Here is a 458,957-nt window from a genome sequence, read left to right as displayed (position 1 = left end):
CCAGCGTCACCCGCTTCACGCGATCGGCGCACTTCGCCATGATCCGCTTGCCGACGCCGGTCGACCCGGTGAAGACGATCTTGGCGACGCCGGGGTGCTCGACGAGCGCGTTCCCGGCGACCGGGCCGGTCCCGGGCAGCGCCTGGAGCAAGCCCTCCGGAAGCCCGGCTTCCACTGCCAGTTCCGCCAGGCGCAGCGCGGTGAGCGGCGTCGTCTCGGCCGGTTTGAGGAGGACGGCGTTGCCGGCGGCGAGGGCCGGGGCGAAGCCCCAGGCGGCGACGGGCATGGGGAAGTTCCACGGGACGATGACGCCGACGACGCCGAGCGGTTCGTGGAAGGTGACGTCCAGGCCGCCGGCCACCGGGATCTGCCGGCCGGTGAGCCGTTCGACGCCGCCGGCCGAGTAGTCGAGGAGGTCGCGGACGTTGCCCGCCTCCCAGCGGGCGCTGCCCACCGGGTGTCCGGCCTCGCGGACCTCCAGCAGGGCGAGCTCCTCCAGGTGCGCGTCGACGACGCCGGCGAAGCGGCGGAGCAGCCGGGCGCGGTCGCCGGGGGCGAGGGCGGCCCAGCCGCGCTGGGCGTCGGCGGCCCGCCGGACGGCGGCGTCCACGTCCTCGGCCGTGGCGGCGGGGACGGTGGCGACGACCTCCTCGGTCGCGGGGTTGAGAACTTCCAGCAGCACGGTTCCGTCCCTCACATGCGCTCGAAGGAGCGGTAGCGCTCCCAGTCCGTCACGGCGGTGTCGTACGCCTCCTGCTCGACCCGGGCCATGGTCAGGTAGTGCTCGACCACCTCGTCCCCGAACGCGGCCCGGGCCAGTGCGCTGCCCTCCCACAGCTCCGCCGCCTCGCGGAGTGTCGCGGGGACGTGCCGGGCGTCACCGGCGTAGGCGTTGCCGGTGCACACCTCGGGGAGCTCCAGCTCGTTCTCCACCCCGTGCAGGCCGGCCGCGACCAGGCCGGCGACGGCGAGGTAGGGGTTGACGTCGCCGCCGGGGAGGCGGTTCTCGAAGCGGTGCGAGCGGCCGTGGCCGACGACGCGCAGGGCGCAGGTGCGGTTGTCCGGGCCCCAGGCGACGGCGGTCGGTGCGAAGGAGCCGGGGCGGAACCGCTTGTACGAGTTGATGTTGGGCGCGTAGAGGAGGGTGAACTCCCGCAGCGCGGCGAGCTGTCCGGCGAGGAAGTGCCGCATGGTGTCCGACATGCCGTACGGGCCGTCGTCGTCGGCGAGCACCGGCCGCCCGGCCGCGTCCCGCAACGAGAGGTGGATGTGGCAGGAGTTGCCCTCGCGCTCGTCGTACTTGGCCATGAAGGTGAGCGCCATGCCCTCCTGGGCGGCTATCTCCTTGGCGCCGGTTTTATAGACGGCGTGCTGGTCGCAGGTGACGAGGGCCTCGTCGTAGCGGAACGCGATCTCGTGCTGGCCGAGGTTGCACTCGCCCTTGGCGGACTCGACGGTGAGTCCGGCGGCGCCCATCTCGTTGCGGATGCGACGCAGCAGGGGTTCGACGCGGCCGGTGCCGAGGACGGAGTAGTCGACGTTGTACTGGTTGACCGGGGTGAGGCCCCGGTAACCGCCGTTCCACGCCTCCTCGTAGGAGTCCTTGAAGACCATGAACTCCAGCTCCGTGCCCACCTGGGCGGTCCAGCCGCGCTCGGCGAGCCGGCCGAGCTGGCGGCGGAGTATCTGCCGGGGCGAGGCGAGCACCGGGGAGCCGTCGTGCCAGGCGAGGTCGGCCGTGACCAGGGCGGTGCCCGGGTTCCAGGGGGTGCGGCGCAGGGTGGACAGGTCCGGGCGCATCGCGAAGTCGCCGTAGCCGCGCTCCCAGGAGGCCATGGCGTAGCCGTCGACGGTGTTCATGTCCGCGTCCACGGCCAGCAGGTAGTTGCAGCCCTCGGTGCCGTTCTCCAGCACGTCGTCGAGGAAGAAGCGGGCGGCGAACCGTTTCCCCTGGAGCCGCCCCTGCATGTCGGTGAAGGCGAGGACGACGGTGTCGATCTCCCCGGCCTCGACGAGCCTGCGGAGCTCGTCGACGCTGAGCGGGGGCGTGCGGTCTGCCACGGGTGAGCCTCCCTGTCGGTGCGGGCCGTGCGGTGGTCCGTGCGGTGCGACCGGAAGTCTTAAGGTATGCCGGTAGACCATTGATTGGGAAGGGGTCCGATGAACGGGAGCGCGGCCGACCGGCTGTCGTCGGTGCTGCGGCCGGTCCACGCGGGCAACGGCTTCGAGGAGGCCCTGGAGCGGATACTGCGGATCATACGGCTCGGCCTGGTGGCCGACGGCGAACGCCTGCCGTCCGAGCGGGAGTTGGCCGAGCGGCTGCGGATCAGCAGGGTGACGCTCCGCGAGGTGCTGCGGGTGCTGCACGAGCAGGGGCTGGTGGAGAGCCGGCGCGGCCGGTACGGCGGTACGTTCGTCCACGCGCTCCCGGCGCCGGCCCCGACAGCGGACGCGGCCGAACTGCGCGCCCGGGTCGCGGGCGTGGACGTCGAGGACACCCTGCGGTTCCGCGAGGTCCTGGAGCTCGGCGCGGCCGAACTGTGCGCCGCCCGGCCGCTCCCGCCGGAGGCGGCGGACCGGCTGCGCGCGGCCCTGACCGCCACCCGCGACGCCGCCCCGGACGACTACCGCCGCCACGACACGCTCTTCCACCTCACCCTGGCCGAGCTGTCGGGCTCGCCGTCGCTGGCCGCGCACTACTCGGCGGTGCGGGCGACCGTCAACCAACTCCTGGACTGCATCCCGCTGCTGGTCCGGAACCTGGAGCACTCGCAGCGCCAGCACGCGGCCCTCGCCGAGGCCGTGCTCCGGGGCGACCGGGACGCGGCGCGCGCGGCCATGCGCGAACACTGCGCGGGGACGGCGGCGCTGCTGCGGGGCTTCCTCACCTGAGGCGGGCGCGGCGCGGGCAGGGGTGGACCCGAGGCGGGCGCGGGCAGGGGTGGCGGACGGCGCGTTCAAGGGGCGCGAGGCGCGCGGGGGTTGCGCGGCGCACCGTTCACGGGCAAAGGTACGGGGGGCGACCTTTACCGGCTCCCCTCCGACGGGCACGCCGCCCGGCGGGACGAGGTACGAGACGACGCACGACCGGGCCCCCGGCCGGTCCCCACCCCACCGGAAAGGACGCGAGGGTACGTGACACGCCAGCAGAGCCGGACCGGCCCCCCGGCCTCCCCGACCCCCCGGACGCACCAGCCGCTGATCGGGGTCACCACCTACTCCACCCGCGCCCGCTGGGGCGTCGCCTGGGACCAGCACGCGGCGCTGCTGCCGAGCACGTACCCGGAGTACGTCCGGCGGGCGGGCGGCCTGGCCGTCATGCTGCCGCCCGACGCCCCGGACGTCGCCCCCGCGCTCGTCGCACGCCTCGACGGCCTGGTCCTCGCGGGCGGCGAGGACGTGGACCCCGCCCTCTACGGCGAGGAGCCGCACCCGCGCACCGGCCGCCCGGTCCCGGAGCGCGACCTGTGGGAACTGGCCCTGCTGGACGCGGCGTTGCGGAGCGGCACCCCGGTGCTGGGCATCTGCCGGGGCATGCAGCTGATGAACGTCCACGCCGGGGGCACCCTCAATCAGCACCTCCCGGAGACCGTGGGCCACAAGGGCCACAACCCTCGCGTCGGCACCTTCTCCGACCACCTCGTGGAGACGGTCCCCGGCACCCTGACGGCCCGTCTGATGCCCGTCCCGTTCGACGTCGCCACCCACCACCACCAGGGCGTCGCCCGGCTCGGCCACGGCCTCGTCGCCTCGGCCCACGCGGAGGACGGCACCATCGAGGCCCTGGAACTCCCGTCCCCCGAGGGCCGTTTCGCCGTCGGCGTGCAGTGGCACCCGGAGGTCCGCGACGACCTGCGCCTGGTCCGCGGGCTGGTCGCGGCGGCCGCGGAGCCGCCACCGGGCGCCGCCGGGCGCGCGTCCGGCCGCCACCGGGCCCCGTAGCGCCCGCCGCCTTCCGGACAAGGACGGGCGGCCTCACCCAGGCCCTCACCCAGGCCCTCACCCGGGCCCTCACCCAGGCCCTCACCCGGGCCCACCGGGGACGCCGCCTACCCCCGCGTCAGCCCCAGCAGGTCCCACGCCGGCCCCACCGGCCGCTGCCCCAGCGGCCAGACCGCGCGGAGGTCGCGCCGCAAGCCGAGTCCGGTGACGGGAACCTCGACGAGACGTCGACTGGCCAGCTCGTCGACGACGGCCAGTTCGCTGAGGACGGACGGGCCGGCGCCGCTCACGACCGCCGCCTTGACGGCCGTGGTGGAGGCGAGTTCCAGCAGCGGCGGGGCCGGGCCGTCCTCGGCGGCGAGGGCCGCGTCGAGGACCTGCCGGGTGCCGGAGCCGCTCTCGCGCAGGATCAGCGGGGTGGCGGCGAGCTCGGCGCGGCCGAGGGGCGTCCGGCGGCGGGCCCAGGGGTGGGTGGGCGCGGTGACCAGCACGAGCCGGTCGTGGCCGATGACGGCGCCGTCGAGGCCGGGCGGCAGCTCCAGGCCCTCGACGAAGCCGAGGTCCGCCCGGCCCGCGAGCAGACGGGCCGCCACGGCCGCCGAGTTGCCGGCGAACAGCGAGACGGCCGTCCCCGGCCGCTCCGTGCGCAGCGTGATCAGCCAGCCGGGCAGCAGGTACTCGGCGATGGTCATACTCGCCGCGACCCGCAGCCGCGAGTCGCGGCGGGTGCGCAGCGCCTGCGCCCCGGCGTCGAGGGCCTCGGCCGCCTCGACGATCCGGCGCGCCCAGTCCGTCACCAGGACGCCCGCCGGGGTGAGCCGGGAGCCGCGCGGCGAGCGCTCCACCAGGGCGACGCCCAGCATCCGCTCCATGCCGCGGAGGCGGCCGCTCGCGGCGGGCTGGGTGATGCCCAGCTCGCGGGCCGCGCGGCCGAGGCTGCCCAGCCGGGCCACGGCGAGCAGCAGCTCCAGGGCGGCCAGGTCGGGGACGCGCTCCGCGATCGGCCGGGGCGGGCCGAACGAGTCCGACGGGTGAGTCATAAGTCCAGGTTATGTGGTCATAGGGATGTGGTCCCTGGTGAGGGAGGGCCGGAAGGCCGACCGTGGAGGCATGAGCACGGTCGGTTCCCTCACCCCAGCCCCCACCCCGGCGGCCCCTCGCCTCCCCGCCCCCTCCCCCGGCGTCCGCCGGCTGCGACACCTCGGCCCGAACTGGTACGCCACGGTCATGGGCACCGCCATCGTGGCGAGCGCCGGCGCGGCGCTCCCCGGGCGGGCCCTGCCGCGTCCGCTCCTGGAGGCCGTCTGGGTCCTGGCGACCGCCGCGCTCGCCGTCCTCCTCGCCGCCCGGGCCGCACACTGGGCGCGCCACCGGGACCAGGCGGTCCGGCACCTCGCCGACCCGGCGGTGGCGCCGTTCTACGGCTGTCTGGCGATGGCCCTGCTGGCGGTCGGCGGCGCGACGCTCTCCGTGGGGGCGGGCGTGATCGGCGCACCGGCGGCGGTGGCGGTGGACGCGGTGCTGTGGTCGGCGGGCACGGTCACCGGCCTGGCGGCCGCCGCCGGCATCCCGTTCCTGATGGTGACCCGGCACCGCGTCGAGCCCGGCACGGCCTCGCCCGTGTGGCTGCTGCCGGTCGTGGCGCCCATGGTGTCGGCGGCGCTCGGCCCGGCGCTCGTCGCGCACCTTCCGGCCGGGCAGCCGCGGGAGGCCATGCTGCTCGGCTGCTACGCCCTGTTCGGGCTGAGCCTGCTGATGACGCTGGTGATCCTGCCGCTGCTGTTCTCCCGGCTGGTCCACCAGGGCCCGCTGCCGCTCGCCCTCACCCCGACGCTGTTCCTCGTCCTGGGCCCGCTGGGGCAGTCCACCACGGCGGTGAACAACCTCGCCGACGCGGCCCCGGGCGCGGTCGGCGGCCCGTACCCGGCGGCCCAGGAGGCGGCGTCGGCCTTCGCGGTGCTGTACGGCGTGCCGGTGACGGGCTTCGCCCTGCTGTGGCTGGCCTTCGCCACGGCCATGGTGGTCCGGGCGGCCCGCTCCGGCATGGGCTTCGCGATGACCTGGTGGGCGTTCACCTTCCCGGTCGGCACCTGCGTCACGGGCGCCGCGGGGCTGGCACGCCACACCGGGCTGCACGCCCTCACCTGGCTCGCGGCCGGCCTGTACGCGGTGCTGGTGGCGGCCTGGGCGGTCGCGGCCGTACGGACCGCGGGCGGGCTGGTCAGCGGACGGCTGTTCGCAGCGCCCGTCCCAGCACCTCGGGCGCCCGCGTCAACGACGGCCCGTACCAGGTGAGATGGCGGCCGCTGACCAGCGCGGCGGGGAGCCCGGGGAACGCCTCGGGCCCGTCGTCGCGCGTGAAGCGGTACGGCTCGTCGGGCAGCACGACCAGGTCCGCCCCGCTCGCCCGCAGCTCCTCCAGCGGGACGCGCGGATAGCGCTCGGCGTGGCCGGCGTACACATGGCGGACACCGAGCCGGGCGAGGACGTCACCGGCGAAGGTGTCCCGCCCGAGCACCATCCACGGCCGGCGCCACACCGGAACCACCGCCTCCAGCACGGGGGTTGCCCCCACATCCCGCCACGTGTCCCGCGCGTCCGCCAGCCACCCCGGCGCGGCCAGCCCGCAGCCGTCGACGAGGACCCGTTCCAGCTCCCCGAACGCCTGCTCCAGCGTGCGCACTTCGGTCACCAGCACCTCGAGCCCGGCCGCGCGCAGGGCGGCGAGGTCGGGGGCGCGGTTCTCCTCTTCATTGGCGACGACCAGATCGGGGCCCAGCGCGGCGATCCGCACGACGTCCGGGTTCTTGGTGCCCCCGACCCGGACGACGTCGAGCCCGGCCGGGTGCTCGCACCAGTCCGTGGCCCCGACGAGCAGCTCGGGCGCGGTGGCGGCGACGGCCTCGGTGAGGGACGGGACGAGGGAGACGACGCGGCGTACGGTCATCGTCCCACCGTACGCCGGGGGGAGGGTGCCCCGGTCCCGCCCCTTCGCCGATTCCTGGGGGCAAGCCCCCAGACCCCCTTTTCGCGGCTCCGCCGCTCGTCCTCAAACGCCGGACGGGCTGATCATTCAGCCCGTCCGGCGTTTGAGGACAGCGCGCGCAGCGCGCTTCGGGGTGCGGGGGCTCGCCCCCGCAAGAAACGGTGAAGGGGCGGGACCGGGGCACAGCCCGCCGCAGGCCCTACCTCAGCCCGTCTGCACCGGCGCCAACCGATCCAGCAACCCCGGATGAGCATCCAGCCAGCGCCCGGCAGACGCCTTCTCCTTCCCCTTGCCACCCTTCTGAATCTCGGCCTCCAGAGAAGCGAGATCCTTCTCGGTCATCGAGAACCCCTTCACCCACTCCGCGATCCGCGGGAAATCGGCGGCGAAGTCCTTCTTGCCCACGACGTGCAGCTTCTCGCCCTTGCCCCAGGCCCCCTTGGGGTCCTTGAGCTTCTTGAGGTCGTAGGTGCCGTACGCCCAGTGCGGCGACCACAGGGTGGTGACGACGGGCTCCTTGTTCTTGATGGCCCGGTCGAGCTCGGCGAGCATCGTGGAGGTGGAGGAGGAGACGACCTTGTACTCGCCGTCCAGGCCGTAGTCCTTAAGGACGTTGCCGTTGAGCTTGCCCATCATGCCGGCGCTGGCCTCGATGCCGACGATCTTCCCGCCGAACTTCCCGGCCTTGCCCTTGAGGTCCTCCAGCGAGTTCACGTCCTTGACGTAGGACGGGACGGTCAGTTCCAGGGAGGTGGGCCCGTACCACGTACCCAGGTCGCTGAGCTTGTCGCCGTACCGGTCCATGTACTGCTGGTGCGTGGTGGGCAGCCAGGAGTCGAACTGGACGTCCATCTGGCCCTGGGCCAGCGCGGTGTACAGCGGGCCGGGGTCGAGCTGCTTGACCTCGGGCTTGTAGCCGCGGGCCTCCAGGACGTTCTGCCAGAGGTAGGTGGTGGCGACGGCTTCGTCCCACGGGAAGTAGCCGATCTTCACCTTCTGGCCGCGGCCGATGTCGGATCCGGCGGCCACGCTCTCCCGGTCCCCGCCGCCGGCCAGGTGCATGCCGCCCGCGACGAGCGCGAGGACGACGACGCCGACGGTGGCGACGGCGGTGCCGGGCCGGTAGTTGAGCACGGCGGAGGGCCGTGCGGACGCGGCCGCCTTCGCGGACGCCCGGCGGCCGAGCGGGGAGACCCGCTTGCCGAGCGCGCCGGTCATCCGGTCCAGGTACATGGCGAGGACGACGACCGCGAGGCCGCTCTCCACGCCGCCGCCGATGTCGACCTGGGTGACGGCCGCGTAGACGGTCTCGCCGAGGCCGCCCGCGCCGGCCATGCCCGCGATGACGACCATGGACAGCGCGAGCATGATGACCTGGTTGACGCCCGCCATGATGGTGGGCAGCGCCAGCGGGAGCTGGACGCGGGTGAGGGTGTGGCGCGGGGTGGTGCCGAACGCCCGGGCCGCCTCGACGAGTTCGCCGTCCACCTGGCGGATCCCCAGCTCGGTCATCCGGACGCCGGGCGGCATCGAGAAGATGATCGTCGCGAACAGGCCGGGGATCGGGCCGATCGAGAAGAACATGACGCCGGGGATCAGGTAGACGAACGCCGGCATGGTCTGCATCAGGTCCAGCACCGGCCGCAGCGCCCGGCTGACGCGCTGGTCGCGCGCGGCCCAGATGCCCAGCGGCACCGCGAGCAGCAGGGTGATGAAGCTGGCGACGAGGACGAGCGACAGGGTGGCGGTGGCCTCGTCCCACAGTTCGAAGGAGTCGATCAGGGCGAGGCCCGCGAAGGCGAACACGCCGGCGAGCAGCCCGCGCAGCCACCAGGCGACGACGGCCAGGATGCCGGCCATCAGCAGCGCGTCGGGCGCGTCGAGCACCGCGTGCACACCGTCGTAGAGGCCGGTCAGGACGGTGCTGATGGCGTCGAAGAGCCAGGAGAGGTGGTTCTGGAGCCAGTCCACGGCGGACTGCGCCCAGGAGCCGAGCTTGATCCTAGGCACCGGCGGTCACCCCCGCCGGCTGCTCGCCGAGCACGGCCAGCAGCCGGTCCCGGGTGACCACTCCCGCCGGGGCGCCGTCGGCGCCGGTGACGGCGACCGGTCCGGTGCCGAGGGCGAGCGGGGCGAACAGATCGGCCAGCGGTGTGTCGGCGGCCACGGTGGCGACGGCGTCCGCGGCGTCGCCCTGCTCCGCGATGGAACCGGCGGTGAGCACCCGCGAGCGGTCGACGTCCTGGATGAAGGAGGCGACGTAGTCGTTGGCGGGCCGGACGAGGATGTCCTCGGCGGTGCCGTTCTGGACGATGCGGCCGTCGCGCATGACGGCGACGCGGTCGCCGAGGCGCATGGCCTCGTTGAGGTCGTGGGTGATGAACACGATCGTCTTCTTCAGCCGCTTCTGCAGGTCCAGCAGCTGGTCCTGCATGTCGCGGCGGATCAGGGGGTCGAGGGCGCTGAAGGACTCGTCCATCAGCAGCAGGTCGGCGTCGGTGGCGAGGGCGCGGGCGAGGCCCACGCGCTGCTGCATGCCGCCGGAGAGCTCGTCGGGCCAGGAGCGCTCCCAGCCGGCCAGGCCGGCGAGCTCCAGGGCCTCGGCGGCCCGCCGCTCGCGCTCGGCGCGCGGGACGCCGCGCACCTCCAGGCCGTAGCCCGCGTTCTCCAGCACGCTGCGGTGCGGGAAGAGGGCGAAGTGCTGGAAGACCATGCTGATGTTGCGCGAGCGGACCTCGCGCAGCTCGGCGGGGGTGAGGGCGGTCAGGTCGCGCCCGTCGTAGGAGACCCGGCCGGAGGTGGGGTCCAGGAGGCCGTTGAGCATCCGGAGCAGGGTGGACTTGCCGGAGCCCGAGAGACCCATCACGACGAAGATCTCGCCGGCCTCGACCTCGAACGAGGCGTCGATCACGGCTGCCGTGGTGCCGTCCGCACGCAGCTCGTCGCGGCTCGCGCCGCCTTCGAGCCGCTTGACGGCGGCTTCGGGTCGTTTGCCGAACACCTTGTACAAGTGCTCGGCCTTCAGCCTGGACACATACACCTCACGGGTCGAACCTGGTGACGCCCGCCTCCCCCCGGCGGGCGGCCGTGGAGCGGGACGGGCATCGGGCCCGCGTCCCGTGCGCCGTTCCGGCACAGACGGGTCCGCTCCGCGGCCGCGCCTGCCCCGGTTTCCCGGGAGCAAACGGAAGAGTGATCCACTTCACATCCGCTTCACATCCACTTCATCGGAGGCCGGGGGTGTGTCGGTGACGTACGGCATGATCGGGGTGTGACGCGACGCCTGATGCTCCTCGACACCGCCTCGCTCTACTTCCGCGCGTACTTCGGCGTGCCGGAGTCGGTGCGGGCCCCCGACGGCACACCCGTGAACGCGGTGCGCGGCCTGCTGGACTTCATCGCCCGCCTCGTCCAGGACCACCACCCGGACGACCTGGTGGCCTGCATGGACGAGGACTGGCGCCCGCAGTGGCGCGTGGACCTGATCTCCTCCTACAAGGCGCACCGGGTGGCGGAGGAAGTGGCGGAGGGCACGGACGAGGAGGAGGTCCCGGACACCCTCTCCCCCCAGGTGCCGGTGATCGAGCAGGTGCTGGACGCGGTGGGCATCGCCCGCGTCGGCGCGCCGGGGTACGAGGCCGACGACGTGATCGGCACACTCACCGCGCGGGCCGCCGGCCCGGTGGACGTCGTCACCGGCGACCGGGACCTCTACCAGCTGGTCGACGACGCCCGCGGGGTGCGCGTGCTGTACCCGGTGAAGGGCGTCGGCACGCTCCAGATGGTGGACGAGGCGGTACTGCGGGAGAAGTACGGGGTGGACGGCCCCGGCTACGCCGACCTGGCGCTGCTGCGCGGCGACCCCAGCGACGGACTGCCCGGGGTGCCGGGGGTCGGCGAGAAGACGGCGGCGAAGCTGCTGGCCACGTACGGCGACCTGGCGGGCATCCTGGCGGCCGTGGCCGACCCGGCGTCCAGGCTGACCCCGGCGCAGCGCCGGCGGCTGGACGAGGCACGGCCGTATCTGGCGGTGGCGCCGAAGGTGGTGCGGGTGGCGTCCGACGTGGCGCTGCCGCCGTTCGACGCGGCCCTGCCGGCCGGCCCGCGCGACGCGCGCGCCCTGGGGGTGCTGGCCGAGCGATGGGGGCTGGGCGGATCCTTGCAGCGGCTGCTGTCCGCCCTTCCCGGGGAGGAGTAGTGTTAGGTTAGGCATTCCTAACTAAGATCTCGTAACCCGCGCGTGCTCAGGGAGACCGTCCAATGGCAGACCGCCCCGCCCCCAGGAAACGTCCGGTCCACCGGGCGCACGTGCTGCGCACCGAGCGCCTGACACCGCACATGACACGGGTGGTCCTGGGCGGCGAGGCCCTGGACGCGCTCCCGGCCGGGGAGTTCACGGACCACTACATCAAGATCCTCTTCCCCCACGAGGACGTCGCTTACCCGGAGCCCTTCGACATGGAGGTCATCCGCCGGGACCTGCCGCGCGACCAGTGGCCGCGCACCCGGACGTACACCGTGCGCTCCTTCGACCGCCTCGCCCGCGAACTCGCCGTCGACTTCGTGGTCCACGGCGACGAGGGCCTGGCCGGCCCCTGGGCGGCCCGCGTCGAGCCGGGCACCGAGGTGCTGTTCATGGGCCCGGGCGGCGCCTACGCGCCCGACCCGGAGGCCGACTGGCACCTCCTCGCGGGCGACGAGAGCGCCCTCCCCGCCATCGCCGCCGCCCTGGAACGGCTGTCGGCGACCCACCCCGACGCCACCGTCCGGGCGTTCGTCGAGATCGCCCACGAGGACGAGGAGCAGAAGCTCGACCTCGCCCCCGGCATCGAGGTGACCTGGCTGCACCGCGGCACCGCCCCCGTCGGCGAGGCCCTCGTGACCGCCGTCCGCTCCCTCGACTTCCCGCCCGGCGACGTCCACGCCTTCGTCCACGGCGAGGCCGGCTTCGTCAAGGAACTCCGCCGCCACCTCCGCCTGGAACGCGAGATCCCCCGCGAACGCCTCTCGATCTCCGGCTACTGGCGCCGGGGCCACGACGAGGACGGCTGGCAGGCGTCCAAGCGCGAGTGGAACCAGCAGGTGGAGGCGGAACAGGAGAAGGCGACCAGCCCGTCCGGCGTCTGAGCACAGCGCACGAACGCTTCCCCCCACCCTTCTGCCCCAGCGCCACCCCTCCAGCCCGTCCGGCGTTTGAGGACACGCGCCGCAGGCGCGCTGGGGGGGGTGCGGGGGCTCACCCCCGCAAGAAACGGTGAATGGGGGTGCCCCCTCTGGGGGAGGGACCGGGGCACCCCACAAAACCCACGGCCCGTAGCCACCCGCCCCCGCCCCGGGAGCCACCCCGCCCCGCGGGGATAGGCTCAGCGCCATGCGCCCCGCACGGATACCCCTGGCGAGCACGGCCGCGGCAGCCCTCGCCCTGGCGGCGGCCGCCCCGGCCCTCGCCGCCCCCGCCACGCCGGCACCAGCCGCCCCGCACACGGAGGTCACCACCGCGGCCCCGACCCCACGCGGCGGCGACGCCGAATTCGTCGTGACCCTGGAGGGCCCCGCGCCCGAGGGAGTCGACTCCATAGCGGTGGAGTCACCCGCCTTCGACTCGAAGATCACTGTCCCCAAGAAGGACTTCGGCCACAACAAGGCCGACGACACCACCATGCCGGTCCACGGCCGCGTCCGCTGCGACGCCCGGCCCGGCGAGCACCCGGTCCGGGTGCTGCTGAACGGCGCGGGGAAGCCCGCGGCGGCCACGCGGCTGACGGTGACCGGCGGGCACACCGGCGCCTGCGACGCCGGCTCGCCCCGCCCCACCGCGTCCACCGGCCCGGCCGGCGCGTCCACGCTGCGCCTCCGCCCAGGCGGCCGCGAGCCGCAGCGCGGCGGCGAGGCCGTGTTCACCATCACCACCGACCGGGCCACCCTCGACGCGCACGACGCCCTCACCCTCCGCTCCCCCGCCTTCGTCACCCCCGTCAAGCGCCTGTCCGAGAACTTCAAGGAGGGCAAGGCCGACGGCTGGTGGACCGACCTCGCCGGCATGGTGCGCTGCGACGTCCAGCCCGGCACCTACGCCGTGGACCTCGTGGCCGGCGGCGGCGACGAGGAGGAGGACTCCCCCCTGGAGTCGGTGAAGTTCACCGTGCCGAAGGCCATGGACCCGGCCAACCGCGACTTCTGCGCCGGCCCCCACGCGTACAAGGAGATCGTCGACCGGACCAGCGAGACCGCCCCCGACGAGGACGGTTCCGCGGGCGGCGACCACACGGCCGGGGGCGGCGACGGCGGCCCGGGCACCGGCACGATCGTCGGCATCGCGTCCGCCGCGGCCCTGGTGGCGGCCTCGACCACGTACTTCCTCGTCGGCCGCCGCCGCAGGCGGGCACGGAAGCGGCCTCACGAGTCCTGGTAGCCCGGGCACCGCCCAGCCCCGTTGGGGGCGCCCCTTCCCGGGGAGTTCGAGAACGAGCGGCGAAGCCGCGAAAGGGGGGCTGGGGCGCAGCCCCAGGAATCGGCGAAGGGGAGGGACCGGGGCACCAGCCCGCCGCAGGCGCCCCCACCGGCCCCCACCGGCCCCCACGGATCTACCCGGACTACACGGACCGCTGATAAGCCCGGAACGTCCGCCCCGAAACCCACACCGCGACCACCCCCGCCACCAGCAGCAACCCGCCCCGCCCGAGCACCAGGCCCCAGTCCGGCTCACCCCCCAGAGCGGACCGGCTCATGACCAGCGCCCAGTCGACGGGATTGAAGTCGACGGCGTGCCGCATCCACCCGGGCATCAGCCCCGGCTTCATAAAGGCGGAGGAGACGAACGTCAGCGGCAGCAGCAGAAACGTGTTGAGCGCGATGATCGACTCACGCTGCCGGGCCAGCACACCGATCGTGTTGGACACCGCCCCCGTCACCACGGCCAGCAACACGGAGGCGAGCACCAGCAGAGCCAGCCCGCCGGCCCCACCGGGGTACTCCGCGCCCCCGGCCAGCCCGAGCAGCACGATGACGACCGACTGGACGGACGTGCTCACGGCCTGCTGCACGACGTTGGCGTTGAGCAGCGCGCCCCGGCTCACCGGCGTGGTGAGGAACCGGTTGAGCGTGCCGCGCTCTATCTCGTCCAGCGTGCTCATCCCCGCCCACATGGCGCTGGAGAGGGCGCTCATGACGACGACCCCCGGCACCAGGTAGTCGAGGTAGCTGCCGCCGAAGCCGGGCAGCTCGACCACCCGGCGGAACAGGGCGCCGAAGAGAAACAGCCAGATCACCGGCTGGATCAGGGTGATGACCAGAAAGGCGGGCTGCCTTATCGCGGCCACCAGTTGACGCTGCGTCATATACCAGGTGTGGCGAAGGGCGACACTCATCGCACACCCCCCGCCGATACGGCGTCCGCGTTCGCGTCCGCGTCCGCGAAGCGCCGCCCCGCGTGCCGCAGGTAGACATCGTCGAGCGAGGGCCGGGCGACGGTGACGGACGCGACCGGGACGCCGGCCCCGGCGAGCGCGGCCAGGACGGCGGGGACGGCGGCGGCGCCGTCGTCCGCCCGGGCGCTCAGCCGTCGCCCGTCGAGGACGGTCTCCCGGACGCCGGCGGACGCGCCGAGCGCCGCCGCGAGGGACGGTCCGGCCGCCGGGTCCACCGGATCGCGCAGCTCCACGTGCACGGCGTCACCGCGCAGTTCGCCCTTGAGCCCGTCGGGTGTGCCCGTGGTGACGACGCGTCCGCGGTCGACGATGGCGATCCGCTCGGCGAGCCGGTCGGCCTCGTCCAGGTAGTGGGTGGTGAGCAGGATGCTCAGCCCCTCGTCCCCGGCGAGCCGGCCGATCTCGTCCCACATGGCCGTCCGCGCCTCGGGGTCGAGCCCGGTCGTCGGCTCGTCGAGGAACAGCACCTCGGGCCGGTGGACCAGGCCGATCGCGACGTCGAGCCGGCGCAGCATGCCGCCGGAGTACGTCCGGGCGGGCCGGCCGGCCGCGTCGGTGAGGGCGAAGCGGGCCAGCAGCTCGTCGGCGCGGGCGGCGAGGGCGGCCCCCCTGAGCCCGTACAGCCGGCCCTGGAGCAGCAGGTTCTCGCGGCCGGTGGCCGTGGGGTCGGCTCCGGAGCGCTGGGCGACGACGCCGATGGCGCGGCGGACGCGCTCGGGCCGGCGGAGGACGTCGTGGCCGGCGACGGACGCGGTGCCGGCGTCGGGCCGGGCCAGGGTGGTGAGGATCTTGACGGTGGTGGACTTGCCGGCGCCGTTGGGGCCGAGGAGCCCGAAGACGGTGCCGGCCCGGACGGTCAGGTCGAGCCCGTCCAGGGCGGTCACCCCGCCGGGGTAGGTCTTGGTCAGCCCGTGCGCCTCGATGGCGGGCGCGGCGGTGCCGACGGGCATGGCTGTGCTCATGGCTGAGCGGCCTCCGTGTGTCGGTGGGTTCGGTGCACGCCGAATCCGGTGCCGCCGGATTCGGGTGTATGACGAACCGGTCCACGGGGGTGCCGGGCTATCCTGGGTGTGCCGCACCTCGACAGCCGGCCTGCCCCGCAGGCCCGTTCGGGGTTCGGGGTCCCGGCGGGGGCTGTTGCAGCAGCGCCCGCCGGGACCCTTTCTCATGTCTCAGTCCGCGTCGTCGTTCGCGGCCTCCTCCAGTTTCCGCAGGGTCTCCGGCAGCCGGCCGGTCTCGCTCAGCTCGCGCCATTCGGCGGTGCCGCCGACCGCGCCCCGGTCGAGGTCGGCGCGGAAGCCGTGGAGCCAGTCCAGTTCGGCCTCCAGCATGTGCAGCCGGAACTCCGTCTCGACGAGCAGCAGCCGGGGCAGGGTGCCGTCGAGGTCCCGGAGCGCCTTCCGGTGCCCGGCGGCCTCGCCCTCGCGGGCGGCTATCCGGTCGTCGAACAGGGTGCGGGCCTCGTCGTACGGCAGCGCCATGAGCAGCGACAGGGCCGTCTCGAACAGCGGGTACTCCCGCACCGGGACGGCCACCAGGTCGGCGAGCCAGTCGCGCGCCTCCCGCCGCCCGGCGGGGGTGAGCCCGTAGAGCGTGCGCTCCGGGCGGTTGCCCCGGCGGTCGGTGCCCTCCTCCTCGACGAAGCCGTGCTTCTCCAGGTTGCGCACCACGGTGTAGAGCGAACCGTAGTTGATCTTGATGCTCTGGTCCTTGCCGCGCAGCCGCAGCACCCTGGCGATCTCATACGGGTGCATCGGCCGTTCGAACAGCGTGACCATGACGGCCAGCGCCAGGGGGTTGCTCAGCTTGCGACGGACTGCCCTCGACACGTCGACTCCTCGTCGTCGTATATCCGTTCACAAGCATATCGCGATATCCGCGAAGAGCAACCCCGCGATGTATCGCGTCTCGACGGGCCAAGAGCACGCGAAAGAGCCCGCCCCCGGAGACCTCCGGGAACGGGCTCTCGAACGCCGGCCGGCGCGGCTCACCCCACCGAGGAGTACGCCACCACCCCGCGCAGCAGACCGTCGACCGCCTTGCGCGCGTTCCGCGCGACAGGGCTGCCGTGCGGCGCGGCGGCCGCGATCTGGCCGAGCACGTCGATCAGCTGCTTGGTCCAGCGGACGAAGTCGCCGGCCGGCATCTCGATCTCGCGCAGCACCTCGTCCAGGCCGTGCCCGGAGGCCCAGCGGTAGGCGGCCCAGGCGAAACCTAGGTCGGGCTCGCGCTGGCCCACGCCCTCCGCCTGGTTGATCCGGTGCGCCTCCTCCAGGGCGTCCAGCCGCCCCCAGATGCGGACCATCTCGCCCAGCGCCGCCTTGGCCCCGCCGGAGGGCAGCTTGGGCGCCACCGCGTCGTCGCTCATCCGCGCCTCGTAGACCAGCGCGGACGCGCAGGCCGCCAGCTCGGCCGGGGCCAGCCCGTCCCAGACGCCCTCGCGCAGGCACTCGGAGGCGAGCAGGTCCAGCTCGCCGTAGAGCCGGGCGAGACGCCGGCCGTGCTCGGTCACCTCGTCGTTCCGCAGATAGTCGAGGTCGGTCAGGAGCGCGCAGATCCGGTCGAAGGTACGGGCGATGGTGTTCGTCCGGCCCTCGATCCGCCGCTCCAGCTGCCGGGTGTCCCGCTGCAGCCGGTGGTAGCGCTCGGCCCACCGGGCGTGGTCCTCGCGCTCGTCGCAGCCGTGGCAGGGGTGCGCCCGGATCGCCGTCCGCAGCCGGGAGATCTCGGCGTCGTCGACCGCCGCCGACCGGCCCTTGCGGTGCCGCTCGGGCACGATGTGGCCGGCCTTGGTGCGCAGCGCCGACGCGAGGTCGCGCCGGGACTGCGGGCTGCGCGGGTTGAACGTACGCGGGATGCGCATCCGCTCCAGCGGCTCCACGGGCACCGGGAAGTCGAGCGCCGCGAGCCGCTTGACCTGCCGCTCGGCGGTGAGGACGAGGGGGCGCGGCCCCTCGTAGTCGTAGCCGCGGGAACGGTCGGCACGGCCGGGCAGCCCGGGGTCCAGCACCAGCGCGAGCCCCGCGAACTTGCCGGTCGGCACGTGGATCACGTCGCCCGGCTTGAGCTTCTCCAGGGCGGCGGCCGCGGCGGCCCGGCGCTGGGCCGCGCCCTGCTTGGCCAGCTCGGTCTCCCGCTCCTTCAGCTCCCGGCGCAGCCGCGCGTACTCGTCGAAGTCGCCGAGGTGACAGGTGATCGCCTCGCGGTAACCCGCCAGGCCCTCCTCGTTCTTCTGCACCTGCCGCGAGATGCCGACGACCGAACGGTCCGCCTGGAACTGGGCGAACGAGGTCTCCAGCAGCTCCCGCGACCGGTGCCGGCCGAACTGGGAGACCAGGTTGACCGCCATGTTGTACGACGGCTTGAAGCTCGACCGGAGCGGATACGTCCGGGTGCCGGCCAGGCCCGCGAGGGCACCCGGGTCCATGCCCCGCTGCCAGAGCACGACCGCGTGCCCCTCGACGTCGATGCCCCGCCGCCCGGCCCGGCCGGTCAACTGGGTGTACTCGCCCGGGGTGATGTCCGCGTGCTGCTCGCCGTTCCACTTGACGAGCTTCTCCAACACCACCGACCGGGCGGGCATGTTGATGCCCAGGGCCAGCGTCTCGGTGGCGAAGACCGCCTTCACCAGGCCCTTGACGAAGAGCTCCTCGACGACCTCCTTGAAGGTCGGCAGCATCCCGGCGTGGTGCGCGGCGATGCCCCGCTCCAGACCCTCCAGCCACTCGAAGTAACCCAGGACGTGCAGGTCCTCGTCGGGGAGGGCGGCCGTGCGCTCCTCGACGATCGACCGCACCCGGGCCCGGGCCTCGTCGTCGTTGAGCCGCAGCCCGGCGTAGAGGCACTGCTGGACGGCGGACTCGCAGCCCGCGCGGCTGAAGATGAAGGTGATGGCGGGCAACAGGCCCTCGGCGTCGAGCCGTTCGATGACCTCGACCCGGCTGGGGGTCCAGATCCGGCTGCGCTGCCGCCGCTCCCGCTCGCGATCGGCCTCCCGGCCCCGGCGGCGGTCCCGGCCGCCCATCGGTCGGCTGTTCTCCATCCGGGCCAGCCGTACGAGATCCGGGTTGACCTCCCGGCGCCCGGTGACGGGCGTACCGTCCGGACCCGTCTTCTCCTCGAACAGGTCGTACATCCGCCGCCCGGCCAGCACGTGCTGCCACAGCGGCACGGGCCGGTGCTCCGAGACGATCACCTCGGTGTCGCCGCGCACGGTGTCCAGCCAGTCGCCGAACTCCTCGGCGTTGGAGACCGTCGCCGACAGGGACACCAGCGTCACCGACTCGGGCAGGTGGATGATCACCTCTTCCCAGACGGCGCCGCGGAAGCGGTCGGAGAGGTAGTGCACCTCGTCCATGACCACGTGGCCCAGCCCGTTCAGGGCCTGGGACCCGGCGTACAGCATGTTCCGCAGCACCTCGGTGGTCATCACGAGCACCGGGGCGTCGGAGTTGACGCTGTTGTCGCCGGTCAGCAGCCCGACCTTGGCCGCGCCGTAGCGCTTGACCAGGTCGTTGTACTTCTGGTTGGACAGCGCCTTGATGGGGGTGGTGTAGAAGCACTTGCGGCCCTCGCGGAGGGCCAGGTGGACGGCGAACTCGCCCACGATGGTCTTGCCGGAGCCGGTCGGCGCCGCGACCAGCACCCCCTTTCCGGCCTCCAGGGCCTTGCAGGCGTCGATCTGGAACGGATCCAGCTCGAAGTCGTACATCTCACGGAAGGAGGCCAGCGCGGTGGCCTGCTCCGCGGCGCGTCGCTTCGCCAGGGCATAGCGCTCAGCAGGGGACATGTCGTCGGTCATCTTGTCTACGAGCCTACCGGGCGGGTCGGACAGGTACGCGATCTTTACCAAGGGGGCCCTGCGGGCGGCTGTGCCCCGGTCCCTCCCCCAGAGGGGGCACCCCCACCTTCGCCGATTCCCGGGGCTGCGCCCCAGACCCCGCTTGTCGCGGCTTCGCCGCTCGTCCTCAAACGCCGGACGGGCTGGATATCGCGCCCGAGCGCACTACTCAGCCCGTCCGGCGATTGAGGACAACCGCGCGGAGCGCGGTTTCAGGGGGGTGGGGCCCGCCCCGCAAGAAACGGTGAAAGGGAGGGACCGGGGCTCACTCCCTCCGGGCCCCCAGCACCCGCACCGCACCCCGAGCCACCTCTGTCACAACCGGCAAAGCCCCCACCCGCTCCCCATCCGCGTACGCCGTCACATCCGCCGCGACCAACGAAACCCGCGCCGCCCGAAACACCCGCACCTTCGGATGTGAAAGATGCGTCCCCCGATACACCCGGGGAAACACCCGCAACAGCTCCCCCCGCCCGCAAGCCCCCACCACCGTCACGTCGAACAGCCCGTCGTCCATCCGCGCGCCTCCGCAGATCCGCATGCCACCCCCGTACGACCCGCCGTTCCCGACGGCGACGAGCGTCGCCTCCACCCCCAACTCCGGCCCGTCGTCGAACCGCAGCCGATAGGGAATCGGCCGCAGCGCGGCGAGCTCCGCGAGCAGCGCGAGGTCGTACCGGAGCCGCCCGGAGGGGAACCGCATCCGGTTGCCGCGGTCGTTGACGCGCGAGTCGAAGCCGGAGGCGAGCACGGTCCCGAAGTACGGGCCGCCGACCACTCTCCCCAGGTCACGGGGCACACCCCCGTCCCCTTTCAGCGATCCGGCGATCAGACGCGCCGCCGCCTCCGGATCGCGGACGGGCAGCCCGTTGGCGCGGGCGAAGTCGTCGCCGGTCCCGACGGCGACGACGCCGAGCGGGGTCGGCGTGCCGGCGACGGCCTGGAGGGCGAGCGAGACCATCCCGTCCCCGCCGACGGCGATCAGCGCGCCGGTGCCGCCGGCGACCGCCTCCCGGGCCCGCCGGAGAGCGTCGGCTTCGTCGGCGCCCACGACGGTACGGACGGAGTGCCCGGCCGCGCGCAGCACCCGGGCGGCGGGCTGCGCGGCACGGGCACCGCGGCCCCGGCCGGCCGCCGGATTGACGAAGAGGGTGATGTCGCTGGTCACGCGCGGACCTTACGCGAAGGGGCGGCAGTCGTATACCGACTGCCGCCCCGAAGAACGCGGATCAGGATCAGGATCGGATCAGGTGAAGTCGTCGTACCCGTTCCGCCGCACCGGCTGCCCGTTGTGCCCGTCACGGCCGGACTCACGCCCCGACCGGTCCAGAGCGGGCAGCGGCTCCACGTCGCCGACCGACTCCGGCGTCAGGTCCAGGGGCGCCGCCTCGTCGTCGTCGAGGAGACGGTCCGGGTTGGCCCGGCCCCGGCGCTTGTCGTTGAGCAGGGCGATGCCGACGGCGATGAAGTACAGCCCGACGATGGGCCCGGCCAGCATGAACATCGAGTACGGGTCGACGGTCGGCGTGGCCACGGCCGAGAAGATCGTGACGCCCATGATCATGCCGCGCCACCAGCCCAGCATCCGGCGACCGGTGAGAATCCCGCCGAAGTTGAGCAGCATGAGCAGCAGCGGCAGCTCGAAGGAGAGGCCGAAGACGACGACCAACCGCATGATCAGGTCGAGCAGTTCGTCGAGGGGCAGAAGGTTCTGCACGCCCGTGGGCGTGAAGTCGATCAGGACCTCGGCGGCCGTGGGAAGGATCGTGTACGCGAACCAGGCGCCCGCCGCGAACAGCGGGACACCGGCCGCGACGAAGCTCAGCGCGTACTTCTTCTCGTGCCGGTGCAGACCCGGCGCGAGGAAGGCCCACAGCTGGTAGAGCCACACCGGGCTCGACAGCACCAGACCGGAGACCAGGGACACCTTCATCATCAGGGCGAAGGGCCCGGTCAGCCCCGACATGGTGAGATTGGCGCACCGGGTGGTGTCCCCGGGCTTCTTGTCGAGCAGCTCCTGGAGGGACACCTTGCAGCCGATGGCGTCCTGGATCGGATGCTGGAAGACCTCGATGATCTCGCGGTAGTAAATCGCCGAGACGATCGAGACGATCACGATCGCGATGACCGACTTCGCCAACCGGTTGCGCAGCTCACGAAGGTGCTCCGCGAGGGGCATCCGCCCCTCGGGATCCTTCTCCTTCTTGCGGGCAGGCTTGAGCAACCCACGTCCCTATCTCGTGCGGCGGACGGTCGCCGACAGGCGGCCGCCCCAGTCGTCCTCGGTCGTCAGCGCTGCGTCGTACGGTCGGCCGGCTCCTGCACCGGGCGCGAGGTCACGTCGCCGGGGGCCGCCTTGATCGTACGCGGGGCCGCCGCCTGCTGGTCCGCGGGCTCGGCGGGCGCCGCGGCGTCCTTGCCCTCGGACTTCATCGCCTTGGCCTCGCTCTTGAGGATGCGGGCGGACTTGCCGAGAGCACGCGCCATGTCGGGGAGCTTCTTGGCGCCGAACAGGAGCACGACAACGACGAGAATGAGGATGATCTCGGGGGCCCCGATCCGTCCGAACAACATAAGCGTTTACCTTCTCACCGAAGCGGTTTAGGGGTGTGGAGCTGTGGACCGATAAGACGTTTTGTCCAGCAGTCGTACGGCAGCGATCGTAACGCGCAAGGATGAACGCCGGGCAATCCCCGCGCGTACTTCCCCGCCGTTCCCCCGCTGTTCCCGCGGGCGACCCTCCGCTTCGTCGGCAGGGCCACCCGCACCAGCGTACCGCCAGCGGTTCCGGCGCAGGAGACGGCCGTCGGCCGCTTCCGGGGCGCCCGTCCGCGCCGGGTGTCACTCCGGGCGTACGCCGTGCGCCACCCGCGCGGCCTCGGCCGCGAGCGGCGTCGCGGCCCGCTCCAGGTCCTCGGTCGCCCGGGCGATCCGCCGGGAGCTCTCCTCCACCTGCCGGGCCAGCCGGCGCACCTGCGCCAGGACGAGCGCGGCGAGGACGCCGAGCACGGCGATGCCGCAGAAGGAGAGGGCGACGGCCAGCATGGGGAAGAGCATGGGGACGAACCTACCGAAGGCGGAACGGTAGATGGGCAGGGGCCCGGGCGGAGGCACCCCCGGGGCGCCCCCTCAGACCCGAGAGTGCAGCCGCAGCGTCCGCACGCCCCCGCCGGTCAGCAGCTGCACGATCCGCTCCCCCGCCGGCTTGCGGACCGACGCGCCGCAGTCGGGGCAGGTGAAGGAGTAGAAGGTGGTGCGCCGGCTGCCGCCGATCGCCAGCCGGAAGGCGCCGGCCGCCAGCTCGAAGCTCCCCCGGCAGTCGGGGCAGGCGGCCTTGAAGACCGCGTCCGACAGCTCCCGCGCGTACCCGTTCACCTCTCCCACCTCACCCGCCGTACGCCGCGAGGGCCTCGCGCGCCGCGTCCCGGGCGCTCGCCGCCAGCTCCGGGGGCGAGACGATCCGGCCGTCCCGGCCCAGCCGCAGCGCCAGCCGGCGCAGCGAGGCGGGGTCGGGGGTGCGCAGGGTGATCCGCAGGCCGCCGCCGGGCAGTTCCTCGGCGCTGTCGTGCGGGTAGTACTCGGCCACCCAGCGTCCGCCAGGGCCCACCTCGACGACGACCTCGGGGTCCTCGGCCGCGGGCTGCACCAGCCCGGCCGACAGGTCACGGGGCTCGACGGGCGGCGGGTCGGAGACCTCGTCCAGCAGCCGGATCTCGGCCACCCGGTCCAGCCGGAAGGTGCGCCGGGCCTCGGAGAGCCGGCACCACGCCTCCATATAGGTGTGGCCGACGGCGAACAGCCGGATCGGGTCGACCTCGCGCTCGGTCAGCTCGTCGCGGGCCGGCGAGTAGTAGCGGACCCAGAGCCGGCGGCGCTCGGCGATGGCCCGGTCGACGTCGGCGAAGACGCCGCCCTCGGACTCGAAGGTGACCGACAGCCGGGAGCTGGCGCCCGCCGTCTCCCCGGCCGCGGCCTCGATCTTGGCGGTGGCGCGGACCAGCGCCTGCCGGTCGCTCTCCCGCAGACCGGGGAGGGTGGCCACCGCGCGGGCGGCCACCAGCAGGGCGGTGGCCTCGTCGGCGGCGAGCCGCAGCGGCTCGCCGGTACTGGTACCGGACGCGTCCGGGTTGTGCCACCAGATGCGGTCGCCGTCGGTGTCGATGTCCAGCAGGTCGCCGCCGCGGAAGCTGGTGCCGCACATCGGCAGGACGTCGAGGTCGCCGATCAGCTCGTCCTCGGTGATGCCGAAGGCCCGGGCGACGTCGGCGACGCGGGCGCCGGGGCGCTCGCGCAGGTAGGTGACCAGTGACAGCATCCGCCGGGTCTGGTCGATGGCGTTTCCGGCCATGAGGGGTCGGTCCGTACCTTTCCGTTCAAAGTCCGCTCGAACCTGCTCGAAGTCCGCTGGTGTCCGAAGGCGTCCGCTCGCCGGGGCAACGCGCCGGCGGCCGCGGCCCTCAGCCCTCGGCCACGGCCCGCAGCCGGTCGAGGACGTCGGCCCGCAGGTCGTCCGGTTCCAGCACCACCACGTCCGGGCCGAACTCGACGAGCCAGGCGTCCAGCCCGTGCCCGTACGGGATCTCCAGTTCGTCCCAGCCGTCGCCCAGGTCGCGGCGGGCCAGGGCCTTGGCGCGCAGCGGGTAGCCGTGCCCCGCGCGAACCTTGATGAGCGCGGTGCCGGTGGCCGTCTCGCCCGCCCAGCTCTCCACCGTCTCCCGGACGGTGACGTGGTCCGGGACCGGCGCGGTGAAGGGCAGGGCGCGCGAGCGGACGCGGCCGGTGATGCGGGAGAGGCGGAAGACGCGCTCCGCCTCGCGGTCGCGGTCCCAGCCCGCCAGGTACCAGTGCCCGCGCCAGCACTCCAGCGTCCACGGCTCGACGTGCCGCTGCTCGGGGCGGGCCGCGTTGGCCTTGCGGTAGTCGAAGAGGACGGTCCTGCGGTCGCGCGCCGCCAGCATCAGCGGCTCGAACGCCGCCTCGTGCACGGGGATCCGCGTCTCAAGGGCGCCGCCCTCGTACGCGTCCTCCGCCACCGGCATGCCGGCCGCGCGCAGCTTCTGCAGCGCGCCGCTGGCGGCCGAGGCCAGCCGCGCCTGCTGCCAGACCTTCGCGGCGAGGCCCAGCGCCGCGGACTCCTCGACGTCGAGGGTGATCGGGGGGAGGCAGTTGCTGTCCCGGCGGGCGAGGTAGCCGGTCTCGCCGTCGACGCCCTCGACCGTCTCGATGATCAGGCCGAGCTCGCGGAGGTCCTCCTTGTCCCGCTCGAACATGCGGTTGAAGGCGTCGTCGCTGCCGGTGCCGGCGGTACGGGAGGTGTTAGCAGTACGGGTGGTGCCGGCCGCACGGGAGAACGGGGCGGCGTCCGGGTCACCGTCCGGCGCGACGTCCGCACCGGAGGCCACGTCACCCCCCGGCCCGAAAGCCTCCAGGTAAGCCTCGATCGACCCCCGCAGCTCCCGCTTGCTGAGCGGACGCCGCGTCCCCAGCAGGCACAGCGCCAGATTCATCAGCCGCTCGGCCTTGGCAATCGCCATCGACGCCCTCTCGCCCTCTTCTCATGTTCTTTCAACCGATGACCGTACCGCTCACGCGTCACCCGGCAAAAGCCGAGGGCCCGCGCACATGGCGCGGGCCCTCGGTCGGAACCGTTCGGCGTACGGTCAGACGGCGATCAGGTCGCAGACGAAGATCAGCGTCTCGCCCGGGGCGATCCGGCCGCCGCCCGCGCCGCGGTCGCCGTAGGCGAGGTGGGCGGGGATGGTCAGCCGGCGGCGGCCGCCGACCTTCATGCCCTGGATGCCCTGGTCCCAGCCGGGGATGACCTGGCCGGCACCGAGCTGGAACTCCAGCGGGTTGCCCCGGTTCCAGCTCGCGTCGAACTCCTCACCGGTGGAGTAGGCGACGCCCACGTAGTGGACCTTGACGAAGTCGCCGGCCTTGGCCACCGCGCCGTCGCCCTCCCAGATCTCGACGATCTCCAGGTCGGACGGGGCCGGGCCCTCGGGGAAGTCGATCTCCGGCTTCTCGATGTTCACGTAAGTGCTCCTACGAACGGAATCTTCGGACAACCGTGCAAGTTTCGCAGACGATCGGTCCGGACTCGTCCCCGATGGCCGGTCAGACCTTGCCCACGATGTCCACGACGAAGACCAGCGGCGCGTCGGCGGGGATGCCGCTGCCCGGCGGCGGGCTGCTGCCGTACGCCTGCTCGGCCGGGAGCACCAGCAGCACCCTGTCCCCCACGTGCTTGCCGACCAGGCCCTTGTCCCAGCCCGAGACGACCGAACCGGTGCCGATCTGGAAGGCGGTGGCGCCACCGTGGTCCCAGGACGAGTCGAACTTCTTCCCGCCGTCCCACAGCACACCGGTGTACTGGGCGACCAGACCGTCGCCGGCCTTGACCTCCGGGCCGTCGCCCTTGATCAGCACCTGCTCCTTGAGCTCCTTGGGCGCCTTCTCCCCCTTGGGCATGGTGATCTCGGCCGCCTTCCCGGACTCGGCCTTCACCTCCGGCATCCCCGCGTCGGGCTTCGCCTGCTCGCCCTTGGCCTCCGCCTTGGCGTCCACCTTTCCGGTGCCCACCACGTCGAGGACCCAGACGAGCGTCTGGTCCGCGTTCTGCTGGACCTTGTCGCCGTACATCGACTTCAGCGTGCCCTCGGCCCACACCCGGGTGCCGACCTTGCGGCCCACCAGGGCGTCGGCGACCGCGTCCGGCACCTGGCCGCCGCCCTCGCCGCCGCCCACCCGCTGCACCAGCTCGCGGCGCGGCCCCTTGGTGTCCTGACCCGGCTCGGGATTCCAGGTGCCCTTGGCGGTGGTGCCCTCCTGGGTCGACTGCACCGCGAAGGCGAGCCGGGCGAACGCGCCCTTCTCCACCGTGGCGCCCTTGCCCTCGGTGATCGTGGTGATCCGCACCTTGTCCGGGCCCTTGGCGTCCTTCGGGGCGGAGATCTTCGGCTGCTCGCCGAAGGCGCCCGTCACCGTGATCTTCGAGCCGCCCTGCGCGGAGCCGGAGCTCGCCGACGCCTTGGAGCTGCTCTCGGAGGACTTCTTGGAACCGTCGTCGTCCGAGCCGCAGCCGGCGGCGGTCAGCAGCAGGACGGGCACGGCCAGGGCGGCGGCCAGACGGCGGGACGGGCGGGTGCCGCTCGCGGTCCTCGCGAGGCGACGGGATTGCGGGGTTCGTCCCGCGGTGAATCGCAGCATCGGTCCAACTCGGGCTAGGGGGTGGTGGCTGAACAGTGCCCGCCACTCTACGGCCTGAGTCCCGCCCGTCACCCCCGTCCGACACGGCGGTGCGCCGGACCGAGAGGCCCGGCGCACCGACGCCGTATTCACTTCCCCGCATTCGGAATGTCAGACCGTGCGTCCGCTCACATTCCGGCAATCAGCTTTTCCACCCGGTCGTCCACCGACCGGAAAGGGTCCTTGCACAACACCGTGCGCTGCGCCTGGTCGTTGAGCTTGAGATGGACCCAGTCGACGGTGAAGTCCCGCCGCTGTTCCTGCGCGCGGCGGATGAAATCGCCGCGCAGCCGGGCCCGGGTGGTCTGCGGCGGCACCGACTTGCCTTCGAAGATCTTGAGGTCGTTGCACACCCGCGCGGCCTGCCCGCGCCGCTCCAGCAGGTAGTACAGGCCCCGGCGGCGGTGGATGTCGTGGTAGGCGAGATCTATCTGCGCGACCCTCGGATGGGACATGCTGATGGCGTTCTTCGCCCGGTAGCGCTCGATGAGCTGGTACTTCATCACCCAGTCGATCTCGGTGGAGATGCGGTCCAGGTCCTCGTCCCGGATCGCCTCCAGGGAGCGGCCCCACAGCTCCAGCACCCGCTCGACGATGCCCGTGCGGATGCCGCGCCGTTCGCAGAAGTCGACGGCCTTCTCGTAGTACTCCTGCTGGATCTCCAGGGCGGACGCCTCCCGCCCGCTGGCCAGCCGCACCTTGCGGCGGCCGGTGATGTCGTGGCTGACCTCGCGGATGGCCCGGATGGGGTTCTCCAGGGTGAGGTCGCGCATCACCGTGCCCGCCTCGATCATGCGGAGCACCAGGTCGGTGGCGCCGACCTTGAGCAGCATCGTGGTCTCCGACATGTTCGAGTCGCCCACGATGACGTGCAGCCTGCGGTACCGCTCGGCGTCGGCGTGCGGCTCGTCCCGGGTGTTGATGATCGGACGCGAGCGGGTGGTGGCGGAACTGACGCCCTCCCAGATGTGCTCCGCGCGCTGGCTGACGCAGTAGACCGCGCCGCGCGGGGTCTGCAGGACCTTCCCCGCCCCGCAGATCAGCTGACGGGTCACCAAGAAGGGGATGAGGATGTCCGCGAGACGGGAGAACTCCCCGTGTCTGGCCACGAGGTAGTTCTCGTGGCAGCCGTAGGAGTTCCCCGCGGAGTCGGTGTTGTTCTTGAAGAGGTAGACGTCGCCCGCGATCCCCTCCTCGTGCAGGCGGCGTTCGGCGTCGACGAGCAGTCCCTCGAGAATGCGCTCGCCCGCCTTGTCGTGGGTGACCAGTTCGATCACGTTGTCGCACTCTGGTGTCGCGTATTCCGGGTGCGAGCCCACATCGAGGTAGAGACGGGCGCCGTTGCGCAGGAAGACATTGCTGCTGCGGCCCCAGGAAACGACACGGCGGAAGAGGTACCGCGCCACTTCGTCAGGCGACAGTCGGCGCTGTCCCCTGAACGTGCACGTGACGCCGTACTCGTTCTCCAGCCCGAAAATGCGGCGGTCCATGCCTGAACACTACGCCTGATGCCCTGCGCTGAAACCGGGTTCGACCGCACCGTTCCGATCGGATTCCGAACGCGCGACGACGGGCGACGCCTTCTCCGGGGCGGTCAGCGCCTTGCGCGCCGCCAGCAGGACGAGCGCCGCGGCGATCCCGCCGCCCGCCGCGACCGCGAACCCGGCCCGGGCACCGCCCGACTGCACCGCCGGACCGACGATCGCCGTACCGATGGACGCGCCCACACCGAACGAGGTGACCAGCCAGGAGAACGCCTCCGTGGCCGTGCCCGCCGGCGCGTGCCGGTCGACGACGACGAAGGCACAGGCGAGCGCGGGCGCCAGGAACACACCGGCGACCCCCGCCAGGACGGTCATCGGAACGACACCGGGGACCAGCAGCAACGGCACGTAGCAGACCGCCAGCGCCGCGATGATCACCCGCAGCCGGCCCTCCGGCGCACCGGCCCACTGCCGGCCGCCGTAGACGACACCGCCCACCAGGGCGCCGGCGCTGAGCGCCGACAGCAGATAGCTGGAGATCATCTGATTGCCGTGCGCGTCGGCGTAGGCCACGGAGGCCACGGCTATGGAACCCAGCGCCGAGCCGACGAAGAAGAAGGTGCCCAGGACGACCAGCAGCCCCCGCGAACGCAAAGCGCCCAGCCAGTGCGCCTCGCGCGGCTCGCTGCGCCACTTCCGCGAGGGCGGCGAGCTGACGACGGCGAGCGCGCCGAGCACGCCCAGGGCGTTGATGACCAGCAGCGCGGCGGCCTCGGACCACTCGCGGACGAACAGCATCACGATCAGCGGGCCGACCGCGTACATGACCTCCTGGGCCACGGCGTCCAGGGCGTAGGCCGCGTGGATGCGGTCCTCGCGCTCCAGGACGGACGGCCACAGCGCCCGCAGGCCGCCCTCCAGCGGCGGAGTGAAGAAACCGGCGACGACCATGGCCGCGTAGGCGACGGGCAGCGGCTCCAGGCCGACGACGGCGAAGAGGACCATGCCCAGCGCGGACAGCACGGCCGAGGGCAGCATCACGCGCGGCTGGCCGTACAGGTCGACGGCCCGGCCGAGCAGCGGCTGGCCGAACGCGTTGGCCACGCCGTACGCGGCGGAGAGGGCGCCGGCGAGGGTGTAGCTGCCGCCCTCGGCGCGGGCGAAGAGGACGACCGCCAGCGCGGCGGTCGCGGTCGGCAGCCGGCCCACCAGGGTGCCCACCAGCAACCGCGCGGCGTACCGCGTCCTGAGCATCTCGCCGTAGCCCGCCGCCATCATCTGCCTCTCTCGACCGACCCTGGGTCGGTTTTACGTATAACGTTGACGCGTTATACGTACCATGTCGGCAGCTCACGGGTCCAGCCGTGGGCGAGGCGGCGGAGAGGGGCGTCACCGATGGTGACGGACGACGGCGAACAGACCACAGGCGGCGTACGCGGCGGGGGCCGCTGGCCGACGGTCCGCGGGACGCACGCGGCACCCGCCCGGGCGACCAGCCGGGACGTGGCCCGCGCGGCCGGCGTCTCCCAGGCGACCGTCTCCCTCGTCATGGGCGACAAATGGCGCGGCCGGGTCTCCGAGGCCCGCGCCGAGGCGGTCCGCACCGCCGCCCGCGAACTCGGCTACCGCCGCAACCTCGCCGCCCGCGACCTGCGGCTGGGTCGCACCCGGACCGTGCTCCTCGTCGTCCCCGCCCTCACCAACGAGTTCTTCGCCCGCGTCTACGCCGGGGCCGCGCGGGTGGCCGGCGAACAGGGCGTCGGCGTCCTCCTCTACCCCTCACCCGAGGGCATCGGCCCCGCCCGCGACCCCTTCACCTCTGCCCGCGCGGCCCTCGACGGCGTGATCGCCTCCTCCATGGCCGTCGACTCCCTCGCCGCCCTGCGGGCCGGCGGACTGCCGGTCGTCATGCTCGACAGCGACCCCCACAGCGCGGAGGCCGCCGCCACCGTCAACCCGGACATCGCCGACGGCATGCGGCAGATCGCCGCCCACCTGCTGGCCCTCGGCCACCGGCGCTTCGCCCACCTGTCCGCCGACGTCGACTCCTGGACCTTCCGCGTCCGGGCCCGGGCCCTGGCCGACGCGCTGCGCGGCGTGCCCGACGCACGCGTGGTGCGCACGGAACCCGCCGCGCTGCACGTCGACGCCGGGCGGGCGGCCGTCGAACGCGTCCTCTCCGGGCCCGGACCGCGGCCGACCGCCCTCGTCTGCGACGACGACATGCTCGCCGCGGGCGCCTGCAAGGCCGCTCGGCGGCTGGGGTTGCGCGTTCCCGACGACGTCTCGGTCACCGGCTTCGCCGACCTGTCGCTGGCGACGGCCGTCGATCCGGAGCTGACGACGGTCCGGCTGCCGGCCGAGGCGGTCGGGGAGGCGGGGATGCGGGCGCTCGCCGCCGTGCTCGACGGGCGGCCCGACGGCGCGGCGGAGTTGCCGGTGGATCTGGTGATCCGGGACTCCAGCGGGCCGGCCGCGCGTGGCGCCTGACGGCGGTGGGGTGCCCCGGTCCCTCCCCCAGAGGGGGGACCCCCATTTCACCGTTTCCTGGGGCTGCGCCCCAGACCCCCTTGTCCTCAAACTCCCCCAGAGGGGGTACCCCCAACGGGCTGAAATCAGCCCGTCCGGCGTTTGAGGACGCGCGCCGCAGGCGCGCTCGGGGGTGCGGGGCTCGCCCCGCAAGAAACGGTGAATGGGGGTGCCCCCTCTGGGGGAGGGTCAGGGGCACCCCACCCGTCAGGACTCGCCCGCACCCTCCTCCTCACCCGAGGCGGGGGCCGCGTCCCCGTCCAGCAACCGCGTCAGCTGACTGCCAAGCAACCGCTTGAACTTCCGCTGCTGAGGCCGCGTCCGATCCAGCACCGCCACCTCAAGCTGCTCCGCCGTCAACGTGCGCTCCGCGCCATTCGTGTCCCGGGCAAGCGACTCGACAGCAAGCTTGAGCGCCTCCGCGAGGCTCATCCCGTCCCGGTGCCGCTGCCCGAGATAGCTGCTGATCTGGTCGGCGTTGCCGCCGACGGCGACCGAGCCGTGCTCGTCGACGATCGAGCCGTCGTGCGGCAGCCGGTAGATCTGGTCGTCCTCGGGGCCGGCCCCGACCTCGGCGACGATCAGCTCGACCTCGTACGGCTTCTCGCCCGCGCTGGAGAAGATGGTGCCGAGGGTCTGGGCGTAGACGTTGGCGAGGCCGCGGGCGGTGACGTCCCCGCGGTCGTAGGTGTAACCGCGCAGGTCGGCGTAGCGGACTCCGCCGATGCGCAGGGTCTCGAACTCGTTGTACTTCCCGACGGCCGCGAACGCGATGCGGTCGTAGATCTCGCTGACCTTGTGCAGCGCGCGGGACGGGTTCTCGGCAACGAAGATCACGCCATCGTTGTACTGGAGGACCACGACGCTGCGGCCGCGCGCGATGCCCTTGCGGGCGTACTCGGCACGGTCGGCCATGGCCTGCTGGGGAGAGACGTAGAACGGCGTCGACACCGGTTATCCGTCCCTTTCTGGTCTGTGGGGAGTGCGTACGGAGGACTCGGGACCGGGGGGCCTCAGAGCAGCGCGGCCCGGGGACCGTCGGGCTCCTGGAGCCGCCGCTCGTGGATGGCCCGGACGGTCTCGGCCAGGTCGGCGTCGGTGAGCCTCCGGTACCCCTCGTCGGAGATGACGGTGACGATCGGGTAGATGCGGCGGGCGAGGTCGGGGCCGCCGGTCGCCGAGTCGTCGTCGGCCGCGTCGTACAGGGCCTGTACCACCAGTGTGGCGGCCTGCTCGGCGGAGAGGTCGTCCCGGTACAGCTTCTTCAGCGCGCCCCGGGCGAAGAGCGAGCCGGAGCCGGTGGCCGCGTAGCCGTACTCCTCGGAGCGGCCACCGGTCACGTCGTAGGAGAAGATCCGGCCCTTGCCGCGGTCCACGTCCCAGCCGGCGAAGAGCGGCACCACGGCGAGGCCCTGCATGGCCATACCGAGGTTGCCGCGGATCATGGTGGAGAGCCGGTTGGCCTTGCCCTCCAGGGAGAGCTGGGCGCCCTCGACCTTCTCGAAGTGCTCCAGCTCCAGCTGGAAGAGCTTGACCATCTCCACGGCGAGGCCGGCGGTGCCCGCGATGCCGACGGCCGAGTACTCGTCCGCCGGGAAGACCTTCTCGATGTCGCGCTGCGCGATGACATTGCCCATGGTGGCCCGACGGTCACCGGCCAGCACCACCCCGCCGGGGAAGGTCGCCGCGACGATGGTCGTGCCGTGCGGCGCCTCGACGGCACCCTTCACGGGCGGCAGCTGCCGGTTGCCGGGCAGCAGCTCGGGGGCGTGGTTCCCGAGGAAGTCCACGAACGAGGACGAGCCCGGCGTCAGGAAGGCAGCTGGTAGACGCCCGGTGCTACGAGGGTTGGCTTCCACACGTTTCCTTCCACATATTCGGCGGCACGCCTCATGACGTCCGGCCGATCCTTGAATTGCCCCAGTGCCGCGTTGCAACTGAAGCACAGCACGCCACGGACCTTATCGGTCACGTGACAATGATCCACATGCACGGGCCGGGCCGACAGGCAGATGCAGCAGACCCCGCCCTGCTCCTTGATCATCTCCTCCCGCTCGGCCTCCGAGATGCCGTACGTGCGTTTGAGGTGACCGGCACGGCCCTCGGCGACCCGACAGGACTTGCAGGCTGTCGCCAACCCGTCCGAAGCCGAGCTGTTGCGGGACCACTGAGAGTGAGGCTTGGTCTCACCGCAGCGGCGGCAGTACTTGTGCCCCGACGGCACGACGACCCGCGGGCGGACGTTCTTGCCCTTCGCCTTCTGCCGCTCCTGGTGGTACTCGGCGGCACACACCCTGCAGTAGGACTGCAGCCCGTCACGCAGCGACCGGTTCGCAGCGAACGCCGCGCGCGGCTTGTCCTCGCGGCACCGCGCGCAACGCTTCACCTCCCCCGCCCCCAACACGATCCCCCCTTGGATTCGAAGGCAAAAGCCCCCTACTCCCCACCCTTCTGAACGAAGCTTCGCACGAAATCCTCTGCGTTCTCCTCTAGGACGTCGTCAATCTCGTCCAGGACGGAGTCCACGTCATCCGACAGCTTCTCGTGCCGCTCCTTGAGGTCCTCGGACGCCTGCGCCTCCTGCGCCTGCTCCTCGGTCTCCTCGGTCGAGCGCGTCGCCTTCTGCTGCCCGCCGCCGGTGTCCTTGGTCGCCATACCCCTCACCCCGCTCGGTTTCGACGTACACGTACTCAAGTCCTACAGATCAGACCCTACAAGCACGGTCCGACATCGGCCCCGTACTCCTGGGAACGTCCGGGAACCACCGTGATGATTCCCGTTCCGCCTCCTCCCCAGACCCCGCTCAGCCCCCGGACAGCACCCGTACCAGCTCCTCCGCCGTGCGGCAGCGGTCCAGCAGTTCCTTGACGTGGTTGCGGGTGCCGCGCAGGGGTTCCAGGGTGGGGACCCGCTGGAGCGAGTCCCGGCCGGGGAGGTCGAAGATGACCGAGTCCCAGGAGGCGGCCGCCACGTCGTCCGCGTACTGGTCGAGGCAGCGGCCCCGGAAGTACGCCCGGGTGTCCTCGGGCGGTGCCGTGCGGGCCCGCTCGACCTCGGTCTCGTCCAGCAGCCGCTTGATCCTGCCGCGCGCCGCCAGCCGGTTGTACAGGCCCTTGTCGGGCCGGACGTCGGCGTACTGGAGGTCGACCAGGTGCAGCCGGGCCGCGTCCCAGTCGAGGCCGTCCCGCCGGCGGTAGCCCTCCAGGAGCTCCCGTTTGGCCACCCAGTCCAGCTCGCCGGCCAGGCTCATGGGGTCGCTCTCCAGCCGGCCCAGCACGTCCTCCCAGCGGGCCAGGACGTCCTTGGTCTGCTCGTCCGCGTCCGACCCGTACCGGTCCTCGACGTGTTTCCTGGCCAGCTCGCAGTACTCCATCTGGAGCTGGACGGCGGTGAGCGTCCGGCCGCTGCGCAGCGTGATCAGGCGGCGCAGCGAGGGGTCGTGGCTGACCCGGTGGAGGGTGCGGACGGGCTGGTCGACGGCGAAGTCGCCGGAGATGAAGCCGTCCTCGATCATGGACAGCACCAGGGAGGTGGTGCCCAGTTTGAGGTAGGTGGAGATCTCCGAGAGGTTGGCGTCGCCGATGATCACGTGGAGCCGGCGGTATTTCTCGGCGTCGGCGTGCGGTTCGTCGCGGGTGTTGATGATGGGCCGTTTGAGGGTGGTCTCCAGTCCGACCTCGACCTCGAAGTAGTCGGCGCGCTGGCTGATCTGGAAGCCGTGTTCGCGGCCGTCCTGGCCGATGCCGACCCGGCCGGCGCCGGTGACGACCTGGCGGGAGACGAAGAAGGGGGTCAGGTGGCGCACGATGTCCGAGAAGGGGGTCTCCCGCTTCATCAGGTAGTTCTCGTGGGTGCCGTAGGACGCGCCCTTGTTGTCGGTGTTGTTCTTGTAGAGGTGGATGGGCTGGGCGCCGGGCAGCCGGCCGGCCCGTTCGGCGGCCTCGGCCATGATCCGTTCGCCGGCCTTGTCCCAGAGGACGGCGTCCCGCGGGTTGGTGATCTCCGGGGAGCTGTACTCGGGGTGGGCGTGGTCCACGTACAGCCGGGCGCCGTTGGTGAGGATGACGTTGGCGAGGCCGATGTCCTCGTCGGTGAGCTGGCTGGCGTCGGCGGCTTCCCGGGCGAGGTCGAAGCCCCGGGCGTCCCGCAGCGGATTCTCCTCCTCGAAGTCCCAGCGGGCACGGCGTGCCCGGTGCATCGCCGCCGCGTACGCGTTGACGACCTGGGACGAGGTGAGCATGGCATTGGCGTTCGGGTGACCGGGGACGGAGATCCCGTACTCCGTCTCGATGCCCATTACTCGCCGTACGGTCATGCGGCCCTCCTTGCCCGGCGGCGCCCCCTGGTGGGGTCGCCGCTCAAGTACCGCTGCGCATCCGGTCCGTGTGCGTCCCCCACGCGCGTCGCGGTGGTACCGCAGAGCCTAGAACGGCTTTGCGGCCCTGGGGAGATCATTCCAGTCATTGCTCGGGTTCGTGCCGTACCGGGCCCGTCGCTCGTGCCGTACGGACCTGTCCCTCGTGCCGTACCGGACCCGTCGCCCGTGCCGTGCGGACCCGCCGTGCCCGCTGCCGTCCGCGTCCCCGGGGTCCGTGAACGCGTCCGGCCGCGGACGGACCGTTCCGGCCCGGTCCCGCGCCGTGGGGGCGGGACCGGGGGGATCCGGGGGACGGCCGGCCGCGGCCGGACGGCGGTGTTACAGGTACTGACCGGTGTTGGCCACCGTGTCGATGGAGCGGCCGGTGTCCGCGCCCTGCTTGCCGGTGACGAGGGTGCGGATGAAGACGATCCGCTCGCCCTTCTTGCCGGAGATGCGGGCCCAGTCGTCCGGGTTGGTGGTGTTGGGCAGGTCCTCGTTCTCCTTGAACTCGTCGACGCAGGCGGCGAGCAGGTGGGAGACGCGGAGGCCCTTCTGGTTGTGGTCGAGGAACGCCTTGATCGCCATCTTCTTGGCGCGGTCCACGATGTTCTGGATCATCGCTCCGGAGTTGAAGTCCTTGAAGTAGAGGACTTCCTTGTCACCGTTGGCGTAGGTGACCTCCAGGAAGCGGTTCTCCTCGGACTCGGCGTACATCTGCTCCACGACCGACTGGATCATGCCGTCGACCGTCGCCCCGGCGTCCCCGCCGTGCTCGGCGAGGTCGTCCGCGTGCAGCGGCAGCGTGCGGGTCAGGTACTTGGAGAAGATGTCCTTGGCCGCCTCGGCGTCCGGCCGCTCGATCTTGATCTTCACATCGAGCCGGCCCGGGCGGAGGATCGCCGGGTCGATCATGTCCTCGCGGTTGGAGGCGCCGATGACGATGACGTTCTCCAGGCCCTCCACGCCGTCGATCTCGGAGAGCAGCTGCGGGACGATGGTGTTCTCCACGTCCGAGCTGACGCCGGAGCCGCGGGTGCGGAACAGCGAGTCCATCTCGTCGAAGAAGACGATCACCGGCGTGCCCTCGCTGGCCTTCTCGCGGGCGCGCTGGAAGATCAGGCGGATGTGCCGCTCGGTCTCGCCGACGTACTTGTTGAGCAGCTCGGGGCCCTTGATGTTGAGGAAGAAGCTCTTCCCCGCGGGCTTCCCGGTGACCTCCGCGACCTTCTTGGCAAGGGAGTTGGCCACCGCCTTGGCGATCAGCGTCTTGCCGCAGCCGGGCGGGCCGTAGAGCAGGACGCCCTTGGGGGGCCGGAGTTCGTGCTCCTTGAAGAGGTCGGGGTAGAGATAGGGGAGCTCGACCGCGTCGCGGATCAGCTCGATCTGGTTCCCCAGGCCGCCGATCTTCGTGTAGTCGATGTCGGGGACCTCTTCGAGGACGAGCTCCTCGACCTCGCTCTTGGGGATGACCTCGTAGACGTAGCCGGAGCGGGATTCGAGCAACAGGGCGTCGCCGGGGCGGATGGTGACGTCCAGCAGCGGCTCGGCGAGCCTCACCACCCGCTCCTCGTCGGTGTGCCCGATGACCAGGGCCCGTTCGCCGTCCTCCAGGATTTCCTTGAGGGTGACGATGTCCCCGGCCCGCTCGAACGCCATGGCCTCGACCACGTTGAGCGCCTCGTTGAGCATGACCTCCTGGCCGGGCCGGAGCTCCTCGGGGTCGACGCCCGGGCTGACGTTGACCCGGAGCTTGCGGCCGCCGGTGAAGATGTCCACCGTGCCGTCGTCGTTGGCCTGCAGGAAGACGCCGAAGCCGGCCGGCGGCTGGGCGAGCCGGTCGACCTCCTCCTTGAGGGCCACGATCTGGTCGCGGGCCTCGCGGAGGGTGTTGGCGAGCCGCTCGTTCTGGGCGGACACCCCGGCCAGGTTGGTCTGGAGCTCGACGATCCGCTCTTCGAGAATCCTCGTGTGCCGCGGAGAGTCGGCGAGCTTGCGGCGCAGGACGGCGATCTCCTGCTCAAGGTAGGCAACCTGGCCGGCGGGGTCGTCTGAGCCCCGTCCCGGCCGGATGCCGCGGTTCATGTCGTCGTCGTGGGCTGCCACGGTCCTCACCTCCTCCAAGGGGAGCTGGACGCTTCCAGACCCTACCTGGGCCGGTGCAGGTTGAAACCCCTAGATCACAAACCCGGCTGGAGTGTGTCCGATCTTCACCCTTGCGCACGTCCTCACGACTGGGGAATACCCACCCATCAACATCGGAAAGCGAGCGGTTGTATCGTCGAGTCGGTCAACACCCGTCAGTGCTGGCTCCAATTGATTCACGTAAGCAGGAAACGGCAGGCGAGATGACCGTCCGGAACGAAGACCACGCGACCGTCACCGAGGACCCGGCGGCCGAGGGCCCCGACGGCGCCCTTGAGGTCTGGATCGACCAGGAGCTGTGTACGGGGGACGGCATCTGCGTGCAGTATGCCCCCGAGGTCTTCGAGCTCGACATCGACGGCCTGGCGTACGTGAAGAGCGCCGACGACGAGCTGCTGCAGGAGCCGGGCGCCACCACGCCCGTTCCGCTGCCGCTGCTGGCCGACGTCCGGGACTCGGCCAAGGAGTGCCCGGGCGACTGCATCCATGTGCGGCGCGTCTCGGACAAGGTCGAGGTCTACGGGCCGGACGCCGGGTGACGGATCAGGCGCGGCCCGTCACGGGCCGTGCCGTCGGCTCGAACTGGCCGTCGCGCCACCGCCATTCGACCGCCCGGCGCAGGTCGGGGCAGCAGCGCGGCACGTTCCGCGCGGAGTAGCCGAGCAGAGTGGCCGAAATCGTGTCCCCCGCCACCCTGAACCGGTCGACGTTCATCCGCCGGGCGGGGTCGACGAGGGTGGCGGCCACGCGCGGCGGCGCGCCCGTGCCCTTGCCGGCCGTCACGACGTAGACGCCGTCGGGCGGGGTGCCCGCGCCGGCCTGGCAGTGGACCACGGCGACCGTCTCGGGGCGCCCGTCCCCGTCCAGGTCGGCGACGGCCCTGTGCCCCACCTCGACGCCCACCGGGCCGCAGTCGAGCGGGTAGCGGGCGGCGGCCGGATCGGGCGCGGCGGCGGCCGGCGGGGCGGGGGCGTCCCCGGCGGTGGCGTCGGCCGGGCCGAAGAGCGTCGCGCCGGCCAGCACGGCGGCCAGGGCCAGGGCGGTCAGCAGCCAGTGGACGGGCCTCGGGTGGGTGTGCGGAAGTCCGGCCGGGGGCTGCACGCGCGCCGCTCCTTCGATGAGACTGCGATGAGACGGTGACGAGAGCCGCATCGTCGCACACCGGTCCGGCGGGCGGAACAGCGCCCCGGCCCAACGCGCGGAAGCCGCCCCCGAGTTCGTCGGTGGCGGCTTCCGCGCTGGTGAAACAGGCTCAGGCTTCGGCGGTCTGGCCGCCGGGGCCGGTGTAGTCCTCGCCGTAGGCGCCCTTCGCCGGGCGGCGGCGGCGCATCGGCGGCTCCACGCCGTCCGCGAGGCGGCGGGCGGTGAGCAGGAAGCCGGTGTGCCCGATCATGCGGTGGTCGGGGCGGACGGCCAGGCCCTCGACGTGCCAGGTGCGGACCATGGTCTCCCAGGCCGACGGCTCGGCGAAGCAGCCGATCTCGCGGATGGACTCGACGGTCCGCGCGAGCTGGGTGGTGGTCGCCACGTAGCAGCAGAGGATGCCGCCGGGGACGAGCGCCTTGCGGACGGCCTCCAGGCACTCCCACGGGGCGAGCATGTCCAGGATGACGCGGTCGACGTCGGTGTCGGACAGGTTGTCCTGGAGGTCGCCGACGGTGAGCTGCCAGGCCGGGTGCGGACCGCCGAAGTAGCGCTCCACGTTCTTCGTGGCGATCTCGGCGAAGTCGGCACGGCGCTCGTAGGAGTGCAGCATGCCCTGGTCGCCGATGGCGCGCAGCAGGAAACTGCTCAGCGAGCCGGAGCCGACGCCGGCCTCCACGACGCGGGCGCCGGGGAAGATGTCGGCCATCGCCAGGATCTGCCCCGCGTCCTTGGGGTAGACCACGGCGGCTCCGCGCGGCATGGACAGGACGTAGTCGGGGAGCAGGGGGCGCAGCGCGAGGTAGGCGACGTTTCCCGTGGTACGGACAACACTGCCCTCGGGAGCACCGATCAGCTCGTCGTGCGGGAAGGCACCCTTGTGGGTGTGGAACTGCTTCCCGGCTTCGAGCGTGAAGGTGTAGTGGCGTCCCTTGGGGTCGGTGAGCTGGACCTGGTCCCCGACCTGGAAGGGCCCGCGACGGCGGGCGGCACCGGTCGGTTCGGACATGTGACCAGCCTACCGGGCGCCGGACGGGACCGGGACCACGGGCCCGGGGCGGGCCCCGGGCGGGGCTCCGGGAGGCCGGGGACTCAGGGGGCCGGGGTGCGGGCCATGGCGGCGACGAAGGCCCGTTCGACGTCCGTGGTGGAGAGGACGCCGTAGACCTCGCCGGTCTCCTCGACGACCAGGTATTCGGTGGCGGGGGTCTGCCGGAGGGCCTCCAGGAGGTCCTCGCCGGAGAGCTCGGCGGAGATCCGCATGCCGTCGTGGAGGTCCTGGGCGAGGGTGTCCACGGTGACCCAGGGCCGGCGGTGGACGGGGATGCCGACGATGGCGGACTCGCGGACCAGGGCGGTGGGGGCGCCGGCCGCGTCGACGACGACCAGGGCGCGGGCGCCCTCCTCGTTGGCCCTCCGCAGTGCCTCGGAGAGCGGGGTGGTGGGGGCGACGGGCACGGCGCGGCGGGTGAGGGTGCGGGCGCGGAGGCCGGGGAGGCGCTCGCGGAGGCGGGCCATGCGGAGGCTGTTCCCGGCGCCGGTCCAGATGATCGCGGCGAGGATGGCGGCGAGCAGGGCGTCGGTGAGGGAGTCGACGCTGCCGAAGCTGTCGGCGCGGTACGCCTGGGTGAGCAGCGGGAGGCCGACGAGGACGCTGACGGCGAGCGCGCGGCCGACCCAGGCGGCGGCGACGGTGCCGGCCATGGGCCGGCCGGTGATCTTCCAGACGACGGCGCGGAGCATCCGTCCGCCGTCCAGGGGCAGGCCGGGCAGCAGGTTGAAGACGGCCACCAGGAGGTTGGAGACCATGAGGCCGGCGAGGAGGACGCCGGGGACGGTGTCGGGTTCGACGGCCTGCATGCCGGTCCAGAAGACGCCGGCCAGCACCAGGGAGAGCAGGGGGCCGACGAAGGCGAGGACGAACTCCCGGCCGGGGGTCTCGCTCTCCTTCTCGATCTCGGAGACGCCGCCGAAGAACTGGAGCTGGATGCGGCGGACCGGGAGGCGGAAGCGGAGGGCGGCGACCGTGTGGGCCAGTTCGTGGACCAGGACGGAGGCGTAGAAGGCGACGGCGAAGAAGAGGGAGACCAGGTAGCGGGCCCGGCCGAGTTCGGGCAGGACGCGGTCGAGCTGGCCGCCGAAGACCCAGGTGATCAGGGCGGCGACCAGGAACCAGCTGGGGGCGACGTAGACGGGGACGCCGAACGGGCGGCCCATGAGGATGCCGCCGCCGCTCTCGCGCGGGCGCCGTGGCCCGCGGCCGTGCTCTCCGTGTTCGCCGGGGTCTCCGGGTTCCCTGGGGCCCCCGGGCTGTCCGGCCTGGTGGTCGGCGCCCCCGCTGCCGGAGCCGCCCTGCCCGCTGTTCTCCACGGTTTCCCCTCGTCGGTGCCGCTCCCGCACCCGCCCGGTGCGCGCGCCCTGCCACGATCATGCACGTGCGGGCGCTCTGCCGTCGATGGTATGCCGCGGAATGTCCGTGGGGGGCCGTAGGGTCTCTGCCATGGACACCGCTCTCGACGACACCGCCCGGGGCCCGGCCGGAGGGGCCGCCGGCCCGGCGGTCCCGCTCCCCGAGCCCGTACGGCAGCAGGCCCCCGAGGCTTCCGGGGCGGCCCCCGGGGCCACGGGGACGGCCGCCCGGCCGGCCTCGCTGTCGCCCTCGCGCGCGGCCGATTTCATGCGGTGCCCGCTGCTGTACCGGTTCCGGGTGATCGACCGGCTGCCGGAGAAGCCCAGCCCGGCGGCGACCCGCGGCACGGTGGTGCACGCCGTGCTGGAGCGCCTCTTCGACGCCCCCGCGGCGGAGCGTACGCCGGACCGGGCGCGGGCGCTGCTGCCCGGCGAGTGGGAGAAGCTGCTGGCGGCGCGGCCGGAGCTGGCGGAGCTGTTCGCCGGCGAGGACGGTGCGCACGAGCCGGAGCGGCTGGCCCGCTGGCTGGCGGAGGCGGAGGGGCTGGTCGAGCGGTGGTTCTCGCTGGAGGACCCGACGCGGCTGGAGCCGGCCGAGCGCGAGCTGTTCGTGGAGACGACGCTGGACTCGGGGCTGGTGCTGCGCGGCATCGTCGACCGGGTGGACGTGGCGCCGACGGGCGAGGTGCGGATCGTCGACTACAAGACGGGAAAGGCGCCGGCTCCGCGGTACCGGGACGAGGCCCTGTTCCAGATGACGTTCTACGCGCTGGTGATCCGGCGGCTGCGCGGGGTGATGCCGCGCCGGCTCCAGCTGGTCTACCTGGGCAGCGGGGACGTGCTGACGTACGACCCGACGGAGGCGGAGCTGCTGGCGGTGGAGCGGAAGCTGCGCGCGCTGTGGGAGGCGATCGCGCTGGCCACCGAGACGGGCGACTGGCGGCCCCGGCCGACGAAGCTCTGCGGCTGGTGTGACCACCAGGCGCTGTGCCCGGAGTTCGGGGGCACTCCCCCGCCGTATCCGCTGCCGGTGCTGCCCGTGCCGCGGGTCCCGGAGGCGGGGGCCGGGCCTGCCGGGATCTGACGGTCGCCCTCAGGGCAGAATGGACCCGGTCTAGCGAAGGAGTTCCCTGTGGCGATCCGTGTCCTGCTCGTCGACGACCAGCCCCTGCTGCGCACGGGCTTCCGCATGATCCTCGAGGCCGAGCAGGACATCGCGGTGGTCGGGGAGGCCGGTGACGGCCTGCAGGCGCTGGACCAGGTCCGGGCGCTCCAGCCGGACGTGGTGCTGATGGACATCCGGATGCCCCGGATGGACGGCGTCGAGGCGACGCGGCAGATCACCGGCCCGGACCGGAAGGGCCCGGCGAAGGTGCTGGTGCTCACCACGTTCGATCTGGACGAGTACGTGGTGGAGGCGCTGCGGGCGGGCGCGAGCGGGTTCCTGCTGAAGGACGCCCCGGCCCATGAGCTGGTGCAGGCGATCCGGGTGGTGGCGGGCGGCGAGGCGATGCTGGCACCGAGCATCACGCGCCGGCTGCTGGACAAGTACGCCGGGCACCTGCCGTCGGGCGAGGAGCCGCTGCCGGACACGCTGAGCACGCTGACCGACCGTGAGGTGGAGGTGCTCAAGCTGGTGGCCCGCGGGCTGTCGAACGCGGAGATCGCGGCGGATCTGTTCGTCAGCGAGACGACGGTCAAGACGCATGTCGGCCATGTGCTCACCAAGCTGGGGCTGCGCGACCGGGTGCAGGCGGCGGTCTACGCGTACGAGAGCGGGCTGGTGCGGCCGGGCGCACAGTAGTCGCCAGGGCACATGCCGAAGGGGCCCGCCGGATCGTTCCGGCGGGCCCCTTCGGTGTCTCGACTTCCCGTCAGCCCTTGTCGGCCTTGGCGATCTCCCAGAAGCGGAAGACGGTGGAGGCGTCCAGGGTCCACTGGAGGCCGGTGATCCGCTCGTTGGCGACGGCGTACTGCTTGCCCTGCCAGAGCGGCAGCACCGGGACGTCCTGGGCGACGGTCGACTGGAGCTTGGCGAAGTCGCCGACGGTCGCGGTCCGGCTGCCCTGGGCGGCGGTGGCCGGGAGGATCCGGTCGGCTATCTCCTTGGACTCGTAGTGGTTGGCGAGTTCGTTGTCCTCGCCGAAGAAGGGCGCGGTGAAGTTGTCCGGGTCCGGGTAGTCGGGCACCCAGCCCTTCACGTAGACCGCGTACTTGCCGGCCTCGATGCCCTTCTCGTACTCGGGGAAGGGGGCGGTGCGCACGTCCGCCTCGAACAGGCCGCTGGCGTTGAGCTGCTTGGCGATGGCGTTGAGCTCCGGGACGGTGCCGGGGCCGTAGCGGATCGGCGTGCCCCAGAGGGTCAGCTTGACCTTGCCCTTGATGCCGGCGGAGGTCAGCGCCTCCTTGGCCTTCTCGGGCTGCGGGCGGTCGCCGTAGAGGTCGAAGAACGGCGTCCGGTGGCCGGTGATGCCGCTCGGGACGACGGAGTACAGCGGCTCGGCGGTGCGCTTGTAGACGTCGCGGACGAGCGCGCTGCGGTCGACGAGGTAGGCGACGGCGCGGCGGACGGCGAGCTTGCCGGTGACCGCGTCCTTGGTGTTGAACACCAGGTGCTGGACCTCGGCGCTGGTGCCCGGGACGACCTTGAGGCCCTTGCCGGGGGTGGCGGCGGCCTCCAGGGAGGAGATGTCCTCGGTGGCCAGGCCACGGTAGGCGAGGTCGACGTCGCCCTTCTGCAGGGCGGTCTTCAGGGCGTCCTGCTCGCCGTGGAAGAACTTGAGGGTCATGCCCTTGTTCTGGACGGTCGCGGGGCCCTTGTAGCCGCCGTTGACCTTGAAGACGGCCTTGTCCTTGTCGTACGAGTCCAGCGTGTAGACGCCCGAGCCGACGGCCTTGCCGTCGGTCCGGAGCTTGTCCATCGCGTACTCCTGGTGGTCCACGATAGAGCCGGCGCCGGAGGAGATCTTCAGCGGGAAGGTGGCGTCGGGGCGCTTCAGCTTGAAGACGACGGTCTTCTTGTCCGGCGTCTTGATGTCCTTGATCGTGGACAGCATGGCCGACGCGGGACCGGACTTGTCGTTGATCTTCAGGGTGCGCCGGAAGGAGAAGGCGACGTCCTCGGAGGTGAGGTCGTGCCCGTTGCTGAACTTCAGGCCGCTGTTGAGCGTGCACTCGTAGACGGTGCTCGCCTGGTCCTTGAAGCCGCACTTGCGGGCGGCGTCGGGCTGCGGCACGTTGCTGCCCTTGGGGAAGCTCAGCAGCGACTGGAAGACGTTGTTGAACAGGATCCAGGAACCGGGGTCGTAACCCGCGGCCGGGTCCACGGCGACGACCTCGTCGGACATCCCCATGACCACCGACTCACCGGTGCCCGCCGCCTTGCCGTCCTCCGAACCGCACCCGCTCAGCAGGGCGGCGGCGAGCCCCGCACCGAGCGGGGCGGCAAGCCACTGGTCACGTTTCCTCACGTGCACGTTCCTCACAGTTCCAAGTGGAGGGGGCGGGCACGGGCCCGCCCCTCAAGGCCGTTCTGTGGAGCTTGTTGTACAGGTGGAGCGTTGTGTTGCAAAAGGGGTGTTCTCATCACGGCCGGGTGTCGTCGCCGTGTTGTGCGTCACTTGCCGCGGACGAGCTCCCAGGGCTGCAGCTCGGAGGCGGCGTTGAGCGCCCACTCCGCGCCGGTGAGGCTGCCCCGGACCGCCACGTACTGCTTGCCCTGCCACAGCGGCAGCACCGGCACCTCGTCCGCGACGATGTCCTGGGCCTGCTGGAAGAGCTTGGCCGCCGAGTCGCGCTGGGCGGTCTGCCGGGTCCGCGGGATCAGGTCGTTGATCTTGGCGTTCTGGTAGCGGGACCGGAGGAAGTTGTCCTTGCCGAAGAACGGGGCGATGAAGTTGTCCGGGTCCGGGAAGTCGGGGAACCAGCCCATGCCGTAGACCGCGTACTGGCCCTTGGCCGCGTTGGGACGGAACTCGGCCCACTTCACGTCCTGGAGCTTGACGTCGAACAGGCCGCTGCCGTTGAGCTGCTTCTGGAACGTCTTGAACGCCCGCGCGGTGGCCTCGCCATAGTGGTCGGAGGAGTAGGCGAGGGTGAACCGCACCGGGGTGCTGATGTTGGCGCTCTTCAGCAGGGCGCGGGCCTTGTCGGCGCTGGGGTTGCCGTACTGGTTGGAGAACGAGTTCTGGTGGCCCGGGATGCCGCTGGGCACCAGCGAGTACAGGGCGTCGCTGGTCCGGTCGTAGCCCTCGCGGGCCAGCGCCTGACGGTCCACCAGCTGCGCCATGGCCTGCCGGACGGCCTTGGGCTTCACGGCCGGGTCGTCGGTGTTGAAGGCCAGGTAGCCGATCTCCGAGCCGGCCGACTCCAGCAGCCGGACCTGCTGGCCGGTGGCGTTGCGCATCCGGTCGATCTGCTCGGGCGACAGGGTGCGGTTCGCCATGTCGATGTCGCCGCCCTTGAGGGCGTTCTCCATCGTCTTGGCGTCGTCGTAGAAGCGCATCTCGACCTTGTCGTTCTGCACCTTGACCGAACCCTGGTAGTCCGGGTTCTTGGTGAGCACGACCTTGACCGCGCGGCCGTCCTGCTCCTCGGTCTCCAGGGTGTACGGACCCGAGCCGACGACCTTGAAGCCGTCGCCCATCAGCTTGTTCTTGGGGTACGACTGGCTGTCGACGATGGCCGCGGCCGGGGTGGCGAGCTTCTGCGGGAACGTCGCGTCGGGCGTCTTCAGCTGGAAGACGATCTCGCGGTCGTTCGGGGTCTCGACCCGGTCGATGTTGCTCAGCAGCGAGACCGGACCGTTCTCGAAGTTGATCTCACGGGCGCGCTCGACGGAGAACTTGACGTCCTTGACGGTCATCTCGTGACCGTTGCTGAACTTCAGCCCGCTGCGCAGGGTGCAGCGGTACTGCTCGTTGCGGCGGTCGCTGAACGCGCACTTGGAGGCGGCGTCCGGCACCGGCTCCGAGCCGGAGCGGGGCAGCCGGAGCAGCGTCTGGAAGGCGCTGTGCAGCACGTTCCAGGCGCCGATGTCATACGCGGCGGCGGGGTCGAAGGGGGCCGGAGCGTCGGTCGTCTGCTCGAACCGGTCGGTGGTGCCGACGACGATGGCGCCCTTGCCCTTGCCCGCTCCGTCGCCCCCGCCGCAGGCGACGAGCACGGGGGCCAGCAGGCCCACCACGGTCGGCAGCACCAACGTCTTGCGGTTCATTGTCCGGTGTTCTCCCTGTGGTGCGAACGGCGCCCGGGACTCCGTACGGATGCGTTGCGGCACGGGCCCCACGGGGTGCCGTGAAGTACTCGCCAAGAGATTAGTGGCGGCGCCGAGGGGACCGGAACGCGGTCTCTCTGATGCGATATCACGCCGCGATAACGGCGGCGGGTTGGCGGATATCCGGGCGGGGGAACGATTCGCGCACCAGTGAACCAATCGGGACACAAGGGTGCGTCCGCATCGTCGACAAAGCGTCAGAACGGCGCGGAGTCGACGCCGCGATAGCCTCGGGCCGGTGACGAAGGTCACTCAGGAAATGATCTCGTACCCCTTGGCTTTTACCGTCGCTTTGATCACGGAAAACGACGGGACCGGCGCTCAGAGTTTCTTGAGCATTCCACCGTCAACGCTCGGTGTACGCACCAAACACCTGTGGTGACCGGCCTTCCTTCATGATCCGATCAGGCTCCGCAGAAAACGGAGATCGACTTCTTCGAGGGACCGGACGACCGTCCGCCCGGCCGCGGGCGGGATCGCCCCCACCGAGGGCACCGCCACCACCCGGCAGCCCGCCGCCTCGGCCGCCGTCACCCCCGTCATGGTGTCCTCGACCACGGCACAGCGCTCCGGGGCGACCCCGAGTCTCGCGGCGGCCAGCAGGTACGGGTCGGGGTGCGGCTTGGTGCGCTCCATCTCGTCGCCCGCCACGGTCAGCGTGAAGTGCTCCGGACCGAGGGTGCGCAGCACCCGGTCGATGATGTGCCGGTGCGACGCGGAGACCAGCGCGGTCGGCACGCCGTGCGCCGCCAGCTCGGTGAGCAGGCGCTTCGCGCCCGGCATCAGGGGGACGCCCGAGCCGATCATCTCGGCGAAGCGGGAGTTGAGGAGGGCGGTCAGCTCGGCGAGGGCGATCTTCGCGCCCGTCGCCTTGATCAGGAACGCGGCGCTGCGGGTCATGGGGCCGCCGACGACGATCTCCCGGTACTCCTCCAGGAGCTGGTGGCCCAGCTCGGCGAAGACCGCGACTTCCACCTCCCACCAGAAGCCCTCGGTGTCGACCAGGGTGCCGTCCATGTCGAGGAGGACGGCTTCGAGGGCGCCGCCGCCTCGGGCGGGCCTGGTCGTGACCGTGGGAATGCCGCTGGTCATTCGCGCACCTCCTGGGGGACGAGAAGGCCGGTCCGCTTCGCCCCTTGCGGGGCGGCGGACCGGCCTTCTTCACCGGACGAACAAGTCTACGGCTGGGCGCGCCGGAGCGCTCCTTCGTTTTCGGTGCCCCTGTCCCGCCCTTTCTCCGTTTCTTGCGGGGGCGAGCCCCCGCACCCCCCGAAGCGCCCTCCGGGCGCTGTCCTCAATCGCCGGACGGGCTGATTTCAGCCCGTTGGGGGTACCCCCTCTGGGGGAGTTTGAGGACAAGGGGGTCTGGGGCGCAACCCCAGGAAACGGCGAATGGGGGTGCCCCCTCTGGGGGAGGGACTGAGGCCCCCCCGAACCCCCGCGCTACCGCGCGTTGAAGTACTTCGCCTCCGGATGGTGAATCACGATCGCGTCCGTCGACTGCTCGGGATGCAGCTGGAACTCCTCCGACAGCCGCACCCCGATCCGCTCCGGCTCCAGCAATTCCGCGATCTTCGCCCGGTCTTCGAGATCGGGGCAGGCCCCGTACCCCAGCGAGAACCGCGCGCCGCGGTACTTCAGCGCGAACATGTCCTCGACGTCGGAGGGGTCTTCCCCACCGAAGCCCAGTTCCGAGCGCACCCGCGCGTGCCAGTACTCGGCGAGGGCCTCGGCGAGCTGCACGGACAGTCCGTGCAGCTCCAGGTAGTCGCGGTACGCGTCGGAGGCGAAGAGTTCAGCCGTCGCCTCGCCGATCCGGGAGCCGACGGTCACGACCTGGAGGCCCACCACGTCCCGTTCCCCCGACTCCTCCGGGCGGAAGAAGTCGGCCAGGCAGAGGCGGCGGCCGCGGCGCTGGCGGGGGAAGGTGAAGCGGGTGCGTTCGGTGCCGTCCTCGTGGAGGAGGATGAGGTCGTCGCCCTTGGAGTAGCAGGGGAAGTAGCCGTAGACGACGGCCGCTTCCAGCAGGTTCTCGGTGTGGAGCTTGTCGAGCCAGCCGCGCAGCCGCGGCCGGCCCTCGGTCTCGACGAGTTCCTCGTAGGTGGGGCCGCCGGCGCGGGCCTGCTTGAGGCCCCACTGGCCCTTGAAGAGGGCGCCTTCGTCGAGCCAGGACGCGTAGTCCTTCAAGGGGATGCCCTTGACGACGCGGGTGCCCCAGAAGGGCGGTGTGGGCACGGGGTTGTCGGTGGCGACGTCGGAGCGGACGGAGCCCTTGGGCTCCTCGTCGACGACCACCGGGGTGTCGCGCTTCGGCACCCGCCGCTGCTTCAGCTCGGGGAGCGTCGCGCCCGGGACGCCGCGCTTGACGGCGATGAGGGCGTCCATCAGCCGGAGTCCCTCGAAGGCGTCGCGGGCGTAGCGGACCTCGCCCTCGTAGATCTCGTGCAGGTCCTGTTCGACGTAGGCGCGGGTGAGGGCGGCGCCGCCGAGGATGACCGGGTAGGTGGCGGCCAGTTTGCGCTGGTTCAGCTCCTCCAGGTTCTCCTTCATGATCACGGTGGACTTCACCAGGAGGCCGGACATGCCGATGACGTCGGCCCGGTGTTCCTCGGCCGCCTCCAGGATCGCGGAGACCGGCTGCTTGATGCCCAGGTTGACGACGTTGTAGCCGTTGTTGGAGAGGATGATGTCGACGAGGTTCTTGCCGATGTCGTGGACGTCGCCGCGGACAGTGGCGAGGACGATGGTGCCCTTGCCCTCCGCGTCGCTCTTCTCCATGTGCGGTTCGAGGTGGGCGACGGCGGTCTTCATGACCTCGGCGGACTGGAGGACGAACGGCAGCTGCATCTGGCCGGAGCCGAACAGCTCGCCGACGACCTTCATGCCCTCCAGCAGGGTGTCGTTGACGATGTCGAGGGCCGGGCGCTCGGTCAGCGCCTCGTCGAGGTCGGCCTCCAGGCCGTTCTTCTCGCCGTCGATGATGCGGCGCCGCAGCCGCTCCTCCAGCGGGAGGGCGAGCAGTTCCTCGGCCTTGCCCGCCTTCAGCGACTTCGCCGTCGCGCCCTCGAAGAGCTGCATGAGCTTCTGCAGCGGGTCGTAGCCCTCGGCGCGGCGGTCGTAGATGAGGTCGAGGGCGGTGGTGACCTCCTCCTCGTCGAAGCGCGCGATGGGGAGGATCTTGGAGGCGTGCACGATGGCCGAGTCCAGGCCCGCCTTGACGCACTCGTCGAGGAAGACGGAGTTGAGCAGGATCCGGGCGGCCGGGTTGAGGCCGAAGGAGATGTTGGACAGGCCGAGGGTGGTCTGGACGTCCGGGTGGCGGCGCTTGAGCTCGCGGATCGCCTCGATGGTGGCGATGCCGTCCTTGCGGGACTCCTCCTGGCCGGTGCAGATGGTGAAGGTCAGGGTGTCGACGAGGATGTCCTCCTCGCGGATGCCCCAGTTGCCGGTGAGGTCGGCGATCAGCCGCTCGGCGATCTCCACCTTCTTCTCCGGCGTGCGGGCCTGGCCCTCCTCGTCGATGGTCAGCGCGATCAGGGCCGCGCCGTGCTCCCGTGCGAGGCGGGTGACCTGGGCGAACCGCGACTCGGGGCCGTCGCCGTCCTCGTAGTTGACGGAGTTGATGACGGCCCGGCCGCCGAGCTTCTCCAGGCCGGCCCGGATGACGTCCACCTCGGTGGAGTCGAGGACGATCGGCAGGGTGGAGGCGGTGGCGAAGCGGCCGGCGAGTTCCTCCATGTCGGCGACGCCGTCCCGGCCGACGTAGTCGACGCAGAGGTCGAGCATGTGGGCGCCCTCGCGGATCTGCTCGCGGGCCATCTCCACGCAGTCGTCCCAGCGGCCGTCCAGCATGGCCGTGCGGAACTTCTTCGAGCCGTTGGCGTTCGTCCGCTCGCCGATGGCCAGGTACGAGGTGTCCTGGCGGAAGGGGACGGTCTGGTAGAGGGAGGCGGCGCCCGGCTCGGGGCGCGGCGAGCGCTCGGTGGGGGTCAGGCCGCGGACGCGCTCCACGACCTGCCGCAGGTGCTCGGGGGTGGTGCCGCAGCAGCCGCCGACCAGCGACAGGCCGTACTCGCGGACGAACGTCTCCTGCGCGTCCGCCAGTTCGGCCGGGGACAGCGGGTAGTGGGCGCCGTCCTTGCCCAGCACCGGCAGGCCGGCGTTGGGCATGCAGGAGAGGGCGACGCGGGAGTGCCGGGCGAGGTAGCGGAGGTGCTCGCTCATCTCGGCGGGGCCGGTGGCGCAGTTGAGGCCGATCATGTCGATGCCGAGCGGCTCCAGCGCGGTGAGGGCCGCGCCGATCTCCGAGCCGAGGAGCATGGTGCCGGTGGTCTCCACGGTCACCGAGACGATCACCGGCAGGTCGGCGCCGGTGGCCTCCAGGGCGCGGCGGGCGCCGAGGACGGACGCCTTGGTCTGGAGGAGGTCCTGGGTGGTCTCGACGAGCAGCGCGTCGGCGCCGCCGGAGATCAGCCCCTCGGCGTTGGCCTGGTAGGCGTCGCGGAGGACGGTGTAGGGGGCGTGGCCCAGGGTGGGGAGCTTGGTGCCGGGGCCGATGGAGCCCAGGACCCAGCGGGGGCGGCCGTCGGCGGCGAAGGCGTCGGCGGTCTCGCGGGCGACGCGGGCGCCGGCCTCGGAGAGTTCGAAGACGCGGTCGGGGATGTCGTACTCGCCGAGGGCGGCGTGGTTGGCGCCGAAGGTGTTGGTCTCGACGCAGTCGACGCCGGCGGCGAAGTACGCCTCGTGGACCGAGCGGACGATGTCGGGCCGGGTGACGTTGAGGATCTCGTTGCAGCCTTCGAGCTGCTGGAAGTCGTCGAGACTGGGGTCCTGTGCCTGGAGCATGGTTCCCATGGCCCCGTCGGCGACCACGACCCGGGTGGCGAGTGCCTCCCGGAGCTGGCCGGATCGGGATGAACGGACGGTCGATGGCTGCAGGGCCATGGAGGTGCTCCCGTGGTTGCGACGGCTGTCGGCTTTGCGCCCTCCCGGAGAGGGCGCACGCCGCAAGCGTAGCCGCAGTGCCCGCGGAAAGCAGGGGGTGTCCCATGGCGCGGACATGCGGTATCGGGCGGGGTACGGCGTCCGGTGGGCCGTGCGGTACGCGCCCGGGCGGAGCCTCAGCGATCATGATCACGCCAGCGTCGGCTACCCCGTGGTCGGCATCGGCCGATAGTGTTCAGCAATGCCGAACGGCATTTTGGAGGAGGTTGCTCGATGGCACGGACCATCCAGTCGCTCGAACGGGCGGCGGCGATGCTGCGGCTGCTCGCGGGCGGCGAGCGGCGGCTGGGACTGTCCGACGTGGCCTCCGCGCTGGGGCTCGCCAAGGGCACCGCGCACGGCATCCTGCGCACGCTCCAGCAGGAGGGCTTCGTGGAGCAGGACCCGGCCTCGGGGCGCTACCAGCTGGGCGCCGAGCTCCTCCGGCTGGGCAACAGCTACCTGGACGTCCACGAGCTGCGCGCCCGCGCTCTGGTCTGGGCGGACGACCTGGCCCGCGCCAGCGGCGAGAGCGTCTACCTCGGCGTCCTCCACCAGCAGGGCGTCCTGATCATCCACCACGTCTTCCGGCCGGACGACAGCCGCCAGGTGCTGGAGGTCGGCGCGATGCACCCGCTGCACAGCACCGCCCTGGGCAAGGTGCTGTGCGCCTACGACCCGGTGGCCCACAGTCAGCTGACCGAGACCGGCCCCGAGGCGTTCACCGACCGCACCGTGACCGACCTCGCCGGCCTGGAGGGGATGCTGGACCTCACCCGCGCCCGGGGCTGGGCCGCGGACGTCGAGGAGACCTGGGCGGGCGTCGCCTCCGTCGCCGCCCCGATCCACGACCGACGCCGGATGCCGGTCGGCGCGGTGGGCGTCACGGGCGCCGTCGAGCGCGTCTGCGAGGGCGGCGAGCTGCGCCCGCAGCTGATCGCGGCGGTACGGGACTGCGCCCGCGCGGTCTCCCGCGACCTGGGCGCCGGCCGGTTCTGACCCCCCTCCGGGCCCGACCGTGCTCTCCCCCGGGCCCCCGACGCCCCGGATCCACCCCTCCGACGGACCCGTGAAGATCCACTTCTCCACCCGTTCGGGGCCTCGCGAGACCCCTTCGTTACCGGCCGGTATCCAAACGTACATTTCAGGCCAGTTGGCCTGGAGTTTCCGGTCACAGAACCCTTGACGGGCCCCTTACGGTGCAGAAAACTGCCGTGCATCGGTCGGCATTGTCGAACACCTGACGACAATATTCGCTATGGTGTGCAGTGCGTGCAGTGCTGCAGGGCCATGGGACGACCGGTCACCGCCCTCACGGAGGGCGCGGACCTCCGGAGGTACCCGGGGTTCGCCTTCCCCTGGACGAAGGACAAAGGAGTCGCGGGTGTCCAGCTCCGACATCTTCATCGGCGAGACCATCGGTACCGCCGTCTTGATTCTGCTCGGCGGTGGCGTGTGCGCCGCCGTCACCCTGAAGCGCTCGAAGGCGCTGAACGCGGGCTGGCTCGCCATCACCTTCGGGTGGGGCTTCGCCGTGCTGACGGGCGCGTACATCGCGAAGCCCTCCGGTGCCCACCTCAACCCGGCCGTCACCCTCGGCCTGGCCATAGACGGCGCCACCAAGTGGAGTGACGTTCCGCTCTACATCGGCTCCCAGATGCTCGGCGCGATGATCGGCGCCACACTGGTCTGGATCACCTACTACGGGCAGTTCCAGGCCCACCTGACCGACCCCGAGCTGGTGGCCACGCTGAACCCCAAGGAGGGGATGGTCGACCAGACCGCCACTCCGCAGGCCGGCCCGGTGCTCGGCATCTTCTCCACCGGTCCGGAGATCCGGAACGTCGTGCAGAACCTCGCGACCGAGATCATCGGCACCGCCGTGCTCGTGCTCGCCATCCTCACCCAGGGCCTGACGGAGGGTCTGGCCGTCAGCGGCACCGGCGTCCTGATGACCGCGTTCGTGGTCGTCGGCATCGGCCTCTCGCTGGGCGGCCCCACCGGTTACGCGATCAACCCCGCGCGTGACCTCGGCCCGCGTATCGTGCATGCGCTGCTTCCGCTGCCCAACAAGGGCGGATCCGACTGGTCCTACGCCTGGATCCCGGTGGTCGGCCCGCTGGCCGGCGCCGCCCTGGCGGCGGGCATCCACAAGCTCGCGTTCTGACGCACGACAGCCGAGACCCTCAGACTTCAGGAGCAAGAGACCACATGACCAGCACCCACGGCACCCACGGTCACGGCCCGTTCATCGCGGCCATCGACCAGGGCACGACGTCCTCCCGCTGCATCGTCTTCGACCGCGACGGCCGCATCGTCTCCGTCGACCAGAAGGAGCACGAGCAGATCTTCCCCAAGCCGGGCTGGGTCGAGCACGACGCCAAGGAGATCTGGACCAACGTCCAGGAAGTCGTCGCGAGCGCCGTCGAGAAGGCGGGCATCACCGCCGACGACGTCAAGGCCATCGGCATCACCAACCAGCGTGAGACCACGCTGCTGTGGGACAAGAACACCGGCGAGCCGGTCTACAACGCCATCGTCTGGCAGGACACCCGCACCGACGCCCTCTGCCGCGAGCTCGGCCGCAACGTCGGCCAGGACCGCTTCCGCCGCGAGACCGGCCTTCCGCTGGCCTCCTACTTCTCCGGCCCGAAGGTCCGCTGGCTGCTGGACAACGTCGAGGGCCTGCGCGAGCGCGCCGAGCGCGGTGACATCCTCTTCGGCACCATGGACTCCTGGGTCATCTGGAACCTCACCGGTGGTGTGGACGGCGGTGTGCACGTCACGGACGTCACCAACGCCTCGCGCACCATGCTGATGAACCTCCGCAAGCTGGAGTGGGACGAGCGCATCCTCTCGTCCATGGAGATCCCGGCCGCCGTGCTGCCGGAGATCCGCTCCTCCGCCGAGGTCTACGGCAACGCCAAGGGCGGCGCCCTGGACGGCGTCCCGGTCGCCTCCGCCCTCGGCGACCAGCAGGCGGCCCTCTTCGGCCAGACCTGCTTCGACAAGGGCGAGGCCAAGTCCACCTACGGCACCGGAACGTTCATGCTGATGAACACCGGCGACGAGCCCGTCCAGTCGTACAACGGCTTGCTGACGACGGTCGGTTACCGCATCGGCGACCAGAAGCCGGTCTACGCGCTGGAAGGCTCCATCGCCGTCACCGGTTCGCTGGTGCAGTGGATGCGCGACCAGATGGGCCTCATCAAGTCCGCCGCCGAGATCGAGACCCTCGCCTCCAGCGTCGAGGACAACGGCGGCGCCTACTTCGTCCCGGCCTTCTCCGGCCTGTTCGCCCCCTACTGGCGCTCCGACGCGCGCGGTGTCATCGCGGGCCTGACCCGCTACGTCACCAAGGCGCACATCGCCCGCGCCGTGCTTGAGGCCACCGCCTGGCAGACCCGCGAGATCACCGACGCCATGACCAAGGACTCCGGCGTCGAGCTGACCGCGCTCAAGGTCGACGGCGGCATGACCTCCAACAACTTGCTGATGCAGACCCTCTCGGACTTCCTGGACGCACCCGTGGTGCGCCCGATGGTCGCCGAGACGACCTGCCTCGGCGCCGCCTACGCCGCCGGCCTGGCCGTCGGCTTCTGGCCCGACACCGACGCCCTCCGCGCCAACTGGCGCCGGGCCGCCGAGTGGACCCCCCGCATGGACGCTGACAAGCGTGACAGCGAGTACAAGAACTGGCTCAAGGCCGTCGAGCGGACCATGGGCTGGATCGACGACGAGAGCTGACTGAGGAGCAACTCATGACTACCCCGCAGAGCGTGCCCACCCTGGGAACGCACCCGGCCGCCGGTGCCAACCCGGGCCGTGCCGAGACCCGGGAGCGCCTGTCCAACGCGACGTACGACCTCCTGGTCATCGGCGGCGGCATCCTGGGCACCTCGGTCGCCTGGCACGCCGCGCAGTCGGGCCTGCGGGTCGCGATGGTGGACGCCGGCGACTTCGCCGGCGCCACCTCCTCCGCGTCCTCCAAGCTCGTCCACGGCGGTCTGCGCTACCTGCAGACCGGCGCGGTCAAGCTGGTCGCGGAGAACCACCACGAGCGCCGGGTGCTGGCCAAGGACGTGGCCCCGCACCTGGTCAACCCGCTCACCTTCTACCTGCCCGTCTACAAGGGCGGGCCGGTCGGCGCCGCCAAGCTCGGCGCCGGTGTCTTCGCCTACTCGGCGCTGTCCGCCTTCGGCGACGGCGTCGGCAAGGTGATCTCCCCGTCCCGCGCCAAGGCCGACAACCCCGGTCTGCGCACGGACAACCTCAAGGCCGTCGCGGTCTACTACGACCACCAGATGAACGACTCCCGCGTGGCGGTCATGACCGTCCGCGCGGCCGTCGAGTCCGGTGCGGTCGTCCTCAACCACGCCGAGGTCACCGGGCTGCGCTTCACGCACGGCAAGGTCTCCGGCGCGGAGCTCAAGGACCGCGTCGACGGCACCGAGTTCGGCATCGACGCCCGCGTGGTGCTCAACGCCACCGGCCCGTGGGTCGACCACCTGCGCAAGATGGAGGACAAGGGCGCGGCCCCCTCCATCCGCCTCTCCAAGGGCGCGCACATCGTGATGAAGCGCAAGTCGCCGTGGAAGGCCGCCATGGCCACCCCGATCGACAAGTACCGCATCACCTTCGCCCTCCCCTGGGAGGACCAGCTCCTCCTCGGCACCACCGACACCCAGTACGAGGGCGACCCGGCCGACGTGCGCGCCACGGAGGAGGACATCCAGCAGATCCTGGACGAGGCCGCCTTCTCCATCGTCGACGCGGACCTCGACCGCTCGCTGATGACCTACGCGTTCGCCGGTCTGCGGGTGCTGCCCGGCGGCCCCGGCGACGTGGCCCAGGCCAAGCGCGAGACCGTGGTCACCGAGGGCAAGGGCGGCATGCTGTCCGTCGCCGGCGGCAAGTGGACCACGTACCGCCACATCGGCCGTACGGTCATGACCAAGCTGGCCAAGGTGCCCGGCAGCCCACTGACCGAGGAGATGGAGCCCGTCTCCAGCCTGGTCCGCCGCACCCCGCTGCCCGGTGTCGCCAACCCCAACGCGGTCGCCCACCGCCTGCTCGTGGACCGCGAGCCCGGCACCCGGATGGACCCGCTGACGGCCCGTCACCTCGCCACGCACTACGGCTCGCTGTCCTTCGACATCGCGCGCCTGGCCAACGAGAACCCGGAGCTCGCCGAGCGCATCCACCCCGACGGCCCGGAGATCTGGGCCCAGGTCGCCTACGCCCGCGACTACGAGTGGGCCGAGACGGTCGACGACGTGCTGCGCCGCCGCACCACGCTGACCATCCGCGGCCTGGACGACGAGAACGTCCGCACCCGGGTCAAGGACATGCTGGAGCGCAAGGGCTGATCCCCGCCGCACCCCGGTAGGCAGGCGAAGGGGGAGGGACGTGTGACGTCCCTCCCCCTTTTCCGTCTTCCTCTTGTAAGAGGCAACCGGTGGCGCCCCTCCCCCGTCCCTGGAGGAGAAAGGGGGGCCATCATGACCTGGCCGCGGATCCGGGCCCGGCTGCGCCGGCTCCGGCGCCTGCCGCGCGGGCGGACCGTCAAGCGCGTCGCACTCGTCCTGTTCCTCGTCGTCGCGGTCCCGGTGGTGGCCGCCGCCGGGGCGCTGCGCGCCTCGTACGCGGGCGCGCCCGCCGACGACGCCGTCACCCGCGGGCGGGACGCCGTCTGGCTCGGCCACGCCTGGGTCGACGGCCGCCGTACGGACAAGGACCTGGCCGGCCTCAAGCGGCGCATCGGCGGCAGCGGCGTCCGGGACCTGTACGTCCACGCGGGCCCGCTGGAGCACGACGGCACCCTGCCCGCCTCCGCCTACCGGGGCGCGCGCCGGCTGATCGACGCCGTCCACCGGGAGCTGCCCGGCGTCCGGGTGCAGGCATGGCTCGGCGACGTGGTCGCGCACGGCGGGACGGGCGGGCTGCGGCTGGGGTCCGCCGCGACCCGGGACGCGGTGGTGGCGAGCGCCCGGCAGGTGCTGACGGCCGGCTTCGAGGGCGTCCACCTCGACGTCGAGCCGGTGGCCGACGGCGACGCCGGCTTCCTGACGCTGCTGGACTCCCTTCGTCCGGCGGTCCGTTCGGGCGGCGGGGTGCTGTCGGTGGCCGCGCAGCAGATCGACCCGCTGCCGTCGATGCACGCGGCGTCGCGCGCGTTCGGCGGGCGGAAGTGGTGGTCGCAGGGGTACTTCGCGAAGGTGGCCCGGCGCACCGACCAGATCGCCGTCATGTCGTACGACACGGCGCTGCCCTGGGAGAGCCTGTACGGCGGCTACGTCGCCCAGCAGACACGGCTGGCGCTGGAGGCCACCCCGGCCGGCACGGACCTGCTGATGGGCCTGCCGTTCTTCCACACCGACGACATGGGCCACCACGGTTCGGCGGAGACCGCCGCCGCGGCGCTGCGCGGCGCCCGGCTCGGACTGACACGCGAGGACCGGCACCGCGAGCGGTTCGGCGTCGCCCTGTACGTGGACTTCGCCGCGACGGAAGGCGACTGGCGTGCGTACCGCGAGGCATGGGGCAAGCGAGGGTGACGGGCGCTCCCGGTGACGCGAGGGTGATGAGCATCCCTTGCGCGGACTGCGGACAGCGGTCCCGGAAGTCGTAGGCTTGGGGGCGCACGCACGAGACCTGCGAACAACTGCACTGACAACTGCACTGAACGGCAACCGGCGATGGAAGGGACCCCTCCGCGCCGGTCGGAAGGAGGCGCTGGGTGATCGAGCTTGAGGGAGTTCCCGAGCTGATCGACCCGGTCATGATCTGTGCCTTCGAGGGCTGGAACGACGCCGGAGACGCCGCCTCCAGTGCGGTCGCGCACCTGGACCGGGAGTGGAAGGGCGAGGTCTTCGCCGCGCTGGACGCGGAGGACTACTACGACTTCCAGGTCAACCGGCCCACCGTCTGGCTGGACGGCGGGGTCCGCAAGATCACCTGGCCGACGACCCGGCTGTCCGTGGTGCGCACCGGCGGCGGTTCGGGCGGTCCGGCGGGCACGGGTGAGGCCGGGGACACCGGGGGCACGGCGGGCATCGGGGGCATGGCGGGCATCGGCGGCCCGGGAGGCATCGGCGGCTCGAAGGGGCCGCGTGACCTGGTGCTCGTCCGGGGCATCGAGCCGAGCATGCGCTGGCGTTCGTTCTGCAACGAGATCCTGGGCTTCGCCCACGAGCTGGGCGTGGAGATGGTGGTGATCCTGGGCTCGCTGCTCGGCGACACCCCGCACACCCGGCCGGTGCCGGTCAGCGGGGTCACCTCCGACCCCGACCTGGCGCGCACCATGGATCTGGAAGAGTCCCGCTACGAGGGCCCGACCGGCATCGTCGGCATCCTCCAGGAAGCGTGCACGCACGCGGGCGTGCCCACCGTGAGCCTGTGGGCGGCGGTGCCGCACTACGTGTCGCAGCCGCCGAACCCCAAGGCCACGCTGGCCCTCCTCAACCGCCTTGAGGACCTGATCGACCTGCGCATCCCGCAGGGCGACCTGCCCGAGGACGCGCGCGCCTGGCAGCTCGGCGTCGACCAGCTGGCGGCGGAGGACAGCGAGGTGGCCGAGTACGTCCAGTCGCTGGAGCAGGCGCGGGACACGGCGGACCTGCCGGAGGCGTCGGGCGAGGCCATCGCCCGCGAGTTCGAGCGCTATCTGCGGCGGCGGGACGGGCAGTCGGGGCCGGGGGCCGGTCCGGGCCCGGTCGGCGGACCGGGCGGGGCCGGGGGCCCCGGAGGTCCGGGCGGTCCTGGCGGCGCGGTCTCGGGGCCGGGGCAGCCGGGCGGCCTGGCGGCCGAGCCGGGCTTCGGCGAGGCGGGCGGCCGGGACGCCTCGTACCTGCGCGACACGACGAGCGGGCGGACGCGTCCGCCGCGGCGGGCGCCGAAGGAGCAGGCGGAGGGGGCGGAGGGCGGCGACGGTGCCTCGGGCTCCGGTCCTGCCGGCTCCGGTCCTGCCGGCTCCGGCTCTGCCGGCTCCGGTCCTGCCGGCTCCGGCTCTGCCGGCTCCGGCTCCGGCTCTGGCTCGGGCTCCGGTCCTGCCGGCTCCGGCGGGGAAGGCCGTACCGGCGGCGAGCGCGGCGGTGGTGAGGACGAGAACGGCCCGCCGCCGCAGGGCGAGTAGTTCGAGGTTCCGGCCGAAGGGGCGCCCACCGCTGGGGGGCGCCCCTTCGGCTGTGTGCTTCCGCCGTCCGCGCGGACCCGGTCGCCGGCCGGCCGCGGGCGGCGCGTACGCTTCCTTTTCACCCCTATACGTCATATTGCTTGTCATATCGCTCGACAAAAGGACAGAACGGCCGTGAAGGCGCTCAAGAAATACGTCATGGCGGCCACCGGGACCGCCCTCGCGCTCTCGCTCACCGCGTGCGGCGGCGGGGAGAAGGAGGACGACCGCGACCCGCAGGCCGTACTGAAGGCCGCGGCGGAGAAGACGGCGGGGGCCAACTCCTACCGGACGAAGCGGCAGGTCACCGAGGTCGACGGGACCGAACGCGGCGAGTACTCCTTCTCGCGCAAGCCCGACCTGGCCGAGCGCAAGACGTGGCGGACGCGGACGAAGGACGGCAAGAAGGAGCCGGAGCGCTTCGCCCACGCGATGAGCAAGGACCAGACGCTCTACACGCGCGACGCGAAGATCGCCGACGGCCGGTGGGTGAGCAGCAGCCTCCTGGCCGCGGGCGAGGAGCCGCCGAAGCCGGAGGACGTCCAGAAGACCGCCGAGGGCTCGCTGCCCAAGCTGCTCGGCGTCCTGCGCACGTCGAAGGACGTACGGAAGGTGGGCAGGGAGAAGGTGAACGGCCACAAGACCACGCACTTCGCCGGCACGGTCGTCCTCGCCGACCTGGCGGCGTACAAGGGCGACGTGATGCGGGACTGGCTCCGCGAGCTCTACGTCGAGAAGCACCGGAAGGACGGCCTGGAGAAGGTCGACATCGACCTGTGGATCGGCGAGGACGACCTCCCGGTCAAGGGCGCGGAGCACGGCAAGGGCTCCAAGGGCAGCACGGGCGTGACCGAGGAGTACGCGGAGTTCGGCGCCGACCCGGGGATCCGCATCCCGAAGGGCAAGGACGTCGTCACGGAGGACGCCTGGCTCCAGGAGGTCCGGGACAAGGCGTACCGGGGCATCGACCCCGTGAGCTGACGCTCCCCTCTCAGCCGCGCAGTTCGTCGAGCCGGGCGAGGTCGTCGCGGACCGACTCCCGCTCCTCGGCGGTGAGTTCGACCGCGGCGGCCCCGGCCAGCGCCTCCTCCCGGCCCGCCTCGTCCCCCAGCCGCCCCGCGACGTCCGCCCGCAGCACCAGTAGCCGCAACAGCTGGACGGGCGTGGGGCGTTCACCCTCCGTACGCAGCGCCCGGTCGATGACCCGGGCGGCCCCGACCGCGTCGGCCTTGGAATCCGCGAACAGCGACGCGTAGTGCAGCGCCCGCGCGAACGTCTCCTTCGGCGCGGGCCGGTGGCGCTGGTCGGCGCTGGTCACGGTCCCGATCCGGACGCAGTTGCCGCCCGGGTCCGTCATCAGGAACTGCCGCACACCGTGCGAGGTGTCCTTCACCGCCCCGAACCGCGGCAGCCCACGCGTCGGCACCTTCCCGTACGCCGCCTTCAGCCCCTTGCGGAACGCCTCGTGGAGCCCGTCGACGTCGTCCGTGCGGACGTAGCAGGTGCTGTACGAGGCGGCGGGGTCATGCTGCTTCACCCCGAAGAAGTGCAGCTCGATCCCGCCGTACTGAACGACGGCGTACGGATTGGGGCTCATCTGATGATGCGTCACCTCGAAACCGAGGGCGGTGTAGAAGTCGAGCACCGGGCGGAGGTCGGGGCAGGGAAGGATGGGAATCGTCGTCTCGGTCATGCGCGGCACTGTAGTCAAACTTGACTACCGCGCGCACCGGTTTTTCGAACATCCGTTTCCGCGAGGTCGCCGGGCCGACGCGGACGGTCGGCGGGGCCGCTCAGAGCTCGTCGTGCTCCCACTTGCCGTTGGCCATGCTGGTGCTGCCCAGCGCCAGGCGGAGGTACCGCCGCACCTGGTCGAGGCCGTTCACCGTGCCGATCGACGGGATGAAGGGCGCCGTGGCGTTCTGGCCCGCCGAGACGCGGTGGTAGTACTCGGAGAGGGAGTCCCAGGAGTTCTCCAGTTCCTGCTGCTGGTGCGGCAGGCCGTACTGGAACTCCCACGTCCCCATGGCGGTGCGGAAGGTGCCCTCGACGTCGTTGAAGCGGGCCGCCTCGGAGAGCATCTGGATCACCAGGCTGAGCGAACGTGCCGTGTTCTGACGCTCGTTGCCGGAGTTCGGGTTGTTGACGGTCGCCAGCTGGACGAGGGAAGCCCGGATGTCGTTGTAGCTGATCGTCATGGCCTCCCGGCCACGGCCGGCGGTGCCCGTCAGGGAGTTGTAGTTGGAACCGAAGTTGAGGGTCTGGACGTTCGTGTCGACGTCCGGGCGGGGGTCGGTGGTCTCCCGCAGCCGGCCGGCCAGCGCGCCGTTGATGTCGTTGAATTGGTAGGTCGTGCCGCGCTCGGTGGAGAAGCCCCAGACGTAGAGGTTGGAGGGGTTGATCCAGATGCGCACCTGGTGCCGGGCGCCGCGGTCGTCCGGCGCGGTCAGCGACGCCTGGATGAGCCCGACGTTCTCCAGCTGCGTCTCCTGGGTGTTGTACCCGGCCGCCGCGTTGCGCAGGCTCTGGACGAACGTCGAGTAGTCGTCACGCTGGTGATCACTGGCGCCGTCGTCCGCCAGGTTGATGTACACGTGCGACATGTGCCGCCACTCGGTACGGGCCTGGGCGGTGCCGGCGGTCGTGAGCGTGCCGGTGACGGCCAGCGCCAGACCGGCGCCGGACAGGATCAGGGAGCGGGCGAGGCGGGACTTGCGCATGGGGTGTGTTCTTTCTGCGGGGGCTGATTCTGACCGATCGGCACCGTCGCTCCCGCCCCGCGCCCGGGGGTGGTGTGCGGGATGGAAGCGGACGGCCGAATTCACCGTAGGGTCCCCTCGCCCGCGCGAACTGTCCGCTGCGCGCACACTCCTGCTCCGAGAGCGCACGGTGGCCGCCGACGGCCTTCGGCCGCACCTCGCCGTCCGGACCTCAGCCCGGACACACGACGGCGTCCAGCACCCGCTCCCACGGATAGCCATCCACGTGCCGCCCACCACTCCCGGGCCCATGCGGCACCCACTCTCCCGGGCCGTACACCACCCGCACCCCGGTGCTCCGCAGCACCTCCAGCGAACGCCTGGTGGCCGGGTGCGCATCGAGCGCGGTCGACCAGAACGGCAGCGCGGCCACCGGCAGCCCGAGCCCGACGGCTTCGGCGAGCAGCCCGAGAGCGTAGGTGTCGGCGATGCCCGCCGCCCACTTGTTGGCCGTGTTCATCGTCATCGGCGCCACGACCACCGCGTCAGCGGGCGGGTTCCGCTTCCCCTCCCCCTCCCGGCGCCAGGTGCTGCGCACGGCCCGCCCCGACGCGGCTTCGAGCGCGGGGGTGTCGAGGAAGCCGCCCTCGGCGGCAGCGCGCGTCGCGATAACGCACACGTCCCAGCCTCGCCGTTTCGCGGCGACGACCAGCCGCTCCGCGTCCCTTGCGGGACCGGCGGCGCAGACGATCGCGTACAGGACGCCGCGTGCAGTTCCCTCCGGGGCGCCCGTTCGCCTTTCCAGGTGCCCGTTCAACGACCCCTCCTCAGGCGTACCGCATCGCGGGCCCGCCGCCCAGAGCCTCGAACCGGCCCGTCCGGGCCTCGCTGGACAGCGCCGCACTGATTCGGCTCACTGACGGCCCGACTTCGATCGGTCACTCTTCCGGATGCTCCACCGAGATCTCATAGGCGATCTCCCACCGCGCGTCCGGAATGACGATGTCGGCCGTCTCCACGGGGCGACCGTCCCTGTCGTAGTAGGTCCGCTCGATACAGGTGACCAGGTCGCCCAGGCTGATGCCGAGGAGGTTCGCCTGAGCCTGAGTCGCTCGCGACGGCCTCGGCACCTCGACCGCCGTCGCGACGATGACGCCGAGGGAACGCATGCGTTCGACGACGCCCTTGCCCGCGAACGGGCCGAGTTCGGGAAGCACGACCGGGGTACCGCCGGTGATCGCCATGGGCTCCCAGCTCTCGGAGAGCTGTACCGGCCGGCCGTCGGCGAGAAACTCGTAGACCGTGCGGACGCACGGCTCGCCCGGTGCGATCGCCAGCCGTTCGGCGATGTGCTCGGGCGCGGCGATCCTGGCTTCGGAGTGGGACTCCCAACTCGCCGGTCTGCCCTGTTCCTCCATGTCCGAACGGAACGGCGAGTGGCGCCTCCGCTCCCGGTGGGACGACCGGATCATGCGCAGCCGTTGCCGCGGCTCCCGGACGTACGTTCCGGAGCCGGCCCGGCCCTCCAACAACCCTTCGACGATGAGGCGTTCCTGGGCCTTCTGCAGCACGTTGGGGCCGACCCCGTAGTGGAGGGCGAGCTGCGCCCGGGACGGCAGCCGCTGCCCCACGGACCACTCCCCTTGGGCGATCCGCCGGCGGAGATCATCGGCAACGCGCATGTAGGGCGGTTGTTCTGCGGCCATGGGTTCTTTCCCGTGCTGCCCCAGCGGGGCGTGGAGTTCGGCGGCATTGACAACCTAGTGCATTAGCCGGATTCTAATGCATTAGAAATACGGGGTGTAGCCGGTCGCTCACGGGGAGATCTGTGCGTACAGCGAAAGCCCAGGCCGTAGCGCTCGCCGCGCGTTTCGCCGCAGCCACCGGCCAGACGCCGCACACCGACGAGACGCCCATGCGTATCCGTGTGGAGGTGAACCTCCCACGGGAGTTGAGCGACACCGCCCGCCGGATCGTCGTCGCCGCTCTCGCCGGAGCGGACCGCTATGGGCACGACCACACCTCCGCGGGAGCGGTGGTGTGGGCCGAAGTGGATCAGGGGAGAGAGAAATGAGCCTCATCGCATCGTCCCGGCAGGCATCCGCGTGGGCGCGATGGCTGTGCCGCGCCGCGAAGGAGCCGCGGACGGCTTTGGCGCAGTGGTCGGCCGGATGCACCACCCCGCTGACCATCGGTACCGCCTGGGACCTGGTCCAGCTCGACTTCACCTTGGCGACCGCGGCCGTCACACTGCTGAAAGAGCGCAACCGCCCCGTCGGCCCGTACCTGATGGGCGGCATGGAGCACGCGATGTGGTGGCTGCTGCCGCTTGGCGCGGGCAACGGGTTCCGGAACGTGCCCCGTGTGGCACCGCGCCCCAAGGGGGCCGAGCTGTTCGCCCCGCCTCCGGGCACGTACACGGGCGACCGGGCCTGGGTGCTCCCCGAATGGACCGGCGAGGGCCATCGGATCCCGACCGCCCCCGACGACCTCCGCGGCGCCGTCGACCACGCGGCCCGGCTCATGGCCCGGTAGGCCACGCGTGGCCGGCGGCCCTGGTCCGGCCCCCTACCGCCCCGTCTCCTCCCGCAGGTCCGCCACCAGGCGGAACCGCTGCAGGACCGCCAAGGTCGAGTCGTCCACCGTGAAATCCGGCTCGCCCAGAGCCGCCCGCATCTCGGCGCTGTGCCAGAACGACTCGTGGTTCGCCCGCCATTCGGCGACGGAAGCGTCGCCCTCGCCCTCGTCGACGACGTGCGCGAAGTCCACTTCGTCCAGCCGCACGACGCGGACGTCCGTCACCTCGATGACCGCCACCGGGCGGTCGTCGGAGTCGACGACGACGCTGCGTTCGCCCACCCGGGGCAGGGACTCGCCCTCGTGCTCGTAGTCGACGACCAGTCCGGTGGTGGAGGTCTTCGAGCCGTCGAGGATGGCGGCGACGAGGCGGTCGCGGAGGGGGCCGGGGAAGGCGAACTCGGCGCGGGGGAGGCCGGTGGTGGGTTCCATGGTCGTAACCTAGTGCGAATGATCACGTGGGGACAGGTGTGCCGTCCCCGCGTCGAGGTCGATGCCGGTCCGGCGCGGGGCGCCGTCCTGTTCGTCGTCGCGCAGGACCAGTTCGACGCGGCGCTGCTCCAACTGCGCGCGCTTCCCGGGATACATGAGACCGTGCAGCTCCTCCGTCGCGGTCGCCCCCGCACCGCGCGGGCCGCCGGCGGTGCCTCCGCGGAGGAGGTGAACGCCCTTGCGCGCGGCGGCCGTCAGGAAGAGCGGGACGACGATCAGGAGGGCCAGGCCCGGGCCCGTCAGGAGGCTCATCACATCCGGGGGAACGTGGCGGGCCCGGGGACGGTTCCGCTCGCGTCAGCCGACCGCGCTCGCGCCGGGCAGTTTCAGGGTGAACGGGTGGTCCGTGGAGCGGCTGGGGGTGGTGAGGTGGATGGTGCCGCCGCGGTCGGTGGGGTCGTACCACCAGCCGGGGGTGGACGAGCCGACGGTGACGCGGGGCAGGGGGCGGCCGTCCAGGAGGACCGTCCGTGGGGTCGTGCGGGAGTGGACGGTGACGGTGTACGGGCGAGAGGGCTGCTTGCCCGCGTAGGAGCCGTGGGAGGCGCCCACCCGGACCGTGACGTCGCCCTGGCCGGTGCGCGGCGCGTGGACCGTCACCGTCTGCCGGGCCGAGGCGCCGGTGCGGTGGGCCCGGGTGACGCCGTCGTCCTCGTAGAGGGTGAACGAGGACGTGCCCTTCGGGTAGAGGTCCCAGGCCAGCGGGGAGTCGGGGGTGCGGTCGCGGTGGGAGCGGATGCCGGGCCACATGGGGATGTTCGCCCCGGCCTTCACGAAGAGGGGCAGGGTGTCGAGTGGGGCGCGGTAGCCGTTGACGGTCGTCGGCCCGTGGTACGTACGCCCGGTCCAGTAGTCGGTCCAGGTGCCGCGCGGCAGGTAGATGCCGTCCCGCGTCTCCTTGTCCTCGTACACCGGGGCGACGAGGAAGTGCTCACCGCTCAGGAACTCGTACTTCGCCGCGTCCGTCGCCGCCTTGGGGTCGTCCGGGTACTCCAGGGCCAGCGGGCGGACCGGGCCGACGCCGGTGCGGGCCGCCTCCGCCGCGTACGTGTACATGTACGGGAGGAGGGATTCCTTGAGCTTGAGGTACTTGCGGTTGATCGAGGTGTACGGCTCGCCGTACCGCCAGGGCTGCTTGTCGCTCGGCGCCCAGCCGTCCATGGTCATGACGGCGGGCAGGAACGCCTTCCACTGGAGGTCGCGGACGTACGTCTTCGCACTGCCGCCGAAGATGCCGTCGATGTCGCCGGTGGTGTAGGCGAGGCCGGACATCGTCGCGCCCGCGTAGGTGGGGATCTGCCAGCGGATGTAGTCCCAGGAGCCCTTCTGGTCGCCGGACCACTGGACGCCGCAGCGCTGGGCACCCGACCAGCTCTCGGGGGCCCAGGTGAAGCCGCGGGCGTCGCTGTTGTCCTCGATGCCCTGGTACGCGTCCTTGCAGCCGTCGAGGGCGAACTTGTAGCCGTCGCCGACCCAGGCGACGTCCAGCTTGGCGACGCGCTGGCCGGCCCGCACCTGGTCGGCGAGTTTGCCGAGGCCGTCCTCGGTCCACAGGCCCATGGTCATCTTGCGGTCGGCGAGGCCCTTGTTCACCTCGGGCAGGTTCTCGTAGCCGCAGCCGTAGCCGTCGTTGACGAGCATCCAGCCGAGGGGGAGGTCGTGTTCGACGTAGCCGTCCGCGACCTTCAGCGCGTCCGAGGTGCGGCGCTCGCCGCGGTTCTTGTTGTGCAGGTAGCAGTCGGAGTCGCCGACTTCCAGGCCGTACAGCGGCGGCAGGAAGGGGCGGCCGGTCAGCCGGGTGTAGCCGCCGATGACGTCCTTGGGGGTCCGGCCGGCGACGTAGTACGCGTCGAAGCGCTGCTCACGGGCGGTGGCCGTCACCGGGTCGGCGAAGTCGTAGGTGTTGGGCGCGTACGTGTTGCGGTAGACGCCGTAGCCGGCCGAGGAGAGGTAGAACGGGACGGAGTTGGGGTGACCGCCGTCGTTCCAGTCGTAGTCGACGCCCACGTCGACCTTCTTGCCGCGGTGCGAGGTGTTGCCGCGGCCGTTCTGCATGCCGGCGCCGTAGAACCGCTCGTCGGCGCCGCGCGCGAGGGACTGCGTCGTGCCGTCCTTGTCCCAGGTCAGGCCCTTGGTCTCGGACCAGAGGCGGGTGCCGTCGGCGCGGTACAGGGCGAAGCGGAGCGGTGCCTTGTAGGCGCGCAGGGTGAGGGCCGAGGTGCTCAGTTCGTAGCGGTCGCCGCGGTCGCGCCAGCGGGTGGGCGGGGGCGCGCCCTGCGGCAGGACGATGTCCTTGCCCGTGGGGTCGGTGAACGTGCCGTCCGGGGCGAGCTGGAGGCGGAGGGTGTCCGGAGTGACGAAGCGGATGCGGGCCTCGGACCGGCCCGCTGTTAAGCGGTACTCGGGGCCTTGGGCGGTGAAGGAGGTGACGGCGCCGACGGTGTGCGGCTCCGCGCCGGGGCCGTCGGCGGCTCGGGCCCCCGCTGGGGGGCCGACGAGGGCCGCGAGGAGGCCGAGCAGGGCGAGGAGGCCGGTGGTCGCGGGGGTTCTGTGCCGGGTGCGGGTGGTCATGCGGCCATGCTTAGCGCACTGTCGTGCGCATGACTATGGGGCGTTCCCCTGGCCGTCCTTTCTCGCCCGGCCCCCGCACTCCCTGAAACCGCGCTCCGCGCGGTTGTCCTCAAACGCCGGACGGGCTGTCTTCTCCCCGTACCGCCCCCAGGTCGAAGTAGTCTCGCCACGCAGCGATCAGCCCGTCCCGGATCTCGAACACCCCCGCCACCCGCACCCGGACCACCGCCCCCGACCGGAGCCGCATCACGTCCGTCCGTTCGTTGAACACCACTCCCCCGCCCTCGACTTCGGACGAAGACGAAGCCTGGTGGTGGACGGTGAAGTGGGCGGCGGTGAAGCGGGCGAGGAAGTCGGTGAAGTAGGCGCGGATGCGGTCCCGGCCGACGACGGGCGGCAAGGGCATGCTGTGGTAAGTCCCGTCCTCCGCGAAGAAAGACGCGAGCCGGGCGGCGTCCAGCCCATCCCACGCCGCGAAGAAGCGCGCGACGACCTCCTCCGGGCCGGTCCCCGGCTCCGACCCCGTCTTCGTCTCCGTCATGGATTCGTCTCCGTCTCCGTCATGGAAAGGCACCTCTTTCCCGTCTCGGCTCGACGTGTGCGAAGCCTACGAGGGCCCGGGACGGCGGCTCGACCGGGGTACCGGGGTCCTGCCCGGGCTCCTGAGGCGCCGAACGCGGCAGGAGGCGCCCCCCACCAGTGGCGGGGAGCGCCTCCTGTCCTCGGGGCGGGCTAGAGCGCGACGCCCAGCAGCGCGTCCACGGTCCGCGACACCAGGCCGGGCGCGCCCTCGTCCGTACCGCCGTCGGCGGCCTGGGCGGCGGCCCAGCGGTCGACCGCGGCCAGGGCGGCCGGGGCGTCGAGGTCGTCGGCGAGGGCCTCGCGGACCTCGTCGAGCAGGGCGTCGGCGGACGGGCCGTCCGGGCGGGAGACGGCGGCGCGCCAGCGGGCGAGGCGCTCGACGGCCTCGGCGAGGACGTCGTCGGTCCACTCCCAGTCGGCCCGGTAGTGGTGGGACAGCAGCGCGAGGCGGATCGCGGCCGGGTCCACGCCCTCGCGGCGCAGGGCGGAGACGAAGACGAGGTTGCCCTTGGACTTGGACATCTTCTCGCCGTGCAGGGCGACCATGCCCGCGTGGACGTACGACTTGGCGAACGGGTGCTCGCCGGTGAGGGCCTGCGCGTGCGAGGCGCCCATCTCGTGGTGCGGGAAGATCAGGTCGGAGCCGCCGCCCTGGACGTCGAAGCCCATGCCGAAGTACTCCAGGGCGATGGCGACGCACTCGATGTGCCAGCCGGGGCGCCCGGGGCCGAGGGAGGCGCCGTCCCAGCTGGGCTCGCCCGGGCGGGCGGCCATCCACAGCATCGGGTCGACGGGGTTCTTCTTGCCCGGCCGGTCCGGGTCGCCGCCGCGCTCGGCGGACAGCAGCCGCATGGCCTCGGCGTCCAGGCCGGAGACCTCGCCGAAGTGGGCGTCGGAGGCGACGGAGAAGTAGACGTCGCCGTCGAGCTCGTAGGCGGCACCCGCGTCGCGCAGGCGCTCCACCAGCGGGACGATCTTCGGTATCGACTCCACGGCGCCCACGTAGTGGCGCGGCGGCAGCAGCCGCAGGGCGGTCATGTCCTCGCGGAACAGGGCGGTCTCGCGTTCGGCGAGGGCCTCCCAGTCGTCTCCGTTGGCGGCGGCCCGCTCCAGCAGCGGGTCGTCGATGTCCGTCACGTTCTGGACGTAGTGGACCTGCCGCTTGGTGTCGAGCCACACGCGCTGCACGAGGTCGAACGCGTTGTAGGTCGCCGCGTGCCCCATGTGGGTGGCGTCGTAGGGCGTGATGCCGCAGACGTAGAGGCGGGCGACGGGGCCGGGGACGAGGGTCACCCGTCCACCGGTCGCGGTGTCGTGGATCCGGAGGTCGCGGCCCTTGCCGGGCAGGGCGGGAACCTCAGAAGCGGGCCAGGCATGCATGTCCTGAGCGTAACCGGATGCGGGTTCCGGATACGAACCGGAGGGGGCGGTTGGCTGAGAAGGGGGTCTTGCGCGGGGGGCGGGGGTGTGCCCCGGTCCCTCCCCCAGAGGGGGCACGCCCATTCACCGTTTCTGCGAGGGCTGCGCCCCCGCGCCCCCGAAACCGCGCTCCGCGCGGTTGTCCTCAATCGCCGGACGGGCTGAAAACCAGCCCGCCGCAGGCGCCTACACCGGCGGCCACGGGATGGCCGGCCACTCCCCGCTGGGCGACCGGTGCCGCCCGGTACGCAACAACTCGGCCACCCGCCCCCGCAACGCGTCGATCTCCGCCGGAGTGATCAACTCCGCCAGCCGTCCCGCCAGGGGGCGTCCCTCGGCCAGATCGGCCGAAAGTCGCCGTAGCGCCTCCACCGCCTCCTCCGTCAGCGGCTCCCCCGCCCACCCCCACAGCAACGTCCGCAGCTTGTCCTCGGCGTTGAAGGTGACGCCGTGGTCGATGGCGTAGAGCCGGCCGTCGGCGGCGGGCAGCAGGTGGCCGCCCTTGCGGTCGCCGTTGTTGATCACCGCGTCGAGGACGGCCAGCCGGCGCAGCCGCTCGTCGTCGGCGTGCACGAGCAGGGCGGTGTGGTCGTCGCCGACGTCCGCGTAACCGACGGCCTTCCAGCCGGGCCCGGGTTCGTCCCCCTCGACCAGCGCGAGGAGGCGCCGCGTCTCCTCGGCGGCGCCGTCGTCGGCCGGGCCGTCGATCCAGAGCTGGCACATGCCCGGCCCGTAGGGGCCGTCGCGGAGGACGGTCGGCGGGACCAGGCCCCAGCCCATCGCCTCGGAGAGCTCGTAGGCGGCCACCTCGCGCTGGGCGAGGGTGCCGTCCGGGAAGTCCCAGAGCGGGCGCTCCCCGGCGACCGGCTTGTAGACGCAGGCCGCGGTCACGCCCTCGTGGGCGACCGTGCAGTACAGGACGGCGTTGGACGCCTCGCGGATCCGCCCGCGGACGGTGAGCTCACCGCGGGCCAGCAGCTCCCGCGGGGTCACGCGGGACCCGGCGGGCTCACGCGGCCCGGCGGACTCGCTCAGCCCGGCGGAGTCGCCCGGCCCCCCGGTCTCGTCCGGCCCCGGCGGCACCCCACCGCGCTCCCGCGCGGTCACGCCCCGCGGCGGTATCCGTTCTGGCGCGGACATACGTGTCCCTCCGGGTCGAGCGGCAGGCTGCACAGCGGGCAGGGCGGCCGGCCGGCGTTGACGATGTCCAGGGCGCGCTTGGCGAAGGCGCGGGCCATGGTGCCGGTGATGCGTACGCGCAGCATGGGCGGCCCGTTGGTCTCGTCCTGGAGGAGGCGCTCCTCGGCGGCGGCCAGGTCCTCGTCGGTGTCGGCCTCCAGCTCGACCAGGGCCTGTGCCTCGACGACCATCCGCTGCCCCTCGGCGTCCCAGGCCAGGGCCATGGTGCCGACGCGGAACTCCTCCTCGACGGGGGTGTCCAGCGGGGCGGTGTCGGCGTACTCGACGGGGGCCACGGCCGGGACCGGGGCGTTGCCGCCGGTGCGCCGGACGACCTCGTCCAGCAGTTCGTCGATGCGCTCGGCGAGCGCTTCCACCTGCGCCTTCTCCAGGGCGACGCTGGTGGTCCGGCCGGCCGCGCTGGCCTGGAGGAAGAAAGTGCGGCGGCCCGGCAGCCCGACCGTACCGGCGACGAAGCGGTCCGGCGGGTCATAGAGGAACACCTGACGGGACAACGTCCTGCTCCATTGTGTCGGTGGTCGGAGGGGGGATCGGGGAACCACGGGAAGCTCGGCGGGCTCAGGCGCCGCGGCGGCGCCCCCGCGCACCCACCCTACTGCGCATGTGGATCACGGTGCTCCCGCACCGCCTCCCACCACGGCCTCCCCGGGGTCCCCCGCCGCCCCGCCCGGCGGCGTCGGGCGCGGGGCGAGCGACGCGGTCTCGCCGGTGTCCCCCAGCCGCAGCAGGTACGGCCGCAGGGGGGTGTAGCGGATCACCGTGAGGGAGCAGGGGTCGACGGCGATCCGCTGGAACTGGTCGAGGTGCAGCCCGAGCGCGTCGGCGACGACCGCCTTGATCGGGTCGCCGTGCGAGCACATGACGTAGACGGCGTCGGCGCCGTGTTCGCGCTCGATCCGGTCGTTCCAGTCGCGGACCGCGTCCACGGCGCGGGCCTGCATCGCGCGTAGGGACTCGCCGCCGGGGAAGGAGGCGGCGGAGGGGTGCCGCTGCACGACGGTCATCAGCGGCTCGTCGTGGAGTTCGGCGAGCTTGCGGCCCGACCAGTCGCCGTAGTGGCACTCGCCGATCCGCTCGTCCGTATGCGACGGCAGCTCCGGACGGGCGGCGAGCAGGGGGGCCACGGTCTCCTGACAGCGCTGGAGGGGACTGGTGACGAGAGCGGCGAGCGGGATCTCCCGCAGGCGGTCCGGGAGGGCCGCGGCCTGGGCGGCGCCCCGCTCGTCCAGGGCGACACCGGGAGTCCATCCCGCGAGCACGCCGCCGGTGTTGGCGGTGGACCGGCCGTGCCGGACCAGGATCAGGGTGGGCATGCCCGCCAGCCTACGACGGCCCCGGGCGCACACCGCCGGCGGTGCGACGAAGGTCTCCGGCGGTGCGCACGGCGAACGGCCCCGGAAGGGGAGCCGGGAAGGGAGAATGCCCGCGTGATCGTGGACTTCGCCATCTACCGGAACGGACACCGCACGGACGGTCCGGCCGACTTCTCCGACGCGCTCGACCAGGCGCGCGCCGACGGGGACGCCTTCCTCTGGGTCGGCCTGCACGAACCGACGGAGAGCGAGTTCGCCCTGGTCACCAGCGAGTTCGGGCTCCATCCGCTGGCCGTCGAGGACGCCCTCAAGGCCCATCAGCGGCCCAAGCTGGAGGTGTACGCCGACTCGCTGTTCGTCGTCCTCAAGCCCGTCGTCTACGACGACGACGCGGACACCGTGAGCACCGGCGAGCTGATGCTGTTCCTCGGCGACTCCTTCGTGGTGACGGTCCGGCACGGCACCGGCAACCCGCTGTCCGAGCTGCGGGCCCGCCTGGAGGACCAGCCCGACCTGCTGCGCTGCGGGCCCACGTCCGTGCTGTACGCGGTGAGCGACGCGGTCGTCGACCACTACACGGAGGTGTCCGGGCTGCTCCAGGCCGATCTGGACGAGCTGGAGACCGAGGTGTTCGCCCCACTCGGCATCGACAACAAGAACATCGCCTCCCGGATCTACGCGTTCAAACGGCAGGTGGTGGAGTTCCGGCGGGCCACCGTGCCGCTCGCCGAACCGGTGGCCCGGCTGGCCGGCGCCGGCCTGCCGTTCGTCAACGAGGAGGCGCGGCCGTTCTTCCGCGACGTGGGCGACCATCTGGCGCGGGCGAACGAGGCGGTGGAGCAGCTGGACCGGCTGCTTTCGGACATCCTCTCCGCCCATCTGGCCCAGATGGGCGTGCAGCAGAACGACGACATGCGGAAGATCTCCGCCTGGGCGGCGATGGCGGCGGCCCCGACGATGATCGCCGGGGTGTTCGGAATGAACTTCGTCCATATGCCGGAGTTGCAGCAGGTGTGGGGGTATCCGGCGGCGCTGCTGTTGATGGTGGGCGTGGTGGTGCTGCTGTACCGGCTGTTCAAGCGGCGGGGGTGGCTGTAGGGCGGGTCCGGCTACAGCCACGGCCACGGCTGGTACCGGACGTGATCGGTCCGAATGGTCCGGCTGGTACCGGATCGGACTGGTCCGGACCGGACGGATCGGTCCGCGGTCGCGGGGGCCGGTCCGCGGCGGTCCCGGAGACCGGCCTCCGCGACCGCGGGAGCCTGAGGTCTCGTCCTCAGGCGAACTCCGGCGCCACCGCCACCGCCCCGCCGCCCAGCGCGTCCCGCCGCTCCGGCATCCGCAGGGAGACCATCCGCCGCCGTCCGCCGAGCCGTTCGGCCGCGTACAGGGCGTGGACGCCCGCGGCGAGGGCGGCCGACTTGGCGCGGGGCCAGTTCAACAGGCGTCCCATACGCCCCATGACGGCGAGGCCGACGTCCCGGTACACGACGGCCTCGGCGAGGGCGCACTCGCGCAGCAGGGTGTGGATCGTCCGGCCGTGCCCGGCGGCGGCGAGCCGCAGCAGTTCCTCGTGGCAGTACGCGAGGTGGTTGGCCTCGTCGTGGCAGATCATCCGGAGGGCGCGGCCGACCTCGGGGTGGTCGCCGAAGTGGTGGGTGAGCATCCGCATCTGGTCGGCGGCCCGCTGCTCGGTGACCCGGCTGTGCGCCAGATAGGCGATGACGTCCCGGACGGACAGCGGCTCGTCCGCCCGCAGTTGGGCGTGCGGCAGGCCGATGCCGCGGCGTTCGAGGAGCATCGTGTAGTCGGTCTCCGGGGGCACCTCGGCCGGTTCCAGACCGCGTCGGCGCAGCAGGGCCAGGAAGATGCGGCCGTGTTTGTCCTCGTCCGCGCCATGCCGGGCGATCTTGGGGGCGAGGGCGCGGAGGCTCTCGGGCACCAGGGCGGAGATCCGGCCGTTCTCCCAGCCGCCCTGCGCCTCGCCGCTCGCGGCGATGGAGCAGAACAGGCGGAACGCCTCGTCGTCGTCGAGGATCTCCTGGAACAGACTTCTGGCCGTGAGCATGGCCCTCACCTCCGTGGGAACCAGTCAAGGTCCCCACCGAGGGGGGCGCCAGCCAGGAGGCGGCGGGCGCTCGGCCGAACGGACGACGACGGGCGCGCGCCCCGGGCGCCCCCGGCTGCGTAACCCGGCGGGCGCGGGGGCGTTGAGCCCGGTGCCGGCCGTGGCGGGGAAGACCCCCGAGCCCCCACCACGGCCGCAGGGCCTTCCGTGGGCGTCAGGCGAGTCCGGCCCGCTCCAGCGCCTCGACGCCGGCGCGCAGCCCGGCGATCCGCTCCTCCAGCGTGAAGCCCGAGGGGTTGAGGGACAGCGTGGTGACACCGGCGTCGGCGTAGGCGCGCATCCGGTCGGAGATCCGCTCCACGGAGCCGAGCAGCGACGTCGAGTCGATGAGCTGCTGCGGAACGGCCGCGGCGGCCCCCTTCTTGTCGCCGGAGAGGTACTTCTCCTGGATCTCGGCGGCCTCCTTCTCGTAGCCCATGCGCACCGCGAGCCGGTTGTAGAAGTTCTGCTTGGCGCTGCCCATGCCACCGACGTAGAGCGCGGTGTAGGGGCGGAAGGTGTCGGCGAGGGCGGCGACGTCGTCGCCGAGGGCGAGCGGGACGGTCGGGACGAGGTCGAAGCCTTCCATGTCCTTGCCGGCCTTGGCGCGGCCCGCGCGGATCGACCCGAGCGTGGTCTCCTCGGCGAGCTCGGGGGCGAAGAAGAGGACGAGGGCGCCGTCGGCGATCTCGCCGGTCTGCTCCAGGTTCTTGGGGCCGATGGCCGCGATGTACAGCGGGATGTGCTCGCGCACCGGGTGCACGGTCAGCTTGATCGGCTTGCCGGGGCCGCCGGGCAGCGGCAGCGTCCAGTGCTCGCCCTCGTGCGTCAGGCGCTCACGGGCCATGGCCTTGCGGACGATCTCGACGTACTCGCGGGTGCGGGCGAGCGGCTTGTCGAACTTCACGCCGTACCAGCCCTCGGATACCTGCGGGCCGGAGACGCCGAGGCCGAGCCGGAACCGGCCGCCGGAGAGCGAGTCGAGGGTGGCGGCGGTCATGGCCGTCATGGCGGGGGTACGGGCGGGGATCTGGAAGATGGCCGAGCCGACGTCGATGCGCTCGGTCTGCGCGGCGACCCAGGAGAGGACGGTGGGCGCGTCGGAGCCGTACGCCTCCGCGGCCCAGCAGACCGCGTAGCCGAGCCGGTCGGCCTCCTTGGCGACCGCGAGATTGTCCGCGTCCATCCCGGCGCCCCAGTAGCCGAGGTTGATTCCGAGCCGCATCCCGCTCTCCCTACCCATCAGTAACGTCGTCGTTCCGGGGACTGTAGCGCGCGGACCCGTGGTACGTCACCGGGTGCTTCGGCGCCGGGGGCGCGGGCCGGAGGGTTGGGGCCGGAGCGCTGGGGCCGGAGCCGGGGGCCGGCCGGGCATGGGCTGGTAAGGAACCGGCTGCCGAGGACGCCGCCGGAGGCCGGACGCCGAGCCGGACGCGTGACCGGGAGCCCGAGCCGGGTCCCGAGCCCGAGCCGGACGCGTGACCGGGAGCCCGAGCCGGGTCCCGAGCCCGAGCCGGACACCAGACACCGGACCCCGGACCGGACACCCTGATCGTCCGCCGTCGGCCGGCCCGCCCCCACCCGGCCGATACGCTCACCCGTCATGGAGCAAAGGCATGTCGGCCGCACGGGCCTGCGCGTCTCCCGGCTCGGACTCGGCACGCTCACCTGGGGACGGGACACCGACGAGCAGGAGGCCGGCGAGCAGCTCAGGGTCTTCCACGAGGCGGGCGGGACGCTCGTGGACACGGCGGACGTGTACGCGGGCGGCGCCGCCGAGTACCTCCTCGGCCGGCTCCTCGACACCGTCGTCCCGCGCCGCGACCTCGTCCTGGCGACGAAGGCCGGCAGCGTCCTGGACCCCGGCCACCGCGCCGACACCTCGCGCGGCCACCTGCTGGCCGCCCTCGACGCCTCCCTCGCCCGCCTCGGCACGGACCACGTCGACCTGTGGCAACTGCACGCCTTCGACCCCGGTACGCCGCTGGAGGAGACCCTCCAGGCCGTCGACACCGCCGTCGCCAGCGGCCGCGTCCGGTACGCCGGCGTCTCGAACTTCTGCGGCTGGCAGCTCGCCAAGGCCGCGACCTGGCAGCTGGCCGCGCCGGGAACGCGCACCCGGCTGGCGAGTACGCAGATGGAGTACTCCCTGCTCCAGCGCGGCATCGAACGCGAAGTGCTGCCCGCCGCCCTGGACCTGGGCGTCGGCGTGCTGCCCTCGTCCCCGCTGGGCCGGGGCGTGCTCACCGGCAAGTACCGCCGCACGACGCCCGCCGACTCCCGGGGCGCCTCCGAACACCTCGCCCCCTTCGTCGCCCCGTACCTGGAGGAGCCGGCGCGCCGCGTCGTCGACGCCGTCGCCACCGCCGCCGACGGCCTCGCCACCACGCCCCTCCAGATCGCCCTCGCCTGGGTCCGCGACCGCCCCGGCGTCACCGCCCCGATCGTCGGCGCTCGCACGGCGCGTCAGCTCAGGGCGGCGTTGTCAGTGGAAGCCCTTACGCTTCCGGACGAGATCTGCCAAGCGCTCGACGACGTGTCGGCGCCGGTGCACCGCTACCCCGATCAGGACTGGAGCGAGCTGTGAACACGGACCGCCTCGACGGCGAGGCCGCCCCCGCGGCCACGAACGGGACGACGTCCGCGACACCGGACCCGACCGGGGCCCGGACCGACGGACCCGACGCCTCGGCGGCCGGGGGCGGGAGCGGAGACGAGGACGGGAACGGGGGGACCGTCGCGGCCGCGGCGGGGTCCGCGGGAGACGGCACGCTGACGACCGAGGGCGCGGAGCCGGGCGCGGGCGCCGAGACGGGCGCGGGCGCGCCGGAATCCCCGGAGGGCAGCGCTTCGACGGCCGAGGGCACCGAGCCCGTCGCGAGCTCGCCGGAGAGCGGGGACGGGGACGGAGACGATCCGCAGAAGGCTGCCGGCAATGCGGGCCCCGGCAGCGCGGACACCGCTGGTACGGCCCCTGCGGGTATGGAGAAGGCCGCCGCGGCCGCCTCGGGCGCTCCGGCCGAGGCACCGGTTCCGGCCCCGGGCAGGGAGGACGCCGCTCTCGTGGACGGCCTCGCCCGCCCGGTCGAGGACGAGGGCGAGGGCAGGGCCCCGGAAGCACCGGTCGCCGCCCCTCGGACGACCCCGGACGACGCGTCGGCGCCGAGCCCCGAAGACACCGTGCCGGCAGCGCGGGCCACGGCCCAGGGCGCGGCAGGGCCCGGCGCGACGCCGGGCCACGCGCCCGGCGCACGGGACGACCTACCGGCTGACGTACCGACCGGTCGGCACGCGGCCGGCACGGCGACGGACGGCGAGCCGGGCGGGGCCGGGGGGACGCAGGGCGACCGCCCGGGCTCCGGCGCGGGCCCGGACGGCGCGGCGAGCGGCGCGGCCGGCCATGACGGCAACGCCGTCGGCGACCCGGCCGCCCCCGACAGCGGCGGCGGCACCGACGGCCGGACAGCCGCCGCCCCCGCGCGCGACGCGGCGTCGTACGACCCGGCCGCCCCCGCGCGCGACGCGACGCCGGACGACCCGGCCGCCCCCGACGGCCGACGAGGCCGAGCCCCCGCCGAGGCTGCGGACCCGGCCGCCCCCGCGAACGCCACCCCCGACAGCGGCGGCGGCACGCCGCCCAAGCGGTCCGCCGTCGCGGAGGCGCTGGCCGCGGCCGTGCGGGCCGTGGAGAGCGGGGAGCGGTCCGCCGCGTCGTTCTTCACCGAGCCGGCTCGGCCGGCGGCGCGAGCGCCGCGGCGGGTGAGCCGGGCCGCCGCGCCCGCCGTCGAAGGACCGCTCGCGGAGGCGCCGTTGGACGAGGAGGTGCTCGCGGAGGTGCGGCGGGTGCTGGTCGCGGGCGGGGCGCCCGAGAGCCTGGCCGGGGCGGTCGTGACCGCGCTCGGCGAGCAGGCCGCCGAGGCGCTGCGCGAGGACCCGTGGCTGCTGCTGGGCGTCGCGGGCGTACGCCCCGAGCAGGCGGACGGCTTCGCCCGCGCGCTGCTCGGCGACGCGTGCGGACCGGGCGACGCACGGCGGGCCAGAGCCCTCGTCGGCCGGCTGCTGGAGCGTGCCGCGCTCGCCGGGCACACCGTGCTGGAGGCGTCCGCCCTGCGCGAGGAGCTCGCCCGCCGGGCCGTCCCGGATCCGGACGAGGCGCTGGGCGAGGTGATCGCGGACGGTTCGGTGCTGGTCTTCCAGGAGCCGCTGCGGGCCCCGGAGACCCCCGAGGAGGAGGCCGGCGAGGCGGAGGTGCCGGTCCGGACCCTGTTGGGCCTGGACCGGTACGCCATGGCCGAGGAGAGCCTGGCCGACGGGCTCGCCCGGCTGCTCGGCACGCTCACCGCCCGGGACCTGGACTGGGAGGGCGCCGCCGCCGCGGCCCCCTCGCCGTCGGCCGCCGAGCTGATCCGCGCCGTGGCCGCCTCCGGCCTGGTGGCGCACAGCGGCGGTGAGGCGGCGCGCGCCGAGCCCGCGGCGGTCGTCGCGGCGGCCCGCGCGCTCGGCCTCCGCGCGGTGGCGGCGGCGTTCACCGAGGACGGCCGGCGGCGCCTGGCCGCCGCCGGGGACGCCGAGGCGGTCACGGTCGCCGGCCTGCTCGCCGGCCGGGAGGGGCCGGAGCGGGACGCCGAGGGGGCGCTCGCCGTCGACCTGCTGGCGGTGCTCGACGCGCCCCGGCTGGACGTCGAGACGGCCGCCGCGCTGGTGGAGTCGCTGCCCGACGGCGCCCGGCTGGTCCTCTCCGGCGACCCCGCCGAGCTGGGGCCGGCCGGGCCCGGGCGGGTGTTCGGCGACGTCCTGGCGGCCCGCGCCTGCCCGGTCGTCGTCTCCCGCACCCCCGACCCCGGCCCCCTCGGGGAACTGCTCTCCGGCATCGGGGCGGGCGAGCTGCTGCGGGTCGACGCGCCCGGCAAGGAGGTCGTCATCGTCCCGGTGCGGGACGCGGGCGAGGCCGTGCACCGCACGGTGCAGCTCGTCGCCGACTCGGTCCCCCGCGCGATCGGCGTCCCGCCCGAGGCCACCCAGGTCGTCACGGTCGGCCACGGCGGCGCCGTCGGCACCCGTGCGCTCAACGCCGCGCTGAAGGAGCGGCTCAACCCCGGACCGGGCCGCTTCGGCGGCTTCGACCCCGGCGACCGGATCGCGTACGTCCCCGCCCCCGGCCGGATGGTCCCGGGGACCGTGGTCTCCGGCGACGCGGACGGGCTGCGGCTCGACTGCTCGGGCACCCAGGTCGTCGTCCCGCCCGGCCGGGTGGCCGACGCGGTGCGGCACGGCTGGGCCGTCACCGCCCACCAGGCGGCCGGTACCCGCTGGCCGGCCGCGGTGGTCGTCCTGCCCGGCGACGCGGGCCCCGGACTGACCCGGTCCTGGGTCTACACGGCGTTCGGCCGCGGCGAGCGCCACCTGTCCGTCGTCCACGGCGTGGGCCAGGACCTGCCGCGTGCCGTGGCGGAGGTCCCGGCAAAGGAACGGAGCACCCGGCTCCGCACGCTGCTGAAACCGCAGACGGCGCCCGCCGGGTGACCCCACGGCGGCCGGCCGCCTCGCCGGCCGCCGTCACGCGAGGGCTGACGAAGCGGCGTTCCGGTGCTTCCGGTGCGGGGTACGGGGTCCGGACCGCCCGGGCCCGGGGGCCCGAGGCGCCGGCCCGCACCCGTACGCGACCCTCGACCTGAGGCCCACCGGGAGCGGCAGGACCGCCCGAGACCCGAAACCCCGTCGCGGACCGGGAGGCGAGATACCGCCCCGGGGCCCGAGCAACCCGGCGCGGGCCCTTCCTCCCCGAAACGGCCCCGCCGCGAGCAGGCCCCACAGGCAAGGGGCCCGGCCCCAGAGGTACCAACCGGGGCCCGAGCAACCCGGCGCGGGCCCTTCCTCCCCGAAACGGTCCCGCCGCGAGCAGGCCCCACAGGCAAGGGGCCCGGCCCCAGAGGTACCGACCAGGGCCCGAGCAACCCGGTGCGCGCCCTTCCTCCCCGAAACGGCCCCGCCGCGAGCAGGCCCCACAGGCAAGGGGCCCGGCCCCAGAGGTACCAACCAGGGCCCGAGCAACCCGGTGCGCGCCCTTCCTCCCCGAAACGGCCCCGCCGCGAGCAGGGCTCACGGGCAAGGGGCCCCGACCCCACGGGAGTTACCGGACCGGCCCGGACCGGCGCGCTCCCGGCAGGCCCGCTCCGCGGCCGGGAGGGGCCGGCCGACCCCAGGGCCGACCCGGGAACCCCCGGGTCGGCCGGCCCCCGGTCCGGCGAGCCCTGCGGCCGGGCCGGTCAGCGGGGAGCGCCCGGGCCCTTCCGGCCGCCCGGCGCCCCCGCGCCGCCAGCGCCGCCCGCGCCGTCGGTCTCCGCCTCGTCGTCGAGGTCGTCGACCACTTCGATGTCGTCGTCATCGGACACGACGCCGAGCATCCCGTCGTCCTCCGCGACGCCCAGCACCACGTCGTCCAGCCCGTCGTCGTCGAGATCGTCCAGTTCCTCGTCGAACACGGCGCTGACGTCGAACCGGCAGACCACCCGCTGCGGGTCGGCCTGGTCGAAGGGGGCCGACAGCCACTCCCCCGGTTCGGCCAGGTCGTCGAGTGCGGCCACCCAGAGCGTGGAGTCGCCCTCCTCCAGGCCGAACTCCTTGTGCCGGGAGGCGATTTCGTCCGGTTCGTACTCGCCGAAGAGCACGCCGAGGGCCGCGTGCACGCTGCCGCCCACGATCCCCGCGCCGCCTCCGGGCCGGTGGGAGCCGGGCGCCAGGTCGGGGACGTCGGGGTCCAGGTCCGCGACCCGCTGGGCCTGGGCGAGCAGCCGTTGCGGCTCGGCCACCGCGTAGTCCCGGCGGATCAGCACGCTCAGCGCGCTGGGCTCGTCGGGGCCTGCGTAGGCGGGCAGCGAGTCGTCGCCCGGGATCTCGAAGGGGGTGACCTCGTCGTAGGCGTCGTACAGCAGCTCGTCGTACGCCTCGGCTGCCGCGGCCAGCTCGTTGAACGCGGCGTAGACGGCCGGGTCGTCCTCCCCCGACCGGCGTTCGACGGCGTCGAGGTGGCGGTCCAGAGCGGCTTTGACCGCCTCGGCGGCGGCCCGTACCTCGGCGGCGGTTGGCTGCGCAGCATCAGACATAGTGCAGACGCTATCCGTACCGGGGCTGTTCCCGCACAATAGATGCGATGCCGGAATACGAATTCTGTGATGTGTATGTGCCGCGAGGGGTCTCCCGAGGTGCTGCCACGCGACTGCTGACCGACCACGCCGAGTACGGACACTGGGAGTTGGACCGACTGCGCCTCTTCCCCGACGGCAGCCGAAGAGTGCGGCTGCGCCGCAGGATCATCCGCCAGGTGCGCGCCACCTGGTAGGGCCGCGCCCGGGCCGCGGAGCGGGCGCCGAAGGCGTCGTCCGGGGCCGGTGACGGGCGTCTTCCGAGCCGGGCGGCGGCGGCAGCGGCGTCGGGGCCGAACGGCGGTCCGCCGCACGGCCGGACGGCAAGAAGCCGGACGGCGACGGGCCCGGCGGAGACGACGGAGGCGCCGGACCTCAGGGGGAACGACGGAGGCGCCGGGCCCGGCGGAAACGACGGAAGCGGGCCCCGGTGTCCGGAACCCGCTCCCGCGCTTCGGTGCGTGCGCCCGCTCGGCGAAGCACCGACCGGCTCCGCCGGTTCAGGCGCGTCCGATCAGCGCCGCCTCCGGGCCGGCCTCACCGCTCAGCCCACCGGGCCACCAGGCCACCGGGTCGGCAGGGTCAGCCCTGCTGACCGGCGCGCGCCCGGCGGTAGAGGACGGCGCCGCCGAGCAGCAGGGCCGCGCTCGCGGCGCCGGCCATGCCCAGCTCACCCGCGCCGGTGTGCGCGAGCTGGTCGTCCTTCTCCTCGACCGCCGCGGCGGCCTGCTGGGCCGGACGGTGCGCGTCCTTCACCACGGCCACCGGGACGATCGGGCCCGAGGTGACCGGACCGGGGGTGACGTGGCCGGGCTTGTGCACCGAGTGCTCGGCGGGCGGGTTGTGGTGCCCGGCCGGCGGGTGCTCGTCGCACGGCTTGCCCTTGTCGTGGTCCCCGTGGTGGTTCCCGTGGTGGTCCCCGTCGTCCCCGTGCGGCTTGTCGGCCGGCGGGTGGTGGTGCGAGGGCTCGCCCGGGTGGTGCGGCCGGGTGTGGTCCGGGCCCCTCCCGTGGTCGTGGCCCCCGTTGATGCAGGCGTTGCCGAAGGTGGGGTTGGCGACACCGACCACGTCCACGGAGTTGCCGCAGGCGTTGACCGGCACGTCCACCGGCGCCTGGACGACGTTCCCGGAGGCGATGCCGGGCGAGCCGACGGCCGCGCCCTCCGCCCCGGAGCCGCCGCCGTGGTGCCCGCCGCCGTGCCCGTGACCCTGGTCGTGACCGCCGCCGTGGCCGTGGCCCTGCCCGTGGGAAGCGTGACCCCCGTGGCCCCCGTGACCCCCGTTGACACAGGTGTTTCCGGAGGCGGGGTTGAGCGCCCCGACGACGTTCACGGTGTTGCCACAGACGTTGACCGGCACGTGGACCGGCACCTGGACGGTGTTCCCGGACGCGACGCCCGGGGAGTGCGCGGCGGCGCCCTGGGCACCCGAGTCCGCGTACGCGTAGCCACCGGTCACGGCGAGCACGCTGCCCGCTGCCGCGACGGTGAGCAGGCCCTTTTTGGCGACCTGTCGCATTGCTTTGCCCCTCTGCTACTACTGCTTGCCATGCGGAACGTGCGCGGGCGTGCTGCCCGCGCACGGTGTCCGGGTCGAAAGCCCGGCGGCCCCGGGGCGCATGGCGCGCGCTCCGGAGCCGCCCGGTTCTCCATCCCTCACCCGGTGAGGGGCGACGTCACTTGTTGACGCAGACGTTGCCGTGCGTGGGGTTGAGCAGCCCGACGACGTTGACCGTGTTGCCGCACAGGTTGACCGGAACCGAGACCGGAACCTGGACCACGTTGCCCGAGACGACGCCGGGGCTGTTCACCGCGGCGCCCTGCGCCCCGCCGGCCGCCGCTGCCAGACCCGCGCCCGTGAGCACGAGACCACCGGTGGCAGCCGCGGTGGCGACGACCTTCTTGAGCATTGGATTCCTCCTTGTTGGAATGCGATCCCAGCCGCGGACCGCACACCCTGTAACGACACGGGGGGAATCGGGCTACGTAACCTTGAGCGCGTTCACTCTTTCCGGCTAAAAAAGCGCCAACTCCGCACAACCTGACGCTCTTTCAGAAAGCGTGTCAGCACTCATCCAGGAACCGGTCGAGCACGCGCGCACCGAATGTCAGACCATCGACGGGGACGCGCTCGTCCACCCCGTGGAACATCCCGGCGAAGTCCAGCTCGGGCGGCAGCTTCAGCGGGGCGAACCCGAAGCCGCGGATCCCGAGGTCGTCGAAGGACTTGGCGTCGGTGCCGCCGGAGAGCATGTACGGCACGGCGCGGGCGATCGGGTCCTCGGCCCGCAGCGCCGTCTGCATCGCCTGGACGAGGTCCCCGTCGAACCCGGTCTCCAGCGCCTTGTCCGCGTGCACGTCCTCGCGCTTGACCCGCGGCCCGAGGATCCGGTCGAGGTCGGCGAGGAACTCCTCCTCGTACCCGGGCAGGAACCGGCCGTCGACGTGCGCCGTGGCCTGTCCGGGGATGACGTTCACCTTGTAGCCGGCGCCGAGCATCGTCGGCGCGGCCGTGTTCCGCAGCGTCGCCCCGATGATCTTGGCGATGCCGCCCAGCTTGGCGAGGGTGGCCTCCATGTCCTCGGGGTCCAGGGGGGTGCCCAGCGCGTCCGACAGCTCGTCGAGGAAGGACCGCACGGTCTTGGTCACCCGTACCGGGAACTGGTGCCGCCCCAGCCGGCCGACCGCCTCGCAGAGCTCGGTGATCGCGTTGTCGGTGTTGGTCATGGAACCGTGGCCGGCGGTGCCCTCCACGGTCAGCCGCATCCAGTGCATGCCCTTCTGGGCCGTCTCGACCAGGTAGAGCCGCAGGTTCTCGTTGACGGTGAACGAGAAGCCGCCGACCTCGCTGATCGCCTCGGTGACCCCCTCGAACAGCCCGGGGTGCCTGTCCACCAGATAGCGGGCGCCGTACGTGCCGCCCGCCTCCTCGTCCGCGAGGAAGGCGAGCACCACGTCGCGCGGGGGCTTGCGCCCGGTCCGCATCCGGTCGCGGACGACCGCGAGGGTCATCGCGTCCATGTCCTTCATGTCCACCGCGCCGCGCCCCCACAGGCACCCGTCGGCGATCTCGCCCGCGAACGGATGGTGGGTCCAGTCCGCGGCGTCGGCCGGGACGACGTCCGTGTGCCCGTGGATCAGCAGCGCCGGCCGCGACGGGTCCTCCCCCTCGATCCGCGCCACGGTCGATGCCCGCCCGGGGTGCGACTCGAAGATCTGCGGCTCCAGCCCCACCTCGGCGAGCTTCTCGGCCACGTACTCGGCGGCGGCGCGCTCGCCGGGCCCGGAGTGGTCGCCGTAGTTGCTGGTGTCGATCCGGATCAGGTCGCGGCAGATGTCCACGACCTCGTTCTCGGCGCCCGTTGTCTGTTCCGCGCTCACACTGCCTCCTCGTGGTTCGCCCCCGGGAGCCCTCTCGCGCGGACCCCCGGCGTGGGCCCACCGCCATCCTCCACCCGCCGCCGCCCCAGCCCAAGGCCGCAATCCTGCCGACACACTCCCGCAAGAACCCGCTGGTCGCAGCCCCGGAACGGCCCTCCGCCCAGGTGATCGAGCACCGCTCCAAACCTGGTATTGTTTTCCATGTCGCCGCGGGGAACACCCCGAGGAAACGACACCTGGTCCGGGTGGCGGAATGGCAGACGCGCTAGCTTGAGGTGCTAGTGCCCTTTATCGGGCGTGGGGGTTCAAGTCCCCCCTCGGACACAACGAAGAACCCCAGCTCAGCTGGGGTTCTTCTGTTTTCCGGCTCTTGCGTGACCCACCGCGTGACCAGCGCCCGGCCGTCTCGCGCGACGGCCGCGGCCGTTCCCCCGCGCTCAGGCCGCGGGACGCCACCACGGTGCGGGGCACGGCCGCGGGACGGGACGCGCGGGGCGGCTCCGGGCGGTGTTACCCCGCCGCCGGGCCGGCGGCGCGCTGCCCCGCCTTGCAGGAGCGCCGCAGCAGGTAGGGCACGGCGATCTGGTGCACCGGCCGGGCCAGCCCCCACAGCAGGCCGGCTCCGCGCCCCTTGAAGTGCTGGGCGGTGGCCCACACCAGCGTCGAGTTCTCGGTGAGCACCACGTTGTAGGAGGAGAACAGGCCCGAATGCCCGTCCATGGTCAGCGCGTTCGGGGTGGAGTCCGTGATGCGCCACCCGAGGACGTGCTCGGCGGACCCGGACTTGGGCCCCATGCGCAGCCCCAGCACCTTCGTCCACCCGAAGCGCAGGAAGAACCGCAGCGCGGCCGGTGCCTCCTCGATCGCGGCCCGGGCCCACTCCTCCGGCGTCCGGGAGCGGGCGTCGCCGACCGCTATGGCGTAGGCCGAGGCGTAGTGGGGGTCGGTGAATTCCCCGGCTTTCCGGAGGGATTGCGGAACGTCGACGCGACGCGCACGGGGGACGGTCATGACGCGGACTCCTTCGGCTGACGGGCGCGGACGGCACAGCAGCGTATCGGACGGCACAGCAGAGCGAACAGAGTAACGGATCGCTCACAAACCCCCGAGGAGGAAAGGAAGTTGAAACCTCTCGGTTCCCCTGAAAGGGTCCGCTCGGGTGAGCGGAAACCGGTTATCGACAATGTCTCGGATACCGCGCGCTGGGTCGCCGAGTACCGGGCCAGGGAATCCGCCCGCCGGGACCGGCTGTTCAGCGATCCGTACGCGGCCGCGCTGGCCGGCGAGCGCGGCCGGGTGATCGCCGGGGAGGCCCGGCGGGGTTTCGGCAACGGCTGGTTCTTCATCGCCCGGATTAAGCTCATCGATCTGCTGGTCGAGGAGTGCGTGGCCGAGGGCTGCACCCGGGTGATCAACCTGGCGGCGGGCTTCGACACCCGGCCGTACCGCCTTGACCTGCCCTCTTCCCTGGAGTGGGTGGAGGCCGACCTGCCGGGGATCATCGAGGAGAAGGAGCGGGCGCTGGCCGCCGAGAAGCCGCGCTGCGTCCTCTCGCGCACCGCCGTGGACCTCACCGGCGCCGCCGCCCGCCGCGCCTTCCTGGCCTCGGCGACGGCCGGCGGCGGCCGGACGCTCGTCATCACGGAAGGGCTTCTGTTATATCTGGACGCGTCCGAGGTCCACGCCCTCTCGGCGGATCTGAAATCCTGCCGGGTGACGTGGTGGACGGCCGACGTCATCGGCCCGCTCATCCGCCGGCTTTCGGCCCGGGCGAGCCGCGAGAACAACGCGCCCGTCGTATTCGCGCCGGACGACGGAGTCGCTTTCTTGGGAACGCGCCGGCTGGACCGTGGAACGCGTCGGCACCCAGTTGTCCGCGGCGGCGAAATGGCGCCGCCTTTCCCCGCTGATGCGGCTCGTCTCCCGGCTCCCGCAGGCCGATCCGCGGCAACCGGGGAACGCCCTCTGGTCCGCCGTCGTCCGGCTGCGCGACCCGGATTCCGCGGCGCTTTCCGAACGGCGTCCGGCCTGACCTTCCGAGCGACCTCCGGCCTGAGCCGGCGTCCCGCCTGACCTTCCGGCCGGCGTCCGAGTGGCGTCCGGCCGACGTTCCGCCCGACCGACCGCCGCGGGTGGTGACCGCCGACCTCGCCTGCGCGATCGTCGACTCCGTGCAGCTGCACTCCAACCGGCGGCTGCGGCCGGCCCGGAAGACCAGCACCATGGCCGACGCCCTCTCCGACTTCCTGACCGCCGAGGCGGGTTCGGCCTGGGGCCTGCACTACTACACCGGCTCCGGCGTCGCCACGTTCATCGACGACATCGAGCGGCGGGCCGTCGGCAACGGCAACCCGATCGTGCGCGGTCCGAGCGAGCACAGCCTGGCCTGTTCGGCGCTGGCCCGCTGGACGCTGGTCGGCGCGCCGTTCGCGATCGTGGCGACGAGCGGCATGCACGAGGAGTTCCGCGGCACGCTCGCCAACCACATCTCCGTCGGCACCCGCGGCTTCATCGTCTGCTGCGACTCCAAGCTGGACGCCTGGCACCCCTTCCAGGGCACCATGCACCTCACCGAGGACAGCCGTCCCTCGCTGCTCGCCCGTGGTTTCCCGGTGGTGCACATTCCGCGCTCCGCGGGCATCGCCCGCGGCCTCGCGGAGGCGTTCGAGGCGTACGCGGCCGGCAAGGGCCCGGTCGTGATCATCGCGCCGCGCGACGTCCTCCAGACGACGCTCCCCGACGACCAGCGGCCCGAGATCCCCCGGACCGCGCCGCGCCCGGCCGTCGAGGCGGTCCGCTCCCCGAGGTCGACCGGCTGGTCACCCTGCTCAACACCGAGCGCCGCCGACTGCTGTGCCAGGTCGGCCCGTTGAGCGGCCCGGCCCTGGAGCTGATGTACGAGCTGGCGCGGGAGGCGGGCATCGGCCTCGCCGACTCGGTGGCGCGGCCCGGCACCGTCAACCGCTACCGGGACGGCCGGACCGTCGACGAGTACATCGGCACGCTGAGCAGGTACGGCTACTCGCCGCGCGTCTTCGAGTACCTGTACAAGGACGGCGCGCTGCGGCCGGGCGGCGAGCAGGCGGTGACGTTCGTCAGCACCCCCATACCGCAGATCGACACCCCGTTCTCGGAGATCTCGCTGCGGCAGCTCGCCCCCGTCCAGATCGTCGAACGGGAGGTGGACCGGACGCCGTTCACCGGCCTGGGCGTGGTCGCCGACATCGAGGGCGTGCTGCGCACCCTGCGCGAGCGGCTGGACGTCGACCCGGAGGTGCTGGAGTTCCGCCGCGCGGCCATCGCCTCGTCCCGCGACTCCGACGGCGACGTCATCGGCCTGCTCCCGGTGCTGCCCATGACCACCAACCACTTCTTCCGTCGGCTGCGCGGCGTCCTCGACGGGCTGATCCGCGAGCAGGACTACCGCTGTCGGCGTCTACGACATCGGCCGGGCCGGCCTGTCGGCGGTCAACAGCCTGCCGCGCACCAGCAAGTCGTTCTCCGGCTGGTACGGGCGCGGGCTGACGGGCGACGGGCTGATGGCGCTGCCGGGCATCGCGACCCGCCGGGACGAGAACGTCATCTCGTTCACCGGCGACGGCACGGCCGCGATGGTGCCGGACATCGTGCCGACGCTGGTCCAGCAGATCGCCGTGGACCACTCGGCGTTCCGGCGCAACCTGACGATCTTCCGGTTCGTCAACGGCAGCCACTCCGTGATCCGCACCTGCCGGGAGAGCGTCGACCCGGGCGCGGTCGACGGCCAGTGCGGCGTGCTGACGTTCACGCCGGAGGACTACGACCGCCGGTACGGCTCGCTGCTGGTGCGGCACCGCCGGGTGACCCGGTTCGAGGACGTGCCGTTCGCGGAGCAGCTCCAGGAGCCGGAGACGGTGAACCTGTACTCGGTGCTGCTGGGCCACAACAACGAGGGCGACGGCCTGAGCCGGTTCTCGTCGCTCGGCTGGCAGCGCGACGAGCTGTCGCCGAAGGCCCTGGCGGTGGCCGGGGTGCCGCTGCCCGAGCGCCCGGCGAAGCCGTGACCGACACCCGTACCCCTACCCGTACCCGTACAGACGAGGAGGCGGCCATGGACCGGGCCGAGATCGAGGAGCGGGTGATCAACCTGCTCGCGGAAGCCGTGGTGGTGCCGAGGGAGGACGTCGAGGACCTCCGCACCGATCTGCGCGAGGACCTCGGGGTCGACTCGATGGACTACGTCGAGCTGATCACCGTCCTGGAGCGGGACCTCGGGCAGCAGGTGGAGCGCGAGGAACTGGCGTACGTCCGCACGGTGGGCGACGTGGTGGACCTGGTGGAGCGGCTGGTCTCCCGGCGGGACGCGGCGGCCGCGGGCTGAACCGGCCGGGGGTGGCGCGGGCTCGGACACCCGCGCCCCCCACGGGCCCAGGCCCGCGCCGCCCCCACGGGCTCAGGCCCGCCCCGCCGCCTCGCTCGCGGCGGCCTTCTCCAGCTGGAACGCCTCGTTCCCGAGTCCGATGCGCGCGTGCACCTCCGGCCGTACGGACTTCAGCACCGCCCCCAGCACCAGCCCGGCGACCAGCGCCACCAGCACGATGCCCGGAAGCAGCCAGCGCAGCGGCGAGTCGGGCCCGGAGCCCACCAGCGCGTCGAAGTCCCGGACGGTGATCACGGCGATCACGGTCAGGGCCAGGCCGGCGACGCCCGAGGCGACGAGCCGCCACGCCTGGGCGCGGGCGGCGCCGCGCCGTACGAAGAAGACGATCACGCCGGCGGACGCGGCGATCATCAGCACGGTGACGCCGAGCGCGCAGACGTTGCCCAGCCAGTTGGACAGCCGCAGGACGGGTGCCGTCGGGTCGCCGGTCGGCTTGTCGTCGGTGGCGGCGAAGACGATGACGACGAGCAGCGCCACGGTGCTCTGCAGCAGCGAGCCGTGGGCGGGCGCGCCGCTGGTGCGGGAGGTGCGGCCGACGGCGGCGGGCAGCAGCCCCTCGCGGCCCATGGCGAAGGCGTACCGGGCGACGACGTTGTGGAAGCTGAGCATCGCGGCGAACATGCCGGTCACGTAGAAGAGGTGCATGACGTCGGTGAACCCGGAGCCGAGCCGGTCCTCGGTGAGCCCGAAGAGGAGGTTGGGGCCCTCGGCGAGGGAGAGTTCGTGGATCTTCGACGGCCCGGCGGCGACGGTCAGCGCCCAGGCGCTGATCGCGAAGAAGACGGCGATGAACCCGACGGCGAGGTAGGTGACCCGGGCGACGACGACCTGGGGACGGCTGGTCTCCTCCGAGTAGACGGCGGCCTGTTCGAAGCCGACGAAGGAGGCGATGGTGCCGCAGAAGGCGGTGCCGAGCCCGGCGCCGGAGAGCGTGTCGGGGTGGAAGGCGCGCAGCGAGACGCCCTCGGGGCCGGGCGAGCCGAGGCCGGCGACGTCGAAGACGAGGACCATCACGACCTCGATCAGCAGCAGGACGCCGAGCACCTTCACGTTCAGGTCGATCTTCAGCCAGCCGAGGACGCCGACGACCACGACGGCGATCAGGGCGGGTATCCACCAGGCGACGGTCATGTCCAGGTGCCGCTGGAGCAGGTTGGACAGTTCGAAGCCGAAGAGGCCGTAGATGCAGCACTGCATGGCGCTGTACGAGACCAGGGCCACGATGGACGACCCGGCGCCGGCCGTGCCGCCGAGGCCGCGGGCGATGTACGCGGTGAAGGCGCCCGCGTTGTGCACATGGCGGCTCATCTCGGCGTAGCCGAAGCTGAAGAGCAGCAGGATCAGCCCGAGGATGACGTACAGCAGGGGCGAGCCGACGACGCCCAGCACGCCGAAGGTGACGGGCATGCCGCCGGTGGTCACCATCAGCGGCGCGCTGGCGGCGACGACGGACATCAGGAGGCCGGCCAGGCCGATGCGGTCGGCGCGGAGGCTCCTCTCCTGTCCCTTGAAGGTGCTGATCTCGCCGGGTGTCGCCTTGCCGGGTGTCGTCCTGCCGGTTGGCATGCGGGGGCCGTCCTCACTGGGGTGGGTGTGCGGGGGATGTGCGGGGGATGTCCTGCGTTGTTCACCGGGAGCCGAGGGCAGCGCGCCGGGCGGCGCGGTAGGCGGCCTTGGGGTCCCGGTCGGGGTAGGCCCAGGGCTCCCGGGTGACGTGCGGGCCGATCCGGATGAGCAGCGCCGCGGCCTCGGCCAGCCGGCCCTCGTGGAGCTTGGCGTGGGCGAGGAAGTTCAGGTCGACCTTGTGCCGGGGGTGCGGTGGGGCGGCGGGTGTCCATGGGGCTCGCGGGCTCCCGCCCGTCCCGCCGGCCTCGGGCGCGTCGTCCGTGTCGTTGACGTCCCACTCCAGCCACCAGTCGAAGGCCGTCTTGAGCACCTGGCGGGCCCGGCGGCCGGCCCAGTGCCCGGAGGCGCCCGGGTCGCGCGGCAGGGTGCCGGCGCGGGCCAGGGCGCGGAAGCGCTCGGCGTGGGCGACGACGGGGAGCAGGGCCAGCGGCGAGTCGGCGGGGGCCTGTTCGGCGGCCCAGGCGGCGAAGTCGTAGACCTCGTGCAGCGGGTCGTCGTGGTCGGCCTTGTGCCCGGCCAGGCAGGCGGCCATCAGGTGGTGGGCGTGGTGGTGCTCGGGGTGCCGGGCGCGTACCTGGCCGAAGCAGCGGGCGGGCTCGTCGTCGGTGACCCCGGCCTGTGCCAGGAGAAGCAGGCCCAGCCAGGGGGTGGGGTCGTGGGGCGCCATCCGGGCGGCGGCCCGGCACAGGCTGCGGGCGCTCTCGGCGTCGCTCTTACGGCGTACGGCGCGGTGGACGGCGGCGCAGGCGAGCAGGGCGGCGGCGTCGGCGCTGTCGGGCTCGGCGAGCAGCCACTCGCGTCCCCAGGCGGTGCTGGTGGGCACGGCGGCGAGGGTGGTGAGGCGGTGGCCGCGCAGGTCCCAGTCATCGCCGGTCTCCGCGAGGAGCCGGCGGGCCTCGCCCCACCGCCCCCGGGCCAGCTCGTCACGGACGGTGACCAGCTCGGTGTCGTCGAGTGCGGAGTCGAAGGTCGGCCCGCCCCCCAGCCGAGAGCGGCCCAAGGGGGGTGGAGGGGTCATCGTCGGGCGTCCTCCGCGGCGTGCGTCCCTGCGGGGGCCCGGACCCGGGTGCCCGCTGACCGGCATTCTTGATCACGCACAGCAAAGCGTTAGTCACAGCTTCCCGTCAAGGGCGATACGGTCCCGTCCGCTCCGGTCTGGATGAACGTCCGAAAGCGGGGTACTCGGACGGCGTACCGTCCGTGCGGCGACTATCGTCTACCGGGTCAATTCGCTGATGACCGGCAGGTCTTGAGGTGCGCGACGTATGGTCTTCGCCTTCGCCCTGAGCGCGGCTTTCTGCCTCGGTGTCGGGTTCGTCCTCCAGCAGAACGCGGCACAGCGGGCCCCCATGAGCGATTTCCTCTCCTTCCGGCTGCTGCTGGACCTGGTCCGGATGCCGCGCTGGCTGGCGGGGATCGGCCTGATGGTGTGCGGCATGGCGCTCGGCGCGGTGGCGCTGGGCGGCGGCGAGGTGTCGCTGGTCGAACCGCTGCTCGCGACGAACCTGCTGTTCGCCATGGCCCTCTCCCGCTGGCAGACCAAGCAGCCGCTCGGCTGGACGGGCTGGGGCGGCCTGTGGCTGCTGGCCGGCGGCGTCACCGCCTTCATCGTCGCGGGCCGCCCGCACGGCGGCGAGTCGGTGTCCGACCCGCTCCGGCACTGGCTGATCGTCGGCCTGGTGGTCGGCGGCGCCCTGGTCCTGGCGGCCGTCTCCAAGCGCCTCCGGATGAGCGCCGAGGCCGCGACCCTCGCCATCGCCGCCGGCCTGCTGTACGGCCTCCAGGACGCCCTCACCCGGGTCAGCGGCCAGCGCTTCCGCGACGGCGGCTGGGCGTCCCTGGTGATCAGCTGGCAGCCGTACGTGGTGCTGGCCCTGGGCGTCACCGGCCTGGTCCTGGTCCAGAGCGCCTTCGAGACCGCTCCCCTGCGGATGTCCCTGCCGGCCCTGACGGCGGCCCAGCCCCTGGCGGGCATCGCCTGCGGCGTCGGCTTCCTGGGCGACCAGCTGCGCACCACGCCGGCGGCGCTCGCCTGGCAGGCGGCCGGCATGGCCGCGATCGTCGTCGGCATCGTCCTGATCGGCCGCCACCCGGCGATGCCACCGGGGACGACGGCACCGGAGCTCCGGGACCTCCAGTCGCACTGAGGCCGCTTGAATGTCTCCATGACCGACCGAACCGATCACCCTCAGCCCCTGTCGGCGGACGAGATCCTGGACGTGGTGGACGAACAGGACCGGGTCGTGGGCCAGGCCCCGCGGGCGGATATCTACGCCCGCCGCCTCCTCCACCGCTGCACGTTCATCCAGGTGCGCGACGCGGCCGGCCGCCTCTTCGTCCACCGCCGCACCGCGCAGAAGCTGATCTTCCCCTCGCACTACGACCTGTTAGTCGGCGGCGTCGTGGGCACGGGCGAGACGTACGACGCGGCGGCCCTGAGGGAAGCGGAAGAGGAACTGGGCGTACACGGCCTCCCCGCCCCCACCCCCCTCTTCCGCTTCCTGTACCGGTCGGAGGAGTACGGGGGCTGGTGGTCGGCCGTCTACGAGGTCCGCTGCGACCTGCCGGTCCGCCCCCAGGCGGAGGAGGTGGCCTGGCACGGCTTCCTGCCGGAGGACGAGGTCGCGCGCCGCCTGCCGGAGTGGCGGTGGGTCCCGGACGGCCTGGAGGCGTGGCGGAGGCTGCGGGAGTGGCGGGGGCGGTGAGGGTGCGAGGTCGGCGGCCCGGCCGAGCCGTGGATGCGGGCAGGGTTCCGACCACCGCGCATCATTGAAACTCGACGTGATGGGGGTGCGTCGGATCGGCCGGGCAGGTGAACACGTACATCCACCCACTACCGACGGCAACCTGCGTCGGGGCGTTCGCTTCCGCGGCTTCGATCATGTCCTGGTCCTCCAGCGGGACCCATGTCGGTGCCCCGCCGTCCCACTCGTGCTCGGCCACCGTGAGCAACGGGCGCATAGGGGTGCCGCACGAGCAGACGACCGGCACTGGACCGGTGAGATGCCAGGAAGCGAAGCCGCCGACCTTCCAACCCGGCGCGACGGAAAGGTCGTGTTGGTAGGTGAGCGGGAAATCCTGCCCGCGCTCCTCGGCCTCCGCTTCCTGCCGCTCGTTCCAGGCGACAACACGTTCCATCAGGCCCGGAGGCAAGAGCTCCACATACTCATGCTCGAGCACCTGTTCAGGGTCGAGAACGCAGGGCGCCGGAACGCAATCATCCAAGCCAACGACCGCCGGCTCCGGCATTACCGTGAGGGGATTCCTCACTTCGCCCGACCGTCGCCACTTCAGCGTCACGTCAATGGCTTGCTCAGGCCCATGCGCCTCAAATGGACACCAGAAGACCTGAAGCAAATCACACCCATCAGGGCCGGTCAGATCCGGTACATCACGAACGAATAGTTGAGCCAGGGCGAGCAGCGGGATCGGGTCGTCATCTGCCAACTCCGCCAGGCACACGGGAGTTTCGAGCCGGTCGAGCAGCGTCAGCTCCTCTTCGGACGGGCCCCGCTGAGGATCACGCCGCCACGCGTCATCGAGTACCTGCCGCCACCGCCGCACATCGACCGGCCGACGCCCTCGGTTCTTCTCATGGCCGACAGCGCACACGGGCCAGGGTTCGTCGGCGGGCCACAGGAAGGGGCCACCCACCGAGCTTTCGCTCGGCCCTGGCAACCCTGGACGCGGGTGCAGCCGCGTGCTCGTGCGACGGTGCTCGGAGAGCTCAGGAAAGAGGGCTTCGACATCGATCGGCCGCTCGGGAGTGGTGCGTGTCATGGCTACTTCCTGTGTCCGGTTCGAATCGATGTTATCGAACTGATCTGGCAGCTAGGCGCGCGGGGTTCGCACTCCGGCGGCCGGATTGTCCAAGCTGTGCACGAAATTGAAGCCTCGATTCCCAAATGCTACGTATTCGATTTTGATAGGGATCGGATTATTCCCCTCGTAGCGCGGCCTGATCGAGTACTGCACGATTTCACCCTTGCGCACCGCCTCATAGATCTTCTTCTCGACTTCAAGCCGTTGCCGGGGGGTGTTGGTCGGGTTCTGGGTCTGCGTGATGAGGTTGTGATATGCGAGAGGCCCTTTTCCATGGCCGCCCAAGAGATTGGCGAGGAGGTGTCCACGGGCCTCGTTGAACAGTTTGCCGTTACCGCGCCAACCGGGCGGCCAGAGGTCGCCGGCCGGGGATCCCTTGCGCAACATCTCACGGCGCAGACACCCATGCACGCCGGTAGGACGGCCCAGGTGATCCAGGCGCTCGTACCGGATACTGCCCTCCCAGTCGTACTGGTCCTGTCGGCAGGAACTCGGGGCGAGACCGAGAGGATCGGCCCACACCCATGGATTGACCACATACGTCGAAGGGTTCGGCGCCGGGGCCAGCCCCAGTGGGTCGGGGGTCGTGTAACGGGCCGTGTCAGGGTCGTAGTGGCGGAAGAAGTTGTAGTGCAGGCCGGTTTCGGGGTCGGCGTACTGGCCGGGGAAGCGCAGCGGGGTATAGGCGACGGCGTCGGTGTTCCAGGCGGTCACGCCCCAACAGGTGGAACGGGCTTGCCACGCCTTCTCGCCCGTCTCGGAGACGAGTTCGGTGGGTGTGCCGACGAGGTCGGTGACGATGGCGAAGAAGCGGGAGTCGACCTCGTCGGCACCCAGCGGCTTGCGCTCGTACTGGGAGACCGGGTGATAACCGTCGTACTCCCAGGTGAGGATCGTTCCGGTAACGGAATCCGACTGCTCCGCCAACCGGGTCTCGTCCCAGGTGAAACGGACGGTTTCCAAGACCGCGTGGCCATCCGCCGCAAGACGGTGCTTGGCCGTGCGCCGGCCCAACGGGTCGTAGGAGTAACGCCATTGTGTGCCGTCGGGCGTGGTGCAGGATACGAGGCGGTCCTCGGCGTCGTATGTGTACCGCCAGATCTCCGGTTTGCGCGACAACCTGATACGGCGACGCTGGACGACGCGACCGGCGTCGTCGTACTCGTAGCGGATGGAACCGGCCGAGAGGAGACGCGTGCCGTCATATGTGCGGGCGCCTCGGGCGTCGGCACGGCCGCCTGCCACCGGCCAGTCCGCCGAGACCTGGTTGCCTGTGGCGTCGTAGGCATACGTCTCGGCCCAGTCAGCGGCTGTGATGGTGAGCGGCCGGCCGACCGGGTCGAGGGAGATGCGTTTCTCTTGGCGTCCGCCGCCTGGCGTTCGACGGATGAGGGAAATTGGGTGATCGTCGGGCCGGTAGGCGTATTCCTCTGTACGAAGAATCGTTCCCACGGCCGTGAGATTGTGCGTGACGGGCCGGTTCAGGGCGTCCCAGGCCGTGGTCAGGGTGGTCGCTGCCTTTGGTGCGCCCCAGGACCGGGAGACCTCACGGCCGAGGTCGTCGAACGCGAAGGAAAGGGCGTGCCCGTCGGTCGTGAGCGACACACGATCGCCCGCCGCGTCGTACCTCGCGTGACTGACCGCTCCGGTCGGGGTGGTACGGACGGTGCGGCGGCCAAGTCGGTCGTAGGCGTAGCGACTGGTACGGCCGTCCACGGTCTCCGCCACGAGTCTGCCGAAAGCGTCCCACTCCATGGTGAGCGTGGACGTCGGTGAGACGGCGCCGACCAGTTGCCCGTGGGAACCGTAGGTGTAGCGCGTGACATCCCCGTCGGCGTCACGGGTCAGCATGCGGCCCATGGCGTCCCAGGTGTAGGTGGTCGTCTGCCCCAGCGGGTTGGTGCGGGAGGCGAGGCGGCCCGCGGGGTCGTAGGTGTAATGGGTCCGGCGGTTGTCGAAGTCGGTCTCGGCTGTCAGGCGACCCGCTCGGTCATAGGTGTAGTCCCAGCTCTGCCCACAAGGGTTGATCACCTGAACCAGTCGGAGCTCCGTATCGTACTTGAGCTCGTACCGGGCACCGTCCGGCGTGACGCGCGCGGTCGGCTTGTCGAAGGGGCCGTACTCGGTGCTCGTAGTGCCGCCGTGGGGGTGCGTCTGAGCGCGGCAGTTGCCTTCCCCGTCCCAGTCCCAGGTTTCCCTGCTGCCATCCGGTGCAACGCGGACCAGGAGCTGGTCCCCGACCCCCCACTCGAAGCGCTCGATGTTGCCGGCGGCATCCTGGATACGGACGGGGCGCCCTTGGTGATCGCGCTCCACACGGGTGACCGCGGAGCGGGCATCGGTGATTTCGATGGGTAGTCCCACGCCATCGGAGCGGATCCGCGTGACGGCGCCAAGGGCATCCGTGAGGGTGGACACCGCCCCGGTACGGTCGTGGGTAAAGCGTGTGACGGCCCCGTCGGGAGACTCGACACCGGTGCAGTTGCCCAGTTCGTCATAGGTCTGCCGCCACGTGGAGCCACTTGCGTCCGTGATCTCCACGGGCAGGTTGAGCTCGTTGTACCGGGCGGTCGCCCCGGTTCCGTCGGGCAAACGGACGGCGGTGAGGTTGCCCGCCTCGTCCCAGGTGAGCTCAGTGGAGTGACCCAGGGGATCGGTGTGGGTCAGCAGACGGTCGTAGCGGTCCCACGTCTGGAGCGTCGTGTGTCCCAGCGGATCCGTTTCGGCGACGACCTGGAGCCGGTTGTTCAGCCTGAGGGTGGTGACAGCTCCGGTGGAGTCGGTGTAGCGGGTTATTCGATGCCCGGTCTCCTCGTCCATGGCGTACTCGAAGGTGGAGGAGAGGAACCCGTCGGGCCCGACCGTGCGCACGATCCGACCCAGCGCGTCGTAAACGTAGCGGAAGGTGTGGTTGTTGCGGTCGGTCCAGGACGTGATTCGGCCCTCGGCGTCGTAAGTGAACCGCATCGACGAACCGGACGAGTTGGTGACGGCGCTCAGATCGCCTCGCTCGTCATAAGCGTAGGTAAGGAGCGCGGCATGTCCTTGAGCAGTGGGCAGGGAAAGGGTGGTGACGCGTGAGTTCTCGGCAGTGAGCCGTACGGAATAGCCGCCGGTGTGTGAGACGGAGGTGGGAGTGCCGTCAGGGCACCGGGCGAAAGTGACAGTGTTGCCGTTGCGGTCACCGATCTCGTCCAGCCAGAGGGAAGTAGACGCGTGGTAGGGGCTGCCCGTGAAGGTGCGGGTGATACCGGTGGACGGGTCCGTGATCAGATAGGTGGTCCACCCGTTGTGTTCTCCGCCGTGAGCCAGCGGGAGGCGAGGACCTTCAAGCGGGAGCACGGGCTCGTCATCGGGGCGCGGCAGCCGGGGGTAGACCAGCAGCGATCCGTCGTCACGGGCCCAGACGGCGCCACCGCCGACCGGGTCGGGCTCGATGCGCTCGTCCAGGGTGGAGGCCCAGCTCCGGCCGAACCACTGGCCGTAGCGGTATTCCGACAGGTGCGTACGTCGCAGGACGAGCGGGAGTACACCGGGGAGGGACAGGTCCGTTTCGGGGAGCAGCATCTCGCCCGTGGCGACGTCGACAGGATCGTTTTTGCACACCGTCTTCTCGAGCGGGATTCCGTTGCGTCGCGGGTCCTCCTTAGCATTCCGCAGCGAGGCCGGCTTGACGTGCGGCGAGGAACCGCCCGGTTTGTCCGCGCCGGAGTTCCCGGTGACACCCTTGTTCTTGACCTGCCGGAACTTGTCGCGCTCGTGATGGTCCTGCCGCTGGTGGGCGCGTCCGGCCTGGGTGAGGCTCTTGCCGACGTCGTCCAAATGCTTGTGCAGCTTGCCGTGAGCATCACCGAGTGACTTCACCGCCTTGTCGACGACCTGCTCGATGGCTCTGGCAAGGGAGCCTCGCCCTCTTGTCTTGTTGAAGTGGTGGCGGCCCGCGCGGAGGTGGCTACCGCCCTTTTCGTTCAGGTGGCGGGAATGGTCGTGCACGGCCCCCGTGAAGGTCGCGTGCTCGTGCTCGTCAAAGACGAGGTCCCCGGATCCTCCTCCGGTGCTGTCGAGGACCAGGCCTCCGCCACCGGCACTCGCGAGGGTCAGGCCCTGTTTGCCCGCCTGGACGGTCTGCTTGAGATCGACGCCGTCCTGGGCCCCCAGGCCGTCGGAGACGACCTGGACGACCAAATCCGTAGCCATGGCATCGAGAGAATTGAAGACCGGGCCGGTGGCTATGGAAAGGACTTCCTGAGCCGCCGCTCGGGCGGCCTCCTTGAACAGTCGCTTGACGACGGTGCGCGTAACGGCGACGCCGCTCAAGGCACCCAGTTCCGAGAACCCCAAGGTGATAGGGGCAGCCGCCTGAGCTGCCGCCACCTCGGACGCCAGGATGCCCAGTTGCACGATGGCCGCGCTCTTGGCGCCCGCCACGACCACGGCCGCGCCATCCAGGCCACCGGCCAGCAGCCTGCCTGCCTCGGCGAGATTGTGCAGGTGCTTGCCGTTGAGCTTGTTGACATGCGCCTCGACGGCGTCCGTCATCTGGCCGCGGTTGGTGGAGAGGAGGCGATTGAGGGCGACGTTCGAATCGCCGCGGCCGCTGTCCACCTCCTCGGCGAAGGAACGCAATGACTTCGCCATCTCGCGGTAGTCGTCCTCGTCCACGTTCGGCCAACTCACGCCGATCAGGTCCAAGACCTTGGCAAGTTTGCCCGGAAGGACGACTCCCATTGTGATGTACCCCTTGGTGACGAACGGTGCCCGGTGACGAACGGTCAGTCGTACTCTAGTGCGGCACGGAGTGGCGCCCGTCCTGGTCACGATCCCTCGACAGCATTCGTCGGCAGCATGCTCCGTCCGCCGGGTGCCGGGTCGGCGCGTCGTGCCGCACTGCTGATTGGCACACGCCGGCGCGACGAGGCTCGAACCGCAGGTCTCGCGTGATCGGCGATGAGCAGGCCATGCGCCGATCGATTCCACGAGCCGAACATCGACCTACAGGGCTCCGTGACCATGCGGCCAGAGCCGAACGGCCGCCGAGGCGCATAGCACCCGCGGGGCACTACGGGTGGCGCGTTTGTCACCGGTCGCTCAGCCGTCGCGGCTCTCGACGACCTCTATGATCACTTGCTTCTGCTCGCCCTGAATCAAGAGGCCACAAGACTGTTCTTCACCGATGCAGTTGAGGAGCTGCCCCCATGCCGACCCAAGATTCCTGACCTACTCGACGGAATAGCCCATGGCCTTCGCGGTAGCGCCCGGCTTGGACCACAGGCCGCAGGGGGTGCTGGTGCTCAATCGCAGATGAACAGTCTCCTTTATATGGCTCCGCAGACCGGCCCGGCCTCGCGGTTGAAATCCTGCCGCCGCGCCGGTCCGTCCGCGTCCCGTTCACACCCGGCCGAGGACTTCGGCGTTGAGGACGGTGCCGCCCAGGCTCCAGCCGCCGTCGGCGATCTCTTCGAGGATCACGAGCGTGGTGGCGCGGGCGCGTTCGCCGTACGCGTCGGTGAACGCGTCGGTGACGACGTCCCGCAGTTTCTTCTTGGACTCGTCCGTGAGTGTGCCGGCGGGAATCTTGAGGTTGGCGAAGGGCATGTCGGGGTGTTCCTTTCAGGTGGGGGTGGTCGCCGTCGTCAGGCCAGGCCGCCGTTGGCCCGCAGGATCTGGCCGTTGACCCAGTGGCCCTCGGGGCTGGTGAGGAAGGCGACCACGTGGGCGATGTCGGCCGGCGTTCCCAGGCGTTCCAGCGCGGGGGCCTTCGCCAGCGTCTCGATCTGCTCGTCCGTCTTGCCGTCCAGGAACATGTCGGTCGCCGTGGCACCGGGAGCGACGGTGTTGACGGTGACGTCCCGGCCGCGCAGCTCGCGCGCGAGGATCAGGGTCATCGCCTCGACGGCGCCCTTGCTCGCGGCGTAGGCGCCGTAGGAGGGGGACTGGGTGGCGACGACGGAGGTCGAGAAGGCGACGAAGGAACCGCCCGCGCGCAGTCGGCGGGCGGCCTGCTGGGCGACGACGAACGTGCCGCGGATGTTGGTGCGGTGCATGGCGTCGAGCGCGCTCAGGTCGAGGTCGGCGATCGGCGACAGGGCCAGCCGCGCGGCGCAGTGCACGACGACGTCCACGCCGCCGAACTCGTCCCGCACCCGGTCGAAGACGGTGGTGACGGCGTGTTCGTCGGCGACGTCGGCCCGGAGCGCGATCGCCCGGCCGCCGGCCTCGGTGATCGCCCGCACCGTTTCCCGTGCGGAGGCGGAGTCGCTCGCGTAGTTGACGGCCACGGTCAGGCCCTCGCGGGCCAGGCGCTCGGCGACGGCGCGTCCGATGCCGCGCGAGCCGCCGGTGACGACGGCGACCCGGCGGGGTGTGTCGGTGGCAGTGTCGGTGGGGTTCATGTCTTCTACGGTGCGATGTGCGCGGTGGCCGTGCCAGGGGATGTCATCCCCTGTCTCGGCGGCCCGCCGGCCGGTCGTCATCGCGCAGACTGGACGGGTGGTTTCCCCGAAGTACACCGAACTCGGCGCTTTCCTCCGCTCGCGGCGCGAGCGCATCCGCCCGGAGGACGTCGGCCTCGTCGCGGGCCCGCGGCGTCGCGTGTCGGGGCTGCGCCGCGACGAGGTCGCGCAGCTCGCGGGCGCCTCGGTCGACTACTACAACGAGATCGAACGGGGCGCGGGTTCGCAGCCCTCGGAACAGATGCTCGCCGCTCTGGCCCGGGCGCTGCGGCTGACGTCGGACGAGCGCGACTACCTGTACCGCCTCGCCGGCCGTCCGCTGCCCGCGCCGGGCGGACCCCGGTCGCATGTGCACCCCGGGATGACGGATCTGCTCACCCGGCTGACGTCGACTCCGGCGCAGGTCATCACCGATCTGCACGTCACGCTCGTACAGAATCCGCTTGCCGTCGCCCTGCTCGGCGATCAGTCCGGGTTCCGGGGCAGGGAGGCGAGTTTCGTGTACCGGTGGTTCACGGACCCCGGGGCGCGGCGGCTCTATCCCGAGGCTGATCATGATGCGCAGTCACGGTCGTTCGTCGCCGACCTGCGGGCCGCGGCGGCCCGCCGTGACGCGAAGGATCCCGAGGCTCGCACCCTGATCGCCGAACTGAACACCAGATCACCTGAGTTCGCCGCGCTGTGGGCCCGGCATGAGGTCGGGGTCCGCCGGGCGGACCGGAAGCGTATTCATCACCCCGCGCTCGGGGTGGTGGAGGTCAACTGTCTCAACCTGTGCAGTGAGGACGGGCGGCAGCGGTTGCTGTGGTTCACGCCGGCGGTGGGGACGGACAGTGCGGGGAAGTTGGAGCTGCTCGGGGTGGTAGGGGGTGTGCCCCGGTCCCGCCCTTTCACCGTTTCCCGGGGAGGGCACCGGACCCCCTGAAACCGCGCTCCGCGCGGTTGTCCTCAAGGCCGGACGAGCTGGTTAGTGCATCCGGGCGCACCATTCAGCCCGTCCGGCGTTTGAGGACGAGCGGTGATAGGGCTTTTGAATTTCCCCACCCCCTGCTCGGGGTATGGGACAGACCTGCTCGCTGTGGTTCCCCACCCGCGTCGGCCGACCTGCAGCCGGACGCCACAGTGGAGGGGCCGCCCGATAGCCAGCCAGCACCAGGGCCGAGCCGAACTGTCCAGGGTGAGCGCAGCTCATCGCGTAGCGACGCCGTAGGCGCCCTTGACCGGTCGGCACGGCCCGCACACTCATCGACCGGGCGGCCCCGGTAGCCAGTTGACCGCTGAAGCAAGTGGGGAACCCGAGTAGCCCCGGGGAAATTCGCTGATCCCCATCAGCGGCGAAGCCGCGACAAGCGGGGGCTGGGGCGGCAGCCCCAGGAAGCGGCGAAGGGGGCGGGACCGGGGCACCGGCCCGCCGCAGGCGCCCCTACGGCACGATCACCAGCTTCCCCCGCGTATGCCCCTCCGCACTCCTCCGCTGCGCCTCGGCGGCCCGCTCCAGCGGGAACACCTCGGCCACCTCCACGCACAGCCGCCCCCGCTCCGCCAGATGCCCCAGCGCCGCCAGGTCGGCCGCGTCGGGGCGGACCCAGAGGAGCCGGCCGCCCATCTCCGTCACGGCGGGGTCGGCGATCGAGACGAGGCGGGCGCCGGGGACGGTGATGCGGGAGGACGTCTTGATGACGCCGCCCCCGACGAAGTCGAGGACGACGGAGGCGCCCTCCGGGGCGAGTGCGCGGAAGCGGTCGACGAGGCCGTCGCCGTAGGTGACGGGCTCGGCGCCGAGCGAGCTCAGGTAGGCGTGGTTGCGCTCGCTCGCCGTGCCGATCACGCGGGCGCCGGTGTTCCGGGCGAGCTGGACGGCGAGGGAGCCGACGCCGCCCGCCGCCGCGTGGATGAGGACGGTGTCGTCGGGGCCGACGCGGGCGGCCCGCAGCGCCTGGTAGGCGGTGAGGCCGGCCAGCGGCAGCCCCGCCGCCTGCTCGAACGAGATGCCGGCCGGTTTGCGGGCCAGGGTGCGCACCGGCGCGGCGACGAACTCGGCGTAGGTGCCGCGGGAGAGGAAGTCCTCCCGGACGTAGCCCATGACCTCGTCGCCGACCTGGAACTCGGGGGTGTCCGCGCCGAGCCGGACGACGATCCCGGACACGTCCCAGCCGGGGACGACCGGGAAGACCGCGTCGAGCTGCCCGTCGAGGTAGCCGGCCTGGGCCTTCCAGTCGACCGGGTTGACGGCCGCCGCCCTGACCCCGATGAGCACGGAGTCCGGGCCGACCTTGGGTTCGGGGACCTCGCCGTACTCCAGGACCTCGGGTCCGCCGTAGGCGCGGTAGCTGACAGCCTTCATGGTGATGCTCCTCGGGTCCTCTGGGTCCTCAGGGTCCTCAGGTCGGCGGGCGGGTCTCAGCGCGTGGCGTCTGCCGTTCCAGCGCCTGCCGTTTCAGCGTCCGCCGCCGGGGCGGAGCCCGCCACCGCAGTGGACCGCAGGGTGTGAATCGTCCGCAGTCCGAGCGCGGCGACCAGGGAGACCAGCACGAACGCGGCGGCGGCGAGCACGAAGGTCAGGGTGAACTGGCTCTCGGCCGGCAGCTTGGGCAGGCCGGGCGGCAGGTGCTCGACGCTCTTGGAGGCGAGCACGGTGGTGACCATGGCGCTGCCGATGGCGCTGCCGGTGGAGCGGGAGATGGAGTTGATGCCGTTGGCGATGCCGGTCTGGTGGGGCGGCACGCTGCCGACGATCACGGCGGGCATGGCCGCGTAGCCGAAGCTGATGCCGGCGCCGACCAGCATCCCGCCGGCGATCACGGAGAACGCGTGGTCGTGGTCGACGGCGAGCCAGGCGAAGCCCAGGGCGCCGGCGAGCGAGGCCAGGTAGAGCACCGGCCGGGGGCCGTGCTGCCGGACCAGCTTGCCGCCGACGGGCGCGGCGAGCAGCGAGACGAGGGTGCCGGGGAGCAGGAACTCGACGGAGGCCCGCAGGATGCTGGCGTCGAAGCCGTAGCCGGTGAGCCCGGACGGCATCTGGACGAGGTACGAGACGCCGATGAACAGGGCGAACGAGCCAAAGCCGACGAGCAGCCCGGCGAGGTTGGCGAAGAGCACCGGCCGGTGGGCGAACATCCGCATGTCGACCAGCGGCTCCTTGACCTTCCGCTCGACGAGCGTCCACACCGCGGCCATGATCACCGCGCCGGCGAAGCAGCCGAGGGTGCGGGCCGAGGACCAGCCCCACTCGTGGCCCTGCGAGACGGGCAGCAGGAGCAGGACGAGGGTGGCGGCCAGGGTGAGGGCGCCGAGGACGTCCGTCCGGCCGCCGGTGGTCTCACGGGTGGCGGGGACGAGGGCGGCGACGGCGATCAGGGCCAGCGCGGCGAGGCCGGTGGCCAGCCAGAAGGCGCTGCGGTAGTCGGGGTGGTCACCGGAGGTGAGCAGGCCGACGGCGACCAGGGCGAGGCCGCTGCCGAACGCCAGGGTGCCGCTGACCAGGGCCATCGCACCGGGCAGCCGGGCCGGGCGGATCTCCTCGCGGAGGACGGACAGGGCCAGCGGGAAGATCGCGGTGGCGGCGCCCTGGAGCACCCGGCCGACGATCAGCCAGAGCAGCGAGTGGGTGGTGGCGGCCAGCACGGAACCGGCCACCATGACGACGAGGACGCCGACGAGCGTCTGCTTCTTGCCGTGCTGGTCGCCGAAGCGGCCGAGCAGCGGGGTGAAGACCGCGGCGGAGAGCAGGGTCGCGGTGGTGACCCAGCTGACGTTGGCCGGGGTCGTCTCCAGATCGCTCTGGATCAGGCCGAGGATCGGCACCACCAGGGTCTGCATCATCGAGACCACCATGGCGGCCAGGCTCAGGGCGAAGACGACGACGGTCTCGCTCCGCTGCCGGGCCGGGGTGGCGGGCACTGGTGTGGTCATGGCCGGTTCGTTCCTCCGTCTGCTGCGGGACTTCGATGCTTCACGACGTTCATGCTTCATGACATTGATGCTTGAGGTCGTCAAGCAACTGGGTAACGGTAGGCCCGATGCTTGAGGTCGTCAAGTTAATGGTTTAGGCCATCAAGCTCTTCAGTAGACTGGCCGCCATGACCGCCCCGACCTCCCCCAGCAAGTCCGAGCTCCTGGAACTCGTGGCGGCCCTCGGCACCGCCCAGTGGCAGGACTTCACGGCCTCCGCCGCCCGGCAGGGCCTCACCGGCGTCCAGGCCAAGCTGCTCGCCCAGCTCAAGGGCCCGGTGCCGATGCGCGGCCTGGCCGCGCTGCTGGTCTGCGACGCGTCGAACGTCACCGGCATCGTCGACCGGCTGGAGGCACGCGGCCTGGTCCGCCGCGAGCCCGACCCCTCCGACCGCCGGGTGAAGAACGTGGTGGCCACGGAGGAGGGCCAGGAGACCATCCGCCGGGTCCGGGAGGAGATGATGCGGGCCACCGGCGACGCCCTCGACTCCTTCGACGACGAGGAGCGGGCCGTCCTGCACGGACTGCTGGAGCGGCTGCGCACCGGCCTGGGGCGCCGGGGCTGAGCCCCTCCCCGGAGCGCCGGGCCTGAACGGGCGCCGGGGCTGAGCGGGTACCCGGGGGAGCGGACGCCCGCCCCGAGCAGGCGCCCACCCTGAGCGGAGCCCGCCCTCCCATATCGCCGCCGCCGTCCGTATTCTGACGGCCGGTCCGGTTCCGCGCACCCGGCGCGGGCCGGGCGCACCCCGAGGAGAGGCGCGCACGATGTCGAGCACCAGCACCCCCCTGTCCGGCTCCCAGGGGGCCGAGCCGTCCGCCGGACCGGCGGACGCCGCCCCCACCGGCCCGGACGCCGTCCCCGCCCCCTACACCGTGCCGCTGGCGCCCGGCGTGAGCGCCTACGTCCAGCCCGACGGCGGCTGGTGCCTGAACAACGCGGGCTTCGTCACCGACGGCGGCCGCACCCTGCTGATCGACACCGCCCCGACCGTCCGCCGCGCGGAGCTGCTGCGTGACGCCGTCGCCGCGAGCGGCGCCCCCGCGCCCTCCCTCGTCGTCAACACCCACCACCACGGCGACCACACCTACGGCAACTGCGTCTTCGCCCCCGAGGCGACGATCGTCGGGCACGCCGGCTGCCGCGAGCAGACCCTGGCCGTCGGGCCGCAGCTGCACGCCATCTGGCCCTGGGTCGAGTACGGCGACGTGCGGATCACTCCGGCCACCCTCACGTACACCGACGAACTCACCATGCACATCGGCGACACCGAGGTGCGGCTGATCCACCCCGGCCCGGCACACACGGTCGGCGACACCATCGTCTGGCTGCCGGAGCGGCGGATCGTGTTCACCGGCGACCTGGTCTTCAACGGCGGGACGCCGTTCATCCCGTTCGGCTCGCTCAGCGGTTCGCTCGCCGCGCTGGACGTGCTGCGCGGCCTGGACGCCGAGACCGTCGTCCCCGGCCACGGGCCGGTGACCGACCCCGGCGTGTACGACACGGTGGAGCGCTACTTCCGGTACGTCGGGGAGCTGGCGCGCGCCGGGCACGCGGCGGGGCGCACCCCGCTGGAGGTGGCGCGCGAGGCCGACCTCGGCGAGTTCGCGGCGCTCCAGGAGAGCGAGCGGCTGGTCGGCAACCTGCACCGGGCCTACGCGGAGCTCGACGGGCTGCCGCTGGGCGTGCCGCTCGATCTGCCGAAGGTGCTGGGGGACATGGCCGAGATGAACGGCGGCCGGCCGCTGGCCTGCCACGCGTGACACCCCGGCCGCGTCCCCCCTCGTACGGTCCTACGGCCGGAGCGCCCGCAGCAGGAGGTCGGCCAGGTGGTCGCCGACCTCCCGCGGCGTCAGCGGCCCGTCCGGGCGGTACCAGCTGCCGAGGTGGTGCAGCGAGCCGAAGTGGTAGTCCACCACCAGGTCGGCGGGGGTCGCCCGGTTGAAGACCCCCGTCCGCTGCCCCTCCTCGATGAGCGCCCGGAACCGCTCGTGGTAGCGCCGGCGTTCGGCCCTGACCCGCCGGTACTGCTCGGGGCCGAGCTGGTGCATGGACCGGAAGAAGATCTTCGTGTCGTCCAGGTTCTCGATGGTGGTCACCGCCACGTCCGCCGCCGCGTCGCGCAGCCGCTGCTCGACCGGCGCGTCCCGGTCCGCCACGGCGTCCAGCCGTTCCTGCTGCTGGCGCAGGACACGGGCGTAGATCTCATGCAGCAGGTCGTCCTTGGACCCGAAGTAGTGGTACAGAGCGCCTTTGGTGACCCCGGCCGCCTCGACGATCTCCTGGACGGAGGTCCGGTCGTAGCCCTGGTCCGCGAACAGCCGGGTGGCGGCGGCCAGCAGCCGCTGCGGCACCGGCCTCCCGGCGCACACCGACGTTCCGTACGGTCCCGTTCTCCCGTTTCGCTCCGCTCTCTCCGGCCTCTTCATCGTTCCCACCCCTTTGTGCCTGGTGTCGCTGATGTGCCGCGCCGGGCGGCGTGGCTCCCCCGGGGGGATCTTGCCACTCACGCGTTCGAGCGTTCCGGGCAGGACCCCCGCCCGGTCCGGGAGTTGACGGCGACAAAGCGTCGGACGAACGCAGGAGCGGGCGCAAGAAGGCTGGACAGCCCCCCTTGACAGCAGGACCATGCGCGCACACCGGACCGGCACAGGGGGCTCCATGGCGGACATGAGTGTGCAGCCGTACTGGGAACTGACCTTCGGCAAGGACGGAAGCGTCGACACCGGCGAGCGGGACGCCCTCCTCCAGGGCGTCACCGATCAAAACCTCACCGACTTGGTCATCTTCGCGCACGGCTGGAACAACACCCGCGCCACGGCCACCGCCCTCTACACCCGCTTCTTCACCCCCTTCCCCAGCCTCCTCGCCGCTGCCACCACCCTCGCGGGCCCGCCGCGCGTCGGCTACCTCGGCGTCATCTGGCCCTCCCTCCGCTTCACCGATGAGGCGCCGCCCTTCCTGGCCGGCCTGTTCACCGTGGCCGGCGACGGGCCCGGCCTGCCGCCCGGCACCCGGGAGGCGCTGGCCCTGGCCTTCCCCGGCCGGGAGGCGGTGATCGGCAGGCTGGCGGAGCTGGCCGAGCGGCAGCCCGAGGACCGGGCCCGGCTGGAGGAGTTCACCGGTCTCGTCCGCACCCTGGTCAGCCCCCGGCCCCGGGAGGGCGGGCGCGCCGGGAGCGCCGACGACGCGTGGGCGCGGGACACCGCGTCCGAACCGACGGTCCCGGCCATGTTCACCGAGAGCGCGGTGGAGGTCTGCGGCCGGTTCGCGGACGCGCTGGAGACCACCGGCGCCGCCCCGGCCCCCGGCCTCTTCGGCGGCGCCCTCGGCCGGGTCTGGCGCGGCGCGCTCGAACTGCTGCGGCAGGGCACCTACTGGGAGATGAAGCGGCGGGCCGGTCTCGTCGGACGGCAGGGGCTCGGCCCGGTGGCGGGCGAGCTGGCCGGGCGCGGGCCGCGCGTGCACCTGGTCGGGCACAGCTTCGGCGCCCGGCTGGTCGCGTTCGCGCTCGGCGGTCTGCCCGACGGCGTCCGCGTCCGGTCGCTGACCCTGCTCCAGGGCGCGTTCTCGCATTACGCCTTCTCGCCCCGGCTGCCGTTCGCGCCCCGCCGGGGCGGCGTCCTGGAGGGGATGGCCGACCGGGTCGACGGCCCGCTCGTCTGCTGCCACTCCTCGCACGACAGCGCCCTGGGGACCCTCTACCCCCTCGCGTCCCGGCTGGCCGGCGACGCCGACTCGCTGCTGGGCATCGACCTGACCCGCTGGGGCGCCCTCGGCTACGACGGCCTCCGGGACATGCCGGGCTGCCCGGCGACCACCCTGGCCGAGGCGCTGGGGGACGGGATGCCGGCGGACGGCTGTGTGAACGTCGACGCCTCGGCGGTCGTCCGGACCGGCGGTCCGCCCGCCGGCGCCCACAGCGACATCTGCCACGAAGAGCTCGCACGTGTCGTCCTTCGCGCCGGACTGGGCATGCGCTAGCGGACGGGACCGACCCGCGCCGCGCCGGAGGGATCCGAATCGCGCCGCGATACGTCCCTACCGTGTCGGCCCTCAACGGCCGGCGGCGCCATCAGAGGACGTCCGAGTCCGCTCGCCGGAGGTGGGAAGCAGTGGCAGGTTTCAGAGCTCTCGCACGAGAGGTGCGCAACCCGGGGAACACCATCGCTCTGCGACGGACGTCGCTCCGCAAGTGCCTCGAACGCTTCGCCCCGTACGGACACCGGGCCACCTGGCACCACCTGTGCGCCCGGGCCGGCCTGGCCCCCGACGACCGCGCGCCCGACCCCGTGCGGCTGATCCGGGCCCTGGAGGAACTGGAGGAGGCGCGGGAGGTGTGGCTGGCCTACGAGGTGGAGTTCGCCGGCCGCCGCCGGCGCGAGAAGCACGACGGCATCCGCCAGCCCTCCGCCCTCGACGACTGGCACCGCAACACGTGGGGCGGGTGTGACATCGTCCCCTGCGCCTCCCCCGACCTCCAGCCGCGTGCCCGGCTGGCGGACGTGCTGCGGCGGGTGATCGACGCCATGGAATCGGCCCCCGGGGACTGCTGCCCGGTCTGCGCACAGGAGCGCATCGAGTGGCGGACGGGGCTGGAACGGCACCCATGGGAGGGGCCGGTGTGCACGGACTGCGGAATCGTGGTGCCGGTCGCCGTCCTCACCCCGCCGGCACTGGCCGCGGCCCGGCGGTACGCGTTCGTCCCCCGGTACGCGGACGCGGTGGCGTAGGACGTGAGGAGGCGACGGCGGGTGCGCGGGCGTCCCCGGTGGCGACGCCCGCGGCACCGGACCGCCGCTCGGACCGGGCCGCCGCTCGGACCGGGTCGGCTCGGCAGGGAACCGCGTCGGCTCGGTTTAGGGAACCGGGTCAGCTCAGCAGGGAACCGCAGCGGCCGCTCCCGCCGAACCGGTCGTCCGGATTGGACAGCGCGCACGTGTCCAGCGAGAGGCACCCGCAGCCGATGCACCCGTCGAGCCGGTCCCGCAGCCGCTCCAGCCGCTTGATCCGCTCGTCGAGCTCGCCGCGCCACGCCTCGGACAGCTCCGCCCAGTCCTCGGCCGTGGGCGTGCGCTCCTCCGGCAGCCGGGCCAGCGCCTCACGGATCGTCGCCAGGGGGATGCCCACCCGCTGCGCGGCCCGGATGAAGGCCACCCGGCGCAGCGTGTCGCGGTCGAACCGGCGCTGGTTGCCGGCCGTGCGGCGGCTGCTGATCAGCCCCTTCGACTCGTAGAAGTGCAGGGCCGAGACGGCGGCGCCGCTGCGGGCCGCCAATTGCCCGACGGTCAGTTCGTGCAGGGTGGTGGGTATCTGTGGCACGGTCCCCGACCTTATGTCAGAGGGGCCGGCCGGCGTCCGGCGCGGGCCGGTGGCCGACCATGCGCAGGGCCAGCCCCGCGTAGAGCGCGCCGACCTCCTCCGGCGTGCGCTCGCCGTCGTCGCGGAACCAGCGGGCGACGTCGACGCAGAGGGAGAGCAGCGCCAGGCTGGTCCCGCGCACATCGGGAACGTCGAACTCCCCCGCACGCACGCCGTCCTCGACGATGGAGCGGAGTACGGCGTCGGTCTCCCGGCGCAGCGCGGTGATCTCGGCCCGGTGGTCCCCGGCGAGCGCCCCCAGTTCGTACTGCACCACCCGGGCGGTGGTGTGGTGCTCGGCGTGCCAGCGCACGAACGTCCGTACCGCGTCGGCCAGTCGCTCCGCCGCCCCGCCGGACCCGTCGCGGGCGCGGGTGAGGAGGGAGAGCGCGAGCCGGTGGCCCACTCCGCTGATGCGGTGGAGGAGGTCCTCCTTGGTGCGGAAGTGGATGTAGAGCGCGGCGGGGCTCATGCCGGCCCGGCCGGCGATGTCCCGGGTGGTGGTGGCGTGGTAGCCGCGCTCGGCGAACGCCTGGACGGCCGCGGTCAGCAGCCGCCGTGCGGCGTCGGGTGTGACATCGGCCCACTCCTCGGCCCGTCCGCCCCCGGCGTCCATACGGCCCCCTTCTGCTCGGCTCTCCCCGGCCCCTCCCCCTCCGGAGGGCCTCCGCAGGGCCTCCGGAAAGAACGACACCTTATCCCGCCCCTGAGCAGCCGCTCGGCCCGCGTACGCGCCCACGGACCCGGGCATGCTGCCCTCAGGCGGCGGACGGTTCGAGCCCGGTACCGGGCCTGGACGAGGGGGATCGGCATGGCGGGAGGACGGTTCGGAGCGGCGGTACGGGGCCGGGCGGCCGGGGTACGGCGGGACGGGCTGCCCCTGGCGGCGGCCGTGCTGACCGGCACGGTGGCGCTCCTCATGCTGCTCGTGGTCTTCGGCAACGTCACGGACTTCGACACCAACCGGCAGTTCGTCCGCCACGTCCTGGCGATGGACACGACGTCCGGCGACGACCACCTGACCTGGCGGGCCGTCACCTGGCGCCCCCTCCAGGACGCCGCCTACCTGCTGATCATCGCCTGGGAGGCGCTGACGGCGGCGGTCCTGACGGTGGCGACGGCCCGGTGGCTGCGCGGCACACGGCACGGCACGCTCGGCCGCTCCGGCCCGGCCCGGCGCGCGACGACGCTGGGGCTGGTGCTGTACCTGCTGCTGTTCGGGGTGGGGTTCCTGGCGGTCGGCGGCGAGTGGTTCGCGATGTGGCAGTCATCGCGGTGGAACGGGGTGCCCGCGGCGGAGCGCCATGTGGTGCTGGGCGGGCTGGTGCTGCTGGTGGTCCATCTGCCGGGGCTGCGGGACGACGGGGTGGTGGGCTGAGGCGGGGGCCGACGCGGGGGCTGAAGCGAGGCCCGGCGCGCGGGCCGACGCGCGGGCCGACGCGCGGGCCGACGCGCGGGCCGACGCGCGGGCCGACGCGCGGCGCGGGGCTCCCGCGCCGGCCCGGGTTCCCGTGTCCGCACGCACTGCTGCGCCCGCACAGGCTCCCGCGTCCGCCTGGGTCCGGCTCCGGGCCTGGGCTCCGACGCCGGCCCTCTTCGCCGGCTCGGGTGCCCCCGACGGCCCCGACTCCCCCGCCGGCCCCGGCGCACTCACCACCCGGCCGCCCCGCCGGGCCACCGCTCAGAAGACCACCAAGGACCGTCCGCCACGCCCGGCGAGCATCGACGCGAACGCGTCGGGGATGTCCTCCAGCCCGATCCGCCGCGTGATCAGCGCCGACAGGTCGAACCGTCCCTCGCGGACGTGCTCGGCGAGGAGGGGCAGGTCGCGGGCCGGGTCGGTGTTGCCGTAGACGCAGCCGGACAGGGTGCGGCCGGAGTGGAAGAGCTCCAGGGCGGAGAAGGCGACGTGCTGGTCCCGGCCGCCGACGCCGACGACGGTGGTGCGGCCGCCGCGCCGGGTGACCGTCCAGGCCGCCCGGATGGTCTCCGGCCGGCCCACGCACTCGATCGCCACGTCGGCGCCGTGCCCGCCGGTGAGCTCGCGGACGCGCCGGACCGCGTCGTCGCCGGCGGGTACGAAGTCGGTGGCGCCGCAGGCGCGGGCCAGTTCCTCCTTCTCCGGGGAGACGTCCACGGCGATCACCCGCTCCGCCCCCGCGAGGCGCGCGGAGCGCACGGTCGCGAGCCCGACCCCGCCGACGCCCACGACCACCACCGACTCCCCCGCCCGCACCCGGGCGCTATGGTGCACCGCGCCGTAGCCGGTGAGCACGGCGCAGCCCAGCAGCGCCGCGTCGGCCAGCGGTACGCCCGCGGGCAGCGGCAGCACGGCCGCCGCCCGGACGACGGTCTCCTCGGCGAACACGGCGGTCCCCAGGGCCGGGTGGAGCGGCGTGCCGTCGCCGCCGAGCGTGGCGTAGGGCGCGGCGGGGGCGAGGGACTCGGCGCACAGCCACGGCTCGTCGATCCCGCAGAAGTGGCAAGCCCGGCAGGCGGGCGCCCAGTTGAGCACCACCTCGTCCCCCGGCGCCACATGCGTCACGCCCTCCCCGACGGCGGTGACCGTTCCCGACCCCTCGTGCCCGAGCACGGCCGGAACGGGCTGCCGCAGCGTCCCGTTGGCCAGCGACAGGTCCGAGTGGCACACCCCCGCCGCGGCGATCCGCACCCTCACCTGCCCCGGTCCCGGGTCCGGCAGCTCGATCTCGGTCACGCGGAGCGGGGCACCTACGGCGGTCAGGACGGCGGCGCGGGTCACGGGCGGTCACCTCTCGGTCGGGGGCCCGTCCGGCGCGACGGGCGCACCGGGGACGGGCCGGCGGGACGTACGCGGACGGAGCGTGCCCCGGACCGTACGCACCGGCCCCGGGACACCCCCTGGAACCGTGGCTCAGCCTAGGCCCCTCGCCCTCCGCCGTCACGGGGGATGCCCGGCGGCCGACCGGGTACTCGTGGGGGCATGAGGACACGTGTGGCGCGTGAGCGCCTGTCCACCGGAGCCGCCGGGCGGCCGCACCCGGACCCGCGCGCCGCCGTCGCCCGCGAAGCCCGGCCGTGACGAGGGCGCGGGCGCGGTTCGACGGCTGGATCGCGGGGACCGGGACGGCCTCCGGGACCCGTCTCGTGCTGGGGCACTGGCCCTGGTCGCCGTTCGGCCCCTTCAGCGACGTCATGGTCGAACACGCGGACGGGACGCGCCGGTTGCTGGCCCCCACCGAGCGGGTGGCGGGCTTCGTGGCCGCCACTTACGCCTTCGACCGCGTGGACGTCCGGCCGGTGGCGGTCGTCCGGACCGCCGCCTCCTGGACGGTGACCGCCGGCCCGTTGAGCTGGCGCTTCACCGTCGGCCCGCGGAGCGCCACGGGCCGGCTCCTGCACGCCGTGCCCACCGCCGCCGCCACCCGCCCGCTGTGGATCCGCTCGGCCGGCCTGCCCGCCCGGCTGCTGGGCCTGCGCACGGTCGGCCGGTCCCCGTCCGGCCGCCGGTCGTTCTACGGTGCCCGCGATCTCCACCCCATCACGGACGGGGAGGCCACATGGGACGGCACCGGGCTGGGACCCCTCGCACGGGTGGTGCCGCCCGTGCGCTTCGGGCCCGTCTCCGTCCCCCGCCGGCCCGCGCTCGTCCGCGTCACCACGCTGGTGGAACTGCCGCAGGGCCAGGTGTTCGTCCGGTGACCGGCCCCGGGGGCCCCTTCCCGGGGCTGCGCCCCCGCACCGCCGAAACCGCGCTCCGCGCGGTTGAGGACCTTGCGGCGAAGCCGCGACGCCGGGGCCCGGGGCGCAGCCCTGGAAGAAACGGTGAAAGGGAGGGACCGGGGCACTCAGCCCCCCGGCTCCACCACATCCCGCTCCCCCACGTTCTCCACTTGATCCCGCTGAGCGATATCCGGGTGGTGCAGGTCAAAAGCGGGCGACTCCGACCGCACCCGCGGCAACGTACAGAAATTGTGCCGCGGCGGCGGACAGGCAGTCGCCCACTCCAACGACCGCCCATACCCCCAAGGATCGTCCACGACGACCCGCTTCCCGTACCGCGCGGTCTTCCAGACGTTGTACAGGAACGGCAGTGTCGACAGCCCCAACAGGAACGAACCGATCGACGACACCGTGTTCAACGCCGTGAACCCGTCCGCGTCGAGATAGTCCGCGTACCGCCGCGGCATCCCCGAGGCCCCCAGCCAGTGCTGCACCAGGAACGTCATGTGGAACCCGGTGAACAACGTCCAGAAATGCACCTTCCCCAGCCGCTCGTCCAGCATCTTGCCGGTGAACTTCGGCCACCAGAAGTGGAATCCGGCGAACATCGCGAACACCACCGTCCCGAACACCACGTAATGGAAGTGCGCCACCACGAAGTACGAGTCCGTGACGTGGAAGTCCATCGGCGGCGAGGCCAGGATGACGCCGGTCAGCCCGCCGAAGAGGAAGGTCACCAGGAAGCCGGTCACCCAGAGCATCGGTGTCTCGAAGGACAGCGAGCCCTTCCACATGGTGCCGATCCAGTTGAAGAACTTCACCCCGGTGGGAATGGCGATCAGGAACGACATGAAGGAGAAGAAGGGGAGCAGCACCGCGCCCGTGGGGAACATGTGGTGGGCCCACACCGTCACGGACAGCCCGGTGATGGAGATCGTCGCGCCGATCAGCCCGGCGTATCCGAAGATCGGTTTGCGGGCGAAGACCGGGATGATCTCGGTGACGATGCCGAAGAAGGGCAGGGCGATGATGTAGACCTCGGGATGTCCGAAGAACCAGAACAGGTGCTGCCAGAGCAGCGCCCCGCCGTTGGCCGGATTGTAGATCTGCGCGCCGAATTTGCGGTCGGCCTCCAGGGCCAGCAGGGCCGCGGCCAGGACCGGGAAGGCGAGGAGCACCAGGACGCCGGTGAGCAGCACGTTCCAGGTGAAGATCGGCAGGCGGAACATGGTCATGCCGGGTGCGCGCATGCAGATGATGGTGGTGATGAAGTTGACCGAGCCGAGGATCGTGCCGAAGCCGGAGAAGACCAGGCCCATGATCCACAGGTCGGCGCCGACGTTCGGCGAGTGCGCCCCGTCCGACAGCGGCGTGTAGGCGAACCACCCGAAGTCGGGAGCGCCGTTCGGGGTGAGGAACGAGGCGACGGCGATCAGCGAACCGAGCAGGTACAGCCAGTAGGCGAACATGTTCAGGCGGGGGAACGCCACGTCGGGCGCGCCGATCTGGAGCGGCATGATCCAGTTGGCGAACCCGGCGAACAGCGGGGTGGCGAACATCAGCAGCATGATGGCGCCGTGCATGGTGAACGCCTGGTTGAACTGCTCGTTGGAGACGATCTGCAGCCCGGGGCGGGCCAGTTCGGCGCGCATCACCAGGGCGAGGATGCCGCCGATGCCGAAGAAGACGAACGACGTGGCCAGGTAGAGGGTGCCGATCTTCTTGTGGTCCGTCGTGCCGAGCCAGTCGATCGCCGCCGCGCCCACGCCCCGCGCGGGGTCGCGCTCGGCGGGTGCCTCGTGCCGCGTCGTCGTACTCGCCATGCGCGTCCTTCCGCCTGTCTCCGAAGGCGGAAGGGCCCGCTTGCCCCCACCACCCGGCGGGCCGCCCACGTCGGTGGTGCCCGTCACCGTGATAGGGCACGGCCGCGCCCGCGGACGCCCATTGCGCCGGCCGTGGGCGTGGCCGTGCGGGGCCGGTGACCGCCGGCGCCGATGACCGCCGGGGCCGATGGAGCCGCGCGCACGCGCGCACACTCCCCGGCCCGGGCGCTCAGAGCCGGAGCGGCTCTGAAACGGAGCGGCTCCGAAACGGAGCGTCTAAGAGACAGAACGGCTCAGAGCTGGAGCGACTTCGTCTTCAGGTACTCCACGAGCCCGTGGACGCCCAGCTCGCGGCCCACGCCGGACTGCTTCCAGCCGCCGAAGGGCGCCAGGATGTTGAAGTCGCCGCCGTTGACGTCGACGCGGCCGCACTCCATCCGGCGGGCGAAGGCCACGGCCTCGTCGCGGTCGGCCGCCCAGACGGCGCCGGAGAGGCCGTACTCGCTGTCGTTGGCGAGGCGCAGCGCCTCCTCGGTGTCGCTGTAGCGGAGGAAGGACAGGACCGGGCCGAAGATCTCCTCGCGGGCGACGGTCATGTCGGGGGGTGACGTCGGCGAGGACGGTGGGGCGCACGTAGTAGCCCTTGTCCAGGCCCTCGGGCGGTTCGGCGCCGCCGACGGCGACGCGGGCGCCCTCCTCGGTGCCCTTGCGGAGCAGTTCCCGTACCCGGTCCCGCTGCCGGGCGCTGACGACCGGGCCCAGGCGGACGTCGGGGTCGGTGGGGTCGCCGGGTTCGTACGCGGCGACGGCCTCGACGGCGAGGGCCACGGCCTCGTCGTAGTGGTCGGTGTGCACCAGGGTGCGGGTGAGGGCGTTGCAGGACTGGCCGGCGTTGCGCACGACGTCGGCGACGTTGGCGCGGACGGCTGTGGCGAGGTCGGCGCCGGGGAGGATGACGTTGGCCGATTTGCCGCCGAGTTCGAGGGCGACGCGCTTGACGGCGCCGCCGGCGAGGGCGCCGATGCGGCGGCCGACGGCGGTGGAGCCGGTGAAGGAGACGAGGTCGACGTCCGGGTGCTCGGCCAGCGGCTGCCCGGCCTCCGAGCCGTACCCGGTGACCAGGTTGAACACCCCGGCGGGCAGCCCCGCGGCCGCGACGCACTCGGCGAAGAGGCGGGCGGTGAGCGGGGTGTACTCGGCGGGCTTGAGGACGACCGTGCAGCCGGCGGCGAGGGCGGGCGCGACTTTGGCGACGATCTGGTGGAGCGGGTAGTTCCAGGGGGTGATCGCGCCGACGACGCCGGCCGGCTCGTGGAGGACGGTCGAGGTGCCGATCCGCTCCTCGAAGGCGAAGGCCGCGGCGAGCTCGGCGTAGGAGCGGGCGACGGCGACCGGGAGTCCGGCGTGGACGCGCCGGGCGAAGCCGATGGGCGAGCCGAGCTCGGTGGTGACGGTGGCGGCGATCTCCTCCTGGCGGGCGGCGAGCGCGTCGGCCAGGGCGGTGAGGTACGCGCCGCGCCGGGCGGGCGCGGTGGCGGCCCAGCCGGGCAGGGCGGCGCGGGCGGCCCGGACGGCGTCGTCGACGTCCTCGGCCGTGCCGGCCGGAACGCTCGCGACGACCTCTTCGGTCGCGGGGTTCTCCACCTCGATCCGGCCGGTCCCCCGGGCGGGCCGCCAGGCTCCGTCGACGAACATCCCGTCATACGCGGTCACAGGGCGTCTCCTCGCGTTCGCGGTGGGCGTGGGCCCATGGGCGGGGACTGCCGGGCCCACGGCAGGGACTGCCAACCTAACCGGCCCCCCGTTCCGCACCAAGAGGCGGTCCCCGCCCGGCCGCCCCTGCCCCGGAACACGGCGCTCAAGGTCCATTGACGCACCGGGCCCCGCAATCCTACGGTCATGCAGAGGATTCCTCCGGCAGTGGGAGCACACGATGACCGGCACGGACAGAGAGCGGGCGCGCAAGACGGCCGAAGGGCTGGTCTACGCCTCGGGGTTCGGCAACGAGCACAGCAGTGAGGCCGTTCCCGGCGCGCTGCCGCACGGGCGCAACTCGCCCCAGCGGGCGCCCCTCGGGCTCTACGCGGAGCAGTTGAGCGGCAGCGCCTTCACCGAGCCGCGGCGGCACAACCGCCGGTCCTGGCTCTACCGGATCCGCCCGTCGGCCGCCCACCCCCCGTTCACCCGGACCGACAACGGCGGCCTGCGCGGCGCCCCCTTCACCGAGACCGTCCCCGACCCCAACCGGCTGCGCTGGAACCCGCTGCCGGAGCCCGCCGAGGGCACCGACTTCCTCGCCGGGCTGTGGACGCTGGGCGGCAACGGCGACGCCACCCAGCGCGCCGGCATGGCCATCCACCTCTACTCGGCCAACGCCTCGATGACGGACCGCGTCTTCAGTGACGCCGACGGCGAGCTGCTGATCGTCCCCGAGCGCGGCGGGCTGCTGCTGCGCACCGAGTTCGGCCTGCTGCGCGCCGAGCCGGGCCATGTGGCGCTGATCCCGCGCGGGGTGCGCTTCCGGGTGGAGCTGCTCGACGCGACCGCGCGCGGCTACGTCTGCGAGAACTACGGCCAGCCGTTCACCCTGCCCGACCTGGGCCCGATCGGCGCCAACGGCCTTGCGAACGCACGGGACTTCCTCGCCCCGGTGGCCGCGTACGAGGACACCGAGGGGCCGGTGCGGGTGGTGAACAAGTACTGCGGCAACCTCTGGGAGGCGGTGTACGACCACTCGCCGCTCGACGTCGTCGCCTGGCACGGCAACCTCGTCCCGTACGTCTACGACCTCCGCCGGTTCAACGTCATCGGGACGGTCAGCTACGACCACCCCGACCCGTCGATCTTCACCGTGCTCACCTCGCCGTCGGACACCCCGGGCCTGGCGGGTGTGGACTTCGTGGTGTTCGCGCCGCGCTGGCTGGTGGGCGAGGACACCTTCCGGCCGCCGTACTTCCACCGCAATGTGATGAGCGAGTACATGGGGCTGATCGAGGGCGCCTACGACGCGAAAGCGGAGGGCTTCGTGCCGGGCGGCGGCTCGCTGCACAACATGATGTCGGCGCACGGGCCGGACCGGGAGACCTTCGACAAGGCCAGCGCCGCCGAGCTCAAGCCGCACAAGGTGGACGACGGGCTGGCCTTCATGTTCGAGACCCGGTGGCCGGTCACGCTCACCGCCCAGGCGGCGGACGCCGGACACCTCCAGTCGGGGTACGACGACGTGTGGCAGGGTCTGGAGCGGCACTACCGCCCCTGAGACCCCCTGGGCCGCCTATGAACCGCCCATGGGCCACCCTGAACCACCGCAGAGCCGGAGCCCCCGTGACCACCTTCGCCCCCGACTCCCTGGCCCTCAACCGCAAACTGCCGCTCTGGTACCAGGTGTCGCAGTCGTTGCGCGCGTCCATACTCGGGCGCCGCCCGGACGATCCGCTGCGCCTGCCCACCGAGGACGCGCTCGCCGCGCACTACGGCGTGAGCGTGCTGACCATGCGGCAGGCGCTCAAGGAGCTGGAGGAGGAGGGGCTGATCAGCCGGCACCGGCGGCGCGGCACCTTCATCGAGCCGAGCGCCCGGCGGGGCTCCCCGGTGCGGCTGCTCGGCTCGGTGGACACCATCGTGGCCCAGCAGTCGGGCGAGCGGACCACCGTGCTCGGCCACGGCCCGGCGCCGCTCCCCGGCGAGCTGGCCGAGCACTTCCCGGGGCTGACCGAGGCGGTGGCGTTCCGGCGGCTGCGCCGGGACGGCGAGACGGGCGAGCCCGTCAACTGGGCGGAGAACTGGGTGCACCCCGACCTGGCCGGCCGGATCGACCTGGCGGACCTGGCCCGCTGGCCCATGACGAAGGTGCTGCGCGACGCCCTGGGGGTGCGCATCAGCCGGATCACGGACACCGTGGAGGCGCGGCTGGCCGACCCGGAGACCGCGCGCCTGCTCGACGTGCCGCTGCTCAGCCCGATCCTGCACTACACGGGGATCACCTACGACGGGAGCGGCCGGGTGGTGGACGTGGCCCGGATCCACTACCGCGGCGACCGCTTCTCGTTCACGGTGACGGTCGAGGCGCACTGAGCCCCCGCACGGGCACGGCAGGGGCCTGAGCCCTCGCACGGGCACGGCAGGCACGTGGGCGTGCGGGCACGGGGTGCGTGGGCACGGGGAACGCCGGGGAGCGTAACGGAACGCCTGGACCTCTGGGACCGCCGAGCGCCGGGTGGGACGGTCAGGGGCGGCTGCCGAACAGCGACCGGCGGAGCCGGCGCAGGGGCGCGAAGAGGGAGACCCGCGCCGTGCGGCCGGAAGCGTCCGCCCGCGCGTGGTCGCGCGAGGTCAGCTCGCGCATCAGCAGAGTCGCGCCCTCGGTGTCGCGCTGCGGCACGGCGGGGCCGGCGAGCACCGCGAGATGGCGTTCGAGGCGGGCGCCGGTGGCACCGCTCCCGCACTCGATGGCAGGCACACGCGGCCTGCTGCGCATTGTTATCTGGTCCATGAGACTCCCCACCCGTACGAGGCACCCGGCCAAGGCAGGGTAACCCTATCGCCCCATCGCGTCACCCGCGCATCCGCGAACGGATTCACCACCCCGTCAAGGGGGTTGACGACACTGGCCTGAACCTGTCGGACGGTGGTGGCCTGACGGGGCGTCGGCAGGGGGGCACGGCGGGCGGAAGTCACCCTCCGTCGCCGCGCGTTCACACGGGCCGGAGGAGGCCGGCCGTCCCGGCCCCCGCGACGGCGGTCGCGGGGGCCGGGACGGTCAGAGATGGTCCGGGGCGGCCCGGAAGGGGCTCAGGCCGCCGACGAGAACACCGGCAGGTATCCGCCGGACTGTCCGGCGGCGGTCGGGTGGTAGGACTCGTCGACCGGCAGCGTCACACTGCGCAGCCACGGGCTGCCCGAGCACAGCTCGTGGCCGGCGAAGGTGGTGTTGACGTCGCCGAAGCCGAAGCCGTGGTCGGCGGCCCGTTTGGCGATGACGGAGTCGAGCAGGTCGGCGGCGTTGTTGATGGCCTTCCGTTTGGCTTCGCTCAGGCCGACGCAGACCGCGTCGAGCTTGTAGAAGCGGGGGTAACCGAGGACCACGACGCGGGCCTTGGGCGAGCGGGCGCTGATCGCGGAGTAGACGGCGTCGAGCTTGGCGGGGAGTTCGTCGCGGATGAAGGTGCTCGCGGTGGCGATGCGGTCGAGGCAGACGCTGTCGCCGTTGAGGACGCAGGTGCTCATGGCGTCCCCGAAGCCGGCGTCGTTGCCGCCGATGCTGATGCTGACGAGGCCCGTCGTGGGGGTGAGGGGGGCCAGCTGCTTGGCGAGGACGTCCCCGGTGCGGGCGCCCGAACAGGCGGTGAAGGCGAACGACGCGGGTCTGTGCGCCGCCGACCACAGCGCCGGGTACGCCTTGTCGCTGCGTTTGCAGTCACCGCTGGACGACTGGTAGGAGCCGGCGCCGACGCCGGAGGAGTAGGAGTCGCCGAGGGCGACATAAGAGGGGGTCGCGCCGGCGCCCTCGGTGGCGGCCCGGGCGGCGCCGGTGCCACCGAGGGCGAGGGTCAGGGCGAGGGCCACGGCCGATGCGGCACCCGTGATGCGGTGCGATTTCATGGATCCTCCCTAGCAGGGGTCTCTGCCACCCCTGTGGTAGCAGCGACACGGAGCTGCCGGAAGTGTCCATGACAAATCTTGCGGCACATCCCCACCCCGGTGGCCATTCCGTGAAGGATGAAGGACGTGGTGGCCGCCCCGGACCGCGCGTCACCCCCCGCCGGGCGTCAACGAAGGAACCGGATGATCACTCGAACAGCGGTCACTCAGACGTGAGTTGACGATGAAGGGGGCGCGCCGGACGTTCACCGGGAGGCAAGGCTCCGTTTGTGGCCGGGACCCGCGCCCAGAAGCCTGTTCGCCCTTCCTTCACGTCTTGACGGCCTTCGCCCGTTGCGCGACATTGAAGCCCGGCATCCGGCGCTTCGGGGGGCTAAGTCGCCAATGCAGAGCTTCAGCGATCCCATCGGTCTCGATGACAGCGATCTCCGTACCGCGGGCCAGGAACCGCCCGGCGGGCCGTCCGGCGGACCACCGGGAGGACCGTACGGCGCGAAACCGCCCGACGGCCCGTCCGGTTCCGGCCCGCCCGGCGGGCCGCCCGGGCACCCGGGGAGAGGCGGCGGTCCCCTCTCCCGTCCGGCCGCGGACTCCCTGCCCGTCGTCGCCGGGGCCGCCGCCGCGATGGCCGGGGCGGGCGCGGCGCTGGCGCTGCTGGACATCGGCTCGCCGCTCCGGGCGCCCTTCACCCTCTTCTTCCTGATCGTGGCGCCCGCCTGCGGCGTGGCCGCCGCGCTGCGCGGGCTCGACCCGCTCAGCCGCGCCGTGGTGGCCGCCGGCGGGGCCGTCGCGGTCGACCTGCTGACCGCCCAGACCATGCTCGCGCTGCACAGCTGGACGGTGCGCGGCGGGGTGGCCGCGGTCGCGGCGGTCAGCCTGCTCCTCTTCCTGCTGGCGCACGCCTGGCGCCACCGGGGGCGCGGCACGAGCGACCGGACGACCTGAGGTGGAGGTCAGTGTCCACCGCCCGGGTGAACTCACCGCGGCCGACCGGGCGGCGTGGTCGGCCATGCAGGCGCGGGCGGTGGAGGACGGTGCGCCGCAGCTCGGAAACCCTTTTCTGGCACCGGAGTTCGCGCTGGCGGTGGGCCGCTGCCGGCGCGGCGTCCGGATCGCCGTCGTCCGCGAGGAGGGTGCTCCGGCCGCCTTCTTCCCTTTTCAGCGTTCGGCGTTCGGGATCGGGCGGGCGATCGGGCTCGGTGTCTCGGACGCCCAGGGGCTGGTGCACCGGCCCGGATTCCAGTGGGACGCCAAGGAGTTGCTGACGGCCTGCGGGCTGTCGCTGTGGGAGTTCGACCACCTGGTGGAGGGGCAGAAGCCCTTCGAGGAGGGGGCGGTCGCCGCCTTCCCCTCGCCCGTGATCGACGTCGAGCAGGGCTTCGACTCCTATCTGGCGGCGCTGCGCAAGCAGTCGCCCAAGTTCACCCGCACCACGCTGGCGAAGGAGCGCCGGCTCGGCCGGGACGCGGGCGGGGTGCGGTACGTGCACGACGAGCGGGACCCGGCCGTACTGCGCACGCTGATCGGCTGGAAGTCCGCGCAGTACCGAAGAACGGGGCGCAGCGACCGCTTCGCGCGCCCCTGGATCTCCCGGCTGGTCGAGCAGCTCTTCCACACCCGCTCGGAGGCGTTCGGCGGCCTGCTGTCCGTGCTCTACGCGGGTGGCCGGCCGGTCGCGGCGCACTTCGGGCTGCGGTCGCGGACGGTGCTGGCGTGCTGGTTCCCGGCGTACGACCCGGGGTTCGCGAAGTACTCGCCCGGCCTGGTGCTGCATGTGCGGATGGCGGAGGGGGCCGCCGCCGCGGGGCTGACCCATCTGGACCTCGGGCGGGGCGGCAAGGCGTACAAGGACTCCCTGAAGACGCGCGAACTCGCCGTGTCCGAAGGGTGGGTGATGCGGCGTCATCCGGTCGCGCTGGGGCACAAGGCCCGGCGTGCGCCGGTGCGTGCGCTGCGCAACACCGTCGTCGCACGCCCCCAACTCTTCGAACCCGCCGACCGGCTGCTCAAGCAGGTGGGACGGTTGCGGCGGAGCGTCTGAGCCGCGGCGGACACCATGCGCCGGTGCGCTCCGGGTGTGCGTTCGCACACCGGACGGTGCGTCAGGAACAAAGGACACCAAAGGAGGAGGCTCCGACTCACCTCTTGCCATACAGTCTCAAGCTTCAATACCGTCGTACATCTACCCGCATCGGTCCATCAGTTCTCGCGGCTCCGGGGAGGGGCTCCAGTCGCCGCGATGGATCCGGGGCGGGGCGCGGCAGGGGGTGCCGCGCTCGGCCGGGGAGATCCGTGCCGAGTCGCGTGCCGCGCGGCCTGTGCTATTCGCCAACTCACCCTGTGCGCGCGGTGGTTGCCCGCCGCACCGGACAGGGCGAGACCCCCTTTTCGAACCGGACACACCATGGGACCGCTCGGGGGCGGGCGGTCCTCCGGACGAGAGGGAAACAGAGACTCATGAGTTCGTTCCTGCGCCCGGCGGCCGGTCAGGACCACGACCGGGCCCCCGGGACCGACGCCGGCGGCGAGACCGCCCGGCCCCTCGAACCACCCGCCCAGTACCGCCCGGTGTCGCCGCAGTTCGCGATAGCACCGCCGGTCAGCGTGGTGATCCCCGCGATGAACGAGGCGGAGAACCTGCCGTACGTCTTCAAGACCCTGCCGTCCTGGATCCACGAGGTGGTCCTCGTCGACGGCAACTCCACCGACGACACCGTCAAGGTGGCCCGGGAGCTCTGGCCCGGCGTCAAGGTCGTCGAACAGCAGGGCAAGGGCAAGGGCGACGCCCTGATCACCGGGTTCGCCGCCTGCTCGGGTGAGATCATCGTGATGGTGGACGCCGACGGCTCGGCCGACGGCAACGAGATCGTCAGCTACGTCTCGGCCCTGGTGGGCGGCGCGGACTTCGCCAAGGGGTCCCGGTTCGCCAACGGGGGCGGCACGGACGACATGACGCCCATCCGCAAGCTGGGCAACCGCGTCCTGTGCTCGATCGTCAACCACAAGTTCGGCGCCCGCTACACGGACCTGTGCTACGGGTACAACGCCTTCTGGAAGCGCGTCCTGGACGACATCGCCCTGGACTGCGCCGGCTTCGAGGTGGAGACGCTGATGAACATCAGAGTCGTCAAGGCCGGCCTGCGGGTCCAGGAGATCCCCAGCCACGAGTTCGTCCGCATCCACGGCGCCAGCAACCTGCGGGCGGTGCGCGACGGGCTGCGGGTCCTCAAGGTCATCCTGCACGAGCGCGGCTCCCGGCGGCGCAAGCACCCGGCCCGCCGGCCGCTGGCCATCGCGCCGGCCGCGAGCCGCGGGGAGGTGTCTTGAGCACAGCGCCGGCGGAGCGGACCACGGCGCCGGACGTCTCGGTGGTCGTCTGCGTCTACACCGAGGACCGCTGGGGCGACATCCTCGCCGCGGTGGCCTCGGTGGCCGCGCAGTCCTACCCGGCGCGCGAGACCCTGCTCGTCGTGGACCACAACCCGGCGCTGCTGCGCCGGCTGGCCAAGGTGTACGGCGACGACGGGCTCGGCGCGCCGGACGGCACCGCGGGCCGCGTCCGGGTGCTGGCCAACGCCGGCCCGCGCGGCCTGTCCGCCGGCCGCAACACCGGCGTCGCGGCCTCGTCCGGGGAGGTGGTCGCCTTCCTGGACGACGACGCGGTGGCCGAGCGCGACTGGCTGCTGCACTTCGCCCGGGCGTATGCCGATCCGCGCGTGATGGCGGTCGGCGGGCGCACCCAGCCGGTGTGGGCCTCGCGGGCCCGGCCCGCGTGGTTCCCCGAGGAGATGGACTGGGCGGTGGGCTGCACGTACCGCGGCCTGCCGCCCGGCCGGGTGCGGGTGCGCAACGTCCTCGGCGGCAACGCCTCGTTCCGCAGATCGGCGCTGACGGCCGTCGGCGGGTTCGCCTCCGGCATCGGCCGGGACGGCCACCGGCTGCCGCTGGGCTGCGAGGAGACGGAGCTGTGCATCCGGCTGGCCCGGGCGGTGCCCGGGGCGGTGCTGCTGATCGACGACCGGGCGGTGATCCACCACCGGGTCCCGGCCGAGCGGGAACGGTTCGGCTATCTGCGCACCCGGGCGTACGCCGAGGGCCTGTCCAAGGCGCTGGTGGCGCACAGCGTCGGCGCGCGCGACGGGCTCGCGACCGAGCGCCGCTACACGACCCGGGTGCTCCCGGCGGGCGTGGCGCGCGGGCTGCGCGACGCCCTGCTCGGCCGGCCCGGCGGCGCCGGGCGGGCCGCGGCGATCCTCACCGGGGTGGCCGCCGCCACGGCCGGCTACGCGGTCGGCAGCGTCCGGGCGCGCCGGGGCGGCGGGCGGTTCGCGGTGGCGGGGGGCCACGGTGGCGGGAGTCATGGCGCCGGAGGTCACGGCGGTGGGCGTCACGGCGCCGGAAGTCACGGCGCCGGGCGTCACGACGTCGGGAGTCGCGGCGCCGGAAGCCACGGCGTCGGGCGTCACGGCGCCGGAGGTCACGGCGCCGGAGGTCACGGCGCCGGAGGTCACGGCGCCGGAAGTCACGGCGTCAGAGGTCACGGCGGCCCGGCCGCCCGGCGGCGGGGAAGGGGGCGCCGCATGACGACACCCACCGAAGTGCCGATCCTCATGTACCACTCCGTGGCGCACTCCCCCTCCCGGGCGGCGCACGCGCTGTCCGTCGCGCCGGAGGCGTTCGCCGAGCAAATGCGGCTGCTGGACGCGGCCGGCTTCGTCCCGCTGACGGCCGGGGAACTGGCCGGAGCCTGGCGGGACGGCCGTCCGCTGCCGCCGAAACCGGTGCTGATCACCTTCGACGACGGCTACGAGGGCGTGCACCGGCACGCCCTCCCCGTCCTCGCCGAACTCGGTTTCCGCTCCACAGTGTTCGTCTCCACGGGCTGGCTGCGCGGGCCGTACGACACCGGGGGCGCGCTCGACCTCATGCTCACCTGGGACCAGGTGCGCGAGCTGGCCGAGGCCGGCGCCGAGATCGGCGGGCACAGCCACACCCACCCGCAGCTCGATCAACTGCCCGACGCGGGCCTGGTGTTCGAACTCGACCGGTGCCGGGAGATCCTCACCGGCGAACTGGGCCGGCCGCCGGTTTCGTTCGCCTACCCCTACGGGTACTCCAGCCGCCGGGTGCGGCAGGCGGTGCGCTCGGCCGGCTTCGGGATCTCCCTGGCGGTGGGCAACGGCCTGGCCGCCCGCCGGCAGGGGCCGTACGCGGTGCGCCGGGTTACCGTGCGCCGGACGACGGGGATCCCCGACTTCGAACGCATGGTGCACGGCCGGGCGCTCGGCCGGCTGTTCGCCGCCGACCGGGCCCTGACCAAGGGGTACGCCGTCGTCCGCAGGGGCCGGCAGGCGATGAGAAAGGCAAGAGGGGCGCGTGGCTGACACGTCCACCCAGGACCCGTCCGCACGGGACGTGTCCGCACGGACCGAGGAGCGGGCGGTGGCACCGGCGGGCCGCGGATTCCGGCTGCCGGGACGGGGCGGGGGCGGCGGACGGAGCGGGCCCGGCGGGCACGACGGCGGGGGCCGCAGCGGTGGCGGGCAGGGGGGCCGCGGCGGGAACCCGCTGTTCCGCAACGCGTTCGCCCTGATGCTCAACACCGGCATCAGCGCCGTGCTCGGGGTCGGCTTCTGGCTGGTCGCCGCCCGCTACTACAGCGAGGACGCGGTCGGCCGCGGCTCGGCGGCCATCGCCGCCATGAAGCTGCTCGCCGGCCTCACCGCGGTCACCCTGACCGGCGCGCTGGCCCGCTTCATACCGGTCGCGGGCCGGACGACGGGACGGCTGGTGGTCCGTACGTACGCGGCGAGTTCGCTCGTCGTCGCCGTCGCCGCGGGCGTCTTCCTGTGCACCCTCGACCTCTGGGGCCCGTCCTACGAGGCGCTGCGCGGGCCGTCGCACGGCCTGGTGTTCGTCGCCGCCGTCGTCGCCTGGTCGCTGCTGACCCTCCAGGACGGCGTGCTGACCGGGCTGCGCCAGGCGGTGTGGGTGCCGGTGGGGAACACCGCGTTCTCCGCGGCCAAGCTCGCCCTGCTGATCGCCCTGGCGGCGGCGCTGCCGGGGACCGGGGTGTTCGCCTCCTGGGTGGTGTCGATCTCCGTCTCCGTACTGCCGCTGGGCTGGCTGGTGTTCCGCCGGCTGGTCCCCGAGCACGTCCGGACGACGGAGGCGTCCGCGCGTCCGGCCTCCGCCCGCGAGATCGGCCGGTTCCTGGCCGGGGACTACACCGGGTCGCTGTTCTCGCTGGCCGTCGTCTACCTGGTGCCGGTGCTCGTCGCCTCGCAGATCAGCTCGGCCGAGAACGCGTACTTCTACATCGCGTCCACCATAGGCGGGACGGTCAACCTGCTCGCCATCAACATGGGCGCCTCGCTGACCGTCGAGGGCTCGCACGACCCGGAGCGGCTGGCGGAGAACTGCCGGGCCGCCCTGCGCCGGATGGCCAAGCTCATGCTGCCGGTGTGCGGGCTGCTGTTCGTCCTGGCGCCCTGGATCCTGGGGGTCTTCGGCCCCGCCTACACGGAGGCGACGCCGCTGCTGCGCTGGTTCGCGGTGGGCGCGGTGCTGCGGGTGGTCATGGAGACGTACTTCGCCGTGCTGCGGGCCCAGAGCCGGACGGCGGGACTGGCGTGGCTCCAGGGGCTATTGTGCGTCCTGGTCCTGGGCCTGACGCTCCTGCTCCTCCCCCGCATGGGGCTGACGGGGGCGGGGGTCGCGGAGATCTCCAGCCTGACGGTGATCGCCTCGGTGGCGGCGGTGAAGCTGTGGGGCGTGCTCCGGGCCCCCTCCCGGCCCCGGGCGGTCGCGCCGGAGCGCGCCGCCGAGGCCGCACCCGACGGCGACCTGGCCGACCTCGCGTCCCGCCGCCGCGCCCGGGCCGCGGAGACCGGCTACGGCACCCGCTGGGCCCTGCGCGCCGCCCTGGACGCGGACACCCTCCCCCTCGGCGTCCGGCTGGACTTCGACCACCTCGAACGCCGCCCGGACGTCCGCCTCTGCCCCGAGCCGCTCGCCCTCCGCGCGGAGGGCACGGGCCGGGGCGCGCCGCCGTTCCGGGGGGACGGCACCGCACGCACGGCACCGGGCGGCACGCCGAGGCCCGGCGGCGACGACACGGGGGCCGCGCCTCAGAACGCCGGGGACCACCCGGCGACCACGCCTCAGCCCGCCGGGGACCGCCCGGCGGACACGGACGACGACCGGACGACGGCACGGGGGCACGGGGGCCGAGGAAGCATGGAAACACCGGAGAACACCGACGGCCACCGCCCGGACACCGCCCCCGCGCGCGGAGGCGTACGCCTCCGCAAGGAGCGAACGGGTGCGGCGGGGGGCGGGGACCCGGCTCCGCGGACGCACCTGCGGGTACGGACGGACGGAGGTCCGGGCAGGAGCGCGAGTCCGGGCGCGGGAGCGGGTTTGAGCGCGAGCTCGGGTCTGGAAGCGGGCGCGGGTCAAGCCGCAGGCGCAGGGGCGGGATTGGGCGCGGCCCCGGACGGCCGGGTGCGCCCGGCGGCGGACCCGACGGGTCCGGCGACGGCGGGAGACACGGTGGGCCCGGCCCGGGAGCCGTCCGCCCCGGGCCGCCGCCCCGCCGAGGCCGCGCCTCCCGGCGTGTCCGCACGGGAGGACGCGGACGTGGACACGGACGGGACCGTGACGCTCTCCGGCACGCCGTGGCGTCGCGCGCGAACGGAAGCCTCCCAGCCGCCCGGCACGGTCAAGAAGCGGACTTCTCCCACCCGTTGGGCCGGCCTGCGGTGGCGGCCGGAAGCGGTCGCGTGGCTCCTGCTCGCCGCCGCGCTCACCCTCTACTGGCTCCCCCTGCGCGCCCTCGGCGAGGTCAACCTCGAAGGGATGGGCGGCCTCGGGCTGGTCTCGGTGCTGCCGGTGGCGACCCTCGTCGGGGCGGCGCTGCTGGTCGTGTGCTTCGCCGCCGCGCTGGTGCCCGCCCGGCCGCGCACCTGGCTGCTGGCCGCCGTCCTGCTGGCGACGGTGGTGTCCCTGCACGCCGTACCGGCGGTCCTGGAGGACCGCCCCCGCTTCGCGACGGCCTGGCAGCACCTCGGCTTCCTCGACTACATCGACAGGACGGGCACCGCCGCGCCCGACCTGGACGCACGCTGGAGCTGGCCGGGCTTCTTCGCGCTCGCCGCGTTCGCCGCGCGGGCGTGCGGCGTGGACGACCTCACCGAGGTGCTGCGCTGGTGGCCGCTCGCCGTCCAGCTCCTCTCCCTCGCGCCGCTGGCACTGCTCCTGCGGGCCGTGCGGGCGCACTGGCGGGCCAAGTGGACGGCGCTGTGGCTGTTCGCGCTCTGCGGCTGGGTCGGCCAGGACTACTTCTCGCCGCAGTCCCTCAACTACGTCTTCTACCTCCTCTTCGTGGCCGTGCTGCTGGTCTGGTTCCGCTGGCCGGGCGAGCTCCCGGGCAGGCGGCTGCCCGGCGAGCGCCGGGTGGAGGAGACGGACCGCCGGACGCGGACCCTCCTGCTGGGCGTGCTGATCGCCCTGTTCGCGGCGTCGGTCGCCAGCCACCAGCTCACGCCGTTCGTCATGCTGGGGGTGCTGACGGCGTTGGTGCTGGTGCGCCGCTGCACGCTGCGCGGCCTGCCGCTCCTCTGCGGTGTGCTGCTGGCGGTGTGGGTGGGGTTCCTGGCGGAGCCGTACTGGTCGGGGCATTTCGACGAACTGTTCGGCGGGCTGGGCTCGTTGGGCGGCAACGTCTCGTCGTCCGTCTCGGGCCGCATCGAGGGCGGCAACCCGGTGCACAAGCTGATGCTGTACACCCGGGTGGCGCTCGCGGGCGGGGTCTTCGCGCTCGCCGCCCTCGGCTGGTGGCGCCGCCGCCGGGCGGGCGTGGGCGACACGGCCCTGGCCGTCCTGACGTGCGTGCCCTTCCTGGCGTTCGGGATGCAGTCGTACGGCGGCGAAGTGGCCCTGCGCGTCTTCCTGTTCGCGGTGCCGGGCGCCTGTGTCCTGGGCGCCCTGGCCCTCTTCCCGGCGGCCGGGCGGAAACCCCGCCCCCTGGCCGCCCCCCTGTGCGCGCTGACGGCCGGCCTGGTCCTGCTGTTCGGCTTCCTGGTGGCCCGCTGGGGCAACGAGGACTTCGAACGCGTCCGCCCGGGCGAGGTGGCGGCCATGGACTACGTCTACGCGCACGACAGGCCGACCGTAAAACTGCTCTGGATGAGCAGCGACACGCTCAACAACGTCACTCCGGCCATGCCCTGGGGCACGCGGGACATGGAACGCGTCCTGTACGAGCCGACGCTCGCGCCCCGCGACCCGTCCGGCGGCGCGCCGGACCTGGTCACGGCCCTCCGGGCGGCGGGCCCGAACGCGTACCTGGCCCTCAACCACGGCCAGTCCACCTATCTGGAACTCAGCGCCGGCTACCCCGCGGACTGGGACCACCGCATGCGCCGATCCCTGGACCGCCGCCCGGAACTCCGCCGCGTCCTGACCAACACCGACGCGGCCCTCTACGAACTCCGCGACAAGCCCCCCGGCCCCGCGGACCCACCCCGCCCCGGCCCCACCGGCCCCCACATCACCTGGACCCCCGTCTCCGTCACCGGCGGCGTCATGGCCCTCGCCCTGCTGCTCCTGCTGACGGCCCGGGAACTGACCCGGGTGGGGATGCGGCCGGGGGTGCGGCAGGTGCGCTGGATGCAGGGCTCGTTCTGGTTCGCGATGCCGCTGCTGGCGGTCCTGGTGGCGGCCCTGGTCCAGCGCCTGGCGACGATGTCATAAGGGCCATGAGGCCGCCCGGCCCCGGCCTCAGCCCTCCGTCAGCAGGCGGGGGATCTCACCCTGCGCCCACCGGGAGACGCCGGCGAGGCAGCCGACGGCCGCGTCGACATCCCCCTCGGCCGTCGGACGCCCGGTCTGGCAGTCGAACCCCGTCAGCCCGGTGACCTCCTCGACGATGCGCGCCATCCGGTACGCCTCCGCGACGATCCGCCGCGCCGCCTCGCCGTCATGACGGTACGCGAGCGCGATCTCGGCCGACTCCCCGTCGTAGTCGAGCTGTACGCGCCCCACGTCACCGTTGCGCTCCAGCGTCAGACCGTAGAGAAACTCCTCCGTGACCACAGGCCCGACCTCCACGCCCACCCGCCGCACGACCTCCTCCCACGCGGCGCGCTGCCCCGGCGTCAGACTCATGGGCTCCGGCTCGGCCGCGGCATCGAAAGCGGCGTTCCTGAGGTCGAGCGACTCGACGACCGTACGGCCCGGGAGCCGCCGGACGAAGGTGATGTCGTAGGGCATCCCGGAAGCGTACCCACGACGGTCGTCGGGCGACCGCCGGGCCCGCTCCGCCCGTTGGGAGCGGCATCTCATGCTGCGCAAGCGGGCGGTCCGACGCATCGGTCGTCTGCCGGGGTCTGTCGACTGACCGGCGGAGTCCTCAGAGCTCATGGGGGTGCGGGGGCGGAGCCACCGCGGAAACGGCGAAAGGGTGGGGCCGGGGCGGCACGCCCTCACCCCAGCCACCGCACCTCGTACCCCTTCAACTCCACCGCCCGCCCGTCCACCCGCACCTGTACGTCCGCGTCCCGCGTGTTGACGACCACCGTCGCGTCCCGCGACGCGAGCGCCTGGACGTCGGTGCCGGCGCCCGTGACGTCCGGCCGGCGGACCTCCTTCCCCGGGGGGGAACTCCCGGGCGAAGCGGGAGAGGAGGTCCATCATGGGCAGCCGCCCCCCGCCTCCGCCGAGCGCGGTGGGGTTCCAGAGGCAGCCGGGGCAGTTGCCGGTGTCGGTCTCGGGGTTCCAGTAGAAGGCGGCGGAGACGCCGGATCCGGCCATGTTCATCATGGCCGTCGCCTGGACGGCGACGCGGTGCTCCTCGGTCCAGCCGGCCCGGTTGTCCTGGGCGTCGGGGGGTTCGACGTACCACTCGGCCCACCAGACGGGCAGGCCGGTGGTCTTCCGCAGCCAGGTGGTGACGTCGGCGAACTTGCGGGTGGCGCGGAACTCGTCGGGGAGGAGCCGGTTGCCGTCCCGGGTGTAGCTGGAGCCGTCGACGACGACGAAGTCGGCGCCCGCCTTGTGGCGGTTCCAGTACTCGAGGGCGTCGACGGCGCGCTGGTCGACGATCCCCCACGGCCCTTGCAGGGAGGAGATATTGGAGGCCGTGTCGGGCGGGTTGCTGTCCATGACGACGTACGGGCCGCCGATGAGGACGTCGTCCCGCTGTTTTCTGATCTCCTCGTAGACGAGGTTGTAGAGCTCGGTGTACCCCTCGTAGTCCCAGCGCTTACGGGATTCGTCGTAGAAGCCCTTGAGTTCGTTCCAGACGATGAAGTGGTGGACGTCCGGGTAGCGCTTGGCGACGACTCCGGCCAGCCGGGCGAAGTCCCGGTAGTGGCCGCGGTCGGGAGCCTTCTCCAGGGACTTCTGGGACCAGTCGGTCCGTGACCCGCCGCCCTTCATCCAGTCGGGTGCGCAGCAGAGGGTGAGCACGGGCGTCCCGCCGGAGCGGCGCATCAGGGCGACGCGGCGGTCGAGGTCGGTGAAGTTGTAACGGCCGGGCCTGGGCTCGGGGTTGTCCGCTCCCCAGCCCATGATGTGCTGGTTCTGCGGCAGGGACTCGGCGGCGAGCAGCTTGGCGGCGGTGCGCCGGGCGGTGTCCTCGCCGCGGTCGGCGCTGTACTGGGTGTGGGTGAAGCCCCACCCGACCGCGGCCCGCTCGTCGTACGGCGTGCCGTCCCGGGAGCGCCAGTCGGCGAGGATCGCGGCGAGCAGCAGGGCCAGGGCGCAGGCCACGACCGCGAGCAGGGCGGTCAGCCGCCACCGCCCCCGTTTCGGCAACGCCGGTCCCCCGGCAGCCGGTCCCCCGGCATGACGTCCCATCACCGGCCAGGGTATCGGCCGGAGGGGCCGGTCCGGGGGCTTCCGGCCGATCGCCGACGGTGAGCGGTCCTGGGTGGTGGACGCTCCCGCCTCCTGGGTATCCGTACTCAGTTCCGGTCCGGCAAGTTGAGTAAGCCGTCCCTGCCGGCGGGCGGGGCCCGTGGCGTGAAATCGCCTCATGGAGAAACACCCGCCCCAGGAGCCGGCCGTCGCCACCGTGGACACCCCGACCGCGGAGGTGAGCCGCAGGACAGTGGTGCGGCGGTGGCTCGTCCTCGCGGCCGCGGCCGCGCTGCTCTTCTGGGCGTGCACCGCGGTGTCCGGCTTTTTCGAGAACCTCAACGGCGGTCCCGTACGCACCGCGGCGGACTACCGTACGCAGGACATCAGGACCCGTGAGGCGGGGAAGGCGGCCGTCGCCGGCCTCCGCCCCGGCGACGCCGACGCGCCCGGCCGGATGAGCAAGGAGAGCAGCACCTCGTGCGTCGACGACCTGGGCGCCGACGGCGACGGGGTCACCAGGGACCAGCCCCGCTACGCATGGAGCCTGGACTACACGCGCAAGGCGGACTACCTGGCCGGCCTCGACAGGCTCCGCACGTCATGGCGGCGGCACGGCTGGAAGGTCGAGGAGGTGCCGGATCCCGGGGACGCCGATCGCCCCACGCCGCGCTGGCCGGAGATCCGCACCGTCGCCGACCACGGCATCACCCTCTCCATGGGCACCAACTGGTACACGAACAAGCCCGTGCTGTCGGCCGACGGCGGCTGCGTCCGCTACCGGACCGACCAGGGAGTCACCGCCCGTAAGACGTCGGGCGCGGCCGACGGCCGGACCCCCGCCCGGGAGGGCACCGTCACCTACGACGACGGCGTCCGCGTCTCCATCGGTCCCGTCCGGCCCTTCACCCCGCCCCCGGGCGGGACGGGCGACGACGCGCCGGCCGCGCACACGTACCTCGTGCCCGTCACCGTGACGAACGGCAGCGGCGCTCCGGTGGAACTGCGCGGTCACGACATCGGGAGCTTCGAGCACGCGAACCCCGGCGTCAGGAGGCTCACCGGCTTCCCCGCGGAGCTCGGTTCGGGGCAGCCGGAGCAGGTGACGGAAGGCGAGTCGAAGCGCCTGGAGTTCGTGTACACCGCGGAGAAGGAGCCCTCGCACCTGGAGATCCAGTACGGCCCCGGCGCGTTCCACCGGCCCTGCCCATGGACGCTGTCCATTCCCTGATCCGGCCCCGCCCGTCAGTCCCCGTACACCGCCCGCAGCGCCTCCTCCGCCGCCGCCAGCGCCGCCGCCCGGTCCAGGCCGAGCCGGTGGGCCCGTTCGGCGTAGGCGCGGGCGGCGGTCGCGGCCTCGCGGTCGGCGGTGTCGCCGGGGGCGGCGACGAAGGTGCCGTTGCGGCCGTGGGTCTCGATCACGCCGTCCGCCTCCAGGGCCCGGTAGGCCTTGGCGACGGTGTTGGCGGCGACGCCCAGTTCCTCGGCGAGGCCGCGGACCGTCGGCAGCCGGTGGCCGACGGGCAGGGCGCCGGAGCGGGCCCGGTCGGCGATGTGGGCGCGGATCTGCTCGTAGGGCGGTTGGGGCGCTTCCGGGTCGACGGTCAGGTGCAAGGCCACGTGGTCTCCTGGCTGGCTGGGCGGTGTTGCGTCACCCATTGTGCGCCGTCCGTCGCCGGTGTCCGGCGCCGTGCGCCCCGCGCCCTGCCACCCCGGCGCCCCCACGCCCGTTCACACCCGCCGCTCCCGCACCCGCCACCTCACGCCCGCCGTCTCACACCCGCCTCACACCCGCAGGTCGATCCCGCCCGTCCGCAGCCACCCGTCCAGCCCGAGGACGAGTTCGACGGCCCCCCGGTACTGGTCGCCGGACTCCTCCGAGAGGGCGTCGCGGAGCGCGTCCTCGCGGAGCAGCGGCCGGACGGGGGCGTCCCGGTCGGCGGCGAGTTCGCGGAGTTCGGCGCGGAGGGCGGCGCCGTAGCGCGGGTCCTGGGTGGCGGGGTACGGGCTCTTGACGCGGTCGGCGACGACGTCGGGCAGGACGTCGCGGACGGCGGCGCGCAGCAGGGACTTCTCGCGCCCGTCGAACGTCTTCATCGACCAGGGGGTGTTGAACACGTACTCGACCAGCCGGTGGTCGCAGAACGGCACCCGCACCTCCAGTCCGGTGGCCATGCTGGCCCGGTCCTTGCGGTCGAGGAGGATCTGGACGAACCGGGTGAGGTGGAGGTAGCAGACCTCGCGCATGCGCCGTTCGAGGCCGGTCTCGCCGGGCAGCCGGGGCACCTCGTCGAGGGCTTCGCGATAGCGGATCTCGGTGTACCCGGGCAGGTCGACGGCGTCGAGGACGTCCTTGGCGAGGAGCGAGCCGAGGGCGCTGTCGCCGCCGGCGAAGGTGTGGGCGACACCGGCCGCGATCCAGGGGAAGGTGCCGGCGTGCACGGCCGCCGGGTCGTGGAACCACTTGTAGCCGCCGAACACCTCGTCGGCGGACTCCCCGGAGAGGGCGACCGTCGACTGCTCGCGTATCGCCTTGAACAGCAGGTAGAGCGAGGTGTCGCCGTCGCCGAAGCCGGTGGGCAGGTCGCGGGCGGTGAGCACGGCCCGCCGGTGGCCGCGGTCCATCAGGGCGGCGGTGTCGAGGACGATGTCCCGGTGGTCGGAGTGGACGTGCTCGGCGAGGGCGTGGGCGTACGGGCCGTCGGGGGTGCCGCGCAGGCTGTCGGGGACGAAGTGGTCGGTCTGGCCGGCGAAGTCGACGGAGAAGGAGCGGACCGGTCCGCGGCCCGCCTCCGCGAGGCCCTTGGCGGCGAGGGCGGTGACGGCGGAGGAGTCGAGTCCGCCGGAGAGCAGGGTGCAGAGCGGGACGTCGGCGATGAGCTGGCGGGCGACGATGTCGTCGAGGAGCTCGCGGACGTGCGCGACGGTGGTGGGGATGTCGTCGGGGTGCTCGCGCGCCTCCAGCGCCCAGTAGCGCCGGACGGTGGTCCGCGCGGTGGTCCCGTCCCGGCGGATCCGGACGGTGTGGCCGGGCCGCACCTCGTGCAGCCCGTCGTAGACGCCGTGGCCCGGCGTCTTGACGAAGGCCAGCACCTCCGCCAGCCCCTCCGCGCCGACGGTCGCGCGGACGGCGGGGTGGGCGAGGACGGCCTTCTGCTCGGAGCCGAAGAGGACGCCGCCGGGCGTGGGGTGGTAGTAGAGCGGCTTGATGCCCATCCGGTCGCGGACGAGGAGGAGTTCCTCCGTGCGCGGGTCCCAGAGGGCGAACGCGAACATGCCGTTGAGGCGCTCGGTGAACGCCTCGCCCCATTCGAGGTAGGCGTGGAGCACGACCTCGGTGTCGCTGCTGGTGCGGAACGTGTGCCCACGGCCGGCGAGTTCGGCGCGCAGCTCGCGGTAGTTGTAGACCTCGCCGCTGTAGGTGAGGGCGAGCCGGGTGCGGCCGTCGTGCTCGACGAGCATCGGCTGCCGGCCGCCCTCGATGTCGATGACGGCCAGCCTGCGGTGGCCGAACGCGGCGTGGGTGTCCTGCCAGATCCCCGAGGCGTCCGGCCCCCGGCACTCCATCGTCCGCGTCATCGCCTCCAGCGCGGCGCGCGCCCCGGCGGTGGTGAGGTCCTGGTCGTAAGCGATCCATCCGGTGATTCCGCACATGGTCGCGGTGTCCCCTTTCGGCAGTCGCCCGGGGCTCCGCGGAGCGCTCCGGGGCATGGCTCGACCCCCGTCCGACGCGGACCGCCGCCTTCCGCGCGGGGTCCGCGGCGGTTCGCGGGGGCGACGCTACGCCCTATAGATGCATGTACCAACCATGCGTACGGAAAACCTTTCGCAAACCGATCGTTCTTCGCCATACGGTTCGCCGCATGCCCATCACCCTCCGGGAGTTCGCTCCCGCCGACGCCGAAGGCGTCGCCCAAGCCCGCCGCGCGGCCGTCCCGTTCATGGTCGTCACCGCCGAAACGCTGCTCTGGGAGCTGCGGACCGCGCCACCGGAGCAGCGCTACCGGCTGCTCGTCGCCGAGACGGCGGACGGCCGGATCGCCGGCAGCGTCCGCATGGGGCTGTACCTGGACGACGATTCCCGGCCGGACGGGCGGGCGTTCGCCTCGCCGTACGCCGACCCCCGGCTGGACGGGCCGACCGCCGAGGCCGCCGGGTCGGCGCTGCTCGGGGCGGCCGAGGAGTACCTGGCGGCGGCCGGCGCCGGCTCCGTCTACATCTGGGCGAACGACGACGGCCACTCCCCCGCCCGGGCCGAGGCCCACGGCTACCGCCGGCTGCGCCGCGCCGGCTTCCTCCGCCTCGACCTCGCGGCCACCGCACTGCCGCCCGCGCCGGAACCGCCCCGGGGCGTGGAGCTGCGCCCCCTGGCCGACTTCGCCGACGACCCGCGCCCGATCCACGCGCTGGACACCGCGTGCGCGGCGGACGAACCGGCGGACGTCCCCGTCGTCGTCCCGCCGTACGAGGAGTGGCTCGCCCGCGACTGGCAGCGGCCCGGCCTCGACCTCGACCTCTCGACGGTCGCCGTCGCGGACGGCGTCCCCGCCGCGTTCACCCTCGTCCAGAGCGACGGCCACGGCCGCCTGATGTCCGCCATGACGGGCACGCTCCGCGCCCACCGCGGCCGCGGCCTCGCCAAACTCATCAAGAGCCACGCGCTGCGGCGGGCGAAGGCGGCGGGCTGCACGGAGGCGTTCACGGGCAACGACGCGGGGAACGAGCCGATGCTGGCGGTCAACGAGTGGCTCGGGTACGCGTGGTCGGCGGCGGAGTGGCGGTACGTGCGGGAGCTCTGAGCGCGGGGTCGAGCGCCGGCGGAGGCGGTTCGGGCGTGGGTGCCGTGCGCGTGCCTGTGCGCGTACGGCGACGGGCCGCACCGGGGGACGAGCCGTCGGCGCGCGGCTCGGGGGTCCGGCTCGTACGGGTGCGGCGGCGGCACACCCCGGTGGCCGGAACCCGACGGCACCACCGGCCGGTCCGGAACGCGCCGACGGCCGCGCGCCGGAGCCGGCCGGGGTGGCGCCGCGGCACGCGACGACCGACGTCAACACATCGGACCCCACAGATAGTTGGGAACGTTCACATACTCCGACGCGCCCGGCCGCAGCAGCGGGGTGAGCACGGCGCGGACCGGCAGCCGGCCGGCGTCCAGCAGGCGGGTGCGGAGGACGGCCGCGGCGCCGGGCGGGAGGCGGTGCAGGGCGTCGTCGAGGCGGTCGCGCAGCAGCCGGAGGCCGTCGGCACGGTCCGTTCCGGTGAGCGCGGAAAGGGGTTCCACCGCGCACCGCCGCAGGGCGCCGGCGGCGAGGAGGTCGGCGACGGGGCCGTCGTGCCCGGCGAGGATCCCCCGGTCGGCGAAGCCGAGGAGGTCCGCGGCCTCGCCGCCGAGGCGGGAGGCGAGCCGCACGCCGTTCACGCGGGGGCGGGCGTGGTCCCGGTAGAGCAGCCGCAGCCGGGTGCGGCCGCGGTGTTCGTCGAGGACCAGCGCCAGGTCCCGGGGGTGGGTCTCCAGCGCGACGCCGTAGGAGAAGAGGGTGGTGCACCAGTCCAGCAGCAGCGTCAGGTAGGCGTCGGCGAAGGACCGCGCCGAACCCCCGTAGTAGCGCCGGGCGAGCGCGCGGGCGACCGGTTCCCCGTCGGGCGTCCGGGCGGCCAGCGCGGCGACGGGTACGACATGGGCGTCGGCCGGTGTGCACGGGTCGTGGCGCACGCGGACGGTGAGCAGCGGGTGTCCGGCGTACAGGCAGGTGTCCGCGGCGGCCGGGAGGACGGAGCCGACGAAGCCCGGCTCGCACAACAGAACCTCCTCCACGAGCCGTTGCGTCACCACACCGTCGGCGAGCGTCGCGGGGCCGGCCGACGCGCTTGCGGGAAGCGGCAGTTCGAGCCGGTACTCCGGTGCGTCGACGAGGGCGAGGACGCCCGCCGAGCGGGCCGGCACCACATCCGCCCAGGGCTTCTCGGCGAACCGGGCGGCGCCGTCCAGGCCGGTGGCGCGCAGCGCCCGGGCGAGCGGCGGGCCGGCGGTCAGCGGGTGGACGGGCAGCATGGTGTGGGTGGCGGTGAGTTCGGGGAGTCCGAGGGCGTCGGGGGCCGGCCACCACGGCGGCGGCTCCCCCGGACCCCGGTGGACGGCCGTACGCGGCAGGGCGACCCAGCGGAGCCCGAAGCAGGGGTGGAACTCCGGCTCATAGACGGTGAGTTCGCCGGTTCTAGACCGGACCGTCGGGGGGTCGGGGTCGGGCCGGCGGGCGGCGAGGGCGTCGTACGCGAGGGCGCCGCGCGGTCCGGTCCACGCGGCGGCGCTCCGCCCGTACACGGCGGCCAGCCGCTCGGTGACGTCCTCGTCGGTGCGCTCGCGGAGCCGCAGCGCGGCGAGTTCGGTGGCGCACGCGGCGGTGAGGGCGTCGAATCCGGCGCGCTCGCGGGGGTCCGTCGCGGGGCGCAGCCGCGCCAGTATCGCGTGCAGGCCGGTGACCGGCCCGCCCGCGGTCTCCAGCAGCGGCGCGCGGACCCGCGCCGCGCCTCCCGGACCGTCGGGGGCGACCGGCAGCAGGATCGTTTCCCCGTCGACGGTGAGCGCCAGCCACTCCCCGTCCGGCCGGCTCACGGCCCGGGCCGTGCCGCGCAGCCGGCAGACGTCCTCGCGCAGCAGGGCGTCGAGGACGCGGACGACGAGCCGGCTCTCCACGTCACCGCCCCGGGGCCGCCCGCTCATGCGACCCCCTCCCGCGCGCGGTGCGGCGGGGTGGGTGCACGGAAGGGGAAGCGATTGGTCAGCCGCACGGGAACGCCTTTCGGGCCGAGGCGCGAGGTGCCGCGGCGGGGGTGCCGCGGGTACGCCGAGGGGACCCTCGGTGGTCCGGGGTCGGTCGGGAAGCTCTGCGGAGGCGCCGGGTGCGCTAGACGGGGATCGCGACGCCGACGGCGATCGCGTGCGGCGGCGCGGGGCGCGCGCGGAAACGGTTCTCACTCACGGAACCGACCTTAGGTTAGGCAACCCTAACCCTGTCAACGAGGTTAAGCGATATACCACTTACACCCGCATATATCCCGACGGAGCGAAAAGCCGCTTGCCCCCACCGCCCCACCCTGGAACGGTCGTCCCCATGCCGCAGACCACCGTCCGCCCCCTGCACACCAGCGAATGGCGCCTCTACCGCTCCGTCCGCCTGGCGGCACTCGCCGACGCGCCCGAGGCGTTCGGCTCCACCTGGGCCGCCGAACAAGCCTTCCCGGAGGAGAAGTGGCGGGAGCGCCTCGCCCGGCGCAACACCTTCCTCGCGGAACGCGACGGCGCCCCCCGCGGCCTGACGTCCGTACTCCTCACCGACCCCACGACGGCCGAACTCGTCTCCTTCTGGGTCACCCCCGCCGCCCGCGGCTCGGGCACCGCCGACCTGCTCCTCGACACGGCCCTCACCCACGCGGCCGCCCACGCCCGCACCGAACTCCGCCTCTGGGTCACCGCAGGCAACACCCGCGCCGAACGCTTCTACCTGCGCAGAGGCTTCACCCGCACAGGAGAATCCCAGCCCGTCCGCCCGGACGAGCCCCGCCTGGAGCACGCGATGACCCGCACGACGACCGACGGCTGACGCACGCCGCAGCGCACTCAGGCGAGGGTGCGGCAGAGGTCCTCGTACCGCCCGCTCAGCGCGAGCAGCCGCTTGGTGTTCCGCCCGTTCTCACCGAAAAGCACGCTCATATGATCCCGCGCGACGATCCACCGGTGCGCGGGGCGGTCCCCTCCGTGGAAGCCCGTGGCCCAGCCGTACCCCGACATGACGAACGTCCCGGGGCGCCCGGGCGCGTAGCGCATCACCGCCGTACCGGAGACGTCCCGGTCGACGGACTTGCCCGTCCGCAGATTGGTGGCCCGCAACACCAAGGCACCCGACTCGACCGCGTAACGCGGATTGCCCTCGGCGTCGCTCCACGTCTTCACCGTCAGATCACTGACCGGGAACTCGGCGCGAGCGGGAAAAGAACAGACGTCCCCGGCCGCGTACTCGAACGGCACCGACCCCGGATGCGTCACCACCGGCCCCCGCCGCCCGGCAGCATCGGCCTGCCCCACACCTCCGAAGCCGGCCAGCACCCCCAGCACGACGACCCCAACGGCCGCCGCACGGCCGCCTTTTCGTCTCGTTCCTCGCACGGATCCCTCCCCGAAACGGTGACACCGGCAGGTTAAGACGGTCACCCTCACTCCCGCACGGGAACCCCTCGCCCCCACAACTCCTCGGCGTGCTCCGCGAACCGGTCGAACAGTCCGCCGTCCCCCTGCCTCCGCAGGTGAAGCAGGGGCGAGTCGTGCCCGACCAGGCTGGCCAGGTGCGGAGTCACGAGTGCGCTGTCGTCGAACCGGAAGACCGACAGACTCACGTGGTTGACCGCGTCGGCGGGCGCGCTGAACCGGGCCTCCACGGCCGGCGTCAGTGCACGCAGGTGCCGCAACGTCGTCCGGACACGCGCCGAGACCGTCAGCGCCGCGTCTTCGACGGCCTCGCGGTTGCGCGTCACCTCCCCCTCGGGATCGCCGACCAGGAACCGCACCCGGCACCCGGCAGCGGCCTTGCGCCGCAGCACGTCGGAGAGAACGGGCACGTGGGTCCACAGGAAATAGCCGGTGTAACCGGCGAAGAACAGCTCCTGCCGCGCACCGGCGATCAACTCGCCCCACAGGGTGGACGGGCAGGCCGAGCGGTAGGGATAGCTGCGCACCAGCTCGCGGTCGTGGCCGGACTTGATGCGGTCCTTGACGAGGTGTGGCCAGATCATCTCTTCGTCCACTCCCAACGCCCGGCAGGCGTCCTCTCGGTTACGTGCATGGGGTGTCAGTGCGACATCCGCCAACCACCGCTCGACGGTCTTGCTCGTCACGCCTACCCGGGCGGCCAGCTGTCTTGGCGAAAGACGCGCATCCGCCATAGCCGAACGTAGCGCGGAGTTCAAGATGTCTCCTGGGGACGTTTGGGCCTTTCCTGGACCGTACCGGCCCAGCGCCCGGCTGTCCGCCGTATGGCGGCGATACGTCCCGGAGGGGGCCGCACGATGCGGTCATGACGGAACGACAGCCCCTTCCCGCCGCGACAGAACCACCCCGGCGCTGCGCCGAGTGCTCAAGGATCAAGGAGGAGTACGCGGAGGCGACGAGGGTCCGTGACCTGAGCCGGGCCACGGATCTGACCGTCCTCATGGGCCGACACCTACGACGGTCGCATCCCTGAGCCGCATACCACAGGGGCGTCCCGTACCGGCCACCGGCCAGTAGGGAACGCCCCGGGAGGCTGGGCAAACGTTTCCCCAGTAGCGGAGCGCAGCGCCTCAGCTCACCATGTCCGCGCACGTCGCCGGGGTGGCGTGCGCCGGATCGAGGGCGTTGGCGACCTCCTTGAAGGCGACGCGGTCGATCATGCCGGTCGCGACGTGTTCGGAGAGGTCGAGGGAGCACCGCTCCTGGAGGAGGATGTTGCGGACGTTCAGGCCGGAGAGGTACGAGGTCTGGTACGGGGTGACGACCTCGTCGTACTTGGTGGCGACGACCGTGTAGCGGACGCCGGGGACCGTGTCCGGGCGGGAGTTGAGCCGCTTGAGGAATTCGGAGCCGACGGCCTGGTCGGTGAGGCCGGGGGTGAGGCCGTGGATGGCCTGGCGGGCGCCCGGGATCTTGTCCATGAGCTTGGTGAGGCCCGAGAGGGTTGTGCCGTGGTTGGACGGGGCGAGCGCGGTCAGGGAGTTCACCTTGCCCCCGCCGTCCAGGAAGTTGAGGTAGTAGCGCGGCATCACGCCGCCGCCCTGGGAGTGGCCGACGAGGTCCACCTTCGCGGTGCCGGTGGCCGTGCGGACCTTGTCCACGTAGGCGGAGAGCTGGGCCGACGACTTCTCGACCGGGCCGAGGCCGTTGAAGAGCGGGACGCCGGGGAGCTGGCCGTAGTCCAGCGAGAAGACGCAGTAGCCCCGGTTCACCAGGTAGGGCGCGAGGAAGAGCCAGTTGTCCACCGAGTTGCCGAGGGTGCCGTGGATCAGAACGACGGGCCGGGGGTGGGCGGACGACGGTTTGCAGGAGAAGTCGTTCCAGCCGCGGCTGACCGCCCGCTCGCCGCCGGCGGTGGCGGCCGGCGCCGCGGCGCCCGCGGCCAGGACCAGGGCCAGGGCGGGCAGCAGGGTGGCGAGGACCTGAAGGAGACGACGGAGACGGCGGCCACGGGGAAGTCTTCGGATTCCGGTCATGGGGGGAACCTCGCAGGTGGGAGAGGGCGCACGGAGGCGACACGACGGCCGACGGGGGGACCTCGCGCTGAAAGGGCATCAACTTACGTGCGAGTAGGTTGCGGGAAGGTCATGACTTCGTCAATAAGTTCGTCATCTCTTCGTTCGCACGAATTCGGCCAGTTACACGGCGGTAACAGTGGGGTGGTATCGGCGGTACGCCGTACGCGGCGGCACTCAGGCGACGTGCAGCGCCGCCGCCGGGCCCACCGCCGTCGGGCCGAAGCGGGCCCGCGCCCGGTCCACGGCCGCCTCCACCCGGCGCGCCTTGTCGTCGGCCGCGTCGAACGTCAGCTGCGACGGCGCCCCTTCGGCGTCGGCGAGCCCCTCGGCGCGCAGCGCCACCGCCCGGACCCGGGCCCGCTGCAGGCCGAGCGCGCCGTGCAGCTCGTACGCCACGGCCGTCAACGCCGGGGTGTGGGCGGTCGGTTCGGGGAAGGTACGGGTACGGGTGGTGGCGGAGCCGTCGGCGTACCGGACGGTGAGGGTGAGCCCGCGGGCGACCTGGCCGTCGCCGCGCAGCCGGGCCCCGAGCCCGTCGGCGAGCGCGAGCAGGGCGCGGCGGCGGCGCTCCGGGTCCAGTTCGTCGGCGCCGAACCGGTGTTCCGCGCCCATCGAGCGGACCCGCGCCTCCGGGGTCACCGGCGTGGGGTCGATGCCGCGCGCCCGCTCGTACAGCGTCCGCCCGGCCGCGGCGCCCAGGATGCGCTGAAGCGCGGGCAGCGGCGCGGCGGCGATCCGGCCGACGCTGTCGAGCCCGTACGCGCAGAGGGTACGGGCGGTGGCGGGGCCGACGCCGTGCAGCGCCGCGGCCGGCCTGCGGGCCAGGAAGGCGGCCACCTTGGCGTCGTCCGCCGGCAGCACGCGGACCGCGCCGGGCGGCGCGTCCTGGGCGGCCATCCGCGCCAGCATCGGGTTGGCGGCGACGCCGACCGCGCAGTCGACGCCGTACCGGGCGAGGCTCCGGACCCGCAGCAGGGCGGCGAGCCCGGCGGGGTCGCGGCCGAAGTACCGGGTCGCGCCCCGGACGTCGGCGAGCGCGGCGGCGGGCGGCAGCGCCTGCACGACGGGGGTGACCTCCGCGAGGAGGGCGAGGAGGCCGTCGTAGTCCTCCTCGCCGAGGGGGGTGTCCGCGGCCGCCGGGTGGAAGCGGACGTAAAGGACGGGGGTGACGGGGGTGACGGGGGTGGCCGGACGGACCGCCCCGCCCGCCGGCCGGGCCACGCGACGCGCCGCCCGGAGCCGGCGGCCCGGCGCGATCTCCCGGGCACGGCGGTCCCCCACCGCCGCCACGGCACGGCGGCCGGCCGCCGTCTCCGGCGCGCGGCGGTCCGGCGGCGCGGCCGGGGAACGGCGCTCCGCCGCCCACTCCGGCACGCGACGCTCCGCCGCGCCCGGCCCGACGGGCCCAGCGGAGCCACGGCGCGACCCGGCGGAGCCCGAAGAACCACGGCGCGACCCGGCAGCCCCCACGGAGCCACGGCCCAGCCCGGCGGACCCCGGAAAACCACGCCCCGCCCCGGTGGTCCGAAGAGCGCGGCGGTCCGCCCCGGCGGCCCCCGCCTCCTCTCGGCCCACGCCCGGCACGGGCGTAAGTCTCCTCGGCCGAATCTCGCTCATCGCCCCGCACTCCCCTGACTCGCGTGCCACAACTTCCGCCCGGTGGCGGCCCCTTCGCCCGCCGGCCGGAGGTCGGCCCACGGGTGCATCGCGTAGCCGGTGGGCATCTCGACGCGCCGCCGGGGGGTGGCCTCGGCGGGCTCCTCCGCCGGCCGGGCCAGCACGTCGGCCACCGCCTCCAGGCCGCCCTCCGCCCGGAGCTCGGCCAGTTCCGCCAGGTTCCAGGCCCGGACGCCGACGACGCTCAGGCTGCGCGGGCCGCGCCGCTGGACCGTGCCGCGGACCAGCAGCAGCCAGGAGTGGAAGACCGTGTGGGCGCAGGCCGCGTGGGAGTCGTCGAAGAAGGCGCAGTCGACCAGGCCGGTGCCGTCGTCCAGGGTCGCGAAGACCACCCGCCGGCCGGACCGGATCGGCGGGGTCTGGGTGGCCGCCTTGGCGCCCGCGACCAGGACGGTCTCGCCGTGCCGCGCGTCGCGCAGCCGGCTCGCCGGGAGCGCGCCCAACTCCCGCAGAAATGCACGGTGATCGGTCATCAGGTGGCGCGAGGTGTCCATCCCGAGCACGTTCAGCTCGGCGCCCAGCCGCTCCTTCGCGTCGAGGTCGGGCAGGCCGATCGGCTCGGTGCGCGCGTCGTCGACCAGGGTCGGCTGGGTGGCGGCGGGCCCCCGCCGCCGGGACCCCCGGGACCCCCCGGCCCCCCGCTGGTGCCGGTGGAGCTCCGCGAGGTGCAGGAGGAGGTCGCGGCGGTTGGTGCCGAACGCGTCCAACGCGCCGACGCGCGCCAGCCGTTCGGCGACGGGCAGGCCGGGCCGGGCCCGCTGCCACAGGTCGGGGAGGGAGGTGTACGGGCGGCCGACGACGATCCGTTCGGTCTCGGCCTCGCTGATGCCGTGCACCTCGGAGAGGGCGAGCCGGATCCCGAACCGTCTTTCAGGCACCAGTTCGATCCGATAGGCGGAGTCCGAACGGTTCACGTCCAGCGGCAGCACCGGCACCCCGTGCCGCCGCGCGTCCGCCAGCAGCAGCCGCTTCGGGTACATCCCCGGGTCGTGGGTGAGCAGCCCGGCGTAGAAGGCGGCCGGGTGGTGCGCCTTGAGCCAGGCCGACTGGTAGGTGGGCACGGCGAAGGCGACCGCGTGCGCCTTGCAGAAGCCGTACGAGCCGAACGCCTCGACGATCTCCCAGGTGCGGCGGACGACGTCGGCGGAGTAGCCGCGCTCCGCCGCCCGGTCCGCGAACCAGGCGCGCACCCGGCCGAGCAGCTCGGGCTTGGAGAGCGCGCGCCGGGTCTCGTCCGCGTACCCCCGGTCGCAACCGGTCATGATCCGAAGGATCTCGATCACCTGCTCATGGAAGACGACCACGCCATGGGTCTCGCGCAGCACCTCCGCCAGGTCCGGATGCGGGTAGCGGGCGGGCGCGCGGCCGTGCCGGGCCTCGATGAAGGGGCGCACCATGTCGGCGGCGACCGGCCCGGGCCGGAACAGCGAGATGTCGACGACGAGGTCGTGGAAGGTCTCCGGCTGGAGCCGCCCGATCAGATCACGCTGCCCCGGCGACTCGATCTGGAAGCAGCCGAGCGTCTCGGCGGAGCGGATCAGCGCGTACGTGCGCGGGTCCCCGGGCCGCACCTGCGCCGGGTCGTCGAGGTCGACACGGCGGCCGGTGGCCCGTTCGACCTCGTCCACCGCGTGCGCCATCGCGGACTGCATCCGCACGCCCAGCACGTCGAGTTTGAGCAGGCCCAGCTCCTCCACGTCGTCCTTGTCGAACTGGGACATCGGGAAGCCCTCGCCGCTCGTCGGCACGACGGGGGTGCGGCCGCGCAGGGTCGCGTCGGACAGCAGGACGCCGCACGGGTGCATGGCGACGCCGCGCGGCAGCGCGTCCAGCGCCTCGGTCAGCTCCCACAGCCGCCCGTACCGCTCCGGCCGGATACCGCGCAGCTCGGGCAGCTCGGCGAGGGCGGCCCGCGCGTCGCGCGCCCGGATGTGCGGGAACGCCTTGGCGAGCCGGTCCACCTCGGCGGGGTCCATGCCGAGGGCCGCGCCCACGTCGCGGAGGGCGTGCCGGACGCGGTAGGTCTCGGGCATGGCGACGGTCGCGACCCGCTCCGGGCCGAACCGGTCGAAGATCGCGCGGTAGACGTCCAGCCGGCGCGCGGACTCGACGTCGATGTCGATGTCGGGCAGCGCGGCCCGGCGGACGGACAGGAACCGCTCCATCAGCAGGCCGTGTTCGACCGGGTCGGCGCCGGCGATCCCCAGCAGGTGGTTGACCAGCGAGCCGGCGCCGGAGCCGCGGGCGGCGACGCGGACGCCGAGCTCGCGGGCGTCGTCGACGACGCGGGCGACGGTGAGGAAGTACGAGGCGAAGCCGCGCCGCGCGATGACGTCCAGCTCGTCGTCCATCCGGTCCCGGTAGACGCGGCCGCGGGGGCCCCGGTCGTAACCGCGCAGCACCAGGCCGGCCGTGCAGCGGGAGCGCAGCACGCGGTCGGCGGTGCGCCGGTCCGCGCCGACCAGGCGCGGCTCGGGGAAGTGGACGGAGCCCAGGCCGATGTCGTCCTCGGGGTCGACGCGGCAGGCGGCGGCGGTCTCGGCGGTGGCGGCGAGCAGCCGGTGGGCGGCGGCGCGCCGCAGTCCGGCGGCCTCCGCGATCCGCTCGGCGGCGGCGGCCATGGCGCCGGGGTCCTTGAGCCAGCGCTCGCCGCCGTCCAGCGCCTCGGGCCGGCGGAAGTCGACGGGCACCAGCCGGCGGGCCGCGTCGAGGACGTCGGCGACGGGCCCCTGGCCGGGGTCGGCGTAGCGCGCGGCGTTGGTGAGGACGGCCGGGACGCCCTGCTCGGCGGCGAGGCCGAGGGTACGGGCGGCGAGCCGCAGCGAGCCGGGTCCCGTGCCGGTGCGGCCGTGCCAGACGACCTCCAGGCGGAGCGCGCGACCGAACGTTTCACGCCATGGCGCGAGCAGCCGGGCGGCCCGGTCGGGGCGGCCGGCGGCGAGCGCGCGGCCGACCTCGGAGTCCGGGCCGAGCAGCACGAACACCGGCGGGCGCGGCCCGGCCGCGGCGGCCGCGGCCTCCGCCCAGGGCAGTTCGGGCCGCTCGGCGGGGCCGGGGTGCCTGACGGGCCCAGCGGGCTCAGTGTGCCCTGCGTGCCCCGCGTGCCCGCCGTGAGCGGCGTGCCCGGCATGGGCGGCGGTGACCAGGCCGCACAGCGCGGCCCAGCCGAGCACGCCGTCGCGGGCCAGGAAGACGGCGCGGGGCGCGGACTCGTCGACGAACGCCCCGCCGCGTACGGGGGTACGGCGCCGGACGGTCTCGCCGGGCGCGGGCTCCGGGCCGCGGACGGCCAGGTCCACGCCGAACAGCGGGCGCACCCCGGCGGCGGCGGTGGCCCGGGCGAACCGGACGGCACCGGCGAGGGTGTCGCGGTCGGTGAGGGCGAGCGCGTCCATGCCCCGCTCGGCGGCCCGCTCGGCCAGCCGCTCGGGGTGCGAAGCGCCGTACCGCGCCGAGAAGCCGGAGGCGGTGTGCAGGTGGGTGAAGGAGGGAGCCGTCCGGGCACGCGGAGCCCCGCCCCGGGCGGCCGGACGGCGGGCCGGGGAGGAAGCGGGAGCCGTGGAGACCGGGGAAGCCGGGGAAGAAGCGGAAGCCGCAGAGGCCGGGGAAGAAGGGGAAGAAGCGGAAGCCGCGGAGGACCCCGGGAACACCGGGAACGCCTGCGACGACCCCGGACGCGTCGGTTCCGACGGGAACGCCGATTGAGCACCCATCGCACCTCCCGCCGTTCAAAGCCCGTCATGACCCCCTGGCCGATTTCCGCCCCTCTTCTTCCACCATAAACCACGTCATCGAACATCCGTACGAACACGCGAGCGAACACCCCGCGTGCCTCCCGCCCTCGAGTCCCCCGATCGGCCCGCCCCCGCCTGCGCCGCCCTTCCCCGCCCCCCACCCTCGGGACATGAGCTCTTTCGTCCGGGAGGTGCGCGACGCGGTCACCGGCCGGGCCGCCCTTCTGGTGACCGGCGTCCTCGTCCTCCAGCTCGCGTTCATCGCCTCCTACGTGGGGGCCTTCCACCACCCGGAGCCGCGGGACATCCGGCTGGGCGTGGTGGCGCCCCGGCAGGTGGCCGGTTCGCTGGCCGACCGGCTGGGGCGGCTGCCGGGCGATCCGCTGGACCCGGAGGTCAAGGCCGGCCGGGCGGCGGCCGAACGGGGGCTGCGGGAGCGCGACCTGGACGCGGCGCTGGTGGTCGACCCGCGCGGCACCAAGGACACCCTGCTCGTGGCGAGCGGTGCGGGCGCCTCGCTCGCGCAGGCCGCCGAGGCGGTCGTCACCCGGGCCGAGGCGGCCGAGCACCGGACGGTGAAGACCGTCGACGCCGCCCCCGCCGCGGCCGGCGACTCCCGTGGGCTGACCTCGTTCTACCTCGTCGTGGGCTGGTGCGTGGGCGGGTACCTGTGCGCCGCGATCCTCGCGATCAGCGCGGGCGCCCGGCCCGCCAACCGCCACCGCGCCGTCATCCGGCTGGCCGCGCTCGCGGTCTACGCGGCCGTCTCCGGACTGCTCGGCGCGGTCGTCACCGGGCCGGTCCTGGACGCGCTGCCGGCCGGGGTCGCCCCGCTGTGGGGGCTGGGGACGCTGGTGGTGTTCGCCGTGGGCGCCCTCACCCTGGCCCTGCAGAGCCTGGCGGGCGTCGTCGGCATCGGGCTGGCGATCGCGATCGTCGTCGTCCTCGGCAACCCGAGCGCGGGCGGCGCCTACCCCTATCCCCTGCTGCCGCCCTTCTGGCGGGCGATCGGCCCGGCGCTGCCGCCCGGCGCCGGCACCTGGTCGGCCCGCTCCCTCGCCTACTTCGACGGCAACGCCCTCACCTGCCCCCTTCTGGTGCTCTCCGCCTGGGCGGTGGCCGGTGCCTCGGTCACCTGGGTGGGCGCGATCATCCGTGAACGGAAGAAGACCACCGCCGAACAGAACGGGGGCTTCGGCGAACAGGAATCGACCGCCAGGTGACCTGAACAGCCATACCAGACGGTCGGGATGGCCCCTCTTCGGTCATTAGCGAGCCATCCGCGAGGCGTCCGGAATCCCTCCCCCGCCCCGGGCGGCCCTCTTTTCGGCCGGACCCTCCCCGGAGCCGAACCTTCCGCCCTGAACTCCAGAATCAGCGAATCGACGCCCTGTCAATCCTTAGTTTCCAAGGGGGAGTTAAAGTCCGATCAACGATGGCAAGGGATTACCGCAGGTCAATACTCCTGAAACATTAAATCCCCCCATTCTCGGCAGACCGGACACTCCGCGATACCCCGATCGCATGCGACGCCCCTCCCACCCCTCGGCGAACAGCGGAAACGCGCCACTACACAACGCTTTCAACCAGCGACTGAAAGCGATCGATCCATGTGCGTTCACTCTGCGCTTGGGCCAAACTTCCGAGCGTTATCGGAACCCACGAACAAGGGAGTGTTCGGAATGCGGTACATCACTGGGGGGATCGCCCTGGGATCAGCGTTGATCCTGGGCAGCCTGGTGGGGGCCGGGGCCACCGCTAGCGCGACGCCCGCGCCCGCACCCGCCGCCCAGCAGAGCCTGTACGCACCCTCGGCACTGGTACTCACCGTCGGCCAGGGCGACAAGGCAGCCTCCGCCGGCATCCAGCGCGCGGTGACCCTCACCTGCATGCCCAAGCCGAGCGGTACCCACCCGGACGCCCGTGGGGCCTGCGACCAACTGCGCGCCGCGAACGGCAACTTCGAGGAGATCACCAAGGTCAAGTCCGGCACGGCCTGCACCAAGGAGTGGAACCCGTTCGTCGTGACGGCGGAGGGCGTCTGGGAAGGCCAGCGCGTCAAGTACGAGCACACCTTCGCCAACCCGTGCGAGATGAAGGCGGGCAAGGGCACCGTCTTCGAGTTCTGACGCCGGCCGGGCCGTGAGCCCGTAGGCCCCGCGCGTGAGGCGGCCCCCGGACACCGTGGAGGTGTGTCCGGGGGCCGCCGCCCATGGCCGGCCGGAGCGGGTGACACCCGCGTCCGTCCCGGGAGTTCGGCCGTCGCGGGCGCCCGGCGCCCGCGACATCGGGGGCATCGGGGACATCCGGGGTGTCCGGAGGCAGCGGCCGGTAGTAGGTCCTCCCGCCCGGAGGGGCGGGGGTCGCGTCCATGCCAAGTTCGTGCGTCCGAGTGTCCCCACCCGGAGTGGGGGAGCACAAGGGCGACTTCCGGTCGCGTGCATGCCCATGCGCCGCGTGCCCGCAGCGGCGGCCGAGGACGGGGTGGCCCGGGGCCCGAGGAACCTGTGCACTCCGAGTGAACCCGTGAGCCCTGAGGAGCCCGGGAGCCCTGAGGAAGCCTTGGGAACCTGGGCGGCACGCGGGACCTGGGGGACTTGGAGGGCTTGGGGGACCTGGAGGGCCTGGGGGCTCAGCCGTCGCCGGGCCCGCCGGCCTCCCGCCTCGTCGCGGGCCCGCCGTCGCCCAACTCCGTTGCATCCGAGCCCGGTTCACCGGTGGCCGATTCACCGATGGCTGATTCACCGGTGTTCTCCGGGGGCCGTTCCCGGGCGACCCGTTCCCCGGCCGGCCGCCCCTTCGGGTCCCAGTCCTCGACCGTCCACCTCTCCGACGCCCGTCCCTCGACGGCCCGCCCTCCGAGAGCCTGCTCCACAGCGCTCCGCCCCTCCACCGCCCGTTCCGCCGAGGCCCGTTCCTCCACCGCCCGCTCCCCTGCGTCGGCGTCGGCGTCCGGTCCGTCCACCCGCCGCGCCTCGCCCGACCCCCGCGCCCCGGGTCCCCGTTCACCCGTCGGCGCCCCCGCCCCCGCCCGTTCCAGGAACCGCAGCAGCTCCACGGGGAACGGCAGCACCAGCGTCGAGTTCTTCTCCGCCGCCACCGCCACGATCGTCTGGAGCAGGCGCAGTTGGAGGGCCGACGGCTGTTCGGACATCGTCGCGGCGGCCTCCGCCAGCTTCTTCGACGCCAGCAGCTCCGCGTCGGCGTTGATCACCCGCGCCCGGCGCTCCCGTTCCGCCTCCGCCTGCCGCGACATCGAGCGCTTCATCGTCTCGGGCAGCGAGACGTCCTTGATCTCCACCCGGTCGATCTGCACGCCCCACCCGATGGCCGGGCTGTCGAGCATCAGCTCCAGGCCCTGGTTGAGCTTCTCCCGGTTGGACAGCAGATCGTCCAGGTCGCTCTTGCCGATGATCGAACGCAGCGAGGTCTGGGCCATCTGCGAGACGGCGAAACGGTAGTCCTCGACCTGGATGACGGCCTCGGCCGCGTTGACGACCTTGAAGTAGACGACCGCGTCGACCCGGACGGTGACGTTGTCGCGGGTGATGCCCTCCTGGGCGGGCACGGGCATGGTGACGATCTGCATGTTCACCTTGCGGAGCCGGTCCACGCCCGGAATGATCAAGGTGAAGCCCGGTGGCCGGACTTCGCTGCGCAGCCGGCCCAGGCGCAGCACCACACCGCGTTCGTACTGCTTGACCACTCGGGCCGCCGCCATCAGGTACACCGCTCCGGCGGACGCCGCGGCCACGACCGCCACCACGAGGTCTTCGACCATCACGGCCCCCTGTGTCCCACGACAGGTGATATGTCCACGGTAGGCCCCGCCGGACCCTGGGTCGAGCCCTGGGAGGGCACGTGTGGGGAGCGGGCGCCCGGGCCCGGAACCGGGCTCAGAAGAGGCGGACGCCGTAGGCGTCGAGCGCCGCGACGACGGGCTGGTAGAAGGTCGTCCCGCCCTTGTGGCAGTCGCCGCTGCCGCCGGAGGCCAGGCCCAGCGCGGTGGAGCCGGAGAAGAGGGCGCCCCCGCTGTCGCCGGGCTCCGCGCAGACGTCCGTCTTGATCAGGCCCCGGACGACCTGCCCGTTGCCGTAGTTGACCGTGGCGTTCAGCCCGGTGACCCGCCCGCCGCGCACCCCGGTGGTGGAGCCGCTGCGGCGGACGCTCTGTCCGACGCGGGGCGTGGCGGCGGAGGTGATCCGCTGGGAGCGGCCGTCGTAGAGGTCGACGGCGGAGGGGTGGGGCAGCGAGCCGTTGGCGTAGCGCACAAGGCCGTGGTCGGCTCCGGGGTACGTACTGGCGGCGGTGGGACCGACGGACATGCGGTGCCCGGGGTCGGCGTAGTACGCGGGCTTGCCCTGGGTGCAGTGGCCGGCGGTGAGGAAGTAGTACGTGCTGCCCTTGCGGACGTTGAAGCCGGCCGAGCAGCGCCAGTCGCCGGCGTGCACCGCGTCGCCGCCGGCGATCAGCGGCCGGAAGGCCCCGGGGGCGCGTTCGACGCGTATCGCGTCGGCGTCGGGCCCGGCCGCCCGTCTGATCCGGTCGACGCCCTCGTCCGGGACGGTCGCGTCGGCGGTGACGACGACCTCGTGGGTCCGCTCGTCGACCGCCCAGGCGGTGCCCGGCACGTCGGCCTCCCCGACCGCGGTGCTCACCGCGGTGAGCCGGGCGGCGGAGGGCACTTCGGGGGCGCCGGGGGCCGCCCCGGCGGGGGCGGCGGCGAAGGCGGAGACGGCGAGCAGCGCGGCGACGAGGGCGGCGGCTCTTCTGGCGGACGGGGTGACGAGGGCGGCGGGGACGGTGGTGCGGGCGGTGCGCTTGTTCCTCACGCTGCTGTCCTCACGCTGGTGGCTGCACACCGGTGACTACACGCCGGTGACTACACGCCGGTGACCGCATGCTCAGCTCTGCACGCTCGGACGGAGTATTCGGCCGGGCGGCCCCGGGCGCAAGGGTCGAACCGGTCGTTCCGGGCACTTCCCCGCCGGATGGACACCCATCCGTCCCCCTCACCCCGTACACCCCTCGCCCAACAGGCAACGCCCGGCACGGCCGAAGGCACCACGCTCCGGGCGAAGCCCAAGTCCCCACAGAGGCGCCGCCGTCACACCCGCGGCCGTCACACCTACCGCCGTCACACCCGCCGCCGGCCGTCAGCCCTCAGCAGTCGCACCCGCAGCCGTCACACCCACAACCGTCCCCACAAGAACAACAGTTGCCGCAGCAGTCGCAGCAATCACCGCAATCGCTACAGTCATCGCAGTCGCACTTGTGGCACCACCCCTCGCGCGGCTCCCCGTTCCACGGGTCGTGGTACGGATCACGGCAGCACACCTGGCAGGTGCAGAAGAGCCCGGCCCACACCGCGCATCCGGCCAGCAGTCCGCGCCGCCGGCCGCGGCGCGGGGGCTCCGGCGGCGCGGGCGGCGGCGGCATGACGGGCGGCGGCCCGAACGCGGCCCGCACTCCTGCCTCGTCACCCCCGCTCCCATCCGCCACCCGTCCCTGCCCGTGCCCGTGATGCCCGCACCCCTCCGTGGCGAACGCCCGGTCGACGGCGCGCGGGAGTTCGTGGACGAGCAGCAGGTGCGCGAGCCGCCCCTGGGCCTTGCTCGCGAACGTGACGTCGGCGAGCGCGAGCCGCACGCCGTGCACCGCGTCGTCGCACAGCCGCCGGACGTCGGCGAGGCCGGTGCCGGTCGCGGCGATCGGGTTCCAGGCGCCCGACTCCGCGTCGGCCTCCAGGTCCTCGACCGCGTCCAGCAGGTGCGCGAGCCGTCCGAAGAGGCGGCCCGCCTCCTCCAGCGGCTCCCGGTTCTCCGGCCGTCCGGCCAGGACGGCGGTGTGCCCGAAGGCGGCGGCGGTGGCGGTCTCGGTCGGTTCGGTGAGCGAGACCAGCGGGGTGCCGGGCCCGGCCAGAGCCTCCAGGCCGGTCTGCCGCTCGACCGCGTCGACCAGCAGCGCGGTGTCGAAGCCCAGGTCGGAGCCGGTGCGGGCGCCCGCGCGGTCCCAGGAGGCGGCGACCCGGCGGGCCGCCGCGGCCACCGGGCGGCGGGCCATCGCCCCGTCCCCGTCGGCGGCGTGGTCGCGCAGCTTCGCGGAGGCGAGGACGAGGGAGACGGAGGCGGCCAGCCGCGCGCCCTCGCCGGTGGCGACCGACGCACCGCGCATCCCGCGCAACGGGCAGGGCCCGGCCTTCCGTCGCCACCCCGCCGTCTCCCCGGCCCGGCACGGGGATTGCGCCTCGACCAGGACGGATATCACCAATCCGTCATAGTTCGTAGCTATTCGGGCGAACTGCCCGTGATCTCCCCTCAAAGCCAGGCAGAGACCGCACAGATGAGCCATCCACTCCGTCCGCATGGCCTCCGAGAGCCGATGCCGACACGGCCTGATGATTCCGAACAATGACGCCCCCGTGTTGGTGCCGAGCAACTGGCGCATCCTAGCCATAGGCTCGGTGCAGGCCGGTCACGGCCGAGCGGGGGGCTCGCTTCGGGGGCTTCGGGGTTTCTGACGCATCGCCACCTGCTTTGCACCAGATGCGTCACGAAATCCTCGCTTGGCCCCTATCCACTTGGCACACCATCCGCATCATGGACGACCATAGAGGGGCGGGCGGAACACACCGCGTGTGAGAGGAGGCGTCCATGGGTTCGGTGCGTAAGGCGAGTGCCTGGCTTGGCCTCGTCGACGACAGCGATGACGAGCGCTACTACGACGACGAGTACGCCGAGGGGCCCGAGCCCGGTGACTCCTGGGTGACCAGCCCGAGAGTCCGCGTCGCCGACGAGGCGGCCCAGGAACAGGGCACCCGGATCGCCACGGTGACCCCCGACGGCTTCCGCGACGCCCGCGGCATCGGCGAGCTGTTCCGCGAGGGCGTCCCGGTGATCGTCAACCTCACCGCGATGGAACCGAGCGACGCCAAGCGGGTCGTGGACTTCGCGGCCGGTCTGACCTTCGGCCTCCGCGGCTCCATCGAGCGGGTCGCCAACCGGGTCTTCCTGCTCACCCCCGCCGACTACAAGGTGGTCAACGGGGAGCCGGTGGGCCGGGTGAACGGGGGCTTCTTCAACCAGAGCTGACCCCTCCGGCCGGCCCGCGCACAGCGACAGGCCCGGCCGACGCGGCACCACAGGCCGCGTGTCCTCACGCGTCGGGCGAGCACCCCTCCGGCGCCTGAGGACGAGCCCGGGGCCCCGGCGGAACCCGGCCCCGCGCCCTCACCGGAACGCGTCGATCCCCGTCAACGCCTTCCCCAGCACCAGCTGGTGCATCTCCACCGTCCCCTCGTAGGTGAGCACCGACTCCAGGTTCGTCGCGTGCCGCATCACCGGGTACTCCAACGAGATCCCGTTGGCCCCCAGGATCGTCCGGGCGGTACGGCAGATCTCGATCGCCTCCCGCACATTGTTCAGCTTCCCGAAGCTCACCTGCTCCGGCCGCAGCCGTCCCGCGTCCATCCGCAGCCCCAGGTGGTGGGCGAGCAGGATCCCCTTGTGCAGCTCCACCGCCATGTCGGCCAGCTTGGCCTGGGTGAGCTGGAAGCCGCCGATCGGCCGGCCGAACTGCTCCCGGGTCCGCGCGTAGTCCAGCGCCGCCTCGAAGCTCGCCCGGGCCGCGCCCATCGCGCCCCAGACGATGCCGTACCGGGCGTGGCTCAGACAGCTCAGCGGCCCGCGCAGACCGGTGACCTCCGGGAGGACGGCGTCGGCGGGCAGCCGCACCCCGTCCAGGACGAGCTCGCTGGTGACCGAGGCGCGCAGCGACCACTTGTGCTTGATCTCGGGGGCCGAGAAACCGGGGCGGTCGGTGGGGACGACGAAGCCGCGGACGCCCTCGTCGGTCCGCGCCCAGACGACGGCGACGCCGGCCACCGAGCCGTTGGTGATCCACATCTTGCGGCCGGTGAGCACCCAGTCGCCGCCGGCCTCGCGCTTGGCGTAGGTGCGCATACCGGCGGGATCGGAGCCGTGGTCGGGCTCGGTGAGCGCGAAGCAGCCGATCGTCTCGCCCGCGGCCATCGACGGCAGCCACCGCTGTTTCTGCTCCTCGGAGCCGAAGCGGTGGATGGCGTACATCGCCAGCGAGCCCTGCACGGAGACCAGGGAGCGCACACCGGAGTCGGCCGCCTCCAGTTCCAGGCAGGCCAGCCCGTACTGCACGGCGCTCGCGCCGGCGCAGCCGTAGCCGGTGAGCGACATCCCGAGCGCCCCCAGGGAGCCCAGCTCACGGGCGAGCTCGCGGATCCCGGGCAGTTCGCCGCGTTCGTACCACTCGGCGATGTGCGGCAGGACGCGGTCGGCCGCCCACTGCCGCATGGTGGCGCGGACGGCGCGGTCCTCGTCGGTCAGCAGGTCGTCGAGGCCGAGCGGGTCGTACGGGTCGAACGCGGCGGGCTTCGCCGGCCTGACGGGCCGGTCGGGCGCGATGGGCCGGTCGGGCCCGGCGGGCGTCACGGGCTGGTCGGCCTCGACGGGCTGGTCGGGCATGGCGGGCATGGCCCCCTCCACCTGGGTGCGGTCCTGCGGCTCGCTCAGACGCTACGGGCCGGTAACCGCCCCGTCCAGAGCGAACCCCTGTGACCTCCGCGGACGACCGGCCGGGCGCGCCACCCGGCGTCCGGGGCCGACCTTTGACCTCCGGCAAACCGCGACCGGCAACGGGCAACTGGCAACCGGCGACCGACAAACGGCGACGACCGCCGCCCTCCACCCGCCGTCGCCTACTCCGCGCCGGTTCCGCGTACTCCGCGCCGGTTCCGCGCCCTACTGCTCCGCGCCCTGCTCCCCCTCCGCGGACCGCGGCAGCCGCAGCGCCGCCACCGCCCCCGCCAGCAGGATCACCGCGCTGACCGCCAGCGTGATGTGCAGCCCGTGCACGAACGCGTCCCGCGCCGCCGTCCGCAGCGCGGCGCCCGGCGGGCCGCCGAGCCGGTCGGCCACGTGGTACGCCTCGCCGAGCGAGTGCCCCGCCGCGGCGCCCGCCGCGCTGGGGACGCCGGGGACGCCGGTCACTCCGGGCGCGTAGACCGCGTTCATCACGCTGCCGAGCAGGGCGATGCCCATGCCCGCGCCGAGCTGGTACGAGGTCTCGCCGATCGCCGCGGCGCCGCCGGCCGCACCGGCCGGGGCCTCGCCGAGCATCGACTCGTACGCCCCGAACAGCGTGGTCTCCAGGCCCAGGCCGAGGGCGACGAAGCAGCAGACGAGGAAGGCGGGCCGGTCCTCGCGGCCCATCGCGGTGAGGGCCAGGACCGCGACCGCCGTGAGCACGAAGCCGCCGGCGACCATGGTGCGCGGCCCGAACCGGTGCAGCACGCGGGAGCCGGCCAGGCCGGCGGCCATCGCGGCGAGGGTCAGCGGCAGCAGCCGCAGCCCGGTCTCCAGCGGGGTGAGGCCGAGGACGAGCTGGAGGTACTGGGCGGCGACCAGCTCCAGGCCGACCAGCGCCAGCATGGCCAGCACGATGCAGCCCACGGACGTCCCGAAGGCGGGCCGGGCGAACAGGTCCAGGTCCACCAGGGGATGTTCGCGCCGCCGCTGCCGGCGGACGAAGAGGACCAGCAGCGCCGCGCCGAGAGCGGCGGGCACCAGGGTGAGCAGGGACAGCGGCTCGGCGCCGCCGATCCGCTTCATCCCGAGGACCACGCCGAACAGTCCGAACGCGGCCATCAGCGCGCCGAGCACGTCCCACGGCCCGTTCCCGTCGCCCGTCGACTCGGGCAGCAGCCGGCGGCCGACCGGGAGGCTGACGGCCATCAGCGGCAGGTTGATGAGGAAGACCGAGCCCCACCAGAAGTGTTCGAGCAGGAATCCGCCCAGCAGCGGGCCGGTGGCCGCGCCGACGGCGGCCACCCCGGTCCAGACGCCGATGGCCAGCGCCCGCTCCCGCCGGTCGGGGAAGACCTGCCGCAGGATGGACAGCGTCGCCGGCATGATCATCGCGCCACCGGCACCGAGCAGCGCCCGGGCGGCGATCAGCACCTCCGGCCGGCTCGCGCAGGCGGCGAGCAGCGAGGCGCAGCCGAACAGCCCGTAGCCGAGCAGCAGCACCCGCCGCCGGCCGACCCGGTCGCCGAGCGTGCCGAAGAGGATCAGCAGCGAGGCGCAGACCAGCGGGTAGACGTCGACGATCCAGAGCAGCTGGATCGGGCCGGGGCGCAGGTCCTCCGAGACGGCCGGGACGGCGACGTGCAGCACGGTGGCGTCCACGGCGACCAGGAGCAGGCTGGCGCAGAGGACGACGAGCACGGCCCAGCGGTTGGCACCGGCCCCGGGGCCGGGCCCTCCGGTGCGCTGCCGCTGCCGGGGAACACCGGCGGTCCACCGGGGGCGGGCCGTCGCCGTTCCGGACATTCACCCACCTCCGTATCGGGTCCCGGCGGTCGTGCGCGGGCCCGAAGGGGGGACGGTGGGCCGCGGTGCCGGGGGACGAGTGAGACGACAGCGTACGCGAGTCCCGGCAGGTCAGCGGCGGCAGCACCGGCCTCGCGGCGCGGACGGCCACCGTCCCGGATGCTGGACAATTGGCCGGTGACCGAACCCGCTCCCCCTTCCGCCCCCTGCGGCATACGCACCGCCTCCGGCGTACGTCCCGAACCGGCGGCCGTCCCCGGCCCGGCCGTCCCCGGCGCGCTCCGGCGTGCCGCGCCGGCGCTGCTGGCGTACGCGGCGGTCCGGGTGCTGGGGGTGGCGGTCCTCGCGCTGTGGGGGACGGTGACGGGCAAGGACGCGCACCATCTGCTCTCGGGGCGCTGGGACGCGGTCTGGTACTCCCGGATAGCGGAGGAGGGCTACGGGTACACGCTGACCCTGACCGGCGGGAAGGTCCACTCCGACCTGGCGTTCTTCCCGCTGCTGCCGTGGCTGGAGCGGGCGCTGTCGGCGGTGCTGCCGCTGTCGGCGGCGGACGCGGGGCTGCTGGTGAGCGCGGTCGCCTCACTGGCCGCCGCCGCGGGGATCTTCGCGGTCGGCGAGCGGCTGCACGGCCGCCGGGCGGGCGTCGCGCTGGTGGTGCTGTGGGCGGTGCTGCCGGTGGGGGTGGTGCAGTCGATGGCCTACTCGGAGTCCCTTTTCACGGCGCTGGCCGCCTGGAGCCTGTACGCGGTGCTGACCGGCCGCTGGCCGGCGGCCGGGGTGTGCGCGGCGCTGGCCGGGCTGACCCGGCCGGTGGGAGCGGCGGTGGTCGCGGCCGTGTGGGTGACGGCGGCGGTCGCCCTGCTCCGGCGGGACGGGCGTCCGGAGCCGTCGGACCGTCCTGAGCCGCGGCGGATGCTGCTCGGGGTGGCGCTCGCCCCGCTGGGCTGGCTCGCGTACGTCGTCTGGGTCGGCGTGCGGACCGGCGGCCCGGCCGGCTATCTGGACGTCCAGGGTGGCTGGGGCAACGGCTTCGACGGCGGTGTGGCGTTCGGTTCGTTCATCGCCGGCCGGTTCACCGGCGCGGCCTGGCCGGCCGGGGTCGGGCTGCTGGTGGGTGTGGTGCTGGTGGTGTGGCTGTACGCGGCCGGGGCACGGCGGGGGCAGCCGCTGCCGCTGCTGGTCTACTCGGGGACGGTGCTGCTGCTGGCGCTGACCGCGAAGGGCTACTTCGGCTCCAAGCCGCGGCTGATGCTGCCGGCCTTCCCGCTGCTGCTGCCGCTCGCGACGGCCCTGGCCCGGCTGCGGACGGCGCGGGCGGCGGCGACGGCGGGAGCGCTGGCGCTGGCGGCGGCCTGTTACGGAGCGTTCTGGCTGAACGGCTCGGGACCGCCCTGATCATTTTCATGATCGTTTACCTGGTCCCGCCGCCACGTCCGGCCCGGTCACCGGACCGGAAGGACGGGCGCTCCGGAAATGCACGCGAGGAACTCCCGCCGCCCACCGATAAACATCCGCACACACTTAATTAAAGGATGTCCCGTCCTCCCGGCGGCCCGCCCGGCGGACCTTCTTTAGGTGTTTCTTATTTCCCCGCACGTGGTTCCGGATCCGCCGTATCAAACGTGCCGAAAGTCGTGTTTGAGACGCATTCCACATCACATCGTCATCACAAAGCGGCGGGATCGGCCGGACCCTCCCATCACGCAATGTAACGTCGATTGAGTGCGTACCAACGACGAGCTCGTCCCCGCGGAGGAGCGCCCGACCGAGCCCCCGCGCCCGCGGATGACCAGAACCCGCCTGGGCATCTTCGTGGCGACCTCCGTGGTCTACGCGGCGATCGTGGTCGGTGTGCTCACCACGTCCTGGCCGGTGCGTTTCGACTGGCAGGTCATGCTCTTCCGGCCGTACAAGCAGTGGCCCGAGATCCACACCTTCCTCGACTACTTCGTGGTCCTGGGCCAGCGCGGCCCGACCGCCGTGGCTGTGGCCGCCTGGCTCGGCTGGTGCTGCCACCGCCGCGGGACGCTGCGCCCGCTGCTGGTGCTGGGCACCTCACTGCTGCTGCTCAACGTGACCGTCGGCGCCGCGAAGATAGGGATGGGGCGGCTCGGGCCGCACTACGCCACCGCCATCGGCTCGAACGAGATGTTCGCCGGCGGCGACATATTCCCCTCGGGCCACACCGCCAACGCGGTGGTCACCTGGGGCGTCCTCGCCTACCTGGCCACCACGCCCCGGGCCCGCAGGATCGCCTCCGTCTCCGCCGCCCTGCTGGCGCTCGGCGTCGGCATGACCACCGTCTACCTCGGTACGCACTGGATGAGCGACGTGACGCTCGGCTGGACCGCGGGGCTGCTGGTGCTGCTGGCCCTGCCCTGGTTCGAGCCGCTGATGGACCGCGCCGAGACCTGGCTGCTGGCCGCCTGGGCGCGGCTGCGCGAGCACGGCGCGGCCCTCGCCCCGGCCGCCGCGGCGACGCCGGTCGGACTGTGGGCGCCCCGCCCGCCCGTCGACGACGCCCTCCCCGTCCGCGAACCGGCGGGCGCCGGGCGGGCCGGACGCGCGGCGGAGGCCCGGCCGCGCGCCGCGGCCCGGCCGCACACCGCCCGCTCGGAGCGGACGCCGGTCACCCCGGCGGGCAGCCGCCGTCCCCCGCACGCCGACCGCACGCCGCGCACCCCGCCGCTGCCGGCCACCGGCCGCGGCCGGACCGTCGGCTGAACGGAACGCGCGTACGCACACGAAGGGCCGCCCCGGGAACTCCGGGGCGGCCCTTCGGCATGTACGGGCCCGCTCAGCCCTTCCAGCAGCGCAGGACGGTCCCGCCCGCCACTTCGAGGTTCAGCCGGCCCACCACGTACTCCAGGGTGATCACCGCGCCGGGCGGCAGGGTGCGGACGGTCGTCCAGCCCCGCTCCCGGGCCCGGGCCGCGGCCCGTCCGGCGTCGAGGCCGGCGTAGGCGTCGAGGTCGTCGTCGGGGTCCTGGGGGAAGTTCGGCAGCGGCACCATGCGGCCACCGTAGCCCGCCCGCGGCTGGCCGTGGACCGCCCCACCCGCTCCCGCCGGGGCCGGCCGGGCCGGCACCGGCCGTCGCCCGGGCCCCACGGGTCACACTTCTGTCACAGAAATCCGGGGCCGCGTTTAGCGCGCCCCGCATCACTCCTGCGGGTTCTTTCCCGGCCCCCGGGACACCACCGGAGGACGCCCACGGGAAACGCTCCCGGAATTCACCACTCCCACCCCGCGACTTCCGCATTCCTCCGGGAAACCCACACCCCTACCCCCGGTAAGGGAATTCCCGCCGCCTTGCGGACGCAACGCCACCGGCGCCGCCGCGTTCCGCCGAATTCTGCGGAATATTAAATTCCGGTCAACCCCGCCCGCGGCCGCCCGCAGCCTCCGTCCCGGCCGTCGAGGCCCCCTCGCGCGGCCCCCGCCCCCGCGAGCATCATGGCGGGTGCCCCGGGGCAGGGGACGGGGGACGAGCCGTACGAGCCGGAGCGGACGCGCGGGGCAGGCGAGCGCGCGCCGGGAGCGAGGGGGCACGGATGGAGAGCGACACCGCGGAGGAAAGCGCCGTCCCGGAACAGGACCGGCGGCCCGGAGCGTCCGTGGTCGACTGGCTGACCACCACCGACCACAAAAAGATCGGCAGTCTCTACCTCATCACCTCGTTCGGCTTCTTCCTCGCCGCCGGCCTGCTGGCCCTGGTGATGCGCGCCGAACTGGCCCGCCCCGGCCTCCAGATCCTCAGCAACGAGCAGTACAACGAGGCGTTCACCGCCCACGGCACCATCATGCTGCTGCTGTTCGCCACCCCGGCCTTCGCCGGCTTCGCCAACGCGATCATGCCGCTCCAGATCGGCTCGCCGGACGTGGCCTTCCCCCGGCTCAACATGCTCGCCTACTGGCTCTACCTCTTCGGCGGCCTGATCGTGGTCAGCAGCCTGCTGACGCCCGAGGGCGGCGCCTCCTTCGGCTGGACCGCCTACGCGCCGCTGAGCGGCGGCGAGCACTCCCCCGGCGTCGGCGCCGACCTCTGGATCATGGGACTCGCGCTCTCCGGCTTCGGCACGATCCTCGGCGCGGTGAACTTCCTGACGACGATCATCTGCATGCGCGCCCCCGGGATGACCATGTTCCGGATGCCGGTCTTCACCTGGAACGTGCTGTTCACCTCGATCCTGATCCTGCTGGCCTTCCCGGTGCTGGCCGCCGCGCTGCTCTGCCTGGAGGCCGACCGGCGGTTCGGCGCCGTCGTCTTCGACGCGGCCAACGGCGGCTCGCTGCTGTGGCAGCACCTCTTCTGGTTCTTCGGCCACCCCGAGGTCTACATCATCGCGCTGCCGTTCTTCGGCATCATCACCGAGATCATCCCGGTCTTCTCCCGCAAGCCGATCTTCGGCTACACCATGCTGATCGGCGCCACCATGGCGATCACGGCTCTGTCGGTGGTCGTCTGGGCACACCACATGTTCGCCACCGGCGCGGTGCTGCTGCCCTTCTTCTCCCTGCTGTCGTTCCTGATCGCGGTGCCGACGGGGGTGAAGTTCTTCAACTGGATCGGCACGATGTGGCAGGGCTCGCTGTCCTTCGAGTCACCGATGCTGTGGTCGGTGGGCTTCCTGGTCAGCTTCCTCTTCGGCGGCCTCACCGGCGTCATCCTCGCCTCGCCGCCCCTGGACTTCCACGTGACCGACACCTACTTCGTGGTCGCGCACTTCCACTACGTGGTCTTCGGCACGGTGGTGTTCGCGATGTTCGCCGGCTTCTACTTCTGGTGGCCGAAGTTCACCGGCAAGATGCTCGACGAGCGGCTGGCGAAGGCCCACTTCTGGACGCTGTTCGCCGGGTTCCACGGCACCTTCCTCGTCCAGCACTGGCTGGGCGCCGAGGGCATGCCCCGCCGCTACTCCGACTACCTGGCGGCGGACGGCTGGACCGCGCTCAACACCGTCTCCACCATCGGCTCGTTCCTGCTCGGCCTGTCGACGCTGCCGTTCCTCTACAACCTCTGGAAGACGGCGCGGTACGGCCGGCGGGTCGAGACGGAGGACCCCTGGGGCTACGGCCGGTCGCTGGAGTGGGCGACCTCCTGCCCGCCGCCCCGCCACAACTTCGTCACCCTGCCCCGGATCCGCTCCGAGTCGCCCGCCTTCGACCTCCACCACCCGGAGACCGCGGCCCGGAAGCAGCCGCAGGTGGCGCGGGACCCGGCCGGCTGACGGAGCCGGCCGGGGGCGCGGGGTCAGGAGACCGGCGGCCGCTCGTCGACGCGGATCGCGAGGTCGTTGTCGGCCGTGTAGTACGGCCCGGCCTGGGCAGGCGCGTAGGGGGCGTCGACCGGCTGCGCCGGGTAGACGAAGATCTGCTTCTTCTCCGCGACGTCGTCCAGCAGCCGCGCGACCCGGGCCTCCCCGGTCCCGTCGGTACGCCGCAGCCACAGGTCCCAGGCGTCCGGCCCGCCCTCCCAGCGCTCGCACAGCTCCTGGTGGGCGAGGGTGAACGAGAAGGCCTGGCCCGCCGTCTCCAGCGGCACGGCGCACACCAGCTCCGGGTCCCGGCGGCAGCGGGCCTCGGCCACCGCCCCGGCCAGCCACTCCGCGGGGTCCTCGACGCGGTGCAGGGTGCCGTGGACCGTGACGCCCTTGGCGTCCAGCCCGAGGTCGCCCGCCTCCGCGTGCGGGGCGCGCTGCCAGCTGCGCAGCGAGAGGTTGCCGTGCTTCGTGGTGTAGGGGATGCGCACGGCCAGCGGCGAGGTGCTCGGGCCCGGCCGGCGGTCGACCAGCGAGCGCAGGTCGGCGAGGCCGGGCAGCAGCAGCCGGGGGTCCGTCTCGCCGGCGTCCACGTACGCGTCCCAGCGGCCCTCGGGCAGCGGCACGGTGCTCGGCAGCACGGCGCGCAGCCGGCCGTCGCCGTTGGGGGTGAGCGGCAGGCGGACCTCATCGTCGGCGTTCTCGACGGCGTCGCCGCCCCGGCGGAGCAGCACCAGCGCCGCCGACCAGTGGCCGGAGGCGTCGGCCCCCTCGGGGGCGTCGAGGTCGAAGGTGAGTCCGCCCGCGGAATCCGCGATGCAGTCGGCGCGCGGCGCGGCAGACACGATGGTGAACTCCTCGGGGACGGGCGAGCCCGCGTTCGCGGGCCCGGCGGGGGTCGGGACGGGTGTCATGCGGCACGCACCCGGCGCAGCGCGGGGCGGACGGCGTCCTTGGTCCGCAGGGCGCCGCTGAGCAGGGCACCGCGGGTGCGGTGCAGGGAGCCGCGCAGCGCGCCGCGGCCGGTGAGCTCGGCGAAGAGCCGCTCGTAGCGGCCGGCGATCTCGGCGGGGTCGAAGCGGGCCGAGTTCTCCAGGGCGGCCCGGCCCATCCGGCGGCGCAGTTCGTCGTCGTTGATGAGCTTCAGCAGACCGGCGGCGATGGCGTCCGTCTTGCCGACCGGCACCAGCAGGCCGTCGACACCGTTGTCGATGATCTCGCCGGGGCCGTGCGGACAGTCCGTGGAGACCACGGGCAGGCCGCAGCGCATCGCCTCGACGATGGTCATCCCGAAGGACTCCAGGCTGGAGGTGACGGCGCCGATGGAGCCCTTGACCCACTCCGGGTCCAGGGGGTTAGCGGGACCCATGAGGAAGACGTGGTTGTAGAGGCCGAGCTTGTCGATGAGGGCGCGCAGCTTGGCCTTCTCGGCGCCGCCGCCGTAGATCCGCAGCCGCCAGTCGGGACGCTCGGCGACGACCTTGCCGAAGGCCTTGATCAGCACGTCGTACCGCTTGGCGGGGGCCAGCCGGCCGGCCGCGACGACCCACTTGCCGGTGGAGTCGGCGGGGGTGACGACCGGGGCGGGGATGCTGTTGGGCACGGCCTCGACCCGTACACCGGGGAGCCGCATCAGCTTGCGGTACGTCGCCGCGTCCGCCTCGGTGACCGTGGTCACCGCGTCCAGCCGCGGGTAGTGGGTGCGCAGCGTCAGCTTCAGCGGCGCCGAGTGGGTGCTCAGCGTCAGGTGCTCCTGGCCGACCCGGGCGATGCCGCGCCGGGCCTGCTGGGCGATGTGCACGTTCAGGCCCGGGCGGGTGCCCACCACCACGTCGCAGTCCAGGGCGCGCAGGTGGTCGGCGATGCGCCGGTCGGTGAGGGCGCTGTACTGCTTGTAGCGGCCCTCGGTGGACGGGAAGACGGTCGCCGGACGCTCGTACTCCGGGTCGTTCCCCTCGTACCCGGGGCTGTCCTTCCGCAGATCCACGAGGTGGCGCAGCCGCACGCTGCCGGACGGCGCGAAGACGGGCTCGTCGCGGTGGCGGAACACCGAGACGATCTCCACGTCGTGGTGCTCGGCGAGCGTCCCCGCCAGGTTGAACGTGGTGCGGATGGTGCCGCCGATGCCGTAGGCATTGTGAATCAGGAATGAGATGTGCATTCGTCCCCGCAGCCGGTGTGCGCGCCTCATGGCCCGCCTCCTGAAGATTAGACCGTACTGACGATCAGGAGGTTGGCCCCGATCATCAACTCGATCTCGGAAAGATGAGCATTCCATGACGGGACCGGGTGTTTTCGGCCACCGTCCCCGATACCGCGAAGCGCCCCGGCGCAGGGCGTGACCCCGGCCGCGCGTCGTCCGTTGTCTTCGTGACGCGCCGGGAACCGCCCGGCGTGCGCGCAACCGCACCGGAAGTACGAGGAGCCCCCCGTGCCTCGCATGCTCGACGTCAGCGACGAAGTACGCGCCGAGATCGGCGACGAAGAAGCGGACCGACTGCTCGGGGGCGACAACGCCCCGGGCACGTACGACTGCACCTCCTGCCGCACGCCCGGCGACAGCGAGCGGGAGCGCACCAGCACGGTGCTCTTCGTCGGGGAGGAGACGGCCGTCCTGGCCTTCGCGCACGCCTCCTGCATCCCCTCGCAGGTGGTGCCGGTCTCAGAGGAGCAGCTCCAGGGCGCCGTCCGCTCCATCACCGGCGGCGACGCCGGGCAGCAGGGCGGGCAGGGCGGCGAGCAGACCGTGGACGGGCTGCCGCTCCAGGCCGAGCTGGGCGTCACCAGCGGGCTGCTGCTGATCAACGGGGAGGTGCAGCCGGCGCTCGTCGTGGAACCGCTGGTGCCGATCGCCCGGCCGGGCACCACCGGCCCGGTCGACGTCTTCCTGGAGCTCCTCAACGAACAGGGCTTCGCCCCGGTGACCGCCATCGACCAGCTGCCCGACCCCATCTCCGGCTGGTCGGTGCTGCTGGTGATGGGCAAGCTGCACGCGGTCCTCCAGCCGAACGCCAACGGAGGGCAGCCGGTCGCCTGGTGGCAGGCGCACCAGCCGATGCAGGTGGCCGAGGAGTGGCGGTCGGCGGTCAACAAGACCGGCCGGGTCCTGGTGTACGCGGCCCCCGTCGGCACGATCGGCCAGCAGCCGCGCGAGGACCTGCTCCGCGAGGCGATGGACCGCGCGGCGGCCTCGGGCCGGCTGGTCGGCGCGGCGATGCCGCTGGCAGGCACGTGAGCGCTGGGCGCTCGATCACCGGGCGTCCGGCCGGCGGGCGCCTGACCGGCGGCCACGCCGTCGTCCGTACCGTCGGCGGCGGTGATATCACCGGCGCTCATATCACCGGCGGTCGCACGAACGGCGGGCACATGACCGACGGCGTGCGCCCCGCCGTGCACCCGGCGCACCCCGATTCCCCCGGTTTCCGCGTAACCCGGCGCTGCCCGCCCCGCATCCGAAGCGGCCCGGGGTCGTTGGCAGGGATGTGTACTCTTACGAACCCGCTTCCCGGACCTCGTACCAGAACTACATCCCCGGCATGCGCCCACCCCGCGAAGCCGATCGCGGCCGTACGGAGTCGGTGACCCCGATCTACGACGCCCTCTGCTCCGAGTACCGCCGGGCCTTCCGGACGCTCCCCGGCGACCGGGCGGGCGAGGAGGAACTGGCGTTCAAGGGCTTCGGGCCCCAGCCGCAGCCCTACGGCGGCGGCACCGGCCAAGGCGGCTACTACGGCCGGCTCACCGGCCACTCCCCCTACCCCGGCCAGTCCGGCTGGACGGACGGCTGGGACGGCTACCCCGCCCAGGGCCGGGGCCGCGGCGGCCTCCAGGCCCTCCCACCGGGCAACCCGGACGGCCGCCGGCGGGGGTACTGAACACCCGCCCGCCGGGCAGCGGGCCCCGTCCCCCAGGAGCCGGGCGGGACGACGGCCCGTCCGAGCTCCACGAGACGCGCGCGGCCGCGCTCACTTCTTGCGGCTGCGCTTCTCCCGCACCCGCACCGGCTGCGACCTCCCGGGGGCAAGCCCCGAACCCCCGGCCGACTCCACTACCCGGGGGCAACCCCTGGACCCCCGGCCGACTCCACTACCCGGGGGCAACCCCCGAACCCCCGGCCGACTCCACTACCCAGGGGCAACCCCCGAACCCCCGGCCGGAAGCCCCCTCGCCCGACCGCCGCCTACTTCTTGCGGCTGCGCTTCTCCCGCACCCGCACCGAGATGTGGATCGGCGTCCCCTCGAAGCCGAACTCCTCCCGCAGCCGCCGCTCGACGAAGCGCCGGTAGCCCGCCTCCAGGAAGCCGGAGGCGAAGAGGACGAACCGCGGCGGGCGGGTGCCCGCCTGGGTGCCGAAGAGGATGCGGGGCTGCTTGCCGCCGCGGATCGGGTGCGGGTGGCCCGCGACGAGCTCGCCGAGGAAGGCGTTGAGGCGCCCGGTGGGCACCCGGGTCTCCCAGCCGGCGAGGGCGGTCTCCATGGCCGGGACCAGCTTCTCCATGTGCCGGCCGGTCTTCGCGGAGACGTTCACCCGCGGCGCCCAGGCGATCTGGCCGAGCTCGGTCTCGATCTCCCGCTCCAGGTAGAAGCGGCGCTCCTCGTCGAGGGTGTCCCACTTGTTGATCGCGAGCACCAGCGCACGCCCGGCCTCGACGGCCATGGTGACGATCCGCTGGTCCTGGACGCTGATGGACTCGCTCGCGTCGATGAGGACGACGGCCAGCTCGGCCTTCTCCACGGCGGCGGCGGTGCGCAGCGAGGCGTAGTAGTCGGCGCCCTCCTGGAGGTGGACGCGGCGCCGGATGCCGGCGGTGTCCACGAACTTCCAGGTCTTGCCACCGAGCTCGATCAGCTCGTCGACCGGGTCACGGGTGGTGCCGGCCAGCTCGTTGACGACGACGCGCTCCTCGCCGGCCACCTTGTTGAGCATCGAGGACTTACCGACGTTCGGGCGGCCGATCAGCGCGATCCGGCGGGGGCCGCCGACGGCGGTGCCGAAGGTCTGCGCCGGGGCCTCGGGCAGCGCCTCCAGGACGGCGTCCAGCATGTCGCCGGTGCCGCGGCCGTGCAGCGCCGAGACGGGGTGCGGCTCGCCGAGGCCCAGCGACCAGAGCGCGGTGGCGTCGGCCTCGCCGGACTGGCCGTCGACCTTGTTGGCGCAGAGCACGACGGGCTTGCCGGCCCGGCGGAGCAGCTTGACGACGGCCTCGTCGGTGTCGGTGGCGCCGACCGCGGAGTCGACGACGAAGACGACGGCGTCGGCGGCCTCGATGGCGAACTCGGCCTGGGCGGCGACGGACGCGTCGATGCCGAGGACGTCCTGCTCCCAGCCGCCGGTGTCGACGACCTTGAAGCGGCGGCCGGCCCACTCGGCCTCGTAGGTGACGCGGTCGCGGGTGACGCCCGGGCGGTCCTCGACGACGGCCTCGCGGCGGCCGATGATGCGGTTCACCAGGGTCGACTTGCCGACGTTCGGGCGGCCGACGACGGCGAGGACGGGCAGCGGGCCGTGGCCGGCGGCGGCGAGCTCGCTCTCGATCTCGTCGGCCTCGAAGCCCTCCAGAGCGGCGAGCTCCATGAACTCCGCGTACTCGGCGTCGCCAAGCTCACCGTGCTCGTCGCCGGTGTGGATCTGGTCGTTCATGGAGTCCGTTCCTCGTTCTTCTTCGTCGTCGGCGGCCCTGACGGGTCCGCTACTCAAGTTTCGTTCAGCGGCCGGTGAAGCGCTTGGCGTCCGCCAGGTGCGCGCTCAGCCGCCGCTGGATGCGTACGGTCGCCTCGTCCAGCGCCGTGCGCGTGCGCCGCCCGCTGCCGTCGCCGGCCTCGAAGGCGTCGCCGAAGACGACGTCGACGCGGCCGCGCAGCGGCGGCAGGCCCGGGACGAGCCGGCTCCTGCGCTCGGCGCTGCCGAGGACCGCGACCGGGACGACGGGCGCCCCGGAGCGCAGGGCGAAGTACGCCAGTCCGCCGCGCAGCGAGGCGAAGTCGCCCTCGCCCCGGGTGCCCTCGGGGAAGATCCCCAGCACCCCGCCGGCCGCCAGGACGTCCAGCGCGTCGGTGACGGCGGTCCGGTCGGCGCCGGAGCGGTCGACCTTCAGCTGGCCGATGCCGCGCAGGAAGGGGTCCAGCGGGCCGACGAACGCTTCCTTCTTGATCAGGAAGTGCACCGGCCGGGGCGCGGTCCCCATCAGCATCGGGCCGTCGAGGTTGTGGGAGTGGTTGACGGCCATGATGACCGGCCCCGCCGCGGGCACCCGCCAGGCGCCCAGCACGCGGGGCTTCCACAGCCCGTTCATCAGGCCGATGCCGATCCGTCTCCCGACGGCCGCACCGGCGGCGGAGGCGGTCACGCGGAACGCGCCTCCGTGGACCGCTTCTCCGCGTCCTCGGTCGCGCTCCGCCTCGACTCCGCTCCGGCGGAGTGCTCCGCCCTCGTTCCTCGGTCGGAGCCCTCAACCTGCGCTGCGTCTCGGCTACGCCGCTCCTCGACCAGCGTGACCACGCACTCGATCACCTGGTCGAGGGTGAGCTCGGTGGTGTCGACCTCGACCGCGTCCCCTGCCTTGGCCAGCGGGGAGGTCTTGCGGCCGGAGTCGGCGGCGTCCCGCTTGATCAGGGCGGCCTGGGTGCTGGCGAGGTCGGCGGCCTCCTTGCCCTTGAGCTCGCCGGCGCGGCGGGCGGCGCGGGCCTCCGGCGAGGCGGTGAGGAAGATCTTCAGGTCGGCGTCGGGGAGGACGGTGGTGCCGATGTCCCGGCCCTCGACGACGATGCCGTGCGGCGCCTCGGCGGCCATGGACCGCTGGAGCTCGGTGAGCCGCGTCCGCACCTCGGGCACCGCGCTGACGGCGCTGACCGCCGCGGTGACCTCCTGGGTGCGGATCGGCTGGGCGGCGTCCAGGCCGTCGACCGTGATGGTGGGCGTGGACGGGTCGGTGCCGGAGACGAGGTCGGGCTTGCCCGCGGCGGCGGCCACGGCTGCGGCGTCGTTCACGTCGACGCCGTTGCTCAGCATCCACCAGGTGATCGCCCGGTACTGGGCGCCGGTGTCCAGATAGCGGAGGCCGAGCTTGGCGGCGACGGCCTTCGAGGTGCTGGACTTGCCCGTGCCGGAGGGGCCGTCGATGGCGACGATGACTGCTGCCGGTGCGGTCCGGGCGGCGGTTTCCACGGTGTCTGACACCTTCCTCGTGCACGGCGGCGGGTCGTCGCTGCCTGGCGGGGCCCGTTGGGGGCTCACCCAAGGTTACTGGCTCGCCGGACCGGCCCGTACAGCCGCGCTCCCCGCCCGGCCCGATGGGACGCCCGCCGGCTACTGGCGCAGCGACCAGCCGCGCTCCCGGAGGGTGTCCGCGAGACCGTCGGCGGCCTTCGGCTCGACCATCAGCTGGATCAGACCGCTCTGCCGCCCGGTGGCGTGCTCGATGCGCACGTCCTCGATGTTGACGCCGGCCCGGCCCGCGTCGGCGAAGATCCGGGCCAGCTCGCCCGGCTGGTCGCCGATGAGGACGGTCACCGTCTCGTACGCGGCCGGGGCCGAGCCGTGCTTGCCGGGGACGCGGGCCCGGCCGGTGTTGCCGCGGCGCAGCACGTCCTCCAGGCCCGCCGCCGCCTCCTCGTCGGCGGAGTCGCCCGCGCTGTCGAGGGCGCGCAGGGCCCGTACCGTCCCCTCCAGGTCGGCGGCGACGGCGGCGAGGACGTCCGCGACCGGGCCCGGATTCGCGGCGAGGATCTCCAGCCACATGCGGGGGTCGGAGGCGGCGATCCGGGTCACGTCCCGGATGCCCTGGCCGCACAGCCGGACGGCCGTCTCGTCGGCCTCCGCCAGCCGGGCGGCGACCATGCTGGAGACGAGCTGCGGGGTGTGCGAGACGAGGGCGACGGCCCGGTCGTGGGCGTCGGCGTCCATGACGACGGGGACGGCCCGGCAGTGGGCGATCAGTTCGAGGGCGATGTTGAGGACCTCGGTGTCGGTCTCCCGGGTGGGGGTCAGCACCCAGGGGCGGCCCTCGAACAGGTCGGCGGAGGCGGCCATCGGGCCGGAGCGCTCGCGGCCGGCCATGGGGTGGGTGCCCAGGTAGCCGGAGAGGTCGCAGCCCAGCGCCTCCAGCTCCCGGCGCGGGCCGCCCTTGACGCTGGCGACGTCGAGGTAGGCGCGGCCCCGGCCGGCCCCGATCGCGTCCGCGAGGGTGGCGGCGACGTGCGCGGGCGGCACGGCGACGACGACGAGGTCGCAGCGGCCCTCCGGCTCCGCCTCCGTGCCGGCGCCCCGGGCGGCGGCCATCCGGGCCCGGTCGGGGTCGTGGTCGCTGAGGTGGACCTGGACCCCCCGGCCCGCCAGGGCGAGCGCGGCGGAGGTGCCGATCAGTCCGGTGCCGATGACGAGAGCGGTTCTCACGGGCGGGTCCTTGCGCAGGGCCGCGGCGGAGCCCGGCGCACTCGGGCGGGTCCGGTCGCGGGACGGGCGGTCACGACGGGCGCGGGGAGCCCGGCGGCCCGGTGGCTCCGGGGCGCGCCCCGGCGGCGTCCGGACGGCCCCCGCGGGCCCAGCCTAGGGCGTCCCGGGCCGGGCCGGGCGCGGGGCCGCCGGACGGACCCGGCGCGGAGCGGGCCGCCGGGACTGCGGCGGCCCCTTCGGGTAGAAGGGGGGCATGATCTTTCACGTGGTTCCCCTGGACGACTGGCTCGCCGTCCCCGACCGCCCCTTCGCCCCCGCCTCCCTCGACGAGGAGGGCTTCGTGCACTGCTCCCCCGACGAGGAGACGACGCTCGCCGTGGCCTCCGCGTTCTACCGGGACGTCAAGGGACCGCTGATGGCGCTGCTGATCGACGAGCACAAGCTGGGCGTCCTGGTCCGCTGGGAGGCGGCCGACCCGGCCCCGCCGCCCGGCACCGCGCCGGGAACGCTGTTCCCGCACGTCTACGGGCGGATCAACCGGGACGCGGTCGAGGGGATGATGGAGATCCGGCGGGACGAGGACGGGCGGGCGGAGAGCCTGGCGGTATGGTCCTGACCCGCTTGGTGCGGTCCTGACCCGCGCCGTGCGGCCGGCGGGCCGGTGGCCTGCCGGCAGGCCATGACCGGGCGGCGCGGCGGCCGCCGGGAAACGGTGTGACGCGCCCTCCTCCCGGCAGCCACAATGCGGACCATGCACGCCCTGGTGACCGACCACACGATCTACTCCTGCGTCATGGGCTCGCGCGCCTTCGGGCTGGACACCGAGGCGAGCGACACCGACCGGCGCGGGGTGTACGCGGCCCCCGCCGCGCTGTTCTGGGGCTTCGACAAGCCGCCGACGCACGTCGAGGGGCCCGCCCCGGAGCAGTTCTCCTGGGAGCTGGAACGCTTCTGCGAACTGGCCCTGCGGGCCAACCCCACCGTCCTCGAATGCCTGCACTCCCCGCTCGTCGAGTACGCCGACGAGCGGGGCCGGGAGCTGCTCGCGCTGCGCGGGGCGTTCCTCTCCCGGCTGGCGCACCGGACGTTCACCGGTTACGCGGACGCACAGCGGGCGAAGTCCGACGCCTCCATGCTGCGGACCGGCGCCCCGAACTGGAAGCAGGTCATGCACCTGATGCGGATCCTGGAGAGCGCCCGCGACCTGCTGCGCACCGGCGCCCTCACCCTCGCCGTCGGCGACCGGCGCGAGGAGCTGCTGGCCGTCCGGCGGGGCGAACTGCCCTGGCCGGAGGCGGAGCGCCGGCTGGACCGGCTGCGCGGCGAACTGGAGGCGGCCGCGGCCCGCACCCCGCTGCCGGCCGGGCCGGACCGGGCGCGGGTGGAGGACTTCCTGGTCCGGGTGCGGCGGAAGTCCGCGGCGGCGGGCTGAGGGCCCGTACACCGGCCCGACGCGACGCTCGACGGGTTACCCGGCCCGGACCCGGCCGGCCCCGCCACGGCCCGGAACACCGCCGGGGACAGCCTCCGGGCCACCCTCGTCGCCCGTACACGCCCGGGGCGGCTCCGCCGACGGGCCCGACCGCCCCGCTCGGGAACGCCGCCGGCACGACAGCCGCTGCCCGTGCCGGCACGGACGTGGGCTCGGCCGGCTCTCGCCGGCCCCTCGCGGGCCCGGATGTCCGCCCTGGAAGCGCCCTGGCACCCCGTCAGCGTCACCCGTGGCCGTCGGATGCGCGTGCCCGGGTCCGGGCCGGATCGTCCAGGCCCGGCCCCGGGCACCCGGCCCCACCGGCCCGGGATCGCCCCGCTCCGGGGGCGCGGGGCTAGCCGGCGGCCCCGCCCCGGGCCCGTACGACGAGGTCGTGCAGCGCGTCGTACGCCGTCGGCGCCACGGTCTCCGGCAGCCGGGACGCGGCCTGCGCGGCGTCCAGCGCGGCGTGCAGCGCCTCGACGTCCGCCGTGAGCCGCGCGGCGTCCACCAGGTCGCCGGCCGCGCCGTGCTCGGCCTCCGCCTTCGCCGCGACGAGGTCGGGCAGATAGCCGGGGGCGTCCGGCACCAGGTCGAGGAGGGTCGGCAGGTGGGCGACGACCTCGCCGGCGCGCATCAGGTGGATGCCGGTGAGCAGCACCCGGAAGGTGTAGAGCAGCGGCTTCAGCTCGCCCGTCCGGTCGAAGAACCGCCACTGCGTGCCGGCGAAGCCCCGGTAGTGGTGGGCGTGGTGGCTGGTGAGCACGGCGGGCGCGAGGGCCGTCAGCTCGGTGTGGACGGCGGACGTGCGGACGACCAGGGGCGACAGCAGCTGCTCCAGCACATAGCCGTTGCGGCGCAGCAGCAGCCGGGCGAACTTGCGCAGGTCGTGGGTGACGAGATCCATCTCCACGCCGTCGCGCACGCCCATGCGCGTGACGGTCTCCTCGCCCTCGCGCAGCCCTATGAGGTCGGCGACGGGCAGCAGGTGGACACCGCGCAGGTCGACGTCGGAGTCGCGGGACGGGAAGCCGTAGAGGTGGGCGCCGGAGACGGTGGCGAAGACCAGCGGGTGGCCCGGCTCGGCCAGGACGGGCGAGAGGTCGGCGGTCGGCAGGCCGGCGGCGCGCAGCACGGCCGCCGTGTCGGTGTCGGACATCGGCCCAGGATCTCAGGCGCCCCGGTGCGGCGGCGGGCCGGGTCGGGCCGCCGCCGCACCGGAGGGCCACGGCCCTTAGAGCTCGACCTCGCGCATCAGCATGCCCACCTCGGTGTTGGTGAGCCGTCGCAGCCAGCCGGACTTCTGGTCGCCCAGGGCGATCGGCCCGAACGAGGTGCGGACGAGCTTCTCGACCGGGAAGCCGGCCTCGGCCAGCATCCGGCGCACGATGTGCTTGCGGCCCTCGTGCAGGGTGACCTCGACCAGGTAGTTCTTGCCGGTCTGCTGGATGACCCGGAAGTCGTCGGCACGCGCCCAGCCGTCCTCCAGCTCGATGCCGCTCTTGAGCCGCTTGCCGATGTCGCGCGGCAGCGGACCGGTGATGGCGGCCAGGTAGGTCTTCTGGACGCCGTAGCGGGGGTGGGTGAGGCGGTGGGCCAGCTCGCCGTGGTTGGTGAGCAGGATGATGCCCTCGGTCTCCGTGTCGAGGCGGCCGACGTGGAACAGCCGGGTCTCGCGGTTGGTGACGTAGTCGCCGAGGCACTGGCGGCCGTCCGGGTCCTCCATGGTGGAGACGACGCCGGCCGGCTTGTTGAGCGCGAAGAACAGGTACGACTGGGTGGCGACGGTCAGGCCGTCCACCTTGATCTCGTCCTTCTCGGGGTCGACGCGCAGCCCCTGCTCGGTGACGATCTGCCCGTTGACCTCGACGCGGGCCTGCTCGATCAGCTCCTCGCAGGCGCGGCGGGAGCCCATGCCGGCCCGGGCCAGCACCTTCTGCAGCCGCTCGCCCTCCTGCTCGCCGAAGGTCTTGGGCAGCTTGACCTGAGGCTTGTTGTGCCGCTCCCGGTTGCGCTCCTCGATCTTGGCGTCGAGCTCGCGCGGGCGCGCCGGGGCCGTCCGCCGGTCGCTGCCGGCCGACGGGCTGCGGCGCGGGCCGCCCTTGGCGCCGCCGCGGGCCGAGGCGCCCCGGCCGGAGGACGGGCCGCGTCCTCCGCTGCGCTCGCCCTCGGTACCGACGTCGTAACGGCGCTCCTCCGGGCGCGGACGGCGCGGGCGCTGCTCCGGCCGCCGCTCGTCGCGCCGGCCGTCCTGCCGGTCGTCGCGACGCTCGTAGCGCCCGCCCTCGGAGCGGCCGGCGTCGTAGCGCCCGCCGCCGGAGCGGCCGCCGCCCGCACGCCCGCCGCCGGAGGACGGGCGGGGGGACCCGCCGCTCCGGCCGCCGCCGCTTCGGCCGCCGCCGCCCCGGTTGTCCCGGTTGCCGCTTCCGCTGTTCCTGCCGCTGCTTCGCATCAAAGTTCCGTCTTGTCGTCCGCTTCGGTGTCCGGGGCGTCCGGATCGAACGACGGGACCCCCTCCTGGGAGTCGCCCTCGACCGCGTCCGCCTCCGGGAGGAACGGTGCGAGCTCGGGAAGCTCGTCCAGACCGCGCAGGCCCATCCGCTCCAGGAAATAGTTCGTCGTCCTGTACAGGATCGCACCTGTTTCGGGTTCCGTCCCCGTCTCCTCCACGAGGCCCCGCTGGAGGAGGGTGCGCATGACGCCGTCGCAGTTCACCCCGCGCACCGCGGAGACCCGCGAACGGCTGACCGGCTGACGGTACGCGACGACGGCCAGGGTCTCCAACGCGGCCTGTGTCAGCCGGGCCTGCTGCCCGTCCAGGACGAACGCCTCGACCGCGTCCGCGTAGGCGGGCCGGCTGAAGAACCGCCACCCGCCGCCGACCTCCCGCAGCTCGAAGCCGCGGCCCTGCGCGGTGTACTCGTCGGCCAGCGCGCGCAGCGCGGCGGCGATGTCGCGGCGGGGGCGTTCGAGGATCCGGGCCAGGTGTTCCTCGGTGACGGGCTCGTCGACGACCATGAGGACGGCTTCGAGGGCGGGCGCGAGGGGAAGCTCGCCCACGACGCCGGTCTCGTCCTCCGTACTGCTGCCAGCGCTCACTCCGCCGCCTCCCCTTCTTCGGGTTCTTCGGGTTCTCGGTCGAACTCGTCGGTCACCACAGGTGCGTCGCCGCCCGCCCCCGTCCAGCGGACGGTCAGCGTCCCCAGCGCCTCTTCCTGGTCGAGGGCGACGGCCCGCTCCCGGTAGAGCTCCAGGAGGGCGAGGAAGCGGGCGACGACGGTGAGGCCGTCCGCGGCGTCGGCGGTCAGCTCCTCGAACGTCGCCTCACCCGCCTCCCGCAGCCTGGCGACCACCACCCCCGCCTGCTCCCGGACGCTCACCAGCGGCGCGTGGATGTGGTCCACGTACACCTGCGGCGCGGGCCTGGGCTGCATCGCCTTCACCGCGAGCTCGGCGAATCGTTCCGGCCCGATCCCGAGCACGACCTCCGGCAGCAGCTCCGCGAACCGCGGCTCCAGACCGACGGTACGCGGCCGCCGACGGCCCTCGGTGGCCATCCGCTCCCCGAGGATCGCCGCGATCCTCTTGTACGCGCGGTACTGCAGCAGCCGGGCGAAGAGCAGGTCCCGCGCCTCAAGCAGGGCGAGATCGGCCTCGTCCTCCACCTCGGCGGCGGGCAGCAGCCGGGCGGCCTTGAGGTCCAGCAGCGTGGACGCGACGACGAGGAACTCGGTCGTCTGATCGAGGTCGAAGTCGGGACCCATGGCGCGGAGGTGCGCCATGAACTCGTCGGTGACCTGGGAAAGGGCTACTTCGGTGACGTCGAGCTTGTGCTTGGCGATGAGCTGGAGGAGGAGGTCGAAGGGGCCTTCGAAGTTGTCGAGGTGCAGCGTGAAGCGGCTGCTGTCAGGGGGGTTCTCCTCCCCGTCCCCACCCCTTCCCGAAACCGTGGGCTCCGCCCCCGGCCCCCCGCCACCACCAGGGCCGGCGTGGCCGCCACCCTCGCCACCCGAAACGGAGGCCGCGGCAGCACCCGCGCCAGCGGCAGCACCCGCGCCAGCGGCAGCACCCGCGCCAGCGGCAGCACCCGCGCCAGCGGCAGCACCCGCGCCAGCGGCAGCACCCGCGCCAGCGGCAGCACCCGCGCCAGCGGCAGCACCCGCGCCAGCGGCAGCACCCGCGCCAGCGGCAGCGCCCGCGCCAGCGGCAGCGCCCGCGCCAGCGGCAGCGCCCGCGCCAGCGGCAGCGCCCGCGTCAGCGGCAGCGCCCGCGTCAGCGGCAGCGCCCGCGTCAGCGGCAGCGCCCGCGTCAGCGGCAGCGCCCGCGTCAGCGGCAGCGCCCGCGTCAGCGGCAGCGCCCGCGTCAGCGGCAGCGCCCGCGTCAGCGGCAGCGCCCGCGTCAGCGGCAGCGCCCGCGTCAGCGGCAGCGCCCGCGTCAGCGGCAGCGCCCGCGTCAGCGGCAGCGCCCGCGTCAGCGGCAGCGCCCGCGTCAGCGGCAGCGCCCGCGTCAGCGGCAGCGCCCCCCTCGCGGCGGAGCCGCTCGGGGGGCCGGGGTGCTTGCCCCCGGGAAACGGGAAGGGGCGGGGTTGGGGACTGCTCCCCCGGCGGCGCCGTAGGCGCCGCCGCGCCCGGGGCGAAACCTTCCCCCTCCGCCGGAGCGGGCCGCGCGCCCGGCCCCCGGCCGAGGGAGCGGCGGGCAGGAGGCGGCGGCGGGGAGGCAGCGGTGGGCATGCGGGAGTGGTCCAGGGGGAGCGAGATGATCCGGCGGCCTGGAAGGGCCGGGGCGGCGCGGGCGGGGGCCCGCCCGTGGCAGGTTAGCGGCGAAGTCGCTCAGCGGCCGCGCAGGCGCCGCACGAGGATGCTCGCGTCGCCGCGCGCCTCGAGGTCGGCGAGGACGACGGCGACCGCCTCCCGCACGATCCGGCCGCGGTCCACCGCGAGCCCGTGCTCGCCGCGCAGCACCAGCCGCGCGTGCTCGAGGTCCATCAGTTCCTCGGCGGAGACGTAGACGGTGATCTTCTCGTCGTGGCGCTCCCGCCCGCTGGGGCGGCGGTTGGCGGCGCGCCCGCGGCGCCGGGGGGCGACCGGCTCGGCGGTCCGGGAGCCGGCGGCAGCGGCGGCGGCACCGCGCGGCGCCGGGCGCTCGCGCCCGTCCGCGGCCGGCCGGCGCTCGGCGGCGTCCTGGTCGGCGGCCCCTTCCGGGGCGGGCGAGGGAGCGGGCGCCGCGTCGGGCTCCGCGGCCGCCGGCCCGGGCACCCGCGCGGAAGCGGGGGCGGGGGCGGGGGCGCCGTCGGCGGGCGTCTTGGCCTGTCTGCGGGGGGCCGAGGACTGGAGCCCCACCCCTCCGGTGGTGCGGAACAGCTCGTCGGCGCCGGGCAGACTCACTCGGCGTGACACCGGGCGAGCACCTCCCTGGCGAGCTGGCGGTAGGCGGCGGCGCCCACCGAGTTGGAGGCGTACGTGGTGATGGGCTCGCCGGCGACGGTGGTCTCCGGGAAGCGGACGGTCCGGCCGATGACCGTGTGGTAGACGTGGTCGTCGAACGCCTCGACCACCCGCGCGAGCACCTCGCGGCTGTGCACGGTCCGCGAGTCGTACATGGTCGCGAGGATGCCGTCGAGCTCCAGCTCGGGGTTGAGCCGCTCCTGGACCTTCTCGATGGTCTCGGTGAGCAGGGCGACCCCGCGCAGGGCGAAGAACTCGCACTCCAGCGGGACGATGACCTTGTGAGCCGCCGTCAGGGCGTTCACCGTCAGCAGGCCCAGCGAGGGCTGACAGTCGATCACGATGTAGTCGTAGTCGGCCATCAGCGGCTTGAGGGCGCGCTGGAGCGTGGACTCCCGGGCGACCTCGCTGACGAGCTGGACCTCGGCGGCGGACAGATCGATGTTGCTGGGGAGCAGGTCCATGTTGGGCACCGCGGTCTTCAGCAGCACCTCGTCGGCCGACATCCCGCGCTCCATGAGCAGGTTGTAGACCGTCAGATCGAGCTCCATCGGGTTGACGCCCAGTCCGACGGAGAGCGCGCCCTGCGGGTCGAAGTCGACGAGCAGCACCCGGCGGCCGTACTCGGCCAGCGCGGCGCCCAGGTTGATGGTCGAGGTGGTCTTGCCGACCCCGCCCTTCTGGTTGCACATCGCGATGATCTTCGCCGGGCCGTGGTCGGTCAGCGGGCCCGGGATGGGGAAGTACGGCAGCGGGCGCCCGGTGGGGCCGATGCGCTCGCGGCGCTGGCGGGCGGCGTCGGGGGCCAGGGTGGCCGCGTACTCCGGGTCGGGCTCGTACTCCGCGTCGGGGTCGTAGAAGTGCCCGTCGGGCACTTCCTCGTAGTCGGCGAGACGGGCGGGATCACCGCCGCGGTCGCCGGCCATGGCGTTCACGTGTAGACCGTCCATGCTCGGGTGGGCTGTCGTCATGCTCTGGATGTCCTGCTGTGCTGCGAAGGTCTGGACAGCGACGGAGCCGACGGCGTGGAGCCCCACGGGGCTCCGGCCCTGGGCAGGAATTCCTGGGTGACCACCCCCGGGAGCAAATGTCGACTCATTCACAAGTCGTCCTACCTCCTTGGTGACCAGGAAACATCTAGATAGGTCAGCGTGGCACCATGCCGACGGTCTGCGACTCTATGGCGTGTCGGCGGTCCGCAGCAACACAATCCGCCGGAGACGGCACGATGTGTCGGCAATCGAACACCCTTCTGTCAAGGGTGTTCGGGGTATCACCCGCAAGTTTTCCGAACGGCGGTCACCTCGGGAAAACCGGTCCGAATCCGGCACCAAACACGGCCGGCAGGGCCTTGTGGACAAGGCCCTGCCGGTGGTGATTCCCCTCAGGGGCGGTTTGACGCCTCAGCCGAGCAGCGCGCTCAGTTCGACGTGCGCAAGACCGTGCGCCTCGGCGACGGGGCCGTAAACGACCTGTCCCTCATGGACGTTGAGGCCCTTGGCGAGCGCGGCGTCCCGGCTCAGCGCCTCCTGCCAGCCGCGGTTGGCCAGCTCCACGATGTAGGGCAGCGTGGCGTTGGTCAGCGCGTAGGTGGAGGTGTTCGGCACCGCGCCCGGCATGTTGGCGACACAGTAGAAGACGGAGTCGTGGACGGTGAAGGTCGGCTCCGCGTGGGTGGTCGGCTTCGAGTCCTCGAAGCAGCCGCCCTGGTCGATCGCAATGTCGACAAGTACACTTCCGGGCTTCATCTTGGCGACGAGCTCGTTGGTGACCAGCTTGGGGGCCTTGGCGCCCGGGATCAGGACCGCGCCGATGACGAGGTCGGCCTCGACGACGGCCTTCTCCAGCTCGTAGGCGTTGGAGACGATCGTCTGCACCTTGGTGCCGAAGACCTTGTCCGCCTCGCGCAGCTTGTTGATGTCCTTGTCGAGCAGGGTCACGTGGAAGCCCATGCCGACGGCGATCTGCGCGGCGTTCCAGCCGGAGACGCCACCGCCGATGACGACGGCCTTGCCGGCCGCCGTGCCCGGGACGCCGCCCGGCAGCACGCCGCGGCCGCCGGCCGAGCGCATCAGGTGGTAGGCGCCGACCTGCGGGGCCAGCCGGCCCGCGACCTCGGACATCGGGGCGAGCAGCGGCAGCGCGCGGTTGGCGAGCTCGACGGTCTCGTAGGCGATCGCCGTGGTGCCCGACTCCAGCAGCGCGTCCGTGCACTCACGGGAGGCGGCCAGGTGCAGGTAGGTGAAGAGGGTCTGGCCCTTGCGGAGGCGGTGGTACTCCTCGGCGATCGGCTCCTTGACCTTCAGGAGCAGGTCGGCGGTCGCCCAGACCTCGTCGGCGCTGTCCAGGATGGAGGCACCGGCGCCGGTGTACTCGGCGTCCGTGATGGAGGAGCCCAGACCGGCGCCCTTCTCCACGAAGACCTGGTGGCCGTTGCGCACCAGCTCGTGCACACCGGCCGGGGTGATGGCCACGCGGAACTCGTTGTTCTTGACCTCGCGGGGGATACCGACCTTCACGTCGATCACGGTCCTTGAATCAGGGGTTTTCAGGCTAATCCGGAAATGCCACGGCATACCAGAGCAGACCGCGTCGATCGCGGCGCAACCAGTCTAATGAAGGATGTCGAGCTGTCTAGCCTTGCAAAGCAACAAACTTTTCCGGAACTGCCATCGCTTTCGCAGGTTACCCGGCGTGTACCCGTCAGGCGTTCGGCTCAAGCCCTCCCGAGGGCCCGGCCACACCGGAACCGGTCCCCGCGGTCCCCCCGGTCACCCCGGCCTCCTCCGCAGCGGCCCCACCGGCCCCATCAGCCCCATCGGCCTCCGCCAGCTCCCGGAGCAGCCCCTCCGCCGTCCGGCGCTGCGCCTCCGCGCCGGCCGGGTCGGCCAGCCGGTCCAGGGTGTCCGCCAGCCGCAGCCGGACGGCGGCCTCCAGCCGCCCGTCGCCGGCCCGCCGGGCGCCCTCCGCCGCCTCCAGACCGGCTCGCACCGCGTCCTGCGGCCGGCCGAGGTGCTCCAGCGCCACGGCGGCCTCGCTCAGCGCCCGGGCGTGCCCCGGCAGGTCGCGCAGCCGGCGGCAGGCGGCGGACGCGGCCCGCCAGGTGCGCAGCGCCTCGCCCCACTCCCCCGCCAGCGCGTGCACCGCGCCGAGCCGCCCGTACAGCCGCGCCTCGTCGGCGAGTTCACCGCGGGTGAGCCGCAGCTCCAGCGCCCGCCGGTACCAGTCGGTGGCCCGGGCCCAGTCCTCCAGCTCCTGGTAGGAGGCGGCGACGGACTCCATGGAGCGGCTCGTCGCGTACGGGTCGCCGCACGCGCGCGCGGCGGCCAGCGCTTCCCGGTAACGGTCGAGCGCCATCCGGACGCGGCCGGCTCCCGTGTCCAGGTCGCCCAGATTGAGCAGGGCGGCGGACTTCTCCAGGGCCATCTCGCGGCGGTCGGCCACGTCCAGGACGAGCCGGTGCAGCCCGTACTGCTCGGGCCCGGCCTCCTCGGGGGGCAGGTGGGCGGAGAGCGCCCTGGTCAGCGCGGAGACCAGGCGACGGGCGAGGGTGTCCAGGCCGCCGTCCTCGACGGCCAGCCGGGCGGCGGCCAGCAGCGCGGGCAGCCGGGAGCGCAGCCACTCCTCCGCGACCCGCGCCGAGGGGAAGCGCAGCGGCCGGGGCAGCTCGGCCACCCGGCGGCGGACGGAGGGGTCGGTCAGCTCGGCGGCGGCACGGCAGGAGTGCAGCTGGCGGACGACCCGTTCGAGCATCCGGGCCCGGGCCAGCTCCACCTCGGCGGGCCGGTCCTGGGTCTCCAGCAGCGCCCGCAGCAGCGGGGCCAGGCAGCCGGGCACCTGGTACTGCGGCGGCAGCGCGGCGGGCTCCCCCGGTACGCCGTCGACGGGCACCGGCCGCAGCAGGCCGCGGGCGACGAAGTCGTCCAGCGCGGCCTGGGCGGCGGAGACCGAGCAGCCGGCCAGCGCGGAGGCGGTGTGCGCGTCGGCGGGACCGGCGGGGGCCAGCGCGAGCAGGCGCAGTATGCGGGCGTTCAGCGCGGGCAGCGCCTCGTAGGCGAGCCACAGGGCGCGGGCGAGCGGGCGGCCCGTGGTGCCGTCGTGCCCTTCGGGGACGGGGAGTTCGCGCAGCCGCCGGGCCGCGTCGGCGACGGACATCTTGGGGTGGGCGGCCAGCCAGCCGCCGACCAGCACCAGCGCGGCGGGCTGTCCGGCGCACTCCTCGACGACGGCGCTGGCGGCCATCGGGTCACAGGTGATGCGGGTGGGGCCGGCGAACCGCTCCAGGAGGTCGACGGCGGCAGGGGTCTCCAGGCCGCCGATGGTGCACGGCCGGACGTCGGTGACGCCGGTCAGCGGCCCCCGGGCGACGGCGACGACCAGGCAGCCCGGTTCGTCCGGCAGCAGCGGCTCGACGGAGGCGGCGCCCGACGCGTCGTCCAGGAGCAGCAGCACCCGGCGGCCGGCCAGGGCGGCGCGGAGCGCGGCGGTGAGCTCGTCCTCCTCGGCCCCGGCGGGCGCGGTGGCGGTGGCGCCGAGGTCGGCGAGGAGGGCGCGGGCGGTGCGGTCGGTGGGGACGGGGGTGCCGTCGGCGTCGGTGAGGCGCGCGCGGAGTACTCCGTCCGGGTAGTCCCGCTCCAGCCGCCGGGCCAGTTCCTCGGCGAGCGCGGTGCGCCCGGAACCGGGGCGTCCGGCGACGAGCAGGACCCGGCTGCGGGGTGGTTTGCGGCCGGAGAGGGTGTCCAGGCCGGTACGGGCGATGTCCGCCCGAAGCTCTTTCAGTTCCCGGTCCCGGCCGGTGAACAGGCCCGCGCCGGTGAGCGCGACGCCCGTCACGGGCGCACCCGGCCGGCGCGGGCGCACGCCGGGGCCCACCCGCTCCGGGCGGACGGCCGCGAGGTTGTCGGTCTCCACGGGCCGAGCGTAGTTGAAACGCCCGCGCCCCCGCGGAAGCCGGGCCCCGACTCGTACGACGATCGCCTTTTCGGCCCGGCCCAGTTTGTCCGGCGTTTGAGGACAACCGCGCGGAGCGCGGTTTCGGGGTCTGGGGCGTCAGCCCCAGGAATCGGCGAAGGGGCGGGACCGGGGCAAACTCCCCCTACGCCTCGAACGGCCGCGCAGGCCAAGGTGCATCGGCCGGCCGCAACGCCTCAATCCCGTCCCCGGCCCGAGCGGCGGAAAGCGCCAGCACGCCCACGGCAAGACACGTGTTGTGCAGCTCCCCGGAGAGCACCCCGCGGACCACGTCCGCGAGCGGCACCCGCGCCACCTCCATGTCCGCCTCCTCCTCGGCCACCTCGAACCGCTCCCCCTCCACGTCGGAGAGGTCCCGGGCGAGGTAGATCCGCAGGGCCTCGTCGCAGCCGCCGGGCGAGGTGAAGACGTCGGTGAGCACCCGCCAGTCCTCGGCCTTGACGTGGGCCTCCTCGTAGAGCTCCCGGTGGGCGGCGGTCAGCGGGTTCTCCCCGGGGACGTCCAGCAGCCCGGCCGGGAGCTCCCAGAGCCGGTGCCGCACCGGGTGCCGGTACTGGTTGATGACCAGGACGCGGTCCTGCTCGTCGAGGGCGAGGATGGCGACCGAACCGGGGTGCACCTGGTAGTCGCGGTTGACGCTGGTGCCGTCCGGCATCACGACGACGTCCGTGCGCGCGCTCGTCTTGGCGCCGACGAACGGCGTCTCCGTGGCGGTGATCCGCCACTCCTCGGCGGTGTCCTTGATGCGCATCTGCGTCCTCCAGCTCCAGAAAAACGAAAACCGGGGTGAGACCCTCCGGAACGGAGGGGCTCACCCCGGTCAACCGTACAGATCAGCCCTGCTGACGCCGAACGGCGGCCTTCACCAGGCCGGCGAACAGCGGGTGCGGCCGGGTCGGCCGGGAGCGCAGCTCGGGGTGGGCCTGGGTCGCGACGAGGTACGGGTGCGCCTCGCGCGGGTACTCGACGTACTCGACCAGCTTGTTGTCCGGGGAGGTGCCGGAGAAGACGATGCCCGCCTTCTTCTCCAGCTCGCCGCGGTACGCGTTGTTGACCTCGTACCGGTGGCGGTGGCGCTCCTCGACGTACGGCTGGTCGTCGTAGACCTCGCGGACGATGGAGCCCTCGGCCAGCTTGGCCGGGTACATGCCCAGGCGCATCGTTCCGCCCAGGTCGCCCTCGCCGGCGACGATGTCCATCTGCTCGGCCATGGTGGAGATCACCGGGTGGGCGGTGCCGGGCTCGAACTCGGTGGAGTTGGCGTCCGTGATGCCGGCCAGGTTGCGCGCGGCCTCGATGACCACGCACTGCAGACCGAGGCAGAGGCCCAGCAGCGGGACCTTGTTCTCACGGGCGTAGGTGATGGCGCCGACCTTGCCGTTGACGCCGCGCTCGCCGAAGCCGCCCGGGATGCAGATCGCGTCCACGTCGGAGAGCTGCTTCTTGGCGCCGGCGGGGGTGACGCAGTCGTCCGACGTCACCCATTTGATCTTCACCCGCGCACGGTTGGCGAAGCCACCCGCTCGGATGGCTTCCGTGACCGAGAGGTAGGCGTCCGGCAGGTCGATGTACTTGCCGACGAGCGCGACGGTGACCTCGTGGTCCGGCTGGTGGACACGGTCCAGCAGGTCGTCCCACTGGGCCCAGTCCACGTCGCGGAACGGCAGGTCGAGCTTGCGGACGACGTAGGCGTCCAGGCCCTCGGCGTGCAGCACCTTCGGGATGTCGTAGATCGACTTGGCGTCGATGGCGGCGACCACCGCGTCCTCGTCGACGTCGCACATCAGCGAGATCTTGCGCTTGATGGCGGTGGGCACCTCGCGGTCGGCGCGCAGCACGATCGCGTCGGGCTGGATGCCGATGTTGCGCAGCGCGGCCACCGAGTGCTGGGTGGGCTTGGTCTTCAGCTCGCCGGAGGGGCCGATGTAGGGCAGCAGCGAGATGTGCACGACGAAGACGTTGTCGCGGCCGACCTCGTGCCGGACCTGGCGGACGGTCTCCAGGAACGGCAGCGACTCGATGTCGCCGACCGTGCCGCCGACCTCGGTGATGACGACGTCGACGTCCTCGGTCGCCATCCGCCGGATGCGGTGCTTGATCTCGTTGGTGATGTGCGGGATGACCTGCACGGTGTCGCCCAGGTACTCGCCGCGCCGCTCCTTGGCGATCACGGAGGAGTACACCTGGCCGGTGGTGACGTTGGCCGAGCCGTCGAGGTCGACGTCGAGGAAGCGCTCGTAGTGGCCGATGTCCAGGTCGGTCTCGGCGCCGTCGTTGGTGACGAACACCTCGCCGTGCTGGAACGGGTTCATCGTGCCCGGGTCGACGTTCAGGTACGGGTCGAGCTTCTGCATCGTCACGCGCAGACCCCGGGCCTTGAGCAGCGCACCCAGGCTGGAGGCGGTCAGCCCCTTGCCGAGCGAGGAGGCGACACCCCCGGTGACGAAGAGGTGCTTGGTCGTCGTGGGCTTAGCGGCAATGGCCAAAGGGGGTCTCCCGTGGTCGCGAGGTGGAGGTGCGTACCGGCGCTCACCCGGCGTCTTTGCGGGGGTGCCGTCGCTGCGGTCGAGGGGTCTTGCGCCCACCGGTCCACGGGGTACCAGGGTATCAGCGCCCCGGGGCGGGCGCCGCCGGTGACGCGGCGCGACGGGCTCGCGGACCGTGCGTCACGGGCGCGCGGCCCCTGTGTCCCGGGCCACCCATTCGGCACAGATTCCCCGGCCAACCGTCGCGCGTCGCCCAACTCGGCGTCGTATTCTGCACGGACACATGAAGCGAGCCGGCCGGCACGGCACCCCTGGGCCCCAGCCACCGCTGGGAGGTGTGCACCCACCCCTTCCGGAACATGAGCTCGTCGAAGATCGCTTGACCGCCAGAGGCCCCCTTGGGGTCACGATGCCGTTCGACTGGAGATGACGTGGCCGGGCGTATCGAGGATTACGCACTCATCGGCGACATGCAGACCGCCGCCCTGGTCTGCAGGGACGGCACGGCCGACTGGCTGTGCCTCCCACGGTTCGATTCCCACGCGGCGTTCGCCGGGCTGCTGGGTACAGAGGAACACGGCTACTGGCGGATCGGCCCGGCGCACCCCTCGGGTGCCGCGCCGCCGCGCGCCGACCGCCGCCGCTACCGGGGCGACTCCCTGGTGCTGGAGTCCGAGTGGGACACCGCCCGCGGGACCGTCCGGATCATCGACTTCATGCCCCCGCGTGACGGGGCGCCGCAGCTGATCCGGATCGTCGAGGGCGTCAGCGGCCGGGTGCCGATGCGCTCCGCGCTGCGGATGCGGTTCTCCTACGGGCGGGTGGTGCCCTGGGTGCACAAGGTGGGCGACCGCACGGTGGCCGTCGCCGGGCCGGACTCCGTCTGGCTGGACACCACCGCCGACACCTTCGGCAAGGACCTCACCACCTACTCCGACTTCACCGTCTCCCCCGGTGAACGGGTGGCCTTCACCATCAGCTGGCAGCCCTCGCACAGCGGCCCGCCGGCCCTGCCCGACCCGGACGGCTCGCTGGAGGCCACCGAGGAGTTCTGGCGCGAGTGGGTCGAGCACTGTACGTACCACGGCCCCTACCGGGACGCCGTCGTCCGCTCGCTGATCACCCTCAAGGCGCTGACCTACGCGCCCACCGGCGGCATCGTCGCCGCCCCCACCACGTCCCTGCCGGAGGAGATCGGCGGCGTCCGCAACTGGGACTACCGCTTCACCTGGCTGCGGGACGCCGCGATCACCCTGTCGTCGCTGCTGCGCACCGGCTACCGCGAGGAGGCCCGCGCCTGGCGCGAGTGGCTGCTGCGGGCCGTCGCCGGCGACCCCGAGAACCTCCAGATCATGTACGGCATCGCGGGCGAGCGGGAGCTGAGCGAGGCGGAGCTGTCCTGGCTGCCGGGGTACGAGAACTCGCGGCCGGTCCGGGTGGGCAACGGCGCGGCCGGCCAGCTCCAGCTGGACGTCTACGGCGAGGTCACCGAGGCGCTGCACCTGGCGCACATGACGGGCCTGGCCCGCAACGACTACGCCTCCCTCCTCCAGTTGCGGCTGATCGGCTACCTGGAGGACCACTGGAACGAGCCCGACGAGGGCATCTGGGAGGTCCGCGGCCCGCGCCGGCACTTCGTCCACTCCAAGGTGATGGCCTGGGTGGCGGTGGACCGCACGATCAAGCTCATCGAGTCCGGCGACGTGGACGGCCCGCTGGAGCGCTGGCGCGAGCTGCGCGACGACATCCACCGGGACGTCTGCGAGAAGGGCTACGACAAGGAACGCAACACGTTCACGCAGTCCTACGGCTCCAAGGAGCTGGACGCCTCGCTGCTGCTCATCCCGCAGATGGGCTTCCTGCCGCCGGACGACAAGCGCGTCATCGGCACCATCGAGGCGATCCAGCGCGAGCTGTCCACCCCCGACGGCTTCGTGCTGCGCTACCCGACGGCCGGCGAGGACGCGGGCGTGGACGGCCTCGAGGGCGACGAAGGGGCCTTCCTGGCCTGCTCGTTCTGGCTCGCCGACGACCTCGCGATGATCGGCCGGGTGGACGAGGCACGGCAGCTCTTCGAGAAGCTGCTGGCCCTCCGCAACGACCTGGGCCTGCTCGCGGAGGAGTGGGACCCGCACCTGAAGCGGCAGGTCGGCAACTTCCCGCAGGCGTTCAGCCACGTTCCGCTGATCGACACCGCGCTGCGGCTGACGGCGTCGAGCGCCTTCGGCGGCTGACGCCGGACGGACGGGCGGGCCGGAGGGCCCGCCCGGACCCATGTGACGGAGTCAGTACTTCTTCACGCCCACGTGGTCCACGATCAGCCGCCGCTTGTCGTGGTCGAACGCGAAGTGGATCCGGCCGACCTCGTTGTGGGACGTGGCGTCGCGCACCTTGACGTGCGGCAGGCCGTCGCGCCGGTCGTCGCCGTCGAAGGAGAAGTAGCGCAGCTTCCGGTCCTTCTTGATGGTCAGGTCGCTCGTCGCCACCGTCAGCCCGTGCTGCTCCTTGAACCACTGGGTGATCCGGGGTTTCTTGTCGCTCGGCTGGTCGTAGAGGTCGACCGCGGCCTTGGCGAGGGTGACCAGCTGCGCGGTCATCTCGTCCGGGTGCGGATAGCCGGACGCCCGCCAGGACCGTTCCGCCCCGGCCGTGAACGCGATCCGGTGGTCGGCCGCCTCCTCCAGGGCCCGGTAGGTGGCCTCGGGGGCGGCGGGATCCAGTTCGGGCACCTCCTCCCAGGGATCCGCGGGCTCCCCGGCCTTGGGGTCGTCGCGTTTCACCTCCCGCACGTAGAGGTCCCTCCAGTACTCGGCCTCCCGGCGGGCGGCGTCGGCGTCCCCGGCGGCCTCCAGCCGGGTGGTGAGCGTCTGGGCCTCGCCCTCCCAGAAGGCGACGTCGGCCTCAAGACGGGCCACCCGCTCCTCGTAGACGTCCAGTTGGCGGGCGACGTCGCCCGTCGCCCGGGCCGCCGCGAGGCGTTCGGCGGCGCGCCGGGCGGCGCTGCCCCGGGCGGCCCGGCGCGCGGCCTCCCAGCCGCGGTCCGATCCCCGGGCCACGACGGCGAGTTCGCCGAGGGTGCGCATCCAGCGGAAGCGGGTGGCGGGGTCGGCGACCTCGGCGCGCGCGTACGCGGGGTGGGCGAGCGCCGGCAGCGGCCAGACCAGCCGGGCGCCGCCGTCCGGGACGGCGGCCTCCGGCAGCAGCCGGCGCAGCTCCCGGGCCGTGCCGTAGTTGAGGGTGACGACCTGGGCAAGACCGATCAGCTCGCCGGCCGCCTGCCGGGCGGCCGTCCAGGCGGCGTCCTCCCGGGGGTGCACCAGCAGGATGGGCAGCCGGGTGCGGCCGGCCAGCGACTCGGTGAGCACGGCGGTCTGCGCCGTCTCCCGGATCCGCTCGTACCGCCCGGTCACCCGCTGGCCGAGGACGTGCAGCCGGAGCCCCTCGTCGGCGGCGACCGTCCGCAGCAGCCCGGGCCGGCGCAGCAGCGGATCCTGCACCGGCGCGATCCATCCCCCGTCGACCTCCCGGCCCATCACCACCCGCAGCCCCACCCGTCCCGCGACGGACGACACGGTGATCCGGGTGACGAACCGGCCGACGTCCCCGTCGAGCGGCTGCGTGACGGTGACCCGCACGGCCGTCGCGTCCGGTGGCCCCTCGACGGCCCACTCGACCGTCCGCCCGCCGTGCAACGGCCGCGGCCCGCCGGCGGCCGCCAGCTCCCCCGCCCCGGGCCCGTCCCCCGCGGGCCCGCACAGCCAGGCGCCCACGTGCTCGCGCACCAGCGGGAAGGGGTCCGCGCCGGGCAGGGCGCTGACTTCGGCGTCGAAAACGTAGAGCGGCTGCATCGTCATCCCCCGAGGTCCAGGCTCGACCGGCCGTCGCCGGATCCGGGTCACACTGCCTATCACGCCCCTGCCGCGGGGACGCCGACTATGCGGCAACTTCCGTGGGGGCCGGGCCTCTTCTGCTACGCGCACGCGCGCAGAGCGGAGTGCGGGGACGCCGCTCGGGGCGCCGTCTTCCGGGACACTCGGCCGGGCTGAGACGGGAGGGGACGGGAGGGGCAGCGTCGGGGGGGCGCAGAGGAGCGTGCCGGGGCGCGGACGCCGGCGAAGGAACCCTCACCCGGCTCCACCGCGCCGCCCGCGCACGCCACGGCCGGCCGGGCGCGGGCCCGCTGCGTCCCACGGCGCCCACGCGTCGCCCCGGCGGGCTCCCGGCCACCTCCCGGACACCGGCATCCGTCCCGTAAGTTCACGTCATGCACGCCCAGCCGCCGATACCCGGGATCCCCCGGAGCACCGTGACCGTCGCCCGCGCCCTGGAGCTGCCGGCCCTGCGCCGGGGGCTGCCCGAGGTGCTGGCCGGCGCCGACCGCCTCGACCGTCCGGTGCGCTGGGTGCACGCCGGCGAGGCGCCGCACATCGCGGCGCTCCTCAAGGGCGGCGAGCTGCTGCTGACCACCGGCCTGGGCCTGGGCGCCCGCCCGGCCGAGCAGCGCGCCTTCGTCCGCACCCTGGTGGAACGGGAGATCGCGGCCCTGGTCGTGGAGCTCGGCGCACGCCTGCCCGCGCTGCCCGCCGCCGTCGTGGACGCGGCCCGCGCGGCCGGGCTCCCGCTCGTCCAGCTGCACCGGGAGGTCCCGTTCGTCGCGGTCACCGAGGAGCTCCACACCGAGCTGGTCAACGCGCACTACGCGCTGCTCCGGCGCGCGGACGGCGTCCACCGGCGGTGCACGGAGGCGCTGCTGGACGGCGGCGGGGCGCCCGAAGTGCTGCGGCTGCTGGCCGAGTTCACCGCCAACCCGGTCTTCCTGGAGGCCGCCGACGGGCGGCTCCTCTACGCGGCCGGCCCCGACCCCGCGCCGCCCGGCGCCGCCGACCCGCTCCAGGTGTGGGACGGGCTGCGCCGCGCCGACCTGGCCGGGCGGATGGCCGTGGACGTCCCCGGGCAGGCCCCGGGCGGCCCGCGGGCCCGGCTGACCGTCCTGCCCGTGCACGCGCCGCTGGCCCCGGTGCACCGCGTCGCCGCCGACCGGACGGCCGGCCTGCTGGCGGTCGTCCTCCTCCAGGCCCGCCAGGAGGAGGAGCTGGCGGCCCGGGGGCGCGGCGACTTCCTCACCGACCTCGCCGAGGGCCGGCTCGACCCGGCCGACGCCCCCGCCCTGGCCCGCGTCCTCGGCTTCCGCCCCGGCCCCGGGCCGCTGCTGCCGGTCGTCCTCGACGCCCCGGCGGGCCCCGGCCGGGACACCGGCCCGGCGGCACTGACCTGCGCGGTCCAGGAAGAACTAGCCGCGGCAGGAGTGCCCGTACTGCTGGGCGTCCGGCTGCCCGAGGGCCGGATCCCGCTGCTCGCCGGCCTCCGGGCCGCGGCCGACCGCCCGGCCGTCGCCGACCGGCTCGCCGCCGCCCTGCGCACCGGGGCGCGGCGGGTCCGCTCCCGGCCGCCGGTGGTCGTGGTGGGCGCACCGGCCGACTGGACCACCGCGGGCGCCGCCCTGCGGCACGCCGCCGAGGCGGCGACCGCCGCGACCGGCCTGCCCGACCGCCCCTGGTACGACGCCCGCGCCCTCGACGTCGACCTCCTCCTGTCCCGCCTGCGCGGCCACGACGACCTCGCGGCCTTCGTCGACCGCGTCCTCGGCCCCCTCCTCACCCACGACACCACCGCCCGGACCCCGCTCCTCCCCACCCTGGACACCTACCTCCGCCACGCGGGCCGCAAGGCGGAGACGGCACGGGAGCTGCACGTCAACCGGCAGACGCTGTACGACCGCCTGGCGCGCATCGCCGGCTTGCTGGGAACGGATCCCGACGATCCGGACAGCCGGCTGGCGCTGGGGGTGGCGTTGCGGGGGCGGCGGCTGGTGGGGTGAGGGTGCCCCGGGCCCGCCCTTTCACCGTTTCTTGCGGGGGCAAGCCCCCGCACCCCCGAAACCGCGCTCCGCGCGGTTGTCCTCAAGCGCCGGACGGGCCGATTTCAGCCCGTCCGGCGCTTGAGGACGAGCGGCGAAGCCGCGAAAGGGGGGTCTGGGGCGCAGCCCCAGGGATCGGCGAAGGGGCGGGACCGGGGCACCCCTACCCCCACAACTCGTCGTACACGCTCAGCACATGAGCAACCGCATCGTCCTCCGAAGGCCACCCCGCCCCCAACCGCCGCCCCGCGGCGACAAGCTCGGCCCGCCGCCGCGCGTCGACAAGCACCCGCGACACCGCGCAGGCCAACGCCGAAGCGTCCCCATACGGCACAAGCTCCGCCGCATCGCCGACAAGATCGGGAACACCCCCCACCGCCGTGGCCACCAACGGCACCCCCGCCCGGAAAGCCTCCTGCGCCAGCAGTGCCCGCCCCTCCCACCGACTCGGCAGAATCGCCAGGTCCGCCGCCGCCAGCAACTGCGGCACATCCTCCCGCCGCCCGACGAGCCGCACGGGCAGCCCCTCGTCCTCGATGCGCCGCTGGAGCAACGGCCGCTCAGGCCCCTCCCCGGCGACGACGAGCAGCGGCTCGGGGTCGAGCCGCCGCCAGGAGCGGGCGGCGTCGAGCAGCGGCCCGTACCCCTGGTCGGGTTCGAGCCGCCCGACGGCGAGGAGCAACGGCCGCCCGAGCACGCCCAGTTCGGCGAGCACCTTGTCCCGGGGCACGTCACCTTCCGTCTCCGCTGCGACAACGGCGGCAGCGGCGACAGGGGCGGCGGCCCGCGGCCCGGGGAACCCCACCGGCGTCAGCCGGGCGTCCCGCGCCCCGCGTGACCGCGCCTGGTCCACCAGGTCCGGCGTGGCGCCGAGGACGACCGCGGCGGTCCGCACGGCCCGCCGTTCCATCAGCCGTACGACGTGGGCCCGGGCGCCCGCCGCGCGGACGCGCCGGTGCCAGGTGACCACCAGCGGCGTCGGGCGCCCGTGCAGGGCGAGCGCGGCGAGGAGGCCCCAGCGCAGGCCGTGCGCGTGGACGACGTCCGCGTCGGCGGTCGCCGCCCGGATCCCGGCGACGAGGAGCGCGTCCGTCCCGGCCGGCAGCGGCGTGAACGAGGCGCCGGCCCCGGTGAATCCGTACCGTTCCTCCGTCCACCCGGCCGCGCACACCGTCACCCGCAGCCCCCGCGCGACGAGGCCGGCGGCCAGCGACCGCACATGGGCGCCGCTGCCCGCGCCACCGCCGCCCAGCACCTGGACGGCGTGCGGGGGCGGCCGGCCGTGGGACGTGCCGGATGAACTGCTCACGCGGGAGTGACTCCTGGATCGGCGGGACCGGCGAACCGGCGGATCGGCGGATCGGCGTCGGACGGAAGGAGGCGGGGGTGGCGGCAGGACCGGCGACGGCGCGGTGCCGTTGCCCAGGATGCCAGCCGCCACCGCCGTCCGGGCACCACCGCTCCGCGCCCGGCCCGCCCTGTCTCGCCCGGGCGACTCCGGATTCACCCGGTTTGGGGATTACGAGCCGTTGGCCCGGAGGTCGCCCGACACCACCGAAAGCACCGCCCTGTTACGCGGTGACCGTTTTACTCCCTCACCGCCCGGCCCGCGCCGCCTCCAGCAACTCCTCGGCGTGCGCGCGGGCGAGCCGCGAGTCCTCCTGCCCGGCGAGCATCCGGGAGAGCTCGCGGATCCGGTCCTCGCCCTCCATGGCCTGCACACCGCTGCGGGTCACGGATCCGTCGTGGGTCTTCTCGACCACCAGGTGCCGGTCGGCGAAGGCGGCCACCTGCGGGAGGTGGGTGACGACGACGACCTGCGCGGTCCGCGCGAGCCGGGCCAGGCGGCGGCCGACCTCGACGGCGGCCCGGCCGCCGATGCCCGCGTCGACCTCGTCGAAGAGGTAGGTGGGCACCGGGTCGGAGCCCGCGAACACGACCTCCACCGCGAGCATCACGCGGGACAGCTCACCGCCCGAGGCGCCCTTGGCGATGGGCCGGGGATGGGCGCCGGGGTGCGGGGCGAGCAGCAGCTCGACGTCGTCGGCGCCGTGCGGGCCGTAGGCGACGGCGCGCCCGCCGACCTCGATGCCGGACGCCGGGTCGGCGACCTCGTTCTGCCGGACGGCGAACGAGACGCGCGCGTGCGGCATCGCGAGCTGCGCCAGTTCCTCCGTCACGGCGTCCGCGAATCGTTCCGCCGCCTCGGTGCGCGCGTCGGTCAGCTGCCGGGCGAGGGCGCCCAGTTCATCCCGCAGGGCGTCCCGTTCGGCGGTGAGCTCGGCGATCCGGTCGTCGTCACCCTCCAGTTCACCGAGCCGCGCGGCGCTCCGCTCGGCCCAGGCGAGGACGGCGGCGGCGTCCTCGCCGTACTTGCGCGTCAGGTGCGCGAGGGCGGCCCGCCGCTCCTCGACGGCGGCCAGCCGCCGGGGGTCGGCGTCGAGGTCGGAGGCGTACCCGGCGAGCTCGCCGGCCACGTCGCGGAGCAGGATGCCGAGCTCGCCCGCCCGGTCGGCGAGCGCGGCCAGCGCCGGATCGTGGGAGCGGACGGCCTCCAGCGCCCGGTGGGCGCCGGCGACGAGCGAGGCGGCGTCCACGCCCTCCGGGTCCTCGGGGTCCCCGGCCAGGGCGGCGTGCGCGGCGGTGGCGGCGGAGGCGAGGGACTCGGCGTGGCCCAGCCGCTCGGCCTCGGCGGCGAGTTCGGCGTCCTCGCCGGCCACCGGCGCGACGGCGGCGATCTCGTCGAGGCCGAAGCGCAGCAGGTCCGCCTCCTGGGCGCGCTCGCGGGCCCGGGTGGTCAGCTCGTCGAGCTCGGCGGCGACGGCGCGCAGCCGCCGGTAGGCGTCGGTGTACTTGGCGAGCGGCGCGGCCACCGCCTCCCCCGCGTACCGGTCGAGCGCGGCGCGCTGCCGGGCCGGGCGGAGCAGCCCCTGCTGGTCGGTCTGGCCGTGCACGGCGACGAGGTCGTCGGCGAGCTCGCCGAGCAGCCCGACGGGCACGCCACGCCCGCCGACGTGGGCCCGGGAGCGCCCCTCGGCGGACAGCGTCCGGCTGACGAGCAGCGCCCCGTCGTCGAGCTCGGCGCCCGCCTCCTCGGCCCGCACGGCGGCGGGCGACGCCCGGTCGACGACGATCCGCCCCTCGACCACCGCCGCCTTCGCCCCGACGCGCACGAGCGCCGGGTCGGCCCGGCCGCCGAGCAGCAGCCCGAGGCTGGTCACGACCATGGTCTTGCCGGCGCCGGTCTCACCGGTCACCGCCGTGAAACCTGGTGACAGCTCGACCACCGCGTCGTCAATGACGCCCAAGGACCGGATCCGCATCTCCTCCAACACGGATACGACCATACGAGGTTCCAGGGCCCCATCGCGACGGCCGCCCCTGCGGGCCGTGTCGGGAGGGGCCGGAGGACGAGCCGGGGGCGGGCGCGGGGAGGGGCTTGCAGCGGCCGGAGGACGCGCCGGGACCGGCCCGGGGCCGGTCGAAGGGCCCTGAGAACGCGGCCCCGAGACCGGCCGAGACCCCGGGGGATGTCCGGGAGGGCGACGGGAAACCGCGCCGGCGAGGCCGCCCGAAGCCTGGCCCGACGACGATCGGAGCCACCTGAGAAGGCAGCCTCGGGATCGCCGGGAACCCCCGGGGAGGCCGCCCGAAGCCGTCCGAGGCCGCCCCGAGGGCCCCGCCTGGGACCGGCCGGGGGACAACCCCACCACCATTCCGGGTGACCGCCGCATGGCCCGCCCCGCCCGCCCCCGACAGGCTGGAGCCATGAGCCCACGCCCGCGCCCACGCCCCCACCCCCGTACCCGCCACACCGCCGCCGTCCTCCTCACGACGGCCGTCGCCCTGACGACCGCCGCGGCCGGCATCGCGCCGGCTCCGGACCAGGCCGCCGCCGCACCCCGGCAGGACGGCGTGTGGCGCACGGACGGCTACGGCACCCTGGTCTCCATCGAGGACGGCGGCCGCCGCCTCCGCATGTACGACACCACGGCGGTGAGCTGCCTGCCCGGGCTGCTGGAGGCGAAGGGGAACGGCTCCGGCCGGTTCACCGACGCGGAGGGCGCGGGCCTGACGATCGACGCCGCCGGCCGCGACCGGGCGCGGCTCGCCTACGAAGGGAGCGTCGGCCACGTCACCCTGCGCCGCGTCGGAGCGCTGCCCGCCGACTGCACGGCCGGCCCGAAGCCGGGCGAGGGCGGGCGGCCCGACCCGCGCCGCGTCTTCGACGTCTTCTGGCGGACGTACGCCGAGAACTACCCGTTCTTCAAGGCCCACGGGGTCGACTGGAAGGCGGTGGGCGACCGCTTCCGCCACCGGGTCACGGCGCACACCACCGACGACGAACTGTTCGACGTCCTCCGGCAGATGATCGAGCCGCTGCACGACGGGCACACCAGCCTCGTGGCGAGCAAGGACAAGCGCTTCGGCGGCCACCGGGCGGACACGACGCTGCCGACGCCGGAGTCCATGGCCCGGATCGACAAGGCCGTCGCCGAGGCCGTCGGCGTACCGCTGCGCACCTGGGCGCAGGGGGCGCTCTCGTACGCCGGCCTCCCCGACGGCACGGGGTACCTGCGGATCACCCGCTTCACCCGGTTCGCCGCGAAGGGCGGCCCGAAGGCGGACGAGGCCGAGCTGGACCGGGCCCTGGACCACGTCCTCGCCCGCGCCCCGCGCCGGCTGATCGTCGACCTCCGCTTCAACGGGGGCGGCTCGGACCGCCTCGGCATCCGCATCGCCGAGCGCCTCACCGACCGCCCGTACACGGCCTACCTGAAGCACGCCCGCAACGACCCCGACAACCCCCGGAAGTTCACCCCGCCCGTCCCCGTAAGGGTCACCCCCTCCGGCTCCCCCCGCTACACCGGCCCCGTGGCCGTCCTCACCGGCCGCCTCACCATCAGCGCCGGCGAAACCTTCACCCAGGCCCTGATGGGCCGCTCCCCCGCCCCCGTCCGCATCGGCGAGAACACCCAGGGCGCCTTCTCCGACGTCCTGGAACGCCGGCTCCCGAACGGCTGGACGTTCGGGCTCCCCAACGAGGAGTTCATGCGTCCGGGTGACCGGCGGACGTACGACGTGACGGGCATCCCGCCGACGATCCGGACGCCGGTCTTCACGGAGGAGGAGTTCGCGGCACACCGCGACTCGGCACTGGAGCGGGCACGGCGGCTGCCAACGCCTTCCAGCCCGTCCGGCGCTTGAGGACGAGCGGCGAAGCCGCGACAAGCGGGGTCTGGGGGCAGCCCCAGGAAACGGCGAGAGGCGGGCCAGGGGCACAGCCCGCCGCAGGCGCCCCCCTAGTGCGGCGCCCCCCGCCACCCCGCCACCGGCAGAGCGAACTTCGCCACCAACCGATCAGTAAACGAAGCATGATGCAACCGCGCCAAGCGGACAGGCACAGCCCCCCGCCGCACCTCCACCCGAGCCCCCGCCGGCAGCTCCACACTCCGCCGCCCGTCACACCACAGCACCCCGTTCGGCGTCTGCGGCTGCACCTCCACCGCCAGCACCGAGTCCGGCGCGGTCACCAGCGGCTTGGCGAACAGCGCGTGAGCGCTGATCGGCACCATGAGCAACGCCTCGACCTCAGGCCACACCACAGGCCCGCCAGCGGAAAAGGCATAAGCGGTGGACCCAGTAGGAGTGGCACACACCACCCCGTCCCCCCCAAACCGCGAAACCGGCCGCCCATCAACCTCGGTGACGACTTCAAGCAGCCGCTCCCGCGCCGCCTTCTCCACCGACGCCTCGTTGAGCGCCCAGTCGGTGTGCACGATGTGCCCGTCCGTCCGGACGAGCACGTCGAGGGTCATCCGCTCCTCGACCTCGTACTCCCGCGTCACGACCCGGTCCACGACCTTGTCGAGGTCGTCCCGCTCGGCCTCGGCGAGGAAGCCGACCCGGCCGAGGTTGACGCCCAGCATGGGCACCCCGGAGCTGCGCGCGAACTCGGCGCCGCGCAGCAGCGTGCCGTCCCCGCCGAGGACGACGATCAGCTCACACCCGTCCAGCACGTCCGGCCGCTCCGGCCCGGTCTCGACGCGCTCGACGGACGGCGGCAGCGGCAGGTCGGCGGCCTCCTCGGCGAGCACCCGCACCCCGATGCCGCACCGCAGCAGCCCCTGGACGACGAGCTCGGCGCTGCGGATGGCCGCCGGCCGCCCGGTGTGCGCGAGCAGGAAGACCGTCCGGCCGTTCTCGCTCCGCGATGTCTCCGATGTCGCTTCTGTAGTGGTCACCGAGGCCCCTCCGCCACCGCACGGTCAACGTCCGCCGGGTCCAGTTCGGGCGCACCGGCGCGCAGCCACAGAAAGTACTCGACGTTGCCGGACGGCCCGGGCAGCGGGCTGGCGGTGACGCCGAGGACGCCGAGCCCCAGTTCGGCGGCGCGGCGGGCGACTTCGCGCACCGCCTCGGCGCGCAGCTCGGGGCTGCGTACGACGCCGCCGCTGCCGAGCCGCTCCTTGCCGACCTCGAACTGCGGCTTGACCATCATCACCAGGTCCGCGCCGGGCGCGGTGCACGCCACCAGGGCGGGCAGCACCAGGCCGAGCGGGATGAACGACAGGTCGCCGACGACGAGGTCGACGGGCTCCCCGTCGATCTGCTCCAGGGTCAGCTCCCGCACATTGGTCCGGTCCTTCACCGTGACCCGCTCGTCGCTCTGCAGCGACCAGGCGAGCTGCCCGTACCCGACGTCGACGGCGACGACGTGCGCGGCGCCCGCGCGCAGCAGGACGTCGGTGAAGCCGCCGGTCGAGGCCCCGGCGTCGAGCGCGCGCCGCCCCTCGACCTTCAGCCCGAGCGGGACGAACGCGGCGAGCGCGCCCGCGAGCTTGTGCCCGCCGCGCGAGACGTAGTCGGGGTCGCTGTCGTCCTGGGTGACGACGATCGCGGCGGCGGTCTCCACCTGGGTGGCGGGTTTGGTGGCCGTCGCGCCGCCGACGGTCACCCGGCCCGCGGCGATCAGCTGGCTCGCGTGCTCGCGGGAACGGGCCAGCTTGCGGCGCACCAGCTCGGCGTCGAGGCGGCGGCGGGTCACTCCCACGGGCGGTTCAGCTCCTGTTGTCGTACGGACGCGTGGGGACCGGCGGTCGGTCGGGGCGCTCGTCGAGGGCGGCGAGCGCGGACCGCAGGCCCTGGTGTACATCCTCGTACACGGCCAGGTGGCCGTCGGCGGCGAGGTGGTCGGCGTCCGCGAGCCGGGCCAGGTGGGCGTCCACGCCGGGGTGCCCGGTGGGGGTGCGGTCGACGCCGAGGGGCCGCGGCCCGGCGGGCTCCACCGCCTCCGGAGGCGCTTCCGGAGCCTCTTCGGCACCCGCGGTCCCGTCGGCTCCGGACACCGCCACCCCCGCCCCCTCCGTCACGACGTTTTCGCTCATGCCCCTGACGCTACCCCGGCCCGCCCGCTTCTCCGGTGTTCGCCTCCGCGCGGTGTACCGTCCAGGGCAATGGCGACCACCGAGGAGTGCCGCAGCGCGCTCGACAGACTGGCCCGGAACCTCGCGGGCGCGGACGAGAGGCTCCGCGGCGCCGCGATGCTCGACCGCTCCCTGAGCTGCCATGTGACCGACCTGGACCTCACCTTCGTGGGGCACCTGCGCGAGGGCCGGCTCATGGAGGTTCGGGCGGTGCCGGGCGTCCCGGACCGGCGGGCGGAGATCGGGCTGGAGATGACCGGCGACGACCTCGTCGGCCTGGTCGACGGCCGGCTGAACTTCGCGCGGGCCTGGGCGAGCGGCCGGGTGAAGATCAGGGCGGGCCTGGTGGACGTCCTCAGGCTGCGCTCGATCCTGTGACCCCGGCCCCGGCGGCCACCACGGCGTCCGGCGCGTCCGACGCGCCCGCCCCCTTCCGTCCCCGCCGCGCCTGCCGCGCGGCCGGTACGACGAGGGGCGTCCCGGTCTGCGGATCGTCGATGATCTGGCAGCTCAGCCCGAACACCTCCGCCACCAGCTCGGACGTGACGATGTCGCTCGGCGCGCCCTCCGCGACGACCTTCCCGCCCCGCATGGCGATCAGGTGGGTCGCGTAGCGGGCGGCGTGGTTGAGGTCGTGCAGGACGGCGACGAGCGTCCGGCCCTGCTCCTCGTGCAGCTCGGCGCAGAGGTCGAGGACCTCGATCTGGTGCTGGATGTCGAGGTAGGTGGTGGGCTCGTCCAGGAGCAGCAGCGGGGTCCGCTGGGCGAGGGCCATGGCGATCCACACGCGCTGCCGCTGCCCGCCGGAGAGCTCGTCGACGTGCCGGTCGGCGAGTTCGGCGACGCGGGTGGCCTCCATCGACTCCTGGACGATCCGCTCGTCCTCGGGCGACCACTGCCGCAGCAGCCCCTGGTGCGGGTACCGGCCGCGGGCGACGAGGTCGGCGACGGTGATGCCGTCCGGCGCCACGGACGACTGCGGCAGCAGGCCGAGCGTCCGGGCCACCTTCTTGGCCGGGTACGAGCCGATGGCCTGGCCGTCCAGGAGCACGGACCCGGTCGCCGGCTTGAGCATCCGGGACAGGGCGCGCAGCAGCGTGGACTTGCCGCAGGCGTTGGGGCCGACGATGACGGTGAAGGAGTTGTCGGGGATCGCGACGGAGAGGTCTTCCGCGATGACCCGCCGGTCGTAGGCGAGGGTGACGGATTCGGCCTGCAGTCGGCTCATGGTGTGGACTCCTTGTCCGTACGTGATCGTGTGCGCCTTCGCGTGTCCGGGCGTGCCGCCGTCCCCGGACGTCCCTTCGCCCCGGCCGCCGTCATCCCCGTCCCGCACGCCGTCATCCCCGCCCCGCCCGGCGTTCCGCGTGGAGCAGCCACAGCAGGTAGCAGCCGCCGAGCATGCCGGTGAGGACGCCGACGGGCAGCCGGTCGGCGCCGAACAGGTGCTGCGACGCCCAGTCGGCGGTGACGAGGAGGGCCGCGCCGGTGCAGGCGGCGGCGGTGAGGCAGGGACCCGGGGAGCCGGTGATGCGCCGGGCGACCTGCGGGGCGGAGAGGGCGACGAAGGCGATGGGCCCGGCGGCGGCCGTGGCGGCGGCGGTCAGCAGCACGGCGGCGGTCAGCGACACCAGCCGCGTCCGCTCGACCCGCACCCCGAGCGCGTACGCCGTGTCGTCGCCCATCTCCAGCATGCGCAGGTCGCGCCCCTGGCTCAGGACGACGGGGACGAGCACGGCGCAGACCGCGAGCAGCGGCCACACCTGCTTCCAGTCGCGCCCGTTGAGGGAGCCGACCATCCAGGTGGTGGCCCGCGTCGCGTCGTTGAGGTCGGCCTGCGTCAGCAGATAACCGACCACCGACGTGAGGATGGCGGTCATACCGATGCCGACGAGGACGAACCGCTGCCCGTGCACGCCCTTCTGCCACGCGAGCAGGTAGATGGCCGCGCCGGCGAGCAGCCCGCCGGCCAGCGCGCCGCCGGAGACGGCGGTGGGCGTGCCCTGGAACAGGACGATGACCGACAGCGCCCCGACGGTCGACCCCTGCGCGATGCCGAGCACGTCCGGGCTGCCCAGCGGGTTGCGGGAGACGGACTGGAAGACCGCGCCGGCCAGCGCCAGCGCCGCGCCGACGAGCAGGGCGACGAGGACGCGGGGCAGCCGCAGGTCGTCGACGATGAACTCCTGCGCGGGCGTGCCGCCGCCGGTCAGCGTGCGGACGACCTCGCCGGGCGTCAGCGGGTAGTCGCCGGTGCCGATGAGGGCGACGGACGCGGCGAGCGCGGCGGCGGCCAGGAGCAGTACGGTGAGCACCGCGCGGGGCGCGACCCGCACGGACAGCCCGCCGGGGGTACGGACGACGTGCACGGTCCTTCTCGGTTCGCTGCCGGGCACGACCCGGCGCCGGACGCTCACAGCCCCGCCGTCCGTCGGCGCCGGATGAGGCGGATGAACAGGGGCCCGCCGACGAGCGCGGTGACGATGCCGACCTGGAGCTCGGAGGGGCGGGCGACGACCCGGCCCAGGATGTCCGTGCCGAGCAGCAGGACGGGCGCGAGGAGCGCCGCGTAGGGCAGCACCCAGCGCAGGTCGGGCCCGGTGAAGGAGCGGACCATGTGGGGCACCATCAGCCCCACGAAGACGATGGGCCCGCAGGCGGCCGTCGCCGCGCCGCACAGCAGGGTGACGGCGGCGAGGCCGAGCACCCGGGTGACGGCCGGCCGGGTGCCGAGCGCCCGTGCCTGGTCGTCGCCGAGGGCCATGGCGTTGAGCGGCCGGGTCAGCGCGAAGGCGAGCACGACGCCGACGCCGATGAACGGCGCGACCTGCCCGACCAGCGTCGCGTTGGCGGACGCCAGCGAGCCGACCGTCCAGAACCGCATCCGGTCGAGCGCGGCCGAGTCGGTCAGTTCCACCGCGTACACATAGCCGTTGAGGACGGCGGTGACGGCGGTGCCCGCGAGGGCCAGCCGGACCGGTGTGGCACTCCGGCTGCCGCCGAGCACATGGACGACGACGGAGACGACGGCCGCGCCGAGGAACGCGAACCACACGTAGCCGGTGAGCGAGGTGACGCCGAAGAAGCTGATGCCGGACACGACGGCCGCGGCCGCCCCCGAGCTGATGCCGAACAGCCCGGGATCGGCGAGGGGGTTGCGGGTCAGCGCCTGCATGACGGTCCCGGCGAGGCCGAGCGCGGCCCCGGCGAGGATGCCGAGGAGAGTGCGCGGGACCCGCAGGTCCCGTACGACGACGTCGGTCTCGCTCCCGCTGTAATGGAAGAGCCCGTGCCAGACCTGGTCCAGGGGAACCTGCTTGGCGCCGACGGCGACCGACGCCATGGCGACGGCGAGCAGGAGGCCCGCGGCGGCCAGCAGCCCGAGGGCGCGCACGGCGTTGCGGCGGGGCACGGCCTCGGGGGAGGTGCCCGGTGGTACGTGGGGTGAGACGACGGCCAACACGTGGTTAGGTTAGCCTACCCTCAACATCGTTCCTGACCGAGAGAAGCACCGCCCCCATGAGCACCACCCGCACCACCGTACTGTCCCGACGTGGCCTTCTCACGGCCGGTGGCGCCCTCGGCCTGGGCGCCCTGCTCACGGCGTGCGGCAGCGGCGGCTCCTCCGGATCCTCCTCGGACAACGGCTCGGGCAAGAGCGGCCCCTGGACCTTCAAGGACGACCGCGGCACCACGGTGAAGGCGGGCAGCACCCCGAAGCGCGTCGTCGCCTTCACCGGAACCGCCGCCGCCCTCCACGACTTCGGCGTCGAGTGCGTCGGCGTCTTCGGCCCGACCACCCTCAAGAACGGCAAGCCCGACCCGCAGGCCGGCGACCTCGACGTGGCCAAGGTGAAGGTCCTGGGCAACACCTGGGGCGAGTTCAGCGTGGAGAAGTACGCGAGCCTCAACCCGGACCTGCTCGTCACCAACATGTTCGAGCCCGGCGCCCTCTGGTATGTGCCCGACGACAGCAAGGACAAGATCCTCGGCCTGGCCCCCAGCGTCGGCCTCACCTCCGCCCGCGTCTCCATGCTCAAGCCCATCGAGCGCTACGCCGAACTCGCCGCCTCCCTCGGCGCCGACCTCAAGGCGAAGAAGGTCACCGACGCCAAGGCCCGCTTCGAGAAGGCCGCCGAGACCCTGCGCCGGACCGCCAAGTCCCACCGCGTCAAGGTCATGGCCGCCTCCGGCAGCGCCGACCTCTTCTACGTCTCCAACCCGGCCGTCAACGCCGACCTGATGTACTTCCGCGAGCTCGGCGTGGACTTCGTCGTCCCCCAAAAGCTCGACAAGGGCGGCTACTTCGAGAGCCTCAGCTGGGAGAACGCCAACAAGTACGAGGCCGACCTGATCCTCCTGGACAGCCGCACCTCGGCCCTCCAGCCCAAGGACCTCTCCGCCAAGCCCACGTGGGCCAAACTCCCCGCCGTCGAAGCCGGCCAGGTCAGCCCCTGGCTCAGCGAACCGCGCTTCTCCTACGCGGGCTGCGCACCCCTCCTGGAGAACCTCGCCGCCGCCATCGAGAAGGCGAAGAAGCTGTGACCGCCCCCGCCCTCCCCTACGGCTTCTTCGACGTCCACGTCGTACGCACCGAACGGATCGGCACCGCCCTCGTCCGCGTGACGCTCGGCGGCGACCGCCTCGGCGACCTGGTCACCGACGGCCGGGACCAGCGCTTCAAGCTCTTCCTCCCCCGCCCGGGCCAGGAAGCTCCGCTGCTCCCGTACCCCTTGGACGAAGGCTGGTACGCACACTGGCGAGCCCAGGACCCGTCCACCCGGCCGGTCATGCGCACCTACACCATCCGCGCCCTGCGCCACCTCCCGGACGGCACGACGGAACTGGACGTCGACTTCGTCCAGCACGGCGACGCCGCCCACAGCGGCCCGGCCTCCCTCTGGTCCCGCACGGCCCGCCCGGGCGACCGCGCGGCGATCCTCGCCCCCGTCGTCCACGACAACGGCGGCGCCGACTACCGCCCGCCGCCCGGCACCGACTGGACCCTGATCACGGCCGACGAGTCCGCCCTCCCGGCGGTGGCGGGCATCCTCGCGTGGCTGCCCGCCGACATGCCTGCCCACGTCTGGATCGAGATCCCCCACCCGGACGACATCCAGCCCCTCCCCACGGCCGCGAACGCCGACATCACCTGGCTGATCCGCGACAAGGACCCCACGATCACCGACGCCGTCCGGACGGCCCCCTTCCCCGAGGGCACCCCCTACGCCTGGACAGCCGGCGAAGCGGGCACCATCCGCACCCTCCGCCGCCACCTGATCAACGACCGAGGAATCGACCGCAAGGCGATCACCTTCACGGGCTACTGGCGCAAGGGAAAAACGGAAGAACAACTCCTGGACGAACTGGCCTGACCCACCAGCCCGTCCGGCGTTTGAGGACAGCACACGAGGCACTCCCCCACCCACCCCCGCCCCACTCCAGCCCGTCCGGCGCTTGAGGACAGCGCGCGCAGCGCGCTGCGGGGGTGCGGGGGCTTGCCCCCGCAGGAAACGGCGAAAGGGCGGAACTGGGGCACCCCTACCAGCCCAAGCGGCCGAGCACCTCCCCCGCGTCGGCACCACAGGCGCCATCACCCGCAGCGCTCCACGCCACCCCGCACAACGCCCGCAACCCATCAATCCGCTCCCCATCCCCATCCAGGACAAGAAGCCCATCGCGCAGGGAAGCGATCCACCCCCCACACCGAAACCCCCCGTCCACCACGTCGACGACAGGCTGCACCTCCAACAACCCCCGCAAATCCTCCGCCACGAAAGTGGCGCGATGCTCCGGCCGAGCAGCCAACACCTCAGCCGCCGTAGTCACCCCGGTAAGCACCAGCAACGAGTCGACACCCCCCGCATGCGCCCCCTCGATATCCGTGTCGAGCCGGTCCCCGACCACAAGCGGCCGCTCGGCCCCCGTCCGCAACACGGTCTCCCGATGCATGGGAGGCAGCGGCTTCCCGGCGACCTGCGGCACCCGCCCGGTAGCGATCTTCACGACCTCCACGGCCGCACCGTTCCCCGGCGCGATCCCCCGCCCACTGGGAATGGTCAGATCCGTGTTGGACGCGAACCACGGCAGCCCCCGAGCCACGGCATAAGAAGCCTCCATCAGCCGAGACCAGGGCATATCCGGCCCCCCGTACCCCTGAGCGACGGCAGCCGGATCGTCATCCACCGACTCCACGGGCACCAGCCCCCGCTCCCGCAGCGCCACCCGCAGCCCCTCCGCCCCGATCACGAGCACCCGCGACCCGGCCGGCAGCTGCTCCGCTATCAGCCGGGACACGGCCTGCGCGGAGTTAATGACATCTCCCGGCTCGGCCGGGATCCCCAGCTCGGTCAGGTGCGCCGCCACCACATCGGGCGTCCGCGCCGCGTTGTTCGTCACGTACGCCAGGTGCATCCCCTCCTTCCGCGCCGTCTCCAGCGACGCGACGGCGTGCGGGATGGCTTCGCCCCCGGCGTACACCACGCCGTCGAGATCCAGCAGGGCGGTGTCATAGGCCTCGCTCAGCCGGCGCTCGCTGCCGCCGGGCCGGGTCCGGACGCTCTCGTTCATACGGAGTTCGCTCCTTGTGCTGTTCGTCTCTGTCTCGATCATTGCTCATCCGGCCAGGGGACATAACATTTACTGATGAGCAATCCGGATCCTGCCGGGCACGGCCTGCGACTCGCCCCCTTCCGAGGTCTGCGCTACGTCCCGGAACGGGTGGGCAGCCTCGCGGCCGTGACCTCGCCACCGTACGACGTCGTCGTCCGGCCCGACGGGCTGCGCCACCTCGAGACCGCCGATCCGCACAACATCGTCCGGTTGATCCTCCCGCAGGCCGCCACCGCCGCCGACCGGCACCGCCGGGCCGCCGACACCCTGCGCCGCTGGCAGGAGGAACGCATCCTGGCACCGGACCCGGAACCCGCGCTCTACGTGTACGAACAGCGGGGCGACGGCATACTCCAGCGCGGCCTCATCGGCGCCCTGCGCCTCACCCCCCGCGAGGAGAAGATCGTCCTCCCCCACGAGGACGTGATGCCGCACGTCGTCGAGGACCGCGCCGCCCTGATGCGGGACACGGGCGCCAACCTGGAGCCGCTCCTCTTCGCGTACCGGGGCGACGGCACGGCGACCGGCGCGGCGGCCGTCATCGAACGCGTCACGGGCACCACCCCCCTCCTCTCCACCACCACTGACGACGGTTTCGCCCACCGCCTCTGGTCCGTCACCGACCCCGACGACCTGACCCGCATCGGCGACGACCTCTCCCGCCGCCAGGCCCTCATCGCCGACGGCCACCACCGCTGGGCCACCTACCAGCGGCTCCGCGCCGAACAGCCGGCGCCGGGCCCCTGGGACTTCGGCCTCGTCCTCCTCGTGGACACGGCCCGCTACCCCCTGCGCGTCAGGGCCATCCACCGCCTCCTGCACCGCCTGCCGCTCGCGGACGCGCTGACGGCCGTAACGGGCGCGTTCCGCGTCCGCACCCTGGACACCCCGCTGCCGGCGGCCCTGGAGGCCCTGGAGGAGGCGACGGCGGCCGACGAGCACGGCAACGCCTTCCTCCTCGCCGGAGACGGCCGCTTCCACCTCCTCGACCGCCCGGACCCGGACCTGCTGGCCCGTACGGTCCCGTCCGGCCGCCCGCGGGCCTGGCGCGAGCTCGACGCCACGGTCCTGCACTCGGTCCTGCTGGAACACGTGTGGCGGGTGAGCGACGACCCCGAGCACATCACCTACATCCACGACACGGCCGCGGCCGTCGCCCAGGCGGAGCGGCACGGCGGCACGGCCGTACTCATGCACCCCGTGCGCGAGGAAGTGGTCCACGAGCTCGCCGCCCAGGGCGTGACGATGCCGCGCAAGTCGACCTCCTTCGGCCCCAAACCGGCCACGGGCCTGGTCCTACGCAGCCTCACCCTGGACTGACGCCACACGAAAAACGGCGGTGGGGTGGAATCCGTACGGATTCCACCCCACCGCCGTTCACCCAGGAAACTCAGCGCCTCAGCGCGCGTCGCCGCCCTCGACGGGCTTCTCGCCGTCCTTCTCGTCGGCGGCCTCGGCCGCCTCTTCCTTCGCCTCGTCTTCCTTCGCGTCGTCAGCGGCCTCGATCACCGCGTCCTCGGCGTCCTTGACGTCCTCCGCCTCCTCGACGTCCGCGAGAACGTCGGTGAACTCGACACCGTCGAGCTCGGCGAGCCGGTCGGACGCGTTGGTGGTACCGCCCTGGTCGGCCTCCAGGGCCTTGGCGAACCACTCGCGGGCCTCGGCCTCACGGCCGACGTCGAGCAGCGCGTCGGCGTACGCGTACCGCAGCCGGGCCGTCCAGGGCTGGACGGAGTTCGACGCCAGCTCGGGGCTCTGCAGCGTGACGACGGCGGCCTCGGCCTGTCCCATGTCCTTACGGGCACCGGCGGCCACCAGGCGCATCTCCACCTGGCCGGCCTTGTCGAGCTTCTGCACCTCGGGCTCGCCGGCCATGGCCAGCGCCCGCTCCGGACGGCCCATGCCTCGCTCGCAGTCCGCCATGACGGGCCACAGCTCGACGGAACCGGTCATCCGGCGCGCCGCACGGAACTCGGCCAGCGCCTCGGAGTAGCGGGCGGTCGCGTACGACGCGAAACCGGCGGCCTCCCGGACGGCGGCGACGCGCGAGGCGAGCCGCAGGGCCACCCGCGAGTAGCCGTACGCCTGCTCGGCGTCCTCGTCGAGCAGCTTGGCCACCATGACCAGGTTGCGGGCGACGTCCTCGGCGAGCGTCTTCGGCAGGCTCATGAGCTCCTGCCGCACGTCCGCGTCGATCTCCTCGCCGGTCACGTCGTCGGGGATGGGCAGCCGCTTCACCGGCTCCCGCTCGCCGCGGTCACGGTCCCGGTCGTCCCGGCGGCCGTAGCCACCGCGCGACCGGTCGTCCCGCCCACGGTAGCCCCCGCCCTGCCGGTCCCGGTCACGGTCGTCACGCCGCCCGTAACCACCACCGGCCGGCCGGCCGCCACGGTCGTCACGACGGAACCCGCCACGGTCGCGGTCGTCCCGCCGGTCATCACGCCGGAAGGCAGGACGCTCGTCGCGCCGGAAGCCACCCCGCTCGTCGTCCCGACGCGGACCACGCTCATCACGCCGGTCATCACGGCGGAAGGCCGGCCGCTCATCGCGACGGAACCCACCCCGCTCGTCATCACGACGCGGACCACGGTCGTCGCGCCGGTCATCACGCCGGAAACCGGGACGCTCGTCACGGCGGGGACCACGGTCGTCACGGCGGTCGTCGCGCCGGTCGTCACGGCGGAAGGCCGGGCGCTCGTCGCGCCGGAAGCCACCCCGCTCGTCATCACGACGCGGACCACGCTCATCACGCCGGTCATCACGACGGTACGAGGGCCGATCGGCGTCCCGACGCTCATCGCGACGGAAGCCGCCACGGTCGTCATCACGACGGGGGCCGCGATCGTCGCGCCGGTCGTCACGGCGGAAGCCCGGACGCTCGTCGCGCCGGAAGCCACCCCGCTCGTCATCACGACGCGGACCACGCTCATCACGCCGGTCATCACGACGGTACGAGGGCCGGTCCGCGTCCCGACGCTCATCGCGACGGAACCCACCACGGTCATCGTCACGACGCCCGTAGCCGCCGCCACCGCCGAAGGAGGGCCGACCGCCGCGGTCGTCGCGGCGGAAGCCGCCACGGTCGTCATCACGGCGGGGGCCGCGGTCGTCACGACGCTCGTCGCGCCGGTCGTCACGGCGGAAGGCCGGGCGCTCGTCGCGCCGGAAGCCACCCCGGTCGTCGTCCCGACGCGGACCACGGTCGTCGCGCCGGTCATCACGGCGGAAGCCGCCGCGGTCGTCATCGCGACGGCCGTAGCCACCGCCACCGGAGGGACGGCCACCACGGTCGTCGCGGCCGCCGCGGTAGCCGCCGCGGTCGTCGTCACGTCGGCCGTAGCCGCCGCCGGAGGGACGACCGCCGCGGTCGTCACGGCGGAAGCCGCCCCGCGGCCCGCCGTGGCGGTCGCCGCCCGAACGGTCGTCGGGAGAGTTGGTGGACATCGACGTGACTCCTGTCTTGAGGTACCGCAGCCATTCTCGCGCAGCCGGCGTGCGGATGCGCTTCGACAAAAATGCTGCACTTCAATAAAAAGCAAAAGGACCCTTGGTCCCAGCGTGAACGCTGGGACCAAGGGTCCTTGAAAATATTGTTCGGCGGCGTCCTACTCTCCCACACGGTCCCCCATGCAGTACCATCGGCGCTGAAAGGCTTAGCTTCCGGGTTCGGAATGTAACCGGGCGTTTCCCTAACGCTATGACCACCGAAACCCTATCGGTTTCGAGCGAACAAGCACACTTTTCAATTAAGTGGTTCTGCTCTTACCGGCAACTGTTCGTTGCCTCAGAACTTACACAGTGGACGCGAGCAACTGAGGACAAGCCCTCGGCCTATTAGTACCAGTCAGCTCCAACCGTTACCGGTCTTCCACACCTGGCCTATCAACCCAGTCGTCTACTGGGAGCCTTACCCCATCAAGTGGGTGGGAGTCCTCATCTCGAAGCAGGCTTCCCGCTTAGATGCTTTCAGCGGTTATCCCTCCCGAACGTAGCCAACCAGCCATGCCCTTGGCAGAACAACTGGCACACCAGAGGTTCGTCCGTCCCGGTCCTCTCGTACTAGGGACAGCCCTTCTCAAGACTCCTACGCGCACAGCGGATAGGGACCGAACTGTCTCACGACGTTCTAAACCCAGCTCGCGTACCGCTTTAATGGGCGAACAGCCCAACCCTTGGGACCGACTCCAGCCCCAGGATGCGACGAGCCGACATCGAGGTGCCAAACCATCCCGTCGATATGGACTCTTGGGGAAGATCAGCCTGTTATCCCCGGGGTACCTTTTATCCGTTGAGCGACGGCGCTTCCACAAGCCACCGCCGGATCACTAGTCCCGACTTTCGTCCCTGCTCGACCCGTCGGTCTCACAGTCAAGCTCCCTTGTGCACTTACACTCAACACCTGATTGCCAACCAGGCTGAGGGAACCTTTGGGCGCCTCCGTTACCCTTTAGGAGGCAACCGCCCCAGTTAAACTACCCACCAGACACTGTCCCTGATCCGGATCACGGACCCAGGTTAGACATCCAGCACGACCAGAGTGGTATTTCAACGACGACTCCACACACACTGGCGTGCATGCTTCACAGTCTCCCACCTATCCTACACAAGCCGAACCGAACACCAATATCAAGCTATAGTAAAGGTCCCGGGGTCTTTCCGTCCTGCTGCGCGAAACGAGCATCTTTACTCGTAGTGCAATTTCACCGGGCCTATGGTTGAGACAGTCGAGAAGTCGTTACGCCATTCGTGCAGGTCGGAACTTACCCGACAAGGAATTTCGCTACCTTAGGATGGTTATAGTTACCACCGCCGTTTACTGGCGCTTAAGTTCTCAGCTTCGCCTGGACGAATCCAAGCTAACCGGTCCCCTTAACGTTCCAGCACCGGGCAGGCGTCAGTCCGTATACATCGCCTTACGGCTTCGCACGGACCTGTGTTTTTAGTAAACAGTCGCTTCTCGCTGGTCTCTGCGGCCACACCCAGCTCAGAGTGCAAGACTCATCACCGAACATGGCCCCCCTTCTCCCGAAGTTACGGGGGCATTTTGCCGAGTTCCTTAACCATAGTTCACCCGAACGCCTCGGTATTCTCTACCTGACCACCTGAGTCGGTTTAGGGTACGGGCCGCCATGAAACTCGCTAGAGGCTTTTCTCGACAGCATAGGATCATCCACTTCACCACAATCGGCTCGGCATCAGGTCTCAGCCTTAACGTGTGACGGATTTGCCTACCACACGGCCTACACCCTTACCCCGGGACAACCACCGCCCGGGCTGGACTACCTTCCTGCGTCACCCCATCGCTTACCTACTACAAGTCTGGATCGTCGGCTCCACCACTTTCCATTCCCCGAAGGGTCCGGAACGGCTTCACGGACTTAGCATCGCCTGATTCGATATTGGGCGTTTCAAAGCGGGTACCGGAATATCAACCGGTTGTCCATCGACTACGCCTGTCGGCCTCGCCTTAGGTCCCGACTTACCCTGGGCAGATCAGCTTGACCCAGGAACCCTTAGTCAATCGGCGCACACGTTTCCCACGTGTGTATCGCTACTCATGCCTGCATTCTCACTCGTGAACCGTCCACAACTCGCTTCCGCGGCTGCTTCACCCGGCACACGACGCTCCCCTACCCATCACAGTCCCCGTTAGAGGTATGTACTGCAATGACACGACTTCGGCGGTACGCTTGAGCCCCGCTACATTGTCGGCGCGGAATCACTTGACCAGTGAGCTATTACGCACTCTTTCAAGGGTGGCTGCTTCTAAGCCAACCTCCTGGTTGTCTCTGCGACTCCACATCCTTTCCCACTTAGCGTACGCTTAGGGGCCTTAGTCGATGCTCTGGGCTGTTTCCCTCTCGACCATGGAGCTTATCCCCCACAGTCTCACTGCCGCGCTCTCACTTACCGGCATTCGGAGTTTGGCTAAGGTCAGTAACCCGGTAGGGCCCATCGCCTATCCAGTGCTCTACCTCCGGCAAGAAACACACGACGCTGCACCTAAATGCATTTCGGGGAGAACCAGCTATCACGGAGTTTGATTGGCCTTTCACCCCTAACCACAGGTCATCCCCCAGGTTTTCAACCCTGGTGGGTTCGGTCCTCCACGAAGTCTTACCTCCGCTTCAACCTGCCCATGGCTAGATCACTCCGCTTCGGGTCTTGGGCGCGCTACTCAATCGCCCTATTCGGACTCGCTTTCGCTACGGCTTCCCCACACGGGTTAACCTCGCAACACACCGCAAACTCGCAGGCTCATTCTTCAAAAGGCACGCAGTCACGACACAAGAAGCAAGCTCCTTGTGCGACGCTCCCACGGCTTGTAGGCACACGGTTTCAGGTACTATTTCACTCCGCTCCCGCGGTACTTTTCACCATTCCCTCACGGTACTATCCGCTATCGGTCACCAGGGAATATTTAGGCTTAGCGGGTGGTCCCGCCAGATTCACACGGGATTTCTCGGGCCCCGTGCTACTTGGGTGTCTCTCAAACGAGCCGCAATGATTTCAGCTACGGGGGTCTTACCCTCTACGCCGGACCTTTCGCATGTCCTTCGCCTATCACTACGGTTTCTGACTCGTCTCACAGCCGGCAGACTATGAAAGAGAGATCCCACAACCCCGCCTGCGCAACCCCTGCCGGGTATCACACACAAACGGTTTGGCCTCATCCGGTTTCGCTCGCCACTACTCCCGGAATCACGGTTGTTTTCTCTTCCTGCGGGTACTGAGATGTTTCACTTCCCCGCGTTCCCTCCACACTGCCTATGTGTTCAGCAGCGGGTGACAGCCCATGACGACTGCCGGGTTTCCCCATTCGGACACCCCCGGATCACAGCTTGGTTGACAGCTCCCCGGGGCCTATCGTGGCCTCCCACGTCCTTCATCGGTTCCTGGTGCCAAGGCATCCACCGTGCGCCCTTAAAAACTTGGCCACAGATGCTCGCGTCCACTGTGCAGTTCTCAAACAACGACCAGCCACCCGTCACAACCCGCCGAAGCAAGCCTTTACCGGGGCCGGACCGAAGGCAACAAGCTCACGCTCGTACCCTCAGACACCCAACAGCGTGCCCGACCCAGCCTCTCCAGACCCTGTGTTCCACGCCGAAGCAGTACTAACAAGTCCCTCAAGACTGTGCCGAATAGTCAACGTTCCACCCATGAGCAACCGTACGAGTCATTCGCTCGTAGTCGGCTATGTGCTCCTTAGAAAGGAGGTGATCCAGCCGCACCTTCCGGTACGGCTACCTTGTTACGACTTCGTCCCAATCGCCAGTCCCACCTTCGACGGCTCCCTCCACAAGGGTTGGGCCACCGGCTTCGGGTGTTACCGACTTTCGTGACGTGACGGGCGGTGTGTACAAGGCCCGGGAACGTATTCACCGCAGCAATGCTGATCTGCGATTACTAGCAACTCCAACTTCATGGGGTCGAGTTGCAGACCCCAATCCGAACTGAGACCGGCTTTTTGAGATTCGCTCCACCTCACGGTATCGCAGCTCATTGTACCGGCCATTGTAGCACGTGTGCAGCCCAAGACATAAGGGGCATGATGACTTGACGTCGTCCCCACCTTCCTCCGAGTTGACCCCGGCAGTCTCCTGTGAGTCCCCATCACCCCGAAAGGCATGCTGGCAACACAGAACAAGGGTTGCGCTCGTTGCGGGACTTAACCCAACATCTCACGACACGAGCTGACGACAGCCATGCACCACCTGTACACCGACCACAAGGGGGGCACTATCTCTAGCGCTTTCCGGTGTATGTCAAGCCTTGGTAAGGTTCTTCGCGTTGCGTCGAATTAAGCCACATGCTCCGCTGCTTGTGCGGGCCCCCGTCAATTCCTTTGAGTTTTAGCCTTGCGGCCGTACTCCCCAGGCGGGGAACTTAATGCGTTAGCTGCGGCACGGACGACGTGGAATGTCGCCCACACCTAGTTCCCAACGTTTACGGCGTGGACTACCAGGGTATCTAATCCTGTTCGCTCCCCACGCTTTCGCTCCTCAGCGTCAGTATCGGCCCAGAGATCCGCCTTCGCCACCGGTGTTCCTCCTGATATCTGCGCATTTCACCGCTACACCAGGAATTCCGATCTCCCCTACCGAACTCTAGCCTGCCCGTATCGAATGCAGACCCGGGGTTAAGCCCCGGGCTTTCACATCCGACGCGACAAGCCGCCTACGAGCTCTTTACGCCCAATAATTCCGGACAACGCTTGCGCCCTACGTATTACCGCGGCTGCTGGCACGTAGTTAGCCGGCGCTTCTTCTGCAGGTACCGTCACTCTCGCTTCTTCCCTGCTGAAAGAGGTTTACAACCCGAAGGCCGTCATCCCTCACGCGGCGTCGCTGCATCAGGCTTTCGCCCATTGTGCAATATTCCCCACTGCTGCCTCCCGTAGGAGTCTGGGCCGTGTCTCAGTCCCAGTGTGGCCGGTCGCCCTCTCAGGCCGGCTACCCGTCGTCGCCTTGGTAGGCCATCACCCCACCAACAAGCTGATAGGCCGCGGGCTCATCCTGCACCGCCGGAGCTTTCCACCACCAACCATGCGGTCAGTAGTCGTATCCGGTATTAGACCCCGTTTCCAGGGCTTGTCCCAGAGTGCAGGGCAGATTGCCCACGTGTTACTCACCCGTTCGCCACTAATCCCCTCCCGAAAGAGGTTCATCGTTCGACTTGCATGTGTTAAGCACGCCGCCAGCGTTCGTCCTGAGCCAGGATCAAACTCTCCGTGAATGTTTACCGGTCATCCGGTTCAACACTCGCGTTGAGCGGAACGACCAAGCGGAATAAGCCCGGTCGTTCACAGCGTCCTCGCTGTGTTTTTCAAAGGAACCTCATCCAGGACCACAAGGATCCATGGACGGGGTTGTTTTATAGTCTGGCGTTGACTTTTGGCACGCTGTTGAGTTCTCAAGGAACGGACGCTTCCTTTGTACTCACCCGAGAGACTCTCTCAGGCTTTCCTCCGGGCGCTTCCCTTCGGTGTTTCCAACCTTACCAGATCCGTTTTCCGTTCCGTTTCCGGCCCGGATTCGAAATCCGATCCCCTGTTGGCGGGGTGTCCACTACTTTAGCGGAATTTCCCGCCGGCTCTCAAATCGAGCCGCGAAGCCGGAATCCGGTACGCAAAAACGCAACAGAAACCAGACCCTTTCGGGGATCCCTCGTCAGTAGTGGTTGTGCCGCCCACCGGTGCAGACGCCCACGGCGCTGCCCCCGTCTCCAGCGGCTCGGGCTACGTTAGGCGCTCGGGCGGCCGGAGTCAAGCACCGGCTTCCTGTTCGTCAGACGTCGCTGGTCGCGCGGTTCTTGCCGCGGTTGCGGGGGACGTGGGCCCGGTAGGGGCTCACGGTCGGGTCGCCGTCGATCCAGAAGCGCCAGGGGTGGAGGGCGCCCTCGCCGCCGACGCCCGTCCGGGGGCCGTTGCGGATCCGGTCGGTGAGGGCGGGGGTGCCCTGGAGGACGGAGAGGGGGGCCGTGGGACCGGCGCAGATGTCGGTGCCGTTCAGGGTGCGGTCGACGTCGAGGGCGGTCGCGAGGCGGGCCGGGCCCTGGGCGAGGTCGCGGTCGTTGCGCGACTTCGGGCGGCGGGCGCGGGCCAGGTCGTGGCCGGTGAGGACCTCGCCGGCGCGGAGCAGGACACCGCTGGCCGTGCCCTCGGGGCCGCAGACCAGGTTGAGGCTGAACCACATGCCGTAGATGAAGTACACGTACGCGTGGCCCGGCGGGCCGAACATGGACGCGTTGCGCTCCGTCCGTCCCCGGTAGGCGTGCGAGCCGGGGTCCACCTCCCCCGCGTACGCCTCCACCTCGGTGATGCGGAGCTCGATCGGCCCGTCGGGGCTGGTACGGACGAGGGTGCGCCCGAGCAGATCGGGTGCGACCTCCAGTACGGGGCGGTCGAAGAAGGCGCGGGCGAGCGGGGTGCGGTGGTCGGAGGAGGACATGCGGGCCGAGGGTACTGGACCGGACGGGCGTGTGCCGGGGGAGCGGTGCCGTCCGGCCAGGTCGGGGCGGCGGCGCGTCCCGTGGGTCTCCCCCGGCCCCGGCGGTCACGCCAGCAGGACCGCCATCGGGGTCTCCCGGTCGCTCCAGAACGCGACCGCGTCGCCGAGGATCGTCGATGCCGTCGCCGCCGTGTCCGGGGACGCCTCGCGGAAGGCGTCCCAGTCCTCCGCCAGGAGCAGGAAGCCTCGGGGGTCGCCGTCCTTGCGCCACCAGGACAGGTCCGTGAGGCAGTCGGCGAGGGCGTCCCAGTTGTGGCCGAACCAGCCGGGGAAGCCCAGGTCGGCGGCGCAGCGGTCGAGGAAGGCCGCCTTGCCGTCGACGTCCCGGAGGCCGAGGCGGGCGGCGTGCCAGCCGGCCTCGGCGGCGAGCTTGGCCGCGTGGGACGGGGATTCGGTGACGGGGAGCCGGTAGGTGCCCGGGGGGAGCGTGCCGTCGAGGAGGCCGGGAACGCCGGGGGCGGGGAGTTCGCCGGTCGTGCCGGTCGTCATGGTTGCACCACCGCTTCGAATGTCTTGTAGTGATCGCCGGTGTAGTAGCGCTCGGAGTGGCTGCCGGTGACGATGCGGCGGGCGCCGCGGTTGCGGGCGTCCGGGGTCGGGACGGTGTACTCGTGGTAGTACCCGCGCTGCTGCTTGGGCAGCCGGTTCTCGTAGTTGCCGAAGACCGTGCCGTCCTTGGGGTACGGGAAGGGGCCTCCCTTCGCGATGAGTTCGAGAGTGCGCCGCGCCTCGGGGGGAAGCCTGTCCGGGGTGACGGTCTTCATGCCCTTGGCCCAGGCGGGCGTCGGGCCGGCGCCCCGGGTGCCGTCGCCGGCGGAGCCGTGGGGCGATGTGGCCGCCTTTCCGGTTTTGCCGTGACTGCCGGACGAGCAGGCGGGGAGGAGGAACAGGGGCAGGGCGGCGAGGAGGGCCGTCAGGGTGCGCAGGGCACGGCCGGACGGTCGTCGTCCGCATCGTCGTGACACGTGGCGGGCCACATGTCGGTACACACGTCGAAGCACGCGCCTTATGGTCGCAGCCCGGACCGTCCCCGCCTCGTTAGGCTGGCGATTTCACGTATCCGCGCGTTTCCGGAGGTGTCACCGTGTCAGACGTGTCGTCCGCGTCCCCTGTGCAGGGCCGTCCGCCGCTCCCCCACGACTTCCTGCCGCCCGTGCCCTCGTTCACCGTGGTGAGCGACGACGTCCGGGCGGGGGCCCGGCTCGCCGAGGCGCAGACGTTCGGCGGCGCCAACCGCTCGCCGCACCTGCGGTGGGAGGGGTTCCCGGAGGGGACCAGGAGCTTCGCCGTCACGTGTTTCGATCCGGACGCGCCGACGGGCAGCGGCTTCTGGCACTGGGTGCTGTTCGACATCCCGGCGGACGTCACCGAGCTGCCCGCCGGTGCGGGCGGCGGTGAGATGAAGGGGCTGCCCGCGGGTGCCGTGCACGTCCGGAACGACTACGGGACGCGTGACTTCGGCGGTGCCGCGCCGCCGCCCGGGGACGGCCCGCACCGCTACGTCTTCACCGTGTACGCCGTGGACCAGGAGAAGCTGGGTCCCGACGCGGACGCCTCCCCCGCCGCCGTCGGCTTCAACCTGCGCTTCCACACGCTGGCCCGGGCGCAGCTGATCGGTGAGCACGAGACGCCGGCGAACGGCTGATCCCGCGCCGCCGTTTCGGCGCCGGCCGTCCTGTCCGGGCGGCCGGAAATTCCGTTGCGCGGCGGCTGTCGCGGCCCGCACAGTGGTGGGGGCCGACGGCTTCGCATGCGGCCGTCGGGCAGTGGGCACCGCAGTGGCGGGGAGGGTGTGAGCGCGTTCCGCGCCGGCCGTCCGCCGGAGTTCCGGGCGTGGGCCCGGAGCGGCCGCGTCCGCTGCCGTACGCTCCGGGCCCGGTGTCGACACGGGGGAGGGGCCCGGAGCGTCCCCGCCTGCCTCCCTTCTCTCCCCCGTCTCAACTCCCTTGTCAGCTGCGGAAATTGCGTTGTCGCGTTCCGGCCCTCCCGGCACAGTTGAGCCATCTCCGCCACCGGGGCGGGGTGACGGCCGGGAGGTGGAACGGAATGCGGGAGACGCTGGTCCTGAACGCGAGCTTCGAGCCGCTGGCGACGGTGTCGCTGCGGCGTGCGGTGGTGCTCGTACTGCAGGACAAGGCCGTTGTGGAACTGGCCCGCCCCGGCCTGCGCCTCCATTCGTCCGCGATGGAACTGCCGGCGCCCCAAGTGATCCGGTTGCGCCGGTACGTACGGGTGCCGTTCCGAAGACGTGCGCCGTGGTCCCGTCGGGGGGTGCTGGTGCGTGACCGGCACCGGTGCGCGTACTGCGGGCGGCGGGCCACGACCGTGGACCATGTGCTGCCGCGGTCCCGGGGCGGCGGGGACACCTGGCTGAACACCGTCGCCGCCTGTGCCGAGGACAACCACCGCAAGGCGGACCGGACGCCGGAGCAGGCGGGGATGCGGTTGCTGCGGCGGCCCTTCGAACCCACGCCGTCCGACGCGCTGTTGCTGTCGGTCGGCGCGTACGACGGGGAGCGGCTGCCGGAGTGGCTGGCGGTTCCCGCCGCGTAGGCGTCCGAGGGGGTCTTGCCGCGCGGTGGGCCCCCTACTTGCGCAGCAGCAGCTGCGCGATGGCGACGACGCCCACCACCACGATGACGCCGCGCAGCATCTGCGGCTTCAGGCGGCGGGCGACGCGGGCGCCCAGCTGGCCGCCCAGGGTGGAGCTGACGGCGATCAGCACGACGGCCGTCCAGTCGATGTGGGCGACGAAGAGGAAGAAGAGGGCGGCGACGCCGTTGACGACGACGCCGAGGACGTTCTTGAGCGCGTTGACGCGCTGGAGGTCGTCGTCGAGGAGCAGGCCCATCAGGGAGAGGTAGAGGACGCCCTGGGCCGCGCCGAAGTATCCGCCGTAGGCGCTGGCGAGGAGCAGGCCGAGGAGGAGGGCCACGCCGCCGTCGGCGTGCGGCCGGGTGCCGGTGCGTTCGCGGCGGCGGGCGAGGGCGCGGGCGAGGCGGGGCTGGAGGACGACGAGGACCAGCGCCAGGGCGATGAGGGCGGGGACGATCGCGTCGAAGGCCTTGGACGGCAGGGTGAGCAGCAGGGCCGCTCCGGTGAGCCCGCCGGCGAGGGCGACGAGGCCGAAGCGGACGATCCGGCCGCGCTGGTCGCGGAGTTCGCGGCGGTAGCCGACGGCGCCGCTGATGTTGCCGGTGACGAGGCCGAGGGTGTTGGAGACGTTGGCGGTGACCGGCGGCAGTCCGGTGGCGAGGAGCACCGGGAAGGTGAACAGGGTTCCGGAGCCGACGATGGCGTTGATGGTGCCGGCTCCTATGCCGGCCGCGAAGACCGCGAGTGCTTCCCAGATGGACAAGGCCATCTCCTTAGGATCGGTAAGACGCCTCCCCGCCGTCAGAGGTCGGGGGGCCGCACCGATCATGCACGAGAACGGCCGGTAAAGCGATGATCGCGGGAGGCCGTTCCGTGCGGGAAGCGGGACGTGCGCGGGGCGCGTCGGGTCAGTCGATCGGGGGCTGTTCGCGGCGCGGGCTCTCCTTGGTGCCGGCGGACTTTCCGCCCCCGCCGCCGCCCATGGGGCCGAAGTTACCGACGGCGCCGCTGAGGCCCTTGAGGGCGTCGCCGATCTCGCTGGGCACGATCCAGAGCTTGTTGGCGTCGCCTTCGGCGATCTTCGGGAGCATCTGGAGGTACTGGTAGGAGAGCAGCTTCTCGTCGGGGTCGCCGGCGTGGATGGACTCGAAGACCGTGCGGATGGCCTGGGCCTCGCCCTCGGCGCGGAGCGCGGCGGCCTTGGCCTCGCCCTCGGCGCGGAGGATCGCGGACTGCTTCTCGCCCTCGGCGGTGAGGATCTGGGACTGGCGGATGCCCTCGGCGGTGAGGATGGCGGCGCGCTTGTCCCGGTCGGCGCGCATCTGCTTCTCCATCGAGTCCTGGATGGAGGTGGGCGGTTCGATCGCCTTGAGCTCGACGCGGTTGACGCGGATGCCCCACTTGCCGGTCGCCTCGTCGAGGACGCCGCGCAGTGCCGCGTTGATCTCCTCACGGGAGGTGAGGGTCCGTTCCAGGTCCATGCCGCCGATGATGTTGCGGAGGGTGGTGACGGTGAGCTGCTCGATGGCCTGGATGAAGCTGGACACCTCGTAGGTCGCGGCACGCGCGTCGGTCACCTGGTAGTAGATGACGGTGTCGATGTTGACGACGAGGTTGTCCTGGGTGATGACCGGCTGCGGGGGGAACGGCACGACCTGTTCGCGGAGGTCGATGCGGTTCCGGATCGAGTCGATGAACGGGACGACGATGTTGAGGCCGGCGTTGAGCGTGCGGGTGTAGCGGCCGAAGCGCTCGACGATGGCGGCGCTGGCCTGTGGGATCACCTGCACCGTCTTCATGAGGGCGATGAAGACGAGCACCACCAGGATGATCAGGACGATGATGATCGCCATGTCGTGGCTCCTCGTGCCTTTCTCGTGGGTCGGCCGGCCGTCGCTCGGACGGGATCCGCGTGTTGGGGGAGTCTGTCAGAACCGGCGGTGCGGCGCAGGCGCCGGACCGGGATCGATCACATCGCCGCTCCCCCTCCACCGCCGACGGCCCCCGGGCGTACGGCCGTTGCCGGCGCGGCGGCTGCACCGGGCCCACCGGGCGGGCGTCTCACATGACCACCGCCGTCGCGCCGTCGATGTCGACGACGTCCACCTGCTCGCCCACTTCAAAGGTCCGCTCGCCGTCGAGGGAGCGGGCCGACCAGATCTCGCCCGCCAGCTTGATGCGTCCGCCCCGGCCGTCGACCCGTTCCAGGACGACGGCCTGGCGCCCTTTCAGGGCTTCCACACCGGAGGCGTGGGCGGGGCGGCCGGTGCGCTGCCGGTTGGCGATCGGCCGGACCACGGCGATCAGGGCGACGGAGACGACGGCGAAGACGACGAACTGCAGCACCGTGCCGCCCCCCAGGGCGTCGGTGACGGAAGCGGCGACGGCCCCGATCGCCAGCATGCCGAACTCCGGCATCGCGGTGACGACCAGGGGGATTCCCAGACCGACGGCGGCCACGAGCCACCACGCCCATGTGTTCACATGGTCATGGTAGGCGCGCGGACGGGGTCACCGACAGGGCTCCTCGGTCCCCCGGGAGGGGGGACCGGGCGCGTGGGCGGGGTCAGGAGAGCGGCAGGCCGTGGGCGGTCCAGCGGTCGCCGCGGCTCTCGACGACCAGCGGGAGGCCGAAGCACTTCGACAGGTTGCGCGAGGTGAGTTCGAGCTCGATGGGGCCGGCGGCGAGCACCTTGCCCTGACGGAGCATCAGGACGTGGGTGAAGCCGGGGGCGATCTCCTCGACGTGGTGGGTGACCATGATCATCGAGGGCGCGAGCGGGTCGCGGGCGAGCCGGCCGAGACGGCGCACCAGGTCCTCGCGGCCGCCGAGGTCGAGACCCGCGGCGGGCTCGTCCAGCATCAGCAGCTCGGGGTCGATCATCATCGCGCGGGCGATGAGGGTGCGCTTGCGCTCGCCCTCGGAGAGGGTGCCGAACTTGCGGTCCAGGTACTCGGTCATGCCGAGCACGTCGAGGAAGGCGCGGGCGCGCTGCTCGTCGACGGACTCGTAGTCCTCGTGCCAGGTGGCCGTCATGCCGTAGGCGGCGGTGAGCACCGTCTGCAGGACGGTCTGGCTGCGCGGCAGCTTGTCGGCCAGGCCGATGCCGGCGATGCCGATGCGCGGGCGCAGTTCGAAGACGTCCACGGCGCCGAGCTTCTCGCCGAGGATGCGGGCGGTGCCCTTGGTCGGGAACAGGTAGCTGGAGGCGACATTCAGGAGGGTGGTCTTGCCCGCGCCGTTGGGGCCGAGGATGACCCAGCGCTCCCCCTCCTTGACCGACCAGGAGACCTGGTCCACCAGAGCCCGGCCCTCGCGGACCACGGATACGTCCACCAGTTCCAGCACATCGCTCATGAGCGCGTTGTCTCCCATTGCAGTTCGTCGTCGCTGGCGCCTGTCGGCGCAGCCCCCAGGGAAAACCTACGCCACCGGCCGTCATCGCCGGTCCCTAGGCTGGGGCCCATGCTCGACGAACATCGATCGGGGCGGTTCACCGCCTGGGGAAATGCCCTTCTTGCCGGTTATGCCGCACCTGATGACGCTGCGCACCACATCACAGGGAGTGACGCGATCCACCGCGTGACCGGTCTGCCGGGCGAGTCCGGCCCGGTGGGGCTGACGCTCGCGCTGGGCCGGCTGCGCTCGCTGGGGGCCACGGGGCTGCGGCTGGCGCTGCCGGTGCCGGGACATCCGCTGGGGCTGAGCGGGCCGCCGGAGTTCAACGCGCTCGCGCTGGAGGCGGAGGAGGCCGTCCTGGCCCCGGAGGCGGGGGTGGGACTGGTGCCCGAGGTGCGGGCGGCGGGGTCCGGGCCGGACGCCGCCGATCTGCACGTGGAGGTCGTCTGGCGCTGCTCGCCGGTACGGGACGCGCCGCCCGCCGACGTGCCGTCGCTGGGCGAGGCGGAGCGGGAGCTGGCCGAGGCGCTGCGCGAGGCGACGGAGGTGCTGACGCGGCTCGACGTGGCGGGATCGGGCCCGGTGGCCCGGGCCGCGCTGGAGGCCTACCGGGCGCGGGCCGAACGGGACCGCGCGATCCTGGCCCCCGGATATCCGCAGCGCGCGGCCCGGGTGCTGGAGCTCGCGCAGCGGGTGGCCGCGCTGGTCGCCCTGGCGTACGGGACGGGGGACGCGGGGAGCCATGAGCACGGCGGCGCGATGAGCGCGTCGGGGATCGCGGCCCGGGCGGCGGCGCTGCGGCCGGTGGAGCGGACGGCGCGGCGGGCCCTGGTGGCGGCGTACAACGCGCCGGTGGAGCGACGGGAGCGGGACCGGCCGTAGCCGGGGCGGGACCGGTGGCGGTCCGGAGGGGACCGGCCGTGACCCGGAAGGGACCGGTTGCGGTCCGGACAGGGGGAGGCCCCGCGAGCCGTACGGTTCGCGGGGCCTTCCGGAGCGTCACTTGACGACGCAGACGTTCCCGAACGTCGGGTTCAGGATCCCGAGCAGGATGTCGACCGTGTTGCCGCAGGCGTTGATCGGGACGTCCAGGGGGATCTGGATGACGTTGCCCGAGATGACGCCGGGCGAGCCCTTGGCGATGCCGTGGGCGGTGGCGCCGTCGCTGTCGTGCGCGACCGCGGTGCCGACAGAAGCGCCGACGGATACGCCTGCCGCGGCCAGAACGAGGGCGGCCTTTTTGGCACTGTTCATGGGTGGCTTCCTTTGCTGGTGACCTCGCGACCCCGGTGACGGAGTCGCGCCCTGATGAACGTCACCACTCCGCCGACGGCACGCCGATCGTTGAGTTTGCCCTCATTCGGACGATTGATCACCCTTCGCGGCCGGTCCCGCCGCGGCGGGACCGGCCGACCGGAAGCGCCGGGAACGGCGCCGTCCGTCACCCGTTGGCTACTCGTTGACGCAGACGTTGCCGTGGGTGGGGTTCAGCGAGCCGAGCACGTTGACCGTGTTGCTGCAGAGGTTCACCGGGACGGTGACCGGCACCTGGACGATGTTGCCGGAGACGACGCCGGGGTTGTTCTTCGCGATGGCGCCGGCGGCCGGGGCTCCCCCGTGGGCCGACGCGATGCCGGCACCGGCGAGGGCGAGACCGCCGGCCGCGATCGTGACGGCAGCGGCCTTCTTCATGTTCTTCACTCTTCGTCTGACCTTCCTGGAACGCTGCCACGGCCAGCCGCCGTGGCTACGTCATGGAGAACGGGCCACCACCGGTCGGGTTTCTGGGGTATCCCGACAATCACACGACCGCATGAATCGGTGGCCGGAATGAGACGTTCCGGTGGACGGCACCGCTCCCGGTACGGCCCGGTCGGTCGGTACGGCCCGGTCAGTCGCCGATGCCGTGCCGGACCGCCCACAGAGCCGCCTGGGTGCGGTCGGCGAGGTCGAGCTTCATCAGGATGTTGGAGACGTGCGTCTTGACCGTCTTCTCCGACAGCACCAGCGCCCGCGCGATCTCCCGGTTGGACCGGCCGTCGGCGATCAGGGCGAGGACCTCCCGCTCCCGCTCGGTCAGCGCGTTGCCCCGGCCCTGGGTGCCGCCCGTGTCGTCCTGCGCCAGCAGCGCCCCCGCCACCTCCGACTGGAGGAGGACGTGCCCGGCGTGCACGGACCGGATGGCCCCGGCGAGCGCGTCCGGGTCCACGTCCTTGTACACATAGCCGGCCGCGCCGGCCTTCAGCGCCGGGATCACCGTGCGCTGCTCGGTGAAGCTGGTGACGACCAGCACCCGGGCCGGGCTCTCCAGGGCGCGCAGCCTGCGCAGCGCCTCGATGCCGTCCATGCCGGGCATCTTCACGTCCATGAGGATCACGTCCGGGTGCAGCTCCTCGGCCCGCGCCACGCCCTCGGCGCCGTCACCGGCCTCCCCGACGACCTCGATGTCGTCCTGGATCTCCAGGAAGGTGCGCAGCCCCTTGCGGACCACCTGGTGGTCGTCGACCAGCAGCACCCGGATCGTCCGGCCGCTCGCGGTCCCCTGTTTCCCCGGCCTGGTCTCTTCAGCCACCGGGCACCTCCATCTCGATCGCGGTGCCCTCGCCGGGCTCCGAGTCCACGTTCAGCCTGCCGCCGACCCCGTTGGCCCGGTCGCGCATGGAGACCAGGCCGAGGTGCCGGCCGGCCCGCCGGACCGCGGAGGGGTCGAATCCGCTTCCGTCGTCGGCCACCCGCAGCACGGCGCCCTGCCCGCGGCGGGCGAGGGTGACGTCGACGTGCGCGGCCCCGGAGTGGCGCAGCGCGTTGTGCAGCGCCTCCTGGGCGACCCGCAGCAGCGCCTCCTCCTGGGCGGCCGGAAGGGCCCGCATCCCGTGGGAGGCGAAGGAGACGTGCGCGGCGTGCGCCCGGTCGAGCACCTTGACCTGGGTGCGCAGGGTGGCGACGAGCCCGTCCTCGTCCAGTCCGGCCGGGCGCAGCTCGACGACGGCGGCGCGCAGCTCGTCGGTGGCCTCGGCGGCGAGCCGGGCGACCTGCTGGAGCTCGTCCTTGGCGCGGGCCGGGTCGCGGTCCACCAGGGCGGTGGCGGCCTGGGCGGTGAGGCGCAGCGAGAACAGCTTCTGCGCCACGGCGTCGTGCAGCTCGTGGGCGAGGCGGGCGCGCTCGCCGGCGATGGTCAGCTCGCGGCTGCGCTCGTAGAGGCGGGCGTTGGTCAGGGCGATGGCGGCGTGCTGGGCGAGGACGGAGAGGAGCTCCTCGTCCTCGTCGGTGAAGGCGCAGCCGCCCGGGGGGCACTTCCGCGTCCCCCCTTTGTCGACTTTGTTGGCGAGGAAGAGGACGCCGAGGTTCTCGTCGCCGTCGGCGATCGGCATGCCGATGAAGTCGGACATGTCAGGGTGGGCGTCGGGCCAGCCGCCGAAACGCGGGTCCTCGCGGACGTCGGGCAGCCGCTGCGGGGTCTTCTCCTGGAGCATCGCGGCGAGGATGCCGTGCTGCCGGGGCAGCGGGCCGATGGCCTTCCACTCCTCCTCGCTGATGCCGTCGACGACGAACTGGGCGAAGCCGCCGTGGTCGTCCGGCACCCCGAGGGCGGCGTACCGGGCACCGAGCAGCTCGCGGGCGGAGACGACGATGGTCTTGAGGACGTCGCGGACTTCCAGGTGTCTGCTCATCGCGAGGATCGCGGTGCTCACGGCGGGCAGGCCGGAGCGGGGGCCTTGGCTCATGCGGCCCACCGTAACCGGCGGTGATCCGCCGGCGGATCGGACCGCCGGTGGCCGACGGGTGGGCCCCGGGGCCTAGGCCGGAGGGCCCTGCGCCCGCCAGACTCGGTCCATGTCGACCTCTGTGCAGTGGACACCCACCCATGGCGACCCCTACCGGCCGGTCCCCTACCGGCCCGCGCGGATGCCCGCCGAGGAGTCGCTCGCGCGCGCCGCGGAGCTGCGGGAGCGGATGGCGGACCGCAGGACCGTGCGCCGGTTCTCGGCCGATCCGGTGCCGGAGCGCGTGGTGCGGGACGCCATCGCGTGCGCGGCCACGTCGCCGTCCGGGGCGCACCAGCAGCCGTGGACGTTCGTCCTGGTCAAGGATCCGGAGGTACGGGCGCGGATCCGGGCGGCGGCCGAGGAGGAGGAGCGCGTCTCCTACGCCGGGCGGCTCGGCGAGGAGTGGCTGGCGGCGCTGCGGCCGCTGGGCACGGACGAGGTGAAGCCGCATCTGACGGACGCGCCGGCACTGGTCGTGGTCTTCCAGCAGCGGTACTGGCTGGGGCCGGACGGGGAGCGGCGCAAGCACTACTACGTGGACGAGTCGGTGGGCATCGCGGTCGGGATGCTGCTGTCGACGCTGCACCTGTCGGGGCTGGCGGCGCTGGTGCACACGCCGAGTCCGATGCGGTTCCTCGGGGAGGTGCTGGGGCGGCCGGTGAACGAGAAGGCGTTCGCGGTGATCCCCGTGGGGTATCCGGCGGACGACTGCCAGGTGCCGGACCTGGTGCGGAAGAGCCTGGACCAGGTGCTGGTGGAGGTTTGACCGATCGGCCGGGAACCCGCCGGACGGGCGTCTGAAAACCTCGTACACACCGTGCGGAGACGGTCACACCGAGTGTGAGGGAGCGCTGCTCGGTGTGACGCCGCGCATAGGACGCACATCACCTACGACAACCGGTAGTGGAGACGTAAAACCGCCGTAAAAGGGGGGCTGAGCGGGCGCGGGACCCTTTCCGGCGGCCCGTGCCGGTAGTACCGACAACGAAGTCGGATAGTACGTCACACCTTTGCCAGCGCATTTTGCGGCCGCTAACAATTGCCCCGTCGCAGGGCGCCGCAGATCGAGAAACGGCGCTTCATCCGCGCCGATCCGGGCCACTGCGACTCACGCGATTGGAAGAGGTTCAGCACAGTCATGCGCTCCACCGTCTCCGGCTATAGCCGTCTCACCAAGGTCCACAAGTTCTCCGCCGCGGGCATCGCCGCGGCCGGCGTCGCGGCAGTGGCGCTCGCCGTCGTCCCGAGCGGCTCCACCGAGGGTGAGCAGCAGGCCGCGATCGGCGTGAAGCCCGTCGCGTGGAACGCCAAGGCGTTCGGCACCGACGCCCAGCGCGACGAGCTGGTGAAGCAGTCCGACACCGCCGCGGGCCAGGCCCGCGCGGAGGCGGAGGCCAAGAAGAAGGCCGCCGCCGAGGCGAAGGCCAAGGCGGAGAAGGAGCGCGCCGAGAAGGAGGCCGCGAGCCGGTCCGCCGCGCGCCAGCCGGTCAAGGCCGCGCCCGCCGCGCCGGCCAAGACCGCCGCCCCCGCCCCGAAGGCCTACGCGAACAACCTCGACGGCTGGATCCGCGAGGCCCTGGACATCATGAAGGCCAAGGGCATCCCGGGCACCTACGACGGCATCTACCGCAACATCATGCGGGAGTCGACGGGCAACCCGCAGGCCATCAACAACTGGGACTCGAACGCCGCCGCGGGCATCCCCTCCAAGGGCCTGCTCCAGGTGATCGACCCGACCTTCAAGGCGTACCACGTCGACGGCACCTCCTGGGACATCTACGACCCGGTCGCCAACATCACCGCTGCCTGCAACTACGCGGCCGCGGTCTACGGCTCGATGGACAACGTCAACTCGGCCTACTGAGCCGGTCGCTGACGACATAAACAGAAGGGCGGTGACATCCGGGTTTCCGGATGTCACCGCCCTTTTTGCCGTCGCAATGTGCGACGGCTTTTCTGTTTTCGGCCGGTCTGTTTTCGGCCGGCTATTCGGAGCCCGGCCGTTTCCGCGTTACTTCCGCATGACCTCGGGCTCGTGCCGGCGCAGCAGCCGGGCGACCGCGAAGCCGCAGGCGACGCCGAGCGCGAGGAGGACGAACAGGTCGATGCCCCACTGCGAGACGGTGTGCGCCCAGAGCGGGTCGAGGTTGTTCGGGTTGTTCTTGTCGAAGGGCGCCATGAGGTGGGAGAGGTCCAGGGTGGCGCCCGCGGCGCCGATGGCCCAGCGGGAGGGCATCAGCCACGCGACCTGCTCGACGCCCGGGGCGTCGTAGACCTTGAACATGATGCCGGTGAAGACGACCTGGACGATCGCGAACATCACCAGCAGCGGCATGGTCTTCTCCGCGGTCTTCACCAGGGAGGAGATCACCAGGCCGATCATCATCGACGTGAAGCCCAGCGCGATGATGACCAGGCAGAGCTCGGCGGCCGGGAGCGCCTTGAGGATCAGGCCCTCGGTGGGCAGCTTCCGGACGGAGAAGCCGATGGCGCAGATGATGACGCCCTGCAGCGCGGTGATCGCGCCCAGCACGATGACCTTGGACATCAGGTAGGCGGACCGGGAGAGGCCGACCGCCCGTTCCCGTTCGTAGATCACCCGTTCCTTGATGAGCTCACGGACGGAGTTGGCGGCCCCGGAGAAGCACATGCCGACCGCGAGGATCAGCATGATCGTGCCGGCGTCCTGGTTGTGGCCCTTGGGGGGCGCCGAGAGTCCGAAGTCGGACGGGATCACACAGCTCACGCCGCCGAGGACGGCGGGCAGGATGAGCATCAGGCCCATGAAGCCGCGGTCGGAGGCGATGACCGAGACGTAGCGGCGCATCAGCGTCCAGAGCTGGGAGCCCCAGCTCTGGGCCTTGTGCGGCCGGACCATCTGCGGCTGGACGTGGACCGACTGCGGGGCGACGGCGTCGATGTCCGCGGCGTACATCTGGTAGTGCTGCGAGCCCTTCCAGCGGCCCGCCCAGTCGTAGTCGCGGTAGTTCTCGAACGCCGAGAAGACGTCCGCCCAGGTCTCGTAGCCGAAGAAGTTGAGCGCCTCCTCCGGCGGGCCGAAGTAGGCGACGGAACCGCCGGGCGCCATGACCAGCAGCTTGTCGCAGAGGGCCAGCTCGGCGACGGAGTGGGTGACGACCAGGACCGTACGGCCGTCGTCGGCGAGGCCGCGCAGCAGCTGCATCACGTCGCGGTCCATGCCCGGGTCGAGGCCCGAGGTGGGCTCGTCCAGGAAGATCAGCGACGGCTTGGTGAGCAGCTCCAGGGCGACGGAGACGCGCTTGCGCTGGCCGCCGGAGAGGGAGGTGACCTTCTTGTCCTTGTGGATGTCGAGCTTGAGCTCGCGGAGCACCTCGTCGATGCGGGCCTCGCGCTCGGCGGGCGCGGTGTCGCCGGGGAAGCGGAGCTTGGCGGCGTAGCGGAGCGCCTTCCGGACGGTGAGCTCCTTGTGCAGGATGTCGTCCTGCGGGACCAGACCGATGCGCTGCCGCAGCTCGGCGAACTGCTTGTACAGGTTCCGGTTGTCGTAGAGGACGTCACCCTGGTTGGCGGGCCGGTAGCCGGTCAGCGCCTTGAGCAGGGTGGACTTGCCGGAGCCCGACGGCCCGATGACGGCGATCAGCGACTTCTCGGGGACGCCGAAGGAGACGTCCTTGAGGATCTGCTTGCCGCCGTCCACGGTGACGGTCAGGTGGCGGGCCGAGAAGGAGACGTCGCCGGTGTCGACGAACTCCTCCAGCCGGTCGCCGACGAGCCGGAACGTGGAGTGGCCGACGCCGACGATGTCCTGGGGGCCGAGGATCTGCTGGCGGACCGGCTGGCCGTTGACGTAGGTGCCGTTATGGCTGCCCAGGTCGACGATCTCGAAGCGGCCGTCGGGGGTGGCCCGGAACTCGGCGTGGTACCGGGAGACCTGGAGGTCGGCGACGACCAGCTCGTTCTCCAGGGCACGACCGATGCGCATCACCCGGCCCTGGGCCAGCTGGTGGAACGTGGTCGGGCTGCGGTCGCCGTAGACGGGCGGGGTGCCGGCCCCCGCGCCCTGGGGCGGCCGGCCCTGCTCCGGCGAGGACGCCTGGTGCGGGATGTGCGGCTGCGCCTGCTGTGGCTGCTGGACCTGTTGGCCGTGCTGCGCGTGCTGAGGCTGCTGGGGCTGCTGGGCGTGCTGGGCCTGCTGCCAGGGCGCCTGGGCGGCGGCCTGCGGCTGCTGCCAGCCACTGTGGGGCTGCGGGTGCTGCTGGTACTGCGGGTGCTGCTGGTACTGCTGCGGTCCGCCGTGCGGGGGCTGCTGCCACATGCCGGGGGCCTGCTGCTGCGGCGCCGCGTGGCCGGGCTGGGCCGCCAGCGCGGTCTGCGCGCTGTACAGGTCGCCGGCGGGCGGCGCGGCGGCACCGGCGGTACCGGCGGCGCTCAGCCGCGGACCGTCGGTCGCGTTGCCCAGGTGGACGACCGAGCCGGGGCCGATCTCCACCTGGTGAACCCGCTGCCCCTGCGCGTAGGTGCCGTTGGTGCTGCCCTGGTCCTCGAGCACCCAACTGCGGCCGTCCCAGCGGACGATGGCGTGGCGCCACGAGACCCTGGCGTCCTCCAGCACCATGTCGCCCTGCGGATCGCGTCCGAGGGTGTACGACCGGGACGGATCGAGCGTCCAGGTCTGTCCATTCAATTCCAGTACGAGTTCAGGCACTCCATGCCCCACTACTTGTCCCCCGATGTACCCCCTGCACAGGGAGTCTAGGGATGGCGAACATCGGGAGGAACTATTTCAGGCACAGTCCCCCGATCGAAAGTCGGGGATTGGCGCCCCCCGCTTTCCGAGCGCCGTTGACGGGCCGGAAACACCACCGGAGAGTGGTAATCACCCACGGCCGCCCGGGAGTCACTCACCCCCGGGGCCGGGGGCCGGGGCGGGGACGGACCGGGGGGCCGTGATGACCATCACCAGCGGACGGTGCCCAGCTCGGGGCGTCCACATGATCATCTTCGCGGTGGCGGGGGTGGGCTGGGCGTTCCTCGCCATGGCGGGGGTGGCGGCGCTGGGGCTGCACCTCCTCGGCGCGGACGCGGCCGGGGAGCTGGGGCCGATGACGGCCGCGGTGACCGTCCTCGCGGTCGGCGGGACCGTCGAGCCGTCGGGAGCGCTGGAGGCGTTCGGGATCCGGGGCGCCGCCGCGCACACCGCCATCGAGCTGACGCCGTTGGGCGTGAGCCTGGTGGGAGCGCTGGTGCTCGGCTGGTCGTTCGCCCGGTCGCTGCGGGCGGCGGGACCGGTGGTCGGCGGCCGTGAACTCGCCTTGCGCGCCGGGGCGGTGGCCTCGGTGTTCCTGCTGCTGCTCGGGGGGCTGGCCTGGGCCGGCTCGTCCACCCTCACCTTCCAGGGCAAAGGGCTCGGCCTGGGCGACGCGGAGCGGAGCGGCCCGAACCTTCCGAAACTGGAGATTCCCGGTGTCGGCGACATCGGGGACATCGGCGGGGGGCTCGCCCAGGGGCTGGCCGACCTCGCCCACGCCAAGGCGGACGTCGGCTTCTCGGTACGGACCGGGCCCTCGCTGCTGGGCGGCGCGTTCTGGGTGGCGGCCGTGCTGCTGATCGCCGTGCTCGCCGCGCGCCGGGCCCCGCTGCCGCGCGGTGCCGGCGCCCTCCACCGGACGGTACGGCCGGCGGCCTCGGCGCTGTGCGGCGTCCTCGTCCTGGCCGTCGCCGCCGGGTGGGCCGCGGCGCTGGTCGCCGCGGCCGGCGACGACCATCCCCGGCGGGTGGCCGGCGGCGCGCTGCTCGGGGCGCCGAACGGGGTGTGGCTCGGGCTGCCGCTCGGCCTGTTCGTCCCCTGGCACGGCCGGGCCGCGGGGACGCTGACGGAGGTGCTCCCCTCCCCGCTCGACGATCTGCTGGCCGGGGGCACCGACCGGCCGGTCACGGTGGGCCGGCTGGCGGAGTACGACGGACGGGTGTGGCTGCTGGCGGTCGCGAGCGCGGTGGCCCTGCTGCTGGCCGGGGTGCTCACGGCGGTCCGTACCCCCCGGGGGGCGCGGAGCGCGGTGGCGTACGCGGGGCGGTGCGGCCTCGCGCTGGGCGCGGTGACGGCCGCTGCGCTGCCGCTGCTCGCCCTCGGGACGCGGGTGAAGGCGGACGCCGGGCTGTCGGTGCTGGGCGTCGACGCGGTCGGCGCCGGGCTCGACCTGCGGGGGAACGGGCTCCTCGCGGCGGTCCTCGGGGCGGCGTGGGGCCTGGCGGCCGGGACGGTGGGCGGGCTGCTCGCGTGCGCCACGGGGGCGGCGGGGCGGGGAGCCGTGGCGTATGCGCGGGAAGAACGAGGAGGACGAGACGGACGAGAAGGAAGGGACGGGTGGGGGCCTGGAGGGGCGGTACCGGGATGGGCGGGGCAGCCGGGCGCGGGATACGGCGGCTCGGGGTATGGGCACCCGGCCGGTGGGGCGGCGGGCGAAGGCGCGGGGCGCTCGGCCGGTGGACCAGCCGGCGGAGGCGCGGGCGGTACGGCCGGTGGAGGCGGGGGCGGTCCGGCCGGTGGGGGCGGGGAGGACGAGCCCGGGCCGCACCGGCCGTCGCCCGGCTACCGTCCGGCACGGGATGACACCAACCCCTATCTGCGCCCGGGGCCCGGGCCCCGCCCGGACACTCCCCCGGGTCCCCGGGTCGACCCCTCGGCCACCACCTCGACCGGCCCCGCGGCCGGTCCCGCTTCCGGCCCGTCCTCCAGTGCGCGGCGCGGTCCCCGGCCCGGGCCGCCGCAGGAGCGTTCCCGCCGTCCGTACGGGAGCCCGCCCCCGCCACCGCCGCCTCCGCCGCCCGCACCCCGGGGGTGGCCGGGACCGGACGGCCGGCCGCCGCGCCGGTAGCCGCGCGGTGAACAGTCGTCCCGCTGTCCGCCTCCCCCTGCGACCGCCTCACGGGCACCGGATACGGTAGAAGGACCATGAGCGCACCGTTGCCCCCGCCCGTCACCCCCGCCGCCGGTGACGACGTGCCCACCCTCCTCGTCAAGATCTTCGGGAAGGACCGGCCGGGCATCACCGCCGGCCTCTTCGACACGCTCGCCGCCTACGCGGTCGACGTCGTGGACATCGAACAGGTCGTCACCCGGGGCCGGATCACCCTCTGCGCGCTGGTCACCGCGCCCGCCGGAGGGGCCTCGGCCGAGGGCGGCCTGCGGTCGACGGTGCACAGCTGGGCCGAGTCCATGCACCTCCAGACGGAGATCATCTCCGGCCGGGGTGACAACAGGCCGCGTGGTACGGGCCGTTCCCATGTCACGGTGCTGGGGCACCCGCTCACCGCGGAGTCCACGGCCGCCATCGCGGCCCGCATCACGGGCACCGGCGGCAACATCGACCGTATCTTCCGCCTCGCCAAGTACCCCGTGACGGCCGTGGAGTTCGCGGTCTCCGGCGCCGGGACGGAGGCGCTGCGCACCGCGCTGGCGATAGAGGCCGCGAAGCTCGGGGTGGACGTCGCCGTCGTGGCCGCCGGGTTGCAGCGCCGGGCGCAGCGCCTGGTGGTGATGGACGTCGACTCGACGCTGATCCAGGACGAGGTCATCGAGCTGTTCGCGGCCCACGCGGGCTGTGAGGCCGAGGTGGCCGAGGTGACCGCCCGGGCGATGCGCGGCGAGCTGGACTTCGAACAGTCGTTGCACGCGCGGGTGGCGCTCCTGGAGGGGCTGCCCGAGTCGGTGGTGGACAAGGTCCGCGCGGAGGTGCGGCTGACGCCCGGCGCCCGGACCCTGATCCGCACCCTGAAGCGGCTGGGCTTCCAGGTGGGCGTGGTGTCCGGGGGGTTCACCCAGGTCACCGACGACCTGCGGGAGCGGCTGGGGCTGGACTTCGCCTCGGCCAACACCCTGGAGATCGTGGACGGCAGACTGACCGGCCGGGTCACCGGCGAGATCGTGGACCGGGCGGGCAAGGCGCGGCTGCTGCGCCGGTTCGCCGCCGAGGCCGGGGTGCCGCTCTCCCAGACGGTGGCGATCGGCGACGGCGCCAACGACCTCGACATGCTCAACGCGGCCGGCCTGGGCGTCGCGTTCAACGCCAAGCCGGTGGTCCGGGAGGCGGCGCACACGGCGGTGAACGTGCCATTCCTGGACACGGTGCTGTATCTGCTGGGCGTCACCCGTGAAGAGGTCGAGGCGGCCAACACGCACGAGTGACACCGGCGCGCGTGACGCCGGCGCGCCACCCGGTCCGGTCCCCGCCGGTCCGCTCCCCCGCCGCGCCGGTGCCCCGCCGATGCCCGCGCTCGCCGGCGTCCATGGACGCGCCGGCACGGGCCGTCGGTCACCGCGCCGCCGGGCCGTGGGATCACTGGATCACCAGCCACGGCACCGGCTCGGCCCGCGCCGTCCGGGCTCCGCCCGGCCGCTCGTCAGGCGTGCGGCGCCCAGAAGGCGACCAGTCGGCCGACCCCGTGTTCGACGCTCTTCCACGAACCGGTGAAGCTGATCACCGCGATGGCCGAAGTGGGGTACCCCGAGCGGTTCAGCCGGGCCAGCAGGTCCCCGTCGGCCTCGCCCGACAAGGCGTCCGCCAGGGCGTGCATACCCGGGTTGTGCCCCACGACGACGAGGTCGCCCACCTCGTCGGACACCTCGTTGAGCAGGGCGATCAGCTCACCGAGCGATGCCTCGTAGAGCCGCTCCTCGTACACCGTCCGGGGGCGCTGGGGCAGCTCGGAGACGGCGAGCTTCCAGGTCTCGCGGGTGCGGGCCGCTGTCGAGCACAGGGTCAGATCGGGGACGACACCCGAGCCGGCGAGCCAGCGGCCCGCGACGGGAGCGTCCTTGCGCCCGCGGTCGGCGAGCGGTCGCTCGTGGTCGTCGACGTCGGACCATTCGGCCTTGGCGTGGCGGAAGAGGACGATCCTGCGGGTCATGTCGGCGCTCATGCCGTCCAGCTTCGCATGAAACCAGCCGTGAGGCGCGGGGTGTTGGGAGGCTTGCCCTCCTCGGGGTAACGCTTCACGATATCCAGCCGTCCAGGGTGTGCCGGACGACGCGGACGACCTGCGCGACGGGGCTCTGGGACGCCGTTCCGTCGCCCTCCGCCGCCGGGGCCGCGGACGCCTCCGGAACGGGGAGGGCCGGCAGGGCGAAGAGGACGACGAAGGCCAGGGCGGGCAGGACCGCGGCCCACCACGGCAGGCGGGTCTGCGCGGTGCCTCGGGTGCGGGTGTGCCTGCCGGCGGGCATGGTCTCCTCCGTGGATGCCTCGGTGCACCGCCGCTTCGCGGTGCACTTCGAATCTACGGAGCGGGACCCCTGAGTTCCCATCCGGGAAGCCACCCACTCTTCCCTGAGGCAGACCCCCTAGGGGACGGGGGTTAACCCCACCCCCGGGGTCGGGCGGAGGAGAGGGGGAGGCGCGTCGGCCGGCCGGGGCCGGCCGACGGTCGGGCGTCGATCAGACGATGGTCAGCCGGTGTCGGTCAGCGATCAGTCGGTGATCGGTCAGCGATCAGCGATCAGCGATCAGCGAGTGATCAGCCCGCGGCCATCGTCGCGATGATGCCGATGACGACGGTGATGCCGAGCATCACGCCGAGGATGGCCAGAAGCGTCTTCTGGCCGTTCTGGGGGTTGGGTTCGAGGACGGGCATGGCACCAGTGTCGCAGCCGCCATCCCCGGCCGGGCACCGGGGTCGGGCGTGGCGCGCCACCGCCGGGCGGCGGGCCGGCCGGCGTCGGATCGGCAGGCCGAATCAGCGGCCCCCGGACCAGCGGACGCAGCCCAGCAGACCCGGACCAGCGGACGCGGACCAGCGGACGCGGACCAGCGGGCCCGGATCGGCAGACGCGGATCGGCAGACGCGGACCAGCAGGCCCGAATCAGCGGAGCCGGAACTCGTCCTCGACGCTCCGGTTGCGGCCGGCCAGCACCCCCGCGACGGCCTGCGGGACCATCAGCGCGGCCAGCAGGGCGATCGGCAGTCCCCAGCCGCCGGTCTGCTGGTAGAGCCGGCCCACCAGCAGCGGCCCGGGAATGGAGATCAGGTATCCGACGCTCTGGGCGAAGGCGGACAGCCGGACGACACCGGCGCCGGTCCGCGCGCGCATCCCGATCATCGTCAGGGCCAGGGGGAAGGAGCTGTTGGCGATGCCGAGCAGCACCGCCCAGGCCCAGGAGCCGCCCACCGGGGCGAGCCACAGCCCGGTGTACCCCGCCAGACCGCAGGCGACCAGCGCCACGACCAGGGGGCCCTGGTTCCGCATCCGGGCCGCGAGGCGCGGCAGCAGGAAGGAGAACGGGACGCCCATCAGCATCGTCACCGCCGCCAGCAGTCCGGCGGTCGAGGCCGAGACGCCCGCGTCGCGGAAGATCTGGGGCATCCAGCCCATGGTGATGTACGCGCCGGTGGCCTGGAGGCCGAAGAAGACCGCCAGGGCCCAGGCGGTGGGGCTGCTGGTGATGCGCGGGGCGCGCGCTTCGGTGGCTTCGGCGCTCCGAGGGGCATGCGCGCCGTGCGGGGTGGTGTTCGGAGCGGCGCTCGGGGCGGTCGTTCCGGCGCGCTCCGCGCCCTCCGGCGCGGGTTCGGTGGCCGGCGCCTCCTTCGCGGCGCGTCTCGGCCGTTCGCCCGGCCGGCGGGCGATGACCGCCCAGGGCAGCGCGGCGGCGACGGCGAGCAGCGCCCACACGGCGAGGCCCGGCCGCCAGCCGCCGCCCATCGCGTCCGCCAGGGGCACGGTACTGGCCACGGTGACGGCCGCCCCGCCGGTGAGGGCCATCGAGTACAGGCCGGTCATCGGACCGACGCGGTCCGGGAACCAGCGCTTGACGACGACCGGCATCAGCACGTTCCCCACCGCGATACCGGCCAGCGCCAAGGCGCTGAGCAGCAGGAATCCCCCGACGCCGGCCACGAACGGGCGGAGCGCCAGTCCGGTGGCGATGGCCGCGAGGCCGGCGCAGACGACGGCCGCCGGGCCCCAGCGGCGGGCCAGCCGGGGGGCGGCGGGGCCGAGGACAGCGAAGCAGAGGGAGGGGATGGAGGTGAGCAGTCCGGCGACGGTGCCGTTCATGGCAAGCCCGTCCCGCACCTCCTCCATGAGGGAGCCGAGGCTGGTGACGGCCGGCCGGAGGTTGAGGGCCGCCAGCACCAGGCCGAGGGCGAGGAACCGCCGCGGCCAGGGCGAGCCGGCCGGCCGCGCGGTCCCTGTCACGATGCGGTGGGCCGTCCCGTCGGAGTAGGGGGTCCCGTCGGAGGCCGTGGCCGTCGTGGGCTCCTTGCCCGCTGCTGCGCCTGTCATACAGCCAATCATAGAATCATGGGATGAATGGAGTGCCATGCCGCTGACCTCGCCCCACAAGGCTCCCCTGGTCGATCAGGTCATCACACAACTGCGGACCCAGATCACTTCCGGTGAGTGGCCGGTCGGCTCCCGCATCCCCACCGAGCCGGAGCTCGTCGAACGGCTCGGGGTCGCCCGCAACACCGTCCGGGAAGCCGTGCGCGCCCTCGCGCACAACGGGCTGCTCGCGATCCGGCAGGGCTCCGGCACGTACGTCGTCGCCACCAGCGAACTCGCCGCGGTGATGAGCCGGCGCTTCGCCCGGGCCGATCCACGGCACGTCGCCGAGCTGCGCAGCGCCCTGGAGACCAAGGCCGCCGCGCTGGCCGCGACGCGGCGGACCGACGCGGACCTGAGCCAGCTGGAGCTTCTGCTGGAGCGGCGGGCGGAGGCGTGGCGGTCGGGGGACCTGGAGGAGTTCGTCGAGGCCGACGCCACGTTCCACACCGCCGTCGTCGCCGCCGCGCACAACGAGGTGCTGGCCGCGCTCTACGCCGATCTCGGCTTCGTCGTACGGGAGTTCCTGCGCGCGGACGTCGGTGCCGAGCCCCGGCCCCGGGCACTGACCGATCACGGGAGGCTGGTCGAGGCGATCCGGGCCGGGGACGCGGGGGCCGCGGCGGCGGAGGCGAGTGAGCATCCGTACATGTCGCGGGGCGATCATGGCGGTCAGCCCGGGGTGTGACTCACCCATGCCTCGCGTATGCGCAGCCAGCAGCGCTGCGAGAGGGTGACGTGACGGGTGGGGTCGACGGTCGCGGGGGCCGTGTCCATGGCCGGGTCCCACCAGTGGGCGCAGCGGAGGTGCAGTTGGACGCGGTCGGAGGTGGCGTTGCCGTTGTAGCAGTCCGCTGTGGCGTGGGAGTTGCGGATGCGGGTGTGGCACTCGGCTTGCGGTGGGCGCGGGGCGGCGGCGGCAGGGGCGGCGGCCGCCGGGGCGGCCAGGGTCGTCGCTACCAGGAGTAGGGCTGCGGCTTTTGCCGCGGTGCGTGTCGCTGTGCGTATCACTGCCGTACCTCCTCTCCCACGCGGTGGTGCGGTTATCTCAGTGTGGGGGTGCACGGCTTGGTTCTCGACTCGGGGCTGCGGCCCCGGGGGGTGCCCCAGCCCCGCCCTTTCACCGTTTCTGCAGGGGCTCCGTCCCCGCACCCCCGCAGCACGCTGCGCGCGCTGTCCTCAAACGCCGGACGGGCTGGCAAAGGGCCGCGGTCCGGTTTCCCGGACCGCGGCCCTCGGCACGCCTGCAGCTACGCCCGAAGCGTCAGGCACCCATCATGTGCACGCCACCATCCACGTGCACGATCTCGCCCGTCGTGCGCGGGAAGAAGTCCGACAGCATGCCGACGACGCCGCGGCCGGCCGGCTCCGGGTCGGCCAGGTCCCAGCCGATGGGGGCGCGGTGGTTCCAGACGTCCGCGAGCTCTTCGAAGCCCGGGATGGACTTGGCGGCCATGGACTTGATCGGGCCGGCCGAGACCAGGTTGCAGCGGATGCCCTTGGGGCCCAGGTCACGGGCGAGGTAGCGGTTGGTGCCCTCCAGGGCGGCCTTGGCCACGCCCATCCAGTCGTACTTCGGCCAGGCGATCTGCGCGTCGAAGGTGAGGCCGACGATGGAGGAGCCCTCGCGCATCAGCGGCAGCAGGGCCATGGCCAGCGACTTGTAGGAGTACGCCGAGACCTGGACGGCCGTGGAGACGTCCTCCCAGCTGGCCTCGAGGAAGTTGAAGGCGCCCTGGGGGCCGAAGGCGATCGAGTGCACGATGCCGTCGAGGGGCACGTCGTCGCCGATGTGCTCGCGCACCTTGGCGGCCAGGCCGTCCAGGTGCTCCTGGTTGCTGACGTCCAGCTCGATCACCGGCGCCGGCTTCGGGAGCCGCTTGGCGATGCGCTCGACCAGGGAGAGCCGGCCGAAGCCGGTCAGGACGACCTCGGCGCCCTCGTTCTGGGCCACCTTCGCGGCCTGGAAGGCGATCGACTGCTCGGTGAGGACACCCGTGACCAGGATGCGCTTGCCTGCGAGGATTCCACTCATGGCGTTCAGTGACCCATGCCCAATCCGCCGTCGACAGGAATGACGGCTCCGGTGATGTATGCGGCCTCTTCGGAGGCGAGGAAGCGGACCGAGGCGGCGATCTCCTCGGGCTGCGCGTAGCGGCCCAGCGGAACGTTGGCCACGATCCCCGCGCGCTGCTCGTCGCTGAGCACGCGCGTCATGTCGGTGTCCACGAAACCGGGGGCGACGACGTTAACGGTGATGTTCCGGGAGCCCAGCTCACGGGCGACGGAGCGGGCGAAGCCGATGAGGCCGGCCTTGGAGGCCGCGTAGTTCGCCTGCCCGGCCGAACCGAGCAGGCCCACCACGGAGGAGATCAGCACCACGCGGCCCTTGCGGGCGCGGAGCATGGGCCGGGAGGCGCGCTTGACGACGCGGAACGTCCCGGTGAGGTTGGTCTCCACGACCGAGGAGAAGTCCTCCTCGGACATGCGGAGCAGCAGCTGGTCGCGGGTGACGCCGGCGTTGGCCACCAGCACCTCGACCGCGCCCTGCTTCTCCTCGATCTCCTTGAACGCCTGCTCGACCTGCTCCGGGTCCGTGATGTCGCACTTGACAGCGAGGAAGTCGGCCGGGGGTTCGCCCGAGCGGTAGGTGACGGCGACCTTGTCGCCCGCGTCGGCGAACGCGCGCGCGATGGCGAGGCCGATGCCCCGGTTTCCTCCGGTGACGAGAACCGAGCGGCTCAAAGGATCACCCTTCCGTTGACGAATCCGTACAGGGACGGAGCTGGACTACACGAACGTATCGGTAGAGGTCGCCGGGGCGACAATCGGGCACTGACAGGCGGCGTGGCCGGTCCCTGTTGGATCTCTACAGAATCTCCTGCGGCAGGCGGCCCGGGGATGGGCATGATGCACGGCGACGACCCCGGGAGGTTCCGTGCCGCACGCCATCGACGCGTCATTCCTCGCACTGCCCCTGCGCCCGCTCGCCGACGCCGCCCTCGCCCGCGCCCGCGCGCTGGGCGCCGATCACGCCGACTTCCGCCTGGAACGGGTGCGCAACGCCTCCTGGCGGCTGCGGGACGCCCGGCTCGCGGGGTCCGCGGACATCACGGACCTGGGGTACGCGGTGCGCGTGGTGCACGGCGGCGCCTGGGGTTTCGCCGCCGGGACGGAGCTGACGATGGACGCCGCCGCCCGGGTGGCCGGCCAGGCCGTGGCCATGGCCCGGCTGGCGGGGAAGGTGACGGCCGCGGCCGGCTCGGGCGACCGCGTGGAGCTGGCGGACGAGCCGGTGCACGCCGACCGGACCTGGGTGTCGCCGTACGAGCGGGACCCGTTCGGCGTACCGCCCGCCGAGCGGACCGCCCTGCTGGCCGACTTCAGCGCGCGGCTGCTGGCCGCCGACGGGGTGGCGCACGCCGACGCGTCGCTGGTGGCCATCCACGAGAACAAGTTCTACGCGGACACGGCGGGCACGGTCACCACCCAGCAGCGCGTCCGGGTGCACCCGCAGTTCACGGCGGTGGCCGTGGACCCGGCGGGCGGCGTGGAGTCGATGCGCACCCTGGCCCCGCCGACGGCCCGCGGCTGGGAGTACCTGACGGGCACCGGCTGGGACTGGGACGCGGAGCTGGCCGAGCTGCCGGAGCTGCTGGCGGCGAAGGTGCGCGCGCCGAGCGTGCGGCCGGGCGCGTACGACCTGGTCATCGACCCGTCGAACCTGTGGCTGACCATCCACGAGTCCATCGGGCACGCCACCGAGCTGGACCGCGCGCTCGGTTACGAGGCGGCGTACGCGGGCACCTCGTTCGCTACCCCGGACCGGCTCGGGAAGCTCGTCTACGGCTCGCCGCTGATGAACGTCACCGGCGACCGGACGGCCGAGCACGGGCTGGCGAGCGTCGGCTACGACGACGAGGGGGTGGCCGCCCAGGAATGGGACATCGTCAGGGACGGGATCCTGGTCGGCTGGCAGCTCGACCGCCGGATCGCCCGGCTGCACGGCCTCGGCCGGTCCAACGGCTGCTCGTACGCGGACTCGCCCTCGCACATGCCGGTGCAGCGGATGGCCAACGTCTCGCTGCGGCCCGCGCCGGACGGCCCGTCGACCGAGGAGCTGATCGCGGGCGTGGACCGGGGGATCTACGTCGTCGGCAACCGGTCCTGGTCGATCGATCAGCAGCGGTACAACTTCCAGTTCACCGGCCAGCGCTTCTTCCGGATCGAGCGCGGGCGGCTCGCGGGCCAGCTGCGGGACGTGGCGTACCAGGCGACCACCACGGACTTCTGGGGCTCGATGACCGCGGTGGGCGGCCCGGAGACGTACGTCCTGGGCGGGGCGTTCAACTGCGGCAAGGCGCAGCCGGGGCAGATCGCGGCGGTGTCGCACGGCTGTCCGTCGGCGCTGTTCCGCGGGGTGAACGTGCTCAATACGGTGCGGGAGGCGGGCCGTTGAGGCGCGGCGGGGAATCGTACGGAACCGGAACCGGGACGGCGACGAGGGGAGCCCACACGTGACAGCACGTCGGAACAGGCCGCAGGAGATCGTGGAGCGGGCCCTCGCGCTGTCCCGCGCGGACGGTTGCGTGGTGGTCGTCGCGGAGCGCTCGTCGGCCGATCTGCGCTGGGCGCGCAACGCGCTGACCACCAATGGCACCGCGCGCGGGCGCGCCGTGACCGTGATCGCGACGGTGGGCGGCGGGCAGGGGACGGCGGCCGGGGTGGTGTCGGGCTCGGCGGTGACGGCCGACGACGTGGAGCCGCTGGTGCGGGCCGCCGAGGAGGCCGCGCGCGGGGCGGGGCCCGCCGACGACGCGCGGCCGCTGGTGGCGGACGTCCCGCACTCTCCCACGTTCGCGGAGCCGCCGGCCGAGACGTCCATCGCCGTCTTCGACGCGTTCGCCCCGGCGCTCGGCGAGTCCTTCGCCCGGGCCCGGGCCGAGGGCCGCGAGCTGTACGGCTACGCCCGGCACCAGACGGTCACCTCCTACCTGGGCAGCTCGACCGGGCTGCGGCTGCGGCACGACCAGCCCATGGGCCGGGTGGAGCTGAACGCGAAGGACGTGCGGGGCCCGGGGTCGGCGTGGCTGTCGCGGGCCACGGAGGGGTTCGCCGACGTCGATCCGCGCGCGCTGGACGGGGAGCTGGCGCGGCGGCTGGCCTGGGCGGCCCGGGGCCGGAGCGAGCTGCCCGCCGGGCGGTATCCGACGCTGCTGCCGCCGGCGGCCGTGGCGGACCTGGTCTGCTACCAGCAGTTGCGGGCGGACGCGCGGGACGCGGCGGAGGGGCGGACGGTGTTCGCGCGGCCGGGCGGCGGTGGCGGGCCGAGTGACAGCGGGTCGGGCGGCCGGACGCGGGTGGGCGAGAAGCTGTCCGGCCTGCCGCTGAGCCTGCGCAGTGATCCGTACGCACCCGGCCTGGAGTGCGCTCCGTTCGTGCTGACGGACGGCTCGGACACCCGGTTGTCGGTCTTCGACAGCGGGCTGCCGCTGGCGGCGACGGACTGGATCCGCGACGGGGTGCTGGAGCGGCTGACCGCCGGCCGGCACGCGGCCGCGCTGACGGGCCTGCCCGTCGCGCCGTACACGGACAACCTGATCCTGGAGGCGGGCGGCACCCGGTCGCTGGACGAGATGGTCGCCGCGAGCGGGCACGACGGTCCCGAGCTGCTGCTCACCTCGCTCTGGTACATCCGCGAGGTGGACCCGGCGACGCTGCTGGTCACCGGGCTGACCCGGGACGGCGTCCTGCTGGTGCGGGACGGCGAGGTCGTCGGCGAGGTGAACAACTTCCGGTTCAACGAGTCGCCGGTGGACCTGCTGTCCCGGGCGGTGGAGGCGGGCCGCACCGAGCGCACGGTGCCGCGCGACCTGGCGAAGGTCTGCCCGCGCGCGGCGATGCCGGCGCTGCGGGTGCCCGACTTCCACATGAGCTCGGTGAGCAAGGGGGTGTGAGCCCCGGCGTCGGGGGCGGTACGGGCGGGGGCGCCGCGCGCACGGCCGAATAGACTGGCGCACGACCGACCTGTTCCGCCCCCCGCGCCCCCTCGGGCGCCGGGGCCACCGTCCGCTACAGATCTCAGGAACGCCATGACACGCCTCGGCGAATCCGTCGCCCGCGCCAGTGAGCTCCTCGCACAGGACCTCTCCCTCGACTCGACCGTGGAGCAGCTGCTCACCGAGACCAAGGCGCGGCGTTATCTGGACCTGTCGGACCTCTCGGCGCGGGAGCAGGCGGAGCTGATCGCCGGCCGCGCGGTGGAGGTGCTGCCCGGTGCGGACAAGCTGGCCGAGCGGATCGACGAGCGCCGGGCCGCCGGCAAGGGCCTGCACATCAAGCTGGGCATCGACCCGACGGCGGCCGACGTGCACCTCGGCCACACCGTGCCGATGATCGTCCTCAACCGCTTCCAGCGGATGGGCCACGACGTGACGCTGCTGATCGGCGACTTCACCGCGAAGATCGGCGACCCGACGGGCCGGACGGCCGAGCGCCCGCCGCTCACCGACGAGGACATCGAGAAGAACCTCGCGGGCTACCGCGAGCAGGTGCGGCCCTTCTTCGACTTCGAGAAGGTCAGCTTCCGGCAGAACAGCGAGTGGCTGGCGCCGTTCACCTTCCCCGAGCTGCTGGGCCTGCTCAACCAGGTGCCGGTCTCGCAGCTGCTGCAGCGCGAGGACTTCCGCAACCGCCTCGCCGCGGGTTCGGGTCTGACCATGTCGGAGCTGATGTACCCGATCGCGCAGGGCCTGGACTCGGTGGCGCTGGACTGCGACGTCGAGCTCGGCGGCGCCGACCAGCTGCTCAACCTGCAGATGGGCCGCAAGCTGATGGAGCTGCGCGGGCAGCGTCCGCAGCTCGTGGTGACCATGCCGCTGATCGAGGGCACCGACGGCACCGGCGCGAAGATGTCCAAGTCCAAGGGCAACTACGTGGGTCTGACCGCGACCGCCGACGACGTCTTCGGCAAGATCATGTCGGTGCCGGACCGGCTGATGGAGCCGTACCTGAAGGCGTGGACCGAGTGGACGGACGCGGAGATCGCGCTCGCGCTCGGCCGGGTCGGGGAGCGTTCGCTGCACCCGATGGACCTGAAGAAGGTCCTCGCGGGTGAGGTCGTGGCCGCGCTCTACGGGGTCGAGGCCGCGATGGCCGCCCGGGCCGGGTTCGTCGCCCAGTTCTCGAAGAAGACCTTCACCGACGTCGGCGACCTGCCGGTGGTCGAGGTGGCCGAGCACGGCGCCGAGCCGGTCACGGCCGTCCTCAGCAAGGTGCTGGGCTTCCAGCCGAGCGCCTCGGCCGCGCGCCGGGTCGCCAAGCAGAACGGCCTGCGGCTGGTCGTGGAGACCGACGGCGGGCAGCAGGCGATCGTGCTGGCCGAGGCGGACGCGATCCGTCCGCTGGCCGAGGTGGTGCCCGAGCTGCTGTCGGGCGCCGGTCTTTCGGCGGCGGGCGCCGTCTACCTCAAGACGGGCCGGCGGATCGCGGAGCTCCGCGGGCTGTAGCCGCCGATTGGCCAGTCATCCCTCGCGCGTGCGGGCGGGCCGGTTCTCCGGTCCGCCCGTCCGCGTTCCCGGGGGCGGCGGCGTGCCGCCGGGCTAGGCCCGCGCTCCCCGGCCCCGGGTCCCGACCCAGAGCCGGTCTCCGATGGCGACGACGATGACGGCGCCGGCCAGCTGGAGCAGGTGCCGGATCCAGTCGATGCCGCTGGTGTGCCGGACCCCCAGCGCGCTGGCGGCCCAGTTGCCCAGGAGGGCGCCGACCATGCCGCAGATGATCGTCAGCCAGATGGGGATCGCTTGCTTGCCCGGCAGGATCGCCTTGGCGATCAGGCCCAGAACCAGACCGACGATGATGGCCCACAACCAGTTCATGCCGCCTCCTCGTGCGACGCTGCGGAGCGTGCTCACGCCAGTGTCGGCCCGCCACCCGTCCGGCGCACGTCGAACCCTTCCGCACGCCGTCCCGTGCACGTCGAGCGCCGTCCCGGCGGCGAAAACGGAGGTGCCCCGGCCTCGTCGCGGCGGGGGCCGCGGCGTAACGTTGAGTACACACCGGTGCGAGGAACGGACCGAACCGGAGGCAGTGAGGCGAATCGGGTGGTGGATGTGATGCGGAAGCGCGGCCAGACGGAGACCTTCCGGATCACCGGGGCCCGCCAGGGACTGGCCGAGGATGTACGCGGCCGGCAGCGCCGCTATGTGATCTCGATGGGGATCCGCACGATTTCCGTGATCCTCACCGTGGTGCTCTGGAACGTGGAGCGTTACGTGGCGATCGGCACGCTGGTGCTCGGCGCGCTGCTGCCGTACGTCGCGGTCGTCATCGCCAACGCGGGCCGGGAGAACGCCCCTTCGCTGCCCGGGACGTTCATCCCCGCGCCCACGCGGCCCGCTCTGCCGCACGGCCCCGGTGGAGCCGACGAGTCCGCTGATGGGAGCGGCCGTGTGGGTCAACAGGGCGGCCAGGGCTGAGGCTTGGCGTATGTGCCCGATAAGGGCAAGCTCAGGAAAAGCTCAAATCAATCATGTCTTTCGGTGCCCTTCAGGGGGCTCTCCGTGACATACTTCGTAGGCGCTCCGCATCCCCCGTCGGAGCGAATGATCGACGCCGGGCGGCTTCCCCCGTGGCTGCCCGGCGTCGTCGTGTCCGCATGTCGGTTCCGCATGTCGGCTCCGCGTGTCAGCTCCGCGTGTCGGCGGAACGAGGCGTCGGGGGACCCGGGTGACGCGGTTACGTAGAGTTGACGTGTGAACTTCCCCGAGACCGCCCCGAACTCCCCCGAGACCGCCCCGATCTGCTCCGCCAAGGGCTGCCGCGCCCCCGCCGTGTGGGTGCTGGCGTGGAACAACCCCAAGCTGCACACCCCCGAACGCCGCAAGACCTGGCTGGCCTGCGACGAGCACCGCGAGCACCTGTCGGACTTCCTGGGGCTGCGCGGTTTCCTCAAGGACGTGGTGCGGTTCGAGGAGTGGGAGGCGCGGGAGGGCTGACCCCCGGCCCGGAGGGTCTCAGCCGCCGATCGCGGACATCGGGCGGCGCGGCTGGAGGAATGCCGGGTCGTCGAGGCCCGAGCCCGCCTTCTTGCCGCGCATCGCCCGCCGCCACAGGTCGGCGATCTCCTCGTCGCCGGCCCCCGCGCGCAGGGCGCCCCGCAGGTCCGTCTCCTCGGTGGCGAACAGGCAGGTGCGCACCTGTCCGTCGGCGGTGAGCCGGGTGCGGTCGCAGGCCGCGCAGAACGGGCGGGTGACGGAGCCGATGACGCCGACCCGGGCCGGGCCGCCGTCGACCAGCCAGCGCTCGGCGGGCGCGGAGCCGCGCTCGGGGCCGGGCTCGGGGGTGAGGGCGAAGCGGGTGCGCAGGCTCGTCAGGATGTCCCCTGCGGTGATCATCCGTTCGCGGCGCCAGCCGTGCTGGGCGTCCAGCGGCATCTGCTCGATGAAGCGCAGTTCGTAGCCGTTCTCGACGGCCCAGGCGAGCAGGTCGGGCGCCTCGTCCTCGTTGAGCCCGGGCATCAGCACGGTGTTGACCTTGACGGGTTCGAGGCCGGCGGCGCGGGCCGCGGCGAGGCCGTCGAGGACGTCCTGGTGGCGCCGGCGCCGGGTGAGCGCGGCGAAGACGTCGGGGCGCAGGGTGTCGAGGGAGATGTTCACCCGGTCCAGGCCGGCGGCCTTGAGGGCGTCGGCGGTACGGGCGAGGCCGATGCCGTTGGTGGTGAGCGACAGCCGGGGTCGGATCCCGCCGTCGGCGCGGAGGGCGGCGCACCGCCCGACGATGTCCACCAGGCCGGGCCGGAGCAGCGGTTCGCCGCCGGTGAAGCGGACCTCGGTGACGCCGAGCAGGGTGACGGCGATCCGCACCAGGCGGACGGTCTCGTCGTCGGTGAGCAGCTCGGGCTTGGCGAGCCAGCTCAGGCCCTCCTCGGGCATGCAGTAGGTGCAGCGCAGGTTGCACCGGTCGGTCAGCGAGACCCGTAGATCGGTGGCGACGCGGCCGTAGGTGTCGACGAGCACGGCGCTGCCCCTCCCGCTGATGGCCGATGATGCACGCTGATCGCAGCGTACGCGATGCCCCCTGAGCACCGACAGTTCACGGGACCGCCGGTGCTCGGGGGGCGTGCGGGTCAGTGCGCGCCGTACGGGTCAGTGCGCGCCGTAGCCGGTGAGCGAGCGGACCTCCAGTTCGGCGTACTTCTTGGGGTCGGCGGCCTCGCGGGAGAGCAGCGAGCCCAGCCAGCCGAGCAGGAAGCCGAGCGGGATGGAGACCAGGCCGGGGTTGCCGAGCGGGAACCAGTCGAAGCTCATGCCGGGGAAGAGGGCCTTCTCGTTGCCGGAGACGACCGGCGAGAAGATCACCAGGGTGACGGAGCTGACGAGTCCGCCGTAGATCGACCACAGGGCGCCCTGGGTGGTGAAGCGCTTCCAGAACAGGCTGTAGAGGATCGTCGGCAGGTTGGCCGAGGCGGCGACGGCGAAGGCGAGGGCGACCAGGGCGGCGGCGTTCAGCCGGTGGGCGAAGATGCCCAGCGCGATGGAGATCCCGCCGATCACCACGGCCGCGATCTTGGCGGTGAGCAGTTCCTCCTTCTCGTCCGTGCGGCCCTTGCGGATCACATTGGCCCACAGGTCGTGGGCGAACGAGGCGGAGGAGGCGAGGGTGAGTCCCGCGACCACCGCGAGGATGGTGGCGAAGGCGACGGCCGAGATCACCGCGAGCAGGATGGCGCCGCCGGTGGAGCCGGCGCCTCCGCCGACCTCCTCGGCGAGCAGCGGCGCGGCGGTGTTGCCGGACTCGTTCGAGGCGATGATCGTCTTGGAGCCGACCAGGGCGGCGGCGCCGAAGCCCAGCGCGATGGTCATCAGGTAGAACGCGCCGATGATGCCGATGGCCCAGTTCACCGACTTCCGGGCCGCCTTGGCGGTGGGCACGGTGTAGAAGCGGATCAGGATGTGCGGCAGACCGGCCGTACCCAGGACGAGCGCGATGCCCAGCGAGACGAAGTTGAGCTTGGACGTGCCGTCCTTGCCGTACTGGAGTCCGGGCTCCAGGAACGCCTTGCCCTTGCCGCTCTTGTCGGCCGCGGCGCCGAGCAGCTCGGAGAGGTTCCAGTGGAACTTGTTGAGCACGAGGATAGTGATCAGCAGGGTGCCCGCGATAAGCAGGACCGCCTTGACGATCTGCACCCAGGTGGTGCCCTTCATCCCGCCGATCGTCACGTACAGCACCATCACCAGCCCGACCAGGGCGATGATCCAGCGCCGCGACCCCTCGCCGCTCGCGCCCAGCAGCAGGGCCACGAGGGCGCCCGCGCCGACCATCTGGGCCAGCAGGTAGAAGATCGAGACGACGATGGTGGAGGTGCCGGCGGCGGTGCGCACCGGCCGCTGGTTCAGCCGGTGGGCGAGGACGTCGGCCATGGTGAAGCGGCCGGAGTTGCGCAGCGGCTCGGCGACGAGCAGCAGGGCGACCAGCCAGGCGACGAGGAAGCCGATGGAGTACAGGAACCCGTCGTAGCCGAAGAGGGCGATGGCGCCGGCGATGCCGAGGAACGACGCGGCGGACATGTAGTCGCCGGAGATGGCGAGGCCGTTCTGGAAGCCCGTGAAGGAGCGGCCGCCGGCGTAGAAGTCGTCGGTGCCCTTGGTCTGCCGGCCGGCCCAGACGGTGATGCCCAGGGTGATGGCGACGAAGACCGAGAACAGGGTGATGATCAGAGTGCGGTGCTCCCCCGCGCCGCTCGCGGCGGCGAGCAGGGGCGCGGCGGTCGGTGCGCCGGTCATTCGGCGGCCTCCATACGGGCCTTGAGGGCTTCCGCCTTGGGGTCGATACGGGCCGCGGCGTGCCGCGCGTACCACCAGGCGATGAGGAAGGTGGTGAGGAACTGGGCGAGTCCGAGGACGAGGGCGACGTTGACGTGCCCGGCCACGGTGGTGCCCATGAAGTCGCCGGCGTAGTTGGACAGCAGGACGTAGAGCAGGTACCAGCCGATGAAGGCGACGGTCAGCGGGAAGGCGAAGGACCGGTGCGCACGGCGCAGTTCGCCGAACTCGGCGCTGCCCTGGACGGCGGTGAAGCGGTCGGGCTGACCGGGGATCCCGGGGCGGGCGGGCGTGCCCTCCGGGTGTGCTGTGGTGGGTGGGGTCTCCGCGACCTCTTCTGAGTCCACGGCCTCTCCTGACGGTGGGGTTGCGGGGTGCGAGTGGTGTCCGATGCACGAGGGACTGTGATTCGGATCACGCATCGTAGAGGGACACCGCAGTATGCGACAGGGGGAGGACGGTGCATGGCGCAGCGCGGCCGGCCGGCGCAATACCCGCCGCACGCCGCCTCGTTGCCCTGGCGTGAGCACCGAGTCGCCGCCTCAGCCGCAGTCCCCCGGTCGACGACCGTTCGGAGTCATCAGGTTGACGTCCCCCATAGCGGCCGTCCCCGCCCCCCGGCCCGCCGCCCTCCCCACCGCGGGCCGCTGCCGCTGGTACGGGCCGCGGGTGCCGCTGCCACTGCTGAGCATCGACGCGCTGCGCGGGGGCGGCGGCTGAGCGGCGCGCGGGCCGTTGGCCCCTGCGGCGGCCGGGTCATTCCCGTTCTTACGCGCCTGTGGCCGCTGAGCCGTCCCCGTCCCTACGCCCCCGCGGCGCGGGCTGGGCGGCTCCCGTCCCCACGGCCGCCCGGCGGCGTGACCGGCGGCATGGCCGACGGGCGGCCTGCAGTCGGCATGGCCGGCCGGCAGGCGCCCGGCGAAGTGTCCCCGCCCGGGGGAGACCGGACGGACTGTCCCGTTCCCCGGGCTTGTGGCGGGCATGCGCCGGTTTTTTCTTGGGGAATTCATTGCTCATCGCCCATGATCGGCGCTAGCTTCACTCGTCATGTACCCGTCCGGCACGCCTGGTGCCCGACGGCTCCCCGGATGATGTGGAGTTCCCATGGCTCATCTGCGCCCCAGACGCCGGCACGCCGCCCTCGCGTTCCCCGTCGGCCTGGCCCTCACCGCCTCGATCGGCTTCCTGCCGGGCACCGCCTCGGCCGCCGCGCCGGCCGCGAAGGCCCCGCAGGCCAAGGTGCGGACGGACGGGCCACTGCTGTCGTACGTGGTCAACACGGGGACCGCGCGGGCCACGCTCGACCAGGTGAAGAAGGCCGTCGGAAGCAACGGCGGCAGCATCGTGGAGTCGTACGACAAGATCGGCGTCATCGTCGTCCACTCCAAGAACCCCGACTTCGCCAAGGCGCTGCGCACGGTGCCCGGCGTCGAGTCGGCCGGTGCCACCCGGACCGCGCCCATCACCCCGGCGGCCACCACGGACGTCGGCAAGCCCGAGAAGCTGAAGCTGTCGAAGGCCAACGCGCTGGCCGCCGCCAAGACCGCCAAGCCGGGCAAGGAGCCGCTGGAGAGCCTCCAGTGGGACATGGCCGCCATCAAGGCGGACAAGGCCGCGAAGATCAACCCGGGCAGCCGCAAGGTCACCGTCGGCGTCATCGACACGGGCGTCGACGACACCCACCCCGACCTCGCCCCGAACTTCTCCCGCGCCCAGTCGGCCAGCTGCGTCACCGGCAAGGCCGACACCAGCGCGGGCGCCTGGCGCCCGTACAACCCCAAGGAGGACTACCACGGGACGCACGTCGCCGGCACCATAGCCGCGGCGCGCAACGGGATAGGCGTCACGGGCGTCGCCCCGAACACCAAGGTCTCCGCCATCAAGGTGAGCACCAAGACCGGCAGCTTCTTCTACGCGGAGAGCGTGGTCTGCGCCTTCGTCTTCGCCGCCGACCACGGCATAGCGGTGACGAACAACAGCTACTACGTCGACCCGTGGATGTTCAACTGCGCGAACGACGCGGACCAGAAGGCGATAGCCGACGCGGTCGAGCGCGCCACCGCGTACGCCGACCGCAAGGGCGTCGTCAACGTCGCCTCCGCGGGCAACTCCAACTTCGACCTGGCCGCGAAGAAGATCACGGACAAGTCGAGCCCCAACGACACCAAGCCCGGTTCGCGTGACATCGACCCGTCCACCTGCCTGGACGTCCCGGCCCAGCTGCCCGGCGTCGTCACCGTCTCCGCGACCGGCGTCAACTCGCTGAAGTCGTACTACTCCAACTACGGCCAGGGCGTCATCGACGTCGCAGCCCCCGGCGGCGACATCCGCCAGGTGCCGGACGCCCCCGCCAAGGACGGCCGCATCCTGTCCACCATGCCGGGTGGCGACTACGCCTACCTGCAGGGCACCTCGATGGCCGGCCCGCACGTGGCCGGTGTGGCGGCGCTGCTGAAGGCGACGCACCCGAAGTCCAACGCGGCCGAGATCCAGTGGATCCTCAAGGCCCAGGCGAAGAACCCGGGCTGCCCGGTCAACGCCCCCGCGGACGCTCCCTGCGTCGGCACCAAGAACATCAACAGCCACTACGGCTACGGCATCGTCGACGCCCTGGCGGCCGTGAAGAACTGACGCACGACGCCTGGTACGCGGAGGGGGTCCGGCCGGTGCCGGGCCCCCTCGGTGCTGTCGGCGGCTTCGAGCACGCCTTCCGCCAGCAGGTACTGGGCGCCCAGGTAGGTCAGCATGATCCAGAACTGGGGTGCGGGCGGCTGCGGCCGGCCGGCGAGACCGCTCGCGATGAGGCCGTCCGAGAGCAGGAAGAGCGCGCCGCCCGCCGCCGCCCGGCGCCCGGTCCGGAGGGCGCCGAACGCCGTCGCCGTCAGCAGCAGGCCGTAGAACGCGACGGGCGGCCGCAGTCCGGCCGGGAGGCCCGGCCAGAGGAGGGCGGTCGTCCCGGCCCAGGCGGCGGCGTAGCCGGCCGCGAGCCGACGGCGGGATGCCGGGCCCGTGCCATGCCGGGTGAACAGGGCGAGGTAGCAGCCGTGTCCGGCCGCGAAGGCGCCCATGCCCAGCAGGAACGGGAGTTCCCCGGCGACCTGGAGCAGGGTGTCGCCGGCGCAGCCGAAGAGCAGGGCGAGGGCGAGTGTCCGGGGGCCGCCGCGGCGGAGGACGTACTCGGCGAGCAGCGGCATCAGCACCGGTTTGGTGGCGCGGGCGACGGGCTCGGCGCCGCCGGCGAGCGCGCCCAGGTGGACGCCCGCGGCGGCGGCGAAGGCGAGCGGCAGGCCGCGCGAGGACCGGGAACTCCGGCGAAAGGCCCTCATCCGACGCTCTCCGGTGCCGCGGCCTTCTCGGCCGGGGTACGGAGCGTCGGCGTCGCCGCCGGCGGGCGCGGCTGCCAGCCCGGGCCGCGGAAGATCCGTCCGGCCCGTTCCCGCCAGCTCCGGGCCGCGCGGAGGTCGCGGGCGATGGCGGCGTACTCGTGGGTGGCGACCCGGAGCGGGTTGTAGGTACTGATGTTCTTCGTCAACCCGTAGACGGGCCGTTCGGCCTCGGCGACGAAGGAGCCGAAGAGGCGGTCCCAGATGATCAGGATCCCGCCGAAGTTGCGGTCCAGGTAGCCCCCTTGCGAGGCGTGGTGGACGCGGTGGTGGGACGGGGTGTTGAGGACGTACTCGAACGGCCGGGGCAGCTTGCCGATCCGCTCGGTGTGCACCCAGAACTGGTAGACGAGGTTGACCCCGGAGCAGAACGCGACGGCGGCCGGGTGCACGCCTGCGGCGACCATCGGGACGTAGAACGGCCAGACCGTCCAGGTCGTCCAGGGCTGGCGGAGCGCGGTGGTGAGGTTGAACTTGCGGCTGGAGTGGTGCACCACGTGGCACGCCCAGAGGATTCTGACGACGTGGTGCCCGCGGTGCGACCAGTAGTAGAAGAAGTCCTGGGCGAGCAGCATCAGGGGCAGCGTCCACCAGAGGACGGGGACGCGCAGCGGCGTGAGCGCGTAGATCGCGCTGTAGACCGCCACGATCGGGATCTTCCAGAGCGCGTCGAAGACGACGCTGCCCACGCCCATGCCGATGCTGGTCGCCGCGTCCTTGGTCTCGTACCCCTCGGCCTCCTCGTCCGGATGGATCCGGTAGCTCACCACTTCGATCGCGGTGAGCACGGCGAAGGCGGGGACCGACCACAACACGACATCCGGAAGGTGCGGCATGACGGCACCATAAGCACCCCTACGGGCCTGCCGCTAGGGGTTGTTACCGTCGGGTACCGATCGCGCGTTACCCGGGGTTCGGAGAGGCGGGAGCGGGTGCGCGGCCGGGAGGCGGGGGACGGCCGCGGGGTGGCCGGCCCGGGGGCCAGGATCTGTTGTCAGTGGGGGCCCGTAAGCTCTGGGACCATGCTCGAAGACCGCACCGCAGCCGCATCGCCCGCCTCGTGGCCGGCCGCGTATCCCGACGGATACGCGGTCGTCGACGTGGAGACCACCGGTCTCGCCCGGGACGACCGCATAGTGTCGGCCGCCGTGTACCAACTGGACGCCAGAGGCCGGGTGGAGGACACCTGGTACACGCTGGTGAATCCGCGGCGCGATCCCGGTCCCGTCTGGATCCACGGGCTCACCTCCGAAGTCCTCGCGGACGCGCCGCTGTTCGAGGACGTCTCGGAGGAGTTCGCGCGACGGCTGGAGGGGCGGGTGCTGGTCGCGCACAACGCGGCCTTCGACTGGTCCATGATCGCCCGGGAGTACGCCCGGGCCCGGGCCGAGGCGCCGGTGCGCCAGCGGCTGTGCACGATCGCGCTCTCCAAGGAGCTGCGGCTGCCGCTGCCCAACCACAAGCTGGAGTCGCTGGCCGCGCACTACGGGGTGGTCCAGCGGCAGGCGCACCACGCGCTCGACGACGCGCGGGTGCTGGCCGAGGCGTTCCGGCCGAGTCTGCACCTGGCGGCCGAGGCGGGGCTGCGGCTGCCGCTGCTGGCCTGCCAGCCGCTGACGGAGTGGTCGGACGGGCCCGCGGCCGTCCGCTCGGCGACGGTCGGCTACCAGCCGGACCGGCGGCACGGCGGGGGGCCGGCGAGCTGGCGGCCCAGCCGGCGGCGGCCCGCCTGCCCGTACCCCAACCCCGGGCGGTACGAACCGGGCAAACAGCTCATCCAGGGCATGCGGGTGGCGTTCTCCGGCGACACCTCCATCGACCGCGAGCTGCTGGAGGACCGCGCGACGGAGGCCGGGCTGCACGTGGCGACGAGCCTGTCCCGGCTCACCAGCCTGCTGGTCACCAACGATCCGGGCTCCTACACCTCCAAGACGGTCAAGGCGCGCCAGTTCGGGACGCCGGTGGTGGACGAGGCCGTCTTCGTCCAGCTGCTGTCGCACGTCGTCCCGGCGGACGCGACGGACTGACGGACGCGACGGACGCGACGGACAGGACGGACGCGCGGACGTGACGCGTGCGACGAGCGCGATGGACGTGACGAGCGCGAGGACGTGACGGGCGTAACGGACACGCCCACCGGCGCGCGGCGGCCCGGCACCCCGTGACCGGACGGCCGGAGCCACCAGGTACCGTCACTCGGGTGTACCGCTTCCTGCTGACCCGGCAGTGGGTGATCCTCACGCTCGTGGGGCTCGTCCTCATCCCGGTGATGATCGAATTGGGCTTCTGGCAGCTCCATCGCCATGAGCAACGGGTGGCGCGCAACAACCGCATCGAACGCAGCCTCACCCGCCCACCCGTTCCCGTCACGGAGCTCACCGCGCCCGGGCGCGAGGTCCCCGGCGACAACGTCTGGCGCCGGGGCACCGCCCGGGGGCGGTACGACGTCAAGGGCGAGGTGGTGGCGCGGCTCCGCACCGACAACTCCGGCAAGTCCGGATATATGGTCATCACGCCCTTCGTGCTGGAGGACGGCAAGGCGATCCTGGTCAACCGCGGCTGGGTGCCGGCCGACGCCGGCCAGCGCACGTTCCCCCAGGTACCCGCACCGCCGTCCGGCACGATCGACCTGGTCGGTCGTCTGCGGGCGGACGAGGACCCGGGCAGCGGCATCCGCGACACCAAGGGGCTGCCGCCCCGGATGATCATGATCATCAACAGTCAGCGGCAGGGCGAGCAGTCGCACCGCCCGATGCTGGGCGGCTATCTGGAGCTCATCTCCCCCGCGCCCGACGGCCAGCCGCAGACGATCGACGACCCCGATCACAGCAGCATCGGCAACCACATGGCGTACACCGTGCAGTGGTGGCTGTTCTCGGCGTTCGTGCCGGTCGGCTGGGTCATCCTGGTCCGGCGGGAGCGCCGCGACCAGGCCGCGGCAGCGGCGGCCGCGGCCGCGGCGAAGGACGCGGCAGGCTCGGGGGACCCCGAGAAGCCGGACTCCACGAAGCCGGACCCCGCGAAACCCGAGCCCCAGCCCGAGCCCCAGCCCAAGGCCGGCGCCGGCGCCACCGCCGCCCCTCCCGCCTCGGACTGACCCCTCCTCCCCCTGACAAGCCGTCCCCCGCCCGGCACACTGGCCGCATGGATCTTGGACTCAAGGACCGGGTGTACGTACTCACCGGCGCGACGCGCGGGCTGGGCCTCGCCACCGCCCGCCGGCTGGTGGCCGACGGAGCCCGCGTGGTGCTCTCCGGCCGGGACGCGGCGACGGCGGAGGCCGCCGCCGCGGAACTCGGCCCCGGCGCGGCCGGGGTGGCCGCCGACAACGCGGACCCGGCCGCGGCCGGGCGGCTGATCGCCACCGCGCGCGAGCGCTTCGGCCGCTTCGACGGCGTCCTCGTCAGCGTCGGCGGCCCGCCGGCGGGCCGGTTCGCCGACAACGACGACGACCAGTGGCGGGCGGCCTTCGAGTCCGTCTTCCTCGGCGCCGTCCGGCTCGCCCGGACCGCCGCCGCCGAACTGTCCGAGGGCGGGGTGATCGGCTTCGTCCTCTCCTCGTCCGTCCACGAGCCCATCACCGGCCTCACCGTCTCCAACGGCCTCCGGCCGGGCCTGGCCGGCTTCGCCAAGTCCCTCGCGACGGAGCTCGGCCCGCGCGGCATCCGCGTCGTCGGCCTGCTGCCCGGCCGCATCGACACCGACCGGGTGCGCGAACTCGACGGCCTCACCGACGACCCCGAGGCGACCAGGACCGCCCGCGCGGAGGCGATCCCGCTCCGCCGCTACGGCACCCCGGAGGAGTTCGGCACGGTCGCGGCCTTCGTCCTGTCCCCCGCCGCCTCCTACGTCACGGGCGTCATGATCCCGATCGACGGCGGGGCACGGCACGGCTTCTGACCCGCCGGCGGGCACGGCACGGTCGAGCTCCGGCTGGGAACCGACACGAAACCCCCTACCACCGCCGACCCCCGGCCCTCCCAAGCCGGCAGGGCGACGGCAGCAGGCAGGCGACCCTCGCAGGTGCCCCCGGGCGTCAGCCCACCCGTTCCGCCCGGTGCCGTACCGCGCGCAGGCGGACCTTCGCGCGCAGCCGGGGCAGGCCCGTGGACGTGCGGGCGTGGTGCAGGGCCTCCGTGTCCAGGCGGCGCAGGGCCGTCGCCGGGGCCGCGTGGGGGGCCAGGGTGAGGGTGATCCGCGCCTCCGGCCTGCCGTGGCGGCGGGTGAGGACGACGTGGGCGTGGTCGACGCCGTCGAGCGCGCCCGCCTCCGCCGTCAGCGCCTCCTCCAGCGCCCGGCCGCGCAGCCGGGCCACCTCGCCGTCGCCGCAGTCGACGACGATCTCGCGCAGCCGGCGCCGGCGCAGCTGGGTGAGCAGCCACCACAGGGCCAGCAGCACCAGGACGGCGAGGGCGCCGAGCACCAGGGCCCACCACCCGTCGCGCCCACGCCACCGGCGCCGGTCGGCGTCGGTGAGCAGCACGTCGTCCGGGCCGGTGAAGGGCCAGGCGGACGGCAGCGAGAAGTCCCAGTGCACGGGCAGGTCCAGGGCGCCGACGAGCACGGCGGCGCCGAGGGCCACGAGCAGGATCCCGGTCAGGCCCAGCAGCACCCGGTTGACGGTTCTCAGCACCGTACGCTCACCGCCTCGCCGGACGCCGTACCCGGACCGAGAGGACGGGACGCCGGGCGAGGCCCAACTCCCGCAGCCCGTCGGCCAGTACGCCGTCCACGTCGGTACGGACCTCGTCCAGGTCCCGGAAGTGCGCCTGGGCGCGGGCCCGGACGGCGATCCGGCCGACCTCGACGCGGACGGACTGCACGCCCGGCACCTCCATCACCCGGTCCCTGAGCACCAGCGCCGCCGCCCTGCGGTCGAGCCCGGCGCGGAGGTCGGGGGTCTCGCGGCGCATCGGCAGCACCGCCCGCCGCCCGGGCGTGACCGCCAGGACGAGCAGCCAGATCCCGGCCAGCACGGCGAGCACGGCGCCGGTCACGATCCAGCCGTCGTCGAGCGGCCGGTGGGCGAGTTCGCGGGCGAGCCGGCGGCGCCAGCCCATCGCCGGGTGGCCCGCGCGGACGGCGGCCACGTCGTAGAGGAAGAGCCCGGCCAGGCCCAGGACGGCGAGGGCGACCAGGGCGGCGGGCAGCCGGCGGGCGGACCAGAAGCGGCCGGCGCGCCCGACGTCCAGCCGCTCCGTCCCCTCGGGGGGCTCGGGCGGTTCCGCCGGGTCCGGTGCGGAAGGCGGCGTGGGGTCGCTCATCGGACCCGCTCCACCGTGCCGCGCTCCATGTGCGGCGAATGCAGCCGCTCCACCGTGATCACGACCTCCGGCACCTCCATGCCCGCCAGCGCCCGTACCCGCTCGGCGATCCGCCGCCGCACCGCGCGGCAGTGCGCCCCGATGTCCGCCGGATACCCGAGCTCGACCGAGACGCGGACCCGTGCCGTCTCCTCGTGGACGGTCACGGAGGCGAGCGGGGGCGTGCGCCGGCCGTCCGCGCCCCCGCCCGCTCCCGTACCTCCGCCGGGCCCGCCCGGCTCCTCGTCGAGCGCCTCCCGCGCGGCCTGTGAGGCGATCTTCGCGACGACGCGGTCGGCGATCCGGGTCGCCCCGCGTGCGGCCGGTTCCACGGCCCGCCCTCCCGGCACCGCCTACCTCCGCCGGCCGTCGTGTTCGCGGTCGCGGGCGCGCGGCCGGAAGAAGTCGCCGGGCTCCAGGTCTCCCTCCAGGAACCTGCCCACGACGAACCCGACGGCGCCCAGCGCCGCCACCAGCAGGAAGGCGCCGAAACCGCCGAAGTATCCGGCGAATCCCAGCGCCATGCCGACGATCAAGCCGACCACGGCCATGCTCATCGTGCGCTCCTCAACGAGTCGGACGGGCGGGCCGGCCCGGGGGCCGGCCGCTGTGCCTCACTGGATCCTGGGCGCCGCCGGCTCCTCCTCTTCCTCGTCCGGCAGCTTCACATCGCTCACGGCGATGTTCACCTCGACGACCTCCAGGCCGGTCATGCGCTCGACCGCGGAGATCACGTTCTCCCGCACGGCGCGGGCCACATCGGCGATGGCGACGCCGTAGTCGACGACGATCTCCAGGTCGAGCGCGGTCTGCACCTCGCCGACCTCGGCCTTCACGCCGCGCGTGACGGACTTGCCGCCGCCGGGGACCCGGTCGCGGACCGCGCCGAACGTCCTGGCCAGCCCGCCGCCCATCGCGTGCACGCCGACCACGTCGCGGGCGGCCATTCCGGCGATCTTCTCGACGACGCCGTCGGCGATGGTGGTACGGCCCCGGTCGGCGGGGGCCACGTACTCCTTGGCGCCGCCCTCGCGGCCTTCCGCGGTGTCGGTCATGGTCGTTCGCCTCGCTTCCGAAGGAGTGTTCCTGGGGACGGGAAAGGGAGGGGACAACGTCACTGGTCCTGTTGCCCACCATAGGCCCTGCTGGGGGGAGTTTCGCGGCGTGTGCGGCATCCCGGGCGCTCTTCCCGTCGCCACCCGGCCTTCCGCGCCGTCCGGCGCGCCGGGCGGCGCGGAATGCGGCAGTCTGGTGCCCTCCGGGGACGGATGGCAGCGGCGGGACGACGGCGGTGGGACGACAGGGATGACCGTGGACACGCAGACCGGGCCGGACCGGCCGGACGGCTGGGACCGGCGGGATGAACGGGACGAGCGGGACAGGCAGGACGGGCAGGACGAGCGGGACCGTGACAGGTCCGACGCGCTCGCCCGCGCCGTCCGCCGGCAGCTCGGGCTCGGCGCGCTGCTGCCCCTGGGGGACCCGGCCGACGGCGCCTGGATCACCGAGGAGGCGGTGGCCCGGGTGCTGCGCCGGGCGGCGCGCGGAGTGGCGGGCGTCCGGCTCGGCACCCTCCGTGTCACGACGGCCGGAGGCGCGCCCGGTGCCGTACCGCCATCCGGGTTCCCCGCGCCGCCCGGCGCCCTCCCGCCGGGCCCGCTGCGCTGTGCCGCGGACCTGACGACGGCGCTCGTCCCCGGCGCCGTCCCCCACGAGTTCGCGCACGGCGTCCCGCACGAGCCGCTGTACGAGACGGCCGACCGGCTGCGCGCCGCGCTGTGGGCGGTGTCCGAGGAACGGCTGGGACTGGAGTGGGCGGCGATCGACCTGAGGGTGACGGACGTCCTTCGCGATCTGCCGCCGGAAGGGGACCGGACACCGGAACCGCAGGGAGACACCCCGCCCCCCGGCCCCGAACCCGCCGACCCCGTAAGGGCCGCCGCCCTCGCCGTCACCGGCGTGGCCCGCGAACACGCCGTGCTCGGCGGGGGCCGCGCCCCCGCCGCCCGGGTGCAGATCGCCGTCGCCGGCGGGCACCGGGCGGCCGACGTGGCGCGGGCCGTGCGCGGTGCGCTGGGCCCGGCGCCGGTCGCCGTGGTCGTCACCGCCGTCGACCCGACGGAGGCGGGCGCCGAGGACCACCGGGCGCACCGGCGGAGGGTGGATCCGGGGGCGGTACGCCCGAGTTCACCGGGTGGGCCGGGGCGCGCGGGCACGCCCTAGAATCCCGCACGTCGACTTCGAGGGGGGACGAAGCTCATGACGTACACGGGTCCACGCCGCCCGGGGCCGCCCTGGCCACCGCCCCACGTGCCGCCCCGGCCGTGGCCACCGCCGCACCGGACCCGCCGGTCCCGTCCCGGGTCCCGTAGGGGCGGCTGTATCGGGGGCGTGCTCGGTTCCGCCCGCCGCAAGGCACAGGCCGTCTTCGCCGCCCCCGGGCCGGGCCGGGTCGAGGATCCGCTGGTCACCCGGGTGCAGTCGGTGCGCGCGCTGCTCGGCGCGCTGGCGACGTTCGGGCTGATCTCGGCCTACGGGGTGGACGGCGGCTGGTCGGCGGTGGTCGACGACGGGGTGAGCAAGCTGTTCCTGGCCCCGGTGGTGCTGATCGTGCTCGGCCCCGTCGTCATCGCCTGCTTCATCTGGTACGCCCCACCGCGCCACCGCCCACTGCTGCGGTCCCGGCTGCGGTACCCGCTGAAGGCGGTCGGCTGGTACGTGGGCGCGGTCCTCGCCCTGGTCGGCTGCGTGGTCGGGTTCTCCTACCTCAACGGCACCGGGGCGCTGGGCTCGGCGTCCGGCCTGCTGGCGCTGGTCGCGGGGCCGTTGGCGCTGTGGCTGATCCTGTTCCTCGCCTTCGCCTCCGGCTCGGCCGCCCGGTACGCGTTCAACACCGCCGATGTGCACGCCGCCCTGCCGGCCGTGCTCACGGTGGTCCTGGTGTGGGCGCTCGCCCTGCTCTCGCTGGGCGACGGGCTGCCGAACGGGCCGACGGCAATCCGCGTCGCCGCGTTCCTCGGCGGCCCGGTCTCCGTGACGGCCGTGGCCCTGTGGGAGCTGTGGTTCCTGAGAAAGCGGTACGGCGTACGGATACGCGGCTGACCGTGCCGGCCGGCGCGCGCGTACGTCCCGCGCGCGTACGTCCGGCCGCGACCGGAACCGCCGCGCTCGGCCGGCGGAACGGTCGCACGGACGGCCGTCGCCGGAGCGGCCCGGACGGGCGGCACACGAGGGACGCGAGGGGCGAGTGACGAGGGGCGGGAAGCGAGAGGCGGAGCGCCCGCCGCACGGCGGCGAGCCCCGGCCGCCGCGCGCCGTCGCCGGCGGCCCCGCCACGCCGGTACCCAGCCCCGCCGCCCTCGCCGTCACCGCACGGCCGGTGCCACTCCCCGCTGCTCCCCGCCGCCCCCGTCACTCCGCGCTACTCCCCCAGCCCCGCCAGGTCCCGCAGCCGCCGCCCCTGGGCGGCGCGTTCGGCGGTGCGCTGGTCGTCGTAGGTACGGCCGGCCGCGTCCCGCAGCAGCGCCTTCGTCTCGACGACCGCGTCGCGCGGGGCCGCCAGCAGGGCCGCGGCGAGGTCGGCGACGGCCGCGTCGAGTTCCGCGGCCGGGACGACGAGGTTGGCCAGGCCGGTGCGCTCGGCCTCCTCGGCGTGGACGAAGCGGCCCGTCGCGCAGATCTCCAGCGCGCGGGCGTAGCCGACCAGCGCGACGAGCGGCCGGGTGCCGGCCAGGTCGGGCACCAGGCCCAAGCTGGTCTCGCGCATGGCGAACTGGGCGTCCTCCGCGCAGACGCGCAGGTCGCAGGCGAGGGCGAGCTGGAAGCCCGCGCCGATGGCGTGGCCCTGGACGGCGGCTATGGAGACGATGTCGTTCCGGCGCCACCAGGTGAACGCCTCCTGGTAGCGGGAGATCTCCGCGTCCAGGTCGGCGTCCGTGCCGCGTGCCAGGTCGAGGAACGACGGCTCGCCGTCGAAGCCCTCGGGGGTGAAGGCCTGCCGGTCGAGGCCTGCGGAGAAGGACTTGCCCTCGCCCCGGAGCACCACGACCCGCACACTGCCCGGCAGCAGCCGCCCGGCCTCGGTGAGGGCCCGCCACAGGGCGGGCGACTGGGCGTTGCGCTTGGCGGGATTGGTCAGGGTGACGGTGGCCACCGCGTCGTCCACGGTGAGCCGGACGCCATCCTGGTCGAGCAGGGCCTGCGGGGCGGTCATGGGAGCCTCCGGTATCGGCATGCAGTCGGCAGTAAGTGACTGCACAGTAACCACCCGGCCGGTCGAACGGCCGACCGGGTGGCACTGCCCATGCTTTTGATGCCCGACAGGTGCGCGGTGTCAGACCGAGGCGGCCTTCTTGCCGCGCGTCGCACCGCCGCGACCCCGCAGGATCACGCCGGATTCGCTGAGCATCCGGTGGACAAAGCCGTAGGAGCGGCCGGTCTCTTCGGCCAGCGCCCTGATGCTCGCACCGGAGTCGTACTTCTTCTTCAGGTCTGCCGCGAGCTTTTCGCGCGCGGCGCCGGTCACCCGGCTGCCCTTCTTCAGAGTCTCGGCCACCCGTGCCTCCTCATGGGAGATGCGCCTCTTGTCTCTCATGATCACCCCTTGCCGGGATCCTGGCCACCCATTCGGCAAGGTCGATGACAGAAGGTTTCCGCGATTCGGGCCGCCGAAGCCGGGCGGAACAGGCGATTCCGGCTCCCCCGGCCCGTACACCCGTCCGGGTGGCGGGAGAAAGCGGCAGGTCAGGGCGGGGCCAGGGAGCACGGGGGCGAAAGGCACCCGATGCCGCTTCCGGTGCGTGCGCCGGAGCGTTCCACCACACCGGGGGATGAGCCGCCCTCACTCAGATGAAGGATCACGCATCGGCCGAATGATCGGGACGGCACCGATCGAAGGTGATCGCCGACGGTGATCGCCGACGACGATCGGCCGCCGGCCGGGACGGCTCGGGCGGACCGGCGGGCCCGGGTGAGGGCGGAAGGCGGCCAGGCCCGGGTGAGGGCGGCCGGGCCCGCGGACCGGACCCGGCGAGGGCCGGCCGGATCAGGCCAGGGCCACCAGATCCGCGTAGTCCGGGCCCCACAGGTCCTCGACGCCGTCCGGCAGCAGGATGATGCGCTCCGGTTCGAGCGCGTCGACGGCGCCCTCGTCGTGCGTCACCAGGACCACCGCGCCCTTGTAGGTGCGCAGCGCGCCGAGGATCTCCTCGCGGCTGGCGGGGTCGAGGTTGTTGGTGGGCTCGTCGAGGAGGAGGACGTTGGCGGAGGAGACGACCAGGGTGGCCAGGGCCAGCCGGGTCTTCTCGCCGCCGGAGAGGACGCCGGCGGGCTTGTCGACGTCGTCGCCGGAGAACAGGAACGAGCCGAGCACCTTGCGGACCTCGACCAGGTCGAGGTCGGGCGCGGAGGAGCGCATGTTCTCCAGGACCGTGCGGTCCGGGTCCAGCGTCTCGTGCTCCTGGGCGTAGTAGCCGAGCTTGAGGCCGTGGCCCGGGGTGACCTGGCCGGTGTCGGGCTTCTCGGTGCCCGCCAGCAGGCGCAGCAGCGTGGTCTTGCCGGCGCCGTTGAGGCCGAGGATGACGACGCGGGAGCCGCGGTCGATGGCCAGGTCGACGTCGGTGAAGATCTCCAGCGAGCCGTACGACTTGGACAGGCCCTCCGCCATCAGCGGCGTCTTGCCGCACGGCGACGGGTCGGGGAAGCGCAGCTTGGCGACCTTGTCGGAGACGCGCTCGGCCTCCAGGCCGGCGAGCAGCTTCTCGGCGCGGCGGGCCATGTTCTGCGCGGCGACGGTCTTGGTGGCCTTGGCGCGCATCTTGTCGGCCTGCGAGTTGAGGGCGGCGGCCTTCTTCTCGGCGTTCTGCCGCTCGCGCTTGCGGCGCTTCTCGTCGGCCTCGCGCTGCTGCTGGTAGAGCTTCCAGCCCATGTTGTAGACGTCGATCTGGGAGCGGTTGGCGTCCAGGTAGAACACCTTGTTGACGACCGTCTCGACGAGGTCGACGTCGTGGGAGATCACCACGAAGCCGCCGCGATAGGTCTTGAGGTAGTCGCGCAGCCAGGCGATGGAGTCGGCGTCGAGGTGGTTGGTGGGCTCGTCGAGGAGCAGGGTGTCGGCGTCCGAGAAGAGGATCCGGGCCAGCTCGACGCGGCGGCGCTGACCGCCGGAGAGGGTGTGCAGCGGCTGGCCGAGGATGCGGTCCGGCAGGCCGAGGCTGGCGGCGATGGTCGCGGCCTCGGCCTCGGCGGCGTATCCGCCCTTGGTCAGGAACTCCGTCTCCAGCCGCTCGTACTTCTTCATGGCCTTCTCGCGGGTCGCGCCCTTGCCGTTGGCCATGCGGTCCTCGTTCTCCCGCATCTTGCGGAGGACGCTGTCCAGGCCGCGCGCGGAGAGGATGCGGTCGCGGGCCAGGTCGTCGAGGTCGCCGGTGCGCGGGTCCTGCGGGAGGTAGCCGACCTCGCCGGAGCGGCTGATGGTGCCGGCGGCGGGGATGCCCTCGCCGGCCAGGCACTTGGTCAGGGTGGTCTTGCCCGCGCCGTTGCGGCCCACCAGGCCGATGCGGTCGCCCTTGGCGATACGGAAGCTGGCGGACTCGATGAGGACGCGTGCGCCGGCGCGCAGCTCGATGCCGGAGGCGGTGATCACGGGACTACTCCTGGGCGGGTGGGACGGCGGTCGAGGGGGACACCTCCCGGTGCCGTGCGGGACGGGGAGGGGGCGAACACTGCCGCGCGGGCGGCTGCGCCGTCTAATGCACGAGGAGAGAAGCCATGGGGAAGATTCTAACGGGGGCGGGCAAGCGGGTTTCCCGGGCGGGCGGTGGGCGGCGGGGGCGGGCCGGGGGCGACTGGGGGCCGGAAGCGGACGGTCCGGGGCGCGTGGAGCGCCGCGTCGCGCTGGTCGCGCGGCCTGTGCGCCGGTAGCGGGCGCCCGCTCGTCTCCACGGCGCCACCGCCCCGGTCCCCGCCGTTTCGTCCGTCACACTCCGGGCAGCCCCTCCTGCGGGGGTCGGCGGGCTCTTACAGGCCTCCAGGAGCTCTTACAGGCCCCCAGAAGGGTGCATAGCGGGTGATTACCGGATACTCGGGGTGATGGTCCCCGGGTGGAGAGGCGGTCGTGCATGCAGTTCGACGACGACGCGGATCTCGACACCTCGCAGGTGCAGGACGAGCGGGGCAGCCGGATCCCCGGCGGCGGGCTGACCGTCGGCGGCGGGGTCGTGGGGCTGCTCGCCCTGCTCGCCGGCCTGTTCTTCGGCATCGGCCCGCAGGAGCTGGGCCTGTCCTCGGGCGAGCCGGGCACCACGCCGTCCGCGAGCACGGACGCCCAGGTGGCGCGGGACTGCCGCAAGGGCCGGGACGCCAACGCCCGCGAGGACTGCCGGATCGTCGGCGTCGTCAACAGCGCCCAGTCGTTCTGGAGCCAGGAGTTCGCCCGCCGCTCCACCGCCTACAGCCAGGCGCGGACCACGCTGTTCACCGGCCGCACGAACACCGCCTGCGGGGCCGCGACCTCCGCCGTCGGCCCGTTCTACTGCCCCGGCGACCACGAGGTCTACCTGGACCTGGACTTCTTCAAGGAGCTCACGAGCAAGTTCGGCGCCCGCGGCGGGCCGTTCGCCGAGGCGTACGTCGTCGCCCACGAGTACGGACACCACATCCAGAACCTCACCGGCACGCTCGCCCGCTCCCAGGACCGCCGGACCGGCGCCGGCAGCAACGCGGTCAAGGTCGAGCTCCAGGCCGACTGCTACGCCGGCGTCTGGGCCCACCACGCGGCCACCACACCCGAGCGGTCGACCGGGAAGCCGCTGCTCAAACCGCTGACGCAGACGGACGTCCAGGACGGTCTCTCGGCCGCGGCGGCGGTCGGCGACGACCGCATCCAGGAGAAGTTCCAGGGCCGGGTCACTCCGGAGAGCTGGACGCACGGCTCGGCGGAACAGCGGCAGCAGTGGTTCACCACCGGGTACCGGACGGGGAACGTGGCCGCCTGCGACACGTTCCGGTAGCCGGGCCCCACACGGAGGAGCAGCGCCATGTCCGACCTCAGCCACACCATCCGTCCCACCGTCACCCCGGCCCTCCTCTACCGCGACGCCAAGGCGGCCCTCACCCAGCTGACCACGGCGTTCGGCTTCGTGCGGTCCGCGCTGTACGAGAGTGAGGACGGGACCGTGCTGCACGCGGAGCTCGTCCACGGCAACGGCATGGTGATGATCGGGTCCGCCGGGCGGGGCGGGCCCTTCGCCGAGGCGATGGCCGATGCGGGGCCCGCCGGGATCTACGTCGTCGTGGACGATGTGGATGCGCACTGCGAGCGGGCTCGGCGGCAGGGGGCGGAGGTTCTGGCTCCGCCGGCGGATCAGGTGTACGGGGCGCGGGATTATCTGGCGCGGGATCTGGAGGGGAACCTCTGGACGTTCGGGACGTATGCGCCGTCGGGGCCGGAGGTGGCCGGCTGAGGCCGGGGGGGGTGCCCCGGTCCCGCCCTTTCACCGTTTCTTGCGGGGGCGAGCCCCCGCACCCCCGAAGCGCCCTTCGGGCGCTGTCCTCAAACGCCGGACGGGCTGATTTCAGCCCGTCCGGCGATTGAGGACAAGGGGGTCTGGGGGCTTGCCCCCAGGAAACGGCGAAGGGGCGGGACAGGGGCTCACCCCCCGCGATGCACCTGGAACGCCGCCCGGCGCACCGCCTTCGCCAGAGCCGGATCCGGATGCGCGGCGGCGAGGGCGACCAGCACCTGGACGGTGCGCGGATGCCCCACCGCCCGTACCTCCGCCAACAACGCCGGCACAGTCCCCTGCACCGCCGACTCCAAGTGCCGCACCAGCAGCCGGCTCTCCCCGTGGTCGGCGACGGCCGCCGCCGTGTCCACCCACAGCCAGGTCGCCTCCTCGCGGGTGAGGACCTCGGCGGCCTCCTCCGCGTCGTGCCCCTCCTGCTCGGCGAGCCACAGCAGGGCGTAGGGGCGCAGCATGGTCTCGTCGACGACGGCCCGGACGGCGGGTTCGGCGGGGGCGCCGACGGCGCGCAGGGCCTCGAAGGCGAGGCCGCGGACCAGGGCGTCGTCGCCCCGGGCCGCCTCCAGGAGTTCGGCGACGGCGCTGCGCACCGGGCGGGCGGCGAGCCAGGCGCGGTACTCGGCGCGGGCCGGGCCGGGGCTGAGGTCGGCGCAGCCGCGGAGCATGGCCTCGGCGGAGAGTTCGATGTTACCGGCGGGACTCTGGGCGGCGACGCAGATCTGTTCGAGCTTGACCCACACCGCCCAGTTGCCGAGCGGGGTGAGCACGGCCTCGGCCTCCGGCCCGGTGCCGCCGCGCACCACGAGGGCGCCGACGGAGGCGAGCCCGTCGAGCGCCCAGGCGAGCAGGTCGGTCAGCGGTCCGGTGTCCTCGCAGCCCCCGGTGCGGGGGGCGGGGACGGACGCCCGGGCGGGGACGGGTTCGGGACCGTCGTACGGGATCTCGCAGCGCTCGGCGCGGATCTCCGCGACGCGCTGCCGGAGCAGATCGAGCAGCATGGCGACGGACACGGGCCCGGCCGACAGGTGCATGACGGACAGCAGTTGGGGGGCCGCCTCGACGACCTCGGCGGCCACGGTCGGGTCGGTGCCGGCCGGTTCGGGGTGGGCGAGCGACCAGGCGTCGAACAGGGCGACCCAGCCGCGCAGCACGGCGCTGTCGTCGCGGTCCCAGGCGGTCAGCCGCCAGCCGGCGCGGGCGCTGCCGCCGTGCAGTTCGAGCAGTCCGGCGAGCCGGGCCCGGTCCCAGTCGGCCTGCACCTGGCGGGGTGTCAGGTCCAGGGCGGCGGCGGCCCGCTCGGCGGTCGCCGCCCCGAGCACACCGGCCTCGGCGGTTCCGTCGGCGCCCGCCCCTCCCTCTACGGGGCCGGGTCCGGCCCCCCGGGCGTACTCGGCCGCCGCCCAGCGGGCCAGGCGGACGGCGCCGGTCAGTCCGGCTCTCGCCTGCCGGGCGAGTTCCGGACGGCCCGGGATGCCGGCGGGCGGCCGGGGTGCCGGACGGGAGCCTCGGTCGGCCACCGCCTTGCGGGCGGCGGCGATCGGCTGCCGGGGTACGAGTCTGAGCCGGGAGTCGCGCGGAGTACGGGACGTCACAGGAGCAGTCTTGCCGTTCACGCTCCGAAAACCCAATCGGAATCAACCATGCAGTCACCCATGCCCCCTGGTGGCGACCGGTGACCGCCTACACAAGGGGCGTCAGGAACCGCCTCAGGGACTCCTCGTAGCCCTTCCGGTCCGCGTTCCACAGGGCCGCGTGGCCGGCGTCGCGGACGGTGCGCAAAGTGACCAGATCCGGACGGTGCGCGGCCAGGTCCCGGGAGCGCGTCCAGGGCGCGAAGGCGTCGTCCGGACTGTGCTGGATCAGGACGGGCACGGTCAGCCGGGCGGGGTCGGCGGCGGCCCGGAGCCTGCCCTGGTCGAGTCCGGCCCGCACGCGGGCGGCGTGCACCGCGAGCGGGCGCAGGGCGGCGGGGAGCCGGCGCGCGGCGAGGGCGTGCAGCGCGGCGTCCCAGTCGAGCACCGGCGAGTCCAGGACGAGTCCGCCGACGTGCGGCCGGACCTTCGGGTCGGCGGCAGCCAGGAGGGCCGCGGTGGCGCCGGTGGACCAGCCGTGCAGCACCACGTGCCGGGCCCCGCGCCGGACGGCCTCCTCGACGGCGGTGACGACGTCGCGCCACTCGGCGGCGCCGAGCCGGTCGAGGCCGTCGGCGGGCCGGGGGGCTCCGGGGTCGCCGCGGTGGGCGGGGACGAGCGCGGGGAGCCGCGACCGGCGCCAGAACGGCAGCAGGGCCGCGGGGTGTTCGCGGGTGGCGCCGAGCCCGTGCGCGGTGACGACGTGGGTGTCGCGGGCGCCGGGCAGGAACCAGGCGGGCAGCGGGCCGGTTTCGCCGGCGAGCTCGGCGTCCTCGAGGTCTCCGGGAGCGGAGTCGAGCGTCGCCTCGCGCGGGTCGCCGTGGTGGATCTGCGGGGTGAGCCGGACCCCGAGGCCGGGCCGGAGGTCCCCCTGGACGATGCGTTCGAGCCGGCGGACGACGCGGTCGTGCGGGTGCGAGACGTCGGCGACCGGCGGCCCGACGACGGCGCGCACACCCCGGCCGGTGAGCCCGTAGGTGCCGGGGCGGCAGGAGGCGGGGGTGCGGTCCAGGGTGACGGTGGCGTCGTCGGCGTCCCGTACGGTGAGCCGGGGCTCGCCCGGCAGGGGCCGGTCCGGGCCGCTTCTCAGCAGGCCGTCACCCGCGTAGCGCCCCACGGCCAGGGCGGCCGCCCCGGCACCGATCATGGTCGCCGCTGTCATCGCCGTCGTCCGGACCAGATGCATCCTTCCAGTGTCCGCACGGGGGTGCGACGAGGCCAGTCGGCGTGGACGGGCGGTCGGGTGATCACGGAGTTCGGTCGCCCCGTCCCTGCCCGTACCCCCGCAGCTTCTCCCCCGCCTCCGCGAGCTGCCCGGCGTCGAGGAGCGACGGGGTCCGGCCCGGCACCCCCGAGGCGGTGAGCCAGACGCGGCACATCCACTCCAGCTGGGCGGTGCGGTCGTACGCCTGGTCCAGGCTCGTCCCGTGGGTGAGGGTGCCGTGGTTGCGCAGGAGGCAGCCGGTGCGGCCGTGCAGGGCGGTGAGCGCGTGGCGGGGGAGCTCGTCGCTGCCGTAGAGGGCGTAAGGGGCGACCCGTACGGGTCCGCCGAGGGCCGCGGTCATGTAGTGGACCGCCGGCAGCTCCGTCACCAGGGTGGAGACGGCGGTGGCGTGGACGGCGTGCGTATGGACGACGGCCGTCGCGCCGGTGGCCCGGTAGACGGCGAGGTGGAGGGGGAGCTCGCTGGTGGGCGCGAGGCCGCCGGGCGCGAGCGGGCGGCCGTCGAGGCCGACGGCGACGACGTCGTCCGGCCGGAGCCGGTCGTACGGCACGCCGCTGGGCGTGACGAGGACCACGTCGCCGACCCGGGCGGAGACGTTGCCCGAGGTGCCCACGACCAGGCCGTCCGCGACCGTCCTCCGGGCCGTGGCCAGCACTTCCGCCCTGATCCGGGAGATCGTCCCGGCATCCGTCCGGTCCGTCATCGATGGCCCCCTCCGGTTCGCGTCACCATGGATCCCGCCCCAGTTCACCTTCCGTTCACCCACAGTCCCTACGGTCGCGGCGTACTGACCACCGGACTGATTGCCTGGGTGAATGGAACACATCACGCTTCTCATCGGGATCGTGATCGTCACGGCCTTGGTGTTCGACTTTACGAACGGCTTCCACGACACGGCCAACGCGATGGCCACCACCATTTCCACCGGGGCACTCAAGCCCAAGGCAGCGGTGGCGATGTCGGCGGTGCTCAACCTCGTCGGCGCGTTCCTCTCCGTGGAGGTCGCCAAGACGATCTCCGGAGGCATCATCGACGAGACCGCCGGAATCCGGCCAGAGGTGATCTTCGCCGGTCTGGTCGGCGCCATCGTCTGGAACCTGCTGACCTGGCTGGCCGGCCTGCCCTCCAGCTCCTCGCACGCCCTCTTCGGCGGCCTGATCGGCGCGACCGTGGCCTCCGTCGGCTTCGACGCGGTCAACGGCGACAAGGTCGTCATGAAGGTCCTCATCCCGGCGGTGGCCGCCCCGATCGTGGCCGGCGTCTCCGCCTGGGCCGCGACCAAGCTCACCTACCGCCTGGCGCGCGACCGCGACGAGGCCGACACCGCCAAGGGCTACCGCGCCGGCCAGATCGCCTCCGCCGCCCTCGTCTCGCTGGCGCACGGCACCAACGACGCGCAGAAGACCATGGGCGTGATCACGCTCGCGCTGGTCACCGGCGGCGTCGTCGCCCCGCACTCCGACCCGCCGCTGTGGGTCGTCGTCTCCGCGGGCCTGGCCATCGCGCTCGGCACCTACCTCGGCGGCTGGCGCATCATCCAGACGCTCGGCAAGGGCCTCACCGACATCCGCCCGGCGCAGGGCTTCGCCGCCCAGACCGGTGCCGCGACCGTCATCCTCGCCTCCTCGCACATCGGCTTCGCGCTCTCCACCACCCAGGTCTGCTCCGGCTCGATCATGGGCGCCGGCCTGGGCCGCAAGGGCGGCGTCGTCCGCTGGTCGACCGCCGGCCGCATGGTCGTCGCCTGGTGCCTCACGCTGCCGGCGGCCGGTCTGGTCGCGGCGGGTGCGGCGCTCCTCGCCGACCAGGGGAACTGGGGCGTGGCCGCGGTGGCCGTGCTCGGTCTGGCGGTCAGCGGGGCGATCTGGGGGGTGTCGCGGCGCAAGCCGGTGACGCCGGACAGCGTCCGTGAGCCGGAGTCCGCCGTTCCGGCCGAGCCGGTCGGCGTCGTCACCGCCGCCCTCCAGGCCGTCGCCCCGCCGCCGGCGGGTCCGGTGGCCGCCGCCCCCGAGCCCACCCCCGCCCCGGCCGCCCCGGCCGTGGCCGTGACCAGCTGAGGACCTTCGCATGAACATCGACTGGGCAGCTCTCGGGCAGGTCTTCGGCGTCAGTCTCGTGATGACGGTGGGGCTGGTGGGGGCCTTCACGCTCGGGATCGTGGGGACGTCGCCGTCGCGGGACGGCCGGTCCGCTTCCGCGGTGGCGCGGACGGGCGCTTATGCGGCGTTCGCCGTGTGCGCGGCGGCTGTCGGGTACGGGATCTATCTGATCGTCGCCTGACGCGTGACGCATGGGGGCGGGCCGGGGGAGTTGCCCCTGTCCCGCCCCTTCGCCGTTTCCTGGTGCTGCGCCCCAGACCCCCCTTTCGCGGCTTCGCCGCTCGTCCTCAAACGCCGGACAGGCTGAATACTGCGCCCCCGGGCTCGCACTTCAGCCCGTCCGGCATTTGAGGACAACCGCGCGGAGCGCGGTTTCGGGGGTGAGGGGGCCGGCCCCCGCAAGAAACGGTGAAAGGGCGGGTCAGGGGCCACCCACCGCGAGTTGACGCCCGCTCGCGGGCCGTGGTGGACTGCCGAGGCCAAACGGCGACACACAGAGGAAGCCGGTGAGAATCCGGCGCGGTCCCGCCACTGTCACCGGACGTCCCGCCCACCCGCGAGGCCGGTCCGGAAGCCAGGAGACTCTGGGTCGCCGGTCACGTCGAACCAGGGCGCGGACCCTGAGTGAGGACACACAGAACATGCGCGGCCGCCGCCGATCACCCGACGCCTCCCGCCGACCCCACCGAGGCGCGACGGCGGTCTGAGCCGATGCGTACGGGTACGCCACGTCCCGTCGGTTTCGCGTGCGGCGCCGCGCTCGGCTTCCTCGCCGACCTCGTGGCCGCCGATCCCCGCCGGGGCCACCCCGTGGCCGCCTTCGGCCGGGCCGCGCACGCCGTCGAACGCCGGCTGTGGGCCGATCACCGCGGCCGCGGCGCCCTGCACACGGCCGTCTGCGCGGGCGGCGCCGTGGCCGCCGCCGCCCTGCTGGCCCGCGCCGCGCGCCGCTCCGGCGCGGCGGGCAAGGCCGACATCGCGCTGACCGCCGCCGCCACCTGGGCCGTTCTCGGCGGCACGTCGCTCGGCCGGGAGGCCCGGGCCATCGGCGGCGCGCTGGAGGCCGGCGACCTGGACGTCGCCCGGGAGCGGCTGCCGCACCTGTGCGGGCGCGACCCGCAGTCCCTCGACGCGCGGCAGATCGCCCGCGCCGTCGTCGAGTCCGTCGCCGAGAACACCTCCGACGCGGTCGTCGGCGCCCTCGTCTGGGGCGCGTTCGCCGGGGTGCCGGGCCTGGTCGGCTTCCGCGCCGTCAACACACTGGACGCCATGGTGGGCCACAAGTCGCCGCGCTACCGCCGTTTCGGCTGGGCCTCCGCGCGGCTCGACGACGTCGTCGGCTGGCCCGGCGCCCGGCTCACCGCGGCCCTCGCGGTCGTCGCCGGCCCGGACCCGCGCCGCGCCCTGCGTGTGGCCCGCCGCGACGCCGCCCGGCATCCGAGCCCCAACGCCGGCCCGGTGGAGGCCGCGTTCGCCGGCGCCCTCGGCGTCCGCCTCGGCGGCACCCTCGCCTACGCGGGCCGCGTCGAGCACCGTCCCGTCCTGGGCGCGGAGCTCCGCCCGGTGGCGGCGGCCGACATCGAACGGGCCGTGCGGCTGTCGCGACGGGTGTCGCTGCTGGCGCTCGGCGTCGCGGTCGGCGGCCGCTGGGCGGTCTCCCGGGCGCGCCGCGTGGGCAGATTCGGAGCGGGATCCATGACGAGGAGGAACAGTGGCTGAGTTGGGCGGGGGCCTGCTGGTCGCGGGGACGACCTCCGACGCGGGCAAGAGCGTGGTCACGGCCGGCATCTGCCGCTGGCTGGTCCGCAAGGGCGTCAGAGTCGCGCCCTTCAAGGCGCAGAACATGTCGCTGAACTCGTTCGTCACCCGCGAGGGCGCCGAGATCGGCCGCGCCCAGGCCATGCAGGCCGCGGCGGCCCGCGTCGAGCCGACCGCGCTGATGAACCCGGTGCTCCTCAAGCCCGGCGGCGACCGCAGCAGCCAGGTCGTCCTGATGGGCAAGCCGGTCGGCGAACTCAGCGCCCGCGGCTATCACTCCGGCCGCCAGGAGCAGCTGTTCGGCACGGTCACCGACTGCCTCGCGGAGCTGCGCCGCACCCACGACGCGGTGATCTGCGAGGGCGCCGGCAGCCCCGCCGAGATCAACCTGCGCCGCACCGACATCGTCAACATGGGTATCGCCCGGGCCGCCCGGCTGCCGGTCGTGGTGGTCGGCGACATCGACCGCGGCGGCGTCTTCGCGTCGTTCTTCGGGACGACCGCGCTCCTCTCCCCCGAGGACCAGGAGCTGATCGCCGGCTACGTCGTCAACAAGTTCCGCGGCGACGTCTCGCTCCTGGAGCCGGGCCTGGAGATGCTGCGCGGCCTCACCGGCCGCCGGACGTTCGGCGTGCTGCCGTTCGCGCACGGCCTCGGCATCGACGAGGAGGACGGCCTGCGGGTGTCGCTGCGCGGCGCGGTCCGCGAGTCGGTCGTCGCGCCGCCGCACGGCGAGGACGTCCTGCGGGTCGCGGTCTGCGCGATCCCGCTGATGTCCAACTTCACGGACGTGGACGCGCTGGCCGCCGAACCGGGCGTCGTCGTCCGGTTCGTGGACCGCCCGGAGGAGCTCGCCGACGCGGACCTCGTCGTCGTCCCCGGCACCCGCGGCACCGTCCGCGCCCTCGCCTGGCTCCGCGAACGCGGCCTCGCCGACGCGCTCGCCCGGCGCGCCGCCGAAGGCCGCCCGGTCCTCGGCATCTGCGGCGGCTTCCAGCTCCTCGGCGAACGGATCGAGGACGACGTCGAGTCGCGGGCGGGTGTCGTGGACGGGCTCGGGCTGCTCCCGGTCCGGGTCCGCTTCGCGGCCGAGAAGACCCTCGCCCGCCCGGTGGGCAAGGCGCTCGGCGAGCACGTCGACGGGTACGAGATCCACCACGGCGTCGCCGAAGTGACCGGCGGCGACGAGGAGTTCCTCGACGGCTGCCGCGTCGGCGCGGTCTGGGGCACCCACTGGCACGGCTCCCTGGAGAGCGACGGCTTCCGCCGCGCGTTCCTCCGCCGCGTGGCCGGTCAGGCGGGCCGCCGCTTCGTCCCCGCCCCGGACACGTCGTTCGCCGCCCTCCGCGAGGAACAACTCGACCGCCTGGGCGACCTCATCGAGGAACACGCCGACACGGAGGCGCTGTTGCGCCTGATCGAGGACGGGGTGCCGGCGGGGCTGCCGTTCATCCCGCCGGGGGCGCCGGCGGCGGAACCCACCCGCGCGGCGTGGGCGGAGGGCTCCGCCCACGAGCCCGGGGCGGAGGCCGGGGGCGCCGACCGTGACCCCGACGCGGGGACCGAGGACTCCGCCCGTAACGCCGACGCGGGGGCCAGGGGCTCCGCCCGTAACCCCGACGCGGGGGCCGGGATCGCGCCCCGCCACCCCGGCGCGGAGGCGAAGGACACCGCCCGCCACCCGGACACGGAAGCCGGAGGCCCCATCCGCCCCTCCGACGCGGAAGCCGGGAGCGCAGCCCGGCTCCCCGCCCCGGGGCCCGGGGGCGCAGCCCCCGAAGAAACGGTGCCATGGGGGTCCCCCCTCTGGGGGAGGGGCCGGGGCATCCCCCTCCCCCCGCCCCGTCCAGCGACACCCTCCGAAGGAGCGATCACCGCATGAGCACTCCGTACCCCTTCGCCGCCATCGTCGGCATGGACAGCCTGCGGCTGGCGCTGCTCCTCAACGCGGTCTCACCGGCCGTCGGCGGCGTGCTCGTGCGCGGTGAGAAGGGCACGGCCAAGACCACGACCGTCCGCGCCCTCTCCACCCTCCTCCCCCAGGTCGAGACCCACACCGACTGCCGTTTCGGCTGCGACCCGGCCGCCCCGGACGCCTCGTGCCCGGACGGTCCGCACGAGGACGGGACCCGTTTCGTCCGCCCCGCCCGCATGGTCGAACTGCCCGTGGGCGCCTCGGAGGACCGTCTCGTCGGGTCGCTCGACATCGAGCGCGCGCTCTCCGACGGCGTGAAGGCGTTCGAGCCCGGCCTGCTGGCCGCCGCGCACCGGGGTGTGCTGTACGTCGACGAGGTCAACCTCCTGGGCGACCACCTCGTCGACTCGCTGCTCGACGCGGCCGCGACGGGCGCCGCCCATATCGAGCGCGAAGGCGTCTCCGTCCGCCACGCCAGCCGCTTCCTCCTCGTCGGCACCATGAACCCCGAGGAGGGCGAGCTCCGCCCCCAGCTCCTCGACCGGTTCGGCCTGACCGTCGAGGTCGCCGCCTCCCGCGAGACCGACGAGCGCGTCGAGGTCGTCCGCCGGCGGCTCGCGTTCGACGAGGATCCGGCCGCGTTCGCCGCCAAGTGGGCGGCGGAGGAGGACGCGTTGCGGGAGCGCATCGCCGCCGCGCGCGCCCTGCTGCCGAGCGTGCGGCTCGGGGACGGCGCCCTGCGCCGGATCGCCGCGGTGTGCGCCGGCTTCGAGGTGGACGGCATGCGCGCCGACATCGTGACGGCCCGCACCGCGTCCGCCCTCGCCGCCTGGGCCGGGCGTACGGACGTCGTCACCGAGGACGTCCGGCAGGCCGCCCTGCTCGCCCTCCCCCACCGCCGGCGCCGCAACCCCTTCGACGCGCCCGGCCTCGACGAGGACAAACTCGACGAGATCCTCCGGCAGTTCGAGGAGGAGGACGAAGGCGAGGACGAGCCCGAGGGCGACGGCCCGCAGGGCCCGGACGACGACGGCCCCGGCGGCGACGGCGGACCGGAGGACGACGGACCGGGCGACGGTGTGCCGCCTCAGGAGACCACCGGGACCGACACCACGACCGACGCCGGGACCGACCCCGCCGCCGACCTCCCGCCCCAGCGCGAGCAGCCCGCCGCCGACTCCCCCTCCCCGCAGGAGAGTTCGGCGCCCCAGGGCGGCGACGACGGCCGGGAGGCCGCTCCCGTCGCCGCCGCCGAACCCTTCCGCACCCGCAAGTTCGACGTGCCCGGCCTCGGCGAGGGCGCGGCCGGCCGCCGCTCCCGGGCCCGTACCGCGCACGGCCGGACGACCGGCTCCCGCCGCCCGCGCGGGACGCTGACCCGGCTGCATCTGGCCGCGACGCTCCAGGCCGCCGCCCCGCACCAGCACGCGCGCGGCCGGGCGGGACGCGGCCTGGTCGTCCGCCGGGACGACCTGCGCGAGGCGGTGCGCGAGGGGCGCGAGGGCAACCTGGTCCTCTTCGTCGTCGACGCCTCGGGCTCGATGGCGGCCCGGAAGCGCATGAGCGCGGTCAAGGGCGCCGTCCTCTCCCTCCTCCTGGACGCCTACCAGCGCCGCGACAAGATCGGGATGATCACCTTCCGGGGTTCCGGCGCGGACCTGGCACTGCCGCCCACCTCCTCGGTGGACGCGGGCGCGGCCCGGCTGGAGAAGCTGCCGACGGGCGGCCGGACGCCGCTGGCCGACGGGCTGCTGCGGGCGCGCGAGGTGCTGCGGGTGGAGCGGCTGCGCGATCCGTCGCGCCGTCCGCTGCTGGTCGTGGTCACCGACGGCCGGGCGACGGGCGGCCCGGAACCGCTGGTCAGGGCGTCGAGGGCGGCGGGCCTGCTGGCGGCCGAGGGCATCGCGTCCGTCGTCGTCGACTGCGAGGCCGGGCCGGTCCGTCTGGGCCTGGCGGCCGAGTTGGGGCAGTCTTTGCGGGCACCGGTCGTCACGCTCGACGAACTCCGGGCGGACACCGTCACCGCGCTCGTCCGTACCGTCCGCACCACCACCGCCACGACCAGGGGAGCCGCGTAATGCCCAAGGGACAGCCGACCGTCGTTCCGGACGACGGTCTCACCACACGCCAGCGCCGCAACCGGCCGCTCGTCTTCGTCCACACCGGCGTCGGCAAGGGCAAGTCGACGGCCGCGTTCGGGCTCGCGCTGCGGGCCTGGAACCAGGGCTGGCCGATCGGGGTGTTCCAGTTTGTGAAGTCGGCGAAGTGGAAGGTCGGCGAGGAGAACGCGCTGCGCGTGCTGGGCGCCTCCGGCGAGGGCGGGAGCGTCGACTGGCACAAGATGGGCGAGGGGTGGAGCTGGATCCAGCGCGACCCCAAGGACGGGGAACAGAGCAACGAGGAGAAGGCGCGCGAGGGCTGGGAGCAGGTCAAGCGCGACCTGGCCGACGAGCGCTACAAGCTGTACGTGCTCGACGAGTTCGCGTACCCGCTGCACTGGGGGTGGATCGACACGGACGAGGTGATCTCGGTCCTCAAGGACCGCCCCGGGACGCAGCACGTGGTGATCACCGGCCGTAACGCGCCGCGGGAACTGGTGGACTTCGCGGACCTGGTCACCGACATGTCGAAGGTCAAGCACCCCATGGACACCGGCCAGAAGGGCCAGCGGGGCATCGAGTGGTGACCTCCGCACACTCCGTTCCACGCCTGGTCATCGCGGCCCCCGCGTCCGGCACCGGCAAGACGACGGTCGCCACCGGCCTGATGCGGGCGTTCGCCGACGCGGGACTGGCCGTGTCGCCGCACAAGGTCGGCCCGGACTACATCGACCCGGGCTACCACGCGCTGGCGACCGGCCGCCCGGGCCGCAACCTCGACGCGTTCCTGTGCGGCCCGGAGCGGATCGCCCCGCTGTTCCTGCACGGCGCGGCGGGCGCCCAACTGGCCGTCATCGAGGGCGTGATGGGCCTGTTCGACGGCGCGAGCGGCCGGGGCGAGCTGGCGTCGACGGCGCACGTGGCGAAGCTGCTGCGGGCGCCGGTGGTGCTGGTCGTGGACGCGTCGTCGCAGTCGCGTTCGGTGGCGGCGCTCGTCCACGGCTTCGCCTCCTGGGACCCGGAGGTGCGCGTCGCGGGCGTCATCCTCAACAAGGTCGGCTCCGACCGCCACGAGGCCCTGCTCCGCGACGCGTTGGGCGGCGCCGGCGTCCCGGTCCTGGGCGCGCTGCGCCGGGCCGCCGACGTCGACACGCCCAGCCGGCACCTGGGCCTCGTCCCGGTGGCCGAGCGACGCGCGGAAGCGCTGGACGCGGTGGCCGCGCAGGCGGCGCGGGTACGGGAAGGGTGCGACCTGGACGCGCTGCTGGCGCTGGCGCGGAGCGCGCCACCGGTGCCGGGCCCGGCGTGGTCGCCGGGGGTCCCCGCGGCGGCGGGTCCCCGCCCGGTGATCGCCGTCGCCGGCGGCCCGGCGTTCACCTTCTCGTACGCGGAGCACACGGAGCTGCTGACGGCGGCCGGCGCGGACGTCGTCCCCTTCGACCCGCTCCGGGACGAGAAGCTGCCGGCGGGCACGGCCGGCCTGGTGATCGGCGGCGGCTTCCCGGAGATGTACGCACCCGAGCTGTCCGCCAACGAGCCGCTGCGCGCCGCCGTCTCGTCCCTCGCGGCCACGGGCGCCCCGGTGACGGCGGAGTGCGCGGGCCTGCTGTACCTGTCCCGCTCCCTGGACGGCCGGCCCATGTGCGGGGTCCTGCCCGCCGAGGCCCGGATGTCGCCCCGGCTCACCCTGGGCTACCGCGAGGCCGTCGCCCTCGCGGACAACCCCCTGGCGGCGGCGGGCACCCGGGTGCGCGGCCACGAGTTCCACCGCACCGTCGTCGAACCGGGCGCGGGCCCGGCCCCCGCCTGGGGCTTCACGGCCCCAGAACGGCGCGTCGAGGGGTACGCGGCGGGTGGCGTCCACGCGTCGTACCTGCACGTGCACTGGGCGGGGGCGCCGGGGGTCGCGGAGCGGCTGGTGGCGGCGGCGCGTGCCGGTGTCTGAACCGGTGTACGTGGGGCTGGGCGCCCGGCCGGGGGCGTCGGCGGACGAGGTACTGGCCCTCATCGCCCGCTGCCTGCCGGCCGGCGTCCGGCCCGTCGCCCTCGCCACGGTCGCCGCGCGGGCTGCCGAGCCGGGGGTCGTGGCGGCGGCGGCTCGCCTTGGCGTCCCGATTCGGGCCTACGGCGCCGCCGAGTTGGCTCGCGTCCCCGTTCCCCATCCCTCTGCCGTCGCCGACGCGGCGGTCGGTACGCCGTCCGTCGCGGAGGCGGCGGCATTGCTTGCCGCCGGCGGCGGGGCTGTTCTGCTCGTTCCGAAGAGGGTTTCCGGGCGGGTGACGTGTGCGGTGGCGGGGTGAGGTGTGCCCCGGTCCCGCCCTTTCACCGTTTCCTGGGGCTGCGCCCCAGACCCCCTTGTCCTCAATCGCCGGACGGGCTGATTTCAGCCCGTCCGGCGATTGAGGACAGCGCCCGCAGGGCGCTTCGGGGGTGCGGGGGCGCAGCCCCCGCAAGAAACGGTGAAATGGGGGTCCCCCCTCTGGGGGAGGGACCGGGGCACCAGCCCGCCGCAGGCGCCCCGCTCACAGCACATCCTCGATCCTGATCGGCAACCGCCGCACCCGCACCCCCGTCGCATGGAAGACGGCGTTCGCGATAGCGGCAGCCGTCCCCGGAATGCCGAGCTCCCCACACCCCTTCGTCCCATTGGGATTCGTGGGGTCGGGACGCCCGACAAAGCGAACGTCCAGGCGCGGGATATCGGCGTTCACGGCGACGAGATAGTCGCCGAGCGTGGGATTGGCGATGCGCCCGGTGTGCGGTTCGGTGACGGTCTCCTCCAGGAGGGCCATGCCGATGCCGCCGACCGTGCCGCCGACGAGCTGGCTGCGGGCGGTCTTCTCGTTGAGGATGCGCCCGCAGTGGGCGGCGGTCACCAGGCGGGCGACGCGGATGACGCCGAGGTCCTGATCGACGTGTACTTCCGCGAACTTGGCGGCGTACGGGCCGGTGGGCACCACCGCGCCGTCCTGGCCGGGCGATTCGGCCGAGCCCTCGGCGGAGAGCGCGTCGCGCCCGTGCCGGGCGAGGATCGCCGTGTACGTCTCGCCCCGCCCGTCGTCGGTGCGCACGATGCGCCCGCCCTCCGCGCGGACGCCGTCCAACGTGACGCCGCGCAGCGGCGAGGCGTCTTCGCGGACGAGGTCGAGGAAGGACTGGAGCAGGTGCCGGGAGGCGGTGTGGATGGCGGTGCCCATGGCGGCGGTGAGTCCGGAGCCGCCGGCGGAGGGCGCCGCGGGGAGGGCGCTGTCGCCCATCACCATGCGCACCCGCTCCACCGGCAACCCCAGGAGCTCGGCCCCCAGTTGGGTCATCACGGTGTACGTGCCCGTGCCGAGGTCCATGCCCGAGCTCTCCACCACCGCCGCGCCGTCCGCCCTGACGGTGACGCGGGCGGCGCAGTCGGCCTGGTAGAAGAAGAACGACGTGCCGGCCATGCCGTAGCCGATCAGCGTCCGGCCCCGGCGCGTGGAGCGCGGCTCGGGGTCGCGGCGCGCCCAGCCGAACATTTCGGCGCCGGTCTCGTAGCAGGCGCGCAGGTCGTTGCACGACCACTGCTGGCCGGTGACGGGGTGCTCGTCGGCGTAGTTGCGCCGCCGGAGTTCGAGGGGGTCCATGCCCAGTTCGTAGGCGAGTTCGTCCAGCGCGCATTCCAGCGCGTAGTTGCCCTGGGCGTCGCCGGGCGCGCGCATGGAGCCGGGGGCGGGGACGTTGAGGCGGACCTGGACGTCACGGGTGGTGATGTTGGGGCTGGCGTAGGAGGACTGGGAGGTGTGGGAGACGGGCTCGTAGTTGACGTCCGTCATCGAGAGGGACTGCCATGCCCGGTGGTCGATCGCGGTGATCCGGCCGTCCCGGGTGGCGCCGATCCGCACGGTCTGCTTGGTGTCGGGCCGGTGCCCCACGGAGGTGAACATCTGCTTGCGCGTCAGCACCAGCTTCACCGGCCGTCCCACCTGCCGCGCCGCGACGGCGGCGAGCACGGTGTGCCCCCAGGTCCGCAGCCCCGCGCCGAAGCCGCCGCCGAGGTAGGGGGCCAGCACGCGGACGGCCTCCGGTGGCACGCCGAGCGTCGCCGCGAGGTCGGCCCGGGTGCGGGAGGGGCCCTGGGTGCAGTCGTGGACGGTGAGGTGGTCGCCCTCCCAGCAGGCGACGGTGGCGAACGGGCCCATGGGGTTGTTGGTGTTCGCCGCCGTGCGGTACGTGTGCTCGACGCGGACGGGTGCGGCCTCCAGGGCCTTGTCGACGTCACCGGTCCCGCCGTCGGTCCCGAACGGGTCGTGGTCGTGCTCGGCGTCCGGGTGGTCGAGGTCGGCGACGGGCGGGTCCGCCGCGTACGTGACGCGCACCAGCCGGGCCGCTTCCGTGGCCTGCTCGAAGGTGTCGGCCACCACGACCGCGACGGTCTGGCCGTGGTACCGGATCCGGTCGTCCCGCAGCGGGGGCGGCGGCAGCGACGAGGAACGGTCGGGCGCCTCGTGCAGGACGGGCACGTTCTGGTGGCTGATCACCGCGAGCACCCCGGGCGCGGCCTCGGCCGCCGCCGCGTCCAGGGCGGTGATCCGGCCGGCGGCGATCTTGCTCTGGACGAGGACGGCGTGGACCAGGCCGGGGTACGCGGCGTCGGTGGCGTACTCGGCCCGGCCGCCGGTCTTCACGCGGGCGTCGACGCGGTCGATGCCCTCGCCGAGCCGGGTCGGTGTCGTCGTGGTCATGGCCGTTCCTCCCGCACCGGTGCCATCGTGGTCATGCCCGTTCCTCCCGCACCGGTGCCGTCGTGGTCATGCCCGTTCCTCCCGCGCCAGAGCGCCCAGCATCCGGACGACCGCCCGCCGCCCCAGCTCGACCTTGAAGCCGTTGTCCGGCCGCCCCTCCGCGCCGTCCAGCGCGGCGTCCGCCGCCGCGCGCAGGATGTCGTCGTCCGGCCGGGCGCCGCGCAGCAGTTCCTCCGCCCGGGGCACCCGCCACGGGACGGTGCCGACGCCGCCGAGGGCGAGCCGGGCCGACCGGATCCGCCCGTCCTCCTCGAGGACCAGGGTGGCGGCGACGGAGGCGAGCGCGAACTCGTAGCTGGCCCGGTCGCGGACCTTCAGATAGCCCGAGCGGGCCTCCGGCGGCAGCAGCGGGATCTCCAGGTGGGTGATCAGCTCGCCGTGCGCGAGGGCGTTCTCGATGTGCGGGGTGGTGCCGGGGACCCGGTAGAACTCGGTCAGCCGTACCGTGCGTTCGCCGTCCGGCCCGTGGACGCGCACCGAGGCGTCCAGGGCGAGCAGGGCGACGGCGAGGTCGGAGGGGTGGGTGGCGATGCAGTGCGGGCTGGTGCCGAGGACCGCGTGCATGCGGTGGTGGCCGTCGAGCGCGGCGCAGCCGGTGCCCGGCTCGCGCTTGTTGCAGGCCGTGCTGGGGTCGCGGTAGTAGCGGCAGCGGGTGCGCTGGAGGAGGTTGCCGCCGAGGGTGGCCATGTGCCGGAGCTGCGGGGAGGCGCCGCGCAGCAGCGCTTCCCGTACGAGCGGCAGCCGGGCGGTCACGTCCTCGTGGGCGGCGAGCTCCTCCATGGTGGTCAGCGCGCCGGCGATCAGCACCTCGCCGTCCCGCCGGATCCCCCGCAGCGGCAGCCGGGTGATGTCCACCAGCCGGGCGGGCCGGAACACCTCGTCCCGCATCAGGTCCACCTGGGTCGTCCCGCCGGCGAGGTAGGCGGCCCCGGGATCGGCGGCGAGCTCGGCGACCGCCTCCTCGACGGTCCCGGCGCGGACGTACGCGAAGCTACGCACGCCGGCCCCCGGTGGCCACGTCGCGGATCGCGGCGACGATGTGCGGGTAGGCGCCGCAGCGGCAGAGGTTGCCGCTCATGAACTCGCGGACGTCGTCGTCCGAGCCGGCCCGGCCCTCCTCGATCAGAGCGACGGCCGACATGATCTGGCCGGGGGTGCAGTAGCCGCACTGGAGGGCGTCGTGGCGGGCGAACGCCTCCTGCATCGGGTGCGGTACGCCGTCCCGCTCCAGCCCTTCGATCGTCCGGACCTCGCGCCCGTCGGCACTCGCGGCGAGGGTGAGGCAGGAGAGCACCCGTCTGCCGTCCAGGTGCACCGTGCAGGCGCCGCACTGGCCCTGGTCGCAGCCCTTCTTCGTGCCGGTCAGGGCCAGGGCGTCGCGGAGGGCGTCCAGCAGTGAGGTGCGGGTGTCCACCTCGATCCGCCGTTCGGTGCCGTTGACCCGGAGGCTCACCGGCACCCGGACGACGGGCCCGGCCGTCCCGTCGGCCGCCGCAGCGGAACCGTTCACCACCATCACCCTCCACGCTGGACAGACATCCACATAATCTGACATTCATGGCGAAGCAGGGCGATCCTATGGCCGAGGCGGCGCGAAGGGGCGGCGACACGACGGCCGGGCCGCACGCGGGCGGCCGGACCGCACGCGCGGACGGGGAGGGCCCGCGAGGAATCCGCGTTCCCGGAACCCGGTAACGTCTCCCCCACCGGAACACCACCGGGACATTCGCCGGAGCGCCGCCGGAACACCGCACAGCGAGAAGGTATCCCCGCCCATGCACATATCCCCCGAGCCCGACCTGCGCCACCACGGGGACGCCGAAGTGCGCGGCATGGGCGACGAGTTGACGGACCTGGCGGTCAACGTCCGGGCGGGTACGCCGCCGAGCTGGCTGCGCGAGCGCATCGCCGCCTCCGTCGACACCCTCGCCGCCTATCCGGACGGCCGGGCGGCCCGCCGGGCGGTCGCGGCCCGGCACGGGCTGCCGGAGGAGCGGGTGCTGCTGACGGCCGGCGCGGCGGAGGCGTTCGTGCTGCTCGCCCGGGCGCTGCCGGCGCGCCGCCCGGTGGTGGTGCACCCGCAGTTCACCGAGCCGGAGGCGGCCCTGCGGGACGCGGGGCACAGCGTGGAACGGGTGGTGCTGGACGCGGCGGACGGGTTCCGGCTGGACCCGCGCGCGGTCCCGTCCGACGCCGACCTGGTCGTCGTCGGCAACCCGACCAACCCCACGTCCGTCCTGCACCCGGCGACCGCCCTGGCCCGGCTCGCCCGCCCGGGGCGGACGCTGGTGGTGGACGAGGCGTTCATGGACGCGGTGCCGGGCGAGGGCGAGTCCCTGGCGTCCCGTACGGACCTGCCGGGCCTGGTCGTCCTCCGCAGCCTCACCAAGACATGGGGCCTGGCCGGCCTGCGGGTCGGCTACGTCCTCGCGTCGCCGGGCACGATCGCCCGCCTCGAACGCGCCCAGCCGCTCTGGCCGGTGTCCTCCCCGGCCCTGGTCGCGGCCGAGGCGTGCAGCGCGCCCCCGGCCCTCGCGGAGGCCGCCCACGCGGCCCACCGCATCGCCTCGGACCGGGCCCACCTGGAGTACCGCCTCTCCATGTTCCCGTCGGTGACGGTGTGTTCCCCGGCGGCCGGCCCGTTCCTCCTCATCCGCCTCCCGGACGCCACGGCGGTCCGCAGCCGCCTCCGCGGCCTGGGCTTCGCCGTCCGCCGCGGCGACACGTTCCCCGGCCTGGGCCCCGACTACCTCCGCCTCGCGGTCCGCGACCGCGCCACGACGGACCGCTTCGCGGAGGCACTGGGGAAGGCCCTGGCGGAGGGCTGAGCGCGCCGCCGGCGCCGCGGGACGGCCGATTGTCAGTGGCGGGCCGTACGGTTCTGTCATGGCAGCCCGCATCGATCTGACCCTTGACTGCGCGGACGCACAACTCCTCGCCGCCTTCTGGAAGTCGGCGCTGGGGTACGTGGACGAGCCGCCGCCCGCCCCCTTCCGCACCCGCGAGGAGTGGCTCGCGCGGTTCGGCCTGCCCGAGGACGGATCGGCGGACGACGGCGCGTGGCTCCACGACCCCGACGGCGCCGGCCCCCGGCTCTGCATACTCAAGGTCCCCGAGCCGAAGACCGCGAAGAACCGGCTGCACATCGACGTCCGGGTGCCGGGGCACGGCGGCCCCGGCGAACGGTGGGCGCGGATACGGGCGGAGTGCGAGCGGCTGGTGCGGGCGGGCGGGACCGTCCTGGCGGAGGTCGGGGAGCACCATGCGGTGATGGCCGACCCGGAGGGCAACGAGTTCTGCGTCGCCGCGGCCCCGGCTTGAGGCGGCCGGGTGCGTGGAGCGCCGCCCGCCCCGCCCGTTGACGACCGGCACGGTCACCGGCACCCGCATCCGGCGGCGCGGATGGTGAGCGGGCGGGTCTGTCGGCGGCGGCCGGCCCGGGCGTGGCCACCGGCCGTGATCACCGGCCGTCCGCTGCCCGGCCCCGGCCCTCTACTCCGTCCTCTCAGCCGCGCCCCCGCGCCGCCGCCCTGCGGCGGGCGGTGAGCAGGGCGCCGCCGCCTCCGACGACGAGCAGGCCGGCCGCTCCGGCGATCCAGGGGGTGGCGGAGGAGCCGCCGGTCTCGGCGAGGTCGTGCTTGTCGGCGACGGTCTGCGGCTTGACGTCGGTGCCGGAGGTGTGGGTGGCCTCCTTGCCGGGGGACTGCTTCGCGGGGGCCGGGGGTTCCTTGGCCGGCTTTCCGGCGCCGGCCGGGGTCTCGCAGCCGGCCCGGACGAGGGTGACGCGGCCGTGCACCTCGGCGACGCCGAGCTTCAACGGGTTGACGTCCACGGCCAGTTCGAGCGCGGTCGCGGCCCCGGTGCGCGAGGTGGTGGCGGTCTTCGACAGGTCGAGGCGGACCCGGCCGACGCCCGGCACGTCGACATTGGTCGTGCCGCCGGTGCTCAGCGTGACCTTCTTCCCGAGCACGGTCACCGGGCCCAGCAGGTTGGACGTCGCCGTGGGCCGTTGTCCGGCCCGGCAGACCGCCTCCGACGTGACCTGCCGCACGTCGACGAGGGAGAGCAGCGGCAGGCCGGGCACGTGCACCTTGGCGTGGAGGAGTTCGGCGCGGCCGGTCGCCGCGCGCTCGTCGGCCGTGGCCCGGGCGGTGGCCGCGTCGGCGCGCAGCAGCTCCACCGGCCGGCCCTGCTCCGCGCCGCCCACCCGCACGGAGAGCGCGGTCCGTGCCGCGTTCCCGGGGGCGTGGACGTCGTCGAGGGACGCGTTGACGGGCACCCGGACGGTCTTGTCGAGCAGCGAGACGTCGAGCCCGGCGCGGAGGACGACCGCGTCGGCCGTGCCCGTGCGGTGGTCACCGGTGGCGGGGGCGGCGTGGGCGGGTACGGCACCGGCCGCGACCGCTGAGAACGCGGCCAGGGCGGCCGCGGACGGCGCGACCGCCCTCCGGGCGGACCGGGAAACGGGCATGCCGAAGGAAGATCTGGTGGTGCTGGACACGGGTGTGGAACTCCCCACGAGAGAAAGGAGCCGACGGCGCGCCATGGGGGACATCACGCGCCGTCGGCATCGACCACGTCATGGTCGTTCCCGGACGGGTGAACGGCGAGCGTTCTTGAGGGAGTTCACCCCAACGGGTGGTTTCCGCCTGCCAGTTCGAAGCATGTGCCTCAGGAGGAAGCACCTACCTCGCAGACGGAAGCCCGTCAGCTCACCACCCTCCCCCGCAGGATCACCCGCCGCGGCGCCGCCAGCACCCGGACGTCCTCGCGAGGATCCGCCTCGTACACCACCACGTCCGCCGGCGCGCCCTCCTCCAGCCCCGGGCGGCCCAGCCACTCCCGCGCTCCCCAGGCCGCCGCCGCGAGCGCGGCGGAGGCCGGGAGGCCGGCCTTGACCAGTTCGGCGACCTCCTGGGCCACCAGGCCGTGGGCGAGCGAGCCGCCCGCGTCCGTCCCCACGTAGACGGGGATGCCCGCGTCGTACGCGGCGCCGACGGTCCGGTAGCGGCGCTCGTGCAGCCGCCGCATGTGGTCCGCCCAGCGCGGGAACTTCCGCTCCCCGCCGTCCGCGAGCCGCGGGAACGTGGCGATGTTGACGAGTGTCGGGACGATCGCGACGCCGCGCTCGGCGAACAGCGGGATCGTCTCCTCGGTCAGCCCGGTCGCATGCTCGATGCAGTCGATCCCGGCCTCCACCAGCGGCGCCAGCGACTCCTCGGCGAAGCAGTGCGCCGTCACCCGGGCACCCAGCCGGTGCGCCTCGGCGATGGCCGCCTCGACCTCGCCGCGCGGCCAGCAGGCGGCCAGGTCGCCGGTCTCCCGGTCGATCCAGTCGCCCACCAGCTTGACCCACCCGTCGCCGCGCCGCGCCTCCCGCGCCACGTACGCCACCAGGTCCTCGGGCTCGATCTCGTGGGCGTAGTTGCGGATGTAGCGGCGGGTACGGGCGATGTGGCGGCCGGCGCGGATGATGCGCGGGAGGTCCTCCCGGTCGTCGACCCAGCGGGTGTCGGACGGCGAGCCGGCGTCGCGCAACAGCAGGGCGCCGGCCTCCCGTTCGGTCAGCGCCTGCTTCTCGGCGGTCGCGGCGTCGACCGCGCCGTGCGCGTCCAGGCCGACGTGGCAGTGGGCGTCCACCAGGCCGGGCAGCGCCCAGCCCTCGACGGTCGTGACGTCCCGCGCGCCCACCGGGCGTTCGAAGGTGATCCGGCCGCCGGTCACCCACATCTCGTCGCGCACCCCGCCGTCGGGGTCCGGGCCGGTGAGCACCCGTCCCTTGATGTGCAGCACCGTGCTGTCGTGCGTCATGTCCTCTCCCGTCCGGCAGGCGTCCCCGCGCCACCGGGGGAACGGAGGTGTCCGGTCCGCGGGTGGCGATCGATCCCCGCCAGTCTCCCGCCCGGATCCGGCACCGCAAGTGTCGCCCCTGTCACCACGGTCCTTGCCGTCACGGCGCCTGCCGCCGAGGGCCCGGTCACTTGCGGCCGGCGACCATCGTCTCCGCGCCCGCCAGGTGCCGCGACCAGGTCTCCCGGAACCCGGCCTCCGCCAGCCAGCCCCGGCAGTCGGCGGCGGTGCAGTCGAAGCCGCCCGGGGTCTCGATGAGCATGTTGAGGCTGCCGAGCAGCCCGACCAGGTTCTCCCGCCGGTCGTCGTCGATGAAGCTCTCGTGGATGACCACGAGGCCGCCCTCGGGCAGCGCCTCGTACGCCTTGCGCAGCAGCGTCCGCTTCGCGGCCAGGTCCCAGTCGTGCAGGATGTGGCCGAAGAGGAGGACGTCGGCGGGGGGCAGCGGGTCGGCGAAGAAGTCCCCGGCCGTGAACGACAGCCGGTCGGCGGGGCCGCAACGCTCGCGGTGACGCTCGAAGTTGCCGCGGACGGCCTCCAGGTCGAGCCCGGTGCCGCGCAGGTGCGGGTGGCGGTGGAGGAGGTGGCTGAGCATGGCGCCCTCGGCGCAACCGATGTCGGCGACGGTGCGGTGGGCGGACCAGTCCACGGCCTCGGCGAGGGCGTCCGCCGAGCGCATGGTGAGCCCGGTCATCGCCTGCTGGAAGCAGGCCAGCCGCTCGGGGTCCTTGTAGAGGGTGCCGAACAGCTCGCCGCCGTCCTTGATCTCGTTCTGCGGCTCGCCGGTGCGCAGCCCGTCGGCGAGGCTGCCCCAGAAACCGTAGAGCCGGTTGTCGTACATCTCCAGGGCGCAGCCCACATAGGCGGGGCTGTCGCGGTCCAGGTAGCGCGCCGTGGCGGGGGTGTTGGCGTACCGCCCGTCGGGGCCGGGACCGCGGTCGAGCAGGCCGAGGGCCACCAGCGCGTCGAAGAAGTCACGGGCGGAGCGCGGGTGCAGGCCGAGCCGGGCGCGCAGTTCGCCGGCGGTGAGCGGTGCTTCGGCCAGCGCGGTGAAGACGCCGAAGCGGACGGCGGTGAACAGCACCTTCGACGCCTGGAAGCCGAAGGCGATGCGCAATATCGAGTCCAGTGCGCCGGAGCCGCCCCGCGGGGCGGATTCGAGATCGTTCACGTGCACTCCTCGGGTGTTCGGGCGGTCGCGTGTGGTGTCGAAAGTGGACCATGCCGTACCGCTCCGTCCAGTCCCTGCTCCTCATCGGTCCGGTGCTGTATCCGTTCTGACACCGAGTGGGCGGTGGGAGGGAGCGGCGGGGAACGGCGGGGCACGAACTCGCTCCCGCGAGGCGTATGCCCGTCGCCTACGCTGTGCCCGTGATCGACAGACCGCCGACCGGCGCACGGCCGCCCGCGCACGCGCGCTCGTACGCCCGCACCGCGCCGTGACGGCCGGCTCGCACCCGAAACCGCGCGCCCCCGAACCAAGCACGCCAGAGCCAAGTGCCCCCGAGCCAAGCGCGCCCCGGCCAAGCGCCCCCACCGGCAACCCGCACCCACGCACCCAGCCGATCCGCGACCTGCTGGGCCGCCGCGCACGCCTGCGCTGGGTACACCTGCTGATCGGCGGCGCCCTGGTGATGCCGTACTTCCTCCTGGCGAACGTGCTGCTGTCGCTCGTCCGAGGGGGCAAGGGCGCCAACGTGTTCCTCTCCCCCCTCCTCCAGTTCACGACCTTCGCCGCCGCACTGCCGCTCGCCGCCCTCTCGGCGCTCCTCTTCCCGCTGGCCCGCCCGCTGGAGAGCACGATCGCGCGCGCCCTGTGCGGCGTCGACGAGGCCGACCTCGCCACCGGCCCGGCCCGCACCTGGTCGGAACGCGCGCGTCCCGCCCTCTACTTCACCCTGCACCTCGCGCTGGGCGGCGTCGTCAGCGGCATGTCCCTGGCCGCACCGCCGGCCGCCGTCGCCCTGTGCACCATGCCGCTGCTGGACCCGGACGCTCCCGGCCGCCTGCCCTGGTTCAGCGTCCTCGGCGGTCCGCTGCCGCCCCTGCTGGCGCCGCTCTGCGGGCTGGGGCTGCTGGCGCTGCTCGCGCTCACCTCCCGGGCGGCCGGCGCCCTGCTGGCGCGCTGCGCGCCCGCCCTCCTCGGCCCGACGGCGGCGGACCGACTGGCGGCGGCCGAACACCGGGCCCACGAACTCGCCCTCCGCAACCGGCTCGCCCGCGAACTGCACGACTCCGTCGGGCACGCGCTGAGCGCGGTCCTGCTGCAGGCCAGTGCCGCCCGCAGGGTCCTCGACCGCGACCCCGACTTCGCCCGCCGCGCGCTCGCCTCAATCGAGGAGACCACGCGCGAGGCCGTCGGTGAACTCGACACCGTCCTCGGCCTGCTGCGCGAGGACGGCCCGGCCGCCGCCGCGCCCGCGCCGACCCTGGCAGGCCTGGACGCGCTCGTGGAACGCACCCGCGCGGCCGGCGGCGAGATCGACCTGACGGCGCCCGAGGGGCTCGGCTCGCTGCCGCCCGTCGTCTCCCGCGAGGCGTACCGGATCGTCCAGGAGGGCCTCACCAACGCCCTGCGCCACGCGGGCCCGGTGCCCGTGCGGCTGAGCGTCACCACCGACACCGAGACCCTGGAGGTCACCGTGGAGAACCCCGTCGGGCGCGCCCCCGCCCGTACCCGTGGCGGCGGCGGCCGCGGACTGACCGGCATCGCCGAACGCGCCCGGCTGCTGCGCGGCACCAGCACCGCGGGCGCGCGGGACGGCGTATGGCGCCTGTCCGTCCGCCTGCCGCTGAACGGCGGCCCCCGATGACCGCGGCCGCCCCGGACGCCGGGACCGATGCCGGCACCGACACCGACGCAGGCACCCTGCGCATCGTCGTCGCCGACGACGAGCGCATGGTCCGCACCGCTCTGTGCGTCATCCTGAACGCCGAACCGGGCATGGAGGTCGTCGGCGAGGCCACGACGGGCGTCGAGGCCCTGTCCGTCACCCGTGCCCTGCGCCCCGACATCGTGCTGATGGACGTCCGCATGCCCGAGGCGGACGGCATCCGGGCCACCGAGCGCATCCTGGCGACCATGGACGACCCGCCGCGCGTCATCGTCGTCACGACCTTCGAGAACGACAGCTACGTGTACGACGCCCTGCGCGCCGGCGCGTCCGGCTTCCTCCTGAAACGGGCCGGTGCCGACGAACTCGTCGACGCCGTACGCCTGGTGGCCCGCAGCGACTCCCTCCTCTTCCCGGCCGCGGTCCGCGCCCTGGCCGCCGCCCACGCCACCGAACGCACCACCCGGGCCGAGGCCGACCGCCTCCGCGCCCGCCTCTCCGAGCGCGAGGCGGAGGTGCTCCGGCTGATGGCCGAGGGCCTCTCCAACGCGGAGATCGCGGAACGGCTGTTCCTGGGCGCGGCGACGGTGAAGACGTACGTGGCCGGGGTCCTGGCGAAGCTCGGCGTCCGGGACCGGACGCAGGCGGTGGTGAGGGCGTACGAGACGGGGTTCGTGTCACCGCGATGAGGTGCGCCGGGGGGTGCGGGGGGCGGAAGCCCCCGCGAGAAACGGTGAATGGGGGTGCCCCCTCTGGGGGAGGGACCGGGGCGCCCCTCCCCCCACCCCGACCCACTCTCACCCCACCGCGCACTCCCGGATCACCTTCGCGAGAGCGGCCGTCTCCGGCGCCGCCCCGCCCGGGAACGCGAACCGCCGCCGGTTGTACCCGAACGCCAGCCCGGCCCCCGGATCGGCGAACCCCAGCGCCCCGGCCGCCCCACTGTGACCGAAGGACCGCGCCCCCAGGAAGGGATAGCGCTCGGACACCGCCACGAACCCCAGCCCGTACGCCTTGTACTCGCAGTCGACCAGATCGTGGCCGGCGGCCTGGATCTCGGCGACCCGCGCCACCATGTCGGGTGTCAGCAGCATCCCCCGCCCCTCCACCCCGCTCACGGCGGCGGCGTACAGCCGGGCCAGCCCCCGCGCGGAGGCGACCCCGCCGATCGACGCGGGCCCGGCGGCCCGGAACTCCCGCACATTGGGCAACTCCTCCAAGACCGTCGGCACCTGGGGATGGTTCTGATTGAAGGCGATGCCCGGCAGCCCGTCCGGCCCGTGCCCCGCCGCGGCCCGCTGCCGCTTCTGGTCGGGCGTCGGGTCCATCGGCTGGGTGCTGAGCCACCGCCCCTCGTGCTCCTCGGGCAGCCCCATGAAGAGGTCGATGCCGTACGGGGCGCGGATCCGCTTCTCGTAGACCTCCCGCATGCTCAGCCCGGTGGCACGGCGGACGACCTCGCCGGTCAGCGCGCCGATGACGAACGCGTGGTAGCCGAAGGCGGCGCCCGGCCGCCAGTACGGACGCTGGGCGGCCAGCCGCTCCGCTATCGCGCGGTCGTCGCGCAGTTCCTCGGGCGTGAATCCGCCGTCCGCGCCGACCAGCCCCGCCTGGTGGGAGACGAGCTGCCGCAGGGTGACGTGCTCCTTGCCGCCCGCCGCGAACTCCGGCCAGTAGTGCCGGACTTCGCGCTCCAGGTCCAGCGTCCCGTCCTGGACGAGCAGCGCGACGACGAGGTAGGCGGCGCCCTTGGTGGCCGAGAAGACGCCGGTGAGCGAGTCCCCGTCGATCTCCGGGCCGCCCCACAGGTCGACCACGCGCCGCCCGTGCACGTAAGCGGCGAGCTGGGCGGCGTGCCCGGCCCGCTCCTCGGCGAGCGTCGCCGCGAACACCTCGCGCACCGGCTCGTACCCCTCGGCTACCGTCCCGTGGACGATGGCGTCGGACATCGCGTCCCCCCGTTCCCGCGTTCCCGCGTCGTGCTCGGCATGATCAAAAAGAGCGGCACGCTGTACAGCCGCGAAGATCCACGCGGTATTCCGCCGGGTCATGGAACCGCAAAGCCCGATCACGCGTTGAACGGATCATGACCGCTATGACCCCCGGCTCGAACATTCCGCTCTCCGTCACCCGTGTGACGGTGGACGTCGCCGCGCCCGTGCGGCTCGACGTCTCGGGCCTGCTGCTCACCGCCGACGGCAAGGTGCGCTCCGACGACGACTTCGTCTTCTACAACCAGCCCACGGGCCCCGGCGTGACCCACCGCGCCGGAGCGGCCGGCGCGCCGGACTCGATCACCGTCGACACGGCCGCCGTGCCCGCCGGCATCGAGAAGATCGTCGTCACCGCGAGCCTGGACGCCCCCGGCACCACCTTCGCCGGCACCGAACCGACCGCGACCGTCCGGGACGCCGCCTCCGGCGCCCCGCTGGCCACCTTCACCCCGCCGAGGCTCGGCACCGAGACGGCGCTGGTCGTCGTCGAGGTCTACCGGCGCAACGACGCCTGGAAGGTACGGGCAGTGGGCCAGGGGTACGCGAACGGTCTGGCGGGCATCGCCACGGACTTCGGCGTGAGCGTGGAGGAGCCGCCCCCGGCCCCTGCCGCACCGCCGGCCCCGCCCGCCGCACCGCCCGTCGCCCCGCCGGTCTCTCCCGCCGCACCGCCGGTCTCTCCTGCCGCACCGCCGGCCCCGCCCGCGCCCGCGTTCCCCGCCCCGCAGCCCCCGGCGGGCGCGTTCGGCGCTCCCGTCCCGCCCGCTCCCCCGGTCCCGCCGGCGCCCCCGGCCCCCGCCCCGGGCACGGGCAAGATCAACCTGGACAAGGGCCGGGTGAGCCTCCAGAAGAACCAGACGGTCTCCCTCGTCAAGGGCGGCCGCCCGCTGACGCAGTCGGTCCGGATGGGCCTCGGCTGGGAGCCCGCGTACGGCGGCCGGGCCATCGACCTGGACGCCTCCGTCATCGCGTACGGCCCCCAGCGGAACATGATCGACGCCTGCTACTTCGGCAAGCTGATGATCCTGGGCGGCGCGGTCCAGCACTCCGGCGACAACCTGACGGGCGACGGCTCGGGCGACGACGAGAGCATCACCGTCCACCTCGGCGGCCTGCCGCCGGAGGTCACCGGCCTGGTCTTCACCGTCAGCTCCTACAGCGGACAGAAGTTCACCAACGTCGCCAAGGCGTACTGCCGCCTGCTCGACGGACAGACCGGCGAGGAGCTCGTCCGCTTCGACCTCACCGGCTCGGAGCCCAAGACGGGCGTCCTGATGTGCAAGTTCATCCGCCAGTACTCGGGCGAGTGGGAGATGACGGCCATCGGCGAGTACGTGAAGTCGAAGACGGTCCGCGACCTGGTCAACCCAGGGGCGCAGGCCCTCTGACGGCCGCACCGGACACCACGTGGGTGCACGCGGGCGCTAATCCCCCTCGTGCACCTGCGTGTTCTGGCAGGCGTGCAGCAGCCAGCGCCCGTCGTCCCCCTTGGTCAGGACGTACAGCGGCGCGCCCTCGGAACCGCCGTCCGCCGCGTGATAGACCTGCCGCACCTTGACCGCCGCCACGTCGGGCCGCAGGAACTGCACGTGCACGGGCTCGTAGGTGACGTCCCCGTCCCAGCTCGCCGCGGGCAGCACGGCGCGCGTGAACTCGGCGATGGCGTCCAGGCCGATGAGGACCTTGCCGTGACCGGTCGTCCAGAGCGCCTCGGGGTGGAACAACGCGAGGAACCCCTCCACGTCCTTGGCCCGTTGCGCCCGCTCGACCTCGGCCACTACCTGGTGTATCGCCGTGATGTCGGCGGTTTCGGTGTCCATGCGGATCATGGTCACACCTCAAGCGCGCTTGAGGTCAAGGGCCTTGAGGCCGAGAACCTTGGGCGAGAACCTCGGAGGCGAGGGCGGCTCCCCGCCTGCCCAGCCGCCGCCCCCACGGTAATCCGTTCGGGTGACAACGGCTCCCGCCCCTTCAGGGCGGGGCCGGACCGTACGACGCTGGTGGCGACCAGGGGCGGCGCACGCCCCAGCGGACACTCGGGGGACCTGTCATGCGGCTCGTGCGATCACGAGGAAACGTCGTCCGGGCGGCCATCGCCCTCGGCACCGCCGCCGCGCTGTGCTGCGGCCTGTCCACCAGTGCCCAGGCGGCCACCGGGGACTTCACCTACGTCAACGTGAACGGCGACGACTTCACGCTGCACGCCCCCGCGAACGGCGAGTGCTTCCTGCTGGTCTCCGGCGCCGGGAGCGCGGTCAACCGCACGAACGCCACGGCGACGGTGTTCGCGGAGCAGGGGTGCGAGGGGTCGCACCTGACGATGCCGCCGGGCACGTCGGCGAACTTCGGCAGCGCCGCTCCGCACAGCGTGATGTTCGGCTGAGGCGGCGGCGGAGACCGGGACCGATCCCGTCAGGCGCCGTCCGCCGGCCCCGCCGACCCTGCCAGTCCCGTCGGCCCCACCAGTCCCGCCAGTCCCGCCAGTCGCCGGTATGAGTCGAGCAGCGCCACACGGTCGTAACCGCTGGTCGTGACCAGCACCTCGGCCGCGCCCGTCCGCTCCACCAGCGTGGACAGCCGGCGGGCGACCTGCTCCTCCGTCCCGTACACCGGCCCGCGCAGCGCGTTCTCGAAGTACCCGCGCTCGCGGTCGCTCATCGCCCGGCCCTCGATCTCCTCGGCCGGTTCCAGGGGCGGGAAGACGCCGTGCGTGCGGGAGTACGCGAGGGCCCACGCCTCCGGGACGAGCAGCCGGCGGGCGTCCTCCTCCGTCGCGGCGACGGCGATGTCGCCGGCGAGCACGACGTACGGTTCGGCGCGCCCGGCCGACGGCCGGAACGCCTTGCGGTACCGCTCGACGGCCTCGACGAGCCGGTCCTCCCCGCGCAGCCCGCCGATCACCAGGGCGGCGCCCGCGCGGGCCGCGATGTCCGCCCCCGCGTCGTTGGCCAGGACGAACAGCGGCACCCGCAGCCCCTCCGCCGGCCGCGCGTGCACCTGGGGGTACGCGGCCGCGCCGCCGTCGAACCACGCGGCCAGCTCGGCGAGCCGCTCCTCGAACTCGTCCACCGCCTCCTTCCCGACCCCGAGCGCCCGCCGGATTCCGTCCGTGAAGCCCACGGACCGCCCGACTCCCAGGTCGATCCGCCCGGGAAACAGTGACTCCAGCACCCCGAACTGCTCGGCGACGACCATCGGCCGGTGGTTGGGCAGCATCACCCCGCCGGTGCCGACGCGGATCCGCGACGTGGCGGCGGCGACGGCGCTCGCGAGCACGGTGGGAGCGGATCCGGCCACCCCGGGCACGCTGTGGTGCTCGGAGACCCAGAACCGCCGGTATCCGAGCGCCTCCGCCTCCCGCGCGAACCGGACGGTGTCCCGCAGCGCCTCCCCGGGCGGCCGTCCCCGCCGGGTACGGGAGCGGTCGAGGACGGACAGGGGGATACGTGTACGGGTCACGTTCCGTTGCAACGTCAGGGGCGGGGACCGGGATTCCCCCCGCCCGGGTCAGGGAGCGCGCCCGGTCGGCGAAGGGCGCGGGACGCGCTCAGGAGCGGACCGTCCGCTCCCGGGCCGGCGGGAGCGCCGTGAGCAGCTCCCACAAGGGGCGGGAACCGGACGCCCACATCCCGAGCACAGGGCGGTCGACCACGTGCAGCCGCTGCTGCCGGGCGAAGGCCACGGCCGGCGCGGTGACCCGCCCGTTCGTCACGATCACCGCGACGTCGGCGCCGTGCACGGGACGGGCCGTCCCGTTGAGGACCTGGAGGTCGGGCGTGCCCACCGCGGAACCGGCCGCCCCGTCGCGCCGGTGCTTGCACTGCACCACCCACCGCCGCCCGTAAGGGTCGGTGGCCTTCACATCCGCGCCCAGGTCGCCGCCGCCCCCGACGCGGACCGCGTCCCGGTAACCGTCGCGGCGCATCAGGTCCCGCACGACCTCCTCGAACCGGGCATGGTGCAGGGCGTCCAGCTGGGGCAGCGCGTACCGCAGTCCCCGCGCGCGGACGGCCTCCCACCGCGCCCGCTGCCACTTGAGGTGGACCCCGACGGCACCCGCGCACGCCGCGAACACCGCGACGACGGCCATGACCCACCAGTGGTCCAGCAGCCAGTCGACGACGGCCGCCACCAGCGCGACGGCCAGGACCGCGGCCATGAGGAGACCGGCCGCCCGGTTGCCGGCACGCTGCCGCCGGCCGCCCGGCCGCCGGCTGCGTCGCCGCCCCGACGACCGCCGGGACGCCGACAACCGCCCGGACGCCCTGGCCCGCCGCCCACGCGCCCGGCGACTCACCGGCCGGCTCCGGCCTGCGTGATGCTGTTCGCGAGCTGCCCCAGGATGTCGTGGATCGCCCGGCCCGCCGACGTGGGGGCGATCAGAACGCCCAGCGCCAGCACGATGACGACGGTCAGCTTCTCGTCGTTGCGACTTCGGGACTGCGTACGCCGGCCCAGCCTCAGCACCACGATGACGGCGAGCAGCACCGCCACGTCGATCGTCACCAACCGCCTCGACCTCCCCCGCCCGCCGGCCGGCACCACCCCGGGCTTCTTGTGTAGCCGCGCTCGCGCACAACCGGAGCCGGGTTGCCTGCGGATGGCACAAAGCGATCGGCTCTGTGTCCGATACCGTGCGGACGAAGGCCGACGCGCCATCGCCCGACCGCCCGGCCCACCGCCCTGCTCGCCGATCGGCCCACCGAACGGACCACCGGCCAGCCCACCGATCGCGGAACCACCCGTACCGTCTGGCCTGTTCGAGCCCCTCGGGTCCCGGCCATCCTGTGCCGCTCCACGCTCTGATGCCCTGGTCAACAGGGGATCGAGGGTGCTCCATGGGGCCCGTGTGAGGAGGCAGGTGGGAACCGGCGGAGCGGGAAGGGCGGCTGAGGCCGGTGGGTTCAGGGGCGGAGATGGGCAAATGTGGCAGGGGCGCTTTTTTATACGCTCTCCGCCCCTTTCGTCGAACTCCGACCCGCGTCAGCCTGGTTCGACACGGCGAAGGCCCCCGTCAACCCGTGTCCCGTGTCCCCCGCACATCACGGCAGGGCAGCCATGCCCCGCGCGTCGCGGCGGACCCGAGGCAGCGCGGACGAGGGCCTGGACCCGGGGGGGGAGGGCGACGCCGCATCGCACGCCGGCGTTCACGGCGCCTTTCCCTCGGGATCCCGCACGCGGCGACGCGCCACGCCGTCCGCAGCGGGCGGCACGGCGCGGCACGAGCACGGCACCCGGACCCTTCCGGGCGAACTCCCCGCGGTCCGGGGCGCGTCCGGGGTGCCGTCGTGGCATGCCGCCGTGCCGCCGTGATAGCCGCTCCGGCGTGCGCACGAAAGAGCCGCGTCGTACACGAAGAGGAGAAGGGAAACGCCGTGCCCGAAAGCGCGCCCGAAACCGCGCCCGAATCCGTTCCCGCAAACGTGCCCGAGAACGTGCCGGAATCCGCACCCGAAAACGTGCCGGAAAACGCATCCCCGCCCCCCACCGCGCCGTTCACCCTCGCCCCGGGCGGCCCGCCCGACGTGGTGACGGCGGCCGCCGGCGAGACCGGCTATCCGGGAGTACGGATGACGGCGACCGGCGACGAGCCGGTCCCGCCCCTCGACGCCTACGTGGCCCTCCCCCGGGGAAAGGGCCTGGAATTCCACGCGGAAGGCGGCGCCAACTGCCTGCTGACCGTGCGGGACGCCCACGGGAAGACGACCGCCTATCCCGGGAATCCCTCACCGGACGGCCGCTCCCTCACCTTCCAGGGGGTCGACCCGGCGCTGTCCGGAAAGGGATCGGTGTCCACGGCATGGGTCGCGGTCAGGGCGGGCGGCGGCGCGCGCCCGGGAATCACCGCGCTCGTCTTCTGCCTGGGCGACGCGACTTCCCCGTCCACCCCCGTCCGGATCGCCGATGACATCCCCTTCTCGGTATTCCCCGGCGGTCCGCCGGACATCACGCTCGACCACGACCACCCGGTCGGCTATCCGGGCGTGCGGGTCCGCGCGGACGACGACGGCACGGTCTCCCCGCAGGACGTCTACGTCGCCCTGCCCCGGGAAAAGCGGCTGTGCTTCCACGCCGAGAGCGGCCCGAACCACGGGCTCACCGTGCAGGATCGGCACGGCACACAGCACCTCTTCCCCGGCCACGCGGCAGCGGACGGACGGGCGGTTCTCTTCCCCGGAGTCGACCTGTTCCTCTCCGAAAAGGGAGCGGAATCGACGCTCTGGGTCGCGGTGACGGCCGAACCCGCCACGGCCCCGGCCGATTCCGCGCGACCGGACGCCCCCGCCACACCCAAGGAACCCACCGCCCTCACCTTCTGCGTCGGCGTCCGCACCGCCCGCTCCACACCCGTCATCGTGGACGCCCGGTCCTGGTGACCGCGAGCGCGAGCGTCCGGGTGAACGCGAACGTACGGAAGGAGCACCAGCCCGTGGACCCGGTGACGGCCACCCGCCCGCCCAGGCCCGTCCTCCCCAAGAAACCACGCAGCATGTCCGTCACGGCCCGGGTGTACGGATATCCCCCGGCCCACAACGCCGGATCCGAATGGATGCTGCACTCGATGCTCCGGCCCCTGGCCGAACGCGGTCACCGTGTGACGGTCTGGCTTTCGCACCCCGGAACCATCGCGGAGAGCTACGAGATCGACGGAGTACGGGTCGTCCCTTTCCAGGAGGGCTCCGACTTCGCCACCGAGGCACAGAGCGCGGACGTCCTCCTCTCCCATTTCGAGAACGTTCCGCTCATCTCCGGACTCGCCCGCGCCCGGCAGATACCCGTGGTCGTGATCTGCCACGACAATTTCGCCACCAGTTACCACAACGCGGCCGGGGCCGACCTCGTCGTCTACAACAGCGAGTGGATCCGGCGGGACGGCGAGATCCACTACGCCCGCTATCCCGCCGAATTCCTGCCCGGCCGCACGATCGTCGTCCGCCCTCCGGTCATCGCGGAGGACTACCGCACCGAACCCGGCGACCACGTCACCCTCGTCAACCTCAACCCGGACAAAGGCGGCGACATCTTCTGGCAGATCGCCGCCTGGACCCCCGACTGGCGGTTTCTCGGCGTCAAGGGTTCCTATGGAACGCAGATCCTGCCCCCGACCCGCCTCCGCAACTGCGAGGTCGCCGACGGTGTGCCCGGGAACGACATGCGCGAACACGTCTACAGCCGTTCCCGCGTCATCCTGATGCCGAGCCTCTACGAATCCTGGGGGCGCGTCGCCGTCGAGGCGATGGCCTCCGGCATTCCGGTGATCGCCCATCCGACGCCCGGCCTCGTCGAATCCCTCGGCGACGCGGGGATCTTCGCCTACCGCGACGACCTCAACGCCTGGCTGCACGCGCTGAGTTCGCTCAAGGACCCGGCGAACTGGGAACGCGCCTCCCGCCGCGCCAAGGCCCGTTCCGACGAACTGAGCGCCACCCCCGACCTCGACCTCTGGTGCGAGGCGGTCGAGTCGCTGTACGACGCCCGGCGCCGGCGCTCCTTCCACGTCGCGGGCGCGCCGCCCGCGCCCCTCCCGCTCTCCGCGAGATAGCCGGAAGCAGCGCGCCGGACACCGTCCACACGCTCCAGCGAAGGAGGATCCCCATGCCGTCGAACACCCCTGCCCCGAACGGCGACCCCGCCGCCCCGCCCGTCGCACCCGCCGCAGGCCGGAACCCCAACCTGGTCAAGGACGGCGGCTTCCAGGCCGGCCCCCGCTTCAACGCCACCGAATGCGGCTACAGTCAGGCCGTGGCCGTCGGCGGCGACAACGTCCGCCTCGTCTACTGGGACTACGGCGCCAGCGGAAACAGCAACGGCCAGCCCGGCGCCAACCCCGGCGACTACATCGACATCGACAGCCACGAGTACTCCTTCGCCCAGAGCGACGCCGCCGGCGAGGTCGACGGCAGCAACTCCATCGACCTGGTCGGCCGCGGCAACTCCCGCCACGGCTTCGTCGGCCAGCACCTCACCGGCCTGGCTCCCGGCGCCCAGTACGACGTCACCTTCTGGGCCAGCTCCCCCTGGTACAACGAGCCGCCGCACTACACGTCGATGCACTACAGCGTCACGGACGGCAGGCTCCGCGAGGGCGGCAAGTCGCTCGACAGCGACTACATCGCCGTCCCACAGGCGCGCAACGACCCCATCCCCGGCGGCAGCTGGCGCCGGCAGTGGAAGCAGTACCGCAAGTCCTTCGTCGCCCAGTCCCCCGACGCGTACCTCGCCTTCACGGACGAGACCGCCGACGGCTACTGGACGGGCACCATGCTCGCCTGCGTCACCGTACGCCTCTCCGCGCCCGCCCACGACTACCGCATCGCCGGCACCGAACCGGAGAGCTCCGCCGAACACCCCCTCTCCGCCCCCAAGGACACCCCCTTCGGCGCCTTCCGCGTCCGCTTCCTCGACGAGACCAACCAGCCCCTCTCCGGCCAGGACGTCACCCTCCGCCTGGAACCCCACTCCACCGGCTCCCACTTCTCCTACGGCGGCCAGGCCCCGCTGACGTACTCCGCCAAGACGGACGCGGGCGGCTGGCTCGCCATCCCCGCCGGCACGCTCCAGGCCGGACCCCAGGAAGGCCCGATGCAGATCACCGCCCAACTGCGCGGTGCGGATCTCGTCGGCCAGATCGACCTGCGGGTCGGCGCCGCCGCCTCCCGCTTCACCGTCTCCCCCGGCGGCACTCCCGTCACGGTGACCCACGCCGGCGAGACCCGCTACCCGGGCGTCGAGGTACGCGCCGACTCCGACCAGGCCATCCCGCCGCAGAAGGTCCGGGTGACCCTCCCCTCCTGCCCGGGCCTCGCCTTCGTCCCCGAAGGCGGCTACCAACTCACCATCATGGACGCCCGCCTCGCCACCACGACCTACACGGGCACCCTCCAGCCCGACGGGCAGACCCTCACCTTCGAGGGCGTCTACCTCGCCCTCCACGGCAAGGGCGCGGTGTCCGCCGCCTGGGTCGCGATCAAGGCTCTACCGAACGCACCCGTCCCGGAGGACCTGACACTGACCTTCCGCATCGGCGACCAGACGTCTCCGTCGACGCTCATCCACGTACGGGCGTGAGGGGCGCCTCCGCTCCGGGGCGCGGCAGCGCTTCGGAGCGGAGCGCCTGGGTGAAGGCGCGCCAGGTGGTGGTGGGGAAATGGAGGCGGGAGGAGTACGGGTACTTGCTGTCTCTTATCGAGACAAGGCCAGGTATGTCGTCCGACGCTTCGATGCAATCACCTTCACCGTCGCTGTAACTGCTTTTGCACCACTCCGCATGGATCAGCTCGTGCATGCGTCGTACTCCTCCACAATTCGCTCGATCATGGCGATCGACGGACCGATGGGCAGCGCCGCGGCACGGACCAGGTCGTAGCGGTGGGAATGCCGCGCCACCGTCATCCCATCTCTCACGAGCTGGCCTTGCAAGCCGCCTTCGAGGTAAGCCATGCGGGGAGCGTTCCTGAAAGACAGCAAGGTCAACGATCCGCCCATGGCCGAGTGGCAACCCGCCGAGAAGGGCAGAATCTGCACTTCGACACTGGGCGCCTTCGCTGCGTCCAGGACATGGAGTAGTTGGTCACGCATGACGGCGGGGCCACCGACAGGACGCCGAACAACCGCCTCGTCCAACACCACCCACAGCAGAGGCGGGTCCGCCCGGCGGAGAATTTTCTGGCGGCCCAGCCGCGCCGCGACCTTCGCGTCGAGCTCGCCCTTGGACAGCCAGGGCTGTCCTCGTCCCATCAACTCCCTGGCGTACGCCTCGGTCTGCAAGAGTCCGGGGATGCTGTGCGCCAGGTACTTGTGCATGGCGATGGCCTTCGCCTCGTACTCCAGATACTTCCGGAACCAGTCGGGGACGGGTGCTCTCTCGATGTACTCCCTGAGCTCGATCAGGTCGCCGTCGGCCCCCAGCAGCTCATCCAGTCGGTCCGAGACCTTCTTGCTCGGGACCTCCTTGCCGAGCTCGAACTGGGCAATGCGGCTATGGGCGATGGGGACTCTGCCCCCCAGCTGCCTCTGGGTCCACCCGGCTCTCCGGCGAAGTCTTCTCAACTTTGAGCCGTACAGGGCGGGCAGGGACCTAAAGGGGTCAAGCTGCTTCGGTGGGGGCACGGCTGCCGTCCGTTTACGCGTAGCGATGCTGAAAACGTTACCGCTGGTGAGCGTAGCGCCACTGCGCGAAGCTGAGAACGGAATCACGGCAACCCCACCCCACGGAGTACCCCCATGCCCAGTGACCACCGCTGCCCCGACGCCACCCCCCACCTCCCCGACCTCCCCGCCCTCCGGGAGACCGCCGCCCGCGTGGCGGCCGAGCTGCACGACGCGCTCGCGTCGTACGGGCTGGACGTGCGCGTCATCCCGGAACCGCCCCTGAACGGCCGGGTGTTCGTCTCGATCCTCGACCCGCTCGGCGGTGAGGAGGCGCGGACGCTGGCCGCCGTGCTGCGTGCGTACAGGGCGACGCGGCCGGAGACGCTGAGCCCGCGCGTCGCGGCCACGAACGCGCGGAGCCGCCGCCGGGACGGCCTGCGGTGAGCGAGCGGGAGGCCGGAGCCGGCTACCGGCCGGAAGGAGGGTGCGCGGAGTGCAGGCGGATCAAGGAGCGGTACTACCGCGCCTGGCGGGCGGGTGACCGGGAGACGGCGGTGGAGCTGACGGCGGAGATGGGCCGCCACCTCCGTCGGGCCCACTAGGGCCCGTCCGAGGAGTCAGCACCCGCCGTTGGTGAACACGTTGATCGCCTGCACGACAACGTCGACAGGGGCGCTGCCGGCCGCCTCGTTCAGCACGGAACCGGACAGGGCGTCGGTGCCGGAAGAAAACTGATGGAGGAGGCAGGCATCCCCGCCTCCCTTCATGCCGCCGATCGGGATCGGCACGTCGGCGCCGCCGCACTGGTTCGTGGGGACCGCCCCGGGCACCGCGACGTGGTTACCGCCGGCGGCACTGCTGAGGGCGTGGGCAGAGCCGCGCGCCGCGGCACCGGCGCGGTTGGCGCACCCGTTGCCGATGGCGGGGGAGAGAAGGCCGCCGCCCAGCCCGCCGGCCTGGGCGGCGCCGGTGGCGGCCTGAGCGGCGGCGGCCAGTACGGAAGCCATGAGAGCGGTACGCGCGAGCATGCGAGAGGTCATACCGGGAGTAACGAACACTCCTATTCCGCGACACGGCGGCACAAGAATGACCAAAGCGACCCTAAGGTGACACCCGCCCGCCGACCCGTCGGACAGGTCGTGCGGGCGGCCATGGGGCCGGCCGTGCGCGTCGTGAGCGCGGCGGCCCACCGCTGTACCGGCCCTACGGGTGGTACACGACCTCCGGGAAGGCCCTCGCCGGTCCGTCGAGCAGGTGGCCGCGGTGCCGGTCGCTCAGGTGGCGGTCGAAGAAGGCGCGCGGATAGGTCTGTTGGATGAGGACGCCGCGGTCGGGGTCGAGGGTGCCGACCTTGGCCTGTATCTGCTGCTCGGTCATGCCCAGCAGCCTGCCCGCCTGGGGGACCAGCGTCATGTCGTCGCCGTACGAGGCGTGTACGGCGCCGGTGGCCTGGACGTCGAGGCGCCACCCGCGCAGGTGGCGCCAGAAGGTCTCGACGTACGGACTGGCGGCCCGGGTATAGGCGGCGGTCATCATCATGAACGGCCGGTCGATGTCGGTGGTGAGGGCGGGGTTCGACTCCATCGGGCCGTCCATGGCGAGGCCGGCGCGGAGGCGCCGGTCGGCGACCATGGCGAGGGCGGTGGCGGTTCCGCCCTTGGACCAGCCGAAGGCACCGATGTTCCGCGCGTCCAGACCGCCGAGCAGGCCGGCGGGCAGGGCGCGGCCGTCGGCGTCGGGGTTGCGTCCGTTGGCGAGGTCGACGACGCGTTCGAGCAGGAAGAGCAGGTCGGCGGCGTAGTCCTTGGGGTACAGCCCCGGGGCGGGGGCGTCCCGGGTGACGACGGTCCCGTCCGGGAACTCGGTGATGCCGTCGTGGGTGTGGTCGACGGCGACGACGGCGAAGCCGTGGCTGGCCAACTCCTGGACCACGATGGTGTGGTCGGCGCGGTGGCTGCCCGCGCCGTGTGAGTACAGGACGACGGGCAGCGGCCGGCCGGTCCGGTGGACGGGCGCGCTCCGGTGGCCGGCGGTGAGCGGGGCGAGCGCGGGAGGGAGCGGAAAGCCGACGGCGTCGAGGAAGGCTTTCAGGGCGCCCTCGGTCAACCAGGGGGCGAGCGGGTATGCGTCGGCGTCCGCGGCCCGGGCCGGGTACCAGACGGTGGCCATCAGCTCGCGGAACCGTCCAGGTCTGGCGTTCGGGTCGAGCCTGGACTCGTCGCGCAGGTGCAGCGGCACCATGCCCACCGGGAAGGGGCCGGTGGGAGCGGGCAGGGTGAGCCGCGCTGGGGAACCGGTGCCGCCGGAGGGAACGGTGCCGGCGGAGGCGGGAGCGGCCGGGGCGGTGTGGGCAAGGCCCAGCGGTGCCACGGCGCCCACGCCCAGGGCGAGGGCGGCGCCGAGCATGCGGCGGCGGGTCGGCCCGGTACGGCGTGTGGTCGGCGTGGTGTCCATGCGCGGCATGCTGGCACGAGGGCGGGCGGGCGGCATCAGCCCGCCGATTGGTTGGCTGTCACCTCGTGTTGGCCCACGGGTTGACCTCCCCGGGCCGATGCGGAACAGGCGCGGACGGCAGCCCCCGACCGAGCGAATGCGGTCACTCACACGAGGGTGGTCCGTCAACAGCTATGGACCGGGAGGCGTGAGAGCGGGACAACGACCTCACGAGCATCCAGGAGCCGAGTCCACCTCGCTCCCCGGCTACAAGGAGTCGACATGCGCCGTATCACCGCCGCCGTCTTCGCGGCTCTCCTCACCGCCTCGCTGGCGGGACTCGCGGGCACGGCCGTGGCCGCGCCCACGACCGTCACGGGCAACCAGTGCATGCTCGGCGGCGGGGAGGTCCGCGTGATCTCGCCGAGCCTGAAAGTCTGCGTCGGCGGCATTTTCGACGGCCAGCGGGTCGTCGGCTGACGGATCCCGTCCCTGACGCGCGAACTCCGGTCGGTACGCTCGTCACCCGTGCCTCGCATCCACCGGAAGCCCGACCTCGACCATCCGGCCCCGGACAAGCGCGGGCTGCTCGCCCACGGAGACGGCGTGGCGCCCCACAGCCACGCCGAAGGGCAGTTGCTGTACCCGGCGACGGGGGTCCTCGCCACCACGACGGAACGCGGCACCTGGGTCACCCCGCCCAACCGCGTCACCTGGACACCCCCGGGCTTCGAGCACCACCACCGCGCGTACGGGCGGACGGACGTCCGGGTGGTGGAGATCTCCGGCGCGCTGTGCGCCGCGCTGCCGGACCGGCCCATGGTCTTCACCACGTCACCGCTGCTGCGTGAGGCCCTGCTGGTCCTCACCGGTGACCGCGAACTGCGGCCGGACGCGCGGGCGCGGCTCCGGGAGGTGGTCGTCGACGAGCTCGTCGACGTACCGGATGAAGGCCTGTACCTTCCGGAGCCGTCCGACGACCGCCTCCGCGCGGTCACGGACCTCCTCCACGCCGATCCCGCGACGCCCGCGACGCTGGCGGAGCTGGGACGGACGGTCGGGGCGAGCGAACGGACCCTGAGCCGCCTGTTCGCGACCGAGTTGGGGATGAGCTTCCAACGGTGGCGGAGCCTGCTGCGGGTGCAGCACGCGCTGGTCGGGCTGGCCGAAGGGGACGCGGTCATCGACACGGCCACCCGGCTGGGCTGGGCCAACCCCACCAGTTTCATAGAGGCGTTCACCGCGATCGTCGGCCAGACGCCCGGGCGGTACCGGACGGAACTCCGCCGCGCCGAGCGGTGAGCCCTCCCCTCCCCCGCCTTGGCGGGTTTCCGGAACACCTTGTCCGTATGCCGGTGCCGCGCAGAACGCCGCCTCGTGAGCATGGAGGCATGACCACCGACACAGACACCGAGACGACCACCGTGGTGATCGTGGGAGCGGGCGTCGCCGGCCTCACCCTCGGAAACCTCCTGCTGCGCAAGGGAATCGACTGCGTCATCCTGGAGAAGCGCGACCGCGCGTACGTCGAGCAGCGGCAGCGCGCCGGAGCCCTCGACACCAGGGCGTCCCGCATGTTCCGGGAGTGGGGGCTCGCGGACCGGGTGATCGGCGGGGTACCCCTGCAACCCGTGCTGAACTTCCGGATCGACGGCGAGACGCGCCCGCTCGCCCTCGTACGGGACGACGGCGACGGCGGCGGGCGCTTCTGCCCGCAGCAGGTCCTCGTCCGGAACCTCATCGACGTCTTCATCGAGGACGGCGGAGACCTCCGCTTCGGCGCCGCCGACGTCTCGTTCGAGAACATCGCCGACGGTCCGTCCCCGCTCGTCCGCTACCGGGACGGCACCGGTTCGGCGAAGGCGATCCGCTGCGATTTCGTCGCCGGGTGTGACGGTGACCGCGGCGTGAGCAGGACGGCCGTCCCCGACGGGACCCTCACCCGCCATGCCCACGCGTACGGCTACGCGTGGCTGACCGTCCTCGCGGAGGTCCCCGCCCGGCACCAGACCATGATGGCGCTACACCCGCGCGGTTTCGCCGGGCAGTTCGGCCGCGGCCCGCACGCGAGCCGGTTCTACCTGCAGTGCCCGCCCGACAGCACGCTGCCGGAGTGGCCGGAGGAGCGGATCTGGGACGAGCTCGAAACCCGCTTCGGCGAGCCCATGGCCGCCCGGGGCCCGATCAGCAGTGCCCAACTGGTGCCGCTGCGCGGCGTCGTGCACGAGCCGATGAGCCACGGCCGGCTGTACCTGCTCGGCGACGCCGCCCACATCGTCCCTCCCATGAGCGCGAAGGGAATGAACCTGGCCCTGTACGACGCCGAGGTCTTCGCGAACGCCGTCGTCCGCCATCAGACCGAGGACGGCGACACGTCCCTGCTCGACGCCTACTCCCCGACGTGCCTCCGCAACGTGTGGAACTACCAGGCGTTCGCGGCCTGGTGGACCGACCTCGTCCACAACGCGGGCGACGCCTCGTACCAGGGCGAGTTCCGCCACCGGATCGCCCGCGCGGAGTTCGCCCGGCTCTACGAGTCCGGTACGGCGAACCGCCTGCTGAGCGAGTTCATGGCCGGGCTGAACTAGGACCTGCCCGGCGACCGGGCAACGACCGCCGCTCGCTGGTCGGCAGGATGTCGTCCCGGTTCCGCACCGGCCCACCGCGGCGCGACCCACCCGAGCGTTCTCGCAGGGGGAAGGCCGCCTGTGAACGTTACCGGCGGTGGTCGGCGGACGGCGCGCGGGACCGGACGGCCGGCCAGGCGGACGCCGGTCCGGGCGGGCGGCCGGTCGGACCGGGCGGAGAGTGGCCGGTGGGGACCCGGTGTCCCGCCGTACTCACCAGCACGCGGCCGACGTCCGCGAGCCAGGCCACCGTCACCACGGTGGCCATCAGGCTGTGGCTCACGGCGCCGCGCGGGGCGGGACGCGCCGCCGCGCGTACACCTCTATTTCGATCCTCATCCGCGGGTCGGCGAGACCGCACACGAGCATCGTGGCGGCCGGCCGCACGTCGCCGAAGCAGCGGCGCAGAACCGGCCAGCAGGGTTCGAAGTCCTCGCGGTCGGGCAGCAGGTAGCGCACGCGCACCACGTCGGCGAAGGTGCACTCCGCCTCGGCCAGCGCGGCCTGGATGTTGCGCAGGCACTGCTCGGCCTGCTCCACCACGTCGTCGGAGATCGTCATGGTGGCGTAGTCGAACCCGGTCGTCCCGGACACGTGCACCCAGTCGCCGTCGACCACGGCACGGGCATAGCCGATCTGTTCCTCGAAAGTGGAGCCGCTGAGGGTCGCGCGTCGCTCTGTCATGCGCGGAACGCTAAATGAGCGGTACCGATACGTCTAATACGGCTGCGAGTGCTGTCTGATATCTCTGGGCGTATGGAGCGCCCCGAACTTCCCCTGCCGCAGTTGCACGCCTTCGTCGTGCTCGCGGAGGAACTTCACTTCGGCCACGCGGCCGCCCGCCTGGGTATCGCCCAGCCGCCGCTGAGCCAGCAGATCCGCCGGCTGGAGGACAAGGTCGGCCACGCGCTGTTCACCCGCGCCCCCGGGCGCGTCACCCTGACCCCGGCCGGGAGTGAGCTGCTGCCCGCCGCCCGGCGGGCCCTGACGGACCTCGTGGACGGCCTGGCCGCGGCCCGGGCCGTGGGCAGTGGCCGGGCCGGCCGCCTGCGGATCGGCTTCGCCGCCTCCCTCGCGCTGACGGTCCTGCCCGGCCTGCTGCGCACCTTCCGCCACCGGTTTCCCGACGTGCACTTGGACATCCACGAGATGACCACCGCTCCCCAGATCGCCGCCCTGCGTGACGAGTCCATCGACATCGGCCTCCTGCGAGAACCCCCCGCCGACGAGACCGGGCTCGGCTTCAGGACGGTACTCAGCGAGGCTTTCGTGGCCGTGCTGCCGTCCAGCCACCCGCTGGCCCGGCAACGGGTCTTGGATCTCGGACTGTTGGCGGACTCACCCTTCGTGCTGCTGCCCCGCGCGGTCGGCCCGGGGCTGCACGACCAGATCGTCGGCCTGTGCACCGCCGCGGGGTTCACGCCGCGGGTCGTCCAGCGCGCGGTGGAGTGGCAAACCGTGTGCGCCCTCGTGGAAACCGGCCTGGGCGTCTCCCTGGCCCCGGCGAGCATCCGGCGCATCCGCCTCAAAGGTGTCGCCTTCCGCGGGATCGAACCCGGCACCGCCCGCACACGAGTGGCCGTCGCCTGGCGCGAGGACGACCGCGATCCCCTGGTCGCACGCCTGCTGGAGACCATCAGCCAGGGCCCGTAGGGCAGGCCCCAGGCAACGTGTGGGGGCAGCCCCACCCGGTGCCGGGCGGCCGGCCGGATCGCCGGCGGGTGACTGGTGCGGAAATGCTGGGACCGGCGGACGGGGAACCGTTCCCGCCGAAGTGGTCCGGTCTTTCGAGTTCATGGGAGTCGCCGCATGCGCGAGCGGAATGAACAGCGGGTCCGTCCCCGTCCCCCCGGGCGGCGCGGAGTGGTGACGGCGGCGCTCGCGGTGGCCATGGGCATACTCGGGGCGGGGGAGTCGGTGCCACCCGCCTCGGCGGCGTCCTCCGCCACCCGGCACGACGTCGTACAGCAGGGTCTCGACGGGCTCGTGCGCACGGACGGCATGCCCGCCGCCCTGGCCAGTGTCACGGACGGCGAGGGGCGCACCCGTACGTACACCGCGGGCGTCGGCGACCTGGCCACAGGCGCCGAGGTGCCGCGCGACGGGCAGATCCGCATCGGCAGCAACACCAAGGCGTTCACGGCCGTGGTCGTGATGCAGCTCGTCGCGGAGGGGAAGGTGCGGCTCGGTGAGCACATCGACACGTACCTGCCGGGTCTCGTCCACGGTGACGGGATCGACGGCGGCGGCATCACCGTCCGGCAGCTCCTCCAGCACAGAAGCGGACTGCCGAACTACGCAAACTACCTGAGCGACGAGATCCGTCGCTACGAGCCGCGCGAACTCCTCGGCCTCGCCCTCCGGCACAAGGCCGACTTCAAACCCGGCAAGGGCTGGAAGTACAGCAACACCAACTACCTGGTCGCCGGGCTCCTGGTGGAGAAGGTCACCGGACGCCCCCTCGCCGCGGAGATCGAGCGGCGCGTCATCCGGCGCGCCGGACTGCGCCACACGTACTTCCCCGCCCCCGGCGAGCTGCGCATCCGCGGGCCCCACCCCAAGGGCTACGACCGGGCGTCCGAGGGCGCGCCGTTCGTCGACGCCACCGAGTGGGATCCCTCCTGGGCGTGGGCGGCCGGGCAGCTGGTGTCCACCAACTCCGATCTCAACCGCTTCTACTCCGCGCTCCTGCGCGGCCGACTCGTGCCGGAACCGCAGCTCCGGCAGATGCGCGGGACGGTCCCCGCCGGCGACCCCTTCGCCGAAGGCGCCGGCTACGGCCTGGGCCTGGTCAGCACTCCGCTCTCCTGCGGCGGCGTCTACTGGGGGCACGGCGGCAGCATGACGGGGTATGAGACGCGGGGCGGCGTCACCGAGGACGGGCGGGCCGTCAACGTCGCCGTCACCACGCAGCCGGGGAGGGCGGTGCGGAAGCACATGGAGGGGCTCGTGGACAAGGCGCTCTGCTCGGCCCGGCCGTGACACCGGCGCCGGCGGCGCCTGTCGCGCTCCCGCCTCATTCTTGATCGCACGATCCAGAAACGCTACGGTGAACCCATGGCGAGAACCCGGGAGTTCGACACCGAGGCGGTGGTGAGCCGCGCGATGGAGCTGTTCTGGACGCGCGGGTACGAGGCGACCTCGGTGCGCGACCTCGTCCGGCACCTCGGGATCGGGCAGGGGTCCCTGTACGCGGCGTTCGGCGACAAGGACGGCCTCTACCGGGCCGCACTGGAGCACTACCGCAGCACCTTCGCGGCGGCGGCCCTGAGCGGTCTCCAGGAGGGCGCGGACGCCCGCTCGGCGATCCGCGCGCTGCTGATCGAGCGGATCCGGATCGCGGTCGGACACGGCGGGCGGGGCTGCCTGCTGGTCAACGCCGTCGTCGAGCGGCTGCCGGAGGACCGGCCGACCGGGCGCGTCGTGCGGGACGTGCTCGACGCCAACCAGGCCGCGCTCGCCGACCTGCTGCGCGACGCCGCGGAGCGCGGCGAGATCTCGCCGCGGCACGACGCCCAGACCCTGGCCGCCTTCCTCGTCACGTTCCTCAACGGGCTTCTCGTCTCCTCGAAGATCACGCCGGACGCCCGCGCCCTGGAACCCCTCGTGGAGATCGCGCTGACCACGCTCGACTGACTTTTTCACGCCCCGAATCTGTATCGGGCGATCCAGATAGGACCGGAAAGGCGGAAGAATGATCCTCGACCATCACCAGGCGCCCGTCCGCACGGGCCGTGCCGCCGTCAACGGGACGAGCCTGCACTACCGGACGGCCGGATCCGGCCCGGCGGTCGTGCTGCTGCACGGCGTACCGAAGACCGGCTACCACTGGCGGCACCTCGTCCCCAAGCTGACGCCGCACCACACCGTCGTCGTCCCCGACCTCCGCGGCCTCGGCGACTCCGCCCGTCCCGCGGACGGCTACGACTCCGCGACGATGAGCGACGACATCGCCGCGCTGATGGCCCGCCTCGGGCACGACACCTACAGCGTGATCGGAGAGGACTGGGGCGCCGTGATCGGCTACCAGCTGGCCGCCCGGCACCGCGCTCACGCGCGCGCCCTGGTCTTCGCCGAAGCGCTGTTCCCCGGGTTCGGCTTCGAGGACCACACGGCACTCACGCGCGAGAACGTCGGGGCCGGCATGCACTTCTGGCACCTGGGCTTCTACTTCCAGCCGGACGTGCCCGAGATGCTCATCGCCGGACGCGAACGCGAACTGATCACCTACATGATCAAGAACGAGCGCAGCCACCCCGACACCGCCACCCCCGACGCGATCGAGGAGTACGTGCGCTGCTACTCCATGCCCGGCGGAATCCGCGCGATGCTGGCGATCTACCGGGCGATGCTCGTCGACGCCGAGCAGAACCGGCAGGCGGCCCGGAACAAGCTGGACATCCCGGTGCTGGCCCTCGGCGGTTCGGCCTTCATCGGCGACCGCAACGAGTCCCAGATGCGGCTGTTCGCCCACGACGTCACCGGCCACGTCTTCGACGCCGGGCACGATCTCGCCGAGGAAGTACCCGACGAGATGGCGGACGTCGTCCTGCCCTTCCTGGCCGCGCACGGGTAGCCGGGCGGCGGGAGTGCTCCGGGCCACCGGAGGGAACGCCTCCGGCCGCCGGTGGGGAGGCCCCGGGCCGCCGGCGGGAACGTCCCCGGCCGCCGGCGCGGACGGCCCGGGCCGTCCGCGGGAAGGCTGCGGGCCGCCGACACCGACGGCCCGAGCCACCGACAAGACCGCCCCGGACCACCGACGGGAACGCTCCGGGCCGCCGACACCGACGGCCCCAGCCTCCGGCGCGGACGGCCCGGACCCCCGCCTCAGGCCGTCGCGCCGCCCCTGCGGTAGCCGAGGACGGCGAAGGCCGTGAGGCCGGCGCTCCACGCGAGCAGGACGGCCAGGGCCGTCAGGGTCGGGGTGTGGCCGAGGGCGAGGTCGGAGGCGATCTCCTTGTAGCGGTTGACGGGGGTCGCGCCCGAGACGCGGGACAGCCAGTGCGGCAGGTCCCGGGTGTCGATCAGCAGGCCGCCGACCACGGCGAGCAGCAGATAGGAGGCCAGTCCGACGGAGTGCGCCTTGGCGCCCTCGATCAGGTAGCCGCAGCCCAAGGCCAGCATGGCGACGGGCACGATGCCCAGCCACAGCACACCGAGCAGCCCCGCCCATTCCCCGGCGCTCAGGGAGACGCCGTTGACGACCCCCGCCAGCGATCCGACCGCGAGCACCGGGGGCAGCGCCAGGAACATCGCGCTCACCCCGCGCCCGACGACCACCGTGGCGGCGGGCAGCGGGGTCAGCCGCAACTGCCGCAGCCAGCCCGCCTTCTTGTCCTCGGCGATGCCGCCGGACGTGGTCATCACCGCGCCGAGGGCACCGAACCCCGCCATCCCGGCCAGGGTGCGCACCTGCTCCGCGTGCGTGGGGTGACCGCTGCCCATGTGGCTGAAGAGCAGGTACATCACCACCGGAGCGGCGAGGGACGTGATCAGGAAACCGCCGTCGCGCACCGTACGGCGCAGTTCCAGGCGCAGATAGCCGAACAGCATCACAGAGCGCTCCCCGTGTGGGTGTCACCGGTCTCGGAACGGTCGGTACGGTCGGTACGGTCGGAACGGGTGCCGGCACCGGTCAGAGCGGTGAACGCCTCGTCGAGGCCGCCGCCGGTGACCTCGACGTGGCGCAGGGCGCCGCCCTGGGCCAGGGCCGTGACGGTCAGGTCGGCGTCGTCGGTGGCGAGGTGGACGCGCGCGCCGCGCACCTCCACGCCGGTGACGCCGGGCACCCGCGCGAAGGCGCCCGGCTCCCGGCCGTCGAGATCGACGCTGACCCGCCGGCCGCCGGCCCACCGCTTCAGCTCGGCGCCGCTGCCGTCGGCCACGACGGCGCCCCGGGAGATGACGACGATCCGCCGGGCGTACTCGTCGGCCTCCTCCAGGTAGTGGGTGGAGAAAAGGAGGGTGTTGCCGCGGGCGGCGTACGCGGCCATGGCCTGCCACAGTTCCCGGCGCGCGGTGACGTCCAGGGCGGCGGTCGGCTCGTCCAGCACGATCAGCTCGGGGTCGCCGCACAACGCCAGGGCGAAGCGCACCCGTTGGGCCTGTCCGCCGGAGAGCTTGTCGACGCGGCGGTCGGCCAGCCCGGTGAGCCGGGCGACGTCCAGGACCTCGCCGAGCGGCATCGGAGACGGGTAGGTGCCGCGGACGAACGTGAGGAGCTCCCTGACGGTGACGCGCGGGATCAGCCCGCCTTCCTGCGGCATCGCGCCCACCAGCCCGGCGCGCACCGCCTCTTGCGGTGTGCGGCCCAGCAGGCCGATGTGCCCGTCGTCGGGGGCCAGCAGTCCGAGCAGCAGGGCGATGGTGGTGGACTTCCCGGCGCCGTTGGGGCCGAGCAGGGCGACCGTCTCACCGCGGTCGACGGCCAGATCGAGGCCCCGGACGGCGCGGACGTCGCCGTAACTCTTGTTCACGGCAGCGAAGTCGACGGCGGTCCCGGCCCGCCGCGGGGTCCGGGGAGGGAGAACTGATGGGGTCATGCCGACGACCCTAGGGAGTGCCCCACCCGCCCCGGCAGATGCGAACCACCCGTCCTCATCAGGACATTCGTCATCCCCAAAGGGTGATCTCCGTCGTCGCGCGGCACGATGGTCATGGAAAGCCACTGCCGTGCACCGCCGCGTTTCCCTAAGCTCATACATATGCGGTGGCTGGAGGGTGCGCTGTGGGGCGCGTTCGGTGGCTTCGCCATGGAGGCGCTCGACTACATCATCGCCGTGCGCCGGTGGCGCAGACTGCCGTGGAACGTCGACGCGAGCAGCCTCCGGGACGACCGGCAGCCCCTCCCCGCTCCCGACGACCGGCCGGGCGGCGGACTCCCCGCCCCCGGCTTCCTCGCGTACGCCATCGCGGGCCTGCTGCGGGCGGCGGTCGGCTGCGGGGTGGCCGCGGCGGTCACCCGGACGTCCCCGATGGCCATGTCGGCCTGGCTGGCGGTCATGATCGGGGCGACCGCGCCCATGGTCCTGGAGAAGATCACGATGTTCGTGCCGCTCGTCGTGCACGTCGGCAAGGAGGGCATCGCGGCGACGGTCCAGCAGGCGCAGCGGCCGGACGCGGGGCCGCCGCCCGTGAACGGGGTGCCCTCCGCCAAGGCGACGACGGGCCAGGCCGTTCCGCTCGGGGACGGGACGGGCGCCGCCCCGCACAACCCGCACGCCCCGCACGCCCCGCAAGCTCCGCACGAGGGAGGGGTGTGACGTGCGGGCCGACTCCCTCGCGGGCCGCGTCGTCGCGGTCCTGTCGCGACGCGCGCCCGCGTTCCGGGACGCGCCGGGGACGAGCGCGTCCCGGAGCTGGGCGCAGGCCGTGGAACGCGGGCTGGCGCGGGCGGGCCGGAACGAACAAGTCGTCCATAAAAAGCGGCAGTTCACGCACTCCGGCATGGAGGCGGCACTCGTCAACCGCGCCGAGCTGCGCCGGAAGCTCCGGCAGCTCAGCCTTGCCGAGCGTCCGGCGCTGCGCGGAACGGCGGGCGCCGCCGACCAGCCGCTGCCGGCAGCCCCTCGGCCCACCGTCGACCCGGCACCGCCACCGGCACGTGCACCGGGCGAGATCGACGCGCCCGCCGTGCGCACCGCCCGCGCCCTTCGGGTCTCCGGCGTCATCGTCACCGCGCACCAGCGGAGAACGGACGAGTCCGCGGCCCGCCGCCTGCTGCCGCACCTGGCGGGCTTCCTCTGCGGCCTCCTGGTCGTCGTCCTGCTCACGCTGCCCTTCGGTGTCGCGGGCCTCGCCGGTCTGCTCGTATGGCTGGCGGCCGGTCCGCTCTTCCTGCTGAACGCCGCCGAGCGCCGCGCCGCCCGGTGGATCGGCCGCCTCCGCCGCCCGACGCCGGAGGAGTCCCACCGCCTGCAACCGGTATGGCGGGAGGTGCTCGCGCGGGCCGGCCAGTCCCCGGGCCGGGACGACATCTGGGTCGAGGACACGGACCGGCTGTTCGGCAGGATCGCGCCCGGCCGTGTCGTCGGCGTCACCAGCGCCGCGCTGACCCGGCTGTCGAGCGGCGAACTGGCCGCGGTACTGGGACGCGAACCGGGTCGCCGCCGACGCCGCTCCCCCCTCCCCTGGTACTGGTACGCGCTGCCCGGACGCGCCGTCTGGTGGCTCGCCGACGTGATCGTCCTGGGGGCGCGGCGGGTGGCGCGTCCGCTCGGCTACCCGGCCGCCGCGCTGTTCGTGTGCGGTATCGGCCAACTCGCCTTCGTGACGCGGTCGTCGCTGTACGGACTGCCGTGGCTGCTGCTGGCCGTACCCCCGGCCGTGAACATCCTGATCCGGCGGACGGAGCTGCGCGCGGACCGGGACGCGGCCGAGCTCGGGTTCGCGCCCCAGCTCGCCCAGGCCCTGGCGAAGGCCGAGGACGACCGCTCCCCCGCCGGGCTGCTGTCGCCGCGCCCCGACCCGGCCGTCCGACTGGCGCGCCTCCGGCCGTACCTGCGCCCGCCCACGCACCCGCCGAGAGCCTGAACCACCCACACGGAGGGCCGTGCTCAGGGTGCCGGGAACCGGGCCACGTACGTGGCGAACGGCTCGATGCCGACCTCCGCGCGGCGCTCGTCCATCCGCTCGGGGTCCTCGCAGGGCCACGGGACGGGCGCGCCGTCCCGTACGCCGGCGATCTGGGTGCCGTAGACCTGCTCGCGCCCCTCGTTGACGAGGGTGCGGTCGCGGAGGAAGGCGAGTTCGCGGGGCGCGGCGCGTCCCTCGGCGACCGCCTGCTCCAGCAGGCGGAGGGCGCGCCGCTGGACGTCGAGCTGCCGGTCCGCGTGCTGGGCGATCAGCCAGGCCGCCCGGGCCGCGTCGGGGCCGACCAGGTCGGCGGCCGGCCAGCCGTGTGCGTCCATGATCTCGTTCAGCCGGTCGCCGTTCCGGGCGGTCAGGCGCCGCCAGGCCAGTTGCCCGGCGGGGTCCTCGTCGTGCGCGCGGGCGGCGGCCCGGTGGTCGTCGGCGGCCATGCTTTCGAGTTCCGCGGCGAGGGCCGTCATGGCGGCGGTCATCGTTCTGCTCCCCCTAAGGGTTGAGCCGGCAAGGCCGGCAGGTCGGCAAGGGATTTCCCTCACCCTAGGGGGACGAATCCGCCCGAATATCGGCCGCGAGGACGGTGACGGAAGGGCCGGTGCGCGGCGATAATGGATCTGTTCCCGAAAGGCCGGAGCCGCCGGCCGTCGTTAGGGTCGGACGTATGACACTGACGATGCGGGAACGTGAACTGTTTCTGGCGGAGCCCCACATCGGTGCGCTGTCGGTGGCCGAACGGCCGGATCGCGCGCCGCTGACCGTCCCCATCTGGTACCAGTACACGCCGGGTGGCGAGCTGTGGGTGCGGACCGGGCCCGACTCCCGGAAGGCGCGGGCGATCCGGGCGGCGGGCCGGTTCAGCCTGATGGCACAGCGGACGGATCCGACCGTCCGCTACGTGTCCGTCGAGGGCCCGGTGCTCAGGATCGAGGAGGACAGCCCCGAGCGCTCCCGGGAGATGGCCGCGCGCTACCTCCCGGCCGACAAGGTCGACGGCTTCGTCGAGTACGACCGGACGCGGCTCGGCGGGCACGTCCTCGTCTTCATGCGGCCGGAACACTGGATCTCCGCCGACCTGGGCGGCTTCTGAGCCCTCTTGACCGCCGGGGGCCGACGGACCTCCGCCCCCGGCGGGCCACCGCCACCCCCTCCCTCACCCTCAGGGCGTGACAGAGAGGACGATCTTCCCCGTGGTGCGGCCGGTCTCCCCCAGCCGGTGCGCGGCGGCGGCCTCCGCGAGGGGGAACGCTCGGTCGACGATCACCCGCAGCCGCCCGGCCCCGACCAGCGCGCCGAGCTCGCGCAGCCCGGCGTGGTCGGGCTCGACGAGCATGAACAGCGCCCGGATCCCGGCCGCTTCGGCTTCCGCGCGGGGGAAGGCGTCGTCCAGGGGCAGGAGCGAGACGAGCGTCCCGCCCGGGCGCAGGCTGCGCAGCGAACGGGCTGGGCTGTCGCCGCCGAGCGGGTCGACGACCACGTCCACGTCGCGGACGGCCTCGGCGACGTCCTGGGTGCGGTAGTCGACGAGTTCGTCGGCGCCGAGGGAGCGGAGCAGGTCGTGCTTGCCCGCGCGGGCGGTGCCGATCACATGGGCGCCCCGGGCCTTGGCGATCTGGACGGCCAGGTGGCCGACGCCGCCGGCGGCGGCGTGGACGAGGACGCGCCGGCCGGGCCGGACGTCGGCGGTGTCGACCAGGGCCTGCCAGGCGGTGAGCCCGGCCAGCGGCAGGGCACCGGCACGGAGGTGGTCGAGACCGCGCGGGCGCGGGGCGAAGTGGCGGGCCGGGGCGGCGACGTACTCGGCGTAGGCGCCCGCCGGGTGCGGGAAGCGCGGCATGCCGAACACCTCGTCGCCCGGCCGGAACAGGGTGACGCCGTCGCCGGTCTCCTCGACGACGCCCGAGACGTCCCAGCCGAGGACGAACGGGGGCTCGGTGCCGTCGGCGAACGCGCCCCGCGCACGCGTCTTCCAGTCGGCCGGGTTCACCCCCGCCGCGTGCACCCGGACCAGGACCTCGCCCCGGCCGGGCCGGGGGCGGGCCGTCTCGACGACCCTGAGGACGTCGGGGTCTCCGGGGCCGTCCATGGAGACGGCACGCATGGTCGCGGGGGTGGTGGGGGCAGTCAGGGGCATGTGAGGTCCGTTCCTGGGTGGTGTCAGGGTTCGTGGGTGCTTCCCGGGGGCTCGCCGAGTCCGGAGGATCCGCCGGATGCGCTGAACGCACCGGATCCACGGGACCCGTGAGACTCATGGGCCCCACGGGACCCACCGTGGCTCGGCGACGCGAGGTGTCGTCCCCCGGCGCACCACCAGGCTGCCGGGAGGCCCGGCCCCCCAGTAGTGGCCTGATGGCCACGCCCTGAAAGGATCCGGCCATGCACCACGTAGGAGTCCTGGCCCTGGACGGGGTCGTCCCCTTCGAGCTCGGCATACCCGGCCGCGTCTTCGGCGCCGCCCGCGGCGCGGCCGGGGAGCCGCTCTACTCCGTCGCCACGTGCAGCGTCGACGGGGGCCCGGTGCGGACGGAGGCCGACTACGGGCTCACCGTCGCCCACGACGCGTCGCTGCTGGCCCGCGTCGACACCGTCGTCATCCCGCCCTCCCACGACCTGGGTCCGGTCCGGGAGGAGGGCCGGCTGCCGGACGCGCTGCGCGCCGCGCTGGCCGGGATCCGGCCCGGCACCCGCGTCGTGGGCATCTGCACCGCCGCGTACGTCCTGGCCGCCGCCGGGCTGCTCGACCGCCGTCCGGCCACCACCCACTGGCGCGACGCCGACCGGCTGCGCCGGATGTTCCCCACCGTCCGGGTCGACCCCGACGTGCTGTTCGTCGACGACGGCGACGTCCTCACGTCCGCGGGGGTGGCCGCCGGCATCGACCTCTGCCTGCACCTCGTCCGCCGCGACCACGGCAGCCGGATCGTCAACGAGGTCGCGCGGTCCTGTGTGGTGCCGCCCTGGCGGGAGGGCGGTCAGGCGCAGTACATCCGGCGGCCCGTCCCCGAGCCGGCGGCCACCGGCACCGCCCCGGCCCGGGCCTGGGCGGTGGAACACCTCGCCGAGCCCCTCACCCTCGCCGACCTGGCCGCCCGCGCCAACATGAGCGTCCGCACGTTCACCCGCCGCTTCCGCGACGAGACCGGCGCCACCCCCGGCCAGTGGCTGACCCTCCAACGCGTCGAGCTCGCCCGGCACTTGCTGGAGACGACCGACTGGCCCGTCGACGCGGTGGCGCACCGCGCGGGCTTCGGCACCGGCGTCTCGCTGCGCCGGCACCTGCACGCCGCCATCGGGGTCACCCCGCAGGCGTACCGCCGCACGTTCCGGCCGGCGGGGGCGGGAGGAGTGACGGCGGCGTCCGCGTAGGAGAAACGGATCCGTCGGAGAAACGGGCCCGTCAGAGAAACGGGTCCGCCCGTCGCCGTCAAGGGAGATGACGGCGACGGGCGGACCGGCCGGGCGGCGTTCGCTCCGCCGGCGGCCGGGCTCAGATCTCGGCGAGCGACCAGTCCCGGGGGCGGACGATGGCGTAGCCCTGCCCGGGAGCGGCGCGGAAGCCCTCGGGGGATCCCGCGAGGTACTCGGATATGGGCGTCTTCATGTGGTAGAGCACCACGGACGTCGGGACGCCGAAGATGGCCGGGCAGTCGGTGAACAGGGGCGCCTCCGCCTGGACGTAGGCGAGGCCGGCCCGCAGGTGCGCCTCGGTGACGGCGCCGGTGCCGGAGCGGCCTTCGACGACGTCCCGGACCAGCGCCCGGCAGGTGGCGGCGAACTCCGGGTCCTCCCGGAAGGCGCGGTCGGTCTCCCGGCGGACCGCCTGGTAGGCGGGGAGTTCCATGATCTCGGATAAGGCGCGGACGCGGATCCGGGCGCCCTGCGGGCCGAGCCGTTCCCGGGCCCGCTTGATGCGCCGGCGGACGTCCCGGACGGTGGCCTTCACGGACTTGGCCGCGCTCTCGGGCGTACGGCCGTCGGCGAGGAGCATCTCGTCCAACGCGGTGTCCACGTACACGACATCGATGTCCTCGAAGGACCGCTCGGCCCAGTCGAGCAGGCCCGTGAGCCGGTCCTGGTTGAAATAGCTGTTGCCGGCACTCACGCCGATGAGGGCGTGCTCTCCGCGCGGCAGGATGCGCCGGCAGTTCTCGCCGAGCGGCTCCCCGTGCATCTCGATCGCGGGAGCGACCGGGGAAGCGTCCGTCAGCACATGCGGCGACATGTCAGTTCTCCTCCGGAGGGGGGTTCGGGGGTTCCGCCTCGAATGGGGGGAGGCCGGAACGTCAGGACGCCGGGGCGTCCTTCAGCGTCTCGGCCATCTTCGAGCAGAGTTCGTCCAGCACCCGGCCGATGTCCGTGTCGCCGCCCATGGGCGCGAACATGTAGTCGTCCAGGCGCTGCCGCACCTCCGTGAGCCCGGGCGTGCCGCCTCCGGCGTTCTCCAGGATCTCCAGGGTGCGGCGGGCGGCGTCGGCGCAGCGGAACGCGCCGTAGTCGGCGGGCTCGTTGAGGAGCCCCCGGCCGCTGCTCAGCAGGTAGGCGGCGAGCAGCGCGATGTCCTCATGCAACCGGTTCTGCGGTGCCACGGTTCCCCCAGACTTCATAGCTGATGACCTCGTTCTTGTCGCGGCGGTCGGACGGCGTGGGCTCGTGCGCCGGGCGCCCGACGGGCACCAGCAGCACGGGTTCGAGCGCCTCCGGGAGGTGGAGGAGGTCGCGCAGGATCTCCTCGCGGAAGCTGCTCACCGGGCAGCCTCCGAAGCCAAGGGCGTGCGCGGAGAGCAGCAGGTTCTCCACGGCCATGGCCACGCAGAGCTTGGAAATCTCGTAGATCTTGCGGGAGACCTCGCCGGTGAAGCCGGCGGTCAGGCGCCGGTCGACGCAGGCGACGACGACGAAGGCCGGGGTGCCGATGATCCCGGGCGAAAAGGCGCGCAGGAGGCGGACGTTGCGGGGCTCGCGCACCACGACGAACGACCACGCCTGCTTGTTGGAGGCGGTGGGTGCGGCGAGCATGCACTCCAGCATCGCGTCGATGAGCTTGTCGTCGATGGGCTCCGGCGCGTAGTTCCGCAGGACGGTCCGGCTGCGGATCACGCGATGGGTCTCGGGCAGCGTTTCCGGCAAGGTGCTTTGTGGCATCACTTCCCTTTCTCTTGCCACTCGGGCGGCAAACGCCCCTTGTGTATCCCACGGTCACCGGCCGGCTCAAGAAGTCAACACGGCAATATGCCGCGACACCAACCGGAACTGCCTGTTCAGTAAGGAAACGGGCGAATGGCCGAACAGGCGCTACTCAACCGGGCGTTCGTTTGGCAGCAACCAAGCCCGCCGACGGGGCTCCCGGCCGCTCAACGCGCCGGGAGCGCGGGCCTGCCAGACGGGCCGGGGCGCTGTCCAGTACGCCTTTTCGGCCGCGAAACGAAGAGCCCGGCGCGTGCGAACGCGCCGGGCTTGACCGGACTTGACCAAGAAGTCACCGCTTTCCGTCCCGGGATGTGGGATTCCTGACGGTGGCGGCCTCTCCGACGGAGGAGAACCGGGCGCGGCCCGCCGAGTGGCCGGAGGTCGAGCTGTGCGGGGTGGAGCCGGCAGGAGCGGCTTGCCGACGCTTGCCGACGCTTGCCGACGCCGATCGGCGGGCGCTGACCCGCTGTTCCGGACCCACGTGCAGGGCACACGCCCAGGGGAACGTCGCGGGCTCAGGCGGTCCCCACGCCGCGACCCTCCGCGGGGCCGGAGGTGGAGCCGGGGGTCGGAGCGGTCATGTCCTGGAGGCCGATGACGGTCAAGAGCCGGAGTTTGTCGGCGGCTTCGCTGTCGGGGGCGGCGGTGAAGACGATGACGCGCAGGTCCGCGCCGTGGACGGAGAGCACGTCGCAGTCGAGTTCGACCGCTCCGACCTGGGGGTGGTCGATGGTCTTGCGTCCGCTGGCGTGGTGCGCGACGGCGGAGCCGTCCCACAGCCGGGCGAAGTCGGCGCTCGATCGCCGCAGGTCGCCGATCACGGCCGCCAGCCGGCGGTCGGCCGGGTAACGCGAGGCGACGTCGCGCAGGTCGGCGACCAGGGAGGCCCGGTGGTCCTCCGGGGAGGGGTGCCGGACCCGGCCGGGGTCGTTGTGGAAGGTGCGCCAGACCAGGTTCGTCTCGCGGCCGGCGCGGCGTCGCGTCTCGCCGTGCAGGGCCGCCCACAGGTCGTTGTGTTCCAGCAGGGTCCAGGCCGCGTCGAAGACGGCCATCGGCACGTCGGAGAGGCGGTCGAGCAGCCGTTGCACGTTAGGGCCGATCAACTGGGGGACGGTTCCGTCGAGTTCGGCGGCGTGGCCGGCGAGTCGGCAGGCCAGCCTGAATTCGGCGTCGGTGAGTCGCAGGGCGCGGGACAGCGCCCGCAGGACGTCGGCGCTGGGGTGCGCGCGGCCCTGTTCGAGGCGTTTGACGTAGTCGGGTGAGACGCCGGCGAGCCAGCCGACCTCCTCGCGGCGCAGTCCTGGTGTGCGGCGGGTGCCTCGGGCGAAGGGGGAGCCGACGTCTTCGGGGCGGACCCGCGCACGCCAGGAGCGCAGCATCGTCGCCAGATCCGGTCCCTCGTTCGCGGCTGCGTTCCCGGTGGTCATGGCCTGATTGTCGACGCACCGCCCGGCTCCCTGGGTGGCCCGACCAGGGCCACGCTGCCCCGGCTCTGGCGGGCCAGACTCGGTTTGGGGCCGGGAGAAAGGGAAGCCGGGCACATCAACGCCGCCGCCCCCGGCACGACCACTACCAACTCGGCGCCGACGAGAGCCAGTCCGTGCAGGACGGAACCGACGCCGTCGTCGCCCACGCCCTGGCGGACCGGCGGACCAGCGGGAGCGACCGGCGCCTTCGGCGACCGCGCCAGCGGCCTCCCCTGACAGCAGGGCTCTCCCCTCATCAATCGCTCCTCCACCCATCGATTTCACCCATCGATCCCGAAAGGATCCGTCATGCCTTCCTTCCTCGTCATCGGAGCCACCGGAAACGTCGGTGGCGCCCTGGCCGAGCAGCTCCACGAGCAGGGCCACCACGTGCGAGCCCTGGTCCGCAGCGCCTCGCGCGCCGAACTGATCCCGGCGGGCATCGACATCGCCGTCGGCGACCTGGACGACGCCGAGAGCCTGACCGAGGCCGCCCGCGGTGTCGACGGCGTCTTCTTCATGCAGCTCGCCCCGCTGCCCGCACAGGCCGAGAACATGATCAAGGCCGCCCGCACCGCCGGAGTGCGCAAGATCGTGGTGCTGTCCTCCATCGGTACCGTCCTGGAACCGCTGCCGGTGATCGGAGCCAGGATCGCCGCCCGCGACCAGGTCTTCCGCGACTCCGGGCTCGACGTCACCTACCTGCGCGCCAACACCCTGATGTCGAACGCGACGTGGTGGCTGCCCACGATCCGCGGCGAAGGCCGCGTCCACGACCCGAGCGGCCCCGGCAGGACCGTGCCCGTCGACCCCTTCGACATCGCCCGCGTCGCCGCCCTCGCCCTCACCCAGGACGGCCACGCCGGCCGCGCCTACATCCTCAACGGCCCGCAGGCGCTCACCGTCCGCGCGCAGGTGGAGATCCTCGCCGACGTCCTGGGACGGCCGATCGAGTGCGTGCCGGTCACCCCCGAGCAGTTCGCGCAGCGGAGCATCGAGCAGGGCACCCCGCCCGAGGCGGCCGCCGCCGTGCGGAACCTCCACGAGCTGTTCCGCGCCGGCCGCGCCGGAGTCATCAGCGACGACATCGCCAACCTCACCGGCATCGCCCCGCGGACCTTCCGTCAGTGGTGCGAGGAACACGCGGGAGAATTCCACTGAGACGCCACGGACGGCTCACGCCGACGTCGCCGCTCGTCAGGACGAGAGGACGGACACGTCCCCGCCGTGCGAGAGCACCTTGATCCGGTGCGGGGCGCCGGCGGTCGAGGGAACGGTGACCTTCCGGTCACCGCCCGACGTCGTCGCGTCCACCGCGTAACTCCCCTTCGGCACCCGCACGGTGATGTCGCCGCCCTGCGTCCGGCCGTCGACCGCGTCGGGCGCGGCCGTGAAGGCGGCCGTCACGTTCCCGCCCCGGGTGACCGCGCGGACCGAACGGGACGCGGAGTCCTCGACGCGGATGTCCCCGCCGCTGGTGTCGGCGTCGACGCCGCCGGACGTCCCGGCGACGGTGATGTCACCGCCGGCCGTCTTGAGCTCGACGGCGACGGCGGGCGGGGCGAGCACGGTGAGGTGGACCGTGCACCGGTGGGAATCGCCGCAGTGCGCCTTCTTCACCACGAACCGCCCGTTGGCCAGCCGGTGTTCGGGGTTGGGCTTCGGCCCGCTGTACTCGTACCGCTCGGTCACCTGCACCTTGTCCGCCCCCTCGGCGAGCGGACGCACACTGATGTCCCCGCCGAGCGTCTGGGCGTCGATCACCGTGACCTTCCCCTGCACGGTGTACGTACGCTCCGCCTTCTTCGTCGGACCATCGGTCATCGAACACCCCGTCACCAGCAGAGCGGCACTCAGGGCGGCCCCGGAAAGGGCGAGGAGGGACGTGCGGTCGCGGGACATGGGGTACGGACTCCAGGTACGGGCGGACGAGGCCGCGGAAGACGGCGCCGGACAGCGCACCCGGCGTGAAAGGCCCCCCTTCCACCACCCGGCGCGTCCCCACCACTCTCCCCCGCCACAGACGACGAGTCGTCGGCACGAGGGATGATTCCCCACCACCCGATTCCCTAGGGGACGCCCCCGGGGGCGGTTTCCCAGAGGGCGCACCCGGCGGCACACCCCGCAAAAGCACCGCCCGCAGGGAAGTCCGGCCGGCGCCGGCACCGCCCACCCTCCGGTACCAGGGCCCCCGTCGGGGGACTCCGTACACTGGCGGGCATGGCATCCCGCATCAGTGAGCTGGTCATCGACGCCGTTGACGCCGAGCGGCTCGCCGGGTTCTGGCGTGAGGTCCTCGGCTATGCCGAGATCGAGCGGGAGGACGACGGGAGCATCGCGATCGGGCCGGACGGTGTCGGGTTCGGGGGGCCGCAGCCGATTCTGGTGATCAGTCCCAGTGCGGATCCGCGGCCCGCGAAGCTCAGGCTGCACATCGACGTCAGTCCCACCGACCGCGACCAGGACGCCGAGTTGGAGCGGCTGCTCGCTCTCGGGGCCAGGCCCGCCGACGTCGGACAGACGGGCCGTGAGAGCTGGCACGTTCTGGCCGACCCGGAAGGGAACGAGTTCTGCCTGCTGCGCCGCCGGATCCAGCCCCTCTGACCTCCTCCGCCCCCACTTCCGCATCCACAGAGAAGACCGATAGCGCCGTGAACCCGCCCGCCGCTCCCTGGACCACCCGCCCCGAGACCGCCGCCGACATCGCCGCGGTCCACGCCGTCGAAGCCGCCGCGTTCCCCACCCCGGCGGAGGCGGACCTGGTCGACGCGCTGCGCGCCGATCCGGCCTGGATTCCCGGGCTGTCGCTGGTGGCCGAGGCGCCGGGTGGCGAGCTCGTCGCACACGCGCTGCTGACGCGGTGTCACATCGGGGAGGAGCCGGCACTCTGCCTCGCCCCCGTCGCCGTGCTGCCCGCCCACCAGCGGACGGGCGCCGGTTCGGCGGTCGTCCGGGCGGCCCTCGACGCGGCGCGGGCGCGCGGGGAGCATGCCGTCACGGTGCTCGGACACCCGGAGTACTACTCGCGCTTCGGATTCGAACGGGCCTCCGCGCACGGCATCCTGCCCGCCTTCGAAGTGCCGGACGAGGCGATGATGGTGCTGGCCCTCGACGCGGACCGGCCGCTGCCGGCGGGCAGGATCCGGTACGCGGCCCCGTTCGGCGCCTGACCGGGGCGGCGTTCGGAACGCGCGCCATCCGCGGTCACCGGTACGGGCCGGCGGAGAGGTCGTAGTCCGGACACTTCCCGACCCTCCTCAGGATCCCGTCGGCGGCCAAGTATTGACCGGGATCGCGCGGGAACATGGGGACCTTCTCGTTCCCGAACGGCCACCCGCCCGCGACGTGGCGCGGCGGATGGCGCACGGTGACGGCCGCACCCGCGCTCGCCCGGCTCACGCCCGGCGCGCGTCGTACCGTTCCTGCGCGGCCGCGACCTCCCCGACGTGCCCCTCGACCCAGCGGGCCAGCGACCACACCTGCCGGGCCGCCCGCTCCCCGAGCGGGGTCAGGGTGTAGTCGACCCGCGGCGGGATGACGGGGTGCGCGTGCCGGTGGACAAAGCCGTCGCGTTCCAGGGTCTGGAGGGTCTGGGCGAGCATCTTCTCACTGACGCCGCCGATGCGGCGGCGCAGTTCGCCGAAGCGGTGGCTGCCGTCCAGGAGGGCGGCGAGCGCCAGGATGCCCCAGCGGCTGGTGATGTGTTCGAGGAGCTGCCTCGACGGGCAGTTCGCCGCGTTGACGTCGGGGGCCGCGGGCCCCGGGTGCCGGTCCCGGCACCCCTCTTCCCTTACGTCCATGCCAGCAGCTTACTTTAAAGTGGGTACTCACCCAAAGTAAGTACAGCTCCTAGGGTGAGTGTCAGGCCGCGCCTCACCGCGCCGGAACCCACCACCTCAGGAGCACGCATGAGCATCGTCATCACCGCTGCCACCGGCCGCCTCGGCCGGCTCGTCATCGACGAACTGCTGGGCCGGGTCCCGGCCGACCAGGTCGTCGCCGCCGTCCGGGACCCGGCCAAGGCCGCGGACCTCGCGGAGCGCGGCGTCACGGTCCGCGCCGCCGACTACGACGCCCCCGGGGACCTCAAGGAGGCGTTCCGGGCCGGCGACCGCGTCCTGCTGATCTCCGGCAACGAGATGGGGAAGCGGGTCGCCCAGCACACGGCCGTCGTCCGGGCCGCCGCGGCGGCCGGCGTCGCCCAGCTCGCCTACACCGGCATACTCGGCGGCCCGGACGCCGGCTTCGCCCTCGCCGACGAGCACACGGCCACCGAACAGGTCATCCAGGACGCCGGCGTCCCCTACACCTTTCTGCGCAACGGCTGGTACTCCGAGAACTACACGGAGGCCCTGGCGCCCGTCCTGGAGCACGGCGTGGTCCTCTCGAACACGGGCGACGGCCGGATCGCGTCGGCCGCCCGCGCGGACTTCGCGGCGGCGGCCGCGGTCGCGCTGACCGAAGAAGGACATGTGGGGCGGGCCTACGAGCTGAGCGGCGACGTGGCCTGGAACCTCGACGAGTACGCGGCGGAGGTGAGCCGGCAGGTCGGACGGCCGGTGATGCACCGGAACCTTCCGCCCGCGGAGCACCGGGCCGTGCTGCTGGGGGCGGGCGTGCCCGGGGCGGTTGTCACCGCCATCGTCGGCGGGGAGGAGGCGGCGAGCCGTGGGGCCCTGGCCGCGGTCTCCGGCGACCTTCGCCGTCTCATCGGCCGTCCGACGACGCCCGTCGGAGACTCGATCGCGGAGGCGCTGCGGGGACTTTGAGGGGGGGGTGCCCCGGTCCCGCCCTTTCACCGTTTCTTGCGGGGGCTGCGCCCCCGCACCCCCGAAACCGCGCTCCGCGCGGTTGTCCTCAAACGCCGGACGGGCTGAAGTGCGCGCCCAGGGCCGCACTATCCAGCCCGTCCGGCGTTTGAGGACGATCGGCGAAGCCGCGACAAAGGGGGTCTGGGGCGCAGCCCCAGGAAACGGCGAAGTGGGGGTGCCCCCTCTGGGGGAGGGACCGGGGCACAGCCCGCCGCAGGCGCCCCGCCGGACAGGCGCCCGCTAGCCCCGCGACCGCGCCTTGAACGCCGCCTTCCGCGCCGCCTTGGCCACCCGCTTCTCCGGATGCAGCCGCCCCATCGCCTCCAGCACATCCGCCGTCGCGGGGTGCTCGACCCGCCAGGCCGAGTCGAAGAACCCACCGTGCTGCCCCACCAGCCCGATCACCAGTTCCCGCAGCTCCTCGGAGTCGCCCTCCGAGGCGAGCTGCGCGGCGATCGTGTCGATGGTGAGCCAGAAGACCATGGTCTCGCCGGGCTCGGGAATGTCCGTCGCGCCGCGTTCGGCGAGCCAGACGCGGGCGAGGCCGCCGAGCTCGGGGTCATCGAGGACCTCGCGGAACGCGGGCTCGGCGTCGAGGGGCACCAGGGTCAGGGCCTGCTGGCAGGCGAGCCGGCGCAGCGGGGCGTCCTCGTCGTCGCCGCGGGCGGCGGCGAGGAGTTCGCGGGCGGCGGTCAGCGGGTCGCGGCGGGCGAGCCAGAGTTCGGTCTCGGCGCGTGCGGCGGGCCGGGGGTGGTGCGGGAGGGCGGCGAGGAGCGCGGCGGCGTCCTTCTCGGCCAGGTCGCCGACGACGGGGGCGTCGACGCCCGCCTCCAGCATCCGGGTGCGGACGGCGAAGACGCCGAGCGGGGTGAGGGAGACCATGCCGTACCGGGTGACGTCCTCCTCCTCGGGCGCGTCGGAGGTGACGCCGTCGACGGACTCGCGGATGTGGCCCTCGCCGTCGACCTCCTCGATCAGCGCCTCGTCGACGGGCTGGTACGCGATGAGGCCGGTCGGGGCGAGCAGCCGGAACTGGTCGTCCAGGCGCATCATCGCGTCGGAGACCTCTTCGAGGACGGCGTCGGTGGGCTCGTCCATGTCGTCCGGGACGATCAGGGAGGCGGCGAGCGCGGGGAGCGGGACGGGCCGCCGGACGGCGTCGTCGGCCGCGTCGTTGGGGTCCAGCGCGGTCAGCAGGTAGAGGTTGCCGAGGACGCCGTCGAGGAAGTCGGCCTCCTCCTCGGGGTTCCAGTCGATGGCGTCGAGGTCGAGGTCGCCGCCGTCGGCGAGCTGGTCGACGATGTCGCCGAGGTCCGGGGCCGCCGCGTCGGCCAGGACGGTCTCCAGGCCGCCGAGCCACAGGTCGAGGATGTCCTGCGGGCTGCCGGAGGTGAGCGTGGCCAGTTCCTCGCCGGCGACGGCGGTGCCGCTGGGCTCGTCGGACGACGGCTCGGCCGCCGTCCCGTCCGCCTCCGTGTGCTCGGTGAACTCGACCAGCCCCGTGTCCAGCGCGAGCTGCCACGCCTCGGCCGTGTACGCCGGGCCGTCCTCGTCGCCGTCGAGCCCCAGCAGCCCGGTGGCGGTGCGCAGCTGGTCCGCGAGCAGCTCGCCGCCCGCGCCGACCGGGGTGCCCTCGCCGGCCCAGCGGGCCAGTCGGGCGGCGCGGGCGAACAGCGGCGCGGAGAGCGCGTCGCGCGCGAGCTCCGCGTCGGGGAGGAGCCGCACCGGCGGCATGGTCGGGCGGTCTGCGGGCATCAGGGGGGTCATCTCCTCGGGGTGACGGCACGGGCGTGCCGAGTGCGGTACGGGCGTGACGGAGGTCATGGCCGGAGACCACGACCGGGAACAGCGTGGCCTCGGCCACCCGCCCGCGGCGGCGAGCGCGCGGGGATCACCGGCGGCGCACGTACCGCCCCAGCGTAGACGGCTTTGCGGGCCCGCCGCCCGGTTCACCTGCCCGCCGGTGTGCGTACACCCACATGACCTTGACAACTGACGTGCTCACGCCCGAAATTGACGCGCGTAGAAGTCGGTGCGGCGGGGGGGACGAGCGGAACATCCGCTTCCGTCCGCGGCCGCCGGCTCCTCTCCCACCCCTCACACAAGCCTCCGGAGGCTTCTCGTGCCCAGCAGTCGGCACCGCAGCACCAGCCACACCCGGCGTTCCGGCCGTACCGGCCGCGTCAGCCGCGCGTACGTCACCACCGGCACCCTCGTCACCGCCGCCCTCGCGGCCGGCCTCCTCACCGCGCCCACGGCGGGCGCGGCAGGCGCCACCGGCGGGTCCGGCGGGACCCGGATCCACGACATCCAGGGCACCACGCGCGTCTCCCCGCTGGCCGGGAAGCAGGTGACGGAGGTGCCGGGCGTGGTCACGGCGGTCCGTGCCTTCGGGTCCGCGCGCGGCTTCTGGTTCCAGGACCCGCACCCGGACCGGGACGCGGCCACCAGCGAGGCCGTTTTCGTCTTCACGGGTGCGACGACCCCGTCCGTCGCGGTCGGGGACGCGGTGCTGGTCTCGGCCACGGTCGGCGAGTACTACCCGGGCGGCGAGGCCGCCGGACTCCAGTCGGTCACCCAGCTCACCAAGGCGACCTGGACCGTCACCTCCTCGGGCAACGCCCTGCCCGCCGCCGTCGAGCTCAACGCCCGTACGCTGCCCGCCCGTTACGCGCCGGCACTGCGCGACGGCGGCGACGGCTCGATCGAGAAGCTGCGGCTGGAGCCGGGCCGCTACGCACTCGACCGCTTCGAGTCGCTGGAGGGCATGCGGGTCGCCGTCAAGGACGCGCCGGTCACCGGCGCCACCAGCAGCCACAAGGACCTCTGGGTCACCGCCGACCCCCGCCACCACCGCACTGCGCGCGGCGGCGTCCTCTACAGCTCGTACGCCGACCCCAACGCGGCCCGGGTGAAGGTCTCCTCGCTGATCCCGTTCGCGCAGCGCCCGTTCCCGGTCGCGAACGTGGGCGACGAGCTGACCGGCACCACCGCCGGTCCGCTGGACTACGACAACTACGGCGGCTACACCCTCCAGGCCACCGAGCTGGGCACGCTCGCCGACCACGGCCTGAAGCGCGAGACCACCCGCCGGCAGCGGGACGGCGAGCTGGCCGTCGCCACGTACAACGTCGAGAACCTCGCGCCGCAGAACCCGCAGGAGAAGTTCGACCGGCTGGCCTCCGCCCTGGTGACCAACCTGGCCTCGCCCGACATCGTCGCCCTGGAGGAGGTCCAGGACGACAGCGGCGTCAAGAACGACGGGACCGTCGACGCGAGTGTGACGCTGAGGAAGCTCACCGACGCCGTCGCGAAGGCGGGCGGGCCGCGGTACGAGTGGCGGCAGATCGACCCCGTGGACGGCAAGGACGGCGGCCAGCCCGGCGGCAACATACGCACCGCCTTCCTCTTCAACCCCGCCCGGGTGAGCTTCACGGACATCGCGGGCGGCGGCTCCACCAACCCGGTGGACGTCGTCCGGGACCACGGCCGGGCCGCCCTGACCGCCTCCCCCGGCCGCGTCGACCCGGCGAACGCCGCGTGGGAGAACAGCCGCAAGCCGCTGGCCGGCCAGTTCACCTTCCGCGGTGAGCGGGTCTTGGTGATCGCCAACCACTTCAACTCCAAGGGCGGCGACCAGGGCGTCGACAGCCGCTTCCAGCCGCCCGCCCGCACCTCCGAGGTGCAGCGCGGCAAGCAGGCCGCGGTCGTCAACGCCTTCGTCAAGCGGATCCTCGCCGCGGACCGCAAGGCCAACGTGATCGTCGCGGGCGACCTCAACGACTACCAGTTCTCCCCCGCGCTCCGCACGCTCACCTCCGGCAAGGTGCTGACCGACCAGGTCGGCCTGCTGCCCGCGAAGGAACGGTACGGCTACGTCTACCAGGGCAACTCCCAGGTGCTGGACCACATCCTCACCAGCCCGGCCATGAGCGGGAAGGGCTCGCGGTCCGGCCGGACGGACTACGACATCGTCCACATCAACGCCGAGTTCGCCGACCAGGCGAGCGACCACGACCCGCAGGTGCTGCGCTGGAAGCCGCGCGGCTGACCGTTCCTTAAGCGCCGCTGAAAGGTCGCGGTAGCAACTGTCCATGGACCGTACGGTCGAAGAGGCCCAGAATCGGGACGAGTTCCCCGATTCCGGAGTGTGACGCGATGCCGCCCACCAGCCCCTTCGGCCGTACGGTCTGTGCGATGGTGACCCCCTTCACCCCCGACGGCCGGCTCGACCTCGACGGCGCCCAGCGCCTGGCCGACCACCTCGTCGGCGCGGGCCGCTGCGACGGGCTGGTCCTCAGCGGCACCACCGGCGAAGCGCCGACCACCACCGACGAGGAGAAGTCCGCCCTCGTCCGGGCCGTCACCGAGGCGGTCGCCGGCCGCGCCCGGATCACGGCGGGCGTCGGCACCAACGACACCCGCCACACCGTCACCCTCGCCCGCGCGGCCGAGGCGGCCGGGGCCGACGGGATCCTCGTCGTCACCCCGTACTACAGCCGGCCCCCGCAGGACGCCGTCGAGGAACACTTCCGGACGGTGGCCGACGCGGTCGGCATCCCCGTCATGCTCTACGACATCCCCAGCCGCACCGGCACCCGCATCGAGGTGGACACCATGCTGCGACTGGCCGAACACCCGCGCGTCGAGGGCGTCAAGGACTGCGCCTACGACCTCCTCGGCAGCGCCAAGGTCATCGCCGCCACCGGGCTCGCGTACTACTCGGGCAGCGAGGAACTCAACCTGCCGCTGCGGTCGGTGGGGGCGGTCGGATACGTCAGCACGGTGGCGAATGTGGCCGGGCCGCTGGTGGCGGCGGCGCTGGACGCGTTCGATTCGGGCTCCGTGGAGGAAGCGACACGGCTGCACGCCCGTGCCCTGCCGCTCATCGAGGCGATGATGGCCGACGGCCCGCCGGGGACGGTGACGGCGAAGGGGTTGCTGGGAGCGCTGGGGTTGCCGGGCGGGCCGGTGCGGGCGCCCTTGCGGGCGGCTTCGGAGGAGACGGTGGAGCGGTTGCTGAAGGTGTACCGGGCGGTGGTGTGAGGGGTGTGCCCCGGTCCCTCCCCCAGAGGGGGTACCCCCAGTCCTCAAGCGCCGGACGGGCTGATTCAGCCCGTCCGGCGTTTGAGGACAACCGCGCGGAGCGCGGTTTCAGGGGTTCCGGGGGCTTGCCCCCGGGAATCGGCGAAGTGGGGGTGCCCCCTCTGGGGGAGGGACCGGGGCACCAGCCCGCCGCAGGCGCCTAGTTGTGGCTGTGCAGCGCCTCGTTCAGCCCGCCCCACGTGCTCTTGTACGGACGAGCCTCCACGGCCCCAGTGGTCGAGTTCCGCCGGAACAGGATGTTGCTGGCACCGGAGAGCTCCAGCGCCTTGACGATCTCACCGTCCGGCAGGGTGACCCGAGTACCGGCGGTCACGTAAAGCCCCGCCTCGACCACACACTCGTCACCGAGCGCGATCCCGATACCCGACTCCGCGCCAAGCAGGCAGTTGGCCCCCACGGAAATGATCTGCTTGCCGCCACCGGACAGCGTCCCCATCGTGGACGCGCCGCCTCCGATGTCACTGCCGTCACCGACCACGACACCCGCGCTGATGCGCCCCTCCACCATGGAGGTACCCAGCGTCCCGGCGTTGAAGTTGACGAAGCCCTCGTGCATGACGGTCGTGCCCTTGCCCAGGTGGGCGCCGAGGCGGACGCGGTCGGCGTCGCCGATGCGGACGCCGGACGGGACGACGTAGTCGGTCATGCGCGGGAACTTGTCGATGCTGGTGACCTGGAGGTGCAGGCCCTCGGCGCGGGCGTTCAGGCGCACGGTCTCGATCTGGTCGACGGCGACCGGGCCGAGCGAGGTCCAGGCGACGTTGGCCAGCAGGCCGAACATGCCGTCCAGGTTCGCGCCGTGCGGCCGGATCAGCCGGGACGACAGCAGGTGCAGCCGCAGGTAGACGTCGTGCGCGTCGACCGGCTTCTCGTCGAGCGAGGCGATGACCGTGCGGACCGCGACGACCGTGACGCCACGGCGGGCGTCCGGGCCGACGGCCTTCAGGGCGGCCTCGCCCAGCAGCTCGGCGGCGCGCTCGGCGGTCAGCTCCTCGGTGCCGGCCGGGCCGGGCTCGTCGGCCAGCGCGGGGGCGGGGAACCAGGTGTCGAGGACGGTGCCGTCGGCGGCGATCGTGGCGAGGCCGGCGGCGGCGGCACCGGTGGTGAGGGGGACAGCAGCATCGGTCATGTCCGAAAACCTAACCGGAGGGGACCGCTCAAGGCGAACCGGACTCCCGCGCCCCGGTGGCTGCGGCAGGCTCACCCACCAGCCGCGCCACCGCGTCCCGTACCTCCGCCCGCGCGAAGGGCCGCCCGCTCACCAGGCACTGGAGCAGCACCCCGTCGAGCAGCGCGGCCAGCGCCCGGGCCGCGGCGGCGTCGGGCGTACGGCGGCCGAGGACGGCGGCCATCTCCGCGACGCACGCGGCGGCGACCGGGCGGACGGCCGGGCGGCGCAGGGCGGCGGCGTAGAGCTCGTACTCCAGCTCCAGGCGCGCCCGGTCCCCAGTCAGCGCCTCCGCGACGAGGTCGGCGACGGCGTCCGCGAGGGGCGCGCCGGCGGGCAGGCCGCGTTCCCAGGCGGCGAGCCCGTCCAGCCACTCCCTGGCGGTCCGGCGCACCGCCTCGACGAGCAGGTCGTCGAGGGTGGCGAAGTGGTACGTCGTCGAGCCCAGCGGGACGTCCGCCTCGGCGGCGACCGCCCGGTGGCTGAGCGCGCCGAGACCGCGGGCGGCGACGACGCGGACGGCGGCCTCGACGATGCGGTCGCGCCGGTCGGGGTCGTAGCGGCGGGGCATCAGTGGGAGGCCCCGCCGAGATTGAGGACCACGACGCCCGCGATCACCAGCAGGATCCCGCCGATCCGCGCGGCGTTGGCCGCCTCGCCCAGGAAGAGCATGCCGATCGCGGCGACGACCGCCGTGCCCGCCCCGGACCAGATGGCGTAGGCCGTGCCGACGTCCATGGTCTTGAGGGTCCGCGCGAGGAGGACGAAGGCGAGGAGGTAGCCGACCGCCGTCCCGAGCGAGGGCCAGAGCTTGCTGAAGCCGTCGCTGAACTTCATGGAGGTGGTGGCGGCGATCTCGGACGCGATCGCGCCCGCGAGGGTCAGGTACACCATGTGTACGAGGGTACACAGCGGTGTGTACGGGTGTACGCAACGCCCTGCGGGGTGCTGGGGTGGGGGTGCCCCTGTCCCGCCCCTTCCCGTTTCTCGCAGGGGCTGCGCCCCCGCACCCCCGAAACCGCGCTCCGCGCGGTTGTCCTCAAACTCCCCCAGAGGGGGGACCCCCAACGGGCTGACTATTCAGCCCGTCCGGCGTTTGAGGACGAGCGGCGAAGCCGCGACAAGGGGGTCCGGGGCACAGCCCCGGAAGAAACGGGAAGGGGCGGGACAGGGGCAGGCCAAACGGCCCACCCCGATCGCCCCGCACCACCCCTCCCCCTATCCAGGGGACATGAGACCCCCACACCACCTCCACCTCCTCACCCTCCTCCTGCCCCTCACCCTGGCCCTAGCCCCAGCTGACCCCCACCCCCACCCCCACACCAACTCCCCACCCGACGGCCGCGCCGTCCCCGCCCACTACATCGTCACCCTCCGCCAGGGCGCCAGCCCCCGCGCGCTGACCGCCCGGCTGGGCGTCAGGCCGGACACCGTCTACCAGCACGCCCTGCTCGGCTTCGCCGCCCCGCTCACCCCCGCGCAGCTGGACGCCGTCCGCCGCTCCCCGGACGTGCGGTCCGTCGAGGAGGACGCGGTGCTCCGCCAGTCCTCGGTCCGCCTGCACGACCCCACCGTCCCGGCCGCCGCCTCCTGGGGCCTGGACCGGGTGGACCAGCGGCGGCTCCCCCTGGACGGCCGGTTCACGGTCGCCGGCACGGGCGCGGGCGTGACCGCGTACGTCGTCGACACGGGCATCGACTACACGCACCCCGAGTTCGGCGGGCGCGCCCGCAAGGGTGTCGACCTGGTCGATCCGGACGGCGACGGCTCCGACTGCCCGACCGGCTCCGGGCACGGCACGCACGTGGCCGGGATCATCGGCGGCGCTGAGCACGGCATCGCCCGGAAGGTGACGCTGGTCAGCGTGCGGGTGCTGGACTGCGAGGGGACGACGTCGGCCTCCCGTTTCGTGGCGGGCCTGGACTGGGTCGCCCGGCACGCCGGGCCGGCCTCCGTGCTGAACGCCTCGCTCAACGGCCCGTATTCGGCGGCGACGAACGCCTCGGTGGCCGCGGTCGCCGAGCGCGGGGTGCCGCCCGTCGTCTCGGCGGGCAACGCGCAGGCCGGGGCCGCGGCCGGCGACGCCTGCGGCAACTCGCCGGGCAGCGCGCCGGGGGCGGTGGTCGTCGGGGCGACGGACCGGGACGACCGGATGACGTCGTTCAGCAACTGGGGCTCCTGCCTGCGGCTCCTCGCCCCGGGCCTGGACATCGTCTCGGCCCGCGCCGGTGGCGGCGCCGCGACGAAGAGCGGCACCTCGCAGGCGGCCCCGCACGTCACCGGGGTGGCGGCGCTCTACAAGGCGGCGCGCCCGGACGCGTCGGTGCAGGCGGTGACGGAGTGGCTGGAGCAACAGGCCACGCCAGGGGTGCTGAGCGGACTCCACGACCGGACCCCGGACCGGCTGCTGAACACGGGCGGCCTCTGACCCCGGCCGGTGGAGGCCATCGACTGCTTGACCAAACCAATACTTGCTCACCCAAGCAAACCCTGGCTACCTTTTGCTCATGCGAGCAAAGAGCAGCGAACCCAAGCAAGGAGCCGCCCCGACCGCCGACCGGACGTTCACGGAGGCCGCCCGGCGGGCACAGATCGTCGACGCCGCCATCGAGGTCATCGCCGAAGTCGGCTACGCCAAGGCGTCGTTCTCCCGGATCGCCCGGCAGGCAGGGCTCAGCAGCACCGGGATGATCTCGTACCACTTCGCCGGCAAGGACGACCTGATGCGCGAGGTCGTGGCGGAGGTGATACGGGTCGCGGACGCGTACATGCGGCCCAGGATCGAGGCGCACCGGACCGCCCCCGAGCGGCTCCGCGCGCACATCGAGTCCAACCTCGCGCTGCTGGACGTCTACCCGAAGCACCTGCACGCCATGGTGGAGGTGCTCACCGGCGTCCGGGGCGAGAGCCCGTCGGCGCGGGAGTTCACCGCCGTCACGGACGCGATGCTGGACACCCTGATCGCCGCCGCACGCAGGGGCCAAGAGGCCGGGGAGTTCGGCGAGTTCGACCCGGCGACCATGGTGTACGCGCTCCGCGGCGCCATCGACGCGCTCGTGATGCGCGCCGCCCACGACCCGGACTTCGACGCCGCCGCCCACGGCCGCCGGCTCGCCGACCTCTTCGACCGCGCGACCAGGAGCACCCCGTGACCACAGAGCCCGCGACCACAGAGCCCGCGACCGTCCCCGTCCCGCCGCAGCCGACCGAGCGGCAGAAGACCGCCGCCCTGCGCCGGCTCGTCGTCCTCCAGCTCCTCTTCGAACTCGCCCTCCCCCTCGGCGCGTTCTACGGACTCCAGGCGGCGGGCACGAGCCAGTGGGTCGCGCTGGCGGCGGGCAGTCTGCTCGCCGTGCCCTGGATCGTCCACGGGATGGTCCGGCGCCGACGAGTGGACGCCATGGGGCTGTTCACGCTCTGCCTGATGCTGCTGGGCGCCCTGATGTCCCTGGTGACCGGCGACCCGCGCGTCCTGCTGGTGCGCGACAGCTGGATCTTCGGCCTCATCGGCCTCTGGATCCTGGGCACTCTGCCGACCCGCCGCCCGTTCATGATGTACCTGGGCCAGACGGTCGTCACCGCCAAGCTGGGCGAGGCGGGGTGGCGCGCCTGGGCCTCCCGGTGGGACACCGAGCCGGCCTTCCGCCGGAGCGTCCGGGTGCTCACCGCCGTCTGGGGCGCGGTCTTCACGCTGGACGCCGTGGTCCGGGTGGTCCTGGCCCTGACGGTGCCGGTGGGTTCCGTACCCCTGGTGAGCACGGTGCAGTGGCTGGCCGTCCTCGCCGGCCTGCTCCTCTTCCACAACGTCTACGTCACCCGGCGCGGACTGAAGGCATAAGACCGGAGGTACCGGCGTGAACCCTGATGTGATCGTGGTCGGAGCCGGCCCCACCGGTCTGACACTCGCCAACGAGCTCGGCCTGGCGGGCGTCCGGACCGTCGTTTTGGAACGGACCCTCGAACGCAGCGGCCAGTCCCGCGCGCTCAACCTCCAGCCCCGCACCGCCGAAGTCCTGGACCTGCGCGGCTGGTTGGAGCCCATCGCCGAACAGGCCCTCACCACCCTGCCGCGCGGCCACTTCGCGGGCATCCCCCTGGACTACTCGGTCTTCGACACCCGCTTCCCCTATCAGGTGGGCATCCCCCAGGCCCGCGTCGAACGGTTCCTGGAGGACCACCTCGCCACGTACGGCATCCCCGTCCAGCGCGGCCGCGAACTCACCGGCCTCGCCCAGGACGCGGACGGCGTGACCGCCACCGTCACCGGCCCGGAGGGCACCACCGCCCTGCACGCCGCCTACCTGGTGGGGGCGGACGGCGGACGCAGCCGGGTGCGCGGCGAACTCGGCGTCGGCTTCCCCGGGCGCGACGGGCGGATCTCCCTGGTCGTCGCGGACATCGTGCCGGAGCCCCACGAGGCCCTGCCGACCGAGTGGCGCCTGCCGGTGTTCGACGTACGGGAAGGCCCCTCCCTGATGCCGCTCGGCGACGGCGTCCACCGCTTCCTCTTCGCCGCCCCGGACCAGACCGTGGCCCGCGACGCCCCGGTCACCGCCGACGAGATCCGTACCGCCCTCGCCACCGGCCCCGCACCGCACTTCACCCTCCGCGAGGTCCGCTGGGCCTCCCGCTTCACCGACGCCACCCGGCAGGCGGAACGGTACGTCACCGGCCGGGTGCTGCTGGCCGGCGACGCGGCCCACATCCACTTCCCGGCGGGCGGCCAGGGCCTCAACCTCGGCGTGCAGGACGCCTTCAACCTCGGCTGGAAGCTCGCCGCCACCGTCCACGGCCACGCGCCGTCCGGCCTGCTGGAGACGTACCACACCGAACGCCACCCGGTCGGGGCGGCGGTCCTGGAGAACACCCGCGCCCAGGTCGCCCTCCTCCACCCCGACGACGACGTACGCGCCCTGCGCTCCCTCGTCACCGGCCTCCTCGCGGAACCGGCCGCCAACCGCCGCGTCGCCGGCCTGATCTCCGGCCTCGACATCCGCTACCCCATGCCCCCCGACACCCCCACCCACCCCCTCCTGGGCACCCGCTTCCCCGTCCCCCGCCTCCAGGACGGCCGCGGCCTCCTCCTGACCCCCTCCCCAGACCTGGCGACCTCCCTCACCCCTTGGTCCGACCGCGTCACCCACACCCCCCTCCCGGGCACCGACGCCTTCCTCCTCCGCCCGGACGGCCACGTGTGCTGGGCGGGCACGACGGCCGGCGACGGCCTCCAACGGGCCCTCCACCACTGGTTCGGCGCCCCCTCCTGACCCCGGACCACCCCCGGCCTCAGCTCCCGGCGCGCCGCAGAACCGTGGACGGGCAGTTGTCCGGGTCCGTCTCCTTGAACAGCACCCGCTCGTCCCCCTCCCGGCCGACGACGAGCGTCTCCAACGGCCGGCGATGCGCCGGCCGGTCGTCGAAGGACAGCCGCACCCGCGTTTCCGCGACGCCGGAGGCTTGGGACAGGCTCCACGTCCCCGCCGCGCCGAACGTCTTCTCCTTCCGGTACGCCGGGGACCCCTCGTACGGCCAGTGCGCCACGGAGAACGTCCCCCGCCCTGCCCCCGGGTCGTACCGAAGACGCACGCGCATCCCGTCCAACCCCTCGTACTCCCCCGCCACTTCCCCCTCGGAAGCCCGGGCGACCGCTTCCGGACAGCCCCGCCCGTCCGAGCTCAGCCACGCGCCCCCGACGAGACCGCCGACCACCAGGACACCCGCCACCACCCCGGTGACCAGGAACCGCGGCACGGAACCGAACAGGAAGCGGACCAGACGCCGTCCGTCATCGCCCCAGCCCGTCATCGCTCCCCCTCTTACAGCAACCCCGTTGGCCGCCCCGCGTCAGCGGAGCAGGCACCCGCGGAAACGGCGAACGGCCCGCCCCGGACCTACCGGGGGCGGGCCGCTCGCGTCGGCGGAGGCCGTACTCAGACGTTGAAGCCGAGGGCGCGGAGCTGTTCGCGGCCCTCGTCGGTAATCTTGTCCGGGCCCCACGGCGGCATCCAGACCCAGTTGATCCGGAGCTCGTTGACGATGCCCTCGGTCGCGGACTTCGCCTGGTCCTCGATAACGTCGGTCAGCGGGCAGGCCGCGGACGTCAGCGTCATGTCGAGGGTGGCGATGTTGGCGTCGTCGATGTGGATGCCGTAGATCAGGCCGAGGTTGACGACGTCGATGCCCAGCTCGGGGTCGACCACGTCGTACAGGGCCTCGCGGACCTCTTCCTCGGTGGCCGGCTTGGTGGTCACTTCGTCGCTCATGCGGTCTTCCTCGCAGTGCTCTCGGTGCTCTCAGTGCTTGCGGCGGTCTCGCCCAGCGCCTGGGCGGTCGCGTCCTTCCACGCCATCCAGCTCAGGAGAGCGCATTTCACCCGCGCGGGGTACTTGGAGACGCCGGCGAACGCCACCGCGTCCTCCAGCACCTCCTCCATCGCGTCGTCCGGCTCGATCCGGCCCTTGGACTGCATCAGCTCCAGGAAGGTCTCCTGGATCCGCCGGGCGTCGCCGAGCTCCTTGCCGACCAGCAGCTCGTTGAGGACCGAGGCGCTGGCCTGGCTGATCGAGCAGCCCTGGCCCTCGTACGAGACGTCTTCGATCGTCTCACCGGAGAGCCGGACGCGCAGGGTGATCTCGTCGCCGCACGTCGGGTTGACGTGGTGCACCTCGGCGTCGCCGTCCCGCAAGCCCCTGCCGTGCGGGTGCTTGTAGTGGTCCAGGATGACGTCCTGGTACATCGAATCAAGCTTCACAGTCCGCTGCCCATCAGCCGAAGAAGTTCCGGACGTGCTCCAGGCCCTCGACCAGCGCGTCGACCTCGCCGGGCGTGGAGTACAGGTAGAACGACGCCCGCGTGGTCGCCGGAATTCCGTACCGCAGGCAGACCGGCCGCGCGCAGTGGTGGCCGACCCGGACGGCGATGCCCTGTTCGTCGAGGACCTGGCCCACGTCGTGCGGGTGGATGTCGCCGAGCGTGAAGGAGATCGCGGCGCCGCGGTCCTCGGCCGTGGTGGGGCCGATCAGCCGGAGGTCGGGGACCTCCTGGAGCCGCTGGATCGCGTACTGCGTGATCGCGTGCTCGTGCCGCGCGATGTTCTCCATGCCGATCGACGTCAGGTAGTCCACGGCCGCGCCGAGGCCGATGGCCTGGGCGATCGGGGGCGTACCGGCCTCGAACTTGTGCGGCGCCGGGGCATAGGTGGACGAGTGCATCGAGACGGTCTCGATCATCTCGCCGCCGCCGAGGAACGGCGGCAGGTCCTCCAGCAGCTCCTGGCGTCCCCACAGCACGCCGATGCCGTCCGGGCCGCACATCTTGTGGCCGGTGAAGGCCACGAAGTCGGCCTGGAGCGCCTGGACGTCCAGCGGCATGTGCGGCGCGGCCTGCGAGGCGTCGACGACGACCAGCGCGCCGACCTCCTGGGCGCGCCGGACGATCGCCTCGACCGGGTTGACCGTGCCCAGGATGTTGGAGACCAGCACGAACGAGACGACCTTGGTCTTCTCGGTGATGACCTGCTCGATGTTCGACAGGTCGAGCCGGCCGTCGTCGGTCAGCCCGAACCACTTCAGCTTCGCGCCGGTGCGCTGCGCCAGCAGCTGCCACGGAACGATGTTGGAGTGGTGCTCCATCTCCGTGATGACGATCTCGGTGTCGTGGTCCACCCGGTAGGGCTCGTCGGCCCAACCGAGCATGTTGGCCACCAGGTTGAGCGACTCCGAGGCGTTCTTGGTGAATATGACCTCGTCGCGGCTGGGCGCGTTGACGAACGCGGCGATCTTGTCGCGCGCGCCCTCGTACAGCGCGGTGGCCTCCTCGGCGAGGACGTGGACGCCGCGGTGCACATTGGCGTTGTGCTGCTCGTAGTACTCGTTGATGACGTCGAGCACCTGGCGCGGCTTCTGGGACGTCGCCGCGTTGTCCAGGTAGACGAGCTTCTTGCCGTCGTGCAGGACGCGGTCGAGGATGGGGAAGTCCTTGCGGATCGCCTCGGTGTCGAGGAGCCCCGGAATCTGTGTCACGCGGTGACGCCTCCCGTCGTGTACGCCTCGTAGCCCTCTTCCTCCAGCTTGTCCGCGAGCTCGGCGCCACCGGACTCGGCGATGCGACCGTTCGCGAAGACGTGCACGAAGTCCGGCTTGATGTAGCGCAGGATGCGGGTGTAGTGCGTGATCAGCAGGGTGCCCACCTCACCGGTCTCACGGACCCGGTTGACGCCCTCGGAGACGATGCGCAGGGCATCGACGTCCAGGCCCGAGTCGGTCTCGTCCAGAATCGCGATCTTCGGCTTGAGGAGCTCCAGCTGGAGGATCTCGTGCCGCTTCTTCTCACCGCCGGAGAAGCCCTCGTTGACGTTGCGCTCGGCGAAGGCCGGGTCCATGTGCAGACGCGCCATGGACTCCTTGACCTCCTTGACCCAGGTACGCAGCTTGGGGGCCTCGCCGCGGATCGCGGTGGCGGAGGTGCGGAGGAAGTTGGACACCGAGACGCCGGGCACCTCGACCGGGTACTGCATGGCGAGGAAGACGCCGGCGCGGGCGCGCTCGTCGACGGACATCTCCAGGACGTCCTCGCCGTCGAGGGTGACGGTGCCGCCGGTGATCGTGTACTTGGGGTGACCGGCCAGCGAGTAGGCCAGGGTGGACTTGCCGGAGCCGTTCGGGCCCATGATGGCGTGGGTCTCGCCCTGCTTCACGGTCAGGTCGACGCCGCGCAGGATCTCCCGGGGGCCGCCTTCGGCGTCGACGGAGACGTGCAGGTCGTGGATCTCAAGCGTTGCCATGGGGAACTCAGGACTCCTGGGTGATGGAAACGAGCACAGACGCGTCTGGGCCGTCTCCTTCGATCTTGACGGGGTAAACGGGGACCGGTCGGGTGGCCGGGAGACCCGAGGGCTTTCCGGTGCGCAGGTCGAAGGTGGAGCCGTGCAGCCAGCATTCGATGGCGCAGTCCTCCACCTCGCCCTCGGAGAGCGAGACGTTGGCGTGCGAGCAGATGTCGTGGATGGCGAAGACCTCGCCCTCGGTGCGGACGATCGACACGGGGGTGCCGTCGACCTCCACCCGCTTGGGCGTGTCCTCCTCCAGCTCACCGAGCGCGGCCACGCGTACGTAGGTCATGCGACGGACGCCTCCAGCTCGGCCTCGATCTTGGCGATGAGGCGCTCCTCCAGCTCGGGGACGCCGATCTGCTGGACGAGCTCGGCGAAGAAGCCGCGGACGACCAGCCGGCGGGCCTCGTCGGCGGGGATGCCGCGGGCCATCAGGTAGAACAGCTGCTCGTCGTCGAAGCGGCCGGTCGCCGAGGCGTGGCCGGCGCCGACGATCTCACCGGTCTCGATCTCCAGGTTGGGGACCGAGTCGACGCGGGCGCCGTCGGTGAGGACGAGGTTGCGGTTGAGCTCGTAGGTGTCGGTGCCCTCGGCCGCGGCGCGGATGAGGACGTCACCGATCCAGACGGCGTGCGCGTCCTTGCCCTGGAGGGCGCCCTTGAAGACCACGTTGCTGCGGCAGTGCGGCGTGTCGTGGTCGACGAAGAGGCGGTGCTCCTGGTGCTGGCCGTTGTCGGTGAAGTACAGGCCGTAGAGCTCGGCCTCGCCGCCGGGGGCGCCGTAGACGACGCGCGGGTGCAGCCGGACCAGGTCGCCGCCGAAGGTGACGATCACGGACTTGAAGCGGGCGTCGCGGCCGACGAGCGCGGTGTGCTGCGCGGCGTGGACGGCCGTGTCGTCCCAGTCCTGGACGGAGACGACGGTGAGCTTGGCGCCGTCGCCGAGCAGGTACTCGACGTTGGCGGCCAGGGTGGCGTCACCGGTGTGGTCGATGATGACGACGGCCTCGGAGAAGGCGCCGATCTCGACGACCTGGTGGCCGAAGGCCACGCCGCCCTCGCCGTGCACGGCGATCCGGACGGGCTCGGTGAGCACGGTGTTCTTGGGGATCGAGACGACGGACGCCTTCTCGAAGGAGCTGTACGCCTGGGCGGCCACCCGGTCGACGGGCTTGCCGGCCTTGCCGAGCCGGGCGTCGTCCCGGCCGACGGTCTCCACGGTGACGCCCTCGGGGGCGGTCACCTCGACCTTGACGCCGGCGCCGTCCGCCACCGCCGTGCCGTCGTGCAGACCGCGGAGGCGCTCCAGGGGGGTGAACCGCCACTCCTCCTCGCGGCCGTGCGGCACGGGGAAGTCGGCGACGTCGTACGAGGCGGGGGCGCTGACCCGCGCGTCGATGGGCTGCTTGGCCCCGCCCACCTGGATGGCGCCGTCGGTGGTGCTGCCGGCGGGAGTGTTGTCAGCCATGGCTGTCGTGGTGCTCTCTTCCTGTCAAAAAGGGTCGCTGCGGTCGAAGGCGGCGGGCGTCAGCCGACCGAGCCTTCCATCTGCAGCTCGATCAGCCGGTTGAGCTCCAGGGCGTACTCCATCGGCAGCTCACGGGCGATCGGCTCGACGAAGCCGCGCACGATCATCGCCATCGCCTCGTCCTCCGACAGACCGCGGCTCATCAGGTAGAAGAGCTGGTCGTCGCTGACCTTGGAGACGGTCGCCTCGTGGCCCATGGACACGTCGTCCTCACGGACGTCCACGTAGGGGTAGGTGTCCGAGCGGGAGATGGTGTCCACCAGCAGCGCGTCGCACAGCACGTTGGACTTGGAGCCGTGGGCGCCCTCGCCGATCTCGATCAGACCGCGGTACGAGGTGCGGCCGCCGCCCCGCGCCACCGACTTGGAGACGATGTTGGAGGAGGTGTTGGGCGCCATGTGGACCATCTTGGCGCCGGCGTCCTGGTGCTGGCCCTCGCCGGAGAAGGCGATGGACAGCGTCTCGCCCTTGGCGTGCTCGCCCATCAGGTAGACGGCGGGGTACTTCATCGTGACCTTGGAGCCGATGTTGCCGTCGATCCACTCCATGGTCGCGCCCTCGTACGCCACGGCGCGCTTGGTGACCAGGTTGTAGACGTTGTTCGACCAGTTCTGGATGGTCGTGTAGCGGCAGCGGCCGCCCTTCTTCACGATGATCTCCACGACGGCGCTGTGCAGCGAGTCGGAAGAGTAGATCGGGGCGGTGCAGCCCTCGACGTAGTGCACGTAGGCGTTCTCGTCGACGATGATCAGCGTCCGCTCGAACTGGCCCATGTTCTCCGTGTTGATCCGGAAGTAGGCCTGGAGCGGGATGTCGACGTGGACGCCCGGCGGGACGTAGATGAAGGAGCCACCGGACCACACGGCCGTGTTCAGCGAGGCGAACTTGTTGTCGCCCGCCGGGATGACGGTGCCGAAGTACTCCTGGAAGAGCTCGGGGTGCTCCTTCAGGGCGGTGTCGGTGTCCAGGAAGATGACGCCCTGCTCCTCCAGGTCCTCACGGATCTGGTGGTAGACGACCTCGGACTCGTACTGGGCGGCGACACCGGCGACGAGGCGCTGCTTCTCGGCCTCGGGGATGCCCAGCTTGTCGTAGGTGTTCTTGATGTCCTCGGGCAGGTCCTCCCAGGAGGCGGCCTGCTTCTCGGTGGAGCGGACGAAGTACTTGATGTTGTCGAAGTCGATGCCCGTGAGGTCGGAGCCCCAGGTCGGCATGGGCTTCTTGTCGAAGAGCCGGAGGCCCTTCAGACGCAGCTTGAGCATCCACTCCGGCTCGGACTTCTTGGCCGAGATGTCGCGGACGACCTCCTCGGAGAGGCCGCGCTTGGCCGCGGCGCCGGCCGCGTCGGAGTCGGCCCAGCCGTATTCGTACGTGCCCAGGCCCTCGAGCTCAGGGTGGGCAGTCTCCGTGGGGAGAGTCATGCGGGGTTCCTCCCGGCCGTGCTGGTGGATGCGGTGGTCGTCTTGGTGGACGCTGTCTTGGGGATGAACGTCGTGCACACCCCGTCGCCGTGGGCGATGGTGGCAAGACGTTGCACATGCGTCCCGAGCAGGCGGGAGAAGACCTCGGTCTCCGCCTCACACAGCTGCGGGAACTGCTCGGCGACATGGGCGACCGGGCAGTGGTGCTGGCAGAGCTGTTCGCCGACCGGCGCTGTGCGCGCCGTAGCAGCGTACCCGTCCTCGGTCAATGCCCTGGCCAGCACGCGGGCCCGTTCCTCGGGGGGCGCGGCCTCCAAGGCGGCCCGGTAGCCCTCGGCCTGGGCGGCCATCCGGGCCCGGGCGAACGCGGCGACCGCGGCCTCGCCCATCTCGCCGCCGCCGGCGGCCTGGGCGATCCAGCGCAGGGCGTCGGCCGCGAGCTTGTCGTAGGCCTGGTCGAAGGCGTCCCGGCCGCAGTCCGTCAGGACGAAGACCTTGGCGGGGCGGCCGCGGGTGCGGGTGCCGTAGACCCGCTTCTCGCGGGGCTCGACCATGCCCTCGGCGGCCAGCACGTCCAGATGGCGGCGGACCGCCGCCTGGGTGAGCTCCAGGCGCAGGGCCAGCTCGGCGGCGGTGGACGGGCCATGGTCGAGGATGGAGCGGGCCACGCGGGCGCGGGTGCCGCGCTGCTCGTCGTGGGCGCGCTGCTCCTCGCGGGCCGCGGGGACGGCGGACGCCGGGCCCGGCCCGGAAGCGGGTACGCGCCGGCCCGGCCCGGCGGCCGTACCGGCCTCGGGCCCTTCCGGTGCCTCGCCCGCGTATTTCACAACACCATTGTTGCGTAATTACCTGAGCCGGGACAAGCCTCGACGCCCCGCCCGCCGGTGGTCTCGATCACTAAGGGTCACCTAACCGGCACGGCGATCACGCCCCCCGGCGGGGTCCGGGGGGCCGCGGGGTTCGTAGACTTCCTTGCCATGCGCAGCGCCACCCCGGGCGACCCCCGGACCCCCGGCCGCGTGCCGGCCGTCGAGGTCCACGGCCTCGTCAAGCGGTACGGGCGGAAGACCGCGGTGGACGGTCTCGACCTGTCCGTCGCGGCCGGCACCCTCACCGCCGTCCTCGGCCCCAACGGGGCCGGCAAGACCACCACCATCGAAACCTGCGAGGGCTACCGCCGCCCCGACGCCGGCACCGTCCGCGTGCTCGGCCTCGACCCGGTGGCCGACGCCGCCGTCCTCCGCCCGCGCGTCGGCGTGATGCTCCAGAGCGGCGGGATCTACTCCGGCGCCCGCGCCGACGAGATGCTGCGGCACATGGCCGCGCTGTACGCCCACCCGCTGGACGTCGGCATGCTGATCGAACGCCTCGGCCTGGACACCTGCGGACGCACCACCTACCGCCGGCTCTCCGGCGGCCAGCAGCAGCGGCTCTCCCTGGCCATGGCCGTGGTCGGCCGCCCGGAGCTGGTCTTCCTGGACGAGCCGACGGCCGGCCTCGACCCCCAGGCGCGCCGCGCGACCTGGGACCTGGTCCGGGAGCTCCGCGAGGACGGCGTCACCGTCGTGCTCACCACCCACCACATGGAGGAGGCGGAGGAGCTCGCCGACGACGTCGCGATCATCGACGCCGGCCGGGTCATCGCCCAGGGCAGCCCCGAGGAGCTCTGCAAGGGCGGCGCGGAGAACACCCTCCGCTTCACCGGCCGGGCCGGCCTGGACGTCGCCTCGCTCCTGAAGGCCCTCCCCGCCGACTGCGCGGCCGTGGAGCTCACCCCCGGCTCGTACCGGGTCACCGGCTCCGTCGACCCGCAACTGCTCGCCACGGTCACCACCTGGTGCGCGCAGCACGGCGTGATGCCGGACCGGATAGCGGTCGAGCGGCACACGCTGGAGGACGTCTTTCTGGAGCTCACGGGTAAGGAGCTGCGCGCATGAAGCAACAGCACACCGCGATGGGCCGGGGGTCCGGGGGTTGCCCCCCGGATGGACACAGCTTGGAGCTCACGGGTAAGGAGCTGCGCGCATGAAGCAACAGCACACCGCGATGGGCCGGGGGTCCGGGGGTTGCCCCCCGGATGGACACAGCTTGGAGCTGACCGGCAAGGAGCTGCGCGCATGATCCCTTCTTCTGGGCCAGGCACTTTCACCCCCCGCCCCGGCGCCGCCCCGCTCCCCCGGATGATCCGGGCGCAGGCCGCGCTGGAGACCCGCATGCTGCTGCGCAACGGCGAGCAGCTGCTGCTGACGGTCGTCATCCCGACGCTGCTGCTGGTCCTGTTCAGCACGGTGGACGTCGTCGACACGGGAGACGGCAAGGCCGTCGACTTCCTCGCCCCCGGCATCCTCGCGCTGGCCGTCCTCTCCACCGCCTTCACCGGGCAGGCCATCGCCACCGGCTTCGACCGGCGCTACGGCGTGCTCAAGCGGCTCGGCGCGTCCCCGCTGCCGCGCTGGGCGCTGATGACCGCCAAGACGGCGTCGGTGCTGGTCACCGAGATCCTCCAGGTCGTCCTGCTGACGGTGATCGCGTTCGCGCTCGGCTGGTCGCCGCACGGCAACCCGTTCGCCGTGCTCCTGCTGCTGGTCCTGGGCACGGCCGCGTTCTCGGGCCTGGGCCTGCTGATGGCGGGCACGCTGAAGGCGGAGGCGACACTGGCGGCGGCGAACCTGGTGTTCCTGCTGCTGCTGGTCGGCGGTGGCGTGATCGTGCCGCTGGACCGGTTCCCGGACGCCGCGCGGGCGGCGCTGGAGCTGCTGCCGATCTCGGCCCTCTCCGACGGCCTCCGGGACGTGCTGCGGGACGGCGCCGGGATGCCCTGGCGGGATCTCGGCATCCTCGCCGTGTGGGCGGTGCTGGGCCTGGGCGCGGCGGCCCGCTTCTTCCGCTGGGAGTGACCCCTCAGGCCCCTCGGGCCGGGGTGAGCGCCCTCGACACAGGCCGCTCACCTCGGCTTTCGCACCGCGCCCCACCCCTCGTGAATCCATGCACAAGCGGGCCCTTACGATGACTCCGTGCCGAATTCGCTGAATCCCCTGCAGGCCATCGCCGACCGCTGGCAGCCCTCCGCGCGCTTCGTCCGGCGGGCCTCGTTCGCCTGCGTCGTCATGGCCGTGATCATCGTGGTGACGGGTGGCGCGGTCCGGCTCACACAGTCCGGCCTGGGCTGCCCGACGTGGCCGACCTGCACCGAGGACAGCCTGACGCCCACCCCCGCGATGGGCATCAACGGCATCATCGAGTTCACCAACCGCATGCTCACCTACGTGCTCTGCGTGGTCGTCGGCATCGCGATCATCGCGGCCCGCGCCCGGGCCCCGCGCCGCCGCGACCTGACGCGGCTCGGCTGGGCGCAGTTCTGGATCGTCGCGAGCAACGGCATCATCGGCGGCATCACGGTCCTCACCGGCCTCAACCCGTATATCGTCGCCGCCCACTTCCTCGCCGCGACGGCCCTGCTCACGGTGGCCGTGATCATGTGGCAGCGGTCCGGCGAGGGCGACGACGCTCCGCGCGACCTGGTGGCCCGCCCGGTCCGCCAGCTGAGCTGGGTGCTGGTCGTCTCGACCGTCCTGCTGATCGTGGCGGGCACGGTGGTCACCGGCTCCGGGCAGCACGCGGGCGACGCCTCCAAGGACGTCCACCGCATCCCGCTGAACTTCCGCGAGATCACCCAGCTCCACGTGGACCTGGTGTTCATCGTGCTCGGCCTGACCGTGGCGCTCTGGTTCGCGCTGCGGGCCGTGAAGGCGCCGGGCGGGCCGCGCCGCCGGGTGGTGGAGCTGTTCGCCGTCCTGATGCTCCAGGGCGTCGTCGGCTATGTGCAGTACTTCAACGACTCGCCCGAGTTCATCGTCGGCACGCACATGTTCGGGTCCTGCCTGGTCTGGATCGCCGTCCTGCGAGCCTTCCTCTCGCTGCGGGACCGCGGCGAGCTGGTGACGCTCCCCTCGCCCGCCGCGGAGCCCGAGCCGGCGACACTGGCCGCCGCCGAGCGCTGACAGCCGCGTACGACCGGAGGGGCGGACACGAAAGCGTGTCCGCCCCTCCGGCGTTTTCCGTCCAACGGCTCAGCCGTGGCCGGCTCAGCCGTTGGACGGCCCGCCCACCTGGATCCCGGCCATCCGCGACCACTCGTACGGACCCGTCCGCACCTTCGCGGCCATCTCCCCGTCGAAGTCCTCGTGAACGGTCAGCCCGGCCAGCTCGACCGCTTTCTCGGCCGTCGCGTAGGAAGGGGCCACCAGGTTCCCCCACTCCCCGTTCGCGCCCACCAGCGCGATCCGGGTCCTGCCCCGCCCTATGTGGGCGAGCTGACCCTCCGCGCTGCCGCCGTGGGTCCGTGCGAAGTCGCCGATCTCCTTGGCCAGCCGGGCCGCCCGCCGCTGCGCCCTGGCGTCCAGCGGGGCGTTCCCGGCCTCCGTGTCGCCGGCCTGCTTGGTGTCTGCCATGACCAGGATGCTACCGACGGGTAGCCGGAATGGCGACGGGCGGCGCGGGTGGCTTTGACCACCCGCGCCGCCCGTGAAAGCAGCCCGTCCGAACGACGGTGTGACTACCGCAGGAAGGGATCGATCGCGACCGCGGTGAAGAGGAGCGAGACGTAGGTGATGGACCAGTGGAAGAGCCGCATCTCCTTCAGCTTCGCCCCGGTGATCCCGGCCTTGGCGCGGGCCTGGAGGGCGTGCGCCTCCTTGAGCCAGAAGCCGCCGCAGGCCACGGCCACGACCGTGTAGAACCAGCCGGTGTACCCGAGCGGCGTCAGCAGCAGGGAGACGCCGACCATCACCCAGCTGTAGAGGACGATCTGCCGCGCGACGGCCTTGTTGCCCGCGACGACCGGCAGCATGGGGACGCCGGCCCGCTCGTAGTCGTCCTTCACCTTCATCGACAGCGGCCAGTAGTGCGGCGGCGTCCAGAAGAAGATGACGAGGAAGAGGATCAGGGAGGCCCAGGAGACCTCGTTCTTCACCGCGGACCAGCCGATGATGACCGGCAGGCAGCCCGCGATGCCGCCCCACACGATGTTCTGCGCGGTGCGGCGCTTGAGGATCATCGTGTAGACGACGGTGTAGAAGAGGGAGGCGCCGAGCGAGAGCATCGCCGACAGGGGGTTGACCAGGAACCAGAACCAGACGGTCGAACCGACGGTGAGCGCCGCGGCGAAGACCAGGCACTCGCGCGGCGAGACCATGCCGGTGACCAGCGGGCGCTGCGACGTCCGGTCCATCATGGCGTCGATGTCGCGGTCGTAGTACATGTTGAACGCGCCCGCGCCGCCGGCGGAGAGGTAGCCGCCGAGGCAGGTGGCCAGCACCAGCCACAGGTCGGGGACGCCCTCGGCGGCGAGGAACATCACCGGGACCGTCGTCATCAGCAGCAGCTCGATGACGCGCGGCTTCGTCAGCGCCACGAAAGCCTTGACACGGGCCCCGAACGGCCGGTGATGACCGGGGCTCTCGACGAGTACCCCCGCAGGACGGGATTCGACGGCCGTCACGCACACCCCTGACAGAGATAAGGCCAGCAAGCACATCCGGCCCGTTCTGCCGGGTAAGGCTTGCGCGTACCAAGCCACTCTAGACGCAGGGCATGGCACGGCCTCCGCCGGGGTGGGTCGTGTTGGTCCCCGGGGAATCCGGGCGAAACCGGGTTCCGGCGGCCCCCGGCGCACTCCGGGCGGGCGCCCCGTGAGCGCCCTCCGAGAGGCGCGCCGCGGCGCCGCACCGCACGCTGGACACATGACGGACACCCGCCGGACGGGAATCTTTACCACCCAGGTCCGGTTGCCCGGGGCGTGTGGCGGGCAGCCGGAGAGCTGCCGACCGTCCGCCGGGAGCACGCGGAAAGGACGCCGGTCCCCACGGGGGTAGGCTCGGGATCGCCGCGTCGTGGCGGAACATACCGCCCCCGGCAAGTGAAACCATGTGGAGAGGAGCCCTGACCTAGGGTGAGCACCAAGCCGACCACCACAGACCTCGAGTGGACCGAACTGGACCGGCGGGCCGTCGACACAGCCCGCGTCCTGGCCATGGATTCCGTGCAGAAGGTCGGCAACGGCCATCCCGGTACGGCCATGAGCCTGGCCCCCGCCGCGTACCTGCTCTTCCAGAAGCTGATGCGGCACGACCCCAGCGACGCCGACTGGACGGGCCGCGACCGTTTCGTCCTCTCGCCCGGTCACACCAGCCTGACCCTCTACGTCCAGCTCTTCATGGCCGGCTACGGCCTGGAGCTGTCGGACCTCAAGGCCTTCCGCACCTGGGGCAGCAAGACCCCGGGCCACCCTGAGCACGGCCACACCCGCGGCGTGGAGACCACGACCGGCCCGCTGGGCCAGGGCATCGCCAACGCGGTGGGCATGGCGATGGCCGCCCGCTACGAGCGCGGCCTGTTCGACCCCGAGGCCCCGAAGGGCGAGTCGCCCTTCGACCACACCATCTGGGCGATCGTCTCCGACGGCGACCTGGAGGAGGGCATCTCCGCGGAGGCGTCCTCGCTGGCCGGCCACCAGAAGCTCGGCAACATCGTCGCCCTGTACGACGACAACCACATCTCGATCGAGGGCGACACCGCGACGGCGCTGTCCGAGGACGTCCTCAAGCGGTACGAGGCGTACGGCTGGCACGTCCAGCGCATCGAGCAGGCGCCCAACGGCGACTTCGACATCCAGGCGCTGTACGCGGCGCTGAAGGCGGCGCAGGAGGAGACCGAGCGTCCCTCGCTGATCGCGGCCCGCACGATCATCGCCTGGCCGGCCCCGAACGCGCAGAACACCGAGGCCGCGCACGGCTCGGCGCTCGGTGACGCCGAGGTGGCCGCGACCAAGGAGGTGCTCGGCTTCGACCCGAAGCAGACCTTCCAGGTCGACGAGGACGTGTTCGCGCACGTCCGCAAGGTCGTCGACCGCGGCCGCGAGGCCCACGCCACCTGGGAGAAGAAGCTCGCCAAGTGGCGCGAGGCCAACCCGGAGCGGGCGGCCGACTTCGACCGGATCAACGCGGGCGAGCTGCCCGACGGCTGGGAGAAGGTCCTCCCGGTCTTCCCGGCCGGCAAGTCCGTCGCGACCCGCAAGGCGTCCGGCGAGGTCCTCAAGGCCCTCGGCGGCGTCATCCCCGAGCTGTGGGGCGGCTCCGCCGACCTCGCCGGCTCGAACAACACCACGATCGACGCGACCTCGTCGTTCCTCCCGGAGGGCAACCCGCTCCCCGAGGCGAACCCCTACGGCCGCACGATCCACTTCGGCATCCGCGAGCACGCCATGGGCTCGACCATGAACGGCATCGCGCTGCACGGCAACACCCGCGTCTACGGCGGCACCTTCCTGGTGTTCTCCGACTACATGCGCCCCGCCGTCCGCCTCGCCGCGCTGATGAAGCTGCCGGTCACCTACGTGTGGACGCACGACTCCATCGGCCTCGGCGAGGACGGCCCGACGCACCAGCCGGTCGAGCACATGGCCGCGCTGCGCGCCATCCCGGGCCTGAACATGGTCCGCCCGGCCGACGCCAACGAGACGGCCATCGCCTGGCGCGAGATCATGAAGCGCCACGCCACCAAGCCCGCCCCGCACGGTCTGGCCCTCACCCGCCAGAACGTCCCGACCTACGAGGCCAACGAGGGCGCGGCCAAGGGCGGCTACGTGCTGTTCGAGGCCGAGGGCGGCCGGCCGCAGGTGATCCTGATCGCCACCGGCTCCGAGGTCCAGATGGCCGTCGAGGCGCGCGAGACGCTGCAGGCCGAGGGCGTCCCGACCCGCGTGGTCTCGATGCCGTCCGTCGAGTGGTTCGAGGAGCAGGACCAGGCGTACCGCGACGGCGTCCTGCTGCCGGACGTCAAGGCCCGGGTGGCCGTCGAGGCGGGCATCGGCCTGACCTGGCACCGCTACGTCGGCGAGGCCGGCCGGATCGTCTCGCTGGAGCACTTCGGCGCCTCCGCCGACTACCAGGTGCTGTTCCAGGAGTTCGGCCTGACCTCGGAAGCCGTCGTCGAGGCCGCCCGCGAGTCGCTGGCCGACGCCGGCCGCCGCTGACGCGCAAGCACACGATCCAGTAGGAGATGTAGAACCCATGACAGACGCACTCAAGCGCCTCTCCGAGGAAGGCGTCGCGATCTGGCTGGACGACCTGTCCCGCAAGCGCATCACGTCCGGCAACCTGCGCGAGCTGATCGACGACAGCCACGTGGTCGGTGTCACCACCAACCCGTCGATCTTCCAGAAGGCGATCTCCAGCGGCGACGGCTACGAGCAGCAGCTGTCCGACCTCGCGGTCCGCAAGGTCACCGTCGAGGAGGCCATCCGCATGATCACGACGGCGGACGTGCGTGACGCCGCCGACATCCTGCGGCCGGTCTTCGACGCCACGGACGGCCAGGACGGCCGGGTGTCCATCGAGGTGGACCCGCGGCTGGCGCACGACACCCACGCCACCGTGGCCGAGGCCAAGCAGCTCGCCTGGCTGGTCGACCGCCCCAACACCCTGATCAAGATCCCGGCCACCAAGGCGGGCCTGCCGGCCATCTCCGAGACCCTCGGCCTGGGCATCAGCGTCAACGTCACGCTGATCTTCTCGCTGGAGCGTTACCGCGCGGTCATGGACGCCTACCTGACCGGTCTGGAGAAGGCCAAGGCGGCCGGCCTGGACCTGTCGCTGATCCACTCGGTGGCGTCCTTCTTCGTGTCCCGCGTGGACACCGAGATCGACAAGCGCCTGGACGCGCTGGGCACCGAGGAGGCCAAGGCGCTCCGCGGCAAGGCCGCGCTGGCCAACGCCCGCCTCGCCTACCAGGCGTACGAGGAGGTCTTCTCCTCCGACCGCTGGCTGGCCCTGGAGAAGGCCGGCGCCAACAAGCAGCGTCCGCTGTGGGCGTCGACCGGCGTCAAGGACCCGGCGTACAAGGACACCCTGTACGTGGACGACCTGGTCGCCCCGAACACGGTGAACACCATGCCGGAGTCCACCCTGGAGGCCGCCGCCGACCACGGCGACGTCAAGGGTGACACCGTCCGCGGCACGTACGAGCAGGCCAAGGCCGAGCTCGACGCGCTCGCGAAGCTGGGCATCTCGTACGACGAGGTCGTCCAGCTGCTGGAGGACGAGGGCGTCGACAAGTTCGAGGCGTCCTGGAACGACCTGCTCAAGTCGACGGAGGCGGAGCTCAAGCGCCTCGCACCGGAGGCGTGAATTGACCCGCAGCAACCCGCTGCGTGACGCACAGGACCGGCGGCTCCCGCGTATCGCGGGGCCGTCCGGCCTGGTCATCTTTGGCGTCACGGGCGATTTGTCCCGTAAAAAGCTGATGCCGGCCGTCTACGACCTCGCCAACCGCGGCCTGCTGCCGCCGGGCTTCTCCCTCATCGGCTTCGCCCGCCGCGACTGGGAGAACGAGGACTTCGCGCAGATCGTGCACGACGCCGTCAAGGAGCACGCGCGCACGCCGTTCCGCGAGGAGGTGTGGCAGCAGCTGGTGCAGGGCTGCCGCTTCGTGCAGGGCGACTTCGACGACGACAACGCCTTCGAGACCCTCAAGCACACCATCGAGGAGCTCGACAAGGCGCAGGGCACGGGCGGCAACTTCGCCTTCTACCTGTCCGTCCCGCCGAAGTTCTTCCCCACCGTCGTCCAGCAGCTCAAGAAGCACGGCCTGGCCGAGCAGACGGAGAAGTCCTGGCGGCGCGCGGTCATCGAGAAGCCGTTCGGCCACGACCTGAAGAGCGCGCAGGAGCTCAACAGCATCGTCCACGACGTCTTCCCGCCCAACGAGGTCTTCCGGATCGACCACTACCTGGGCAAGGAGACCGTCCAGAACATCCTGGCGCTCCGCTTCGCCAACACCCTCTTCGAGCCGATCTGGAACCGGTCCTACGTGGACCACGTGCAGATCACCATGGCTGAGGACATCGGCATCGGCGGCCGGGCCGGCTACTACGACGGCATCGGCGCCGCGCGCGACGTCATCCAGAACCACCTGCTCCAGCTGCTGGCGCTGACCGCCATGGAGGAGCCCGCCTCCTTCGACGCGGACGCCCTGGTCGCCGAGAAGACCAAGGTGCTGGGCGCCGTCCGGCTCCCCAAGGACCTGGGCAAGGAGACCGTCCGCGGCCAGTACGCGGCCGGCTGGCAGGGCGGCGAGAAGGTCGTCGGGTACTGCGAGGAAGAGGGCATCGACCCCCACTCCAAGACCGACACCTACGCCGCGATCAAGCTGGAGATCGACAACCGCCGCTGGGCGGGCGTCCCCTTCTACCTGCGCACCGGCAAGCGGCTCGGCCGCCGCGTCACCGAGATCGCGGTCGTCTTCCAGCGCGCCCCGCACTCGCCCTTCGACGACACCGCCACCGAGGAGCTGGGGCAGAACGCCCTGGTCATCCGGGTGCAGCCGGACGAGGGCGTGACCCTGCGGTTCGGCTCGAAGGTGCCGGGCACCTCGATGGAGGTCCGGGACGTCTCGATGGACTTCGCCTATGGCGAGTCGTTCACCGAGTCCAGCCCGGAGGCGTACGAGCGGCTCATCCTCGACGTGCTGCTCGGCGACGCCAACCTGTTCCCGCGCCTGCGGGAGGTGGAGCTGTCCTGGCAGATCCTCGACCCGATCGAGGAGTACTGGGACAAGCACGGCACGCCCGCGCGGTACCCGGCCGGCACCTGGGGGCCGGTCGAGGCGGACGAGATGCTCGCACGAGACGGACGGAGCTGGCGTCGGCCATGAAGATCGATCTCACGGACACCACGGCCAGCAAGATCAACAACGCTCTGGTCCAGGGGCGCCGCGCCATCGGCACCCCCGCCATCGGCATGGTCCTCACGCTGGTCATCGTCACCGACGAGGAGCACGCCTACGACGCGCTCAAGGCCGCCAACGAGGCGTCCCGCGAGCACCCGTCGCGCAAGCTCGTCGTCATCAAGCGCGTCAGCCGCTCCCCGCGCGACCGCGCGCAGGCCCGGCTCGACGCCGAGGTCCGCGTCGGCACCAGCGCCGGCACCGGCGAGACGGTCGTCCTCCGGCTCTACGGCGAGGTCATAGACCACGCCCAGTCGGTCGTGCTGCCGCTGCTGCTGCCGGACGCGCCCGTCGTCGTCTGGTGGCCGGTCAACTCGCCGCTGCACCCGGCCAAGGACCCGCTGGGCGTCCTCGCCCAGCGCCGGGTCACCGACACCTACGCGGCCGAGGACCCGGTCTCGGAGCTCGCGGCCCGCGCCGCGAACTACGCGCCCGGCGACACCGACCTGGCCTGGAGCCGGATCACCCCGTGGCGCTCGATGCTCGCGGCGGCCCTGGACCAGCAGGCCGTCGAGGTCACCGCCGCCGAGGTCGAGGGCGAGGGCTACAACCCCAGCGGCGAACTGCTGGCCATGTGGCTCGCGGACCGCCTCGGCGTCCCGGCCCGCCGCACCGTCTCCGACGGCCCCGGCCTCACGGCCGTCCGCCTGGAGACCAAGGACGGCACCATCACCCTGGACCGCCCCGACGGCTCGCTGGCCAAGCTCAGCATGAAGGGCCAGCCGGACCGCGCCGTCGCGCTCAAGCGGCGGGAGACCGCCGAGCTCCTCGCGGAGGAACTGCGCCGGCTCGACCCGGACGACATCTACGAGTCCGCGCTGAAGTACGGCGTGGAGCGGCTCGCGGAGGCGGGCGGCCCGGCGGTGCCGCCGGCCGCGGGCGCGCCGCCGGAGTCCCCGGAGTCCGCGGCCTCCGCCGAGGCGCCCGCCCCGAAGGACAAGCCCGCTCCGAAGAAGGCCGCGTCCAAGAAGGCGGCGGACAAGTGAGCACCGCGCCGCAGATCGTCGTCCACCGGGACAAGGACCTGATGGCGCGGGCCGCCGCGGCCCGGCTGATCACGAAGATCGTGGACGCCCAGGCCGCGCGCGGCACGGCCTCCGTCGTCCTCACGGGCGGGCGCAACGGCAACGGGCTGCTCGCGGCCCTCGCCGCCTCGCCCGCCCGGGACGCGGTCGACTGGTCGCGCCTCGACCTGTGGTGGGGCGACGAGCGCTACCTGCCCGACGGCGACGCCGAGCGCAACGTCACCCAGGCCCGCGACGCCCTGCTGGACGCCGTCGACCTGGACCCGGCTCGCGTGCACGCCATGCCCGCGGCCGACGGCCGGTACGACGACGCCGACGCGGCGGCCGAGGCGTACGCCGCCGAACTGGCCGCCGCGGCCCGCCCGGAGGACCACGGCCCCGTGCCCTCCTTCGACGTCCTCCTGCTGGGCGTCGGCCCGGACACCCACGTCGCGTCGCTCTTCCCCGAGCTGCCCGGCGTCCGGGAGTCCGACCGCACGGTCATCGGCGTCCACGGCGCCCCCAAGCCCCCGCCGACCCGCATCTCCCTCACGCTGCCGGCGATCCGTGCGGCGCGGGAGGTGTGGCTGCTGGCGGCGGGCGAGGACAAGGCCAACGCGGTGGCGCTGGCGCTGAGCGGGGCGGGCGAGGTCCAGGCCCCGGCCGCCGGGGCGTACGGTCGCAGCCGCACGCTGTGGCTGCTCGACCAGCCGGCGGCTTCTCAGCTGCCGCGGGGGCTGTACCCGCCGGCTTCGCCCTGACGGGCGTGGGGTGCCCCGGTCCCGCCCTCTCACCGTTTCTTGCGGGGGCGAGCCCCCGCACCCCCTGAAGCGCCCTGCGGGCGCTGTCCTCAAACGCCGGACGGGCTGACTTGTCAGCCCGTCTGGGGGCACCCCCTCTGGGGGAGTTTGAGGACAACCGCGCGGAGCGCGGTTTCGGGGTCTGGGACGTCAGCCCCAGGAAACGGTGAAAGGGCGGGACCGGGGCACCCCCAACGCATCAGCGCACCCTCAGCGCCCCCGAACCGCCCGGTACCGGGCGACGAGCGCGGCGGTGGACGCGTCGAGCCCCTCCACCTCAGCCCCCTCACTCAGAGCAGGCTCAACCCGCTTCGCGAGCACCTTCCCCAACTCGACCCCCCACTGGTCGAACGAGTCGATGTCCCAGATCGCCCCCTGAACGAACACCTTGTGCTCATACAGCGCGATCAACTGCCCCAGCACGGACGGCGTCAGAGCGTCAGCGAGAATCGTCGTCGTAGGCCGGTTCCCCCGGAACGTCTTGTGCGGCACGAGCTCCGCCGGAACCCCCTCCGCCGCCACCTCCTCCGCCGTCTTACCGAAGGCGAGCGCCTGCCCCTGGGCGAACAGGTTGGCCATCAGCAGATCGTGCTGCGCTGCAAGAGCAGGCGACAGCTCGTCCACAGGCCGGGCGAACCCGATCAGGTCGGCGGGGATGAGCTTGGTCCCCTGATGGATCAACTGGTAGTACGCGTGCTGCCCGTTGGTGCCGGGGGTCCCCCACACCACCGGCCCGGTCTGCCACGCGACACGCCGCCCCTCCCGGTCCACGGACTTGCCGTTGGACTCCATGTCCAGCTGCTGCAGGTAGGCCGTGAACTTCGACAGGTAGTGGCTGTAGGGCAGCACCGCGTGCGACTGCGCGTCGTGGAAGTTGCCGTACCAGATGCCCAGCAGGCCCAGCAGCAGCGGCACGTTCTCCTCGGGCGCCGCGGTGCGGAAGTGCTCGTCGACGAGGTGGAAGCCGTCCAGCATCTCCTGGAAGCGGTCCGGGCCGATGGCGATCATCAGGGAGAGCCCGATGGCCGAGTCGTACGAGTAGCGGCCGCCGACCCAGTCCCAGAACTCGAACATGTTGGCGGTGTCGATGCCGAAGTCGGCGACCTTCTCGGCGTTGGTGGACAGCGCCACGAAGTGCTTGGCCACGGCGTCCTCACCGGCCCCGAGACCCGCCAGCAGCCACTCCCGCGCGGAGGTGGCGTTGGTGACGGTCTCGATGGTGGTGAAGGTCTTGGACGCCACGATGAACAGCGTCTCGGCCGGGTCCAGGTCGCGCACGGCCTCGTGCAGGTCCGCGCCGTCCACGTTGGAGACGAAACGGAGCGTCAGGTCGCGGTCGGCGTAGGGCCGCAGCACCTCGTAGGCCATCGCCGGACCGAGGTCGGATCCGCCGATACCGATGTTGACGACGTTGCGGATGCGCTTGCCGGTGTGGCCCTTCCACTCCCCGGAGCGGATCCGGCCGGCGAAGTCCCGCATCTTGCGCAGCACCGCGTGCACGGCGGGGACGACGTTCTCCCCGTCCACCTCGACGACGGCCGACTCCGGCGCGCGCAGGGCGGTGTGCAGCACCGCGCGGCCCTCGGTCGTATTGATCTTCTCGCCCCGGAACATCGCGTCCCGCAGCTCCGCCACGCCCGTCGCCTTCGCGAGCTCGCGCAGCAGCCGCAGGGTGTCGTCGGTGACCAGGTGCTTGGAGTAGTCGACGTAGAGGTCGCCGACGGTCAGCGCGTACCTCTCGGCCCGCCGCGGGTCGTCCGCGAACAGCTCGCGCAGGTGCACCTCCCCGAGCTCTTCCCGGTGCTTGGCCAGCGCGTTCCACTCGGGCGTGCGGTCGAGCCTGTGACGGGCTTCAGCGTTCATTCCGGACATCAGTCCTTCGTTCTTCTCGTAGCTCTCTCGCCTCCCACCAACCTAGTTGATGGAACATCCATTCCGTCGCGCGGCATCACCCGCCGGGGGGACGAAACGGAGGGGACGAAACGGTTCACCCGGAGAACGCGACCGGCCCGGCCGGAAGGCGGATGCCTCCCGGCCGGGCCGGTCGTCCTCTTCATACGGCTCATGCGCCGCGGGCGGTCCTCAGATCTCCCCGCGCAGCTTCGCCAGCGCCTCGGCGAGGATCGCCTCGCCGTCCGCGTCGCTGCGCCGTTCCCTGACGTACGCGAGGTGCGTCTTGTAGGGCTCGGTGCGCGGCGGGTCCGGGGGGTTGTCCCGGTCCTGGCCGGCCGGGAAGCCGCAGCGCGGGCAGTCCCAGGTGTCCGGCACCTGCGCGTCGCTGGCGAAGCTGGGCTGTGTCTCATGCCCGTTGGAGCACCAGAAGGAGATGCGCAGCCGCGGTGCCGATTCGCCGCGCTCCGCCTCCCCCATCGGCCCCGCCCCGACCCGGCTTCCTCGGATCGCGTTGCCACTTGCCACGGTCGTAACTCCCTGCGTGATGGTGCCGCGGAGCGTGACAGTCCGCTCCGCCGCGGGCGCCCAGTCTACGTAAGGCCCAACGCGCGTCCAGCGGCAGGAGTTACCGACCGGCCGTGAAGACGCGGTCACCATCATAGGCCGAGGGTGCGACGGAGCGTCAGCTCTTGAACTTCATCAGCAGCCCGAGCACCACGATGCAGGCGAACCACAGCAGGCCCACGACGATGGTGATGCGGTCGAGGTTGCGCTCGGCGACCGAGGACCCGCCGACGGAGGACTGCATGCCGCCGCCGAACATGTCGGACAGGCCGCCGCCCTTCCCCTTGTGCATGAGCACCAGCATCATCATCAGCAGGCTGAAGACGATGAGGGCGATCGAGAACCCCATGACCACGGCTGGACCAACTCTCTCGGACTGTCACGGACGGACACTGGACGATGACGCTGCGGGGCCGGGCGGCGCGTTTGCGCCGGTCCCGGCCCCGACAGGGTACGACGGGCGGGGCCCGTCGGGATACCGCTACTGGTCGCGGAAGCGAACGATCTTGACGAACTCGTCGGCGTCCAGCGCGGCACCGCCGACCAGGGCGCCGTCCACGTCGGGCTGCGCCATGATCGCGGCGACGTTGCCGGACTTCACCGAGCCGCCGTACTGGATCCGGACCTTGTCGGCCAGCTCCTGCGAGTAGAGCTCGGCGAGACGGCCGCGGATGGCACCGCAGACCTCCTGCGCGTCCTCGGGCGTGGCGACCTCGCCGGTGCCGATGGCCCAGACGGGCTCGTAGGCGATGACGATGTTCTCCGCCTGCTCGGCCGGCACGTCCTTCAGGCCGCCGTCGAGCTGCGCGAGGGTGTACGCGACCTGGTTGCCCGCCTTGCGGACGTCCAGGCCCTCGCCGACGCAGAGGATCGGGGTGATGCCGTTCTTGAAGGCGGCCTTGACCTTGGCGTTGCAGAGCTCGTCCGACTCGCCGTGGTACTGGCGGCGCTCGGAGTGGCCGACGGCCACGTAGGAGCACTTCAGCTTGGCGAGCATCGGGCCGGAGATCTCCCCGGTGTACGCGCCCGAGTCGTGCGCGGAGATGTCCTGCGCGCCGTACTTGATCTTGAGCTTGTCGCCGTCGACCAGCGTCTGCACGGAGCGCAGGTCGGTGAACGGCGGCAGGACGGCGACCTCGACGGCCTCGAAGTCCTTGTCCGCGAGGGCGAAGGCGAGCTTCTGGACGTGGGCGATGGCCTCGAGGTGGTTGAGGTTCATCTTCCAGTTGCCCGCCATCAGCGGGGTACGTGCACTCACGATCTGTCAGTCCTCCAGTGCGGCGAGGCCGGGGAGCGTCTTGCCCTCGAGGTATTCGAGGCTGGCGCCGCCGCCGGTCGAGATGTGGCCGAAAGCGTTCTCGTCGAAGCCCAGGATGCGCACGGCCGCGGCCGAGTCGCCCCCGCCGACGACGGTGAAGCCCGGCGAGTCCAGCAGGCCCTGCGCGACGGCCTTGGTGCCGTTCGCGTAGTCGGGGTGCTCGAAGACGCCCATCGGACCGTTCCAGAAGACGGTGCCGGCGTCGGCGAGCTTCGAGGCGTACAGCTCCCGGGTCTTCGGGCCGATGTCCAGGCCCTCCTTGTCCGCCGGGATGGCGTCCGAGGCGACGAGGTCCGGGTTGGCCGGGGTCTTGCCCTTGAGGTCCGGGAAGTCGGCGGAGACCAGGACGTCCACCGGGAGGACGAACTCCACGCCGCGCTTCTCGGCCCGGGCCAGGTACTCCAGGCAGGCCGGGATCTGGTCCTCCTGGAGCAGCGAGATGCCGACCTCGTGGCCCTTGGCCTTGAGGAAGGTGTACGCCATGCCGCCGCCCACGAGGATGCGGTCGGCCTTCTCCAGCAGGTGGTCGATGACGCCGAGCTTGTCGGAGACCTTGGCGCCGCCGAGGATCACGACGTACGGCCGCTTGACGTCCTCGGTCAGCTTCTTCAGGACGCCGACCTCGGTGGCGATCAGGTCGCCCGCGGCGTGCGGCAGGCGCGCCGGGAGGTCGAAGACCGAGGCGTGCTTGCGGTGCACGGCGCCGAAGCCGTCGCCGACGTAGAGGTCGGCGAGCGACGCGAGGGCGTCGGCGAACGCGCCGCGCTCGGCGTCGTCCTTGCTGGTCTCGCCCGCGTTGAAACGGAGGTTCTCCAGCAGCGTGACCTCGCCGTCGCCGAGAGCGGCGACGGTGGCCTTCGCGCTGTCCCCGACCGTGTCGGTGGCGAACGAGACGTCCTTGCCCAGGATCTCACCGAGCCGCACGGCGACGGGGGCCAGTGAGAACGCGGGGTCCGGGGCGCCCTTCGGACGTCCCAGGTGGGAGGCGACGATCACCTTGGCGCCCGCCTCGGCGAGCTTGGCGATCGTCGGTGCGACGGCGCGGATGCGGCCGTCGTCCGTGATGGAGGTGCCCTCCAGGGGCACGTTGAGGTCGGCGCGGACGAAGATCCGCTTGCCCTCGACGCCGCTCTGAACGAGTTCGTCGATCGTCTTCATGCCGTGACTCCGGTGACGTCCGTAAGGGTCATGGGACGGGGCCCGGACGGCGCGCCGTCGCGCCGTTCGAGCCCCGTCCGCTGCATCGCTGTGCCGGTGGGCGTAGCCGTCAGGCCGGGATCAGAGCTGACCGCCGACGAAGACGGTGAGGTCCACCAGACGGTTGGAGTAGCCCCACTCGTTGTCGTACCAGCCGACGACCTTGACCTGCTTGCCCTGGACCATGGTCAGCAGGGAGTCGAAGGTGCAGGAGGCCGGCCAGTTGACGATGTCCGAGGAGACGATCGGGTCCTCGGTGTACTCGAGGATGCCCTTCAGCTGGCCCTCGGCGGCCTTCTGGAAGGCGGCGTTGATCTCTTCCTTGGTGGTCTCGCGCTCGAGCTCCAGGACGAGGTCGGTGACCGAGCCGGTCGGGACCGGGACGCGCATGGCGATGCCGTCCAGCTTGCCCTTGAGCTGCGGGAGGACCAGGGCGGTGGCCTTGGCGGCGCCCGTCGAGGTGGGGATGATGTTCTCGGCGGCGGCGCGGGCACGGCGCAGGTCGCTGTGCGGGAAGTCCAGGATGCGCTGGTCGTTGGTGTACGCGTGGACCGTCGTCATCATGCCCTTGACGATGCCGAAGCTCTCGTCGAGGACCTTGGCCATCGGCGCCACACAGTTGGTGGTGCAGGAGGCGTTGGAGATGACGTGGTGGTTGGCCGCGTCGTACTTGTCCTGGTTGACGCCCATCACGATGGTGATGTCCTCGTTCTTGGCCGGGGCCGAGATGAGGACCTTCTTCGCGCCGGCGGCGAGGTGCTTGGCGGCGTCCTCGCGCTTGGTGAAGATGCCGGTGGACTCGATGACGATGTCGGCGCCCAGCTCGCCCCAGGGCAGGTTGGCGGGGTCGCGCTCGGCCATCGTCTTGAAGGTCTGGTTACCGACGGTGATCGAGTCGTCGGTGTGGCTGACCTCGGCGTCCAGACGGCCCAGGATCGAGTCGTACTTCAGCAGGTGGACGAGAGTGGCATTGTCGGTCAGGTCGTTGACACCGACAATCTCGATGTCCGCACCCTGCTCCAGGAGCGCACGGAAGTAGTTTCGACCGATACGGCCAAAGCCGTTGATGCCTACGCGGATCGTCACGAACCGATCTCCTCGTTGGTGTGCCGGTCTGTCCCGGCGACTGTATGGGATGTCCCCGACCACCACCGACCCTACCCCCAACCCGGGACGTACGTGACATTGGCGGGCCTGGTGGGACAGGGGTCCGCGCCCTCCGGCAAAGGGGCGCGAAGGGGCGCGGACCGCTACCACAAGGGGCTGCCTCCCGTGGGGGCGCCCCCCGGTCAGCCGTGCACGGCGCGTAGTGCGGCGCGCAGCAGGGTCACGCGCTGTTTACCGTCCCGCACGTGCTCCAGGCCGAAGCCCAGCAGCGCGGTGTCGGGGGTGACGACGGCGGCGGAGGAGTGGGCGAGTGCCCGGGAGGCCGCCCAGTCGCCGATGTTCCGGGCGCTCCCGGCCGGTGCCCCGGGAGCCTTCCAGGTGCCCAGTGATCCGCTCTCGAAACCCTCGGACGCCCGGTCGGCGCCGGTGACGGCGGCCTCGTCGACGAGCGCGCCCCGGCGGCCGGTGCCGGAGTCGGTGACGTAGGAGACGGCCAGCTCGACCTTTTTGCCCGCGTAGGAGCTCAGGTCGAAGGAGGCGGCGTGCCAGCCCTGAGTGGAGCCGGTGAAGCGGTGCCATACGCCGCTGGTGCCGCGGGCGGCGCAGTCGTCGCCGGCGACGGTGAGGTAGTGCTTGAGGAAGGGGTGGAGCGCGACCAGCGCGGAGCAGCCCTGGGGGACCTCGTCCGCCGTACCGCCGTTCGTGTCGCGCAGGGTGGTCCAGTCGTCCCGGCCGACGGTGTGCGCCTCGACGATCACCTGGTCGTACTCGGGCTCGGTGTCGACGCTGAGGCGGAAGCCGAGCGCCGGCTTGGCGGAGGCGCGGACGCCGGTCAGGTCGACGGTACGGGCGAGCCGCATCCAGGCCCGGTCCTTGTGCGCGGCGTTGGCCATCCAGTCGCCGCCCCAGGGCTCGTACGCGCCCCGGACGCCAGGGTAGTCACCGGCCGGCGCGCTGCGGAACTGCGGGAAGGCGCGGGAGCGCAGCGCGTCGGAGGTGACGACGTAGGTGCCGGCGGCGTCGAGCGGGTTCCCGGGCGCGTCGGCGAGGTCGGCGCGGACGCCGGCCAGGGGTCCGGTGCCGGCGAAGCGCTTGGGGTGCTGTGCCGGGGTACGGGTGTAGGCGCCCAGGTAGTACTGGGAGAAGTCGTCGGTGTCGGCCCGGCCGACGCGGGACTCGCCGCCGGCCCGCTCCCCCATCGTGATGAGTTTGCCGCCCTCGTTGATGTGGTCGCGGACGGCGAGCAGGGTGCCGCCGCTCGGCTTGTTGTCGCCCGTGTACCAGAGGACCGTCCTGAAGTGGGAGAGGACGCCGAGCGGGTCGGGGGTGCCGTCCCGGGCGACGTCCCAGATCAGGCCCTTGCGGCCGGCCTTGGACAGGGCCTCGGTGTATGTCACGGCGTGCCGGGCGGGGGCGGTGCCGCCCTCGTCGGCGATGACCAGGGTGTCGGCCTCGGGGCGGTGCCAGACGGTGTAGGTGAAGGGCTTGCTGCGGGTGGCCTTCCCTTCGGCCGTGCGCCCGGTGAACCAGACCTCCACCCTGGCTCCCTCGCGGGCGCCCGGGACCGTGCCCCGGTACTCGTCGAAGCGGACGTTGTCGTGCCCGCCGTAGCGCTTGCCGCCCTTCCAGGGCTTGATCACCGCGGTGTGCGTCTTCCCGCCGTCGACGCGGTAGTTGAGCTTCTTGTCGCGCACGCTCTTGCGGGCGGTGACGGCGACGGTCTGCCCGGTGCCGCGCGCGAAGGAGGCGCCGAACGCGTGCGGGGTGAAGTCCGGGGCGCTCAGACCGGTGACGGAGACCGGGCGGTCGCCGCGGGCGGCGGTCTCGGCGACGGAGAGGGCGAAGGGCAGGTTCTTGGCGAACTCCGCCTGGATCAGCTTCTTGTCGTCGGGGAACGCGAATTCGGACGGGCAGTCGGCCGGGTCCCAGCGGCCGGAGGTGTCCGCGCGCGAGGCGGTGCGGCACGTCGACATCTCCGGGGTGAACATCAACGTCCCGTTGACGTTGGCCGCGTGGCCGTCCGCCTCGCCGTTGGTGGTGTACAGCTCGGAGGAGAGCTGTGGCCGGTAGCCGGGGATCGCGGACTTCTCCGGGGTCCCGGCCAGGGACTTGAGGAGGACGTCGTCGGGCGTGGGCGTGGCGACCTGCCAGCCGACGCCGTAGAGCAGCATCTCCCCGGCCGAGTGGTAGTTGACGGCGTAGGAGAAGCGGACGCGCTTCTCGAACGCGTCCAGCGCCCGGGTCTCCGGTTCGGAGGCGGGGGCGGGGCCGCGGTAGGTCTCGGAGTCGGGGTCGGGGGACGAGCCCTCGTTGTCGTAGCCCCATTTGTAGGGGAAGTTGCGGTTGAGGTCGACGCCGTCGCCCGCGGTGATCTTCCCGTCGCCGTTGTTGTCGCGGAGGTTCTTCCGCCAGAAGCGGGTCTCGGGGCTCTTGAAGGTGTGGTCGTAGCCGTCGGGGTTGGCGGAGAGCACGAACCACAGTTCGGTGCGGTCCACGAGCCGGGTGATCCGCGGGTCCTTGCCGTAGCGGTCGAGGTAGTGGTGCATCAGCCGCCGGGTGGTCTCCGGGGTGATCCACTCCCGGGCGTGCTGGTTGGACATGTAGAGCACGGCGGGCTTGGAGCCGTCCTTGCTCCGGGCCGCGTCCTTGCTGAGCTTGAGCGCGAGGATGTCCTGTCCGCGGACGGTCTTGCCGATGCTCACCACCTTGGTCAGCCCCGGGTGGGCCCGGCCGGTGTCGATCACCTCGCGCTGGAGGCCCTTGGGGCCGCTGTACGGGCGGAAGACGCCGTCGCCCCCGGGCTTGAGGCGCTCACGGGCGCGGGGTGACAGCTGTTTCTCGGTGAGCTTCACGCCCTGTCCGCGCAGTCCGTCGGCCTGCGCGCGGGTGAGGTAGAGCTCGACCGGGACGGCCCGGTCCCCGGTGGGCCGGCCCAGCTCGTGCCCGTCGACGCCCGCCTTGAGCAGCAGCGGCACCTGGGCCTGGGTGACCTCGCCGGTCCATACGGTCGGTGCCTCGGAGGTGTCGGCGGCGCCGGTGTCCGGTCGTGCGGGTGCGAAGGGTGTGGCGTGTGCGAAGGGTGCCGCGGTGACTCCGCCGAGGAGCAGCGTTGCCGCCACGAGGGTCGCTCGTGTCCTGCGTCTCATGAACCCCCCTTGCCGTTGTCTGTCCCGTCCATGCCGGACGACAGGCTTCCGAGGGCCCATGAGCATGTCAATAGGGCCTGGGAGGGGATGGGGGTGTCCTGCCCGGCGGGGCGGCCGCCCCGCCGGGGCTCCCGCGGTGAAGTCGGCCGGAACCGACCGGAGCGGCCGGATCGAAGGGGCCGCGGCGCGACCAGTGGGGCCGATCGTGCCAAGGCGCGCCGGGCCGGCCGCGCGGACCCGGGTGGCGGAGCGGGAGGCCTCCGCGGGGTCCGCGAGAGCGGCCGGGCCGCCGGGCGGCGGCCGGATCCGTCGGGCCGGCCGGTGCTGTCGGCATCGTCCCTGGGCCGCCCGCCAGGCATCCTCACGGCCGGTGTCAGCCGGCCATGCCCTTGACCATGCCGTCCACCAGATCCTCCGGCAGATCGGCCAGTTCGGTCAGGTTGGACTCGGTGCCGGGGATGCCGAGGTCCTGGGCGCGCTTGTCGGCCATCGCGAGCAGCCGGCGGATCCGGCCGGCCACGGCGTCCTTGGTGAGCGGCGGGTCGGCGAGGGCGCCCAGCTCCTCCAGGGACGCCTGCTTGTGCTCCATGCGCAGCCGGCCGGCGGCGGCGAGGTGCTCGGGGACCTCCTCGCCGAGGATCTCCAGGGCCCGCTGGACCCGGGCCCCGGCGGCGACGGCGGCCCGGGCGGAGCGGCGCAGGTTGGCGTCGTCGAAGTTGGCCAGCCGGTTGGCGGTGGCCCGCACCTCGCGGCGCATCCGGCGCTCCTCCCAGGCGAGCACCGACTCATGGGCGCCGAGCCGGGTGAGCAGCGCGCCGATGGCGTCACCGTCGCGGACGACCACCCGGTCGACGTTGCGCACCTCGCGGGCCTTGGCCGCGATCTGGAGCCGGCGGGCGGCGCCGACCAGGGCGAGCGCCGCCTCCGGGCCGGGGCAGGTGACCTCCAGGGAGGAGGAGCGGCCGGGCTCGGTCAGCGAGCCGTGGGCCAGGAAGGCGCCGCGCCAGGCGGCCTCCGCGTCGCAGGTGGCGCCGGAGACGACCTGCGGGGGCAGGCCGCGGATCGGCCGGCCGCGGCCGTCGACCAGGCCGGTCTGGCGGGCCAGCTGGTCACCGCCCGCCACCACCCGCACCACGTACCTGCTGCCGCGGCGCAGTCCGCCGGGGGCCATGACGACCAGGTCGGAGGCGTGGCCGAAGATCTCCAGGATGTCCTTGCGCAGCCGCCGGGCCGCGATGCCCGTGTCCAGCTCCGCCTCGATCACGATGCGCCCGCTGACCAGGTGCAGGCCGCCGGCGAAGCGGAGGATCGCCGAGACCTCCGCCTTCCGGCAGCAGGTCCGGGTGACGGGGAGCCGGGAGATCTCGTCCTTCACCGCTGCCGTCATCGCCATGGGCCGATCCTTCCATGCATCCGAAAAATACGGTCGTACGCGGCGGCCAGCAGTTCCGGATCGTGCGTAGCGGAACTCCCCTGGGCGGCGACCGGCGCCAGCTCGACCGTGCCGCCGAGCCGCTTGGCGGCGTCCCGGAGGCTGTCCCGGTCGGGCACGGCGGCCTCGTCGGCCAGCACCACGTCCAGGGCGAGTTTAGGGGCGTGTCGGGCCAAAACCTCCAAATGACGCTGCGGGGAGAAGCCCTCGGTTTCGCCGGGCTGGGGGGCGAGGTTCAGCGAGAGCACCCGGCGGGCCTTGGTCTCCTGCAGGGCGGTCAGCAGCTCGGGGACCAGCAGATGCGGGATCACCGAGGAGAACCAGGAGCCCGGGCCGAGCACCACCCAGTCGGCGTCCAGCACCGCCTCCACGGCCTCGGGCACGGCGGGCGGGTCCTCCGGAACCACGTGCACGGAGTGCACCTCGCCCGGGGTGAGGGCCACGGTGGCCTGGCCGCGGACCGTGGTGACGGCGTCCGGCTCGCGGGGGTCGTGGCCGCGGACCAGCGCCTGGAGCTCCAGCGGGACGGCGGACATGGGCAGCACCCGGCCGTGCGCGCCGAGCAGCTTGCCGACCAGGTCGAGGGCCTGGACGTGGTCGCCGAGCTGCTCCCAGAGGGCGACGATCAGCAGGTTGCCGACGGCGTGGCCGTGCAGGTCGCCCTCGCTGGCGAAGCGGTGCTGGACGACGCGCGACCAGGTGCGCCCCCAGTCGTCGTCGCCGCACAGCGCGGCGAGGGCCTTGCGCAGGTCGCCCGGGGGCAGCACGCCGAGCTCGTCGCGCAGCCGGCCGCTGGAGCCGCCGTCGTCGGCGACGGTGACCACGGCCGTCAGGTCGCCGGTGATCCGGCGCAGCGCGGCGAGCGAGGCGGACAGCCCGCGGCCGCCGCCGAGGGCGACGACCTTGGGCTGGGTGCGGCGCTGGAGGCGCCGCTCGGCGCCGCGCGGACCGCCGGGGACGACCCGGCGGGCGCGGCGCATCCGGAAACCGCGGCCGGTCACTCGCGCCCCATGTCCCGGTGAACGACGACGGTCTCGACACCCTCCGAGACGAGGCGGTGGGCGAGCTTCTCGGACATGGCCACCGAGCGGTGCTTGCCGCCCGTGCAGCCCACGGCGATCGTCACGTACCGCTTGCCCTCGCGGCGGTAGCCGGCCGCGATGAGCTGGAGCAGCTCGGTGTAGCGGTCGAGGAACTCCTTGGCACCGGGCTGGTTGAAGACGTAGCCCGAGACCTCCTCGTTGAGGCCGGTGAAGGGGCGCAGCTCGGGGACCCAGTGCGGGTTGGGCAGGAAGCGGCAGTCCACCACCAGGTCGGCGTCGACGGGCAGGCCGTACTTGTAGCCGAAGGACATGACGGTGGCGCGGAGCTCGGGCTCCTCTTCGCCGGCGAACTGGGCGTCCATCTTGGCGCGCAGCTCGTGGACGTTGAGGCTGGAGGTGTCGATGACCAGGTCGGCGTCGCCGCGCAGCTCGCGGAGCAGGTCGCGCTCGGCGGCGATGCCGTCGACGATGCGGCCGGAGCCCTGGAGGGGATGCGGACGGCGGACCGACTCGAAGCGGCGGACCAGGGCGTCGTCGGACGCCTCCAGGAAGATCACCCGGCGCTTGACCTTCTTGGCGGCGAGGTCCGCGAGGGACTCGCGAAGGTTGTCGAAGAACCGCCGGCCGCGGACGTCGACGACCACGGCGATCCGCGCCACGTTGCCCTGGGAGCGGGCGCCGAGGTCGACCATGGTGGGGATGAGGGCGGGCGGCAGGTTGTCGACGACGAACCAGCCGAGGTCCTCCAGGCACTTGGCGGCGGTGCTGCGGCCCGCCCCCGACATGCCCGAGATGATGACCAGCTCGGGGATGCCCGCCGCCTCGCCGGTCGTGTCCGCCGTCGTGCCCGTACTCACCTTTGCTCCGTCCCGATCGTGTGCGTTCATGCCGTGCTGCATGTGGTGTCCCCCGTTCTGCCGGCGGGGCCGTGGTCGCGACCCCGTCCGTCCGGCTCTCCCTGTGCTCTTTCCCTGATCCTCGCGGGGTGCGGCGCCCGGGCCGGGGTCACGCGCCCGCCGGCCGCTCCCGCGCTCCTCGCCGTCGTCTCCATCATCCCTCGGACTCGTCCAGGATCTCGCCCGTCGCCATATTGACGGCCGGGGCGGGCGGGGCGCTTTCGGCCAGGGCGGCGGCGACGGCCAGCGCGGTCTTCCGGCCGACGCCGGGCACCTCGCAGATCTGCTCGACCGTGGCCGCGCGCAGCTTCTTCACCGAGCCGAAGTGCTTGAGCAGCGCCTGCTTGCGGCTGCCGCCCAGGCCGGCGACGGCGTCCAGCGGGGACGCCTTCATCGTCTTGGCGCGCTTGCCGCGCTGGTAGGCGATGGCGAAGCGGTGCGCCTCGTCGCGGACGCGCTGGAGCAGGTAGAGGCCCTCGCTGGTGCGCGGCAAGACGACCGGATCCTCCTCGTCCGGCAGCCAGACCTCCTCCAGGCGCTTGGCGAGGCCGCAGACGGCGACGTCGGCGATGCCCAGCTCGTCCAGGGCCCGGCGGGCGGCCTGCACCTGGGGCCGGCCGCCGTCGACCACGACGAGCTGCGGCGGGTAGGCGAAGCGCTTGGGGCGGCCGTTGTCGTCGCGGGGGCCGGCGGTGTCCTCCTCCGGACCGTCGGCTTCCTCTACGGTCCACTCCCCCGTCTTCTGGCTCTCCCGCAGATAGCGGCGGAAACGGCGGGAGACGACCTCGTGCATGGACCGGACGTCGTCCTGCCCCTCGAAGCCCTTGATCTGGAAGCGGCGGTACTCGCTCTTCCGCGCGAGGCCGTCCTCGAAGACGACCATGGACGCCACCACGTCCTGCCCCTGGAGGTGGGAGATGTCGAAGCACTCGACGCGCAGCGGCGCCGAGTCCAGCCCCAGGGCCTCGGCGATCTCCTCCAGGGCGCGGGAGCGGGTGGTCAGGTCGGAGGCGCGCTTGGTCTTGTGCAGGACCAGCGCCTGCTGGGCGTTCCGCTGGACCGTCGCCATCAGGTCCTTCTTGTCGCCGCGCTGCGGGATGCGCAGGTCGACGCGGGAGCCGCGGCGGGCGGTCAGCCACTCGGCGACCGGCTCGACGGGGTCCGGCAGGGCGGGGACGAGGACCTCCTTGGGCACCGCGTCGCCCTGCTCCTCGCCGTAGAGCTGCTGGAGCGCGTGCTCGACCAGGCCCGCGGTGTCCACCGCCTCGACCTTGTCGGTCACCCAGCCGCGCTGGCCGCGCACCCGGCCGCCGCGGACGTGGAAGATCTGCACGGCCGCCTCCAGCTCGTCCTCGGCCACGGCGATCAGGTCGGCGTCGGTGGCGTCGGCGAGGACGACGGCGTTCTTCTCCATGGCGCGCCGCAGCGCCCCTATGTCGTCGCGGAGCCGGGCGGCCTTCTCGTACTCCATCTCCTCGGCCGCCTCCTGCATGTGCCGCTCCAGCCGGCGGAGGTAGGCGCCGGTGCGGCCGGCCATGAAGTCGCAGAACTCGTCGGCCAGTTCGCGGTGCTCCTCGGGGGTGACGCGGCCGACGCAGGGGGCGGAGCACTTGCCGATGTAGCCGAGCAGGCAGGGGCGGCCGATCTGGGCGGAGCGCTTGAACACCCCGGCGGAGCAGGTGCGGACGGGGAAGACGCGGAGCATCAGGTCGACGGTCTCGCGGATCGCCCAGGCGTGCGCGTAGGGCCCGAAGTAGCGCACGCCCTTCTTCTTGGCGCCGCGCATGACCTGCACGCGCGGGAACTCCTCGTTCAGGGTGACGGCCAGGTAGGGATAGCTCTTGTCGTCCCGGTACTTCACGTTGAAGCGCGGGTCGTACTCCTTGATCCAGGAGTACTCGAGCTGCAGCGCCTCGACCTCGGTGCCCACGACGGTCCACTCGACGGAGGCGGCGGTGGTGACCATCGTGCGGGTGCGCGGGTGCAGACCGGCGAGGTCCTGGAAGTACGAGGAGAGCCGCTGGCGCAGGCTCTTCGCCTTCCCGACGTAGATCACCCGGCCGTGCTCGTCACGGAACCGGTACACCCCGGGCGAGTCGGGGATCTGTCCCGGCTTGGGTCGGTAGCTGCTGGGGTCGGCCATGTCTCACACCCTACTTGCGGGCACTGACAAGCCGGTCTCGCGGCAGCCGGAAGGCAGTGCTCCGGCCCCGGCGCGTGGAGGGCGCCGGGGCCGGAGCGTGTGGGGGGGTGACCGGCGTCGCGTCAGCGGCGCCGGAGCCTGCGGACGGCGACGGTGCCGAGGCCGAGGGCCAGGGCGGCGCCGCCGGCCGAGGCGGCCAGGGTGGTGGTGCCGACAGAGTCGGAAGCGGAACCGACGGGCTCGGCGGCGAGCGGCGCCGAGGCGTCGGCCGGCCGTGCCTGGGCCTCGGTCCCGTAGCCGCCCGCCAGGCCCTTCTTCGCGTAGGCCGAACCGGGCAGCTTGTCGCCGTACGCCTTGTGGACGCGGTCCCGGTAGGCGTCCACGGTGGTGCCGCGGGCGCCGACGGCCCGGACGGCCTCGGTGTTCAGGGGCAGGACCCGGTCGGCGCGCTGCACGTACCAGGCGTTGACCTGGGGCTCGCGGAAGACCGTGCCGCCGCTGAGCTTCTTCGCCCCCTCGGCCGCGTAGCGCGTCTCGTCGTCGCCGGTGGCGATGTTGACGACCTTCCAGTCGGTGCCGCCACCGGCCGTCCAGACGGACGCCTTCTGCCCGTCGGCCGAGACGGCCTTGCTGGCGAGGAACTCCAGCGTGGCGACGGGTGCGTTCCGCTTCCCGGCCACGAAGTCGGGCGAGAGGGCGTAGACGGGCACGGCCGCGCCCTCGATCCGCGGTTTGGCGTCCCCCTTGGCGAGGGCGCCGTCCCGGGCGAAGAACCGGGACAGGGTGTCCAGCGTCGTGGAGGACGCCGCCGCGTCGTGGGCCGCCGCCAGACCGGCGGCGGGCGGGGCGGGGACCGCGGGCGGCGGTGCGGCGTGGGCGAGCGGGGCGAGGGCGAGCACGCCGGCGGTCAGGGCACCGGCGGCCGCGACACGGGCGTACGTCCGGCCGGAGCGGTGGGTTTCACGCGTGGTCATGACCTCACCCGCCGATCCGGTAGAGCGAATGCGTCCAGGCGAACTGGTTGTTGTTGACGTACCAGCTGTGCGATGCCCAGTTGTAGCGGTTACTGCTCGGCCACGGGTCGCCCCAGTAGACCATGCTGTTGGAGTCGTCGTAGCCGTAGACGACGTGCATGTGACCGCCGCCGGACTTCCAGCCGATGCGTGTCTCGATGGGCCGGTTGGCGTTGATCTCGCTCTGCACGGTCGGGTAGCGCAGCCAGCCGTCCACGTACGAGCCGCTCTTGATGCCGGCCCAGCGCAGGGCGTTCTGGACGTTGCCCAGGTTGGCCTGGTTGTTGGGGCAGTCGGTGCCCTGCTGCCGGTTGAAGGCGGCGTTGCAGAACTGGTTCTGGCTGTACTTGCGGCCGAACCAGGTGGCGATGGTGTTGCCGGAGGCGGCCCAGCACCAGTTGTCCTTCTGCTGGGCCTGCATGGAGATGTTGAGCCGGTTGGCGCCGCGCAGCTCGTGGCCGGTGGGGGCGGCCGTGGCGGTGGCGGCGGGCAGCGCGATCAGCGCGGCGGCGGTGAGGGCGGCGACGGAGAGCCGTCTGCCGCGCGGGCGGGGGGGTGGGGGTGTTCCCGGGTATGCCGGGTATGTCGGGTCTTTCGAGCTGTGCCGAGGCACGGGACATGGACGTTCCTCCCGTGGTGGGGTGGTTCGGTGGAGGAGCGCGTCCGGACGCTGGTGAGGAGCATCGGATGTTGTCGGGTGTCGGTCAACCGGCTTGAATGCGATAGGGAACACCCAAGTGAACGGATCACGACGGTTGTGAACGCCCTGTGCCCGTCAGGAGGAAGGCTGTCCTCCACGCGGCCGTGACCCCGGTCACCCCGAGTGAATATTCACAGGAGGCAGCGAGCGATGGTACGGACCAGCATGCGAGACGCCGAGGCCGAGTTGGCCCAGGCGCTCCGCACCGGGCCCTTCCACCTGGCCCTGCGCACCGCGTTGACGGCGCGCGGCCTGGCCCTGCACCGGGTGCAGCGCCGGCTCGCCCAACGCGGCGTCACCGTCGGTGTCACCAGCCTCAGTTACTGGCAGCAGGGGGCCCGAAGACCGCGGCGCCCCGAGTCGCTGCGCGCGGTGCGGCTGCTGGAGGAGATCCTGGACCTGCCCGCGCAGGCCCTGACCCGCTTACTGGAACCGGTGGCCCGGCCGGCGTCGGAGCGCCCCGCCGCCCGCTCGCTGCGTGCCCTCATGGACGAGGCCCGCGCGGTGGAACGGCTCCTCGCCGAGCTGGAGACCCCCGCCGACGGCGGGCTGCACACGGTCTGCCACCTGGAGCACGTCCGCATCGGGGCGCGCCGCGAACTCCGCGGCCGCGAGTCCCACCACGTCGTCCGGGCGCACCGGGACGGCGTCGACCGCTATGTCGCCATCCACTACGGGGACCCCGGCTGCGACCCTGCCCGGATCGGCGTACGCGCCACCGAGAACTGCCGCGTGGGGCGCGTCCGGTGGCATGCGGGGGCCGGCGTCCTGGTCGCGGAGCTGCTGTTCGACGCCCGGCTGCGGTGCGGAGAAACGTATCTGCTGGGCTATGCGTTCGACGACGGGACGGGCGGCCAGAGCAGCGAGTACGTCCGCGGCTTCAGCTTCGCCGGCGGCCAGTACGTCCTCCAGGTCCGCTTCGACGCCACCGCGCTGCCCGTCCGCTGCCGCCGCTTCAGCCAGGCCACGGCGAGCGCGCCGCGCGGCGGCCAGGAGGAACTGACGCTGGCGGGACGGCACCCAGGGGTGCACATGGTGGAACAGGCGGTACGGCCGGGGATCGTGGGGATCGGGTGGGACTGGTCGTGAACGGGGGCCGACGGCCTGGGGGCGGATCGTGAGACCGTCGCGGGAGCGGACGGGTCTCGACGCGCGCTGTGAGCGGCCGGGGGCCGTCGTGCGGCGTGGGCCCGTCGTGGATCCGGCCGCAGGGCCGGCCCGGTCAGCTCTTCGGGCCCGCCACCAGCCGGTCGCCGGCCACCCGTACCGGCACCTCGGGCAGCGGGACGGAGGCCGGGCCCCGCAGCACCTTGCCGGTGTTCGCGTCGAACTCGCTGCCGTGGCAGCCGCAGAGCACCTTCCCGTCCTCGATCTTCGAGACGACGCAGCCCGCGTGGGTGCAGACTGCACTGAACGCCCGGTACTCGTCCTTCTTCGGCCGGGTGACCAGCACCCGCTCCTCCCGGTACAGACGCGCCCCGCCGACCGGGACGTCGCCCGCCGCGCCCAGCTCGACGGGGGCGGTGGGCGTCGACGAGGGCCTGCCGCCCTCCGTGCCGCCGCAGGCGGTGACGCCCAGCCCGGCCGCGCCCGCGAGCGCGGCCCCCCGCAGGACGGTACGGCGAGAGGCGCAGCAGGGCGCCGGCTGCGGGCTGGTCATGGAGGCTCCACGGGGGTACGCCGACGGGCGGTGCCGCCGGGGCTGCTGTGACGATCGGTCCCGACGATACCGGCACTGTCCGGGCGTCCCCGCGCGGTCCCGTGCGAGCGCGGCGCCCGTACGGCACCGCACGTGCCGAGCCCACACCCGGCAGAACCGCCCCGCCGCTGCCGCGCGACCGCGGAAGACCCCGGATACGCGTCCGGAAGACCCCGGATACGCGTCCGGAAGACCCCGGATACGCGTCCGGAAGACCCCGGATACGCGTCCGGAAGACCCCGGATACGCGTCCGGAAGACCCCGGATACGCGTCCGGTCCCGTCCCCCGAAGGGGTCCGGGACCGGACGTCGGCTCCGCTCTCAGGCCCGGCGCCCAGCCGCCTTCTTGGCCGCCGCCTTGGCCGGCGCCTTCTTGGCCGCGGTCTTCTTCGCCGCCGCCGACTTGCCCGCCGCGGACTTCCCCGCGGCCGACCTGCCGGCCGCCGCCTTCGCGGCGGTCTTCTTCGCGGGCGCCCGCCGCCCCGCGGTGCCCCGCTTCGGGGCGTCCTCCGGGTCCGGGTCGGCCACCCGCTCGCCGAGCATCTCCCGCAGGAACCGGCCGGTGTGGCTGTCCTCGACGGCCGCGACCTCCTCCGGCGTGCCCTCGGCGATGACCATGCCGCCGTTCTTGCCGCCTTCCGGGCCCATGTCGACGATCCAGTCGGCCGTCTTGATCACATCGAGGTTGTGCTCGATGACGATCACACTGTTGCCCTTGTCGACCAGACCCGACAGCACCGAGATCAGCTTGTTGATGTCCTCGAAGTGCAGACCGGTGGTCGGCTCGTCGAGGACGTACACCGTGCGGCCCGTCGAGCGCTTCTGCAACTCGCTCGCGAGCTTGACGCGCTGTGCCTCGCCGCCGGACAGCGTCGGGGCCGGCTGCCCGAGGCGCACGTATCCGAGGCCGACCTCGTGGAGGGTCCGCAGGTGGCGCGCGATCGTCGGAACCGCCTCGAAGAAGCCGAGCGCCTCCTCGATCGGCATGTCCAGCACCTCGGCGATGGACTTGCCCTTGTAGTGCACCTCCAGGGTCTCGCGGTTGTACCGCGCACCGTGGCAGACCTCGCACGGCACGTAGACGTCCGGCAGGAAGTTCATCTCGATCTTGATGGTGCCGTCGCCGGAGCAGTTCTCGCAGCGGCCGCCCTTGACGTTGAAGGAGAAGCGGCCGGGCAGGTAGCCGCGGACCTTCGCCTCCATCGTCTCCGCGAAGAGCTTGCGGATGTTGTCGAACACCCCGGTGTACGTGGCCGGGTTGGAGCGCGGCGTCCGGCCGATCGGCGACTGGTCGACGTGGACGACCTTGTCGACCAGGTCGTCGCCGTCCACCCGGGTGTGCCGGCCGGGGACCGTGCGGGCGCCGTGCAGCTCGCGGGCCAGGTGCGTGTACAGGATGTCGTTGACCAGCGTCGACTTGCCGGAACCCGAGACACCGGTGACGGCCGTGAGCACCCCGAGCGGGAACGACACGTCGATGTCGCGCAGGTTGTTCTCCCGGGCGCCGCGCACGGTCAGCGCGCGCTTCTTGTCGATCGGACGCCGCCCCTCCGGGGTGGCGATGGCCCGCCGACCGGAGAGGTACTGCCCGGTCATCGACGCCTCGTTGGCCAGCAGCTCGGCCAGCGGGCCGCTGTGCACGACCTTGCCGCCGTGCTCGCCGGCGCCCGGGCCGATGTCCACGACCCAGTCGGCGACCTTGATGGTGTCCTCGTCGTGCTCGACGACGATCAGGGTGTTGCCCATGTCCCGCAGGCGCACCAGCGTCTCGATGAGCCGGTGGTTGTCGCGCTGGTGCAGACCGATGGACGGCTCGTCCAGCACGTAGAGCACGCCGACCAGGCCGGAGCCGATCTGCGTGGCGAGCCGGATGCGCTGCGCCTCGCCGCCGGAGAGGGTGCCCGCCGCGCGGTTGAGCGAGAGGTAGTCCAGGCCGACGTCGACGAGGAAGCGGAGCCGCTCGTTGACCTCCTTGAGGACGCGCTCGGCGATCTTCTTCTCGCGGCCGGTGAGCGTCATGTCCCGCAGGAAGTCGGCGCATTCGCTGATGGACATCGCGGAGACCTCCGCGATGGACCGGTCCTGGATGGTGACCGCCAGCACGACCGGCTTGAGGCGGGTGCCCTCACAGGTCGGGCACGGCACCTCGCGCATATAGCCCTCGAAGCGCTCGCGGCTGGAGTCGCTCTCCGCCTCGGAGTGCCGCCGCTTGACGAACGGGATGACGCCCTCGAACGAGGTGGTGTACGCGCGCTCGCGGCCGTACCGGTTGCGGTAGCGCACCTCGACCTGGGTGCGGTGGCCGTTCAGCAGGGCCTTCTTGGCGCGCTGCGGCAGCCCCGCCCAGGGGATGTCGGTGCGGAAGCCCAGCTCGTCGGCGAGGGCGGAGACCAGGCGGTGGAAATAGTCCTTGCTCTGGCCGTGCGCCCAGGGGCTGATCGCTCCCTCGTCCAGGCTCTTGTCCTCGTCCGGGACGATCAGCTCCGGGTCGACCTCCATGCGGGTGCCGATGCCGGTGCAGTCCGGGCAGGCGCCGAAGGGCGAGTTGAAGGAGAAGGAGCGCGGCTCCATCTCCTCGAAGGAGAGGTCGTCGTACGGGCAGTAGAGGTGCTCGGAGTACATCCGCTCACGCTCGGGGTCGTCCTCGGGGAGGTCGACGAAGTCCAGGATGACCATGCCGCCGGACAGGCCCAGCGCGGTCTCGACCGAGTCGGTCAGCCGGCGCTTGGCGCTGCTCTTGACGGTGAGGCGGTCGACGACCACCTCGATGGTGTGCTTCTCCTGCTTCTTCAGCTTGGGCGGCTCGGTGAGCTGGATCGTCTGGCCGTCCACCCGGGCGCGGCTGTAGCCCTTGGTCTGGAGGTCGGAGAAGAGGTCGACGTACTCGCCCTTGCGCTCGCGCACCAGCGGCGACAGGACCTGGAAGCGGCTGCCCTCGGGCAGCTCCAGCACCCGGTCGACGATGGCCTGCGGCGACTGCCGGGAGATCGGCCGCCGGCACTCGGGGCAGTGCGGCTTGCCGATCCGGGCGAACAGCAGACGGAGGTAGTCGTAAACCTCGGTGATCGTGCCGACCGTGGAGCGCGGGTTGCGCGAGGTCGACTTCTGGTCGATGGACACGGCCGGGGACAGGCCCTCGATGAAGTCCACGTCGGGCTTGTCCATCTGGCCCAGGAACTGCCGTGCGTACGAGGAGAGCGACTCGACGTAACGGCGCTGCCCCTCGGCGAAGATCGTGTCGAAGGCGAGGGACGACTTGCCCGACCCGGAAAGACCCGTGAAGACGATGAGGGAGTCACGGGGGAGGTCGAGCGAGACGTTCTTGAGGTTGTGCTCGCGCGCGCCACGGACGATGAGACGGTCTGCCACGCCGGTCGGCACCTTTCTTGAGAAGACGAGGGGGTGCGCCGGCCCCGCCGCCACGCGACGCCGGCCCGTGAATGCGGGCCCGTCGCGGCGGCAGGGGTCAGTGCGGAGCGATGCTCCCGACCCAGCCAGGGTACGAGAGCGCTGCGGCCATCTCTCCAGGATGCCGCACATCGAGCGTATAGCACGCACATTCGATTTACGGCCGGAGTCCATCTCCTTCACCCGAACGAGTGGCGGCGCTATCGTCGGGCCATGGCTGATCACGAGCACGACCTCGCCCTGGTCGGCGAGGCCACCGACCGGCTGCTGACCGCCGTGGCCAAGCTCCCGGAGTCCGCCCTCGCCGAGTCCTCCCGGCTCCCCGGCTGGACCCGCGGCCACGTCCTGGCCCACCTCTCGCGCAACGCCGACGCCCTGGTCAACGTGCTCGCCGGACGGCCGATGTACGCCGACGCGGCGGTCCGGGACGCCGACATCGAACGGGACGCCCCGCGCCCCCTCGCCACCCACCTCGCCGACCTGCGGGACAGCTCCCGGCGCTTCCTGGAAACGGCCGCCATCCCCGGCGACCTCTCCCGTACGGTCACCCTGCGCAACGGCATCACGGACCGCGCCTCCCGGGTCCCCTTCCGGCGGCTGATCGAGGTCGAGCTGCACCATGTGGACCTCGGGATCGGCTACGGGCTCGCGGACCTGCCCGCCGAGTTCACCGACCGGGAGATCGGCTTCCTGGCCCGGCGGTTCTCCGGGCACCCCGAGGTGCCGGCCCTGCTGCTCGCCGCGGAGGACGGACGGGAGTGGCGGACCGGCGGCACGGACGGCCCCCGGCTCCGCGTCTCCGGCCCGGCGCCCGCGCTGCTGGGCTGGCTCGCCGGCCGGAACGACGCCGCCGCCCTGGACACCGGCGGGAGCCCGGTCCCGGCACTGCCGCCGCTGTGACGCCGGTACGGCCGGGGGACCCGCCGCCCGGCCCGTTGTCGTACCCGGGAACTAGGCTGATCCCATGGCATACACGGGAGCGGTGAAGGTCGGCGGGCCCGCCGACGTACACGAGCTGACCGACCTGATGATCTCCAAGGTCGCGGTCGGTCCGATGCACAACAACGCCTATCTGCTGCGCTGCCGCGCGACGGACGAGCAGCTGCTGATCGACGCCGCCGCCGAGCCGCACACGCTGCTCAGCCTGATCGGCGACGGCGGGATCGCCTCGGTCGTCACCACCCACCGGCACGGGGACCACTGGGGCGCGCTGCGCGAGGTGGTGGACGCCACCGGCGCCCGCACCTACGCCGGGCGGTACGACGCGGAGGGCATCCCGGTGCCCACGGACGTGCCCGTCGAGGACGGTGACACGCTGCGGGTGGGCCGGGTGCCCCTCACCGCCGTCCACCTGGTCGGGCACACGCCGGGCAGCATCGCGCTGGTCTACGACGACCCGCACGGCCACCCGCACGTGTTCACCGGCGACTGCCTCTTCCCGGGCGGCGTCGGCAACACGCACGACGACCCCGCGGCGTTCGCCAGCCTGCTCGGCGATGTGGAGACCAAGCTCTTCGGGCGGCTTCCGGACGAGACCTGGGTCTACCCCGGGCACGGCGCGGACACCACCCTCGGCGCCGAGCGGCCGCACCTCGCGGAGTGGCGCGAGCGCGGCTGGTGAGACGGGTGTGACGGCAGCGCCGGGTTCTCCGGCGCCGTCGGCAGGGGCGCGCACCCGTCGCCAAGCGCCGGGGGCGCGCGTCCGCCGCAGGGTAACCGGAAGCGGAGGTTCCTTCGCGCCCCCGGAAACGCGTCCGCGCGCCCCGTGTCCCGTACCGGTACGGGAAGTTGGACGGTACATGCACCGTGACGGCTCCCCCACCGGCCCTGCCGGTCCCACCGGTCTTCCCGCCATGCTCCGCCTGGCGACCGCCTCCCTCGTCGGGACGGCCATCGAGTACTACGACTTCTTCGCCTACGGCACCGCGGCCGCGCTGGTGCTGGGCCCGCTCTTCTTCCCCACCGCCTCGCCCCTGATGGGCACCCTGGCGGCGTTCGGCACCTTCGGAGTGGGCTTCATCGCCCGCCCGCTGGGATCCGTGCTCTTCGGACACGTGGGCGACCGGTACGGCAGGCGTCCCGTCCTCGTCGTCTCCCTGCTGCTGACCGGCGTCGCCACCGTCGCCGTCGGGCTGGTGCCCCCGTACGCCGCGATCGGTGCCGCCGCCCCGCTGCTCCTCCTCGTGCTGCGCTTCCTCCAGGGGCTGGGCCTCGGCGGGGAGTGGGGCGGCGCCGTGCTGCTCACCACCGAGCACGCCCCCGCGCACCGCCGCGCCCTGTGGTCGTGCTTCCCCCAACTCGGCCCCCCGCTGGGCTTCCTGCTCGCCAACGGCATCACGCTCGGCCTCTCCCTCGGCCTCACCGACGCGCAGTTCCGCACCTGGGGCTGGCGGGTGCCCTTCTGGGCGGCGGGCGTGCTCGCGGTCGGCGGCATGCTGCTCCGCAGCCGGATCAGCGAGTCCCCCGAGTTCCGTGAACTCACCCCCGGGCAGCGGGCCCCACTGCCGATCGCCGAGGTGGTACGCGACCACTGGCGGCTCGTCCTGCTCTCCGCCGGCGGGCTGGCCATGGGCTACGCCGTCTACTACACGGTCACCACCTGGGCCCTCGCCTACGGCACCGAACGGCTCGGCGTGGACCGCACCGTCATGCTGGTCTGCGTCATGGTGGCGGTCGTCGCCTCGGGCGTCGCCACGCCGCCGCTCGCCCTGCTCGGCGACCGCGTCGGACGGCGCCCGCTGTGCCTGGCCGGCTGCGTGGCCGTCGTCCTGTGGATGTTCCCGATGGTCGCCCTGCTGCACACCGGGAACCCCGTGCTGATGACGGTGGGCTTCGTCGTGGCGATGCTGGCCTTCATGATCACGTTCGCCGTGGTCGGCGCGTATCTGCCGGAGCTCTACGCGTCCCGGGTGCGCTGCACGGGCGCCACCGTCGGCTACAACCTCGCGGGCATCCTGGGCGGCGCCGTCACACCGCTGGTCGCCACGGCCGTCACCCGGGGGGACCAGCCGCCCTGGGGCGTGGCCGTCTACCTGATCGCCGTCGCGCTGCTCAGCCTGGCCTGCTTCGCCCTGCTGCCGGAGACCCGGCCCGCGTCCACGGAGGCGCCGGACGCCGCGCCGACGCCCGCGGAGACGCCGGACGCCACACCGGGGAACACGCCGGCCACCGCCCCCCTGGCCGGGCTCCCCGGCCCGCGGAACGGCGCGGGCGCCTGGGAACGCGTCGGCTCAGACGTCCGCGTGGACGTCAGCGCCCTCCCGGTTCCCCTCGGCGGCGGCCCGCTCGGCCTTCGCGGAGGCGCGCAGGCTGGTGACGGTGGTGACGGCGAGCACCGCGCAGATGACGCCCAGCGAGACCGGAATGCTGATCTCCGGCACCGCCACCCCGCTCTCGTGGAGAGCGTGCAGCACCAGCTTGACGCCGATGAAGCCGAGGATGACCGACAGCCCGTACGAGAGGTGGACCAGCTTCCGCAGCAGGCCGCCTATCAGGAAGTACAGCTGGCGCAGGCCCATGAGGGCGAAGGCGTTGGCCGTGAAGACGATGTACGCGTCCTGGGTCAGACCGAAGATCGCCGGGATTGAGTCCAGGGCGAAGAGGACGTCCGTCGTGCCGATCGCCAGCATGACGATCAGCATCGGCGTCATCAGCCGCCGTCCCCCCTCCACGACGAAGAGCTTGGTGCCGTGGTACCGGTCCGTGGAGGGGAAGCGGCGTTCGACCGCCTTCAGGAAGCGGTTCTCCTCGAACTCCTCCTCCTCTTCCTCCGCCCGAGCCTCCTGGATGAGCTTCCAGGCGGTCCAGACGAGGAACGCCCCGAAGAGGTAGAAGACCCAGGAGAAGTTGGCGATGATCGCCGCGCCCGCGCCGATGAACACGGCCCGCAGGACGAGGGCTATGAGCACGCCGACCATCAGCACCCGCTGCTGGTAGGCGGCGGGCACCGCGAACTTGCCCATGATCAGGACGAAGACGAAGAGGTTGTCGACGCTCAGCGACTTCTCGGTGATGTAGCCGGCGAAGAACTCGCCCGCCGGCTGCCCGCCGCCCAGGAACAGCAGGCCCAGGCCGAACAGGCCGGCGAGGACGACCCAGACGACCGTCCAGGTGCCGGCCTCCTTGAGCGAGACCTCGTGCGGCTTCCGGCCGCCGATGAAGAAGTCGGCGGCGATCAGGGCGCACAGACCGGCAACGGTCAGCAGCCACAGCGTCAGGGAGACGTCCACGGGACCTCCGGCATCTCGTACGGCAACTTCCAGCGTCGTCGCTGCCGGAGGCTCCTTCCACTCGCCGGTTCACCCGGCACTTTCGTGCCGGTCGGCGCCGGGGTCGCCTCCGCACCACCAACAGTACAGGAAGCACCAAGAAAGAGTAAAGAGAATCCCAAGTGGCCGCCAAGGGCGGGTCCGGTCAGAGCCCGTAGGCCCGCCTCGCCTGCCCCACCTGCCACAGCACCTGCCGCACCACATCACTGCCGGCCGGGGCCAGCGACGGCTCGTACGTCCAGGCATGCCGCACCCACGGATCGGCGAGGTGGTCGTCGGGCACCGGCGTGATCCGCAGGAGCGAACGCCACAGCGGGTCGAGGACGGGGCCGAAGCCGCGAGAGTCCTCCCGGTCGGCCACCATCATCAGGTGCACGCCCACGGCGGGGCCCTCGTCCGCGAGGTAGCGGAGCTGGGTGACCGCGCGGTCGTCGAAGCCGTGCGGGAAATCGTTGACGATCAGCAGCTGCTCGGCCGTGTCCAGATCGGGCGGCAGCGCGTCGGCGGCTCCGCTGCGGACCGCCATCTGCACCAGGTCGACGCGCCGGGTCAGCTCGGTCAGGACGGCGGAGACCCCCTGGGCCCCGGCCGCCGGGGGACGCGCCAGCACCCCGTGCTCGACGAGCGGCGCCAGGGCGGCCGACGCCGAACCGGCCGGGTCGAGGACGTGCACGCCGAACTCCCCGACCGGGTGCACCGCCAGCAGCCGCGCGGCGTGCGCCACCGCGCAGTCCATGGCCAGCCGGCGCAGCTCGGCCGGATCGGCCATGTCCGTGCCCGAGCCGGTCGCCCGGCCGCAGTCGACCCACAGGCCACGCTGGAGCGGCAGCCGGACCAGCATGGGGATGCGCAGGCCGCGCCGCTCCGGCAGGTGCAGATCACCCAGCCGCAGCGCCATCGGCGTCTCCAGCGGCGCCTGGTAGGCGTGCCAGACGGGACTGTCCCACCGGGCGAGGGCCGGCGGCAGCGCGTGCTCGACGACCTCGGCCTCGGCGGTGAGCTGGGCGAGGTCGCGGTCGAGCACGGCGCGGGCCTGCTCCACCAGGCCGCCGTGCTTGGCGCGCGCCTCCTCGCGGGCCGCGTCGGCGGCCGGCCCGACCCGGGTGGCGGGGTCGGAGAGCACCCGGTCGAGCTCCTTCTCCAGCCGCGACTCGGCGAAGCCGACCGCGCTGCGGTACGCGGCGGTGCTCCGGGCCAGATCCTCGAACATGCCCCACACCTGGTTGTACAGGCGCTCCTCCATCGTCCAGCCGGCGGCGTCCCCGGCCACGGGCTCCGGCGGCGTCCCCGGCCGGGCGGCCGGGGTGGCGGGAGCGGGCTGCGGGGGCTCGGTGGCCCGGCGGCGCGGGTGCCGGTAGTCGACGGGACCGGCCGGCGACGGCGTCTCGGGCGCGGGGACGGCCTGCGGGGCGGCGGGCGGCGCCGCCTCCGGGACGGCCGGCTCGGCGGACCAGTCCACCGCCGGCCCGGCGTGCCGGCAGCCGCTCCCGGCGTGCTGCGCCGAGGGCTGCGACGCGGAGAGCACGGCCGCGCTCCCGGCCGCCTCCGCCTCGACGCCCGCGGCGAGCTCGGCGGCGCGGTCCACCCCGAGGTCGCGGAAGAGCTCGGCGAGGCCACCCGCGTAGCCCTGGCCGACGGCCCGGACCCGCCAGGCGCCCTGGCGGCGGTAGAGCTCCAGGGCCACCAGGGCGGTCTCGGCTTCCAGTTCGGTGACGGTGAAGCTGGCGATGTCGTCGCCGCCGGCCCCGGACAGGGCGACGAACGGCGCGGCCGTCGCCCCGAACCGCGCCGGGCCCCGGCCGCCGGACGGCAGGGCGAGCAGGACATGCACGCGGTGCACCGCGTCGGGCAGGGCGTCCAGTTCGACGGAGAGCCGCTGCGCCGCGGCGACGCCGGCCGGCACCTCCACGCCCGGCAGCCGCGGGGAGCCGGGCCGGGCGACCCGGCCGGCGTCCGGAACCCTGCCGTCCGCGCCGCCGAGCGCGGCCCCCACCACCACCGGATCCCCCGCCGAGACCCGGATCTCCAACCGGCTCTCGGTCAGCGGGTGGTTCTGCCCCCGTACCAGCTCGGCCGTCATCGCCCTGCTCCCCCTCCTCTGTGTCCTGTGCGCCGCAGAGGCCCGGTGGCGCCGCGCCACCGGGCCGTTCCGTACTGTCCGTGCTCCCGTGTCCGCCCCGTCGGACCCGCCCCGCCGGGGGGCTACAGGATGGTCGCGATCACCGGGTAGAGGTCGTGGATCGTCCGGCCGTTGGACGGGGTGCCGATGGCCGTCATCTGCCAGCCGCCGCCCACCCGGTGGACCTTCGCCATGATCTGCGCGGTGTATGGGCCGCCGCCGTCGAGCGTGTAGCGGGCCAGCTCCTGGCCGGTGTTGTCGTCCACCAGCCGGCAGTGGGCACTGGTGATCTCGGAGAAGGTCTGCCCGCTGAAGGAGTTCACCGCGAAGACGATCTGGTCGACGTGGACGGGCACCCGGTCGAGGTCGACCAGGATCGTCTCGTCGTCGCCGCCGGTGCCGGCGCCGCCGACCAGGTTGTCCCCGGTGTGCCGCACCGAACCGTCATGGCTCACCAGGTGGTTGAACCAGACGTCGTCGATGTGCTGGCCGTCGGCGAACATGCTCGCGGAGGCGTCGAGGTCGATCTCCGTGGTGCGCGACCTGAACAGTCCCCGGCGCGGGGCCGACTTCCAGCCCAGCCCCATCCGCACCGCGGTCAGGCTTCCCCCGCCGGCCTTCTGCAGGCTGATGCCCTGACCCTTGGACAAGTTGACTGTCACGCGCGGTCCCTTCTCATTCGTCGTTCGGTCACCGTCATACGACGTCGGACGGTGCATCCCCCGGAACGCCGCGCGCGTGCGCGGCGCATGGAACGACCCTATGCACTCCCGCTCCCGCCTGCTCCACCCAGGGCGGTTTGTGGCGGTCTTGCAACATCTCCGCCGGGCCTTTCCAGACAAAGGGGCGCCGGACAAAGGGGCCGGACCGGGAGCCGGACGAAGGAACCGCAACCTCCGCTCCGGCGGCCCCACCCGGGGGCCGCCGGGGCGGAAACACCGTCAGGCGACCCCCGCCTCCTTCATCTGCCGCAGCTCCTTCTTCAGCTCGCCGACCTCGTCGCGCAGCCGCGCGGCGACCTCGAACTGGAGCTCCGCCGCGGCGGCCCGCATGCGGTCCGTCATGTCCTCGATGAGCTGGGCGAGTTCCGCCGCCGGCCGGTCGGTCGCGACGGCCGCCTTCGCCTTGCCCTTCTTGCCGCCGCCCGCGGCCGTCGGGACGGGGGCCTTCCCCTTCTTCTCCCCGCCCTTGCCCTCCGCCGGCTTCCGGTAGCCCGTGCCCAGCAGCTCCTGGGTGTCGATCTCCTCGCGGACGATGGTGGCGACGATGTCACCGATCTTCTTCCGCAGCGGCTGCGGGTCGATGCCCCGCTCCTTGTTGTACGCGATCTGTTTGGCGCGGCGCCGGTTGGTCTCGTCGATGGCCTTCTCCATCGCCGGCGTGATCTTGTCGGCGTACATATGGACCTGGCCGGAGACGTTGCGCGCCGCGCGGCCAATAGTCTGGATCAGCGAGGTGCCGGAGCGCAGGAAGCCCTCCTTGTCGGCGTCGAGGATCGCCACCAGCGACACCTCGGGCAGGTCGAGGCCCTCGCGCAGCAGGTTGATGCCCACCAGCACGTCGTACTCGCCGGCCCGCAGCTCGCGCAGCAGCTCGACGCGGCGGAGGGTGTCGACGTCGCTGTGCAGGTAGCGCACCTGGATGCCAAGCTCCAGGAAGTAGTCCGTCAGGTCCTCGGCCATCTTCTTGGTGAGCGTGGTGACCAGGACCCGCTCGTCCTTCTCGGTGCGCTCGCGGATCTCGTGCACCAGGTCGTCGATCTGGCCCTCGGTCGGCTTGACGACGACCTCCGGGTCGACCAGCCCGGTGGGCCGGATGATCTGCTCGACGTAGCCGTCGGACTTCGCCAGCTCGTACTTCCCGGGCGTCGCCGACAGGTAGACGGTCTGCCCGATGCGCTCGGTGAACTCCTCCCACTTCAGCGGGCGGTTGTCCATGGCGGACGGCAGCCGGAAGCCGTGCTCGACCAGGGTGCGCTTGCGGGAGGCGTCGCCCTCGTACATGGCGCCGATCTGCGGCACGGTGACGTGCGACTCGTCGATGACGAGGAGGAAGTCGTCCGGGAAGAAGTCCAGCAGGGTGTTGGGCGGGGAGCCGGGCTCGCGGTCGTCCATGTGCAGCGAGTAGTTCTCGATGCCGGAGCAGGAGCCGATCTGGCGCATCATCTCGATGTCGTACGTGGTGCGCATGCGCAGCCGCTGGGCCTCCAGCAGCTTGCCCTGCTTCTCCATCCGCGCCAGCGTCTCCTCCAGCTCCGCCTCGATCCCGGCGATGGCCTTCTCCATCCGCTCGGGGCCGGCGACGTAGTGGCTGGCGGGGAAGACGTACAGCTCCTGGTCGTCCGAGATGACCTCGCCGGTCAGCGGGTGCAGCGTGGACAGCGCCTCGATCTCGTCGCCGAACATCTCGATGCGGACGGCCAGTTCCTCGTAGACCGGGAAGATCTCGATGGTGTCCCCGCGCACCCGGAAGGTGCCCCGGGTGAAGGCCAGGTCGTTGCGCGTGTACTGGATCTCCACGAAGCGGCGCAGCAGATCGTCCCGGTCGATCTCCTCACCGACCTTGAGCGGGACCATGCGGTCCACGTACTCCTGGGGCGTGCCCAGGCCGTAGATGCAGGACACCGAGGCCACCACGACCACGTCCCGCCGGGTGAGCAGCGAGTTGGTCGCGGAGTGCCGCAGCCGCTCCACCTCCTCGTTGATCGAGGAGTCCTTCTCGATGTAGGTGTCCGACTGGGGGACGTACGCCTCGGGCTGGTAGTAGTCGTAGTACGAGACGAAGTACTCGACCGCGTTGTTGGGCAGGAGCTCGCGGAACTCGTTGGCGAGCTGGGCCGCGAGCGTCTTGTTGGGCGCCATGACGAGCGTCGGCCGCTGGAGCTTCTCGATCATCCACGCCGTGGTCGCCGACTTGCCGGTACCGGTCGCGCCGAGCAGGACGACGTCCTTCTCGCCCGCGCGGATGCGCTTCTCCAGCTCGGCGATGGCAGCCGGCTGGTCACCGCTGGGCTGGTAGGGACTGACGACCTCGAAAGGCGCCACTTTGCGTTCGATCTGGGAAACGGGCCGCATGGGACCACCGTACGACCTGCCACTGACAATGGCCGGTGCGGCAGCCCTCACCTGCGGTTTTCCCAGGTGAACCGGAGGTGAGGATCCGACGGCCATCCGCTGCCCGGCCGTCCTTCCTGCTGCGCGGGGGCGGGGGTTTCCGGTACGACTGTCTTCGTACGCCGTCTCCGTACGCCATGGACCGGTCGCCACCGCGCCCGGCATCCCGGACGCCGCGAGGAGCCCCGATGCGCATCCGCCCCGCCTCCCCCGTGACCCGTACCCTCCTCGGCCTGGCCGTGACCGTCCCGGTCGCGCTGGGCCTCGTCACACCGGCCGCAGAGGCCGCGCCGGACTCCGCCGCCACGGCGCGCGCCCGGGTGCCGCTCACGATCGGGCACCGCGGGGTGCCGGTCCAGGCCCCCGAGAACACCCTGGCCTCCATCGACAGAGCCGCCCGGCTGGGCGTCGGCTGGGTCGAGAACGACGTCCAGCGCACCAAGGACGGCAAGCTGGTCGTCATCCACGACACCACCCTCACCCGGACCACCGACGTCAAGAAGCGCTTCCCCGACCGGGCGCCCTGGAAGGTCGGCGACTTCACGCTGGCCGAGATCCGCAAGCTGGACGCGGGCAGCTGGTTCGACCGCCGCTTCGCCGGCGAGCGCGTCCCCACCCTCGACGGCTACCTCCGGCGCGTCGACCACAACCGCCAGAAGCTGCTCCTGGAGGTCAAGGCGCCCGAGCTGTACCCGGGCATCGAGCGGCAGCTGGTGGCGGAGCTCCGCAGGACCGGCTGGCTCGACCGGCGGCACGTCGGCGGCCGGCTCGTCGTCCAGAGCTTCAACGCCGCCTCGCTCCGCACCTTCCACGGCCTGCGTCCGGACGTGAAGACCGGCTTCCTCGGCGCGCCGAAGCCTGCGGAGCTCCGCGACTACGCCAGGTTCGCCGACCAGATCAACCCCGACCACACCAAGATCGACGCGGCCTGGGTGCGGTCGGTGCACGGCGTCAAGGGCCCGCACGGCCGGCGGCTGGAGATCTCCGCGTGGACCGTGGACGACCCCCGGCGCGCGGTCGCCCTGGCCCGCCTCGGCGTGGACGCGATCATCACCAACGCCCCGCACGTGATCGCGGACGCGCTGGAGGAGGCCGCCGAGGACCCGGCCGGCCGCCCGCTCACCCTGGCGGACGTCCCCGACGCGGCCTGACCTGCGCGGACGGCCCGTTGTCAGTGGCACCCCCTAACGTTCCGGGCAGTGAAGGGCGGCCGTCCGGGGCCGCCGGGGAAGGGGGCCTGCCATGTCCGTCACACCGTCCGCGTCCGGCGCGTCCGAGCGCACCTACCTGGAGCTCTCGCAGGAGGGCGCCGGCGCGCACAAGTTCTACGAGGTGACGGTGGACGGCACGACCGTCACCGTCCGCTACGGCCGGATCGGTGCGGCGGGCCAGGTGCAGACCTCGTCCTTCGCCACCGAGGACAAGGCCCGGGCCGCCGCCGCGAAGAAGGTCGGGGAGAAGGTCCGCAAGGGCTACGCGCCGGCCGTGCCGGGCGGCCGGGCCGCCCGATCGGTGACGCGCCGTCAGGTCTCCTCGGCGCCCTCGACCGCCCGCGCGGTCGCCCCGGTGCTGTGGCGCTTCCGCACGGGCGCCGCGGCCTTCGGCATCCACGTCGACGAGGACCGCTGCTGGGTCGGCAACCAGGCCGGCGACGTCTTCACCCTCGGCCACGGTGGCGAGGTCCTCGCCCGCTACAAGCTGCCGGACGGCGTCAAGTGCCTGGTCGCGGACGACTTCTGGATCTACGCCGGGTGCGACGACGGCACCGTCTACGACCTGTCGTCCAAGCTGCCCTTCGCGGCCTACGAGGTCACGCCCTCCGTCGACATCTTCTGGCTGGACATCCACGAGGGCGTGCTCAACGTGGCCGACCGGGACGGCGGTCTGACCGTCATCGACCACGAGGACGAGCACCAGTGGTCGCGCCGGAGCGACGGCAACCACGCGTGGATGGTCCGCCGGGACGCGCACGCCGTCTACCACGGCCACTCCGAAGGCGTGACCGCCTACGCCCCCGACGGCGGCGGCCGGCTCTGGCACAGCCCGACCGACGGAGCGGTCCTCTTCGGCTGGCAGGAGGACCGCTCCGTCTACGCCGGCACCGCCCGGCGCAGCGTGCAGCGGCTGTCGAAGACGACGGGCCGCGTCGAGGCGACCTACCGCTGCGACGCGGTCGTGTACTCCTGCGCCACCGCCCCCGGCGGCCGCTACGTCTTCGCCGGTGACAACTCCTCGTCCGTCTACTGCTTCGACGCCGACGGCACCCGGCTGTGGAAGCTCGGCACCGGCAGCGGCTCGGCGCTGTCCATGCAGTACCTGGACGAGCGGCTGTACATGGTCACCTCCGACGGCTCGCTGGTGTGCGTGGACGCCTCGGACGCCGCGATCACCGCCGCCCGCTCGGGCACCGTCCCGGTGCCGCGCGACATCAAGTCGGCCGCCGCCCTGCCCACGTACACCCCGGCGACCACGGTGGCCACCGTCGAGGCCGTCCCGGCGTCGGGCGTCGTGGTCGAGTGCGTCCAGGAGGGGGGACGACTCCGCGTGCACGTGGTGTCCGAGGGCTACGAGCCCGCCTGGAACGTCCAGTTCCCGCGCCACATCCGCCGGGCGGGCGCCCGCTACGTCGTCGACGCGCTGGCACCGGCCTCCGGAGGCTTCTACCGCGTCCGGGGCGAGATACGGCAGCTGGTCTGACCCGGCGCCGTTACGGGGGTGGCGTACGGTCCGGGTTCCGTCCACCCGGCGGCGGGTGGATCCTGGGAGGGGGAGATGGTGCCCATGCGTACGGGAAACGAGCCCCTCACGGCCCGCAGCCCGCTGCGGCTGCGCTGCGGACTGGCCGTCCTCGGCCTGGTGTTCTCCGGCGCGGGAGCCGCGCTGTTCGCCCTCACCGGCCATCCCGGCTGGGCGGCGGCCTTCGCGGCCCTGGCCCTGGTGACCATCGCGGACCTGTCGGTGGTCATCCACCACATCCGCGAGGGCGCGCATTACCAGCCGGGCCGTGACGTACCGCCCTACGAACCGCTCCGGGACGACAGGCCGCCGGACCCACGGCCCTGACCACGCTGCCGGCCCCCGCCGCACCGGGACGGCCGACCACGCCCTCCACCGGACCGCCGGGCGGCCGGGGCCTGCCCGCCGGCCGAGCGCCCCGCCCAAGCCCCGGCCCCACGGCCGTAACCGGCCCACGGGCCGGCGCCGGCGGCGGAGGCGCGCGATCAGGGGTGCACGGCCCCGGAGCCGCCGGAACACCACGGCTCGCGCCGGGGCCGGTGGGGCGTGCCGGCCCCGCCGCGCCGGGCGCCCTCAGATCCTCAGCCCTTGTCGTCGAAGCGGGCCGCCGCCACGAAGTCCGGCCGGGGGTCGAGCGCCGCGGCCAGCCGGAAGTGCCGTACGGCCTCCTCGGGCCGGCCGGAGCGGACGAGCGTCCGGCCGAGGGCGAAGTGGGCGAAGGCGTTGTCCGGTTCGCGTTCCAGCACGTGCTGGAACTCGCGCTCGGCCGGGCGGAGCCGGGCGGCGGCGAAGTAGGCGCGCGCCCGCAGCAGGCGGGCCGCGGTGTTCTCCGGATGGGAGGCGATGACCGAGTCCAGCAGCTTGACCGCGCCGCGCGGATCGCGGGCGTCCAGCAGCCGCTCGGCGGAGCGGAAGTCGATGACGTGGGTCTCGGGTGTCGGCTCGGCCACGGGCACGGTCCCTTCCCTGTGGATCCCTGGCGTTCCATGCAGGTCACCCCGAAGGATGCGGCCCGCACAACGCCGGGACGTCAAGCCCTATTCCCAGCCGTGCCCCGAAGGTCGCCCCACGCGGCTCCTAGGAGATCCCCCGGCCCTCCGCCGCCCGCGCGCACAGCCCGGCCCACACCTCGTCCACCCGGGCCTCCAGCTCGGCCACCGGACCGTCGTTGGCGATCACGATGTCGGCCGCCGCGAGCCGCTGTTCACGCGTGGCCTGGGCGGCCATCCGGGCCCTGGCCTCCTCCGGCGCCATGCCCCGGAGCCGCACCAGCCGGTCCAGCCGCGTGTCCTCCCGGGCGTCGACCACCACGACCAGGTCGTACAGCGGGGCCAGGCCGTTCTCGACCAGGAGCGGCACATCGTGCACGACGACCGCGTCCGGCGCCGCCGCGGCCTCCAGCTCGGCCGACCGGGCCCGCACCAGCGGATGGACGATGGCGTTCAGCGCGGCCAGCCGCCCGGCGTCGGCGAAGACGACCGCACCGAGGCGGGGGCGGTCCAGGGAACCGTCCGGAGTCAGCACCTCCGGCCCGAACTCCGCGACGACCGCGGCCAGTCCGGCCGTCCCCGGCTCCACCACCTCCCGCGCGATCCGGTCCGAGTCGACGATCACCGCTCCGTGCGCGGCCAGCCGGCGCGACACCTCGCTCTTGCCCGCGCCGATACCGCCCGTGAGACCCACCTTCAGCATGGGCCCCACGCTATCGGCCGCCGGTTCACCGGCCGCCCTCGCCCTCCCGGTCGGCGAGGAACCGCTCGAACTCCGCGCCGAGTTCGTCCGCGGACGGCAGTTCCAGGGGCTCGGCGACGAGGTTCCCGCGTGTCTCCGCGCCGGCCATCGCGTCGTACTGGTGCTCCAGCCCGCGGACGAGCGCCACCAGCTCCTCGTCCCCCTCGGCGACCTGCCGCTCGATCTCCTCCTGGGTGCGCAGCGCCTGACTGCGCAGCGCGTGCGCGGCGTTGGGCAGCACCAGGCCGGTGGCCGAGGTGATCGCCTCCAGGACGACCAGCGCGGCGTCCGGGTAGGGCGAGCGGGCGACGTAGTGCGGGACGTGGGCGGCGATGCCGAGGACGTCGTGGCCCGCCTCCGTCAGCCGGTACTCGAGGAGCGCCTCGGCGCTGCCGGGCACCTGCGCCTCGTCGAAGTGGCCGCGGTGGCCCGGTACCAGCTCCGCGCGGTTGCCGTGCGGGGTGATGCCGACGGGGCGGGTGTGCGGCACACCCATCGGGATGCCGTGGAAGTTGACCGAAAGGCGTACGTTCAGCCGTTCCACCAACTCCCGTACGGCGGCGGCGAACCGCTCCCACTCGACGTCCGGTTCCGGCCCGGACAGCAGGAGGAACGGCGCGCCGGTGGCGTCCTGGACCAGCCGCAGCTCGATCTTCGGCGTCTCGTAGGCGCTCCAGCGGTCCCGCTGGAAGGTCAGCAGCGGGCGGCGCGCCCGGTAGTCGATGAGCCGGTCGTGGTCGAAGCGGGCCACGACCTGGTTCGGCAGCTGGTCGAGCAGCCGCTCGACGATCTGCTCACCGGTCGCTCCAGCGTCGATGTAGCCCTCGAAGTGGTAGAGCATGACCAGGCCGGCGGTTTCCTGAGCCAGGGCCAGGTCGGCCACGGCGAGCCCCTTGGGCTCCCATTCGTACAAACCCTGCGGATCCAACACGGTGACCGTTCCTCCTCATGTTCCTTGGGAGGGAACGCTCTTGGTCGCCCCGGCCATTCCCCGCACGGCCCCCGAACACGCGTGAGGCCCGCTCCCCCGAAGGGGAACGGGCCTCACGTCAGCCTGCGGTCAGCCGCGGCCGGTCAGAGCCTCAGCTCTGGCCGCCGGCGAGCTTCTCGCGGAGGGCGGCCAGCGCCTCGTCCGACGCCAGGGCGCCGGAGGTGTCGGCCGACTCCGAGGAGTACGAACCGCCGGAGACGTTGCCGGCACCGGAGGCGGCGGCCGGAGCGGCAGCACCCTCGGCAGCGGCCTGCTCGTCGGCCTCGCGGGACTTGATGACCTGCGCCTGGTGCTGCTCGAAGCGCTGCTGCGCCTCGGCGTACTGGCGCTCCCACTCCTCGCGCTGCTTCTCGTAACCCGGCAGCCAGTCGTTGGCCTCGGGGTCGAAGCCCTCGGGGTAGATGTAGTTGCCCTGGTCGTCGTAGGACGCGGCCATGCCGTACAGGGTCGGGTCGAACTCGACCACGGACGGGTCGGCACCGAAGGACTCGTTGGCCTGCTTCAGCGAGAGGCTGATGCGGCGGCGCTCGAGGTCGATGTCGATGACCTTGACGAAGATCTCGTCGTTGACCTGGACGACCTGCTCCGGGATCTCCACGTGGCGCTCGGCCAGCTCGGAGATGTGGACCAGGCCCTCGATGCCCTCGTCGACGCGCACGAACGCACCGAACGGAACGAGCTTGGTGACCTTACCCGGGACGACCTGACCGATCTGGTGGGTCCGGGCGAACTGCTGCCACGGGTCTTCCTGGGTCGCCTTGAGCGACAGGGAGACGCGCTCGCGGTCCATGTCGACGTCCAGGACCTCGACCGTGACCTCCTGGCCGACCTCGACGACCTCGGACGGGTGGTCGATGTGCTTCCAGGACAGCTCGGAGACGTGGACGAGACCGTCGACGCCGCCCAGGTCCACGAAGGCACCGAAGTTGACGATGGAGGAGACGACGCCGGAGCGCACCTGACCCTTCTGGAGGGTGGTGAGGAAGGTCTGGCGGACCTCGCTCTGGGTCTGCTCCAGCCAGGCGCGGCGGGACAGGACCACGTTGTTGCGGTTCTTGTCCAGCTCGATGATCTTCGCCTCGAGCTCCTTGCCCACGTAGGGCTGGAGGTCGCGGACGCGACGCATCTCGACCAGGGAGGCCGGGAGGAAGCCGCGGAGGCCGATGTCGAGGATGAGACCACCCTTGACGACCTCGATGACGGTACCGGTGACGATCCCGTCCTCTTCCTTGATCTTCTCGATGGTGCCCCAGGCACGCTCGTACTGGGCGCGCTTCTTCGAGAGGATCAGGCGGCCTTCCTTGTCCTCCTTCTGGAGAACGAGGGCCTCGACCTGGTCACCGACGCTGACGACCTCATTCGGGTCGACGTCGTGCTTGATCGAGAGCTCGCGGGAAGGGATGACGCCTTCGGTCTTGTAACCGATGTCGAGCAGGACCTCGTCCCGGTCGACCTTCACGATGACGCCGTCGACGATGTCGCCGTCGTTGAAGTACTTGATCGTCTCGTCGATCGCGGCGAGGAAGGCTTCCTCGTTACCGATGTCGTTGACCGCAACCTGCGGGGTGGTGGCGGTGGTCTCGGTGCTGCTCGTCATGTGGGAAAGGGCTCCGGTACGGACATTGAGTCGTAGGTACTGCTACGCCATGAGCCCGTATATCGCACCGCCGAAGCCGGACAGCTTAGAAGCGCACTCTCCGGATGACTCCGGAAGCGCCTCGACAACCGAGGGGACATACAACAAGTACGAAAGCGGCCTGCTCGGTCCGAGGCGCGCAGGCTCGCAGCGCAACTTGTAGCATACGGGGGCAGCCGGACACGGTCAATGCGCGAAGGCGCACACCAGGGACAAAATGCCCCGAATCCGGCACAACTCACCTTGTGGGAGCCGTTCGAGACCTCCCAGCGGCCGAATACCTTACCCGCAAGCCCCCCTCACCCCCATCACCCCGGGATCGCGACCACCCAGATGACGCCAGACACGTACGAGCCGCGGCAGGACGTCCAGGACCCCCAGGGGCCCGGGGCAGGCGAACCGGAGGCGACCAGGCGAAACGCCGGCGAGACCGAGAGCAGCCGGGCCAGCCGGGGCTGGTGGGACGGCAACGCGGACGAGTACCAGCGGGAGCACGGGGCCTTCCTCGGCGACGACCGTTTCGTCTGGGGCCCGGAAGGGCTCGACGAGGCGGACGCCGGCCTGCTCGGCCCGGCCGCCGGCCTGGCCGGACGGGACGTCCTGGAGATCGGCGCCGGGGCCGCCCAGTGCTCGCGCTGGCTCGCCGCCCAGGGGGCCCGGCCGGTGGCGCTGGACCTCTCGCACCGCCAGCTCCAGCACGCGCTGCGGATCGGCGGGGGCGTCCCCCTGGTGGAGGCGGACGCCGGCGCGCTGCCCTTCGCGGACGGCTCCTTCGACCTGGCGTGTTCGGCCTACGGCGCGGTGCCGTTCGTGGCCGATCCGGTGCGGGTGATGCGCGAGGTGCGCCGGGTGCTGCGGCCCGGCGGCCGGTGGGTCTTCTCCGTCACCCACCCGATCCGCTGGGCCTTCCCGGACGAGCCGGGCCCCGAGGGCCTGTCCGTCGCGGCCTCCTACTTCGACCGCACCCCTTATGTGGAGCAGGACGAGACGGGACGTGCCGTCTACGTGGAGCACCACCGGACCCTCGGCGACCGGGTGCGGGACGTGGTGGCGGCCGGGTTCCGGCTGGTCGACCTCGTCGAGCCGGAATGGCCGGATTGGAACACGCAGGAGTGGGGCGGCTGGTCCCCGCTGCGCGGGCATCTGATCCCGGGCACGGCGATCTTCGTCTGCGAACGGGACTGAGAGCCCTTCGCCCGCGAGCGGGACTGAGGCCCCTCGTCCGCGAACGGGACCGGGGCCGCACCGCCCCTACGCCGCCCGGCCGCGGATCAGCCCCACAGGACGCCGATCACCCCGGTCGTCAGGAACACCAGCGCGTGCACGCCCAGCACCGTGCGCAGCACCCAGCGCGTGTCCACTGGCGTGTCGGCGGCCGTCTCCGTGACCGCCGGGGCCGCGGTCAGCTGCCGGGTGGCGGTCCCGCCGGTCCCCGGCGCGTCGGCCGGGACGGGCTCGGTCCGGGGGCGTACGGAAGCGGGGCCGGGCGCGTTCTCCGCCAGCTGCGCCGCCAGGGCGACGCGTGCGGCGGCGGCGCCGGAGGCCAGCGCGGCGCTGACGTTCTGGACGGCGACGAGGTGGGCCGCGGAGTGGCCGAGCGCCCGGGCGGTCTCGGCCTGACCCGCGGCGAACATCGCGTTCGCCCCGGTGTTGGAACCGGCCAGGAACCCGCCGACCGCGCCGATCCAGGGCGCGAGGAAGAGGTACGAGGAGCCGAGCGAGGCACACGCCCCGGCGATCTCCCGGCTCATGCCGGTCACGGTGAGCAGGGTACCCAGGGCGAGGAAGACGACGGTCGTCAGGGCCACCTGCCACCAGCGGCCGAAGGCGGCGCGGGCGGCCCCGCCGAGCACCGGCTCGGAGGCGCCCAGCAGACGCGGGGCGAGGACGGCGGTCAGCGGCAGCCAGCCGGCGGGACCGGCGACGACCGTCCACCAGCCCTCCGTGACCCCGGCCGCCTCCAGCGCCGCGCGGCTCAGCAGCAGGCCGGCGACCAGGAACCCGTACGGGGACAGGGCGCGGCCGACGGGCTCGCCGCCCCCGCCGTTCCGCTCCCGCAGCCGGGAGACGAGCAGCAGGACGGCCATCGTGACGAGCCCGCCCAGTACGCCGGCCGGGGGCACGCCGACGTAGGTGTCGACGGCCCAGACGGTGGCCCAGAGCGCGGTCACGGCGATGGCGAGGTCGCCGGCGGAGGCCAGGGCGCGGCGGGCGCCGAGGCCGACGGTCAGGGCGGCGGCGCCGCAGATGAGGAAGACGGGCGCGGACAGCAGGGCGGAGTCGACGCCGAGCCGCTGGAATCCGACGTCGCCGAGTTCGGCCGCGACCAGGCTGCCCGGCGCCAGCGAGCCCCAGGGGACGGTCACCAGCCCGAGCAGGCCGGCCGCGGCGGCGCGCGCCGGGGGCAGGCCGAGCCGGCGCAGCAGCGGGATGGCGACGATCACGCCGATGCCGAATCCGGTCAGCGACTCGGCGAACGGAGTGACTCCCAGCGTCACCAGGAGCACCGCGCGCCCCGGTGAGCTGCAAGCGCTGCCGAGTCGCTCCCCCATGCGCGCCTGGGCGCCGGTGCGGGTCATCAGTTCGCTGAGCAGGATGCCGCCGAAGAGGATCGCCGCGAGTTCGACGACGGTGGGCAGCATGCGCAGGTGGGCGTCGCCGAGGTCGTCCAGGGGCGTGCGGAAGGCCGTGGCGGTGAGGACCAGCGCGGTCGTCAGGGCCGCCAGCGCGGCGTACAGCGCGCGCACGCCCAGGGCGAGGAGCACCAGGGTGACGAGGACGGGCAGGGTGGCGAGAGCGGCGTTCACAGGTGACCTCTGCGGCCCGGTTGCCACCGGACCGATTCTGAGCTGCGGAAACGCGGTGACGGTCGGCCGTCCTCGCGGTTCCTTGCTGTTCTGGGCGGGCAGGGGCGAGCAGCATGCGCCGCGCCCGGCGGAACGCTCAACGGGGTTCCGGATAGTCGGTCACCTCGTGGCCGGAATGGTGTGGTCGGGGTGCGGATCCGTCCTTTCGAAGGGTCGGCGACACTGGTGCGCGTGATCCGTACCGACGTCCTCGACCGGCTTCCCGTCCGCGGCGCGCTGCCCGCCCTCGTCTCCGCCCTGGACGGGCACGGCACCGCCGTGCTCTGCGCGCCGCCCGGCACGGGCAAGACGACGCTGGTCCCGCTGGTTCTGGCGGGGCTGGTGGGGCCGGAGGGTCCGGTCCGGCGGGTCCTGGTGGCCGAGCCGCGGCGGATCGCCGCCCGCGCGGCGGCGCGGCGCATGGCGTGGCTGCTGGGCGAGGAGGCCGGGGGCCGGGTGGGGTTCACGGTGCGTGGTGAGCGCAGGGTGGGGCCCGGGACCGTCGTGGAGGTGGTGACGACGGGTGTGCTGCTGCAGCGGCTCCAGCGCGACCAGGAGCTCTCCGGGGTCGACGTGGTGGTGCTCGACGAGTGCCACGAGCGGCACCTGGACGCCGACACGGCGGCGGCGTTCCTGCTGGACGTGCGGGCCGCGCTGCGGCCGGAGCTGCGGCTGGTCGCGGCGTCGGCGACGACGGACGCCGAGGGGTGGGCCCGGCTGCTCGGTGACGCGCCGGTGGTCACCGCCGAGGGTGTGTCGCACCCGGTGGAGACGGTGTGGGCGCCGCCGGAGCGGCCGGTGCGGCCGCCGCACGGGACGCGCGTGGACCCGGTGCTGCTGGAGCACGTGGCGGGGGTGGTGCGGCGGGCGCTGCGGGAGCGGGCGGGCGACGTGCTGTGCTTCCTGCCCGGTGTCGGCGAGATCGCCCGGGTGGCGGGGCTGCTGGGCGGTCCGGTGGAGCTGGGGGCGGAGGTCCTCCAGGTGCACGGACGGGCTCCGGCGGCGGTGCAGGAGGCGGTTCTGGCGGGCGGGTCGGGGACGCGGCGGGTGGTGCTGGCGACGTCGGTGGCGGAGTCGAGCCTGACCGTGCCCGGCGTCCGCGTGGTGGTGGATTCCGGGCTGGCCCGGGAGCCGCGGACGGACCACGCGCGCGGGCTGAGCGCGCTGGCCACCGTCCGGGCGTCGCGGGCCGCCGGCCGGCAGCGGGCGGGGCGCGCGGGGCGTGAGGCGCCGGGGGCCGTCTACCGCTGCTGGGCCGAGGCCGACGAGACGCGGCTGGCCGCGTTCCCGGCGCCGGAGATCCTCGTCGCCGATCTGGCGGGGTTCGCGCTCCAGGCAGCCTGCTGGGGCGATCCGGACGCGAGCGGGCTGGCGCTGCTGGACCCGCCGCCGACCGGCGCGCTGGCCGCCGCGCGCGCCGTGCTGACGGCCACGGGCGCTGTGGACGCGGACGGGCGCCCCACCGCGCGCGGGCACCGGATGGCCCGGCTGGGCGTGCACCCGCGGCTGGCCCGGGCCCTGCTGGACGGCGCCGCCGAGATGGGGGCGCGGCGCACGGCCGAGATCGTGGCGCTGCTGAGCGAGGAGCCGCCGCGCGAGTACGGCGACGACCTGGCGGCCGCCTGGCGGGCCGCGCGCCGGGGCGGTGACGCCTACTCCGGCCGCTGGCGGGCGGAGGCCAGGCGGCTGGAGTCGGCCCTGCGCGGTGTCGCCGGGGAAAAGCCCGGGGACGCCGGGGGTGCGCTCACCGACGACGCCGCCGCGGGGCTGGTCGCCGCGCTGGCGTTCCCCGAGCGGGTCGCGCGGGCGCGCGGCGAGGGCGCGTTCCTGATGGTGTCGGGGACCGGTGCCGTCCTGGGCGACGGTTCGCGGCTGCGCAGCGCGCCGTGGCTGGCGGTGGCCGTGGCCGACCGGCCGGTCACCTCGGCGTCGGCTCGGGTGCGGCTGGGCGCGGTGATCGACGAGGACACGGCTCGGGCCACCGCCGGGGCGCTCTTCGCCGAGGCGGAGGAGGTGTGCTGGTCGGCGGAGCGGGGTGACGTGGTGGCCCGGCGCGTGGCCCGGCTGGGCGCGGTGGAACTGGCCTCCCGGCCACTCTCCTCACCCGGCCGCGGCCTCCTCCGCGCGGCCCTGGTGGAGGGGCTGCGCGCCGAGGGGCCGGGGCTGCTGCGCTGGAATCCGGAGGCGACCGGGCTGCGGGAGCGGCTCGCGTTCCTCCACCGCGAGCTGGGCGCGCCCTGGCCGGACGTCTCCGACGAGGCACTGCTGGGCGACCCCGAGGCGTGGCTGGGCCCGGAGCTGGACGCCGCGCGGCGCCGCGCCGATCTGGAGCGGGTGGACGCCCGGGCCGCCCTGGAACGGCTGCTTCCATGGGCGAGCGGAGAGGCGGCCCGGCTGGCCGAGCTGGCCCCCGAGCGGATCGAGGTGCCCAGCGGGTCGCGGATCCGGGTGGACTACGCGAGCGGGCGGCCGGTGCTGGCCGTCAAGCTGCAGGAGCTGTTCGGCTGGCAGCGGACGCCGACGGTGGCCGGCGGGCGGGTGCCCGTCCTCGTCCACCTGCTGTCACCGGCCGGGCGGCCGGCGGCGGTCACGGCGGACCTGGCCTCGTTCTGGCGCGACGGCTACCGGGCGGTCCGGGCCGAGCTGCGGGGCCGCTATCCGCGGCACCCCTGGCCGGAGGACCCGTCCACGGCGGAGCCCACGCGGCGGGCGAACGCCCGGCGCCGGTGAGGGCGCCGGGCGGGGCCGGTCAGGGCAGATAGCGTTCCAGCGCCGCCGCGCCCTTCTCCTCGATGTGCCGCCGGGCGGCCTCCACCCGTTCCGGAGTGACGTCGTGCCCCGAGGCCATGACCAGGTCCTCGGGGTCGAAGGGTCGCTCACTCCCGGTGTAGAGCCGCTGCGGCGCTGATGCCGTGGACGCGTCCTCGGGACTCTCCTTCACGGCGAGCCTCCTCTGCTCCGCGGTCCCCCTCCGCGGGGGACCGGCCGTTCGGGTTTCCCTCCATCGTGTGACACGGAACGGGCGTTCGCACACCGATCTCCCGGGAAAAACTTTGGTCTCCCCGGAAACACCGGCCCGGCACGCACCCGGAAACGCGCGCACCCGCCGACGGCCTCAGCGATCGGCGGGCGCGCGGCGGCTCTCGCCGGGCGGCTCAGTGAGCGGCTCAGTGGGCGGCGGACTCCCAGTCGCCGCCGACGCCCACCGACACGTCGAGCGGGGCCCGCAGGCTCACGGCCCCGGCCATCTCCCGGCGCACCAGCTCCTCGACCCTCTCCCGCTCGCCGGGGGCCACCTCCAGCACGATTTCGTCGTGCACCTGGAGCAGCATCCGGGTGGCGAGCTTCTCCTTCTCCAGGGCCTCGGCCACCCGCAGCATGGCGACCTTCACGATGTCGGCGGCGGTGCCCTGGATGGGCGCGTTGAGCGCCATCCGCTCCGCCATCTCCCGCCGCTGGCGGTTGTCGCTGTTGAGGTCGGGCAGGTAGCGGCGACGGCCGAGCATGGTCTCGGTGTAGCCGGTGGCGCGGGCCTCCTCGACGACGCGGCGCAGGTAGTCGCGGACCCCGCCGAACCGCTCGAAGTAGGTGTCCATCAGGCCGCCCGCCTCGCCCGGGGAGATCCCGAGCTGCTGCGAGAGGCCGAACGCGGACAGCCCGTAGGCGAGCCCGTACGACATGGCCTTGATCTTGCGGCGCATCTCCGGGTCGACGTCGGTCTTGGCCACGCCGAAGACCTGCGAGGCGACCGTGGTGTGCAGGTCCTCGCCGGAGGTGAACGCCTCGATGAGGCCCTCGTCCTCCGACAGGTGGGCCATGACGCGCAGTTCGATCTGGCTGTAGTCGGCCGTCATCAGCGACTCGAAGCCCTCGCCGACCACGAAGCAGCGGCGGATGCGGCTGCCGTCGCCGGTGCGCACCGGGATGTTCTGCAGGTTGGGATCGGTGGAGGAGAGCCGGCCGGTGGCGGCCACCATCTGGTTGAAGGTGGTGTGGATCCGGCCGTCCGCCGCCAGGTTGTTGATCAGGCCGTCGACGGTCGTCTTGAGCTTGGCCCGGTCGCGGTGGCGCAGCAGGACGACCGGCAGCTCGTTCTCCGTCTGGGCGGCGAGCCAGGCCAGCGCGTCGGCGTCGGTGGTGTAACCGGTCTTGATCTTCTTGGTCTTGGGCAGGCCGAGCTCCTCGAAGAGGATCTCCTGGAGCTGCTTGGGCGAGGAGAGGTTGAACTCGCGGCCGGCGGCGCGGTGCGCCTCGGCGACGGCCTGCTCGATCTCGCCCAGGTACTCCTCGGACAGCCGCTCCAGGCGGGCCCGGTCGACGGCGATGCCCTCGCGCTCCATGGCGACGAGCAGGTCGCCGACCGGGAGCTCCAGGTCGCGCATGAGCTCCAGCGCGCCCGTCCCGGCGAGCTTCCGCTCGTAGAAGACACCCAGGTCGAGGACCGCGCGGCCTTCGACCATCAGCTTCTCGGCGGCTTCCTTGTCGGCCGTGCCGTCGAAGTCGAACGCCTGCTGGCCGGCCTCGGCCTTGTCGGGGTCGACGCGCGGGAGGGTCCGGCCGAGCTTGTCCTCGACCAGCACCTCCAGCTCGGTGAGCTGGCGCTTGCCCTTGTTGAAACGGACCTTGCCGGCCCGCTTCTGCCGGTGGCGGTTGAGCGGGTCCGTCTCGAACGGCCGGGAACCCGGCTCGTCCAGGTAGGCGGCGACGGCGGTGTCCATGGTGACGCCCTCGACCCGCCAGCCGCGCTCGGCGAAGACGCGGACGACGCGCTTGCCCATGTGCAGCACCTTGGGGCGGTCCGCGTCGGCGAGCCAGGCGGCGAACGCCCGGTCGTCGTCCTCGGACAACTCCTGCGGGACGAACCAGCAGGCTCGGTCGTCCGGCAGGGCCAGCGCCACCTCGTGGACGTCACCCGTGCCGAGCTTCCAGTCGTAGCCGGCGACCACGGCGGCCGGCACGTCCGCCGGGATGTCGGCCAGCCAGCCGGCCAGCTCGCCCTGGCCCAGCATCCGGCCGTCCAGCTCGATCTCCAGCTCCTCGGCCGCCTCCTCGACGACCGCGGCCGGGTCCGTGCCCCACAGCCGGTCGCGCAGGCTCCGGTTGCGGATCTCCAGCCGGTCCAGCAGCTCGCCGAGCGCGCTGAGGTCGTACGCCTCCCGCACCAGGCCCTCCGGGCCCGTCGACAGCTCGACGTCGCGCACCATCTCGGTGAGGCGGCGGTTGAGCTTGACCGCCTCCAGGTGCTCCCGCAGGTTCTGCCCGGCCTTGCCCTTGACCTCGTCGGCCCGCTCCACCAGCTCCGCGAACGAACCGAACTGGTTGATCCACTTCGCGGCGGTCTTCTCGCCGACGCCCGGGATGCCCGGCAGATTGTCGGACGGGTCGCCGCGCAGCGCCGCGAAGTCCGGGTACTGCGCGGGCGAGAGGCCGTACTTCTCCTGGACCTTCTCCGGCGTGAAGCGCGTCAGCTCCGAGACGCCCTTGGTCGGGTACAGCACCGTGACGGCGTCGCTGACGAGCTGGAACGAATCCCGGTCGCCGGTGACGATCGACACCTCGAAGCCCTGGGCCTCGGCCTGGACCGCCAGGGTGGCGATGACGTCGTCGGCCTCGTACCCGTCGACGGCGAAGCGGGGCACCCGCATGTGGTCCAGCAGCTCGCCGATCAGCTCCACCTGCCCCTTGAACTCGTCGGGGGTCTTGGACCGGGTCGCCTTGTACTCCGCGTACTCCTCGGAACGCCACGTCTTGCGCGACACGTCGAACGCCACCGCGAAGTGCGTGGGGCTCTCGTCACGCAGGGTGTTCGCGAGCATCGACGCGAAGCCGTACACCGCGTTCGTCGGCTGGCCGCCGGAGGTCGTGAAGTTCTCCGCGGGCAGCGCGAAGAACGCCCGGTAGGCCATGGAGTGCCCGTCCATCAGGAGCAGGCGGGGACGGCCTCCCGCACCTCCCCCCACGGCCTCGGGGCCGGTCGGCTCGGTCGCGTCGGACGGTGATTTCGATGCCTTTGCTGCCACGCCCCCGATCCTGCCACGACCCACTGACAATCCCCGCCACACCGCCGCCGCCCCGGCTGTCCGACCCCCGTGACAGGATCGTCACCGGCAGCACTCCACGCGACCGCCTCACCGCTCAGGGGGAACGACATGGCAGGCAAACCACCGACCGGCGACCCCGTCCAGGACGCCCCCGAGGTCACCGCGCCGCAGCACGCCGCGGCGGGCCTCACCGCCATCGGGCACTCGCTGCGCGCCGCCCAGCGGCAGATGGGCGTCCGGCGCACCGCGCTCACCCTGCTCAAGGTCAACCAGAAGGACGGGTTCGACTGCCCGGGCTGCGCCTGGCCCGAGCCGGACAAGCGGCACACCGCGGAGTTCTGCGAGAACGGCGCCAAGGCCGTCGCCGAGGAAGCCACGCTCCGGCGGATCACCCCCGCCTTCTTCGCCGCCCACTCGGTCGCGGACCTCGCCGGCCGCAGCGGCTACTGGCTCGGCCAGCAGGGCCGCCTCACCCGCCCCATGTACCTCGCGGAGGGCGCGGACCACTACGAGCCGGTCAGCTGGGAGCGGGCCTTCGGCATCATCGCCGACGAGCTGCGCGCCCTGGAGTCGCCCGACGAGGCCGTCTTCTACACCTCCGGGCGCACCAGCAACGAGGCCGCGTTCCTGTACCAGTTGTTCGCCCGCGAGTTCGGCACCAACAACCTGCCCGACTGCTCCAACATGTGCCACGAGTCCTCCGGCTCCGCCCTCACCGACACCCTCGGCGTCGGCAAGGGCAGCGTCCTGCTGGAGGACCTCTACAAGGCCGACCTGATCATCGTCGCCGGGCAGAACCCGGGCACCAACCACCCCCGGATGCTCTCCGCCCTGGAGAAGGCCAAGCGCGGCGGCACGAGGATCATGACCGTCAACCCGCTGCCCGAGGCGGGCCTCGAACGGTTCAAGAACCCGCAGAACGCGCGCGGCCTCGCCGGCTCCGGCACCCCCCTCACCGACCTCTTCCTCAAGATCCGGCTCGGCGGCGACCAGGCCCTCTTCCGCCTCCTCAACCGGCTGGTCCTGGAGACCGAGGGCGCCGTCGACGAGGACTTCGTCCGCGAACACACCCACGGCTACGAGGAGTTCACCGCCCTCGCCCGCACCGCCGACTGGGACGAGACCCTGCGCGCCACCGGGCTGACCCGGGAGGAGATCCTGGCGGCCCTGCGCATGGTCCTCGACTCCCGGCGCACCGTCGTCTGCTGGGCCATGGGCCTCACCCAGCACAAGCACGCCGTCGTCACCATCAAGGAGGTCGTCAACCTCCTGCTGCTGCGCGGCGCGATCGGCCGCCCCGGCGCCGGCGTCTGCCCCGTCCGCGGCCACAGCAACGTCCAGGGCGACCGCACCATGGGCATCTTCGAACGCCCCGCCCCCGCCTTCCTCGACGCCCTGGAGAAGGAGTTCGGCTTCACCCCGCCCCGCGAGCACGGCCTCGACGTGGTCCGCGCGATCCGGGCGCTCCGCGACGGACAGGCCAAGGTCTTCCTCGCCATGGGCGGCAACTTCGTCTCCGCCACCCCCGACACCGACGTCACGGAAGCGGCCGTCCGCCGCGCCCGCCTCACGGTCCACGTCTCCACCAAGCTCAACCGCTCGCACGTGATCACCGGCGCGCGGGCCCTCATCCTGCCCACCCTCGGCCGCACCGAACGCGACCGGCAGCGCGGCGGCGACCAGTTCGTCACCGTCGAGGACTCCATGGGCATGGTCCACGCCTCCCGCGGCCGGCTCGACCCCGCGAGCCCCCATCTGCTCTCCGAGCCCGCCATCGTCTGCCGCCTGGCCCGCGCCGTCCTCGGCACCGCCTCCACCACCCCGTGGGAGCGCTTCGAGGAGGACTACGGCGCCATCCGCGACCGCATCGCCCGCGTGATCCCCGGCTTCGAGGACTTCAACACCCGCGTCGCCCGCCCCGGCGGCTTCACCCTGCCCCACGCGCCCCGCGACTCGCGCACCTTCCCCACCACCACCGGGAAGGCCAACTTCACCGCGGCGCCCGTCGAGTTCCCCCACGTCCCGGAAGGCCGCCTGCTCCTCCAGACCATCCGCTCCCACGACCAGTACAACACCACCATCTACGGCCTCGACGACCGCTACCGCGGCATCAAGAACGGCCGCCGCGTCGTCCTCCTCCACCCCGACGACGCCCGCGACCACGGGCTCGCCGACGGCGCGTACGCCGACCTCGTCGGCGAGTGGACGGATGGCACCGAACGGCGCGCCCCCGGCTTCCGCGTCGTCCACTACCCGACGGCGCGCGGCTGCGCCGCCGCGTACTACCCGGAGACAAACGTCCTGGTGCCGCTCGACCACACCGCGGACCAGAGCAACACTCCCGCGAGCAAGTCCGTCATCATCCGGCTCGAACCCACCGAGCGCCCCGAGAGCACCACCTGATAACAAACGTCTACGCACCACTTCAGGTACCTCGCGTACCTGAAGTCGCGTGCACCTCACGTACGCCACGAGCACCAGGGGAGCCGAGCAGCATGGGCGAACAGAGCCGGACCGTCTTTCCGCAGGAGATCCTCGACGCCTGGGCCGACAGCGGCCTGGACCTGCCCGCCCTCTTCTCGGCGGGCCACCTCGGCGAGCGCATGGGCGTCCGCGTCGTCGAGGCGTCCCCCGACCGCGTCGTCGGCACCATGCCGGTCGAGGGCAACACCCAGCCGTACGGGCTGCTCCACGGCGGCGCCTCCGCCGTGCTCGCCGAGACGCTCGGCTCCGTCGGCGCCATGCTGCACGGCGGCCCCACGCGGATCGCCGTCGGCGTCGACCTCAACTGCACCCACCACCGCGGGCTCCGCTCCGGCCTCGTCACCGGCATCGCCACCCCCGTGCACCGCGGCCGCACCAGCGCCACCTACGAAATCGCCGTCACCGACGAGCAGGGCAAGCGCGTCTGCTCCGCCCGCCTCACCTGCGTCATCCGCGACAATCCGCAGGCGTCCGCCTGACAAATCCCCGGCCGTGGACGGCAGTTGCGCCCTCCACGGCCGCCGGGTGAACCTCCCGGCGGCAGGGCGGGATCCGCCGATGCGGAACGTGATCTGCGTCATAACAAGACAGTCACATCCTGGGTGACACCTCTGCCCCGCCCTGTCGCCCTGCCCTTACAGTCACGGCCATCCGCCACCCCGCCGGGCGGTTCGCACCCGTTCCCTCCTTCGTCCTTGCCCGGCGAGCGACACGGCACCCGCACCACAGCGAAGCCGCCGCGCCAGGGAAAGGACCCACCGTGCGACACCGTCCCCTGCTCCTGCTCACCACCGCACTCACCGCCGGGGCGCTGACCCTGAGCGCCTGCGGCTCCCGAGACGACGACAAAGGGGGCGACAACGGCGACAAGGGCGGCAAGAAGACCACCGTGGTGATCGGCCTCGACGCCCCCCTGACCGGCGACCTCTCCGCCCTGGGCCAGGGCATCAAGAACTCCGCCCACCTCGCCGTCACCAACGCCAACAAGAGCAACGAAGTCCCCGGCGTCACCTTCGAACTGTCCGCGCTGGACGACCAGGCCCAGCCCACCTCCGGCCAGCAGAACGCCACCAAACTCGCCGGCGACAAGAAGGTCGTCGGCATCGTCGGCCCCCTGAACTCCAGCGTCGCCCAGTCCATGCAGCAGGTCGCCCAGTCCAACACCGTGGCCCTCATCTCCCCGGCCAACACCACCCCCGACCTCACCCAGGGCAAGGACTGGAAACAGGACCAGCGCAAGCGGCAGTTCACCACCTATTTCCGTACCGCCACCACCGACGAGGTCCAGGGCGCCTTCGGCGGAAAATACGCCCACGATCAGATCAAGGCCAAGAACGCCTACGTCATCGATGACCAGAAGACCTACGGCGTCGGCCTCGCGGCCGCCTTCTCCACCCAGTTCACCGCACTCGGCGGAAAGATCGCCGGCACCGAACACGTCAACCCCGAGGACCGCGACTTCAAGGCCATCGTCTCCAAGGCCAAGAGCTCCGGAGCCGACCTCGTCTTCTACGGCGGCGAATACCCGGCCGCCGCGCCCCTGAGCCAGCAGCTCAAGGAGAGCGGCGTCAAAGCCCCCCTCATGGGCGGCGACGGCATGTACAGCGCCGACTACATCAAACTCAACAAGAAATCCGCCGGCGACTACGCCACCTCCGTCGGCAAACCCGTCGAAGAACTCGACTCCGCCAAGAAGTTCATCGCCGACTACAAAGCCGCGGGCTACAAGGACCGCTACGAGGCATACGGCGGCTCCACCTACGACGCAGCCTGGGCCATCATCCAGGCCGTCAAAGCCGTCGTCGCCGACAACGGCGGCAAACTCCCCGACGGTGCCCGCGCCAAGGTCGTCGAGGCCCTCAACAAGGTCAAATTCGACGGCGTCACCGGCACCGTCTCCTTCGACAAGTACGGCGACACCACCAACACCATGATCACCGCCTACCAGGTCGAGGGGAACACCTGGAAGGCCCGCCACAGCGCCGAGTTCAAGCGCTGACCCAGCCCGACCCGTCGGTCAGCCGGCCGGCCGGGCCGCTGACACCGGACAGCCGGCACCGGACCACTGACGCCGAAACGATTCCCCCGGCACTCCCCACCCTCACCGTGCGCCCACCACCCCGGCGCGGACCCACCGGCCCGCGCCGGCCACCCGCAACCCTCCCCCGCACATCCCCCGCACATCCCCGGCACGTCTCATCCCACGGAGGCCCGGCGGTGCACGAACTGCCGCAACAGCTGGCCAACGGACTCATCCTCGGCGCGATGTACGGCCTCATCGCGATCGGCTACACGATGGTCTACGGCATCGTCCAGCTCATCAACTTCGCCCACGGCGAGATCTTCATGGTCGGCGGCTTCGGCGCCCTCACCGTCCACCTCGCCCTCCCCGACGGCACCGCGCTGCTCCTGGCACTCCCCCTCATGATCCTCGGCGGCATCGCCGCCGCCGTCGCCATCGCGGTGGCCGCCGAACGCTTCGCCTACCGGCCCCTGCGCGGCGCCCCGCGCCTCGCCCCGCTCATCACCGCCATCGGCCTCTCCATCGCCCTCCAGCAGGCCGTCTGGAAGTGGTACCCCGACGCCAAGAAGGCCAGGGTGTTCCCCCAGTTCAAGGGCGAGTCCTTCAAGATCCTCGGCGCCACGGTGCAGCGCGGCGAGGTCTTCCTGCTGATCGCCGCCCCGCTGTGCATGCTCGCCCTCGGCCTCTTCGTCGCCAAAACCCGCACCGGCCGCGGCATGCAGGCCACCGCCCAGGACCCCGACACCGCGAAGCTCATGGGCATCAACACCGACCGCATCATCGTCATCGCCTTCGCCATCGGCGCCACCTTCGCCGCCGTCGCCGCCGTCGCCCACGGCCTCAAATACGGACAGGTGGACTTCCGCATGGGCTTCATCACCGGCCTCAAAGCCTTCACCGCGGCCGTCCTCGGCGGCATCGGCAACATCTACGGCGCCATGCTGGGCGGCGTCGTCCTCGGCGTCGCGGAAGCCCTCGCCACCGGCTACATCGAGGAGATCCCCGGCATGTCCCAGTTCGGCGGCGGCTCCTGGAAGGACGTCTGGGCCTTCGTCCTCCTCATCCTCGTCCTGCTGCTCAGGCCCCAGGGCCTGCTCGGCGAACGCGTCGCGGATCGGGCGTGACGGCCATGTCCCTCGACCGCCACCCCACCGGAGGACGACCGTCCGCCACGACGCCGGCCGCCACGCCCCCGGCCGCCACGACGCCGGTACCCGCCACCATTCCGCTGCCTCCGGCGACCGCCCGTCTGCTCACGGGTGCGGGAGCGCTCCTCGCGATCGTCTCCACCTTCCTCGCCTGGACCTGGACCACCGCGTTCCCCGGCAACCTCACCGTCACCGGCTATCCCGGCGGCCTCCAGAACATCACCCTCGCCGGTGCCGCCCTCACCCTGCTGCACGTCCTGGCCGGCTACGGCATCCGCGGACTCCGCTGGCTCGCCCCCTCGGGCACCACGGCCCCCACCCTCCTCCTGGCCCTCGGCACCTTCGCCGCCACCTGGTACACGCTCGGCGCCATCACCTCCGACCTCGGCGGCCTCGTCAACCTCGAGCCCGGCGGCTTCCTCGCCGGCGGCGCGACCCTCGCCGCCGCCCTCGGCGCCCTCGCCCTGCCCCCGGCGCGGCCTTACCCGGCCGGCGTGGAGGGCATGGAGGACGTCGAAGCCACAGACGGCACGGACGGCACCGCCGACACAGACGGCACGGACAACGGAGACGGCGGGGATGGCCGCGGGGCCGGGGATGGCGGCGACGGCGGAGGCGGCCGGGATGGCAAGGGCGGCAAGGGCAGCCGGGACGGCAGGGACGACAGGGATCACGGACCCGGCACCGACCGCCCGGAGAACACCGCCCCCGCCAACCCCTGGCACCGTTTCCGCCACACCCTCACCCCCGGCCGTCCCCCCGCCCCCACCCCACTCCCCACCTGGGCCGACATCCTCCTCATCGCCGCCGCGTTCGCCCTAGGACTCGCCCTCTTCACCTACGGCATCGAAGCCGAATACGGCGAACTCTTCGTCGGCTACCTCCTGCTCGCCGGCGCCGGGCTCGCCGCCGTCGGCCGCTCCGGCCTCACCACCCGCCTCAGCGCCCTCACGGCCCGGCACCGCACCATCACCCTCACCGCCGCCTTCGTCGCCGCCGCGGCCTTCCCTCTCACCCTCACCAGCGACACCTACACCAACCTGGCCACCAGCATCCTCATCTTCGCCACCGTCGCCCTGGGCCTCAACGTCGTCGTCGGCCTCGCCGGCCTCCTCGACCTCGGCTACGTCGCCTTCCTCGGCGTCGGCGCCTACACCGCGGCCCTCGTCTCCGGCTCCCCGGAATCCGCCGCCGGCGTCCACTTCCCGTTCTGGGCGGCCGTCCTCACCGGCATCGGAACCTCCCTCGTCTTCGGCGTCCTCATCGGCGCCCCCACCCTCCGCCTCCGCGGCGACTACCTCGCCATCGTCACCCTCGGCTTCGGCGAGATCTTCCGCATCACCATGCTCAACCTCAATGGAAAGACCGGTCCCGACATCACCAACGGCGCCATGGGCATCCCCAACATCCCCGATCTCGCCGTCGGCGGCTTTGACTTCGGCGACACCCACGACCTCCTGGGCACCCCCATCGGCCGCTTCGGCAACTACTACCTCCTCATGCTCCTCGCCACCATCGCCGTCGTCCTCGTCTTCCGCCGCGCCGCCGCCTCCCGCATCGGCCGCGCCTGGATCGCCATCCGCGAGGACGAGACGGCCGCCACCGCCATGGGGATCAACGCCTTCCGCCTCAAACTCCTGGCCTTCGCCCTCGGCGCCGCGCTCGCCGGCCTCGCCGGCACCGTCCAGGCCCACGTCATCACCACCGCCACCCCCGACCAGTACCAGTTCGCCGGAACCGTCCCGCCCAACTCCGCCTTCCTCCTGGCCGCCGTCATCCTCGGCGGCATGGGCACCATCACCGGCCCGCTCGTCGGCGCCGCCCTCCTCTATCTCATCCCGAACAAAATGGACTTCATGCAGGACTACCAACTCCTGCTCTTCGGAGTCGCCCTCATCCTCCTGATGCGCTTCCGCCCCGAGGGCCTCGTCGCCGACCGCCGGAAACAGCTCGAATTCCACGACGACGCCGCTCCCGACACCGCGACCCTCACCCGAGCGGAGGCGTAACCACCGTGACCACCAGGGCCCCCGACGCCACCGCTGCCACCAGTGCCGCACCCGTCCTCACCGCCACCGGCGTCACCATGCGCTTCGGCGGCCTCACCGCCGTACGCTCCGTCGACCTCACCGTGCACGACCGGCAGATCGTCGGACTCATCGGCCCCAACGGCGCGGGAAAAACCACCTTCTTCAACTGCCTCACGGGCCTCTACGTCCCGACCCAAGGCACCGTCGTCTACCGCGACACCATCCTCCCCGCCAAACCCCACCTCGTCACGCAGGCGGGCATCGCCCGCACCTTCCAGAACATCCGGCTCTTCCCCAGCATGACCGTCCTGGAGAACGTCCTCGTCGGCCGCCACACCCGCACCCACGAGGGCCTCCTCTCCGCCCTCCTCCGCAGCCCCGGCTTCCACCGCGCCGAACGCGCCTCCCACCAACGCGCCCGCGAACTCCTGGAATTCACCGGCCTCGCCGACAAGGCCGACCACCTCGCCCGCAACCTCCCCTACGGCGAACAGCGCAGGCTCGAAATCGCCCGCGCCCTCGCCAGCGACCCCGGCCTGCTCCTCCTCGACGAACCCACCGCCGGCATGAACCCCCAGGAGACCCGCGCCGCCGAACGCCTCGTCCTCGCCATCCGCGACCAGGGCATCGCCGTCCTCGTCATCGAGCACGACATGCGCTTCATCTTCAACCTCTGCGACCACGTCGCCGTCCTCGTCCAGGGCCGGAAGCTCGTCGAGGGCACCCCGCGCACCGTCCAGAGCGACGACCGCGTCATCGCCGCCTATCTCGGCACCCCCTTCGAGGGCGCACCGGGACAGGACGAGGCCGCCGAGGTCGAGGCGGCGGAAGCGGCCCGAGCGGCGGAAGCGGCGACCGCCACGGCGGCCACGACGGCACGCGCCCAGGCGGAGGCAGCGGCCCGGAGGAACGCAAGCCCGCCGACGGCCCCGGACGACGACACGACCCGCCCCCACCCCGAGGAGAACGACCCCCGATGACGGCCCTCCTCGAAGTCCGCGACCTCCGCGTCGGCTACGGCAAGATCGAAGCCGTCAAGGGCATCTCCTTCACCGTCCACGCCGGGGAGATCGTTACCCTCATCGGCACCAACGGCGCCGGAAAAACCACCACGCTCCGCACCCTCTCCGGCCTCCTCCGCCCCACAGCCGGCAGCATCCGCTTCGACGGGAAACCCCTCACCCGGATCCCCGCCCACCGCATCGTCGCCCTCGGCCTCGCCCACTCCCCCGAAGGCCGCCACATCTTCCCCCGCCTCACCATCGCCGAGAACCTCCAGCTCGGCGCCTTCCTCCGCAAGGACACCACCGCCATCGCCCAGGACGTCGAGCGCGCCTACGGCCTCTTCCCCATCCTCGGCGAACGCGCCCGCCAGCCCGCCGGCACCCTCTCCGGCGGCGAACAGCAGATGCTCGCCATGGCCCGCGCCCTGATGTCCCGCCCCAAACTCCTCATGCTCGACGAACCCTCCATGGGCCTCTCACCGATCATGATGCAGAAGATCATGACCACCATCGCCGAACTCAAGGCCGACGGCACGACGATCCTCCTCGTCGAACAGAACGCCCAGGCGGCCCTCACCCTCGCCGACCACGGCCACGTCATGGAAACCGGCCGCATCGTCCTCTCCGGCACCGGCGCGGAACTCCTCGGCGACACATCCGTACGCAAGGCGTACCTCGGCGAGGACTGACCGGAACCCCAAAGCCCCCAAGACCCCGAACAGCACGAAGGGCCCGCGTCCCCATCCGGACACGGACCCCACACCCAACTCACCAGCCACTACTGCGACTGCTGCTCCTTCGCCGCCTTCTTCTCCCGGGCGTCCTCGATGACGGCCTCCGCCACCTGCTGCATCGACATCCGGCGGTCCATCGACGTCTTCTGGATCCACCGGAACGCCGCCGGCTCCGTCAGCCCGTACTGCGTCTGCAGAACGCTCTTCGCGCGGTCCACCAGCTTGCGCGTCTCCAGCCGCTGGGAGAGGTCTGCGACCTCCTTCTCCAGCGCCTTCAGCTCCGTGAACCGCGAGACGGCCATCTCGATCGCCGGCACGACGTCGCTCTTGCTGAACGGCTTCACCAGGTACGCCATGGCCCCGGCGTCCCGCGCCCGCTCCACGAGCTCACGCTGCGAGAACGCGGTGAGCATCAGTACGGGCGCGATCGACTCGGCCGCGATCCGCTCGGCCGCGGAGATCCCGTCGAGCACGGGCATCTTCACGTCGAGGATCACCAGGTCCGGCCGGTGCTCCCGCGCCAGCGCGACCGCCGTCTCCCCGTCGCCCGCCTCACCCACGACGGAGTAGCCCTCTTCCTCGAGCATCTCCTTGAGGTCGAGGCGGATGAGGGCCTCGTCCTCGGCGATCACGACACGGGTGGTGTGCGGAGGGGTGTGCTGCGGCTCGTCGTCGACGGGCGGCTGGGGCTCGGCGGCGCTCACGGGTCTCCTCAGTCCAGGACAGGCGGTGCTCCATGAGCGTACCGAGTGCTGTAGTTTTGAGTACCGGAGGGGTATACACTCTCCTTGCATTACAAGGCCCCGGTAGCCCAACTGGCAGCAGGCAATGGATTCAAAACCCATACAGTGTCGGTTCGAATCCGACCCGGGGCACTTTACCTTCATTTCGAAGGTCACGCCATTGAGTGCCGACATTGGGGATCTTCATCCCTTGCGGTGAACATCTGCGCGAATTCCAGTGCAGTGGCGTTCGTCACGTCAGGCTCGTTCTCATGTACGACCTCGCCACGCGCCGACGCGCCCTCGCCCTGGTCGACCGGGGTTTCAGTCTCAACTCAGTCAGCAAGCAGACCGGCATATCCCGGCACGCGCTCCGCCAATGGCTCACTCGGGTCGAGCCCAGGCAGCCCAGCCGTTCACTGTGCTCACTGTGCCGCGCCGATTCCGAGCCACCCGCCGATGCGCGCGCCTACGCCTACCTCCTGGGGCTTTATCTCGGCGACGGCTGTGTCAGCAAGCACCCCAACGGCAGTTTTACGCTCCGCATCGTCTGCGCGGACGCGTGGCCGGGCCTCATCGAGGCTTGCGGAACCGCGATGAAACGCGTGCTCCCCGAGAACAGCGTCTGCGTCGTCCAGCGGCAGGGCTGCGTGGCCGTCGCCAGTGGCAGCAAGCACTGGCCGTGCCTCTTCCCCCAGCACGGCCCGGGCAAGAAGCACGAGCGGTCCATCTCGTTAGTCCCCTGGCAGCAGCGCATCGTCGACGCGCATCCATGGGACTTCCTGAGGGGCCTCGTCCACTCCGACGGCTGCCGGATGACGAACTGGACTACGCGCCTCATCGGAGGTGAGCGCAAGCGCTACGAGTACCCCCGCTACTTCTTCACCAACAAGTCCGACGACATCCGGCGCCTGTACTGCGACACCCTCGACAGGGTCGGCGTCGAGTGGACGGTCACCCGCCGCGACGGCATACCGTTCAACGTCTCGGTCGCCCGGCGCGCGTCCGTCGCCCTCATGGACGCCCACATCGGCCCGAAACACTGATCTCCCGGGCCCCGCCTACCCCTTCGGCCCGTCGTCCTCCCCGATGTGGTGCACCCGCACGAGGTTGGTCGTACCAGGCGTGCCGGGCGGGGAGCCGGCCGTGATGATGACCATGTCACCCTTGCGGCAGCGGCCGATGCGGAGCAGGTATTCGTCGACCTGGCTGACCATTTCGTCGGTGGTCTGCACCATGGGCCCGAGGAAGGTCTCGACGCCCCAGGTGAGGTTGAGTTGGGAGCGGGTGGCGGGTTCGGGGGTGAAGGCGAGGAGGGGGATGGGTGAGCGGTAGCGGGAGAGGCGGCGGACGGTGTCGCCGGACTGGGTGAAGGCGACGAGGAACTTGGCGCCGAGGAAGTCGCCCATCTCGGCGGCGGCGCGGGCGACGGCGCCGCCCTGGGTGCGGGGCTTGCTGCGTTCGGTGAGCGGGGGGAGCCCCTGGGCGAGGATGTCCTCTTCGGCCGCCTGGAGGATGCGGCTCATGGTGCGGACGGTTTCGATGGGGTATTTGCCGACGCTGGTCTCGCCGGAGAGCATCACGGCGTCGGTGCCGTCGATGACGGCGTTGGCGACGTCGGATGCCTCGGCGCGGGTGGGACGGGATGCGTCGATCATGGAGTCGAGCATCTGGGTGGCGACGATGACGGGTTTGGCATTGCGCTTGGCCAGCTTGATGGCGCGCTTCTGGACGATCGGGACCGTTTCGAGCGGCATTTCGACGCCGAGGTCGCCGCGCGCGACCATGATGCCGTCGAAGGCGGCGACGATGCCGTCGAGGTTCTCGACCGCCTGCGGCTTCTCGATCTTCGCGAGGACGGGGAGGCGGCGGCCTTCCTCGTCCATGACGCGGTGGACGTCGTCGATGTCCCGCGCGCTGCGGACGAAGGAGAGGGCGACGATGTCGGCGCCGGTGGTGATGGCCCAGCGCAGGTCTTCGACGTCCTTCTCGGAGAGGGCGGGGACGGAGACGGCGACGCCGGGGAGGTTGAGGCCCTTGTGGTCGGAGACCATGCCGCCCTCAAGGACGACGGTGTGGACGCGCGGTCCGTTGACTTCGGTGACCTCGAGGGTGACGCGGCCGTCGTCGACGAGGATGCGTTCGCCGCGGGTGACGTCGGCGGCGAGGCCGTCGTAGGTGGTGCCGCAGCGGTGGCGGTCGCCGAGCACGTCCTCGACGGTGATGGTGAAGGTGTCGCCGCGTTCAAGGAGTACCGGGCCTTCGAGGAACCGGCCGAGGCGGATCTTCGGGCCTTGAAGGTCGGCGAGGACGCCGACGTTGCGGCCGGTCTCCTCGGCGGCCTTGCGCACCCGTTCGTACCGCGCCTCGTGGTCGGCGTGGGTGCCATGGCTCAGATTGAAGCGGGCGACGTCCATGCCGGCTTCGACGAGGGCCTTGATCTGCTCGTACGAGTCGGTGGCGGGCCCCAGGGTGCAGACGATTTTCGCTCGGCGCATGGCACGACCTTATGACCTACCGGCGGGTAGAGAATCTGCCGGACACGGCCGCCCAAAGTCCGTTGGGTAAAGGTCTGTTGACAACTAGTGAAACGTGCGCGGGGGCGCTCCGATGAGCGGCGGGAGACCTTGTCAACGCCCCCGCGCGCACCGGTTCACAGGATCGGTGGGGTCATGGTCAACCGTGCGTTGACGTGGGCGTAGACGCTCTGGCGCTGGGGTTCGAGGTCGAGCGCGGGTGGGGCGGAGCCGGCGTAGCCGGCGCTGCGGAGTATGGCGGGGCGGGCGGGGGGTGCGGCGGGTGCGGGGTGTTCGGCGCCGGTGTCGGCGAGTTCGACGAGGGCGACGAGGTGGGAGCCGAGTGCTTCGGCGTATTCGCGAGCGCGTTGGACGGCGTCGTGGACGGCTTGGCGGCGGGCTTCGCGGTGGGCGGGCGAGTTGGCGCGGAGGGCCCACCAGGGGCCGTCGATGCGGGTGAGTTCGAGGTCGGAGAGGCGGGTGGTGAGTTCGCCGAGGATGGTGAAGTCGCTGAGGGTTGCGGTGAGGTGGACGTGGCCGCGGTAGGCGCGGATGCGTTCGTGGCGGCCTTTGTCGTTGAGTTGGGGGGTGATGGTCACGGCGCCGGTTTCGATTTTCTCGACGGCGTCGCCGTGGGTTTTGAGGAGTTCGATGATGTGGTTGTTGCGTCGGGTGAGGTCGTCCAGGGCTTTGTGACGGTCGGTGCCGCGGGCGCTGATGGTGATTCCGAGGCGGGCGATTTCGGGATCGACTTCGAGGTGGGCCTCGCCCCGGACGGCGACGCGTGGGGTGTCGGGGGTTCCGTAGGGCAACGGCTCGGTTGCGGTCATGGGGCTAGCGTCCCAGTCCGTGTTCGTCGGCGGGACTGTCCGGAGTCATCGGATCGCAACCTTGTAAGGGTGTTGCCGTGGTGCCTGTGGGGGCCAGAATCTACGCGCGTTGTACCGGGGGCTCGTGGTGTTGCGGCCGTCCGGTGCCGCTGTCGGACGCGGCCGGCTCTCGGCCGGCCGCGGTGAGATCGTCAGGTGACAGGTAAAGGGATGGGGAATTCGATGCCGCTGAACCGCAGGCGTTTCCTGGGGCGTACGGCTGCTACGGGGGCGGGTATGGCCCTGACCGGTGCGGTGGGCGCCGCGTCGGCGGCGGCCGCCGAGCAGCCCCTCGCGGGACAGGGGGCGCACGGGGGCCGCGGGCACGGCAGGACGAAGCGGTACGCGTTCACCGTCATGGGCACCACGGATCTGCACGGGAACGTCTTCAACTGGGACTATTTCACCGATGCCGAGTTCGACGACAAGGCGCACAACGACGTGGGCCTGGCGAAGATCTCGACGCTGGTGAAGCAGGTCCGCAAGGAGAAGGGGCGGCGGAACACGCTGCTCATCGACGCGGGCGACACGATTCAGGGGACGCAGCTCGCGTACTACTACGCGCGGGTGGAGCCGATCACCAAGGCGCACGGTCCGGTGCATCCGATGGCGCTGGCGATGAACTCCATGGGGTATGACGCGGCGGCCCTGGGCAACCACGAGTTCAATTACGGCATTCCGGTGCTGCGGAAGTTCGAGCAGCAATGCCACTTCCCGCTGCTGGGGGCGAACGCGCTGGACGCGAAGACGATGCGGCCGGCGTTCCGGCCGTATGTCATCAAGCGGATGCGGACGCCGCACGGGCGGGATGTGCGGGTGGCGGTGCTGGGTCTGACGAATCCGGGGATCGCGATCTGGGACAAGGCGAATGTGCAGGGGAAGATGGTTTTCCCGGGCCTTGAGGAGCAGGCGGCGAAGTGGGTGCCGCGGCTGCGGTCGATGGGTGCGGACGTGGTGATCGTGGCGGCGCATTCGGGGACGAGCGGTACGTCGTCCTACGGTGACGCGCTGCCTTATGTGGAGAACGCGGCGGCGTTGGTGGCGGAGCGGGTGCCGGGGATCGACGCGATTCTCGTGGGGCACGCGCATGTGGAGGTGCCGGAGTACCGGGTGGTGAACAAGGAGACGGGTCGGCCGGTGGTGCTGTCCGAGCCGTTGAAGTGGGGGCAGCGGTTGACGCTGTTCGACTTCGATCTGGTGTGGGAGCGGGGCCGCTGGCAGGTCGCGTCGGTGTCGTCGAAGGTGCTGAACTCGAATACGGCCGAGGAGGACGCGGCGGTCACCGGTCTGGTGCGGGGGCAGCACCGGAAGGTGGTGGCCTATGTGAACCAGCGGATCGGGACGTCGACGGCGGCGATGGACGCGGCGGAGGCGCCGTACCGGGACACGCCGATCATCGATTTCATCAATCACGTCCAGGCGGAGACGGTGCGTGCGGCGCTGAAGGGCACGGCGTACGCGTCGTTGCCGGTGCTGTCGCAGGCGTCGTGTTTCTCGCGGACGGCGGCGGTTCCGTCGGGTCCGGTGTCGGTCCGCCAGGTGGCGGGGCTGTATCCGTTCGAGAACACGCTGGAGGCGCGGGTGCTGACCGGCGCGCAGCTGCGGGAGTATCTGGAGTTCTCGGCGCGGTATTACGTGCGGACGCCGGTGGGCGCTCCGGTGGATCCGGCGAAGCTCACGAACGCGGAGAGCATTCCGGATTACAACTACGACGTGGTGAGCGGTCTCTCCTACGAGGTGGACGTCGCGAAGGCGCCGGGTGCGCGGATCGGGAAGCTGCTGTTCGACGGGAAGCCGCTGGACGATGCCGCGCAGTTCGTGCTGGCGGTGAACAACTACCGGGCGAGCGGTGGCGGGAATTTCCCGCATGTGGCGCGGGCGAAGCAGGTGTGGGCGAATTCGGAGGAGATCCGTAACACGATCATCGGTTGGGTGAAGGCCCAGCAGGTGATCGATGTGGCGAAGTTCGCGTCAGTGGACTGGAAGCTGACGCGGGATGGTGTGCCGCTTTTCTGAGGCGGACGCGGTGTGGGGCCGTGGCGTGGGCCGCGGCTCCAGGCCGAAGGTGGTGAAGGCGGTGCGGTGGGGCAGGGGGTAGTGGGTGGTGCCGGTGACGGCGTTGAGGATGGTGGCGCTGCGCCAGGCGGCGAGGCCGAGGTCGGAGCTGCCGATGCCGTGGGCGTGGGTTTCGGCGTTCTGGACGTGGACGGCGCCCTTGACCAGGGGGTCGAGGACGAGGCGGTGCTGGGCGTCGATGCGGGGCCGGCCACCGGAGTCGCGGCGGATGTAGGGGTCGAGGGCGGCGAGGAGGCGGTCGACGCGGCGTTCGCGGTAGCCGGTGGCGAGGACGACGGCGTCGGTGGTGAGGCGTGAGCGGGTGCCTTGCTGGTGGTGTTCGAGGTGGAGCTCGACGCGGGTGGTGCCGACGCGTCCGGCGGTGCGGACGAAGACGCCCGGGGTGAGGGTGGTGTCGGGCCAGCCGCCGTGGAGGCTGCGGCGGTAGAGCTCGTCGTGGATGGCGGTGATGGTGGCGGGGTCGATGCCCTGTTGGAGCTGCCACTGCTGGGGCAGCGCCTGGTCGCGGACGGGTTCGGGGAGGGCGTGGAAGTACTGGCCGTAGTCGGGGGTGAAGTGTTCGCGGCCGAGCCGGCTGGTCTCGGTGGGGGCGAAGGCGGGGGTGCGGGCGAGCCAGTGGAGCTTCTCGCGGCCGACGGGGCGGTGGCGGAGCAGGTCGAGGAAGATCTCGGCGCCGGACTGCCCGGAGCCGATGACGGTGACGTGGTCGGCGGCGAGGAGGTCGGCGCGGTGGTCGAGGTAGTCGGCGGAGTGGTGGACGGGGACGCCGTGGGCCTCGACGAGGGGGCGGAGGGGTTCGGGGATGTCGGGGGTGGTGCCGATGCCGAGGACGACGTTGCGGGCGTAGGTGCGGCCCAGGGCTTCGGCCTCGCCGTCGCGGTCGAGCTGGGTGTAGTCGATTTCGAAGAGGACGCGTTCGGGGTTCCAGCGGACGGCGTCGATGTGGTGGCCGAAGTGGAGGCCGGTGAGGTTCTCGCTGACCCAGCGGCAGTAGGCGTCGTATTCGGCGCGGGTGATGTGGAAGCGCTCGGCGAAGTAGAAGGGGTAGAGGCGTTCGCGGGTCTTGAGGTAGTTGAGGAAGGTCCAGGGGCTGGTGGGGTCGGCGAGGGTCACGAGGTCGGCGAGGAACGGGACCTGGATGCGGGTGCCGTCGATGAGCAGCCCGGGGTGCCAGCGGAAGGTGTGATTCTCGTCATAGAAGGCCGCGTGGAGGTCGGACAGCGGGTGGGCGAGGGCCGCCAGGGAGAGGTTGAAGGGGCCGATGCCGATGCCCACGAAGTCGAGGGGCGCGTCGGGGGCGTGGTCGGAGCTCGGAGGGTTGCTCATGCGGGGGTGCGGCCTTCCCGTGGGCGGCGGCGAACACAGCCGGACAAGTCGTTTATGCCCTTTTTGTTTGATACATCAGGACCGCTTCAAGCTACCGGCTGCACCTGCGGCGTGACGCCTTGTGGGGGATGTTTCCCCCGATGGGGGGACGGTCCGCTCGAGGGCGGGGAGTTGGGGGTCGCACACGGCAAAGGGGCGCGGGACGGGGTGCGGGGCGCGCCCCGGGGGCGGCTTCGACTACCCTGCACCTCATGGCCATGATGAACCTCGCTCTCGACATCGGACCGCTGAAGCCGGACGTTGCCCCGCTCGTCCTCGGTCTGGTGCTGTTTTTCCTCGTCTTCGCGGTGATCGCGAAGGGGATCCTGCCCCGGATCAACAAGGTCCTCACCGAGCGTGAGCAGGCCACAGAGGGGCGCATCGGCGAGGCGGAGGAGACGCGCGCCGAGGCGGAGCGGGTCCACGCCGAGTACCAGGCGCTGCTGGCCGAGGCCCGGCACGAGGCCGCGCGGCTGCGCCAGGAGTCGGTCGAGCAGGGCAACGCGATCATCGCCGAGCTGCGGGCCGAGGGCCAGCGCCAGCGCGACGAGATCATCTCCGCCGGTCACGCGATGATCGACGCGGAGCGCACGATGGCCGAGGCGCAGCTGCGCGAGCAGGTGGGCGCGCTGGCCACCGAGCTGGCGGGCCGCATCGTCGGCGAGTCGGTCGAGACGTACGCGCGGGAGAGCGGCATCGTGGACCGCTTCCTGGAGGAGCTCCGCACGGCCGAGCCGGCGGACGCGATCGAGGACAAGCGCGGCTGACGTAGGCAGCGTTTTTCGGGCCTGGCGCCCGCACCCCCGACCGGGGTGCGGGCGCCTTTGTCATGCGGCGACGGGTCCGTCGGGGGTCATTGTCAGTGGGGTGGTGTTCACTGTGTGTAGCGAACGGTGAGGGCTCGGCGGAGGTCGTCGAGCCGGTCGCGGAGCTGCCGCCTGAGCGCGGGGGTCGGTTCCGTGCCGCTCAGGCATTCCTCGCCGAGGCGCAGGGTGTCGTGGTCGATGTGGGGACGGGGGAATCCATGGTTGCCGGCGGCTTTGGCGAGGGCGGTGCCGCGGCGGGCGGCGAGCGCCGTCGCGTCGGGGTGGTAGCGGTCGCGGTAGGGGCGGGTGAGGTCGAGCTGTTCGGCCTGCCAGAAGCCCTGGGCGGTGGCGGTCCAGAGGTAGGCGGAGAGGCTGTCGTCCTCGTAGAGGGCGTGCCAGGCCGCTTGCTTGGCGGCGGAGTCGGGGAGGGCGGCGTGGCAGCGGGCGGCGCCTTCCCGGCCGGTGGCGCTGGGGTCCGCGGCGAGTTCGGCGTCGATGGCGTCGGGGGTGACGGCGCCGAGGACGGCGAGGCGGGTGAGGACGCGCCAGCGGAGTTCGGGGTCGAGGGCGGGTCCGCCGGGGACGGTGCCGGTTCGGAGCCAGTCGTGGAGGGCGGAGTCCGTGGCGGTGCTGTCGATGAGGGTGCGGACGGCGGCGAGGCGGGGGCCGGGGGCGGTGCCCCGCTCGGTGCGGCGCAGGAGGTCGTGGCAGGTGTCGCGGAGGGTGGCGAGGGCGTCGTCGCGGTGGTCGGCGGGGAGGTAGACGTCGGCGATCTGGTCGCGGGCGAAGGTGAGGACGCCTTCGACGACGGCGTTGTCGGTCTCGTGCGGCAGGTGGTCGCGGGTGGCCCGCAGGTAGGCGGCGGGGGCCAGCAGGCCGTCGCGGACCTGGTCGCGGAGGGCGTTCCAGACGACCGCGCGGGTGAGGGGGGCGGGCAGGCTGGAGAGGGCGCCGAGGGCGGTGTCGTGGGAGGTGGGGTCGAGGCGGATCTTGGCGTAGCCGAGGTCGCCGTCGTTGAGGAGGACGAGGGCGGGCCGGGGGCCGGTGCCGGTGAGGGCGGGGCCGGGGGGACCGGGGAGGTCGATCTCCGTGCGGGCGCGGGCGGTGAGGCGCCGGGGGGCGTCGAGGGCGTGGTCGTAGAGGCCGACGGCGATGCGGTGGGGGCGGGTGCCCTCGTGGTCGACGGTGAGTTCCCAGCCGCTGTCCGTGGTGGTGATCCGGGGGGTGAGGGTGTCGACGCCGGTGGTGCGGAGCCAGCGGGCGGCCCAGGCGTGGACGTCGCGTTCGGTGGCGCCGGCGAGGGAGTCGAGGAAGTCGGCGAGGGTGGCGTTGCCGAAGCGGTGCCGGGTGAAGTGGGCGTTGATGCCGGCGAGGAAGTCCTTTTCGCCGAGCCAGGCGACGAGTTGGCGCAGGGCGGAGGCGCCCTTGGCGTAGGAGATGCCGTCGAAGTTGAGGAGGGCGGTGGCGGTGTCGTGTACGGCGCCGGGTTCGGGGGCGACGGGGTGGGTGGTCTCGCGCTGGTCGGCGGCGTAGCCCCAGGCCTTGCGGCTGATGCCGAACTCGGTCCAGGTGCCGGTGAGATGGGTGGCGTCGGTGAGGACCTGGTAGCCCATGTACTCGGCGAAGGACTCGTTGAGCCAGATGTCGTCCCACCACTTCAGGGTGACGAGGTCGCCGAACCACATGTGGGCCATCTCGTGGGCGATGGTGACGGCGCGGGTCTGCCGCTCGGTGTCGGTGGCGGCGGAGCGGAAGACGTATTCGTCGCGGAGGACGACGAGTCCGGGGTTCTCCATGGCGCCGAAGTTGTATTCGGGGACGAACGCCTGGTCGTAGGAGTCGAACGGGTAGGGCTCGTCGAAGATCTGGTGGAAGCGGTCGAAGCAGCGGCGGGTGAGGTCGAGGAGTTCCTCGGCGTCCGCGTCCAGGTGCGGGGCGAGGGACCGGCGGCAGTGCAGGGCGAAGGGCAGCCCGGCGTGTTCGGTGCGGACGGTGTGCCAGGGGCCGGCGGCGAAGGCGACGAAGTACGTGCTGAGGGGCCGGCCGGCGGGCAGCTTCCAGCGGCCTTCGGCGGGCGGTCCGACGCGGGTGGCGACGGTGTTGCCGAGGACCGTCCAGGCGGGGGGCGCGGTGACGGTGGCGGAGAAGACGGCCTTGAGGTCGGGCTGGTCGAAGGCGGCGAAGACGCGCTGGACGTCGTCGAGGAACAGCTGGGTGTAGAGGTAGGTCTCGCCGTCGACGGGGTCGGTGAAGCGGTGCATGCCCTCGCCGGTGCGGGAGTAGCGCATGTCCGCCTCGACGCGGAGTTCGTGGTCGCCGGGGGTGAGTGCGGCGAGGGGGAGCCGGTTGTCGTCGAGGGTGGCGGTGTCGAGGGGGTGGCCGTCGAGGGTGGCGCTCAGGAGCGCGGCGGGGCGGACTTCGACGAAGGTGTCGCCTGGGGTGCGGGCGTGGAAGCGGATGACCGTGGTGGAGCGGAAGTGCTCTTCGCCGCGGGTGAGGTCGAGGTCGATGTCATAACTGTGGACGTCCAGGAGCCGGGCCCTGGCCTGTGCTTCGTCGCGCGTCAGTACGGTCATAGGGGCCATGCTGCCGCAGCGCCCCGGCGGGGGACGAGGCGTTTGGGGAGCGGGCCGGCCCGTCGCGCGGGGGACGGCGGCCGGGCACGTGGGCGGCCGGCGGAGGCACGGCCGGGGGAAGGCTGTGCGGGCGCGGGGGACGGCGGGGACGGCGAGGGCCGGCGGCCCGGTCCCGGCCGTCCGCCGGAGCGCCCCCGGCGTGGGCGCCGGGGCTCTCCGGTGGGCGGACGGCTGTCAGGCGCGGGCGATGGTCTCGTGGTGCCGGATGACCTCGGCGATGATGAAGTTGAGGAACTTCTCGGCGAAGGCCGGATCGAGCTTCGCGTTCTCGGCGAGGAGGCGCAGCCGGGCGATCTGGCGGGCCTCCCGGCCCGGGTCGGCGGGCGGCATCTTGTGCGCGGCCTTGAGGTGGCCGACCTGCTGGGTGCACTTGAAACGCTCGGCGAGCATATGGATCACCGCGGCGTCGATGTTGTCGATGCTGTCCCGCAGCCGGGAGAGCTCGGCCCGGACGGCGTCGTCGGGCGCGCCCGCTCCGGCCGCGGCGGCGGTGGCCGGGCCCGCATCGCCGGACGAGACGGGGCCGGAGCGGTCGGCGCCGAGGCGGTCGGAATTGGTGCTGTCGTTCATATCGACCGACCTTATGCGCAACGGGCGGCCCGTGCCGACTCGATGATCCGGCCGGTGCCGGTCCGGTGGCCCCGGAAGGCGCGGGGGCGGCGGCCGATGGTCGGGAGGAGAGGACCAGCGGGACGGGTGGGACGAGCGGGACCGATGGGGCGGAAGGTGGGGCGAGAAGTGGAACGGGAGGTGGAGTGGGAGGTGGAGCGGGCCGGGTGCCGTATGGCGGACGGTGTCGCGGCCCGTGCTCCGGCGGTCCGGTGGTCCGGTGGTACGCCCCTCGTCGCGCCCGTCGCCCCGGTGACGGCGGCCCCCGGTGTGGGTCAGGATGGGCGCGGCCCGGGCCGCTCGGGCGGGCCGACGGGGCTGGGGGGCTGCTGTGCCGGACTTCACCGTGGCGGAGGACGGGTTCCGGATCGACGGGCGCGAGGTGCGGCTGCTGTCGGGGGCGCTGCACTACTTCCGGGTGCACGAGGGGCACTGGCCGCACCGGCTGGCGATGCTGCGGGCGATGGGGCTCAACTGCGTGGAGACGTACGTCCCGTGGAACCGGCACGAGCCCGTCGAGGGACGGCCCCACGACGTGGGCGAGCTGGGCCGGTTCCTGGACGCGGCCGACGCGGCGGGCCTGTACGCGATCGTGCGCCCCGGGCCGTACATCTGCGCGGAGTGGGAGAACGGGGGGTTACCGCACTGGCTCACAGGGCGGCTGGGACGCCGGGTACGGACGAGCGATCCCGAGTTCCTGCGCGCGGTGGACGGCTGGCTGGAGGCGGTGGGCGCCGAGCTCGCCGGGCGGCAGTTCGGCCGGGGCGGGCCGGTCGTGCTGGTGCAGGTGGAGAACGAGTACGGCTCGTACGGCAGCGATCAGCCCTACCTCGAGCACCTCGTGGGCCGGCTGCGGGCCTCGGGGGTGGTGGTGCCGCTGGTGACGTCGGACGGGCCGGAGGACCACATGCTCACCGGCGGGACGGTCCCCGGTGCCACGGCGACGGTGAACTTCGGTTCGGGGGCGCGGGAGGCGTTCCGGGTGCTGCGCCGGCACCGGCCGGCCGGGCCGTCGATGTGCATGGAGTTCTGGTGCGGATGGTTCGCCCACTGGGGTGGCGCGCCGGCCGCGCGGGACGCCGGGGAGGCGGCGGAGGCACTGCGGGAGATCCTGGAGTGCGGGGCGTCCGTGAACGTCTATATGGCACACGGCGGAACGAACTTCGGCGGCTGGGCGGGGGCGAACCGAGCCGGCGCGGAGCACCGGGGCGCGCTCCGCCCGACGACGACGTCGTACGACTACGACGCGCCCGTCGACGAGTACGGCCGGCCGACCGCCAAGTTCCATGCCTTCCGCGAGGTGCTGGCCGCCTACGGGGACGGTCCGCCGCCGGAGCCGCCGCCAGTTCCCCCGGTGCTGCGGGAGCCGGTGCGCGCGGAGCTCACGCGGTGGGCGCCGCCCGCCGAGGTGATGGACGCGCTCGGCGGGTCCGCGCGGGAGGCCGTGCTGCCGCCGTCGTTCGAGGAGCTGGGGGTGGACCGGGGGATCGTCCGCTACCGGTTCACGGTCCCGGGACCGCGCCGGGCGCTGCCTCTGCGGGTGGCCGGGCTGCGGGACCTGGCGGTCGTGGCCGTGGACGGGGTGCGGACGGCCGTGCTCCGTGACGAGGACGGGCTGATCGGGGACGTACCGGGGCCGGCGTCGGTCGAGTTGTGGGTGGAATCGCTGGGGAGGGTCAACTACGGTCCGCGGCTGGGCGAACGGAAGGGGCTGACGGGTGGGCTGCTGCACGGAGGGCAGTACGTCCACGGCGTACGGGCGCGGGGGCTCCGGCTCGCGGCGTTCGAAGAGGAGGGCGCGCTCGCGGTGGTGCGGTGGCGGCCGGCCGCCGGCCGGGAGCCGGGGCTCTACCGAGGGGCCTTCCGGGTGCCGGAGGGCGGTGATGCGGTGCTCCGACTGCCGGGGTGGGTACGGGGGTTCGTCTGGGTGAACGGTTTCTGCCTGGGCCGGTACTGGTCCGCCGGGCCGCAGCACGCTCTCTGGGTACCGGGGCCGGCGTTACGTGCGGGACGGAACGAGCTGCTGGTGCTGGAGATGGAACGGGCGGGAACGATGCGGCCGTTGCTGGAGCCGGTTCCGGGGTAGGCGGAACGGCATGACAGGTCGCGGGGCGAGTGACCCGGCGGAGCCGGAGCCGAGCGAAGTGCTCCTTCTCCTCCCGTCGCCGGCGAGCCGTCCCCGCGGCGGCGTGCACGGCGATCGGTGCGGCGGCGTGCACAGCGGTCGGCGGAGCGGCCGACGGACCGGTCGGCTCGGTGATGTGGAGCGGTCGACGGACCGGACGGCGGACCCGGCGGCGGCCGGCCTGCCGGACGGCCGAGTTGTCAGGCCGCCGGGCGGGCGGACCGACGGATCGACGGACGGCCGGCGGATCGGAGCGGTACATACCTCCGTCCCGCTGATCACCGGCCGATGACGGTGACCAGCGGGACGGGCCCTGTGGAGGTGTTGTTCCCAGATGGTGCGGCGTGAAGCCGTCCGGACCGAACCAACTGGTCGGATGTTCGCCTCAGCCATTCCCTCACGTCACATACGCCACCCCAACCCCAGGACGCACGGTTTGTTCTTGCCCGGTGGACAACCCACCGGGGGTGAAGGAGCATCGCAACATGATCGCGAAACTGGACTGCACCGTCATCGACTGTCCGGACCCCTCGGCGCTCGCGGCCTTCTACGGGGCGGTCCTGGGCTGGAAGGTCGACGCGAGCGACCCCGCCTGGGTGTGGCTGAACGATCCCGAGAGCAGCACCCGGATCGCCTTCCAGAAGGCGGAGGACCACCGTCCGCCGCGTTGGCCTGATCCGGAGCACCCCCAGCAGTTCCACCTGGACTTCTCCGTCGGCACCCGGGACGAGCTGGAGCGCGCGCAGCGGGAGGTGACCGGTCTCGGCGCACGGTTCCTGCACGACAGCGGCGGGACGACGTCGGGGTTCCGGGTCTTCGCCGACCCGGCGGGGCACCCGTTCTGCCTCTGCTACGGATAGCCGGTTCCGCCTCTCAGCCGGCCGTCACGGGCTCACCCGCATCACGGGCTCACCCGCCTCACTGGTTCACCGGCGTCAGAGGTTCACCGGCCTCAGAGGTTCACCGGCGTTACGGGTTCGTCGACGTCACGGCCTCACCGGCCCCAGGTCGGCGCGTCCGGTACTCCGCCAGTTCCGCCCGGTCGGGTTCCGGCAGCCAGACGTCGTCCGGCCGCCCCTCGCCCCCAACCGCCACGGTGGAACCGGACCGCCTCCCACCGGGCACCTCCGGGTGCGGCAAGGCACGCAACAAGGCGGCCAACTGGGGATCACGGTTCGAGCGGTGCCAGGTGACGGACCACAGATGCAGGGGCGTGGGGTCCACGATCGGGAGGCGGCGCAGGCGCCCGTCGTGCGGCAGGTCCATCCCGGCCTCCCCCACCGCCACCGCGCGCCCTTCGCGCCGCATGTGTTCGTCGTAGTCGCGGGCGCCCACCGCCGGTGCGGTGAAGCGCAGCGGAATGCCGAACTCCGTGCAGTACCGGGTCAGATAGCCGCGCCACTCCTCCGCGCCGCCGGGGTCGGGCATGGCGATCCCGCCGTCCCGCAGATCGGCCGGGCGGACGGCCGTCCGCTCGGCGAGGGGGTGCCCGGCGAGCACATAGGCGTGCAGCGGTTCGAGGTGGACCGGCCGGTGCAGGAGATCGGCGGGCCAGGGCCGGCCGAGGTCGTGGACGCGGCCGAACGCGGCGTCGAGCTCCCGGCCCAGCACGGCCGGGAGGGCGAGCGCCAGCCCCTGCCGCATGCTGGGGTCGACGCGGACCCCGGGCGTCCGGGCGACCGTGTCGCGCAGCACCCGCAGCGGCGTGAACCGCTCGGCGAACACCTCGACGCGCAGCGCGCGCACCGTGCCCCGGGCGGCGTGGACGGCCGCGTCGAAGGCGGCGACGGCGTCGACGGCGAGCGGCAGCAACCGCCGCCCGGCGGCGGTGAGTTCGACGCTGCGGGTGGTGCGTTCGAGGAGCGGCGCGCCGAGGGCGTCCTCCAGGCGGCGGACGCGCTTGGACAGCGCCTGCTGGGTAAGGAAGAGGCGGGCGGCGGCCCGGCCGAAGTGCAGTTCCTCGGCGACGGCGACGAAGGCGCGCATGCCCGGGAGATCGGGTTCCATGGCGCCAGCCTCAACTGACAACCCGGGGTTGTCAAAGCGTCCGCAAAAGTTGTTGGACACCAGCCCTGAGCTGCGGTTTTCCTGACGTCATGAGCGCATATCCGTCGTCGTCCGGTCCCTCCCCCGTCACCCCACTCGTCCCCCTCGCCCCCCTTGCCCGGCCCACCTCGTCCTCCCCCGTCCCCGCCCCCGCCACCCCCGCCGCGGAGCCCGTCTTCCAGCGGCTGCTGCGGAACCGGATCATCGTGCTCGGGCAGCAGGTCGACGACGAGATCGCCAACCGGATCTGCGCCGAGATGCTGCTCCTCTCCGCCGAGGACCGGCACCGCGACATCCACCTCTACATCAACTCCCCCGGCGGCTCGATCACCGCCGGGCTGGCCATTTACGACGTCATGCAGTTCATCCCGAACGACGTCGCCACCCTCTCCCTGGGCTTCACGGCGTCCATGGGACAGTTCCTGCTCTGCGCGGGGGCGCCCGGAAAGCGGTACGCGCTGCCGCACGCGAGCATCCTCATGCACCAGCCGTCGGCTGGACTCGCGGGTTCCGCGTCGGACATCAGGATCCAGATCGACCAGATGCGGGCGGTCAAGCGGCTGGTGCAGGAGCGGATCGCCCACCACACGGGCCGGCCGGTGGAGCAGATCGAGGCGGACTCCGACCGGGACCACTACTTCACGGCCCAGGAGGCCCTGGAGTACGGCTTCGTCGACCGTGTGATCGCCTCGGCGGACGAGCTCTCCGGATTCCGCGCCGCCGCCTAGCCCTGCCGTTTATCGCCGCTGCCCAGCCCAACCCCACCGCCATCGCCGCCTAACGCCGCCGATCCACCGGAAACACCGCCGTGATCAGCCACCCGCCCTCCGGCGCCGGCCCGGCGGTGAGCCGCCCGCCCATGGCCTTGGCGCGTTCCGCCAGCCCGACGAGGCCGAAGCCGCCCCCACGCGCCGCGTCGGTGAGCTGGGCGGGGCGGCGGCCGTCGTCGGCGATGCGCAGTTCGACGCCCTCGGGGACGCCGCGGACGCCGATGCGGACGGCCGTGGCGTCGGCGGCGTGCTTGCGGATGTTGGTCAGGGCCTCGCGGACGACGCGGTGGACGGCGGCGGCGACGTCGCCCGGGAGCCAGTTCTCCATGCCCTGTTCGATGTAGAGGGCGACGGGCGGGCCGGTGCGGGTGAACTGTTCCGTGAGCGTCCGCACCTCGGGGAGGCCGGCGACGGGCTCGGTCTCGGGTTCGGCGCCCTCTCGCAGGATGCCGACGAGGCGGCGCATGGCGCCGAGCGCCTCCCCGGCCGACCCCTCGATGCGCTCGAACGCGCGGGCGGCGGCGTCCCCCTCGACCGAGGTGAAACGGGCCGCCTGGGCCTGCACGGCGATGCCGGTGACGTGGTGGGCGACGAGGTCGTGGAGTTCGCGGGCGAGTTCCAGGCGCTCGGCGGTCCGGACCGCCGCCATGTCGCGGACGCGCTGGGCCGACTGGGAGCGCAGCAGCAGCGAGTACGCGCCGACGACCACCGTCAGCAGGGTGAACACGGCCGTGAACCGGCCCGGGTCGAGGTCGCGCACCGGCGCGGCGAGCGCCGCCAGGGCGAGCGCGGGACCGAGGACGGCCGCGCGCCGGGCCGGGGAGCGCTGGACGACGTTGGTGAGCAGCACCAGCAGGGCCACGTCCTCCCCCATCCCCCAGACCGCGCCGGGGTGCGGCCCGGCCATCAGCACGGCGGACGTCGTCCAGGACACGCCGGCCGCGACACCCGCGCGCAGGTCGAGGGGGATCCACGCGTACGGGACGGCGCACAGGCAGACGGCGACGCCCGACGCCAGGACGACGGCGTGCGGCGGGCTGGGCTGCCGGGCGAGGACGAAGCCCTCGAAGCCGACCAGGCCGAGCAGGAAGAGGGCGAGCACGCCCTTGGCGACGGTGGCCCGGCTCGGGTGCCGGGCGGCGAACCCGGCGCGCCCGCTCACGTACCGCCCGTGGCCAGCCCGCTCTCCCAGGCCCAGGCGGCGATCTCGACGCGGTTCCGGGCGTCGAGCTTCAGCTGCACGTTGGCCAGGTGGGTCTTGACCGTGGACAGGGAGATGAACAGCTCGGCGGCGATCTCGGCGTTGGTGGCGCCACGCGCGAGACAGCGGACGACGTCCTCCTCGCGCTCGGTCAGCGGCTCGGAGGGGGTCCTCATGGGGTGTTCCGTACCAGCGGTCCCGGCCGGGGCGAGGTCGCGGAGCAGCCGCACGGTGATGGCGGGTGAGATCAGGGAGTCGCCGACGGCGGCGGCGTGCACCGCCTCGACGAGCATGGCCGGGCTGGCGTCCTTCAGCAGGAACCCGGAGGCGCCGTCGCGGAGCGCCGAGTGGACGTACTCGTCGAGGTCGAAGGTGGTGACGATGACGATGCGGGGGCGCCCGCCGCGCTCCGGTTCGGCGGCGGTGAGCGCGGAGAGCCGGCGGGTGACCTCCAGCCCGTCCAGCTTGGGCATGCGGATGTCGAGGAGCAGCACGTCGGGCCGGTGCTCCTCGACGGCGGCCAGCGCGGCCTCGCCGTCCACGACGTCGGCGACGACGTCGATGTCGGGCTGGCTCTCCAGGATCATGCGGAAGCCGGTGCGGACCATCTCCTGGTCGTCCGCGATGACGACGCTGATCGCCATGTCGTCCCCTAGTCCCCTAGTTCTCTAATCCCCTAGGTGCTCGTCCGGTCCCCTAGGTGCTCGTCCCGCCCGGGCGGTCACCGGGCGGTCACCGGGTCGTCGCCGGGTCGTCGTCAGGTCGTCGTCAGGTAGTCCTCGGGCCGGCCCCTGGCCGGTTCCGGCCGTCCGCCGCGCGTCCCTCCATGTCACCGGGGGTGGCGTGGGGCCGCAACAGCAGCGGGCACGGGGAGCCGGGAACGGGAGCGGGGGGGGCGTGCGGTCTTACGCGTCGGCGCGCGCCGCGCGGCGGCGGCTCGCGAGGCGCAGCCCGTACGCGCCCCCGCCGGCGGCCAGGAGCGCCGCGCCGCCCACGGCGAGCGGCTTGCCGACGTCCCGCCGGCCCCCGACCGTCTGGCCGGCCTGCACCATGCGGCGGACGGGGTTGCTGGCGGCCTCATGGCGCTTCACCGGCTTGACGGACTTGACGGGCTTGACCCCCGCCGGTTCGGCCTTCGTCCCCTGCCCGGCCCGCGTGATCTGCTCGGCCTGCCGCACCCCGTGGAGCCGGCCCGCCGGACGGAGCCGCGCCGCGGGGCGCGACACGCCGGGGTGCTCCCGGTGGGTGAACCGGGGGTCGCGCTTACGGGGGTTCACGGCGTGCCCGTCCGTTCCCGCGGCCGGGTGAACGGCGGTCTCCTCCCGGAGGGCGGCGGGGCCGGCCGACGGTTCGCGGGACGCGGCGGGGCCGGCCGACGGCTCCCGGGACGCGGCAGGGGCGGCCGACGGTTCGCGGCCTCCGTCGTGGCGGACCACGGCCCAGTCCTCGCCGGTGCGGTCGCGGTGCCCGGCGTCCGCCGCCTCCGCGCCGGTCACCGGCAGGAGCACCGCGCTCGCGGCGGCGAGGAGGGTGACGGCGGCGATACGGGTCCTGGCGGGCACGGGGGTGCTCTTTCTGTCGTGGTCCTGCGGGTGCGGCGGGGGCCGCGGATCCACGTTACGGGCCTTCGTGCCGCGTACACCTCGACCGGCGGGCCATCTTGGGGGTGTTCCGGCTCGGCCGAAAGGATGACGATGAGGTGCCGGGCGTCATACCGGGGTCGCGTGGTGGGGGATGCCCCGGTCCCGCTCCTTCCCGTTTGTCACGAGGGCGAGCCCCCCCACACACACAACACGCTGCCCGCGCTGTCCTCACACGCCGGACGGGCTGAACCGGCCCGTCCGGCGTCTGCCCGTCCGGCGTCCGCCCGTCCGGCGTCTGTCCCTCCCGCGCTCAGCCGCCCAACCCCGCCGCTCCCTCCGCGATGTCCCCCGCGAACGTGCTCACCTGCGTGTACACCCCGGGGTACCCCGGCCGCGCGCACCCCGTCCCCCAGCTCACGATCCCGACCTGCACCCAGGCCCCCGCGTCGTCCTTGCGGAACATGGGCCCGCCGGAGTCGCCCTGGCAGGTGTCCACCCCGCCCTGGTCCACGTACCCGGCGCAGATCTCCTCGCCCGGTATCAGGCTGCTCCCGTACGCCTTGCCGCATGTGGCGTCGTCGACGTACGGCACCTGCGCCTTGCGCAGTTTCGTCTGCTGGCCGCCGCCCTCGCGGGTGGCACCCCAGCCGGCGACGGTGAAGGTGCCGGAGTCGTACGCGGTGGTATCGGCGGTCTTCAGGGTGGGGAGGTCGAGGGGGCGGGCGAGTTTGATCAGGGCCCAGTCCTTGCCGCTGCCGTTGTAGCCGGGCGCCTGGAGGACCTGGGTGGACTTGACCTTGATCGCCTGCGAGGAGTTGAGGTCGACGGCGCCCGCGGTGACGGTGATCGACGTGTTGGCGCCGCTGCCGTCGACGCAGTGCGCGGCGGTGAGGACGATCTGCCGGGTGTAGAGGGCGCCGCCGCAGCCCATGGAGAGGCGGACCATCCAGGGGAACTCGCCCTGCTGCGCGAGGACGCCGCCGACGACGGTCCGGGGTGCGGGGCCGTCGGCCCGCGCCCAGCCGGCCTGGAGGCCGAGCGCGGCGACGGCCGCCGCGCCGACGGCGACGGTTCTCTTGAGGGCGGTGAGGTGAGTGCTCAAGGTGGTTCCCTTCGTGGGGGGTTGAGGCGCCCGCCGGGATCCGCCACGCGTAACACGCGAATCACGCGTCATCGCGTGTGATCACGCGTGATCACGCGCGATCCTGTGTAATCATGCCCATGACAAGCTGCCGATGCTTGTTGCCCCAGCGGAATCCGGTGGACGCGGTGTGCCGAGTATCGGAGCGTGCGCCGGCGGCGGCAAGGAGGCTTCCGGCCAGTCGGATCCGGTGGGGCCCGGTGTGCGCCGGTGTGCGCGTAAGGTGGGAGGGCAGGGGGCTGGCGGAGCCGCGGGGGTGGTGCTGGTGGGCACGGACGTCGAGATCCTCCACGGGTTCCCGCACCTGGACACGGTGCACTCCGCGATCACCGCCCTCTACCGGCGGATCTCGCCCGACACCCTGCGCACCTTCGCGCTCAGCGTCCCGCCGTCCGACGTCGCGTTCTCCGACGACGAGGACCCCTACCTCGGCGTCCAGCGGATCGCCGGCGTCATGGTGCGGCACCTGCGGCTCCCGGACGCCCGGATGATCGTCTCCTTCCGCGACATGCGGCACGCCGGGAACGTCGAACTCGCCGCGGGGCCCGAGTACTTCATCGAGCTCAACTCCCGCTTCAAGAAGCACCGCAAGGACATCGGCGCGGCCCTCGCCCACGAGGTGACGCACGTCTACCTCCACCGGCTCGGCCTCGCCTTCCCCGGCACCCGGGACAACGAGATCCTCACCGACACCGTCGCCGCCTACCTCGGCGCCGGCTGGCTGCTGCTCGACGCGTACCGCGAGGACGCGGTCAGCACGCAGAAGCTCGGCTACCTCACCCCGGAGGAGTTCGGCTACGTCCTGGCCCAGCGCGCCGAGGTCTTCGCCGAGGACCCCCGGATCTGGTTCACCAGCCCGCGCGCCCACGACGCCTACGTCGCGGGCGCGGCGCGGGCCCGCCAGGAGGCGCGGCGTCCGCCGCTGGCCGCGGCGGGCCGGCTCGGGCGGCACCGCTACGCGCGCGACCGCCGGGCGGCCGAGCGCGGCACGGGCCAGGCGTCACCCGCCGCCGGGTACGCGTTCGAGGGGCGCGACCCGCAGCGCGTCAGCTTCCCCTGCCCCACCTGCCACCAGCGCATCCGGGTCCCGGTCCAGGGGCGACTGCGGGCCCGGTGCGGCCTGTGCGGGAGCGTGCACGACTGCGAGACGTGAGCCTCCCACCGCCCACGACCCGAGACGTGAGCCTCCCACCACCCACGACCGGCGCCCTCACCCATTCCCCCACCACTTCCGCAGCACCTTCTCCGCCGGCTTCCCGTGCGGCGTGTACGCGAGCTTCTTCGGCGTCTCCCCCGTGTCCGGCCAGTCGTCCCACATCCACCAGCACACCCCGGCCCACCACTTCTGCCCCTCGAAGGCGGCCAGCAACGCCTCGTATCCGGCGGCCTGTTCGGCGTCGCCGGCGGACTTGCTGACGGTCCAGGAGTACGGGGCGGTGGTGCTGCCCTTCTGGCTGACGTAGCCGGCCTCGGTGAAGAGGATCCTGCGCCCCTGGGCGGCGGAGAACGCGGCCAGTTCCTTCACCACCGGCTGCCACGCCTCGCGCAGCCGCCCCACGTCGGCGGTGGGTTTGTCGCCGAGCGGCCAGTAGGCGTCGATGCCGATGAGGTCGAGGCTCTTCCAGAACGCGACGTCGCGGTACTCGTCGTAGTTGGCCGCGTAGGTGAGCGGGCCCTTGTAGTGGGCGCGGACGGCGGCGACGGTCTTCTTCCAGTGGTCGCCGTCCCGCGAGACGCCGGTGAGTTCGGTGCCGACGGAGAACTGCTCGGCGCCGGTCTCGCGGGCGAGGTCCGCGTAGTGGGTGATGAAGCGTTCGTACGCCGTGAACCAGGCGTCGGGGTCGGCGGGCCGGATGCCGGAGCGGTCCTCGCCGCCCTTCAGGTCCACATGCGGCTTGATCATGGTCTTGAGGCCGGCGTCGTGGGCGAGGCGGACGATGTGGCGCAGGCTGTCGTCGTCGGCGGTCTCGTCGGTGGGGCGCATACCGGAGTCGGTGAGCTTGTCCTGGTACCAGGTGGGGGTGAAGGTCACCCAGCGGGCGCCGGTGGCGGCGATCTGCCGCAGATACGTTTTGGCCTCGGGCTTCTCGTAGTCCTTGCGGTTCCAGGCGGGGAGCGTGATCCCTTTCAGCGGGACCTCCTTCCGGCTGTCGGGGCGCTTGCTCGCCCCGCCGCTCGCGGTGCCGGCGGGCGGGGTCGCGGGCGCGTCCGAGGAGTCGTCGGAGGAGCAGCCCGCGAGGAAGAGGGCGGCCGCGGCCGCCAGCGCGGCGACCGCCCTCTTCTTCGCGCTCACTGGTTCAGGTCCGTGGGGCCGACGAAGGTGTACCCGAGGGCGCGGATGCCGTCCACCGTCTGCTGGAGCGGGGCCGTCCCGTAGTACGGGTGGTAGAAGAAGCTGGCCACGCCGTCGCGGACGGCCAGGTTGGCCTTGGCGGAGGCGACCAGGTCGGCGGGGAGCCGGGCCGGGTGGTTGTTGTACGGCTCGGGCTCGTAGTTGCCGAGGTTCTCCGGCAGGACCGTGGTGCCGTAGACGTCCTTCACGGCGTACGGGAAGAACTGGCCGATGTACCGGCCGGCGTTCACGGTGGTGCCGGGCAGGGTTCCTGCGAAGTACAAGGTTCTCTCCAGACGCGCGGAGAAGTTCTGACCGACGACACGGTAGTCGGTCGCGGAGGCCGCGTAGTGTGGCGTTGTCCACAGCGTCGGCTTCGGCAGCCCGGCCGCCGCGAAGCCCGCGAGGGCGGACGTAACTCGCGTTTGCGCCCAGAGAGTTGAGTCCTCGGCGGGCGGCCCGTCGTAGATCACGTTGTCGGACGCGTCGACGTGCGCGCGGAAGAACTCGAAGTCGTCGCCGGTGACTCCGCTGTACGGGTTGTTCACGTTGCTGTACTGGTGGGTGTAGCCGTGGTCCATCAGCACCGCGCCGTGCGCCAGCATGTACTTGAGCGCGGAGACGACCTGGGGGCTCTGGGCGAGCGTGACGGTCTCGGCCTTCCCGCCGTTGTAGACGCCCTTGGGGTCCGTGTAGACGGGGATGACGTTGATCCCGTAGGGGATCTTCTGGCCGGAGAGGTAATCCGCCATCTGGCGCAGCTCGTTGGGGTCGGACTTCGGACTGATGTCCTCCAGCCGGACGAACGCCCGGTGCCGTTCGGCGGTGGCGGGGGCCAGCCCGTCGAAGAGCAGGTCCTCGAAGACGATCACCCGGTCGCTCTCGGAGACGTAGGTGAACGGGATCTCGCCGACGTAGGTGAGGTTGCCCGAACGGATCGCCCAGGGGCTGGTGTCACCGGAGTTGGTGTCGGTGGCCTGGGCCAGCTGGGTGACCTGGGGGTAGCCCGGCCCGGTCAGCAGCGCCGGGTGCAGCACTCCGCCGTCGTATCCGGCGGGGATCTTCCGGGTGAGCTGCTGCCCCTTGTACGTGACCTGGGTGATGTTCCCGACCGTGCCGCCGCTCTCGTAGAACGAGTTGGTGGGGTCCCAGCCGTAGTGCTGCTTGAAGGCGTCGACGCCGACGGCGTTGGCCATGCCCCAGATGTTGTCCCCGACCCAGGTGACCGGGTGGGTGGTGGCCAGCGCGTCCTGGTAGAACGCGGCGGGGACGGCGTCCGGGACGGTCCCGCCGTAGTACGTCGAGCCCATGTACACCGTGGCCGTGTACTGGTTGACCATGCCCGCGGTGTACGCCGAGACGGGCTTGGCGGTCACGGTGCCGAAGTGGCCGGCGAGGTTGGCGGCTGCCATGGCGTAGAGCTCGCCCAGGTAACCGTAGGGGCCGGTGTTGTCGTAGAGGACCAGCGCCGAGGTCCCGGCCGCGGCGGCCGGCTGGACGACGGCCGGACCCTGGGTCCCGGCGGTGGCCGGGGCGACGGCGGGGACGGCCGTCGTGGCCGCGGTGGTGCTGCGGGGTGCGACGGCCGGCCGGGCGCTCGTCCCGCCGGTCCCGCCCGTACTACCGGTACCGCTGATGCCGCTGGTGCCGCTGGTGCCGCCCGTACTACCGGTGCCGCTGGTACCGCCCGCCGTCTTCCCGCTCGCCGCCGCCCGCCGGACGACGAGCTTGCCCGACCGGCGCAGCCGGTCGTTGGAGAGCCGGGCGGACTCCCAGGACTTGAGGTCCTTGACGCCGACCCCGGAGAGCGCGGCCGGCCCGGCGCCCTGCAGGGCGTGGGACGCGCGGGACCGGGCGTCCGCCGGCGCACCGGCGGCTCCGGAACCCTCGGATATCGCGAATCCGCCCACGAGGGCCGCGACCATCGAAAGCGTTAGCGAAATTCTGGTCTTTCCCGGGCCTCTGCGGGAAATTCTCATCCTCATTCCCCCCTGACTGCCGTCGAGGCATGGCCGGCATCGCGCCGACAGTTGGCAGATTCTGGTGGGGCGTCCGACGGAGCGTCAATACGCTTCCGAATATCAGTGACACCCTCGTTACAATTCCGGAAAGGCGGACCGCTCTCTTCCGATCCCGGCCGACTCCCCCCTCCGTCGATTCCCGCCGGGTGAATGGTTCAGACCGCAGGTCACACCAGCACCACCCCCGGCGTGAACTGCCAGAACTACCGATCAGTCACAAGAATTTACGCCCTTGAATTCCATGACTTCCCTGATGTAGGACCGGTACGACCGAAGGTCTGGTACGTTCCCAGCGCACGCCTCGCAGGAGGCGGAAAATGGGGGGGAACCCATGTACGGAAAACCTGCACTGGGCACCGTTGTGCCCTTGGCCGGTCTGACTGCGGCACCGAAAGTGCTGCCGGGCCTGCCCTACGCGAAAGGGCTCCAGGAGGCGGCGGGGGCCGGCTTCCTGCTCTACTGTTCGATAGCCGCCGTCCTGCTTTCGCTGAAATTCTGGTACGCGATAAAGAATGTCGGTGGCCGCTCATGACCGACGCACTCGCCACCGCCGCGCTCACCAACGGCGCGCCCACCACCGGCGCACTCGCGCCCGGCACGCTCACCACCGACGCGTCCACGACCGACGGCGCCCTCATCGGCGGCCTCCCGCTCGACGAGCTGCTGCTCTGGTCGAGCATCGCCATCATCGTGATGGCCGGCGTCTACAACACCTCCCTGTTCCTCATCTCCCGGCGGCGCTTCCGCCGTGCGCGCGGGCCCCGGGAACAGCGCTGCTACGTCTTCCTCCTCGCGTGCCTGAACGAGGAGAAGGTGCTGGCCGAGAGCCTGGCGCGGATCACCGCGCTGCCGGCCCGCAACACCCTGGCCCTGGTCATCGACGACGCCTCCGACGACCGCACGGCCGACATCGCCCGTGCGGCCTGCGCCGCCCACCCGGGCACCGTGCACCTGCTCCAGAGACACCTGCCGAACGCCCGCAAGGGCAAGGGCGCGGCCCTCAACGCCGGTATCGCGCACCTGCGTTCGTCGGGCCTGCTGGACGGCCGCGACCCCCGTGACGTCATCGTCTGCGTCGTGGACGCCGACGGCCGGCTCGACCCGCACGTGGTCCAGGCGGTCGACCCGTACTTCGACAACCCGCGCACCGGCGGCACCCAGATCGGTGTGCGGATGTACAACCGGCACAAGGGCCTGCTCGCCCGGCTCCAGGACATGGAGTTCGTCATCTACGGCGACATCTTCCAGAGCGCCCGCCGCTACATCGGCAGCGTCGGGATGGGCGGGAACGGGCAGTTCATGCGGCTGGCCGCGCTGGACACCCTGCTGGGCCCGGACGGTTCCGGCCCGTGGAGCGACTCGCTGACCGAGGACCTGGACCTCGGCGTCCGGCTGATCGCCCGCGGCTGGACCAACCAGCACTGCACCTCCGCCGCCGTCTCCCAGCAGGCCGTCCTCGACGTCCGGCGGCTGGTGCGGCAGCGGTCGCGCTGGTTCCAGGGCCACCTCCAGTCGGCCGGGCTCGTCCCGCTGATCGTCAAGGAGGTGCCCACCCGGGCCGCCGTGGACCTGCTCTACCACCTTTCCAGCCCGGTGCTGATCCTGCTGACCTCGCTGCTTCCGGTGTCCTTCCTGGTCGCCGTCGCCGGCACGGCCGTCGGCTCGATCGAGGCCGGACGGCCGCTGATCTCCCCCATGTGGGTGCTCGGCCCGTACGTCCTCTCCTTCACCGCGGCCTACGTGTACGGCTGGGTGTACTCGCGGCGGGAGCAGGGCCTCGGCTTCGTCCGGGCGGTCCTGCTCTCCCACGTCTTCATCTTCTACGGCTACATCTGGTTCGCCGCCGGGTGGTGGGGCCTGTGGCGGATGATCACGGGCAAGCGCACCTGGCTCAAGACGGCGCGCACGTGAGCGCGGCGCGCGTCCGAGGGCGGCGTGCGGCGAGGCCGACGCACTCCTGACGACGATGCCGCGCCTGACGACGCGGGCTGAAGGCGCAGGCGTGAAGGCGCGGGCGCGGGGCGTGCACGCCTGCCAGACCCCACGCCGCTCGCCCCACCCCACCTCGCCTGCCCGCCCAAAACGCCGACCCGACACATCCGTTCGCCACGCCCGCGCCCCACGCCCGCCCGGCGCGTACACCCACCACGCCCGCCCGGAGCGTACGCCGGGCACCCCACGCCGTACCCACCCCACCCACCCGACCCGTGCGGCCGGCTCGTCCACCCCGCCCACCAGCACCACCCACACCAAGGGAGACCCGTGTCCCCGAACATGATCAGCGCCCCGGTGCGCGCCATGCTCATCCTCGGCACCCGCCCGGAGGCCATCAAACTCGCCCCCGTGGCCCGCGCCATGGCGGCCTCACCGCTGTTCGAACCCCTCGTCGTGACCACCGGGCAGCACCGCGAGATGCTCCACCAGATGCTGGACCTGCTCCAAGTGCCCGACCGCACGGAACTCGACGTCATGCGCGACCGGCAGGAGCTGTCCACCCTCACCGCCCGGCTCGTGGACGGCCTCGGCGAGGTGGTCCGCGGCCTGCGCCCGGACGTCGTCCTCGTCCAGGGCGACACCACCACCGCCCTCACCGGCGCGCTCGCCGCCTTCTACGAGCACGTGCCGGTCGCCCACGTCGAGGCGGGGCTGCGCACCGGCGTCCTCGACAACCCGTTCCCCGAGGAGCTCAACCGGCGGCTCATCGGCCGGGTGGCCCGCTGGCACTTCGCCCCGACGCCGCGCGCCGCCCACCACCTCACGGCCGAAGGGGTGCCCGCCTCGGAGGTCTTCACCACCGGCAACACGGTCATCGACAACCTCCTCTGGGTACTCGAACGAGGCACCGGTCAGAGCCAGTTCACCGCCGACCCCGCCACCGGCCTGCGCCGCGTCCTCCTCACCCTCCACCGCCGCGAGAACCAGGGCGACACCATGCGCGGCATGGGCCGGGCGATACGCCGTCTGGCCGCCCGCGGCGACGTCGAGATCCTGCTCCCGCTGCACAAGAGCCCGGCCGTGCGCGACGCGCTGCTGCCCGAGCTGTCCGGCCACCCGCGCGTCCGCGTCGTCGAGCCCCTCGGCTACCTCGACTTCTCGGCCACCCTGGCCGCCTGCGACCTCGTCCTCACCGACTCCGGCGGCGTCCAGGAGGAGGCCCCCTCCCTCGGCAAGCCGGCCCTCGTCCTGCGCACCACGACCGAACGCCCGGAGGCCGTCGACGCGGGCGCGGCCCGGCTCGTCGGCACCGTGCCCGACGCGATCCTGGCGGCGACGGAACGGCTCCTGGACGACCCCGCCGAGTACGCCCGCATGGCGGAAGCCGGAAATCCGTTCGGCGACGGCCACGCGACCGAACGCATCATCGCCCAGCTCGCGGAGGACTTCGGCGCGGACGCGGACGTTCCGTCCACGGACGCGGGCGTGCCGTCCACCGACACGGGCCTCCCGTCCACCGATCAGTCCACCGATCCGGTGATCGCCCGCCTTCCCGAGGGTCCGGGGTCATACTCGACGGCATGAGCAGAGTTCACCGGCAGCTCGCCCTCGCCGCCCTCGCCGTCGCCGTGCTCGTCGGCCTCGGTTTCGCGGCGGACGCCCTGTGGGGCGGCGGGGGCGCGCCGGAACGGCCGTGGGCCGAGGGCACGGTCCACGGCCCGTGGCGGGCGGTCTTCGACGGCCACGGCACCACCGTCGGCCGCCACGACGGCCTGGCCCTCTCCCCCAAGCCGGCCCGGCGCCCCGAAGAGACCCACGCCGGCCTCGTCGTCTCCACGGCGACGTACGAGAACGTGGACTACGAGGCCCGCATGCGCACCGTCGCCCAACTCCGCACCCCCAAGCCGAACCCGTGGGAAGTGCCCTGGCTGGTCTGGGCCTACACCGACCCCGAGCACTTCTACTACATCACCCTCAAGCCCAACGGCTGGGAGCTCGGCAAACGCGACCCCGCCTACCCCGGCGGCCAGCGCTTCCTCGCCACCGGCGGCGAGTCCTTCCCCGTCGGCCGCACCTCGGACGTCCGCGTCGCCCAGCGCGGCGCCCGCATGGAGATCAGCGTCGACGGCCGCGGCCTCGTCGCGTACGAGGACCACGAACGCCCTTATCTGAAAGGGAGCGTGGGGGTGTACACGGAGGACGCGCGGGTGGTGTTCAGCGAGGTGGTGGCACGGTCGGCGGAGACGTGAAGGCATGGCCGCCGGGGAGGCGGCTCACTCCGCGCCCGCCTCACTCCGCGGCTCGGTCCGCGCCTCTCACCACGGCCTCGTCGAGGTCCCGGACGACCTCCGCCACCGTCGCCCGCGCCTCGCGCAGTCTGCGCACCCGCAGCGGCGCCAGCCGTCCGACGGCCTCCGCCATCCACCGCGGGTCACCGAGCCGCCGGGCCGGCCCCGCCTCGAAGGCCAGCGAGACGAGGAACTGCGCGAGGACGAGTTCGCTGGTGCCGTAGCGCCGCTCGTGGTGTCCGAAGCGGGCGGTCCACGGCTCGTAGGGATGCCGCAGCGTCCCCTGCAGGGAGCAGGTGCGCCGGCCCAGGAATTCCCCACCGGACAGCACGGCCAGCGTCGTCGAGGACTCCAGCCGGGTGCGCGTGGCCGCCAGGTGCAGGCTCATGAACCTGCCCCACGGGACCAGCTCGGGCCCGCCCTTCCCCGGCTCGTGCCGCAGCACCCCCTCCGCCCCGAACTCCAGGTGGGGCCGTTTCTCCCACTCCGTGTCCCCGACGACCCACCGGCCGCCGACCCGCTCGATCGGCCCCAGGCGCTCGCTCATGCCTCTCTGCCCCCCGTTGTCGCTCCCCCGTCCGGACGGCGAGAACGATAACCCCACGGTCAGCCAACTGCTCAGCGGCCACCCGCCCCCGCCTGACGCCCGCGATGTCAGTGGTGGGTGACAGGATGACGACCATGAGCCGGATCATCTCGTACAGCACCGCGGACCAAGCGCACGTCGTGGCCTTCCTCGGCGCCGGGGACAGCCTCTCCGCCGACCAGCGCGACGTCCTCGCCGACATGCGCGCATGCGCGGAGGCCGACCAACTCCGGCTCGAACAACAGGACATCGACTGGGGCCTGACCATCCCCGATGCCCTCGACCACCTCATAGCCGGCCACGCCGACTCGACGGCCGAGTACGCGGCCAACGCCTACTACAGCGCGCTCCAGCACATCATCGACGCCAACGCCTCCGACCCCGCCGACCTGGGCTCGTACTCCAAGCCCTCCACCTTCTTCGGCCTGCTGGACGACGAGCTCCGCCGCCTGGGCGTGGACGCCGACCTGCTGCCCTACGGATACCTCTTCGCCGGACCGCCCGACGGAATCCCCTTCCCCCTCCCCTACCCCACGGACGGATCCCCGGACTTCGGCCGGCTCCCGCTGGCCAAGGCCAAGCCCGCCGCCGACGCCTACCGCCGGGTCCTGGACCGGATCGACCCCGGTCTCACCCACGACGTCACGATTCTGATCGAGATGCTGGACGACGAACACGACAACTGGATATGGGCCCGCGAGCGGCTCGACTGGTACACGCAGGACACCCTCTTCTTCTCCATCAAGGGCTGATCCACCATGAGTTGAGGAGCGGAGACGCCACGCCCGGGCCGGCCCCGGCGCTCACATGTCGATGTCCAGGACGTACCACTGCCGCACGGACTTCCCGCGCACGTAGAGCCGCCGCCCGCGTCCGACGACGTCGGTGTACCGCGTGAGGGGTGTGCCGTCGGGGAGGGTGAGCCGGGTTTCCTCGAGCGGGTCGAGGGTGCCGGCGGAGGCCCGGCAGCGGTGCAGCAGGCCGTCGGCGAGGAGGGCGACCTCCGCGCCGTGGGCCGCGATGCCCCGGGGGCGGGCGACCGGTGTGGTCCAGGACGCGACCCGGCCGTCGGCTCGGACGTGAAGGAGACGGGGCGACGGGTGGTAGGCGAACCAGGCGCCACCGTCGTCGTCGACGTTGAGGGCGTGCGCGTCGACCGGGTGCGGGAGGCCGTCCGGGGGCGTGAGGGACCACTGCCGGTTGCCGTGGCCGTCCCAGCGGACGAGGCCGGCGGCGGCGAGCGGGTCACCGTAGACCCCCTCGTCGGAGTAGGCGCTCCACAGGGTGCCTTGGCGGTCGGCCCGTACGAAGCGGGCTCCGCGGCCGATGGAGAAGCGGTGCGGGGGCCGGCCGTCACGCCCGAGGAGTTGGGCGTTCGACTCACCGGCGCCGCCCCCGACCAGGAGGACCCGGCCGTCGGGCAGGACGTCCAGGGCGGACGGCCGCACCCGCACCCCGGTCAGGGTGCGGTCGACCGGGGGCGTGCCGTCGCTGCTGACGAGCAGGGCGTCGTAGGGGTACCGGCGGGGCTTCGGGTACGACGGCCCGTACGGGTTCCGTACGGTTTCCGCGTCCGGGCAGAGCAGCCACAGGGCGTTGCCCCGGGCATCGACGGTGGTGGCCAGGACGGTCCCGGCGTCGTACGGGCCGGGCAGCGTCGCGTGCGGACGGAGGGCGGTGTTCCTCAAGAACTCACCTCGGGGGCGGGCGGCAGGGTCTGCCATGATCCCAGCCGCCCACGCCTCCCCCTCAGGCGAGGTGCGCCTCCAGCGCCGCCCGGACACCGGATTCGACGGCGCCCTCGATCCAGGACGGCTTGACGGAGGTGTGGTCGCCGGCGAAATGAAGCGGACCCTCGGGTTCCCGGATGGCGCCGAGCAGTTCGGTGTGCTGGCCGGGCAGGAGGACGGACGCCTCACCGTACGCGTACGGGTCGCGCAGCCAGCTCTGGGTGCGGCCGGCGCCGGTGTAGAAGACCTCGACGCGCTGCCCGTAGACCTGTTGCAGCCCGCAGAGGGCGTGCGGGTAGCGGGCCTCGTCGTCGAGGGAGTCCCAGCGCGCGGCGTCGTCGGCCCAGCAGTAGACGGCGAGGACGACACCGCCCTCGCTGCCGGGCACCGGGTGGGAGGGGTTGATCATGAACCGGTTGGGGTTGTCGGAGATGGACCCCCCGCCGACGATGTGCGCCGCCTCGGGCTGGTCGCGCCCTTCCCAGTAGTTGGCGGCGTAGTGGGCGCGCTGGGCCTGGCTGATGTGTCCGTGCGGGACGGAGGGGTGGGTGCCGAGGAGACTGCCGTCGGCGGGCGCCTTGCCGTCCCGGTACGCGGCGTACAGCCCCGGCCGTACCTCCTCCAGCTCCCGCTTCCAGTCCTCCTCCGTGAACTCCCACCACCGGCGGCTGAATTCGAGCAGCACCTTGGTGGCGCTGTCGTAGTGCAGCTCGGTGACCGCACGCCGCTTGCCGTACGACATCAGCGGGCTGACCTGCACGTGCCGCAGCCCCGTGAACGGCACGGTGACGATCGCGAGGTCGCCGGTGAACTGCTCGCGGACGACCTTGCCGTCACGGCCCTCGGACACGGTGTCGACCCACACGTGCGGCCCGCCTTCACGGACATGCGTCGCGCGATCGGCTCCCGTCCGGTCCGGCGACCAGTACTCGATGCGCGTCGCCCGCCGGTCGAGCCGCAGCACGTCGTCGACCTTCTTGAGCAGCGCGTCCGGCAGCGCGGCCGTCCCGCCGACCAGCTCCCAGAACGCGGTGTCCGGACTGATCAGCGACTGGCTGATGAAGCTGTGCACGAACGACAGCGGCAGCCGGGACGTGAGATTCTCCAGCGTCCCGACGAGGTCGAGCGTGCGCTCGTCGAACCCGGCCTCCTCGGTGAGGAACCGGTACATCGACCAGTCCCCGTACTTCTGGATGACCCGGGCCCACCCCTTGACCCGCTCGGGCATCGGCTTGTCGACCCGCTTGCCGTCGGCCCCGGCCGTGCTGAACTCGTCGCGGACGGGGTCGAGCACGCGCCGCAGGATCGTGGACGACGGCGTGTCCCACAGCTCACGCGGAACGCCGAACGACCGATTGATCTTCCGAGGATCCTTGGCGTAGTCGGCACGCCGCATGCGGATCCCGTTGACGTGCAACCAGGCATGATTGACGGGCTTGCCCTGCCCGTCCACATCCACGAGGTAGAAGGGCCGGCGCTTCACCCCGAGCCCGTCGATCAGGCTCATCACCAGCGGGTGGCTGCCGGGGATGCGCATGGCTCCGGCCTCCGCGTACTGCCGGGGATCGGCGAACGGCTGCGCCGCGTGCTCGTGCCCGCCCTTCCGGAACGTCTTGATCCGCCCGCCGACCCGGTTCCCGTTGGCCTCCAGCAACGTCACGTGATGCCCGGCCCGCTTCAACAGCCACGCCGCCACGAGCCCGGCGGGCCCGGCGCCCACGACGAGCACCTTCCGGCTTGCTTTCTTGCCGGTACGCGGCAGCCCGTCGTCGAGAATCTTCTTGTACTCGGGCACCAGCGGCCGATCGTGCTCGTCGACCACGAGCAGGGCTCTGGCCACTTCCACGCAGGTGTCCCAGTCGGCGGTGGACTTGGCGGGCGCGGCTTCCGCCGGTACGGCGGCGGGCACACCGAGCGCGGCGACGGCGGCGGTGGTCGCGCCGGCGGCGACGGCGAACTGTCGGCGCGAGACGGCCGGTTGGCCGTCGGGGGTGGGGAGTTCATCCATGCGTCCTGCATAGGGTGCGGCGCAATGGATATGACCGTCTGATCACGTCGCTCACCTGAACGTGTGAGCGCAGGGGCGCCCGCCGCCCTTCCGCGCGCCGCGTGAGTACACCGGGCTTCGGCAAAGCGGCGGTTTAGCCGCCTGGATACGATCCACGCGACGGCAGGTGCAGCCGCGCTTCCACTCCGGCGTGCCGATGCTCGGCGTCTTCGTCGGCAAGGGCGAGTCCGAGCAGTTGTTCGGCGGTGCGGGCGGATTCCTCGCCCCACTGCCGGGCGCATCGCGGATACCGGTACCCGTCCGGCGGCTCATACTCAAGCCGGCGCCCGACCGAGGCGACGAGCTCGGGGTGCGCCCCGGCGACGATCGGCATCAGCAGCCCAAGATGGCCCTTGAGGTCGTCGTTGACCGCGCTCCGCTCGTCCGCCGACAGCGGCGCACCGAGGGACCTCCTGATCGACGCCTTGATCGTCATCACGTCCAAGGGGGCCAGGGCGGCGCCGTGCTCGGCGTCGATACGCAGCACGGCGTACCCGATGACACCCACCGGCCGATTCCGGTCGCCGGGTGCGTCGTGCGCCAGGGCCGACGGTACGAGTGGGTGTCTGGCCTTGAGCTGCTGATGCAACGTCGGGCGACTGTGCTCTTCCCGCGAGGGCTGCGAGGGCATGGGGGAACTCCAGCGTGAGCGAAGGCGCGGACTGGGACGACGGACGGGGCGACAGCCGACCGAACGCTGATCACCACGGCGAACGCGGCTGTGACGCTCATCACCCTGACTCGGGCAGGATGCCCGCACGGAACCCGGTCAAGCAACCTAGCTACCTGGATTGGCACATGCCGAATTTCCGTTCTATCGACTCGCGCGACCCCGCGCGGGCACAATGCAACCCCCACGGGCCAAACCGTAACCACCGCGCGGCAGTTCGCCACCCCTGGAGGACGATCAGTCCATGCCGAACCAACCAGCCCAGCCGACCCTGCGAAGGCGGCGCCTCGGCGAAGCGCTTCGCAAGTACCGCAACCAGGCGGGCATGAGCCTCGATCGCGTCGCCGAGGTCATGGGGTGGGACCGCACCAAGCTGTCCAAGATCGAGAACGCCAAGGCGCACATCCGCCCCGTCGAGGCGTCGAAGCTGCTGGGCATCTACGGCGTGGACGCCCCGGACATCCTCATGGCGATCGAGGCACTGGCCAGAGACGCGGCGAAGAAGGGCTGGTGGACGACCTACGCCAGCGTGGTGGACGCGCACGTCAAGGACTACCTGTCCCTGGAGTCCGACGCCGAGAGCACCCGGATCTGCTCACCGAACCTGATCCCGGGCCTCTTCCAGACCGGCCCCTACGCCCGGGAGATCATCGCCGCTTCCTCGTTCTGGCGACCCGCCGATGAGGTCACCGCCTTCGCCGAGGTCCGCAAGGCCCGGCAGGCCGTCCTGACGACGAGGAGGGAAGGCGGGCGCCCGCCCCTGAACTTCTGGGCCGTCATCCACGAGGCGGTACTGCACCAGCGATTCGCGGCCCACCCGACGCTGATGCGTGACCAGCTCCGTCACCTGCTCGACATGTCGGGCCTGCCGAACATCACCATCCAGATCCTGCCCATGGCCATGGCACCGAACCCGGCCATGATGGGCCTGTTCGAGATCGTCCGGTTCCCCTCCCCCTGGCCGACGGTCGTAGTCACCGAGAACGTCGTCGGCGGACAGTTCGTGGAGGGCACCGAGCACGTGGCGATGTTCGAGGGCGCCTTCGACCGCACGGTCGCCGCCGCTCTCCCGGTGGACCAGTCCCGGGAGATCATCAAGAAGACCATGGAGACCGACTCGTCATGAACCGCAAGGCAGACCTCTGCACCCTCGATCTGACAGGTGCCACTTGGCGCAAGTCTTCGCATAGCAACGGCGGCAACGGCTGCGTCGAGATAACCGAACTGCCCGGTCCCGAAATCGCCGTCCGAGACTCCAAGGACCACGGTCGCGGGCACTTCCGCTTGCCTTCGGAAAGTTGGAGCGCTTTTTGCTCCTTCCTCGCCGGCGAATAGCCACGGTAGCGAACTGAGCATCGCGCCAGTGGTACGCACATGCCTGAGCAACGAAGGTGCCCTAGGGGGCGGGCCCTCCTGCCAGGCCGGACACCCCCGCGTGCGCGGGGACCACGGGTCTCCACTAACTGCGCAGGTGGAAGCCTGTGGACCACCCCCGCGTGAGCGGGGACCACGCAGCGGTGGTTGATCATCCTGTGTTCCGACCACGGGGACGCCTACGGCGACGACGGATACCACGGCCGCGGCACCGCCCACCCCGTAGTGATGAACGTGCCCTTCGCCGCCATGGTGAAGTAGACGCCCTCCACTAAGCTCCGCGCCATGAGCGACGACGAGTACCGACGAGGCCCGGCCCGCGACGCCGCCGTAGTGGTGGCCCGCGACGGCCAGGGCCTCGTCGCCGTCCTCAGCGCCGACTTCCCCGCCCACGGCGGCGAATACCTTTTCCTGCCCGGCGGGCGGCGCGAGGATGGCGAAAGTCCCGAGGAATGCGCGCGCCGCGAACTCCAAGAGGAAGCCGGCATCACTGCCCGGCGATGGCACTCGCTGGGCGCGTACGCCATCACCCTGGAGTCCACCGCCCGCGTCCACCTCTTCGAAGCCCGCGGCCTGACCCTCGGGCCGCAGCAGCTCACTCCCACCGAGCAAGACTTCAAACTGTCCTGGTGGCCCATGGCCGAGGCCGTCGCCGCCGCCCAGGAAGGCCGATTCCTGCTCCCCGCCGGGCCCCTCGCCCTGCTCCTGTCCGACCACCGCCAGGAAGACGGAGGTTGACGAACTGAGCTGGGCGGGCTTGGGATCGCTGGCTAATCCCGGAGCCCCGTAACCGCAGGTGAGCCACCCTCGCATGCGGCCCCACCGACTCCTCCTGAGCCAGTGCGAGGGCCGGAGGACCACCCCCCGCCCGTGCGGATACCACTCCTCCAGTTGCTTGGCGATGCGGTCGCACGCCGGACCACCCCCGCACGTGCGGGGACCACGTCTGTGGGCGGCCTCCCAGCGTGCCGCCTACAGGGCCACCCCCGCGCGTGCGGGGACCACACTTCGCCACCTGCGGTTTTACCCGGGCTGACCCGGATTTTCATTCACTTCCCGAGAGTCCGACGAAGCCGACATACCACCCACCCCACCTCACCAGCTATGCGCCACATCCACCACCAACTCGTCCCCCACCTGCTCCGCCCGGAACGGCAGCCGGGCCCGTACCCCCACGGCCACCTGAGTCTGTCCCTCGAAGCTCGCGCCGAACTTCGTGTCCTGGAAGGTGCGGTAACCGGTGAGATCCACACCCGGCAGGGGCTGGCGGCCGCGGCCAGGGTAAGTGCGCTGGCCCGTGTTCGGGTCGTAGCTCGGGGCGTTGACGTACACCTGCAGGATCGCGCCGCCCTTGACCGGTATCAGGTCGCCCGAGCCGTCCTGGTGGAACTCGTCCACGTATCCGACCCGGTACCCCAGCCCTGGCGCCGCGCTCCCCAGGTCGAAGACGATGCGGTCGTAGCACGCGTGGCTGCCGGTGCGGATGTTCTTCAGCACGCGGTACTCGTGTCCCTCCGACGACTTGTCCGCGCTGCCCCAGTCCGTCGGGCACTCAACCCCGGCAGAGGTCCCCGCAGGCGCCGCGTCCGCCATCCCCGCCGTGCTCGTCAGGCCGATGCCCGCCGCCAGCACCAAGACCGTGGCCGCTGTCGTCAGCCGTCGCATGTCGTGTGCCTCCTATGAGAGCCGTTGTCGATGTCGATCAGACGCATGCGATACGACCACCGCGCGACGCACCGGCGCCAGCGCCGGCACCCCTTTCGGCCACGACCCACCACCAACTCGGCGTAAACGCAACGTCCGTGCCCCCGGCCGACATCGGGAGCACGGACGTCACACGTCCGGCAAGCGCCTCAGACCGCCAGCGCCCGGTCCGTCGGCCGGATCGGTGCCGGCAGCGTGCTCGCGCCCGTCAGGTAGCGGTCGACGGCCCGTGCCGCCGAGCGGCCCTCCGCGATCGCCCAGACGATCAGCGACTGGCCACGCCCCGCGTCACCCGCCACGAAAACACCCGGCACGTTCGTCGCGTACGACTCGTCCCGCGCCACGTTTCCGCGTGCGTCCAGCGCCAACCCCAGCTGCTCCACCAAGCCGTTCTCGCGATCCGTGCCCGTGAAGCCCATCGCCAGCGTCACCAACTGGGCCGGAATCCGCCGCTCCGTCCCCGGCTTCTGCTCCAGCTTCCCTTCCCGGAACTCCACCTCCACCAGGTGCAGCCACTGCACATTGCCGTCCTCGTCGCCTTCGAAGCGCGTGGTGGACACGGAGTACACCCGCTCCCCGCCCTCCTCATGCGCCGACGTGACCTTGTACAGCATCGGGAACGTCGGCCACGGCTGACCAGCCGACCGCTCCTCCCCCGGCCGCGGCATGATCTCCAGCTGCGTCACCGACAACGCACCCTGCCGGTGGGCCGTCCCGACGCAGTCCGCGCCCGTGTCACCGCCACCGATCACCACCACGTGCTTGCCCTCCGCCGTGATGGTGGGCGCCACGTAGTCGCCCTCCTGCACCTTGTTGGCGACCGGCAGGTACTCCATCGCGAAGTGGATCCCCCGCAGCTCCCGCCCCGGCACCGGCAGGTCGCGCGACGTCGTCGCACCCGCCGCCACGACCACCGCGTCATACCGCCCGCGCAGCTTCGCGCCGTCGATGTCGCGGCCGATCTCGACCTCCGTGCGGAACTTCGTCCCCTCCGCCCGCATCTGCTCGATGCGCCGGTTGATGTGGCGCTTCTCCATCTTGAACTCGGGGATGCCGTACCGCAGCAGCCCACCAATACGATCCGCGCGCTCGTACACCGCCACCGTATGACCCGCCCGGGTCAACTGCTGCGCCGCCGCCAGGCCGGCCGGGCCCGAGCCGATGACGGCGACCGTCTTGCCCGACAACCGCTCCGGCGGCTGCGGCGTGACGTCGCCCGCCTCCCACGCCTTGTCGACGATCGTCACCTCGACGTTCTTGATGGTGACGGGATCCTGGTTGATGCCCAGGACGCACGCCGACTCGCACGGCGCCGGGCACAACCGGCCCGTGAACTCGGGGAAGTTGTTCGTCGCGTGCAGCCGCTCGCTCGCCGCCCGCCAGTCGCCCCGCCACGCGTAGTCGTTCCACTCGGGGATGAGGTTCCCCAGCGGACAGCCGTTGTGGCAGAACGGGATGCCGCAGTCCATGCACCGCCCGGCCTGCTTCGAAATAACCGGCAGCAGCGAGCCCGGAACGTACACCTCGTTCCAGTCGCGGACGCGCTCCTCGACGGGACGGGTGCGGGCGACCTCGCGCCCGGTGGTCAGAAAGCCCTTCGGATCAGCCATGGGTCGCCGCCTCCATCATCTTCTCGTGGGTCTCGGTCTCGGAGAGACCGGCTCGCTCGGCGGCGTCCTTGGCGGCGAGCACTGCCTGGTACGTGGGCGGGACGACCTTGCGGAAGCGCGCCACCGCCGCGTCCCAGTCGGCGAGGAGACCGGCCGCGACAGTGGATCCCGTCTCCTCCTGATGGCGGCGCACGACACCGTGCAGCCACCGCGCGTCAGCCCCGTCCAACGACCCGACAGCGCCCGCCAGCTCCTTGTTGACGTTGCGCGGGTCCAAATCCACGACGTAGGCGACGCCACCCGACATGCCGGCCGCGAAGTTCCGTCCCGTCGGCCCGAGGACGACGGCCCGGCCGCCCGTCATGTACTCGCAGCCGTGGTCGCCGACGCCCTCCGACACGACCACCGCACCCGAGTTGCGGACGCAGAACCGCTCCCCGACCGCACCCCGCAGGAACATCTCCCCACCCGTGGCGCCATAACCAATCGTGTTGCCCGCGATGGTGGAGTACTCGGCGAGGTGGTCGGCGGCCCGGTCCGGGCGGACGACGATGCGGCCGCCCGAGAGCCCCTTGCCGACGTAGTCGTTGGCGTCGCCCTCCAGCCGCAGGGTGACGCCGCGCGGCAGGAAGGCGCCGAACGACTGCCCGGCCGAGCCGGTGAACGTGATGTCGATGGTGTCGTCGGGCAGCCCGGCGCCGCCGTACCGCTTGGTGACCTCGTGCCCGAGCATGGTGCCGACGGTCCGGTTGATGTTGCGGACGGGCACCTGCGCGCGCACCGGCTGCGCCTCCTCAGCGCCCACCGTGTCGAGCGCGTCGGCGGCCAGCTTGATCAGCTGGTTGTCGAGCGCCTTGGCCAGCCCGTGGTCCTGGGCGACGGCGTGGTGCCGGACGGCGCCCGCGGGCAGCTCGGGGACGTGGAACAGCGGGGCCAGGTCCAGACCCTGCGCCTTCCAGTGGTCCACGGCCCGCCCGGTGTCGAGGAGTTCGGCGTGGCCGACGGCCTCCTCCAGCGTCCGGAAGCCCAGCTCGGCGAGCAGCTCCCGCACCTCCTCCGCGATGAACTCGAAGAAGTTGACGACGAACTCGGCCTTGCCGGCGAACCGTTCGCGCAGCACGGGGTTCTGCGTGGCGATGCCGACCGGACAGGTGTCCAGGTGGCAGACGCGCATCATCACACACCCTGAGACGACGAGCGGCGCGGTCGCGAAACCGAACTCCTCCGCCCCGAGCAGCGCCGCGATCACGACGTCCCGCCCGGTCTTGAGCTGCCCGTCGGCCTGGACGACGATCCGGTCCCGCAGCCCGTTGAGTAGCAACGTCTGCTGGGCTTCGGCCAACCCCAGCTCCCACGGCCCACCCGCGTGCTTGAGCGACGTCAGCGGCGAGGCGCCCGTACCGCCGTCATGCCCGGAGATGAGCACGACATCCGCGTGCGCCTTGGACACACCCGCCGCGACCGTCCCGACCCCCACCTCCGACACCAGCTTCACATGGATGCGGGCGGCCGGGTTGGCGTTCTTGAGGTCGTGGATGAGCTGGGCGAGGTCCTCGATGGAGTAGATGTCGTGGTGCGGCGGCGGGGAGATGAGCCCGACACCCGGCGTCGAGTGCCGCGTCTTCGCGACCCAGGGGTACACCTTGTGGCCGGGCAGCTGACCGCCCTCGCCGGGCTTGGCGCCCTGCGCCATCTTGATCTGGATGTCGTCCGCGTTGACCAGGTATTCGCTGGTCACACCGAAGCGCCCGGACGCGACCTGCTTGATGGCGCTGCGCCGCGCCGGGTCGTACAGCCGCTCCGGATCCTCGCCGCCTTCCCCCGTGTTGGACTTGCCGCCCAACCGGTTCATGGCGATGGCCAGCGTCTCGTGGGCCTCCTGCGAAATCGATCCGTACGACATCGCGCCGGTCGAGAACCGCTTGACGATCTCGCTCACCGGCTCGACCTCGTCCAGCGGCACGGGCTTCCGGTCGCTCGCGAACGCGAACAGCCCGCGGAGCGTCATCAGCCGCTCCGACTGCTCGTTCACACGCCCGGTGTACTGCTTGAAGATGTCGTAGCGCCGGGTGCGGGTGGCGTGCTGGAGCCGGAAGACGGTGTCCGGGTCGAACAGGTGCGGCTCGCCCTCCCGCCGCCACTGGTACTCGCCGCCGATGTCCAGCCGCCGGTGGGTGGCGGGGACGCCGGTGGCGGGGTACGCCTTGGCGTGCCGGGCGGCGACCTCGCGGGCGATCACGTCCAGGCCGACCCCGCCGATCTTGGTGGGCGTGCCGTGGAAGTACGTGTCGACGAACGCCTCGTCGAGCCCGACGGCCTCGAAGACCTGGGCGCCGCGGTAGGAGGCGACGGTGGAGATGCCCATCTTGGACATCACCTTCAGCACGCCCTTGCCGAGCGCCTTGATGAGGTTGCGGATGGCGTCCTCGGGCGCGATGCCGCTGAGGAACGTCCCGGCCCTGACCAGGTCCTCGACGGATTCCATGGCGAGGTACGGGTTGACGGCCGCCGCGCCGTAACCGATGAGCAGCGCGACGTGGTGCACCTCGCGGACGTCCCCGGCCTCGACCAGCAGCCCCACCTGGGTGCGCTGCTTGGTGCGGATGAGGTGGTGGTGGATGGCCGAGGTGAGGAGCAGCGACGGGATGGGGGCGTGCTCGGCGTCGGAGTGCCGGTCGGAGAGGACGATCAGCCGGGCGCCGCCCGCGATGGCCGCGTCGGCCTCCGCGCACATCGCCTCCAGCCGCGCGGCCAGCGCCTCGCCGCCGCCGGAGACCCGGTAGAGACCGGAGAGGGTGGCGGCCTTGAGGCCGGGGAGATCGCCGTCGGCGTTGATGTGGATGAGCTTGGCGAGCTCGTCGTTGTCGATGACCGGGAACGGCAGGGTGACGCTGCGGCAGGACGCGGCCGTCGGCTCCAGCAGGTTGCCCTGCGGGCCGAGGGAGGAGACGAGCGACGTGACCAGCTCCTCGCGGATGGCGTCCAGCGGGGGGTTGGTGACCTGGGCGAACAGCTGGGTGAAGTAGTCGAAGAGCAGCCGGGGCCGCGCGGAGAGCGCGGCGATCGGCGAGTCCGTGCCCATTGAACCGATGGGCTCCGCACCGGCGTTGGCCATCGGCGCGAGGATGACGCGCAGCTCTTCCTCGGTGTAGCCGAAGGTCTGCTGGCGGCGGGTGACGGAGGCGTGGGTGTGCACGATGTGCTCGCGCTCGGGGAGGTCCTTGAGCTCGATGAGCCCGGCCTCCAGCCACTCCTTGTACGGCTGCTCGGCGGCGAGGCCGGCCTTGATCTCGTCGTCCTCGATGATGCGGTGGCCGGCGGTGTCGACCAGGAACATCTTCCCCGGCTGGAGGCGGCCCTTGCGGACGACCCGGGCGGGGTCGATGTCGAGGACGCCGACCTCGGAGGAGAGGACGACCAGCCCGTCGTCGGTGACCCAGTACCGGCCCGGCCGCAACCCGTTGCGGTCGAGAACGGCACCGACGAGGGTGCCGTCGGTGAAGGTGACACAGGCCGGGCCGTCCCAGGGCTCCATCAGCGTGGAGTGGTACTGGTAGAAGGCGCGGCGGGCCGGATCCATGGAGGCGTGGTGCTCCCACGCCTCGGGGATCATCATCAGCACGCTGTGCGGCAGCGAACGCCCGCCCAGATGCAGCAGCTCCAGCACCTCGTCGAAGGAGGCGGAGTCGGACGCGTCGGGGGTGCAGACGGGGAACGTCCGCTCCAGACTGCCTTCCGGCCCGAACAGCCCGGAGGCGAGCTGCGATTCGCGGGCGCGCATCCAGTTGCGGTTGCCGTTGACGGTGTTGATCTCGCCGTTGTGGGCGACGAACCGGTACGGGTGGGCGAGCGGCCAGCTCGGGAACGTGTTGGTGGAGAAGCGGGAGTGGACCAGCGCGATGGCCGTGGCGAACCGGCGGTCGGACAGGTCCGGGAAGAAGGGCTCCAGCTGCCCGGTGGTCAGCATGCCCTTGTAGACGATCGTGCGGGCGGAGAGCGACGGGAAGTAGACACCGGCCTCGCGCTCGGCGCGCTTGCGCAGCACGAACGCCTTGCGGTCCAGGGCGATTCCGCGACTCTCCCCGTCCCCGTCCGCCACGAACAGCTGCCGGAACTCCGGCATGGTGGCGCGGGCGGTGCTGCCCAGCAGCTCGGGGGCGACGGGGACGGTTCGCCAGCCGAGGACGGTCAGCCCTTCCTCGGCGGCGATGGCCGCGATCGTCTCGATGCGCGAGACGGCACCCTCCCCGTCGGCGGGCAGGAACGCGATGCCGACGGCGTACGCGCCCGGCTCCGGGAGGGCGAAGTCCACGGCCTCACGGAAGAAGGCGTCCGGAATCTGGAGAAGGATGCCGGCGCCGTCACCCGAGTCCGGCTCGGAGCCGGTGGCGCCGCGGTGCTCCAGGTTGCGCAGGACGGTGAGCGCCTGTTCCACCAGGGCGTGGCTCGCCTCGCCGGTCAGTGTCGCGACAAAGCCGACGCCACAGGCGTCGTGCTCATGGCGGGGGTCGTACATCCCCTGCTGAGCGGGG

Annotated in this window: 398 protein-coding genes, 2 tRNA genes, 3 rRNA genes, 5 pseudogenes and 1 riboswitch (2 of these 409 running past the window's edge); of the genes and pseudogenes, 168 read left to right on the top strand and 240 right to left on the bottom strand. The window is 72.7% G+C overall.

Features of this window, described 5'->3' with window-relative positions; translation table 11 throughout:
* Both K7I03_RS26985 and K7I03_RS26980 read right to left on the bottom strand, forming a co-directional pair.
* Positions 1–682, bottom strand: the 5' portion of a protein-coding gene (locus K7I03_RS26985; protein ID WP_185945707.1) for an aldehyde dehydrogenase family protein. Its footprint begins 674 nt before the window's first position; only the first 682 of its 1,356 coding nucleotides appear in the window; the start codon lies at positions 680–682; the stop codon falls past the left edge of the window.
* Between the two features lie 11 nt (positions 683–693).
* The gene (locus K7I03_RS26980) at positions 694–2,061 is read right to left on the bottom strand and encodes a glutamine synthetase family protein (protein ID WP_185945708.1); all 1,368 of its coding nucleotides are present in this window, start codon (positions 2,059–2,061) and stop codon (positions 694–696) included.
* A gap of 99 nt (positions 2,062–2,160) precedes the next feature.
* On the opposite strand from K7I03_RS26980, the gene K7I03_RS26975 reads away from it, so the two are divergent.
* Together K7I03_RS26975 and K7I03_RS26970 are read left to right on the top strand one after the other, a co-directional pair.
* Positions 2,161–2,892, top strand: coding sequence for a FadR/GntR family transcriptional regulator (locus K7I03_RS26975; protein WP_185945709.1), 732 nt, complete (start codon positions 2,161–2,163; stop codon positions 2,890–2,892).
* Between the two features lie 243 nt (positions 2,893–3,135).
* Positions 3,136–3,942 (top strand): gamma-glutamyl-gamma-aminobutyrate hydrolase family protein, encoded by an 807-nt coding sequence (locus tag K7I03_RS26970; protein ID WP_185945710.1) that lies wholly within the window; start codon positions 3,136–3,138, stop codon positions 3,940–3,942.
* Positions 3,943–4,049: 107 nt separating this feature from the next.
* On the opposite strand, the gene K7I03_RS26965 is transcribed toward K7I03_RS26970, so the two are convergent.
* Complete coding sequence (locus K7I03_RS26965; protein WP_185945711.1) at positions 4,050–4,982, bottom strand: LysR family transcriptional regulator; 933 nt, start codon at positions 4,980–4,982, stop codon at positions 4,050–4,052.
* A gap of 70 nt (positions 4,983–5,052) precedes the next feature.
* On the opposite strand from K7I03_RS26965, the gene K7I03_RS26960 reads away from it, so the two are divergent.
* A complete protein-coding gene (locus K7I03_RS26960) occupies positions 5,053–6,237 on the top strand; it encodes a TDT family transporter (RefSeq protein ID WP_185945712.1) in 1,185 nt (394 codons plus the stop codon).
* Here K7I03_RS26960 and K7I03_RS26955 read toward each other — a convergent pair.
* The 3 genes from K7I03_RS26955 to K7I03_RS26945 form a co-directional block, all read right to left on the bottom strand.
* Positions 6,164–6,889, bottom strand: a complete 726-nt coding sequence (locus tag K7I03_RS26955) for a helical backbone metal receptor (RefSeq protein ID WP_185945713.1) — start codon at positions 6,887–6,889, stop codon at positions 6,164–6,166. The two genes, K7I03_RS26960 and K7I03_RS26955, sit on opposite strands and share 74 nt — an antisense overlap.
* Positions 6,890–7,132: 243 nt before the next feature.
* Positions 7,133–8,938: an ABC transporter permease/substrate binding protein gene (locus K7I03_RS26950; protein WP_185944701.1), complete on the bottom strand. Its 1,806-nt coding sequence runs from the start codon at positions 8,936–8,938 to the stop codon at positions 7,133–7,135.
* Positions 8,931–9,962, bottom strand: a complete 1,032-nt coding sequence (locus tag K7I03_RS26945; protein WP_185944700.1) for a quaternary amine ABC transporter ATP-binding protein — start codon at positions 9,960–9,962, stop codon at positions 8,931–8,933. The genes K7I03_RS26950 and K7I03_RS26945 overlap by 8 nt, the downstream gene beginning before the upstream one ends.
* A gap of 252 nt (positions 9,963–10,214) precedes the next feature.
* Between K7I03_RS26945 and K7I03_RS26940 the strand changes: the two genes are divergently transcribed.
* The 3 genes from K7I03_RS26940 to K7I03_RS26930 all read left to right on the top strand — a co-directional run bounded on the left by K7I03_RS26940 (position 10,215) and on the right by K7I03_RS26930 (position 13,340).
* A complete protein-coding gene (locus tag K7I03_RS26940; RefSeq protein WP_185944722.1) occupies positions 10,215–11,126 on the top strand; it encodes a 5'-3' exonuclease in 912 nt (303 codons plus the stop codon).
* A 62-nt stretch (positions 11,127–11,188) separates the two neighbouring features.
* Complete coding sequence (locus K7I03_RS26935; protein ID WP_185944699.1) at positions 11,189–12,055, top strand: siderophore-interacting protein; 867 nt, start codon at positions 11,189–11,191, stop codon at positions 12,053–12,055.
* A 244-nt stretch (positions 12,056–12,299) separates the two neighbouring features.
* Entirely contained in the window at positions 12,300–13,340 is a 1,041-nt protein-coding gene (locus K7I03_RS26930; RefSeq protein ID WP_185944698.1) for a hypothetical protein, read from the top strand.
* Between the two features lie 181 nt (positions 13,341–13,521).
* Here the strand turns inward: K7I03_RS26930 and K7I03_RS26925 are convergent, their stop codons facing one another.
* The 15 genes from K7I03_RS26925 to K7I03_RS26855 all read right to left on the bottom strand — a co-directional run bounded on the left by K7I03_RS26925 (position 13,522) and on the right by K7I03_RS26855 (position 29,202).
* A complete protein-coding gene (locus tag K7I03_RS26925) occupies positions 13,522–14,295 on the bottom strand; it encodes an ABC transporter permease (RefSeq protein WP_185944697.1) in 774 nt (257 codons plus the stop codon).
* The gene (locus K7I03_RS26920) at positions 14,292–15,317 is read right to left on the bottom strand and encodes an ABC transporter ATP-binding protein (protein WP_224347232.1); all 1,026 of its coding nucleotides are present in this window, start codon (positions 15,315–15,317) and stop codon (positions 14,292–14,294) included. The genes K7I03_RS26925 and K7I03_RS26920 overlap by 4 nt, the downstream gene beginning before the upstream one ends.
* A gap of 210 nt (positions 15,318–15,527) precedes the next feature.
* Positions 15,528–16,133 (bottom strand): PadR family transcriptional regulator, encoded by a 606-nt coding sequence (locus tag K7I03_RS26915; RefSeq protein WP_185944720.1) that lies wholly within the window; start codon positions 16,131–16,133, stop codon positions 15,528–15,530.
* A gap of 209 nt (positions 16,134–16,342) precedes the next feature.
* The gene (locus K7I03_RS26910; RefSeq protein ID WP_185944696.1) at positions 16,343–19,156 is read right to left on the bottom strand and encodes a DEAD/DEAH box helicase; all 2,814 of its coding nucleotides are present in this window, start codon (positions 19,154–19,156) and stop codon (positions 16,343–16,345) included.
* Between the two features lie 304 nt (positions 19,157–19,460).
* Positions 19,461–20,363, bottom strand: coding sequence for a diacylglycerol kinase family protein (locus tag K7I03_RS26905; RefSeq protein WP_185944695.1), 903 nt, complete (start codon positions 20,361–20,363; stop codon positions 19,461–19,463).
* Positions 20,364–20,441: 78 nt separating this feature from the next.
* A complete protein-coding gene (tatC, locus tag K7I03_RS26900; RefSeq protein WP_185944694.1) occupies positions 20,442–21,419 on the bottom strand; it encodes a twin-arginine translocase subunit TatC in 978 nt (325 codons plus the stop codon).
* Between the two features lie 65 nt (positions 21,420–21,484).
* Complete coding sequence (gene tatA, locus K7I03_RS26895) at positions 21,485–21,766, bottom strand: Sec-independent protein translocase subunit TatA (protein ID WP_040889645.1); 282 nt, start codon at positions 21,764–21,766, stop codon at positions 21,485–21,487.
* A 270-nt stretch (positions 21,767–22,036) separates the two neighbouring features.
* Positions 22,037–22,252 carry a hypothetical protein gene (locus K7I03_RS26890; protein ID WP_185944693.1) on the bottom strand — a complete coding sequence of 72 codons (216 nt, stop codon included), beginning with the start codon at positions 22,250–22,252 and terminating at the stop codon, positions 22,037–22,039.
* 72 nt (positions 22,253–22,324) lie between these two features.
* Positions 22,325–22,570 (bottom strand): CpXC domain-containing protein, encoded by a 246-nt coding sequence (locus tag K7I03_RS26885; protein WP_185944692.1) that lies wholly within the window; start codon positions 22,568–22,570, stop codon positions 22,325–22,327.
* Positions 22,571–22,580: 10 nt separating this feature from the next.
* On the bottom strand, positions 22,581–23,543 hold the full coding sequence (locus tag K7I03_RS26880; RefSeq protein WP_185944691.1) for a helix-turn-helix transcriptional regulator: 963 nt from the start codon (positions 23,541–23,543) through the stop codon (positions 22,581–22,583).
* Positions 23,544–23,652: 109 nt separating this feature from the next.
* Positions 23,653–24,729, bottom strand: coding sequence for a helix-turn-helix transcriptional regulator (locus tag K7I03_RS26875; RefSeq protein WP_185944690.1), 1,077 nt, complete (start codon positions 24,727–24,729; stop codon positions 23,653–23,655).
* Positions 24,730–24,855: 126 nt separating this feature from the next.
* A complete protein-coding gene (locus K7I03_RS26870) occupies positions 24,856–25,230 on the bottom strand; it encodes an FKBP-type peptidyl-prolyl cis-trans isomerase (protein ID WP_185944689.1) in 375 nt (124 codons plus the stop codon).
* Between the two features lie 82 nt (positions 25,231–25,312).
* Positions 25,313–26,404, bottom strand: a complete 1,092-nt coding sequence (locus tag K7I03_RS26865) for an FKBP-type peptidyl-prolyl cis-trans isomerase (protein WP_185944688.1) — start codon at positions 26,402–26,404, stop codon at positions 25,313–25,315.
* A 167-nt stretch (positions 26,405–26,571) separates the two neighbouring features.
* Positions 26,572–27,933, bottom strand: a complete 1,362-nt coding sequence (gene pafA / locus K7I03_RS26860) for a Pup--protein ligase (RefSeq protein WP_185944687.1) — start codon at positions 27,931–27,933, stop codon at positions 26,572–26,574.
* A 9-nt stretch (positions 27,934–27,942) separates the two neighbouring features.
* Positions 27,943–29,202, bottom strand: coding sequence for an MFS transporter (locus tag K7I03_RS26855; protein ID WP_185944719.1), 1,260 nt, complete (start codon positions 29,200–29,202; stop codon positions 27,943–27,945).
* Positions 29,203–29,430: 228 nt separating this feature from the next.
* On the opposite strand from K7I03_RS26855, the gene K7I03_RS26850 reads away from it, so the two are divergent.
* On the top strand, positions 29,431–30,417 hold the full coding sequence (locus tag K7I03_RS26850; protein ID WP_185944718.1) for a LacI family DNA-binding transcriptional regulator: 987 nt from the start codon (positions 29,431–29,433) through the stop codon (positions 30,415–30,417).
* Between the two features lie 246 nt (positions 30,418–30,663).
* Here the strand turns inward: K7I03_RS26850 and prcA are convergent, their stop codons facing one another.
* The 6 genes from prcA to arc all read right to left on the bottom strand — a co-directional run bounded on the left by prcA (position 30,664) and on the right by arc (position 36,919).
* Positions 30,664–31,407: a proteasome subunit alpha gene (gene prcA, locus K7I03_RS26845; protein ID WP_185944686.1), complete on the bottom strand. Its 744-nt coding sequence runs from the start codon at positions 31,405–31,407 to the stop codon at positions 30,664–30,666.
* Positions 31,408–31,469: 62 nt separating this feature from the next.
* Complete coding sequence (gene prcB / locus K7I03_RS26840) at positions 31,470–32,315, bottom strand: proteasome subunit beta (RefSeq protein ID WP_185944685.1); 846 nt, start codon at positions 32,313–32,315, stop codon at positions 31,470–31,472.
* Positions 32,267–32,842, bottom strand: a complete 576-nt coding sequence (locus K7I03_RS26835) for an endonuclease VII domain-containing protein (protein ID WP_224347230.1) — start codon at positions 32,840–32,842, stop codon at positions 32,267–32,269. The genes prcB and K7I03_RS26835 overlap by 49 nt, the downstream gene beginning before the upstream one ends.
* Positions 32,843–32,892: 50 nt before the next feature.
* Positions 32,893–33,111, bottom strand: a complete 219-nt coding sequence (locus tag K7I03_RS26830) for a ubiquitin-like protein Pup (RefSeq protein WP_185944684.1) — start codon at positions 33,109–33,111, stop codon at positions 32,893–32,895.
* 148 nt (positions 33,112–33,259) lie between these two features.
* A complete protein-coding gene (gene dop, locus K7I03_RS26825) occupies positions 33,260–34,771 on the bottom strand; it encodes a depupylase/deamidase Dop (RefSeq protein WP_152265593.1) in 1,512 nt (503 codons plus the stop codon).
* 381 nt (positions 34,772–35,152) lie between these two features.
* Entirely contained in the window at positions 35,153–36,919 is a 1,767-nt protein-coding gene (gene arc / locus K7I03_RS26820; protein ID WP_185944683.1) for a proteasome ATPase, read from the bottom strand.
* Between the two features lie 242 nt (positions 36,920–37,161).
* Here arc and K7I03_RS26815 point away from each other — a divergent pair, with 242 nt between their 5' ends.
* Complete coding sequence (locus K7I03_RS26815) at positions 37,162–37,497, top strand: ferredoxin (protein ID WP_185944682.1); 336 nt, start codon at positions 37,162–37,164, stop codon at positions 37,495–37,497.
* 4 nt (positions 37,498–37,501) lie between these two features.
* On the opposite strand, the gene K7I03_RS26810 is transcribed toward K7I03_RS26815, so the two are convergent.
* The 3 genes from K7I03_RS26810 to K7I03_RS26800 all read right to left on the bottom strand — a co-directional run bounded on the left by K7I03_RS26810 (position 37,502) and on the right by K7I03_RS26800 (position 40,471).
* Entirely contained in the window at positions 37,502–38,059 is a 558-nt protein-coding gene (locus K7I03_RS26810; protein WP_185944681.1) for a hypothetical protein, read from the bottom strand.
* Between the two features lie 151 nt (positions 38,060–38,210).
* The gene (locus K7I03_RS26805) at positions 38,211–39,110 is read right to left on the bottom strand and encodes a tRNA (adenine-N1)-methyltransferase (RefSeq protein WP_185944680.1); all 900 of its coding nucleotides are present in this window, start codon (positions 39,108–39,110) and stop codon (positions 38,211–38,213) included.
* Between the two features lie 83 nt (positions 39,111–39,193).
* Complete coding sequence (locus K7I03_RS26800; RefSeq protein WP_185944679.1) at positions 39,194–40,471, bottom strand: site-2 protease family protein; 1,278 nt, start codon at positions 40,469–40,471, stop codon at positions 39,194–39,196.
* A 130-nt stretch (positions 40,472–40,601) separates the two neighbouring features.
* Here K7I03_RS26800 and K7I03_RS26795 point away from each other — a divergent pair, with 130 nt between their 5' ends.
* A complete protein-coding gene (locus K7I03_RS26795) occupies positions 40,602–41,594 on the top strand; it encodes a RecB family exonuclease (RefSeq protein WP_185944678.1) in 993 nt (330 codons plus the stop codon).
* A gap of 48 nt (positions 41,595–41,642) precedes the next feature.
* Positions 41,643–42,314, top strand: a complete 672-nt coding sequence (locus tag K7I03_RS26790) for a response regulator (RefSeq protein ID WP_185944677.1) — start codon at positions 41,643–41,645, stop codon at positions 42,312–42,314.
* A gap of 70 nt (positions 42,315–42,384) precedes the next feature.
* Here K7I03_RS26790 and K7I03_RS26785 read toward each other — a convergent pair whose 3' ends face one another.
* The 4 genes from K7I03_RS26785 to metH all read right to left on the bottom strand — a co-directional run bounded on the left by K7I03_RS26785 (position 42,385) and on the right by metH (position 50,729).
* Positions 42,385–43,980 carry an ABC transporter substrate-binding protein gene (locus K7I03_RS26785; RefSeq protein ID WP_185944676.1) on the bottom strand — a complete coding sequence of 532 codons (1,596 nt, stop codon included), beginning with the start codon at positions 43,978–43,980 and terminating at the stop codon, positions 42,385–42,387.
* 146 nt (positions 43,981–44,126) lie between these two features.
* Positions 44,127–45,725 carry an ABC transporter substrate-binding protein gene (locus K7I03_RS26780; protein WP_185944675.1) on the bottom strand — a complete coding sequence of 533 codons (1,599 nt, stop codon included), beginning with the start codon at positions 45,723–45,725 and terminating at the stop codon, positions 44,127–44,129.
* A gap of 453 nt (positions 45,726–46,178) precedes the next feature.
* Entirely contained in the window at positions 46,179–46,877 is a 699-nt protein-coding gene (locus tag K7I03_RS26775; RefSeq protein ID WP_185944674.1) for an HAD family hydrolase, read from the bottom strand.
* Between the two features lie 351 nt (positions 46,878–47,228).
* The gene (metH, locus tag K7I03_RS26770; RefSeq protein ID WP_185944673.1) at positions 47,229–50,729 is read right to left on the bottom strand and encodes a methionine synthase; all 3,501 of its coding nucleotides are present in this window, start codon (positions 50,727–50,729) and stop codon (positions 47,229–47,231) included.
* Positions 50,730–51,002: 273 nt separating this feature from the next.
* Here metH and K7I03_RS26765 point away from each other — a divergent pair, with 273 nt between their 5' ends.
* From K7I03_RS26765 to K7I03_RS26735, 7 genes are all read left to right on the top strand, one after another.
* Positions 51,003–51,767 (top strand): IclR family transcriptional regulator, encoded by a 765-nt coding sequence (locus tag K7I03_RS26765; protein WP_004946260.1) that lies wholly within the window; start codon positions 51,003–51,005, stop codon positions 51,765–51,767.
* Positions 51,768–52,152: 385 nt separating this feature from the next.
* The gene (locus tag K7I03_RS26760) at positions 52,153–52,935 is read left to right on the top strand and encodes an MIP/aquaporin family protein (RefSeq protein WP_185944672.1); all 783 of its coding nucleotides are present in this window, start codon (positions 52,153–52,155) and stop codon (positions 52,933–52,935) included.
* Positions 52,936–52,979: 44 nt separating this feature from the next.
* Positions 52,980–54,515: a glycerol kinase GlpK gene (gene glpK / locus K7I03_RS26755; protein WP_185944671.1), complete on the top strand. Its 1,536-nt coding sequence runs from the start codon at positions 52,980–52,982 to the stop codon at positions 54,513–54,515.
* Positions 54,516–54,529: 14 nt separating this feature from the next.
* The gene (locus K7I03_RS26750) at positions 54,530–56,137 is read left to right on the top strand and encodes a glycerol-3-phosphate dehydrogenase/oxidase (protein ID WP_185944670.1); all 1,608 of its coding nucleotides are present in this window, start codon (positions 54,530–54,532) and stop codon (positions 56,135–56,137) included.
* A 132-nt stretch (positions 56,138–56,269) separates the two neighbouring features.
* A complete protein-coding gene (locus tag K7I03_RS26745) occupies positions 56,270–57,325 on the top strand; it encodes a glycoside hydrolase family 18 protein (RefSeq protein WP_185944669.1) in 1,056 nt (351 codons plus the stop codon).
* Between the two features lie 182 nt (positions 57,326–57,507).
* Positions 57,508–58,902 carry a PAC2 family protein gene (locus tag K7I03_RS26740; RefSeq protein ID WP_185944668.1) on the top strand — a complete coding sequence of 465 codons (1,395 nt, stop codon included), beginning with the start codon at positions 57,508–57,510 and terminating at the stop codon, positions 58,900–58,902.
* 174 nt (positions 58,903–59,076) lie between these two features.
* A complete protein-coding gene (locus tag K7I03_RS26735; protein ID WP_185944667.1) occupies positions 59,077–59,922 on the top strand; it encodes a LolA-like protein in 846 nt (281 codons plus the stop codon).
* A 10-nt stretch (positions 59,923–59,932) separates the two neighbouring features.
* Here K7I03_RS26735 and K7I03_RS26730 read toward each other — a convergent pair whose 3' ends face one another.
* The 4 genes from K7I03_RS26730 to K7I03_RS26715 all read right to left on the bottom strand — a co-directional run bounded on the left by K7I03_RS26730 (position 59,933) and on the right by K7I03_RS26715 (position 63,346).
* Positions 59,933–60,634 (bottom strand): bleomycin resistance protein, encoded by a 702-nt coding sequence (locus tag K7I03_RS26730; protein ID WP_185944666.1) that lies wholly within the window; start codon positions 60,632–60,634, stop codon positions 59,933–59,935.
* Between the two features lie 100 nt (positions 60,635–60,734).
* Positions 60,735–61,661 (bottom strand): ribosome-inactivating family protein, encoded by a 927-nt coding sequence (locus K7I03_RS26725; protein ID WP_185944665.1) that lies wholly within the window; start codon positions 61,659–61,661, stop codon positions 60,735–60,737.
* 211 nt (positions 61,662–61,872) lie between these two features.
* The gene (locus K7I03_RS26720) at positions 61,873–62,457 is read right to left on the bottom strand and encodes a flavoprotein (protein ID WP_224347229.1); all 585 of its coding nucleotides are present in this window, start codon (positions 62,455–62,457) and stop codon (positions 61,873–61,875) included.
* A gap of 121 nt (positions 62,458–62,578) precedes the next feature.
* Positions 62,579–63,346 (bottom strand): GntR family transcriptional regulator, encoded by a 768-nt coding sequence (locus K7I03_RS26715; protein WP_224347228.1) that lies wholly within the window; start codon positions 63,344–63,346, stop codon positions 62,579–62,581.
* 122 nt (positions 63,347–63,468) lie between these two features.
* Between K7I03_RS26715 and K7I03_RS26710 the strand changes: the two genes are divergently transcribed.
* Both K7I03_RS26710 and K7I03_RS26705 read left to right on the top strand, forming a co-directional pair.
* Positions 63,469–63,714 (top strand): hypothetical protein, encoded by a 246-nt coding sequence (locus K7I03_RS26710; protein ID WP_185944723.1) that lies wholly within the window; start codon positions 63,469–63,471, stop codon positions 63,712–63,714.
* Positions 63,711–64,175, top strand: a complete 465-nt coding sequence (locus tag K7I03_RS26705; protein ID WP_185944664.1) for a hypothetical protein — start codon at positions 63,711–63,713, stop codon at positions 64,173–64,175. Before K7I03_RS26710 ends, K7I03_RS26705 begins: the two co-directional genes overlap by 4 nt.
* Positions 64,176–64,208: 33 nt before the next feature.
* On the opposite strand, the gene K7I03_RS26700 is transcribed toward K7I03_RS26705, so the two are convergent.
* The 8 genes from K7I03_RS26700 to K7I03_RS26665 all read right to left on the bottom strand — a co-directional run bounded on the left by K7I03_RS26700 (position 64,209) and on the right by K7I03_RS26665 (position 71,794).
* Positions 64,209–64,649, bottom strand: coding sequence for an ASCH domain-containing protein (locus tag K7I03_RS26700; protein ID WP_185944663.1), 441 nt, complete (start codon positions 64,647–64,649; stop codon positions 64,209–64,211).
* Between the two features lie 9 nt (positions 64,650–64,658).
* Positions 64,659–64,961, bottom strand: coding sequence for a DUF6191 domain-containing protein (locus K7I03_RS26695; RefSeq protein WP_185944662.1), 303 nt, complete (start codon positions 64,959–64,961; stop codon positions 64,659–64,661).
* A 45-nt stretch (positions 64,962–65,006) separates the two neighbouring features.
* The gene (locus K7I03_RS26690) at positions 65,007–67,280 is read right to left on the bottom strand and encodes a glycoside hydrolase family 31 protein (protein WP_185944661.1); all 2,274 of its coding nucleotides are present in this window, start codon (positions 67,278–67,280) and stop codon (positions 65,007–65,009) included.
* A gap of 109 nt (positions 67,281–67,389) precedes the next feature.
* Positions 67,390–67,821 carry a nuclear transport factor 2 family protein gene (locus tag K7I03_RS26685; RefSeq protein WP_185944660.1) on the bottom strand — a complete coding sequence of 144 codons (432 nt, stop codon included), beginning with the start codon at positions 67,819–67,821 and terminating at the stop codon, positions 67,390–67,392.
* Positions 67,822–68,012: 191 nt separating this feature from the next.
* Positions 68,013–69,242: a cysteine--1-D-myo-inosityl 2-amino-2-deoxy-alpha-D-glucopyranoside ligase gene (mshC, locus tag K7I03_RS26680; protein ID WP_185944659.1), complete on the bottom strand. Its 1,230-nt coding sequence runs from the start codon at positions 69,240–69,242 to the stop codon at positions 68,013–68,015.
* Positions 69,243–69,467: 225 nt separating this feature from the next.
* Complete coding sequence (locus tag K7I03_RS26675) at positions 69,468–70,421, bottom strand: SCO1664 family protein (protein ID WP_224347227.1); 954 nt, start codon at positions 70,419–70,421, stop codon at positions 69,468–69,470.
* A complete protein-coding gene (locus K7I03_RS26670) occupies positions 70,385–70,975 on the bottom strand; it encodes a DUF3090 domain-containing protein (protein ID WP_185944658.1) in 591 nt (196 codons plus the stop codon). The genes K7I03_RS26675 and K7I03_RS26670 overlap by 37 nt, the downstream gene beginning before the upstream one ends.
* A 114-nt stretch (positions 70,976–71,089) precedes the next feature.
* Positions 71,090–71,794 (bottom strand): histidine phosphatase family protein, encoded by a 705-nt coding sequence (locus tag K7I03_RS26665; protein WP_185944657.1) that lies wholly within the window; start codon positions 71,792–71,794, stop codon positions 71,090–71,092.
* A gap of 114 nt (positions 71,795–71,908) precedes the next feature.
* Between K7I03_RS26665 and K7I03_RS26660 the strand changes: the two genes are divergently transcribed.
* Complete coding sequence (locus K7I03_RS26660) at positions 71,909–72,892, top strand: magnesium and cobalt transport protein CorA (protein WP_185944656.1); 984 nt, start codon at positions 71,909–71,911, stop codon at positions 72,890–72,892.
* Positions 72,893–73,070: 178 nt separating this feature from the next.
* Here K7I03_RS26660 and K7I03_RS26655 read toward each other — a convergent pair whose 3' ends face one another.
* On the bottom strand, positions 73,071–73,862 hold the full coding sequence (locus K7I03_RS26655; RefSeq protein WP_185944655.1) for a ferritin-like domain-containing protein: 792 nt from the start codon (positions 73,860–73,862) through the stop codon (positions 73,071–73,073).
* A 214-nt stretch (positions 73,863–74,076) separates the two neighbouring features.
* On the bottom strand, positions 74,077–75,126 hold the full coding sequence (locus tag K7I03_RS26650) for an LLM class F420-dependent oxidoreductase (RefSeq protein WP_185944654.1): 1,050 nt from the start codon (positions 75,124–75,126) through the stop codon (positions 74,077–74,079).
* Positions 75,127–75,504: 378 nt separating this feature from the next.
* On the opposite strand from K7I03_RS26650, the gene K7I03_RS26645 reads away from it, so the two are divergent.
* Both K7I03_RS26645 and K7I03_RS26640 read left to right on the top strand, forming a co-directional pair.
* Complete coding sequence (locus tag K7I03_RS26645; protein WP_185944653.1) at positions 75,505–76,488, top strand: aldo/keto reductase; 984 nt, start codon at positions 75,505–75,507, stop codon at positions 76,486–76,488.
* Positions 76,489–76,883: 395 nt separating this feature from the next.
* Positions 76,884–79,424, top strand: coding sequence for a helix-hairpin-helix domain-containing protein (locus K7I03_RS26640; RefSeq protein WP_224347637.1), 2,541 nt, complete (start codon positions 76,884–76,886; stop codon positions 79,422–79,424).
* 743 nt (positions 79,425–80,167) lie between these two features.
* Here K7I03_RS26640 and K7I03_RS26635 read toward each other — a convergent pair.
* On the bottom strand, positions 80,168–81,004 hold the full coding sequence (locus K7I03_RS26635) for a hypothetical protein (RefSeq protein ID WP_185944652.1): 837 nt from the start codon (positions 81,002–81,004) through the stop codon (positions 80,168–80,170).
* A 47-nt stretch (positions 81,005–81,051) separates the two neighbouring features.
* On the opposite strand from K7I03_RS26635, the gene K7I03_RS26630 reads away from it, so the two are divergent.
* A complete protein-coding gene (locus K7I03_RS26630) occupies positions 81,052–81,240 on the top strand; it encodes a DUF5703 family protein (protein WP_185944651.1) in 189 nt (62 codons plus the stop codon).
* Between the two features lie 385 nt (positions 81,241–81,625).
* On the opposite strand, the gene K7I03_RS34125 is transcribed toward K7I03_RS26630, so the two are convergent.
* From K7I03_RS34125 to K7I03_RS26615, 3 genes are all read right to left on the bottom strand, one after another.
* The gene (locus tag K7I03_RS34125) at positions 81,626–82,561 is read right to left on the bottom strand and encodes a chaplin (RefSeq protein ID WP_185944650.1); all 936 of its coding nucleotides are present in this window, start codon (positions 82,559–82,561) and stop codon (positions 81,626–81,628) included.
* 157 nt (positions 82,562–82,718) lie between these two features.
* Complete coding sequence (locus tag K7I03_RS26620) at positions 82,719–82,952, bottom strand: chaplin (RefSeq protein WP_185944649.1); 234 nt, start codon at positions 82,950–82,952, stop codon at positions 82,719–82,721.
* Between the two features lie 154 nt (positions 82,953–83,106).
* Entirely contained in the window at positions 83,107–84,423 is a 1,317-nt protein-coding gene (locus tag K7I03_RS26615; RefSeq protein WP_185944648.1) for a M20/M25/M40 family metallo-hydrolase, read from the bottom strand.
* A gap of 239 nt (positions 84,424–84,662) precedes the next feature.
* On the opposite strand from K7I03_RS26615, the gene K7I03_RS26610 reads away from it, so the two are divergent.
* Positions 84,663–84,747: transfer RNA gene (locus tag K7I03_RS26610), tRNA-Leu, on the top strand.
* Positions 84,748–84,933: 186 nt separating this feature from the next.
* Here K7I03_RS26610 and K7I03_RS26605 read toward each other — a convergent pair.
* Positions 84,934–85,434 (bottom strand): DUF2867 domain-containing protein, encoded by a 501-nt coding sequence (locus K7I03_RS26605; RefSeq protein ID WP_221903360.1) that lies wholly within the window; start codon positions 85,432–85,434, stop codon positions 84,934–84,936.
* Between the two features lie 111 nt (positions 85,435–85,545).
* Between K7I03_RS26605 and K7I03_RS26600 the strand changes: the two genes are divergently transcribed.
* Positions 85,546–86,496, top strand: a complete 951-nt coding sequence (locus K7I03_RS26600; protein WP_221903359.1) for a class I SAM-dependent methyltransferase — start codon at positions 85,546–85,548, stop codon at positions 86,494–86,496.
* Between the two features lie 62 nt (positions 86,497–86,558).
* The gene (locus tag K7I03_RS26595) at positions 86,559–87,296 is read left to right on the top strand and encodes a hypothetical protein (RefSeq protein ID WP_185944647.1); all 738 of its coding nucleotides are present in this window, start codon (positions 86,559–86,561) and stop codon (positions 87,294–87,296) included.
* A gap of 145 nt (positions 87,297–87,441) precedes the next feature.
* Here K7I03_RS26595 and K7I03_RS26590 read toward each other — a convergent pair whose 3' ends face one another.
* A complete protein-coding gene (locus K7I03_RS26590; protein ID WP_185944646.1) occupies positions 87,442–87,756 on the bottom strand; it encodes a hypothetical protein in 315 nt (104 codons plus the stop codon).
* 206 nt (positions 87,757–87,962) lie between these two features.
* Between K7I03_RS26590 and K7I03_RS26585 the strand changes: the two genes are divergently transcribed.
* Positions 87,963–88,466, top strand: a complete 504-nt coding sequence (locus tag K7I03_RS26585; RefSeq protein ID WP_185944645.1) for a hypothetical protein — start codon at positions 87,963–87,965, stop codon at positions 88,464–88,466.
* Positions 88,463–88,783, top strand: a complete 321-nt coding sequence (locus K7I03_RS26580; RefSeq protein WP_224347226.1) for an acyl carrier protein — start codon at positions 88,463–88,465, stop codon at positions 88,781–88,783. The genes K7I03_RS26585 and K7I03_RS26580 overlap by 4 nt, the downstream gene beginning before the upstream one ends.
* Before the next feature lie 72 nt (positions 88,784–88,855).
* Here K7I03_RS26580 and K7I03_RS26575 read toward each other — a convergent pair whose 3' ends face one another.
* Both K7I03_RS26575 and K7I03_RS26570 read right to left on the bottom strand, forming a co-directional pair.
* Positions 88,856–90,409 (bottom strand): APC family permease, encoded by a 1,554-nt coding sequence (locus K7I03_RS26575; RefSeq protein ID WP_185944644.1) that lies wholly within the window; start codon positions 90,407–90,409, stop codon positions 88,856–88,858.
* 61 nt (positions 90,410–90,470) lie between these two features.
* Complete coding sequence (locus K7I03_RS26570) at positions 90,471–91,487, bottom strand: hypothetical protein (protein ID WP_185944643.1); 1,017 nt, start codon at positions 91,485–91,487, stop codon at positions 90,471–90,473.
* Positions 91,488–91,734: 247 nt separating this feature from the next.
* On the opposite strand from K7I03_RS26570, the gene K7I03_RS26565 reads away from it, so the two are divergent.
* Positions 91,735–92,616, top strand: a complete 882-nt coding sequence (locus K7I03_RS26565; RefSeq protein WP_185944642.1) for a DMT family transporter — start codon at positions 91,735–91,737, stop codon at positions 92,614–92,616.
* 18 nt (positions 92,617–92,634) lie between these two features.
* Positions 92,635–93,174 (top strand): NUDIX hydrolase, encoded by a 540-nt coding sequence (locus tag K7I03_RS26560; RefSeq protein WP_185944641.1) that lies wholly within the window; start codon positions 92,635–92,637, stop codon positions 93,172–93,174.
* A gap of 61 nt (positions 93,175–93,235) precedes the next feature.
* Here K7I03_RS26560 and K7I03_RS26555 read toward each other — a convergent pair whose 3' ends face one another.
* The 4 genes from K7I03_RS26555 to K7I03_RS26540 form a co-directional block, all read right to left on the bottom strand.
* The gene (locus K7I03_RS26555) at positions 93,236–94,249 is read right to left on the bottom strand and encodes a hypothetical protein (RefSeq protein ID WP_185944640.1); all 1,014 of its coding nucleotides are present in this window, start codon (positions 94,247–94,249) and stop codon (positions 93,236–93,238) included.
* 51 nt (positions 94,250–94,300) lie between these two features.
* Entirely contained in the window at positions 94,301–99,019 is a 4,719-nt protein-coding gene (locus K7I03_RS26550) for a DUF6531 domain-containing protein (RefSeq protein WP_185944639.1), read from the bottom strand.
* Between the two features lie 660 nt (positions 99,020–99,679).
* Positions 99,680–99,886, bottom strand: coding sequence for a tautomerase family protein (locus K7I03_RS26545; RefSeq protein ID WP_185944638.1), 207 nt, complete (start codon positions 99,884–99,886; stop codon positions 99,680–99,682).
* Between the two features lie 38 nt (positions 99,887–99,924).
* Positions 99,925–100,683: an SDR family oxidoreductase gene (locus K7I03_RS26540; protein WP_185944637.1), complete on the bottom strand. Its 759-nt coding sequence runs from the start codon at positions 100,681–100,683 to the stop codon at positions 99,925–99,927.
* Between the two features lie 97 nt (positions 100,684–100,780).
* Between K7I03_RS26540 and K7I03_RS26535 the strand changes: the two genes are divergently transcribed.
* Complete coding sequence (locus K7I03_RS26535) at positions 100,781–101,668, top strand: helix-turn-helix transcriptional regulator (RefSeq protein ID WP_224347225.1); 888 nt, start codon at positions 100,781–100,783, stop codon at positions 101,666–101,668.
* A gap of 498 nt (positions 101,669–102,166) precedes the next feature.
* Here the strand turns inward: K7I03_RS26535 and K7I03_RS26530 are convergent, their stop codons facing one another.
* Together K7I03_RS26530 and K7I03_RS26525 are read right to left on the bottom strand one after the other, a co-directional pair.
* Positions 102,167–103,087: an NADP-dependent oxidoreductase gene (locus K7I03_RS26530; RefSeq protein WP_185944636.1), complete on the bottom strand. Its 921-nt coding sequence runs from the start codon at positions 103,085–103,087 to the stop codon at positions 102,167–102,169.
* Between the two features lie 56 nt (positions 103,088–103,143).
* A complete protein-coding gene (locus K7I03_RS26525) occupies positions 103,144–104,655 on the bottom strand; it encodes an MFS transporter (protein WP_185944635.1) in 1,512 nt (503 codons plus the stop codon).
* A 167-nt stretch (positions 104,656–104,822) separates the two neighbouring features.
* Between K7I03_RS26525 and K7I03_RS26520 the strand changes: the two genes are divergently transcribed.
* On the top strand, positions 104,823–105,260 hold the full coding sequence (locus K7I03_RS26520; RefSeq protein WP_185944634.1) for a MarR family winged helix-turn-helix transcriptional regulator: 438 nt from the start codon (positions 104,823–104,825) through the stop codon (positions 105,258–105,260).
* 199 nt (positions 105,261–105,459) lie between these two features.
* Entirely contained in the window at positions 105,460–106,455 is a 996-nt protein-coding gene (locus K7I03_RS26515; protein ID WP_185944633.1) for an MBL fold metallo-hydrolase, read from the top strand.
* A 30-nt stretch (positions 106,456–106,485) separates the two neighbouring features.
* Here K7I03_RS26515 and K7I03_RS26510 read toward each other — a convergent pair whose 3' ends face one another.
* A complete protein-coding gene (locus K7I03_RS26510) occupies positions 106,486–107,121 on the bottom strand; it encodes a TetR/AcrR family transcriptional regulator (protein WP_224347224.1) in 636 nt (211 codons plus the stop codon).
* A 232-nt stretch (positions 107,122–107,353) separates the two neighbouring features.
* Between K7I03_RS26510 and K7I03_RS26505 the strand changes: the two genes are divergently transcribed.
* Both K7I03_RS26505 and K7I03_RS26500 read left to right on the top strand, forming a co-directional pair.
* Positions 107,354–108,676: a serine-threonine protein kinase gene (locus K7I03_RS26505; RefSeq protein WP_185944631.1), complete on the top strand. Its 1,323-nt coding sequence runs from the start codon at positions 107,354–107,356 to the stop codon at positions 108,674–108,676.
* A gap of 131 nt (positions 108,677–108,807) precedes the next feature.
* Positions 108,808–109,425, top strand: a complete 618-nt coding sequence (locus K7I03_RS26500; protein ID WP_185944630.1) for a hypothetical protein — start codon at positions 108,808–108,810, stop codon at positions 109,423–109,425.
* Positions 109,426–109,564: 139 nt separating this feature from the next.
* Here K7I03_RS26500 and soxR read toward each other — a convergent pair whose 3' ends face one another.
* Together soxR and K7I03_RS26490 are read right to left on the bottom strand one after the other, a co-directional pair.
* Positions 109,565–110,014: a redox-sensitive transcriptional activator SoxR gene (gene soxR / locus K7I03_RS26495; protein ID WP_185944629.1), complete on the bottom strand. Its 450-nt coding sequence runs from the start codon at positions 110,012–110,014 to the stop codon at positions 109,565–109,567.
* 16 nt (positions 110,015–110,030) lie between these two features.
* On the bottom strand, positions 110,031–110,669 hold the full coding sequence (locus K7I03_RS26490) for a TetR/AcrR family transcriptional regulator (RefSeq protein ID WP_185944628.1): 639 nt from the start codon (positions 110,667–110,669) through the stop codon (positions 110,031–110,033).
* Between the two features lie 195 nt (positions 110,670–110,864).
* Between K7I03_RS26490 and K7I03_RS26485 the strand changes: the two genes are divergently transcribed.
* Positions 110,865–111,431, top strand: coding sequence for a DUF2165 domain-containing protein (locus K7I03_RS26485; protein ID WP_185944627.1), 567 nt, complete (start codon positions 110,865–110,867; stop codon positions 111,429–111,431).
* Between the two features lie 303 nt (positions 111,432–111,734).
* On the opposite strand, the gene K7I03_RS26480 is transcribed toward K7I03_RS26485, so the two are convergent.
* Positions 111,735–112,814 (bottom strand): Zn-dependent alcohol dehydrogenase, encoded by a 1,080-nt coding sequence (locus tag K7I03_RS26480; RefSeq protein ID WP_185944626.1) that lies wholly within the window; start codon positions 112,812–112,814, stop codon positions 111,735–111,737.
* 296 nt (positions 112,815–113,110) lie between these two features.
* Here K7I03_RS26480 and K7I03_RS26475 point away from each other — a divergent pair, with 296 nt between their 5' ends.
* Positions 113,111–113,734 carry a hypothetical protein gene (locus K7I03_RS26475; RefSeq protein ID WP_185944625.1) on the top strand — a complete coding sequence of 208 codons (624 nt, stop codon included), beginning with the start codon at positions 113,111–113,113 and terminating at the stop codon, positions 113,732–113,734.
* A 146-nt stretch (positions 113,735–113,880) separates the two neighbouring features.
* On the opposite strand, the gene ctaD (K7I03_RS26470) is transcribed toward K7I03_RS26475, so the two are convergent.
* Both ctaD (K7I03_RS26470) and K7I03_RS26465 read right to left on the bottom strand, forming a co-directional pair.
* Positions 113,881–115,578, bottom strand: a complete 1,698-nt coding sequence (gene ctaD, locus K7I03_RS26470) for an aa3-type cytochrome oxidase subunit I (RefSeq protein ID WP_185944624.1) — start codon at positions 115,576–115,578, stop codon at positions 113,881–113,883.
* Positions 115,579–115,871: 293 nt separating this feature from the next.
* Positions 115,872–117,291 (bottom strand): annotated as a pseudogene (locus tag K7I03_RS26465) (aldehyde dehydrogenase family protein).
* Positions 117,292–117,511: 220 nt separating this feature from the next.
* On the opposite strand from K7I03_RS26465, the gene hmgA reads away from it, so the two are divergent.
* On the top strand, positions 117,512–118,837 hold the full coding sequence (hmgA, locus tag K7I03_RS26460) for a homogentisate 1,2-dioxygenase (RefSeq protein WP_185944622.1): 1,326 nt from the start codon (positions 117,512–117,514) through the stop codon (positions 118,835–118,837).
* A gap of 65 nt (positions 118,838–118,902) precedes the next feature.
* Positions 118,903–119,652: a GntR family transcriptional regulator gene (locus K7I03_RS26455; RefSeq protein WP_185944621.1), complete on the top strand. Its 750-nt coding sequence runs from the start codon at positions 118,903–118,905 to the stop codon at positions 119,650–119,652.
* A gap of 151 nt (positions 119,653–119,803) precedes the next feature.
* Here the strand turns inward: K7I03_RS26455 and K7I03_RS26450 are convergent, their stop codons facing one another.
* Complete coding sequence (locus tag K7I03_RS26450) at positions 119,804–120,070, bottom strand: hypothetical protein (protein WP_185944620.1); 267 nt, start codon at positions 120,068–120,070, stop codon at positions 119,804–119,806.
* Between the two features lie 299 nt (positions 120,071–120,369).
* Positions 120,370–121,179, bottom strand: coding sequence for an SGNH/GDSL hydrolase family protein (locus tag K7I03_RS26445; RefSeq protein WP_185944619.1), 810 nt, complete (start codon positions 121,177–121,179; stop codon positions 120,370–120,372).
* A gap of 384 nt (positions 121,180–121,563) precedes the next feature.
* Between K7I03_RS26445 and K7I03_RS26440 the strand changes: the two genes are divergently transcribed.
* The 6 genes and pseudogenes from K7I03_RS26440 to K7I03_RS26415 all read left to right on the top strand — a co-directional run bounded on the left by K7I03_RS26440 (position 121,564) and on the right by K7I03_RS26415 (position 130,935).
* The gene (locus K7I03_RS26440) at positions 121,564–122,124 is read left to right on the top strand and encodes a hypothetical protein (protein ID WP_185944709.1); all 561 of its coding nucleotides are present in this window, start codon (positions 121,564–121,566) and stop codon (positions 122,122–122,124) included.
* Position 122,125: 1 nt separating this feature from the next.
* On the top strand, positions 122,126–123,220 hold the full coding sequence (locus K7I03_RS26435; protein ID WP_185944618.1) for a GNAT family N-acetyltransferase: 1,095 nt from the start codon (positions 122,126–122,128) through the stop codon (positions 123,218–123,220).
* A 416-nt stretch (positions 123,221–123,636) separates the two neighbouring features.
* Complete coding sequence (locus K7I03_RS26430; protein ID WP_185944617.1) at positions 123,637–124,506, top strand: glycosyltransferase family 2 protein; 870 nt, start codon at positions 123,637–123,639, stop codon at positions 124,504–124,506.
* Positions 124,503–125,534 (top strand): annotated as a pseudogene (locus K7I03_RS26425) (glycosyltransferase); the annotation flags it as partial. The gene K7I03_RS26430 and the pseudogene K7I03_RS26425, both read left to right, overlap by 4 nt.
* Positions 125,535–125,759: 225 nt before the next feature.
* Positions 125,760–126,563, top strand: coding sequence for a polysaccharide deacetylase family protein (locus K7I03_RS26420; protein WP_185944616.1), 804 nt, complete (start codon positions 125,760–125,762; stop codon positions 126,561–126,563).
* On the top strand, positions 126,556–130,935 hold the full coding sequence (locus K7I03_RS26415) for a lipopolysaccharide biosynthesis protein (protein ID WP_398857991.1): 4,380 nt from the start codon (positions 126,556–126,558) through the stop codon (positions 130,933–130,935). The genes K7I03_RS26420 and K7I03_RS26415 overlap by 8 nt, the downstream gene beginning before the upstream one ends.
* A 27-nt stretch (positions 130,936–130,962) precedes the next feature.
* On the opposite strand, the gene K7I03_RS34415 is transcribed toward K7I03_RS26415, so the two are convergent.
* Positions 130,963–132,999 carry a hypothetical protein gene (locus K7I03_RS34415; protein ID WP_398857989.1) on the bottom strand — a complete coding sequence of 679 codons (2,037 nt, stop codon included), beginning with the start codon at positions 132,997–132,999 and terminating at the stop codon, positions 130,963–130,965.
* 220 nt (positions 133,000–133,219) lie between these two features.
* On the opposite strand from K7I03_RS34415, the gene K7I03_RS26400 reads away from it, so the two are divergent.
* Positions 133,220–134,272: a hypothetical protein gene (locus tag K7I03_RS26400; protein ID WP_185944613.1), complete on the top strand. Its 1,053-nt coding sequence runs from the start codon at positions 133,220–133,222 to the stop codon at positions 134,270–134,272.
* A 14-nt stretch (positions 134,273–134,286) separates the two neighbouring features.
* On the opposite strand, the gene K7I03_RS26395 is transcribed toward K7I03_RS26400, so the two are convergent.
* The gene (locus K7I03_RS26395) at positions 134,287–134,661 is read right to left on the bottom strand and encodes a GntR family transcriptional regulator (protein ID WP_185944612.1); all 375 of its coding nucleotides are present in this window, start codon (positions 134,659–134,661) and stop codon (positions 134,287–134,289) included.
* Positions 134,662–134,826: 165 nt separating this feature from the next.
* Complete coding sequence (gene asnB / locus K7I03_RS26390; protein ID WP_185944611.1) at positions 134,827–136,695, bottom strand: asparagine synthase (glutamine-hydrolyzing); 1,869 nt, start codon at positions 136,693–136,695, stop codon at positions 134,827–134,829.
* A gap of 209 nt (positions 136,696–136,904) precedes the next feature.
* Between asnB and K7I03_RS26385 the strand changes: the two genes are divergently transcribed.
* Positions 136,905–137,840 carry a GNAT family N-acetyltransferase gene (locus tag K7I03_RS26385; RefSeq protein ID WP_185944610.1) on the top strand — a complete coding sequence of 312 codons (936 nt, stop codon included), beginning with the start codon at positions 136,905–136,907 and terminating at the stop codon, positions 137,838–137,840.
* 248 nt (positions 137,841–138,088) lie between these two features.
* Here the strand turns inward: K7I03_RS26385 and K7I03_RS26380 are convergent, their stop codons facing one another.
* Positions 138,089–139,762, bottom strand: a complete 1,674-nt coding sequence (locus K7I03_RS26380) for an IucA/IucC family C-terminal-domain containing protein (protein WP_185944609.1) — start codon at positions 139,760–139,762, stop codon at positions 138,089–138,091.
* Positions 139,763–140,153: 391 nt separating this feature from the next.
* On the opposite strand from K7I03_RS26380, the gene K7I03_RS26375 reads away from it, so the two are divergent.
* Positions 140,154–140,642, top strand: a complete 489-nt coding sequence (locus K7I03_RS26375; RefSeq protein ID WP_185944608.1) for a GNAT family N-acetyltransferase — start codon at positions 140,154–140,156, stop codon at positions 140,640–140,642.
* Between the two features lie 17 nt (positions 140,643–140,659).
* Here the strand turns inward: K7I03_RS26375 and K7I03_RS26370 are convergent, their stop codons facing one another.
* The 5 genes from K7I03_RS26370 to K7I03_RS26350 all read right to left on the bottom strand — a co-directional run bounded on the left by K7I03_RS26370 (position 140,660) and on the right by K7I03_RS26350 (position 148,712).
* Positions 140,660–141,205: a hypothetical protein gene (locus K7I03_RS26370; RefSeq protein WP_185944607.1), complete on the bottom strand. Its 546-nt coding sequence runs from the start codon at positions 141,203–141,205 to the stop codon at positions 140,660–140,662.
* 47 nt (positions 141,206–141,252) lie between these two features.
* The gene (locus K7I03_RS26365) at positions 141,253–141,828 is read right to left on the bottom strand and encodes an XRE family transcriptional regulator (protein ID WP_221903355.1); all 576 of its coding nucleotides are present in this window, start codon (positions 141,826–141,828) and stop codon (positions 141,253–141,255) included.
* A 546-nt stretch (positions 141,829–142,374) separates the two neighbouring features.
* Positions 142,375–143,280: an esterase/lipase family protein gene (locus tag K7I03_RS26360; protein WP_185944605.1), complete on the bottom strand. Its 906-nt coding sequence runs from the start codon at positions 143,278–143,280 to the stop codon at positions 142,375–142,377.
* Between the two features lie 216 nt (positions 143,281–143,496).
* Entirely contained in the window at positions 143,497–144,543 is a 1,047-nt protein-coding gene (locus tag K7I03_RS26355) for a DNA polymerase Y family protein (RefSeq protein ID WP_224347631.1), read from the bottom strand.
* 392 nt (positions 144,544–144,935) lie between these two features.
* The gene (locus tag K7I03_RS26350; protein WP_224347223.1) at positions 144,936–148,712 is read right to left on the bottom strand and encodes a DNA polymerase III subunit alpha; all 3,777 of its coding nucleotides are present in this window, start codon (positions 148,710–148,712) and stop codon (positions 144,936–144,938) included.
* A 191-nt stretch (positions 148,713–148,903) separates the two neighbouring features.
* Here K7I03_RS26350 and K7I03_RS26345 point away from each other — a divergent pair, with 191 nt between their 5' ends.
* Complete coding sequence (locus K7I03_RS26345; RefSeq protein ID WP_185944603.1) at positions 148,904–149,956, top strand: YhgE/Pip domain-containing protein; 1,053 nt, start codon at positions 148,904–148,906, stop codon at positions 149,954–149,956.
* Positions 149,957–150,415: 459 nt separating this feature from the next.
* The gene (locus K7I03_RS26340) at positions 150,416–150,862 is read left to right on the top strand and encodes a subtilase-type protease inhibitor (RefSeq protein WP_185944602.1); all 447 of its coding nucleotides are present in this window, start codon (positions 150,416–150,418) and stop codon (positions 150,860–150,862) included.
* 503 nt (positions 150,863–151,365) lie between these two features.
* Here K7I03_RS26340 and K7I03_RS26335 read toward each other — a convergent pair.
* The 3 genes from K7I03_RS26335 to K7I03_RS26325 all read right to left on the bottom strand — a co-directional run bounded on the left by K7I03_RS26335 (position 151,366) and on the right by K7I03_RS26325 (position 155,144).
* Entirely contained in the window at positions 151,366–152,514 is a 1,149-nt protein-coding gene (locus K7I03_RS26335; protein WP_185944601.1) for an SPFH domain-containing protein, read from the bottom strand.
* Positions 152,515–152,629: 115 nt separating this feature from the next.
* A complete protein-coding gene (locus K7I03_RS26330; protein ID WP_185944600.1) occupies positions 152,630–153,565 on the bottom strand; it encodes a S1 family peptidase in 936 nt (311 codons plus the stop codon).
* 331 nt (positions 153,566–153,896) lie between these two features.
* Entirely contained in the window at positions 153,897–155,144 is a 1,248-nt protein-coding gene (locus tag K7I03_RS26325; protein WP_185944706.1) for a DUF5685 family protein, read from the bottom strand.
* 242 nt (positions 155,145–155,386) lie between these two features.
* On the opposite strand from K7I03_RS26325, the gene K7I03_RS26320 reads away from it, so the two are divergent.
* Positions 155,387–155,824, top strand: coding sequence for a cell division protein SepF (locus K7I03_RS26320; protein ID WP_004949241.1), 438 nt, complete (start codon positions 155,387–155,389; stop codon positions 155,822–155,824).
* 138 nt (positions 155,825–155,962) lie between these two features.
* Here K7I03_RS26320 and K7I03_RS26315 read toward each other — a convergent pair whose 3' ends face one another.
* Together K7I03_RS26315 and K7I03_RS26310 are read right to left on the bottom strand one after the other, a co-directional pair.
* Positions 155,963–157,240, bottom strand: coding sequence for an acyl-CoA dehydrogenase family protein (locus tag K7I03_RS26315; protein WP_224347222.1), 1,278 nt, complete (start codon positions 157,238–157,240; stop codon positions 155,963–155,965).
* Between the two features lie 267 nt (positions 157,241–157,507).
* The gene (locus K7I03_RS26310; protein WP_185944599.1) at positions 157,508–159,097 is read right to left on the bottom strand and encodes an MFS transporter; all 1,590 of its coding nucleotides are present in this window, start codon (positions 159,095–159,097) and stop codon (positions 157,508–157,510) included.
* A 177-nt stretch (positions 159,098–159,274) separates the two neighbouring features.
* Here K7I03_RS26310 and K7I03_RS26305 point away from each other — a divergent pair, with 177 nt between their 5' ends.
* Entirely contained in the window at positions 159,275–160,495 is a 1,221-nt protein-coding gene (locus K7I03_RS26305; RefSeq protein WP_398857982.1) for a glycosyltransferase family 39 protein, read from the top strand.
* 327 nt (positions 160,496–160,822) lie between these two features.
* Positions 160,823–161,824 (top strand): phosphatase PAP2 family protein, encoded by a 1,002-nt coding sequence (locus K7I03_RS26300; RefSeq protein WP_185944598.1) that lies wholly within the window; start codon positions 160,823–160,825, stop codon positions 161,822–161,824.
* 73 nt (positions 161,825–161,897) lie between these two features.
* Here K7I03_RS26300 and K7I03_RS26295 read toward each other — a convergent pair whose 3' ends face one another.
* Positions 161,898–162,113, bottom strand: coding sequence for an I78 family peptidase inhibitor (locus tag K7I03_RS26295; RefSeq protein ID WP_185944597.1), 216 nt, complete (start codon positions 162,111–162,113; stop codon positions 161,898–161,900).
* A gap of 539 nt (positions 162,114–162,652) precedes the next feature.
* Between K7I03_RS26295 and ctaD (K7I03_RS26290) the strand changes: the two genes are divergently transcribed.
* Positions 162,653–164,329: an aa3-type cytochrome oxidase subunit I gene (gene ctaD / locus K7I03_RS26290; RefSeq protein WP_185944596.1), complete on the top strand. Its 1,677-nt coding sequence runs from the start codon at positions 162,653–162,655 to the stop codon at positions 164,327–164,329.
* Positions 164,330–164,352: 23 nt separating this feature from the next.
* Here the strand turns inward: ctaD (K7I03_RS26290) and K7I03_RS26285 are convergent, their stop codons facing one another.
* Positions 164,353–165,273, bottom strand: a complete 921-nt coding sequence (locus K7I03_RS26285; RefSeq protein ID WP_185944595.1) for a hypothetical protein — start codon at positions 165,271–165,273, stop codon at positions 164,353–164,355.
* The gene (locus tag K7I03_RS26280; protein WP_185944703.1) at positions 165,270–166,520 is read right to left on the bottom strand and encodes a glycosyltransferase family 4 protein; all 1,251 of its coding nucleotides are present in this window, start codon (positions 166,518–166,520) and stop codon (positions 165,270–165,272) included. The genes K7I03_RS26285 and K7I03_RS26280 overlap by 4 nt, the downstream gene beginning before the upstream one ends.
* 270 nt (positions 166,521–166,790) lie before the next feature.
* Between K7I03_RS26280 and K7I03_RS26275 the strand changes: the two genes are divergently transcribed.
* Both K7I03_RS26275 and K7I03_RS26270 read left to right on the top strand, forming a co-directional pair.
* Positions 166,791–167,594 carry a hypothetical protein gene (locus K7I03_RS26275; protein WP_185944594.1) on the top strand — a complete coding sequence of 268 codons (804 nt, stop codon included), beginning with the start codon at positions 166,791–166,793 and terminating at the stop codon, positions 167,592–167,594.
* 301 nt (positions 167,595–167,895) lie between these two features.
* On the top strand, positions 167,896–168,234 hold the full coding sequence (locus tag K7I03_RS26270; protein WP_185944593.1) for a hypothetical protein: 339 nt from the start codon (positions 167,896–167,898) through the stop codon (positions 168,232–168,234).
* Positions 168,235–168,539: 305 nt separating this feature from the next.
* Here K7I03_RS26270 and der read toward each other — a convergent pair whose 3' ends face one another.
* The 4 genes and pseudogenes from der to K7I03_RS26250 all read right to left on the bottom strand — a co-directional run bounded on the left by der (position 168,540) and on the right by K7I03_RS26250 (position 172,751).
* The gene (der, locus tag K7I03_RS26265; RefSeq protein ID WP_185944592.1) at positions 168,540–170,000 is read right to left on the bottom strand and encodes a ribosome biogenesis GTPase Der; all 1,461 of its coding nucleotides are present in this window, start codon (positions 169,998–170,000) and stop codon (positions 168,540–168,542) included.
* A gap of 64 nt (positions 170,001–170,064) precedes the next feature.
* Entirely contained in the window at positions 170,065–170,652 is a 588-nt protein-coding gene (locus K7I03_RS26260; protein WP_221903365.1) for a lysophospholipid acyltransferase family protein, read from the bottom strand.
* A 170-nt stretch (positions 170,653–170,822) separates the two neighbouring features.
* Positions 170,823–171,536 (bottom strand): annotated as a pseudogene (cmk, locus tag K7I03_RS26255) ((d)CMP kinase); the annotation flags it as partial.
* A 129-nt stretch (positions 171,537–171,665) separates the two neighbouring features.
* Positions 171,666–172,751 (bottom strand): prephenate dehydrogenase, encoded by a 1,086-nt coding sequence (locus tag K7I03_RS26250; protein WP_185944590.1) that lies wholly within the window; start codon positions 172,749–172,751, stop codon positions 171,666–171,668.
* Positions 172,752–173,004: 253 nt separating this feature from the next.
* Between K7I03_RS26250 and K7I03_RS26245 the strand changes: the two genes are divergently transcribed.
* Both K7I03_RS26245 and K7I03_RS26240 read left to right on the top strand, forming a co-directional pair.
* On the top strand, positions 173,005–173,367 hold the full coding sequence (locus K7I03_RS26245) for a DUF952 domain-containing protein (protein WP_185944589.1): 363 nt from the start codon (positions 173,005–173,007) through the stop codon (positions 173,365–173,367).
* Positions 173,368–173,493: 126 nt separating this feature from the next.
* Positions 173,494–174,183 (top strand): nucleotidyltransferase domain-containing protein, encoded by a 690-nt coding sequence (locus tag K7I03_RS26240; RefSeq protein WP_185944588.1) that lies wholly within the window; start codon positions 173,494–173,496, stop codon positions 174,181–174,183.
* Positions 174,184–174,577: 394 nt separating this feature from the next.
* Here K7I03_RS26240 and K7I03_RS26235 read toward each other — a convergent pair whose 3' ends face one another.
* The 4 genes and pseudogenes from K7I03_RS26235 to K7I03_RS34525 all read right to left on the bottom strand — a co-directional run.
* Entirely contained in the window at positions 174,578–175,381 is an 804-nt protein-coding gene (locus K7I03_RS26235; protein WP_185944587.1) for a nucleotidyltransferase domain-containing protein, read from the bottom strand.
* Between the two features lie 75 nt (positions 175,382–175,456).
* A complete protein-coding gene (locus tag K7I03_RS26230; protein ID WP_185944586.1) occupies positions 175,457–176,674 on the bottom strand; it encodes a pseudouridine synthase in 1,218 nt (405 codons plus the stop codon).
* The gene (scpB, locus tag K7I03_RS26225; protein WP_238513618.1) at positions 176,674–177,240 is read right to left on the bottom strand and encodes an SMC-Scp complex subunit ScpB; all 567 of its coding nucleotides are present in this window, start codon (positions 177,238–177,240) and stop codon (positions 176,674–176,676) included. Before scpB ends, K7I03_RS26230 begins: the two co-directional genes overlap by 1 nt.
* A gap of 77 nt (positions 177,241–177,317) precedes the next feature.
* Positions 177,318–178,298: pseudogene (locus K7I03_RS34525) on the bottom strand (segregation and condensation protein A); the annotation flags it as partial.
* Between K7I03_RS34525 and K7I03_RS34520 the strand changes: the two are divergent.
* Positions 178,212–179,039, top strand: coding sequence for a polymer-forming cytoskeletal protein (locus tag K7I03_RS34520; RefSeq protein ID WP_224347630.1), 828 nt, complete (start codon positions 178,212–178,214; stop codon positions 179,037–179,039). The pseudogene K7I03_RS34525 and the gene K7I03_RS34520 sit on opposite strands and share 87 nt — an antisense overlap.
* 12 nt (positions 179,040–179,051) lie before the next feature.
* Here K7I03_RS34520 and K7I03_RS26210 read toward each other — a convergent pair whose 3' ends face one another.
* From K7I03_RS26210 to K7I03_RS26185, 6 genes are all read right to left on the bottom strand, one after another.
* Positions 179,052–179,606 carry a hypothetical protein gene (locus K7I03_RS26210; protein WP_185946160.1) on the bottom strand — a complete coding sequence of 185 codons (555 nt, stop codon included), beginning with the start codon at positions 179,604–179,606 and terminating at the stop codon, positions 179,052–179,054.
* Positions 179,603–180,727, bottom strand: a complete 1,125-nt coding sequence (locus K7I03_RS26205; protein WP_078588259.1) for a ParA family protein — start codon at positions 180,725–180,727, stop codon at positions 179,603–179,605. Before K7I03_RS26205 ends, K7I03_RS26210 begins: the two co-directional genes overlap by 4 nt.
* Positions 180,728–181,069: 342 nt before the next feature.
* Positions 181,070–182,185, bottom strand: a complete 1,116-nt coding sequence (gene ald / locus K7I03_RS26200) for an alanine dehydrogenase (protein WP_185946154.1) — start codon at positions 182,183–182,185, stop codon at positions 181,070–181,072.
* Positions 182,186–182,369: 184 nt separating this feature from the next.
* Entirely contained in the window at positions 182,370–184,577 is a 2,208-nt protein-coding gene (locus K7I03_RS26195) for a tetratricopeptide repeat protein (protein WP_398857975.1), read from the bottom strand.
* Positions 184,578–184,761: 184 nt separating this feature from the next.
* Positions 184,762–185,388 carry an NUDIX domain-containing protein gene (locus K7I03_RS26190; protein WP_185946153.1) on the bottom strand — a complete coding sequence of 209 codons (627 nt, stop codon included), beginning with the start codon at positions 185,386–185,388 and terminating at the stop codon, positions 184,762–184,764.
* An 82-nt stretch (positions 185,389–185,470) separates the two neighbouring features.
* Positions 185,471–187,123, bottom strand: a complete 1,653-nt coding sequence (locus tag K7I03_RS26185; RefSeq protein ID WP_221903709.1) for a CTP synthase — start codon at positions 187,121–187,123, stop codon at positions 185,471–185,473.
* Between the two features lie 431 nt (positions 187,124–187,554).
* On the opposite strand from K7I03_RS26185, the gene K7I03_RS26180 reads away from it, so the two are divergent.
* A complete protein-coding gene (locus K7I03_RS26180; RefSeq protein ID WP_185946152.1) occupies positions 187,555–189,357 on the top strand; it encodes a glycoside hydrolase family 15 protein in 1,803 nt (600 codons plus the stop codon).
* Between the two features lie 51 nt (positions 189,358–189,408).
* Here K7I03_RS26180 and K7I03_RS26175 read toward each other — a convergent pair whose 3' ends face one another.
* On the bottom strand, positions 189,409–190,977 hold the full coding sequence (locus K7I03_RS26175) for a hypothetical protein (protein ID WP_185946151.1): 1,569 nt from the start codon (positions 190,975–190,977) through the stop codon (positions 189,409–189,411).
* 410 nt (positions 190,978–191,387) lie between these two features.
* Between K7I03_RS26175 and K7I03_RS26170 the strand changes: the two genes are divergently transcribed.
* Positions 191,388–193,001 (top strand): PucR family transcriptional regulator, encoded by a 1,614-nt coding sequence (locus K7I03_RS26170; protein WP_185946150.1) that lies wholly within the window; start codon positions 191,388–191,390, stop codon positions 192,999–193,001.
* A gap of 202 nt (positions 193,002–193,203) precedes the next feature.
* On the opposite strand, the gene K7I03_RS26165 is transcribed toward K7I03_RS26170, so the two are convergent.
* Together K7I03_RS26165 and recN are read right to left on the bottom strand one after the other, a co-directional pair.
* Positions 193,204–194,349, bottom strand: a complete 1,146-nt coding sequence (locus tag K7I03_RS26165) for a glycosyltransferase family 4 protein (protein WP_185946149.1) — start codon at positions 194,347–194,349, stop codon at positions 193,204–193,206.
* Positions 194,350–194,635: 286 nt separating this feature from the next.
* Positions 194,636–196,387: a DNA repair protein RecN gene (gene recN / locus K7I03_RS26160; RefSeq protein ID WP_185946148.1), complete on the bottom strand. Its 1,752-nt coding sequence runs from the start codon at positions 196,385–196,387 to the stop codon at positions 194,636–194,638.
* Positions 196,388–196,808: 421 nt separating this feature from the next.
* On the opposite strand from recN, the gene K7I03_RS26155 reads away from it, so the two are divergent.
* Entirely contained in the window at positions 196,809–198,248 is a 1,440-nt protein-coding gene (locus K7I03_RS26155; RefSeq protein WP_224347221.1) for a S41 family peptidase, read from the top strand.
* 95 nt (positions 198,249–198,343) lie between these two features.
* On the opposite strand, the gene K7I03_RS26150 is transcribed toward K7I03_RS26155, so the two are convergent.
* The 3 genes from K7I03_RS26150 to K7I03_RS26140 are packed head-to-tail and all read right to left on the bottom strand — an operon-like array spanning position 198,344 to position 200,428.
* Entirely contained in the window at positions 198,344–199,285 is a 942-nt protein-coding gene (locus K7I03_RS26150) for an NAD kinase (RefSeq protein WP_185946146.1), read from the bottom strand.
* On the bottom strand, positions 199,282–200,088 hold the full coding sequence (locus K7I03_RS26145; RefSeq protein WP_185946157.1) for a TlyA family RNA methyltransferase: 807 nt from the start codon (positions 200,086–200,088) through the stop codon (positions 199,282–199,284). The genes K7I03_RS26150 and K7I03_RS26145 overlap by 4 nt, the downstream gene beginning before the upstream one ends.
* A gap of 13 nt (positions 200,089–200,101) precedes the next feature.
* The gene (locus K7I03_RS26140; protein ID WP_221903707.1) at positions 200,102–200,428 is read right to left on the bottom strand and encodes a hypothetical protein; all 327 of its coding nucleotides are present in this window, start codon (positions 200,426–200,428) and stop codon (positions 200,102–200,104) included.
* A gap of 69 nt (positions 200,429–200,497) precedes the next feature.
* Here K7I03_RS26140 and K7I03_RS26135 point away from each other — a divergent pair, with 69 nt between their 5' ends.
* Entirely contained in the window at positions 200,498–200,845 is a 348-nt protein-coding gene (locus tag K7I03_RS26135) for a sterol-binding protein (RefSeq protein ID WP_185946145.1), read from the top strand.
* On the opposite strand, the gene K7I03_RS26130 is transcribed toward K7I03_RS26135, so the two are convergent.
* The 3 genes from K7I03_RS26130 to K7I03_RS26120 all read right to left on the bottom strand — a co-directional run bounded on the left by K7I03_RS26130 (position 200,823) and on the right by K7I03_RS26120 (position 203,927).
* Positions 200,823–201,695 carry an ABC transporter ATP-binding protein gene (locus K7I03_RS26130; protein ID WP_185946144.1) on the bottom strand — a complete coding sequence of 291 codons (873 nt, stop codon included), beginning with the start codon at positions 201,693–201,695 and terminating at the stop codon, positions 200,823–200,825. The genes K7I03_RS26135 and K7I03_RS26130 overlap by 23 nt on opposite strands.
* Positions 201,696–201,807: 112 nt before the next feature.
* Complete coding sequence (locus K7I03_RS26125; RefSeq protein ID WP_185946143.1) at positions 201,808–202,836, bottom strand: FecCD family ABC transporter permease; 1,029 nt, start codon at positions 202,834–202,836, stop codon at positions 201,808–201,810.
* Positions 202,837–202,880: 44 nt separating this feature from the next.
* Positions 202,881–203,927: a FecCD family ABC transporter permease gene (locus tag K7I03_RS26120; RefSeq protein WP_221903713.1), complete on the bottom strand. Its 1,047-nt coding sequence runs from the start codon at positions 203,925–203,927 to the stop codon at positions 202,881–202,883.
* A gap of 59 nt (positions 203,928–203,986) precedes the next feature.
* On the opposite strand from K7I03_RS26120, the gene K7I03_RS26115 reads away from it, so the two are divergent.
* Both K7I03_RS26115 and K7I03_RS26110 read left to right on the top strand, forming a co-directional pair.
* Positions 203,987–205,012: an ABC transporter substrate-binding protein gene (locus K7I03_RS26115; RefSeq protein ID WP_185946142.1), complete on the top strand. Its 1,026-nt coding sequence runs from the start codon at positions 203,987–203,989 to the stop codon at positions 205,010–205,012.
* Positions 205,009–205,842, top strand: a complete 834-nt coding sequence (locus K7I03_RS26110; RefSeq protein WP_185946141.1) for a siderophore-interacting protein — start codon at positions 205,009–205,011, stop codon at positions 205,840–205,842. The genes K7I03_RS26115 and K7I03_RS26110 overlap by 4 nt, the downstream gene beginning before the upstream one ends.
* Positions 205,843–206,008: 166 nt before the next feature.
* Here K7I03_RS26110 and K7I03_RS26105 read toward each other — a convergent pair whose 3' ends face one another.
* On the bottom strand, positions 206,009–207,037 hold the full coding sequence (locus K7I03_RS26105) for an HAD-IIA family hydrolase (RefSeq protein ID WP_185946140.1): 1,029 nt from the start codon (positions 207,035–207,037) through the stop codon (positions 206,009–206,011).
* Between the two features lie 75 nt (positions 207,038–207,112).
* Between K7I03_RS26105 and K7I03_RS26100 the strand changes: the two genes are divergently transcribed.
* Positions 207,113–208,399, top strand: coding sequence for a DUF1015 family protein (locus K7I03_RS26100; RefSeq protein ID WP_185946139.1), 1,287 nt, complete (start codon positions 207,113–207,115; stop codon positions 208,397–208,399).
* 78 nt (positions 208,400–208,477) lie between these two features.
* Here the strand turns inward: K7I03_RS26100 and K7I03_RS26095 are convergent, their stop codons facing one another.
* The 8 genes from K7I03_RS26095 to K7I03_RS26060 form a co-directional block, all read right to left on the bottom strand.
* On the bottom strand, positions 208,478–209,263 hold the full coding sequence (locus K7I03_RS26095; RefSeq protein WP_185946155.1) for a tetratricopeptide repeat protein: 786 nt from the start codon (positions 209,261–209,263) through the stop codon (positions 208,478–208,480).
* A gap of 50 nt (positions 209,264–209,313) precedes the next feature.
* Positions 209,314–210,453, bottom strand: a complete 1,140-nt coding sequence (locus K7I03_RS26090; protein WP_224347220.1) for a hypothetical protein — start codon at positions 210,451–210,453, stop codon at positions 209,314–209,316.
* A 218-nt stretch (positions 210,454–210,671) separates the two neighbouring features.
* Positions 210,672–210,788 (bottom strand): 5S ribosomal RNA (rrf, locus tag K7I03_RS26085).
* A gap of 105 nt (positions 210,789–210,893) precedes the next feature.
* A 23S ribosomal RNA gene (locus K7I03_RS26080) occupies positions 210,894–214,017 on the bottom strand.
* A gap of 275 nt (positions 214,018–214,292) precedes the next feature.
* Positions 214,293–215,818 (bottom strand): 16S ribosomal RNA (locus tag K7I03_RS26075).
* The 16S, 23S and 5S rRNA genes sit together here, the layout of an rRNA operon.
* A gap of 551 nt (positions 215,819–216,369) precedes the next feature.
* Positions 216,370–217,032 carry a DNA-3-methyladenine glycosylase gene (locus tag K7I03_RS26070; protein ID WP_185945785.1) on the bottom strand — a complete coding sequence of 221 codons (663 nt, stop codon included), beginning with the start codon at positions 217,030–217,032 and terminating at the stop codon, positions 216,370–216,372.
* A gap of 105 nt (positions 217,033–217,137) precedes the next feature.
* Entirely contained in the window at positions 217,138–217,581 is a 444-nt protein-coding gene (locus tag K7I03_RS26065; RefSeq protein WP_185945786.1) for a barstar family protein, read from the bottom strand.
* Positions 217,578–218,057 (bottom strand): ribonuclease domain-containing protein, encoded by a 480-nt coding sequence (locus K7I03_RS26060; RefSeq protein ID WP_185945787.1) that lies wholly within the window; start codon positions 218,055–218,057, stop codon positions 217,578–217,580. The genes K7I03_RS26065 and K7I03_RS26060 overlap by 4 nt, the downstream gene beginning before the upstream one ends.
* Positions 218,058–218,185: 128 nt before the next feature.
* Here K7I03_RS26060 and K7I03_RS26055 point away from each other — a divergent pair, with 128 nt between their 5' ends.
* Both K7I03_RS26055 and K7I03_RS26050 read left to right on the top strand, forming a co-directional pair.
* Positions 218,186–218,737: a YbhB/YbcL family Raf kinase inhibitor-like protein gene (locus K7I03_RS26055; RefSeq protein ID WP_317988274.1), complete on the top strand. Its 552-nt coding sequence runs from the start codon at positions 218,186–218,188 to the stop codon at positions 218,735–218,737.
* Between the two features lie 401 nt (positions 218,738–219,138).
* On the top strand, positions 219,139–219,645 hold the full coding sequence (locus tag K7I03_RS26050) for an HNH endonuclease (RefSeq protein WP_185945788.1): 507 nt from the start codon (positions 219,139–219,141) through the stop codon (positions 219,643–219,645).
* A 34-nt stretch (positions 219,646–219,679) separates the two neighbouring features.
* Here K7I03_RS26050 and K7I03_RS26045 read toward each other — a convergent pair whose 3' ends face one another.
* The 4 genes from K7I03_RS26045 to K7I03_RS26030 form a co-directional block, all read right to left on the bottom strand.
* Entirely contained in the window at positions 219,680–220,456 is a 777-nt protein-coding gene (locus K7I03_RS26045) for a sulfite exporter TauE/SafE family protein (protein ID WP_185945789.1), read from the bottom strand.
* Between the two features lie 139 nt (positions 220,457–220,595).
* On the bottom strand, positions 220,596–221,540 hold the full coding sequence (locus tag K7I03_RS26040; protein ID WP_185945790.1) for an SPFH domain-containing protein: 945 nt from the start codon (positions 221,538–221,540) through the stop codon (positions 220,596–220,598).
* A 208-nt stretch (positions 221,541–221,748) separates the two neighbouring features.
* Positions 221,749–222,171 (bottom strand): NfeD family protein, encoded by a 423-nt coding sequence (locus K7I03_RS26035; RefSeq protein WP_224347219.1) that lies wholly within the window; start codon positions 222,169–222,171, stop codon positions 221,749–221,751.
* A gap of 82 nt (positions 222,172–222,253) precedes the next feature.
* The gene (locus K7I03_RS26030) at positions 222,254–223,063 is read right to left on the bottom strand and encodes an ABC transporter ATP-binding protein (protein ID WP_040892738.1); all 810 of its coding nucleotides are present in this window, start codon (positions 223,061–223,063) and stop codon (positions 222,254–222,256) included.
* A 90-nt stretch (positions 223,064–223,153) separates the two neighbouring features.
* Between K7I03_RS26030 and K7I03_RS26025 the strand changes: the two genes are divergently transcribed.
* Positions 223,154–223,969 (top strand): hypothetical protein, encoded by an 816-nt coding sequence (locus K7I03_RS26025; RefSeq protein WP_185945791.1) that lies wholly within the window; start codon positions 223,154–223,156, stop codon positions 223,967–223,969.
* 117 nt (positions 223,970–224,086) lie between these two features.
* Here the strand turns inward: K7I03_RS26025 and K7I03_RS26020 are convergent, their stop codons facing one another.
* The 4 genes from K7I03_RS26020 to K7I03_RS26005 form a co-directional block, all read right to left on the bottom strand.
* Positions 224,087–224,341: a chaplin gene (locus K7I03_RS26020; protein WP_185945792.1), complete on the bottom strand. Its 255-nt coding sequence runs from the start codon at positions 224,339–224,341 to the stop codon at positions 224,087–224,089.
* Positions 224,342–224,539: 198 nt separating this feature from the next.
* Positions 224,540–224,788, bottom strand: coding sequence for a chaplin (locus K7I03_RS26015; protein ID WP_185945793.1), 249 nt, complete (start codon positions 224,786–224,788; stop codon positions 224,540–224,542).
* A gap of 190 nt (positions 224,789–224,978) precedes the next feature.
* A complete protein-coding gene (locus K7I03_RS26010; protein WP_185945794.1) occupies positions 224,979–225,659 on the bottom strand; it encodes a response regulator in 681 nt (226 codons plus the stop codon).
* A complete protein-coding gene (locus K7I03_RS26005; RefSeq protein ID WP_185945795.1) occupies positions 225,652–226,812 on the bottom strand; it encodes a GAF domain-containing sensor histidine kinase in 1,161 nt (386 codons plus the stop codon). Before K7I03_RS26005 ends, K7I03_RS26010 begins: the two co-directional genes overlap by 8 nt.
* A gap of 109 nt (positions 226,813–226,921) precedes the next feature.
* Between K7I03_RS26005 and K7I03_RS26000 the strand changes: the two genes are divergently transcribed.
* A complete protein-coding gene (locus K7I03_RS26000) occupies positions 226,922–227,620 on the top strand; it encodes a nitroreductase family protein (RefSeq protein ID WP_185945796.1) in 699 nt (232 codons plus the stop codon).
* Between the two features lie 372 nt (positions 227,621–227,992).
* On the top strand, positions 227,993–228,718 hold the full coding sequence (locus K7I03_RS25995) for a transglycosylase SLT domain-containing protein (protein ID WP_185945797.1): 726 nt from the start codon (positions 227,993–227,995) through the stop codon (positions 228,716–228,718).
* Between the two features lie 147 nt (positions 228,719–228,865).
* Here K7I03_RS25995 and K7I03_RS25990 read toward each other — a convergent pair whose 3' ends face one another.
* Entirely contained in the window at positions 228,866–231,553 is a 2,688-nt protein-coding gene (locus K7I03_RS25990; RefSeq protein ID WP_185945798.1) for an ABC transporter ATP-binding protein/permease, read from the bottom strand.
* A 232-nt stretch (positions 231,554–231,785) separates the two neighbouring features.
* Here K7I03_RS25990 and K7I03_RS25985 point away from each other — a divergent pair, with 232 nt between their 5' ends.
* Together K7I03_RS25985 and serB are read left to right on the top strand one after the other, a co-directional pair.
* A complete protein-coding gene (locus tag K7I03_RS25985; RefSeq protein WP_185945799.1) occupies positions 231,786–233,711 on the top strand; it encodes a streptophobe family protein in 1,926 nt (641 codons plus the stop codon).
* A 77-nt stretch (positions 233,712–233,788) separates the two neighbouring features.
* Entirely contained in the window at positions 233,789–235,021 is a 1,233-nt protein-coding gene (gene serB, locus K7I03_RS25980; RefSeq protein ID WP_185945800.1) for a phosphoserine phosphatase SerB, read from the top strand.
* A gap of 215 nt (positions 235,022–235,236) precedes the next feature.
* Here serB and K7I03_RS25975 read toward each other — a convergent pair whose 3' ends face one another.
* From K7I03_RS25975 to K7I03_RS25965, 4 genes are all read right to left on the bottom strand, one after another.
* Positions 235,237–235,755, bottom strand: a complete 519-nt coding sequence (locus tag K7I03_RS25975) for a SixA phosphatase family protein (RefSeq protein WP_185945801.1) — start codon at positions 235,753–235,755, stop codon at positions 235,237–235,239.
* Between the two features lie 73 nt (positions 235,756–235,828).
* Positions 235,829–236,059: a hypothetical protein gene (locus K7I03_RS25970; RefSeq protein WP_185945845.1), complete on the bottom strand. Its 231-nt coding sequence runs from the start codon at positions 236,057–236,059 to the stop codon at positions 235,829–235,831.
* Between the two features lie 290 nt (positions 236,060–236,349).
* Positions 236,350–236,466: an SGM_5486 family transporter-associated protein gene (locus K7I03_RS33910; RefSeq protein ID WP_260630447.1), complete on the bottom strand. Its 117-nt coding sequence runs from the start codon at positions 236,464–236,466 to the stop codon at positions 236,350–236,352.
* Positions 236,467–236,695: 229 nt separating this feature from the next.
* Positions 236,696–238,114 (bottom strand): CynX/NimT family MFS transporter, encoded by a 1,419-nt coding sequence (locus K7I03_RS25965; RefSeq protein WP_224347218.1) that lies wholly within the window; start codon positions 238,112–238,114, stop codon positions 236,696–236,698.
* A 37-nt stretch (positions 238,115–238,151) separates the two neighbouring features.
* On the opposite strand from K7I03_RS25965, the gene K7I03_RS25960 reads away from it, so the two are divergent.
* Entirely contained in the window at positions 238,152–238,841 is a 690-nt protein-coding gene (locus K7I03_RS25960; protein ID WP_185945802.1) for a FadR/GntR family transcriptional regulator, read from the top strand.
* Here the strand turns inward: K7I03_RS25960 and K7I03_RS25955 are convergent.
* From K7I03_RS25955 to fabG, 3 genes are all read right to left on the bottom strand, one after another.
* Positions 238,826–239,164: a hypothetical protein gene (locus tag K7I03_RS25955; RefSeq protein ID WP_224347217.1), complete on the bottom strand. Its 339-nt coding sequence runs from the start codon at positions 239,162–239,164 to the stop codon at positions 238,826–238,828. The genes K7I03_RS25960 and K7I03_RS25955 overlap by 16 nt on opposite strands.
* A gap of 253 nt (positions 239,165–239,417) precedes the next feature.
* Positions 239,418–240,188 (bottom strand): enoyl-ACP reductase FabI, encoded by a 771-nt coding sequence (gene fabI, locus K7I03_RS25950; RefSeq protein ID WP_185945803.1) that lies wholly within the window; start codon positions 240,186–240,188, stop codon positions 239,418–239,420.
* 5 nt (positions 240,189–240,193) lie between these two features.
* On the bottom strand, positions 240,194–240,898 hold the full coding sequence (fabG, locus tag K7I03_RS25945) for a 3-oxoacyl-[acyl-carrier-protein] reductase (RefSeq protein WP_185945804.1): 705 nt from the start codon (positions 240,896–240,898) through the stop codon (positions 240,194–240,196).
* A gap of 193 nt (positions 240,899–241,091) precedes the next feature.
* Between fabG and K7I03_RS25940 the strand changes: the two genes are divergently transcribed.
* The 3 genes from K7I03_RS25940 to tyrS all read left to right on the top strand — a co-directional run bounded on the left by K7I03_RS25940 (position 241,092) and on the right by tyrS (position 245,661).
* Positions 241,092–242,612, top strand: coding sequence for a TldD/PmbA family protein (locus tag K7I03_RS25940; RefSeq protein WP_185945805.1), 1,521 nt, complete (start codon positions 241,092–241,094; stop codon positions 242,610–242,612).
* 58 nt (positions 242,613–242,670) lie between these two features.
* The gene (locus K7I03_RS25935; RefSeq protein WP_185945806.1) at positions 242,671–244,110 is read left to right on the top strand and encodes a metallopeptidase TldD-related protein; all 1,440 of its coding nucleotides are present in this window, start codon (positions 242,671–242,673) and stop codon (positions 244,108–244,110) included.
* 135 nt (positions 244,111–244,245) lie between these two features.
* Complete coding sequence (gene tyrS / locus K7I03_RS25930; protein WP_185945807.1) at positions 244,246–245,661, top strand: tyrosine--tRNA ligase; 1,416 nt, start codon at positions 244,246–244,248, stop codon at positions 245,659–245,661.
* 93 nt (positions 245,662–245,754) lie between these two features.
* Here the strand turns inward: tyrS and K7I03_RS25925 are convergent, their stop codons facing one another.
* A complete protein-coding gene (locus K7I03_RS25925; RefSeq protein ID WP_185945808.1) occupies positions 245,755–246,030 on the bottom strand; it encodes a GlsB/YeaQ/YmgE family stress response membrane protein in 276 nt (91 codons plus the stop codon).
* Positions 246,031–246,267: 237 nt separating this feature from the next.
* Here K7I03_RS25925 and K7I03_RS25920 point away from each other — a divergent pair, with 237 nt between their 5' ends.
* Together K7I03_RS25920 and K7I03_RS25915 are read left to right on the top strand one after the other, a co-directional pair.
* A complete protein-coding gene (locus K7I03_RS25920; RefSeq protein WP_185945809.1) occupies positions 246,268–246,630 on the top strand; it encodes a DUF3099 domain-containing protein in 363 nt (120 codons plus the stop codon).
* A 276-nt stretch (positions 246,631–246,906) separates the two neighbouring features.
* A complete protein-coding gene (locus K7I03_RS25915; protein WP_185945810.1) occupies positions 246,907–247,149 on the top strand; it encodes a hypothetical protein in 243 nt (80 codons plus the stop codon).
* An 18-nt stretch (positions 247,150–247,167) separates the two neighbouring features.
* On the opposite strand, the gene moaA is transcribed toward K7I03_RS25915, so the two are convergent.
* From moaA to K7I03_RS25900, 3 genes are all read right to left on the bottom strand, one after another.
* Positions 247,168–248,169, bottom strand: coding sequence for a GTP 3',8-cyclase MoaA (moaA, locus tag K7I03_RS25910; RefSeq protein ID WP_224347216.1), 1,002 nt, complete (start codon positions 248,167–248,169; stop codon positions 247,168–247,170).
* Between the two features lie 129 nt (positions 248,170–248,298).
* Positions 248,299–249,936, bottom strand: a complete 1,638-nt coding sequence (locus K7I03_RS25905; RefSeq protein ID WP_185945811.1) for a solute symporter family protein — start codon at positions 249,934–249,936, stop codon at positions 248,299–248,301.
* Positions 249,933–250,322, bottom strand: coding sequence for a DUF485 domain-containing protein (locus K7I03_RS25900; RefSeq protein ID WP_398857954.1), 390 nt, complete (start codon positions 250,320–250,322; stop codon positions 249,933–249,935). The genes K7I03_RS25905 and K7I03_RS25900 overlap by 4 nt, the downstream gene beginning before the upstream one ends.
* A gap of 238 nt (positions 250,323–250,560) precedes the next feature.
* Here K7I03_RS25900 and K7I03_RS33905 point away from each other — a divergent pair, with 238 nt between their 5' ends.
* The gene (locus K7I03_RS33905) at positions 250,561–250,695 is read left to right on the top strand and encodes a hypothetical protein (RefSeq protein WP_260630448.1); all 135 of its coding nucleotides are present in this window, start codon (positions 250,561–250,563) and stop codon (positions 250,693–250,695) included.
* A gap of 384 nt (positions 250,696–251,079) precedes the next feature.
* Positions 251,080–252,606 carry a S8 family peptidase gene (locus K7I03_RS25895; protein ID WP_185945813.1) on the top strand — a complete coding sequence of 509 codons (1,527 nt, stop codon included), beginning with the start codon at positions 251,080–251,082 and terminating at the stop codon, positions 252,604–252,606.
* Here the strand turns inward: K7I03_RS25895 and K7I03_RS25890 are convergent.
* Together K7I03_RS25890 and K7I03_RS25885 are read right to left on the bottom strand one after the other, a co-directional pair.
* Complete coding sequence (locus K7I03_RS25890) at positions 252,567–253,301, bottom strand: lysoplasmalogenase (RefSeq protein WP_185945814.1); 735 nt, start codon at positions 253,299–253,301, stop codon at positions 252,567–252,569. The genes K7I03_RS25895 and K7I03_RS25890 overlap by 40 nt on opposite strands.
* Entirely contained in the window at positions 253,298–254,194 is an 897-nt protein-coding gene (locus K7I03_RS25885; protein WP_185945815.1) for a sterol desaturase family protein, read from the bottom strand. The genes K7I03_RS25890 and K7I03_RS25885 overlap by 4 nt, the downstream gene beginning before the upstream one ends.
* Positions 254,195–254,380: 186 nt before the next feature.
* Here K7I03_RS25885 and K7I03_RS25880 point away from each other — a divergent pair, with 186 nt between their 5' ends.
* The 3 genes from K7I03_RS25880 to K7I03_RS25870 all read left to right on the top strand — a co-directional run bounded on the left by K7I03_RS25880 (position 254,381) and on the right by K7I03_RS25870 (position 257,258).
* A complete protein-coding gene (locus K7I03_RS25880) occupies positions 254,381–255,385 on the top strand; it encodes a DEDDh family exonuclease (RefSeq protein ID WP_185945816.1) in 1,005 nt (334 codons plus the stop codon).
* Between the two features lie 173 nt (positions 255,386–255,558).
* Positions 255,559–256,455, top strand: a complete 897-nt coding sequence (locus tag K7I03_RS25875; RefSeq protein WP_185945817.1) for an SURF1 family cytochrome oxidase biogenesis protein — start codon at positions 255,559–255,561, stop codon at positions 256,453–256,455.
* A 47-nt stretch (positions 256,456–256,502) separates the two neighbouring features.
* Positions 256,503–257,258, top strand: a complete 756-nt coding sequence (locus K7I03_RS25870) for an SDR family oxidoreductase (RefSeq protein WP_185945818.1) — start codon at positions 256,503–256,505, stop codon at positions 257,256–257,258.
* A gap of 136 nt (positions 257,259–257,394) precedes the next feature.
* On the opposite strand, the gene amaP is transcribed toward K7I03_RS25870, so the two are convergent.
* From amaP to K7I03_RS25845, 5 genes are read right to left on the bottom strand one after another with little or no spacing between them, the layout of a single operon-like run.
* Entirely contained in the window at positions 257,395–257,991 is a 597-nt protein-coding gene (gene amaP / locus K7I03_RS25865; RefSeq protein ID WP_185945819.1) for an alkaline shock response membrane anchor protein AmaP, read from the bottom strand.
* Between the two features lie 7 nt (positions 257,992–257,998).
* Positions 257,999–258,622, bottom strand: coding sequence for a DUF6286 domain-containing protein (locus tag K7I03_RS25860; RefSeq protein ID WP_185945820.1), 624 nt, complete (start codon positions 258,620–258,622; stop codon positions 257,999–258,001).
* Positions 258,619–258,993 carry an Asp23/Gls24 family envelope stress response protein gene (locus K7I03_RS25855; RefSeq protein WP_185945821.1) on the bottom strand — a complete coding sequence of 125 codons (375 nt, stop codon included), beginning with the start codon at positions 258,991–258,993 and terminating at the stop codon, positions 258,619–258,621. The genes K7I03_RS25860 and K7I03_RS25855 overlap by 4 nt, the downstream gene beginning before the upstream one ends.
* A 21-nt stretch (positions 258,994–259,014) precedes the next feature.
* Positions 259,015–259,218 carry a hypothetical protein gene (locus tag K7I03_RS25850; RefSeq protein WP_004956272.1) on the bottom strand — a complete coding sequence of 68 codons (204 nt, stop codon included), beginning with the start codon at positions 259,216–259,218 and terminating at the stop codon, positions 259,015–259,017.
* Positions 259,219–259,275: 57 nt separating this feature from the next.
* Complete coding sequence (locus tag K7I03_RS25845; RefSeq protein ID WP_185945822.1) at positions 259,276–259,716, bottom strand: Asp23/Gls24 family envelope stress response protein; 441 nt, start codon at positions 259,714–259,716, stop codon at positions 259,276–259,278.
* Positions 259,717–259,972: 256 nt separating this feature from the next.
* Between K7I03_RS25845 and K7I03_RS25840 the strand changes: the two genes are divergently transcribed.
* On the top strand, positions 259,973–260,884 hold the full coding sequence (locus tag K7I03_RS25840) for a hypothetical protein (protein ID WP_224347215.1): 912 nt from the start codon (positions 259,973–259,975) through the stop codon (positions 260,882–260,884).
* A gap of 168 nt (positions 260,885–261,052) precedes the next feature.
* A complete protein-coding gene (locus tag K7I03_RS25835) occupies positions 261,053–261,763 on the top strand; it encodes a hypothetical protein (RefSeq protein WP_185945823.1) in 711 nt (236 codons plus the stop codon).
* 319 nt (positions 261,764–262,082) lie between these two features.
* Here K7I03_RS25835 and K7I03_RS25830 read toward each other — a convergent pair whose 3' ends face one another.
* From K7I03_RS25830 to K7I03_RS25820, 3 genes are all read right to left on the bottom strand, one after another.
* Positions 262,083–262,874 (bottom strand): enoyl-CoA hydratase/isomerase family protein, encoded by a 792-nt coding sequence (locus tag K7I03_RS25830; RefSeq protein WP_185945824.1) that lies wholly within the window; start codon positions 262,872–262,874, stop codon positions 262,083–262,085.
* 120 nt (positions 262,875–262,994) lie between these two features.
* Positions 262,995–263,216: a helix-turn-helix domain-containing protein gene (locus K7I03_RS25825; protein WP_004955677.1), complete on the bottom strand. Its 222-nt coding sequence runs from the start codon at positions 263,214–263,216 to the stop codon at positions 262,995–262,997.
* A 489-nt stretch (positions 263,217–263,705) separates the two neighbouring features.
* Positions 263,706–265,304 carry an ABC-F family ATP-binding cassette domain-containing protein gene (locus K7I03_RS25820; protein WP_185945825.1) on the bottom strand — a complete coding sequence of 533 codons (1,599 nt, stop codon included), beginning with the start codon at positions 265,302–265,304 and terminating at the stop codon, positions 263,706–263,708.
* A 475-nt stretch (positions 265,305–265,779) separates the two neighbouring features.
* Here K7I03_RS25820 and ypfJ point away from each other — a divergent pair, with 475 nt between their 5' ends.
* Positions 265,780–266,670 carry a KPN_02809 family neutral zinc metallopeptidase gene (gene ypfJ, locus K7I03_RS25815; RefSeq protein WP_185945826.1) on the top strand — a complete coding sequence of 297 codons (891 nt, stop codon included), beginning with the start codon at positions 265,780–265,782 and terminating at the stop codon, positions 266,668–266,670.
* Between the two features lie 27 nt (positions 266,671–266,697).
* Positions 266,698–267,123 carry a VOC family protein gene (locus K7I03_RS25810; RefSeq protein ID WP_185945827.1) on the top strand — a complete coding sequence of 142 codons (426 nt, stop codon included), beginning with the start codon at positions 266,698–266,700 and terminating at the stop codon, positions 267,121–267,123.
* A 188-nt stretch (positions 267,124–267,311) separates the two neighbouring features.
* On the opposite strand, the gene K7I03_RS25805 is transcribed toward K7I03_RS25810, so the two are convergent.
* The 3 genes from K7I03_RS25805 to K7I03_RS25795 form a co-directional block, all read right to left on the bottom strand.
* Complete coding sequence (locus K7I03_RS25805; protein ID WP_185945828.1) at positions 267,312–268,775, bottom strand: hypothetical protein; 1,464 nt, start codon at positions 268,773–268,775, stop codon at positions 267,312–267,314.
* Between the two features lie 88 nt (positions 268,776–268,863).
* The gene (locus K7I03_RS25800; RefSeq protein ID WP_224347214.1) at positions 268,864–270,000 is read right to left on the bottom strand and encodes an alpha/beta hydrolase; all 1,137 of its coding nucleotides are present in this window, start codon (positions 269,998–270,000) and stop codon (positions 268,864–268,866) included.
* A 61-nt stretch (positions 270,001–270,061) separates the two neighbouring features.
* Positions 270,062–270,742 (bottom strand): class II aldolase/adducin family protein, encoded by a 681-nt coding sequence (locus K7I03_RS25795; RefSeq protein WP_185945829.1) that lies wholly within the window; start codon positions 270,740–270,742, stop codon positions 270,062–270,064.
* 112 nt (positions 270,743–270,854) lie between these two features.
* On the opposite strand from K7I03_RS25795, the gene K7I03_RS25790 reads away from it, so the two are divergent.
* From K7I03_RS25790 to K7I03_RS25755, 8 genes are all read left to right on the top strand, one after another.
* Complete coding sequence (locus tag K7I03_RS25790) at positions 270,855–272,096, top strand: inorganic phosphate transporter (protein WP_185945830.1); 1,242 nt, start codon at positions 270,855–270,857, stop codon at positions 272,094–272,096.
* Between the two features lie 10 nt (positions 272,097–272,106).
* Positions 272,107–272,319 (top strand): hypothetical protein, encoded by a 213-nt coding sequence (locus K7I03_RS25785; RefSeq protein ID WP_185945831.1) that lies wholly within the window; start codon positions 272,107–272,109, stop codon positions 272,317–272,319.
* Positions 272,320–272,634: 315 nt separating this feature from the next.
* Positions 272,635–272,723, top strand: a riboswitch (cobalamin riboswitch).
* Positions 272,724–272,849: 126 nt separating this feature from the next.
* Positions 272,850–273,857 carry a cobalamin biosynthesis protein gene (locus K7I03_RS25780; protein ID WP_185945832.1) on the top strand — a complete coding sequence of 336 codons (1,008 nt, stop codon included), beginning with the start codon at positions 272,850–272,852 and terminating at the stop codon, positions 273,855–273,857.
* Between the two features lies 1 nt (position 273,858).
* Positions 273,859–275,778, top strand: a complete 1,920-nt coding sequence (locus tag K7I03_RS25775) for a cobyric acid synthase (RefSeq protein ID WP_221903640.1) — start codon at positions 273,859–273,861, stop codon at positions 275,776–275,778.
* Complete coding sequence (locus K7I03_RS25770) at positions 275,775–277,889, top strand: putative cobaltochelatase (RefSeq protein WP_185945834.1); 2,115 nt, start codon at positions 275,775–275,777, stop codon at positions 277,887–277,889. The genes K7I03_RS25775 and K7I03_RS25770 overlap by 4 nt, the downstream gene beginning before the upstream one ends.
* Positions 277,889–278,497, top strand: a complete 609-nt coding sequence (cobO, locus tag K7I03_RS25765; protein WP_185945835.1) for a cob(I)yrinic acid a,c-diamide adenosyltransferase — start codon at positions 277,889–277,891, stop codon at positions 278,495–278,497. The genes K7I03_RS25770 and cobO overlap by 1 nt, the downstream gene beginning before the upstream one ends.
* Positions 278,491–279,855, top strand: a complete 1,365-nt coding sequence (locus K7I03_RS25760) for a cobyrinate a,c-diamide synthase (RefSeq protein WP_185945836.1) — start codon at positions 278,491–278,493, stop codon at positions 279,853–279,855. Before cobO ends, K7I03_RS25760 begins: the two co-directional genes overlap by 7 nt.
* On the top strand, positions 279,848–280,210 hold the full coding sequence (locus tag K7I03_RS25755) for a cobalamin biosynthesis protein (RefSeq protein ID WP_224347213.1): 363 nt from the start codon (positions 279,848–279,850) through the stop codon (positions 280,208–280,210). Before K7I03_RS25760 ends, K7I03_RS25755 begins: the two co-directional genes overlap by 8 nt.
* Before the next feature lie 222 nt (positions 280,211–280,432).
* Here K7I03_RS25755 and K7I03_RS25750 read toward each other — a convergent pair whose 3' ends face one another.
* The 3 genes from K7I03_RS25750 to K7I03_RS25740 all read right to left on the bottom strand — a co-directional run bounded on the left by K7I03_RS25750 (position 280,433) and on the right by K7I03_RS25740 (position 284,201).
* Positions 280,433–282,625, bottom strand: a complete 2,193-nt coding sequence (locus K7I03_RS25750; protein ID WP_185943799.1) for a xanthine dehydrogenase family protein molybdopterin-binding subunit — start codon at positions 282,623–282,625, stop codon at positions 280,433–280,435.
* Between the two features lie 66 nt (positions 282,626–282,691).
* Positions 282,692–283,684, bottom strand: coding sequence for an FAD binding domain-containing protein (locus tag K7I03_RS25745; protein ID WP_185943798.1), 993 nt, complete (start codon positions 283,682–283,684; stop codon positions 282,692–282,694).
* Complete coding sequence (locus K7I03_RS25740) at positions 283,677–284,201, bottom strand: (2Fe-2S)-binding protein (protein WP_185943797.1); 525 nt, start codon at positions 284,199–284,201, stop codon at positions 283,677–283,679. Before K7I03_RS25740 ends, K7I03_RS25745 begins: the two co-directional genes overlap by 8 nt.
* Before the next feature lie 259 nt (positions 284,202–284,460).
* On the opposite strand from K7I03_RS25740, the gene cobC reads away from it, so the two are divergent.
* Positions 284,461–285,513 carry an Rv2231c family pyridoxal phosphate-dependent protein CobC gene (gene cobC / locus K7I03_RS25735; RefSeq protein ID WP_185943796.1) on the top strand — a complete coding sequence of 351 codons (1,053 nt, stop codon included), beginning with the start codon at positions 284,461–284,463 and terminating at the stop codon, positions 285,511–285,513.
* Positions 285,514–285,571: 58 nt separating this feature from the next.
* Positions 285,572–286,006: a VOC family protein gene (locus K7I03_RS25730; RefSeq protein WP_185943795.1), complete on the top strand. Its 435-nt coding sequence runs from the start codon at positions 285,572–285,574 to the stop codon at positions 286,004–286,006.
* A gap of 184 nt (positions 286,007–286,190) precedes the next feature.
* Here the strand turns inward: K7I03_RS25730 and K7I03_RS25725 are convergent, their stop codons facing one another.
* The 3 genes from K7I03_RS25725 to K7I03_RS25715 form a co-directional block, all read right to left on the bottom strand.
* Positions 286,191–287,156 carry an SCO1860 family LAETG-anchored protein gene (locus K7I03_RS25725; protein ID WP_224347212.1) on the bottom strand — a complete coding sequence of 322 codons (966 nt, stop codon included), beginning with the start codon at positions 287,154–287,156 and terminating at the stop codon, positions 286,191–286,193.
* A gap of 236 nt (positions 287,157–287,392) precedes the next feature.
* Complete coding sequence (locus K7I03_RS25720) at positions 287,393–288,496, bottom strand: amidohydrolase family protein (protein WP_185943793.1); 1,104 nt, start codon at positions 288,494–288,496, stop codon at positions 287,393–287,395.
* 166 nt (positions 288,497–288,662) lie between these two features.
* The gene (locus K7I03_RS25715; protein WP_185943792.1) at positions 288,663–289,706 is read right to left on the bottom strand and encodes a methyltransferase; all 1,044 of its coding nucleotides are present in this window, start codon (positions 289,704–289,706) and stop codon (positions 288,663–288,665) included.
* Positions 289,707–290,169: 463 nt separating this feature from the next.
* Here K7I03_RS25715 and K7I03_RS25710 point away from each other — a divergent pair, with 463 nt between their 5' ends.
* Both K7I03_RS25710 and K7I03_RS25705 read left to right on the top strand, forming a co-directional pair.
* Positions 290,170–291,348, top strand: a complete 1,179-nt coding sequence (locus tag K7I03_RS25710; protein ID WP_185943791.1) for a sensor histidine kinase — start codon at positions 290,170–290,172, stop codon at positions 291,346–291,348.
* Complete coding sequence (locus K7I03_RS25705) at positions 291,345–292,058, top strand: response regulator transcription factor (RefSeq protein WP_185943790.1); 714 nt, start codon at positions 291,345–291,347, stop codon at positions 292,056–292,058. The genes K7I03_RS25710 and K7I03_RS25705 overlap by 4 nt, the downstream gene beginning before the upstream one ends.
* Before the next feature lie 108 nt (positions 292,059–292,166).
* On the opposite strand, the gene K7I03_RS25700 is transcribed toward K7I03_RS25705, so the two are convergent.
* On the bottom strand, positions 292,167–293,318 hold the full coding sequence (locus K7I03_RS25700) for a serine hydrolase domain-containing protein (protein ID WP_185943789.1): 1,152 nt from the start codon (positions 293,316–293,318) through the stop codon (positions 292,167–292,169).
* 146 nt (positions 293,319–293,464) lie between these two features.
* Between K7I03_RS25700 and K7I03_RS25695 the strand changes: the two genes are divergently transcribed.
* A complete protein-coding gene (locus K7I03_RS25695; RefSeq protein WP_185943788.1) occupies positions 293,465–294,751 on the top strand; it encodes a TerD family protein in 1,287 nt (428 codons plus the stop codon).
* A gap of 36 nt (positions 294,752–294,787) precedes the next feature.
* On the opposite strand, the gene K7I03_RS25690 is transcribed toward K7I03_RS25695, so the two are convergent.
* Complete coding sequence (locus tag K7I03_RS25690; protein WP_185943787.1) at positions 294,788–295,192, bottom strand: SgcJ/EcaC family oxidoreductase; 405 nt, start codon at positions 295,190–295,192, stop codon at positions 294,788–294,790.
* Between the two features lie 230 nt (positions 295,193–295,422).
* On the opposite strand from K7I03_RS25690, the gene K7I03_RS25685 reads away from it, so the two are divergent.
* Entirely contained in the window at positions 295,423–295,746 is a 324-nt protein-coding gene (locus K7I03_RS25685; RefSeq protein ID WP_185943786.1) for a hypothetical protein, read from the top strand.
* Between the two features lie 29 nt (positions 295,747–295,775).
* Here K7I03_RS25685 and K7I03_RS25680 read toward each other — a convergent pair whose 3' ends face one another.
* From K7I03_RS25680 to K7I03_RS25670, 3 genes are all read right to left on the bottom strand, one after another.
* Positions 295,776–296,822 carry an LLM class flavin-dependent oxidoreductase gene (locus K7I03_RS25680; RefSeq protein WP_185943785.1) on the bottom strand — a complete coding sequence of 349 codons (1,047 nt, stop codon included), beginning with the start codon at positions 296,820–296,822 and terminating at the stop codon, positions 295,776–295,778.
* A gap of 88 nt (positions 296,823–296,910) precedes the next feature.
* Positions 296,911–297,522, bottom strand: a complete 612-nt coding sequence (locus tag K7I03_RS25675; protein ID WP_185943784.1) for a restriction endonuclease — start codon at positions 297,520–297,522, stop codon at positions 296,911–296,913.
* Positions 297,523–297,656: 134 nt separating this feature from the next.
* Positions 297,657–297,872: a hypothetical protein gene (locus K7I03_RS25670; RefSeq protein ID WP_185943783.1), complete on the bottom strand. Its 216-nt coding sequence runs from the start codon at positions 297,870–297,872 to the stop codon at positions 297,657–297,659.
* Between the two features lie 950 nt (positions 297,873–298,822).
* On the opposite strand from K7I03_RS25670, the gene K7I03_RS25665 reads away from it, so the two are divergent.
* The 3 genes from K7I03_RS25665 (at position 298,823) to K7I03_RS25655 (ending at position 302,432) form a co-directional block, all read left to right on the top strand.
* Complete coding sequence (locus K7I03_RS25665) at positions 298,823–299,740, top strand: hypothetical protein (protein WP_185943782.1); 918 nt, start codon at positions 298,823–298,825, stop codon at positions 299,738–299,740.
* 113 nt (positions 299,741–299,853) lie between these two features.
* A complete protein-coding gene (locus tag K7I03_RS25660) occupies positions 299,854–300,906 on the top strand; it encodes a glycosyltransferase family 4 protein (RefSeq protein ID WP_185943810.1) in 1,053 nt (350 codons plus the stop codon).
* A gap of 53 nt (positions 300,907–300,959) precedes the next feature.
* Complete coding sequence (locus K7I03_RS25655; protein ID WP_185943781.1) at positions 300,960–302,432, top strand: hypothetical protein; 1,473 nt, start codon at positions 300,960–300,962, stop codon at positions 302,430–302,432.
* Here K7I03_RS25655 and K7I03_RS25650 read toward each other — a convergent pair.
* Together K7I03_RS25650 and K7I03_RS25645 are read right to left on the bottom strand one after the other, a co-directional pair.
* The gene (locus K7I03_RS25650) at positions 302,413–302,649 is read right to left on the bottom strand and encodes a DUF397 domain-containing protein (RefSeq protein WP_185943780.1); all 237 of its coding nucleotides are present in this window, start codon (positions 302,647–302,649) and stop codon (positions 302,413–302,415) included. The genes K7I03_RS25655 and K7I03_RS25650 overlap by 20 nt on opposite strands.
* Positions 302,637–303,473, bottom strand: coding sequence for a helix-turn-helix domain-containing protein (locus K7I03_RS25645; RefSeq protein ID WP_185943779.1), 837 nt, complete (start codon positions 303,471–303,473; stop codon positions 302,637–302,639). Before K7I03_RS25645 ends, K7I03_RS25650 begins: the two co-directional genes overlap by 13 nt.
* Before the next feature lie 114 nt (positions 303,474–303,587).
* On the opposite strand from K7I03_RS25645, the gene K7I03_RS25640 reads away from it, so the two are divergent.
* On the top strand, positions 303,588–303,899 hold the full coding sequence (locus K7I03_RS25640; RefSeq protein WP_185943778.1) for a hypothetical protein: 312 nt from the start codon (positions 303,588–303,590) through the stop codon (positions 303,897–303,899).
* Positions 303,896–304,057, top strand: coding sequence for a hypothetical protein (locus tag K7I03_RS25635; RefSeq protein WP_185943777.1), 162 nt, complete (start codon positions 303,896–303,898; stop codon positions 304,055–304,057). The genes K7I03_RS25640 and K7I03_RS25635 overlap by 4 nt, the downstream gene beginning before the upstream one ends.
* Before the next feature lie 15 nt (positions 304,058–304,072).
* Here the strand turns inward: K7I03_RS25635 and K7I03_RS25630 are convergent, their stop codons facing one another.
* Together K7I03_RS25630 and K7I03_RS25625 are read right to left on the bottom strand one after the other, a co-directional pair.
* Positions 304,073–304,483 carry a hypothetical protein gene (locus K7I03_RS25630; protein ID WP_185943776.1) on the bottom strand — a complete coding sequence of 137 codons (411 nt, stop codon included), beginning with the start codon at positions 304,481–304,483 and terminating at the stop codon, positions 304,073–304,075.
* A 175-nt stretch (positions 304,484–304,658) separates the two neighbouring features.
* Positions 304,659–305,909 (bottom strand): alpha/beta hydrolase family protein, encoded by a 1,251-nt coding sequence (locus K7I03_RS25625; RefSeq protein ID WP_185943775.1) that lies wholly within the window; start codon positions 305,907–305,909, stop codon positions 304,659–304,661.
* A gap of 261 nt (positions 305,910–306,170) precedes the next feature.
* On the opposite strand from K7I03_RS25625, the gene K7I03_RS25620 reads away from it, so the two are divergent.
* The 3 genes from K7I03_RS25620 to K7I03_RS25610 all read left to right on the top strand — a co-directional run bounded on the left by K7I03_RS25620 (position 306,171) and on the right by K7I03_RS25610 (position 308,476).
* Positions 306,171–306,368 (top strand): hypothetical protein, encoded by a 198-nt coding sequence (locus K7I03_RS25620; RefSeq protein WP_185943774.1) that lies wholly within the window; start codon positions 306,171–306,173, stop codon positions 306,366–306,368.
* 48 nt (positions 306,369–306,416) lie between these two features.
* Positions 306,417–307,190, top strand: a complete 774-nt coding sequence (locus tag K7I03_RS25615) for an AraC family transcriptional regulator (RefSeq protein ID WP_185943773.1) — start codon at positions 306,417–306,419, stop codon at positions 307,188–307,190.
* Between the two features lie 89 nt (positions 307,191–307,279).
* On the top strand, positions 307,280–308,476 hold the full coding sequence (locus K7I03_RS25610) for a 4-hydroxybenzoate 3-monooxygenase (RefSeq protein WP_185943772.1): 1,197 nt from the start codon (positions 307,280–307,282) through the stop codon (positions 308,474–308,476).
* A 127-nt stretch (positions 308,477–308,603) separates the two neighbouring features.
* Here the strand turns inward: K7I03_RS25610 and K7I03_RS25605 are convergent, their stop codons facing one another.
* Together K7I03_RS25605 and K7I03_RS25600 are read right to left on the bottom strand one after the other, a co-directional pair.
* Positions 308,604–308,798: a hypothetical protein gene (locus K7I03_RS25605; protein WP_185943771.1), complete on the bottom strand. Its 195-nt coding sequence runs from the start codon at positions 308,796–308,798 to the stop codon at positions 308,604–308,606.
* Positions 308,795–309,199 (bottom strand): RidA family protein, encoded by a 405-nt coding sequence (locus K7I03_RS25600; RefSeq protein ID WP_185943770.1) that lies wholly within the window; start codon positions 309,197–309,199, stop codon positions 308,795–308,797. Before K7I03_RS25600 ends, K7I03_RS25605 begins: the two co-directional genes overlap by 4 nt.
* Before the next feature lie 72 nt (positions 309,200–309,271).
* Here K7I03_RS25600 and K7I03_RS25595 point away from each other — a divergent pair, with 72 nt between their 5' ends.
* The 4 genes from K7I03_RS25595 (at position 309,272) to K7I03_RS25580 (ending at position 313,091) form a co-directional block, all read left to right on the top strand.
* Positions 309,272–310,168 (top strand): LysR family transcriptional regulator, encoded by an 897-nt coding sequence (locus K7I03_RS25595; protein ID WP_185943769.1) that lies wholly within the window; start codon positions 309,272–309,274, stop codon positions 310,166–310,168.
* A 156-nt stretch (positions 310,169–310,324) separates the two neighbouring features.
* A complete protein-coding gene (locus K7I03_RS25590) occupies positions 310,325–311,497 on the top strand; it encodes a serine hydrolase domain-containing protein (RefSeq protein ID WP_185943768.1) in 1,173 nt (390 codons plus the stop codon).
* Positions 311,498–311,572: 75 nt separating this feature from the next.
* A complete protein-coding gene (locus K7I03_RS25585) occupies positions 311,573–312,151 on the top strand; it encodes a TetR/AcrR family transcriptional regulator (protein WP_185943767.1) in 579 nt (192 codons plus the stop codon).
* 58 nt (positions 312,152–312,209) lie between these two features.
* Positions 312,210–313,091, top strand: a complete 882-nt coding sequence (locus K7I03_RS25580) for an alpha/beta fold hydrolase (RefSeq protein ID WP_185943766.1) — start codon at positions 312,210–312,212, stop codon at positions 313,089–313,091.
* A 251-nt stretch (positions 313,092–313,342) separates the two neighbouring features.
* On the opposite strand, the gene K7I03_RS25575 is transcribed toward K7I03_RS25580, so the two are convergent.
* A complete protein-coding gene (locus tag K7I03_RS25575; protein WP_224347613.1) occupies positions 313,343–314,068 on the bottom strand; it encodes an ABC transporter permease in 726 nt (241 codons plus the stop codon).
* The gene (locus K7I03_RS25570; RefSeq protein WP_224347211.1) at positions 314,068–315,057 is read right to left on the bottom strand and encodes an ABC transporter ATP-binding protein; all 990 of its coding nucleotides are present in this window, start codon (positions 315,055–315,057) and stop codon (positions 314,068–314,070) included. Before K7I03_RS25570 ends, K7I03_RS25575 begins: the two co-directional genes overlap by 1 nt.
* A gap of 162 nt (positions 315,058–315,219) precedes the next feature.
* Here K7I03_RS25570 and K7I03_RS25565 point away from each other — a divergent pair, with 162 nt between their 5' ends.
* Together K7I03_RS25565 and K7I03_RS25560 are read left to right on the top strand one after the other, a co-directional pair.
* Positions 315,220–315,777 (top strand): hypothetical protein, encoded by a 558-nt coding sequence (locus tag K7I03_RS25565; protein WP_185943764.1) that lies wholly within the window; start codon positions 315,220–315,222, stop codon positions 315,775–315,777.
* 1 nt (position 315,778) lies between these two features.
* Positions 315,779–317,047: a M48 family metalloprotease gene (locus K7I03_RS25560; RefSeq protein WP_185943763.1), complete on the top strand. Its 1,269-nt coding sequence runs from the start codon at positions 315,779–315,781 to the stop codon at positions 317,045–317,047.
* A 23-nt stretch (positions 317,048–317,070) separates the two neighbouring features.
* On the opposite strand, the gene K7I03_RS25555 is transcribed toward K7I03_RS25560, so the two are convergent.
* Positions 317,071–317,577 (bottom strand): DUF6624 domain-containing protein, encoded by a 507-nt coding sequence (locus K7I03_RS25555; protein ID WP_185943762.1) that lies wholly within the window; start codon positions 317,575–317,577, stop codon positions 317,071–317,073.
* A 185-nt stretch (positions 317,578–317,762) separates the two neighbouring features.
* Here K7I03_RS25555 and K7I03_RS25550 point away from each other — a divergent pair, with 185 nt between their 5' ends.
* On the top strand, positions 317,763–318,188 hold the full coding sequence (locus tag K7I03_RS25550) for a pyridoxamine 5'-phosphate oxidase family protein (RefSeq protein ID WP_185943761.1): 426 nt from the start codon (positions 317,763–317,765) through the stop codon (positions 318,186–318,188).
* Positions 318,189–318,257: 69 nt separating this feature from the next.
* Here K7I03_RS25550 and K7I03_RS25545 read toward each other — a convergent pair whose 3' ends face one another.
* Positions 318,258–319,232 carry an NADP-dependent oxidoreductase gene (locus K7I03_RS25545; RefSeq protein WP_224347210.1) on the bottom strand — a complete coding sequence of 325 codons (975 nt, stop codon included), beginning with the start codon at positions 319,230–319,232 and terminating at the stop codon, positions 318,258–318,260.
* A gap of 242 nt (positions 319,233–319,474) precedes the next feature.
* Between K7I03_RS25545 and K7I03_RS25540 the strand changes: the two genes are divergently transcribed.
* Positions 319,475–320,464: a GlxA family transcriptional regulator gene (locus tag K7I03_RS25540; protein WP_185943760.1), complete on the top strand. Its 990-nt coding sequence runs from the start codon at positions 319,475–319,477 to the stop codon at positions 320,462–320,464.
* Positions 320,465–320,585: 121 nt separating this feature from the next.
* On the opposite strand, the gene K7I03_RS25535 is transcribed toward K7I03_RS25540, so the two are convergent.
* From K7I03_RS25535 to K7I03_RS25520, 4 genes are all read right to left on the bottom strand, one after another.
* Positions 320,586–321,320 (bottom strand): tRNA-dependent cyclodipeptide synthase, encoded by a 735-nt coding sequence (locus K7I03_RS25535; protein WP_185943759.1) that lies wholly within the window; start codon positions 321,318–321,320, stop codon positions 320,586–320,588.
* Positions 321,321–321,381: 61 nt separating this feature from the next.
* Positions 321,382–321,684 (bottom strand): DUF6092 family protein, encoded by a 303-nt coding sequence (locus tag K7I03_RS25530; protein WP_274390179.1) that lies wholly within the window; start codon positions 321,682–321,684, stop codon positions 321,382–321,384.
* A complete protein-coding gene (locus tag K7I03_RS25525) occupies positions 321,659–322,240 on the bottom strand; it encodes a nitroreductase family protein (protein ID WP_185943757.1) in 582 nt (193 codons plus the stop codon). The genes K7I03_RS25530 and K7I03_RS25525 overlap by 26 nt, the downstream gene beginning before the upstream one ends.
* 560 nt (positions 322,241–322,800) lie before the next feature.
* A complete protein-coding gene (locus K7I03_RS25520) occupies positions 322,801–323,712 on the bottom strand; it encodes a helix-turn-helix domain-containing protein (RefSeq protein ID WP_185943756.1) in 912 nt (303 codons plus the stop codon).
* 348 nt (positions 323,713–324,060) lie between these two features.
* On the opposite strand from K7I03_RS25520, the gene K7I03_RS25515 reads away from it, so the two are divergent.
* Positions 324,061–324,912 carry an NAD(P)H-binding protein gene (locus tag K7I03_RS25515; protein WP_185943755.1) on the top strand — a complete coding sequence of 284 codons (852 nt, stop codon included), beginning with the start codon at positions 324,061–324,063 and terminating at the stop codon, positions 324,910–324,912.
* Between the two features lie 36 nt (positions 324,913–324,948).
* Here the strand turns inward: K7I03_RS25515 and K7I03_RS25510 are convergent, their stop codons facing one another.
* Positions 324,949–325,653, bottom strand: coding sequence for a DUF4097 family beta strand repeat-containing protein (locus tag K7I03_RS25510; RefSeq protein WP_185943754.1), 705 nt, complete (start codon positions 325,651–325,653; stop codon positions 324,949–324,951).
* A 318-nt stretch (positions 325,654–325,971) separates the two neighbouring features.
* Here K7I03_RS25510 and K7I03_RS25505 point away from each other — a divergent pair, with 318 nt between their 5' ends.
* Positions 325,972–326,355 (top strand): VOC family protein, encoded by a 384-nt coding sequence (locus tag K7I03_RS25505; protein WP_185943753.1) that lies wholly within the window; start codon positions 325,972–325,974, stop codon positions 326,353–326,355.
* A gap of 47 nt (positions 326,356–326,402) precedes the next feature.
* Positions 326,403–326,921 (top strand): GNAT family N-acetyltransferase, encoded by a 519-nt coding sequence (locus tag K7I03_RS25500; protein WP_224347209.1) that lies wholly within the window; start codon positions 326,403–326,405, stop codon positions 326,919–326,921.
* Positions 326,922–327,146: 225 nt separating this feature from the next.
* Here K7I03_RS25500 and K7I03_RS25495 read toward each other — a convergent pair whose 3' ends face one another.
* Complete coding sequence (locus K7I03_RS25495; protein ID WP_185943752.1) at positions 327,147–327,551, bottom strand: winged helix-turn-helix transcriptional regulator; 405 nt, start codon at positions 327,549–327,551, stop codon at positions 327,147–327,149.
* 108 nt (positions 327,552–327,659) lie between these two features.
* On the opposite strand from K7I03_RS25495, the gene K7I03_RS25490 reads away from it, so the two are divergent.
* On the top strand, positions 327,660–328,520 hold the full coding sequence (locus K7I03_RS25490; protein ID WP_185943751.1) for an NAD(P)H-binding protein: 861 nt from the start codon (positions 327,660–327,662) through the stop codon (positions 328,518–328,520).
* Positions 328,521–328,802: 282 nt separating this feature from the next.
* On the opposite strand, the gene K7I03_RS25485 is transcribed toward K7I03_RS25490, so the two are convergent.
* On the bottom strand, positions 328,803–330,317 hold the full coding sequence (locus K7I03_RS25485; RefSeq protein ID WP_185943750.1) for a hypothetical protein: 1,515 nt from the start codon (positions 330,315–330,317) through the stop codon (positions 328,803–328,805).
* Positions 330,318–330,684: 367 nt separating this feature from the next.
* Between K7I03_RS25485 and K7I03_RS25480 the strand changes: the two genes are divergently transcribed.
* Entirely contained in the window at positions 330,685–332,613 is a 1,929-nt protein-coding gene (locus K7I03_RS25480) for an endonuclease/exonuclease/phosphatase family protein (RefSeq protein WP_185943749.1), read from the top strand.
* Positions 332,614–332,720: 107 nt separating this feature from the next.
* Positions 332,721–333,608 carry a 4-hydroxy-tetrahydrodipicolinate synthase gene (gene dapA, locus K7I03_RS25475; protein WP_185943748.1) on the top strand — a complete coding sequence of 296 codons (888 nt, stop codon included), beginning with the start codon at positions 332,721–332,723 and terminating at the stop codon, positions 333,606–333,608.
* Between the two features lie 199 nt (positions 333,609–333,807).
* Here the strand turns inward: dapA and dapD are convergent, their stop codons facing one another.
* Genes dapD through K7I03_RS25460 form a run of 3 tightly spaced genes read right to left on the bottom strand, consistent with a single transcriptional unit; the run spans position 333,808 to position 335,730 of the window.
* A complete protein-coding gene (dapD, locus tag K7I03_RS25470; RefSeq protein WP_185943747.1) occupies positions 333,808–334,797 on the bottom strand; it encodes a 2,3,4,5-tetrahydropyridine-2,6-dicarboxylate N-succinyltransferase in 990 nt (329 codons plus the stop codon).
* Between the two features lie 28 nt (positions 334,798–334,825).
* Entirely contained in the window at positions 334,826–335,407 is a 582-nt protein-coding gene (locus tag K7I03_RS25465; protein ID WP_185943746.1) for a TetR/AcrR family transcriptional regulator, read from the bottom strand.
* On the bottom strand, positions 335,407–335,730 hold the full coding sequence (locus K7I03_RS25460; protein ID WP_185943745.1) for a DMT family transporter: 324 nt from the start codon (positions 335,728–335,730) through the stop codon (positions 335,407–335,409). The genes K7I03_RS25465 and K7I03_RS25460 overlap by 1 nt, the downstream gene beginning before the upstream one ends.
* 337 nt (positions 335,731–336,067) lie before the next feature.
* On the opposite strand from K7I03_RS25460, the gene K7I03_RS25455 reads away from it, so the two are divergent.
* The 4 genes from K7I03_RS25455 to K7I03_RS25440 all read left to right on the top strand — a co-directional run bounded on the left by K7I03_RS25455 (position 336,068) and on the right by K7I03_RS25440 (position 340,103).
* Complete coding sequence (locus K7I03_RS25455; RefSeq protein WP_185943744.1) at positions 336,068–337,264, top strand: S8 family peptidase; 1,197 nt, start codon at positions 336,068–336,070, stop codon at positions 337,262–337,264.
* Positions 337,265–337,343: 79 nt separating this feature from the next.
* The gene (locus K7I03_RS25450; RefSeq protein WP_185943743.1) at positions 337,344–337,988 is read left to right on the top strand and encodes a TetR/AcrR family transcriptional regulator; all 645 of its coding nucleotides are present in this window, start codon (positions 337,344–337,346) and stop codon (positions 337,986–337,988) included.
* Positions 337,985–338,674, top strand: coding sequence for a VC0807 family protein (locus K7I03_RS25445; RefSeq protein WP_185943742.1), 690 nt, complete (start codon positions 337,985–337,987; stop codon positions 338,672–338,674). Before K7I03_RS25450 ends, K7I03_RS25445 begins: the two co-directional genes overlap by 4 nt.
* Before the next feature lie 16 nt (positions 338,675–338,690).
* Positions 338,691–340,103, top strand: a complete 1,413-nt coding sequence (locus K7I03_RS25440; protein ID WP_185943741.1) for an FAD-dependent monooxygenase — start codon at positions 338,691–338,693, stop codon at positions 340,101–340,103.
* A 19-nt stretch (positions 340,104–340,122) separates the two neighbouring features.
* On the opposite strand, the gene K7I03_RS25435 is transcribed toward K7I03_RS25440, so the two are convergent.
* From K7I03_RS25435 to K7I03_RS25395, 9 genes are all read right to left on the bottom strand, one after another.
* Positions 340,123–340,641 carry a hypothetical protein gene (locus tag K7I03_RS25435; protein WP_185943740.1) on the bottom strand — a complete coding sequence of 173 codons (519 nt, stop codon included), beginning with the start codon at positions 340,639–340,641 and terminating at the stop codon, positions 340,123–340,125.
* Between the two features lie 125 nt (positions 340,642–340,766).
* Complete coding sequence (locus K7I03_RS25430; protein ID WP_004951661.1) at positions 340,767–341,099, bottom strand: metal-sulfur cluster assembly factor; 333 nt, start codon at positions 341,097–341,099, stop codon at positions 340,767–340,769.
* The gene (gene sufU / locus K7I03_RS25425) at positions 341,096–341,587 is read right to left on the bottom strand and encodes a Fe-S cluster assembly sulfur transfer protein SufU (RefSeq protein ID WP_185943739.1); all 492 of its coding nucleotides are present in this window, start codon (positions 341,585–341,587) and stop codon (positions 341,096–341,098) included. The genes K7I03_RS25430 and sufU overlap by 4 nt, the downstream gene beginning before the upstream one ends.
* A 13-nt stretch (positions 341,588–341,600) precedes the next feature.
* Complete coding sequence (locus tag K7I03_RS25420; RefSeq protein WP_185943738.1) at positions 341,601–342,857, bottom strand: cysteine desulfurase; 1,257 nt, start codon at positions 342,855–342,857, stop codon at positions 341,601–341,603.
* Positions 342,854–343,618 (bottom strand): Fe-S cluster assembly ATPase SufC, encoded by a 765-nt coding sequence (gene sufC / locus K7I03_RS25415; RefSeq protein WP_185943737.1) that lies wholly within the window; start codon positions 343,616–343,618, stop codon positions 342,854–342,856. The genes K7I03_RS25420 and sufC overlap by 4 nt, the downstream gene beginning before the upstream one ends.
* A 7-nt stretch (positions 343,619–343,625) precedes the next feature.
* Positions 343,626–343,955 carry a non-heme iron oxygenase ferredoxin subunit gene (locus K7I03_RS25410; protein ID WP_004951646.1) on the bottom strand — a complete coding sequence of 110 codons (330 nt, stop codon included), beginning with the start codon at positions 343,953–343,955 and terminating at the stop codon, positions 343,626–343,628.
* Positions 343,952–345,133, bottom strand: a complete 1,182-nt coding sequence (sufD, locus tag K7I03_RS25405) for a Fe-S cluster assembly protein SufD (RefSeq protein ID WP_185943736.1) — start codon at positions 345,131–345,133, stop codon at positions 343,952–343,954. Before sufD ends, K7I03_RS25410 begins: the two co-directional genes overlap by 4 nt.
* Positions 345,134–345,192: 59 nt before the next feature.
* Positions 345,193–346,614: a Fe-S cluster assembly protein SufB gene (gene sufB / locus K7I03_RS25400; RefSeq protein WP_185943735.1), complete on the bottom strand. Its 1,422-nt coding sequence runs from the start codon at positions 346,612–346,614 to the stop codon at positions 345,193–345,195.
* Complete coding sequence (locus tag K7I03_RS25395; RefSeq protein ID WP_185943734.1) at positions 346,611–347,441, bottom strand: helix-turn-helix transcriptional regulator; 831 nt, start codon at positions 347,439–347,441, stop codon at positions 346,611–346,613. Before K7I03_RS25395 ends, sufB begins: the two co-directional genes overlap by 4 nt.
* 150 nt (positions 347,442–347,591) lie before the next feature.
* Between K7I03_RS25395 and K7I03_RS25390 the strand changes: the two genes are divergently transcribed.
* From K7I03_RS25390 to K7I03_RS25380, 3 genes are all read left to right on the top strand, one after another.
* Positions 347,592–348,551 carry an ABC transporter ATP-binding protein gene (locus K7I03_RS25390; RefSeq protein WP_185943733.1) on the top strand — a complete coding sequence of 320 codons (960 nt, stop codon included), beginning with the start codon at positions 347,592–347,594 and terminating at the stop codon, positions 348,549–348,551.
* 180 nt (positions 348,552–348,731) lie between these two features.
* Positions 348,732–349,511 (top strand): ABC transporter permease, encoded by a 780-nt coding sequence (locus tag K7I03_RS25385; RefSeq protein ID WP_185943732.1) that lies wholly within the window; start codon positions 348,732–348,734, stop codon positions 349,509–349,511.
* 117 nt (positions 349,512–349,628) lie between these two features.
* The gene (locus K7I03_RS25380) at positions 349,629–350,615 is read left to right on the top strand and encodes a COX15/CtaA family protein (protein WP_185943731.1); all 987 of its coding nucleotides are present in this window, start codon (positions 349,629–349,631) and stop codon (positions 350,613–350,615) included.
* Between the two features lie 84 nt (positions 350,616–350,699).
* On the opposite strand, the gene K7I03_RS25375 is transcribed toward K7I03_RS25380, so the two are convergent.
* Together K7I03_RS25375 and K7I03_RS25370 are read right to left on the bottom strand one after the other, a co-directional pair.
* Positions 350,700–351,065 (bottom strand): hypothetical protein, encoded by a 366-nt coding sequence (locus tag K7I03_RS25375; RefSeq protein WP_185943730.1) that lies wholly within the window; start codon positions 351,063–351,065, stop codon positions 350,700–350,702.
* A 104-nt stretch (positions 351,066–351,169) separates the two neighbouring features.
* Positions 351,170–352,114, bottom strand: a complete 945-nt coding sequence (locus tag K7I03_RS25370; protein ID WP_224347208.1) for a heme o synthase — start codon at positions 352,112–352,114, stop codon at positions 351,170–351,172.
* A gap of 450 nt (positions 352,115–352,564) precedes the next feature.
* On the opposite strand from K7I03_RS25370, the gene tkt reads away from it, so the two are divergent.
* Genes tkt through pgl form a run of 5 tightly spaced genes read left to right on the top strand, consistent with a single transcriptional unit; the run spans position 352,565 to position 359,161 of the window.
* Positions 352,565–354,646, top strand: a complete 2,082-nt coding sequence (tkt, locus tag K7I03_RS25365; RefSeq protein ID WP_185943728.1) for a transketolase — start codon at positions 352,565–352,567, stop codon at positions 354,644–354,646.
* A gap of 37 nt (positions 354,647–354,683) precedes the next feature.
* The gene (tal, locus tag K7I03_RS25360) at positions 354,684–355,799 is read left to right on the top strand and encodes a transaldolase (RefSeq protein ID WP_185943727.1); all 1,116 of its coding nucleotides are present in this window, start codon (positions 354,684–354,686) and stop codon (positions 355,797–355,799) included.
* 1 nt (position 355,800) lies between these two features.
* The gene (gene zwf, locus K7I03_RS25355; protein ID WP_185943726.1) at positions 355,801–357,324 is read left to right on the top strand and encodes a glucose-6-phosphate dehydrogenase; all 1,524 of its coding nucleotides are present in this window, start codon (positions 355,801–355,803) and stop codon (positions 357,322–357,324) included.
* Positions 357,321–358,382 carry a glucose-6-phosphate dehydrogenase assembly protein OpcA gene (gene opcA / locus K7I03_RS25350; protein ID WP_185943725.1) on the top strand — a complete coding sequence of 354 codons (1,062 nt, stop codon included), beginning with the start codon at positions 357,321–357,323 and terminating at the stop codon, positions 358,380–358,382. The genes zwf and opcA overlap by 4 nt, the downstream gene beginning before the upstream one ends.
* The gene (gene pgl / locus K7I03_RS25345; RefSeq protein ID WP_185943724.1) at positions 358,379–359,161 is read left to right on the top strand and encodes a 6-phosphogluconolactonase; all 783 of its coding nucleotides are present in this window, start codon (positions 358,379–358,381) and stop codon (positions 359,159–359,161) included. The genes opcA and pgl overlap by 4 nt, the downstream gene beginning before the upstream one ends.
* A 249-nt stretch (positions 359,162–359,410) precedes the next feature.
* On the opposite strand, the gene pgi is transcribed toward pgl, so the two are convergent.
* The 13 genes from pgi to K7I03_RS25280 all read right to left on the bottom strand — a co-directional run bounded on the left by pgi (position 359,411) and on the right by K7I03_RS25280 (position 375,454).
* A complete protein-coding gene (pgi, locus tag K7I03_RS25340) occupies positions 359,411–361,063 on the bottom strand; it encodes a glucose-6-phosphate isomerase (RefSeq protein ID WP_185943723.1) in 1,653 nt (550 codons plus the stop codon).
* 219 nt (positions 361,064–361,282) lie between these two features.
* Entirely contained in the window at positions 361,283–361,618 is a 336-nt protein-coding gene (locus K7I03_RS25335; protein WP_003957010.1) for an RNA polymerase-binding protein RbpA, read from the bottom strand.
* A 157-nt stretch (positions 361,619–361,775) separates the two neighbouring features.
* Positions 361,776–362,006: a preprotein translocase subunit SecG gene (gene secG / locus K7I03_RS25330; RefSeq protein ID WP_185943722.1), complete on the bottom strand. Its 231-nt coding sequence runs from the start codon at positions 362,004–362,006 to the stop codon at positions 361,776–361,778.
* A 132-nt stretch (positions 362,007–362,138) separates the two neighbouring features.
* On the bottom strand, positions 362,139–362,915 hold the full coding sequence (tpiA, locus tag K7I03_RS25325; protein WP_185943721.1) for a triose-phosphate isomerase: 777 nt from the start codon (positions 362,913–362,915) through the stop codon (positions 362,139–362,141).
* A 6-nt stretch (positions 362,916–362,921) separates the two neighbouring features.
* Positions 362,922–364,133, bottom strand: a complete 1,212-nt coding sequence (locus K7I03_RS25320) for a phosphoglycerate kinase (protein ID WP_185943720.1) — start codon at positions 364,131–364,133, stop codon at positions 362,922–362,924.
* A gap of 120 nt (positions 364,134–364,253) precedes the next feature.
* Positions 364,254–365,258: a type I glyceraldehyde-3-phosphate dehydrogenase gene (gap, locus tag K7I03_RS25315; RefSeq protein WP_185943719.1), complete on the bottom strand. Its 1,005-nt coding sequence runs from the start codon at positions 365,256–365,258 to the stop codon at positions 364,254–364,256.
* Between the two features lie 203 nt (positions 365,259–365,461).
* Complete coding sequence (locus K7I03_RS25310; protein WP_185943718.1) at positions 365,462–368,425, bottom strand: M14 family metallopeptidase; 2,964 nt, start codon at positions 368,423–368,425, stop codon at positions 365,462–365,464.
* Positions 368,426–368,798: 373 nt separating this feature from the next.
* Complete coding sequence (gene whiA / locus K7I03_RS25305) at positions 368,799–369,818, bottom strand: DNA-binding protein WhiA (protein ID WP_004948030.1); 1,020 nt, start codon at positions 369,816–369,818, stop codon at positions 368,799–368,801.
* Entirely contained in the window at positions 369,809–370,858 is a 1,050-nt protein-coding gene (locus tag K7I03_RS25300) for a gluconeogenesis factor YvcK family protein (RefSeq protein WP_185943717.1), read from the bottom strand. The genes whiA and K7I03_RS25300 overlap by 10 nt, the downstream gene beginning before the upstream one ends.
* Positions 370,855–371,787, bottom strand: coding sequence for an RNase adapter RapZ (gene rapZ, locus K7I03_RS25295; RefSeq protein WP_185943716.1), 933 nt, complete (start codon positions 371,785–371,787; stop codon positions 370,855–370,857). Before rapZ ends, K7I03_RS25300 begins: the two co-directional genes overlap by 4 nt.
* A 163-nt stretch (positions 371,788–371,950) precedes the next feature.
* Positions 371,951–373,939 carry an excinuclease ABC subunit UvrC gene (uvrC, locus tag K7I03_RS25290; protein WP_185943715.1) on the bottom strand — a complete coding sequence of 663 codons (1,989 nt, stop codon included), beginning with the start codon at positions 373,937–373,939 and terminating at the stop codon, positions 371,951–371,953.
* Positions 373,940–374,061: 122 nt separating this feature from the next.
* Entirely contained in the window at positions 374,062–374,913 is an 852-nt protein-coding gene (locus tag K7I03_RS25285) for a hypothetical protein (protein ID WP_185943714.1), read from the bottom strand.
* Positions 374,914–374,917: 4 nt separating this feature from the next.
* Positions 374,918–375,454 carry a papain-like cysteine protease family protein gene (locus tag K7I03_RS25280; RefSeq protein WP_221903179.1) on the bottom strand — a complete coding sequence of 179 codons (537 nt, stop codon included), beginning with the start codon at positions 375,452–375,454 and terminating at the stop codon, positions 374,918–374,920.
* A gap of 363 nt (positions 375,455–375,817) precedes the next feature.
* On the opposite strand from K7I03_RS25280, the gene K7I03_RS25275 reads away from it, so the two are divergent.
* On the top strand, positions 375,818–376,741 hold the full coding sequence (locus K7I03_RS25275) for a hypothetical protein (protein WP_185943713.1): 924 nt from the start codon (positions 375,818–375,820) through the stop codon (positions 376,739–376,741).
* Between the two features lie 133 nt (positions 376,742–376,874).
* Here the strand turns inward: K7I03_RS25275 and K7I03_RS25270 are convergent, their stop codons facing one another.
* Together K7I03_RS25270 and uvrA are read right to left on the bottom strand one after the other, a co-directional pair.
* Positions 376,875–377,312, bottom strand: a complete 438-nt coding sequence (locus tag K7I03_RS25270; protein ID WP_185943712.1) for a QcrA and Rieske domain-containing protein — start codon at positions 377,310–377,312, stop codon at positions 376,875–376,877.
* A 360-nt stretch (positions 377,313–377,672) separates the two neighbouring features.
* Complete coding sequence (gene uvrA / locus K7I03_RS25265) at positions 377,673–380,720, bottom strand: excinuclease ABC subunit UvrA (protein WP_185943711.1); 3,048 nt, start codon at positions 380,718–380,720, stop codon at positions 377,673–377,675.
* A gap of 252 nt (positions 380,721–380,972) precedes the next feature.
* Here uvrA and K7I03_RS25260 point away from each other — a divergent pair, with 252 nt between their 5' ends.
* From K7I03_RS25260 to K7I03_RS25250, 3 genes and pseudogenes are all read left to right on the top strand, one after another.
* Positions 380,973–381,659: a maleylpyruvate isomerase family mycothiol-dependent enzyme gene (locus K7I03_RS25260; RefSeq protein WP_185943710.1), complete on the top strand. Its 687-nt coding sequence runs from the start codon at positions 380,973–380,975 to the stop codon at positions 381,657–381,659.
* A 64-nt stretch (positions 381,660–381,723) separates the two neighbouring features.
* Positions 381,724–382,380, top strand: a complete 657-nt coding sequence (locus K7I03_RS25255) for an MBL fold metallo-hydrolase (protein ID WP_185943709.1) — start codon at positions 381,724–381,726, stop codon at positions 382,378–382,380.
* A 232-nt stretch (positions 382,381–382,612) separates the two neighbouring features.
* Positions 382,613–383,872, top strand: a pseudogene (locus tag K7I03_RS25250) (MFS transporter); the annotation flags it as partial.
* Positions 383,873–383,989: 117 nt separating this feature from the next.
* Here K7I03_RS25250 and K7I03_RS25245 read toward each other — a convergent pair.
* The 4 genes from K7I03_RS25245 to uvrB form a co-directional block, all read right to left on the bottom strand.
* Positions 383,990–384,988, bottom strand: a complete 999-nt coding sequence (locus K7I03_RS25245; protein ID WP_185943708.1) for a TerC family protein — start codon at positions 384,986–384,988, stop codon at positions 383,990–383,992.
* A gap of 184 nt (positions 384,989–385,172) precedes the next feature.
* Complete coding sequence (locus K7I03_RS25240; protein WP_185943707.1) at positions 385,173–387,107, bottom strand: TerD family protein; 1,935 nt, start codon at positions 387,105–387,107, stop codon at positions 385,173–385,175.
* 122 nt (positions 387,108–387,229) lie between these two features.
* Complete coding sequence (locus K7I03_RS25235) at positions 387,230–387,808, bottom strand: TerD family protein (RefSeq protein ID WP_185943706.1); 579 nt, start codon at positions 387,806–387,808, stop codon at positions 387,230–387,232.
* Between the two features lie 279 nt (positions 387,809–388,087).
* Entirely contained in the window at positions 388,088–390,220 is a 2,133-nt protein-coding gene (gene uvrB / locus K7I03_RS25230) for an excinuclease ABC subunit UvrB (protein ID WP_185943705.1), read from the bottom strand.
* A gap of 227 nt (positions 390,221–390,447) precedes the next feature.
* Here uvrB and K7I03_RS25225 point away from each other — a divergent pair, with 227 nt between their 5' ends.
* The 3 genes from K7I03_RS25225 to K7I03_RS25215 all read left to right on the top strand — a co-directional run bounded on the left by K7I03_RS25225 (position 390,448) and on the right by K7I03_RS25215 (position 393,322).
* Positions 390,448–391,410, top strand: coding sequence for a glycerophosphodiester phosphodiesterase (locus K7I03_RS25225; RefSeq protein WP_185943704.1), 963 nt, complete (start codon positions 390,448–390,450; stop codon positions 391,408–391,410).
* Positions 391,411–391,501: 91 nt separating this feature from the next.
* The gene (locus K7I03_RS25220) at positions 391,502–392,956 is read left to right on the top strand and encodes a WGR domain-containing protein (protein ID WP_185943703.1); all 1,455 of its coding nucleotides are present in this window, start codon (positions 391,502–391,504) and stop codon (positions 392,954–392,956) included.
* An 84-nt stretch (positions 392,957–393,040) separates the two neighbouring features.
* Positions 393,041–393,322, top strand: coding sequence for a DUF6343 family protein (locus K7I03_RS25215; protein ID WP_185943702.1), 282 nt, complete (start codon positions 393,041–393,043; stop codon positions 393,320–393,322).
* 254 nt (positions 393,323–393,576) lie between these two features.
* Here K7I03_RS25215 and K7I03_RS25210 read toward each other — a convergent pair whose 3' ends face one another.
* The 4 genes from K7I03_RS25210 to rpsA form a co-directional block, all read right to left on the bottom strand.
* Positions 393,577–393,945, bottom strand: a complete 369-nt coding sequence (locus K7I03_RS25210) for a tetratricopeptide repeat protein (protein ID WP_185943701.1) — start codon at positions 393,943–393,945, stop codon at positions 393,577–393,579.
* Positions 393,946–394,072: 127 nt separating this feature from the next.
* Positions 394,073–394,687, bottom strand: coding sequence for a dephospho-CoA kinase (gene coaE, locus K7I03_RS25205; RefSeq protein WP_185943700.1), 615 nt, complete (start codon positions 394,685–394,687; stop codon positions 394,073–394,075).
* 25 nt (positions 394,688–394,712) lie between these two features.
* Positions 394,713–395,657: a proteasome assembly chaperone family protein gene (locus K7I03_RS25200; RefSeq protein WP_185943699.1), complete on the bottom strand. Its 945-nt coding sequence runs from the start codon at positions 395,655–395,657 to the stop codon at positions 394,713–394,715.
* A 151-nt stretch (positions 395,658–395,808) separates the two neighbouring features.
* Positions 395,809–397,314 (bottom strand): 30S ribosomal protein S1, encoded by a 1,506-nt coding sequence (gene rpsA, locus K7I03_RS25195; RefSeq protein ID WP_185943698.1) that lies wholly within the window; start codon positions 397,312–397,314, stop codon positions 395,809–395,811.
* A gap of 372 nt (positions 397,315–397,686) precedes the next feature.
* Here rpsA and K7I03_RS25190 point away from each other — a divergent pair, with 372 nt between their 5' ends.
* Positions 397,687–398,538 carry a class I SAM-dependent methyltransferase gene (locus K7I03_RS25190; protein WP_185943697.1) on the top strand — a complete coding sequence of 284 codons (852 nt, stop codon included), beginning with the start codon at positions 397,687–397,689 and terminating at the stop codon, positions 398,536–398,538.
* 86 nt (positions 398,539–398,624) lie between these two features.
* Here K7I03_RS25190 and K7I03_RS25185 read toward each other — a convergent pair whose 3' ends face one another.
* The gene (locus K7I03_RS25185) at positions 398,625–400,160 is read right to left on the bottom strand and encodes an L-lactate permease (protein ID WP_185943696.1); all 1,536 of its coding nucleotides are present in this window, start codon (positions 400,158–400,160) and stop codon (positions 398,625–398,627) included.
* Positions 400,161–400,391: 231 nt separating this feature from the next.
* On the opposite strand from K7I03_RS25185, the gene hrpB reads away from it, so the two are divergent.
* A complete protein-coding gene (gene hrpB / locus K7I03_RS25180) occupies positions 400,392–402,929 on the top strand; it encodes an ATP-dependent helicase HrpB (RefSeq protein ID WP_185943695.1) in 2,538 nt (845 codons plus the stop codon).
* Between the two features lie 19 nt (positions 402,930–402,948).
* Here hrpB and K7I03_RS25175 read toward each other — a convergent pair whose 3' ends face one another.
* A complete protein-coding gene (locus tag K7I03_RS25175; RefSeq protein ID WP_004953055.1) occupies positions 402,949–403,140 on the bottom strand; it encodes a hypothetical protein in 192 nt (63 codons plus the stop codon).
* Positions 403,141–403,366: 226 nt separating this feature from the next.
* Positions 403,367–406,219, bottom strand: coding sequence for a DNA polymerase I (polA, locus tag K7I03_RS25170; RefSeq protein WP_185943694.1), 2,853 nt, complete (start codon positions 406,217–406,219; stop codon positions 403,367–403,369).
* Positions 406,220–406,348: 129 nt separating this feature from the next.
* Here polA and K7I03_RS25165 point away from each other — a divergent pair, with 129 nt between their 5' ends.
* The 7 genes from K7I03_RS25165 to K7I03_RS25135 all read left to right on the top strand — a co-directional run bounded on the left by K7I03_RS25165 (position 406,349) and on the right by K7I03_RS25135 (position 415,618).
* Positions 406,349–408,643, top strand: a complete 2,295-nt coding sequence (locus tag K7I03_RS25165; protein WP_185943693.1) for an FdhF/YdeP family oxidoreductase — start codon at positions 406,349–406,351, stop codon at positions 408,641–408,643.
* A gap of 92 nt (positions 408,644–408,735) precedes the next feature.
* On the top strand, positions 408,736–409,203 hold the full coding sequence (locus K7I03_RS25160) for a PaaI family thioesterase (protein ID WP_185943692.1): 468 nt from the start codon (positions 408,736–408,738) through the stop codon (positions 409,201–409,203).
* Positions 409,204–409,499: 296 nt separating this feature from the next.
* Positions 409,500–410,723: a branched-chain amino acid ABC transporter substrate-binding protein gene (locus K7I03_RS25155; protein ID WP_185943806.1), complete on the top strand. Its 1,224-nt coding sequence runs from the start codon at positions 409,500–409,502 to the stop codon at positions 410,721–410,723.
* Between the two features lie 218 nt (positions 410,724–410,941).
* Positions 410,942–411,871, top strand: a complete 930-nt coding sequence (locus K7I03_RS25150) for a branched-chain amino acid ABC transporter permease (RefSeq protein ID WP_185943691.1) — start codon at positions 410,942–410,944, stop codon at positions 411,869–411,871.
* A gap of 5 nt (positions 411,872–411,876) precedes the next feature.
* Positions 411,877–413,904 carry a branched-chain amino acid ABC transporter permease gene (locus K7I03_RS25145; RefSeq protein ID WP_185943805.1) on the top strand — a complete coding sequence of 676 codons (2,028 nt, stop codon included), beginning with the start codon at positions 411,877–411,879 and terminating at the stop codon, positions 413,902–413,904.
* A gap of 77 nt (positions 413,905–413,981) precedes the next feature.
* Entirely contained in the window at positions 413,982–414,905 is a 924-nt protein-coding gene (locus K7I03_RS25140; protein WP_224347584.1) for an ABC transporter ATP-binding protein, read from the top strand.
* A complete protein-coding gene (locus tag K7I03_RS25135; RefSeq protein WP_185943689.1) occupies positions 414,902–415,618 on the top strand; it encodes an ABC transporter ATP-binding protein in 717 nt (238 codons plus the stop codon). Before K7I03_RS25140 ends, K7I03_RS25135 begins: the two co-directional genes overlap by 4 nt.
* Before the next feature lie 89 nt (positions 415,619–415,707).
* Here K7I03_RS25135 and K7I03_RS25130 read toward each other — a convergent pair whose 3' ends face one another.
* Positions 415,708–416,367, bottom strand: coding sequence for an ANTAR domain-containing response regulator (locus tag K7I03_RS25130; protein WP_185943688.1), 660 nt, complete (start codon positions 416,365–416,367; stop codon positions 415,708–415,710).
* Between the two features lie 96 nt (positions 416,368–416,463).
* On the opposite strand from K7I03_RS25130, the gene K7I03_RS25125 reads away from it, so the two are divergent.
* Together K7I03_RS25125 and K7I03_RS25120 are read left to right on the top strand one after the other, a co-directional pair.
* Positions 416,464–416,538, top strand: a tRNA-Leu gene (locus tag K7I03_RS25125).
* 119 nt (positions 416,539–416,657) lie between these two features.
* A complete protein-coding gene (locus tag K7I03_RS25120) occupies positions 416,658–417,431 on the top strand; it encodes a transcriptional regulator (RefSeq protein ID WP_185943687.1) in 774 nt (257 codons plus the stop codon).
* A 15-nt stretch (positions 417,432–417,446) separates the two neighbouring features.
* Here the strand turns inward: K7I03_RS25120 and pyk are convergent, their stop codons facing one another.
* Together pyk and K7I03_RS25110 are read right to left on the bottom strand one after the other, a co-directional pair.
* Positions 417,447–418,883 carry a pyruvate kinase gene (gene pyk, locus K7I03_RS25115; RefSeq protein ID WP_185943686.1) on the bottom strand — a complete coding sequence of 479 codons (1,437 nt, stop codon included), beginning with the start codon at positions 418,881–418,883 and terminating at the stop codon, positions 417,447–417,449.
* Positions 418,884–419,038: 155 nt separating this feature from the next.
* Positions 419,039–419,731 (bottom strand): SIMPL domain-containing protein, encoded by a 693-nt coding sequence (locus K7I03_RS25110; RefSeq protein WP_185943685.1) that lies wholly within the window; start codon positions 419,729–419,731, stop codon positions 419,039–419,041.
* Positions 419,732–419,953: 222 nt separating this feature from the next.
* Between K7I03_RS25110 and K7I03_RS25105 the strand changes: the two genes are divergently transcribed.
* Positions 419,954–421,786 (top strand): bifunctional metallophosphatase/5'-nucleotidase, encoded by a 1,833-nt coding sequence (locus K7I03_RS25105; protein WP_185943684.1) that lies wholly within the window; start codon positions 419,954–419,956, stop codon positions 421,784–421,786.
* Here the strand turns inward: K7I03_RS25105 and K7I03_RS25100 are convergent.
* Positions 421,742–423,172 (bottom strand): lysine N(6)-hydroxylase/L-ornithine N(5)-oxygenase family protein, encoded by a 1,431-nt coding sequence (locus K7I03_RS25100; RefSeq protein WP_185943683.1) that lies wholly within the window; start codon positions 423,170–423,172, stop codon positions 421,742–421,744. The two genes, K7I03_RS25105 and K7I03_RS25100, sit on opposite strands and share 45 nt — an antisense overlap.
* 251 nt (positions 423,173–423,423) lie before the next feature.
* Here K7I03_RS25100 and K7I03_RS25095 point away from each other — a divergent pair, with 251 nt between their 5' ends.
* Positions 423,424–423,978 (top strand): F0F1 ATP synthase subunit B, encoded by a 555-nt coding sequence (locus K7I03_RS25095; RefSeq protein ID WP_185943682.1) that lies wholly within the window; start codon positions 423,424–423,426, stop codon positions 423,976–423,978.
* A gap of 107 nt (positions 423,979–424,085) precedes the next feature.
* Here K7I03_RS25095 and pepN read toward each other — a convergent pair whose 3' ends face one another.
* Positions 424,086–426,593 carry an aminopeptidase N gene (gene pepN / locus K7I03_RS25090; protein WP_398857907.1) on the bottom strand — a complete coding sequence of 836 codons (2,508 nt, stop codon included), beginning with the start codon at positions 426,591–426,593 and terminating at the stop codon, positions 424,086–424,088.
* A gap of 234 nt (positions 426,594–426,827) precedes the next feature.
* Positions 426,828–427,223, bottom strand: coding sequence for a chorismate mutase (locus K7I03_RS25085; RefSeq protein WP_185943680.1), 396 nt, complete (start codon positions 427,221–427,223; stop codon positions 426,828–426,830).
* A 370-nt stretch (positions 427,224–427,593) separates the two neighbouring features.
* Here K7I03_RS25085 and K7I03_RS25080 point away from each other — a divergent pair, with 370 nt between their 5' ends.
* Positions 427,594–429,348 carry a glycoside hydrolase family 35 protein gene (locus K7I03_RS25080; RefSeq protein WP_185943679.1) on the top strand — a complete coding sequence of 585 codons (1,755 nt, stop codon included), beginning with the start codon at positions 427,594–427,596 and terminating at the stop codon, positions 429,346–429,348.
* A 524-nt stretch (positions 429,349–429,872) separates the two neighbouring features.
* A complete protein-coding gene (locus tag K7I03_RS25075) occupies positions 429,873–430,247 on the top strand; it encodes a VOC family protein (RefSeq protein WP_185943678.1) in 375 nt (124 codons plus the stop codon).
* 109 nt (positions 430,248–430,356) lie between these two features.
* Here the strand turns inward: K7I03_RS25075 and K7I03_RS25070 are convergent, their stop codons facing one another.
* Positions 430,357–431,394, bottom strand: coding sequence for a LysR family transcriptional regulator (locus tag K7I03_RS25070; protein ID WP_185943677.1), 1,038 nt, complete (start codon positions 431,392–431,394; stop codon positions 430,357–430,359).
* Between the two features lie 89 nt (positions 431,395–431,483).
* On the opposite strand from K7I03_RS25070, the gene K7I03_RS25065 reads away from it, so the two are divergent.
* Positions 431,484–432,161 carry a ClpP family protease gene (locus K7I03_RS25065; RefSeq protein ID WP_185943676.1) on the top strand — a complete coding sequence of 226 codons (678 nt, stop codon included), beginning with the start codon at positions 431,484–431,486 and terminating at the stop codon, positions 432,159–432,161.
* Positions 432,162–432,210: 49 nt separating this feature from the next.
* On the opposite strand, the gene K7I03_RS25060 is transcribed toward K7I03_RS25065, so the two are convergent.
* The 4 genes from K7I03_RS25060 to K7I03_RS25045 form a co-directional block, all read right to left on the bottom strand.
* Entirely contained in the window at positions 432,211–433,365 is a 1,155-nt protein-coding gene (locus K7I03_RS25060) for a sensor histidine kinase (RefSeq protein ID WP_185943675.1), read from the bottom strand.
* The gene (locus tag K7I03_RS25055; RefSeq protein WP_185943674.1) at positions 433,362–434,048 is read right to left on the bottom strand and encodes a response regulator; all 687 of its coding nucleotides are present in this window, start codon (positions 434,046–434,048) and stop codon (positions 433,362–433,364) included. The genes K7I03_RS25060 and K7I03_RS25055 overlap by 4 nt, the downstream gene beginning before the upstream one ends.
* A gap of 261 nt (positions 434,049–434,309) precedes the next feature.
* Entirely contained in the window at positions 434,310–434,966 is a 657-nt protein-coding gene (locus K7I03_RS25050; RefSeq protein WP_185943673.1) for a hypothetical protein, read from the bottom strand.
* Positions 434,967–435,297: 331 nt separating this feature from the next.
* A complete protein-coding gene (locus K7I03_RS25045; RefSeq protein ID WP_185943672.1) occupies positions 435,298–436,089 on the bottom strand; it encodes a serine protease in 792 nt (263 codons plus the stop codon).
* 295 nt (positions 436,090–436,384) lie between these two features.
* Between K7I03_RS25045 and K7I03_RS25040 the strand changes: the two genes are divergently transcribed.
* Positions 436,385–437,281, top strand: coding sequence for a hypothetical protein (locus K7I03_RS25040; protein ID WP_185943671.1), 897 nt, complete (start codon positions 436,385–436,387; stop codon positions 437,279–437,281).
* A gap of 57 nt (positions 437,282–437,338) precedes the next feature.
* Here the strand turns inward: K7I03_RS25040 and K7I03_RS25035 are convergent, their stop codons facing one another.
* A complete protein-coding gene (locus tag K7I03_RS25035) occupies positions 437,339–438,421 on the bottom strand; it encodes a glycoside hydrolase family 113 (protein WP_185943670.1) in 1,083 nt (360 codons plus the stop codon).
* The gene (locus K7I03_RS25030) at positions 438,418–440,385 is read right to left on the bottom strand and encodes a DUF2334 domain-containing protein (RefSeq protein ID WP_224347207.1); all 1,968 of its coding nucleotides are present in this window, start codon (positions 440,383–440,385) and stop codon (positions 438,418–438,420) included. Before K7I03_RS25030 ends, K7I03_RS25035 begins: the two co-directional genes overlap by 4 nt.
* 427 nt (positions 440,386–440,812) lie before the next feature.
* Between K7I03_RS25030 and K7I03_RS25025 the strand changes: the two genes are divergently transcribed.
* From K7I03_RS25025 to K7I03_RS25010, 4 genes are all read left to right on the top strand, one after another.
* A complete protein-coding gene (locus K7I03_RS25025; RefSeq protein WP_185943669.1) occupies positions 440,813–441,013 on the top strand; it encodes a hypothetical protein in 201 nt (66 codons plus the stop codon).
* Entirely contained in the window at positions 441,010–442,392 is a 1,383-nt protein-coding gene (locus K7I03_RS25020; protein ID WP_224347206.1) for a glycosyltransferase, read from the top strand. The genes K7I03_RS25025 and K7I03_RS25020 overlap by 4 nt, the downstream gene beginning before the upstream one ends.
* A 351-nt stretch (positions 442,393–442,743) precedes the next feature.
* Complete coding sequence (gene wecB / locus K7I03_RS25015; RefSeq protein ID WP_185943668.1) at positions 442,744–444,000, top strand: non-hydrolyzing UDP-N-acetylglucosamine 2-epimerase; 1,257 nt, start codon at positions 442,744–442,746, stop codon at positions 443,998–444,000.
* Positions 443,997–444,665 (top strand): calcium-binding protein, encoded by a 669-nt coding sequence (locus K7I03_RS25010; protein WP_185943667.1) that lies wholly within the window; start codon positions 443,997–443,999, stop codon positions 444,663–444,665. Before wecB ends, K7I03_RS25010 begins: the two co-directional genes overlap by 4 nt.
* Positions 444,666–444,705: 40 nt before the next feature.
* Here K7I03_RS25010 and K7I03_RS25005 read toward each other — a convergent pair whose 3' ends face one another.
* On the bottom strand, positions 444,706–445,251 hold the full coding sequence (locus K7I03_RS25005) for a hypothetical protein (RefSeq protein WP_185943666.1): 546 nt from the start codon (positions 445,249–445,251) through the stop codon (positions 444,706–444,708).
* 134 nt (positions 445,252–445,385) lie between these two features.
* Here K7I03_RS25005 and K7I03_RS25000 point away from each other — a divergent pair, with 134 nt between their 5' ends.
* Positions 445,386–446,042 carry a DUF7691 family protein gene (locus tag K7I03_RS25000; RefSeq protein WP_185943665.1) on the top strand — a complete coding sequence of 219 codons (657 nt, stop codon included), beginning with the start codon at positions 445,386–445,388 and terminating at the stop codon, positions 446,040–446,042.
* A gap of 51 nt (positions 446,043–446,093) precedes the next feature.
* Here K7I03_RS25000 and K7I03_RS24995 read toward each other — a convergent pair whose 3' ends face one another.
* From K7I03_RS24995 to K7I03_RS24985, 3 genes are all read right to left on the bottom strand, one after another.
* Positions 446,094–446,978 carry an SMP-30/gluconolactonase/LRE family protein gene (locus tag K7I03_RS24995; protein WP_185943664.1) on the bottom strand — a complete coding sequence of 295 codons (885 nt, stop codon included), beginning with the start codon at positions 446,976–446,978 and terminating at the stop codon, positions 446,094–446,096.
* Between the two features lie 61 nt (positions 446,979–447,039).
* Complete coding sequence (locus K7I03_RS24990; RefSeq protein ID WP_185943663.1) at positions 447,040–449,028, bottom strand: flavin monoamine oxidase family protein; 1,989 nt, start codon at positions 449,026–449,028, stop codon at positions 447,040–447,042.
* Between the two features lie 133 nt (positions 449,029–449,161).
* Complete coding sequence (locus tag K7I03_RS24985; RefSeq protein WP_185943662.1) at positions 449,162–449,698, bottom strand: hypothetical protein; 537 nt, start codon at positions 449,696–449,698, stop codon at positions 449,162–449,164.
* 283 nt (positions 449,699–449,981) lie between these two features.
* Here K7I03_RS24985 and K7I03_RS24980 point away from each other — a divergent pair, with 283 nt between their 5' ends.
* The 3 genes from K7I03_RS24980 (at position 449,982) to K7I03_RS24970 (ending at position 451,849) form a co-directional block, all read left to right on the top strand.
* On the top strand, positions 449,982–450,863 hold the full coding sequence (locus K7I03_RS24980; protein WP_224347205.1) for a helix-turn-helix domain-containing protein: 882 nt from the start codon (positions 449,982–449,984) through the stop codon (positions 450,861–450,863).
* The gene (locus K7I03_RS24975; RefSeq protein WP_185943660.1) at positions 450,860–451,072 is read left to right on the top strand and encodes a DUF397 domain-containing protein; all 213 of its coding nucleotides are present in this window, start codon (positions 450,860–450,862) and stop codon (positions 451,070–451,072) included. The genes K7I03_RS24980 and K7I03_RS24975 overlap by 4 nt, the downstream gene beginning before the upstream one ends.
* Before the next feature lie 324 nt (positions 451,073–451,396).
* Positions 451,397–451,849 (top strand): NUDIX hydrolase, encoded by a 453-nt coding sequence (locus K7I03_RS24970; protein WP_185943659.1) that lies wholly within the window; start codon positions 451,397–451,399, stop codon positions 451,847–451,849.
* A gap of 357 nt (positions 451,850–452,206) precedes the next feature.
* Here K7I03_RS24970 and K7I03_RS24965 read toward each other — a convergent pair whose 3' ends face one another.
* The 3 genes from K7I03_RS24965 to gltB form a co-directional block, all read right to left on the bottom strand.
* Positions 452,207–452,776 (bottom strand): AMIN-like domain-containing (lipo)protein, encoded by a 570-nt coding sequence (locus tag K7I03_RS24965; protein ID WP_185943658.1) that lies wholly within the window; start codon positions 452,774–452,776, stop codon positions 452,207–452,209.
* A 188-nt stretch (positions 452,777–452,964) separates the two neighbouring features.
* On the bottom strand, positions 452,965–454,425 hold the full coding sequence (locus K7I03_RS24960; RefSeq protein WP_185943657.1) for a glutamate synthase subunit beta: 1,461 nt from the start codon (positions 454,423–454,425) through the stop codon (positions 452,965–452,967).
* Positions 454,418–458,957, bottom strand: partial view of a glutamate synthase large subunit gene (gene gltB, locus K7I03_RS24955; protein WP_185943656.1) — the 3' portion only. The gene runs 17 nt beyond the window's last position; the window shows 4,540 of its 4,557 coding nt (coding positions 18–4,557); its start codon lies off the right edge, out of view; it ends in the stop codon at positions 454,418–454,420. The genes K7I03_RS24960 and gltB overlap by 8 nt, the downstream gene beginning before the upstream one ends.

The organism is Streptomyces mobaraensis (genome assembly GCF_020099395.1).
Lineage (GTDB): Bacteria > Actinomycetota > Actinomycetes > Streptomycetales > Streptomycetaceae > Streptomyces.
The sequence above is the reverse complement of the archived record's forward strand: the minus strand, read 5'-3'. Positions and strand labels throughout refer to the sequence as shown.

Bases quoted from the DNA above. Each gene is read 5' to 3' on its own strand.
- K7I03_RS26975 (WP_185945709.1), top strand. From the start codon at position 2,161: ATGAACGGGAGCGCGGCCGACCGGCTGTCGTCGGTGCTGCGGCCGGTC.
- K7I03_RS26965 (WP_185945711.1), bottom strand. From the start codon at position 4,982: ATGACTCACCCGTCGGACTCGTTCGGCCCGCCCCGGCCGATCGCGGAG.
- K7I03_RS26960 (WP_185945712.1), top strand. From the start codon at position 5,053: ATGAGCACGGTCGGTTCCCTCACCCCAGCCCCCACCCCGGCGGCCCCT.
- K7I03_RS26955 (WP_185945713.1), bottom strand. From the start codon at position 6,889: ATGACCGTACGCCGCGTCGTCTCCCTCGTCCCGTCCCTCACCGAGGCC.
- K7I03_RS26940 (WP_185944722.1), top strand. From the start codon at position 10,215: ATGCTCCTCGACACCGCCTCGCTCTACTTCCGCGCGTACTTCGGCGTG.
- K7I03_RS26935 (WP_185944699.1), top strand. From the start codon at position 11,189: ATGGCAGACCGCCCCGCCCCCAGGAAACGTCCGGTCCACCGGGCGCAC.
- K7I03_RS26930 (WP_185944698.1), top strand. From the start codon at position 12,300: ATGCGCCCCGCACGGATACCCCTGGCGAGCACGGCCGCGGCAGCCCTC.
- K7I03_RS26925 (WP_185944697.1), bottom strand. From the start codon at position 14,295: ATGAGTGTCGCCCTTCGCCACACCTGGTATATGACGCAGCGTCAACTG.
- K7I03_RS26920 (WP_224347232.1), bottom strand. From the start codon at position 15,317: ATGAGCACAGCCATGCCCGTCGGCACCGCCGCGCCCGCCATCGAGGCG.
- K7I03_RS26915 (WP_185944720.1), bottom strand. From the start codon at position 16,133: ATGGTCACGCTGTTCGAACGGCCGATGCACCCGTATGAGATCGCCAGG.
- K7I03_RS26910 (WP_185944696.1), bottom strand. From the start codon at position 19,156: ATGACCGACGACATGTCCCCTGCTGAGCGCTATGCCCTGGCGAAGCGA.
- K7I03_RS26890 (WP_185944693.1), bottom strand. From the start codon at position 22,252: ATGCTCTTCCCCATGCTGGCCGTCGCCCTCTCCTTCTGCGGCATCGCC.
- K7I03_RS26880 (WP_185944691.1), bottom strand. From the start codon at position 23,543: ATGGCCGGAAACGCCATCGACCAGACCCGGCGGATGCTGTCACTGGTC.
- K7I03_RS26875 (WP_185944690.1), bottom strand. From the start codon at position 24,729: ATGGCGATTGCCAAGGCCGAGCGGCTGATGAATCTGGCGCTGTGCCTG.
- K7I03_RS26865 (WP_185944688.1), bottom strand. From the start codon at position 26,404: ATGCTGCGATTCACCGCGGGACGAACCCCGCAATCCCGTCGCCTCGCG.
- pafA (WP_185944687.1), bottom strand. From the start codon at position 27,933: ATGGACCGCCGCATTTTCGGGCTGGAGAACGAGTACGGCGTCACGTGC.
- K7I03_RS26855 (WP_185944719.1), bottom strand. From the start codon at position 29,202: ATGGCGGCGGGCTACGGCGAGATGCTCAGGACGCGGTACGCCGCGCGG.
- K7I03_RS26830 (WP_185944684.1), bottom strand. From the start codon at position 33,111: ATGGCGACCAAGGACACCGGCGGCGGGCAGCAGAAGGCGACGCGCTCG.
- dop (WP_152265593.1), bottom strand. From the start codon at position 34,771: ATGACCGTACGGCGAGTAATGGGCATCGAGACGGAGTACGGGATCTCC.
- K7I03_RS26815 (WP_185944682.1), top strand. From the start codon at position 37,162: ATGACCGTCCGGAACGAAGACCACGCGACCGTCACCGAGGACCCGGCG.
- K7I03_RS26805 (WP_185944680.1), bottom strand. From the start codon at position 39,110: ATGTCCGAACCGACCGGTGCCGCCCGCCGTCGCGGGCCCTTCCAGGTC.
- K7I03_RS26795 (WP_185944678.1), top strand. From the start codon at position 40,602: ATGGACACCGCTCTCGACGACACCGCCCGGGGCCCGGCCGGAGGGGCC.
- K7I03_RS26780 (WP_185944675.1), bottom strand. From the start codon at position 45,725: ATGAACCGCAAGACGTTGGTGCTGCCGACCGTGGTGGGCCTGCTGGCC.
- K7I03_RS26775 (WP_185944674.1), bottom strand. From the start codon at position 46,877: ATGACCAGCGGCATTCCCACGGTCACGACCAGGCCCGCCCGAGGCGGC.
- metH (WP_185944673.1), bottom strand. From the start codon at position 50,729: ATGGCCCTGCAGCCATCGACCGTCCGTTCATCCCGATCCGGCCAGCTC.
- K7I03_RS26765 (WP_004946260.1), top strand. From the start codon at position 51,003: ATGGCACGGACCATCCAGTCGCTCGAACGGGCGGCGGCGATGCTGCGG.
- glpK (WP_185944671.1), top strand. From the start codon at position 52,980: ATGACCAGCACCCACGGCACCCACGGTCACGGCCCGTTCATCGCGGCC.
- K7I03_RS26750 (WP_185944670.1), top strand. From the start codon at position 54,530: ATGACTACCCCGCAGAGCGTGCCCACCCTGGGAACGCACCCGGCCGCC.
- K7I03_RS26745 (WP_185944669.1), top strand. From the start codon at position 56,270: ATGACCTGGCCGCGGATCCGGGCCCGGCTGCGCCGGCTCCGGCGCCTG.
- K7I03_RS26730 (WP_185944666.1), bottom strand. From the start codon at position 60,634: ATGACCGAGACGACGATTCCCATCCTTCCCTGCCCCGACCTCCGCCCG.
- K7I03_RS26725 (WP_185944665.1), bottom strand. From the start codon at position 61,661: ATGCGCAAGTCCCGCCTCGCCCGCTCCCTGATCCTGTCCGGCGCCGGT.
- K7I03_RS26715 (WP_224347228.1), bottom strand. From the start codon at position 63,346: ATGGCCGCAGAACAACCGCCCTACATGCGCGTTGCCGATGATCTCCGC.
- K7I03_RS26705 (WP_185944664.1), top strand. From the start codon at position 63,711: ATGAGCCTCATCGCATCGTCCCGGCAGGCATCCGCGTGGGCGCGATGG.
- K7I03_RS26700 (WP_185944663.1), bottom strand. From the start codon at position 64,649: ATGGAACCCACCACCGGCCTCCCCCGCGCCGAGTTCGCCTTCCCCGGC.
- K7I03_RS26695 (WP_185944662.1), bottom strand. From the start codon at position 64,961: ATGAGCCTCCTGACGGGCCCGGGCCTGGCCCTCCTGATCGTCGTCCCG.
- K7I03_RS26690 (WP_185944661.1), bottom strand. From the start codon at position 67,280: ATGACCACCCGCACCCGGCACAGAACCCCCGCGACCACCGGCCTCCTC.
- K7I03_RS26685 (WP_185944660.1), bottom strand. From the start codon at position 67,821: ATGACGGAGACGAAGACGGGGTCGGAGCCGGGGACCGGCCCGGAGGAG.
- mshC (WP_185944659.1), bottom strand. From the start codon at position 69,242: ATGCATGCCTGGCCCGCTTCTGAGGTTCCCGCCCTGCCCGGCAAGGGC.
- K7I03_RS26675 (WP_224347227.1), bottom strand. From the start codon at position 70,421: ATGTCCGCGCCAGAACGGATACCGCCGCGGGGCGTGACCGCGCGGGAG.
- K7I03_RS26665 (WP_185944657.1), bottom strand. From the start codon at position 71,794: ATGCCCACCCTGATCCTGGTCCGGCACGGCCGGTCCACCGCCAACACC.
- K7I03_RS26655 (WP_185944655.1), bottom strand. From the start codon at position 73,862: ATGCTCACGGCCAGAAGTCTGTTCCAGGAGATCCTCGACGACGACGAG.
- K7I03_RS26650 (WP_185944654.1), bottom strand. From the start codon at position 75,126: ATGCGGCTCGGAATCAACCTCGGCTACTGGGGCGCCGGGATGGACGCG.
- K7I03_RS26645 (WP_185944653.1), top strand. From the start codon at position 75,505: ATGGAGCAAAGGCATGTCGGCCGCACGGGCCTGCGCGTCTCCCGGCTC.
- K7I03_RS26640 (WP_224347637.1), top strand. From the start codon at position 76,884: ATGGAGAAGGCCGCCGCGGCCGCCTCGGGCGCTCCGGCCGAGGCACCG.
- K7I03_RS26635 (WP_185944652.1), bottom strand. From the start codon at position 81,004: ATGTCTGATGCTGCGCAGCCAACCGCCGCCGAGGTACGGGCCGCCGCC.
- K7I03_RS26630 (WP_185944651.1), top strand. From the start codon at position 81,052: ATGCCGGAATACGAATTCTGTGATGTGTATGTGCCGCGAGGGGTCTCC.
- K7I03_RS34125 (WP_185944650.1), bottom strand. From the start codon at position 82,561: ATGCGACAGGTCGCCAAAAAGGGCCTGCTCACCGTCGCGGCAGCGGGC.
- K7I03_RS26620 (WP_185944649.1), bottom strand. From the start codon at position 82,952: ATGCTCAAGAAGGTCGTCGCCACCGCGGCTGCCACCGGTGGTCTCGTG.
- K7I03_RS26605 (WP_221903360.1), bottom strand. From the start codon at position 85,434: ATGACCGTCCCCCGTGCGCGTCGCGTCGACGTTCCGCAATCCCTCCGG.
- K7I03_RS26590 (WP_185944646.1), bottom strand. From the start codon at position 87,756: ATGACGTCGCCGTCGGAGTCGCGGGACGAGGCGATGGCCGCGCGGCGG.
- K7I03_RS26585 (WP_185944645.1), top strand. From the start codon at position 87,963: ATGGCGCTGCCGGGCATCGCGACCCGCCGGGACGAGAACGTCATCTCG.
- K7I03_RS26575 (WP_185944644.1), bottom strand. From the start codon at position 90,409: ATGCCAACCGGCAGGACGACACCCGGCAAGGCGACACCCGGCGAGATC.
- K7I03_RS26570 (WP_185944643.1), bottom strand. From the start codon at position 91,487: ATGACCCCTCCACCCCCCTTGGGCCGCTCTCGGCTGGGGGGCGGGCCG.
- K7I03_RS26565 (WP_185944642.1), top strand. From the start codon at position 91,735: ATGGTCTTCGCCTTCGCCCTGAGCGCGGCTTTCTGCCTCGGTGTCGGG.
- K7I03_RS26560 (WP_185944641.1), top strand. From the start codon at position 92,635: ATGACCGACCGAACCGATCACCCTCAGCCCCTGTCGGCGGACGAGATC.
- K7I03_RS26555 (WP_185944640.1), bottom strand. From the start codon at position 94,249: ATGACACGCACCACTCCCGAGCGGCCGATCGATGTCGAAGCCCTCTTT.
- K7I03_RS26550 (WP_185944639.1), bottom strand. From the start codon at position 99,019: ATGGGAGTCGTCCTTCCGGGCAAACTTGCCAAGGTCTTGGACCTGATC.
- K7I03_RS26545 (WP_185944638.1), bottom strand. From the start codon at position 99,886: ATGCCCTTCGCCAACCTCAAGATTCCCGCCGGCACACTCACGGACGAG.
- K7I03_RS26540 (WP_185944637.1), bottom strand. From the start codon at position 100,683: ATGAACCCCACCGACACTGCCACCGACACACCCCGCCGGGTCGCCGTC.
- K7I03_RS26530 (WP_185944636.1), bottom strand. From the start codon at position 103,087: ATGAAGGCTGTCAGCTACCGCGCCTACGGCGGACCCGAGGTCCTGGAG.
- K7I03_RS26525 (WP_185944635.1), bottom strand. From the start codon at position 104,655: ATGACCACACCAGTGCCCGCCACCCCGGCCCGGCAGCGGAGCGAGACC.
- K7I03_RS26520 (WP_185944634.1), top strand. From the start codon at position 104,823: ATGACCGCCCCGACCTCCCCCAGCAAGTCCGAGCTCCTGGAACTCGTG.
- K7I03_RS26515 (WP_185944633.1), top strand. From the start codon at position 105,460: ATGTCGAGCACCAGCACCCCCCTGTCCGGCTCCCAGGGGGCCGAGCCG.
- K7I03_RS26510 (WP_224347224.1), bottom strand. From the start codon at position 107,121: ATGAAGAGGCCGGAGAGAGCGGAGCGAAACGGGAGAACGGGACCGTAC.
- K7I03_RS26505 (WP_185944631.1), top strand. From the start codon at position 107,354: ATGGCGGACATGAGTGTGCAGCCGTACTGGGAACTGACCTTCGGCAAG.
- K7I03_RS26490 (WP_185944628.1), bottom strand. From the start codon at position 110,669: ATGGACGCCGGGGGCGGACGGGCCGAGGAGTGGGCCGATGTCACACCC.
- K7I03_RS26485 (WP_185944627.1), top strand. From the start codon at position 110,865: ATGGCGGGAGGACGGTTCGGAGCGGCGGTACGGGGCCGGGCGGCCGGG.
- ctaD (WP_185944624.1), bottom strand. From the start codon at position 115,578: ATGGCGAGTACGACGACGCGGCACGAGGCACCCGCCGAGCGCGACCCC.
- hmgA (WP_185944622.1), top strand. From the start codon at position 117,512: ATGACCGGCACGGACAGAGAGCGGGCGCGCAAGACGGCCGAAGGGCTG.
- K7I03_RS26450 (WP_185944620.1), bottom strand. From the start codon at position 120,070: ATGGACCAGATAACAATGCGCAGCAGGCCGCGTGTGCCTGCCATCGAG.
- K7I03_RS26445 (WP_185944619.1), bottom strand. From the start codon at position 121,179: ATGAAATCGCACCGCATCACGGGTGCCGCATCGGCCGTGGCCCTCGCC.
- K7I03_RS26440 (WP_185944709.1), top strand. From the start codon at position 121,564: ATGCAGAGCTTCAGCGATCCCATCGGTCTCGATGACAGCGATCTCCGT.
- K7I03_RS26430 (WP_185944617.1), top strand. From the start codon at position 123,637: ATGAGTTCGTTCCTGCGCCCGGCGGCCGGTCAGGACCACGACCGGGCC.
- K7I03_RS26420 (WP_185944616.1), top strand. From the start codon at position 125,760: ATGACGACACCCACCGAAGTGCCGATCCTCATGTACCACTCCGTGGCG.
- K7I03_RS26400 (WP_185944613.1), top strand. From the start codon at position 133,220: ATGGAGAAACACCCGCCCCAGGAGCCGGCCGTCGCCACCGTGGACACC.
- asnB (WP_185944611.1), bottom strand. From the start codon at position 136,695: ATGTGCGGAATCACCGGATGGATCGCTTACGACCAGGACCTCACCACC.
- K7I03_RS26385 (WP_185944610.1), top strand. From the start codon at position 136,905: ATGCCCATCACCCTCCGGGAGTTCGCTCCCGCCGACGCCGAAGGCGTC.
- K7I03_RS26380 (WP_185944609.1), bottom strand. From the start codon at position 139,762: ATGAGCGGGCGGCCCCGGGGCGGTGACGTGGAGAGCCGGCTCGTCGTC.
- K7I03_RS26375 (WP_185944608.1), top strand. From the start codon at position 140,154: ATGCCGCAGACCACCGTCCGCCCCCTGCACACCAGCGAATGGCGCCTC.
- K7I03_RS26365 (WP_221903355.1), bottom strand. From the start codon at position 141,828: ATGATCTGGCCACACCTCGTCAAGGACCGCATCAAGTCCGGCCACGAC.
- K7I03_RS26360 (WP_185944605.1), bottom strand. From the start codon at position 143,280: ATGACCGGAATCCGAAGACTTCCCCGTGGCCGCCGTCTCCGTCGTCTC.
- K7I03_RS26350 (WP_224347223.1), bottom strand. From the start codon at position 148,712: ATGGGTGCTCAATCGGCGTTCCCGTCGGAACCGACGCGTCCGGGGTCG.
- K7I03_RS26345 (WP_185944603.1), top strand. From the start codon at position 148,904: ATGAGCTCTTTCGTCCGGGAGGTGCGCGACGCGGTCACCGGCCGGGCC.
- K7I03_RS26340 (WP_185944602.1), top strand. From the start codon at position 150,416: ATGCGGTACATCACTGGGGGGATCGCCCTGGGATCAGCGTTGATCCTG.
- K7I03_RS26335 (WP_185944601.1), bottom strand. From the start codon at position 152,514: ATGGTCGAAGACCTCGTGGTGGCGGTCGTGGCCGCGGCGTCCGCCGGA.
- K7I03_RS26320 (WP_004949241.1), top strand. From the start codon at position 155,387: ATGGGTTCGGTGCGTAAGGCGAGTGCCTGGCTTGGCCTCGTCGACGAC.
- K7I03_RS26315 (WP_224347222.1), bottom strand. From the start codon at position 157,240: ATGCCCGCCATGCCCGACCAGCCCGTCGAGGCCGACCAGCCCGTGACG.
- K7I03_RS26310 (WP_185944599.1), bottom strand. From the start codon at position 159,097: ATGTCCGGAACGGCGACGGCCCGCCCCCGGTGGACCGCCGGTGTTCCC.
- K7I03_RS26295 (WP_185944597.1), bottom strand. From the start codon at position 162,113: ATGGTGCCGCTGCCGAACTTCCCCCAGGACCCCGACGACGACCTCGAC.
- ctaD (WP_185944596.1), top strand. From the start codon at position 162,653: ATGGAGAGCGACACCGCGGAGGAAAGCGCCGTCCCGGAACAGGACCGG.
- K7I03_RS26285 (WP_185944595.1), bottom strand. From the start codon at position 165,273: ATGACACCCGTCCCGACCCCCGCCGGGCCCGCGAACGCGGGCTCGCCC.
- K7I03_RS26280 (WP_185944703.1), bottom strand. From the start codon at position 166,520: ATGCACATCTCATTCCTGATTCACAATGCCTACGGCATCGGCGGCACC.
- K7I03_RS26270 (WP_185944593.1), top strand. From the start codon at position 167,896: ATGCGCCCACCCCGCGAAGCCGATCGCGGCCGTACGGAGTCGGTGACC.
- der (WP_185944592.1), bottom strand. From the start codon at position 170,000: ATGAACGACCAGATCCACACCGGCGACGAGCACGGTGAGCTTGGCGAC.
- K7I03_RS26260 (WP_221903365.1), bottom strand. From the start codon at position 170,652: ATGAACGGGCTGTGGAAGCCCCGCGTGCTGGGCGCCTGGCGGGTGCCC.
- K7I03_RS26245 (WP_185944589.1), top strand. From the start codon at position 173,005: ATGATCTTTCACGTGGTTCCCCTGGACGACTGGCTCGCCGTCCCCGAC.
- K7I03_RS26240 (WP_185944588.1), top strand. From the start codon at position 173,494: ATGCGGACCATGCACGCCCTGGTGACCGACCACACGATCTACTCCTGC.
- K7I03_RS26235 (WP_185944587.1), bottom strand. From the start codon at position 175,381: ATGTCCGACACCGACACGGCGGCCGTGCTGCGCGCCGCCGGCCTGCCG.
- K7I03_RS26230 (WP_185944586.1), bottom strand. From the start codon at position 176,674: ATGCGAAGCAGCGGCAGGAACAGCGGAAGCGGCAACCGGGACAACCGG.
- scpB (WP_238513618.1), bottom strand. From the start codon at position 177,240: ATGGTCGTCGACGAGCCCGTCACCGAGGAACACCTGGCCCGGATCCTC.
- K7I03_RS26190 (WP_185946153.1), bottom strand. From the start codon at position 185,388: ATGCGCATCAAGGACACCGCCGAGGAGTGGCGGATCACCGCCACGGAG.
- K7I03_RS26175 (WP_185946151.1), bottom strand. From the start codon at position 190,977: ATGACGATGCAGCCGCTCTACGTTTTCGACGCCGAAGTCAGCGCCCTG.
- K7I03_RS26170 (WP_185946150.1), top strand. From the start codon at position 191,388: ATGCACGCCCAGCCGCCGATACCCGGGATCCCCCGGAGCACCGTGACC.
- recN (WP_185946148.1), bottom strand. From the start codon at position 196,387: ATGGTCGTATCCGTGTTGGAGGAGATGCGGATCCGGTCCTTGGGCGTC.
- K7I03_RS26155 (WP_224347221.1), top strand. From the start codon at position 196,809: ATGAGCCCACGCCCGCGCCCACGCCCCCACCCCCGTACCCGCCACACC.
- K7I03_RS26140 (WP_221903707.1), bottom strand. From the start codon at position 200,428: ATGAGCGAAAACGTCGTGACGGAGGGGGCGGGGGTGGCGGTGTCCGGA.
- K7I03_RS26135 (WP_185946145.1), top strand. From the start codon at position 200,498: ATGGCGACCACCGAGGAGTGCCGCAGCGCGCTCGACAGACTGGCCCGG.
- K7I03_RS26130 (WP_185946144.1), bottom strand. From the start codon at position 201,695: ATGAGCCGACTGCAGGCCGAATCCGTCACCCTCGCCTACGACCGGCGG.
- K7I03_RS26115 (WP_185946142.1), top strand. From the start codon at position 203,987: ATGAGCACCACCCGCACCACCGTACTGTCCCGACGTGGCCTTCTCACG.
- K7I03_RS26105 (WP_185946140.1), bottom strand. From the start codon at position 207,037: ATGAACGAGAGCGTCCGGACCCGGCCCGGCGGCAGCGAGCGCCGGCTG.
- K7I03_RS26100 (WP_185946139.1), top strand. From the start codon at position 207,113: ATGAGCAATCCGGATCCTGCCGGGCACGGCCTGCGACTCGCCCCCTTC.
- K7I03_RS26070 (WP_185945785.1), bottom strand. From the start codon at position 217,032: ATGTCCTCCTCCGACCACCGCACCCCGCTCGCCCGCGCCTTCTTCGAC.
- K7I03_RS26065 (WP_185945786.1), bottom strand. From the start codon at position 217,581: ATGACGACCGGCACGACCGGCGAACTCCCCGCCCCCGGCGTTCCCGGC.
- K7I03_RS26050 (WP_185945788.1), top strand. From the start codon at position 219,139: ATGCGGGAGACGCTGGTCCTGAACGCGAGCTTCGAGCCGCTGGCGACG.
- K7I03_RS26045 (WP_185945789.1), bottom strand. From the start codon at position 220,456: ATGGCCTTGTCCATCTGGGAAGCACTCGCGGTCTTCGCGGCCGGCATA.
- K7I03_RS26040 (WP_185945790.1), bottom strand. From the start codon at position 221,540: ATGGCGATCATCATCGTCCTGATCATCCTGGTGGTGCTCGTCTTCATC.
- K7I03_RS26030 (WP_040892738.1), bottom strand. From the start codon at position 223,063: ATGGGAGACAACGCGCTCATGAGCGATGTGCTGGAACTGGTGGACGTA.
- K7I03_RS26025 (WP_185945791.1), top strand. From the start codon at position 223,154: ATGCTCGACGAACATCGATCGGGGCGGTTCACCGCCTGGGGAAATGCC.
- K7I03_RS26020 (WP_185945792.1), bottom strand. From the start codon at position 224,341: ATGAACAGTGCCAAAAAGGCCGCCCTCGTTCTGGCCGCGGCAGGCGTA.
- K7I03_RS26005 (WP_185945795.1), bottom strand. From the start codon at position 226,812: ATGAGCCAAGGCCCCCGCTCCGGCCTGCCCGCCGTGAGCACCGCGATC.
- K7I03_RS26000 (WP_185945796.1), top strand. From the start codon at position 226,922: ATGTCGACCTCTGTGCAGTGGACACCCACCCATGGCGACCCCTACCGG.
- K7I03_RS25995 (WP_185945797.1), top strand. From the start codon at position 227,993: ATGCGCTCCACCGTCTCCGGCTATAGCCGTCTCACCAAGGTCCACAAG.
- K7I03_RS25985 (WP_185945799.1), top strand. From the start codon at position 231,786: ATGACCATCACCAGCGGACGGTGCCCAGCTCGGGGCGTCCACATGATC.
- serB (WP_185945800.1), top strand. From the start codon at position 233,789: ATGAGCGCACCGTTGCCCCCGCCCGTCACCCCCGCCGCCGGTGACGAC.
- K7I03_RS25975 (WP_185945801.1), bottom strand. From the start codon at position 235,755: ATGAGCGCCGACATGACCCGCAGGATCGTCCTCTTCCGCCACGCCAAG.
- K7I03_RS25970 (WP_185945845.1), bottom strand. From the start codon at position 236,059: ATGCCCGCCGGCAGGCACACCCGCACCCGAGGCACCGCGCAGACCCGC.
- K7I03_RS33910 (WP_260630447.1), bottom strand. From the start codon at position 236,466: ATGCCCGTCCTCGAACCCAACCCCCAGAACGGCCAGAAGACGCTTCTG.
- K7I03_RS25965 (WP_224347218.1), bottom strand. From the start codon at position 238,114: ATGACAGGCGCAGCAGCGGGCAAGGAGCCCACGACGGCCACGGCCTCC.
- K7I03_RS25960 (WP_185945802.1), top strand. From the start codon at position 238,152: ATGCCGCTGACCTCGCCCCACAAGGCTCCCCTGGTCGATCAGGTCATC.
- fabI (WP_185945803.1), bottom strand. From the start codon at position 240,188: ATGAGTGGAATCCTCGCAGGCAAGCGCATCCTGGTCACGGGTGTCCTC.
- tyrS (WP_185945807.1), top strand. From the start codon at position 244,246: ATGACACGCCTCGGCGAATCCGTCGCCCGCGCCAGTGAGCTCCTCGCA.
- K7I03_RS25925 (WP_185945808.1), bottom strand. From the start codon at position 246,030: ATGAACTGGTTGTGGGCCATCATCGTCGGTCTGGTTCTGGGCCTGATC.
- K7I03_RS25920 (WP_185945809.1), top strand. From the start codon at position 246,268: ATGCGGAAGCGCGGCCAGACGGAGACCTTCCGGATCACCGGGGCCCGC.
- K7I03_RS25905 (WP_185945811.1), bottom strand. From the start codon at position 249,936: ATGACCGGCGCACCGACCGCCGCGCCCCTGCTCGCCGCCGCGAGCGGC.
- K7I03_RS25895 (WP_185945813.1), top strand. From the start codon at position 251,080: ATGGCTCATCTGCGCCCCAGACGCCGGCACGCCGCCCTCGCGTTCCCC.
- K7I03_RS25890 (WP_185945814.1), bottom strand. From the start codon at position 253,301: ATGAGGGCCTTTCGCCGGAGTTCCCGGTCCTCGCGCGGCCTGCCGCTC.
- K7I03_RS25885 (WP_185945815.1), bottom strand. From the start codon at position 254,194: ATGCCGCACCTTCCGGATGTCGTGTTGTGGTCGGTCCCCGCCTTCGCC.
- K7I03_RS25880 (WP_185945816.1), top strand. From the start codon at position 254,381: ATGCTCGAAGACCGCACCGCAGCCGCATCGCCCGCCTCGTGGCCGGCC.
- K7I03_RS25870 (WP_185945818.1), top strand. From the start codon at position 256,503: ATGGATCTTGGACTCAAGGACCGGGTGTACGTACTCACCGGCGCGACG.
- K7I03_RS25860 (WP_185945820.1), bottom strand. From the start codon at position 258,622: ATGAGCGACCCCACGCCGCCTTCCGCACCGGACCCGGCGGAACCGCCC.
- K7I03_RS25850 (WP_004956272.1), bottom strand. From the start codon at position 259,218: ATGAGCATGGCCGTGGTCGGCTTGATCGTCGGCATGGCGCTGGGATTC.
- K7I03_RS25845 (WP_185945822.1), bottom strand. From the start codon at position 259,716: ATGACCGACACCGCGGAAGGCCGCGAGGGCGGCGCCAAGGAGTACGTG.
- K7I03_RS25830 (WP_185945824.1), bottom strand. From the start codon at position 262,874: ATGACCGCCCCGCAGGCCCTGCTCGACCAGGATGGCGTCCGGCTCACC.
- ypfJ (WP_185945826.1), top strand. From the start codon at position 265,780: ATGCAGTTCGACGACGACGCGGATCTCGACACCTCGCAGGTGCAGGAC.
- K7I03_RS25810 (WP_185945827.1), top strand. From the start codon at position 266,698: ATGTCCGACCTCAGCCACACCATCCGTCCCACCGTCACCCCGGCCCTC.
- K7I03_RS25800 (WP_224347214.1), bottom strand. From the start codon at position 270,000: ATGCATCTGGTCCGGACGACGGCGATGACAGCGGCGACCATGATCGGT.
- K7I03_RS25795 (WP_185945829.1), bottom strand. From the start codon at position 270,742: ATGACGGACCGGACGGATGCCGGGACGATCTCCCGGATCAGGGCGGAA.
- K7I03_RS25790 (WP_185945830.1), top strand. From the start codon at position 270,855: ATGGAACACATCACGCTTCTCATCGGGATCGTGATCGTCACGGCCTTG.
- K7I03_RS25785 (WP_185945831.1), top strand. From the start codon at position 272,107: ATGAACATCGACTGGGCAGCTCTCGGGCAGGTCTTCGGCGTCAGTCTC.
- K7I03_RS25780 (WP_185945832.1), top strand. From the start codon at position 272,850: ATGCGTACGGGTACGCCACGTCCCGTCGGTTTCGCGTGCGGCGCCGCG.
- K7I03_RS25770 (WP_185945834.1), top strand. From the start codon at position 275,775: ATGAGCACTCCGTACCCCTTCGCCGCCATCGTCGGCATGGACAGCCTG.
- cobO (WP_185945835.1), top strand. From the start codon at position 277,889: ATGCCCAAGGGACAGCCGACCGTCGTTCCGGACGACGGTCTCACCACA.
- K7I03_RS25750 (WP_185943799.1), bottom strand. From the start codon at position 282,625: ATGACCACGACGACACCGACCCGGCTCGGCGAGGGCATCGACCGCGTC.
- K7I03_RS25740 (WP_185943797.1), bottom strand. From the start codon at position 284,201: ATGGTGGTGAACGGTTCCGCTGCGGCGGCCGACGGGACGGCCGGGCCC.
- cobC (WP_185943796.1), top strand. From the start codon at position 284,461: ATGCACATATCCCCCGAGCCCGACCTGCGCCACCACGGGGACGCCGAA.
- K7I03_RS25730 (WP_185943795.1), top strand. From the start codon at position 285,572: ATGGCAGCCCGCATCGATCTGACCCTTGACTGCGCGGACGCACAACTC.
- K7I03_RS25725 (WP_224347212.1), bottom strand. From the start codon at position 287,156: ATGCCCGTTTCCCGGTCCGCCCGGAGGGCGGTCGCGCCGTCCGCGGCC.
- K7I03_RS25720 (WP_185943793.1), bottom strand. From the start codon at position 288,496: ATGACGCACGACAGCACGGTGCTGCACATCAAGGGACGGGTGCTCACC.
- K7I03_RS25710 (WP_185943791.1), top strand. From the start codon at position 290,170: ATGCCGTACTTCCTCCTGGCGAACGTGCTGCTGTCGCTCGTCCGAGGG.
- K7I03_RS25705 (WP_185943790.1), top strand. From the start codon at position 291,345: ATGACCGCGGCCGCCCCGGACGCCGGGACCGATGCCGGCACCGACACC.
- K7I03_RS25700 (WP_185943789.1), bottom strand. From the start codon at position 293,318: ATGTCCGACGCCATCGTCCACGGGACGGTAGCCGAGGGGTACGAGCCG.
- K7I03_RS25695 (WP_185943788.1), top strand. From the start codon at position 293,465: ATGACCCCCGGCTCGAACATTCCGCTCTCCGTCACCCGTGTGACGGTG.
- K7I03_RS25690 (WP_185943787.1), bottom strand. From the start codon at position 295,192: ATGATCCGCATGGACACCGAAACCGCCGACATCACGGCGATACACCAG.
- K7I03_RS25675 (WP_185943784.1), bottom strand. From the start codon at position 297,522: ATGGCCGCGGTCCTGGCCGTCGCGCTGGTGGCGGCCGTCGTCGACTGG.
- K7I03_RS25660 (WP_185943810.1), top strand. From the start codon at position 299,854: ATGTCCGTCACGGCCCGGGTGTACGGATATCCCCCGGCCCACAACGCC.
- K7I03_RS25655 (WP_185943781.1), top strand. From the start codon at position 300,960: ATGCCGTCGAACACCCCTGCCCCGAACGGCGACCCCGCCGCCCCGCCC.
- K7I03_RS25650 (WP_185943780.1), bottom strand. From the start codon at position 302,649: ATGCACGAGCTGATCCATGCGGAGTGGTGCAAAAGCAGTTACAGCGAC.
- K7I03_RS25640 (WP_185943778.1), top strand. From the start codon at position 303,588: ATGCCCAGTGACCACCGCTGCCCCGACGCCACCCCCCACCTCCCCGAC.
- K7I03_RS25630 (WP_185943776.1), bottom strand. From the start codon at position 304,483: ATGCTCGCGCGTACCGCTCTCATGGCTTCCGTACTGGCCGCCGCCGCT.
- K7I03_RS25625 (WP_185943775.1), bottom strand. From the start codon at position 305,909: ATGGACACCACGCCGACCACACGCCGTACCGGGCCGACCCGCCGCCGC.
- K7I03_RS25620 (WP_185943774.1), top strand. From the start codon at position 306,171: ATGCGCCGTATCACCGCCGCCGTCTTCGCGGCTCTCCTCACCGCCTCG.
- K7I03_RS25610 (WP_185943772.1), top strand. From the start codon at position 307,280: ATGACCACCGACACAGACACCGAGACGACCACCGTGGTGATCGTGGGA.
- K7I03_RS25600 (WP_185943770.1), bottom strand. From the start codon at position 309,199: ATGACAGAGCGACGCGCGACCCTCAGCGGCTCCACTTTCGAGGAACAG.
- K7I03_RS25595 (WP_185943769.1), top strand. From the start codon at position 309,272: ATGGAGCGCCCCGAACTTCCCCTGCCGCAGTTGCACGCCTTCGTCGTG.
- K7I03_RS25590 (WP_185943768.1), top strand. From the start codon at position 310,325: ATGCGCGAGCGGAATGAACAGCGGGTCCGTCCCCGTCCCCCCGGGCGG.
- K7I03_RS25585 (WP_185943767.1), top strand. From the start codon at position 311,573: ATGGCGAGAACCCGGGAGTTCGACACCGAGGCGGTGGTGAGCCGCGCG.
- K7I03_RS25580 (WP_185943766.1), top strand. From the start codon at position 312,210: ATGATCCTCGACCATCACCAGGCGCCCGTCCGCACGGGCCGTGCCGCC.
- K7I03_RS25575 (WP_224347613.1), bottom strand. From the start codon at position 314,068: ATGCTGTTCGGCTATCTGCGCCTGGAACTGCGCCGTACGGTGCGCGAC.
- K7I03_RS25570 (WP_224347211.1), bottom strand. From the start codon at position 315,057: ATGACCCCATCAGTTCTCCCTCCCCGGACCCCGCGGCGGGCCGGGACC.
- K7I03_RS25565 (WP_185943764.1), top strand. From the start codon at position 315,220: ATGCGGTGGCTGGAGGGTGCGCTGTGGGGCGCGTTCGGTGGCTTCGCC.
- K7I03_RS25555 (WP_185943762.1), bottom strand. From the start codon at position 317,577: ATGACCGCCGCCATGACGGCCCTCGCCGCGGAACTCGAAAGCATGGCC.
- K7I03_RS25550 (WP_185943761.1), top strand. From the start codon at position 317,763: ATGACACTGACGATGCGGGAACGTGAACTGTTTCTGGCGGAGCCCCAC.
- K7I03_RS25545 (WP_224347210.1), bottom strand. From the start codon at position 319,232: ATGCCCCTGACTGCCCCCACCACCCCCGCGACCATGCGTGCCGTCTCC.
- K7I03_RS25540 (WP_185943760.1), top strand. From the start codon at position 319,475: ATGCACCACGTAGGAGTCCTGGCCCTGGACGGGGTCGTCCCCTTCGAG.
- K7I03_RS25535 (WP_185943759.1), bottom strand. From the start codon at position 321,320: ATGTCGCCGCATGTGCTGACGGACGCTTCCCCGGTCGCTCCCGCGATC.
- K7I03_RS25525 (WP_185943757.1), bottom strand. From the start codon at position 322,240: ATGCCACAAAGCACCTTGCCGGAAACGCTGCCCGAGACCCATCGCGTG.
- K7I03_RS25520 (WP_185943756.1), bottom strand. From the start codon at position 323,712: ATGACCACCGGGAACGCAGCCGCGAACGAGGGACCGGATCTGGCGACG.
- K7I03_RS25515 (WP_185943755.1), top strand. From the start codon at position 324,061: ATGCCTTCCTTCCTCGTCATCGGAGCCACCGGAAACGTCGGTGGCGCC.
- K7I03_RS25510 (WP_185943754.1), bottom strand. From the start codon at position 325,653: ATGTCCCGCGACCGCACGTCCCTCCTCGCCCTTTCCGGGGCCGCCCTG.
- K7I03_RS25505 (WP_185943753.1), top strand. From the start codon at position 325,972: ATGGCATCCCGCATCAGTGAGCTGGTCATCGACGCCGTTGACGCCGAG.
- K7I03_RS25495 (WP_185943752.1), bottom strand. From the start codon at position 327,551: ATGGACGTAAGGGAAGAGGGGTGCCGGGACCGGCACCCGGGGCCCGCG.
- K7I03_RS25490 (WP_185943751.1), top strand. From the start codon at position 327,660: ATGAGCATCGTCATCACCGCTGCCACCGGCCGCCTCGGCCGGCTCGTC.
- K7I03_RS25485 (WP_185943750.1), bottom strand. From the start codon at position 330,317: ATGCCCGCAGACCGCCCGACCATGCCGCCGGTGCGGCTCCTCCCCGAC.
- dapA (WP_185943748.1), top strand. From the start codon at position 332,721: ATGCCGCCCACCAGCCCCTTCGGCCGTACGGTCTGTGCGATGGTGACC.
- dapD (WP_185943747.1), bottom strand. From the start codon at position 334,797: ATGACCGATGCTGCTGTCCCCCTCACCACCGGTGCCGCCGCCGCCGGC.
- K7I03_RS25465 (WP_185943746.1), bottom strand. From the start codon at position 335,407: ATGCCCCGCCGCTACGACCCCGACCGGCGCGACCGCATCGTCGAGGCC.
- K7I03_RS25460 (WP_185943745.1), bottom strand. From the start codon at position 335,730: ATGGTGTACCTGACCCTCGCGGGCGCGATCGCGTCCGAGATCGCCGCC.
- K7I03_RS25455 (WP_185943744.1), top strand. From the start codon at position 336,068: ATGAGACCCCCACACCACCTCCACCTCCTCACCCTCCTCCTGCCCCTC.
- K7I03_RS25450 (WP_185943743.1), top strand. From the start codon at position 337,344: ATGCGAGCAAAGAGCAGCGAACCCAAGCAAGGAGCCGCCCCGACCGCC.
- K7I03_RS25435 (WP_185943740.1), bottom strand. From the start codon at position 340,641: ATGACGGGCTGGGGCGATGACGGACGGCGTCTGGTCCGCTTCCTGTTC.
- K7I03_RS25430 (WP_004951661.1), bottom strand. From the start codon at position 341,099: ATGAGCGACGAAGTGACCACCAAGCCGGCCACCGAGGAAGAGGTCCGC.
- sufC (WP_185943737.1), bottom strand. From the start codon at position 343,618: ATGGCAACGCTTGAGATCCACGACCTGCACGTCTCCGTCGACGCCGAA.
- K7I03_RS25410 (WP_004951646.1), bottom strand. From the start codon at position 343,955: ATGACCTACGTACGCGTGGCCGCGCTCGGTGAGCTGGAGGAGGACACG.
- sufD (WP_185943736.1), bottom strand. From the start codon at position 345,133: ATGGCTGACAACACTCCCGCCGGCAGCACCACCGACGGCGCCATCCAG.
- sufB (WP_185943735.1), bottom strand. From the start codon at position 346,614: ATGACTCTCCCCACGGAGACTGCCCACCCTGAGCTCGAGGGCCTGGGC.
- K7I03_RS25390 (WP_185943733.1), top strand. From the start codon at position 347,592: ATGCGCAGCGCCACCCCGGGCGACCCCCGGACCCCCGGCCGCGTGCCG.
- K7I03_RS25385 (WP_185943732.1), top strand. From the start codon at position 348,732: ATGATCCCTTCTTCTGGGCCAGGCACTTTCACCCCCCGCCCCGGCGCC.
- K7I03_RS25375 (WP_185943730.1), bottom strand. From the start codon at position 351,065: ATGGCAGACACCAAGCAGGCCGGCGACACGGAGGCCGGGAACGCCCCG.
- tal (WP_185943727.1), top strand. From the start codon at position 354,684: ATGACAGACGCACTCAAGCGCCTCTCCGAGGAAGGCGTCGCGATCTGG.
- opcA (WP_185943725.1), top strand. From the start codon at position 357,321: ATGAAGATCGATCTCACGGACACCACGGCCAGCAAGATCAACAACGCT.
- pgi (WP_185943723.1), bottom strand. From the start codon at position 361,063: ATGAACGCTGAAGCCCGTCACAGGCTCGACCGCACGCCCGAGTGGAAC.
- secG (WP_185943722.1), bottom strand. From the start codon at position 362,006: ATGGGGTTCTCGATCGCCCTCATCGTCTTCAGCCTGCTGATGATGATG.
- K7I03_RS25320 (WP_185943720.1), bottom strand. From the start codon at position 364,133: ATGAAGACGATCGACGAACTCGTTCAGAGCGGCGTCGAGGGCAAGCGG.
- K7I03_RS25310 (WP_185943718.1), bottom strand. From the start codon at position 368,425: ATGAGACGCAGGACACGAGCGACCCTCGTGGCGGCAACGCTGCTCCTC.
- whiA (WP_004948030.1), bottom strand. From the start codon at position 369,818: ATGGCGATGACGGCAGCGGTGAAGGACGAGATCTCCCGGCTCCCCGTC.
- rapZ (WP_185943716.1), bottom strand. From the start codon at position 371,787: ATGAACGCACACGATCGGGACGGAGCAAAGGTGAGTACGGGCACGACG.
- uvrC (WP_185943715.1), bottom strand. From the start codon at position 373,939: ATGGCCGACCCCAGCAGCTACCGACCCAAGCCGGGACAGATCCCCGAC.
- K7I03_RS25285 (WP_185943714.1), bottom strand. From the start codon at position 374,913: ATGACCACGCGTGAAACCCACCGCTCCGGCCGGACGTACGCCCGTGTC.
- K7I03_RS25275 (WP_185943713.1), top strand. From the start codon at position 375,818: ATGCGAGACGCCGAGGCCGAGTTGGCCCAGGCGCTCCGCACCGGGCCC.
- K7I03_RS25270 (WP_185943712.1), bottom strand. From the start codon at position 377,312: ATGACCAGCCCGCAGCCGGCGCCCTGCTGCGCCTCTCGCCGTACCGTC.
- K7I03_RS25260 (WP_185943710.1), top strand. From the start codon at position 380,973: ATGGCTGATCACGAGCACGACCTCGCCCTGGTCGGCGAGGCCACCGAC.
- K7I03_RS25255 (WP_185943709.1), top strand. From the start codon at position 381,724: ATGGCATACACGGGAGCGGTGAAGGTCGGCGGGCCCGCCGACGTACAC.
- K7I03_RS25240 (WP_185943707.1), bottom strand. From the start codon at position 387,107: ATGACGGCCGAGCTGGTACGGGGGCAGAACCACCCGCTGACCGAGAGC.
- uvrB (WP_185943705.1), bottom strand. From the start codon at position 390,220: ATGCGGCCCGTTTCCCAGATCGAACGCAAAGTGGCGCCTTTCGAGGTC.
- K7I03_RS25225 (WP_185943704.1), top strand. From the start codon at position 390,448: ATGCGCATCCGCCCCGCCTCCCCCGTGACCCGTACCCTCCTCGGCCTG.
- K7I03_RS25220 (WP_185943703.1), top strand. From the start codon at position 391,502: ATGTCCGTCACACCGTCCGCGTCCGGCGCGTCCGAGCGCACCTACCTG.
- K7I03_RS25215 (WP_185943702.1), top strand. From the start codon at position 393,041: ATGCGTACGGGAAACGAGCCCCTCACGGCCCGCAGCCCGCTGCGGCTG.
- coaE (WP_185943700.1), bottom strand. From the start codon at position 394,687: ATGCTGAAGGTGGGTCTCACGGGCGGTATCGGCGCGGGCAAGAGCGAG.
- rpsA (WP_185943698.1), bottom strand. From the start codon at position 397,314: ATGACGAGCAGCACCGAGACCACCGCCACCACCCCGCAGGTTGCGGTC.
- K7I03_RS25190 (WP_185943697.1), top strand. From the start codon at position 397,687: ATGACGCCAGACACGTACGAGCCGCGGCAGGACGTCCAGGACCCCCAG.
- K7I03_RS25165 (WP_185943693.1), top strand. From the start codon at position 406,349: ATGGCAGGCAAACCACCGACCGGCGACCCCGTCCAGGACGCCCCCGAG.
- K7I03_RS25160 (WP_185943692.1), top strand. From the start codon at position 408,736: ATGGGCGAACAGAGCCGGACCGTCTTTCCGCAGGAGATCCTCGACGCC.
- K7I03_RS25145 (WP_185943805.1), top strand. From the start codon at position 411,877: ATGTCCCTCGACCGCCACCCCACCGGAGGACGACCGTCCGCCACGACG.
- K7I03_RS25140 (WP_224347584.1), top strand. From the start codon at position 413,982: ATGCGCTTCGGCGGCCTCACCGCCGTACGCTCCGTCGACCTCACCGTG.
- K7I03_RS25135 (WP_185943689.1), top strand. From the start codon at position 414,902: ATGACGGCCCTCCTCGAAGTCCGCGACCTCCGCGTCGGCTACGGCAAG.
- K7I03_RS25120 (WP_185943687.1), top strand. From the start codon at position 416,658: ATGTACGACCTCGCCACGCGCCGACGCGCCCTCGCCCTGGTCGACCGG.
- pyk (WP_185943686.1), bottom strand. From the start codon at position 418,883: ATGCGCCGAGCGAAAATCGTCTGCACCCTGGGGCCCGCCACCGACTCG.
- K7I03_RS25110 (WP_185943685.1), bottom strand. From the start codon at position 419,731: ATGACCGCAACCGAGCCGTTGCCCTACGGAACCCCCGACACCCCACGC.
- K7I03_RS25105 (WP_185943684.1), top strand. From the start codon at position 419,954: ATGCCGCTGAACCGCAGGCGTTTCCTGGGGCGTACGGCTGCTACGGGG.
- K7I03_RS25100 (WP_185943683.1), bottom strand. From the start codon at position 423,172: ATGAGCAACCCTCCGAGCTCCGACCACGCCCCCGACGCGCCCCTCGAC.
- K7I03_RS25095 (WP_185943682.1), top strand. From the start codon at position 423,424: ATGGCCATGATGAACCTCGCTCTCGACATCGGACCGCTGAAGCCGGAC.
- pepN (WP_398857907.1), bottom strand. From the start codon at position 426,593: ATGACCGTACTGACGCGCGACGAAGCACAGGCCAGGGCCCGGCTCCTG.
- K7I03_RS25085 (WP_185943680.1), bottom strand. From the start codon at position 427,223: ATGAACGACAGCACCAATTCCGACCGCCTCGGCGCCGACCGCTCCGGC.
- K7I03_RS25075 (WP_185943678.1), top strand. From the start codon at position 429,873: ATGATCGCGAAACTGGACTGCACCGTCATCGACTGTCCGGACCCCTCG.
- K7I03_RS25070 (WP_185943677.1), bottom strand. From the start codon at position 431,394: ATGGAACCCGATCTCCCGGGCATGCGCGCCTTCGTCGCCGTCGCCGAG.
- K7I03_RS25065 (WP_185943676.1), top strand. From the start codon at position 431,484: ATGAGCGCATATCCGTCGTCGTCCGGTCCCTCCCCCGTCACCCCACTC.
- K7I03_RS25055 (WP_185943674.1), bottom strand. From the start codon at position 434,048: ATGGCGATCAGCGTCGTCATCGCGGACGACCAGGAGATGGTCCGCACC.
- K7I03_RS25030 (WP_224347207.1), bottom strand. From the start codon at position 440,385: ATGGTCGCGGCCCTCGTGGGCGGATTCGCGATATCCGAGGGTTCCGGA.
- K7I03_RS25025 (WP_185943669.1), top strand. From the start codon at position 440,813: ATGTACGGAAAACCTGCACTGGGCACCGTTGTGCCCTTGGCCGGTCTG.
- K7I03_RS25020 (WP_224347206.1), top strand. From the start codon at position 441,010: ATGACCGACGCACTCGCCACCGCCGCGCTCACCAACGGCGCGCCCACC.
- K7I03_RS25010 (WP_185943667.1), top strand. From the start codon at position 443,997: ATGAGCAGAGTTCACCGGCAGCTCGCCCTCGCCGCCCTCGCCGTCGCC.
- K7I03_RS25005 (WP_185943666.1), bottom strand. From the start codon at position 445,251: ATGAGCGAGCGCCTGGGGCCGATCGAGCGGGTCGGCGGCCGGTGGGTC.
- K7I03_RS25000 (WP_185943665.1), top strand. From the start codon at position 445,386: ATGAGCCGGATCATCTCGTACAGCACCGCGGACCAAGCGCACGTCGTG.
- K7I03_RS24990 (WP_185943663.1), bottom strand. From the start codon at position 449,028: ATGGATGAACTCCCCACCCCCGACGGCCAACCGGCCGTCTCGCGCCGA.
- K7I03_RS24985 (WP_185943662.1), bottom strand. From the start codon at position 449,698: ATGCCCTCGCAGCCCTCGCGGGAAGAGCACAGTCGCCCGACGTTGCAT.
- K7I03_RS24980 (WP_224347205.1), top strand. From the start codon at position 449,982: ATGCCGAACCAACCAGCCCAGCCGACCCTGCGAAGGCGGCGCCTCGGC.
- K7I03_RS24975 (WP_185943660.1), top strand. From the start codon at position 450,860: ATGAACCGCAAGGCAGACCTCTGCACCCTCGATCTGACAGGTGCCACT.
- K7I03_RS24970 (WP_185943659.1), top strand. From the start codon at position 451,397: ATGAGCGACGACGAGTACCGACGAGGCCCGGCCCGCGACGCCGCCGTA.
- K7I03_RS24965 (WP_185943658.1), bottom strand. From the start codon at position 452,776: ATGCGACGGCTGACGACAGCGGCCACGGTCTTGGTGCTGGCGGCGGGC.
- K7I03_RS24960 (WP_185943657.1), bottom strand. From the start codon at position 454,425: ATGGCTGATCCGAAGGGCTTTCTGACCACCGGGCGCGAGGTCGCCCGC.